The organism is Humibacillus xanthopallidus (genome assembly GCF_044793955.1).
Classification (GTDB): Bacteria; Actinomycetota; Actinomycetes; order Actinomycetales; family Dermatophilaceae; genus Humibacillus; species Humibacillus xanthopallidus_C.
On record NZ_CP084995.1, the window covers coordinates 3,725,897 to 4,180,803 of the forward strand.

402 protein-coding genes, 6 tRNA genes, 6 pseudogenes and 1 riboswitch (1 of these 415 cut by a window edge) are annotated in these 454,907 nt (G+C 70.7%); of the genes and pseudogenes, 178 read left to right on the plus strand and 236 right to left on the minus strand.

Translation table 11 applies throughout. The annotated features are described in order from the left end of the window. Positions 1 to 62 precede the first annotated feature (62 nt). Positions 63 to 590 carry a hypothetical protein gene (locus tag LG278_RS16815; RefSeq protein ID WP_404388621.1) on the plus strand — a complete coding sequence of 176 codons (528 nt, stop codon included), beginning with the start codon at positions 63 to 65 and terminating at the stop codon, positions 588 to 590. 5 nt (positions 591 to 595) lie between these two features. Here the strand turns inward: LG278_RS16815 and LG278_RS16820 are convergent, their stop codons facing one another. Together LG278_RS16820 and LG278_RS16825 are read right to left on the minus strand one after the other, a co-directional pair. Beyond that, complete coding sequence (locus LG278_RS16820) at positions 596 to 934, minus strand: DUF202 domain-containing protein (RefSeq protein WP_404388622.1); 339 nt, start codon at positions 932 to 934, stop codon at positions 596 to 598. Between the two features lie 2 nt (positions 935 to 936). Beyond that, on the minus strand, positions 937 to 1,302 hold the full coding sequence (locus tag LG278_RS16825; RefSeq protein WP_404388623.1) for a YidH family protein: 366 nt from the start codon (positions 1,300 to 1,302) through the stop codon (positions 937 to 939). A gap of 152 nt (positions 1,303 to 1,454) precedes the next feature. On the opposite strand from LG278_RS16825, the gene LG278_RS16830 reads away from it, so the two are divergent. Beyond that, positions 1,455 to 2,180, plus strand: a complete 726-nt coding sequence (locus LG278_RS16830) for a response regulator transcription factor (RefSeq protein WP_404388624.1) — start codon at positions 1,455 to 1,457, stop codon at positions 2,178 to 2,180. Continuing rightward, entirely contained in the window at positions 2,177 to 3,220 is a 1,044-nt protein-coding gene (locus LG278_RS16835; protein ID WP_404388626.1) for a sensor histidine kinase, read from the plus strand. The genes LG278_RS16830 and LG278_RS16835 overlap by 4 nt, the downstream gene beginning before the upstream one ends. Positions 3,221 to 3,229: 9 nt before the next feature. Here the strand turns inward: LG278_RS16835 and LG278_RS16840 are convergent, their stop codons facing one another. Beyond that, a complete protein-coding gene (locus tag LG278_RS16840; protein ID WP_404388627.1) occupies positions 3,230 to 4,969 on the minus strand; it encodes an alpha/beta hydrolase in 1,740 nt (579 codons plus the stop codon). Between the two features lie 190 nt (positions 4,970 to 5,159). On the opposite strand from LG278_RS16840, the gene LG278_RS16845 reads away from it, so the two are divergent. The 6 genes from LG278_RS16845 to LG278_RS16870 all read left to right on the plus strand — a co-directional run bounded on the left by LG278_RS16845 (position 5,160) and on the right by LG278_RS16870 (position 15,373). Next, a complete protein-coding gene (locus LG278_RS16845; protein WP_404388629.1) occupies positions 5,160 to 6,392 on the plus strand; it encodes a flavin-containing monooxygenase in 1,233 nt (410 codons plus the stop codon). 120 nt (positions 6,393 to 6,512) lie between these two features. Then, positions 6,513 to 7,820 carry a CHAT domain-containing protein gene (locus LG278_RS16850; RefSeq protein WP_404388630.1) on the plus strand — a complete coding sequence of 436 codons (1,308 nt, stop codon included), beginning with the start codon at positions 6,513 to 6,515 and terminating at the stop codon, positions 7,818 to 7,820. 182 nt (positions 7,821 to 8,002) lie between these two features. Next, a complete protein-coding gene (locus tag LG278_RS16855) occupies positions 8,003 to 9,928 on the plus strand; it encodes a CHAT domain-containing protein (RefSeq protein WP_404388631.1) in 1,926 nt (641 codons plus the stop codon). A 72-nt stretch (positions 9,929 to 10,000) separates the two neighbouring features. Beyond that, the gene (locus LG278_RS16860; RefSeq protein ID WP_404388632.1) at positions 10,001 to 13,444 is read left to right on the plus strand and encodes a caspase family protein; all 3,444 of its coding nucleotides are present in this window, start codon (positions 10,001 to 10,003) and stop codon (positions 13,442 to 13,444) included. Positions 13,445 to 13,574: 130 nt separating this feature from the next. Continuing rightward, the gene (locus LG278_RS16865; protein WP_404388634.1) at positions 13,575 to 14,252 is read left to right on the plus strand and encodes a winged helix-turn-helix domain-containing protein; all 678 of its coding nucleotides are present in this window, start codon (positions 13,575 to 13,577) and stop codon (positions 14,250 to 14,252) included. Continuing rightward, positions 14,249 to 15,373: a sensor histidine kinase gene (locus tag LG278_RS16870; protein ID WP_404388636.1), complete on the plus strand. Its 1,125-nt coding sequence runs from the start codon at positions 14,249 to 14,251 to the stop codon at positions 15,371 to 15,373. Before LG278_RS16865 ends, LG278_RS16870 begins: the two co-directional genes overlap by 4 nt. Here LG278_RS16870 and LG278_RS16875 read toward each other — a convergent pair. After that, positions 15,370 to 16,122 carry a DUF2202 domain-containing protein gene (locus tag LG278_RS16875; RefSeq protein ID WP_404388637.1) on the minus strand — a complete coding sequence of 251 codons (753 nt, stop codon included), beginning with the start codon at positions 16,120 to 16,122 and terminating at the stop codon, positions 15,370 to 15,372. The two genes, LG278_RS16870 and LG278_RS16875, sit on opposite strands and share 4 nt — an antisense overlap. 197 nt (positions 16,123 to 16,319) lie before the next feature. Here LG278_RS16875 and LG278_RS16880 point away from each other — a divergent pair, with 197 nt between their 5' ends. Then, complete coding sequence (locus LG278_RS16880; protein WP_404388638.1) at positions 16,320 to 17,699, plus strand: rhodanese-like domain-containing protein; 1,380 nt, start codon at positions 16,320 to 16,322, stop codon at positions 17,697 to 17,699. A gap of 16 nt (positions 17,700 to 17,715) precedes the next feature. Here the strand turns inward: LG278_RS16880 and LG278_RS16885 are convergent, their stop codons facing one another. Then, the gene (locus LG278_RS16885; protein WP_404388640.1) at positions 17,716 to 19,227 is read right to left on the minus strand and encodes a carboxylesterase/lipase family protein; all 1,512 of its coding nucleotides are present in this window, start codon (positions 19,225 to 19,227) and stop codon (positions 17,716 to 17,718) included. Positions 19,228 to 19,258: 31 nt separating this feature from the next. Continuing rightward, complete coding sequence (locus LG278_RS16890) at positions 19,259 to 19,837, minus strand: TetR/AcrR family transcriptional regulator (protein ID WP_404388641.1); 579 nt, start codon at positions 19,835 to 19,837, stop codon at positions 19,259 to 19,261. A 144-nt stretch (positions 19,838 to 19,981) separates the two neighbouring features. Here LG278_RS16890 and LG278_RS16895 point away from each other — a divergent pair, with 144 nt between their 5' ends. Next, positions 19,982 to 22,261 carry a glycoside hydrolase family 3 C-terminal domain-containing protein gene (locus LG278_RS16895; protein WP_404393696.1) on the plus strand — a complete coding sequence of 760 codons (2,280 nt, stop codon included), beginning with the start codon at positions 19,982 to 19,984 and terminating at the stop codon, positions 22,259 to 22,261. Positions 22,262 to 22,450: 189 nt separating this feature from the next. On the opposite strand, the gene LG278_RS16900 is transcribed toward LG278_RS16895, so the two are convergent. The 3 genes from LG278_RS16900 to LG278_RS16910 all read right to left on the minus strand — a co-directional run bounded on the left by LG278_RS16900 (position 22,451) and on the right by LG278_RS16910 (position 23,769). Then, on the minus strand, positions 22,451 to 23,056 hold the full coding sequence (locus LG278_RS16900; protein WP_404388642.1) for a rhodanese-like domain-containing protein: 606 nt from the start codon (positions 23,054 to 23,056) through the stop codon (positions 22,451 to 22,453). A gap of 144 nt (positions 23,057 to 23,200) precedes the next feature. Continuing rightward, a complete protein-coding gene (locus LG278_RS16905) occupies positions 23,201 to 23,374 on the minus strand; it encodes a hypothetical protein (protein ID WP_404388643.1) in 174 nt (57 codons plus the stop codon). A 68-nt stretch (positions 23,375 to 23,442) separates the two neighbouring features. After that, complete coding sequence (locus LG278_RS16910; RefSeq protein WP_404388644.1) at positions 23,443 to 23,769, minus strand: rhodanese-like domain-containing protein; 327 nt, start codon at positions 23,767 to 23,769, stop codon at positions 23,443 to 23,445. A gap of 193 nt (positions 23,770 to 23,962) precedes the next feature. Here LG278_RS16910 and LG278_RS16915 point away from each other — a divergent pair, with 193 nt between their 5' ends. Then, entirely contained in the window at positions 23,963 to 25,255 is a 1,293-nt protein-coding gene (locus LG278_RS16915; RefSeq protein ID WP_404388645.1) for an MFS transporter, read from the plus strand. Between the two features lie 13 nt (positions 25,256 to 25,268). Here LG278_RS16915 and LG278_RS16920 read toward each other — a convergent pair whose 3' ends face one another. The 9 genes from LG278_RS16920 to LG278_RS16960 form a co-directional block, all read right to left on the minus strand. Beyond that, positions 25,269 to 25,895 carry a DUF6766 family protein gene (locus tag LG278_RS16920; RefSeq protein ID WP_404388646.1) on the minus strand — a complete coding sequence of 209 codons (627 nt, stop codon included), beginning with the start codon at positions 25,893 to 25,895 and terminating at the stop codon, positions 25,269 to 25,271. Between the two features lie 127 nt (positions 25,896 to 26,022). Next, positions 26,023 to 26,436, minus strand: coding sequence for a hypothetical protein (locus LG278_RS16925; RefSeq protein WP_404388648.1), 414 nt, complete (start codon positions 26,434 to 26,436; stop codon positions 26,023 to 26,025). Between the two features lie 47 nt (positions 26,437 to 26,483). Continuing rightward, on the minus strand, positions 26,484 to 26,762 hold the full coding sequence (locus tag LG278_RS16930; protein WP_404388649.1) for an ANTAR domain-containing protein: 279 nt from the start codon (positions 26,760 to 26,762) through the stop codon (positions 26,484 to 26,486). Positions 26,763 to 27,025: 263 nt separating this feature from the next. Then, the gene (locus tag LG278_RS16935) at positions 27,026 to 27,658 is read right to left on the minus strand and encodes a YqjD family protein (RefSeq protein ID WP_404388651.1); all 633 of its coding nucleotides are present in this window, start codon (positions 27,656 to 27,658) and stop codon (positions 27,026 to 27,028) included. Next, positions 27,655 to 28,110, minus strand: coding sequence for a phage holin family protein (locus LG278_RS16940; RefSeq protein ID WP_404388652.1), 456 nt, complete (start codon positions 28,108 to 28,110; stop codon positions 27,655 to 27,657). The genes LG278_RS16935 and LG278_RS16940 overlap by 4 nt, the downstream gene beginning before the upstream one ends. After that, positions 28,107 to 28,970, minus strand: coding sequence for a hypothetical protein (locus tag LG278_RS16945; protein ID WP_404388654.1), 864 nt, complete (start codon positions 28,968 to 28,970; stop codon positions 28,107 to 28,109). The genes LG278_RS16940 and LG278_RS16945 overlap by 4 nt, the downstream gene beginning before the upstream one ends. Positions 28,971 to 29,284: 314 nt before the next feature. Then, the gene (locus tag LG278_RS16950; protein WP_404388655.1) at positions 29,285 to 30,160 is read right to left on the minus strand and encodes an NAD(P)H-binding protein; all 876 of its coding nucleotides are present in this window, start codon (positions 30,158 to 30,160) and stop codon (positions 29,285 to 29,287) included. Continuing rightward, positions 30,157 to 30,687: a nitroreductase/quinone reductase family protein gene (locus LG278_RS16955; protein WP_404388656.1), complete on the minus strand. Its 531-nt coding sequence runs from the start codon at positions 30,685 to 30,687 to the stop codon at positions 30,157 to 30,159. The genes LG278_RS16950 and LG278_RS16955 overlap by 4 nt, the downstream gene beginning before the upstream one ends. 87 nt (positions 30,688 to 30,774) lie before the next feature. Beyond that, complete coding sequence (locus LG278_RS16960) at positions 30,775 to 31,533, minus strand: FadR/GntR family transcriptional regulator (protein WP_404388657.1); 759 nt, start codon at positions 31,531 to 31,533, stop codon at positions 30,775 to 30,777. 145 nt (positions 31,534 to 31,678) lie between these two features. Between LG278_RS16960 and LG278_RS16965 the strand changes: the two genes are divergently transcribed. From LG278_RS16965 to LG278_RS17000, 8 genes are all read left to right on the plus strand, one after another. Next, the gene (locus tag LG278_RS16965; RefSeq protein ID WP_404388658.1) at positions 31,679 to 33,484 is read left to right on the plus strand and encodes an L-lactate permease; all 1,806 of its coding nucleotides are present in this window, start codon (positions 31,679 to 31,681) and stop codon (positions 33,482 to 33,484) included. Next, positions 33,481 to 34,251, plus strand: a complete 771-nt coding sequence (locus LG278_RS16970) for a (Fe-S)-binding protein (RefSeq protein ID WP_404388660.1) — start codon at positions 33,481 to 33,483, stop codon at positions 34,249 to 34,251. The genes LG278_RS16965 and LG278_RS16970 overlap by 4 nt, the downstream gene beginning before the upstream one ends. Positions 34,252 to 34,364: 113 nt before the next feature. Continuing rightward, the gene (locus LG278_RS16975) at positions 34,365 to 35,834 is read left to right on the plus strand and encodes a LutB/LldF family L-lactate oxidation iron-sulfur protein (RefSeq protein WP_404393698.1); all 1,470 of its coding nucleotides are present in this window, start codon (positions 34,365 to 34,367) and stop codon (positions 35,832 to 35,834) included. Further along, the gene (locus tag LG278_RS16980; protein WP_404388661.1) at positions 35,831 to 36,520 is read left to right on the plus strand and encodes a lactate utilization protein C; all 690 of its coding nucleotides are present in this window, start codon (positions 35,831 to 35,833) and stop codon (positions 36,518 to 36,520) included. The genes LG278_RS16975 and LG278_RS16980 overlap by 4 nt, the downstream gene beginning before the upstream one ends. A 368-nt stretch (positions 36,521 to 36,888) precedes the next feature. Next, positions 36,889 to 39,243: a sulfatase-like hydrolase/transferase gene (locus tag LG278_RS16985; protein WP_404388662.1), complete on the plus strand. Its 2,355-nt coding sequence runs from the start codon at positions 36,889 to 36,891 to the stop codon at positions 39,241 to 39,243. A 102-nt stretch (positions 39,244 to 39,345) separates the two neighbouring features. After that, entirely contained in the window at positions 39,346 to 40,662 is a 1,317-nt protein-coding gene (locus LG278_RS16990; RefSeq protein ID WP_404388663.1) for an anaerobic sulfatase maturase, read from the plus strand. Between the two features lie 122 nt (positions 40,663 to 40,784). Then, positions 40,785 to 41,993: a cation:proton antiporter gene (locus tag LG278_RS16995; protein ID WP_404388665.1), complete on the plus strand. Its 1,209-nt coding sequence runs from the start codon at positions 40,785 to 40,787 to the stop codon at positions 41,991 to 41,993. Between the two features lie 4 nt (positions 41,994 to 41,997). Further along, complete coding sequence (locus tag LG278_RS17000) at positions 41,998 to 42,462, plus strand: hypothetical protein (RefSeq protein WP_404388666.1); 465 nt, start codon at positions 41,998 to 42,000, stop codon at positions 42,460 to 42,462. Here LG278_RS17000 and LG278_RS17005 read toward each other — a convergent pair. The 3 genes from LG278_RS17005 to LG278_RS17015 all read right to left on the minus strand — a co-directional run bounded on the left by LG278_RS17005 (position 42,459) and on the right by LG278_RS17015 (position 46,632). Then, the gene (locus LG278_RS17005; protein ID WP_404388668.1) at positions 42,459 to 44,153 is read right to left on the minus strand and encodes a SulP family inorganic anion transporter; all 1,695 of its coding nucleotides are present in this window, start codon (positions 44,151 to 44,153) and stop codon (positions 42,459 to 42,461) included. The two genes, LG278_RS17000 and LG278_RS17005, sit on opposite strands and share 4 nt — an antisense overlap. Beyond that, positions 44,140 to 44,277, minus strand: a complete 138-nt coding sequence (locus tag LG278_RS17010; protein WP_404388669.1) for a hypothetical protein — start codon at positions 44,275 to 44,277, stop codon at positions 44,140 to 44,142. Before LG278_RS17010 ends, LG278_RS17005 begins: the two co-directional genes overlap by 14 nt. A 102-nt stretch (positions 44,278 to 44,379) precedes the next feature. Then, positions 44,380 to 46,632, minus strand: coding sequence for an AAA family ATPase (locus LG278_RS17015; RefSeq protein WP_404388671.1), 2,253 nt, complete (start codon positions 46,630 to 46,632; stop codon positions 44,380 to 44,382). Between the two features lie 179 nt (positions 46,633 to 46,811). Between LG278_RS17015 and LG278_RS17020 the strand changes: the two genes are divergently transcribed. Together LG278_RS17020 and LG278_RS17025 are read left to right on the plus strand one after the other, a co-directional pair. Continuing rightward, a complete protein-coding gene (locus tag LG278_RS17020) occupies positions 46,812 to 47,561 on the plus strand; it encodes a hypothetical protein (protein ID WP_404388673.1) in 750 nt (249 codons plus the stop codon). A 112-nt stretch (positions 47,562 to 47,673) separates the two neighbouring features. Beyond that, a complete protein-coding gene (locus LG278_RS17025) occupies positions 47,674 to 48,582 on the plus strand; it encodes a YihY/virulence factor BrkB family protein (protein ID WP_404388674.1) in 909 nt (302 codons plus the stop codon). Here LG278_RS17025 and LG278_RS17030 read toward each other — a convergent pair. From LG278_RS17030 to LG278_RS17045, 4 genes are all read right to left on the minus strand, one after another. Further along, positions 48,573 to 50,747: a lysylphosphatidylglycerol synthase domain-containing protein gene (locus LG278_RS17030; protein ID WP_404388675.1), complete on the minus strand. Its 2,175-nt coding sequence runs from the start codon at positions 50,745 to 50,747 to the stop codon at positions 48,573 to 48,575. The two genes, LG278_RS17025 and LG278_RS17030, sit on opposite strands and share 10 nt — an antisense overlap. Continuing rightward, positions 50,744 to 50,974 (minus strand): hypothetical protein, encoded by a 231-nt coding sequence (locus LG278_RS17035; protein ID WP_404388676.1) that lies wholly within the window; start codon positions 50,972 to 50,974, stop codon positions 50,744 to 50,746. The genes LG278_RS17030 and LG278_RS17035 overlap by 4 nt, the downstream gene beginning before the upstream one ends. Positions 50,975 to 51,283: 309 nt before the next feature. Further along, positions 51,284 to 51,730 carry a DUF6325 family protein gene (locus LG278_RS17040; RefSeq protein ID WP_404388678.1) on the minus strand — a complete coding sequence of 149 codons (447 nt, stop codon included), beginning with the start codon at positions 51,728 to 51,730 and terminating at the stop codon, positions 51,284 to 51,286. 386 nt (positions 51,731 to 52,116) lie between these two features. Beyond that, positions 52,117 to 52,200: transfer RNA gene (locus LG278_RS17045), tRNA-Tyr, on the minus strand. A 134-nt stretch (positions 52,201 to 52,334) separates the two neighbouring features. Here LG278_RS17045 and LG278_RS17050 point away from each other — a divergent pair. Then, complete coding sequence (locus tag LG278_RS17050; RefSeq protein WP_404388680.1) at positions 52,335 to 52,829, plus strand: YajQ family cyclic di-GMP-binding protein; 495 nt, start codon at positions 52,335 to 52,337, stop codon at positions 52,827 to 52,829. A 52-nt stretch (positions 52,830 to 52,881) separates the two neighbouring features. Here the strand turns inward: LG278_RS17050 and LG278_RS17055 are convergent, their stop codons facing one another. Beyond that, a complete protein-coding gene (locus LG278_RS17055; protein ID WP_404388681.1) occupies positions 52,882 to 53,670 on the minus strand; it encodes a DUF4031 domain-containing protein in 789 nt (262 codons plus the stop codon). A gap of 222 nt (positions 53,671 to 53,892) precedes the next feature. Here LG278_RS17055 and LG278_RS17060 point away from each other — a divergent pair, with 222 nt between their 5' ends. Beyond that, positions 53,893 to 54,090: a WXG100 family type VII secretion target gene (locus LG278_RS17060; RefSeq protein ID WP_404393700.1), complete on the plus strand. Its 198-nt coding sequence runs from the start codon at positions 53,893 to 53,895 to the stop codon at positions 54,088 to 54,090. 166 nt (positions 54,091 to 54,256) lie between these two features. Here LG278_RS17060 and LG278_RS17065 read toward each other — a convergent pair whose 3' ends face one another. From LG278_RS17065 to LG278_RS17085, 5 genes are all read right to left on the minus strand, one after another. Beyond that, positions 54,257 to 55,063, minus strand: a complete 807-nt coding sequence (locus tag LG278_RS17065; protein ID WP_404393702.1) for a carbohydrate ABC transporter permease — start codon at positions 55,061 to 55,063, stop codon at positions 54,257 to 54,259. Between the two features lie 77 nt (positions 55,064 to 55,140). Then, positions 55,141 to 56,139: a carbohydrate ABC transporter permease gene (locus LG278_RS17070; RefSeq protein ID WP_404388682.1), complete on the minus strand. Its 999-nt coding sequence runs from the start codon at positions 56,137 to 56,139 to the stop codon at positions 55,141 to 55,143. Continuing rightward, a complete protein-coding gene (gene ngcE / locus LG278_RS17075) occupies positions 56,136 to 57,551 on the minus strand; it encodes an N-acetylglucosamine/diacetylchitobiose ABC transporter substrate-binding protein (protein WP_404388683.1) in 1,416 nt (471 codons plus the stop codon). Before ngcE ends, LG278_RS17070 begins: the two co-directional genes overlap by 4 nt. A gap of 32 nt (positions 57,552 to 57,583) precedes the next feature. Further along, positions 57,584 to 58,342 (minus strand): sugar isomerase domain-containing protein, encoded by a 759-nt coding sequence (locus LG278_RS17080; RefSeq protein WP_404388685.1) that lies wholly within the window; start codon positions 58,340 to 58,342, stop codon positions 57,584 to 57,586. Next, positions 58,335 to 59,288, minus strand: a complete 954-nt coding sequence (locus tag LG278_RS17085) for a MurR/RpiR family transcriptional regulator (protein ID WP_404388687.1) — start codon at positions 59,286 to 59,288, stop codon at positions 58,335 to 58,337. The genes LG278_RS17080 and LG278_RS17085 overlap by 8 nt, the downstream gene beginning before the upstream one ends. Before the next feature lie 184 nt (positions 59,289 to 59,472). On the opposite strand from LG278_RS17085, the gene LG278_RS17090 reads away from it, so the two are divergent. Continuing rightward, positions 59,473 to 60,489, plus strand: a complete 1,017-nt coding sequence (locus tag LG278_RS17090) for an N-acetylglucosamine kinase (protein ID WP_404388689.1) — start codon at positions 59,473 to 59,475, stop codon at positions 60,487 to 60,489. A 234-nt stretch (positions 60,490 to 60,723) separates the two neighbouring features. Here the strand turns inward: LG278_RS17090 and groL are convergent, their stop codons facing one another. From groL to LG278_RS17105, 3 genes are all read right to left on the minus strand, one after another. Further along, positions 60,724 to 62,358 carry a chaperonin GroEL gene (gene groL / locus LG278_RS17095; protein ID WP_404388690.1) on the minus strand — a complete coding sequence of 545 codons (1,635 nt, stop codon included), beginning with the start codon at positions 62,356 to 62,358 and terminating at the stop codon, positions 60,724 to 60,726. A 269-nt stretch (positions 62,359 to 62,627) separates the two neighbouring features. After that, positions 62,628 to 63,053: an HIT family protein gene (locus LG278_RS17100; RefSeq protein ID WP_404388691.1), complete on the minus strand. Its 426-nt coding sequence runs from the start codon at positions 63,051 to 63,053 to the stop codon at positions 62,628 to 62,630. Between the two features lie 69 nt (positions 63,054 to 63,122). Further along, complete coding sequence (locus LG278_RS17105) at positions 63,123 to 63,623, minus strand: hypothetical protein (RefSeq protein WP_404388692.1); 501 nt, start codon at positions 63,621 to 63,623, stop codon at positions 63,123 to 63,125. A gap of 79 nt (positions 63,624 to 63,702) precedes the next feature. Here LG278_RS17105 and LG278_RS17110 point away from each other — a divergent pair, with 79 nt between their 5' ends. After that, positions 63,703 to 64,653 (plus strand): MBL fold metallo-hydrolase, encoded by a 951-nt coding sequence (locus LG278_RS17110; protein ID WP_404388693.1) that lies wholly within the window; start codon positions 63,703 to 63,705, stop codon positions 64,651 to 64,653. Positions 64,654 to 64,690: 37 nt separating this feature from the next. On the opposite strand, the gene LG278_RS17115 is transcribed toward LG278_RS17110, so the two are convergent. Next, positions 64,691 to 64,984, minus strand: a complete 294-nt coding sequence (locus LG278_RS17115) for a hypothetical protein (protein WP_404388694.1) — start codon at positions 64,982 to 64,984, stop codon at positions 64,691 to 64,693. A gap of 301 nt (positions 64,985 to 65,285) precedes the next feature. Between LG278_RS17115 and LG278_RS17120 the strand changes: the two genes are divergently transcribed. Beyond that, complete coding sequence (locus LG278_RS17120) at positions 65,286 to 66,533, plus strand: M48 family metalloprotease (RefSeq protein WP_404388696.1); 1,248 nt, start codon at positions 65,286 to 65,288, stop codon at positions 66,531 to 66,533. A 17-nt stretch (positions 66,534 to 66,550) separates the two neighbouring features. Here the strand turns inward: LG278_RS17120 and LG278_RS17125 are convergent, their stop codons facing one another. The 4 genes from LG278_RS17125 to LG278_RS17140 all read right to left on the minus strand — a co-directional run bounded on the left by LG278_RS17125 (position 66,551) and on the right by LG278_RS17140 (position 70,030). Beyond that, positions 66,551 to 67,639, minus strand: a complete 1,089-nt coding sequence (locus tag LG278_RS17125) for a P1 family peptidase (protein WP_404388697.1) — start codon at positions 67,637 to 67,639, stop codon at positions 66,551 to 66,553. After that, positions 67,636 to 68,100 carry a GNAT family N-acetyltransferase gene (locus tag LG278_RS17130; protein WP_404388699.1) on the minus strand — a complete coding sequence of 155 codons (465 nt, stop codon included), beginning with the start codon at positions 68,098 to 68,100 and terminating at the stop codon, positions 67,636 to 67,638. Before LG278_RS17130 ends, LG278_RS17125 begins: the two co-directional genes overlap by 4 nt. Before the next feature lie 101 nt (positions 68,101 to 68,201). Continuing rightward, positions 68,202 to 68,501, minus strand: a complete 300-nt coding sequence (locus LG278_RS17135; RefSeq protein WP_404388700.1) for a DUF3263 domain-containing protein — start codon at positions 68,499 to 68,501, stop codon at positions 68,202 to 68,204. 167 nt (positions 68,502 to 68,668) lie between these two features. Continuing rightward, entirely contained in the window at positions 68,669 to 70,030 is a 1,362-nt protein-coding gene (locus tag LG278_RS17140; protein ID WP_404388701.1) for a pyridoxal phosphate-dependent decarboxylase family protein, read from the minus strand. Positions 70,031 to 70,206: 176 nt separating this feature from the next. On the opposite strand from LG278_RS17140, the gene LG278_RS17145 reads away from it, so the two are divergent. After that, positions 70,207 to 70,614, plus strand: coding sequence for a VOC family protein (locus LG278_RS17145; protein WP_404388702.1), 408 nt, complete (start codon positions 70,207 to 70,209; stop codon positions 70,612 to 70,614). A 75-nt stretch (positions 70,615 to 70,689) separates the two neighbouring features. On the opposite strand, the gene LG278_RS17150 is transcribed toward LG278_RS17145, so the two are convergent. Then, entirely contained in the window at positions 70,690 to 71,337 is a 648-nt protein-coding gene (locus LG278_RS17150) for an HAD family hydrolase (protein WP_404388704.1), read from the minus strand. Between the two features lie 21 nt (positions 71,338 to 71,358). Next, positions 71,359 to 72,531 carry an N-acetylglucosamine-6-phosphate deacetylase gene (locus LG278_RS17155; protein WP_404388705.1) on the minus strand — a complete coding sequence of 391 codons (1,173 nt, stop codon included), beginning with the start codon at positions 72,529 to 72,531 and terminating at the stop codon, positions 71,359 to 71,361. Positions 72,532 to 72,585: 54 nt separating this feature from the next. On the opposite strand from LG278_RS17155, the gene LG278_RS17160 reads away from it, so the two are divergent. Genes LG278_RS17160 through LG278_RS17170 form a run of 3 tightly spaced genes read left to right on the plus strand, consistent with a single transcriptional unit; the run spans position 72,586 to position 75,238 of the window. Next, positions 72,586 to 73,263 carry a uracil-DNA glycosylase gene (locus tag LG278_RS17160; protein WP_404388706.1) on the plus strand — a complete coding sequence of 226 codons (678 nt, stop codon included), beginning with the start codon at positions 72,586 to 72,588 and terminating at the stop codon, positions 73,261 to 73,263. Next, positions 73,260 to 74,078 (plus strand): SGNH/GDSL hydrolase family protein, encoded by an 819-nt coding sequence (locus LG278_RS17165; RefSeq protein WP_404388707.1) that lies wholly within the window; start codon positions 73,260 to 73,262, stop codon positions 74,076 to 74,078. Before LG278_RS17160 ends, LG278_RS17165 begins: the two co-directional genes overlap by 4 nt. Before the next feature lie 20 nt (positions 74,079 to 74,098). Then, the gene (locus tag LG278_RS17170; protein WP_404388709.1) at positions 74,099 to 75,238 is read left to right on the plus strand and encodes an endonuclease domain-containing protein; all 1,140 of its coding nucleotides are present in this window, start codon (positions 74,099 to 74,101) and stop codon (positions 75,236 to 75,238) included. A gap of 123 nt (positions 75,239 to 75,361) precedes the next feature. Here the strand turns inward: LG278_RS17170 and gabT are convergent, their stop codons facing one another. The 4 genes from gabT to LG278_RS17190 form a co-directional block, all read right to left on the minus strand. After that, positions 75,362 to 76,699, minus strand: coding sequence for a 4-aminobutyrate--2-oxoglutarate transaminase (gabT, locus tag LG278_RS17175; protein ID WP_404388710.1), 1,338 nt, complete (start codon positions 76,697 to 76,699; stop codon positions 75,362 to 75,364). Between the two features lie 280 nt (positions 76,700 to 76,979). Continuing rightward, complete coding sequence (locus LG278_RS17180) at positions 76,980 to 77,420, minus strand: VOC family protein (protein WP_404388711.1); 441 nt, start codon at positions 77,418 to 77,420, stop codon at positions 76,980 to 76,982. A gap of 3 nt (positions 77,421 to 77,423) precedes the next feature. After that, positions 77,424 to 77,954 (minus strand): SRPBCC family protein, encoded by a 531-nt coding sequence (locus LG278_RS17185; protein ID WP_404388712.1) that lies wholly within the window; start codon positions 77,952 to 77,954, stop codon positions 77,424 to 77,426. Then, positions 77,951 to 78,349: an ArsR/SmtB family transcription factor gene (locus LG278_RS17190; protein WP_404388713.1), complete on the minus strand. Its 399-nt coding sequence runs from the start codon at positions 78,347 to 78,349 to the stop codon at positions 77,951 to 77,953. The genes LG278_RS17185 and LG278_RS17190 overlap by 4 nt, the downstream gene beginning before the upstream one ends. Positions 78,350 to 78,522: 173 nt before the next feature. On the opposite strand from LG278_RS17190, the gene LG278_RS17195 reads away from it, so the two are divergent. Genes LG278_RS17195 through LG278_RS17210 form a run of 4 tightly spaced genes read left to right on the plus strand, consistent with a single transcriptional unit; the run spans position 78,523 to position 81,612 of the window. Next, positions 78,523 to 78,918, plus strand: coding sequence for a molybdopterin-binding protein (locus tag LG278_RS17195; protein ID WP_404388714.1), 396 nt, complete (start codon positions 78,523 to 78,525; stop codon positions 78,916 to 78,918). After that, positions 78,915 to 79,706 carry a molybdate ABC transporter substrate-binding protein gene (gene modA / locus LG278_RS17200; RefSeq protein WP_404388716.1) on the plus strand — a complete coding sequence of 264 codons (792 nt, stop codon included), beginning with the start codon at positions 78,915 to 78,917 and terminating at the stop codon, positions 79,704 to 79,706. The genes LG278_RS17195 and modA overlap by 4 nt, the downstream gene beginning before the upstream one ends. Beyond that, positions 79,703 to 80,542 (plus strand): ABC transporter permease, encoded by an 840-nt coding sequence (locus LG278_RS17205; protein WP_404388717.1) that lies wholly within the window; start codon positions 79,703 to 79,705, stop codon positions 80,540 to 80,542. The genes modA and LG278_RS17205 overlap by 4 nt, the downstream gene beginning before the upstream one ends. Next, positions 80,539 to 81,612, plus strand: coding sequence for an ABC transporter ATP-binding protein (locus LG278_RS17210; RefSeq protein WP_404388718.1), 1,074 nt, complete (start codon positions 80,539 to 80,541; stop codon positions 81,610 to 81,612). The genes LG278_RS17205 and LG278_RS17210 overlap by 4 nt, the downstream gene beginning before the upstream one ends. Positions 81,613 to 81,621: 9 nt before the next feature. Here LG278_RS17210 and LG278_RS17215 read toward each other — a convergent pair whose 3' ends face one another. Then, entirely contained in the window at positions 81,622 to 82,896 is a 1,275-nt protein-coding gene (locus LG278_RS17215) for an MFS transporter (protein ID WP_404388719.1), read from the minus strand. Between the two features lie 104 nt (positions 82,897 to 83,000). Here LG278_RS17215 and LG278_RS17220 point away from each other — a divergent pair, with 104 nt between their 5' ends. Both LG278_RS17220 and LG278_RS17225 read left to right on the plus strand, forming a co-directional pair. After that, complete coding sequence (locus LG278_RS17220; RefSeq protein WP_404388720.1) at positions 83,001 to 84,146, plus strand: acyl-CoA dehydrogenase family protein; 1,146 nt, start codon at positions 83,001 to 83,003, stop codon at positions 84,144 to 84,146. A 29-nt stretch (positions 84,147 to 84,175) separates the two neighbouring features. After that, positions 84,176 to 84,952 (plus strand): SDR family NAD(P)-dependent oxidoreductase, encoded by a 777-nt coding sequence (locus LG278_RS17225; protein WP_404388721.1) that lies wholly within the window; start codon positions 84,176 to 84,178, stop codon positions 84,950 to 84,952. Between the two features lie 113 nt (positions 84,953 to 85,065). Here LG278_RS17225 and LG278_RS17230 read toward each other — a convergent pair whose 3' ends face one another. Together LG278_RS17230 and LG278_RS17235 are read right to left on the minus strand one after the other, a co-directional pair. Then, positions 85,066 to 85,461: a hypothetical protein gene (locus tag LG278_RS17230; protein ID WP_404388722.1), complete on the minus strand. Its 396-nt coding sequence runs from the start codon at positions 85,459 to 85,461 to the stop codon at positions 85,066 to 85,068. 10 nt (positions 85,462 to 85,471) lie between these two features. Further along, positions 85,472 to 86,299 (minus strand): FHA domain-containing protein, encoded by an 828-nt coding sequence (locus tag LG278_RS17235; RefSeq protein WP_404388723.1) that lies wholly within the window; start codon positions 86,297 to 86,299, stop codon positions 85,472 to 85,474. 188 nt (positions 86,300 to 86,487) lie between these two features. Between LG278_RS17235 and arfB the strand changes: the two genes are divergently transcribed. Further along, the gene (arfB, locus tag LG278_RS17240) at positions 86,488 to 86,943 is read left to right on the plus strand and encodes an alternative ribosome rescue aminoacyl-tRNA hydrolase ArfB (protein ID WP_404388724.1); all 456 of its coding nucleotides are present in this window, start codon (positions 86,488 to 86,490) and stop codon (positions 86,941 to 86,943) included. 37 nt (positions 86,944 to 86,980) lie between these two features. Here the strand turns inward: arfB and LG278_RS17245 are convergent, their stop codons facing one another. Beyond that, the gene (locus tag LG278_RS17245) at positions 86,981 to 87,478 is read right to left on the minus strand and encodes a hemerythrin domain-containing protein (protein WP_404388726.1); all 498 of its coding nucleotides are present in this window, start codon (positions 87,476 to 87,478) and stop codon (positions 86,981 to 86,983) included. Positions 87,479 to 87,581: 103 nt separating this feature from the next. Beyond that, positions 87,582 to 87,908 carry a DUF952 domain-containing protein gene (locus tag LG278_RS17250; RefSeq protein WP_404388728.1) on the minus strand — a complete coding sequence of 109 codons (327 nt, stop codon included), beginning with the start codon at positions 87,906 to 87,908 and terminating at the stop codon, positions 87,582 to 87,584. A 160-nt stretch (positions 87,909 to 88,068) separates the two neighbouring features. On the opposite strand from LG278_RS17250, the gene LG278_RS17255 reads away from it, so the two are divergent. Together LG278_RS17255 and LG278_RS17260 are read left to right on the plus strand one after the other, a co-directional pair. After that, positions 88,069 to 88,569, plus strand: a complete 501-nt coding sequence (locus LG278_RS17255) for a SigE family RNA polymerase sigma factor (RefSeq protein WP_404388729.1) — start codon at positions 88,069 to 88,071, stop codon at positions 88,567 to 88,569. After that, on the plus strand, positions 88,566 to 89,867 hold the full coding sequence (locus tag LG278_RS17260) for a hypothetical protein (protein ID WP_404388731.1): 1,302 nt from the start codon (positions 88,566 to 88,568) through the stop codon (positions 89,865 to 89,867). The genes LG278_RS17255 and LG278_RS17260 overlap by 4 nt, the downstream gene beginning before the upstream one ends. Before the next feature lie 68 nt (positions 89,868 to 89,935). Here LG278_RS17260 and LG278_RS17265 read toward each other — a convergent pair whose 3' ends face one another. Next, on the minus strand, positions 89,936 to 90,616 hold the full coding sequence (locus LG278_RS17265; RefSeq protein ID WP_404388732.1) for a Crp/Fnr family transcriptional regulator: 681 nt from the start codon (positions 90,614 to 90,616) through the stop codon (positions 89,936 to 89,938). A gap of 141 nt (positions 90,617 to 90,757) precedes the next feature. Between LG278_RS17265 and LG278_RS17270 the strand changes: the two genes are divergently transcribed. After that, positions 90,758 to 90,964, plus strand: a complete 207-nt coding sequence (locus tag LG278_RS17270; RefSeq protein ID WP_404388734.1) for a hypothetical protein — start codon at positions 90,758 to 90,760, stop codon at positions 90,962 to 90,964. Between the two features lie 14 nt (positions 90,965 to 90,978). On the opposite strand, the gene LG278_RS17275 is transcribed toward LG278_RS17270, so the two are convergent. From LG278_RS17275 to LG278_RS17290, 4 genes are read right to left on the minus strand one after another with little or no spacing between them, the layout of a single operon-like run. After that, entirely contained in the window at positions 90,979 to 92,577 is a 1,599-nt protein-coding gene (locus LG278_RS17275; RefSeq protein WP_404388736.1) for a peptide ligase PGM1-related protein, read from the minus strand. Next, positions 92,574 to 93,740, minus strand: a complete 1,167-nt coding sequence (locus LG278_RS17280) for an adenylate/guanylate cyclase domain-containing protein (protein ID WP_404388737.1) — start codon at positions 93,738 to 93,740, stop codon at positions 92,574 to 92,576. Before LG278_RS17280 ends, LG278_RS17275 begins: the two co-directional genes overlap by 4 nt. Next, positions 93,737 to 94,132: a response regulator gene (locus tag LG278_RS17285; RefSeq protein WP_404388738.1), complete on the minus strand. Its 396-nt coding sequence runs from the start codon at positions 94,130 to 94,132 to the stop codon at positions 93,737 to 93,739. The genes LG278_RS17280 and LG278_RS17285 overlap by 4 nt, the downstream gene beginning before the upstream one ends. Beyond that, positions 94,129 to 96,810, minus strand: coding sequence for a response regulator (locus tag LG278_RS17290; RefSeq protein WP_404388740.1), 2,682 nt, complete (start codon positions 96,808 to 96,810; stop codon positions 94,129 to 94,131). The genes LG278_RS17285 and LG278_RS17290 overlap by 4 nt, the downstream gene beginning before the upstream one ends. Positions 96,811 to 97,008: 198 nt before the next feature. On the opposite strand from LG278_RS17290, the gene LG278_RS17295 reads away from it, so the two are divergent. After that, the gene (locus LG278_RS17295; protein ID WP_404388742.1) at positions 97,009 to 97,758 is read left to right on the plus strand and encodes an aquaporin; all 750 of its coding nucleotides are present in this window, start codon (positions 97,009 to 97,011) and stop codon (positions 97,756 to 97,758) included. Between the two features lie 70 nt (positions 97,759 to 97,828). Here the strand turns inward: LG278_RS17295 and LG278_RS17300 are convergent, their stop codons facing one another. Together LG278_RS17300 and glsA are read right to left on the minus strand one after the other, a co-directional pair. Continuing rightward, positions 97,829 to 98,845 (minus strand): alpha-hydroxy acid oxidase, encoded by a 1,017-nt coding sequence (locus tag LG278_RS17300; RefSeq protein ID WP_404388743.1) that lies wholly within the window; start codon positions 98,843 to 98,845, stop codon positions 97,829 to 97,831. Positions 98,846 to 98,870: 25 nt separating this feature from the next. Further along, positions 98,871 to 99,851: a glutaminase A gene (glsA, locus tag LG278_RS17305; protein WP_404388744.1), complete on the minus strand. Its 981-nt coding sequence runs from the start codon at positions 99,849 to 99,851 to the stop codon at positions 98,871 to 98,873. A gap of 204 nt (positions 99,852 to 100,055) precedes the next feature. Between glsA and LG278_RS17310 the strand changes: the two genes are divergently transcribed. Then, a complete protein-coding gene (locus tag LG278_RS17310) occupies positions 100,056 to 100,568 on the plus strand; it encodes a hypothetical protein (RefSeq protein WP_404388745.1) in 513 nt (170 codons plus the stop codon). Between the two features lie 75 nt (positions 100,569 to 100,643). Here LG278_RS17310 and LG278_RS17315 read toward each other — a convergent pair whose 3' ends face one another. Beyond that, positions 100,644 to 102,155 carry a leucyl aminopeptidase family protein gene (locus LG278_RS17315; RefSeq protein WP_404388746.1) on the minus strand — a complete coding sequence of 504 codons (1,512 nt, stop codon included), beginning with the start codon at positions 102,153 to 102,155 and terminating at the stop codon, positions 100,644 to 100,646. 244 nt (positions 102,156 to 102,399) lie between these two features. Between LG278_RS17315 and LG278_RS17320 the strand changes: the two genes are divergently transcribed. Continuing rightward, positions 102,400 to 104,211 carry an SLC13 family permease gene (locus tag LG278_RS17320; RefSeq protein WP_404388747.1) on the plus strand — a complete coding sequence of 604 codons (1,812 nt, stop codon included), beginning with the start codon at positions 102,400 to 102,402 and terminating at the stop codon, positions 104,209 to 104,211. Here the strand turns inward: LG278_RS17320 and LG278_RS17325 are convergent. Then, a complete protein-coding gene (locus LG278_RS17325) occupies positions 104,140 to 105,300 on the minus strand; it encodes a lysylphosphatidylglycerol synthase domain-containing protein (protein ID WP_404388749.1) in 1,161 nt (386 codons plus the stop codon). The genes LG278_RS17320 and LG278_RS17325 overlap by 72 nt on opposite strands. Before the next feature lie 133 nt (positions 105,301 to 105,433). On the opposite strand from LG278_RS17325, the gene LG278_RS17330 reads away from it, so the two are divergent. From LG278_RS17330 to LG278_RS17340, 3 genes are all read left to right on the plus strand, one after another. After that, complete coding sequence (locus LG278_RS17330; RefSeq protein ID WP_404388750.1) at positions 105,434 to 106,885, plus strand: carboxylesterase/lipase family protein; 1,452 nt, start codon at positions 105,434 to 105,436, stop codon at positions 106,883 to 106,885. A gap of 365 nt (positions 106,886 to 107,250) precedes the next feature. After that, positions 107,251 to 108,501, plus strand: coding sequence for a DUF2252 domain-containing protein (locus tag LG278_RS17335; RefSeq protein WP_404388752.1), 1,251 nt, complete (start codon positions 107,251 to 107,253; stop codon positions 108,499 to 108,501). A 314-nt stretch (positions 108,502 to 108,815) separates the two neighbouring features. Further along, on the plus strand, positions 108,816 to 109,145 hold the full coding sequence (locus LG278_RS17340) for a hypothetical protein (protein ID WP_404388753.1): 330 nt from the start codon (positions 108,816 to 108,818) through the stop codon (positions 109,143 to 109,145). A 187-nt stretch (positions 109,146 to 109,332) separates the two neighbouring features. Here the strand turns inward: LG278_RS17340 and LG278_RS17345 are convergent, their stop codons facing one another. From LG278_RS17345 to LG278_RS17360, 4 genes are all read right to left on the minus strand, one after another. Further along, positions 109,333 to 110,850, minus strand: coding sequence for a multicopper oxidase family protein (locus tag LG278_RS17345; protein ID WP_404388754.1), 1,518 nt, complete (start codon positions 110,848 to 110,850; stop codon positions 109,333 to 109,335). After that, on the minus strand, positions 110,847 to 111,638 hold the full coding sequence (locus LG278_RS17350; RefSeq protein WP_404388755.1) for a hypothetical protein: 792 nt from the start codon (positions 111,636 to 111,638) through the stop codon (positions 110,847 to 110,849). Before LG278_RS17350 ends, LG278_RS17345 begins: the two co-directional genes overlap by 4 nt. Beyond that, a complete protein-coding gene (locus tag LG278_RS17355) occupies positions 111,638 to 112,144 on the minus strand; it encodes a hypothetical protein (protein WP_404388757.1) in 507 nt (168 codons plus the stop codon). Before LG278_RS17355 ends, LG278_RS17350 begins: the two co-directional genes overlap by 1 nt. Positions 112,145 to 112,317: 173 nt before the next feature. Next, positions 112,318 to 112,731 (minus strand): cupin domain-containing protein, encoded by a 414-nt coding sequence (locus LG278_RS17360; RefSeq protein WP_404388758.1) that lies wholly within the window; start codon positions 112,729 to 112,731, stop codon positions 112,318 to 112,320. Between the two features lie 236 nt (positions 112,732 to 112,967). Here LG278_RS17360 and LG278_RS17365 point away from each other — a divergent pair, with 236 nt between their 5' ends. The 4 genes from LG278_RS17365 to LG278_RS17380 all read left to right on the plus strand — a co-directional run bounded on the left by LG278_RS17365 (position 112,968) and on the right by LG278_RS17380 (position 116,113). Then, positions 112,968 to 113,987, plus strand: coding sequence for a zinc-dependent alcohol dehydrogenase family protein (locus LG278_RS17365; RefSeq protein WP_404388760.1), 1,020 nt, complete (start codon positions 112,968 to 112,970; stop codon positions 113,985 to 113,987). 47 nt (positions 113,988 to 114,034) lie between these two features. Further along, complete coding sequence (locus LG278_RS17370; protein ID WP_404388761.1) at positions 114,035 to 114,562, plus strand: cyclophilin-like fold protein; 528 nt, start codon at positions 114,035 to 114,037, stop codon at positions 114,560 to 114,562. Between the two features lie 118 nt (positions 114,563 to 114,680). Beyond that, positions 114,681 to 115,589 carry a hypothetical protein gene (locus tag LG278_RS17375; RefSeq protein WP_404388762.1) on the plus strand — a complete coding sequence of 303 codons (909 nt, stop codon included), beginning with the start codon at positions 114,681 to 114,683 and terminating at the stop codon, positions 115,587 to 115,589. After that, on the plus strand, positions 115,586 to 116,113 hold the full coding sequence (locus LG278_RS17380; RefSeq protein WP_404388763.1) for a hypothetical protein: 528 nt from the start codon (positions 115,586 to 115,588) through the stop codon (positions 116,111 to 116,113). The genes LG278_RS17375 and LG278_RS17380 overlap by 4 nt, the downstream gene beginning before the upstream one ends. A 301-nt stretch (positions 116,114 to 116,414) precedes the next feature. Here LG278_RS17380 and LG278_RS17385 read toward each other — a convergent pair whose 3' ends face one another. Beyond that, positions 116,415 to 118,991, minus strand: a complete 2,577-nt coding sequence (locus LG278_RS17385) for a PKD domain-containing protein (RefSeq protein ID WP_404388765.1) — start codon at positions 118,989 to 118,991, stop codon at positions 116,415 to 116,417. 218 nt (positions 118,992 to 119,209) lie between these two features. Here LG278_RS17385 and LG278_RS17390 point away from each other — a divergent pair. Next, positions 119,210 to 119,507, plus strand: a pseudogene (locus LG278_RS17390) (polyphosphate kinase 2); the annotation flags it as partial. Between the two features lie 57 nt (positions 119,508 to 119,564). Here the strand turns inward: LG278_RS17390 and LG278_RS17395 are convergent. Further along, positions 119,565 to 120,578, minus strand: a pseudogene (locus LG278_RS17395) (ISL3 family transposase); the annotation flags it as partial. A 1,476-nt stretch (positions 120,579 to 122,054) separates the two neighbouring features. Here LG278_RS17395 and LG278_RS17400 point away from each other — a divergent pair. Continuing rightward, on the plus strand, positions 122,055 to 122,486 hold the full coding sequence (locus tag LG278_RS17400; RefSeq protein WP_404388766.1) for a hypothetical protein: 432 nt from the start codon (positions 122,055 to 122,057) through the stop codon (positions 122,484 to 122,486). A gap of 636 nt (positions 122,487 to 123,122) precedes the next feature. Beyond that, a complete protein-coding gene (locus LG278_RS17405) occupies positions 123,123 to 123,761 on the plus strand; it encodes an alpha/beta fold hydrolase (RefSeq protein WP_404388767.1) in 639 nt (212 codons plus the stop codon). On the opposite strand, the gene LG278_RS17410 is transcribed toward LG278_RS17405, so the two are convergent. Then, the gene (locus tag LG278_RS17410) at positions 123,720 to 124,967 is read right to left on the minus strand and encodes a nucleotide disphospho-sugar-binding domain-containing protein (RefSeq protein ID WP_404388769.1); all 1,248 of its coding nucleotides are present in this window, start codon (positions 124,965 to 124,967) and stop codon (positions 123,720 to 123,722) included. The two genes, LG278_RS17405 and LG278_RS17410, sit on opposite strands and share 42 nt — an antisense overlap. A 555-nt stretch (positions 124,968 to 125,522) precedes the next feature. On the opposite strand from LG278_RS17410, the gene LG278_RS17415 reads away from it, so the two are divergent. Both LG278_RS17415 and LG278_RS17420 read left to right on the plus strand, forming a co-directional pair. Then, positions 125,523 to 125,909: a hypothetical protein gene (locus tag LG278_RS17415; protein ID WP_404388770.1), complete on the plus strand. Its 387-nt coding sequence runs from the start codon at positions 125,523 to 125,525 to the stop codon at positions 125,907 to 125,909. Positions 125,910 to 126,329: 420 nt separating this feature from the next. Beyond that, on the plus strand, positions 126,330 to 127,370 hold the full coding sequence (locus tag LG278_RS17420) for a hypothetical protein (RefSeq protein ID WP_404388771.1): 1,041 nt from the start codon (positions 126,330 to 126,332) through the stop codon (positions 127,368 to 127,370). 878 nt (positions 127,371 to 128,248) lie between these two features. Here the strand turns inward: LG278_RS17420 and LG278_RS17425 are convergent. Both LG278_RS17425 and LG278_RS17430 read right to left on the minus strand, forming a co-directional pair. After that, entirely contained in the window at positions 128,249 to 128,884 is a 636-nt protein-coding gene (locus tag LG278_RS17425) for a GNAT family N-acetyltransferase (protein WP_404388773.1), read from the minus strand. A 1,107-nt stretch (positions 128,885 to 129,991) separates the two neighbouring features. Beyond that, the gene (locus tag LG278_RS17430) at positions 129,992 to 130,426 is read right to left on the minus strand and encodes a hypothetical protein (protein WP_404388775.1); all 435 of its coding nucleotides are present in this window, start codon (positions 130,424 to 130,426) and stop codon (positions 129,992 to 129,994) included. Positions 130,427 to 130,584: 158 nt separating this feature from the next. Here LG278_RS17430 and LG278_RS17435 point away from each other — a divergent pair, with 158 nt between their 5' ends. Continuing rightward, positions 130,585 to 133,074 carry an ATP-binding protein gene (locus tag LG278_RS17435; RefSeq protein ID WP_404388776.1) on the plus strand — a complete coding sequence of 830 codons (2,490 nt, stop codon included), beginning with the start codon at positions 130,585 to 130,587 and terminating at the stop codon, positions 133,072 to 133,074. Here the strand turns inward: LG278_RS17435 and LG278_RS17440 are convergent. The 3 genes from LG278_RS17440 to LG278_RS17450 form a co-directional block, all read right to left on the minus strand. Continuing rightward, the gene (locus LG278_RS17440) at positions 133,040 to 133,705 is read right to left on the minus strand and encodes a hemerythrin domain-containing protein (protein ID WP_404388777.1); all 666 of its coding nucleotides are present in this window, start codon (positions 133,703 to 133,705) and stop codon (positions 133,040 to 133,042) included. The two genes, LG278_RS17435 and LG278_RS17440, sit on opposite strands and share 35 nt — an antisense overlap. A gap of 236 nt (positions 133,706 to 133,941) precedes the next feature. Further along, a complete protein-coding gene (locus LG278_RS17445) occupies positions 133,942 to 134,805 on the minus strand; it encodes an ABC transporter permease (protein ID WP_404388778.1) in 864 nt (287 codons plus the stop codon). Next, positions 134,802 to 135,719 carry an ABC transporter ATP-binding protein gene (locus LG278_RS17450; RefSeq protein WP_404388780.1) on the minus strand — a complete coding sequence of 306 codons (918 nt, stop codon included), beginning with the start codon at positions 135,717 to 135,719 and terminating at the stop codon, positions 134,802 to 134,804. Before LG278_RS17450 ends, LG278_RS17445 begins: the two co-directional genes overlap by 4 nt. 292 nt (positions 135,720 to 136,011) lie before the next feature. On the opposite strand from LG278_RS17450, the gene LG278_RS17455 reads away from it, so the two are divergent. Then, the gene (locus tag LG278_RS17455) at positions 136,012 to 136,647 is read left to right on the plus strand and encodes a hypothetical protein (protein WP_404388781.1); all 636 of its coding nucleotides are present in this window, start codon (positions 136,012 to 136,014) and stop codon (positions 136,645 to 136,647) included. A gap of 546 nt (positions 136,648 to 137,193) precedes the next feature. Here the strand turns inward: LG278_RS17455 and LG278_RS17460 are convergent. Further along, a pseudogene (locus LG278_RS17460) lies at positions 137,194 to 137,556 on the minus strand (transposase); the annotation flags it as partial. Between the two features lie 1,138 nt (positions 137,557 to 138,694). On the opposite strand from LG278_RS17460, the gene LG278_RS17465 reads away from it, so the two are divergent. Beyond that, positions 138,695 to 141,061, plus strand: coding sequence for a catalase (locus LG278_RS17465; RefSeq protein WP_404388783.1), 2,367 nt, complete (start codon positions 138,695 to 138,697; stop codon positions 141,059 to 141,061). A 141-nt stretch (positions 141,062 to 141,202) separates the two neighbouring features. Here LG278_RS17465 and LG278_RS17470 read toward each other — a convergent pair whose 3' ends face one another. The 3 genes from LG278_RS17470 to LG278_RS17480 are packed head-to-tail and all read right to left on the minus strand — an operon-like array spanning position 141,203 to position 143,066. Continuing rightward, complete coding sequence (locus tag LG278_RS17470; protein WP_404388784.1) at positions 141,203 to 141,826, minus strand: DUF3618 domain-containing protein; 624 nt, start codon at positions 141,824 to 141,826, stop codon at positions 141,203 to 141,205. After that, complete coding sequence (locus tag LG278_RS17475; protein ID WP_404388786.1) at positions 141,823 to 142,278, minus strand: phage holin family protein; 456 nt, start codon at positions 142,276 to 142,278, stop codon at positions 141,823 to 141,825. The genes LG278_RS17470 and LG278_RS17475 overlap by 4 nt, the downstream gene beginning before the upstream one ends. Then, complete coding sequence (locus tag LG278_RS17480; protein WP_404388787.1) at positions 142,275 to 143,066, minus strand: hypothetical protein; 792 nt, start codon at positions 143,064 to 143,066, stop codon at positions 142,275 to 142,277. The genes LG278_RS17475 and LG278_RS17480 overlap by 4 nt, the downstream gene beginning before the upstream one ends. Positions 143,067 to 143,330: 264 nt before the next feature. Between LG278_RS17480 and LG278_RS17485 the strand changes: the two genes are divergently transcribed. Continuing rightward, positions 143,331 to 144,131 carry a sigma-70 family RNA polymerase sigma factor gene (locus tag LG278_RS17485; RefSeq protein ID WP_404388788.1) on the plus strand — a complete coding sequence of 267 codons (801 nt, stop codon included), beginning with the start codon at positions 143,331 to 143,333 and terminating at the stop codon, positions 144,129 to 144,131. Positions 144,132 to 144,794: 663 nt separating this feature from the next. Here LG278_RS17485 and LG278_RS17490 read toward each other — a convergent pair. Together LG278_RS17490 and LG278_RS17495 are read right to left on the minus strand one after the other, a co-directional pair. After that, positions 144,795 to 145,592, minus strand: coding sequence for an SRPBCC family protein (locus LG278_RS17490; RefSeq protein WP_404388789.1), 798 nt, complete (start codon positions 145,590 to 145,592; stop codon positions 144,795 to 144,797). A 460-nt stretch (positions 145,593 to 146,052) separates the two neighbouring features. Beyond that, the gene (locus tag LG278_RS17495) at positions 146,053 to 146,751 is read right to left on the minus strand and encodes a GAF and ANTAR domain-containing protein (protein WP_404388790.1); all 699 of its coding nucleotides are present in this window, start codon (positions 146,749 to 146,751) and stop codon (positions 146,053 to 146,055) included. 279 nt (positions 146,752 to 147,030) lie between these two features. Between LG278_RS17495 and LG278_RS17500 the strand changes: the two genes are divergently transcribed. From LG278_RS17500 to LG278_RS17510, 3 genes are all read left to right on the plus strand, one after another. Further along, on the plus strand, positions 147,031 to 148,134 hold the full coding sequence (locus LG278_RS17500; RefSeq protein ID WP_404388792.1) for an ANTAR domain-containing protein: 1,104 nt from the start codon (positions 147,031 to 147,033) through the stop codon (positions 148,132 to 148,134). 292 nt (positions 148,135 to 148,426) lie between these two features. Continuing rightward, the gene (locus LG278_RS17505) at positions 148,427 to 149,041 is read left to right on the plus strand and encodes a fatty acid desaturase family protein (RefSeq protein ID WP_404388793.1); all 615 of its coding nucleotides are present in this window, start codon (positions 148,427 to 148,429) and stop codon (positions 149,039 to 149,041) included. 587 nt (positions 149,042 to 149,628) lie between these two features. Further along, the gene (locus tag LG278_RS17510) at positions 149,629 to 150,549 is read left to right on the plus strand and encodes an IS982 family transposase (protein WP_404388794.1); all 921 of its coding nucleotides are present in this window, start codon (positions 149,629 to 149,631) and stop codon (positions 150,547 to 150,549) included. A gap of 312 nt (positions 150,550 to 150,861) precedes the next feature. Here LG278_RS17510 and LG278_RS17515 read toward each other — a convergent pair whose 3' ends face one another. Beyond that, the gene (locus LG278_RS17515) at positions 150,862 to 152,256 is read right to left on the minus strand and encodes a DUF2252 domain-containing protein (protein WP_404388795.1); all 1,395 of its coding nucleotides are present in this window, start codon (positions 152,254 to 152,256) and stop codon (positions 150,862 to 150,864) included. An 893-nt stretch (positions 152,257 to 153,149) separates the two neighbouring features. Between LG278_RS17515 and LG278_RS17520 the strand changes: the two are divergent. Then, a pseudogene (locus LG278_RS17520) lies at positions 153,150 to 154,473 on the plus strand (IS256 family transposase). Positions 154,474 to 154,551: 78 nt separating this feature from the next. Here the strand turns inward: LG278_RS17520 and LG278_RS17525 are convergent. Both LG278_RS17525 and LG278_RS17530 read right to left on the minus strand, forming a co-directional pair. After that, positions 154,552 to 154,677, minus strand: coding sequence for a hypothetical protein (locus LG278_RS17525; protein WP_404388796.1), 126 nt, complete (start codon positions 154,675 to 154,677; stop codon positions 154,552 to 154,554). A gap of 111 nt (positions 154,678 to 154,788) precedes the next feature. Then, positions 154,789 to 155,097: a hypothetical protein gene (locus LG278_RS17530; RefSeq protein ID WP_404388797.1), complete on the minus strand. Its 309-nt coding sequence runs from the start codon at positions 155,095 to 155,097 to the stop codon at positions 154,789 to 154,791. A gap of 156 nt (positions 155,098 to 155,253) precedes the next feature. On the opposite strand from LG278_RS17530, the gene LG278_RS17535 reads away from it, so the two are divergent. Further along, entirely contained in the window at positions 155,254 to 155,979 is a 726-nt protein-coding gene (locus tag LG278_RS17535; RefSeq protein ID WP_404388799.1) for a TetR/AcrR family transcriptional regulator C-terminal domain-containing protein, read from the plus strand. A 655-nt stretch (positions 155,980 to 156,634) separates the two neighbouring features. Then, the gene (locus LG278_RS17540) at positions 156,635 to 160,252 is read left to right on the plus strand and encodes a DUF11 domain-containing protein (protein WP_404388800.1); all 3,618 of its coding nucleotides are present in this window, start codon (positions 156,635 to 156,637) and stop codon (positions 160,250 to 160,252) included. Positions 160,253 to 160,275: 23 nt separating this feature from the next. Here the strand turns inward: LG278_RS17540 and LG278_RS17545 are convergent, their stop codons facing one another. Beyond that, a complete protein-coding gene (locus LG278_RS17545) occupies positions 160,276 to 160,749 on the minus strand; it encodes a hypothetical protein (protein WP_404388802.1) in 474 nt (157 codons plus the stop codon). A gap of 85 nt (positions 160,750 to 160,834) precedes the next feature. Here LG278_RS17545 and LG278_RS17550 point away from each other — a divergent pair, with 85 nt between their 5' ends. Beyond that, positions 160,835 to 161,695 carry an FMN-dependent NADH-azoreductase gene (locus LG278_RS17550; protein ID WP_404388803.1) on the plus strand — a complete coding sequence of 287 codons (861 nt, stop codon included), beginning with the start codon at positions 160,835 to 160,837 and terminating at the stop codon, positions 161,693 to 161,695. Here LG278_RS17550 and LG278_RS17555 read toward each other — a convergent pair. The 4 genes from LG278_RS17555 to LG278_RS17570 all read right to left on the minus strand — a co-directional run bounded on the left by LG278_RS17555 (position 161,692) and on the right by LG278_RS17570 (position 165,189). Further along, positions 161,692 to 162,078 carry a hypothetical protein gene (locus LG278_RS17555; RefSeq protein ID WP_404388804.1) on the minus strand — a complete coding sequence of 129 codons (387 nt, stop codon included), beginning with the start codon at positions 162,076 to 162,078 and terminating at the stop codon, positions 161,692 to 161,694. The two genes, LG278_RS17550 and LG278_RS17555, sit on opposite strands and share 4 nt — an antisense overlap. A 151-nt stretch (positions 162,079 to 162,229) precedes the next feature. After that, positions 162,230 to 162,745 (minus strand): ANTAR domain-containing response regulator, encoded by a 516-nt coding sequence (locus LG278_RS17560; RefSeq protein WP_404388806.1) that lies wholly within the window; start codon positions 162,743 to 162,745, stop codon positions 162,230 to 162,232. A gap of 529 nt (positions 162,746 to 163,274) precedes the next feature. Next, entirely contained in the window at positions 163,275 to 164,741 is a 1,467-nt protein-coding gene (locus LG278_RS17565) for a hypothetical protein (protein ID WP_404388807.1), read from the minus strand. Further along, on the minus strand, positions 164,728 to 165,189 hold the full coding sequence (locus LG278_RS17570; protein ID WP_404388808.1) for a hypothetical protein: 462 nt from the start codon (positions 165,187 to 165,189) through the stop codon (positions 164,728 to 164,730). Before LG278_RS17570 ends, LG278_RS17565 begins: the two co-directional genes overlap by 14 nt. 303 nt (positions 165,190 to 165,492) lie before the next feature. Here LG278_RS17570 and LG278_RS17575 point away from each other — a divergent pair, with 303 nt between their 5' ends. Then, complete coding sequence (locus LG278_RS17575) at positions 165,493 to 166,248, plus strand: hypothetical protein (RefSeq protein ID WP_404388809.1); 756 nt, start codon at positions 165,493 to 165,495, stop codon at positions 166,246 to 166,248. A 231-nt stretch (positions 166,249 to 166,479) separates the two neighbouring features. Here LG278_RS17575 and LG278_RS17580 read toward each other — a convergent pair whose 3' ends face one another. Both LG278_RS17580 and LG278_RS17585 read right to left on the minus strand, forming a co-directional pair. After that, a complete protein-coding gene (locus tag LG278_RS17580; protein WP_404388811.1) occupies positions 166,480 to 167,589 on the minus strand; it encodes a DUF4192 family protein in 1,110 nt (369 codons plus the stop codon). 67 nt (positions 167,590 to 167,656) lie between these two features. Beyond that, complete coding sequence (locus tag LG278_RS17585; RefSeq protein WP_404388812.1) at positions 167,657 to 168,058, minus strand: hypothetical protein; 402 nt, start codon at positions 168,056 to 168,058, stop codon at positions 167,657 to 167,659. Positions 168,059 to 168,342: 284 nt separating this feature from the next. On the opposite strand from LG278_RS17585, the gene mobF reads away from it, so the two are divergent. Beyond that, complete coding sequence (gene mobF / locus LG278_RS17590; protein ID WP_404388814.1) at positions 168,343 to 174,441, plus strand: MobF family relaxase; 6,099 nt, start codon at positions 168,343 to 168,345, stop codon at positions 174,439 to 174,441. 225 nt (positions 174,442 to 174,666) lie between these two features. Here the strand turns inward: mobF and LG278_RS17595 are convergent, their stop codons facing one another. Continuing rightward, the gene (locus LG278_RS17595; RefSeq protein ID WP_404388815.1) at positions 174,667 to 174,990 is read right to left on the minus strand and encodes an Lsr2 family protein; all 324 of its coding nucleotides are present in this window, start codon (positions 174,988 to 174,990) and stop codon (positions 174,667 to 174,669) included. A 131-nt stretch (positions 174,991 to 175,121) separates the two neighbouring features. Between LG278_RS17595 and LG278_RS17600 the strand changes: the two genes are divergently transcribed. Both LG278_RS17600 and LG278_RS17605 read left to right on the plus strand, forming a co-directional pair. Then, the gene (locus tag LG278_RS17600) at positions 175,122 to 175,967 is read left to right on the plus strand and encodes a nuclease-related domain-containing protein (RefSeq protein WP_404388817.1); all 846 of its coding nucleotides are present in this window, start codon (positions 175,122 to 175,124) and stop codon (positions 175,965 to 175,967) included. Positions 175,968 to 176,238: 271 nt separating this feature from the next. Then, on the plus strand, positions 176,239 to 179,301 hold the full coding sequence (locus tag LG278_RS17605; RefSeq protein ID WP_404388818.1) for an Eco57I restriction-modification methylase domain-containing protein: 3,063 nt from the start codon (positions 176,239 to 176,241) through the stop codon (positions 179,299 to 179,301). 476 nt (positions 179,302 to 179,777) lie between these two features. Here the strand turns inward: LG278_RS17605 and LG278_RS17610 are convergent, their stop codons facing one another. The 14 genes from LG278_RS17610 to LG278_RS17675 form a co-directional block, all read right to left on the minus strand. Further along, positions 179,778 to 180,809 carry a hypothetical protein gene (locus LG278_RS17610; protein ID WP_404388819.1) on the minus strand — a complete coding sequence of 344 codons (1,032 nt, stop codon included), beginning with the start codon at positions 180,807 to 180,809 and terminating at the stop codon, positions 179,778 to 179,780. Between the two features lie 1,743 nt (positions 180,810 to 182,552). Then, positions 182,553 to 185,279, minus strand: a complete 2,727-nt coding sequence (locus LG278_RS17615; protein WP_404388820.1) for a TrlF family AAA-like ATPase — start codon at positions 185,277 to 185,279, stop codon at positions 182,553 to 182,555. A 300-nt stretch (positions 185,280 to 185,579) separates the two neighbouring features. Further along, the gene (locus LG278_RS17620; protein WP_404388821.1) at positions 185,580 to 186,254 is read right to left on the minus strand and encodes a hypothetical protein; all 675 of its coding nucleotides are present in this window, start codon (positions 186,252 to 186,254) and stop codon (positions 185,580 to 185,582) included. Then, a complete protein-coding gene (locus LG278_RS17625; RefSeq protein ID WP_404388822.1) occupies positions 186,251 to 187,708 on the minus strand; it encodes a type IV secretory system conjugative DNA transfer family protein in 1,458 nt (485 codons plus the stop codon). The genes LG278_RS17620 and LG278_RS17625 overlap by 4 nt, the downstream gene beginning before the upstream one ends. An 80-nt stretch (positions 187,709 to 187,788) precedes the next feature. After that, complete coding sequence (locus LG278_RS17630; protein WP_404388823.1) at positions 187,789 to 188,241, minus strand: hypothetical protein; 453 nt, start codon at positions 188,239 to 188,241, stop codon at positions 187,789 to 187,791. A gap of 410 nt (positions 188,242 to 188,651) precedes the next feature. Further along, entirely contained in the window at positions 188,652 to 190,307 is a 1,656-nt protein-coding gene (locus tag LG278_RS17635) for a peptidoglycan DD-metalloendopeptidase family protein (RefSeq protein WP_404388824.1), read from the minus strand. 12 nt (positions 190,308 to 190,319) lie between these two features. Beyond that, positions 190,320 to 191,639: an ATP-binding protein gene (locus LG278_RS17640; protein ID WP_404388825.1), complete on the minus strand. Its 1,320-nt coding sequence runs from the start codon at positions 191,637 to 191,639 to the stop codon at positions 190,320 to 190,322. Between the two features lie 252 nt (positions 191,640 to 191,891). Further along, the gene (locus LG278_RS17645) at positions 191,892 to 193,451 is read right to left on the minus strand and encodes an SCO6880 family protein (RefSeq protein WP_404388826.1); all 1,560 of its coding nucleotides are present in this window, start codon (positions 193,449 to 193,451) and stop codon (positions 191,892 to 191,894) included. A gap of 28 nt (positions 193,452 to 193,479) precedes the next feature. Continuing rightward, a complete protein-coding gene (locus LG278_RS17650; protein ID WP_404388827.1) occupies positions 193,480 to 194,952 on the minus strand; it encodes a hypothetical protein in 1,473 nt (490 codons plus the stop codon). Between the two features lie 2 nt (positions 194,953 to 194,954). Further along, complete coding sequence (locus LG278_RS17655; RefSeq protein ID WP_404388828.1) at positions 194,955 to 196,004, minus strand: hypothetical protein; 1,050 nt, start codon at positions 196,002 to 196,004, stop codon at positions 194,955 to 194,957. Next, entirely contained in the window at positions 196,004 to 196,312 is a 309-nt protein-coding gene (locus tag LG278_RS17660; protein ID WP_404388829.1) for a hypothetical protein, read from the minus strand. Before LG278_RS17660 ends, LG278_RS17655 begins: the two co-directional genes overlap by 1 nt. Next, positions 196,309 to 197,139, minus strand: a complete 831-nt coding sequence (locus tag LG278_RS17665) for a hypothetical protein (protein WP_404388830.1) — start codon at positions 197,137 to 197,139, stop codon at positions 196,309 to 196,311. The genes LG278_RS17660 and LG278_RS17665 overlap by 4 nt, the downstream gene beginning before the upstream one ends. Beyond that, the gene (locus LG278_RS17670; protein ID WP_404388831.1) at positions 197,136 to 197,339 is read right to left on the minus strand and encodes a hypothetical protein; all 204 of its coding nucleotides are present in this window, start codon (positions 197,337 to 197,339) and stop codon (positions 197,136 to 197,138) included. Before LG278_RS17670 ends, LG278_RS17665 begins: the two co-directional genes overlap by 4 nt. A gap of 71 nt (positions 197,340 to 197,410) precedes the next feature. After that, positions 197,411 to 198,232, minus strand: coding sequence for a hypothetical protein (locus tag LG278_RS17675; RefSeq protein ID WP_404388832.1), 822 nt, complete (start codon positions 198,230 to 198,232; stop codon positions 197,411 to 197,413). A 1,001-nt stretch (positions 198,233 to 199,233) separates the two neighbouring features. Between LG278_RS17675 and LG278_RS17680 the strand changes: the two genes are divergently transcribed. Both LG278_RS17680 and LG278_RS17685 read left to right on the plus strand, forming a co-directional pair. Beyond that, positions 199,234 to 200,121, plus strand: coding sequence for a hypothetical protein (locus LG278_RS17680; protein WP_404388833.1), 888 nt, complete (start codon positions 199,234 to 199,236; stop codon positions 200,119 to 200,121). Next, on the plus strand, positions 200,118 to 200,708 hold the full coding sequence (locus LG278_RS17685; protein ID WP_404388834.1) for a hypothetical protein: 591 nt from the start codon (positions 200,118 to 200,120) through the stop codon (positions 200,706 to 200,708). Before LG278_RS17680 ends, LG278_RS17685 begins: the two co-directional genes overlap by 4 nt. A gap of 2,028 nt (positions 200,709 to 202,736) precedes the next feature. Here LG278_RS17685 and LG278_RS17690 read toward each other — a convergent pair. From LG278_RS17690 to LG278_RS17750, 13 genes are all read right to left on the minus strand, one after another. Beyond that, positions 202,737 to 203,540, minus strand: a complete 804-nt coding sequence (locus tag LG278_RS17690) for a hypothetical protein (RefSeq protein ID WP_404388835.1) — start codon at positions 203,538 to 203,540, stop codon at positions 202,737 to 202,739. A 494-nt stretch (positions 203,541 to 204,034) separates the two neighbouring features. Next, positions 204,035 to 207,610: a LysM peptidoglycan-binding domain-containing protein gene (locus tag LG278_RS17695; protein ID WP_404388836.1), complete on the minus strand. Its 3,576-nt coding sequence runs from the start codon at positions 207,608 to 207,610 to the stop codon at positions 204,035 to 204,037. Then, positions 207,607 to 208,098, minus strand: a complete 492-nt coding sequence (locus tag LG278_RS17700) for a TadE/TadG family type IV pilus assembly protein (RefSeq protein ID WP_404388837.1) — start codon at positions 208,096 to 208,098, stop codon at positions 207,607 to 207,609. Before LG278_RS17700 ends, LG278_RS17695 begins: the two co-directional genes overlap by 4 nt. 5 nt (positions 208,099 to 208,103) lie before the next feature. After that, positions 208,104 to 208,565 carry a TadE/TadG family type IV pilus assembly protein gene (locus LG278_RS17705; protein WP_404388838.1) on the minus strand — a complete coding sequence of 154 codons (462 nt, stop codon included), beginning with the start codon at positions 208,563 to 208,565 and terminating at the stop codon, positions 208,104 to 208,106. After that, positions 208,562 to 208,978 carry a TadE/TadG family type IV pilus assembly protein gene (locus tag LG278_RS17710; protein ID WP_404388839.1) on the minus strand — a complete coding sequence of 139 codons (417 nt, stop codon included), beginning with the start codon at positions 208,976 to 208,978 and terminating at the stop codon, positions 208,562 to 208,564. Before LG278_RS17710 ends, LG278_RS17705 begins: the two co-directional genes overlap by 4 nt. 25 nt (positions 208,979 to 209,003) lie before the next feature. After that, the gene (locus LG278_RS17715) at positions 209,004 to 209,240 is read right to left on the minus strand and encodes a hypothetical protein (protein WP_404388840.1); all 237 of its coding nucleotides are present in this window, start codon (positions 209,238 to 209,240) and stop codon (positions 209,004 to 209,006) included. Between the two features lie 127 nt (positions 209,241 to 209,367). After that, positions 209,368 to 210,282 carry a type II secretion system F family protein gene (locus LG278_RS17720; RefSeq protein WP_404388841.1) on the minus strand — a complete coding sequence of 305 codons (915 nt, stop codon included), beginning with the start codon at positions 210,280 to 210,282 and terminating at the stop codon, positions 209,368 to 209,370. Continuing rightward, positions 210,282 to 211,166: a type II secretion system F family protein gene (locus LG278_RS17725; protein WP_404388842.1), complete on the minus strand. Its 885-nt coding sequence runs from the start codon at positions 211,164 to 211,166 to the stop codon at positions 210,282 to 210,284. The genes LG278_RS17720 and LG278_RS17725 overlap by 1 nt, the downstream gene beginning before the upstream one ends. Continuing rightward, a complete protein-coding gene (locus LG278_RS17730) occupies positions 211,163 to 212,803 on the minus strand; it encodes a CpaF family protein (RefSeq protein ID WP_404388843.1) in 1,641 nt (546 codons plus the stop codon). The genes LG278_RS17725 and LG278_RS17730 overlap by 4 nt, the downstream gene beginning before the upstream one ends. Beyond that, positions 212,800 to 213,603 (minus strand): hypothetical protein, encoded by an 804-nt coding sequence (locus LG278_RS17735; protein ID WP_404388844.1) that lies wholly within the window; start codon positions 213,601 to 213,603, stop codon positions 212,800 to 212,802. Before LG278_RS17735 ends, LG278_RS17730 begins: the two co-directional genes overlap by 4 nt. Positions 213,604 to 213,607: 4 nt before the next feature. Further along, positions 213,608 to 214,216 carry an SAF domain-containing protein gene (locus tag LG278_RS17740; RefSeq protein WP_404388845.1) on the minus strand — a complete coding sequence of 203 codons (609 nt, stop codon included), beginning with the start codon at positions 214,214 to 214,216 and terminating at the stop codon, positions 213,608 to 213,610. Between the two features lie 108 nt (positions 214,217 to 214,324). Further along, positions 214,325 to 214,954, minus strand: coding sequence for a hypothetical protein (locus tag LG278_RS17745; RefSeq protein WP_404388846.1), 630 nt, complete (start codon positions 214,952 to 214,954; stop codon positions 214,325 to 214,327). Between the two features lie 275 nt (positions 214,955 to 215,229). Beyond that, on the minus strand, positions 215,230 to 215,649 hold the full coding sequence (locus LG278_RS17750) for a hypothetical protein (protein WP_404388847.1): 420 nt from the start codon (positions 215,647 to 215,649) through the stop codon (positions 215,230 to 215,232). A gap of 524 nt (positions 215,650 to 216,173) precedes the next feature. Between LG278_RS17750 and LG278_RS17755 the strand changes: the two genes are divergently transcribed. Continuing rightward, a complete protein-coding gene (locus LG278_RS17755; RefSeq protein WP_404388848.1) occupies positions 216,174 to 216,452 on the plus strand; it encodes a helix-turn-helix domain-containing protein in 279 nt (92 codons plus the stop codon). 630 nt (positions 216,453 to 217,082) lie between these two features. On the opposite strand, the gene LG278_RS17760 is transcribed toward LG278_RS17755, so the two are convergent. From LG278_RS17760 to LG278_RS17785, 6 genes are all read right to left on the minus strand, one after another. Beyond that, positions 217,083 to 218,267, minus strand: a complete 1,185-nt coding sequence (locus tag LG278_RS17760) for an ATP-binding protein (protein WP_404388849.1) — start codon at positions 218,265 to 218,267, stop codon at positions 217,083 to 217,085. Between the two features lie 161 nt (positions 218,268 to 218,428). Then, positions 218,429 to 219,580 (minus strand): tyrosine-type recombinase/integrase, encoded by a 1,152-nt coding sequence (locus tag LG278_RS17765; protein ID WP_404388850.1) that lies wholly within the window; start codon positions 219,578 to 219,580, stop codon positions 218,429 to 218,431. Positions 219,581 to 219,743: 163 nt separating this feature from the next. Continuing rightward, a tRNA-Thr gene (locus tag LG278_RS17770) sits at positions 219,744 to 219,819 on the minus strand. A gap of 240 nt (positions 219,820 to 220,059) precedes the next feature. Then, the gene (locus LG278_RS17775; RefSeq protein ID WP_404388851.1) at positions 220,060 to 220,749 is read right to left on the minus strand and encodes a transglycosylase family protein; all 690 of its coding nucleotides are present in this window, start codon (positions 220,747 to 220,749) and stop codon (positions 220,060 to 220,062) included. A 4-nt stretch (positions 220,750 to 220,753) separates the two neighbouring features. After that, a riboswitch (cyclic di-AMP (ydaO/yuaA leader) is annotated at positions 220,754 to 220,969 on the minus strand. Positions 220,970 to 221,260: 291 nt separating this feature from the next. Next, complete coding sequence (locus tag LG278_RS17780; protein WP_404388852.1) at positions 221,261 to 223,084, minus strand: serine/threonine-protein kinase; 1,824 nt, start codon at positions 223,082 to 223,084, stop codon at positions 221,261 to 221,263. Between the two features lie 99 nt (positions 223,085 to 223,183). After that, a complete protein-coding gene (locus tag LG278_RS17785) occupies positions 223,184 to 223,615 on the minus strand; it encodes a CBS domain-containing protein (protein ID WP_404388853.1) in 432 nt (143 codons plus the stop codon). 231 nt (positions 223,616 to 223,846) lie between these two features. On the opposite strand from LG278_RS17785, the gene LG278_RS17790 reads away from it, so the two are divergent. Further along, on the plus strand, positions 223,847 to 225,376 hold the full coding sequence (locus tag LG278_RS17790) for a trehalose-6-phosphate synthase (RefSeq protein WP_404388854.1): 1,530 nt from the start codon (positions 223,847 to 223,849) through the stop codon (positions 225,374 to 225,376). Further along, a complete protein-coding gene (gene otsB, locus LG278_RS17795; RefSeq protein WP_404388855.1) occupies positions 225,373 to 226,179 on the plus strand; it encodes a trehalose-phosphatase in 807 nt (268 codons plus the stop codon). The genes LG278_RS17790 and otsB overlap by 4 nt, the downstream gene beginning before the upstream one ends. 78 nt (positions 226,180 to 226,257) lie before the next feature. On the opposite strand, the gene LG278_RS17800 is transcribed toward otsB, so the two are convergent. The 5 genes from LG278_RS17800 to LG278_RS17820 all read right to left on the minus strand — a co-directional run bounded on the left by LG278_RS17800 (position 226,258) and on the right by LG278_RS17820 (position 233,122). Further along, entirely contained in the window at positions 226,258 to 227,271 is a 1,014-nt protein-coding gene (locus tag LG278_RS17800; protein ID WP_404388856.1) for a LacI family DNA-binding transcriptional regulator, read from the minus strand. A gap of 1 nt (position 227,272) precedes the next feature. After that, complete coding sequence (locus LG278_RS17805; RefSeq protein WP_404388857.1) at positions 227,273 to 229,159, minus strand: glycoside hydrolase family 13 protein; 1,887 nt, start codon at positions 229,157 to 229,159, stop codon at positions 227,273 to 227,275. Next, positions 229,156 to 230,097: a sugar ABC transporter permease gene (locus LG278_RS17810; RefSeq protein WP_404388858.1), complete on the minus strand. Its 942-nt coding sequence runs from the start codon at positions 230,095 to 230,097 to the stop codon at positions 229,156 to 229,158. The genes LG278_RS17805 and LG278_RS17810 overlap by 4 nt, the downstream gene beginning before the upstream one ends. Then, on the minus strand, positions 230,097 to 231,641 hold the full coding sequence (locus LG278_RS17815; RefSeq protein WP_404388859.1) for an ABC transporter permease subunit: 1,545 nt from the start codon (positions 231,639 to 231,641) through the stop codon (positions 230,097 to 230,099). The genes LG278_RS17810 and LG278_RS17815 overlap by 1 nt, the downstream gene beginning before the upstream one ends. A 161-nt stretch (positions 231,642 to 231,802) precedes the next feature. After that, a complete protein-coding gene (locus LG278_RS17820; RefSeq protein ID WP_404388860.1) occupies positions 231,803 to 233,122 on the minus strand; it encodes an extracellular solute-binding protein in 1,320 nt (439 codons plus the stop codon). Positions 233,123 to 233,572: 450 nt separating this feature from the next. Here LG278_RS17820 and LG278_RS17825 point away from each other — a divergent pair, with 450 nt between their 5' ends. The 3 genes from LG278_RS17825 to LG278_RS17835 all read left to right on the plus strand — a co-directional run bounded on the left by LG278_RS17825 (position 233,573) and on the right by LG278_RS17835 (position 236,833). Beyond that, complete coding sequence (locus LG278_RS17825) at positions 233,573 to 234,676, plus strand: ABC transporter ATP-binding protein (RefSeq protein WP_404388861.1); 1,104 nt, start codon at positions 233,573 to 233,575, stop codon at positions 234,674 to 234,676. A 259-nt stretch (positions 234,677 to 234,935) separates the two neighbouring features. Beyond that, the gene (locus LG278_RS17830) at positions 234,936 to 235,592 is read left to right on the plus strand and encodes a Pr6Pr family membrane protein (protein ID WP_404388862.1); all 657 of its coding nucleotides are present in this window, start codon (positions 234,936 to 234,938) and stop codon (positions 235,590 to 235,592) included. Then, the gene (locus LG278_RS17835; RefSeq protein ID WP_404388863.1) at positions 235,589 to 236,833 is read left to right on the plus strand and encodes a DUF4032 domain-containing protein; all 1,245 of its coding nucleotides are present in this window, start codon (positions 235,589 to 235,591) and stop codon (positions 236,831 to 236,833) included. The genes LG278_RS17830 and LG278_RS17835 overlap by 4 nt, the downstream gene beginning before the upstream one ends. Before the next feature lie 48 nt (positions 236,834 to 236,881). On the opposite strand, the gene LG278_RS17840 is transcribed toward LG278_RS17835, so the two are convergent. The 4 genes from LG278_RS17840 to cysS all read right to left on the minus strand — a co-directional run bounded on the left by LG278_RS17840 (position 236,882) and on the right by cysS (position 240,902). After that, on the minus strand, positions 236,882 to 237,400 hold the full coding sequence (locus LG278_RS17840) for a vitamin K epoxide reductase family protein (RefSeq protein WP_404388864.1): 519 nt from the start codon (positions 237,398 to 237,400) through the stop codon (positions 236,882 to 236,884). 4 nt (positions 237,401 to 237,404) lie between these two features. Continuing rightward, on the minus strand, positions 237,405 to 238,277 hold the full coding sequence (locus tag LG278_RS17845) for a DUF929 family protein (RefSeq protein WP_404388865.1): 873 nt from the start codon (positions 238,275 to 238,277) through the stop codon (positions 237,405 to 237,407). A 175-nt stretch (positions 238,278 to 238,452) separates the two neighbouring features. Then, on the minus strand, positions 238,453 to 239,439 hold the full coding sequence (rlmB, locus tag LG278_RS17850; RefSeq protein ID WP_404388866.1) for a 23S rRNA (guanosine(2251)-2'-O)-methyltransferase RlmB: 987 nt from the start codon (positions 239,437 to 239,439) through the stop codon (positions 238,453 to 238,455). A gap of 2 nt (positions 239,440 to 239,441) precedes the next feature. After that, the gene (cysS, locus tag LG278_RS17855; RefSeq protein ID WP_404388867.1) at positions 239,442 to 240,902 is read right to left on the minus strand and encodes a cysteine--tRNA ligase; all 1,461 of its coding nucleotides are present in this window, start codon (positions 240,900 to 240,902) and stop codon (positions 239,442 to 239,444) included. A 72-nt stretch (positions 240,903 to 240,974) separates the two neighbouring features. Here cysS and LG278_RS17860 point away from each other — a divergent pair, with 72 nt between their 5' ends. After that, positions 240,975 to 241,739 carry a hypothetical protein gene (locus LG278_RS17860; RefSeq protein ID WP_404388868.1) on the plus strand — a complete coding sequence of 255 codons (765 nt, stop codon included), beginning with the start codon at positions 240,975 to 240,977 and terminating at the stop codon, positions 241,737 to 241,739. A gap of 184 nt (positions 241,740 to 241,923) precedes the next feature. Here LG278_RS17860 and LG278_RS17865 read toward each other — a convergent pair whose 3' ends face one another. From LG278_RS17865 to LG278_RS17890, 6 genes are all read right to left on the minus strand, one after another. Then, positions 241,924 to 242,586 (minus strand): MBL fold metallo-hydrolase, encoded by a 663-nt coding sequence (locus tag LG278_RS17865; protein WP_404388869.1) that lies wholly within the window; start codon positions 242,584 to 242,586, stop codon positions 241,924 to 241,926. Next, positions 242,586 to 243,668, minus strand: a complete 1,083-nt coding sequence (locus LG278_RS17870) for an S-(hydroxymethyl)mycothiol dehydrogenase (protein ID WP_404388870.1) — start codon at positions 243,666 to 243,668, stop codon at positions 242,586 to 242,588. The genes LG278_RS17865 and LG278_RS17870 overlap by 1 nt, the downstream gene beginning before the upstream one ends. A 264-nt stretch (positions 243,669 to 243,932) precedes the next feature. Further along, entirely contained in the window at positions 243,933 to 244,424 is a 492-nt protein-coding gene (gene ispF, locus LG278_RS17875) for a 2-C-methyl-D-erythritol 2,4-cyclodiphosphate synthase (RefSeq protein ID WP_404388871.1), read from the minus strand. After that, the gene (locus LG278_RS17880; protein WP_404388872.1) at positions 244,424 to 245,200 is read right to left on the minus strand and encodes an SDR family oxidoreductase; all 777 of its coding nucleotides are present in this window, start codon (positions 245,198 to 245,200) and stop codon (positions 244,424 to 244,426) included. Before LG278_RS17880 ends, ispF begins: the two co-directional genes overlap by 1 nt. Next, entirely contained in the window at positions 245,197 to 245,823 is a 627-nt protein-coding gene (ispD, locus tag LG278_RS17885) for a 2-C-methyl-D-erythritol 4-phosphate cytidylyltransferase (RefSeq protein ID WP_404388873.1), read from the minus strand. Before ispD ends, LG278_RS17880 begins: the two co-directional genes overlap by 4 nt. A gap of 91 nt (positions 245,824 to 245,914) precedes the next feature. Beyond that, the gene (locus tag LG278_RS17890) at positions 245,915 to 246,397 is read right to left on the minus strand and encodes a CarD family transcriptional regulator (protein WP_404388874.1); all 483 of its coding nucleotides are present in this window, start codon (positions 246,395 to 246,397) and stop codon (positions 245,915 to 245,917) included. A 307-nt stretch (positions 246,398 to 246,704) separates the two neighbouring features. On the opposite strand from LG278_RS17890, the gene LG278_RS17895 reads away from it, so the two are divergent. Next, on the plus strand, positions 246,705 to 247,232 hold the full coding sequence (locus LG278_RS17895; RefSeq protein ID WP_404388875.1) for a hypothetical protein: 528 nt from the start codon (positions 246,705 to 246,707) through the stop codon (positions 247,230 to 247,232). Between the two features lie 212 nt (positions 247,233 to 247,444). On the opposite strand, the gene LG278_RS17900 is transcribed toward LG278_RS17895, so the two are convergent. Next, on the minus strand, positions 247,445 to 248,128 hold the full coding sequence (locus LG278_RS17900) for a response regulator (protein ID WP_404388876.1): 684 nt from the start codon (positions 248,126 to 248,128) through the stop codon (positions 247,445 to 247,447). Then, complete coding sequence (locus tag LG278_RS17905; protein ID WP_404388877.1) at positions 248,125 to 249,426, minus strand: ATP-binding protein; 1,302 nt, start codon at positions 249,424 to 249,426, stop codon at positions 248,125 to 248,127. The genes LG278_RS17900 and LG278_RS17905 overlap by 4 nt, the downstream gene beginning before the upstream one ends. Positions 249,427 to 249,580: 154 nt before the next feature. Between LG278_RS17905 and phoU the strand changes: the two genes are divergently transcribed. Continuing rightward, positions 249,581 to 250,288 carry a phosphate signaling complex protein PhoU gene (phoU, locus tag LG278_RS17910; RefSeq protein WP_404388878.1) on the plus strand — a complete coding sequence of 236 codons (708 nt, stop codon included), beginning with the start codon at positions 249,581 to 249,583 and terminating at the stop codon, positions 250,286 to 250,288. Between the two features lie 159 nt (positions 250,289 to 250,447). On the opposite strand, the gene LG278_RS17915 is transcribed toward phoU, so the two are convergent. Genes LG278_RS17915 through mshA form a run of 3 tightly spaced genes read right to left on the minus strand, consistent with a single transcriptional unit; the run spans position 250,448 to position 253,030 of the window. Further along, entirely contained in the window at positions 250,448 to 251,191 is a 744-nt protein-coding gene (locus LG278_RS17915; RefSeq protein WP_404388879.1) for a phosphoglyceromutase, read from the minus strand. Between the two features lie 22 nt (positions 251,192 to 251,213). Next, positions 251,214 to 251,747 carry a YbjN domain-containing protein gene (locus tag LG278_RS17920; protein WP_404388880.1) on the minus strand — a complete coding sequence of 178 codons (534 nt, stop codon included), beginning with the start codon at positions 251,745 to 251,747 and terminating at the stop codon, positions 251,214 to 251,216. Then, the gene (gene mshA / locus LG278_RS17925; RefSeq protein ID WP_404388881.1) at positions 251,744 to 253,030 is read right to left on the minus strand and encodes a D-inositol-3-phosphate glycosyltransferase; all 1,287 of its coding nucleotides are present in this window, start codon (positions 253,028 to 253,030) and stop codon (positions 251,744 to 251,746) included. Before mshA ends, LG278_RS17920 begins: the two co-directional genes overlap by 4 nt. Positions 253,031 to 253,199: 169 nt before the next feature. On the opposite strand from mshA, the gene LG278_RS17930 reads away from it, so the two are divergent. Further along, positions 253,200 to 254,003: a class I SAM-dependent methyltransferase gene (locus LG278_RS17930; protein WP_404388882.1), complete on the plus strand. Its 804-nt coding sequence runs from the start codon at positions 253,200 to 253,202 to the stop codon at positions 254,001 to 254,003. Between the two features lie 52 nt (positions 254,004 to 254,055). Further along, positions 254,056 to 255,114, plus strand: coding sequence for an MEDS domain-containing protein (locus LG278_RS17935; RefSeq protein WP_404388883.1), 1,059 nt, complete (start codon positions 254,056 to 254,058; stop codon positions 255,112 to 255,114). Between the two features lie 128 nt (positions 255,115 to 255,242). Here the strand turns inward: LG278_RS17935 and LG278_RS17940 are convergent, their stop codons facing one another. The 9 genes from LG278_RS17940 to LG278_RS17980 form a co-directional block, all read right to left on the minus strand. Continuing rightward, complete coding sequence (locus tag LG278_RS17940) at positions 255,243 to 255,737, minus strand: phosphomannose isomerase type II C-terminal cupin domain (protein ID WP_404388884.1); 495 nt, start codon at positions 255,735 to 255,737, stop codon at positions 255,243 to 255,245. Between the two features lie 101 nt (positions 255,738 to 255,838). After that, positions 255,839 to 256,147, minus strand: a complete 309-nt coding sequence (locus LG278_RS17945; protein ID WP_404388885.1) for a DUF2516 family protein — start codon at positions 256,145 to 256,147, stop codon at positions 255,839 to 255,841. A 122-nt stretch (positions 256,148 to 256,269) separates the two neighbouring features. Continuing rightward, positions 256,270 to 256,695: a D-aminoacyl-tRNA deacylase gene (dtd, locus tag LG278_RS17950; protein WP_404388887.1), complete on the minus strand. Its 426-nt coding sequence runs from the start codon at positions 256,693 to 256,695 to the stop codon at positions 256,270 to 256,272. A gap of 7 nt (positions 256,696 to 256,702) precedes the next feature. Continuing rightward, the gene (locus LG278_RS17955) at positions 256,703 to 257,701 is read right to left on the minus strand and encodes an asparaginase (RefSeq protein ID WP_404388888.1); all 999 of its coding nucleotides are present in this window, start codon (positions 257,699 to 257,701) and stop codon (positions 256,703 to 256,705) included. 140 nt (positions 257,702 to 257,841) lie between these two features. Next, positions 257,842 to 258,933, minus strand: coding sequence for a hypothetical protein (locus LG278_RS17960; RefSeq protein ID WP_404388889.1), 1,092 nt, complete (start codon positions 258,931 to 258,933; stop codon positions 257,842 to 257,844). 1 nt (position 258,934) lies between these two features. Beyond that, on the minus strand, positions 258,935 to 259,399 hold the full coding sequence (locus LG278_RS17965; RefSeq protein WP_404388890.1) for a helix-turn-helix domain-containing protein: 465 nt from the start codon (positions 259,397 to 259,399) through the stop codon (positions 258,935 to 258,937). A 237-nt stretch (positions 259,400 to 259,636) separates the two neighbouring features. Then, a complete protein-coding gene (locus LG278_RS17970) occupies positions 259,637 to 260,491 on the minus strand; it encodes a 3-keto-5-aminohexanoate cleavage protein (protein WP_404388891.1) in 855 nt (284 codons plus the stop codon). Between the two features lie 49 nt (positions 260,492 to 260,540). Further along, complete coding sequence (locus LG278_RS17975) at positions 260,541 to 261,602, minus strand: YgfZ/GcvT domain-containing protein (RefSeq protein WP_404388893.1); 1,062 nt, start codon at positions 261,600 to 261,602, stop codon at positions 260,541 to 260,543. A 99-nt stretch (positions 261,603 to 261,701) separates the two neighbouring features. Then, entirely contained in the window at positions 261,702 to 262,199 is a 498-nt protein-coding gene (locus tag LG278_RS17980) for an FABP family protein (RefSeq protein WP_404388894.1), read from the minus strand. A 22-nt stretch (positions 262,200 to 262,221) separates the two neighbouring features. Between LG278_RS17980 and LG278_RS17985 the strand changes: the two genes are divergently transcribed. Continuing rightward, positions 262,222 to 262,593 (plus strand): DsrE family protein, encoded by a 372-nt coding sequence (locus LG278_RS17985; protein ID WP_404388895.1) that lies wholly within the window; start codon positions 262,222 to 262,224, stop codon positions 262,591 to 262,593. 46 nt (positions 262,594 to 262,639) lie between these two features. On the opposite strand, the gene LG278_RS17990 is transcribed toward LG278_RS17985, so the two are convergent. Together LG278_RS17990 and LG278_RS17995 are read right to left on the minus strand one after the other, a co-directional pair. Next, positions 262,640 to 263,530 carry a hypothetical protein gene (locus tag LG278_RS17990; RefSeq protein WP_404388896.1) on the minus strand — a complete coding sequence of 297 codons (891 nt, stop codon included), beginning with the start codon at positions 263,528 to 263,530 and terminating at the stop codon, positions 262,640 to 262,642. Between the two features lie 6 nt (positions 263,531 to 263,536). Next, the gene (locus tag LG278_RS17995; protein ID WP_404388897.1) at positions 263,537 to 263,803 is read right to left on the minus strand and encodes a MoaD/ThiS family protein; all 267 of its coding nucleotides are present in this window, start codon (positions 263,801 to 263,803) and stop codon (positions 263,537 to 263,539) included. Between the two features lie 184 nt (positions 263,804 to 263,987). Between LG278_RS17995 and LG278_RS18000 the strand changes: the two genes are divergently transcribed. Beyond that, a complete protein-coding gene (locus LG278_RS18000) occupies positions 263,988 to 264,683 on the plus strand; it encodes a DNA-binding response regulator (RefSeq protein ID WP_404388898.1) in 696 nt (231 codons plus the stop codon). 145 nt (positions 264,684 to 264,828) lie between these two features. Here the strand turns inward: LG278_RS18000 and LG278_RS18005 are convergent, their stop codons facing one another. Then, positions 264,829 to 266,685 (minus strand): bifunctional metallophosphatase/5'-nucleotidase, encoded by a 1,857-nt coding sequence (locus tag LG278_RS18005; RefSeq protein WP_404388899.1) that lies wholly within the window; start codon positions 266,683 to 266,685, stop codon positions 264,829 to 264,831. A gap of 180 nt (positions 266,686 to 266,865) precedes the next feature. Here LG278_RS18005 and mshD point away from each other — a divergent pair, with 180 nt between their 5' ends. From mshD to pstB, 7 genes are all read left to right on the plus strand, one after another. Next, complete coding sequence (gene mshD, locus LG278_RS18010; RefSeq protein WP_404388900.1) at positions 266,866 to 267,795, plus strand: mycothiol synthase; 930 nt, start codon at positions 266,866 to 266,868, stop codon at positions 267,793 to 267,795. A 189-nt stretch (positions 267,796 to 267,984) separates the two neighbouring features. Further along, the gene (locus LG278_RS18015; protein ID WP_404388901.1) at positions 267,985 to 270,288 is read left to right on the plus strand and encodes an RNA degradosome polyphosphate kinase; all 2,304 of its coding nucleotides are present in this window, start codon (positions 267,985 to 267,987) and stop codon (positions 270,286 to 270,288) included. 109 nt (positions 270,289 to 270,397) lie between these two features. Next, a complete protein-coding gene (locus LG278_RS18020; RefSeq protein WP_404388902.1) occupies positions 270,398 to 271,339 on the plus strand; it encodes an NUDIX domain-containing protein in 942 nt (313 codons plus the stop codon). 243 nt (positions 271,340 to 271,582) lie between these two features. Beyond that, positions 271,583 to 272,704, plus strand: coding sequence for a phosphate ABC transporter substrate-binding protein PstS (gene pstS / locus LG278_RS18025; RefSeq protein ID WP_404388903.1), 1,122 nt, complete (start codon positions 271,583 to 271,585; stop codon positions 272,702 to 272,704). Positions 272,705 to 272,785: 81 nt separating this feature from the next. Next, on the plus strand, positions 272,786 to 273,793 hold the full coding sequence (pstC, locus tag LG278_RS18030) for a phosphate ABC transporter permease subunit PstC (RefSeq protein ID WP_404388904.1): 1,008 nt from the start codon (positions 272,786 to 272,788) through the stop codon (positions 273,791 to 273,793). Continuing rightward, positions 273,790 to 274,752, plus strand: coding sequence for a phosphate ABC transporter permease PstA (pstA, locus tag LG278_RS18035; RefSeq protein WP_404388905.1), 963 nt, complete (start codon positions 273,790 to 273,792; stop codon positions 274,750 to 274,752). The genes pstC and pstA overlap by 4 nt, the downstream gene beginning before the upstream one ends. A gap of 21 nt (positions 274,753 to 274,773) precedes the next feature. Then, complete coding sequence (gene pstB / locus LG278_RS18040; protein ID WP_404388906.1) at positions 274,774 to 275,550, plus strand: phosphate ABC transporter ATP-binding protein PstB; 777 nt, start codon at positions 274,774 to 274,776, stop codon at positions 275,548 to 275,550. 222 nt (positions 275,551 to 275,772) lie between these two features. Here the strand turns inward: pstB and LG278_RS18045 are convergent, their stop codons facing one another. The 4 genes from LG278_RS18045 to LG278_RS18060 all read right to left on the minus strand — a co-directional run bounded on the left by LG278_RS18045 (position 275,773) and on the right by LG278_RS18060 (position 278,855). Continuing rightward, entirely contained in the window at positions 275,773 to 276,777 is a 1,005-nt protein-coding gene (locus LG278_RS18045) for an anion permease (protein WP_404388907.1), read from the minus strand. Between the two features lie 7 nt (positions 276,778 to 276,784). Continuing rightward, positions 276,785 to 277,405 (minus strand): DUF47 domain-containing protein, encoded by a 621-nt coding sequence (locus LG278_RS18050; RefSeq protein WP_404388908.1) that lies wholly within the window; start codon positions 277,403 to 277,405, stop codon positions 276,785 to 276,787. A 149-nt stretch (positions 277,406 to 277,554) separates the two neighbouring features. Further along, entirely contained in the window at positions 277,555 to 277,734 is a 180-nt protein-coding gene (locus LG278_RS18055) for a hypothetical protein (protein ID WP_404388909.1), read from the minus strand. 509 nt (positions 277,735 to 278,243) lie between these two features. Further along, positions 278,244 to 278,855 carry a hypothetical protein gene (locus LG278_RS18060; protein ID WP_404388910.1) on the minus strand — a complete coding sequence of 204 codons (612 nt, stop codon included), beginning with the start codon at positions 278,853 to 278,855 and terminating at the stop codon, positions 278,244 to 278,246. Between the two features lie 173 nt (positions 278,856 to 279,028). Between LG278_RS18060 and LG278_RS18065 the strand changes: the two genes are divergently transcribed. Beyond that, complete coding sequence (locus tag LG278_RS18065) at positions 279,029 to 279,829, plus strand: sigma-70 family RNA polymerase sigma factor (RefSeq protein ID WP_404388911.1); 801 nt, start codon at positions 279,029 to 279,031, stop codon at positions 279,827 to 279,829. A gap of 127 nt (positions 279,830 to 279,956) precedes the next feature. Here LG278_RS18065 and LG278_RS18070 read toward each other — a convergent pair whose 3' ends face one another. Further along, positions 279,957 to 280,544: an ANTAR domain-containing protein gene (locus LG278_RS18070; RefSeq protein WP_404388912.1), complete on the minus strand. Its 588-nt coding sequence runs from the start codon at positions 280,542 to 280,544 to the stop codon at positions 279,957 to 279,959. Between the two features lie 151 nt (positions 280,545 to 280,695). Here LG278_RS18070 and LG278_RS18075 point away from each other — a divergent pair. Beyond that, a tRNA-Lys gene (locus tag LG278_RS18075) sits at positions 280,696 to 280,771 on the plus strand. A 45-nt stretch (positions 280,772 to 280,816) separates the two neighbouring features. Here the strand turns inward: LG278_RS18075 and LG278_RS18080 are convergent. Further along, positions 280,817 to 281,926: a HoxN/HupN/NixA family nickel/cobalt transporter gene (locus LG278_RS18080; RefSeq protein ID WP_404388913.1), complete on the minus strand. Its 1,110-nt coding sequence runs from the start codon at positions 281,924 to 281,926 to the stop codon at positions 280,817 to 280,819. 177 nt (positions 281,927 to 282,103) lie between these two features. Between LG278_RS18080 and LG278_RS18085 the strand changes: the two genes are divergently transcribed. Beyond that, positions 282,104 to 283,303 carry a thiolase family protein gene (locus LG278_RS18085; protein WP_404388914.1) on the plus strand — a complete coding sequence of 400 codons (1,200 nt, stop codon included), beginning with the start codon at positions 282,104 to 282,106 and terminating at the stop codon, positions 283,301 to 283,303. Positions 283,304 to 283,361: 58 nt separating this feature from the next. Here the strand turns inward: LG278_RS18085 and LG278_RS18090 are convergent, their stop codons facing one another. Both LG278_RS18090 and LG278_RS18095 read right to left on the minus strand, forming a co-directional pair. Then, positions 283,362 to 285,791 carry a phosphoketolase gene (locus tag LG278_RS18090; RefSeq protein WP_404388915.1) on the minus strand — a complete coding sequence of 810 codons (2,430 nt, stop codon included), beginning with the start codon at positions 285,789 to 285,791 and terminating at the stop codon, positions 283,362 to 283,364. Positions 285,792 to 285,957: 166 nt separating this feature from the next. Next, positions 285,958 to 286,152 (minus strand): CsbD family protein, encoded by a 195-nt coding sequence (locus tag LG278_RS18095; protein ID WP_404388916.1) that lies wholly within the window; start codon positions 286,150 to 286,152, stop codon positions 285,958 to 285,960. Between the two features lie 143 nt (positions 286,153 to 286,295). On the opposite strand from LG278_RS18095, the gene LG278_RS18100 reads away from it, so the two are divergent. The 11 genes from LG278_RS18100 (at position 286,296) to LG278_RS18150 (ending at position 293,670) form a co-directional block, all read left to right on the plus strand. Beyond that, entirely contained in the window at positions 286,296 to 287,321 is a 1,026-nt protein-coding gene (locus tag LG278_RS18100; RefSeq protein ID WP_404388917.1) for a cation diffusion facilitator family transporter, read from the plus strand. After that, complete coding sequence (locus LG278_RS18105; RefSeq protein ID WP_404388918.1) at positions 287,318 to 287,830, plus strand: methylated-DNA--[protein]-cysteine S-methyltransferase; 513 nt, start codon at positions 287,318 to 287,320, stop codon at positions 287,828 to 287,830. The genes LG278_RS18100 and LG278_RS18105 overlap by 4 nt, the downstream gene beginning before the upstream one ends. 85 nt (positions 287,831 to 287,915) lie before the next feature. Continuing rightward, positions 287,916 to 288,416, plus strand: coding sequence for an RNA polymerase sigma factor (locus LG278_RS18110; RefSeq protein ID WP_404388919.1), 501 nt, complete (start codon positions 287,916 to 287,918; stop codon positions 288,414 to 288,416). Beyond that, positions 288,409 to 289,023: a methylated-DNA--[protein]-cysteine S-methyltransferase gene (locus LG278_RS18115; protein WP_404388920.1), complete on the plus strand. Its 615-nt coding sequence runs from the start codon at positions 288,409 to 288,411 to the stop codon at positions 289,021 to 289,023. The genes LG278_RS18110 and LG278_RS18115 overlap by 8 nt, the downstream gene beginning before the upstream one ends. Before the next feature lie 159 nt (positions 289,024 to 289,182). Further along, positions 289,183 to 289,752, plus strand: a complete 570-nt coding sequence (locus LG278_RS18120) for an NUDIX domain-containing protein (RefSeq protein ID WP_404388921.1) — start codon at positions 289,183 to 289,185, stop codon at positions 289,750 to 289,752. Positions 289,753 to 289,870: 118 nt separating this feature from the next. Then, on the plus strand, positions 289,871 to 290,374 hold the full coding sequence (locus LG278_RS18125; RefSeq protein ID WP_404388922.1) for an RNA polymerase sigma factor: 504 nt from the start codon (positions 289,871 to 289,873) through the stop codon (positions 290,372 to 290,374). Beyond that, positions 290,371 to 291,276 (plus strand): hypothetical protein, encoded by a 906-nt coding sequence (locus LG278_RS18130; protein WP_404388923.1) that lies wholly within the window; start codon positions 290,371 to 290,373, stop codon positions 291,274 to 291,276. The genes LG278_RS18125 and LG278_RS18130 overlap by 4 nt, the downstream gene beginning before the upstream one ends. A gap of 55 nt (positions 291,277 to 291,331) precedes the next feature. Then, positions 291,332 to 292,378, plus strand: a complete 1,047-nt coding sequence (locus tag LG278_RS18135; protein WP_404388924.1) for a PHP domain-containing protein — start codon at positions 291,332 to 291,334, stop codon at positions 292,376 to 292,378. 71 nt (positions 292,379 to 292,449) lie between these two features. Continuing rightward, a tRNA-Glu gene (locus LG278_RS18140) sits at positions 292,450 to 292,522 on the plus strand. A gap of 41 nt (positions 292,523 to 292,563) precedes the next feature. Further along, positions 292,564 to 292,637: transfer RNA gene (locus LG278_RS18145), tRNA-Asp, on the plus strand. Between the two features lie 61 nt (positions 292,638 to 292,698). Further along, positions 292,699 to 293,670 carry a D-2-hydroxyacid dehydrogenase family protein gene (locus LG278_RS18150; protein WP_404388925.1) on the plus strand — a complete coding sequence of 324 codons (972 nt, stop codon included), beginning with the start codon at positions 292,699 to 292,701 and terminating at the stop codon, positions 293,668 to 293,670. A gap of 292 nt (positions 293,671 to 293,962) precedes the next feature. Here the strand turns inward: LG278_RS18150 and LG278_RS18155 are convergent, their stop codons facing one another. Next, entirely contained in the window at positions 293,963 to 295,171 is a 1,209-nt protein-coding gene (locus tag LG278_RS18155; RefSeq protein WP_404388926.1) for a PucR family transcriptional regulator, read from the minus strand. Between the two features lie 99 nt (positions 295,172 to 295,270). Between LG278_RS18155 and LG278_RS18160 the strand changes: the two genes are divergently transcribed. Both LG278_RS18160 and LG278_RS18165 read left to right on the plus strand, forming a co-directional pair. Next, entirely contained in the window at positions 295,271 to 296,353 is a 1,083-nt protein-coding gene (locus LG278_RS18160) for a ferredoxin reductase (RefSeq protein WP_404388927.1), read from the plus strand. 15 nt (positions 296,354 to 296,368) lie between these two features. Further along, the gene (locus LG278_RS18165) at positions 296,369 to 297,631 is read left to right on the plus strand and encodes a fatty acid desaturase family protein (RefSeq protein WP_404388928.1); all 1,263 of its coding nucleotides are present in this window, start codon (positions 296,369 to 296,371) and stop codon (positions 297,629 to 297,631) included. Positions 297,632 to 297,825: 194 nt separating this feature from the next. On the opposite strand, the gene LG278_RS18170 is transcribed toward LG278_RS18165, so the two are convergent. Continuing rightward, positions 297,826 to 299,262 carry a GuaB1 family IMP dehydrogenase-related protein gene (locus LG278_RS18170; RefSeq protein ID WP_404388929.1) on the minus strand — a complete coding sequence of 479 codons (1,437 nt, stop codon included), beginning with the start codon at positions 299,260 to 299,262 and terminating at the stop codon, positions 297,826 to 297,828. Between the two features lie 99 nt (positions 299,263 to 299,361). Between LG278_RS18170 and LG278_RS18175 the strand changes: the two genes are divergently transcribed. The 3 genes from LG278_RS18175 to LG278_RS18185 all read left to right on the plus strand — a co-directional run bounded on the left by LG278_RS18175 (position 299,362) and on the right by LG278_RS18185 (position 302,263). Beyond that, on the plus strand, positions 299,362 to 300,435 hold the full coding sequence (locus tag LG278_RS18175; protein ID WP_404388930.1) for a putative zinc-binding metallopeptidase: 1,074 nt from the start codon (positions 299,362 to 299,364) through the stop codon (positions 300,433 to 300,435). 143 nt (positions 300,436 to 300,578) lie between these two features. Beyond that, complete coding sequence (locus LG278_RS18180; RefSeq protein WP_404388932.1) at positions 300,579 to 301,640, plus strand: M12 family metallopeptidase; 1,062 nt, start codon at positions 300,579 to 300,581, stop codon at positions 301,638 to 301,640. A 77-nt stretch (positions 301,641 to 301,717) separates the two neighbouring features. Then, complete coding sequence (locus LG278_RS18185; protein WP_404388933.1) at positions 301,718 to 302,263, plus strand: hypothetical protein; 546 nt, start codon at positions 301,718 to 301,720, stop codon at positions 302,261 to 302,263. 148 nt (positions 302,264 to 302,411) lie between these two features. Here LG278_RS18185 and LG278_RS18190 read toward each other — a convergent pair whose 3' ends face one another. After that, positions 302,412 to 302,990 carry a YceI family protein gene (locus LG278_RS18190; protein WP_404388934.1) on the minus strand — a complete coding sequence of 193 codons (579 nt, stop codon included), beginning with the start codon at positions 302,988 to 302,990 and terminating at the stop codon, positions 302,412 to 302,414. Between the two features lie 302 nt (positions 302,991 to 303,292). Here LG278_RS18190 and LG278_RS18195 point away from each other — a divergent pair. After that, positions 303,293 to 303,369 (plus strand) — tRNA-Phe (locus LG278_RS18195). Between the two features lie 40 nt (positions 303,370 to 303,409). Here the strand turns inward: LG278_RS18195 and LG278_RS18200 are convergent. From LG278_RS18200 to LG278_RS18215, 4 genes and pseudogenes are all read right to left on the minus strand, one after another. After that, on the minus strand, positions 303,410 to 304,060 hold the full coding sequence (locus tag LG278_RS18200; RefSeq protein ID WP_404393736.1) for a hypothetical protein: 651 nt from the start codon (positions 304,058 to 304,060) through the stop codon (positions 303,410 to 303,412). A 333-nt stretch (positions 304,061 to 304,393) separates the two neighbouring features. Continuing rightward, a pseudogene (locus tag LG278_RS18205) lies at positions 304,394 to 304,597 on the minus strand (DUF4157 domain-containing protein); the annotation flags it as partial. A 210-nt stretch (positions 304,598 to 304,807) separates the two neighbouring features. Further along, entirely contained in the window at positions 304,808 to 305,608 is an 801-nt protein-coding gene (locus LG278_RS18210; protein WP_404388936.1) for an enoyl-CoA hydratase-related protein, read from the minus strand. Between the two features lie 129 nt (positions 305,609 to 305,737). Further along, positions 305,738 to 306,919: a thiolase family protein gene (locus LG278_RS18215; protein WP_404388937.1), complete on the minus strand. Its 1,182-nt coding sequence runs from the start codon at positions 306,917 to 306,919 to the stop codon at positions 305,738 to 305,740. Positions 306,920 to 306,990: 71 nt separating this feature from the next. Between LG278_RS18215 and LG278_RS18220 the strand changes: the two genes are divergently transcribed. Both LG278_RS18220 and LG278_RS18225 read left to right on the plus strand, forming a co-directional pair. Next, a complete protein-coding gene (locus LG278_RS18220) occupies positions 306,991 to 307,734 on the plus strand; it encodes an SDR family NAD(P)-dependent oxidoreductase (RefSeq protein WP_404388938.1) in 744 nt (247 codons plus the stop codon). Next, positions 307,731 to 308,141: a RidA family protein gene (locus tag LG278_RS18225; RefSeq protein WP_404388939.1), complete on the plus strand. Its 411-nt coding sequence runs from the start codon at positions 307,731 to 307,733 to the stop codon at positions 308,139 to 308,141. The genes LG278_RS18220 and LG278_RS18225 overlap by 4 nt, the downstream gene beginning before the upstream one ends. Before the next feature lie 115 nt (positions 308,142 to 308,256). On the opposite strand, the gene LG278_RS18230 is transcribed toward LG278_RS18225, so the two are convergent. The 6 genes from LG278_RS18230 to LG278_RS18255 form a co-directional block, all read right to left on the minus strand. Continuing rightward, positions 308,257 to 309,240 (minus strand): helix-turn-helix domain-containing protein, encoded by a 984-nt coding sequence (locus LG278_RS18230; protein ID WP_404388940.1) that lies wholly within the window; start codon positions 309,238 to 309,240, stop codon positions 308,257 to 308,259. Positions 309,241 to 309,301: 61 nt separating this feature from the next. After that, entirely contained in the window at positions 309,302 to 310,399 is a 1,098-nt protein-coding gene (locus LG278_RS18235; protein WP_404388941.1) for an LLM class flavin-dependent oxidoreductase, read from the minus strand. A gap of 11 nt (positions 310,400 to 310,410) precedes the next feature. Next, the gene (locus LG278_RS18240) at positions 310,411 to 310,977 is read right to left on the minus strand and encodes a flavin reductase family protein (RefSeq protein ID WP_404388943.1); all 567 of its coding nucleotides are present in this window, start codon (positions 310,975 to 310,977) and stop codon (positions 310,411 to 310,413) included. A 127-nt stretch (positions 310,978 to 311,104) separates the two neighbouring features. Continuing rightward, positions 311,105 to 312,709 carry a phytoene desaturase family protein gene (locus LG278_RS18245; RefSeq protein ID WP_404388945.1) on the minus strand — a complete coding sequence of 535 codons (1,605 nt, stop codon included), beginning with the start codon at positions 312,707 to 312,709 and terminating at the stop codon, positions 311,105 to 311,107. Then, entirely contained in the window at positions 312,706 to 314,211 is a 1,506-nt protein-coding gene (locus tag LG278_RS18250; RefSeq protein ID WP_404388946.1) for a flavin-containing monooxygenase, read from the minus strand. Before LG278_RS18250 ends, LG278_RS18245 begins: the two co-directional genes overlap by 4 nt. A 1-nt stretch (position 314,212) precedes the next feature. Continuing rightward, positions 314,213 to 315,028 carry an SDR family oxidoreductase gene (locus LG278_RS18255; RefSeq protein WP_404388947.1) on the minus strand — a complete coding sequence of 272 codons (816 nt, stop codon included), beginning with the start codon at positions 315,026 to 315,028 and terminating at the stop codon, positions 314,213 to 314,215. A 205-nt stretch (positions 315,029 to 315,233) separates the two neighbouring features. Here LG278_RS18255 and LG278_RS18260 point away from each other — a divergent pair, with 205 nt between their 5' ends. The 4 genes from LG278_RS18260 to LG278_RS18275 all read left to right on the plus strand — a co-directional run bounded on the left by LG278_RS18260 (position 315,234) and on the right by LG278_RS18275 (position 321,212). Then, entirely contained in the window at positions 315,234 to 316,196 is a 963-nt protein-coding gene (locus tag LG278_RS18260) for a helix-turn-helix domain-containing protein (RefSeq protein WP_404388948.1), read from the plus strand. 219 nt (positions 316,197 to 316,415) lie between these two features. Then, positions 316,416 to 317,189 (plus strand): cyclase family protein, encoded by a 774-nt coding sequence (locus LG278_RS18265; RefSeq protein WP_404388950.1) that lies wholly within the window; start codon positions 316,416 to 316,418, stop codon positions 317,187 to 317,189. 109 nt (positions 317,190 to 317,298) lie between these two features. Then, positions 317,299 to 319,542, plus strand: a complete 2,244-nt coding sequence (locus LG278_RS18270) for a thiamine pyrophosphate-dependent enzyme (protein ID WP_404388952.1) — start codon at positions 317,299 to 317,301, stop codon at positions 319,540 to 319,542. After that, positions 319,539 to 321,212 (plus strand): indolepyruvate oxidoreductase subunit beta family protein, encoded by a 1,674-nt coding sequence (locus tag LG278_RS18275; RefSeq protein WP_404388953.1) that lies wholly within the window; start codon positions 319,539 to 319,541, stop codon positions 321,210 to 321,212. The genes LG278_RS18270 and LG278_RS18275 overlap by 4 nt, the downstream gene beginning before the upstream one ends. 88 nt (positions 321,213 to 321,300) lie before the next feature. On the opposite strand, the gene LG278_RS18280 is transcribed toward LG278_RS18275, so the two are convergent. Continuing rightward, positions 321,301 to 321,756 carry an acyl-CoA thioesterase gene (locus LG278_RS18280; protein WP_404388954.1) on the minus strand — a complete coding sequence of 152 codons (456 nt, stop codon included), beginning with the start codon at positions 321,754 to 321,756 and terminating at the stop codon, positions 321,301 to 321,303. Between the two features lie 58 nt (positions 321,757 to 321,814). Further along, complete coding sequence (locus LG278_RS18285; protein ID WP_404388956.1) at positions 321,815 to 322,678, minus strand: PaaX family transcriptional regulator C-terminal domain-containing protein; 864 nt, start codon at positions 322,676 to 322,678, stop codon at positions 321,815 to 321,817. Between the two features lie 87 nt (positions 322,679 to 322,765). Here LG278_RS18285 and LG278_RS18290 point away from each other — a divergent pair, with 87 nt between their 5' ends. Then, positions 322,766 to 324,394 carry an AMP-binding protein gene (locus tag LG278_RS18290; protein ID WP_404388958.1) on the plus strand — a complete coding sequence of 543 codons (1,629 nt, stop codon included), beginning with the start codon at positions 322,766 to 322,768 and terminating at the stop codon, positions 324,392 to 324,394. A gap of 27 nt (positions 324,395 to 324,421) precedes the next feature. On the opposite strand, the gene LG278_RS18295 is transcribed toward LG278_RS18290, so the two are convergent. Further along, positions 324,422 to 325,207, minus strand: a complete 786-nt coding sequence (locus LG278_RS18295) for an SDR family NAD(P)-dependent oxidoreductase (protein WP_404388959.1) — start codon at positions 325,205 to 325,207, stop codon at positions 324,422 to 324,424. Positions 325,208 to 325,301: 94 nt separating this feature from the next. Here LG278_RS18295 and LG278_RS18300 point away from each other — a divergent pair, with 94 nt between their 5' ends. The 5 genes from LG278_RS18300 (at position 325,302) to LG278_RS18320 (ending at position 334,059) form a co-directional block, all read left to right on the plus strand. Next, the gene (locus LG278_RS18300; protein ID WP_404388961.1) at positions 325,302 to 327,668 is read left to right on the plus strand and encodes a bifunctional salicylyl-CoA 5-hydroxylase/oxidoreductase; all 2,367 of its coding nucleotides are present in this window, start codon (positions 325,302 to 325,304) and stop codon (positions 327,666 to 327,668) included. Further along, positions 327,661 to 329,889, plus strand: coding sequence for an acetate--CoA ligase family protein (locus LG278_RS18305; protein ID WP_404388963.1), 2,229 nt, complete (start codon positions 327,661 to 327,663; stop codon positions 329,887 to 329,889). Before LG278_RS18300 ends, LG278_RS18305 begins: the two co-directional genes overlap by 8 nt. A gap of 59 nt (positions 329,890 to 329,948) precedes the next feature. Then, entirely contained in the window at positions 329,949 to 331,532 is a 1,584-nt protein-coding gene (locus LG278_RS18310) for an AMP-binding protein (protein WP_404388964.1), read from the plus strand. Next, positions 331,529 to 333,061, plus strand: a complete 1,533-nt coding sequence (locus tag LG278_RS18315) for a methylmalonyl-CoA mutase (protein WP_404388965.1) — start codon at positions 331,529 to 331,531, stop codon at positions 333,059 to 333,061. Before LG278_RS18310 ends, LG278_RS18315 begins: the two co-directional genes overlap by 4 nt. A gap of 401 nt (positions 333,062 to 333,462) precedes the next feature. Continuing rightward, on the plus strand, positions 333,463 to 334,059 hold the full coding sequence (locus tag LG278_RS18320) for a GIN domain-containing protein (RefSeq protein WP_404388966.1): 597 nt from the start codon (positions 333,463 to 333,465) through the stop codon (positions 334,057 to 334,059). Positions 334,060 to 334,147: 88 nt separating this feature from the next. Here the strand turns inward: LG278_RS18320 and ppk2 are convergent, their stop codons facing one another. Then, positions 334,148 to 335,044, minus strand: coding sequence for a polyphosphate kinase 2 (ppk2, locus tag LG278_RS18325; RefSeq protein WP_404388968.1), 897 nt, complete (start codon positions 335,042 to 335,044; stop codon positions 334,148 to 334,150). A gap of 127 nt (positions 335,045 to 335,171) precedes the next feature. Beyond that, positions 335,172 to 335,792 (minus strand): nitroreductase family deazaflavin-dependent oxidoreductase, encoded by a 621-nt coding sequence (locus LG278_RS18330; protein ID WP_404388969.1) that lies wholly within the window; start codon positions 335,790 to 335,792, stop codon positions 335,172 to 335,174. Between the two features lie 176 nt (positions 335,793 to 335,968). On the opposite strand from LG278_RS18330, the gene LG278_RS18335 reads away from it, so the two are divergent. Further along, positions 335,969 to 336,625: a hypothetical protein gene (locus tag LG278_RS18335; RefSeq protein WP_404388970.1), complete on the plus strand. Its 657-nt coding sequence runs from the start codon at positions 335,969 to 335,971 to the stop codon at positions 336,623 to 336,625. A gap of 104 nt (positions 336,626 to 336,729) precedes the next feature. On the opposite strand, the gene LG278_RS18340 is transcribed toward LG278_RS18335, so the two are convergent. Together LG278_RS18340 and LG278_RS18345 are read right to left on the minus strand one after the other, a co-directional pair. Beyond that, complete coding sequence (locus LG278_RS18340) at positions 336,730 to 338,001, minus strand: fascin domain-containing protein (RefSeq protein ID WP_404388971.1); 1,272 nt, start codon at positions 337,999 to 338,001, stop codon at positions 336,730 to 336,732. A gap of 135 nt (positions 338,002 to 338,136) precedes the next feature. Next, on the minus strand, positions 338,137 to 339,609 hold the full coding sequence (locus tag LG278_RS18345) for a cation:proton antiporter (RefSeq protein ID WP_404388972.1): 1,473 nt from the start codon (positions 339,607 to 339,609) through the stop codon (positions 338,137 to 338,139). A 166-nt stretch (positions 339,610 to 339,775) separates the two neighbouring features. On the opposite strand from LG278_RS18345, the gene LG278_RS18350 reads away from it, so the two are divergent. Further along, positions 339,776 to 340,558: a GAF and ANTAR domain-containing protein gene (locus LG278_RS18350; protein WP_404388974.1), complete on the plus strand. Its 783-nt coding sequence runs from the start codon at positions 339,776 to 339,778 to the stop codon at positions 340,556 to 340,558. A gap of 45 nt (positions 340,559 to 340,603) precedes the next feature. After that, entirely contained in the window at positions 340,604 to 341,296 is a 693-nt protein-coding gene (locus LG278_RS18355) for an alpha/beta hydrolase (RefSeq protein WP_404388976.1), read from the plus strand. A gap of 367 nt (positions 341,297 to 341,663) precedes the next feature. Here LG278_RS18355 and LG278_RS18360 read toward each other — a convergent pair whose 3' ends face one another. The 6 genes from LG278_RS18360 to LG278_RS18385 form a co-directional block, all read right to left on the minus strand. Further along, positions 341,664 to 342,557, minus strand: coding sequence for a sigma-70 family RNA polymerase sigma factor (locus LG278_RS18360; protein ID WP_404388977.1), 894 nt, complete (start codon positions 342,555 to 342,557; stop codon positions 341,664 to 341,666). A gap of 173 nt (positions 342,558 to 342,730) precedes the next feature. Beyond that, positions 342,731 to 343,900 (minus strand): acyl-CoA dehydrogenase family protein, encoded by a 1,170-nt coding sequence (locus LG278_RS18365; RefSeq protein ID WP_404388979.1) that lies wholly within the window; start codon positions 343,898 to 343,900, stop codon positions 342,731 to 342,733. Position 343,901: 1 nt separating this feature from the next. Beyond that, complete coding sequence (locus LG278_RS18370) at positions 343,902 to 345,146, minus strand: acyl-CoA dehydrogenase family protein (protein ID WP_404388981.1); 1,245 nt, start codon at positions 345,144 to 345,146, stop codon at positions 343,902 to 343,904. Next, positions 345,147 to 346,214 carry a phosphotransferase family protein gene (locus LG278_RS18375; protein WP_404388983.1) on the minus strand — a complete coding sequence of 356 codons (1,068 nt, stop codon included), beginning with the start codon at positions 346,212 to 346,214 and terminating at the stop codon, positions 345,147 to 345,149. A gap of 1 nt (position 346,215) precedes the next feature. After that, positions 346,216 to 347,001 (minus strand): 3-oxoacyl-ACP reductase FabG, encoded by a 786-nt coding sequence (gene fabG, locus LG278_RS18380; RefSeq protein WP_404388985.1) that lies wholly within the window; start codon positions 346,999 to 347,001, stop codon positions 346,216 to 346,218. Continuing rightward, positions 346,998 to 347,783, minus strand: a complete 786-nt coding sequence (locus LG278_RS18385) for an SDR family oxidoreductase (RefSeq protein ID WP_404388987.1) — start codon at positions 347,781 to 347,783, stop codon at positions 346,998 to 347,000. Before LG278_RS18385 ends, fabG begins: the two co-directional genes overlap by 4 nt. A 128-nt stretch (positions 347,784 to 347,911) precedes the next feature. Here LG278_RS18385 and LG278_RS18390 point away from each other — a divergent pair, with 128 nt between their 5' ends. From LG278_RS18390 to LG278_RS18430, 9 genes are all read left to right on the plus strand, one after another. Next, positions 347,912 to 348,982: an alpha/beta hydrolase gene (locus LG278_RS18390; RefSeq protein WP_404388989.1), complete on the plus strand. Its 1,071-nt coding sequence runs from the start codon at positions 347,912 to 347,914 to the stop codon at positions 348,980 to 348,982. Positions 348,983 to 349,058: 76 nt separating this feature from the next. After that, entirely contained in the window at positions 349,059 to 350,606 is a 1,548-nt protein-coding gene (locus LG278_RS18395) for an ATP-dependent DNA ligase (RefSeq protein ID WP_404388991.1), read from the plus strand. 130 nt (positions 350,607 to 350,736) lie between these two features. Further along, entirely contained in the window at positions 350,737 to 352,551 is a 1,815-nt protein-coding gene (locus tag LG278_RS18400; RefSeq protein ID WP_404388992.1) for a glycoside hydrolase family 3 protein, read from the plus strand. A gap of 73 nt (positions 352,552 to 352,624) precedes the next feature. After that, positions 352,625 to 353,947, plus strand: a complete 1,323-nt coding sequence (locus LG278_RS18405; RefSeq protein ID WP_404388993.1) for an exo-beta-N-acetylmuramidase NamZ domain-containing protein — start codon at positions 352,625 to 352,627, stop codon at positions 353,945 to 353,947. A 36-nt stretch (positions 353,948 to 353,983) separates the two neighbouring features. Then, positions 353,984 to 355,717 (plus strand): serine hydrolase, encoded by a 1,734-nt coding sequence (locus LG278_RS18410; protein WP_404388994.1) that lies wholly within the window; start codon positions 353,984 to 353,986, stop codon positions 355,715 to 355,717. A gap of 5 nt (positions 355,718 to 355,722) precedes the next feature. Continuing rightward, entirely contained in the window at positions 355,723 to 356,619 is an 897-nt protein-coding gene (locus LG278_RS18415) for a MurR/RpiR family transcriptional regulator (protein ID WP_404388996.1), read from the plus strand. A gap of 116 nt (positions 356,620 to 356,735) precedes the next feature. Next, entirely contained in the window at positions 356,736 to 358,502 is a 1,767-nt protein-coding gene (locus LG278_RS18420) for an alpha-amylase family glycosyl hydrolase (RefSeq protein WP_404388997.1), read from the plus strand. Between the two features lie 96 nt (positions 358,503 to 358,598). Beyond that, positions 358,599 to 359,036 carry an OsmC family protein gene (locus LG278_RS18425; RefSeq protein ID WP_404388999.1) on the plus strand — a complete coding sequence of 146 codons (438 nt, stop codon included), beginning with the start codon at positions 358,599 to 358,601 and terminating at the stop codon, positions 359,034 to 359,036. A gap of 150 nt (positions 359,037 to 359,186) precedes the next feature. Continuing rightward, a complete protein-coding gene (locus tag LG278_RS18430; protein WP_404389001.1) occupies positions 359,187 to 359,771 on the plus strand; it encodes a DM13 domain-containing protein in 585 nt (194 codons plus the stop codon). A 173-nt stretch (positions 359,772 to 359,944) separates the two neighbouring features. On the opposite strand, the gene LG278_RS18435 is transcribed toward LG278_RS18430, so the two are convergent. Beyond that, complete coding sequence (locus LG278_RS18435; protein WP_404389002.1) at positions 359,945 to 361,213, minus strand: NAD(P)/FAD-dependent oxidoreductase; 1,269 nt, start codon at positions 361,211 to 361,213, stop codon at positions 359,945 to 359,947. A gap of 142 nt (positions 361,214 to 361,355) precedes the next feature. On the opposite strand from LG278_RS18435, the gene LG278_RS18440 reads away from it, so the two are divergent. Then, the gene (locus LG278_RS18440) at positions 361,356 to 363,008 is read left to right on the plus strand and encodes a PucR family transcriptional regulator (protein WP_404389003.1); all 1,653 of its coding nucleotides are present in this window, start codon (positions 361,356 to 361,358) and stop codon (positions 363,006 to 363,008) included. Between the two features lie 51 nt (positions 363,009 to 363,059). On the opposite strand, the gene LG278_RS18445 is transcribed toward LG278_RS18440, so the two are convergent. Together LG278_RS18445 and LG278_RS18450 are read right to left on the minus strand one after the other, a co-directional pair. Next, on the minus strand, positions 363,060 to 363,500 hold the full coding sequence (locus LG278_RS18445; RefSeq protein ID WP_404389005.1) for a VOC family protein: 441 nt from the start codon (positions 363,498 to 363,500) through the stop codon (positions 363,060 to 363,062). Positions 363,501 to 363,628: 128 nt separating this feature from the next. Then, on the minus strand, positions 363,629 to 363,817 hold the full coding sequence (locus LG278_RS18450; RefSeq protein WP_404389006.1) for a BldC family transcriptional regulator: 189 nt from the start codon (positions 363,815 to 363,817) through the stop codon (positions 363,629 to 363,631). A 393-nt stretch (positions 363,818 to 364,210) separates the two neighbouring features. Between LG278_RS18450 and LG278_RS18455 the strand changes: the two genes are divergently transcribed. Then, the gene (locus tag LG278_RS18455; RefSeq protein WP_404389008.1) at positions 364,211 to 364,405 is read left to right on the plus strand and encodes a DUF3073 domain-containing protein; all 195 of its coding nucleotides are present in this window, start codon (positions 364,211 to 364,213) and stop codon (positions 364,403 to 364,405) included. A 78-nt stretch (positions 364,406 to 364,483) separates the two neighbouring features. Here the strand turns inward: LG278_RS18455 and purM are convergent, their stop codons facing one another. Further along, on the minus strand, positions 364,484 to 365,602 hold the full coding sequence (purM, locus tag LG278_RS18460; protein WP_404389010.1) for a phosphoribosylformylglycinamidine cyclo-ligase: 1,119 nt from the start codon (positions 365,600 to 365,602) through the stop codon (positions 364,484 to 364,486). A 131-nt stretch (positions 365,603 to 365,733) separates the two neighbouring features. Here purM and LG278_RS18465 point away from each other — a divergent pair, with 131 nt between their 5' ends. Continuing rightward, positions 365,734 to 365,865 (plus strand): hypothetical protein, encoded by a 132-nt coding sequence (locus LG278_RS18465; RefSeq protein ID WP_404389012.1) that lies wholly within the window; start codon positions 365,734 to 365,736, stop codon positions 365,863 to 365,865. Between the two features lie 207 nt (positions 365,866 to 366,072). On the opposite strand, the gene purF is transcribed toward LG278_RS18465, so the two are convergent. The 6 genes from purF to LG278_RS18495 all read right to left on the minus strand — a co-directional run bounded on the left by purF (position 366,073) and on the right by LG278_RS18495 (position 371,052). Next, entirely contained in the window at positions 366,073 to 367,635 is a 1,563-nt protein-coding gene (gene purF / locus LG278_RS18470) for an amidophosphoribosyltransferase (RefSeq protein ID WP_404389014.1), read from the minus strand. 42 nt (positions 367,636 to 367,677) lie between these two features. Further along, positions 367,678 to 368,238 carry an RNA 2',3'-cyclic phosphodiesterase gene (gene thpR / locus LG278_RS18475; protein WP_404389016.1) on the minus strand — a complete coding sequence of 187 codons (561 nt, stop codon included), beginning with the start codon at positions 368,236 to 368,238 and terminating at the stop codon, positions 367,678 to 367,680. Next, the gene (locus LG278_RS18480) at positions 368,235 to 369,479 is read right to left on the minus strand and encodes a CaiB/BaiF CoA transferase family protein (protein ID WP_404389017.1); all 1,245 of its coding nucleotides are present in this window, start codon (positions 369,477 to 369,479) and stop codon (positions 368,235 to 368,237) included. Before LG278_RS18480 ends, thpR begins: the two co-directional genes overlap by 4 nt. Further along, positions 369,476 to 369,718, minus strand: coding sequence for a hypothetical protein (locus LG278_RS18485; protein ID WP_404389019.1), 243 nt, complete (start codon positions 369,716 to 369,718; stop codon positions 369,476 to 369,478). The genes LG278_RS18480 and LG278_RS18485 overlap by 4 nt, the downstream gene beginning before the upstream one ends. Beyond that, the gene (locus LG278_RS18490; protein WP_404389021.1) at positions 369,715 to 370,095 is read right to left on the minus strand and encodes a sterol carrier family protein; all 381 of its coding nucleotides are present in this window, start codon (positions 370,093 to 370,095) and stop codon (positions 369,715 to 369,717) included. Before LG278_RS18490 ends, LG278_RS18485 begins: the two co-directional genes overlap by 4 nt. A gap of 75 nt (positions 370,096 to 370,170) precedes the next feature. Continuing rightward, a complete protein-coding gene (locus LG278_RS18495; RefSeq protein ID WP_404389022.1) occupies positions 370,171 to 371,052 on the minus strand; it encodes an LLM class flavin-dependent oxidoreductase in 882 nt (293 codons plus the stop codon). A 23-nt stretch (positions 371,053 to 371,075) separates the two neighbouring features. Here LG278_RS18495 and LG278_RS18500 point away from each other — a divergent pair, with 23 nt between their 5' ends. From LG278_RS18500 to LG278_RS18510, 3 genes are all read left to right on the plus strand, one after another. Then, a complete protein-coding gene (locus LG278_RS18500; RefSeq protein ID WP_404389024.1) occupies positions 371,076 to 371,876 on the plus strand; it encodes a hypothetical protein in 801 nt (266 codons plus the stop codon). Positions 371,877 to 371,944: 68 nt separating this feature from the next. Then, positions 371,945 to 372,691 carry a spermidine synthase gene (locus LG278_RS18505; protein WP_404393704.1) on the plus strand — a complete coding sequence of 249 codons (747 nt, stop codon included), beginning with the start codon at positions 371,945 to 371,947 and terminating at the stop codon, positions 372,689 to 372,691. A gap of 116 nt (positions 372,692 to 372,807) precedes the next feature. Then, a complete protein-coding gene (locus LG278_RS18510; protein ID WP_404389026.1) occupies positions 372,808 to 374,181 on the plus strand; it encodes an alkaline phosphatase PhoX in 1,374 nt (457 codons plus the stop codon). Between the two features lie 55 nt (positions 374,182 to 374,236). Here the strand turns inward: LG278_RS18510 and purL are convergent, their stop codons facing one another. The 3 genes and pseudogenes from purL to purS all read right to left on the minus strand — a co-directional run. Further along, complete coding sequence (purL, locus tag LG278_RS18515) at positions 374,237 to 376,564, minus strand: phosphoribosylformylglycinamidine synthase subunit PurL (RefSeq protein WP_404389027.1); 2,328 nt, start codon at positions 376,562 to 376,564, stop codon at positions 374,237 to 374,239. Between the two features lie 4 nt (positions 376,565 to 376,568). Then, positions 376,569 to 377,264, minus strand: coding sequence for a phosphoribosylformylglycinamidine synthase subunit PurQ (purQ, locus tag LG278_RS18520; protein ID WP_404389029.1), 696 nt, complete (start codon positions 377,262 to 377,264; stop codon positions 376,569 to 376,571). A 122-nt stretch (positions 377,265 to 377,386) separates the two neighbouring features. Next, positions 377,387 to 377,632, minus strand: a pseudogene (purS, locus tag LG278_RS18525) (phosphoribosylformylglycinamidine synthase subunit PurS); the annotation flags it as partial. A gap of 266 nt (positions 377,633 to 377,898) precedes the next feature. Here purS and LG278_RS18530 point away from each other — a divergent pair. Then, positions 377,899 to 379,587: a DUF222 domain-containing protein gene (locus LG278_RS18530; protein WP_404389031.1), complete on the plus strand. Its 1,689-nt coding sequence runs from the start codon at positions 377,899 to 377,901 to the stop codon at positions 379,585 to 379,587. Positions 379,588 to 379,589: 2 nt separating this feature from the next. Here the strand turns inward: LG278_RS18530 and LG278_RS18535 are convergent, their stop codons facing one another. Genes LG278_RS18535 through LG278_RS18550 form a run of 4 tightly spaced genes read right to left on the minus strand, consistent with a single transcriptional unit; the run spans position 379,590 to position 383,140 of the window. After that, positions 379,590 to 380,495, minus strand: coding sequence for a phosphoribosylaminoimidazolesuccinocarboxamide synthase (locus LG278_RS18535; RefSeq protein ID WP_404393705.1), 906 nt, complete (start codon positions 380,493 to 380,495; stop codon positions 379,590 to 379,592). A 56-nt stretch (positions 380,496 to 380,551) separates the two neighbouring features. After that, on the minus strand, positions 380,552 to 381,187 hold the full coding sequence (locus tag LG278_RS18540; RefSeq protein WP_404389033.1) for an RNA polymerase sigma factor: 636 nt from the start codon (positions 381,185 to 381,187) through the stop codon (positions 380,552 to 380,554). Positions 381,188 to 381,223: 36 nt separating this feature from the next. Beyond that, positions 381,224 to 382,501, minus strand: coding sequence for a phosphoribosylamine--glycine ligase (gene purD / locus LG278_RS18545; protein ID WP_404389035.1), 1,278 nt, complete (start codon positions 382,499 to 382,501; stop codon positions 381,224 to 381,226). Positions 382,502 to 382,510: 9 nt separating this feature from the next. Beyond that, positions 382,511 to 383,140: a GNAT family N-acetyltransferase gene (locus tag LG278_RS18550; protein WP_404389037.1), complete on the minus strand. Its 630-nt coding sequence runs from the start codon at positions 383,138 to 383,140 to the stop codon at positions 382,511 to 382,513. 123 nt (positions 383,141 to 383,263) lie between these two features. Between LG278_RS18550 and LG278_RS18555 the strand changes: the two genes are divergently transcribed. Beyond that, positions 383,264 to 385,552, plus strand: a complete 2,289-nt coding sequence (locus tag LG278_RS18555; protein ID WP_404389039.1) for a HelD family protein — start codon at positions 383,264 to 383,266, stop codon at positions 385,550 to 385,552. A 421-nt stretch (positions 385,553 to 385,973) separates the two neighbouring features. On the opposite strand, the gene lysS is transcribed toward LG278_RS18555, so the two are convergent. Then, positions 385,974 to 387,764 carry a lysine--tRNA ligase gene (lysS, locus tag LG278_RS18560; protein ID WP_404389041.1) on the minus strand — a complete coding sequence of 597 codons (1,791 nt, stop codon included), beginning with the start codon at positions 387,762 to 387,764 and terminating at the stop codon, positions 385,974 to 385,976. 54 nt (positions 387,765 to 387,818) lie between these two features. Next, positions 387,819 to 389,129 carry an adenylosuccinate synthase gene (locus LG278_RS18565; protein ID WP_404389043.1) on the minus strand — a complete coding sequence of 437 codons (1,311 nt, stop codon included), beginning with the start codon at positions 389,127 to 389,129 and terminating at the stop codon, positions 387,819 to 387,821. Positions 389,130 to 389,271: 142 nt separating this feature from the next. Between LG278_RS18565 and LG278_RS18570 the strand changes: the two genes are divergently transcribed. Further along, positions 389,272 to 389,406, plus strand: coding sequence for a hypothetical protein (locus tag LG278_RS18570; protein ID WP_404389044.1), 135 nt, complete (start codon positions 389,272 to 389,274; stop codon positions 389,404 to 389,406). A gap of 132 nt (positions 389,407 to 389,538) precedes the next feature. Here LG278_RS18570 and LG278_RS18575 read toward each other — a convergent pair whose 3' ends face one another. From LG278_RS18575 to LG278_RS18590, 4 genes are all read right to left on the minus strand, one after another. Next, on the minus strand, positions 389,539 to 390,348 hold the full coding sequence (locus LG278_RS18575) for a Cof-type HAD-IIB family hydrolase (protein WP_404389045.1): 810 nt from the start codon (positions 390,346 to 390,348) through the stop codon (positions 389,539 to 389,541). A 102-nt stretch (positions 390,349 to 390,450) separates the two neighbouring features. Then, positions 390,451 to 390,858, minus strand: a complete 408-nt coding sequence (locus tag LG278_RS18580) for a DUF3151 domain-containing protein (protein ID WP_404389046.1) — start codon at positions 390,856 to 390,858, stop codon at positions 390,451 to 390,453. Next, entirely contained in the window at positions 390,855 to 391,883 is a 1,029-nt protein-coding gene (fbaA, locus tag LG278_RS18585; RefSeq protein WP_404389047.1) for a class II fructose-bisphosphate aldolase, read from the minus strand. The genes LG278_RS18580 and fbaA overlap by 4 nt, the downstream gene beginning before the upstream one ends. Positions 391,884 to 391,985: 102 nt before the next feature. Further along, entirely contained in the window at positions 391,986 to 392,789 is an 804-nt protein-coding gene (locus LG278_RS18590) for a GNAT family N-acetyltransferase (protein ID WP_404389049.1), read from the minus strand. A gap of 146 nt (positions 392,790 to 392,935) precedes the next feature. On the opposite strand from LG278_RS18590, the gene LG278_RS18595 reads away from it, so the two are divergent. Continuing rightward, entirely contained in the window at positions 392,936 to 394,354 is a 1,419-nt protein-coding gene (locus LG278_RS18595; protein ID WP_404389050.1) for an NAD(P)/FAD-dependent oxidoreductase, read from the plus strand. 101 nt (positions 394,355 to 394,455) lie between these two features. Here LG278_RS18595 and LG278_RS18600 read toward each other — a convergent pair whose 3' ends face one another. Continuing rightward, on the minus strand, positions 394,456 to 395,583 hold the full coding sequence (locus tag LG278_RS18600) for a M24 family metallopeptidase (protein WP_404389051.1): 1,128 nt from the start codon (positions 395,581 to 395,583) through the stop codon (positions 394,456 to 394,458). Between the two features lie 124 nt (positions 395,584 to 395,707). On the opposite strand from LG278_RS18600, the gene LG278_RS18605 reads away from it, so the two are divergent. The 6 genes from LG278_RS18605 to LG278_RS18630 all read left to right on the plus strand — a co-directional run bounded on the left by LG278_RS18605 (position 395,708) and on the right by LG278_RS18630 (position 402,002). Then, positions 395,708 to 396,538: a class II glutamine amidotransferase gene (locus LG278_RS18605; RefSeq protein ID WP_404389052.1), complete on the plus strand. Its 831-nt coding sequence runs from the start codon at positions 395,708 to 395,710 to the stop codon at positions 396,536 to 396,538. 58 nt (positions 396,539 to 396,596) lie between these two features. Then, positions 396,597 to 397,961, plus strand: coding sequence for a sensor histidine kinase (locus LG278_RS18610; protein ID WP_404389053.1), 1,365 nt, complete (start codon positions 396,597 to 396,599; stop codon positions 397,959 to 397,961). Between the two features lie 47 nt (positions 397,962 to 398,008). After that, entirely contained in the window at positions 398,009 to 398,764 is a 756-nt protein-coding gene (locus tag LG278_RS18615) for a response regulator (RefSeq protein ID WP_404393707.1), read from the plus strand. 35 nt (positions 398,765 to 398,799) lie between these two features. Then, the gene (locus LG278_RS18620) at positions 398,800 to 399,729 is read left to right on the plus strand and encodes an ABC transporter ATP-binding protein (protein ID WP_404389054.1); all 930 of its coding nucleotides are present in this window, start codon (positions 398,800 to 398,802) and stop codon (positions 399,727 to 399,729) included. Continuing rightward, positions 399,726 to 400,997, plus strand: a complete 1,272-nt coding sequence (locus LG278_RS18625; protein ID WP_404389056.1) for an ABC transporter permease — start codon at positions 399,726 to 399,728, stop codon at positions 400,995 to 400,997. Before LG278_RS18620 ends, LG278_RS18625 begins: the two co-directional genes overlap by 4 nt. Positions 400,998 to 401,180: 183 nt before the next feature. Further along, positions 401,181 to 402,002 (plus strand): M57 family metalloprotease, encoded by an 822-nt coding sequence (locus LG278_RS18630; RefSeq protein WP_404389057.1) that lies wholly within the window; start codon positions 401,181 to 401,183, stop codon positions 402,000 to 402,002. 55 nt (positions 402,003 to 402,057) lie between these two features. Here LG278_RS18630 and LG278_RS18635 read toward each other — a convergent pair whose 3' ends face one another. After that, positions 402,058 to 403,275, minus strand: coding sequence for a citrate/2-methylcitrate synthase (locus tag LG278_RS18635; RefSeq protein ID WP_404389059.1), 1,218 nt, complete (start codon positions 403,273 to 403,275; stop codon positions 402,058 to 402,060). 99 nt (positions 403,276 to 403,374) lie between these two features. Between LG278_RS18635 and LG278_RS18640 the strand changes: the two genes are divergently transcribed. Further along, positions 403,375 to 404,607 carry a citrate/2-methylcitrate synthase gene (locus LG278_RS18640; protein WP_404389060.1) on the plus strand — a complete coding sequence of 411 codons (1,233 nt, stop codon included), beginning with the start codon at positions 403,375 to 403,377 and terminating at the stop codon, positions 404,605 to 404,607. 110 nt (positions 404,608 to 404,717) lie between these two features. On the opposite strand, the gene LG278_RS18645 is transcribed toward LG278_RS18640, so the two are convergent. Beyond that, positions 404,718 to 405,371 (minus strand): TrmH family RNA methyltransferase, encoded by a 654-nt coding sequence (locus LG278_RS18645; RefSeq protein ID WP_404389061.1) that lies wholly within the window; start codon positions 405,369 to 405,371, stop codon positions 404,718 to 404,720. A gap of 188 nt (positions 405,372 to 405,559) precedes the next feature. On the opposite strand from LG278_RS18645, the gene LG278_RS18650 reads away from it, so the two are divergent. The 4 genes from LG278_RS18650 to LG278_RS18665 all read left to right on the plus strand — a co-directional run bounded on the left by LG278_RS18650 (position 405,560) and on the right by LG278_RS18665 (position 409,060). Next, positions 405,560 to 406,462: an SPFH domain-containing protein gene (locus LG278_RS18650; protein ID WP_404389063.1), complete on the plus strand. Its 903-nt coding sequence runs from the start codon at positions 405,560 to 405,562 to the stop codon at positions 406,460 to 406,462. Beyond that, a complete protein-coding gene (locus LG278_RS18655) occupies positions 406,459 to 407,085 on the plus strand; it encodes a hypothetical protein (protein WP_404389065.1) in 627 nt (208 codons plus the stop codon). Before LG278_RS18650 ends, LG278_RS18655 begins: the two co-directional genes overlap by 4 nt. 73 nt (positions 407,086 to 407,158) lie before the next feature. Next, positions 407,159 to 407,908 (plus strand): DedA family protein, encoded by a 750-nt coding sequence (locus LG278_RS18660; RefSeq protein WP_404389067.1) that lies wholly within the window; start codon positions 407,159 to 407,161, stop codon positions 407,906 to 407,908. 201 nt (positions 407,909 to 408,109) lie between these two features. Continuing rightward, positions 408,110 to 409,060 (plus strand): TIGR03086 family metal-binding protein, encoded by a 951-nt coding sequence (locus tag LG278_RS18665; protein WP_404389068.1) that lies wholly within the window; start codon positions 408,110 to 408,112, stop codon positions 409,058 to 409,060. A gap of 52 nt (positions 409,061 to 409,112) precedes the next feature. On the opposite strand, the gene LG278_RS18670 is transcribed toward LG278_RS18665, so the two are convergent. Further along, entirely contained in the window at positions 409,113 to 409,838 is a 726-nt protein-coding gene (locus LG278_RS18670) for a LemA family protein (RefSeq protein WP_404389070.1), read from the minus strand. Between the two features lie 106 nt (positions 409,839 to 409,944). On the opposite strand from LG278_RS18670, the gene LG278_RS18675 reads away from it, so the two are divergent. After that, positions 409,945 to 410,238 carry a DUF1905 domain-containing protein gene (locus LG278_RS18675; RefSeq protein WP_404389071.1) on the plus strand — a complete coding sequence of 98 codons (294 nt, stop codon included), beginning with the start codon at positions 409,945 to 409,947 and terminating at the stop codon, positions 410,236 to 410,238. 3 nt (positions 410,239 to 410,241) lie between these two features. Here LG278_RS18675 and LG278_RS18680 read toward each other — a convergent pair whose 3' ends face one another. From LG278_RS18680 to LG278_RS18695, 4 genes are all read right to left on the minus strand, one after another. Beyond that, positions 410,242 to 410,568, minus strand: a complete 327-nt coding sequence (locus LG278_RS18680) for a putative quinol monooxygenase (RefSeq protein WP_404389072.1) — start codon at positions 410,566 to 410,568, stop codon at positions 410,242 to 410,244. Positions 410,569 to 410,650: 82 nt separating this feature from the next. Then, a complete protein-coding gene (locus tag LG278_RS18685) occupies positions 410,651 to 411,685 on the minus strand; it encodes an NAD(P)-dependent alcohol dehydrogenase (protein ID WP_404389073.1) in 1,035 nt (344 codons plus the stop codon). Beyond that, positions 411,682 to 412,587, minus strand: a complete 906-nt coding sequence (locus LG278_RS18690; protein WP_404389074.1) for an iron-sulfur cluster assembly protein — start codon at positions 412,585 to 412,587, stop codon at positions 411,682 to 411,684. The genes LG278_RS18685 and LG278_RS18690 overlap by 4 nt, the downstream gene beginning before the upstream one ends. A 2-nt stretch (positions 412,588 to 412,589) precedes the next feature. Beyond that, positions 412,590 to 413,657: an amidohydrolase family protein gene (locus tag LG278_RS18695; RefSeq protein ID WP_404389075.1), complete on the minus strand. Its 1,068-nt coding sequence runs from the start codon at positions 413,655 to 413,657 to the stop codon at positions 412,590 to 412,592. Between the two features lie 158 nt (positions 413,658 to 413,815). On the opposite strand from LG278_RS18695, the gene LG278_RS18700 reads away from it, so the two are divergent. Then, the gene (locus LG278_RS18700) at positions 413,816 to 415,408 is read left to right on the plus strand and encodes a helix-turn-helix domain-containing protein (protein ID WP_404389076.1); all 1,593 of its coding nucleotides are present in this window, start codon (positions 413,816 to 413,818) and stop codon (positions 415,406 to 415,408) included. Between the two features lie 33 nt (positions 415,409 to 415,441). Here LG278_RS18700 and pyrE read toward each other — a convergent pair whose 3' ends face one another. Next, positions 415,442 to 416,002, minus strand: coding sequence for an orotate phosphoribosyltransferase (gene pyrE / locus LG278_RS18705; protein WP_404393708.1), 561 nt, complete (start codon positions 416,000 to 416,002; stop codon positions 415,442 to 415,444). A 55-nt stretch (positions 416,003 to 416,057) separates the two neighbouring features. Beyond that, complete coding sequence (locus LG278_RS18710) at positions 416,058 to 416,843, minus strand: SDR family NAD(P)-dependent oxidoreductase (protein ID WP_404389077.1); 786 nt, start codon at positions 416,841 to 416,843, stop codon at positions 416,058 to 416,060. A gap of 179 nt (positions 416,844 to 417,022) precedes the next feature. Here LG278_RS18710 and LG278_RS18715 point away from each other — a divergent pair, with 179 nt between their 5' ends. Beyond that, the gene (locus LG278_RS18715; RefSeq protein WP_404389078.1) at positions 417,023 to 418,933 is read left to right on the plus strand and encodes a DUF222 domain-containing protein; all 1,911 of its coding nucleotides are present in this window, start codon (positions 417,023 to 417,025) and stop codon (positions 418,931 to 418,933) included. 86 nt (positions 418,934 to 419,019) lie between these two features. After that, positions 419,020 to 419,811, plus strand: a complete 792-nt coding sequence (locus LG278_RS18720) for an exodeoxyribonuclease III (RefSeq protein ID WP_404389079.1) — start codon at positions 419,020 to 419,022, stop codon at positions 419,809 to 419,811. Positions 419,812 to 419,830: 19 nt separating this feature from the next. Here the strand turns inward: LG278_RS18720 and LG278_RS18725 are convergent, their stop codons facing one another. Further along, positions 419,831 to 421,558 carry an MFS transporter gene (locus LG278_RS18725; protein ID WP_404389080.1) on the minus strand — a complete coding sequence of 576 codons (1,728 nt, stop codon included), beginning with the start codon at positions 421,556 to 421,558 and terminating at the stop codon, positions 419,831 to 419,833. Next, a complete protein-coding gene (locus tag LG278_RS18730) occupies positions 421,555 to 422,265 on the minus strand; it encodes an LppX_LprAFG lipoprotein (protein WP_404389081.1) in 711 nt (236 codons plus the stop codon). The genes LG278_RS18725 and LG278_RS18730 overlap by 4 nt, the downstream gene beginning before the upstream one ends. Before the next feature lie 129 nt (positions 422,266 to 422,394). On the opposite strand from LG278_RS18730, the gene LG278_RS18735 reads away from it, so the two are divergent. Both LG278_RS18735 and LG278_RS18740 read left to right on the plus strand, forming a co-directional pair. Next, positions 422,395 to 423,060: a hypothetical protein gene (locus tag LG278_RS18735; RefSeq protein WP_404389082.1), complete on the plus strand. Its 666-nt coding sequence runs from the start codon at positions 422,395 to 422,397 to the stop codon at positions 423,058 to 423,060. Then, complete coding sequence (locus tag LG278_RS18740) at positions 423,057 to 423,653, plus strand: HAD family hydrolase (RefSeq protein WP_404389084.1); 597 nt, start codon at positions 423,057 to 423,059, stop codon at positions 423,651 to 423,653. The genes LG278_RS18735 and LG278_RS18740 overlap by 4 nt, the downstream gene beginning before the upstream one ends. Before the next feature lie 65 nt (positions 423,654 to 423,718). Here the strand turns inward: LG278_RS18740 and clpB are convergent, their stop codons facing one another. Next, on the minus strand, positions 423,719 to 426,280 hold the full coding sequence (gene clpB, locus LG278_RS18745; protein ID WP_404389086.1) for an ATP-dependent chaperone ClpB: 2,562 nt from the start codon (positions 426,278 to 426,280) through the stop codon (positions 423,719 to 423,721). A 119-nt stretch (positions 426,281 to 426,399) separates the two neighbouring features. Here clpB and LG278_RS18750 point away from each other — a divergent pair, with 119 nt between their 5' ends. Continuing rightward, positions 426,400 to 426,732 (plus strand): hypothetical protein, encoded by a 333-nt coding sequence (locus tag LG278_RS18750; protein ID WP_404389088.1) that lies wholly within the window; start codon positions 426,400 to 426,402, stop codon positions 426,730 to 426,732. 67 nt (positions 426,733 to 426,799) lie between these two features. On the opposite strand, the gene LG278_RS18755 is transcribed toward LG278_RS18750, so the two are convergent. The 6 genes from LG278_RS18755 to dnaK all read right to left on the minus strand — a co-directional run bounded on the left by LG278_RS18755 (position 426,800) and on the right by dnaK (position 434,655). After that, positions 426,800 to 427,045 carry a hypothetical protein gene (locus LG278_RS18755; protein ID WP_404389089.1) on the minus strand — a complete coding sequence of 82 codons (246 nt, stop codon included), beginning with the start codon at positions 427,043 to 427,045 and terminating at the stop codon, positions 426,800 to 426,802. A gap of 30 nt (positions 427,046 to 427,075) precedes the next feature. Continuing rightward, positions 427,076 to 430,297, minus strand: a complete 3,222-nt coding sequence (locus LG278_RS18760) for an ATP-binding protein (protein ID WP_404389091.1) — start codon at positions 430,295 to 430,297, stop codon at positions 427,076 to 427,078. 119 nt (positions 430,298 to 430,416) lie between these two features. Beyond that, entirely contained in the window at positions 430,417 to 430,875 is a 459-nt protein-coding gene (locus LG278_RS18765) for a heat shock protein transcriptional repressor HspR (RefSeq protein ID WP_404389093.1), read from the minus strand. 41 nt (positions 430,876 to 430,916) lie between these two features. Then, the gene (locus tag LG278_RS18770; RefSeq protein WP_404389095.1) at positions 430,917 to 431,948 is read right to left on the minus strand and encodes a DnaJ C-terminal domain-containing protein; all 1,032 of its coding nucleotides are present in this window, start codon (positions 431,946 to 431,948) and stop codon (positions 430,917 to 430,919) included. Between the two features lie 107 nt (positions 431,949 to 432,055). Next, positions 432,056 to 432,742 (minus strand): nucleotide exchange factor GrpE, encoded by a 687-nt coding sequence (locus LG278_RS18775; protein ID WP_404389097.1) that lies wholly within the window; start codon positions 432,740 to 432,742, stop codon positions 432,056 to 432,058. Then, complete coding sequence (dnaK, locus tag LG278_RS18780; protein ID WP_404389099.1) at positions 432,739 to 434,655, minus strand: molecular chaperone DnaK; 1,917 nt, start codon at positions 434,653 to 434,655, stop codon at positions 432,739 to 432,741. Before dnaK ends, LG278_RS18775 begins: the two co-directional genes overlap by 4 nt. Positions 434,656 to 434,938: 283 nt before the next feature. Between dnaK and LG278_RS18785 the strand changes: the two genes are divergently transcribed. From LG278_RS18785 to LG278_RS18795, 3 genes are all read left to right on the plus strand, one after another. Beyond that, complete coding sequence (locus LG278_RS18785) at positions 434,939 to 435,487, plus strand: DUF7010 family protein (RefSeq protein ID WP_404389101.1); 549 nt, start codon at positions 434,939 to 434,941, stop codon at positions 435,485 to 435,487. 47 nt (positions 435,488 to 435,534) lie between these two features. Continuing rightward, positions 435,535 to 435,846 carry a 2TM domain-containing protein gene (locus LG278_RS18790; RefSeq protein ID WP_404389103.1) on the plus strand — a complete coding sequence of 104 codons (312 nt, stop codon included), beginning with the start codon at positions 435,535 to 435,537 and terminating at the stop codon, positions 435,844 to 435,846. Positions 435,847 to 436,065: 219 nt separating this feature from the next. Further along, positions 436,066 to 437,265, plus strand: a complete 1,200-nt coding sequence (locus LG278_RS18795) for a potassium channel family protein (protein ID WP_404389104.1) — start codon at positions 436,066 to 436,068, stop codon at positions 437,263 to 437,265. Between the two features lie 7 nt (positions 437,266 to 437,272). Here LG278_RS18795 and LG278_RS18800 read toward each other — a convergent pair whose 3' ends face one another. The 3 genes from LG278_RS18800 to LG278_RS18810 are packed head-to-tail and all read right to left on the minus strand — an operon-like array spanning position 437,273 to position 440,596. Continuing rightward, entirely contained in the window at positions 437,273 to 438,118 is an 846-nt protein-coding gene (locus LG278_RS18800) for a DUF4037 domain-containing protein (RefSeq protein ID WP_404389106.1), read from the minus strand. A gap of 7 nt (positions 438,119 to 438,125) precedes the next feature. Beyond that, positions 438,126 to 439,874: an alkaline phosphatase D family protein gene (locus LG278_RS18805; protein ID WP_404389108.1), complete on the minus strand. Its 1,749-nt coding sequence runs from the start codon at positions 439,872 to 439,874 to the stop codon at positions 438,126 to 438,128. Beyond that, positions 439,874 to 440,596 carry a dienelactone hydrolase family protein gene (locus LG278_RS18810; RefSeq protein WP_404389110.1) on the minus strand — a complete coding sequence of 241 codons (723 nt, stop codon included), beginning with the start codon at positions 440,594 to 440,596 and terminating at the stop codon, positions 439,874 to 439,876. Before LG278_RS18810 ends, LG278_RS18805 begins: the two co-directional genes overlap by 1 nt. 206 nt (positions 440,597 to 440,802) lie before the next feature. Between LG278_RS18810 and LG278_RS18815 the strand changes: the two genes are divergently transcribed. The 4 genes from LG278_RS18815 to LG278_RS18830 all read left to right on the plus strand — a co-directional run bounded on the left by LG278_RS18815 (position 440,803) and on the right by LG278_RS18830 (position 444,077). Further along, complete coding sequence (locus tag LG278_RS18815; protein WP_404393710.1) at positions 440,803 to 441,834, plus strand: NAD-dependent epimerase/dehydratase family protein; 1,032 nt, start codon at positions 440,803 to 440,805, stop codon at positions 441,832 to 441,834. Then, on the plus strand, positions 441,831 to 442,823 hold the full coding sequence (locus LG278_RS18820) for a phosphotransferase family protein (protein WP_404389112.1): 993 nt from the start codon (positions 441,831 to 441,833) through the stop codon (positions 442,821 to 442,823). Before LG278_RS18815 ends, LG278_RS18820 begins: the two co-directional genes overlap by 4 nt. Positions 442,824 to 442,833: 10 nt before the next feature. Then, a complete protein-coding gene (locus tag LG278_RS18825; RefSeq protein ID WP_404389113.1) occupies positions 442,834 to 443,145 on the plus strand; it encodes a zf-TFIIB domain-containing protein in 312 nt (103 codons plus the stop codon). Between the two features lie 95 nt (positions 443,146 to 443,240). Then, complete coding sequence (locus tag LG278_RS18830; RefSeq protein ID WP_404389115.1) at positions 443,241 to 444,077, plus strand: DUF3626 domain-containing protein; 837 nt, start codon at positions 443,241 to 443,243, stop codon at positions 444,075 to 444,077. An 83-nt stretch (positions 444,078 to 444,160) separates the two neighbouring features. On the opposite strand, the gene LG278_RS18835 is transcribed toward LG278_RS18830, so the two are convergent. After that, positions 444,161 to 444,799 carry a hypothetical protein gene (locus LG278_RS18835; RefSeq protein ID WP_404389116.1) on the minus strand — a complete coding sequence of 213 codons (639 nt, stop codon included), beginning with the start codon at positions 444,797 to 444,799 and terminating at the stop codon, positions 444,161 to 444,163. A gap of 21 nt (positions 444,800 to 444,820) precedes the next feature. Further along, entirely contained in the window at positions 444,821 to 446,515 is a 1,695-nt protein-coding gene (locus LG278_RS18840; protein ID WP_404389117.1) for an alpha/beta hydrolase, read from the minus strand. 152 nt (positions 446,516 to 446,667) lie between these two features. On the opposite strand from LG278_RS18840, the gene LG278_RS18845 reads away from it, so the two are divergent. Genes LG278_RS18845 through LG278_RS18860 form a run of 4 tightly spaced genes read left to right on the plus strand, consistent with a single transcriptional unit; the run spans position 446,668 to position 449,579 of the window. Next, positions 446,668 to 447,558, plus strand: a complete 891-nt coding sequence (locus LG278_RS18845) for an alpha/beta fold hydrolase (RefSeq protein ID WP_404389119.1) — start codon at positions 446,668 to 446,670, stop codon at positions 447,556 to 447,558. A gap of 11 nt (positions 447,559 to 447,569) precedes the next feature. Beyond that, the gene (locus tag LG278_RS18850) at positions 447,570 to 448,292 is read left to right on the plus strand and encodes a DsbA family oxidoreductase (protein ID WP_404389120.1); all 723 of its coding nucleotides are present in this window, start codon (positions 447,570 to 447,572) and stop codon (positions 448,290 to 448,292) included. A gap of 19 nt (positions 448,293 to 448,311) precedes the next feature. Further along, positions 448,312 to 448,728: an MmcQ/YjbR family DNA-binding protein gene (locus LG278_RS18855; protein WP_404389121.1), complete on the plus strand. Its 417-nt coding sequence runs from the start codon at positions 448,312 to 448,314 to the stop codon at positions 448,726 to 448,728. Further along, positions 448,725 to 449,579, plus strand: coding sequence for a 2-phosphosulfolactate phosphatase (locus LG278_RS18860; protein ID WP_404389122.1), 855 nt, complete (start codon positions 448,725 to 448,727; stop codon positions 449,577 to 449,579). Before LG278_RS18855 ends, LG278_RS18860 begins: the two co-directional genes overlap by 4 nt. A gap of 76 nt (positions 449,580 to 449,655) precedes the next feature. On the opposite strand, the gene LG278_RS18865 is transcribed toward LG278_RS18860, so the two are convergent. Further along, a complete protein-coding gene (locus tag LG278_RS18865) occupies positions 449,656 to 450,858 on the minus strand; it encodes an IS30 family transposase (protein WP_404389124.1) in 1,203 nt (400 codons plus the stop codon). A 296-nt stretch (positions 450,859 to 451,154) separates the two neighbouring features. Further along, positions 451,155 to 452,540 (minus strand): NAD(P)/FAD-dependent oxidoreductase, encoded by a 1,386-nt coding sequence (locus tag LG278_RS18870; RefSeq protein WP_404389125.1) that lies wholly within the window; start codon positions 452,538 to 452,540, stop codon positions 451,155 to 451,157. Between the two features lie 153 nt (positions 452,541 to 452,693). On the opposite strand from LG278_RS18870, the gene LG278_RS18875 reads away from it, so the two are divergent. Together LG278_RS18875 and LG278_RS18880 are read left to right on the plus strand one after the other, a co-directional pair. After that, positions 452,694 to 454,049, plus strand: a complete 1,356-nt coding sequence (locus LG278_RS18875; RefSeq protein WP_404389127.1) for a transaminase — start codon at positions 452,694 to 452,696, stop codon at positions 454,047 to 454,049. A gap of 65 nt (positions 454,050 to 454,114) precedes the next feature. Beyond that, on the plus strand, positions 454,115 to 454,907 hold the 5' portion of the coding sequence (locus tag LG278_RS18880; RefSeq protein ID WP_404389128.1) for an L-lactate dehydrogenase. Its footprint extends 221 nt past the window's final position; only the first 793 of its 1,014 coding nucleotides appear in the window; its start codon is at positions 454,115 to 454,117; the stop codon falls past the right edge of the window.

Below are 454,907 nucleotides of genomic sequence, written 5' to 3' on the forward strand. Positions count from 1 at the left end.
GCCCCGACCCGTGCACCGATCCATGCCCCGACCCATGCTGAGCGATCCCGAGGAGGCGAGCGATGCAGCCACGACCGGCGGTGACCGAGGTCGTCCGTGTGGTCGCCCGCCAGCACACACGCATCCGAGGGCTGCTCCACGAGGTGGCCCTGAGCGGCGGGACGGACCGGACGGCAGCGGCCGGCTGGCTCTCTCACTACCTGCTGCTGCATGTCGCCGCTGAGCAGATCGGGCTGCGCCGCGCGCCCGTGGGCACGGCGGAACGGGTCGACGCAGCAGCCCGGATGGGGCCGCTTGCTGGTCTCGCCCTGACGCTCGACCTCGACGACGCCGTCGTGCACCACCGCGTCGCCACCCTCGAGGCCGCCGTGCTGAGTCACGCGCGTGCACAGGAGCGCTCGGTGCTGCCGCGGATGCTGTCGTCGTGGCCCCTGGCCGACCTGCACCGTGCTGTCGCCGCGCTCGAGGCCGCCGACACCGTCTTCGACCACGGGCCTGCCGAGCCCGCGGTCACCTGCCCCGGGACGCTCGACCCGTGGCACACCGCCGTGGGTGCCATCCAGCGCGTCCTCGAGACTCCGCCCCCCTGACCGCCTCAGGGCGAGAGGGTGCGGCCGGCGATGAGGACCGCCGCGACGAGGGCGACGACACCGACGACGAGGGTGACCACAGCGGTGCGCACGACGTCGGCGCCGGCGAGGGGAGGTGCGACGTCCGGCTGCCCGGCCCCCGTCAGGTCGCGTTGCCGTCGCCACCCGATCCAGGCGAGGTCGGCGCTCCAGCACAGGCCGAGCACCGCCAGCACCCAGCCCGCCGGGCCGAGCTGCGGCGGGAGGACCCTCAGGCAGAGCAGCGAACCGACCGCGACGCTGAGCGCGGTGCGCCGCCACGCGAACGCCGTGCGCTCCTCCGCGAGCCCGGGCCCGCTCGGCACGCTCACAGGAGCAGGCCCACCAGCACCGCCACGCAGACGATGCCGAGGATGATGACGATCGGCAGCTTGAGGCCCGACGACGGCAGCGAGCCCACGTGGCGCATCGCCCTTTCGGTGCGCACCCAGCCGAGCCATGCCTGCACCGCTGCGGCGATGCCGGCGAGCAGGAGCAGCAGCGAGATGGTGAGGCGCAGCGGCTGCGAGACCGGCAGCTCGAGCGCCTCGACCGCGAGGCCCCCGGCGACGAAGGCGAGCGAGGTGCGCACCCACGCCAGGAAGGTCCGCTCGTTGGCCAGGCTGAAGCGAGGGTCGGGGTCCTCGCCCTTCCCGTAGACGGAGCGGGGGAAGCGGCGCGCCTCGCTGCTCATGGCGGGGAGCTCCCTTCAGGGTCGGGCAGGTCCGGGACGGGGGCTGCGGCTCAGCCGGCGCCAGCCGGCGGTCGCGAGCCACGGGGCGACGCCGGGTCCGGCGCCGCTCTCACTGTGCCATGTCCGGCCCCGTGCTGGCCTACCCTTCGAGAGTGGCCACCGTCCTCGTCGTCGACGACGACCCGATCGTGCGCGAGGTGCTCAGCAGCTATCTGCTCCGAGCCGGCCTCGAGGTCGCCGAGGCCGGCGACGGCGAGGCGGCCCTGCGGGCGTTCGAGGCAGGGCACCCCGACCTCGTCGTGCTCGACCTCACCCTGCCGCGCCTCGACGGCCTCGAGGTCTTCCGTCGCATGCGCGCCGTGCGCGGCGACCTGCCCGTCGTGATGCTGACGGCCCGGGGCGAGGAGTCCGACCGGGTGCTGGGCCTCGAGGTGGGGGCTGACGACTACATCACCAAGCCGTTCAGCAACCGTGAGCTCGTGCTGCGGGTGCAGTCGATCCTGCGTCGGGTCGCCGTGCCGTCGACCACGCCCCCGAGTGCTGGGGCCGACGCTGCCCCGGCAGCCTCCGTGAGCGAGGCCCTCGTCGACGGTGACCTCCGGGTCGACCGGCGTCGCCACGAGGTCTGGCTCGGGGAGACGCCGCTCGCCCTGACGGTGCGCGAGTACGACCTGCTCGTGCACCTCATGGCGACGCCCGGCACCGCGCACTCCCGGCGCGCCCTGATGACGGACGTGTGGGGGTGGGACTACGGCGACGAGGCCACGGTGACCGTGCACGTGCGCCGCCTGCGCGAGAAGGTCGAGCGCGACCCGTCGCAGCCGGAGCGCATCACGACGGTCTGGGGCGTCGGCTACCGCTGGGACGGCGCGTCGTGATCGCCGAAGCGGCGGCGGTCGCGGCTCTGACGTCGGTCGTCGTCGGGGTCGTCGGCGCCCTGCTCGTGCGATGGACCTCGAGCCGGTCCCTGGCCCTGGCCGCCGCCATCGCGCCGCTCGTCGTGCTGGTCAGCGTCGCCATCGGCACGGCGATCGCCGCCCGGGCGATGTTCATCAGCGACCACGACCGGATGGTCGTCATCATCGTCATCGGCACGTGCCTGCCCGTCGCCGCCGTCTTCGGGTGGCTCATCGCGCGTCAGGTGCAGCACCGCGCCCGTGAAGCGGCCGAGACCGCCGCCGAGCTCGAGCGCGACCGCCGCGTCGAGGCCGACCGGCGCGAGCTCGTCGCGTGGCTCTCGCACGACCTGCGCACCCCCCTGGCCGGCATCCGGGCGATGGCCGAGGCGATGGAGGACGGTGTGGCCGCGGCGGAGCTGCACTACCCCTCGCGCATCCGCGGCGAGGCCGACCGCATGGCGGCCATGATCGGTCAGCTGCTGTCGCTCGCCCGGCTGCAGTCGGAGAGCGTGCAGCTCGACCGCACCGAGGTCGACCTCCGAGACGTCGTCTCCGACGCCCTCGCCTCGGCCCGGATCCTCGCCGAGCGCAAGGGGATCCGCGTCCTCGGCGCCGCCGGTGACACCGTCGTCGCCCACATCGACGCCCAGGAGGTCTCGCGCGCCCTCGACAACCTCGTGGCCAACGCGGTGACCCACTCACCGGGCGGGAGCACCATCGAGGTCGACCTCGACGCCGGCAACGACGGGGCGGTCATCGCGGTCACCGACGGCTGCGGCGGCATACCCGACGGTGACCTGCCGCACGTCTTCGACACCGGCTGGCGCGGCGACTCCGGGCGCAGCCCGGGCGACGACCAGGGCACCGGCCTGGGCCTCACCGTCGCGCGGGCGATCGCCCGCGCACACGGCGGTGACCTCACGGTCGCCAACGTCTCCGGGGGCTGCCGCTTCGAGCTCCGCCTGCCGACCGCTCGCGCCGCGAGCGCCGTCGGCAGCCGGGACACCCCGGTGGCCTGACCCGACCGGTCACTCCGGCGCCGAGATCGCCGTCCTGATCGCTGCCAGCTCCGCCGCCGTGACGCCCTCCGGCCGCATCACGGCGTTCCAGCCGTCGACGTACTCCACCGTGTACTTGTGACCGTGACCCGCGGGAACCCCCGTCGAGAAGGGGAGGTCGGCGGTGACCTGCCAGAAGGTGATGAAAGGCATCCACAGCATGCCCTCGAGCACGTCGCGGCCCGGGGGCTCGCTGATCCAGTCGGGCTCGGTGAAGATGAGGTTCGGGCTCCACCAGACGATCGGGTCTGACGGGTGCATGAGATAGACCACCCGGGTGCCGTCCCAGGGCCGCTCTGCCGGCGGGATCGCCGTGCCCGCGTCGGTCGTGAAGCGGACCGTGCGGCCGTCCTTGTAGACCGGCTCGATCTCGAGGCTGCCCGGGTCGCGGTGGTCGCTGAAGTCGCGGAAGAGCGTGTTGAAGTTGGGGGGTCCGGCAAACACCGTGCCGGCGGTCCGGTTGCGCAGGTCGAACTCCCCGCTGAAGGCGGTCTCGCCGCCGAAGGTCCCCAGGCTCTCACCCGAGACGTAGAGCCGGGGGCGCTGGTCCTGCGGCAGCTGCGACCACCGCTCGTAGACCGCGTCGAAGAGGGCGCGTCCGGCCTCCCTCGCCTTGCTCTGGTCGACGAGGAAGGAGAGCCAGGACGGCAGGTAGGAGTACTGCATCGCCACGCTGGCGGCGTCTCCGTCGCTCAGGTACTCGAAGGGGGCGACGAGGGCGGGGTCGACCCATCCGCTGCCGGTCGTGGTGATGACGAGCAGGTTGGTGCGCTCGAAGCCGCCAGCCCGCTCGAGGTCGTCGACGGCCATCGCCGCGCGACCCTCGGCGTCGTCGGCCGAGTCGAGGCCCGCGTAGGTGCGGATCGGCTCGACCGCAGGTCGGCCGACGACGGTCTCGATCTCGCTGGCCGTCGGCCCCGATGCCGCGAACGTGCGACCCTCCCTGCCGAGCGTGTCCCAGGGCACCACCGAGCCCGGGCCACCCGACCGCAGGGCCGACGTCGGCTGCTCGACGCCCTCCTCGGTGATGCCGTTGCGCACCGAGAACGCCTGGTCCATCGCCGTCACGAGACCATTGAGCAGGATGCCGCTGACGACGAGGTAGACGGCGGCCGCGACGAGCACCCAGCCGGTGGCGCTCGCAGCCCGCTTGCCGAACCGGCGACTCAGCAGCCCCGCGACCCAGCGGTAGACCCGCCGGATGCCGCGCCCGATGAGCAGGAAGAGCGCGAAGAAGAACACTGCGACGAACGGTGAGGCGACGACGAGAGCGATGTTGTGCTCCGTCACCCCCATGAGCGACCTGATCTCGGCCTGCCAGTACTGCCCTAGGCCGAAGGCGACCACGAGCAGCAGTCCACCGCCGATCGCGAGGATGCGCCACGACGACGGCTTCGGATCGCGCGCCTCACGGTCCGCGAAGGCGCGCCACAGCCAGGCGGCGAGCACCCCGAGGCCGTAGCCGATCGCCGCCGTGATGCCGCAGACGAGGCCCTGGATGAAGCCCCCTCGTGGGAGCAGCGACGGCGTGAAGGACAGCGCAGCGAAGAGGACGGCGCCCCAGCACCCCGGGACGGTGGCGTGGAGCATCCTGCGCAGGCGTCCCTCCCCCGACGACGGCGCCGGCAGTGACGTGACGGAGCCGTCGACGTCGGCCCCGCCGGGTGCAACTCCTGCGGCGGAGTCCTCCGCATTCACCGCTTGCGCCATCGTCTGCTCTCTCCGGCCTGAGGGGTGGCTGTTGGAGGAACGCTCCCATAGCAGCGCTGCCGCAGCGTGACGAATCGCGGGGACCCGGGGGATCACGTTTCGGCGTCCGCGTTGGGTCCATCGGTCGGGCGCGATCACCCCTGTCGGCGTTCCGCACCTCGGCCGGGCGACGACGTGGCACCGTGGGGTGATGGTCGAGGAGATCGACGTGGTCGTCGTGGGGGCCGGGCAGGCCGGCCTCGCCACGAGCCACGAGCTGACCGCCCGGGGCCTCGACCACGTGGTGCTCGAGGCCACCGTGCCCGGCTCGTCGTGGCTCGGGCGCTGGGACAGCTTCACCCTCGTCGGACCCAACCACACCGTCCGGCTGCCGGGCGCGCCCTACGCCGGCGACGACCCGGGCGGCTTCATGGGGCGCGCCGAGATCGCCGAGCACCTGCAGCGGTATGCCGCGCGGCTGGGGGCGCCGGTCCGTCCGGGCACTCCGGTGCATCGACTCACAAGGGCGAACTCCTCGGGCTACCAGCTGGACACCGACGACGGGCCGATCCGCAGCCGCGTCGCCGTGATCGCGACGGGTGCCTACCAGCAGCCCGTGCGCCCGGCTGCGCTCTCAGGCCTCTCCCCCGACATCACCGTCATCGACGTCGCGACCTATCGCAACCCGGCGACCGTGCCCGACGGCGCGGTGCTCGTCGTCGGGAGCGGCCAGAGCGCGTGCCAGATCGCCGAGGAGCTCGTGCTGTCGGGCCGTGACGTCGTCATGGCGTGCGGCAGAGCCCCGTGGTTCTATCGCCGTCTCGACGGCCGTGACGTCTTCGACTGGCTGATGGCGTCCGACTTCTACGACCAGCGGCCCGACGAGCTCGCGAGCCCGGCCGCCCGGCACGGCGCCAACGTCCAGGCCACCGGTGCCCGCGGTGGTCACGACCTGCACTACCGGGTGCTCGCAGGCCTCGGGGTGCGCCTCGTCGGTCACCTGGCAGCGGTCGCCGGCCGGACGGCATACCTGCTGCCCGACCTCGAGCGGACGATCGCCGCCGGCGACGCCGGCTTCCGACTCGTGAGCAGCGCTGTGGCGCAAGCCTGCTCGCGAGAAGACAGAACGCTGCCGGAGATCCCGCCGCCCACCCCTCTCACGACCGAGGCGCCGACCGGGCTCGACCTGCGCGGCTTCGGGGCGGTCGTCGTGGCCTGCGGCTTCCGGTCGCGCTACGCGGAGTGGATCGACGTGCCGGGCCTCGTCGACGAGCAGGGCTTCCCCGTGCACGACGACGGCGAGAGCACCGTCGCGCCGGGCCTGCACTTCGTCGGCGTGCACTTCCTGCGCCGCCGCCGGTCGTCGCTGCTCTTCGGGGTGGGAGAGGACGCCGCTGCCACCTCCCGGCGCATCGCGGCGAGCCTGGGGAGCCCGGTGAGCTGAGCCCGGCCGGGTCGGTATCACCGTCCCGGGCGGCGCCTCTGAACAGTAATCGGGAGTTCCCCTGCGAGGAGGCCCCGAACCGGAACACACTGGGACTGGCGGAGTCGCTGGGAGGCCGACATGGCCCTTTTCAAGAACGATGTGTCCGAGTACGTGACGGCGGGTCGACTGGACCCGGCGCGACTCGTCGTGACGATCCTGCCCGACGACCGTGACCCCGACCGGCACGACGTGACCGCGCAGGTCGACGACGACGGCGGCATCGCGACGGGGTCGTTCGTCGTGAGCCCCGAGTGGCGCCTGCAGGGCACCCGGCCGACGACCTCGAAGATCTACCCCACCGAGCCCAACCGGGCCAGGATCGGCGCGCAGCTCTTCAGCGCGCTCTTCTCCGGGGCCCTCAGCCGCTGCTGGGCGCAGGCCGTCGAGCGCGGCCGCGAGCGCGGCGGCCTGCACATCGTCATCCGCAGCACGTCGTATGCCGTGCACGCCCTCCCGTGGGAGCTGCTCACGGACCCAACCCTGACGTCGGGCTCGCAGTACGTCGTGATGTCGGAGGGGTGGTCGGTCATCCGCGACCGCGCCGACCCCGACACCCCCGCACCTGCGGCCCCGCCCACCCCGCTCGCCCCGGCCGAGGTGAGGATCCTCGCCCTCACCTCACCCATCAACGGGATCGACCAGACCAACGACCCGGCCATCATCCGCAACGCGTTCCCGCAGGCCACAATGAGCACCACGGGCAACGTGCGGCCCGGCGAGCTGACGATCGCCCTCAAGAAGGACGATGCGCACCTCGTGCACGTGCTGGGCACCGGCCACCGGGCGCGGCAGGGCTGGCAGGACCTCGTCATCGGGTCGACGGAGCGGCCCGAGGTGATGTCGGGCAAGTCCCTGTCGTCGTCGCTCCGGGAGAGCTCGCGCCTGCGGATCCTCGTGCTCGCGGCGTGTGACAGCGACCAGCTCGCGGCTCAGCTCGCCACCACGGTCCCGGCCGTGATCGGGATCCGCGGGGCGATCAGCGACCCGAGCTGCCTCGCCTTCCTCGGAGGCTTCTATGCAGCGCTGGGATCAGGCTCGACGGTCGCCCAGGCGGTCGCCTCCGGGCGCGCGCAGCAGATCGCCTTCGCGTCGTCGCTGGGCGACGAGTGGGCCCAGCCGGTGCTCTTCCAGTCCGAGGACCACGCGCTCGTGCTGTCGACCTCCTCAGGAGACGAGCCCTCCTCTCCTGCAACCGCGGACACCCCCGGCACGCACACACCCCAGGAGCGGATCCGGCTGCTGGAGCAGACGATCAGACAGGCCAACCTGAGGGCCCTGCGCGAGCAGTGGGACCCGGTCGAGCCGATCGACACGCCCGCCTTCGTGCAGCGACAGATCGACGACCTCACGGCAGCGGTGGAGGCCATGAGCGAGGTGACCCGGTGAAACGCGCCAACGACACCGCTGCGCAGCAGCCCATGGCCCGCGGGGCCGGGGCCCCGAAGCCGCGAGCGTCGCGCCACGCCACGCATACCACCGCGTCTGCGGCCCCCGCGTCCCCCGCACCGGCACCGCTGTCGGTCGCCCGCCTGGCCGAGGCCACGCGTCAGCTCAACGAGTGCAGGACGATGGTGGAGGACCTGCGCACGACGACCGACGCGATGGCCCGCACGCGCCTCACGTCGGTCGTCGGGGAGCAGGAGCTCATCACCTCCCTCGTGACCCTCATCGGGCGGGCCGACGACCAGATCGCCCGCATGGCCACGGGACCCGCCGCGCCGCGCCGCACCTGCATGGCAGCCCTGGAGGGCCTGCTGGGCGAGCCGGAGTGGACTGTCGCGCGCGCGACCCAGCGCGAGCTCCGGTCGCGCAAGGCTGCGCTCGACGCGTGGGTGGCGGCGGTCAGCGAGGAGTACCGGAGCCTCCAGCTCAACTTCGAGCGGCTCCACCACGTCGTCGAGCGGGCCGAGGAGCTGCGCTACGACGACGCGGAGTCCGAGGCGGACCTGGCCCTCGACGTGGTGGGGAAGTTCCGCACGAGCGACGCGGACTTCAGGTCGGGCCGCTACGACACCGCCGCAGTCGCGGTGCAGCACGCCAAGACCCGGCTCGCCGAGAAGGGGCTGACGCTCGACCAGGGCGAACCCGATGTCGCCGCCCCCGACGGGGTGGTCGTCGACGCCGCGAAGTTCGAGACCTACACCGAGCAGCTCGAGCGCAAGGTGCGCGACGCCGAGCTGAGAGACACCAAGCTGTCCCGCCGGGCCGAGCTCTTCCTCATCTCGGGCTCCACGGTCGAGCTCAGCGTGCCCTACAAGGTGCTGCTGCGCCGGCCCAACTTCGGCACGATCCAGGAGTCGAACCTCTACGACGACGTCGAGGTGCTCCGCACCGACCAGGAGCTCTTCCGCGACACGATCGACACGATCGCCGAGAGCTCGATCAAGGGCATCCGATCAGCGGCCGGCCAGCAGGCCGCGCCGGTGCAGCAGGCTGCCCCTCCGGAGCCTTCCGGTGAACCCGACGAAGAGGCCGATGCGGAGTCCGACGCCGACGATGACGATGGCGAGGCGACACCGGCGGGCGGTGCGCCGGCGGTGCGCCGGGCGGCTCCCGTCCGAGCCGTCGCGCCCGACCACCTTGACCAGCTCGACGCGGCCGGGCGGCTCGAGCGGATCGGCCGCCGGATGTACAGCCTGCTCATTCCCGACGCGATGCAGCGGCTCATCGACGAGACCGACGAGTTCCCGCTGACGATCACCTCCAACAACCCCGAGCTGCCGTGGGAGCTGCTGCACGACGGCACCGAGTTCCTCTGTCTCAAGCGGACGTTCGCGCGCATGCCGGCGCAGCAGACCTTCCCACGACGCACGCGGGACTTCGCCGCACCCGGCGTGCGCCGCAAGACCACCGTGCTGCTCATCCACTCGGTGCACGGTGAGCCGCTCCAGCAGGCCGAGCGTGAGATCACCGCCATCGAGGCGGGCCTCGCGACGATGTCACCGGCGCCGGTCGTCACCAAGCTCAGCGGATCCGACGTGACCGCGAGCCGCCTCACCGACGAGATCAGTCTCGGCGACTACGACCTCATCCACTATGCCGGTCACGCCGGGTTCGACGCCGATCGCCCCGAACGGAGCTACCTGCTGCTCTCGACGGGAGAGCACTTCCGAGCCGAGCGCGTGCAGCGGCTGCTCGAGGGACACCCCGTGGTCTTCCTCAACGCCTGCGAGTCGAGCAAGTCCGCGCCGCAGGAGCAGGGGCGCTCGACGGGCGGCACGGTGGCCCAGGCCCAGGGCCTCGCCTCGGCCTTCGTCTACGGCGGTGCCCAGGCGTGCGTCGGCTCCCTCTGGCCCGTCTTCGACGACACGGCGGCCGAGCTGGCGGTCGAGTTCTACCGCCAGCTCATCGAGAAGCGCCAGCGGGTCGGCGAGGCCCTGCGCCGTGCGCGCGTGCTCAGCCACAGCCGGCAGCAGGACCGCACGACCTGGGCCGCCTACGCCCTCTACGGCGACCCGTCCTCGTTGCTGGCGGCCTCCGGCGGCATCACCTAGGACCGGCGCCGGACGCGCCACCGCGACTCGACCAGCACGCGACCACTGCTCAGCACGAAGGTGAAGGCGACCATGACCACCACCACTGCCACCACCCACGCCACCTCGGACACCGACGCGCGGCCGGCCCACCGCAACGTCTACGCGCTGCTCGTCGGCATCGACGACTACCCGTCGCCGGTGCCCGCCCTGAGCGGGTGCCGCAACGACATCGAGGCCATCGAGGCCCTGCTCACTGCTCGCGTGACCGGCGCCGACCACTCCCTCCACGTGCGGTCCCTCACCGACGCGCAGGCGACCCGGGCCGCGGTCATCGCCGGCTTCCGCGAGCACCTGGCGCAGGCCGGCGAGGGCGACGTGGCGCTCTTCTACTACAGCGGGCACGGCTCGCAGGAGCCGGCGCCGCAGGAGTGGTGGCACCTCGAGCCGGACCGTCTCGACGAGACGCTCGTGCTCCACGACAGCCGGACGCCCGGGCAGTGGGACCTCGCCGACAAGGAGCTCTCCGTGCTCATCGCCGAGGTGGCCGCCTCGGACCCGCACGTCGTCATCGTCCTCGACTGCTGCCACTCCGGCAGCGGCACCCGCGCCCCGCTCGAGGACGGCCTCGTCGGCCGACAGGCACCGACCGACCGTCGCGCACGTCCCCTCGAGAGCTTCCTGTTCGACCGGCGCCACGTCAACGAGCTCGTGCGGTCGCGACCCACGGAGCGCGACGCCCTGGGCGACAGTGGCTGGACGATGCCCAACGCGCACCACGTGCTGCTCACCGGGTGCCGCTCCAACGAGACGTCCAAGGAGGTCGTGCACGGCGGCACCCACCGAGGGGCGATGTCGGCCGCTCTCGAGGCTGCGCTGAGCACCGCCGGCGATGCCTTGACCTACCGAGAGATCCACCGGCAGATCAGCGCCCAGGTGCGCCGGACGGTGCGCCACCAGTCACCGCAGCTGGAGACCACGACCACGGACGACCTCGATCGCCCCTTCCTGGGCGGCGCCGTCGCCGCGACGGCCCGCTACTTCGTCGTCACCCACGACGGCAGGGCGTGGACCGTCGACGGCGGACTGATGCACGGCCTCGCGGCACCCGTCCGCGACGAGCAGACGCACCTCGAGATCCGCGACCAGCACGACGCCGCAGTGGCGACGGCAGCGGTGACGGCCGTGCGCGCGGCCGACGCCACCATCACCGTCACCACCGGGGAGCTCGACCCTGCCCGGAGCTATCGGGCCACCGTGACGGCCAGTCCCCTCCCGCCCCTGCTGGTGCGCATCGAGCCTGGCCCCGGGGCCGCGGCCCTGCACGCGGCGCTCGCGGCCCGCGACGAGCGCGGTCCGCTGCTCGTCGCGGAGGCCGAGGCCGGCGAGGAGGCGCAGGTCCAGGTGACCTCCGCCCGGTCCGGCTACTCCATCGGCCGCATCGCCAGCGAGCGGGAGCTCTCCCCCCGGGCCGACACCCCGGACGAGGCCATCGGCGTCCTCGAGCACATCGCCGCCTGGCAGCGCGTCGCCGACCTGCACAACCCTGCGGCGCGCCTGTCCCGTGACGCCGTCACGGTCACCGTCGTGGCGCAGGTCGAGGCAGGCGAGGAGCCCTTCGCCGAGGTGGACGGGCTGCACCGGTTCGACTACCACCAGGACCCGGGCGGCCAGCAGCGGCCGCGTCCGTTCACCGTGACGCTGACCAACGCCTCGAAGCGCCCGCTCTGGGTCGCGCTGCTCGACCTCACCGACACCTTCGGCGTCTATGCCGACGCGATCGAGGCGGGGTCCCAGGAGCTCGCTCCGGGCGAGAGCCACCCGATCGACCTCGAGACCGTCGTCCCCGACACCCTGTGGGACCAGGGCGTCACGGAGGTCACGGACCTGCTCAAGCTCATCGTCAGCACGGAGGAGTTCGACCCCCGCTCGCTCGCGCAGGACGACCTCGAGGTCTCCGCGCCGCTGCGCACGGAGAAGGGCCTGCGACAGGTCGGCCCGGTGTCGGCCCTCGACCGGCTGCTCCAGCACGTCGGCACCCGTCGCACCAGGCCGGTCGGCGCCGGCGACACGGCCGCCGACTGGTTCACCCGCGACATCCAGGTCGTCGCCGTGCGGCCGCGCCCCGGGGTCGCGGTCACGTCCGACCGATCGGTCGAGGTGGCGCCGGGTGTGCGGGTGGGCCCGCACCCCAGCCTGCGGGCGACGGTGCAGCTCTCCGGTGCGCCCGATGCCACGCGCGACATCTCCGTCGCGCCCGTCCCGGGCCCTCTCGACGAGGCGGGCACGACCCCGTTCGGTCTCATCGCGAGCCGTGGCGACGAGAGCGAGTCCGATGCCCTCGTCATCATGCTGGACGCGGCGGCCGACCCTGCCGCTGTCACGCCGTCTCAGCCCCTCGTGCTCACCCTCGACAGGGGGCTCGAGCCCGATGCCCACGTGCTGCCCCTCGCCTGGGACGGGGAGTTCTACGTGCCGCTCGGCTTCGCTCGCCAGTCCGGATCGGGCACGGAGATCGTCCTCCAACGGCTCAGCGACCCGGTGTCGACGCAGCGCAGCCTGACCGGTTCGATCCGCATCCTCTTCCGCAAGCTCGTCGGCAAGGCCCTGGGCCTGCCACCGGCCTACCCGCTGCTGCGGATGGCGACGGTGGCCGGTGACGGCAGCGTCACCTACGCGTCGGAGACGGCCGAGCTGAAGCGGGCAGTGGCGGCAGCCGATGCCGTGCTGCTCTACGTGCACGGGATCATCGGCGACACCGAGGGGATGGTGCGGAGCTCGCGCCTCAGTGGTGGCGCCGCGCCGATCGGGGCGCTCTATGACGTCGTCCTCACCTTCGACTACGAGAACCTCGACACCCCGATCGAGGAGAACGCCGCGTCACTGAGGACCATGCTGCGCGAGGTCGGGCTCACCAGCGGGCACGGCAAGCGGCTCGACATCGTGGCCCACTCGATGGGCGGTCTCGTCTCTCGGCACCTCATCGAGCTCGACGGGGGCGTCGACGTGCACCGACTCGTCACCCTCGGCACCCCCAACGGTGGGTCCCCCTGGCCGTCGGTCCAAGGATGGGCGACGGCCGCAATCGCCCTGGTGGCCAATGGGTTCATCCCGGTCGCGTGGCCGGTCACCGCCCTGGCTGCACTCCTGGGCACCGTCGAGCAGGTCGACACGGCACTCGACCAGATGCAACCGGGATCGGGCTTCCTCAGCGAGCTCGCCGGCGCGCCCGATCCCGGCACGAGCTATCACGTCATCGTCGGCAACCGCTCGCTCATCGAGTCGGCAGAGCGCACCCCGAACGGCCGCATCGCCCGGCTCCTCGGACGGCTCGCCCCCTCGCGCATCGGTCGCGAGATCGTCGACCTCGTGTTCTTCAACAAGCCCAACGACCTCGCCGTGTCGGTGCACAGCGCGTCGTCCGTGCCCCAGGGCCGTCAACCGGCACCGCAGCTGCACGTCGTCGCCACCGACCACGTCAGCTTCTTCGAGGACCCTGCGACCCTCTCGGTCCTCGCGGAGGTGGTGTCCTCCTGAGGCCGTGGGTGCCCGGTGCCTGCCGCGACCTCGGAGGGCTCCTAGGCTGGGGTCAGATCGGAGCCGAAGGAGGTGTGACCCGTGGCGCGACGCATCCTCGTCGTCGACGACGAGCCGCAGATCCGCACCGTTGCTCCGTGCCTATCTCGAGGCGGACGGCTTCCAGGTCGCCGAGTGCGCCACCGGCGCCGAGGCACTGCGCCAGGCGACCGCCACGCGTGAGGTGCCGGACCTCGTGCTGCTCGACGTGGGGCTGCCCGACATCGACGGTCTCGAGGTGCTGCGCACCATCCGGCAGCACTCGCAGCTGTGCGTCATCCTCGTGACGGCGCGGGCCGAGGAGGTCGACAAGCTCGTCGGTCTCGGGGTCGGGGCGGACGACTACGTCACGAAGCCGTTCAGCCCGCGGGAGGTCGTGGCCCGGGTCAAGACCGTGCTCCGCAGGGCGCAGGCCGACAACCCGGGCGACCCTGCGCCACCGGCGGATCCGACCCTTCGCTTCGACGGGCTGAGCATCGACCCCGACCGGCGCGAGGTGGTCGCGGGCCAGACCAAGGTGGCGCTCTCGACGCTCGAGCTCGACCTGCTCATCGCCTTGGCGAGCTCGCCCGGCCGGGTGTACTCCCGCTCCCAGCTGCTCGAGAAGGTCTGGGGCTACGACTTCTACGGTGACGAACGCGTCGTCGACGTGCACATCCGCAGCATGCGCAAGATCCTCGGCGACGACGCCACCTCGCCGAGGGTGATCGGCACCGTGCGCGGCGTCGGCTACAAGTTCCTCCTCGACCCCATGGACGGCACGTCATGAACCGCCTCGACGTGCGGCTCATCCTGTCGCACCTGCTCGTCGCGGTGCTCGGCGCGATCGCGACCTACGTCATCGTGAGGCAGCTGGCCCCGGCGATCTTCGACGAGAGCATGCGGATGTCGGGCACGGGTGGCATGGGAGGGCCGGGCCAGGGCGGTGTCGGATCGCTCCGCGAGCAGTTCGCCGACGCGGTCGACGGCGCCCTGCTCGTCGGCGCCCTCGTCGGCGCGCTGGCAGCCGCGCTCTTCGGCACGTTCGCGGCATACCGCCTCATCCGCCCCCTCGCCACGGTCCGGGCGGCGACGCGGGAGATGGCCCAGGGCAGGTATGCCGTGCCCGTGCCCATCCCCCGCGAGACCGAGCTCGCCGACCTCGCGACCGACGTCAACACCCTCGGCCGTGCCCTCGCCGAGACGGAGGAGCGCCGCGTGCGCCTGCTCGGCGAGGTGGCGCACGAGATGCGCACCCCCCTGACGGTCATCGACGGCTACGTCGAGGCGATGATCGACGGCGTCCTGCCGGCGACCCCCACGGAGCTGGGGCGCGTCAGCGACGAGGTGCGACGGCTGCGGCGGCTCTCCGACGACCTCTCCGCGCTGTCGAGGGCGCAGGAGGGTCGCCTGCACCTCGTGCTGCGCGACGTGGACCTCCGATCGCTCGCGCACACGGCTGCCGAGCGACTGCGGCCCCAGGCCGAGGACGCGGGCCTGACGCTCGTCGTCGACCCTGCGACGGATCCGATCCTCGTCGCCGCCGACCCGGACCGGATCTCGCAGGTCGTCACCAACCTCCTCGGCAACGCCATCCGTGCCACGCCGCCGGGCGGGGAGCTGCGGGTGACGTGCCGGCGCGACGACGGAGCCGGCCTCGTCGAGGTGGCCGACTCCGGTGAGGGTCTCGATGCCGCCGACCTCGAGCGGGTCTTCGAGCGCTTCTACCGGGTTCCCGGCAGGCGATCGAGCGAGGGCGACACCGGGTCGGGCATCGGGCTGACGGTCGCCCGGGGCATCATGCGAGCCCACGGCGGCGACCTCGTCGCGCAGTCGCCGGGCCGTGGTCGCGGTGCGACGTTCACGGCCCGGCTCCCGCTCGGCAGTCACCCGAGCAGCAGGACTGTCTAGCTCGCCGAGTCCTCCAGCGGGCAGTCTCCAGCATTGCCGGCTCCGGGCCCGCGCTCGAGACCGGATCCCATCCGACCCTGGCCGCTGCCGTTGCCGTTGGCGTTGCCGTTGCCGCGGCCCATCTGCCCCTGACCGTTCATACCGGCCCCCATCCCGGTCCCCATCCCGGTCCCCAGGGTGCGGCCGTCGACCGCAGCCTCGAAGGCGGCGAGGTGGTGCTCGGAGGCACGCTGCAGGTTGGTGTAGAGCTGCTTCACGTCGGCAGCGGACGTTGCGGCGATGGCCTTCTCGAGGTCGGCGATGTCACGCGTCTCGAGCTCCACACCGACGCCGTATGCCGCTGCGAGCGACGTCTTGCCCTCCGCCAGCCAACCGTCGTAGAGCTTCTGGATCGTCGGGTCGGCATAGCTGCCCGCCTGCTTGCCTGCTGCCGGGTCGGTCACGCTGTAGCGCTCCAACATCGTGCCGACGGCGTCGAAGTGCCGTTGCTCGCTGGTGACGATCCGACTGAAGGGCAGTGCCCCGTCGTAGTGGTCGGCCAGCGCCTGGTAGAGGTCGCGCGCCATGCGCTCCTCCTCGCGAGTGAACGCGAGCCCCTTCGCCAGGGCGGGGTCCGTGGCGGTGGCAGTGGCGACGACCGAGGTCGGGGCCACGCCGGTCGAGGCGCCGGCCGAGACCGCCGCTCCGCCGGCCAGGATCAGGGCGGCACCCGCGATGACCGCTGTTCGGTTCCTCCAGGTGGTGTTCATGATCTGCTCCTTCATCGTGGTGGCTGTCGGGTCCGGGTCCTCCCGTTCCCTCTGTCTTCACTCAACCGCGCCCGCGTGAAGGTCCTGCGCGACCGGATGTGAAGCCTGTGTGAAGCCGCGAGACCCGGTGGAAATATACCCCCATGGGTATCGGTTACGATGGTGTCAAGAGCTGCTGCGCAAACCCAAGGAGACCCATGTACTTCAGCCAGTACTACCTCGACTGCCTCTCCCAGGCGTCCTACCTCGTCGGCGACGAGAAGACCGGCCAGGCCGTCATCGTCGACCCGCGCCGTGACGTCGCGGAGTACCTCGACGACGCCCAGGCGCACGGCCTCACGATCGTGGGCATCATCAACACGCACTTCCACGCCGACTTCCTCTCCGGCCACCTCGAGCTGGCCCGCGAGACGGGCGCCTGGATCGGCTACGGCGCCGCCGCCGACCCCGAGTTCGAGGTCCGCTCCCTGCGCGACGGCGAGCGCATCAGCCTCGGTGACGTGACGCTCGAGATCATGGAGACGCCCGGCCACACCCCCGAGTCGATCAGCGTCCTCGTCTTCGAGCACGCGGACGACGACACGGCTTACGGCGTGCTCACAGGCGACGCGCTCTTCATCGGTGACGTCGGCCGTCCCGACCTGCTGGCCTCCGTCGGCGTGACCGCCGACGAGCTGGGCCGGATGCTCTACGACTCGGTGCAGCACAAGCTCATGGGTCTGCCCGACGCCGTCCGCGTCTTCCCCGCCCACGGCGCCGGGTCCTCCTGTGGCAAGAACCTCTCGACCGAGCGGCAGTCGACGATCGGCGAGCAGCGGTCCTTCAACTACGCCTGCCAGCCGATGAGCGAGGCCGACTTCCTCGAGGTCGTCACCGCCGGTCAGCCGCCGGCGCCCGCCTACTTCGTCTACAACGCGACCCTCAACAAGCAGGGTCGGGGCGTGCGCGACACCGACGCCGTCATCCCCGCACTCACCGACGAGCAGGTCGACGCGGCGCTCGCCGCCGGTGCGGTCCTCGACGACGCCCGTGACCAGCAGGAGTTCGCCGCCGGTCACGTCAAGGGCTCGATCAACGTGCCGTGGGACGGCCGGATGGCCGAGACCGTCGGCAGCGTGCTCACCCCCGAGCAGAAGGTCGTCATCATCGCTCCCGAGGGCCAGGAGCAGGAGATCGCGACCCGATTCGCCCGCATCGGTTTCGACAACGTCCTCGGCTACGTGCCGGACCCGGAGGCCTACCTGCTTGCCCACGAGGATGACGTCGAGCACGCGAGCCGCCTGACCTCGACGCAGGTGCAGGCCGCGATCGAGTCCGACGACGTGCAGATCGTCGACATCCGGGGTGCCGGTGAGCTCGAGGTGGGCATGCTCCCCTACGCCCGTCACATCCCGCTCGCCGAGCTGGCTCGCCGCAGTGGCGAGCTCGACCCGTCCAAGCCCGTCGTGCTCTACTGCGCGGGCGGGTGGCGCAGCAGCGTGGGCGCCAGCCTGCTGCGCTCCCAGGGCTTCAGCGACGTCTCCGACATCATGGGCGGCTACGGCGCGTGGGCGCTCGTCCACGCCGTCGCCTCCTGACGGACGGCCCGACCCCTCACTCCATGAGGGCCCGCACGTCCGAGTAGCCGTCACCCTCGACGGAGCCCGGCGTGTCGAAGACCCAGGTGAGCCGCGCTGGCTCCGACCAGTGCGGCCACCCGGGCACGCCGCGCACCACGAATTCCACTGCGGCGCGGTGGAGGTCATCGGCCAGCCCCTGAGGAGGCCGCGGACCTGCCAGGGCGGCGACGCGGTCGAGACCCAGGCAGTCGAACCAGAACGGCACGTCGAGGCAGTGCACCGACTCGCCGAATACCGGCGAACGCCACGCGAAGCGGTAGAGCCACGACGGAGCCGCCCCGCGTGCAGCGAGCACCTCGAGCGTCGCCGTGCGGAAGAGTCGGTCGGTGACGTAGCGCCCGACGAGATCAGACGTCGAGCGCTCGCCGCGCGCGGCGAGATAGCGGTCGAGCGCGGGCGGAGCCAGTCCGAGAGCCGCGAGCGCCTCTCGCCCAGACAGGGCGTCGAGCGGCCCCCGCGCCTCGTGGACGAGGAGCGCGAACTCGTCGTCGGTCGCACCGATCACGAGCGGCACCCCAGCGCCGGTCCCTGCGCGGTAGGCGTCGAGGGTCGGCACGGGCAGCAGGTCACCGTCGATGACGGGACCGAGGCTCAGCCCCTCCGTGACGAGGTCACGGGCCGGCGCCAGCGCCGCGTCCGGCAACACCGAGCTCCCGACGGCCGCCTCGTCCCCCGCCTCGCCCACCGCCTCGTCGAGCGCGAGCTGGTGCGCGAGAAGCTCGGCCTCCCCGACCGACGTGAACCCCTCCCGGTCGGGCGTGACGCCGGCAGCGACGGCCAGGCGGGCGGCATACCGCTGCGCCCGATCGGCCGGGATGCCGGGCACGAGGCCCGACAGCGACCAGGCGGCGGCGAACAGGCCCTGGGCGGCCGGCATGCCGAGGAGCGTCAGCACCGCTGCGCCACCGGCCGACTGGCCCGCGATCGTCACGCGGGTCGGGTCGCCCCCGAAGGCCGCCACGTTGTCCCGCACCCAGCGGAGCGCCAACAGCCAGTCGAGGACGCCGCGGTTGGGCGGCGCGCCGTCGATCCACCCGAAACCGTCGAAACCGAGCCGGTAGGACACGGTGACGGTGACGACGCCGTCGCGGTTGAAGGCCCGACCGTCGTACCACGGGCTGGCCGGCGACCCGGCGACGAAGCCACCCCCATGGATCCACACGAGCACGGGGAGCCCTGCGCCCGTGGGCAGCCCGGGCGCCGGGGTGAAGACGTCGACGTTGAGCGTCGCGTCACCCGGGACCGACGGCTCGGGGATGAGGGTCACCTCAGACAGCGCTCGGCGTTGCGGTGTCGGGCCGTGTGCCGTCGCGTCGAGCACACCGGCCCACGCCTCCTTGGGCTGCGGCGCCGCGAATCGTCTTGCACCGGTGGGTGGCTCGGCGAAGGGAATGCCGAGGAACGCCGCTGACCCCTGGCGCCAGACGCCACGCACACGCCCCGTCGTGGTCGTCGCCTCCGGGGGTGTGGCCCGGTCGTCGATCATCGGGCTCCCTCTCGTGTCAGGCCGATCGAGGTCATGGCACCCGCCGCAGAGCTGCCCAGAGATGCTCCAGCTGTGCCGCCATGTCGAGCTCGGACTCGAGCCCCCACTGCGTCTGCAGCCCGTCGGCCGCCGCGAGCAGGATCGTCGCCACGGACTCGGCGTCGAGCGACCGCGACAGCTCGCCCCGCTCCTGCGCCGAGCGCACCGCCTCGCCCAGCTCGCTCCTCAGCCGGGCATAGCGCCGCGTGAAGTGATCGTGAGCGGCGTGGTCGGGGTGGGCGGCCTCGGTCGAGAGCTCAGCATGGAGCTGCACGAGACCCGGCACGTCGGCGTTGTGCCGAACGACCTCGATGAGCCCCTCGACGCGGGCCTGCGGGTCAGCAGGCATTCGCTCGCGATCGACCTCGTCACGGCGTCGCAGGATCTCGACGAAGAGCGCGTCCTTCGACGAGAAGTAGTGCAGCAGACCCGCCTGGCTGAGGCCCACCGCCTCGGCGATGTCGCGCACCGTCGTGCGGTGGTAGCCGTTGCGGGCGATGACACCGAGGGCCGCGTCGAGGATCTCCTCACGCTTGGCGACGCCCTTCGCGTATGCGCCTCTCTCGGCCATGCGCGCATCGTACGGCCCTTGCGCGGCAAAAACCGAGCGTCGTATGGTTTTGGCTGGGTCGCAGAGCTGCGACCTGCCGAAAGGACAACCGTGAGCGACCTCCAGCACGACGCCTCATCCCCCACCGCCGCAGACCTCGAGGCGATGCTCGCCGAGACCCCGGAGGGGGTCGTCGCGCGACTGACCCTCGAGGAGAAGGCGGCGCTCACGAGCGGGTCGAGCTTCTGGTTCACTCAGGCCGTCCCGCGGGCCGGCATCCCCGAGGTCATGCTCACGGACGGGCCGCACGGCGTGCGCAAGCAGCGCGAGGGGGGAGACCACCTCGGACTCGCCGACAGCGTGCCGGCCACCTGCTTCCCTCCGGCCGTGGCGCTGGGCTCGACCTTCGACCCCGAGCTGCTCGAGCGCGTCGGCGTCGCGCTCGGCGAGGAGGCCGTGGCGCACGACGTCGGCGTGCTGCTCGGCCCCGGCATCAACATCAAGCGTTCGCCGCTGTGCGGCCGCAACTTCGAGTACCTCTCGGAGGATCCCCTCGTCTCGGGCGTTCTCGGCGCAGCGCTCGTCCTCGGCCTGCAGAGCCAGGGCGTCGGGGCCTCCCTCAAGCACTTCGCTGCCAACAACCAGGAGACCGACCGCATGCGGGTCTCCGCAGACGTCGACGAGCGCCCGCTCCGCGAGATCTACCTGCGCGGCTTCCAGCGGGTCGTCGAGGACGCCGAGCCGTGGACCCTCATGTGCTCCTACAACAAGGTCAACGGCACCTATGCCTCGCAGAACCGGTGGCTGCTCACCGACGTGCTGCGCGGGGAGTGGGGTTTCACCGGCCTCGTGATGTCGGACTGGGGCGCGGTGGACGACCGAGTCGCCGGGGTGGCTGCAGGTCTCGACCTCGAGATGCCATCGAGCGAGGGGCGCACCGACGCCGAGATCGTCGCGGCGGTCCGGGAGGGCCGGCTCGAGGAGTCGGTCGTCGATGTCGCCGCCACCCGGGTGGTCGACCTCGTGCAGAAGGCGCTGCGTCGCCACGGCAGCACAGCTGCGGCCAGCACCGGAGACGGAGCAGGGGGCCACGACGTCGAGGCGCACCACGCCCTCGCTCGTGAGGTGGCGGCGCGTAGCATCGTCCTGCTCGAGAACGACGGCATCCTCCCCCTCGACCCCTCGACGCGGGTCGCCGTCATCGGCGCGTTCGCGACCCAGCCCCGCTACCAGGGCGCCGGCAGCTCGCTCATCAACCCCACCCGGCTCGACACGGCCCTCGAGGGCCTCCGCCAGCACGCCGATGCGGACCACCTGACGTATGCCGCCGGCTTCCTGCTCGGCGAGTCCGACTCCGGCACCGCAACGCCCGGCGCCGCGGCGCTGCTGGAGGAGGCCGTCGCGGCCGCGGCCTCGAGCGACGTGGCCGTGCTCTTCCTCGGCCTGCCGGCCGAGCTCGAGTCCGAGGGCTTCGACCGCGACGACATCGACCTCCCAGCCGACCAGCTGGCCCTCCTCGAGGCCGTGGCCGCCGCCAACCCGCGTGCCGTCGTCGTGCTCTCCAACGGTGGCGTCGTGCGCCTCGGCGCCGTGGCGGACCGGGCTGCGGCCGTCGTCGAGGGCTGGCTGCTCGGCCAGGCCGGCGGCACCGCCGTGGCCGACGTGCTCTACGGCGTGGCCAACCCGTCGGGCCGGCTCGCCGAGACGATCCCCCATCGGCTGCAGGACTCCCCCGCCTACCTCGACTTCCCCGGGGAGCACGGGCACGTCCGCTACGGCGAGGGGATCTTCGTCGGCTACCGCTGGTACGACGCCCGCGACCTCGACGTCGCCTACCCCTTCGGCCACGGCCTGTCCTACACGACCTTCGCCTACTCCGACCTGGCGGTGACGGCGCACGCGGGAGGCCTCACCGTGAGCCTGACGGTGGCCAACACCGGCCCGCGCGACGGTCGCGAGGTGGTGCAGGTCTACACCGGGCCGGCATCGTCACAGGTGTCCAGGCCGCCGCGCGAGCTGGCCTCCTTCGCGTCGGTGGCGCTCGCGGCCGGAGAGCGCCGTGTCGTCGAACTGACCGTGCGACGAGCGGACCTCGCCCACTGGGACGTGCGCGCAGGCGCCTGGCTGGTCGAGGGTGGGCCGTATGCCGTCGAGGTCGGTGCGTCGAGTCGCGACCTTCGGCTCTCCGCGGCCGTCGTCGTCTCCGGCGACGAGGTCCGGCTGCCGCTGTCGCTCGAGTCCACGATGCAGGAGGTGATGGCCGACGAGGAGGCGGCCGAGATCGTGCGGCCCGGGCTGTCTCGCTTCCTCGACGACGCCGAGATGCTCACGCTGCTGGGGTCGGCCCCGGTCGGTCGGATCCTCGGCTTCCCGGGCACCGGCGTGGAGCCTGCGGAGGTCGGCCTGCGGCTCCAGCGCCTCAACGCCGAGCGTGGTCTCGGCTGACGTGGCCGTCCTCCGGCCGCACGAGGGCGCCTCACGAGGGCGCTGCCTGCTGGTGCTCCGACACGCCTGCCCGACACGCTGCCCGACACGCTGCCTGACACGCTGCCTGACACGCTGCCTGACACAGCGACGACCTCCTGCAGCCGCATGGAGTGCGGGGTGCAGGAGGTCGTCGCAGGTCGGGTCTGCTCAGGCGGTGGGAGCCGAGAGCTCGCGAAGCACGCTGTCGAGGCTCGGCTCGCCGGTGCGGTTGTAGGGCAGCATCGACAGGGCCTTGCCCATGGCGCAGCTGTTCGTCAGTGCGGCGCCGGTGAGCCCGGCGCCGATGGCGCCCGAGACCCACTTGGCGGCTGGCAGTCGGATGCTCGCCAGCACCCCGGCGAGCACCAGGCCACCCGCGACCAGGCGGACCTGCCGCTCGAGCTCCCAGGTCTCGGAGCCCCGGTTGAGCGGGAGGCCGGCAGACTCCCAAGCGGAGACTCCGCCGGAGAGGACGTGCAGATTGTCGAGGCCGGTGGCCGACAGCAGACCCTCGGCCTGCCCGGCCCTGGCCCCGGACCGGCAGATCAGCACGACGTCCTCGTCGAGGTGGTCGCGCAGCTCGTCGCGGTGCTCACGCAGCAGGCCGAGCGGCACGTTGTAGGAGCCGGGGATGTGCGCGGTGGTGAACTCGGCGGCGCTTCGCACGTCGAGCAGGCGAGGCCGGTCCGGACTCGCCAGCCATTCCTCGAGGGCCGCGGCGTCGAGGGCTGCGGGGTGGGATGTGCGGGGGGCGGTGCTGGAGGTGGTGCTCATGGTTCCTTTCGTCGGACCCCGAAAAGGAGTGGCACGCGGCGGGTTGCCCACCGCGTGCCACTGGGGCCAATCGCCGACCGACCCCTGATGAGGTGCCGGACGGTCGTCGGTCAGTCGTTGGTCAGTCGTTTGGTCAGCCGTCGGTCAGCTGCGTCCGAAGAGGCGACCGAGGAAGCCTCCGGACGAGGCGCTCTCGGCCTTGACGTGACCGGCGCAGCGCTGCGACGCCGGGACGTTGCGCATGACCTGGTCGACGTGCTGGCCGCAGCCGGCCCACGTCGTCTTGCCGCAGGTCCTGCAGTTGGCGGGTCGGCACATGGTTGTCTCCTTCTGGTGGAACGGGTGGGTGGTGGTGCTGGAGGTCGTGGGGCAGTGGTGAGTGAGCCTCAGGCTGCCGTGGGGCGAGCGCCCCGCACGACAGGATGCCCGGACTGGACCCAGGCCGCGGTGCCGCCGTCGACCGAGCGGGCGTCGAAGCCGGCCCGCTCGAGGTAGTCGGCCATGGCCCGGCTGCGGTTGCCGCTGGCGCAGATGACGAAGACCGGCCGCGAGCGGTCGAGCTCGGCGACGCGGGAGGGCAGCTGCCCCATCGGCATCAACACTGCGCCCGGCACGTGTCCGCCGACGTACTCGCCGGGCTCACGGACGTCGATGACGACGGCGCCGTCCGCATGCGCGGCAGCGAGCGCGCCGACTGTCGTGGTCGTGGTCATGAAGTCTCTCCTCACACAGTTCTTGGATACCTATGGGGGTATCTCTCGGGACAGAGCGTAACCCGACGACGGCCCTCCGCGCCAATCGAACGGCATACCCCCATGGGTATAGAATCATTGCGTCACAGCGGCCTGACGGAATGGCCCGCGCCCGCACGACCGCACCGCGTCACCTTGGCCAGAACGGGATTCCATGAACGACACCACCACGCACCGCCGGAGGGCGACCCACCTCGGCCTGCGCCAGAACGCCGCGCAGTTCGGGCTCCTCGTCGGGGTCAACGCCCTCGTGGGTGGCATGCTCGGTCAGGAGCGGACCGTGCTGCCCCTGCTGGCCGAGTCCGAGTTCGGCCTGCAGGCCTACACGGCGGGGCTCACCTTCATCGTGGCGTTCGGGCTGGCGAAGGCGGCCACCAACTACGTCGCCGGCACCCTCGGCGACCGCTACGGGCGCAAGCCCGTCCTCGTCGCCGGGTGGGTGCTGGCCCTGCCTGTGCCGATCCTGCTCATCTGGGCGCCGTCGTGGGCCTGGGTCGTCGCCGCCAACGTGCTGCTCGGCATCAGTCAGGGCCTGACCTGGTCGACCACCGTCGTCATGAAGATCGACCTCGTGGGCCCCGCCCGCCGAGGCTTCGCCATGGGCCTCAACGAGGCAGCCGGCTATCTCGCCGTCGCCGTGACAGCCCTCGCCACCGGCTACCTCGCCGAGGCGCACAGTCTGCGGCCGACGCCCTTCTACCTCGGGATCGCCTTCGCCGCCCTCGGGCTCGGGCTCTCGACCCTCTTCGTCAGGGAGACCCAGGGCCATGCGCGGCTCGAGGCCTCGCTGCACACCCCGCGACCGGACGGCAGGCACGCTCACCTCCACGGGGACCTGACGAGCCGTGAGGTCGCGGTCCAGACCAGCTTCCGTGAGCCGGCCCTGTCGTCCGCCAGTCAGGCCGGTCTGGTCAACAACCTCAACGACGGCCTGGCGTGGGGGCTGTTCCCGGTCCTCTTCACCGGCGCCGGGCTCTCGGTGGGCAGGATCGGCGTGCTCGCCGCCCTCTACCCCGCGGTCTGGGGGCTCGGCCAGCTCGTCACGGGAGCCTTGTCGGACCGCTGGGGGCGCAAGTGGCTCATCGTCGGCGGGATGGGGCTGCAGGCGGTGGCCCTCGTCGTGATCGCGATCTCCAGCTCCTTCGCCCCGTGGGCCGTGGGCGCCGCGCTCCTCGGTGCGGGCACCGCGATGGTCTACCCCACGCTGCTCGCCGCCGTCGGGGACGTCGCCCACCCGTCGTGGCGCGCCCGCGCCGTCGGGGTCTATCGCCTGTGGCGCGACGGTGGATTCGCCGTCGGCGCCCTGCTGGCGGGCGTCGTCGCCGACGCTCTCGGGGTGCGGGCCGCGGTGTGGGTGGTCGCCGTCCTCACCGCCCTCTCCGGGCTCGTCGTCGCCCTTCGGATGTACGAGACCCACGACACCCGTCATCAGCCCGATCCCGGATGAGCCGCGTGGCCTTCTAGCCCTCGACGCCCGTGGACGTGTGCGGCTGCCCGACCGGTTTCGACTCCGGCGAGCCGCGCTCCCGCAGGTAGATGCTGAGTACGACCATGCTGCCGACAGCCAGGAACTCCGACTGCCAGTTCTGGAAGGTGCGGTTCCAGAAGTCAGGTGCCGACGCATACTCACCCCAGCCCAGCGGGGCCTGGAGCTCCTGAATCTGCTCCGCGTTGTAGGCACTGCGCCCCGCGACGAACTGAGCGAGCCATGACAGCAGGAAGATCAGGCCCATCGTGAGTCCCAGCGACCGGGAGTAGACCGCACGACGCCATCCATCGACCTTCGCCCAGGCCGGAGAGTCGGTCAGGGCGTGGGGGCCGACCTTCTGCTCCTCGTCGGACTCGCGTCCGACCTGGTCGAGGGGCTTGGACTCGGGAGAGCCCTTCTGCACGAGCCACACCGTGAGAAGAACGAAGAGCAGGAACTGCAGGTACTCGGACTGCCAGTTCTCGGCGACGTCGACAGCGAACTGGGACGACCTCACGTAGTCGAGCAGGCTCATCTGGGGCAGTCCCGCCCCGCGGGCCTCGTCGTTGTAGCCAGCCTGCCCGGTGACCGCCTGCCCGACGAGCGCGGCCAGCAGCAAGACCGGTGAAGGCGAGAGTGAGGCCCTGCTCTTTCACCCACCTCATCGCTGAGACAGCCCGATCACCAGGCAGTAGGCGAGCCCCGCTGAGATGAAGACGAGATAGCCGACGAACACCGAACGCACGTCACCCTCCCTTGATGTCGCAGTCGTAGGGCCCATCACCCCGAGGCGTGCACCCGGCGGCCGTGATCCTCCAGCCGTCGTCGAAGCGGGCCAGGAAGACGGTGTCCTGCTCCAGGCGCACCATGGCGTCGAGCCCGTAGACCTCAACGTCTCGCACGCGTCCACCGTCTGCGAGGTGCGCGGCAGTCAAGCCACGGCCGCAGCTGCCCGAGGCCTGCTCCAGCTCCATCGCGCTCTCTGGTGCGAGGAGCGCGCACGCAGCTTCCACGTCCGAGACCGCGTGGGACCTGAACTGAACCACCACGGAGGCGACGTCTCGGGCCTCCGGGTTGCCCTGTTGCGGGCCGCAGCCCGACCCGGTCGCGGTGACGATGATGGCCGCCACGAGGACACGTGAGCCGAGGGACGTCTGCACGCATCACCCCTACCCACTGCCGGGGCGCCTCAGCGGCGGCACTGACGTCATCTCGAGCTGCAGGGCAGCTCACCGGTGTTGAGCACGTCGAGGGCCAGGTCGCACAGCTTGCGATTCTGGTCTTGGCTGGCCCGGCGCAGGAGGTCGAAGGCCTCCTCGCGCGTCACCTTTCTCAGAGCCATCAGCACCCCCACGGCCGCGCCGATGTCGCGGCTGTGGCCAAGAGCACGCCTGAGGTTTGCTGCCTCCGTGTCGGCGGCATCGAGCCGCTGCAGCATCTCGAGGATGAACTGCTCGGTCTCGGTCAGGTCGACGTCGACCGCCAAGATCCCTTGGCTGACGTGGACGGACTGGGCCTCATGCACGGGCTTCGGCAACGAGGTCGACGATCGTGTCATCGTGCATCTCCTGCGACGGCTGGTGCTTGAGAGCGCGGTGCCTGCTCCCACCCGCTCCTGGGGCCAGCGTAATCCGTCGCGAACGGCCGGTGCCAGCCTTTGCGGGCAGCCCGCGACCCCGTGGCGGGTGACCATGTGGGCGCAACGGAGGGCGCCGACCTCGAGGTCGACGCCCTCCGTCTGACGCGAGGTCAGTGCTGCTCGCGCACCGCGCTCGCGGAGTCGGTGGCACTGTCGCGCACGTCGCTCGTGGCCTGCTGGGCCTCCTGCTTGACGTGGTCGGCCGAGGTCTGCGCCTGGTCCTTGACGGCAGTCACGGCGTCGGACGCGGGGCCCTTGAGGTGCTCGCCGGCCTCGGCGGCCGCGTCCTTGACGGTCGACTGCGCCGCCTCGACGACGGGCGCCGCCTTCTCCTTGACCGTCTCGCTCAGCTCGCGCTCCTTCTGCGAGGCGGGCAGCAGCGAGCCCAGCAGCCACCCGGCACCGAGGGCGATGAGGCCCGCGGCCAGGGGATTGCCGACGGCCCGGTCCTTGACGGCGGCGGCAGCACCCTGGGTCTTGTCGCCGACGTCCGACGCCAGACCGGACGCCCGGTCGGCGGTGGAGCTGCCGGCGTCGGAGGCGCTGCCCATGATGCGGTCACGCAAGTCGCCGGCCTTGTCCTTGACCTTGTCGGCCTGCTGCTTCGCCAGGTGGCTGGGCGTGACCGACTCACCGAGCGCGTTGACGTCCCGGCTGAGGTTGCGCCGGGTCTGCTCGATCTCGTCGCGGATCACGTCGGGGTCGGTGCTCGTCTGCCCGGTCTGGCTGTCGTAGGTGCTCATGTCGTCTCCTGTCCCTTGAGGGCATCCGGAACTCGCTTGGTGGTCTCGAGGGTCCGGGGCATGCCACTCACACGTCTCATGTCTTGACGGCCCATCGCAGCGAGGATCGCTGCGACCAGGGCCCAGATGGCCATCACGATGAGGGCTGCCCAGGCCCTGCTGTCGATGGCTCCCGCGATCCACTCCCACACGGCGAGGGAGAGGAAGAGAGCGGCCATCCAGCCGCCCAGGGCCGCGCCGCTGAAGAGGCCCGCGGCCTTGCCGGCCTGCGAGGCCGACTCCCGAGCCTCCGCCTTGGCGAGCGCGACCTCCTGGCGCATCAGGGTCGACAGGCCCGAGCTGATGTCACCGACGATGTCGCCCAGCGACGCCGTGTCGGCCTTCTCGTGAGCGCTCACGTCGTCGACCGGGCCCGGGTGCGAGCCCACCGGGCGCGATGCCTGGGTGCTCACCGCAGCCCCTGGCCGAGCTCGACGCCCTCCACACCCTCGATGCCGGGCCGGGGGTGGGTGTAGGTCGCCGGGTCGATGCCCGCGTCGACGCGCGTCGGGTCGGTGCCCACGCTCGTTGCCGGCCGGGCGGCATACCCCGGGGTGCCGGGGAGGTCGTCGCCGACGGCGGCGCGCGAGCCCGTGCCCGCGCCCGTGGTCTTCGAGCTGTCCGAGCCCGCGGTGAGCCCGCGGGTGAGCCGTCCACCGATCAGGCCGGCGACGGCCGCGGCGGCGAGGAAGGTGCCGGGACGCCGGCGCGCGAAGTCGCGCACCTCGTCGAGGACCTCCCCGGGCTGGCGCTGCTCGAGCCAGCCGGCCACCGACTGCACCCGCTCGGCCGCCTGGCCGGCGAGGTCGGTCGCGATGCCGCGCTGCTCCGAGGTGGAGGCCATCTGCGTGAGCTCGTCGCCCAGGCTGCGCAGGCCCTTGACGGCGCGGTCGCTCTGCCCCGACGCCTGCTCGGTGGCCTCGCCGCGGAGCTGCTCCAGCAGGGTGCTGACCTGTGAGCGCGCCTCTGCGACAACGTCCTTGGCCTCCGAGACGGCCGTGTCGGCCACCTGGCGACCGCTCTGCGCGGCGTCCGAGGTCACCGACGCAGCCTCGTCGCGGTCTGACGTGGAGGCGGCGCCGTTACCGGTCGAGTACTCCGGCAGGCCCGCCTCGGGCATCGTGCCCGAGAACGGCTCGACGGGCTCGCTGACTCCGGTCGGGGTTGCGCTGGTGACCGACGTGGAGTCGTCGTATGCCGCGTGCTGCGACAGCGTCGTGGCGTCAGTCTCATCGAACGACGTCCCCGACGGGGTGTGTGGATGCTGGGTCATGATGTGCCCTTCCTGCGCGCCGGCCGCAAGGGACCCGTTTCTTGAGCCGTGGGAAGCCGACCGGCGACCGTCTGTCTTCCCTCACTACCCGACGGGCGCAGCATCTAGTCCGTCCGCATCCACCGATTTTCGACGGAAGGGCCCCGAACCTGCCGTCGCGCAAGCCCCGTGAGATCGCGGCCTGCTGCGAGACGACGGACCGAGCCACACCGAACCGCAGGCCACGAGCCCGCAGACCCTCACTGCGAGCGGAGGACAGCGTCCACGACGTGTTCGATGAAGCTGACCGGAGCGGGCCGCCCCGTGCGCGGGGGTCACTGGGCTGGCCGTGCCCAGGTGGCCGCGTGATCGCGCACGTACTCCTCGATGGAACGAGCCGGCCGGCCCAACAGGTGACTGAGAGTGGGGTCGACGTGCTCCGCGTCACCGCGCCGCAGCCCAACGTGCAGGACCGTCTGCACAGCCACCTGCGCGATCGGCAGTCCTCGGGAACGCAGGTGTCGTGCGTAGCCCAGGACCGTGGCAGGCTCATATCCGATGTGGCGCCCCAGGGCGGCCGTCAGCATGCCGGCGAGGTCGCCGAACGTGACTGCCTGAGGGCCGGTGAGCGTATAGCCGCGACCCCGGTGCGGCCCCGGCTCGGCCAGGATCCCAGCGGCGACCGCGCCGATGTCGTCGGTGTCGACGAAGGCGACAGACCCCTCTCCTGCGGGAAGGTGGATCCTGTCGTCCTCCGTGATGTCTCTCCGGTAGGCATCGGCGAGGTTCTGCGCAAAGAAGCCCGGCCTCAGGATGGTCCAGGATGGTGCGTGCTGCCGCAGGTGGGTCTCGACTCGGTGATGCGGCACGAGCCGGTTGGTGTCGGCTCCAGCGACAGACGAGAAAACGATGTGCGGCACACCCGCCGCGACCGCAGCCTCGATGAGCGCGTTCAGTGTGGGGCCGACTCTCGAGACGGGCGGCGGCCGCAGGAGCAGCAGTCCGCCGATGCCCTGCACCGCCGGGCCGAAGGTCTCGGGCCGAAAGAGATCGAGGTGCACGCTCTCGACCCCTGGGGTCGCTGCCGTCGCCGACGCCGGAGCGGGGCCGGCGACGCCCGCCCGCACCGGCACGCTGCGCTCCACGAGGGCGCGCACCGTGGCAGCGCCTACGTTGCCGCGCGATCCGACCACGAGCACCGGCCCCCTCACACCTCACCCCTCGCAACGTCGAGGTGGATGAGGCTGAGGTGTTCGCGCCGCACGGCGTCCTCGAGCTCCGCCGGCGTGGGCACGCGCGGCACGTTGATCCGGATGCCCAGACGGCGGCGCGCCTGGTCGGGTCCGAGGTCCCTGATCATGCGCTCGTAGACCTCGGCGACGGCCTCGGGCCGCTCCTCCAGCGTCGCGGTGGCCGGCACGCGCTTTCCGAGCAGGGTGAGCTCCACCGGCGTCGCTCGCCCCCGCAGGTTGACCCGCCAACGCGAGCTCGACACCACGAGCAGGCGGCCGTCCGGGAGCCGGTGGTAGGCCACGGGGGTCGAGTACACCCGCCCCGAGCGGCGTCCTGTGACATGAAGCAGGAGCAACCCCTGGCCCACCTTGGTCGACCGGCGCCGCCCGGAGAGCAGCCACGTCAGGACGGGGTTGGCGAGACGCGTCATCATCGCGGGAGGGACGACGCGTTCGACGGGCACGGTTGACGGCACGGGTGACGGCTCGGGTGACGGCTCGGTCATGGCGCCACCGTACGGCCACGCAGCCGCCCGCCAGGGTGCGCCGCAGGGGTCCGGAGGCCGTGGTGTCGCGGCCCGGCACCCGAGGGGCTACGCCGGGGCTGCCTCGCCCACAGGGTTGAGGCTGCGCCAGGCCCCTCGGATGTGCGCCTCCACCAGCCGCTCTGCCTCATCGCCGTCGCCACGGGCGATGGCGGCGTGGATCGCCTCGTGGTCGCGCCGGAGCCCTTCGACGACGTCGTCCCAGGAGTCGAGCCGACGGAACCGGTCGAGGATGGGCAGCCGCAACGACTCGCGGATCGCGACCGTCAGGTCGGTCGCGAGACTGTTGCCCGCCGCGGCCGCCACGGCCACGTGGAACTCCGTGTCGCAGTCGTTGAACCGCACGCGCTCGATCTCGGGATCGGCCATCGCGTCGAGGAGGCGTCGCATCGTCGCCAGGTCGGCAGCCGTCGCATGGGTGGCCGCGAGGCGGACACTGAGTCGCTCCAAGGCGATTCGCACCTCGATGACGTCGGAGAGGGCGAAGTTGGCAAGCGCGACGTGCAGGCGCAGCAGCCGCGTCAGCGCATCGGTCGGCACCGCCCGGATGGTGGTGCCCCCCGTGGCACCGGCGCCGACTGCCGAGTGCACGACGCCCTGCGCCTGCAGGGTGCGCACCGCCTCGCGCACCGCGGGCCGGCTGACGTCGAGCAGCTTGGCAAGCTCCCGCTCGGGCGGCAGCCGGTCCCCCACCCGCAGCTCTCCGCTGAGGATGCGGTCATCGACCCAGCCGAGCACGACCTCGAAGGCCCTCGGGCCGCGGTCACCGGGCGCGCCGGCGGCAAGGGGAGCGTCGTCAGCAGGCACCGGCACAGCATGCCACGACGACCCCGTCGTCCGAAAGAATGGTCAGACCATTGACAGGCCCCCCTCCAGCCCCCTACTTTTCAGGCACTCCTAATGGTCTGACCATTAGGTCTCCCAGCCCAACGTCGTGCGACTCGGAGGACCCATGCCCCTCGCCACCCTCGTGCCCACCGCCTTCCAACCCGACATCGACCCGGTGGGTGACAGCCTCGCGATCTCGGCGCTCGTCGCCCTCGTGCCTCTGCTGACCGTCTTCGTCACGCTGGGCCTGCTGCGCTGGAAGGCGCACTGGGCCGGACTCACGGCTGTCGCCGTTGCCATCGTCGTGGCGTCCCTCTTCTTCGGTATGCCGGTCGAGCTCGCGGTCCTGGCCGCCACCCAGGGCGCGGCCTTCGGGGTCTTCCCCATCATGTGGATCGTCTTCACGGCGATCGTGCTCTACCAGGTCACCGTGCGCTCCGGCCGGTTCGAGGACCTGCGTGCCACCTTCCACCTGATCTCGGACGACCCCCGGGTGCAAGCGATCATCATCGCCTTCTGCTTCGGCGGTCTGCTCGAGGCGCTGGCGGGCTTCGGGGCCCCGGTGGCGATCACCGGCGTCATGCTCATGGCTCTCGGCTTCTCACCGCTGCGCGCCGCCGCGGTCGTCCTGCTCGCCAACACCGCTCCCGTGGCCTTCGGGGCGATCGGCACGCCGATCATCACCGCCGGCGCCCTCACGGGCATCCCGTACACCGAGATCGGGGCCTACGTCGGGCACCAGACCCCCATCCTCGCGGCCTTCGTGCCGCTCCTGCTCGTGCTCATGGCGGACGGCCGGCGCGGCGTGCGCCAGACCTGGCCGGTGGCCGTGGTCGTCGGTGTCACCTTCGCCTTCTTCCAGTGGCTCTCGGCGACGTTCATCTCGGTCGAGCTGACCGACATCATCGCCTCGCTCGCCGGGCTGGCCGCGGCAGTCCTCTTCCTCAAGGTCTGGCAGCCCACCGGACGCGAGTCGGCACTCGAGACGCTCCACCTCGAGCGTGAGCGCGACCTCGTCTCGGTGGCGTCGGGCTCCACCGCCTCCGCTGCCGGGTCGGCAGGCTCGACCGCCTCGGCCACCCCGGCAGAGGGGGAAGACGGCACCACGGCGCCGCGGGCCGTGGCGGGCGGCAACGACTACACCGTCTCGGCCGACGAGCTCGAGGCACGTGCCCGGTCGCTCACCCCGGGCCGGATCAGCATGGCGCTCTTCCCCTACGTGCTCGTCATCGTCGTCTTCGCGATCGCCAAGCTCGTGGCGCCGGTCAAGGCCTGGCTGGCGAGCACCGACCTCAAGATCGGGTGGCCGGGCCTCTCCGGCGAGGTGCTGACCCACGCCGGCACGCCGAACCCCTCCACGACCTACACCCTCGCGTGGCTCAGCTCCCCCGGCACCATGCTGCTCATCTGCTCGCTCATCGTCGCCCTCGTCTACGGCATCGGCCTCAGCGGCTGGGGCAAGGAGATGGCGGCGACGGCCCACAAGATGCGGTTCGCGTTCCTGACTGTCGCGTCGGTGCTGGCCCTCGCGTACGTCATGAACCTCTCCGGCCAGACCATCACCATCGGCACGTGGATCGCCGCGACGGGCGCGCTCTTCGCGTACCTCAGCCCTCTGCTGGGCTGGATCGGCACCGCCGTCACGGGCTCGGACACGAGCGCGAACGCCCTCTTCGCGACGCTCCAGCAGAGCGCCGCGCAGACCGCCGGCATCGACCCCACGCTGCTCGTCGCGGCCAACACCTCCGGCGGCGTCGTCGGCAAGATGATCAGCCCGCAGAACCTCACCATCGCGGCCACGGCCGTCGGGTTGCTGGGCCGTGAGGCCGACATCCTGCGCAAGGTCCTGCCGTGGAGCATCGGCCTGATCATCGCGATGTGCCTGCTCGTCGGGCTGCAGTCGAGCGTTCTTGCTTGGATGCTGCCATGACGACGCCGACTCCTCGCGCGACCGACCTGCGGGTCGCGCTCTTCGCGACCTGCTTCAACGACACGATGTGGCCCGAGACCCCCAAGGCCACCGTCCGGCTGCTCGAGCGGCTCGGCTGCCGGGTCGAGTTCCCCATGGAGCAGACGTGCTGCGGGCAGATGCTCACCAACACGGGGTATGCCGCCAAAGCCCTGCCGCTCGTGCGCCGCTTCGTCGACGTGTTCGGCGACTACGACGCCGTGGTCGCCCCGTCGGGATCGTGCGTCGGCTCGGTCCGCGAGCAGCACCCGATGATCGCCTCGTCGGGCGGCGACGCGGGCCTGCAGAGACGCGTCGAGCAGCTGCGACCCAAGGTCTACGAGCTGTCGGAGTTCCTCGTCGACGTGCTCGGCGTGACCGATGTCGGGGCCTGGTTCCCCCACCGCGTCACCTACCACCCCACCTGCCACTCGCTGCGCATGCTGCGGGTCGGCGACCGCCCCCTCCAGCTGCTGCGGGCCGTGCGCGGCATCGACCTCGTCGAGCTCCCCGGCGCCGACGAGTGCTGCGGCTTCGGTGGCACGTTCGCGATGAAGAACGCCGACGTGTCGGTCGCCATGGGCGCCGACAAGGCGCGACGCGTCGTCGAGACCGGCGCCGAGGTGCTCGTCGCCGGCGACAACTCCTGCCTGGCCCACATCGGCGGCATCCTCGGGCGCGAGCGCTCCGGGGTGCGCAGACTGCACCTGGCCGAGATCCTGGCCTCGACGAAGGAGCACCCGGCATGAGCGCGACGACGCCACCTGCGGCACCCGGCGATGCGGCATACGGCAGCACGACCCGCACGGCGGGCGAACCGACCGGGGGGCCCGTCCAGCAGACCTCGGCGACCTTCGTCGGGATGCCGAGCTTCCCCGACGCGGCACGCACGGCGCTGGCCAACACCCAGCAGCGGCGCAACCTGCACAATGCGACCCACACGATCCGCGCCAAGCGCGCCCACGTCGTGGCCGAGGTGCCCGAGTGGGAGGCCCTCCGGGTGGCCGGCGCCGAAGCCAAGGATGAGGCGCTGACCCACCTGGCTGACTACCTCGAGCAGCTGGAGTCGACCCTCACCGCCGCCGGCGCCGTCGTGCACTGGGCGCGCGACGCCGAGGAGGCCAACCAGATCGTCGTCGACATCGTGCGGGCCAAGGAGGTCGACGAGGTCGTCAAGGTCAAGTCGATGGCCACCCAGGAGATCGAGCTCAACGAAGCCCTGGAGGCCGCCGGCATCAACGCGTGGGAGACCGACCTCGCAGAGCTCATCGTGCAGCTCGGTCACGACCGCCCGAGCCACATCCTCGTGCCGGCGATCCACCGCAACCGCAGCGAGATCCGTGACATCTTCACCAGCGAGATGGGCAAGGTCGGGCGACCGGCGCCCGCCGACCTCACCGACGACCCCGCCCGGCTGGCGGAGGCCGCGCGCCTGCACCTGCGCGAGAAGTTCCTGCGGGCCAAGGTCGCGGTGTCGGGGGGGAACTTCGCGATCGCCGACACCGGCACCCTCGTCGTCGTCGAGTCCGAGGGCAACGGACGGATGTGCCTGACCCTGCCCGAGACCCTCATCTCGGTCGTCGGCATCGAGAAGGTCCTGCCCACGTGGGAGGACCTCGGGCCGATGCTCCAGCTGCTGCCACGGTCGAGCACCGGCGAGCGGATGAATCCCTACACGACGATGTGGTCAGGGGTGCACGCAGGTGACGGGCCCCAGGAGGTGCACGTCATCCTCCTCGACAACGGCCGAACGCACGTGCTCGGCGACCGCCTTGGACGCCAGGCCCTGCGGTGCATCCGCTGCTCCGCGTGCCTCAACGTGTGCCCGGTCTACGAGCGCACCGGTGGTCACGCCTACGGCTCGGTCTATCCGGGCCCGATCGGCGCCGTGCTCAACCCGCAGCTGCGTGGCACCGCGAGCGAGATCGACCAGTCGCTCCCCTACGCCTCGAGCCTCTGCGGCGCCTGCTTCGACGCATGCCCGGTGCGCATCAACATCCCCGAGCTGCTCGTCGAGCTGCGCGGCACCGTCGCCCAGCAGGGCGGCCATCGGGCCGAGTCGGCGGCCATGAAGGCAGCGGCGTGGGTGCTGTCCGATCCCAAGCGACTGGCCGGCGCGCAACGGGCCGCGACGACTGCCGGGCGGATCATCGGTAAGCGCACCATCCGGTCGGTGCCTGGCCTCGGGGCGTGGACGAACGCCCGCGACCTGCCGACGCCGCCCACCGAGACGTTCCGGCAGTGGTGGGTCCGAGAGCACGGCAGCGAGCAGGGCAGGGCGGACGGCAGCGGGCAGGGCACCGAGCACGGCAGTGAAGGAGACGAGCGATGAGTGCACGCGACGAGATCCTCGCCAGGGTGCGAGCGGCGACGGCCGACGTGACGACGGAGCTCGGGGCGCGTGGTCCCGTGCCGGTCATCGAGGAGACCTCGCCCGGGGTGTCCGAGACGGTGGAGCTCTTTGCCGAGAACGTCGCGGACTACCGGGCGACCGTCATCCGCGCCCGCGCGACCGAGGTGGCCACCGCCGTCGCCGAGGCAGTGCGGTCGAGCGGCTGCCACTCGGTCGTGGTGCCCTCGGGCCTCGACCCCGCCTGGGTGCAGGCCCTGGGCGCGGTGGCGACGGTCAGCCACGAAGCCGACGCGACGACCCACTCCGAGCTCGATGCTGTCGACGCCGTGGTGACGCGCTCGGCCGTGGGCATCGCGACGACCGGCACGATCGTGCTCGATCACGGTCCGGACCAGGGCCGGCGCGAGCTGACGCTGGTGCCCGACACGCACGTCTGCGTCATCGACGCCGACCGCATCGTGCACGACGTGCCCGAGGCCGTGGCCCGGCTGCGTCCGGCCCCGGGCGACGCTCGTCCGCTCACCTGGATCAGCGGCCCGAGCGCAACGAGCGACATCGAGCTCCAGCGCGTCGAGGGGGTGCACGGCCCGCGCACCCTCATCGTCGTCCTCGTCACGGCTGCCGACGACGTCGCTCCGGGTGACCCCGCAACCGCCTCTCCGTAACGATCGCCGACCCGACGCGATGTAGTCGGTGCGGGGCGGCGTCCCGATCCCCCGAGCGGGGCGTCGCCTCGCCTCGCACGCCGCTGAGCCCGTCTCGCCGCGGCGCCAGCCCTCGACGACTGACCTCACGCGATCGTGCCCACCGTGACTCTGCGTGCAGCCGAGGACCCGAGGGTCACCCCCTTCGGATGATTTGTGGCCCCGCGCTCGGTGCCACGCTCGCAGAGGGCCCCCGACACGCGGGGGAAGCCCACGACCCGGGGCATGCTCGTCCGTGCGGTTGCGCGCGATTCGTCCAGTTCCTCGCCGGTCACGACGAGCGCATCCGCGAGCTCGACGAGCTGCGGGACGAAGGAGAGGCGGCTTTCATGTCAACGGACTTCGACGGCAGGGTCGAGCTGGACATCCGGGACTCGGTCCCCGACTGGAAGCCGTACCTCGCGCCGAAGGCGCCCGAGGGCGCTCCCAACGTCGTGTTCATCGTCTGGGACGACGTGGGCTACGGCACCATGGACTGCTTCGGCGGTCCCGTGCACACGCCGACGATGACCCGCATCGCGGACCGCGGGGTCAAGTACTCCAACTTCCACACCACGGCGCTGTGCTCGCCCACGCGCGCATCGCTGCTGACCGGTCGCAACGCCACCTCGAACGGCATGGCGACGATCGCGGAGTTCAGCTCCGGCTTCCCGGGCATCTCGACCCGGATCCCCTTCGAGAACGGCTTCATCTCCGAGGTGTTGGTGGAGCACGGCTACAACACCTACTGCGTCGGCAAGTGGCACCTCACCCCCGGTGAGGAGACCGGCATGGCCGCGTGGAAGAAGCGCTGGCCGCTGGGTCGTGGGTTCGAGCGGTTCTACGGCTTCCTCGGTGGCGAGTCGAGCGGCTGGTATCCCGACCTGATCCACGACAACCACCCGACCGAGCCTCCGGCGACTCCGGAAGAGGGCTATCACATCGCCAAGGACTTCTCGGACAGGGCGATCCAGTTCATCCGGGACGCCAAGGTGGTCGAGCCGGACAAGCCCTTCTTCCTCTACTTCTCCCTGGACGCCGCGCATGCCCCGCACCACGTGTTCGAGGAGTGGTCCGATAAGTACAAGGGCGTCTTTGACGAGGGCTACGAGGAGATCCGCGACCGCATCCTCGCCCGCCAGAAGGAGCTCGGTCTGCTGCCGGACGACACCCAGCTCTCCGGCATCAACCCCCACGGTGAGCCGGGTGTGACGGGCCCGGACGGACAGCCGTGGCCGATGCTCGACACCGTGCGTCCGTGGGAGTCGCTCAGCGCCGACGAGAAACGGCTCTTCGTCCGCATGGCAGAGGTGTTTGCAGGCTACGTGGAGTACACCGACGACCAGGTGGGTCGCGTCGTCGACTTCCTCGAGTCCTCGGGCGAGCTCGACAACACCATCATCGTCGTGGTCTCGGACAACGGGGCGAGCGGCGAGGGCGGCCCCAACGGGACGTTCAACGAGTGGCGCTTCTTCAACGGCGTGCCCACCCCCACCGAGCTGAGCCTGGAGCACATCGACGAGCTGGGGGGGCCGAAGTCCTACAATCACTACAACACCGGCTGGGCATGGGCCTTCGACACACCCTTCCCCTACTGGAAGCGGTGGGCGGGCTACGAGGGCGGGATCGCCGACATGTGCATCGTGTCGTGGCCGGCCAAGGTGCCAGCGACCCAGACACCGCGCCCGCAGTACGTCCACGCCGTCGACGTCGTCCCGACGATCTACGAGCTCATCGGCATCACGCCGCCGCAGAGCCTCAAGGGTTTCGAGCAGCGCGCCATCGAGGGCGAGAGCTTCGCGGCGTCCCTCACGCAACTCGACGCCCCTGCGAAGCGCACCCAGTTCTATGCGATGCTCGGCCAGCGCGCCCTCTACGAGGACGGCTGGCTGGCCTGCACGATGCACCCGCCGCTGAGCGGGTGGGGCAAGTTCGACCAGGACGTGTGGGAGCTCTACCACGTCGAGGTCGACCGGTCTCAATCGACCAACCTCGCCGACGCCGAGCCCGAGCGGGTGCGCGCGATGGTGGCCCGCTGGTTCGAGCTGGCTGAGCAGTTCAACGGGCTCCCGCTCGATGACCGCAACGCGCTCGAACAGATGCTCGCCGAGCGTCCCAGCGGCACTCCCACCCGCGAGCGCTACGTCTACTACCCCGACTGCGTGTCAGTGCCCGAGCAGTCGGCCGTCGCGGTCGGTGGACGTTCCTACACGATCTCGGCCGGTGTGCAGGTCGACACCGCGGACGCACAGGGCGTCCTCTTCGCCCAGGGCGGCGTGGCCGGCGGGCACAGCCTCTTCGTACAGGACCAACGGCTGACCTACGTCTTCAACTGGGTCGGCACCTACGTCCAGACGGTCACCGCGGACCGCGCGATCGAGCCCGGCGCGCACGTGGTGTCGGCGGAGTTCGTCGCCGAGGGTCGCAGCGAGGACCCGATGATGGCCGGCGCCCGTGGAACCCTGACGCTCTACGTCGACGCCGACGCCGTCGGCAGTGCCCAGATCGTGACCCAGCCGGGTGCCTTCTGCTTGGTGGGTGACGGGTTGTGCGTGGGCCGCGACGACGCCTCACCCGTGTCGCCGAGCTACACGGCTCCCTACCGCTTCACGGGTGGGAGCATCGACAAGGTGGTCGTCGACGTGTCCGGTGAGCGGTACGTCGACCATGAGGCGGAGGTCCGAGGATGGTTCCTGCTCGACTGACACGGTCGCAGGTGGCCCGTGAGCCCGGCGCCTGAACCGGGCCCACGGGCTGGACGCAGAGGACCTGCGGCCCCGCTCACGGGGTCGCGGGCCTTCCACGTCATGTCCAAGCCCACGGGGGCGATCTGCAACCTCGACTGCGAGTACTGCTTCTTCCTCTCCAAGGACGAGCTCTACCCCGGCAGCGGCTTCCGGATGGCGCCCGAGGTGCACGAGGCCTACATCAGCCAGCTCCTCGCCGCCCAGCGGGGGGTCGACGAGGTCGTGGTCGCGTTCCAGGGCGGCGAGCCGACGCTCATGGGTCTCGACTTCTTCCGGCGCACCCTCGAGCTGGAGCAGCGCTTCGCGGCGCCCGGGCAGCGCATCCTCAACACGATGCAGACCAACGCCACCCTGCTCGACGACGAGTGGTGCAGCTTCCTGCGTGACAACGACTTCCTCGTGGGTGTCTCGATCGACGGGCCGCGCGATATGCACGACGCCTACCGGGTCGACAAGGGGGGCAAGCCCACCTTCGACCGGGTCATCCGCGGTCTCGACGCCCTCAAGCGTCACGGCGTCGAGTGGAACGCCCTCACGACCGTCAACGCCGCCAACGGTGACCACGGCCGCGAGGTCTACACCTTCCTGCGCGACGAGCTCGGAGCAACGTACGTGCAGCTGATCCCCATCGTGGAGCGGGTCACTCCGGAGCTTCTCCCCCTGGTCGAGTCGGGCTGGGGACGACGGCCCGGCGAGCGGCCTCTCTACGTCCAGGACGGCAGCCTCGTCACCCACCGGACCGTCGGCGCGACGCAGTACGGCCAGTTCCTCATCGACGTCTTCGAGGAGTGGGCCCGCCACGATGTCGGCGACGTCTTCGTCTCCATGTTCGACACCGCGCTCGCCCACTGGATGGGCATGGACCAGGTGGGCCTGTGCGTCCACGCCCGCACCTGTGGCGATGCGGTCGCGCTGGAGCACAACGGTGACCTCTACTCCTGCGACCACTACGTCGAGCCCGACTACCTCCTCGGCAACATCAGGCAGGGACGGACGATGCTCGAGCTGGTCGACTCGCCACGGCAGCGGGCCTTCGGACAGTCCAAGCTCGACAGCCTGCCGGCCTACTGCCGGTCGTGCGACGTGCGCTTCGCCTGCAACGGCGGCTGCCCCAAGGACCGCTTCATCAGCACACCCGACGGGGAGCCCGGCCTGCACTACCTCTGCGAGGGCTACCAGCTCTTCTTCCGCCACGTCGACGCCCCGATGCGTGTGATGGCGGCCCTGCTGAGGCAGGGCAGGGATGCCACGGCCCTGCGGAGCTGGTATGCCGCAGCCGACGCTAGGCGTGGCAACGGTGACCTCTGCACGTGCTCGAGCGGCAGGACCTGGCTCGCCTGCCACGGATCCGGCAGGCCTGCGGCCGCAGGCCGCTGACGCTCCGTTTCACGTCGAGACCCTCCGGCTCTCATCCGAGCCGGAGGATGCAGCACCACCACTCACGGGCAGATGCTGGGCGGAGCCGGCACAACCCGGCGCGGCGCAGGAGGCACAGATCCATGGACATCACGGTCGTCGCCATCATCACCGCGGCACTGTTCGGGTGGGGTCTGGTCGCCCGACGCCTCGAGCACGCCGACCTCAGCGCTCCCATCATCTTCGTCGTGCTCGGAGCCCTGCTGGCATGGAGCGGCCTCGTCGACGGGCCGGATGCTCCCGAGGCCGTCACCCCCCTCGTCGAGATGACACTCGTCTGGGTGCTCTTCTCCGACGCTGCCCGACTGCCCCTGCAGGACCTGCGCCACGACGTCGGCCGCTACCTGCGGCTGCTCGGCATCGGCCTTCCCCTGACGATGGCACTCGGGTGGGCTCTCGCGGCGTGGTTCTTCCCCGAGCTCGGGCTGTGGCTCGCACTCTTCGTCGGCGCGGCGCTCGCCCCCACCGATGCGGCGCTGGGGGTGGCGGTGGTGACCAATCCTGCTGTGCCCTCACGGATCCGGCAGCTCATCACCGTCGAGAGCGGCCTCAACGACGGCATCGCGACGCCGGTCGTCATGGTGGCGATCGCCGGGGCGGCCGCCAGCGCGGGTCTGGAGAGCGTCGAGGGCGCCGGGCACGCGGTCATCCAGCTGCTCCTCGGTGTCGCCGTCGGTGTGGCGGTCGGGGCAGCGGGCGGGTGGCTGCTGCGACGGGCCCGACAACGAGGTTGGGCCTCCGAGGGGTTCACGGGTGTTGCCGTGCTGGCGCTGGCGCTGCTCGCCTACGCCGCTGCGTTGTCGCTGGGCGGGAACGGCTTCGTCGCCGCCTTCTGCGGAGGCATCGCCTTCGGTGCGACCGCGGGCAGGCGCGCTCCAGAGGAGCTGGTCTTCCTCGGGCAGGCCGGCGACCTCGTGTCGACACTCGTGTGGCTCGCCTTCGGCGCCGTGGCCGTGCCCATCATGCTGGAGCGGAGCAGTGTCCTGATCGTCGTCTACGCAGTGCTCAGCCTCACGGTCGTGCGCATGCTGCCCGTCGCGCTGTCCTCCATCGGTGCGGGCCTCGATCGGCGCACGATCACCTTCATCGGCTGGTTCGGCCCTCGAGGACTGGCCTCCCTCGTCTTCGCGCTGCTGGCCCTCGAAGCCCTCGGGTCGGTGGCCGACGAGGCGGTGGCGATCGTCACGGTCACCGTGCTGCTCAGTGTCGTGGCCCATGGCCTCACTGCCGCTCCCCTCGCCGCTCGCTACGGTGCGGCCGTCTCGACGCGCGGCCAGGCCGGCCCGAGGTGACGTGATGCGTTCGTCCCGGACGCCACCCGGCAGCCGCGAGCTGGCCGAGCTGGCTCACGCGGCCCGGACCGCCGTGACCTTCGTGCAGGTGGCCGGAGGAGCGATGGCGGACGCTCGCGGGCTCACGCTGACCGACCTCTCGCCGTCGACCATCTGGGTCCTGCACGACACCCCCCAGCGGGTGGGGCACCTCGCGACCGGCACCTTCCTCGATCTCTGGTGGGACCCCCGCAGCGGGCTGTCGTCGTGCCGGCTGAGAGCCGTGCTGGGCCAGGCGGATCCGGACACCCAGCTGCTCGGCGCGCCCGTCCTGACGGTGGCGTCGCCTCGGATCAGTGGCTCCGGGGTCGGCTACGAGATCGAGGTGCTCTCCGGCGTGCTGCCCGCGGACATCGGTTCGTGCATCCTGTTCATCGGGCCGGGCGACCGCTGTGCCGATGGCCCGAGCCCGGCCGTGCCGCCGCCCTAGGCAGCGCCCGCACCCTGCAGCTCGCGCGCTCGCGAGATCGCCGCCTGCAACGAGGCCCCCACGGTCGCCTCGACGGGCAGCACATTCGCGCGACCGAGCGAGTCCAGCGCCCGGGTGCGGGTCAGCTGGCCCATCACGGCGTCGCCCACCCCCGCGAGCACGAGGTGACAACCAGCCGCGCGAAGCGTCTCGTGGTAGCGGACCATCGCCTGGATGAACGTGCTGCCCAAGTCCTCCTTGCCCCGCAGACGCAGGACGACCACGGCACCTCGAGATGCCGGAACCACCTGTGGCAGCTGGCTTTCGACGACCTGAGCCGATGCGAAGAAGAGGCTGCCATAGGCCACGAGAACGACGATCTCGCCAGCCGGGAGCACCGGTGGCGGGGCGACTTCGACAGGGAGGGATGCACCCTCCTCGAGCTCCCAGCGCACGATGGTGACCTTGTTGGACTGTTGCGCCACGAAGAGGACGACCGACAGCCCGACTCCGGCGAGGACCGCATACTGCAACGGGATCAAAAGGGTGAGCACGAACGTCGTCGACATGACGGTGGCCTGTGTCGCGCCCGTGCGCCAGACCATGCGCACCTGCTCGGGCTTGAACGTGCGGAAGCCCACGAGCATGAGCAGCCCGGCCAGGGCCGGCATGGCGATGAGCCCGGCGATGTCGGCGAAGAGCAGGATGACGAGCGCCATCACGACGCTTGCGATGATGTTGGCGAGGCGACTGCGCGCCCCCGCCTCTCGCACCATGGCCGTGGCCGACATGGAGCCGCCCACCGGCACGCCCTGGAACACACCCGAGGCGAGGTTGGCGACCCCCTGGCCTGCGAAGTCCCGCGACACCTCGGGATAGCTGCCGTCGGGGTTGGGCACCGACTGGCTGATCGCGGCCCCCTGGACGAGGCCCACGAAGGCGAGCGCGAGCGCAGGCACGATGAGGTCGGGCACGAGGCCCAGCGCCGGCAGCTCAGGCCGTGGCAGTCCGTCCGGGATGAGCGCCACGTCGCTCACGACGGCGATCCCCCGAGTCCCGATCGCGGCGACGACCGCCGACACCCCGATCACTGCCAGAACCATGCCCAGGCCCCGCAGCCGGGTCCGCTCGAGCACGAGGATGAGGCCCACCGTGCCCGCTCCGGCGGCGACGGTCGGCCAGTGGAAGGAGCCCACGTGGAGGAGGGTGTCGAACGTGCGCAGGACGCGGTTGTCTCCCTGGCCGTCGTAGCCGGTGAAGTCGGCCAGCTGCGCCAGCACGATGTTGACGGCGACCGCGTTGATGAAGCCGGTCAGCACGGCGTTGGGCACGAACCGCACGAGGGGACCGAGCCGGAGGAGCCCGGCGGCCAGCATGACCAGCCCGGTGAGGACGCCGAGGGTGACCAGCGCCGACGTCGCGTCCGCCCCCTCTCGGACCTGGGGCACGTCGGCGATGAGGACGGCCATGGCGCCCGTGCCCTGCACGGACATCAGGACCGAGCTGGTGGTGACGGCGCCGGCCAGCGTCCCGAAGAGGTAGCCGTAGAGCCCGGCCACGGGGTTGACCCCCGCCAGCAGTCCGGAGGCGAGCCCGTCCGGCACGCTCACCAGTCCCAGGACCGCGCCCGCCCCGACGTCCTTGCGGACGGTGGACGGGCGCTTGGACGGCCGGGCCGCGGCTTCCGCGGGCCGATCGTCAGCGGAGGGCATTCGCCTTGAGTGCGTCGAACGCCTGCTGGGTGATGGCGCCGGACTGCAGCGGCTCGTGCGCCGTGGCGATCTCGGTCGCGGAGAATTCCCGACGCCACGAGAGCCAGTCAGCCTGAGTGTTCATTGCGGGTCCTTTGTCCCATCGACGCGTGTCGCCGACACACCTCAGTCTCGGCCTGCGTCAGAGCGCCCCACATCGTCCGATCCGGATGACCCGCAAGGCCGCTCAGTCGCGTGCCGGTCCGTCCACGAGACCCAACGACTGCGCGACCGCCACCGCCTCGGAGCGCGAGACGACCGCGAACTTGCGATAGACCGACAGCGCATGGGTCTTCACCGTGTTCTGGGACAGGAAGAGGTGCTCGCCGATCATCGCGAAGGTCAGGTGACTGGGCAGGAACTGCAGCACCCGCATCTCCGCCGTGGTGAGGGCTGCGGCCGAGACCCCGTCGCGGGTCAGCGAACGCAGGGCGGCCTCCGTGTCCACCAGCAGGTCGTTGGCGAGTGAGGCGGCAAGATCGGGCGTCATCGCCCTGCGGGCATCAGCGATCAGGATGCGGGCGAGTGCGCCGTCGCCCAGCAGCACGGCGGAGCGGGCCTGGAAGAGCCGTCCGCACACTGCGAACCACGGAGCGATCTCCGGGATCAGCGCCGTCAGCCTCAGGGCGTTCGCCAAGGTCAGCTTCGCCTCGCGGCGATGGGCGAGTGCATCGAGCAGGGCCTGGGCCGTGACGCAGTGCGCCGAGCTGGCGAGCCGCTCGAGGTGATGGTCCGTGATGACGTCGCGGGCCTCGGCGATGAGCTGGGAGCCGCGGTTGGCATCGCCGGACAGGACGGCCAGCACGCCCTGCCACGACAAGGCGTCGGCCTGGATGATCGGCACCTGCAGTGCTCGAGCCAGCGACTCGGCCTCCAGCATGCTCTGCCGGCCCTCCAGAGCATCACCCAGCAGGGTCTGGCTCACTCCCCGCAGGAAGGCCGCGGCAGTGCGGAAGCCGGAGTCCGGTGGCAGGCCCACGAGGGCGGTCTCGCACAGGGAGGCGGTGTCCTCGAGCCCGCCCGCGCCCACGAGCGCCACGAGCACCGCCAGGGACGCGGCATACTCCTCCGACGTCGCTCGCGAGCGCCAGTCGCGCCCGGCGTGGGCCTGCGACCTCAGCTGCCAGCGTCTCGTGCTGTCGGGATCTCCCGACTGGAGGGCTGACCAGGCTGCAGAGAGGGACAACCAGGGGTTCGCCGAGATCTGGTGCTCCGACAGGGTGCCGAGCCACAGCTTCAGTCGCTCGGGCCGACCCGAGCCGACGCATCCGACGATGCCCGACCAGACCAGCTCCGCGACGAGGTCGACATCGGGAGCCGCCGCCGCGTGGCGGACGGCGGCATCCACGTCGTCGCCGTCGGCGAACCAGTGGGCGGCCCGTCGGTGCCCCGTTGCCCACAGGCCCGACTCGCGCTCGGCCAGCTCCTCCAGCAGGACCTCGCGGAGCAGGTGGTGACAGCGGTAGTGCCCCTCGTGGTCGCCGGACACGACGAGCTGGGTCCTCCGGCTCAGGGACGCGAGGATCGCGGCGGAGTCGCTGCGGGCCGTCACCGCGTTGCACAGGCCCGCGTCGAGCTCGTCGAGCACCGAGGTCTGCACCAGGAAGGATCTCTCGACCTCGGGGAGGGGACCCAGGACCTCGGTGCGCAGGTAGTCGACGATGAACCGGTCAGACCCGCGCGGTGAGGGACTGCTCGTCACGCCCCACGGCGATCCGTCCCGCTGGATGGCCAGCCCGCTGAGGTAGAGGACCACCGCCCAGCCCTGCGTGTGCTCGGCCAGGGAGGCCACGTCCGATGCCGTCAGACGCAGGTCGAGGTTGGCCAGCAGCTCCGTGGCCTCCTCGACGTCGAACGACAGGTCGGCGGGGCCGAGCTCGAGCAGGCGACCGTCCGCGCGGGCGCGGGCCAGTCGCGCGGGGGTCGCCTCGCGGGTCAGCAGCATGACGCTGGATCCGAACGGGACCCCGGCGGCCAGGGCTGCCGCGAGGTCGAGGCACTGATCGTGGCGCACCAGGTGGGCGTCATCGAGGACCAGCACATAGGGCTGCTCCCGCGACGCCGCCAGTCTCTGGAGGGTGGGCAGGAGCAGGGCGGAGAAGCCGGGCTCCGAGGCCGTGATGGCCGCCCGGGCAGAGGGCGCGTCGGGACCGATCCCACGCAGCGCGTCGACGAGGCGCAGAGCCAGCACCGAGGGGTCGTCGTCGTGCCTCGCCAGGCGCACCACCGCATGGGCGCGGTCGTCCACGTCGAGGAGCTGCGCGGCGAGGGTCGACTTGCCCGACCCCGCGGGTCCACTGATGACGACGACCGGAGGGACCCCGGGCGCAGCGAGCCGGGCCAGCAGGCCTTGCCGGACGACGCGTCGGTTGGCCTGCTGAGGTGATTCCCGCTGCGCACGGCCTTCGACACCAGACCGGGCCGGTGGTGCGGACGTCATGCTCGGAGCATGGCACGGTGCTCGGAGGCGCCTCCGGGCTTTCGGCCAACTCGTGCGACAGGTCACGTCTGGCTCTCCCCCGGCACTCACTCGGCTTGGTCCGGCTCGCCTCGGTCGGGCCGCAGCATCGTCCTCATCGGAGGACGCACCGGGGCACCGGGCCGGGCTAGAACTGGAGGGTGAGCACGCAGCCCGACGCGGGTGGCCCGAGCGACCCGAACGACGACCGGCACGACGACCCGCACGACGACACGATCGACGACCCGGGTCGACCGTCACCGATCCTCGAGGAGATCCGCACGCCGAGGGCTGCCGCGATCGCGGGGATCGCCTTCGCCCTCATCCTCGGAGCGGTCGTGATCCTGCTCTATCTCGCGCTCCCTGCCGCCGAGGTCCGCTTCCAGTGGATCACCGACGACTCACGCCGCCAGAAGGTCTCGCTGGCGATGGGCCTGACCCCCTACGCCGGCATCGCCTTCCTGTGGTTCATCGGGGTGATCCGCTCCCGTCTCGGACGACGCGAGGACAAGCTGTTCGCCACCGCCTTCCTCGGCTCCGGGTTGCTCTTCGTCGCGATGCTCTTCGCTGCGGCGGCCAACGTCGGCGCCCTGCTCACCCTCTACGACGGACCCGGCACCGTGTCGCTCGAGGACGTCCGCTTCGTCGGAGCGGTGAGCACGTCACTGCTGGCGACGTTCGGCGTGCGCATGGCCGCGGTCTTCACGATGGTCGTGACCAACCTCGGTCGGCGGGCCGGCATCGTGCCCCGGTGGCTCGTGGCGGTCGGCTACGTCGTCGCCGTGGTGCTGCTCCTTGCGCCGCCGCAGACGGTGTGGGCCGTGCTGCTCTTCCCGATCTGGGTCCTGCTGCTCAGCCTGCACATCCTCGTCTCGTCCTTCCGGTCGGCGCCGACGCCGTCGCGGGCGTAGCCCACCCGCGCCGATGCCAGCGGAGCAGGGAGGTGGAGACGCGCACCCGAGCCGGGCGAACGCATACGGGCGTCTGCTGGCGTGGGCGGATGCGCTGCAACGTCGCCACACCGTGCTGGGGTTCCCCTACGCGGTGGTCAAGAAGTACGGCGACGACGCCGGCGGGCGGCACGCGGCACTCATCACGTACTACGGGTTCCTCAGCATCTTCCCCCTCCTGCTCGTCGCGGTGTCCGTGCTCTCGAGGGTGCTCGTCGAGAACGACGCGCTGCGGGCCGAGATGGTGGAGGCTCTCGTGCCGCCACGCCTGCAGGAGACGGTCGACACGGCGCTGACCTCCATGCCGTCGTCCGGGCTCCCGCTCGCCGTGGGCCTGCTCGGGCTGCTCTTCTCCGGCACCGGCGTGGTCTTCTCGGCCTACGAGACCCTCAACCACGTGGCAGGCGTGCCGCTGCGATCACGCTTCGGCTTCGTCTCCCGCTACGCACGGGTCCTGCTGATGCTGGTCGTCGTGCTGACGGCAGGGGTCGTCGTGGCCGGACTCACCGTGGCCGCTGCGGCGCTGCCCGACCAGGAGGCGCTGCAGCGCGTCTACGCGCCGACCTCCACGTATGCCGTGGTGTTCCTCGTGCTCGTCGGTGCGGCCAAGCTGCTCGTGGCCAGACCGGTGACCGTGCGCACCACCTGGCTGGCCGCGGCGGCGGGCGCGCTCGCCGTCACGCTCGTGCTCTCGACCGGCGGCCGGCTGCTCGCGCGGCTGGTGTCGAACGCGGGCCCCGTCTATGGCAGCTTCGCCACGGTCGCCGGCAGCTTCGCGCTGCTCTACCTCGTCAGCCAGGCGCTGCTCTACAGCGCAGAGACCGCGGTCGTGCTGCACCTGCGGCTCTGGCCACGAGCGCTCGACACCTCGCGACCGACCACTGCCGACGTGCGCGCCCTCGAGCTCCTGGCGACCGAGCAGGAGCGCCTCGCGCAGGAGCGGATCGCCCTCCGGCTCGAGCCCCCTGACGATCAGAGGTAGCCGTGGCGCTCGAGCCACCTCGAGGCGAAGAAACCCTCGGTGGCAGGGAGGTAGAAGGTCGCCACGCGCCACACCACCGTGGCCGCCATCGCCACCTCGGCGGAGACACCGAGCGGCACGAGCAGCCCCACCATGAGCGCCTCCGAGACGCCGATCCCGCCGGGGATGGGGACGATGCCCTGGAAGAGGCTGGTCGCCACGACGACGACCGTGCACGACAGCAGGCCGAGGGGTGAGCCGACCGCGGCGAGGCTGGCCCACAGGATGAGGCCCCACATCAGCTGGATCAGCAGCTGGGTCCCGAAGAGGCCGATGGCGCGGGACGGGGACCTCATCAGCTCGGCGAGCGCGGTCCAGGCCGACCTCAGCACCGGCAGCACGCGGTCGCGCAGCCGCCGAACCCTCCAGAGCGCGACGAGCGCGACCACGGCGAGCAGCAGCACGATCGCGAGCAGGAGCTGCCAGTCGACCTCGGCGGCCGAGGCCCCGGAGACGTCGAAGACCACCGTGCCCGTCGCGAACGCCACCACGAGGATGACCAGCTGCGCGATGAAACCCGACAGCCCGTCGATGCCACCCTGTGTCACCGCGACAGCGGGGGACACCCCGAACTTGTGCAGGAACGCCGCATTCATCGTGACGCGGCCGGCGACCCCGGGGATGGCGAACGAGATGAACGCGATGGCGCTCTGGAGGGTGGTGGCGGGGCGCAACGGGAGCGATCGTCCGACGGAGAACATCATCGAGGCCGCCTGCGGGAGGAAGACGACCTGCCCCAGGATGACCGCGCAGGCCAGGACCCACCAGATGGCTCCCTGCAGCTCCGCCCAGAGCTGGGCGTAGTCGACTCCCGCCAGCACGGGAAGCATGGCTCCGACGAAGAGCATGAGCACGGCGAGCGTCAGGACGTCGCGAGGGCCGACCCGACGGAGCTTGACCGGCTCGGTCGGGGCGACACCGGTCTCGGCGGCCACGCGGGCACGCAGCTCCTTGAGCTGACGTGCCGTGACGTGGGGGTGGCGACGGTCTCTCGAGGGCATCGCGGGGGTCTGCAGGTAGGGCAGGGTGGCGCCCAACTGGTCGTCACCGAGAGCCGTGCGAGACGTCGTGACGGCTCGGTCCACCCCCAGCAGCTGCGCCAGCACGAAGAGCAACCGGGCGGTGTCGAGGCGCTTCTGGCGCTCACCGGGGTGCAGTGAGCCGGAGGCGAACTCCCCGAGCACCAGGCCGTCCTCGTCCTTGCGCACGGCGCCGATGTCGAGCGCGCCGTGGCTGATGCCCGAGTCGTGCAGCCGCATGAGGTCCTGCCACAGGCCGAGGAGATCGGGGTCGGTGATGGTGTCGGGGTCGACGGCATCGAGCCGAGCCCCACGGCTGCGGGTGGCGAGGATGGCCACCTCGCCGGAGGTGCTGGCGGCCGCCAGCACGTCGGGGACGGTCACACCGGCGCGCTGGGCGAGCAGGGTCACCAGCGCCTCGTGCTCCGCAGACTGCAGTCGTGAGAACGCGAGGGTACTGTCCTCTCCGCGATAGACCAGCCGCCGCCAGGCCCGGGCCGCGAGCTGCGAGTCGGTGGCGTCGCGGCCGAAGGCCTTGACCTCCACCGGTCCCCCGTCGCTCGCGGTGCCGACCATCCTGCGCACGCCCCACGACTGGTCCGGGTCGACCCGGAGGTCGGTGAGCCTGAGGCCCAGATCGGTCAGTGCCTCTGCCACCGAGGCGACGGACGGGTAGCCGCGGGGAGACCCGAACGCCAGCAGGACGGCGCCCGCACTGACCATGGCGATGCCGACCGCACCGATCGAGCCGCTCGGCTCCCCGAAACCCAGCACGGGGGCGGCGACTCCGCTGAGCAGCACGAGGACCCACCCGACCCGGCGGATCGGTCTGGCGAGGTGGGGCGCGGCTGCGAGCAGCATTGCTGCGACCGCGGCGACGCGCAGGACGGGGAACTGCGGCACGGGGTCGGCGGCATACTCCGGCAAGGGGATCGGCCACAGCTCTCCGTAGGCCGCCATGCACGCCACGGTGCCCAGAACCGCGAGCGCACCCGCGGCGACGACATCACGCAGGGCGGACCCACGGCGCGCGAGCGCGAGCACGACGACGACCGCCGTCGTGAAGAGGAGCGTCGCGGTGTTGACGAGGTGGAGCGTCGAGATCACCCACCCGGGCAGCGGGGGAGGCTCGACGCCGTCGACCCTGCGCCGTTCCCCTGCACGTGCACCGCCACGGCCCAGACGATGAGCGCAGCGCCGAGGACGACGGTCGTCACGTCGCTCGCGCGGCGCGCCCGGGGCTGGTCGTCGATGGCGACGAGGTAGCGCCGAGCGCGGGACGTGGCGCGCGGGCGAGCTCCTCGTCCCCCGTCGACCGTCGTCGCGGGACCCATCACACCCTCCCCACCTCGTTGCGCCGACCGTCACCGGGTCAGCGCGTGCACCTTCACGGCATACCATCGCTGCTGAGCCCGCCGGCACCGTTTGCTGCGGGGTCCGGCGGCGCGACACGGGCACACACGCCATGGGGTGGCCCGTTCGACGGACCACCCCACGCCCGAGTCACGGGTCAGCGGCGGTCGCGACGATCGTCCCGCCGGTCCTCACGACGCTCGCCGCGACGGTGCATCCCGTGCGCGACCACGACCGCGCCGCCGACGGCGGCCACTGTCCTTCTCCTACGCCTGGCTGCGAGTGGCATGTCAGGCTCCTTCCTCTTCGTCGGACTCCATGGCGGCGATGACCGCCTGGATCGGGATGCGGCCGCTGGCCACGAGCTGGCCCCCGGCGTGGCGCACGGCTGCGCCGAAGGGAGCGGCCCACAGGTTCTCCCACACGAGCACGGCGGCGGAGCTGCCCGGCTCGATGGTCTCGACCAGGTCGGCGACGTCCTGCTCGCTGAGCAACATCGCCAACTCGGTCTCGTAGGAACGCAGCTCACCGATCTCGGAGTCCTCGAGATCGGTGGCCTCGAACGCCTCGAATCCCCCGTCCTCATCCTTCTTGATGAAGAGCAGGTCGAGCACGCGGATGAGGTCGCGATCCACGTAGTCCTTGAGGATCGGCGCGATGTCGCCGTTGAGCTTGGTGCCCTCGAACTCGACGACGATCCAGTCCACCGGACCGAGCTCGTCGATGTTGACTGTCATGTCAGTTTCTCCTTGTGGTGGTGGTGGTGGTGGGTCGGGTGTGGATCAAGTGCGCGCGGGTGGAGTGACGCCTCGGGGTGCAGCCCGCCGCTCGGCGGTGACTGCGTTGCCCACCACGCTAGGAGCGCCCCGCCCGCCTGACCTCATCCCCTCGGGATGAACGTGGGCCGACCAGGCCTCCAGCGTGCTCGGCAGGGTCGGCCAGCACGGCAACCCCAAGGTCTCCGAGATCCCCGTAGAGCTCACCGCAACGGGGCACCTCAAGCAGTGAGCCCGCGGGCGGCTCGCGCCACTCCCGCGAGACGGTCGCTCCTCCTCCGTGTCGCGGGAATCGAAGAAGGGCCCCTGACCGGCGTTTCCGCTGGTCAGGGGCCCTTCTGTGCAGATGGTGGCAGGTGAAGGATTCGAACCTTCGTAGCTCTCGCGACGGATTTACAGTCCGTTTCCATTGGCCGCTCGGACAACCTGCCCCGTGCGCATGGAAGGATAGCAAGAGATCGAGCGCCGTCCGAAATCGAGGTCGAAGCGACCTCCCCCACCCCCTCGGACGAGCCTCGCCGGACCCTCCGACAGCCACCCCGCAACCGACCCGAAGGAGCCCCAGATGGCCGATTCCTCGTTCGACATCGTCAGCAAGTTCGACAAGCAGGAGATCGCCAACGCCGTCAACAGCGCGAGCAAGGAGATCGCCACGCGCTACGACTTCAAGAACGTCGGCGCCTCCGTCGAGCTCGCCGGCGAGGTCATCAAGATGAAGGCCAGCACCGAGGAGCGTTGCAAGGCCGTCCTCGACGTCGTGCAGACCCACCTCGTCAAGCGCAAGGTCAGCCTCAAACACCTCGACGTCCCCGAGGCCGGACCGCGCATCTCGGGCAAGGAGTACCACCTCGACGCGCCCCTCAAGGAGGGCATCTCCCAGGAGAACGCGAAGAAGATCAACAAGCTCATCCGCGACGAAGGCCCCAAGGGCGTCAAGAGCCAGATCCAGGGCGACGAGCTGCGCGTCTCGAGCAAGAGCCGCGACGACCTCCAGGCCGTGCAGCGCATGCTGCGCGAGGCCGACCTCGACGTCGCGCTGTCCTTCACCAACCAGCGCTGAGCGCCTGCTCCCGTATGCCGTCCGCCTGGCCCAGGCGGACGGCATACGCGCGTCACGGGGCGGGGACCAGACCCCGCAGGTCGGCGAACACCTCGACCGCGAGCGGCCACCAGAAGAGGGCACCGCAGTGGGCGGCATACGCCTGCGGTGTCAGCCAGCGGGTGGCGTGGATGCCGTCGTCGCCGTTGCTGAGCGGGGGCCGCGCCGTGTCGAGCTCGGTGCGGAAGACCTGGAGATAGGGCTTGGCGACGTCGATGACGTTGTCATCGGTGCGCGGCGTGAATCGCTCGTAGCCGCAAGGGAACACACGCGCGGGGTCGAGGACGAGCCCGGTCTCCTCCCGGGTCTCGCGCACGGCGTTCTCGACGGGCGATTCGTGGGGCTCGCGCCAGCCACCCGGTGATCCCCAGTCGGCTCGGCGGACGCTGTGCACGGCCGCGAAGTCGCCGCGGGAGTCGCGCACGAAGACCATGGCGGCAAAGACGCGCCGCTCGTCGGCGGGCACGCTCGAGGCCACGAGGTCGACGTCGCTCGAGCCGTTGGGGAAGGGGACGTCGAGCTGACGGGCCACGCCGCGGTCGTGCTTGCGCTTGCGCAGCCGCAGGCCCGAGGCGTTGAGCCTGCGGACGAGGTCGACCCCGGACGTCGGGGTCGCGCCGGCGGCGACGGCGTCGTGCCAGCGCACGTCGGGCACGTCGTAGTGGTCGCCGTCGAACGAGCGCGGGTGCAGCCCCGCGGCCCGCGCGACGGCATGCAGCTCCGCGTAGGAGCTGTCGCTCACGAGGTGGGCGAAGAGCCGACCGTGGGCCGGCCAGATGGGCTCGTCGATCCACACGGTCACCCCGGCAGCCTAGGGCAGCCTCCTGACAACCTCCGGCCCTGTGGATGACGGCCGAGGCGTGGACGCGGGCCGACCTAGCCTCGGTCGGGAGAGGACGTCAGACCGGATGTCCCGACCCCGAAAGAGCCACCATGTCCCGCTCGATCGTCGACACCGAGGTCATCGCCGCAGCCGCCGGCGACATCAACCGCCTGGCCGAGCATCCAGGCCGACGTCGCGACCCTGCGTGGTCGCCTCGCCTCGCTCGACGGCGCCTGGGAGGGGCCGGCCAAGGCGGAGTTCGTCCGGGTGATGCACGACTACCAGAGCGCGCAGGCCCGCATGAACGAGGTCATCTCCGACATCGGGGGCCTCACCTCGCGGGTGGCGGGCGCCTACCTCGAGCACGAGAACGCGACGCGCTCCCTCTTCGCCCGCTGACCCGGCCACAGATCCGCACGCTGACCAGCACGCTGCACCGGCGGCGTCGCCAGCCCCCGGCGCAGGTCCTGACCCCTGGAGGGCCGCGCCGGGTGCAGAGAGCCGGAGGGTGGGCCCGTCGAGCGACGGACCCACCCTCCGGTGCACTGCCGGCGACCGGGATGCGCTACTTCATCGTGCCGGCCGTGACGGAGCCCTGCAGCTGACGCTGGAAGATGAGGTAGACGATGAACACCGGCACGACCGTGATGACCACGGCCGCGAAGAGGGCACCGAAGTCGACGGCGTAGTTCGCCTGTGAGGCGAAGGACGCCATGCCCTGCGACAGCACGTAGTTGTCGCGGTTCGTGTTCAACGCCACCGGCAGCAGGAACTGGTTCCACAAGCCGAGGAAGTTGAAGATCGCCACCGATGCCATGCCCGGTCTGGCCATGGGCAACATGATCTGGAAGAACTTGCGCCACTCCCCCGCACCGTCGACCTCTGCTGCCTCGGCGATCTCGTCGGGCAGGTCCTTGAAGAAGGGGTAGAGGAAGAACACCGTGAACGGCAGGGCGAAGGCCACGTAGGTGAGGATCAGCCCTGGGAGGGTGTTGAGCAGACCGACGCTCTTGAGGACGAAGAACAGCGGCACGATGGCGAGGAAGACCGGGAAGGTCAGCCCCGCGAGCATCAGGTAGTAGATCGCCCGGGCACCGAAGAAGTCGAACCTCGCCAGGACGTAGGCGCACATGGCACCGAGGATCATGACGATGACGAGTGCCGCCCCGACCACGATGACCGTGTTGATGAAGAAGTCCCCGATGCCCGACGTCGTCCAGGCGTTGACGTAGTTGGTGAAGTCCCAGTTCTCGGGCAGCGAGAACGGCGATGCGAAGATCTCGCTGGTCGACTTGAACGAGGTCATCACCGTCCACAGCAGCGGAACGATGACGATCGTCGACCAGACGATGAGCACCGTGTGGGCCGACATGCTGAAGGCGCGGTCGGTGCCTGACGCCTTGTGCTCGAGTGCCTTCGGGCTCGAGCTCACTGGCTCGGTTGCGGTGCTCATCGCGCCTCCCCCCGCTGGCCGCCACCGGTGAGCCGGTTGACCAGGAACACCAGACCCGCGAAGACGAGGGTCATCGCGGCGAGCGTGACACCCATGGCGCTCGCGAGGCCGAACTGGCCCTTGCTGAACGCCGTCGTGAACAGGTCCTGGGACATCACCAACGTCGAGTTCTCGGGCCCGCCCCCGGGGTTCATCGCCTGCATGTAGACGAAGGCGTCGAGGGCGAGGATGCCGAGGTAGATGTAGGCCGTCTGCACGTTCTCGCGGATGAGCGGGATCGTCACCGAGAACGCGGTGCGCAACCGGCCCGCACCGTCGATCCGGGCAGCGTCGTACATCTCCGACGGGATGCCCTTGATGGCCGCGACGAAGAGCACCATGTAGAACCCCACGAAGCTCCAGATGATGACGAACATGATCGCCGGCATCGCCGTCCTCGTGTCACCGAGCCACGGAAAGGACTCGAAGCTCTCGAGCCCGATGCCGGTGAGCAACCCGTTGAGCAGTCCCCGCGACGGGTCGTACATCTGCGCCCACAGCAGTCCGGTGATGATCGCCGGGATCGTGTAGGGGAAGAACGACACGACGCGATAGAAGCTCGAGTTGCGCAGCCCCCGGACCGCTCCGTGGCCGGAGCCCCCGACCGTCACCATCGTGGCCAGCGCGAGGCTGAGCACGATGGTGACGAGCGGCACGACGATCGCCAGCAGCACGTTGTTCCACAGCGCCGTCATGAAGATGTCGTCGGCGAGCAGCTTCTGGTAGTTCGCCAGGCCGATGAAGTCCATGTCGGGGGTGAAGCCGGACCAGTTCGTCAGGGAGTAGTAGAACGCCTGGACGAACGGCCAGATGACGAACACCACGAAGATCGTCAGCGGCAACCCGAGGAACACGACCATGAAGCTGACCCGGTCGAAGGTCAGCCGCCGTCTGGACCGCCGACGTCTCGACCCCGCCTGGCCGTCGGGGGCCCCGACCAGCGCGGGGTTGGTCATGAGACGGTGACCTTCTTGATGGAGTCGTCGTTGCGCACGGTGTCGGTGATCTTCTGCAGGCCGGAGGTCAGTCCGGCTGCGTCGGTGTCACCGGCGAGGAAGCTGTTCCACACGACGAGCTGGTCCTTGTTCATCCCGTAGAGGTCGACGAAGTTCCACGTGAAGATCTTGTCGCCCGCGGCCTCGAGCATGCTCGTCTGCGACACCAGGGCGGTGGAACCGAAGCCGTCCTCTGGCACGATGCCCTTGACGATGGTCGGCGACAGCCGCGTCTTGGAGAAGTTGGTCGCCGCCTCCTTGGAGAGCATGACGCGCAGCAGCTCCTTGCCGCCGGCGACGTTGGCCCCCTTGGAGGGGATGACGAACGGCTCGCCGGCCGTGCTGTGCATGGCCTCGTACGGCATCGCCGAGCTGGCATCGACCGTGGGCTCGGGTGCCCCGGTCATCTTGAAGCCCTCCTTGGTCTGCTTCATCATCTCGTTCTCGATCCACGAGCCCGAGGGGTAGAGCAGGGCCGACTCGTCGTTGCTCCACTGCGCCTGGGCGGCGGTGAACTGCGTGCCCGAGCCACCCGGCTTGAAGTAGCCCGCCTTGACGATCTCGCCCATGGCCGTGAAGACGGCCTGGACGGCCGGCTTGGACCAGCAGTCACCCTCGAGGTTCTCCAGCGAGAGGCGGACCTCGTCGCCGCCCTGCTTGATCGCCGAGGCGATGGCCATCGTCTGGTAGTACGTGGCCGCCTCCTTGCCCCAGACGAAGAGGTACTTGTCCTTTGCCTTGGCCTCGGCGCCGAGCTTCATGGCGTCGTCCCACGTCTTCGGGGGGGTCCAGCCGTTGGCCTGGAAGAGAGCGTCGGAGTACCACAGCGCATAGACGGTGAGGACGTAGTTGAGCGCCACGAACTTGTCACCGAACGTGCCCGGCTTGGTGACGCCGCCGAAGAGGGTGTCCTTGATGGGAGTGCCCTCGAGGTTGGGCGCCTCGATGAGGCTCGTCATGTCCTCGAGCTGGTCGATGATCGTGCTGAAGCCGATGGCCCCGGCGCCCGAGTTGTCGATGAGGTCGGGCGGATTGCCACCGACGAACCTCGGCTGCAGCTCCTGGGCGATCTGCGTGGACGGCGAGACCTTGGCGGTGCTGCCCGGGTGGTTCTTCTCGAGGATCGCGGCCGCGAAGGTGACGTAGTCGATGCCGTAGCCACCGTTGAAGATGACGGCGTCGATGGTCGACTTCTCGGCCATGCCGAACGGGTTGTCCTTCGACACGGCGCCCGTGGGCCCCGCGGCGGTGTCCGGGCTGCTGCTGCTGCCCGCGCAGGACGCGAGGGTGCCCGCAAGCGGCACGGTGAGGGCGAGCCCCAGGGCTCCACGCACGAAGGTGCGGCGGTCGAATGCCTTCTTCTCGATGCTCATGGTGCTGTTCATCCCTTTCGTGGGTGGGTGGGTCAGGCGTGGCGACGGAGTCGGTCTCCGTAGCGGTCTTCGAGGCGGTGGTTGTGCTCGTCACCGCCGGGGATGTTGGCCGAGAGGTAGACGGGCGGGGTCGTGCCCGATGCCGCCAGCCGACCGGCAGCGCCGACGGTGAGCAGCTGGGCGATGAAGGCGGCGGTCATCGACGAGACCGCACCGACCGCGACATCTCCGGGCAGCGTGAGGGTGGCGTCGCCGTAGGGGGCGAGGTTGTCGATGACGACGTCGGCGATCTCGCTGAGACGCTTGCCGCTCGGGTGCTTGGGCGTCACGCGGGCGGTGTGCTCGAGGCTGGTCACGGCGATGACGCGGTGACCGTTCTCCTTGGCCTTGAGCGCGAACCCGACGATGGAGCCGTTGACCCCCGAGTTGCTGGCGATGAGGAAGAGGTCGCCGGGAGCGGCGGCCGTGAGCTCCCAGAGGGCGTCGACGACGGTCGGCTCGCGCTCGAGCGTCGACGCGTCCGCGAGGACGGCCGGGTCCTGACCACCGAGCACGACGAGGTCGCTGAGGGCGACCCGGGCCGTCGGGATGAGACCGCCGGCCCGCCCGGCGATCTCCATGGCGAAGGCCTGGGAGTGACCGGTGCCGAACGCCTGCAGCACGCCACCGGACTCGATCGCGTCGACGATCAGGGTGATCGCGTCGTCGAGCCCGCCGTCGCGAGCCGACTCGGCGATCCGTTCGATGCGACTCGTGGTCTCCTCGGTCATCTGCCCGATGAGGTCAGCCATGCGGTACGTCCTTTCGGAAGGTGGGGCGTGGGGTGGAGCTCGAGCGGGAGGTCGGGGCGGAGGTCGGCGTGTCCGCGGCGTCGCCCACGGCTGGGGTGGGAGGCCCCGGGTCCGCCTGCTTGCGCAGCGGCCGGCGGTGCGGCAGCACCGCCATCGCCGAGGCGGCCAGCTTCGTCGTGGTGCGGGGGAAGTTCTGCTGGGCGATGAGGACGTAGAGCAGGTCGAGGACGAACAGCTGGGCGTGCTTGGCCGAGAGCTCGTCGGGCTGGAGGTACTCGTCGGGAGTCGCGGTGAGCAGGTGCTCGTCGGCGAGCAGGGCGAGGGGTGAGTCGGCGCGGTTCGTCATGGCGATGGTGAGGGCGCCGGTCGACCTCGCCTGCGACAGCATCTGCACCGTCTCCTGCGTGCGACCGGTGTTGGAGATGCCGATGGCGACGCTGCGATCGTCCTGGATCGCCGCGCTCGTGAGGCCCAGGTGCACCTCTGACCACGCGTGGACGTTGATCCCGATCCGATAGAGCCGCATCGCCATCTCGGTGGCCATGCCGGCGCTGCCCCCGATCCCGTAGATGTCGAGGTGGTCGCAGGTGGCGATCCTGGCCGCGATCCGCGAGAACTGCTCGAGGTCGACCGAGGCCGCCGTCGCCTGGAGCGAGCGCGAGTGCGTGTTGAAGAGGGCCTGCACGACCTGGGCCGCGGAGTCGTCGGGCTCGAAGGCGCGGCCGATGTCGGTGTGCCAGGACTCGTTGGCATCGCCCCGCCCGACGTCGGCCGCGACCCCCACCCGCAGCGGCACGTAGCCGGCGTAGCCGATCGCCCGGCAGAAGCGCGTCACGGTCGCCGCGGAGGTGCCTGCCTGCTGGGCGAGCTCGGTGATCGAAAGGTTGAGCGGCGCAGTCGGATTCTCGAGCAGAAGTGCGGCTATCTTGGCCATGGCAGCGGACATCTGCGGACGCTTCGCATGGATCCGGTGCGCGACGCCGGGGCTGGCGTCGGCGGATCCTGCTCGGTGCGACACGCGGTTCGCTGAGGGCATGTGAAAATTCATCTCACTTGTCTGGAGGCAACAGTGAAAATCTTTCCCATCGCGGCGGCGGGGTCAACGATTGAGTGATGTCAAAACGCTAACGATGACCCATCTCGGCATCGATGCCGGCGGCACCTCCACGAGGGCGGTCGTGCTGGGCTCCGACGGCCGGTGCCTGGGTTACGGGCGATCCGGCAGCGGCAACCCGATCTCCGCCGGACCGGCGGTTGCCGCCGCATCGATGCGCGACGCCGTGCAGCAAGCCCTCGCAGCTGCCGGGCTCCCGGGGTCTGCGGTCGGCTCGACGTCGGTGGCCATGGCGGGTGGCAGCCGGGTCGCGGAGGACGACGAGGTGGCGGCGACCCTGCGCGGCGCCCTCGTGAGCGCCACTGTGCCCGCGGCGCTCACCGTGGAGCCCGACCTGCTCGCCCTCTACTTCTCCGGCACGCACGAGGCGAGCGGCTACGCGCTTGTCGCCGGCACGGGCGCCGCAGCCGTCCGCGTCGTCGACGGCGAGGTGGCCGCCACCTGCGACGGCCTCGGCTGGCTGCTCGGCGACGACGGCTCCGGCTTCTGGATCGGCCGCGAGGTGGTGCGCGCCGTCAGCGCCGACCTCGACGGGCGCGGGGCCAGCACCGCTCTGACGCCGCTGCTGCTCGAGGCCGTCCCGCGGGCGGCCACGTCCAAGGCCGAACCGCTCGCCCCCGGTGCCGTGCAGCACCCTGCGCTGCGCCACCTCGTGCGCGAGCTGTATGCCGTGCCGCCCGTCCACCTGGCCCGCTTCGCTCCGCTCGCCTTCGCTGCGGTGGCGACGGTCGACGACGCGGTCGCGGCCGACATCATCGCCCGGGCCGGCCTGGCCCTGACCAACACCCTGGCGGCGACCCTGCTGCCTGACCTCGACGGGCCGGTCGTGCTCGGCGGCAGCGTGCTCGTGCACCAGGCCGCCGTCACTCACCTCGTCCGAGCCTCGCTGGAGCACGCCGGGCGCTCGCTGCCGATCCACGTCGTCGAGGACGGTCTGGTCGGCGCCGCGGTGCTCGCCCTGCGGCGATCCGGCGTCGCCGTCGACGCCACGACCTTCGCCACCGTGACCGAGTCCCTCGCCCGCCTCCGCTGAGCCGCTCCCCACCAGCCGTGCATTCGGCACCTCCGGCACCGCACAGGTGTCAGGCGCACGACTGGTCGCGCGTTCGGCACCCCTGCCAACTGATGGGTGCCGAACGCACACCACAGCGCAAAGCATGAAGCCCGCGGGCCTGACGGGGCGGCATACCTCCGGGCACGCCGAAGGGCGGCTCCCCTCGTGGGGAACCGCCCTTCGGTCAGGCTGTGCTGCCGGGAGGTGCTGGGCTCAGAAGCCCATCCCGCCCATGCCGCCCATGTCGTCGCCACCAGGCATCGCCGGCGCGTTCTTCTCGGGCTTGTCGGCGATGACGGCCTCGGTCGTGAGGAAGAGCGCCGCGATCGAGGCTGCGTTCTGCAGCGCCGAGCGGGTCACCTTGACCGGGTCGATGATGCCGGCGGCGAGCAGGTCGACGTACTCGCCGGTCGCGGCGTTGAGGCCCCAACCGGACTCGAGCCCGCGCACCTTCTCGGCCACGACTCCACCCTCGAGACCGGCGTTGATCGCGATCTGCTTGAGCGGGGCCTCGGTCGCGACGCGCACGATGTTGGCGCCCGTCGCCTCGTCACCCTCGAGGTTGAGCGACTCGAACGCGACCTTTGCGGCCTGGATGAGCGCGACGCCGCCACCGGCGACGATGCCCTCCTCGACGGCAGCCTTGGCGTTGCGCACGGCGTCCTCGATGCGGTGCTTGCGCTCCTTGAGCTCGACCTCGGTGGCCGCGCCCGCCTTGATGACGGCGACGCCGCCGGCGAGCTTGGCGAGGCGCTCCTGGAGCTTCTCGCGGTCGTAGTCGGAGTCCGACTTCTCGATCTCGGCCTTGATCTGGGCGATGCGGCCCTCGATCTGCGAGCGGTCGTCGGCGTCCTCGACGATGGTCGTCTCGTCCTTGGTGACGACGACCTTGCGAGCCCGGCCGAGCAGGTCGAGGGTGGCGTTCTCGAGCTTGAGACCGACCTCCTCGGAGATGACCTGACCACCGGTGAGGATGGCGATGTCGGTGAGCATGGCCTTGCGGCGGTCTCCGAAGCCGGGGGCCTTGACGGCGACCGACTTGAACGTGCCACGGATCTTGTTGACGACGAGGGTCGCGAGGGCCTCACCCTCGATGTCCTCGGCGATGATGAGCAGCGGCTTGCCCGACTGCATGACCTTCTCGAGGAGGGGCAGCAGGTCCTTGACGTTGCTGATCTTGGAGTTCGCGACGAGGACGTAGGCGTCGTCGAGCACGGTCTCCATGCGCTCGGTGTCGGTGACGAAGTAGGCGGAGATGTAGCCCTTGTCGAAGCGCATACCCTCCGTCATCTCCAGCTCGAGGCCCATGGTGTTGGAGTCCTCGACGGTGATGACACCTTCCTTGCCGACCTTGTCCATCGCCTCGGCGATGAGCGCGCCGATCTCCTCGTCAGCCGCCGAGATGCTGGCGGTCGAGGCGATCTGCTCCTTGGTCTCGATCTCCTTGGCCTGCTCGAGCAGGGTCGCGGAGACGGCGTCGACGGCCTTCTCGATGCCGCGCTTGAGCGCCATCGGGTTGGCGCCGGCGGCCACGTTGCGCAGGCCTTCCTTCACCATGGCCTGGGCGAGCACGGTGGCCGTCGTGGTGCCGTCACCGGCGACGTCGTCGGTCTTCTTGGCGACCTCCTTGACGAGCTCCGCGCCGATCTTCTCGTAGGGGTCGTCGAGCTCGATCTCCTTGGCGATCGAGACACCGTCGTTGGTGATCGTGGGTGCGCCCCACTTCTTCTCCAGCACGACGTTGCGGCCCTTCGGGCCGAGGGTGACTCGCACGGCGTCGGCGAGGATGTTCATGCCCCGCTCGAGGCCGCGGCGTGCCTCTTCGTCAAAAGCAATGGTCTTTGCCATTCGGGTGGTTCCTCCCACGCGAAAAATGTGTGGTGGACCGCATGTCGCCCGCGACGGACGGGACCGACCCCCGCAGCTCACGTCGCTGTGGGACCCAGCCCCTCGGCATACGGCCCGGATCTGTCACTCCCCCATGGAGAGTGCTAACGCCATTATTGGCACTCTCCGGGTGAGAGTGCAAACCCTCGCGCGCTCGTGGCCGCGGTCGGCCTGCGCCCCCGAGCACCCCCGAAACGCCCTGCCACGCTGCCGTATGCCGTGTGGTGGCGTCAGCCCTGACGGCTCGGCCCGAGCGCGGCGGCAATGCGGGCGGCATACCCCGCGGACTCCTCGGCGGAGGCGTAGGACGTGCGCGGCCAGAAGAAGCCGCGCAGGCCGTCGCCCTTGGTGCGGGGCACGACGTGCACGTGCAGGTGGGGCACCGACTGGCTGACGACGTTGTTCGTCGCGACGAAGGTGCCCTGCGCGCCGAGACCCTCGACGGCAGCGCGGGCGAGGCGCTGGGTCGTCTCGGTGAGCCCGGCGTGCAGGCGGGGCGGGAGGTCGAGCAGGGTGTCGAGGTGCTCCCGCGGGACGAGCAGCACGTGGCCCTTGAAGACCGGGCGACGGTCGAGGAAGCCGATGAAGTCCGGCTCGTCGAGCACGACGTCGGCGGGCAGCTCCCCCGCGACGATCGAGCAGAAGACACAGTCCATGCGCTCAGGCTCCCACGTGGTGATCCGTGCGACGTCCCGCGACGTGGCTGGGCCGTCGGCGCGAACGTCTCAGCGCCGCGGCGGCGGCGGGGTCTTGGGCTTGGGCCGCTTGAGCTGGCCCGGGGGGACGTCGGTCGTGGGGCTCGTCGACGCCGTGGGCCTCGGCGAGGGCGACGTCGGGGCCGGCGGCTGGGGTGCGGCGGCGGTGCGCAGCACCGTGACGGCGGTGCGACGAGGCGCGGCAGTCGTCGAGGTGACGGGATTGGCCGACGTCACTGCGGGCCCTGAGGTGCCGGTCGTGGCTGACGGCGTGCCGGTGACGGCGGCCGACGAGGTGGTCACCGACGGCATCGGGGCGGCGTTGCTCCACACGTCGTCGGCCGCCCCGGACCAGTCGCTCGACGCAGGCCCCACCGCGCGCGCGGCGGACGGCGGCTCGCCCGGGCCGACCACGAGGAGGACGCCGACCAGGGCGGCGCTGAGCACGGATGCGAGGCCGACGACCGAACCGATGACGAGGTTGCGGCGGTGGCGGGCCTGTCGTCGTTCGGTGCGGGTATCGGGGGACATGGCCACCCAACGTAGACGAAGACGGGCGCGAATCGGGCATCGAGCGCCTGGCGAATGCTCCCGCCACTAGCGTGGGGGCATGACGGCGCAGCCACCGACGAGGCCTCCGAAGGGCCCATCGAAGAGGCCACAGACGAGGCACCGGACGAGGTCGTCGACCGGGCCGTCGGTCGCCCGCGGGTTCGTCGAGGTCGCCGACCGGGTCTTCGTGGCCCGCTACCCCGCGTGGGACGTCAATGTCGGCCTCGTCCTCGGCCGCGACGGCGCCGTCGTCATCGACACGCGTTCGAGTGACGCGCAGGGTCGGCACGCCCTCGACGACGTGCGACGGCTCGGCCGCGACATCACGGTCACCCACGTCGTCAACACGCACGTGCACTTCGACCACACCTTCGGCAACGCAGCCTTCGACACGGCCACGGTGCACGCCCACGACAACGTCGGGCGCACCATCGCTGCCGACGCCGAGCGGGTCAAGGCGCTCTTCCGGGCCGACCCGGGGGCGGCGCCCGAGCTCGGCTACACCGCGCAGGACGCCGCCGACGTGCTCGCCACGGTCGTGCGCGCACCCGACCGCACCTTCGGCAGCAATGCGACCATCGACCTCGGCGACCGCGTCGTCACGATGACGTATGCCGGTCGCGGCCACACCGACGGCGACATCGCGGTCGTCGTGCCCGACACCGACGCGGTCTTCCTCGGCGACCTCATCGAGGAGAGCGCCCACCCGTCGTTCGGCGGGGACTGCTGGCCCTTCGACTGGCCCGACACCCTGACCTCACACCTCTACCAGACCAGCGATCGCACGGTCGTCATCCCGGGGCACGGCCGGCCGGTCGACACCGCCTTCGCCGAGGCCCAGCGCGACGACATCGCGGCGGTCGCCTCGGTGATCCGCGCCCGCCGGCTCGGTGGCCACACGCTTGAGGACGCGCTGCGCGAGCCCGACGACCGACTGCCCTACCCCCTCGAGTGGCTCGGGTCCGCGATCCGCCGCGGCTGGGAGCAGGCCAACCCGCCCGTCGCGTGAGCGTCGTGGTGCCGGCTGCGACTCCGGCGTCGAGAGCTCAGTCGATGGCCCAGACGGTCTGGTCCTCGATCGTGATCGTGACGGCGACGTCAACGGGCGATGCCGAGTCGACGTGCAGGACGTACGCGACGCCGCCCGACGCACCGGCGGGGTTGTCCTCCAGGCTGAGTGGCGACACGTTGCTCACCCAGACGTCGGCGTCGCCAACGGTGTAGGCGAAGGGCTGCGTCATCGTCTTCCCGCCGTCCGGCCCGAACGCCATGTCGCCCGGTCCGGCGTCGCGGACGGCGACCTGTCCAGCCGAGACGTGCACGACCGCCTGCGCCGACATGATCTCTCCGCCCGGCGGGGTGAAGGTCTCGGAGATTCGTCCGTGGACTCCAGTGATCAGGTGTCGATACGATCGGGCCATCATGGGCTCCGGTTCTCTTGCCGGTGCAGGCTCCATGCCGTTGCACGACGGGTCGTGTGGATGATCTGCTCTGAGTCTCCTGCCTCGTGGTGGGGTTTGGGAGGCGATTCTCCGGATCCGCGCCGCGATCCACCCGACGGAGCGAGCCCCTGGTCATGGGTGCACGCTGGTGCGCCGGGCCGTAGCATCCCCGTCACCCGCCCATCGCAGAAGGACGCCCGTGTCTGAGCACCATCCCGGTCACACCCCGGGCCCGAGCCCTCGTGCTGGCGCAGCCGGCACGGCGGCGAAGATCTCGTGGTTCGGCCGCCGTCAGCGCGCCTACGTCGACCGGGCCGCGCGGCGCGCCCACGACGACGTCGTCGCGCACGGAGCGGCGTCGTCCCGCCGCGCGACCTCGACGGCCCTCGTCGGCTTCTCCGTGGTCGTGCTGCTCGGGCTCGTCGCCGCCGTCGTGTTCCTGCTGTGGGCGACCGTCCAGCCCAAGGGACTCTGGGGCTGGGTCGGCGTGGTGGTCGGCTGGGTCGTGGTCGTGGCCGTGCTCCCTCGCCCCCAGCAGGTCACCGACGCGGAGCTCTTGCCCGCGGAGGAGTTCCCGCACACGCACCGTCTCGTCACGTCCCTGGCCGACCACCTCGGCGCGCGCCCACCGGCGAGCATCCACGTCGACCTCGACTTCAACGCTCATGTCGTCAGCACCGGCTGGCTCCTGCGACCGGCACTCGTCATCGGCCTGCCGTGCTGGACCTACCTGACCGACGACGAGAGGATCGCGCTCCTCGGGCACGAGCTCGGTCACCTCGCCGCCCGCGACACCCTTCGCGCCGTGCTCGTCGGCCAGGCCCACGTCGTCCTCGAGCGGCTCGCCACGCTGATCACCCCGCTGCCGGCAGACGCCTACTCCGAGCTGGGCAGGTCAAGCGTCGACGACGGCGGCTGGGGTGGCACGGCGACGATGAACGCGATGGGATCGGGCCTGCTGCGTCTGCTCTCGCTGCCTGCTGTTGCCCTGCTGCTCGCCTTCGAGAGGCTGGCCGCGACCGACCGCCAGCACCGCGAGTACCGCGCCGACCTCCGGGCTGCCGACGTCGCCGGCACGGCAGCCGTCGTGCGGCTGCTGCTCACCGTCATGAACACCAGCGGCCTGCACACCGTCGCCGGCTCGGCCGCCCGTCGGCGGGAGGACCCCTTCGCTGCCCTGGAGCAGGTGCGCACGCGACCGGCACCCACCCCGTCCGAGATCGTCGCCGCCCGAGCCCGCGCCCGGGGTGGCGATCTGCGCTGGGACGACAGCCACCCCCGCGACGACCTGCGCATCGAGGTTGTCGAGGCGCGACCCGTCACCCCGGAGCGGTCCATCCTCGAGTCCCGACGCCGGCTGGTCGCGGCGGCCGACATCGAGCTCTCGTCGTTGCGCCCCGGCCTGTCGCGCGAGCTGGCCCACGAGCTGCTCGAGACCTGGCTCTGACCGACCCGCGGCTCCGGTCAGGCCAGCGCGGAGGGGAAGGCGTCTGACCACGACCGCAGCGCCACCCCGCCGTGCGCGGCCCGGTCGACCGAGGTCGCCGCGAGCATCGCGTGCACGATCGCGCGCGCCACGCAGTCGGCCCCGGCCTCCATGATCGCCGTCTGCTCCCCAGGGTCGGGCGCCGGACCGCTACCCGTGGCCAGGGCGAAGAGGGTGTCGCCGTCGAAGAGCGTGTGGACCGGGCGCACCGCGCGGGCGATGCCGTCGTGGCCGACCCCCGCCATCTTCTGGCACTGCGCGTTGGTCAGGGTCGCGTTGGTCGCGATGACCCCGATCGTGGTCGCGAGACCTGGCCTGGCCGTCTCCGCCGCCTCGACGTCAGCCCGCCAGCGCTCCTGCGCCGCAACGAGATCCGCCTGACTCGGCTGCCGCACGTGAGCGAACTCGCCGGGCAGCCCCAGCCCGACGGCATACGGCAGGCCGGTGGTGAGGTCGACGGCCGAGCCGACCGCGTTGACGACGACGAGCGCGGCGACCGTGGCGCCCGACGGCAGCGTGGCGCTCGCCGTGCCCAGCCCGCCGCGCAGGCCACCGGCCCTGGCGCCCGTGCCGGCGCCGACGTTGCCCTGGCCGGGCGGTGCGTCGGTCGCCGCGGCGTATGCCGCCCTGCCGTCCTCGGCGCGCGGACGGTGGGCCCACGGGCCGCCCCGTCCCAGGTCGAAGAGGATCGCGGCCGGCACGATGGGCACGACCCGGGCGGGGTCAGGTGGCGTGACCATCGGCCAGCCGCGGCCGTCGGCGGCGAGCGCGTCCATCACCCCGTCGGCGGCTGCGAGCCCGAAAGCGGAGCCCCCGCCGAGCAGCACCGCGTCGACCCGGTCGACGAGGTTGCGCGGGTCGAGCAGGTCGGTCTCGCGGGTGCCGGGCCCTCCCCCGCGCACGTCGACTCCGGCGACGGCGCCGCCGGGCGGGGCCAGCACGACGGTGACGCCCGTGAGCCAGCCCGGCTCGTCGCGGGTGAGGTGGCCGACGCGGATGCCCGCGACGTCGACGAGCGAGTTCGTGGGGCCGGCTGCGGTGGGACCACCCGCCGGTCCGGAGGTCACTGCGAGTCCCGCAGCTCGAACTCCATGAGTCGGCCCGGCGAGCTGAAGCCGAGCCGCTCGTAGAACTCCTGCGCCCGCGCGTCAGGGGCGTTGAGGCGGATCCACTTGACGTCGGTCGTGCGCGCCCACTCGATCATCGCCTCGGTGAGCGCGCGGCCCACCCCGCGGTCGCGGCAGGTCGGCGCGACGAAGAGGCCACCGACGTGGAGCCAGCTGACGTCGGCACGGCCCGGCCAGGGCAGGGCCCGGATGCGTCGGGTCTCGAGCAGTCCGGCGTGCTCGCCACGGCTCTCGGCGATCCAGGTCGGGCGGTCTGGCCGGTCAGCCAGCCACGCGTCGACGAAACGGTCGAGATAGCCCTGCTCGGACGGCATACCGAGCTCGCGGGCGAACTGCAGGTGCAGCGCGGCGACGACGAAGGCGTCATCGGGACCCGCGCGACGGATCACGACCTCGGCCATGCCCGAAGTGAATCACGACCGGCGCGCCGATGCGCGGACGTGGGGTCCAGCGTGGACAGACTCAGCCAGGGCCAGACAGGCTCAGAGAGACTGAGCCGGACTCAGACGTTGATGCCGAGGCGGCGGCTCGTGCGAGCGCGCTGGCGGCTGGCGCGCATGCGGCGCAGTCGCTTGATGAGCATGGGGTCGGCGGCGAGCGCGTCGGGGTTGTCGAGCAGGGCGTTGAGCACCTGGTAGTAGCGCGTGGAGCTCATGTCGAAGAGCTCCTTGATGGCCTGCTCCTTGGACCCGGCGTACTTCCACCACTGGCGCTCGAACGCCAGGATCTCGAGGTCGCGGGCCGACAGGCCGTGCTCCGAGTCGTGGCGGTGTGGCTGCGCCGTGGCGTGGTCTGTGCTCATGTCCCCGTCTTCGCTGCGGTCGTCAGGTGGTGCGGTCAGGCGTTGGCTCCGCCCCCACCATAGACCCAAATGACAGGGGTGTCATTTGCCTGCTGGGCCGTGCCGGGGCGTGTCCCGATCGCACTCGTCCGCTGCGTTTCACCCGTCACACGGGCCCCATCAGACCCTCAGGCCATCGTGTCGAGGATGGCCGTCACGTCCTCCTTGGTCGTGTGCGGGTTGACGACGGCGAAGCGCGTCAGCGTCTCTCCGCGGAAGGTCGTCGGCACGACGAAGGCGAACTCCTGGTCGAGCAGGCGGTCGGTCCACGCCTGGTAGTCGTCAGGCGACCAGCCGAGGCGGCGGAACACGATGACCGACAGGTCGGGCTCGCGCACCGCCTCGAGGTAGGGGCGCTGCTCGATCTCGGCGGCGGCGTGCCGCGTCACGGCGAGGGTGTCCTCGATGGCCTCGACGTAGGCATCGGTGCCGTGGACGGCGAGGGAGTACCAGAGCGGCAGTCCGCGGGCGCGGCGCGTCAGGCCGATCGAGTAGTCGGTCGGGTTCCACTCGCTCGTCTTCGTGATGACGTCGAGGTAGCCCGCCTCCTGCGTGTGCGCGGCGCGCGCCAGCGACGGGTCGCGATAGATGAGCGCGCAGCAGTCGAAGGGCGCGAAGAGCCACTTGTGCGGGTCGACGATGAAGGAGTCGGCCCGCTCGATGCCCTCGTAGAGGTGTCGCACCGACGGGGCGGCGAGGCCGGCGCCGCCGTAGGCCCCGTCGACGTGCAGCCAGATGCCGAACTCCTCGCACACCTCGGCCACCCCGTCGAGGTCGTCGACGACCCCGAAGTTGGTCGTGCCGCTCGTGGCCACGACGGCGAAGAAGGTCTCGGGACCGTGCTCCTCGAGCGTGCGGCGCAGCTCCGGGCCGGTCATCCGCAGCATGTCGTCGACGACGACGCCGCACACCTCCGCGTCCATGACGGCCGCCATCGACGTCACCGACGAGTGGGCGTTGTCGGTCGCCGCGATGCGGAAGGGCCGCGCCCCGGTGCCCTCCGCGAGCGCCTTCGCGCGGGCAGTATGCCGTGCGGTGACGAGCGCCGACAGGTTGCCGACCGTGCCACCGGGCACGAAGACACCGCCAGCCTCCTCGGGGAGGCCCGCGAGGTCGGAGATCCAGCGCAGCGCCTGGTTCTCGGCGTAGACGGCGCCCGCCCCCTCCATCCAGGAGCCGCCGTAGATCGACGAGGCCCCGACGACGACGTCGAAGGCCGCGGCCTCGCGCGTCGGGGCGCACGGGATGAAGGAGAGGTAGCGGGGGTGGTCGGTCGACAGGCAGGCCGGGGCGAGGGTGTGCTCGAAGAGCTCCATCGCCCGGGTCGAGCCGAGGCCAGCCGCGGTGATCGTCTGCCCGGCGGCGGAGAGCAGGTAGTCCTCGGACTGAGGCCCGTCGAGCGGGATGGGGTCCATGAGGAGTCGCTCGCGGGCGTAGGTGAGGACCTTGTCGACGGCGATGTGGTCGGGGTCCTTGTCGAAGCTGTGCACGGCCCGATGCTAGGCCCTCGCGCTGGCACCGCTGAGCACCCTCTGACGCACCCTCTGACGCACCCTCCGACGCGCTCGGGCCTGCCCGGCCGATGACGCGAGTAGCGTCGGAGGGCGAGATGACCGGTTGGCCCGAGCCGGCGCTGACCCGACTGCCGACCCGATGAGGAGTCCCCGTGGCACCCACGCCCGACGACGCGGTCCCGACGTTCGACACGGTGGTGCTCGACTGCGCCGACCCGGCAGCGCTGGCGCAGTTCTACGCCCGGCTGCTCGACTGGCCGATGCCCGAGGTGGGCCCCGAGGCCCTCGAGGAGGGTGGGGCAGTCACGCTCGACGCTCCCCACGGCGGCACGAGCATCGGCTTCCATCGGGCCGCGGGCTTCGTCGCCCCGACCTGGCCCGACCCGCAGGTGCAGCAGCAGCTGCATCTCGACTTCCACGTCGGTGACATCGAGAGCGCGCACGAGCGTGCCGTGGGTCTGGGCGCACGGCACCTGCACAGCCACGAGCACTCCGCCGACGCGGGCTACCGGGTCTATGCCGACCCGGTCGGTCACCCGTTCTGCCTGTGCTGGTGGTGAGTCAGGTTTGCCTGTGCTGTGAATGCGGTGACCGCTGCTGACTCCTGGTGACCTCGGGCTGAGGCCGGCCGGGTGTCAGCCGAGGAACGCGGCGCGCAGCTCGTCGGCGGTCGACGCCACGGCGTTGGGTCGCACCGCGTGCAGCGCATCCGGCAAGCCGGCACCCCACGTCACGGCAAGGGTGTCCATGCCGGCCGCCTTGCCGGCGAGCACGTCGACGACGGCGTCCCCGACGTAGACGGCGCCGTTGCTGCTGCGCCCCATCCGCTCGAGGGCCAGCAGCAGGGGGGTCGGATCGGGCTTGTGGCGGTCGGTGTCCTCCATCGCGACGAGCACGTCGACGTGCTGGCTGATGCCGAGGATGTCCATCGCCTGCTGGGCCGACTCGCGCCGCTTCGACGTGGCGATGCCGACGTGCACTCCGGCCGCCCGCAGCTCTCCGAGCACGTCGATGACACCGTCGTAGGTGCGGATGAGCCGCTCGGTGTTGTCCGTGTTCCATTGCAGATAGGTCGAATACAGCTCGTCGGCCTGCTCCGGCGAATGGTCGCGGAAGGCACCGATGAGCGGTCGGCCGATCCAGGACCGGATGACGTCGGGGTCCTCCTCACGACCCAGCACGGTGCGGAACGCGTGCTGGTAGGACTCGACGATGAGGTTGATGGTGTCGGCCAGCGTGCCGTCGAGGTCGAAGACGGCGGTGGACCAGCGGGGAGTCGTCACCCGGCGAGCGTAGCCAACCGGTCAGGAGCCGCCGAGCCAGCGTCCGGCCCGCATCACCCGCTGCACCCGGATGTCCTCGTCGACGACGACGACGTCTGCGCGCGCTCCCGCCTCGAGCGCGCCGCGGTCACGCAGCCCGAGCAGGCGGGCAGGGGTGCGCCCGCCGGCCCGGACGGCATACGCCAGGGGGAGCCCGTGGCGGACCTGGAGGCTGACGATGTCGGCGACGTGGCTCGTGCCTCCGGCGATGGAGCCGGGAGACGTGCCGTCCGGGGCGTGGGTCAGGCGGGCGACACCCTGGTGGACGACGACGTCGAGGCCGCCGAGCACGTAGCCGCCGTCGCCCACCCCCGCCGCGGCCATGGCGTCGGAGACGAAGGCGACCGAGCCCGCGCCGACGAGGTCGACGATGGTGCGCACGGTCTCGTCGGCGACGTGCACGCCGTCGGCGATGAGCTCGAGGACCACACCACCGCGGGCCGCACCGCGCAGCAGGGCGGGCACGGCACTGGACACGCGGTGGTGCCACGGGTCCATGCCGTTGAAGAGATGGGTGGCGACGTCGGCTCCGGCTGCGATCGCCTGCTCGACCTGGGCGAAGCTCGCAGCGGTGTGCCCCACCGCCGCGTGCACGCCAGCCGTCGTGAGCCAGCGGACGAGGTCCATCCCGTGGTCGCGCTCCGGGGCGAGGGTCACCTGCCGGATGTGCCCACGCCCCACGGCGAGGAGCCGCTCGACCTCCGCGAGGGTGGGGTCGCGCAGCAGCGTCGGGTCGTGGGCGCCGCAGCGCGCCTCCGCGAGCCACGGCCCCTCGAGGTGGATCCCGTCGATGAGCCCGTCGTCGGCGATCTCGGCGAGCATGGCGACGCCCCGCTCGAGGTCGCGCGGGCTCATCGTCACGAGGCTGCCGAGCAGGCTCGTCGTGCCGCGCGCGTGCTGGTGCTCGGCAGCGCGTGCGGCAGCGGCGTCGTCGAGGTCGGTGAAGGCCGTGCCCCCGCCCCCGTGGCAGTGCATGTCGACGTAGGCCGGCAGCATCGTGCCGCTCACCCGCTCGGCCGCGTCGGCGCCGGGCGGCGGCTCGGTGCCTGCGACGAGGGGGGTGACCGCGGCGATGCGGTCGCCGTCGACGCGCACGAGCACGTCGGGCAGCACGGTGTCGTCGACGAGGGCGGGTCCGCGAAGTGTGGCGTTCATCGACACCGATTCTGTCGCACTTGAGCCAGTCGGGGAGGGGTAGCGTGGGTGCCCGTGCCGGCCAGACCCCTGAGTGAGCTCGTCCACCCGACCTGGGTGCCGGCCCTCGCACCCGTCGCCGACACCATCGCCGCGATGGGCGAGTTCCTGCGCGCCGAGCTCGCAGCCGGTCGCGGCTACCTGCCTGCCGGCGACCACGTGCTGCGCGCCTTCTCCCGGCCGCTGCCGGACGTGCGGGTGCTCATCGTCGGGCAGGACCCCTATCCGACGCCCGGCCACCCGGTCGGCCTGAGCTTCAGCGTCGCGCCCGACGTGCAGCCGGTGCCGCGCTCGCTGCAGAACATCTATGCCGAGCTCGGCACCGACCTCGGCCTGCCCACGCCTCGGAACGGCGATCTCACCCCGTGGTTCGAGAGCGGCGTCATGCTGCTCAACCGCGTGCTCACTGTGCGCCCCGGCGCATCGGCCAGCCACCAGGGCAAAGGCTGGGAAACCGTGACGGCACAAGCGATCTCGGCTCTGGTCGAGCGTGGCGGTCCACTCGTCGCGATCCTCTGGGGCCGGCAGGCCCAGTCGCTCGCGCCCATGCTCGGCGACGTGCCGCGCATCGAGTCGGCCCACCCGTCGCCGCTGTCGGCGCGCTCGGGCTTCTTCGGCTCGCGGCCATTCAGCCGCACCAACGACCTCCTCGCCCAGCAGGGCGCCGCACCCATCGACTGGAGGCTGACATGACCCAGCCCGCCCCCGAGGTCTCGCACCCCACGGTGTGGACCCGCTACGTCGCGATCGGCGACTCCTTCACGGAGGGCATGTGCGACGACGACCCGACCTTCGGCCATGACGGCGAGTTCGCCGGCTGGGCCGACCGCCTCGCGTCGCACCTGTCGGAGATCGCCCGCGGCGAGGGGCTCGACTTCGGCTATGCCAACCTCGCCGTGCGCGGCCGCAAGCTCGCCGACGTCGTCGGCCCGCAGCTGGAGGACGCTCTCTCCCTGCAGCCCGACCTCGTCAGCATCGTCGGTGGCGGCAACGACATCCTGCGCCCCAAGGCCGACCTCGACGGTCTCGCCGCCCGGCTCGAGGCCGCGGTCGCCCGCATCCGCGCCACGGGCGCCGACGTGCTCATGGCGACGCCCGTCGACCCGGCGGACGCCCCGCTCGTCAAGGCCACCCGCGGCCGGGCGGCCATCCACACGGCCAACATCTGGAGCATCGCCCGACGCAACGGCGCCCACGTCATCGACCAGTGGGGGCTGCACGCGCTGCGCGACTGGCGGATGTGGAGCGACGACCGCATCCACATGACGACCGAGGGGCACCGCCGCGTCTCCCTCGCCGCGCTCGAGGCCCTCGGCCACACACCGGCCGAGACCGACTGGGCCACCCCGCTCGAGCCGGCCCCGTCGATCGGTCGCCGCGAGGCCCTCCAGGCCAACGCGCAGTGGGCCAAGGAATACGTCGGGCCGTGGGTCCACCGCCGCCTCACCGGGCGATCGTCCGGCGACCAGCGCCAGGCCAAGCGCCCCGAGGTCGGCCCCCTCGCCTGACGCCACCCCGACGCGCCGGTATGCCGTGTCGCTGGCTCAGCCGGACGGCATACCGCAGCGTGGGCTGGGACGACGGACGCCCCTTCGGTGGCCTGGACCAGGCGGCTGAGCACGACCCGCGGCACCTGCCGCCGCGAACGGTCGTCACCCGTCCCTTTCGCCTGTGGAGAAGTCCGGCCGGCGCACTGCCGGCTCCGCCACCCTCGAGTCATGACCACCCGGCGCCGGCCCCGGCGCGGACGCACGACAGCCGACGTCGTCACCACCGTGACGCGGCTCGGCGGCACCTGCTCGTGGCGCGAGCTGCGGCGGGCCGTGCCGTGGCGGCTCATCGGACCGGCGCTCGACGCGGGCCTCGTGCAGCGCATCGGCCACGGCAGCTACGCTCTGCCCGCTGTGGACGAGGGGCGGGTAGCCGCTCGGCGGATGACCGGTGTCGCATCGCACCGCACCGCGGCACTGCACTGGGGGTGGAAGGTCAAGACCGTGCCCCGTCTGCCCGACGTCACGCTCCCGGCCCGACGCAAGCCGCGCGCGAGCACCCGAGGCTGCGCGACGGTGCACCGCCGCACCCTCGCCCCGGCCGACATCGCGGACGGCTGGGTCACCACCCCGGTGCGCACCGTCCTCGACTGCTGCCTCGACCTGCCCTTCGACGAGGCCCTCTCCGTCGTCGACTCGGCGCTGCGCGGCGGGCTGCCCAGAAGCGCCCTCGTCACGGCGGCCAGGGCGCTCGGCCCGCGCCTCCGGGCTCGCGCGCTGGGCGTCGTCAGGCAGGGCAGCGCACAAGCGGCCAACCCCTTCGAGTCGGTGCTGCGGGCCATCGCCCTGGGCGTCACCGGGAGGACCCGCAGCACCGGATCCGCTACGACGACTTCTACGCGCGGGTCGACCTGGCCGACGAGCGCCTCCGGCTCGTGCTCGAGGCCGACAGCTTCGAGTTCCACGGCGAGCGGGCAGCCATGTCGCGCGACGCCGAGCGCTACGACGAGCTCGTCTCGCGCGGATGGCTCGTGCTGCGCTTCACCTGGGAGCAGGTGATGCTCCGCCCGGCGTGGGTCGCGCGGGTCATCGAGCGCACCGTCCGGCGCCGCATCGCCGAGCTCGGCGCGGACGAGGGACGGTTGACGACCTCTCGGCCCTCGGCCGCGGCGGCCTGAGCACGCGCGACCGGGCCCGGTCGGCGAAGAGGAGTCAGCCGTCCCTGCCGACCCAGCCCAAGACAGCGGTATGCCGTGCCGCGGAGTCAGCGGGACGGCATACCGGCTCGGGTCGGTGGGGTCTCAGACGGAGGCCGCGAACGCCTTCTCGAAGATGTCGAGGCCCTCGCTGAGCAGCTCGTCGCTGGCGGCGAGCGGCGGGAGGAAGCGGAAGACGTTGCCGTAGGTGCCGCACGTGAGCGTGACGAGGCCCTCGGCGTGGCAGGCCTTGTTGACGGCGGCGGTCAGGGCGGCGTTGGGCGTGAGGTCACCGGCGCCGTTGACGAGCTCGACGGCGAGCATGGCACCGCGGCCACGGATGTCGCCGATCTGGGGATAGCGCTCGGCGAGCGCCTCGAGGCGGGGCACGAAGAGGGCCTCGACCTGCTTTGCGCGGCCACAGAGATCCTCCTCCTTCATCGTCTCGATGGCTCCGAGGGCGGAGGCGCACGCGACGGGGTTGCCGCCGTAGGTGCCGCCGAGGCCGCCCGCGTGGATGGAGTCCATGACGTCGGCGCGGCCCGTGACGCCGGCGAGCGGAAGGCCGCCCGCCATCCCCTTGGCCGTCGTGATGAGGTCGGGCACGACTCCCTCGTGCTCGCTGGCGAACCAGTCACCGGTGCGGCAGAAGCCGGTCTGCACCTCGTCGGCGATGAAGAGGATGCCGTTGTCGGCGCACCAGTCGGCAACCTGCTTGACGAATCCCGGTGCGGGCACGATGAATCCGCCCTCCCCCTGGATCGGCTCGAGGATGACCGCGGCGAGGTTGTCCTCGCCCACCTGGGCGTGCACCTGCGCGACGAACGCGTCGAAGCTCTCCTTGGCACAGTCGGCGGGGCCGCCCGGCCAGCGGTAGGGGTAGCTCATCGGGGCGCGGTAGACCTCGCCGGCGAACGGGCCGAACCTGTGCTTGTAGGGCATGTTCTTGGCGGTCAGCGCCATCGTGAGGTTGGTGCGGCCGTGGTAGGCGTGGTCGAACGCGACGACGGCGTTGCGGCCGGTGAAGTGGCGGGCGACCTTGACGGCGTTCTCGACGGCCTCGGCGCCGGAGTTGAAGAGCGCGGTGCGCTTGTCGTGGTCGCCGGGCGTCAGGTCGTTGAGCGCCTCGGCCACCTCGAGGTACTCCTCGTAGGGCGTCACCATGAAGCACGTGTGGGTGAAGTCCTGCACCTGCGCGGTGACGCGCTCGACGACGTGCGGGGCGGCGTTGCCGACGGTCGTGACGGCGATGCCCGAGCCGAAGTCGATGAGCTGGTTGCCGTCGACGTCGACGAGGATGCCGCCGCCCGCGCGCTCGACGTAGACGGGCAGGCCCGTGCTGACGCCGGCGGAGACCGCGGCGGTCTTGCGCTTCTGGAGCTCGGCCGAGCGGGGGCCGGGGATCGCGGTCTGCAGGAGCCGCTGCTGGGGGACGTTGCTCATGCGGGCCAGTATGCCGTCCGGCCGCGTCCCAGCGGAAGCCGGGCGGCGCGCGGGCGGGGTGCGCATTCCGCAGCCGGAGGCCTACTTGAGCCCGGAACCCGCCGGGCAGAGGTGGCTGTAACGACCGATTGCGTCGTCACGGCCATCCCGGTGGAAGGTGCCCACTCGACGGTGCCCCTCGGTCGAGTGGGCACTTTCCACCGGGTCAGAGCTCGACGCCCTCCGGTGGGAACTGCCCACTCGACGTTCCCCCTCGGTCGAGTGGGCAGGTTCCACCGGGTCAGAGCTCGACGCCCTCGCCGAAGCGGCCGCCGGAGTCGTGCGGGATGAGCGGCCGCTCGGCGCGGGCCCTGATCTGCTGCACCGCCCACGAGTTGCCGTCGGGATCGCTGAACCCGAAGAACGTCCCTCCGTCCCGCTCGTCGAAGACCGTGACGTCGGAGCACTCGACACCGCGACCCACGAGCTCCTCGCGAGCCGCAGCCGCATCGGCCACCACGAGCTGCAGTCCGTGGAGGCTGCCCGGGCTCATTGCCCGCTGAGAAGGCAGGTCACCGATGACGATCGAGCAGCCCGAGCCGCGCGGCGTCAGCTGGGCGACGTGCATCTGCTCGGTGCGGGTGTCGTGGTCGAGGTCGAAGCCGACCCGATCGCGATAGAAGGAGATGGCGTCGTCGAGGTCGCTGACGGGGACGATGACGACTTCGAGGGTCCAGTCCATGGGTCAGGCTCGGACGGCCTCGGAGACGGACCCGGACCCGGGGACGGCACCGGAGGTGGCCGGCTGCGCGACGAGCTCGTCGAGGCGCTCGTAGCCCTCGGCCATGCCCTTCTCCATGCCGCTCTCGACCATCATGTCGCGCCCCTCGACGGTGCGGCCGATGCTGCGGCCCTCGAGGCGGCAACGGCCGTTGCCGAGGTCGACGAAGCGCATGAACTCGATGGCGACCTCGTCGGGGGCGCCCTCGAATTCGAAGGTCTGGATGGCGAGGTCGTTGTCGCGGATCGTGTGGAAGGTGCCGTGGAAGCCGAACTCCATGCCGTCGGGGTTGCGGTGGACGTAGCGGTAGCCCCCACCGGTGGTGAAGTCCCAGCGCTCGATGTCCATCTCGTAGCCGCGCGGGCCGAGCCACTGTCGGACGAGGTCGGGGTCGCGGTGTGCGTTGAAGACGGCCTCGACCGGTGCGTCGAACTCGCGCGTGAAGTCGATCCACGGCACGCCTGCGGGGATGTCGAGGGTGAGTGCGTTGGTCATGACTGCTCCTTGTCGGTGTTGTGCGGATGGGTGGTGCGGGTGTGGTCCTGCTGCGGGGTGGCAGCGGTGCGGTCGAGGACGGCGTCAAGCGACCGGAAGCGCTGCTCGGTGACGAGGCGATAGCGGTCGATCCAAGCCGTCATCGCCTCGAGCCGGGCCGCCTCGAGGTGCACCGGGCGACGCTGGGCGTCGCGACTGCGACTGACGAGGCCGGCGAGCTCGAGCACCTGGATGTGCCGACTCACCGCCTGCTTGCTGATCTCGAAGGGCTCGGCGAGCTCGTTGACCGTCGCGGCGCCCCGGCTGAGGCGGGCGATGATCGCGCGCCGCACCGGGTCGGCCAGGGCCGCGAAGGCGCGGTCGAGGTCGTCGTCCGAGACGGGTGCGAGGACCATTGTCAACAAACTCCTTTATCAACTGACTTATTGATTACACACCTGCGGCGGCCCTACCGTCAACCCTTCCCCCAACCCCAATCGAAAGAGCGATCCGTACGCCTTCACCGAGGGATTCCCCGCGCGGATCGCTCTCTCGATCGGGCCGCATCTGCGGCGATAGAGTGTCCTTCATGCCGCATCTGCGTATCACCGAGGCCGCCGCGCTGCTCGGGGTCTCCGACGACACCGTGCGACGGATGGTCGACGCGGGCCGGCTCGACGGTGGCACCGACGACGCCGGGCGCCGCACCGTCGACGGCGCCCAGCTCGCCGCCATCGCCCAGGAGCTCGCGCATCCGGCTGCGGTCGGCGCCATCGGGGGCGCGTCCGCCCGCAACCGGATGCGCGGGATCGTCACCGCCATCACCAAGGACACCGTGATGGCCAAGGTCGAGATGCAGTGCGGCCCGTTCCGGATCGTGTCGTTGCTCTCGAGCGAGTCGGTCGAGGACCTGCAGCTCGAGGTCGGCTCCGTCGCCGTCGCGAGCGTCAAGTCGACCCATGTCGTCGTGGAGATCCCGGCATGAGCGCCCCGCCCCCTCGCCTCCCCCGACGTCACCGTGCCGTCGCGGCAGCCGCCCTCGTCGCGCTGCTCACCGCCTGCGGCACCTCGACGACACCCACCGGCTCGACCGGCAGCGGCACCGCGGGCGTCAGCGGCACCGTCACCGTGCTCGCAGCAGCATCGCTCACCGAGTCGTTCGACGCCCTCAGAGCAGACTTCGAGGCCGCCAACCCGGACGTCACGGTCGAGACGTCCTACGGCTCCAGCGCCACCCTCGTGCAACAGGTCAACAACGGTGCACCCGCCTCGGTCATCGCGCTGGCCGGCACGTCGGCTGCCGAGCCCCTCGACCGGAGCCTCGTGAGGGACACGCAGACCTTCGCGACCAACATCCTCGAGATCGCCACTCCCCCAGACAATCCCGGCAACGTGACGTCGATCGACGACCTCGCCGAGCCGACCGTCAAGGTCGTGCTCTGCGCCGACACCGTGCCGTGCGGCAAGGCAGCCGAGGCGACCTTCCGCAAGGCTCGCGTCGTGCCCAACGTCGTCAGCACGGAGGTCGACGTCAAGGCGACGCTCGCCAAGGTCAAGCTCGGGGAGGCCGATGCCGCAGTCGTCTACCGCTCCGACGTCATCGCAGCGAAGGACGCCGTCCGCGGCGTCGAGATCCCCGCTCAGTTCAACACGAGCCTCGACTACCCCGTCATCACGCTTGCCGACGACGCGGCGACCCGGGCGTTCGTCGCCTACCTGCTGAGCGCCCCGGGCCTGGCCACCGTGCAGGCGTTCGGCTTCGGCGCCCCATGACCTCCTCCACCAGTCGGGAGTCCCGTCTGGATCGCGGGGCTGGCACCCCGAGGAGGTATGCCGGCCGGTGGCGTTCGCGGGTCGTGCTCGGTGTGCCCGCCACCCTCGCGCTGCTCCTGCTCGTCGTGCCGCTCGTCGCCCTCATGCTGCAGGCGGACTGGGCGCGCATCCCGTCCGATCTCGCGACGCCGACCGTCCTTCCGGCACTGCGGCTCTCGCTCATCACGACGTCGATCACGGCGGTGCTGTGCCTCCTGCTCGGCACGCCGCTCGCGTGGTTCCTCGCCCGCTCCGACCACCCGGCGACGAGCTGGGCGCGGGCGCTGCTCACCGTCCCCCTCGTGCTGCCCCCGGTCGTTGGCGGCGTCGCGCTGCTCATGACCTGGGGCCGCAACGGGCTCCTCGGTGAGCACCTCGCGCCCTTCGGCATCCAGATCCCCTTCACGACGGTGGCCGTCGTGCTCGCCGAGACCTTCGTCGCCATGCCCTACTACGTGCTGGCCGTCGAGGCGTCGATGCGCGGCCTCGACCCCCGGCTCGAGTCGGTCGCGCGCACGCTCGGCGCGGGCGACCTGCGCTACCTGCGCACCGTTGCGATCCCGCTCGTGCTGCCGGGCATCGCGAGCGGCCTCGCGCTCGCCTGGGCTCGAGCGCTCGGCGAGTTCGGCGCGACGATCACCTTCGCCGGCAACTTCCAGGGGCGCACCCAGACCCTGCCGTTGCTCGTCTACGTCGAGCTGGAGCGGGACCCGCAGGTGGCGATCTCGATCAGCATCATGCTGCTCGCGGTCAGCGTGCTCGTGCTCGGTGTGCTGCGCGGCCGGTGGCTGCGGTGAGGGTCGCGGCCCCCGACCGTCATGGGCTCGACGCGCGAATTCGCCTCTCACGCGGCGCCGTCGAGGTCGACGTCGCGCTCACCGCCGAGCCGGGTCAGGTCATCGGGGTGCTCGGCCCCAACGGCGGCGGCAAGACGACGACGGTGCTCGCCCTCGCTGGAGTGCTTCGTCTCGATGAGGGGCACGTGCGTGTCGACGGGGAGGTCTGGGCCGACGGCCGGCGCCACCTCGTGCCCGAGCAGCGCGCCGTCGGACTCATGCTCGCCGACAGCCTGCTCTTCCCGCACCTGCGCGCCCTCGACAACGTCGCCTACGGTCCTCGGAGCAGGGGCGTCGACCGGCGCACCGCCCGCGAGCGCGCTGGCGTCGAGCTCGAGCGCGTCGGCCTCGCCGACCAGACCGCGTCGAAGCCGCGCGAGCTCTCGTCGGGGCAGCAGGCCCGGGTCGCCCTCGCGAGGGCCCTCGCGACCGACCCCGCGCTCCTGCTGCTCGACGAGCCCCTCGCGGCGCTCGACCCCGACACCAGAGCGCGCACCCGCAGTGACCTCGCGACCCGCCTCGCGGCATACGCCGGGGTGACGGTGCTCGTCACCCACGACCCGCTCGACGCGCTCACCCTCGCCGACCACCTCGTCTTCGTCGAGGACGGCCGCGTCACCCAGGCAGGCACCCCGAGCGACGTGCTGCGCGAGCCGCGCAGCGCCTACGTCGGCACCGTCGTCGGGCTCAACCTGTATGCCGCTCAAGGGGATTCGCACGGTCACGTGCGCACCCTCGACGGCGGGCTCATCGTCACGACCAGTCCGACTGAGGGTGCGGTGTGGGCCACGATCCCACCCACCGCGGTCTCGCTGCACCAGCACGAGCCGGAGGGCTCCCCCCGCAACACGTGGCGGCTGCGCATCGCGTCGGTGACGATGCAGGGGCAGTCGGCGCGCATCGGCCTCGTCGGCGCCGTGCCGCTCACCGCCGAGGTGACGCTCGAGTCGGTCACCGCGCTGGGGCTGCAGGTGGGGCGTGAGGTCTGGGCGGCCGTCAAGGCGACCGAGGTGCGCACCTATCCGCGCTGACGGGTCGGGTCAGGCCGGCGTCGCGGTGTCGGCCGACGGGGTCGTGGCGCCGAGCCGGCGGATGCGGAGGAAGGCGAGGACCGAGGGGGCCTGCACGACGGCGGCGACGAGCATCGCCACCGGGATCGAGGTGCGCGTCGCGAGGGCGCCGAGCGGCGGGCCGCCGACCACCTGGCCGATCGCGTTGGCCTGGCTGTTCATCGACAGCACCGTGGCCCGGGTCGCGGAGTCGAGGTTACGCGCGAGCCACGCCGCCTCGATCGGACCGCTGAAGGCCATTGCCGCGCCACGCACCCAGACGCAGGCGAGCGCCAGCCAGAGGTTGCCGAGCAGCGCCACGCCGACGACCGCCGCGACCTGGGCCGCGGCGGCGATCGCCACGGGCAGCCCCGGGTGCGAGTCGACGACGTGGCGCGGGAGCCACCGACCGCTGGCGAGCGACGCGGTCAACGAGACCAACGTGCCCACGAGGGCAAAGACGGTGAAGGCAACCGCCTCGTCCCCGCCGAAGATGGCGGGCATCGCAAAGGTGTCGAGCACCCTGACCTGCCACAGCCGGTCGAAGACCTCGCTCGCGAGGCCGGCGAGCAGGCTGACGACCAGGAAGACCCGCACCACCCGACGGGTCCGCGCGATGCGCAGCCCGGCGACGAGCTGCTGCTTGAGGTGCGCATAGGTCTCACGCTCCCCACGCGGCGTCGGGGTGAAGTTGCGCTCCGGCATGACGACCAGGAGCGCGGCGCCGAGCAGCACGAGGGTGACGCCGGCGACGATGATCGGCGCCCGGAGGGAGATGAGGCCGAGCCCGCCTGCGGCGAGGGTGCCGACCAGGGTCGCACTGAGGTCGATCTGGGTCTCGCGGGTGAAGACCGGTGCGACGTGCTCCTCGCCCACCTCGTCGGTGATCCAGGCCTGGAGGGCTCCGGAGGTGAACGTGTAGCCGATCCCCCACACGATGTTGCCGATGACTGCGGCCGCGAAGGTCGCGACGATGCCCTCGACGGCGAAGCCCGTCCCGACGAGCACGAAGCCGATGATGACCGAGGCCCGCCGGCTCCAGAGGTCGGCCACCACCCCCGTCGGCACCTCGAAGAGGAAGCAGGTCGCCTCGAGCACCGTGCCCACGAGCACCATCTGGAAGGGGTCGAGGCCGACGACGCGATACTGGAAGACGAGGTTGAGCGTGAAGCACAGGGCGAAGGCGAACGCCGCGACGGCCGTCAGCGCATAGAAGGTGGGCGTGGCGTCCACGTCGCGCAGCGGACGCCGCAGGAGGGCGAGCACGGTCTCGACGCTAGGGCGCGGTTGCCGTCGCCGTCACCTCGTTTCCCGCCCCGCCTATGTCTCACATTTTGGACAGAATGCTCGGACGTCCTAGTATCTACAGCATGCCAGCGACGAGGCTGATGCCCACCGACGACGCCACCGACCTGATCGAGCTCACGCGAGAGATCTGCCGCAAGGACCTCGCGCCGAAGGTCGACGACGCCGAGCGGGCGCGCACCTTCCCGCAGGACACCTTCCGCACCCTGGGTCGAGCGGGCCTGCTCTCGCTGCCCTACCCCGAGGAGTTCGGGGGCGCCGACCAGCCCTACGAGGTCTACCTCCAGGTCGTCGAGGAGATCGCCTCCGTCTGGATGAGTGTCGCCGTGGGCGTCAGCGTGCACAGCCTCACGGCCTACCCCGTGGCAGCCTTCGGCACGCGTGAGCAGCAGGAGGCGCTGCTGCCGGGGATGCTCTCGGGCGAGCAGCTCGGCGCCTACTGCCTCTCGGAGCCTCTCGCCGGCTCCGACATCGCCTCGATGACCACCCGGGCGACCCGCTCCGACGACGCTTGGTCGCTCAAGGGCACCAAGGCCTGGATCTCGCACGCCGGGCACGCCGACTACTACACGACCTTCGCCCGCACCTCCGACGACGGCGGGCGGGGCCTGTCGACCTTCATCGTGCCGGGGCATGCCGATGGACTGACCTTCGCCGAGCCCGAGAAGAAGATGGGCCTGCACTGCGACCCGGTCGCGCAGGTGACCTTCGACGGTGTGCGCATCGACCCCGACCGGCTCGTCGGCCGTGAGGGCGAGGGCATGCACATCGCGCTCTCGGCGCTCGACTCCGGCCGCCTCGGCATCGCCGCAGCAGCGACCGGACTGGCCCAGGCCGCCCTCGACCGGGCCGCCGAATACGCTTCGGAGCGTGAGCAGTTCGGCCGTCGCATCGGCGACTTCCAGGGCCTCGCCTTCCTCATCGCCGACATGGAGGCCGCCGTCACCTCGGCCCGAGCCACCTACCTGCACGCCGCCCGTCTCAAGGACGCCGGTCGCGCCTTCTCCAAGGAGGCGGCCGTCGCCAAGCTCGTTGCCACGGATGCCGCGATGCGCGTCACGACCGATGCCGTGCAGGTGCTGGGTGGAGCGGGCTACACGGAGGACTTCCCGCTGGAGCGCTACATGCGCGAGGCGAAGGTCACCCAGATCTTCGAGGGCACCAACCAGATCCAGCGCCTCGTCATCTCGCGCCACCTCCTCACCCGCTGACGTCACCCAATCCCGCGAAAGGTCCTGCCATGCAGCTGCGCCCATCCACCGTCGCCCTCGTCACCGGGGGCGGCTCCGGCCTCGGTGGCGCCACGACCCGTCGGCTCGTGGCCGACGGAGCGACCGTCGTCATCGTCGACCTCGAGGGCAGCAGCGCCCCGGCCCTCGTCGATGAGCTGACCGCGGTCCGCGGCGGCAGCGCGGTCTTCGTCGCCGCCGACGTCCGTGACGAGGCCCAGGTGCAGGCGGCCGTCGACCGCGCGTGCGAGCTCGGAGAGCTGCGCGTCGCCGTCAACTGCGCCGGCGTCGCGACCCCCGGCCGGGTCATCGGCCGCGGCGGACCGCTGTCGCTCGAAACCTTCAAGACCGTCATCGACATCAACCTCGTGGGGTCGTTCAACGTGCTGCGCCTCGCCGCCGCCGCCATGGTGGGCAACGAGGTCGTCGACGGCGACCGCGGCGTCATCGTCAACACGGCGAGCATCGCGGCCTTCGACGGTCAGATCGGCCAGGCAGCGTATGCCGCGAGCAAGGGTGGCATCGTCGGGCTCACCCTGTCGGCGGCTCGGGACTTGGCAGACAAGGCGATTCGCGTCATGACGATCGCCCCCGGCACCTTCGAGACGCCGATGCTCGCCGGACTGCCCGGCGAGGTCAAGGAGGTCCTCGAGAAGCAGGTGCCACACCCCTCCCGGCTCGGCCGGCCCGAGGAGTACGCCAGCCTCGTGCGCCACATCGTCGACAACCCGATGCTCAACGGTGAGGTCATCCGCCTCGACGGCGCCCTGCGGATGCCCCCGCGCTGAGTCCCGGCGCCGCGCCCCGAGCCCAACCGTCAGGAACTGGGCGCTCGACCGTCGAGGTCCACTTCCGGACACCCCCACCGTCGAGTGGCCCCGTGACCCCACCCCGATGGCCGTCAGAGCGGCAGCAGCGCCACCACACTGGCGGCGACCGGCCCGAGCCACTCCGCCAATGCGCTGATCGGCGCGATGAGCGCGGCGCCTGCAGCGGAGAGCGCACCGAGCGACGTGAGCCTGCGGGTCAGTCTCTCGAGAGCAGACGTGGCAGCCGCTCGATCGGGCTCCGCCCCACTCAGGGCTTCGTCGATCCGGTCGACCTCGCGCTGCGCCACCGGGTCCTGCCGGGCCACAGGGGCCGCGTCGAACGCGGACCGGAGATCGGCCAAGGCGTCCCGGCCCAGTCTCAGGTCCTGGTGGATCCGCGCGGTCGTGTGCTGACCGCCATGCACGTGCTGGTCGCCGTCGACGTTGTTGATCGTGCCGGCATTCTGGTTGCCGATGTTGAAGGCCATGGTCGACTCCTCAGTACTCGTGAGACCAGGGGTGGACGGGAAGCTCGCGGTCGACCCGCTTCCGGCGCGAGGCGGCGACCACGTGCAGCACCAGCCCGACCACGAAGAGCACGAGGCCGACGGACGAGACCGCGGCACCGACGAAGGCAGCCTGGAAGCCGCTCATCGACGGGAACGCCGGTCGCCCGTCGCCCGACGACTGCCCGAATCCCTGCTCCATCGCCCCCGTGATCCCCTGCATGTACTCCATCGACCCGGACAGCTGCACACCGAACCCGATGACGAAGACGATGAACCCGGTCCAGAGGAGCCAGCGCGCCTTGGTGCGCGTCGCCGCGACCTCCCGCAGGAAGCTCTCGCGTCGATGGATGTAGGCGGTGTACTGGTCGCGCCCGATGTTGTTGATCGTGTGACCCCGCTGATCGCCGACGTCGTAGTGCACCGCAGGGACGACCCCCTCGCTCGCTCCGGCGCTCGAGGCGGCGACCGCGGTCGCAGGCCCGAACGTCGGCAGGACCTGGGTGCCGGAGGCGTCGCTCGAGACCCGGAGGCGGACCTGCCCGAGGGTCACGACGTCGCCGTCGTGGAGCTCCACGACGCCCGTGACCGGAGCGTCGTTGACCCACGTGCCACCGGAGGAGCCCAGGTCGCGGATGCACAGCCGTCCGGAACGCACCTCGATCTTGGCGTGGACCCGGCTGAGGTACGGGTCGTCGAAGCGGAGGTCGCACGCCTCGGCGCGGCCGACGAGGACGTCGTCCTCACCGAGCAGGTAGCGCCGGTTCTGGTGCGACTCCGGCGCGAGAACGGTGACGTGTGTCGAGCGGTCCGTCTGCATGGCCCTTCCCCTCCGGGCATCCTCGGTGCCCGTACGTGCCGAGGGCGGGTGGTGACGATGGATCGGTGGATGGGAGTGCGCGCCCTCTGGTTGCCGTCTCCTGTCGGAGCACCCAGGTGCCCACCCAGATACCTCCCACGGACAGCTCGTCGAGCGGGTCCGCCGCAGCCGCCCGGCACAATAGGCCCATGAACGAGCCCGGGGACGACCTCGTGATCGCGCCAGGCCCCGGCCTGCGGCGCGGGCTCGTCATCCCCGCATCGGAGCTCGTCGAGCGGTTCAGCCGGTCGTCCGGGCCCGGGGGGCAGGGCGTCAACACGACCGACAGCCGGGTCGAGCTCCTCTACGAGCCCGCAGCCTCCGCCGCCCTCACCGACGCCCAACGCGAGCGGCTGGCGGAGACTCTGGCCGACCGGCTCGTCGCGGGACGCATCTCGGTCGTGGCGTCGGAGCAGAGGTCGCAGCTGCGCAACCGGTCCATCGCGCGCGATCGTCTCGCCGAGATCCTCCGCACGGCACTTGCCCCCGCGCCGGCCGCCAGACGAGCGACCAAACCCACCAAGGGGTCTCAGCGCCGCCGGCTTGAGAGCAAGAAGAGACGATCTGACATCAAGTCAGGGCGAGGTCGCGTCACCGGCGAGTGAGGGCGCGCCAGGCGCGCCCTCACGAGAGCTGCGACCGTCAGGAGACGACCGCGTCGATGGCCTTCTTCATCGCGCTCGGCTGCTCGGGCCGGCGGGGCGCCGTCTTCTTCGCCTCGAGCATCTCGGCCCCGAGGTCCTGGAGCTGCTTGCGGCCGAGGCCCTCGCGGACCTTGGGGAACCAGTCCTGCTCCTCCTCGTCGATGTGGTGCGTCACGTTCTCGATGAGCACCGTCGTCTTCGCGTCGAAGCGCTCGTCGCTCGGCTGCATCCCGGCCAGCTCCATGCAGAGCACGTCGGCCACGTGGTGCTCCTCGTAGGACTCGAGCACGTCGTCCTCGAGCTCGGGCAGCAGCTCGCGGACACGCGGATACATGACCTCGTTCTCGATGTACGTGTGCACGGTGAGCAGCTCGAGGATGGTGTCCACGATCTTGCCCTTCTGGGCCGGGGTCTTGCCCGGCTTCTGGAACTCCCGGAACTGGGCCTTGACCTCTTTGTGGTCGGACTTCAGCAGGACGATGGCGTCGGTGGACATGGTGCTCCTAGCGGATCGAGGGGGTGGCGCACAGCGCTCACCTCTCCCTGCCCATACCCGCCCGCCCTCAAACCGGGTCCGATCGAGCGGCAGGACGACCGGCTCAGGCGTGCGGCGGGTCCAGCAGGGTCGTGCCGACGACGGCGCTGAGGTCGATCGGCCCGTAGACGTGCGGGAACCGCTCTCCGGTCTCGGGGTTCCCCACCTCGAGCACGAGCGGGGACGTCAGCCGCGACTCGTCGACGTGCAGCAGCACGAGGGGCTCGGTGACAGCGGCATAGAAGCGCGCGCGCACCCCCGGCCACTGCTCGGCCGACGCAGCGTGCACGAAGCCCTCGTCGTCGAGGGACCGGCCGATCGTCGAGCGCCTGTAGGTGCCGTCACGCTGTGCCTGCTCCCAGTGGGGCAGCTCCGCAAGGTGGTAGATCACGGGCTCCACCCTCGCACGGACCGACCACCCGAGAACGCCTCCCGAGCCACGACGGCAGGTCGACACTGGAGATGACCGGCGAGCACGCCGGCCGTGACAACCGGATCGCCCCCTCGCAGCGTTGAGAGTGCGTCCAACCAAGCACGACAGGGGAAGTCACGTGGGAAGCCCAGATCGCGAGGCGGATTTCACCGCCTACGTGCGAGCGCGTCAGGCCTCGTTCGCGCGTTTTGCCTACCTGCTCACCGGTGACCCCCACTCCGCGCAGGACCTGGTGCAGTCGGCGCTCGCCAAGGTCTATGGCAAGTGGGACCACATCAGCACCGTGGACTCGCCGGACGCCTATGTGCGCAAGGTCATGGTCAACGAGCACACGACCTGGTGGCGGCGACAGTGGCGCCACCGCGAGCGCACCGACAGCGAGCTCATCCGCGTGCTCGAGCCGGTCGCCGCCGCCCAGCCCACCCACGACGGGGACCTCTGGTCGCACGTGCGGAGCCTCGCGCCGCAGCAGCGGGCCGCGGTGGTGCTGCGCTACTACGAGGACCTCAGCGAGGCACAGACCGCCGAGATCCTCGGGTGCACCGTCGGCACCGTCAAGAGCCACACCAGCCGGGCCATCCGGTCACTCAGAGCGACGATGACGGAGGTCACGCCATGAACCTCGACCAGGACGAGCGCGACCTCCGGGCCGCGCTGAGCCGTCAGGCCGACACGGTCGACGTGTCCGGCGACTTCGCCCCTGCGGCCATCCGCCGGCGCCGACGCGACCAGCGCACGAAGGGCGTCCTCGGCGCGGTGGCGGCGGCAGCCGTCGTGGCCGTGGCGGTGCCCACTCTGTGGTCGGCGCAGGGCCCCGGCCCGTCACCGGCTCCCGCCCTGCCCACCTCGACCAGCCTGGTCTCGCCGAGTCCCACGGGATCGGCCTCGCCGACCACGCCGCCACCGACCACCTCGCCGCCCAGCTCGCCGACGCCGTCGGCCGGTCCCCCTCCGACACGCGACTCGGACGCTGCGCCCGAGACCTCCATCGATCTTGCCTTCGGCCCCGTGACCGGCTCCCCCGCGACCGCCTACGTCGTCGGCGGTGTCCTGCACGACGACGGCCGGACGGTGAAACTTCCTGTCAGCACAGACATCCGCGCCGTCGCGCGCCTCGTCGACGACCGCTTCGTCGTGCACGCCCCAGCCGACACCCGCTCCACCACCACGTGGGTGGTCGGATCAGGCGGCGAGATCGTCAAGACCCTCACGGATGTGCAGGACGTCATCGCATCGGCCGACGGCCGACGCCTCGTCACCGTCGACCGCACGGGAGTCCTGCGGCTGCTGGACAGCTCGGGCGAGGAGCTCGAGTCACACGCGGCCGGCTCGCCCGACACCTCTGCCAGCGGGATCTTCGGCGCCACCGTCTACTTCACCCGGATCGACGCGGGTGGGCGGGTGTCGACCCGCTCGTGGCAGACCGACACGGGCGCCGTCGCCGACGTGACCGACGGCCGGTTCCAGTCGGTGCAGGAGTCGGTCGGTCTCGCGCTGCTCTACCCCAACCAGGACTACGACCCCGACAACACCTGCTACGCGATCTTCGACCTCCGGACGTCCTCCGTCCGCTGGTGGTCGTGCGGCAGCTTCGCCCCGTCGCACTTCGGCGACGGGGGCCGGGTCGTCGTCGGCCCCGAGGTCGCCGACGGCGCGGGGTCGACGACCTTCAAGATGGCCGACGTGCGCGATGGACGCGTCGTGGCGCGGGTGAGCCTCACCGACGGCGCCTGGTCACCCGCGTGGTCCGGCCGGGACGGCAGGGCTCTCGTGCTGACGCTCCTCGACCGCGAGTCCCCCGGGCGACAGACCCTCGCGTCCTGCTCCACCGGCGCGTGCACGATCGACCTCGACGCGGTGCCCGTCTCGGCCACCCAGCGCGACACGATGGAGTGGCCGGTCGTCCTCGTCAGCTGACCACCACCAGCACGCGCACGTATGCCGTCCGGCCCGACCCGCTGAGGCCGCACTCGCGACGTGGACCGTCAGCGCAGGGTGGGCGGCAGGTCGGCGACCTGCCGGACCCACGCCGGGTCCCTCACGACGATCCGCGCCCGGGAGAGGTCGACGGCGCCTGCCTCGGCCAGGCGGCGCAGAACGCGGTTGGCGGTGGGCCGCGTGACACCCGCCAGCTCCGCGAGCTCGGTCTGCGTCACGAGGAGCGGCACGCCGGGCCGCGCGCCGGTGGCATGGGACTCGGTGAGGTCAAGGAGTCGCCGGGCCACCCGGGCCTCGGCCGAGACGTGGAGCGCCTCCATCAGGCCCTCGGTGAGGCGCTGCACACGCGCGGCGAGAAGGAGCACGAGCAGCCGCTCGACCGGGGGATGACGGGAGCGCAAGGCGTCGAACTCCGCGTAGGAGAGCGACAGGGTCACCGTCCGTGCCACGGCCTGCACGGTTGCCGTCCGTCGTCGGTCCGCCGACAGCATGCCGAGCTCGCCGAACGCCTCGCCCGGGCCCGAGACGGTGTAGGCCACCCGGTCTCCTGACACCGACGAGCGCTTCGCCACGACGCGGCCCTCCGTGAGGAAGTGCACCGAGTCCGCGGGGTCTCCCTCGTGGAAGACGATGTCGCCGGCCTCGAACGAGCGGCGACGCATCCGCGCCACCAGCCGGCGCTGGTCCTCTGCGTCGAGCTCCGCGAGCAGGCCGAGGTGGAGCGTCACGGTGCGCCCCGGCGAAGGTGCGCACGCGCACTCTCCGAGTGTCGCCACGGGCACAGACCTGCCCGCTCGCGACGGGGATCGTCGAGGGGGAAGGGATCCGGCGAGGTCCCGGTGACGAACCCCCCGCAGAGAGGCACTCCGATGACGACGACCACCACCCCGACGCCGGCACGACGAGGCCGCACCGACCTCGCCCACCACCACCCCCTCGTGCGACGCAACCCGCTCGGGGGCTGGACCTGGGAGTGCGGGTGCGGCGGCGCGTCAGCCCGCTCCGGCGTCGTCCGGCTCACCTGGCACCAGGCCTTCGTCGGTGCCCTCATCCACTCGGCGAGCATCTCGCCCTGAGGCATCTCGGGCCCTCACCGAGGCCGCGACGGCGCCAGGGGCGCCGGGGAGAGGGAGTCGCGCGCCTCGGTGAGCAAAGCCGCCTCCGCCCGGTCGAAGACATCCTGGGCGGAGGCCGGCGTGTCACCGATCGCTGTCATGCCCACCCGGCCGCACTCGGTGATCGAGCTGATCATGTGGAAGACGACGCCCGCCTGTCGTGAGGGGTCGAAGTGCAGGCCGGCCCTGGCGATGAGGTCGAAGAGGTCGGCGACCCGCAGGCCCCTGAGAGCGTCGTCCTCCAGGTGGTCGGTGGCCACGAGATGGCGCTCCAACCCGGCCGGTGTGCGGAACCGGCCTTCGTCGGGCAGGTAGCGTCCGTCGGTGAGGAACTGCAGGGTGAGGAAGGGGTGCGTCGTGCCTCCCTTGCGGAGGTTGATCTCGATGGCATGGGCCTCCCACGCATCGCCGTGGCGCACGACGACGAAGTCGAGTGCGAAGCGACCGAGCACGCCCTTGTCGGCGAGCACCCGGCCCACCGCCTCGGCCTCGTGCGTGATCGCCGCCGCATAGGCGGGGTCGGCGGGGAACCGCGCCCCGAGGTAGACCTGACCGGACGGCCCGCCCAGGATCTGGTCGTGGGTCGAGAGGATGTCGAGCTCGCCGAGCGGCGTGACCGCCATCTGCACGCTCGGGCTGCGCACCTCGTCACCGACGATGCGCTCCTCCACGATGCCGCCTGCGTCGGCCAGTCGCTTGAGGTAGGTGTCGAGCGTGATCTTCGCGCTCTCCAACTGCATCGCCATGACGCGGTCCGTCACGGCTGCACGCACGTCGCCGGCCGCGGGCAGATCTCGCAGGTCGACGAGCGCGTTGCCCGACCCCGACGCCCCCTCGTTGAGCTTCATCATCGCCCACTCCGCGGCCGGTCGAGCAGCGTGCAGGTCGAGCAGCGCAGCCACCACGTCCTCGACCGAGTGGAGGTCCTCAGCGCCGAAGGGATACGTGACCCCGGCCTCGGCGAACGCCCTTCGGCAACCCGTCTTGGTGCCCAGGGGGAAGAGTCGCGGGTCGGCGGCATACATCGGGATGCCGAGCACCAGCGCGAGGTCACGCTCACGCCAGGTGCTGTTGTAGGGGATGAGGTGCGAGCGCGCCGTGTCTGGAATGAGAGACGCGACGTGCGCCAGCAGGCGCGGGCGGGAGAGCAGCTTGTCGGTCAACGGCGCGGTGGACGAGTCGCCGACCGACACGAGCGATAGGCGCGAGCGTGCGTGGCTCGGGATGACACCCGGCAGCAGCGACAGGTAGTACTCCACGATCTGATCACTGATCGGCATCGAGGTGACGTAGACCATCCGGAGCCGGGGCTGGCGGAGCAGGAGCAGCAGGAAGAGCAGACGCTCCTCCATCGCCTGGTTCATCGCTCCCGCACTCGGCGCCATCCGGTCGATGCTCATCGAGGGCACCACGACGACCGACTCGCGAGGGTCGTCCTTCCGGATGGATCGCCAGATCTCGGGCAGACGCTGCTGGAGCGCGTCGAAGCGTTCCTCCCGCGCGGCCTCGTCGAGGTCGTCGAGTAGCTCCGCCTGCCCGAGGTCGGGTGCTCCGGTGGTCGCGCTGGCGTTCATGACTTGCCTTCCGGGTCGACGGTGCCGATGACCTCGTGGACATCCACGGGCCGTGAGATGCCACGCAGCTCGAGGGGACCGAGGGCGCGCGTCTCGAAGCGCCCGTCGAGGCCGGCGAGCACCCGCGGGCTGATCAGGATCTGGCGAGCCTTGGCCGCGTCGCAGAGCCGCGCGGCGACGTTGGTGACGGTGCCGATGGCGGCGTAGTCCCACCGCCCCTCGAAGCCCACCCTCCCCAGCGTCGCGTAGCCCTGGGCGATGCCCACGCCGAAGCCCAGGTCGTGCCCGTGCCGACGCCAGGACTCCGCCAGCTCGTCGACGCGGTCTCGCATGTCGAGGGCCATGCGGACGGCACGCTCGGGCGCGTCGGTGCAGGGCGGCGGGTCGTTGAAGAACACCATGAGGCCGTCACCGGCGAAGTGCTCGAGCGTCCCCTCGTAGGCGAAGACCAGCGCGCCGAGCGTCGCGTGGTAGTCGCGAAGCACGGCCATCGTCTCCTCGGGCTCGGCCGTCTCGGCGAAGGCGGTGAAGCCCCGCAGGTCGGTGAAGACCGTCGTGATGTCACGGCGGTGGCTCTCGAGGAAGGACTCGTCACCGGTCTCGACGATGAGCCCGGCGATCTGGGGCGAGAGGAAGCGGCGCAGCCTTCCGAGCCGCTCGAGGTCATCGACCTGCGCCGCGACCCGCCGCTCCAGCTCGGCGTTCCAGTGCTCGAGGGCTGCCCGCTGCTCGACGACGGTGTCGTGCAGCCGCTTGACCCGCGCCAGGGAGCGCACCCGCGCCAGGAGCTCGGCCTGGTCGAAGGGTTTGGCGATGAAGTCGTCGGCGCCCACCTCCAGCGCTCGAAGCCGCTGCTGCGTCCCGCTCGCCGTGACCATGACGACCGGGAGCATCGCGGTGCGCGGCTCGGCCCTGATGCTGGCGCAGGTGGCATAGCCGTCGAGCCCCGGCATGAGCACGTCGAGCAGCACGACGTCGACGTCGGACTCGGCGAGCACGGCGAGCGCCTCCTCCCCCGACGCGACGGAGCGCACGAGGAAGCCCCGGGGCTCGAGCACGGCGTGCAGGAGCTTGCGGTTCGCCTCGAGGTCGTCGACGACGAGCACCCTCACCCCGGACTCTGGCTGCGGCTGCGACCGCGCGGCGACGGCACCGCTCGTCACGGCTGCCCCCGCTCGTCGTGCCGCGGGAGGTGCCGTCGCACCTGCGCCGGGAACTCGCGGACGCTGATCGGCTTCTCGAGGTAGCCGGCGAAACCCGCCGTCAGCACCCGCTCCCGGTCGCGCCGCATGGCAAAGGCGGTCAGCGCGATCACCGGGATGTGCTCGGTCTGGCCGTGTCCGCGGATGAGTTCGAGCGCCGCGTAGCCGTCGATGCCGGGGAGCTGGAGGTCCATGAGGATGACGTCCGGCAGCGTGGTCCTCGACTGCTCGACCCCCTCCTCACCCGTCGTCGCGACGACGACGAGGAAGCCGGCATACTCCAGCACGTCGCGGGCCAGCTTGAGGTTGCGGGGGTTGTCCTCGACGAGGAGGACGACGGGCGGCCGGCTCATGACGCCTCCCCGTCTCCGGCGTCGCGCTCGCGGGCGACGTGATCCCCGGCGACCGCCGCGAGCCGCCGCGCGAGACCCGGCAGGTCGATCCCGGCCTTCTCGGCGACGAAGGCGATCCGGCCCTCGAGGCGCGAGCGGTCCTGCGGAGTCAGGGACTTCGCGGTCAGCACGACGATCGGCGGCCCCTCCGAGTCGCGTTCGGGGCGCAGCTCGTCGATGACGGCGAAGCCGTCGACCTGCGGCATGAGCAGGTCCATGACGACGACCGACGGCGACACGGCGCGCACGAGATCCGCCGCCTGCTGGCCTCCGGCGCACGTGTGCACCTCCCACCCGAGGGGCTCGAGGGTGCTGCGCACGAGCTTGAGCGCCAGCGGGTCGTCGTCGACGACCACGGCGCTCAGGCGGTGCGGCTCCTCGCCCTCGACGCCCCAGGAGGGTGGCAGCAACCGTGTCACGGCGGCGAGGAGGTGCTCGCCGCTCACGGGTTTGACGAGGTACTCCGTCGCCCCGAGGGCGAAGCCGCGGCCGCGTTCAGGCTCGACGCTGACGACGACGACCGGCACGTGGGCCGTCTGGGGGTCACCCTTGAGGGCGGCCAGCACCTCCCAGCCGTTCATCCCGGGTAGGTGAATGTCGAGCACGACGGCCACGGGCTCCTCGGCGCGCACGAGGTCGAGGCCCTGCTCGCCGCTGGAGGCCACGACGGTGCGCAGGCCGGCCGCCCGCAGGTGCAGCTCGACGAGCTCGGCAGAGCGCGGGTCGTCCTCGATGACCACGACGGTCGGCCCGGTGATCTCCACGTCCTGGAGTCCCGAGTCCGGCTCCGGCGCAGTGGTCGAGGCGGGCTGCGGGATCGCGAAGCCGAAGGTGCTGCCCTCGCCCGGGGTGCTCGTCAGCCACAGACGGCCACCGTGCAGCTCGACGATGCGGCGGCTCAAGGTCAGCCCGAGACCGGTGCCCTCGCTCGACGATGCCGACCGTTCGCCCTGCTGGAAGGAGTCGAAGATGCGGTCCTGGTCGGCCGGCTCGATGCCGATGCCCGTGTCGGTCACGGTGACGTCGATCTCGTCACCGTCGCGCCACGCGCGCACGGTCACGCGGCCTCCGTCGGGCGTGAACTTGACGGCGTTGCTGAGCAGGTTGAGCATCACCTGCTTGAGCCGCAGCTCGTCGGCCGAGACCGTGCCGAGGTTGCCGTCCGCCTCGAGGCTCAGCCGTATGCCGTGCAGCGACGCTCGCTCGCGCACCAGCGCCAGTGCCTGGCTGATGACGTCGTCCATGGGGAACCTCGTGAGGTCGAGCTCCATCCGGCCGGCCTCGATCTTGGACAGGTCGAGGATGTCGCCGAGTAGGGCGAGCAGGTGGCGCCCGGCCGCGTGGATGTCTCTCAGGTAGTCGTCCTGGCGATCGTTGAGCTCGCCGAACATCCGCTCGAGCAGCACCTCCGAGAAGCCGATGACGGCGTTGAGCGGGGTGCGCAGCTCGTGGGACATGCTGGCGAGGAACTCCGACTTGTGACGGCTGGCGGCGGCCAGCTCTGCGCTCTGCTGCTCGAGCTGCTGGTAGAGGCGGGCGTTCGTCAGGGCCACGGCCGACTGGCTCGCGAAGGCCGCGAGCAGCTCGCACGTCTCGTCGCTGAACGACCCCACCGACTTGCGGCGCACGACGAGCGCCCCGACGACCCGATCTGGACGCACGAGCGGGATCGCGACCAGCGAGCGCCACCCGTCGGCGTGCAGCAGGCGCAGGTGCGGGTCGAGCGGCGGCGTCTCGGCGTCGAGGTCCGCGATCTGCAGCACCTCCCGACCGCGCGCGGCCCGCCCCACCCAGGTGCGGTCGAGGTGGATCTCGGTGGCACGCAGGGCCTCGATGACCGCAGGGGTCGTGCCGTAGGCGGCTCGGACGCCGAAGAGACCCGTCGCCTCGTCGAACTCCATCAGCGAGCCACCGTCGGTGCCGGAGAGCTGCACGGCGTGCGTGACGATCGTCGTCAACACCTCGTCGGCGACGAGCGTCGAGCTGATCGCCTCCCCCACCTCGGCGAGCGCCTCGAGCTGGTCGACCTTGCGCGCCAGCTCCGCCGACCGGCTCTCGAGGGCGGTCACGAGCTGGACGTGCAGCAGCGCGAGGGCGGCCTGCTCGGCGAAGGTGGCGAGGAGGGCCTCGGCCGCGTCGTCGAAGGGGTTGACCGTCGTCCTCCACACGTTGAGGGCTCCCACGACCTGGTCACCGACGACCATGGGGGCGCCCATCATCGACCGGTAGCCACCCATGCGCTGGAAGTCGCTGCGGCCGTACTCCGGGTCGGCCAGCACGTCGGTGATCCGGTGCACGGTGCGGTCGATGGTCACGCGGCCCACGAGGGTGCCGCGGTCGCGAGTGATCGGGTGGCGCGCGACGAAGTCGACGAACTCCTCCGAGAGCCCGCTCGAGCGGGCCAGGACGTAGTACTCGCCGTCCCCGAGATAGATCTGCGCCACCTGCGCGTCGAGCAGCCGCCGGGCGTTGTCGACGACGGCATCGAAGACGCGGGTCTGGTCGGACGACGAGCTCGTCAGCACCTTGAGGATGTCGCTCGTGGCCCGGAGCTGCTCCTGCACCTCGGCCAGCCGCACCTCGAGGGCGCGCGCACGGTCGACCCCCGTCGGTCCACTCGACTCCTCGAACCGGCTCATGCCAGTCCTCCATCGCGCCGTGAGCAACTCCCTTGTCCCCTCCAGCAGTCTCCACCTCGCGGCGGTCGCCCGTTGCGGAAACAGGTGGGTCCACCGGAGCGGCGCAGCGCAGATCCGGGGCAGACCTGCGACGGGGCTCTAGGCTCGCCACCAGGCAGCCCGGGGGTCGGGCTGGCTTCCCGAGACAAGGGGTCCCTCATGCCTGACACCACGCCGGCCAACGCTCCGGCTCCCGACATCACCCGCAAGGCCGTGGCCGAGGCCATCGGCACGTTCATCCTGGTCTTCTTCGCCGTCGGCTCCGCCGTCTTCGGCATCGAGTCCATGAGCAAGCTCGGTGTCGCCTTCGCGTTCGGCTTCGTGCTGCTCGCCCTCGCCTACTCCATCGGTCCGGTGTCCGGCTGCCACGTCAATCCCGCTGTGACGCTTGGTGTGCTCATTCGCAAGGGGATCACCACCAGGGAGGCCGCCTACTACTGGGTCGCACAGCTCGTCGGCGCCATCGTCGCCGCGGCTCTGCTCAAGCTGATGGTGTCGGGCTTCGGCGGTGTCACGGACGAGTCCGGGGGTCTCGGCACCAACAACTGGGGCGACTCCATCACGGCGGGCGGCACCTTCGTCCTCGAGGTCGTGATGACCTTCCTGCTCGTCTTCGTCGTGCTGCTGGTCACGAGCCGTGCGGCTGCCCCGGGCTTCGCCGGCCTCGCGATCGGGCTGGTGCTCACCGCGATCCACATCGTCGGCATCCCGCTCGACGGCACGTCGGTGAACCCGGCTCGATCCATCGGCCCGGCACTGTTCAACGGCGGCGAATCCCTCGCCCACGTGTGGATGTTCATCGTCGCGCCCCTCATCGGTGGCGCTCTCGCAGCCCTTGCAGCGCCCTTCTTCGAGACGGCCACCGCGCGCGGCGAGAAGGACCCGACCGGAGCCGACGTTCCGGCCTGACCGCCGCCCACGGATCCACCCGTGCCTCAGCGTCCTCCCGGGCGCTGGGGCACGGCCATGCCCGCTGTCGTCAGCGACGCACGAGGTCGGGGCCCACGTCCGCGCACGACCGGCACCCGGCGAGCACCAGGGCCTCCCTGACCTCCTCGGTCAGCTCGGCGAGGAGGGCGCTCACCCCGTGGGAGCCGCCTGCGGCGAGCGCCCAGAGCACGGGCCGTCCGACGAGCACGGCTCGCGCGCCCAGGGCCAGTGCCGTGAGCACGTGAGAACCGGTGCGCACCCCGCCGTCGACATAGACCTCGACGCGCGCGCCGACCGCCTCGACGACCTGCGGCAGCGCCACCGGCGAGGGCACGACCCCGTCGAGCTGACGACCGCCGTGGGTCGACACGACGACGGCAGCGGCGCCCGCAGCCACGCAGTCACGTGCGGCCTGCGCCGACAGCACCCCCTTGGCCACGACGGGCAGGCCACTCAGCTCGGCCAGTCGCTCGAGGTCGTGCGGACCCACGTCGGGAGCCTGCCGCAGCCGGGGGTCGTCGACGTCGCGCTGGTCGAGGGCGGGCACGATGCCGAGGGGCGGCAGGACCGCGGGCGCGCCGGCGCGCTTGCTAGCGACCTGGGGCGTGTCGACGGTGACGACCAGCGCGAGCGCTCCTGCGGCAGCGGCCCGTCGGGCGACCTCGTCGGTGATCCCCCGGTCCCGCAGCACGTAGAGCTGCTGCCAGAAGGGCCCGACGGCGCCGACCTCCTCGACGGGTGTGCTCGAGCGCATCGACAGCACCATGAGGGCCCCGGTCCCACGGGCGGCCAGAGCCACCCCGACCTCGCCGGACGGGTGGGCCAGCCGTTGGGCTGCCGTCGGCGCGACGAGCACCGGGGCTGCGAGAGGGTGACCGAGCACCTGGGTCACCGTGGTCGTGCGCGACACGTCCCTCAGCACGCGAGGCTGCAGCAGCACGTCGTCCCAGGCCCGCGCCTCCCGGGCCAGCGTGACCTCTGCTCCCGCGCCCGCGGCGTAGTAGGCGAAGACGTCGTCGGCGAGCAGCTCCTGCGCCCGCCGCCGCAGCGCCTCGTGGTCGATCACGACGCCGGCGCGGGCCGCACGACCGTCACTCCTCCACCGCGCGTGACGCAAAGATGTTGAGTCCCAGGTCGATCGAGAGTCGCCGGGTGATCAGCTGCCCCCGCACGCTGTTGCCGGCGGCATCGAGACGGGGTGACCACGTGGCGAGACCGCCCTTGCCGGGAGACACGGTGACGATCGCGCCGCTGACGCCGCTCTTGCCGGGCAGCCCGATGTCCCACAACCAGTCGCCCGTCCGCTCGTAGAGCCCGGCCGTGGCCATCACCGCGAGCACCTTGGCACAGGTGTCCTCGCGCACGACCCGCTCCCGCGTGATCGGGTTGACGCCGCCGTCGGCGAGGGTCGCGGCCATGACGGCGAGGTCGTGGGTGTCGACGGAGAGCGAGCACTGGCGGGTGTAGACGTCGGTCGCCACGTCGGGGTCCCCGAGCACGCGCCCGTAGCTGTGCAGCAGGTGCGCGATGCCGTGGTTGCGCAGGTTGGTGCGCGTCTCGCAGTCATAGACCTCCTCGTCGATGACGAGGTCACGCCCGGCGAAGCGGCTGAGCCCCTCGCGCACGAGTCCCCACCCGGCCTCCCGGTCACCACCGGCGTCGACGAGCAGGCTGGTCGCCGCGATCGCGCCGGCGTTGACCATCGGGTTCATCGTGCGCTGCTCGTTGAGCTCGACGGCCATCACCGAGTTGAACGGCATACCGGTTGCGTTGGCTCCCAAGCGATCTCGCGTCACATCGGCGCCGAGCGCATCGCAGGCGAGCGCCAGCACGAAGGGCTTGGAGACGCTCTGGATCGAGAAGCTCTCGCCGATGTCTCCGACCTCGACCGACCGTCCCCGCACCGAGACCACCGACACGGCGCACGCGTCCGGGTCGGCCTCGGCCAGCTGCGGGATGTAGGTCGCGACCACTCCCTCGTGCACCCCGAGACTCTCGGCGTGCGCCGCCGTGACGAGGGCACGCACCATCTCCTCACGCGGCAGTGTCCCCGTCGAGATCGTTGACGCCACCGTGCCACCCCCTCCGACCACCTTGACGTATGCCGCTCGGCCGGGTCGTCGCACCTCCCGTCCGTGGGCTCGCGCAGCCTTGCAGGCGGTCGCTCTGTCCTGCATCACCCCTCGGGGGTGATGCCCCCGTGCCCGGCGGACAGCAGAGTCGAGGTGGCAGGACGCGTCGGCGGTGCGCAGGCGCGACGACGAAAGGACCTCGGCATGGCGGCATCGATTTCCCTCGGCTCACTCACGTCGTCCCAGGCTGACCTCATCCGCGAGACCGAGACGGCGCGGCTCGCCGAGCTCGACGAGGACGAGCTGCTCGCCCTGCACGCGCGCATCCGTCGCGCCCGCAACAAGTACGTCGGCCTCTACCGCCGCCAGGGCGCGGCCCGGGTGGCTGCCAAGGGCGCTCGGGGCAAGGCTCGTCCGGCCAACCGGCTCAACGCCGAGAGGGCCGAGGTCTTCGAGCTGGCCCTCGCCCGGGTGAGCAAGCGCATCGACGTCGTCGCGCGCGCCGCCGCCGCCGAGCTCAAGGCGGAGCGCCTCGCCGCCGCAGCCGCGGTCAAGGCCGGCACCGGACCCGATGGGGCGGCGGCGGCCGGCACCGGCACCGGCACCGCTGCGGCCTCGACGCGGCGGCGTGCCACGAAGACCACGGGTGGCGTGAAGCGCGACGCGAGCTCGCAGTCCGCGGGCGCTCGTCGCCAGGCCAAGCGCGACGCGCGCTGACCGCTGCCCCCACTCCCGGGTCGGCGCCGGCCGCAGGACTCCGCGGCCGCGCCGACCCGAGAGGGCTCCCCAGACCTACGCGCGCGTGGGCACCGTGAACGTGCAGGCGAGCTCGACGAGCAGCCGGGTGCCGAAGCCGGTCGCCCCCTTGTTGCGCCACCCGCGGGCGGCCGGCAGCTGAGCCGTGCCGGCGATGTCGACGTGCGCCCACGGGGTGTCGCCGACGAACTCGGCGAGGAAGAGGGCCGCCGTGATCGACCCGGCGTTGGGCCCACCCATGTTGGTCATGTCGGCGATCGGCGAGTCGAGCTGCTTGCGGTAGGGGCGGTGCAACGGCAGCGGCCACACCGGCTCGTCGACCTCCTCACCGGCCCGACGCACCTGGTCGGCGAGGCCGTCGTCGTTGGCCATCAACCCGGCGAGGTCGACGCCGAAGGTGCGCAGGCACGCCCCCGTCAGGGTCGCGATGTCGACGATCGCGTCGACGCCCTGCTCCACCGCGAGCACGAGGGCGTCGGCCATCACGAGGCGGCCCTCGGCGTCGGTGTTGAGCACCTCGACCGTCGTGCCGCCGCGCATCGTGAGCACGTCACCGAGCTTCATCGCCGAGCCCGAGGGCATGTTGTCGGTGCACATGAGGTAGCCGGTGACCTCGGTGCGGCAGCCGACGTCGCGCAGGGCCGACATCGCGGCGAGTACGGTCGCGGCGCCCGTCATGTCGTTCTTCATCTGCGCGTGCGAGTCGTCGCTCGGCTTGAGGCTGATGCCGCCGGAGTCATACATGATGCCCTTGCCGACGAGGGCGAGATGGCCCGTCGGAGACTCGGGCACGTAGCGCAGCCGCACCATGCGCGGCTCGTCGACACTGCCCATGTTGACGCCGAGCAGGCCGCCACAGCCCATCTCGATGAGCTCGTCCTTGCCGAAGACCTCCACCTCGAGACCGGTCCGTCGGCCCACGTCCTCGGCGACCTGGGCCATGCGCGCCGCGCTGAGGATCGCCGCGGGGCAGTTGGCGAGATCGCGACCGAGCATCGCGGCATACGCCAGCACCCGCCCGCGGTCGATGCCCTCGCGCACGGCGTCGGCGGCGGCGTCGGGGGCGACGATGACGAGCGACTCGAGGGTCGGCTCGTCACTGCCCTTGCCGATGAGGAAGCGCCAGCGGGCGAGCAGCACGCCCTCGACCACGGCTGCGGCGAACTCGGCCGTCGACAGGCCCGTGTCGCCTGCCGGCAGCTCGACGGCGAGCCGCTTCTGGTGCGGCACGGCGTGGGCGAAGTCGGCGGCGAGGTCGCGCACCGTGGCGGCGACGACGCTCGCGCGGGCGCCGATGCCGAGGGCGACGAGGGCCCTGCCCTCCGCCGAGGGCACGACGAGGGTCGTGCCCCGCTCGGCGCGGAAGCCTGCGGCCTCGAGGGCCGCCCGGTCGAAGCCCAGATCGCTCGGCACCGCGCCGTCGGTGGCGACGGGCACCGCGACCGCACCGGCCCGGTCGGGGGTCGGCAGCGACGCCGAGGTGGTGACCTCGATCTCGAGGCTCGCCGACGGGACGGGATCCGCCGACCGGGCTGCTGGCGTGCTCATCAGTTCTCCTCTGGGGTGGCGCCCGGCCCCTCCGAGCGACGTCGACTCGCGGCTCGCCGCCGGAGCGACCCGCCACCCCAGCGTCGGGCACGCTGCGCCGCAATGCCGTCACCCGTTGGGGGTGAAGCCGGTCACCTAGGCTCACGGTTAGGTTCACCCCCGACCGGGCGTCTCTGCCGGTCACCGCATCCCGGGAGGCGTGACACGACATGGGCAAACCCTCAGCGCCGGCGCGGGTGCGCCCGTGAGCCCGTCGACGACCAGCCTGCTCGTCCTCGCCGTGACGATCGTGCTCTTCGTGTGGAACCGCCTCCCCGTGGGCGTCGTGGCAGTGCTCACCGCTCTCGCGCTCTATCTCACCGGCCTCGTCGACGCCACGACCGCCCTCGCCGGCTTCGGTGACCCGGTGGTCGTCTTCATCGCCTCGCTCTTCATCGTCAGCGAGGCGCTCGACGCGACCGGGGTCACGACGTGGGCCGGGCAGCGGCTCATCGCGGTGGTCGGCGACGGACCGATGCGGGTGCTCGTCGCCGTGCTCGCGCTCTGCGCGCTCCTCACCGCGGTCATCACGCTCAACGGGTCGGTCGCGGCCCTCCTGCCGATGGTGCTCGTGCTCGCGCTCAAGATCGGCACGCCGCCCTCGCGCATGCTCATGCCGATGGCCTTCGCGGGCAGCGCCGGCTCGCTGCTGGCGCTCACCGGGAGCCCCGTCAACGTCATCGTGTCCGAGGCCGCGCAGGACGCCGGCGCCGGCGCCTTCGGCTTCTTCTCGTATGCCGTCATCGGCGTTCCGCTCGTGATCGGCACCATCCTGCTCGCCGTCCTCCTCGGACCCCGGGTGCTGCCCGTGCGCCAGTCCGCGAGCGCCCCGCGCGACCTCAGCAGCCACGCCGGCAACCTCGCGGAGCACTATGAGCTGCACGACGGCTTCTACCGTCTGCGCGTGCGACCCGGGTCCCCGCTCGAGGGCACGGCGACCGCGGCCCTCGACCTCACGGCATACCACGGCCTGGTGCTCATCGGCCTGCAGAGCGGCGGGGGCCACACCTTCTCGGGTGACCACGTCGTCGAGGCCGGCGACGTGCTCGTCGTCACCGGCGACCCGGCCGAGGTGAGCCGCCTCGTCATCGCGCAGCTGCTCGCCGTCGAGATGAAGCCGATCACGACCGCCGACGGCGAGCTCGTCACGCGCGACGTGGGGGTGAGCGAGGTCGTCGTGCCGCCGCGGTCTCCGCTCGTCGGTGAGGTCGCCTTCCCGGGGCAGCAGCGCAGCTCCGAGCTCGTCATCCTCGGCATCCGACGGCTGGGCAACGACGTTGGACCGCGGCCGGTCGAGCTGGCGGCCGGAGACAGCCTGCTGCTGCACGGAACGTGGTCCTCGATCGACGAGCTCGTCCACGACAGAGACGTGCTCATGGTCGACTCGCCCGATCTCGTTCGGCGCCAAGCGGTTCCGCTGGGTGCCCGGTCGGGTGTCGCGATCACCGTGCTGATCGCGATGGTCGTGCTCCTCGCCTTCGCCATCGTGCCTCCGGCGATCGCCGGGCTGGCTGCGGCCACGGCGATGGTGCTCTTCCGTGTCGTCACCGTCAACCAGGCCTACCGGGCGGTCTCGTGGCAGACGGTCGTGCTCATCGGCGGTCTTATCCCGCTCTCGACGGCGATCCAGACCAGTGGTGCCGCCGACGTCGTCGCCCGGCGGCTCATCGACATCGTCGGCGCCGGGCGGCCCTACCTGCTGCTCGTCGCACTCTTCGCACTGACAGCCGTGCTCGGCCAGGTCGTCAGCAACACGGCGACCGTGCTCATCGTCGTGCCGATCGCCGTTGCCGCCGCGCAGGAGACAGGGGTCTCGGTGCTGCCGGTCCTCATGCTCATCGCCGTGGCCGGCGCAGGCGCGCTGCTGACGCCGATCGCGACGCCGGCCAACATGATGGTGATGGGGCCGGGTGGCTACCGCTTCTCCGACTACTGGCGGCTGGGCCTACCGGTCATGCTGCTCTGGCTCGTCGTGGCCGTCGTCGTCATCCCGCTCGTCTGGCCCTTCACCGGCTGACGCGAGCCCCCGCTGGCTGTGGCGCCACCACAGCACCGTGAGGCCACCGAGGGCGAGTGGCACGAGCATCCAGCACACGCGGAAGACGACCATGCCCGCCACCGCAGTGGTCTCCCACGGACCGGTGTCGAGCCCGAGGATCGTCAGCACCGCAGCGTCGAGCACGCCGACACCGGCGAAGGGCAGCGCGGTCAGTGGATAGCTGATGAGCAGCGCGACGACGATCGAGACCGCGGAGGCCGCGGCGGCCGGCACCCCGGCGAAGCGCAGGCAGAGCAGGAGCAGCAGGGCCTCGCTCAGCACGAGCCCGACCTGACAGGCCATCGCCTTGAGGCTCCCGCGACGCAGCGCCTCACCCGACTGCGCGACGAAGTCGCCCGCCCGCCTCGACCAGTCGACGGGGTCGACGCGGTGCGAGACCCGGCGGGCCCGCTCCCCCACCCAGCCGGCGGCCGCGGCGGCCACCCGCTCACCCCGGGCTGCGATGGCGAGACCGGCGACGACGGCCGCCGCCACGAGGCCGCTCGTGAAGGCGGTCCAGACGAAGGACGACTCGACCTGGCCCGCCGCGAAGGCGACCGCGAGGCCGAGCGCCGGCGCTCCGAAGCGCGCGACGTAGTAGGTCAGCGTGTTGAGCGAGATGCCGCTGACGCCCTCGGCGGCCGGGATGCCCCACGAGCGCAGCATCGAGATGCGCAGCACGACGTCGGCGGGAGGCGGTGCGACCGTCGCGATGAGGTTGGCGGAGAGGTCGTTCGCGAGCGCCCGACGCAGCGGGAGCGCCGGCACGAAGATCGCGAGCGGGCCGGCATTCAGCGTCTGACGGATCGCGATGACGGCGAGCAGGGCGAGGATCTCGAGCGGGGCGAGGTCGCGCACGGCCACCCACACCGCGCCCCAGTCGACCTGCCCGACGATGCGGGCGAACCACCACAGCGCGACGAGCACGACGCCGACCTTGACGATGTCGGAGACGACGATCCGGCGGCGACTCGGACCGACAAGACGTGGCGGCCATGCGGGGCGGCGTGCCCTCCCTACGCGGGTCGCGTCGGTCGCGTCGGTCGCGCCGGCCGCGTCGTCGTCCATGACCACAGTCTCGGGTCTCGGCCGCCCCGTGGCACTCACCCCGATCGGGCGAGTCACGCTCCGCCGGGGCACGAGGGGCTGGCGAGCCACAAACGGCTGGCGAGCCCGCGACCGCGGTGGCGAGACTGGCAGGGTGCACAGCGACATCGAGGTCACCGGTGGCATCGTCCGCGGCGAGACGGAGGGCGGGCTCACTGCCTTCCGCGGAATCCCGTATGCCTCGCTGCCCGTCCGCTTCGGAGTGCCGCACCCCGTGGTCGCGTGGCGGGGAGTGCGCGACGCGACGCGCTTCGGCCCGCCCCCGCCGCAGTCCGGGACCTTCGGCATGGACGCCCTGGACGGCGAGAGCGACGGTGACGGCGACGGGTGGCTGACGGCCAACGTGTGGTCGAGCGACGTCGGCGGCCGGCTGCCGGTGATGGTGTGGATCCAGGGCGGCGCCTACACGTTCGGCATGTCGGGGCTGCCCGAATACGACGGCAGCACCCTCGCGCGCGACGGCGTCGTGGTCGTGACGTTCAACTACCGGGTCGGGCTCGAGGGCTTCGGCCACGTCGAGGGGATGGCGGTCAACCGCGGCCTGCTCGACCAGGTCGCGGCGCTCGAGTGGGTGCGCGACCACATCTACCTGTTCGGCGGCGACCCGGAGCGCATCACCGTCTTCGGCCAGTCGGCCGGGGGTGGATCGGTGGCGGCACTGCTCGCGATGCCGCGGGCCGCCGGCCTCTTCCACCGGGCCATCGCGCAGAGTGCGCAGGGCACCTACTTCACGCCCCGGCTCGCTGCCGACATCGCACGTGCGTGTGCTGCCGAGCTCGGTGTCGAGCCCGCCGAGCTGCCGACCGTTGATCCCTGGCTGCTCCCCACCGCGAGCGATGCCGTCGCGGCAACGATCGGGCAGTTCGCGTCACGGTGGGGCCGAGCGGCGCACGCGCCGGCGCTCTTCGCGCCGGTCGTCGACGGCGACGTGCTGCCGACCACGCCGTGGCGCGGCCTGACCGGCTCGGTCGAGCTGCTGGTCGGGCACACACGACACGAGCAGCGGCTGCTCACGGCGCTCGGCGGGCTCCTGGGAGAGATCACCGAGGCGCAGGCCAACGAGGCCGCGGAGGTCTTCGGGCCGGATCCGCAGCGCTACCGGGAGAGCTTCCCCGACCCCGAGGAGCGCTACGAGGTGGTGCGCTCCGACTGGCTCTTCCGTATGCCGTCGCTCCACCTCGCGGAGGCGCAGCTCGAGGCAGGCGGCCGGGCCCACCTCTATGAGCTGACCTGGCCGGCGCCTGGCATGGGAGGCGTGCTCGGGGCCTGCCACGGCCTGGACGTGCCGCTCGTCTTCGGCAACCTCATCACCGGTCAGACGGCGATGCTGATCGGCGACCCCACTCCGGAGGCCGAGGCGATGTCGGCGCAGCTGCGCGGGGCGTGGACCTCGTTCGCGACGCACGGCGACCCCGGCTGGCCTGCCTACGACACCGGCGCGACACGGTTGTTCGACCGCGAACCCGAGGTCACGGCATACCCCGAGCAGGTGTCTCAGCAGATCTGGCGCGAGGCGCCAGGCGTGCTCGACCTGTCGGGGATCTGACGCGAAGTCGGGCCCGGGTGCGCCGTGGGCGGCCCGAGCCAGCGGGACGCCTCATCCGCAGTGGGTGATGTGACGGGCGACGGCACGTGGCACCGTCCGGAAGGACGCCACGTGCTAACGGGACAACTCGACGGCTGGAGAGACTCGTGACCAGAGCAGGACAACCCTCGGTGGAGACGACGCGCGGCTCCGGGAGTCGCGGCCGGGCGGCGGGCACGGTGGTTGCCGGCGTGAGTCCGGAGGAGCGGGTAGCGAGAGGGAAGGCCGCGCGCGCGAGGACCCCTCGGAGCAGCCACGCCGACTGGCGACCAGCCCCGGATCGCCCGGACCCCATCGCGCTGCTGGAGGAGCAGGGCGCAAGCCGGGTGCCCGAGCTGGTGCCGCTGCGCTATGGCCGCATGACGGTGTCGCCGTTCACGTTCTATCGGGGCGCGGCCCTGATCATGGCCCATGACCTCTCCACCACCCCCCATTCGGGATTGACGTCCCAGATCTGCGGGGACGCCCACCTGTCGAACTTCGGGGTCTTCGCCTCTCCGGAGCGCAAGCTGATGTTCGACATCAACGACTTCGACGAGACCCTTCCCGGGCCCTGGGAATGGGACGTCAAGCGGCTGGCGGCGAGCTTTGAGATCGCTGGTCGCGACCGCGGATTCACGCCTGAGGCCCGGCGCGGGATCGTCACGGCGGGCATCGCCGAGTACCGGGTCCGGATGCAGCAGCTGGCTGCCGCTCGCAACCTCGACGTCTGGTATGCGCACATCGACGTCGACAGCATCTTCGAGGCGTTGAAGTCGAGCGCGACGAAGAAGCAGCGGGCCAAGGCCTCGGCCAACGTGGCCAAGGCGCGGACCCGTGACAGCATGCAGGCGTTCGCCAAGCTCACCCACGAGGTCGAGGGGCAGCGCCGGATCATCTCGGACCCACCCCTGATCGTGCCCATCGAGGAGCTGATCCCGGAGGGCACACGTCGCGAGGATGTCGACGGCGAGCTCCGCGCCATGATCAGGTCCTACCGCCGGACCCTCGAGACGGACCGTCGCGAGCTGCTGGAGAGCTTCGACTACGTCCACGCGGCCCGCAAGGTGGTCGGTGTCGGCAGTGTCGGCACGCGCGCCTGGATCATCCTGCTGCTCGGCCGCGACGGACAGGACCCGCTGTTCCTGCAGGCCAAGGAGGCCCAGGAGTCCGTATTGGAGCGCTTCGCCGGCAGGAGCAAGTACCCCAACCACGGCCAGCGTGTGGTGGCCGGCCAACGGCTCATGCAGGCGGCCAGCGACATCTTCCTCGGGTGGCAACGCGTCACCGGGTTGGACGGGCAGTCCCGCGACTTCTACCTGCGCCAGCTGCGCGACTGGAAGGGCTCGGCCGACGTCGACAACATGACCTCGAGCCTGATGGCCGCCTACGCCCGGATCTGCGGTGCGACACTCGCCCGTGCCCATGCGCGCTCGGGCGACCGCATCGCTATCGCGGCCTACCTGGGGACCAGCGACACCTTCGACCGGGCCATCGCCGACTTCTCGGCCACGTATGCCGACCAGAACGACCGCGACCACCAGGCCCTGCTCGATGCCATCGCCTCCGGCCGCCTCGAGGCGCGCACCGGCTTGTAGCCGGGACGATGGCCGACCCCAGGTGGGTCGTGCCCCGCTGACGACCTCGCGGACGGACGGTCAGCGGGGCCGGGTGGCCGTCACGTGTCCGAACGGTTGCTGACCTTCGGAGCCATGGCCATTCCCATCATGTTCGAGCGCATGGACCCGCTTGCGCGAGTCGCGATGCTCCACTGCCGGAGGTAGCGGCCAAGGGGAAGGCACCGCGACCAGGCGCCCTGCCACTGTGTCGCCGCGGGCACAGACGGGAGGCGCTGTCCGGCTCACAGTTGGGGTGATCGGACGTTCGCGCGACACCCCGGAGGTGAGCTCTCATGAACACGACGCCTCGGCCTCGGGCAACCTGGGCCCGCGGCCTGCCACCGAGCGGCAGCGAGCACGGCCGGACCCAGTGGACACTCTCATGGCCGCGGCTCCGCTCCGCGGCGATCGCCGTCATGGCCCTTGGCGCCCTTGCAGTGCCCACCTCCGCGGATGCGGTGGTGCGTCTGCCCGATCCGCCTCCCGTGCGGGTTCCGCTGACCGACGTCTGCGTTGCCATCCTGACGGTGGCCGAGCGCTACACGGAGGTGCCGCTCACCCAGAAGCGTCATCTCCACAACGACATGGTCCTCGTCGTCAACACGACATCCTCGAGCGACTGACCCTCACGTCACCGCCTCCGGGCGCCGATGATGGACCCTGCCCACCACCGCCATTCTGCTCCCCCGCCGGTGATCGAAAGAGCAATCCGCCGGGGACAGCGTGGGTTCCGTCGGGCGTGAGCGCGGCGGATTGCTCATTCGATCGGTGCACGAACGACGAAGGCCTGGCCCAGGCCGGATGACGCCTCTACGTGTACTTGAGGGCGATCATCATGCCGGCCTCTGCGTGATAGATGTTGTGGCAGTGGACCATCCAGTCGCCGCGGTTGTCCGCCTCGAGCTCCAGCGGCATCGACTCCATCGGTCGCATCAGGACCGTGTCCTTGCGCAGACCCGAGCCGGCCAGCGCGAACGTGTGCCCATGGATGTGCAGCGGGTGGGTCATCATCGTCATGTTGACGGCGTTGATCCGCAGCCGCTGTCCTGCCGCGACGGTGAGGGGGTCGTTCTCCCCGTAGGGCGCTCCGTTCATGCCCCACGCATACGGGGCCATCGAGCCGTTCAGCGTCAGGTCGACGGCGGCGTCGCTCTCACGGGGACTGAGCCGTGAGCCGGCGGCGGGGGTCAGCCGTGATCCCATGAGGACCGCGCCGTCGAGCTCGCTGGGACGAGTCCCGGCCGCGGGGACCGCACCTCCGGCCGTCCTGAGCAGAGCCCGCGCCTGCCCTTGTTTGCCGAACGGTATTGCCACCAAAGGAAAGACGCCGTCGCCAGCCGTGACGGTGACGTCGTAGCGCTCTCCCATCCCGATGTAGAACGCGCTGGTCTCCACCGGGGCGACGGCGTAGCCGTCGGTGTGAGTGACCGTCACCAGGTGGCCGCCGAGCGCGACGCTGAAAATGGTGTCGGAGGCCGCGTTGATCACACGGAGGCGTATGCGTTGTCCCGGCTTCGCGGTGAAGACCGACGGCGCCGCAGGCACCCTTCCGTTGACCAGGTAGTGCGGGTAGACGATGTCTCCAGCGTCACCGAATGGCGCAGATCCCATCCCGCCCATCCCGCCCATGCCGCCCATGCCGCCCATGCCGCCCATGCCGCCCATGCCGCCCATGCCGCCCATGCCGCCCATCGAGCCGGAAGTGCCTCCACCCCCGGCCTCGATCAGCGACCGCAGCACGTCGTCCGGGGTCCGTCCCGTCCCGTCGACCCAGTCGTCCAGCACCACGACCCACTCGGCGTCGTAGTCGCCTGGCTCGCGAAGGTCATCGATGATCAGCGGTGCATAGAGGCCGCGGTCCAGCTGCACCCCCACGTGGGGGTGGAAGAAGTACGTGCCCGGGTCCGGGGCGATGAACTCGTACAGGAAGCTGCCCCCGACCGGGATGGGGTCCTGCGTCAGGCCGGGCACGCCGTCAGCGGCGTTGTCGAGCCGGATCCCGTGCCAGTGCACGGTCGTCGGCGCCGGCAGCCCGTTATCGACGCGCACCCGGAGCAGGTCGCCAGCGTTGGCACGGATCACCGAGCCGGGCACGGTGTCGCCGTAGGCCCAGGTCTGCACCACAGGACCACCGAGGTCGACGGTCACCGGCGCGGGTCGAAGAGTCGCCGTCACGACCTTCTGACCCGGGCTCGGTGTCAGCGGTGCCGGCGTCGCGAAGACCTTCCCGGGCGGCGCGTCGGCGCTGCCCGAGCAAGCCACCAGCGCGACGGTTCCCGCCGTGGCGAGCCCGCCGAGCAGGAGACTGCGGCGCGTGACCTCATTCATGCGTGCTTCGCGGTGGTGTCTGGTGTCGCTGCGAGCGACGACTGGTCGAGGTGGAGCAGCTTCCAGCCGACCAGGGCGAACCAGGTCGGCAGGAGCAGCCCGTAGATCAGGTAGGCCGGCCCGATCACCGGCCGCAACGCCTCCGACACGATCCCCAGCGTCCCGGCGACGACCCCGATGGTGCCGACCACCCGCCCGAACGACGACGTCCGACGCATCATCGCGGACAGCAGCATGATCGCGGCCGCGGTCAGGATTCCCGCCCACGACACCGCGTTGGTGGCGGCGATGAGCGCGTCCGCAGCACTGACCAGGCCAGCCCGCTCGGGGTCTGATCCGGCCGCCTGGTAGGCGTTGCTGAGCACGACCAAGCCGCCGTGCAGGGACTCGGGGCTACTGCCCAGCGCCAGCGCGATCACCTCGGAGGCGATGCCGAGCAGGCCACCAATGGCTGCCAGGCTCTTGTCCACCTCCTTCAACGCCACCGCCACCGCCGCGAACACGACCAAGGCGGGCACCGCCAGCCCGACGAAGCACACCAACTCGGTCAGGTAGACGAGCTTGTGGGCGGCGATGTAGTCCAACAGCGCAACTCCCCCAGCGGGCGGGACCGGGGCGACGAAGACAAGCACCACCGGAAGCAGGACGAGCAGCACGAACAGCAGCGCCGACCAGCCTCCCGCCCTGTAGAGCAGGCCCCACGTCGGGTCCGGGCGCCCTACACCGGTGTGTTCGATGCCCCCGGCGTGTTCGATGTCCCCGGACCTGGCCGGGGTCGCGGCGGCCATCACCGTCGCCGCCTGCGCGTGGGCGCGGCATCGGCCAGTTGCGCCTCGTGCCGTCGCTCCGCACGGAGCATCAGGCTCAGTGCCCCCAGCATCGGCACGGCGTAAATCCACAGCCACCAGCCGAAGAACAGCAGGCCGACGTGGAAGGCCATGAGCATGACGAGGCCCGCTTGCGTCCACCGCCCACCGGACAGGACGAGAATGCCCGCGGCGGCCTCGCCGGCGATGAGCAGGCCGATGAAGAGTCCGGTGTTGGGGGCGACGAGGGAAGCCCACGTGTCACGGACGAACGCGAACTGGGACAGCTCACCGAACTCGCCGAAGGACTCCCAGTCGGTGACCAGATAGATCGCGTTCACGATGGCCCCGAAGACCAGGAACAGCACCCCCAGGGCTGTGCGGGCCACCATCCGGGCCCGTTCGCTCCGGTCGGCGCGTAGGGACGCGACCATCACGGTGGCACCGAGGACGAGCCACATGACCTTTTCCATGGCGTTGCCTTCCACCCGGCGGCCCCGGGTCGTCGTCCTCATCGACGCCGGCACCTCGCCAGGGCAGCCGCGACGGCGCCTCATGCCCATTCTCGTCCCCGTGAGCAGACTCGGCCCCGTTCTGTGGCTTGGTTCACCCACCCTCGGAGGATCAGGACGGAGCACAGACTCCCTCTCGCACGACCTTCTCAGGCGTCGGTCAACGGCGCTTCGGCGTACTCCTCGTCGGTGACGGGCTGGAGCCACTGCACGACGTCGTGCTCGTCGTCGCCCTCGTTGATGGCCACGTGGACCATGAGGCGGTTGGGGGCGGCGCCGTGCCAGTGCTCCTCGTCCGCCTCGAAGAGCACTCGGTCGCCCGGGCGGATGACCTCGACAGGTCCGCCTCTACGCTGGCACAGGCCGATGCCCTCCGTGACGAAGACCGTCTGGCCCAACGGGTGCCGATGCCAGTGGGTGCGGGCGCCGGGCATGAAGTGCACCAGGTTGGCCGTCACCCGGGACGGCGTGGGTGCTGCCGCGACGGCGTCGATGTAGACGTCGCCGGTGAACCAGTCGCTGGGACCCTTCACCGTGTCGATGGAGCTGCGGGTGATCTGCATGGATCTCCTTCTCTCTGTTGGTGATCGACGCTTCGCTTCCGCGCGCCTATCGCGGTCGTCCACGCCACCGAGCCTAAGCCGCCCGGTTCGTGTGCGGAGTCGCGAAGGGTGCCCAGTCAGTACACCTCTTCGTAGGGACTCCCAGCGCGACGGTTCGGAGGGTTGACTCGGTGTCGTGGCCCGGACTGCCGAGGCAGCAGCCCTGTGGACGAGCGAGCAATGAGGAGGAGCGAGAGATGCGACAGGTTGTGATGTACGGACCCCGTGACGTTCGGGTGGAGAACCGTGACGACCCGACGATCATCGAGCCGACCGACGCGATCATCCGCTTGGCGGCGACGTGCATCTGCGGCAGCGACCTGTGGCCCTACCGCGGCGCCGAGCCGGTCGACCACCAGGTCATGGGGCACGAGTACGTCGGCGTCGTCGAACAGATCGGGTCCGAGGTCCACAGAGTCACGGTCGGCGACTTCGTCGTGGGCTCCTTCTGGGCCTCGGACAACACGTGCGAGATCTGCCAGGCCGGTTACCAGGCCTACTGCAGACACCGGGTGCTGATGGGCACTCTCGGCACCCAGTCCGAGCTCGCCCGCATCCCCCTCGCGGACGGCACCCTGGTCGCCACCCCCGGCATCCCGGAGCCGGACCTCATCCCGTCGCTGATGGCCGCCTCCGACGTGCTCGGCACCGGCTGGTTCGCCGCCGTCGCCGCCGAGGTCGGCCCCGGCAAGACCGTCGCGGTCGTGGGCGACGGCGCCGTCGGGCTCCTCGGCATCCTCGCCGCCAAGCAGCTCGGCGCCGACCGCATCATCGCGTTCAGCCGCCACACCGACCGCCAGGCCCTCGCCCGCGAGTTCGGCGCCACCGACATCGTCGAGGAGCGCGGCGATGCGGGTGTCGCGAAGGTGAAGGACCTCACCGACGGACTCGGCGCCCACTCCGTCATCGAAGCCGTCGGCACCCAGGAAGCCATGATGCAGGCCATCCGCTCGGCCCGGCCCGGCGGTCACGTCGGCTTCGTGGGCGTCTCCCACGACGTGAAAATCCCGGGCGAGGAGCTCTTCATGGCCGGTGTCCACCTGCACGGCGGCCCCGCCCCGGTACGCCGGTTCCTGCCGGAGCTCATTCAGCTCATCTGGGACCGCAGGATCGACCCCGGCAAGGTCTTCGACCTCACGCTTCCTCTCGAGCAGGCCGCCGATGGCTACCGCGCCATGGACCAGCGCACCGCCACCAAAGTGCTCCTCACCGTCTGATCCCGAAGGGCCCACACATGTCCCTCTCACGCACGAGGCTGATCTCGGTGATCGCGGCCGTCGGCATCCTCGGTGCAGGTTGCGGTGACGCCGGCTCCCGCTACACCCCGGTCTCACCGGATGCGCCTGCGACCGCGCCGGGGACCTCGACCAGCCCAGATCGGAACGGCCCGAGCAGTGACACCCCCACCGCCACCCCGAGCGCCGACGAGGAGAAGCGGATGAGGATCGAGATCACCATCGGCGGCCAGCGCTTCCGGGCCACGCTCACCGAGAGTGCCGCGGCCCGCGACCTGATTGCTCAGTTGCCCGTCACGATCGACATGGGTGACCACGGCGGGGTCGAGAAGACCGGTCCGCTTCCATCCCCACTCTCGCTCGACGGTCAACCTGAAGGCGCAGATCCGGACACGGGAGACGTCGGGTACTACGCGCCGGGTCAGGACCTCGTCCTCTACTACGGGGACCAGTCCTCCTTCCCGGGGATCGTGGTCCTCGGGACGCTGGAGGGTGATGCCGCCCAGCAGATCTCCGAACTGGCCGGCTCGGTCACGGCGACCGTCGAAGCCCGGTGACTGCCCCAATTCCGCCAAAGCGGTTGCGATGCCGTGCGCACCGGCGGACGCTGGACGGACGGGGCCACGCCTCACCATCGGGACCCCAACGATTTCCACGTGCGGACGGGGACGCGTCATGACGAGCAGGGCATGGGCGACGACGGGATTCGCCACCGAGCACCAACAGCAGCCGCAGATCGCTGACCACGCCCGGAGACCAACACCGCTGCACGTTCCACAGCCGAGGGGCGCCGACGCGGCACTCGACGCCCTGCTCCCCGGCCTCGGCCATGACATCAGCGCGGTCGCGACCCACCGGCCCCAACGCCACGCGCGCCACCACGAGGCGGAGCTCCGTCGCTCGGACGCGCTCGACGTCCTGTCGACCGAGGAGGGCGCCGACGGCACGGATGGCAGCTTCATCGACCAGGCCGACGCGGGCGTCGGCTCGGGCTCGGGCTCGGGCTCCGGCGCCCCATCTGCGGCTGTGCCGGTCAACATGCAACAGCTCCTCACGAGCTGGTCCCCCGGCGCCTCGCGGTATGGCTTCCAGCTGAAGTTCCGCTGCGGTAGCAGCTCCGGAGCGGTCGCCGACCTGCAGGCGCAGTCCGCCCGACTCAACTGGCGTGAGCGAGTCACCTACTCCCGCAATGATTTCGCCCACCGGATCAGCCCGCCCGACCCCACGATCTTGCCCCCAGGTGCCGGCGTCAGCTTCGCGCCGGCGCGCACCACGGTGGTCAGCCCCAACGAGCTCGAGTTCAACGGCGTCACCGATACGCACTGGATGCCGACATCGGCCGTACGCTCCGCCGACTTCGTACCCACCGGCACCCGCGCGCTCCCGGGGATCATGACGAGCTCTCAGGTCTACCAGTACAGCCCTGACTCGGGCACGACGTGGACGACTTTTGCCGGACCCTTCACCCTCAACCGCACCCTCGACCGCGAGATCGGGCCTCCGCTTCCCGGCCAGACCATGCCGCTGCTCTTCCAGACGGAGAAGGTCGGCATCCACGAGACCACCGAGCAGTACAAGCCATGAACGCCTCGGGCGCCTCTCTGCTCGACCGACCGCTCCCCCCGGGCGCCGTGCTCGCCTCCCCCGCCGCGGTATGCGCACGGTTGCGTGAGTGGGGCATCCGCGCGTGCTGCCTCGAGGACCCGGCCCGCATCAACCCGTCGGCCGGTAGCCCCGAGGTCGGGACCGTGCGCGAGCTGTTGGACGCTGTGGTCGCCGAGAACCATTCCTACAGGTGGGATCTCACCGCAGTCGGTCTGATCAACGTCTTCCCGTCCCACTCCGTCCTCGACGACCGGGTGGACCCGCTGGAGATCGACAGCGAGGGGCTCTGGCGCGTCCTCGACGACCGGCTGCGACTGCAGGACCACGGCATGGAGCTGTTCCAGGAATTCGTGGACGGAGACGGGCCGCCCGTCTCGGTGTCGCTGCCGCGGGGCTCACTGCGCGATGCCCTCAACGCACTCGTCGCCCCCATCGACGCGGCCGTCTGGCACATCAGCGGGTCCCCCGGTGGGTGGTTCCTCACCGTCTCCTCGACCGCCTGACTGCGGTCGGGAGCTCGGCACCACCTGCCTGAACGTCCACACGCGTGACGACGACGTGGAGCTCGCCGTCGCTGGCTAGGGACGACCGGTACAACAACAGCCGCCTAGACGGCCGACTGCGGGACATCCCACCCATCGAGTTCGAGACCCTCCACGAGTCTGAAGACGTGCCCTCACAACTCGTGCGAGCAGCACCCTGAAGGTCACCGTGGAACCGAGGCGATTCACCTTGCAGGATGCTCCGCCTACGCGCTTCGGCCCCGCCCAGGGGCGGGGCCGAAGCCCGAGATATGCCTGATTTCTACTTGTGGACGATGATCGATCCACCCTCGAGTGAGGTTCCCGGTCCGTTGTCGTACAGGACGGTGTCGTCACGGAAGATCTTGATCCGGAACGTGTCGGGCGCTGTGCCGCCCAGGCGGCCGCCGTCGACAGCGGTGAGCAGGAACTTGTAGGTGCCGTTGTAAGTGGCTCCGAGTCCGGTGACCTCGCCCACGCCCTTGTACTGCGCCTGGGCCCCGGAGATCACGAGCCAGTCGTAGCTGCTGGAGTGGAAATTCAGGCCGGCTGCGTGGAAGACGAACTCGGTGTTGCCGGAGGGGATTGTGGCACCCTTCTGGTAGCGGGACACGAACCCGAACGTTGCCTTGCCGACGAGGCTGGCGTCGGGCGTGAACGCGCCCGTTGGCGAAGCGATACGTCCGCCCCCGGTGACGAACCCCCCGGCTGGGTCGTAGACGACGACCGGAATCAGGGCTGTCTCGGTGTCGAGACCGCCGTCGTCGTCGGTGATGGTCACCGACGCGGTGTAGACGCCAGCCGCGCTTGGGGTGAAGGACCCCGTCGCGCTACCGGAGCCACCCGACTCGGTGACGGTCCCGGCCGTGTTGGCTGAGTCGAGCGCGAACGACGCGGTGTGAGTGTCGTTGGTGCCGGCGTCGCTGAACGTCGCTGACAGGTTCACGGCGGACCCCATCGGCACGGGGTCGGGAGGCGAGCTGAACGACTGGATCACGGGAGCGACGTTGTCGACCGTGACGATGACATCGTCTGTCGCCGTGCCACCGTTGCCGTCATCGACGGTCAGCCTGAAGGTGTACACGCCGTTGTCGGTCGGGGTGAACGTCGGCTGCGCCGCCGTTGCGGCGGACAGGGTCACTGCCGGCCCCGTGTATCCAGGCAGCAGCGCCCAGGCGTAGCCGAGGGTGTCGCCGTCCGGGTCGCTCGATTCGGTTCCGTTCAACGTGACCAGGGCGCCTTCGTCGACCTTCTGGTCGTCACCTGCGACCGCGACGGGCAACCGGTTTGTGGCCACCGTGATGTCCGCGAGGACGGGCGTGATGTCCGCGTCCACCATGGCGGCTGTCCGGCTGAGCGTGACGGTCAGCTTGAGGTATCGGCCCGTCAGTCCCAGGGTGCCGCCGTCGGTGACGGGAGTCTCGGGACCGTACGTGGCGCCATCCTCGCTGGCGGCGGCGGTCACGGTGACCTCTCCTCCGTTGAGGACCGCGGTCCAGTCGGCCGTCGACCAGTGCTGGCCAGCGGTCGCACTGTCGATGACCCTGGTCCACGACCCGCTTGCTGGGCCACCGACGTTGACGTTGCCGGTCATGTCGCCGTATGTGTAGGGACCTGCTCCGATGCCGAGGTCGGTGGTCTCGTCAACGGTGTTGGTGGCCGGGTTGATGCGCTTCGCCTGATTCCACCCCAGCAGGGACACCCAGACCTTCCCGTTGGCATCGACCGATACCCCGGTCGGCGTATCACCGACTTCGATCGTGGTGACGAGGGACCCGTTGTTGTGGAGACGGGCAACGCGTCCGTTTCCGCTGCCGGCCACCCACACGTCACCGTCAGCGGTCACCGCGACTCCGCGGTTGCCTGACGTGGCCGTGGGATAGGTGCCGAGCACCTGGCCAGCCGGGCTGATCTTCGTCACGGTGCCGAAGGAGTAGTCACTCACCCAGATGTTGCCGGTCAGATCCTTACCCATGCCGTAAGCCGATTCGGCTGGCACGAGCGTGTAGTTCGCCGGCGAGGTGAGAATCGCAGGTGGTGTCGTGTCCGGTATCGAGGCGAGGTCGACGCGCCAGACCAGGTTGAAGCCGGTCGGGCCGGCGGCACTCCAGAGCACGCCGTTCTCGTCGATGAGGCCGCCGTAGGCCGCGTACGGCCCGGAGTCCGGCAGTTTGAACGTCTTGACAATGGTGCCCGTCGGGCTGATCCGGTCGAAGTACCGGCCGACGTTGGAGACCAGACCGGGCCCACCGACCCACGCGTGGTTGTCAGCGTCGATCGAGACCTGCCTGATCGTGTGTCCGGTTGTCCGGACGAACTGGATGACGCACTCGTCGTCGGCCGTCGTCACGCCCCCGCCTCTGTCCTCCAACAACGCATTGGCCCACGGCCTGATGTCACCGAGGCCGCCGGAGGTGTCGATCGCACCGTTTCCATTGCGGTCGACACACTGTCCAGCCTCCTTCAAGCCGATCTGGACCACCGACCCCTGCCAACCGCTGGATTCAGCCCGGTTGCCTGCCCAGACGTTCCCGTTCTGGTCCACCGTCGTGCGGGAAGGGTCGTGCGCCATGTTCTGAGGCGCCGACCAGTACTCACCGACGACCGCGCCGGTGTTCGCGTTGATCTTCACGATCGTGCCCCGCGCGCTGGCGGGGACCCACACGAACGGGAACGCAAAGCTCGGAGTCAGTCTGAGCTCGTCATTTGCGGTGCTCAGGTTGAGCGCAGTGCCCGAGTTGAAGTCCGCCGTGTTCGTGTACGTGTAGCTATCAGCCACGCCGAAGGCGGCGTTGCCACCAAACGGCGCACCGCCCATGGCCATCCCCACTGCCAGGACACTTCCCGTGAACAGTCTCATGGCCTTCCTCGACCGTCGAGGCCCCGCAGCAAGTGTTTTCATGATGTTTCCCCCTTTGGAAACTCCGTTGAATACCCGCTATTCACGCTCGTGGGCTCAGGCCTGCTCCGCCAGAGGACTGAAGCACTGGTTCTGTCGGGAGGGGACGATGTATATTTGGCGATATATTGGCTCATCGAACTACTGACGGACGTGTCACGTCGGGCTTTGTGCGAAGGTTCAGCGGCCGCGAGGGCGGGGCGATCAAGCGGTTCACCGAGCACCTCAACCCCCGGGCGGCGCGGGTGGTGGCTCTCACGAAGCCGACGTCCACCGAGAGCGGGCAGTCGTACTTCCAGTGCTACCTTCGAGCGGATGATCGTCGAGTCCGGGACGACCGTCACGAAGTTGTGGTTCTCGGTGACCCAGGATGAGCAGCGCACCCGCCTGGCGATCCGTCAGATCGACCCCGTCTGGCGCTGGAAGCTCTCGCCGATCGACCTCAAGAGCCTGGACCGGCGGAAGGCCTACACGGCTCCCGCCATCGCCCTGCCGAAAGTGGTGGATCGTGCCAAACGGGCTCTTCACAGATGACGGTGGAGCCGGGGTGCTGAATCCGCCTGTTTCGAGCTGGGATCGGGCGATGTAGTTGCTCAGGTTGCGGAAGCCGGGGGGGAGCCGCGGAGGTGCTCGAGCCGGCCGTTGATCGCCTCGGGGGCCCGCGCCGGTGTGCAAGGTCCTGCGTGCGGCGTAGAGCGGCTCCCCGGTCCGGCCGCGATGTCCGTGAAGGTCCTGCTGGACTCTTCGGCGGCACCGGTCTTAGGCGTCACCGGCCAACCGCACCACGTGGAAGGGATCCATCACCGCGACCGCGTCGGGCAGCTCCTCAGCGGTGGCGGTCTTGAACCCGGTGAACCCGTCCATCGCCACGACCTCCACCCCATCGCGCCACGGCTGTCCGCGGTCGGCGAGCTACGTCTTGAATGCCTGCTTCGAGCGGCCCGGGACCATGTCGAGCAACCGCGCCGGCCCGCTCCCGTCGCGGATCCCGGCCAGGTCGATGATGACGGTGACGTACTTGTCGCCGCGCCTGGTGTGCCGCCAGACGTGCTCATCGACACCGACCGTCGTGACGCCGTCGAGCCGGGCCGGGTCCGCGATCAGGACCCGCTGGCCTTCGGCCAGGACCGCGTCGTTGGCGGTGTTCCAGGCGACCCCGGGCCCGTTGGCGACCCGGGAGACGGTGAGGTGCTGGACCACGAGCGCCTCGAGTGCCCAGCGCAGCCCCCGGCGGGAGAGCTTCGCCGTGGCTCGGCCGCCCTGCTGGTGTCTTGGCGCCATACGTGCCCGCAGCCGGTGTACCGGCACCGCGGATCATCACCGGAGCGTCGCGGGTCGCCAGCCCAACGGCTCGTGGGCAAGCTTCCGCACGACGCTGTCACAAGCTCCCTCGCAGCCGCAGCGGCGGCACCACTGGTCGGGTTCGACGACGCGGCAGGACAGCACGGCCCGGTCCGGCTGGAGTCGTTGGCCGGTGACCTCCAGATCGAGCTCGTCGAGTCGGCAGTACGTGGTCAGGTCAGGGCAGGCGAGGGTAGCGTCAGGCACGTCGAGGTCTTTCAGATGGGCAGCGTGAGAACTTCCATCTTCGGGAGGCCTCGACGCCTACCCAGCGACCGACGCGCTGCCGGCTCCTACACCCTCATCTGTGATGAGCCGCCAAACGAGGTCAGGGCCGACGTCACTGGTCTGCCGCCGCTAGAGGGCGGACGCCGAGGGTGTCCGAAGCCTCGCCTGTCAGGCTTGTTCGCCACCCGCGACCTCCCCACCGTGCCATGGGCGTGCGATTGAGGTGCGACGAGAGAGCAGGTGTGCGCCGGGTTGTTGCCCGTGTGCTGGGCCACGCGTAGACAGAGCATCACCGCAAATGAGGCCTTCGAGCAGGTCAGACGATGGAGCTGGCGAGGGGACTCGAACCCCTAACCGCCTGTTTACAAGACACGTGGTGGTGGCACCGATACTGCGGGTCTGACGTGCGTATACGTCAGGCGCCCCCGTCGAAGAAGGTGGCTCCGTGCGATTAGCGTGCGATTAGTCTTCTGTGCGGTCTGCCGCAAGCCGTGGGACGGGAGCCACGCGCCACCGACCGCGCGGCTGTCGCGAGTTCCCGGCGCCAGACGCATCGCGTTCCCAGCGAACTCGCCGCGGAACGACGGCCCTTTCATCGACCTCACCGGCCGAGCGCCCGATCCGATGACCAACTAAGCACGGCTCGCCCGACGACATCGAAGCTGAAGATGAGGACTGGGCCGAGCGTAGACAAGCTCGTCGACACCCCGTTGCGCGTCTAGGGCTGGCTAGGCATCTGGCCGCCGACGTACCCGTGTCCCTTCCCCCGCTGGCGCGTCCTTCCGCCCAGAAAGGGACACGTCACCGCGGCGAAGGTTTCGACGGTTCGGCTGGGGAAGATGCTGCCGCCGAGCGACTCCACCGAGGAGATCTCCATCAGCGTTCCAGATTTCATCGGCCACACCTTCTTTTGGAGGTCGCCATCACCCATCAGGTGGTGCGCAGGACCACGGCCCAGTCGCTCGATCGGCTCCATTGTTGCCGCTGCCGCTGCCGCCGGTCGTGCTGGCGACGGGCTGGGTCAACCGGGTCTGGGTCGGGGCGTGTGTGGGATGAGTGCGCCGCGGGTCAGCGACGTGTGGATCGTGTCCAGGGACGCGGTCCCTTGCCGGAGCCCCACCCGACCGCGTCCGCTGAGCACAAATAGGGCGTTTGGGGCAGAAGGATCATAACCGCAAAGAGCGGCGTACCCTGCTTAATGGTTTTGCTGCGGAATCACCACATAGGGAGTAAGCCGGAACGAGGGCCATCGCCGATTTGACCCAAAACCCACCAGGAGGTGGAGTTCATAACCCGATTGCGCGGTATGACCGTAGCGCCGGCTCTCGTTGCAGCCCTGACCTTTCCGGCGGTTTCGCTGGCAGGAACGGCCTCGGCGGCACTCATCGACAAGGGGCCGATCGTTGGCGATTCCTGGGGCCCGATGTATTGGAAGACTTCTGCGGCGTTACGGGCTTGACCGCGAGCCTCGTCGGCTCAGCGGAGGGCCAGTTCTGGGTGAAGTCCACCGGCACAGACGGCTATCCACTTTGGATGTCGCACGGCTCAGACACGGAAGTCCTCACCAACGTGGCAACCGGCCGGCAGGTGACGTACATCAATAAGCGCAGGAGCCAAAAGACCAGTGTCACGTACCACGACGACGGCACCTACACGCTGCACGTGTCGGGGAACCATCACGGCGTCTGGTACGACGACACTGTCGAAGTGCTCGGCATGGACGCCGGACTGTACGCCTACGAGCCGACTCTCGACGACATGGGGACGCCGGCCGACTACTCCGACGACGAGAAGCTCGGGCCGGCAGTCGTCGTCCACATGACCGGCCATCGGGACACCCTCACGGAAGAGGGCTACTGCTCAGTCGTCGTTCCGGCCCTTCTGTAGCGCCGCCACCCTGAGGTTCCAGGAGTTAAGGCACCAGCCCCCTCGCCCCTGGGCGCCGCCCGCCGCGTGGTAGGGCGGGCCTTCCAAACCCCAGGCGCCGGAGGCACCCGCCGCGTAGGAGGCAGCACGCGCGGAGTGTCATGACGCGCACAGACGCGGGGGTGGTGGGACGGCGATCGTGGGGGTGCCGAAGACCGGCAGAGGCTTAGAAGGAGGCCCCCGATGAACACGTCTCCTGAGCACCTCGGCCGTAGGGCGGGCGGCGCTGTTGCCGCTGCGGCGTTGAGCGTGCTCGTCCTGCTCGGGGGATGCACGTCAGCGGACCCGGTGTCCTCGCCGGCGCCACCGGTGATGGCGGGACTGGCCTCGAGTCCGGCGACGCTGGAGGCTGAGCGGGACCTCGTCGTCGATGGTCGCCACTTCAAGGCACAGTGCACCGGCCAGGGGCCGTCCGTGCTGCTCGTCAACAGCTACGGCAGCGAGATGGAGTTCAGAGGGCCTGCCCACCCGTCTCGGCGCCACCGCGCGCACCTGCATGTACGACCGCCTCGGGGTCGCCCGCAGCGACTCCCCGCCCCCGGTCCAGACGTTCGAGGACATCGCGGCCGACCTCGACGGAGTCATCTCCGCGCTGCGGTGCCCCGGCCGGTCGTGCTCGTCGCGCACGGTCTCGGTGGGCCCATCGCCGTCACCTGGGCCGCCAAGCACCGGCCCGACGCCCGGGCCCTGGTGCTGCTCGACGCCGACCCGCCCGGCTGGCAGGCGGCCCTTCCTTCCCTGTTGCCGCCGCCGGACCCGGGCGACCCTGAGCTGACTGGGATGTTCGAGAACATGCGCCGCTTCGACGACCCGAGCACGCACCGCGAGAGCCTCGACCCGGGCTCGTGGGCGGCCTACGACCGGATCAGCGGCCTCGACGTGCCGCTGTGGGTCATCGCGCCCGAGCAGCCCCCACGGCTGCCCGCGGCCCTGGACGCCGCCAAGTTCGCGGTGGCTTGGAACGCCGGGCACGAACTTATGGCCGGCGTGTCCAGCGACAGCCAGCTCGTCACCGAGGCCGAGCCGACCACGTCATCTGGCTCTGGCGCCTCGACCCGGTGCTCTCGACGGTGGCCGACGCGCTCACCCCCTGACCGGGCCAGCCCACTCCGACGGACGCTGAAGGCTGGATTCAACCCCTGGGCCTTGCGTAGCGGCGACGAATTCAATCGGCGTGCTCGTCCTGTGGACGCGTCAGCCCGCTCCGACGAGTGCCTCGGCTTCGTCGGCGGCTGACCGACCCGTCCTGGCCTCCTCGGCGAGCACTTCGGCGAAGGCCCGCGCTGCTCTGCCGTACTGCGGGTCCTCGAACACGCTGAGCACCGCGGCCGCTATCCGCTCCGGCGGTGCGGACCGATCCACCCGGACGCCCGCACCCAACCGCAAGACCCGGACGGTATTGTCCTTCTGGTCTCGTCCCATCGGCAGGCAGACCAGAGGGACTCCGGCCGCGAGCGTCTTGAGCACGGTTCCGTGGCCGGCGTGGGTGACGACCGCGGCCGCCCGCGGCAGGACCTGTCCGTGCGGGGCGGTTTGGACGACCCGCACGTTGGCCGGGGCGGAGACGGCTCCGGGACTGACCGCCCGGCCGGTCGTGACCAGGCCCCGGACGGGCAGACGACCCAGGGCGGCGGCGATGCGGGTGAGGGTCTGCGTCTGGTTCTGGTAGATGGAGCTCAGAGCGACGAGCACGAGTGGATGCGTCTGGTCCGCGGTGTCCTGCCAGTCGCCCGCCCAGCTGGGGTCGTCGAGCTGGGGACCGACGTAGCGGACGTTCGGGGGCAGGTGCGGCGTGGCGAAGTCGAACGACGGGCTGGTGAGGACGAGCACCCGGGGGGCGTGGTCGAGCATCTCGAACATCCCCTCGACCGGATCGAGACCGTACGAGGCCCGAACCGCGTTGAGGTGCGGCGTCATTCCCCCGACGGCGCGCCGCATCGCGTACCGGGCCACCGCGTCGCGGCCCTGGCCCAGGCGCCCCTGGCCCGGCGACCAGCCGGTGCCGAAGGGTGGCAGGCCGGGGGTCGGACGGACGTAGACGTTGGCCAGCAGGGCAGCGAAGGGCAGCCGGCTCGCTTCCGCTCCAACCACGATGCCGGGCACCATCCCCTCGACGAGAAGGGCATCCGCCGGGTGATCGGCGACCGTGTCCAGCAGGTCACGCGCGAACAGCCCGGCCGGTCCAGCCAGCAGGCGCAGCCTTACTTCCCGCAGCTGGCGCAACGGGCTGCCCCGTTCGAGGTCGGCAATCAGGTCGGTCTGCTCGGCGAGGGAGCTGACATGCGGCGCCGTCCGCCAAGCGCTGAAGGCACAGCCGGCGGCCCGGGTTGCCTCCTCCGCGGTCGGGTCGGCCAGGACGCGGACCCGGTGCCCGCGCCTGACCAGCTCGGCAGCGACACCCATCACCGGCGGAAGGGTGCCGCCGCCGTCGATGGCGGCCACGAGAAACTGTTTCGAGACCACAACCCATTGTGCGTCCCTGGCTGGACTCGCGCCTACCTGGGGCGCGGCGGAAGCATCGACCCTGCTACCTGGGCGCCGCGCACGTTGGTGTCGTCGAAGAGGACCGTGCGGCCATGCAGGCAAGCGTCCGGCTCGTCCTGCCCCGGCTGGCCGCAGCCCGGTAGTCCACGCGCCGGCCCGACCTCCCCAAGTCGGCGTTCTTTCCCAGCGTGACCGCGGAAGTAGAGCGAGGCGCCATCGGCTCGGGGGTCCCAATAGCGCCTCGCATCGTGTACATCTGTTCGGGCAAGGGTGGCGTTACAGACGTTGATCCCCTCGAGGACTGATAGCGATTCCCATGAGTGGCCCGCAGCGATCCCTCTCGTCAGCTGCCGGCACCGCAACCGAGCCCTCCCTGCTAGCCCGCACGCCCGCGTCGTCCAACCGCCGGACGTTGCTGGGCGCGGCCAGTAAAGTTTGCGTCGTACGGGGGCGCTCAACCGACGGGGGGGCGGTCAACCCGGCTGTCCTTCCGGCAATGGAAGGGAGACAGGAATGCGCAAGTTCTTCGCCGGGGTCGCGGTCGCGACCCTGGCAACAGCGGGAGTGGTGGGAATGTCGGGCACCGCCCAGGCCATCCCCGACAACAAGGAGCCCGAGGTCTGGATCTGCGACGGCGTGGAGAGGGAAATCTTCGCCGGGGGACGGAGCGCCTGGATCAACGGAGTGCACTACCACGCCGTGATGCTGAGGTTCGGGGGAGTGTTCACCCCAGAGGGCGGGGGCGAGCCCATCGAGGAGTTCGAGACGAAGACGTGGGCCGGGGGCCGGGGACTGGACGACCCGGATCTCGTCCGATGCACCTTGCACTTCGAGGAGACGGTGCCGGGCGAGGGCACGTTCGTCGGCGACGGGCTCGCCTTAGCTGTGCCCGTGCGCTGACAACCGCTCGGTGCAAATGGCAAGGCAGGGCAAGGCAGTTCAAGGCAGGGACGCTCAAGGGGCGTGTCGCACCGCCCCTTGAGCGCTCACCAGGGCGGGCCGGGCGTGGCCCGGCAAGGGCATCGCTGGGCGCAGCAGAACCCACGACCTGGCCGGGCCGGTGAGGGAACGGCCAGGCACGTGGGCGCGGCCCCGGGATGCCCAAGGAGGCCCGGGACCGCGAAACCGCATGGGCCGAGATGGCATGTCCGATCATCGGCTGACGGGTCGCGCCTGCACCGCCCCGCTATCCACATCCGGGGTGCGTATTCCGCTGTCGTGCCGGAGGTGATCTGTCAGCGTAGGAACTGCAGGCATCACCTCCCTCTGCCGCGACCCTGACGGGCGGGACAGGGGAACTTCAAAGATGAAGGGACGGCCATGATGGTCAAGGACGACACGAACGCCGGCGCCGAGAATAGCCCCGACGCGGACGAGGTCACGCAGCTGCAGAAGGGCTACGAGAAGCATCTGGAGAAGGCGCGCACGGATCAGGGCCAGAAGCTTGATGGCCAGCTCAAGGCGCTCGAGAAACTGTCGAAGAAGTACGAGAAGGACGCGCGCAAGGGAGCCGACACGACGGGGCTCGACCTCGAGGCGATGCGAGCCGACTTCAAGGCCGCCGCCGAAGGCGACGAGGACGGCGCGTTGGCGCGGTTCGAGACGGCGCAGGCCACCTGGGCGCCCCGCCTCAGCAAGGCGGTCGCTGCAACGGGTGTCGACCCGAAGCGGGGCAGGGCGGAGGCGAAGGCGGTTCTCGGCGACGACGTACCCAAGGACCTGCCCGCCACGGCCACCCGGGACGCCGACCGGCTGATGGCGTCGGAAGGCCTCGTCGGGTACTCGGTCAACATCGCGTCATGGTGGGTCCCGCCACCGCCGCCGCCGGCAGTCTCGACGCTGACCATCCCCAAGCCGTACACGCTCGGGTCGACGCGCAGCGGCGCAACAGCCGACCGCACCACCGGTGCCTTGAGGAGCTACAACCACGTGGAGGTCGGCAATCAACAGCAGCTGGCATCCGTAGGCGGCACGTTCACGGCGGACGCCGCGGTGCGCCGGATCCGGGTCGAGACCATCGTCGACACCTCCTACTGGACGGTCATCGGGGCAATCTTCGGGTACGCGTCCGCCGAGGTGATCATCAACCTCAAGGTCCTCGACGGTGCGACCCTCCGAGGCAGCCAGCGTCTGAGTCTGCTCCGCACGATCTCTGCCGTGTTCTGGATCTCCAGCGACAGCGGCTCAGGTGCCTACACCCTCGCCTGCGAGTTCGACCACGCCTACGGCACACCCAAGACGTACGCCGCCCTCGTCGAGCTCGAGACCTGGGCCGGAGGCGGGGGACTGTTCGTCGTCTCGCCCGCGACCGCATCCGGCACGGCCACACCGCGCAACGTGACCGTCACGCTGATCCGCTGACCTTCCACAAGGCAACCAAGCGAACGCGCCGCAAGGGAGGCTGTACCCCCGCAATGCAGGCGAGACGCCACCGACTCGGGGGCTCGATGGCGCCCGGGCAGGACGCCGCGACACCACCCAGCACGGGCAAGTCGCTTCCTCCACGGCCGGGCCTGCGCGAGAATGATTCCTACGAGCGTCCCTGCAGCCCTTCCGCCCGTCAGCGGCTGGCACCGCAACCCGGCCCTCGCTGCTGCCCCGGCACGCCCGCGCCATCCAGCTCGCCACAGAGGGGCGCACCTACGAGGAGATCGCCGACGAGCTCGGCTACGCGAACCGCGGCACCGTCCACCACATCGTCCACTCCTGGCTGGCCCGTGACCGGAATCTGGCGGTCGAGGAACACCAAGAGCTCGAGATGGCACGACTGGACGCCCTGCAGGTCGCCCTCTGGGACAAGGCCCTCGCCGGCGATCTCGAGGCGTGCCGGGAGGTGCGCGCCATCCTCATGGCCCGGGGTCCGGCTCCTCGGGCTGACCGAACGCCCGAATTCGCCGAGGGTTTGGACGCCTCGAACCGTGGTGCTCTCAGCCGAGGACCGGACGGTCCTCGGCCTCTGAATCGCTCGTTAGACCGACGCCCACGACGCGCACGCCGTCGCGGTGGTCGCGGTCCGCACCGAGGGTTTGCGGGTGCTGTCCTACGACGGCGCGCTCGAGGCTTGCGGATGTTGCCCGACCGCCGCGAGAGCTGACCCGGCTACGGGTCCAGACCGTCAACCGGCTCCACAGGCAGCGCCCCACCGCCGCCACCATATCGATGGGAGTCTTCGCGCCGCCCGGGATCCGACCAGGGCGCCCGCCGCGGCGCGATGGTGGTGCATCCACGCGGTCTGTGAGTCAGTGCCCGCCGATAGCCTCGTGCCAGGGCCGTGGGTCGGTCCGCAGCAGGGAGTAGAGCAGTACGTCTTGGTTGCGGCCGTCGTTGAAGAACGCGCCGCGTACGGTTCCTTCGAGTACGAAGCCGCACTTATCTGCGATGCGGCGGGAGGCAACGTTCTCGCCGACGATCACCAGGTGGATGCGGTGCTCCTTCTTGACGGCGAAGAGGTAGTCCACCAGCTGCTGGACCGCCTCGGTCACGAATCCACGTCCGGCGTACTCATCGGCGTAGAGCTGGTAGGACAGCTCGAACGCATCCCAGTAGGAGACCGGACGGAAGAACTCGATGTGCCCGGCAATCTCGCCCTCTGGGGACTCTATGACGAGCATCCCCTCGGTCATCTGCCAGAAGCCGTGCTCGGCGAACTCGCCACGGAAGGCAGTCTGGGACATGACTCCGAGAGGGAAGTACGCGCCTCGGCTGCGGATGTTGGTGTGTGCGTCGTACAGCACGTCCAGATCCACCTCACGGACCTGACGCAACGTCACGGACTTACCCGCTAGCACGGTCCCAGCGTAGGCCCCCCGCGAGCTCACGACGAGCTCGCTGGAAGGCCGGCCGTTGTCGGTCGCGTGCCGGTAAGGCATCGCCATCAGTGGCATAGCAGAGCGAGAATGATTCCCATGAGCATGCCCGGGGCCGTCCCCATGGTCCGCGGCATGCACCGCAACCGGGCCCTAGCCAGGCCCCGGCACGCCCGCGCCATCCAGCTGGCGACCGAGGGCCACACCTACCAGGATATCGTCGACGAGCTCGGATCCGCCAACCGCGGCACGGTGCACCACATCGTCCTTCAGGCCCTGTTCCGTGACTGCAGGGACGCGGTCGAGGACCACCAGCAGCTCGAGATGGCACGCTTGGATTCCCTGCCGGTGGCGCTCTGGGACAAGGCCATCGCCGGCGACATCCACGCAGCCAGCCGGGTGCGCGCCATCATCATGACCAGATGCCGGGTGTTGGGCCTGGTTGCACCGGGAGCCTCCCCTATCGTGCCCGGAGACCGGCTGCGAAGGTCTCAAACATCGCCCCGGTGTCGGCGACCAACACTCCGCAGGTGCTGTGTGACTGTTCGGCGAGGTGTCCATCGAGTCCGTAGTACTGGATTGGAATCCCGTGACAATCCAACGCAACGAACGGGTTGGGCCTGGTCTGCTGGTAGGTGCCGGTGAAGCCAAGCGCGGTCAGGAACTCCGCGATCTCGTCGATGTCCGCGCACGGAAGCATCGGAATGACCTTGGGGGGGCATACCCCATTCTTGCCACCCTTTGTGTGCACCCGCTCGGACAGGCAGGACCACGCACACGCCGCGCCCGCGCTGTCCGGGTCCAAGCGCTACCGGACCAACTCCAAACCGAGCTCGCGAGGCGGGTGAAGGTAGTCAGGTTAGGCCAGCGAGGTAGCGGTGGGCACCTGAGGTCTTCCCGCGCAGCAATGTTGGCACTCCCATCCGCGCAAGGCGCCGACGCCTACCCAGGCGGCGACGCACCCCCTAAACCCAGCTAGTGAAGGGCCTCGAAGCCCGCGTCACCTCGCCGCCTGCGGACTCGAGAACTGGAACGGGCCTAGCGTCGATGCGCGAAGGCTCGCACGTCGCGATGATGAGCCACCCGTCGGCGGTGGTCTCGCTGATCAAGGCAGCCGACCGCTGACAATGCGCGGGCCTGTGCGGCGGCCTGGTGCTTCGATGGCACGGTGTCGTGTCAGGCCGGCGTGAGCGTGGTGCGACGCAGCCGCAGCACACCGAGATAGGTGGCGGTGACGAGCAGGCCCACGTACACGTCGTTCTCGAACCACCCGAACACCGTCTGCTGTTCGGCGCCGAACGTCGTCGGGTAGTAGAAGAACGCGATGCCGAGCACGGTCACCAGGTAAGCGATCACCGTGAGCTGGGCCCACTGCTCTTTTCGGCGGGCCAGAGCCGCCATGCCGAAGGCCACTGCGTAGAAGCCCCAGGCGAGCGGGGTGTCGACGGTGAAGGTCGGGTCCTCGATGCCCGCGACCCACGCGTAGATCGTGTGAACGACCGACAGAGCGAAAGCGGCGACGAGCACACCCGACATCTGGCGGCCATGAGTCGACGTCCGCACACCCGCGTCGGTGCCGGGCGCGGTGCTGGTCATGTGGGTGGCGGTCATGGTCGTTCCTCTCGTCGGTGCGGCCGGATGCCGTCAGGTCCCAGCCTCGCGTCGCGGCGAGCGCCATCCCACCCACAGCAGGCCCACACCGGCACCACACCTGGGCAGCCCGCTCGAAGCACTGACGCACCCGGCATCCGACGGCTAGCGTCTGACCCGTGGATTCGGGTGCGGCGCCGGGCGACTTCGCCGTCGTGCTGCGCCGCCTGCGCGAGTCTAGGTCGCTGACCCAGGAGGAGCTGGCCGAGCGAGCCGGCTTGACCGCCAAGGCGATCGGCGCCCTTGAGCGCGGTGAGCGCCGACGCCCCTACCCGCACACAGTCCGCTGCCTCGCCGATGGGCTCGCCCTCGACGACGACGAACGTTCCACTCTGGTCGCCGCCGTCCCCAGCCGGGATGCCGGGCCACGGGTCGGGGCGGCACCGCACGTCCGGCAGGTGGCCGGCTCTACGCAGTCCACCTCCGCGCCAAGGCTCCCCCCCAGCAGCCGGGTGGATGCCGGTGGGACGGCATCGGCTCTTCGGACACCGGCACCGGCACCGGCGCTCGGTGCCTCCTCCGCCAACCCGCCTATGCCGACGACGCCGCTCATCGGCCGCGAGGCCGACCTCGACGAGCTGGGCACCCTCATCCGTTCGGGCACTCACCGGCTGGTGACCGTCACCGGGCCCGGCGGGGTCGGCAAGACCCGACTCGCGATGGAACTGCTGTACCGCGAGGCGGCGCAGTTTCCCAGTGGGGCTCGCGCCGTCGACCTCGCTGCCGTGCGCGAGCCGGCCCTCGTGGTGCCAAGGATCGCCGCCGCGCTCGGCCTGCCCGAGGCCGTCGGCGCCGACCCACTCGACGCACTCGTCGCCCACCTGCTCGGGTTGCGTGTCCTGCTGGTGCTCGACAACCTCGAGCAACTCACCGGTGCGGCGCCGCTGCTGGCCGACCTCGTGGCGCGGTGTCCCGATCTTGTCGTCGTGGCGACGAGCCGGGCCGCGCTTCGAGTGCGCGCCGAGCACGAGCTCGTGCTGGGGCCGCTGGCCACCCCCGCGGACGACGACCTCGCGACGGTGGCGTCCTCCCCTGCCGTGGCGCTCTTCCTCGACCGCGCCGCGGCGTCCGGGTCACCCACCCCTGTCACCGAGCACGACGCGGCCACGCTGGCGGCGATCTGCCGCCGGCTCGACGGCATCCCCCTCGCGCTCGAGCTCGCGGCACCGGGCCTGCGGCTGCTCTCCCCCTCGACCCTGCTCACGCGGCTGGAGCAGACCCGGCTTGGAGCCGGGCCGGGCGGCCTCGGTGCCGGCCCGCGCGACATGCCCGACCGACACCGCACCATGGCCGCCGTGCTCGACTGGAGCATGGACCTCCTCGAGCCCGAGGAGGTCGACCTCTTCACCCGGCTCGCGGTCTTCAGCGGTGGGTTCTCGCTCGACGATGTCGGGCCCGTCGCGCACGACGGTGGCGACGCCGACGTCCTGCCCGCCCTCGGCGCGCTCGTGGACCAGTCCCTCGTGCTGCGCGTGCCCGCTCCGGACGACGAGCCGCGGTTCCGGCTGCTCGAGCCGGTGCGGCAGTTCGCGATGCAGCGCCTGCACGAGTCGGGGCTCGCCACCGAGACCGCCGACCGGCACGCCGCACACTTCCACGCTCGAGCGACGGCGTTCCGAGATCCCCTCCAGGGGCCGAGTCTCGGCGTCGCGCTCGACCGGCTCGAGGCTGACCACGCCAACCTGCGCTCGGCCTACCTGCGCTTGCTCGAGCTCAATCGCGACGGCGATGCCGCCGACTTCGCGGGCAGCATCTGGCTCTACCTCGCGCTGCGTGGACACGCCCGTGAGGGGCTGGCGTGGCTCGACCGGATCGGGGCCGGAGCATCCGATGTTGCGCGCTGCCGGGCGCTGACCGGGCGGTTGGGTCTGCTCATGGTGACCGGCGACGTCGAGGGGATGAGGCACGAGACCGACGAGGCCGTGGCCCTGTCGCGACGCGTCGCCGATCCTGGGGTGACGTGCGAGATCCTGCTCCTGGCTGGGCAGGGCGCGGTCTTCGCCGGCGCGCTGCCCGAGGCCGAGCGGCTGCTGGCGGCCGCTGCGGTGGCGGCCTCGGAGAGCGGGCGCACCTGGGTCGCGGCACACGTGCAGCTGGCCCAGGGTCTGCTCGCCCTCACGGCGGGTGATCTCGACGCAGCCGCGCTCGTGCTGCCGGAGGGCGTGGCCACGGCGCGTGAGCTGGGCAACCCCTTCACCTTGGCCACCGCACTCAACATCAACGCCACTCGCACCGAGCTGCTCGGCGACGAGCCCTTGACCGCCGCCCTGCTCGGTGAGGCGGTCGCCCTGTCGCTCGCGGCGCGGCTGAGCTGGACCCTCGGCTACTCCCTGCCCGCGCTGGCGAGCCTCGCGCAGCGGGTGGGCGACCCGGCATCCGCGGCCTGGCTCTTCGGGGCGGGCGCCTCGATCTCGGCATCGGATGCCGTCGACCCCACCTTCCCCGTGTCGCGGGCGCTGTCCGACCGCGGGCTCGACGCCACCCGCGCCGTTCTGGGGGAACGGGAGTTCACCAGCGAGTGGGACGCCGGTCGCACCGCGAGCGACGCCGAGATCCAGGCCCGCGCCGCGATGGTCATGACACGCGCAGGCGGCGGACGTAGCGCTTGAACTGCCACGCGCCGACCGTCTTCAGCAGGACTCGGATCGGCAGCGGCAGGTTGCCGAGCATCCTGGCGCGCTCCTCGTCGTCGGCGTCCTCGAGCACCAGGCCAAACATGATCGGCAGCTGGCTGGGGCTCATCGAGTCCTTCCCGTGTTCGCCCATCTGGCGCCACTCGGCGGCGGTGACGTGGCGTGAAGCCAGCGGCAGGATCTCGCGCTCCTCGAGGTCGAGGTGCTCGACGAGCGCCGCGGTGAACCCCTCGAAGAGGGTGGCGAGCTGTTTGCCAGCGGCCCTGGTCGGGTTCGCCTCCCAGGCGGCCAGGGCAGGGGTGATGGCCTCGATGTGAGTGTCGACGGCGTGGTGCTGGGCCAGCATGGTCTCCACGAGCCCGGTCGACGGTGCGGCCCGCTCGAGCAGCAGCGGCCAGAGCACGATGTCCTCGCCGGTGTGGTGCATCTCCAGGCCGGCCATGCACAGACGCAGGTGGTCGGCGACGACCATGGCGCGGCGGATGTCGCCATCGGGTGTCGTTCGGATGAGGCCGGCGGCAGCGGCGGACTCCCGCCGGAAGGCGCGGTGGACGACGACCATCTCCTGGACGTCGGGACGCTGGTGGGTGCAGGTCGTGGCGGTCACGGTGACTCCTGGTTGGCTGGCTGGAACTGGTGCCTCCAGCCTCACGACGGATGCCGTCCCACCCCACCCACAGCGCCCCCACAGCGCACCGACACCAGTGTCCAGGGCGGGCATCGACTTAGCTCGCGGGGCAGCACCCCACGTCGCCCGCGGCCGCCGCTGCTTGGACTCCTCAGGACGCCTGCGCCCCATTGCCACAGATACTGACTCCGAGAGCCACGAACGGAGTGGGTCGGTCAGCGCACCCACTGGAGGCTCGCCTCACGTGCCGCCTCGACCTGCGACCCGGTCTGGCGGCGCGCCATGCGCCGCAGCACCCGCGGTGTCACCAGAGCACCCGCCAAGGCCCAGATCCCCAGCACGACAACGGTCTCCGTGGTGCGCCAGCTGCCGGTCACCTCGAGAGCCGCGGCCTCGTCGGGGAGGAACGCGGACCGCATGCCGAGCGCGATCCAGTACGTCGGGAACACCTGGGCCACGACCTGCACCCAGCCCCACAGCGCCTGGATCGGGTAGAAGATCCCCGAGATGCCGGTGAGCACGAGCACTGGCAGCATCCCCCACGTGCCGACCTTCTGGGTGCTCGGCACCAGGGCCCCGATGACCATCCCGATTGGCATGGTTGCCAGCAGCCCCAAGGGGATCACCCACGCGATGGTCAGCCAGCCGGACGGGTCCGCCATGAGGTCGTCGAACAGCAGGAAGCTCGGCACGAGGATCACGACCATCTGCGGCAGCAGCGAGAGCGACTGGAAGAGCAGCTGCCCGGTGAAGTAGCCCTGCAGGCCGTGCGGCACTGCCTTGTGTCGCAGGAGGGTTCCGTCCTCTTTCTCCATCGCGAGCGCATACGCCGGACCGATGATCACCCCGAACGCGATGAGTGCCCCGAGGATGCTCGGCAGAGCCACCGAGGGCAGCAACAGGTCGGTGCCCTCGACCTCGGTGTCGCGCCGGAGGAACAAGTAGCCCACCGTCGCCGCTCCGGTGAAGAGGTAGAAGCCCTGGTCCTGGGTGCTGCTGATGCTCTGCCCGAACTCGGTCCAGCCTCGGCGCAGACCGAGACGAATCGCGTTCCGCGTAGGGCTGCTCGCCGACGTCACTGGCTCACCTCCGCGAAGAGCGTCGCCGCCGCCTCACCATGGCCGGCCTCGTGCTGTCGGACGAGCGTCAGATACGCGTCCTCCAGGCTGGCCCGACGCACCTCGAGGTCCTGCACCTCGTCGCCGAGTTCTGCGAACAGGGCACGCACGAACGCCGTCGCATCGGGCACGGACTCGCTGTGGCGGGTGCCAGCTGCGGTCCACCGCACCTGCGCCTCCCCCTCAAGGCGCCGCGACAAGCCGTCGACCGTGTCGTCCGCAACGATCCTCCCGGCCGCAAGCACGAGCACCCGGTCGGCGAGCTTCTCCGCCTCGTCCAGGTCGTGAGTCGTGAGCAGGATCGTGGTTCCCTCCGTGTCGGCGAGCCCTCGGACCAAACGATGGAACTGACGCCGGGCCTGGGGGTCGAAGCCGGCCGTGGGTTCGTCGAGGAACAACAGCTCGGGGCGTCCGACGATCCCGACCGCGACGTCGAGTCGACGCCGCTGCCCACCGGACAGGGTGGCGATCTTGCGGTCTGCGAGGTCGGTGAGCCCCACCGTGTCGAGGAGCCGGTCGATGTCGTGGGGCCGCCTCCGCTCAGGGGTCGAGTAGGGCGCGAAATAGCCGCCGAGCTGGTTCAGCAGCTTGCGTGGGGTCCAGCGCGGGTGGTCACGCCACGACTGAAGGACGACGCCGGTGCGCGCTCGCCAGTCCTCGTCCGCATGCCCCGGATCCTGGCCGAGCACGCTGACCTCGCCTGCCGACCGGATCCGAAATCCCTCAAGGATCTCGATCGTCGTGGTCTTCCCTGCACCGTTCGGGCCGAGCAGGCAGACAACCTGGCCCGCGGCGACATCGAAGTCCACCCCGGTCAGCACGTCATTGTCTCCGTAGCGCATCCGCAAGTCGCGAACACTCACAACCGGTTCCATGGCCCCTCCCCAGCACCCGTGGAACACCCGGACCCACAGCAGCCTAGGAGTCCGCGCCGACAGCCGCCAGAGGCTGAGGCTGAGGGCGGCCGGCAGTGAGGTCGAGTGATAGGCGGGTCGACGGCCGCTCTGTCACAATCACCGAATGGGTCGGGCACCCTGGTCAAGGACAAGGACACGCACCGGAGTTGCCGCGGCGCTGACGTGCTTGCTGCTCGTCGCGTGCGAGTCCGACGCGGGGACGCACCCGCCCACCGAGGCCCAGCCCGCGCTGTTCTCTCCCACACCGAGCATGACCCCGGTCGATGCGTCCCCGCACTGCCTGGTGCGCAGCGAAGTGCCGTTCGGGCAGGAACCCCTGACGTTCGAGACCCTCTGGCCGGTTAACGACGGTGGCATCCTGCAGCAGCCGACACAGGCTGTGGCCGGCCGCGACATCGCGCAGTGCCCGGGTACGCTGCCGGCCGAGCCCAGCTGCCACGAGCCGCCGTGGACGGGTCTGGCCCCGGACGACTTCTTCATCGCGAGCGGCTCCCGGCGCCTCGTCGAGGGCAGCATCACGGCGGACCCGAGGGCGGGGCCGGGGGGCGCGCGTGGGTCGCCACGGGCGACACCCACCCCGGCGGTCGTGGAGCAGTCGGTGGACTTCGCCGCCCTGGAGTTCGCTGCCGGCGATCGTCGCCGGGTGGGCGAGTTCCTCGAGGACGCCGCCACCCGGTGTGCAAACGCGGCTCCGGCGGTCATCGGCGGGCGCTTCGCGATGGTGGGCAGGGTGCCCTCGCACTACCGGGCGGGTTCGGCCCAGATCGTCGTCGTTACCGATCCGCGAGGGGCTGTCTGGTTGGTGGTCGACGGCACTTCGACCGTCGCGCGGAGCGATCGCGACCGCATTGTGACGGCCGCCGCCGACCGCCTGCTGCCCGACTAGCAGTCGCTTGGAGGGGGCGCCAGTACTGGGGCGCCCGGCGCGAATCTGCGGATGTGCCGAGGGCTCACCATCGCCGCGCGCGGACGCACCCCGCGTCTGTCATGACCGCCTACGACGCCCGGTGGAAGCTCGAGAAGTGGCTGCCCCGGCGGGAAGGCCGGTGAAGGGCTGACACCGTCACCATCGCAGCGTTTGCGAGCGACACTCGTGCCGCGGTCGCCGGCATGGGCGAGCGATATCCGCGCCGGGCGAGACGTCGAGGTCGCGCTGCACGTTCCGGTCGCCGTCGACACGGTCGCGCCGTCCATGGCGTCCGCGCGAGACACCGATCCGGCCGCGTTGCGGGGCACGGACTCGCTGACCAACCCCACGGATGACCCAGCAGCAGCCGCCGAGAAGATCAGCGACGGCGTGAGGAGATCGCTACTCATACTTCATCGTTGGCGCCGACTCCGCCGAGGTGTTGACCCCGGTCGTCGCCCAGCTGGCCAGCCAATAACCCGCGCAGCTCCTCGGCCCGGCACGGTGCGACGCTCCTATGCCTCGTCAAGCAGCTGCGGCCCCACTTTCCAGTAGGCGGTAGAGGTCGCGTGCGACGTAGCGTGCCAGGCAGCGTTTGATCTCGCGGCTGGTCTTTCCCTCAGCGGTTCGACGAGCGACGTAGTCGCGGGTGGCCGGTTGATACTGAATCCGGATCTGGACCACGGTGTGCAGTGCCGTGTTGAGGTGCCGGTCGCCGTAACGGTTCAGCCGATACCGCGTGGTGACCTGGCCGCTGTTGGCGGGGATCGGTGCCACCCCGGCGAGCATCGCGAACGCGGCCTCGGAGTGGACGCGGCCTGGGTGGGACCACGCGCACAACACCGTTGCCGCGACGATCGGTCCGACGCCGAACTCCTCGAGCAGGTCAGGGCGCCAGCGGCGGATGATGACCACGATCGCCTTCTGCAGCTCACGCGCCTCCTTCAACATCGCGTGCGCGCGACGAGCCAAGGTGCGCAGCGCGAGGACAGTGCTGGCCGTCTCGACGTCCCACCCTGAATGAACGCGCAGCTTGGCCGCAGTTTTGAGCATCGTGGCCAGCTTCTGGCCACGGAAACGGGCGCGGTCCGGCAGTCTGGCATCCGCGATGGCAGCTCGTCTGACGGAGGCCGGTCGAGCGACCCGGACCTCATGCCCCGTCACGGCCGTCATCGTCGAGGACGGCCGGGCCACAGGTTTGCGCACCGCCGACGGTGAGCAGATCAGGTGTCGTCGTTGCATCGTCGCGGACGTCGCGGCTACCTCGCTCTACGGCGGGCTGGTCGACTGGCGACACCTGCCCACGCGACTGAGGCGGCGCATGACGAGCTTCGAATGGGATCCCTGCACAGTCAAGGTCGACTGGGCCCTCGATGGCCCCATCCCGTGGATCGGTGCACCCGACCGCGCCCCCCGGGAGGGTGCACCTCCCCACCTCCGTCGACGCCCTCGCTCTCGCCGGGGCGGAAGCCGCGGCCGGCGTCGTGCCGAGGGGTGGTCTTGTCCTCGTCGGCCAGATGGCGACAACCGATCCGACCCGCGCCCCCGTGGGCGGCGAGTCGGCTTGGGCCTATGGCCACGTGCCGAGCACGGTGCGCCAGCTCAGTCGCGCGGCGGATGGCCAACGAGCCATCGAGCCGGGGCCCTGGTGCCACGACTCGGCCGAACGGATGGCGGACCGGGTGCAGGCACGCGTGGAGGGGTGCGCACCTGGCTTCGCCGATCGGATCACAGCGCACCGGGTCCTTGGGCCGGTCGAGCTCGAGAGCCTTGACGCCAACCTCGTGGGCGGCGCCCTCAATGGTGGCACCGCCGCTCTCCAGCAACAGCTGGTGTTTCGCCCGGTGCCCGGGACGGGGCGGGCCGAGACCCCGATCAAGGGCCCCTACCTCGGGTCGGCGTCAGCCCACCCGGGCGGAGGCGTGCACGGGGTGTGCGGTTCCAATGCAGCACGTGCGGCACTGGCTCACGCACGAGTACCCAGCTGGCTCAGACCTGCTCGACGTGCAGCATCTCCACCCGAGGTATGACCAGCCGGTGTTGCGGTGGGCGCGGCTCGTCCCGAAAGGACGCCCACAGCCTCGCGTGTCAGACCCCTGGAGGTGTTCGCGGTTCAGGGTCGCCGGCGAGCTCTCTGACCTCGCCTGACCAGATCGCTGCTGCTTGGGTAAGTGGTCCGCACCGACCGAAGGAGATCGTTGTGGAAGAGCCCTGGACCCCGCCCACTGTCGCCGAGCCTGGCGAGCCCCACGACCCCTATTCCCCGCAGCCCGACCAGCTCGCCCCTGAGGTGGTGTCCGCGACGGGCAAGCCCACAGGCGCTCCCGAGGCGGCACGGGCGCAGTCCGGTGCCTACCTCACGACGAGTCTGGGTGCGCGGTTGCGCGACACGGACCACTCGTTGAAGGCTGGTGCGCGGGGTCCCACGCTGCTGCAGGACCATCACCTGCGCGAGAAGATCACCCACTTCGACCACGAACGCATCCCCGAGCGCGTCGTGCACGCGCGAGGAGCCGGGGCGCACGGCGTCTTCCGCGGCTACGGCACCGCCTCGTCCCTCACTGTGGCGGGCTTCCTCGGGGACGGCGTCGAGACGCCGGTTTTCGTGCGGTTCTCGACGGTGCTGGGCTCACGTGGGTCGGCCGACACGGTCCGTGACACCCGTGGCTTCGCGGTGAAGTTCTACACCGACGAGGGCACGTTCGACCTCGTCGGCAACAACATGCCAGTCTTCTTCATCCAGGACGGCATCAAGTTCCCCGACGTCGTGCATGCCGCGAAGCCACATCCGGACCGCGAGATCCCGCAAGCACAGTCGGCCCACGACACCTTCTGGGATTTCGTGTCCCTCCACACCGAGGCCCAGCACCACACGATGTGGAACATGTCGGATCGCGGTATCCATGCCTCTTACCGGATGATGGAGGGCTTCGGCGTCCACACCTTCCGGCTCGTCTCTGCCGAGGGCGAGACGACGCTCGTGAAGTTCCACTGGAAGCCGCGGGCGGGTGCGCACTCCCTCGTCTGGGAGGAAGCGCAGCTCGCCGCGGGCGGGGACCCCGACTTCCACCGCCGCGACCTCGCCGACGCCATCGCCGCGGGCCACCTCCCGCAGTGGGAGCTTGGAGTCCAGGCCTTCCCCGACACCCCGGAGCAGATGTTCGAGGGAATCGATCTGTTGGACCCGACGAAGCTGGTTCCCGAGGAGATCGCTCCAGTCCAGCCGATCGGTCTGCTCACCCTCACGGCCAACCCCACCAACTACTTCGCGGAGACCGAGCAGGTCGCGTTCCATGTGGGCAACCTCGTGCCGGGCATCGACGTCACGAACGACCCACTGCTGCAGGCTCGGCTCTTCTCCTACATCGACACCCAGCTCACCCGACTGGGCGGGCCGAACTTCAACCAGATCCCGATCAACCGGCCCCAGGCACCGGTCAACGACATGCTGCGCGACGGCTTCCACCAGCACGCCGTCCACAGCGGCGTCGCCCCCTACCGACCGAACTCCCTCGACGGTGGATGTCCCTTCCATGCCGGCGCCGCCGACCGCGCGTTCGTGGAGGTACCCGCCGCTATCCAGGAGAGCCAGAAGGTCCGCGCCCAAGCGCGCTCGTTCGACGACCACTTCTCACAGGCACGACTCTTCTACCACTCCATGAGCCCTGTGGAGCAGGACCACATCAAGGCGTCCTACGCGTTCGAGCTTGCCAAATGCTACGAGCAAGCGATTCGCGAGCGACAGCTCCAGTGCCTGGCCAACATTGATGTCGACCTGTGCGCATCAGTCGCCCTGGCGCTTGGACTGCCCGCCCCAGACCCGACGATCGAGCTGGTTGACGCCGAGCCGAGCCCTGCCCTGTCGCAGGTGGGCACCCCCTACCCGGCCGACGGCCGCAAGGTCGGCATCGTCGTCGACGCGTCGAGCGACGCGGGCGCCGTGTCCGCGATCGCCGCGGGTGTCGAGGCGGGCGCCATGGTGCCTCTCGTCATCGCGCCACACGGTGGCCGGATCGGTGACGTCGTCGTGTCGCGCACCTACGCGACTGCCCGATCCTTCGAGTTCGACGCGCTCCTGGTCGTGGGCGCGACACCCGCAGCCGACGGCGTGCCCGGCATCGACGCACGCGCGGCCCAACCGAGAGCCGACGCAGCTGCACCCACCGACCCGCGAATCGCGCTGCTCATCGTAGAGGTGTGGCGCCACAGCAAGGCCCTCGGCGCCGTAGGTGACGCCGGCCTTAGTGCTCTGAAGGCGGCGGGAGTCGCGCGTGACGGCGCCGGTGTCATCACCGGAGATGACGTGAACCGGCCAGAGGGCGTCCTGACGGACATGGCCGAGCTGCTCACGCTCCACCGGGTTTGGGAACGCTTCGCCGCCACCGGCCGCTGACCCACTGACGCGACGCCCGGTGCACAGGAAAGGCCGGGGCGTTGCGCCAACCTGGCGGGGTCACCTGCTCTGTCCGCGTAACCGTGGGGACGACGGAGGGCGCAGACCCTGTCGGTCTGCGCCCTCCGTGCTGCCGTGAGGTCAGTGCTGCTCGCGCACCGCGCTCGCGGAGTCGGTCGCACTGTCACGCACGTCGCTGGTGGCCTGCTGAGCCTCCTGCTTGACGGTGTCGGCCGAGGTCTGCGCCTGGTCCTTGACGGCGGTCACGGCCTCGGTTGCCGGGCCCTTGAGGTGCTCGCCCGCCTCGGCGGCCGCGTCCTTGACGGTCGACTGCGCTGCCTCGAGCACGGGCGCTGCCTTCTCCTTGACCGTCTCGCTCAGCTCGCGCTCCTTCTGCGAGGCGGGCAGCAGCGAGCCCAGCAACCACCCGGCGCCGAGGGCGATGAGCCCTGCGGCCAGGGGGTTGCCGACCGCCCGGTCCTTGACGGCGGCCGCAGCACCCTGGGTCTTGTCGCCGACGTCGGACGCCAGGCCGGATGCCCGGTCGGCGGTGGAGCTGCCGGCGTCGGACGCGCTGCCCATGATGCGGTCCTTGAGGCCGCTGGCCTTGTCCTTGACCTTCTCGGCCTGCTGCTTCGCCAGATGGCTGGGCGTGACCGACTCACCGAGCGCGTTCACGTCACGGCTGAGGTTGCGACGGGTCTGCTCGATCTCCTCGCGGATCACGTCGGGGTCGTTGCTTGTATCGCTGTCGTAGGTGCTCATGTCGTCTCCTGTCCCTTGAGGGCATCCGGAACTCGCTTGGTGGTCTCGAGGGTCCGGGGCATGCCACTCACACGTCTCATTTCCTTACGGCCCATCGCAGCGAGGACCGCTGCGATCACGGCCCAGATGGCCATCACGATGACCGCAGCCCAACCCCGGTTGTCGATGGCTCCCGCGATCCACTCCCACACGGCGAGGGAGAGGAAGAGAGCGGCCATCCAACCGCCCAGGGCCGCGCCGCTGAAGAGGCCCGCAGCCTTGCCCGCCTGCGACGCCGACTCCCGGGCCTCCGCCTTGGCCAGCGCGACCTCCTGGCGCATCAGCGTCGACAGGCCTGCACTGATGTCGCCCACGATGTCGCCCAACGACGCCGTGTCGGCCTTCTCGTGAGCACTCACGTCGTCGACGGGACCTGTGTGCGAGCCCATCGGGCGCGATGCCTGGGTGCTCATCGCTGCCCTTGGCCGAACTCGGCGCCCTCCACACCCTCCATGCCGAGCCGGGGGTGGGTGTAGGTCACCGGGTCGATGCCCGCGTCGACGCGCGTCGGGTCGGTCCCGACGCTCGTGACCGGCGCAGCGGCATACCGCGGGGTGGCGCTGAGGCCGACGTCGGCGCGCGAGTCGGCGCTCGTGGAGCCGGCGGAGCTCGCGGTGAGCCCGCGCGTCAGCCGCCCGCCGATGAGGCCGACCACGGCGGCGGCGGCGAGGAAGGTGCCGGGACGCCGGCGCGCGAAGTCGCGCACCTCGTCGAGGACCTCCCCCGGCTGCCGCTGCTCGAGCCAGCCGGCCACCGACTGCACCCGGTCGGCCGCCTGGCCGGCGAGGTCGGTCGCCATGCCGCGCTGCTCTGAGGTGGAGGCCATCTGCTTGAGCTCGTCGCCCAGGCTGCGCAGGCCCTTCACGGCGCGGTCGCTCTGCCCCGAGGCCTGAGTGGTGGCCTCGCCGCGGAGCTGCTCCAACAGGGTGCTGATCTGGGTGCGCGCCTCTGCGACAACGTCCTTGGCCTCCGAGACGGCCGTGTCGGCCACCTGGCGACCGCTCTGCGCGGCGTCCGAGGTCACCGACGCCGCCTCCTCGCGCACTGACGTGGAGGCGGCACCGTTGCCGCTCGAAGACCCCGACCGGCCCGCCTCGGGCGTCGTGCCCGAGAACGGCTCGACCGGCTCGCTGACCCCGGTCGGGGATGCGCTCGTGACCGACGTGGAGTCGCCGTATGCCGCGTGCTGCGGCTGTGTCATGGCGTCAGGCTCGTCGAACGACGTCCCCGACGGGATGTGTGGATACTGAGTCATCTGCTTGGCCTTTCTCACCTGCCGGCCGCTCCGAGGTCTGCTCGGACGGGACGTGTCGGCGGACGATATCTGTCTTACTTGCCACTACCCACGATCCCCTGCCCTTAACGCATTGAAGGTATTGCGTTGTTGGCGGGGCAGGTGGCAATCTCGTTGACAGACAGAGCGGTCCAGAAGCGCGGCTCATCCTCCAGTTCCTTGGAGTGGGTCATGTCCCGTGCTCAGTGTGGTTCTCGGTCATCCTTCGACACGAGGGATCGCCTCACCGACCGACTGTTCTTGGATCTACGTCGCGGGGAGGTGTCGAGCCGGACGGACGTGCTAGAGCGCATCGTGCGCCTCTACCTCCCGCTCTGCTCAACGATGGCCCGTCGCTACGACGGGAAGGGCATCGAGCTCGACGACCTCGTTCAAGTGGCCCGGTACGGGTTGCTCAAGGCGATTGAGCGCTACGAGCCGGGGCTGGGTCGCTCCTTTGCCGCCTACGCGGTCCCGACGATCTCTGGAGAACTGAAGCGCCACTTCCGTGACCGCGCGTGGGTGGTTCGACCCCCGCGCCGCATCCAGGAGCTTCGGACGGAAGTCACCGCGACTCGGGCTGAGCTTGAGCAGCGTCTCGGGCGCTCTGCGACTGAGCATGAGATTGCAGAAGCCCTCGACTTGGCCGCCGATGACTTACAGGAACTGGCGCTTGCCATGAGCTGCTTCCGTCCGACGTCGATCGACGCAGCTATCGCTGGCGATGGGCTGGCTGAGTCCGCTGCCACGCTGCCCTACGAGGACGGCGGGTTCGAGTTCGTTGAGGACCACGCCTGCCTGTCGCGGGAGCTGGCAAAACTGGATGCGAGGTCGAGGAGGTTGCTGGCCTTGCGGTACGGCGATGAGTTGACGCAACGCGAGATTGCTGCGCTGCTCGGTATGACGCAGATGCAGGTGTCGCGGGCCCTTGCCCGCATCCTTCTGGGGCTGAGGACAGCATTCGCGATCGAGGACCACGACCGCTCTGCATGACATGCCTGCAAAGCCAAGCATCTGGTGAGGAGCCCTGGAGACGTGATCGACACAAGTCTGACCACTGCCGGGGCGCCGGGCTGCCGATGAGCAGATCAATCCCGGCTCCCATGACCGATGGGCCCAGGCAGACGACGCGATTGTCACGCCATGCGCAGGACTGGGCGGTCGCCAGACCGCCGCAGCGCCCGGGGGGCTTCTCGAGTTGGTTCTCCGCGTGCGAGACCTGGTTGACGAGCGAAGTGGCACGGCGGCCGCGAACTCTGGGGACCCGCTGTGGGTGGCGTCACTCCCGCGTGTCGGCTGCCGGGCCTCGTGGGCGTAACACAGGCCCTGTGGCCGTGGCCTGGTGTTCACCCACGTCCCAAGCCGGCATGATCGTACGGCCCTCGACGCGGTGCGCGTACGTCGACGACGGCCCGCGCGTGGCCTCTGCTGCAATGGGTGACGGGCATCCAGCCAGCGCGAACGTCGCCGACCTGCCGACGACGAGAACTCGGGAAGGCTCAAGAGCGTCCGTGGGACGTCAGGCTGCCTCACGGTGCTCGCTCGAGGTTGGCGGGGCCGCCTTCGGCGGAGCGCCTCTCCCCGCGTGGACCGCCGAAAGCCTCAGCGTCCCCATCCAGCCAACAAGGGATGGGGACGCTGAGGTGGAACCGAGGGCTAGCGGTTCGACGCTTGGTCGCGTGCGGCGCCAGCGTCCGTGGCTGAGGGTGGGACATCAGAGGCGCCGGCCTCAATCTCCTCATCCGTAAGCATGCGCACCGTCCCGCCCGCTCCAGAGTCAGCCGTCTCACTCACATACGCCGGCTCAGGGATCATGTCACTGTCCTGGTCCGTCTCGGACGTCGCGTCCTTCGAGCCGGACCTGACATTGACGGCGGCGGCAGCGGCCGCGGCGGCAACCCCGAGACCGGCAGCGACAGCCTTACCCGAGAGACCGGCCTTGCCTGAGTCCCCACGCGAGGCAGCGGCGTCGTCGACGCCAGGACTGCCGACCGCTCCCCCGCTGGCCACAGAGCCACGCCACGCACCGGTGGCATAGCCCTCGGACTCGATGAACTGCTTGAATCGGGTGAGGTCATTCTCGGCCTGGTTCTCGACGATGTTGAGCTTGTCGCCGACCTTCTCCACGAGCCCCTCGGGCTCGTACTCCAGCACCAGAGTCACCGAGGTCTGGTCACCGCCCAGATCCTCAAAGACCACCGAGCCGGCGTTGGTCGCACCAGCGGTGGCAGCCCAAGACACCTTCTGGTCCGGCACCTGCTCAAGAATCTTGGCCTCCCACTGGCGACGCACGCCAGCAATCTCCGCAACCCACTCGAGGCGGTCGTCGCTGAGTTGCGTGACGCTCTGGACACCACCCATGAACTGGGGGAAGTCCTCGAACTGGGTCCACTGGTTGTAGGCCCGGCTGACCGGGACGTTCACCATGATGCTCTTCTCGACCTGCGTAGTCATGCGATCTCCTTCTTGCTCGCGGCGGGCACCTGCCAGCGGCTGGCACCCCACCTGTTCCTTCACCGTTCCCACGCATGACCCGTCTCAACCCGATCGCCTTCGAGTTTCATGAGTGGCGCAGCGTTGCCCGTGTAGTGAGGCGTCGATCCGTGGGCTCGAAGGCTGCCTGTGTCCGTTGCCACCGCGACCGCGGATGGCTGGGCGGGCCATCGAGGCCGGGCGGGCCTTGACGGACCCCCGCCGGCGGCCCTCGTCAAGGCGGTGTCGACCGACGGCGCTGGCCGGTCACGGTGGAGGTTGCAAGGGAGGGTGGCAGATCGGTGACAGCGGCGCTCGAGTCGTCGCCTCGCTCACAGCGGGCCCTACAGAACCGTGTGCTGTATGCCTCCGCGCGCCATTGCCCACCGCCGGTTCGCCCTCGTGCCTCAATGGTCGGCCCTTGCGTTGGCGGGCTACTGAGTCAGCGACCCTCAGGTGGGTGGACGATGAACATCGCGAGTGCGACGACGGGGACGCCTGCGCGTGCGGCGGCCTGGCGGAGGTTCTCTTCGGCCCGTTCGGTGCTGACCTGATGGGTGTGGGCCAAGACGCCGATGGCGACGTCGATCGTGTGTGCATCTTCGAGTATGGCGGGGGCCTTGGCTGCCTCGAGACGTGAGCTGAAGGAGAGGTCAGCGTTGGTGACCGCACCCGCGGCCCATGCACCGAACAGGTCGGCGAGGGCTGCGTGCTGGCCGTCGAAGCTGTCGGGGCGTGCCCCGTAAAGGTTGACGCTTCCACTGACGGCTGCTCCGTCGAAGGTGGGCAGCGACAGAGTGCTCTGGACGCCGGCGGCGGCGCTGCCTTGAGCGAAAAGCTGCCAGCGACCCTCGTCCAGAAGGTCTCGATGGTCGACGTTCACCCGTTCGCCCCGGCCGACGGCTTCCTCGCAGGGGCCTGAGTCGGCGTATTGGAGCCCGTCGAGGGCAGCCACTGTGGAGTCAGTTGCGGCGTAGGTCAGGGTCACGCCCTTGCTGACCTCGGTCAGGCTCAGCCCGACGAGGCTGGGGACCAGATGCTGGGCCTGGTCTGCCAGGCCTGAAAGCTGGGCGTTGACGTCGTCGTCCTGGTACTGGGACAGCTGGCGCAGTGCTGCCTGCGTTTCCGGAATCGGTTCCACGACGTGGGCATACCCGATCTCCACGCTGTCAGCGCCCTGCTGGTGTGGCCCGCGTGCAAAGGTCGGTGACTCTGAGGGCGGATGACCGGGGTGGTCCAAGGGGCGGCGGCGGTTATTGAGAGGTTCTCGCCAATGTCGGTCTCTGCGGACGCACGTCTCCAGCGGGCCCCCGTAGTGACCCCTTGGGAGGGGCCTCTCCCAGGATCCCCTTTAAATCGGGCATCGTTGATCTCGGCTGCGGGCCCGGATTGGTGGACCGCCCGGCGGGGACCGGAGCGTATGCTCCCCTTCGTCGGTGGCGTCGAGGACGGGAACGATCTAATGACTGCGCAACCACCTGAGGTGGAACGCCAGTGGGCGGCGGAGAAGCGCGACTTCGTTAGTGACCGTCGTGACGAGCTGGCTGATGAGCGAGACGTGGCTGGTGCTGTCAGAGACATGACGGCCGACGCGCGGGAGCGCGCGTTGGACCGGCGCGAACGTGAGCTGGACGCCCGGGAGGCAGCACTCGGGCTATCGCGCGGCGCCGCGGCCACAGCGGAGCGAGACGAGGCTCGAGCGACGCGGGGCCAGGCGAGGCAGGACCGGGAAGGTTCAGAGGTCGAGCGACATGCGGCCGCTGACGCCCGGGAAGAAGCAACAGATCGACGGCTGGAAGCCACACCGACCACCGGGCTGGCAACGGCGTTCGCCACCATCGCCGAGAATCTCTACGCCGCGGATACCTATGACGCTGTCCTTCTGCGTATAGCTGAGACTGCGGTGAGCACCGTCGCAGGGTGCGAGATGGCAAGTGTCACCGTCAGTGAGGAAGGGACCCTTCGCACAGCCTCGACAACGGACGTGGCCGCGTCAGCGGTCGACCAAGCACAGTACGACGCCCAGGAAGGACCCACACTGGATGCTGTCGAGACCCCGGTCGTCTATGCGCAGTCGTTTCCCGACCCCCGGTGGCCGACGCTCGCGTCGCAGCCGGCCGACTTGGGTGCTCACTCAGCGGCCTCCTACCGCCTAGGATCCACGGGATCTGCGACCTCCGGCGCCAGCGTTGAAGGATCGCTGAACACGTACGGCATCGAGCCGGAGGCGTTCACCGACGAGGCGCAGCAGATCGGACTGATCCTCGCAGCGCACGCCTCCATGGCCGCCGGCGCGGCACGTGAACGCGACGCCTTGCAGGATCTGGCAGACAACCTGCACAAGGCCGTTCTCTCCCGCGATGTCATCGGCCAGGCCAAGGGGATCCTGATGGAACGGCACAAGCTCACCCCGGAGGGCGCCTTCGACGCCTTGCGCCTGGCATCGAGCCGGTTGAACGAGAAGCTCCACGCCGTGGCCCTCGATCTCGCCGAAACTGGCGAACTGCAACGTAGGGACCCCTGACGGATGATCAGTTGACGGAGGCCGGCGCAGATCACGCCAGTTTCCGCAGGTGTCGCCCGTCTAGGAACAGCGCCGCGACGCAAGAATCGGGTTGCGCTGAGCTGCCTCATATTGGGTATGTCCACAGTGATCGATCAGACGTGTCCCCGGACCCCGGCGCGTCGACCTCGAGGCTGCGACCGGAGTGACCAAGGGCCCGTCGCGAGAGTCAAGCGACGAACTGTCTCACGGGTGATGCCGTCGATCCACGGGCCCCGAGGGCCGCCATCTGTCTGCGACCCAGGACCGGATCATGTCGACACCAGAGCAACGCGTCATTTCCGCGGTCTCCGCCGCGTCCACCGTCAGTGCCTTCAGCGCTCTGACACGACAGGTCCAGGAGATGGGCCTGCTGCGCCGCCGGCGCGGTTACTACTGGATCGCACTGTGCGCCGTCCTGACGCTGTCTGCGTGGGTCGCCGCGTTCGTGAGGCTGGGTGACACCTGGTGGCAGCTCGGGATGGCCGCGGTGCTCGCAGTCATTCTCACCCAGGTCGCTTTCCTCGGACACGACGCCGCTCACCGACAGATGTTCACCTCGAGCAGATGGAATGGCTGGGTCAGCCTGGTGGTCGCCAATCTCCTGGTCGGCATCAGCCATGGGTTGTGGCGCAGCAAACACAACCGGCAGCACGCCAACCCCAACAAGGACGGCGCCGATCCGGACGTCGCACCCGGTGCGCTCGCCTTCACACCGTCCGGCGCCAGGCGTTCGAACTTCCGGGTGGTGCGGTGGGCGGTCCGGCACCAGGGCTGGTACTTCTTCCCCCTCACCCTGTTCGAAGGTGTCTCTCTCCACTGGGACGGCATCCGGCGGGTCACGTCGCGGCAAGCATCGAGTTGCGGGGGGTTGAGATCGCCTCCCTGACAGCCCGCCTCGGCGGAGGGACAGCGCTGGTGTTCCTCGTGTACGCCGGGACCACCCGGTGCGCCAGACCTCGGCCCCGATCCGTTCAATCAGAGCCGGGGTTCCGTTATGACATCAAAAATCATCATCGTGGTGGCGGCACCACGATCTCGGATTCGAGGCCAAGAGGCGTCGACAGGGCCGCCCACTCGATAGCGCCGCACGCCGACGCCATGGCGCGGGCGCTGCCGGATGCGACAGACCTTGAGGCGATCGTGTTGGCGGTCGCGCGGGGTGTTCTGCAGACCATCCCTGGTGCCCGCTACGCCTCCGTCACGGTCACGGTCGCGGATAAGAAGGCCGACCTCGAGTGCGGAGGGTCAGCGCAGCGAGTGACGCGACCGCACGAGCGGCGGACTGAACCGTGCTGAGTCTCCCGGAGGGGTGTTGATCCAGCAAGGGCGACTGGGACCCTGCCTGCAGACACCGAGCGTGACGGCAATCGCCTAGATGATCGATTCCAAGGTGACTGGTGTAGCGCGTGTGACTTGAGGACGAGGGTGCCCAAACTCGATGTTGTGAACCAACTCGAGCCTTGGAGGGCCTTCGTGGACCCCGATCTGGACACCCTCGCCACCGCAATCTACGTCAGCACCGACGATCTGTTGAAGGCTCGCCCTGAGCTGGTCCCGTGGCGGCCGGCGGTCGGGATGAAGCCGAAGGTCAGCGACGCGGAGATGATCACCCTGGCGGTGCTGTCGGCGGTGCTCGGCTTCGATGACGAGGCCCGCTGGGTCGGGCACGTCCGCGCCCAGTGGCGCCACGTGTTCCCCTGCCTGCCACACCAGCCCGGGTACAACAAGCGGCTGCGCCGACTGGGCCCGGTGATGGTGGCCCTGCTCGAGCACCTGGCCGCCGACACCAGCGTGGCCCTCGATGACGTGCTGGTGGTCGACTCCACCCCGGTCGAGTGCGCCCGGTCCCGGGAGACCGTCAAACGCTCGGACCTGGCCGGCTGGGCCGAGTACGGCTACTGCGCCTCCCACTCCCGCTACTTCTGGGGACTGCGCCTGCACCTGGTGTGCACCCTGCAGGGGCTGCCGACCGCCTACGCCCTGACCGGCGCCAAGGCCGACGAGCGAACCGTGCTGACCGACCTGATCGGCTCAACCCCGGCACTGGCCGGCGGTGGCCGGACCATCATCGCGGACAAGAACTACTACGGCCGTGAGTTCGAATCAACGCTGGCCGCAACCGGGTTCACCCTCCTACGCAAGGCCCGGACCGGGAAGAACCCCAGACTGGGACCCACCTGCTCAAACCGCTCCGACAAACCGTGGAATCCGTGTTCGACACCCTCAAGGGCAACTCAGCCTCAAACGACACGGTGGCCGCACCCCGACCGGTGTCATCGTCCGCGGCCTGCAACGACTCCTGGCCATGACCGCCGCCATCTGGCACAACGACCACACGGGCCAAACCGTGCTGCGGTCCCTGACCGCCTACGACCACTGACCCCTTGGAATTAGTCTTCTAGCGGCCGCCTGTTGTCCGGCGACGGTTCGGCGTTGCCGTGGGCGCCACGGTGTCGGACGCGGTCACTCTCGGGCTTGGGAGCGGCCCAATCAGGGTGGGGTGGGGCCAGTTGCCTAGAGTTGCTCGACGCCTGCCCGCCTGAGCCCTGATCCACCGATTGGTGAGCGGGTGAAGCGGGTCGTGACGCGCGAATGCCGCTGTGGGTCGGGAGGATTGGACTTGGGCAGGTCGATCCGACGGGCTCCGGGGGGCATCCGACAAGTGCAAGCACCACCTCAGCCGCCGCGGCACCGCCTACCTTCCTGTCAGAGCCCGGTCTGTGCCTCCAGCCGGCCGGACTGGACGGCGTGGACCAACGCCTGGTAGTCGCGCTCGTTCTGGTCGGCGTAGAGAGCGGAGAAGTCAGCGATGGCGCGGTCGAAGGTGTCGCTGTTCCCCAGGTATGACGCGATGGCGATGCGGTCCCCGGAGCGGGCATGGGCACGAGCCAACGTCGCTCCGCAGATCTTGGCGTAACCGGTCATCAGGTTCGAGGCCATGTTGTCGACGTCGGCCGAGCCCTTCCAGTCGCGCAGCTGACGCAGGTAGAAGTCGCGCACCTGCCCGTCGAGCCCGGTGATCCGCTGCCAGCCTAGAAAGTTGTCGCTGCTCGCCTGCATCAGGCGTTGGCCGGCCACAACTCGCTGACCACTGTTGCGGTACTTGCTTTTGCCGACGAACCGTTCCAGCACCGACTCCTGGGCCTCCTTGGCCTGCAGGAACAGTGGATCCTGGTCGTCTCGCCCGAGCATCAACGCGATCCACGCACGAGTACCGACACTGCCGACGCCGACCACCTTGCGGGCGAGGTGTACGTAGTCGAAGGCCTCCAGCAGCTCGCGGCGGTCGGTCTCCAAGGAGCGGCGATAGGACCGGATCAGCTCGCGCAGCTCCCTCTCGACGTCGTCGCGACCCAGACCCGGTGGGATCAGCTCCTCGATCGGGACGATCAACGGGGGGTCGGACACGATCCTGCGCTCACCGTCCACCACGTGGGTGAGCTTGCTGAACGCCTGCATGCTGTCACGGGTTCGCGCCTTGGCTGCGTTGGCCGCGGCCTTGGCCTGCTGCTTCTTGGTGGCAGTGGCCTTCAGTTCCTCGAAGATCCGCTCGACCGGGATGTGGGCGTACCAGACCTCCAGGTTGCGGGCCGCAGCGAACTCATGCATCCGCTTCCGGTACTCCGCGACGCCCGCCATGACCACCGCGCGCCGGTCGGCGGGTTTGAAGCCGCGGTCTCGCCCGGCGATCTCGAAACTCGCCGCGAGCCGCTTGACGTCCCACTCCCAAGGCCCGGGAAGGGTCTCGTCGAAGTCGTTCATGTCGAACATCAACTGCCGCTCCGGGGAGGCGAACACGCCGAAGTTCGACAGGTGAGCATCACCACAGATCTGGGCGTTCAGGCCCGAGCGGGGGGTGGCCGCCAAATCGGACGCCATGATCAACGCGGCCCCGCGGAAAAAGGTGAACGGCGAGACCATCATCCGCCCGTAGCGCAGAGGAACGAGCTCGAGAACTCTGCTCGCCCCCTGTTCCTCGAGCAGCGCGATCGGGTCCGGGCGGCTGTCCGCCGGTTCCCATCGACCGTGACTGCTCCTCGGGGTGTCGTTGCGGGCGGCCTTACCCCGGGCCACGCGCTCCTCGGGGCTCAGATGCGCCACCCTTCTCGCGGGCGCACGCTGTGCTTGAACTGCGGGTGTTCCGTCCGTCGACGTGGTCATTACGTTCTCCGTCTCTAAGGAACTCATGGCGTCGAAGAGCGATAGGAATCCGCGACCACGGCGTCAACACGCCACACAACCATCTCTCCCGGCACGGCGCCTCACCCCAAAAGGGGGAGTCGCCGCGCTGGCGGACCCGCCCACCGCGCCGATCCGCCGTCTGCGTGGCGCCTTCATCTGGAGGAGGGCCCCGACGTCCTGCTCGACGCTCTGGCAATGCTTCCTGATCCGCTGGCGCCGGCGCCGGCGACGCTACTGCTCGGCGACGGCCCGCTGCGGACGTCCCTCGCCCGGTCGCTCGCCCTCCGGCTCCTAGATCGCCGGAGCCACCGTGCACGTCGTCCCGTCCGGGAGAAGGGCTGGTCGCAAAGCGCCGTCCCCGCTTTGGGGTCTGCGGGTGCCGGTCGTCGGCACCGCCGTCGAAGGGCTCCCACGACCCTGGGGCAGGGCCGCGGCGTGCTCGGCCCCCGTCCGAGCACCCCGAAGAGCTCGCACCCGCCAATCGACGAGCCCCTGCACGGTCGCGGAGTTCCCGACCCGGGATCGGGACCCCGATACGCGGGTGCTCTTCACGCCCGAACGGATCGCGCCCCACTACGCCGACACCTGCCGCCGACTCCGGCTTCCCGATGAGAAACGACCCACCTGACAGGCCCAAGAGCGAGGCTCGTCTGGAACTCGCAATCGCATGGCCGCGCCGCACCGTGCGTCATTTCGGCTCCTCTCTGTTGGGACCCCGCCAGGCGGACTTCGCGATCGTCGCGACCGAGACTGTCCGACGAACGGGGTAACTGGCCCAACGCGCTGACGGGTTCAGCGGGAAGGGTCGGATGATGACCGAGACACTGGTGGGCGTGAGCCCACTGCGGAAGGCAGGCAAGAAGTCGCTCACACCTGCTGAGGTGGAGCGTGCGGCGGTGCGCGAGCTGGTCAAGGCTGCTCGCGCCAGGGGTGAGGAGCTGACCGGCCCGGAGGGGCTGCTTAAGGCGATCACCAAACAGGTCATCGAGGCCGCCCTCGAGGAGGAGATGACCGAGCATGTCGGCTACGACAAGCACGCCGCCGAAGGGCGTAACGGGGCCAAGTCCCGCAACGGCACCCGCGCGAAGACGGTGCTGACCGACAACGCCGGCCCCGTCGACATCGAGGTGCCGCGGGACCGGGACGGCAGCTTCGAGCCGGTCATCGTCAAGAATCGGCAGCGGCGCCTCACGGACGTGGATGCGGTCGTGTTGTCGCTGTGCGCCCGCGGGTTGACCACTGGGGAGATCAGCGCGCACTTCGCCGAGATCTATGGCGCGTCGGTGTCCAAGGACACCGTCAGCAGGATCACGGACAAGGTTCTGGAGGACATGCAGGCGTGGTCCTCGCGGCCGTTGCAGCGGGTGTATGCGGCGATCTTCATCGACGCGATCATGGTCCAGGTCCGCGACGGGCAGGTCGGCAACCAGCCGTTCTATGCCGCGATCGGGGTCGACCTGCACGGGCACCGGGACGTGCTCGGGCTGTGGCCCGGCAACGGCGCCGGCGAGAGCGCGAAGTTCGCGATGTTCGTGCTGACCGACCTGCGCAACCGGGGCGTGGCGGATGTGTTCTTCATCGTCTGTGACGGGCTCAAGGGTTTGCCGGACAGCGTGGAGACGGTCTTCAACGAGACGATCGTGCCGACCTGCATCGTGCACCTGATCCCTGCATGCGACTGGCACGTTCCGGTACGCGTCGAAGAAGTACTGGGAGGCCATCGCCAGGGACCTGCGCCCGATCTATACCGCGCCAACCGCGGACGCGGCGTGGGCGGCGTTCGAGGAGTTCGAGGAGTTCGAGGAGAAGTGGGGCAAGGCCTACCCGGCGATCCCGAAGCTGTGGCGCAACGCGGGGGAGCAGTTCATCCCGTTCCTGGCCTACGACCTGGAGATCCGCAAGGTGCTCTGCTCGACGAACGCGATCGAGTCGCTCAACGCCCGCTACCGGCGGGCGGTCAACGCCAAGGGCCACTTCCCGACCGAGCAGGCCGCCCTCAAGACGCTGTACCTCGTCACGCGGAGCCTGGACCCCAAAGGCCTCGGGCAGGCACGATGGGTGACCCGGTGGAAGCCGGCCCTGAACGCCTTCGCGATCACCTTCGCCGACCGGATGCCGGCAGCGGAGAACCTCTAACCATGAAAACGCCAGTTACACCGATTGTCTGACGGACCCTCGCGACCGCATGAGGATCGGCGGGCCTGGCAGGAGTCTTCAGCGGAGTACGACGTTGAGGAGGATGGTTAGTGCTACGGAGGCCAGCACGGAGATCAGGATCATCGTCAGGCAGCCCGGCGCGCCGCCGAGCGGGCGGATACGGATGGTGCGTCCTCGTTCCATGGTGTTCGGCTGCTTTCCTTGAGGCGGTGGTGGCGCTTGTTCGTGGGTGTGCAGCTGGACCGCAGCCACCCTGTTGCGGGGGCTGCGGTCCAGCGTGACGAGCGTTAACTGTCAGGCGTCGTAGTTGTCGTACGCGTCGCGGCTGCCGGCCTTGGCCAGGCCGCGGGCGATCATGTAGCCGATCGTCAGGTAGGTGATGTAGCGGAGGGCGTCGAGGGCGCTGAACGGGTCGACGCCGTTGCCGCCGGAGGCGCCGCCATCGTCGTTGACCATGAAGGCGGTGACGGCGACGGCGAGAACGACGGCGATGTAGACGAAGAACTCGGTCGTCTTGGTCGAGGCCTTGGTCTCGGTGGTCAGGCGGCGGGGCCGGTCCACGATCTGGTCGGGGTCGGCGTGGGTGCGGGTGGCGTTGCTCATGGGGATGCCCTTCGGTTCGTTTGGGGGCGCTGAGCCTCTGGCCCAGTCGCTGGCGGGGGGCGTCGGCGCCGCACCCGCTGTTCTACGCTGTAGACGGTAGACGTAGACTACGCGATAAGCAAACCGGGACCGGCGCACTTGTTGGAGGATCGACCCATGACACCGCAGTCAACGAACCCCTCGCCGGCCCCGCCAGCAGACCGTCCGAAGCGGTCCCGCCGCGGGACGTTGAGCCGCGACGAGGTCCTGGCCGCGGCCGTGCGGCTGGTCGACGCCGATGGCCTGGACGGTCTGACGATGCGGCGCCTGGGCCAAGAGCTCGGCCGCGACCCGATGGCGCTCTACCGCTATACCCGCAACCGCGAAGCCCTGTTGGACGGGGTGGCCGAGCACGTCCTGGACCAGCTCGACATCCCCACTGAAGGATCAGAGTGGCAGGTCGAGCTGCGCCGCATCGCGCACGACGTCCGCGCCCTGGCCATGGCCCACCCGCATGTCGTCCCGCTGCTCGTCACCCGGCCCCCGATGACCCCCCTCGGGCTGCGACCGTTGGGAACGCTGCGCCCCCTCGAGCGGATCCTGGAGCTCCTCACCAACGCCGGGTTCCCGCCGGCCGACGCCCTGCACGTCTACCGCACCTACTTCGGGTTCCTCTTCGGCAGTCTCTTGAACGAGCTGCAGGAAGTCAGCCACGACCCCGAGGAGTCCGAGGCCCTGCTCCGCCTTGGGCTGCACCGTCTGCCAGCCGACGAGTTCCCGCTCCTGCGCGGCCTCGCCAGCGAGCTCGTCCGTTTCGACGGCGCCGCCGAGCTGGACCTTGGCCTGGAAGCCCTCCTAATCGGACTTCAGGCCCGCCTAGATGGTCACGTCCATCGCCAATGACAGCCATACCCGCGCCCCGCGGCGGATAAGGCCGAGGTCATCCCGGGAGTAGCTCCGCCCGGGCGGCGTCCCGGCGGAAGCGTGCACCGATCAACCGGGCCAATCATGTGTCGACGCTTGGCACCCACGCGGAGTGGCTGACCATCGCGCCACGCACGCTCAGCTGGCGATACCAGCGACCACGGCAGTCGTCTATCAGCCGCGAAGCGGGCGGCACCCTCCGGCTGTCGCCTCATCTGCTCACTAGAGAATTGTGGGCGGGAGGAACCCATGTCTTCCGGAACACTGCGACGCCGGGTGGGGCTCTGTTGCTACCCATTCCTGTGGCGCGAAGTAGCCGGTGCACGGAGCAAGCGTCCTAGTTTTCCGCCGTGGCACGAGATGGTCTTGCCACCGCCGGAGGCCGCCGGGGCCAGGCACCTCGCCGACCGCTCTCTTCTCTGTGGAGCACTCCAGCACCTCCACTAACGCGCGCACCACAGGTAGGCCCGGATGTTCTTGTTCCACAGGGCATTTCGGGCACCTTCCCCAAACGACTGCGGTCAGAAGTGGTGCGGCAGGAGACTGAGAGGTCTCTTTAGTCCACCTCAGGGAAGGTTCGGACATGTTTGGTCACCTCGTCCCTCGTGTGCTGGCGGTCAGTTTGATGGCGGCAATGCTGCCCCTGGCCCCCGCGCTTGCGACCACACCGGTGCAGGGCACGGTGACGCAGAGCGGCAGAGATACGGGGCCGTTCGTCAGCCAGCCGTTCTCGGCTGGCCGCACCAACAAGGCGCTCAAGTCCATGGGCCACAACACGAGCGCGACACGCGTCGACCCGGGCGAGGGCCTGGGCCGCGGCCGGAGCGCGCCTGCGGCCCGGGGCACGGGCACCAAGGACCCCGTCCTCCAGACGGCCGAGGCCCCGTCCGCGGCGACGAGCAAGAGTTCCGCCTCCGAGGCCGGCCAGGAGCTCACCGCGCCCCTGGTGTCCTTCGCCGGCCAGACCAGTCCCTTCAGCCCTCCCGACCCCAACGGTGACGTGGGGCCCAACCACTACGTCCAGATGATCAACTCCCAGATTCAGATCTGGGACAAGCAGGGCACCACGCTCGCCGGCGCAGTGAACATCAACACGCTCTGGGTCAACGGCACCACAGCGGGCACCGGCTTCGACCAGTGCCGCACCCAGAACGCCGGCGACCCGATCGTCCTCTACGACCAAGAGGCCGACCGGTTCATGATCAGCCAGTTCACCAACCCGAACTCGGCGACCGGTCCCGGTGGCACATTCCCGATGTGCATCGCCTACTCCCAAACGCCGGACCCGACGCAGAACTGGTTCCTCTACCAGTTCAACCTGCCGCGGTCGCACGACTACATGAAGTACGGCATCTGGCCCGACGCGCTCTACATGTCGACGTACGAGGGTGGCTCCGTCGGTGCCTACGCCTTCGACCGCGCGCAAATGCTGTCCGGCTCGCCCGCGACGTTCCAGTCCTTCAGCGTCGGCGTCGGCGGCGGCGTCGACGGACGCGAGCGCCGCATCGTCCCGGCCGACTGGGACGGAGCGAACCCGCCGCCTGCGGGAGCGCCCAACCCGTTCGCGATGTCGTTCGACGGCGCCTTCGACGGTGGCAACGACCGCATCGAGATCCGGTCGTTCCACGTCGACTGGGCCACCCCGGCCAACACGACATTCACCCTCACGGACACGCTCAACACTGCGGCCTTCGACACCGACCTCAGCTGCTCACCCAACTTCCGGGCGTGCATACCGCAGCCCGGAACGACGAACCGGGTCGACTCGCTGTCCAACCGCCTGATGGCCCGCCTGCAGTACCGCAACTTCGGCGACCACGAGGCGATGGTCATCAACCAGACCGTTGACGCAGACGGCGCCAACCGCGCGGGCGTGCGCTGGTACGAGCTGCGCAACACCGGCGCTGGCTGGTCGATCTTCCAGCAGGGCACCTATGCGCCGATCGACGGTGTGCACCGCTGGATGGCCGCGGCCGCCATGGACGGTCGGGGAGACATCGCCATCGGGTACACCTCCTCCGACAGCACGGCGACGTTCCCGTCGCTCGCCTACACAGCCCGCAGCCTCAACGACCCGATCGGGTCGATGCCACAGGGTGAGCAGACGATGACCGCCGGCACCGTGTCCCAGACCGGGTCGAACCGCTGGGGCGACTACGCGAGCCTCAACGTCGACCCCGTCGACGAGTGCACGTTCTGGCTCACCGGCATGCACGACAACGGCCTGACGACCATCGGCTCGTTCCGGTTGCCGTCGTGCCTCCAGAGCGACCTGCGGATCACGAAGTCCGACTCGCCCGACCCGGTCACCGCCGGGCAGGACCTCACCTACACCCTAACGGCGACCAACGACGGTCCGGCGACGGCGCAGGCCGTCACCATCACCGACGTGCTGCCGGCCGGGGTCACCCTCGTCAGCGCGCCCGGTTGCACCAACGCCGCCGGCATCCTGACCTGTGCCGTCGGGACACTCCTGCCGGCCCAGTCGGTCGTCATCGGGATCCAGGTCCACGTGCCGTCGAACTTCCTCGGCACCAACACGTCCGGCCTGATCACCAACACGGCCTCGGTCGCGGCGGCCAACCAGACCGACCCGACTCCCGGCAACAACACGGCAACCGCGACGACGACAGTGCAGGCCAAGGCCGACCTCGCCGTGACGAAGGTCTGCAAGCCAGACACCACCGCACCCGCGGGCACGGAGGCCTTCTGCGACATCCACGTCGACAACCTCGGACCATCCGACGCCGTCAACGTGACGCTCACCGACGTTCTCACCTCGAGCACGCCGTTCTCGGTCACCGGGGTCACCGTGACCCCGTCCGGCACGTGCGCACCGACCACGGCCGGTCCGGCTACCGCGATCACGATCACCTGCAGCCTCGGCACCGAGCCGGCCGGGGGGCGCACCACCGTGCGCGTCCTCGTCACCGCAACCGACGTCGCCGAGGTCAACGACGTCGCAACCGTGTCGAGCCCGACGCCCGATCCGGTCACGGCCAACAACCAGGCGACGGGCAAGGTGATCTTCACCGGCTCCGCCGACCTGAGAGTGACGAAGACCGGACCGGCCTCGGTCGTCGCCGGAACGCCGATCCAGTACGTCGTCACAGTGACGAACAACGGTCCCTCGCGGGCCGTGGGCGTCGTCGTGACCGATCGGCTGCCCACCGGGGTGACCTTCGTGTCGGTGTCGACGACCGTCGGCACCTGCACCTACGGCCAGCCCACCGGGCACGACCTGACGTGCAACCTCGGCAACCTCAACGCCGGGGCGAGCGCCGTCGTCACCGTCAATGGCACGGTCGCACCGGACGCCCCGCCCGGCACGATCCTCGTCAACGAGGCCGTCGTGTCGAGCACCACGGCCGACCCGGACAACGCCAACAACCGGGTCAGCGTCCCGACGGGCGTCACGGCCTCGGCCGACCTGCGGGTCACCAAGACCGACTCGCCCGACCCGGTCATCGCCGGCAACCTCCTGACGTGGACCATCGTGGCCACGAACGGCGGCCCCTCGACGGCGACCTCGGTCCTGCTGACCGACACGATGCCGTCCGGCGTCACATTCGTGTCCGGCGTCAACAACAACGGCCAGACGGTGTGCACGCTCGTGCAGACCACGACCGTTGAGTGCGCCGTCGGCACGCTGCAACCTGGCCAGTCCGCGACGGTCCAGCTCACCGTCCGGGTCGACGCCTCGCTCAACCCCGGCGCGGTGCTGAACAACAGCGTCACGGTCAGCTCGGCGACGCCGGATCCGGTCCTGGGCAACAACACCGCAACCGCGGCCACCACCGTCAACACCCGGGCCGACGTCTGGCTCGACAAGCAGGCGAGCAAGCGGTCCGGCAACCCGTCGCCCACGCTCATCTACACCCTTGTCGTGCACAACGGCGCCGGGTGCGAGACCGACGCGCAGTCAACGCAGACCCCAACGTGTGGCACCGGAGGCCCCTCCGACGCCCGCGACATCGTCGTCACGGACGTGCTGCCGCTGACGAACAAGAAGCTCATCGTGCAGTACGTGTCGCCGCAGTGCACCTACACCAAGGCGACGCACACCGTGCGGTGCACCTCGACCAACGTCCCCGCCGGTGCATCGGTGACGTTCGTCATCGAGTCCCAGGTCTCCGGCAGCGTCGGCACCATCCTCAACACCGCCTCCGTGACAAGTTCGACGCCGGACCTGACGCTGGGCAACAACACCAATGCGGCATCGATCGTCATGAAGGGGGGCACGGGCAGGTAGGCCGCCCAACTGGCGAATAGGCCCTACTGCATTGACGATTCGTAGACCAGAATGACCGTCGGCACCGGCTCGGTGCCGACGGTCACGGTCGCCGGCGGCGGCGTGATCCTCGGCGGGTCTGCCGGCGCCGCGGTCAGCGTGTAGGTGCCCGCCGCCAGGTCCAGAGCCACCGTGCCGTCGTCAGCAGTCGTCCCCCGTCCTGCCACGGAGCCATCAGCCTTCGTGGCCGTGACCTCGACGCCAACGACCGGTTCCTCGGGACAGTCGGACGCGCCGGCCGGGGTGGCCGGGCTGCGCGGCTCCGGTCCGCACACTGGCCGAAACAGGGCCAAGATCTCCACGCGTCCCGACGCGCCCCCCGCCCCGGTCGTGCCACGCACGGCTGGGCCGCTCGTCGCCCCTGGGCCCGACGACGGCCCCCGGGGCAACGCCGGGTCGGTCGAGCATGCCGGCAGCACCAGGACGGCGAGCACCAGGACCGCCGCGAAGCGGATCATGGCTTCAGTATCGCCCCAGCCGCGCCTTGCACAGTGGCGAAGCCGCATCTCGCGGACACCCGCTACGCCGGAGGACCTGTTCTCCGTGAAGTTGCTGATGCCCGGCGCAGCCGGGCTACGCCTGCCGCCATCGAGCAACTCACCCAAGACACGTCCCACGTTGAAGATCCGGCAGCGCGAGGTGAATTCCCAACACATACTGAACTCAGCGGTCACGCCGTTCACGCCATTGATGAGTAGCGACCGACGTCATTCCAGAGACCTGAAGGAGTTCCTGATGAACGGTTCTTCCAAGTCCTTGCTACGCATCGACTCCAGCATCCGCGACGAAAACTCCGTCTCTCGGCAGGTCGCCAACACCTTCGAGGCCGCATGGCGCGCAGAGAACCCCGCCGGGCCGGTCCACCAGCGCGAGCTCGGCCTCACACCCTTGCCCTACCTGACCGAGCTCGAACACACTGCCATGTTCGTTCCGGTTGAGTACAGGACCCCCGAGCACGTGACCGCTCAGGCTCGTGCGGCGGTCCTCGCGGACGAGCTGTTCGAAGCCGACGTCGTCCTCTTGACCGCGCCCCTGTACAACCTCGGCATCCCGGCCTGCCTCAAGACGTACCTGGACCACGTCTTCACCGACATCAGACTCTTCCCCGGGTACGGAATCACCCAGCCACTCGCGGGCAGGACCGTCGTCATGGTGAGCGCCCGGGGCGGCGCATACGGCCCCGGGATGCCGCTCGAGGGTTTCGACCATGCAGAGCCCTACCTGCGGCGCCAGTTTGTCGACCTACTCGGATGCGAGCTCGAAGAGATCCTCATCGACCTCACCATGGCCGCGGTCAACCCGAAACTGGCCCACCTGACCGACGTCGCCGACACGAGCCTGGCCAAAGCTCACGTCAGGGCCGAGCAGCTCGCCCGCGGTCTCGGCGACGCGATCGCCAGCTAGAGCGACTGCGCGCGCGGCTGATCCGCGGCACCGCGTCCATCGCCATCGCGGTCACGCCCTACGGCGCGGAGTTTCTCGACCAGCTCGGGACTGAGCGCCGGCGCCAGCAGCGAGACGAGCACCGTGCCCGGCCGCAGGCGCGAGATCTCCTCGTCGCTCGGCGCGTTGACCTTGTGCACGACGTCCGAGCCCCACACCTGCTCGGCGTCCACGACCCGAGCCCCCGCAGCGGCATACGCCTCGTCGGAGAAGCTGGCCACCGCGCCCGCGCCGGCCTCGACGACCACGTCGTAGCCGAGCCCGACGAGCTGACCGACGGTCTTGGGCGTCGCGCCGACCCGTGTCTCACGGGGGCGACTCTCTCGTGGGACACCGATCTGCACGATGGCTCCTTCGCGCTGAGGGGCAGGGACTGGTTCGCGAACCTAGAGCACGACCAACCGTTAGGGACTGTTCCAATAGCGCACAACACGCGTATGCCGTCCAGTTGCCCGCGGCTGTCTCTGATCGTGAGCCCGAGGCGTCAGAGGCTGGTCACAGGCGGGAGGGCAGTTCGCCGGTGGCGAGCACCTCCCGAGCCAAGGCATACAGCTTGCGGTTCAGGTCCTGACTGGTGCGCCGAAGCATCTCGAACGCCTCGTCCTGGGGCATCTTGTGGAAGGCCATCACCACTCCGACCGCCGCACCGATGTCGCGGCTGTGCTCCAAAGCTCGTTGAAGGTTGGCTGCTTCGGTGTTGGCCTCATCGAGCCGCTCGAGCATCTCGAGAATGAACGCCTCTGTCTCCGTGAGTGATCCGTCATCTCCCGTGTCGACCGGATGCTCTGTCATGACCCGGGTGACTGCCTGCACGGGGTCGGTCTTGTGGTGCTGGTTCGCCTGCATCGTGCCGCTCCTGAAACGGTCGACCTGCGGCCCCGGCCGTCTGCTGGACCGGCCGAACAGCGACAGGATAGCCACGTCCTGCGGTTTCTGAAAAGAGCCCGCCCCACCGTTTGTTCTGGCGCTCTCGCCATCATGCGGGTGCGGCGAACCAAGGCGTTCGATCACGGTGGCGGACGCCGCACAGCATCTCGACGCTCCGCATCTCGCTCAGAGTCTCTGCGTTGCCTGTATCGCCACCTCGTCGATCATGCGATCCCGACGAGGAACGCGACGTCGGCCATGAGCGTCGTCCCGGCGTGACCGTCCCGGACGGTCGGGACGCGCCGTCCACCTCCGGGAGCGTTTACTGGCGATCTGGCGGGGCCGTGAAGGCAATGCGCATCACCCGCCGGCGGGACGGCGCTCGGGTTACCCCTCGCTTGTCGCCGACGCGACGATGCGTACGTCACCTCCGAACATTTGGCGTCGGGACAAAGGTGGCTGGCACTGCAGTGCTTGCTCGAGACGGACACCACGTGGCCATCAACGACGGGCACCACAGGCGATCGCTGGGTAGTGAGGCGCAGATCTGGATCTGCGCGACTCAAGGGAGCTGACTTGGACCAATCTCGTTTGAGGGCCTTCGGGCGGAGCTGACGATGTCAGTCACCGTGAATCGACAGAGCGCAGTGCCGCGGGCATGGTCTGGACGCGATCACCGCAAGCGGACGCTGCTCGGCGAGGGCGCCGGGAGGCCGGGAGGCTGCCGGCCGCGATGCACAGGCGAATCCAGCTCTGCATGATGTGGGTTCGCGGCTTGGTCGCGGTCGGGCGCGCTCAGGGCGGCGGCGGCACCTGCCGCTGTAGTGGTCGCGTATGCGGTGTGTTCGGCTGCTCGCGTGAGTGAATCACGGATCGTGTCGGGGAGCGCGACGGGCCGGTCGTGGGCGTGGTCTGCTAGGCGCACCCACGCTTCAGGGCTGACGTTGCCGTGAGGGCCCAGCGCCTCGAGCGCCATGGCGATGGCGTTGACTTCGCGGGCCGACGCGAGCAGGTCCGGGTTGGTCGTGGCCTCTCGGAGTGCGTAGGCGAGGTCGGTGGAGGTCGCGAGTCCCAACTGCAGTGTTTGGGCGGCGTGTTTGAGGTCAACGGTGGCGGCGAGGGTCTCGACGGTCGCTGGGCCGGTGTGGTCGTGGGTGAGCTCGAGCAACGCGGCACGGATCTCGTTGGCCGCCACGACAAGGTCGGGTCTCAGGCGGCGCCCCCGAGCGGGTGCCAGCTGCGCCCAGGTCGTCGCGAGGGCGACCCAGCTTGCCTGCGCTGCCTCGAGCGCGGGCGCGAGGCGATCGCGATATTGGCGGGGTTCGATCGCGCGAGTTTCGGATGCGGCGCGCAGCAGTGTCTGGGTGGCGTAGGCGGTGTGGGCTTGGGTCTGCGCGACGAGCATGATCGTTGCGGCTGTGGTGGTTCTTGCCAGGGCGCGGTGGGCCTGGATGTCCCAGGTGGCCAGCGCTTGGCGCAGTCGGTCGGGCTCGGGCAGCGGCTTGTGTTCGCCGTGAAGCGCTGCAGGGAAGGTGGCTGAGACGTAGGACGCGACGAGCTGCTCGAAACACGCCATCCGGTCGCGCGCCTCCACGGTGCGTTTCATCGACTCGGCCGGCAGGGTGGCGCGTCTCGCCGCGGGCATGACGGCAAGGAGACGCAGGTCGCGGTTCAAGGCGACCTGCACGCCGTGGGCGCCGACGTAGAGGACGTGCATCAACCGTGCTGTGGCCGCCTCGAGGTCCGCTCGGACCTGCTTTCGCATCGGGCGGATGTCGGTGCGCCGACGCGGCAGCAGCTCGGCGGCGAGCGTCAGGTTCTCGCACACCTGGAGTAACCGCTCGTCCGCCGGGCCGGTCCCGGGCCATTGGCGCTTCCGGGCGGCCTTCAGCAGGCTGCCGTTCATGGCCTCGAGCTGCGCCATGAGGGCTGCACCCGCATCCCGACGCGCCGATCCGGCTGTGCCGGCGGATGGGTCGGGCAACGCACGCCACAGGTCACCGGCCGCCTCGACGACCTCACCCCACGTTCGGACCATGACCCGCCCGTCCATGAGCGGGGTGTCCATCAGCACCTCCCGCACCTTGAGGTCGCAGTCCAGCAGCAGCTCCCCGACGCTGCGGCCATCACGGGCGCGCATCAGCGTGCTCTCGAAGGAGGTCGCAGAGCGCGACGACGAGCCGGCTGCTGCCTGCGGGCAGCGCCTCGATCGGGACCGTTCGGGTCAGGGCTTCCGCCGCCTGCACCAGCTCGATCGGGTCGTCTTGGCGCGAGCACGACCCGGCGAGCGGGACGTCGTCGAGCCCGACGTCAGCTGGCAGCAGGCTTCGGGCATGGCCCGCGGCGAGGCGGGCGCCCAAGCCGAGATCCGACAGGGCGAAGGAATCCTCGAGACCGGACGCCGGGCCTGCAGCCAGGAGGCTCAGGGAGCGATCGGCTGCAGCCTCCAAGAGAAGGACGGCCGCAGCCATCACGGCCGCACCGTCGGTTCTGGTCACGGTCATCTCCGATGTCACCGATGCCTCGGCGGGTCCTCTTGATGTCATGGCGCCTCCCACGTCTTCCTCGGATGTGTTGCCTGTCTTCATCCACGCAAACGGTGGCCGCGGCGGCGGACCCACCTCGGCGCGGCCTGTGGATAACCGGCGGGTGTCGGTGTCGGGACCGACACTGGTCTCACGGACCAAAGCCCGGAGCCGAGCGCTGACGATCAGCTGGGAAGAGGTTGTCCGGGGTTGGGTCGCTCGTCTGGGAGGGGGGTGCGTGTGATGCGAGCACGGGCGTGCAGAGCGCTGGCCCACGCGCCGGGCGTTGCTGTCAGCACCGTTGTGACAGCCGCCCTGGTTTCGGTTCTGCCGGGCCCCCTCCCCTGGGTCGTCTGGATCGGCGTCGTGACCGCGACGGTCGGCCTGCTCGCCGGCGCGGGCGAAACCACCGCAGTACGTGCGCTCTTCGGCGCTCGGGCGTTGACGCCCGCCGAGGCGGCAGCGCTGGCTCCCGCGCTCGTGCTGCTCTGCCAGCGCGGCCTGGGGCCTCCGCTGGTCCGCCTGTACCTACGGCCCGGGGTGCAGGCGGTGTCCGCGAGAGGCGCCGGCCGCTGCTCCGTCCTCGTCTCCGCCGAGCTTGTGTCGCATGTCCGTCAGGGCCGGCTCACGTCGGATCAAGCGGCCGCCGTGATCGCCCACGCGGCGGCACTCGTCCAGGTCGGCGCCGTCCGTTCCGAGCTGGGGATACGGCTGTGGACGACGCCGTGGCGGTTCCTGCGCGGCCTCGCGCGCGCGGTGGGTGCCACGGGCGAGCGCCTGCCGCTGGTGGCCCTGATGTGGCGGGCCCGCTTCGTCGTGGGGCTGGTCGCCCTCGGCCAAGGCGTCAGTGCTGGCCAACCCGAGGCTGCCGTGGGAGGCGCGTTGAGTGGGGCTGTCGTCGGATTGAGCTACCTCGTCCCCCGCTCGGAGGACTCGTGGGCCGCGCGGCTTCGGGCCATGGGCGACGAGCACGTCGCCGGCGCCGGTTTGGCGCCAGCGTTGGCTGATTTCCTGCTGTGGCAGTCACGCACGGCTGCCACCTTCGAACGGGTCCACTCTCTCGAGCTCGCCCACGCCTCCACGGAGCCGGCGAGTCCACCGGTCAGGTCGACGCGACACTGACCAGCGACTCGACGATCAGCACCGTGCGGTCTGGGAGGCCGGCCATTGGCCCCCAACACGCGACTGCGCGGGGCAACGGGTGATCGTGTCAGTGACACTCACCCGGAGGGCGGAGCCCTCGCTGGCCTTGGTCGCCGTGATCAGGAGTTCATGCATGATGCCGGGTCCACCGGCGCGGCCGTGGCGTCCGGTGCATGTCACCGGCCCGGCTGGTGACGGGCTCGCCGCGTCTCACCGATGTGGTCCAGCAGGGCCGGGCCCCGGTGGGGGCTTCGGCGACTCGCGGATCGCGCGGCTCAGCCCGGACTTGGGCGATGGGGACGGGTCGGGGTGGGGTCCGGCCACGTCGTCCGACGCGCTCCAGGTGCGGGGGTCCATCCCGAGCTCCAGAGCGAGGTTGATCAGTCGTGCCATCTGGTACGCGGTCCCCGCTGGAACGCGGTCCAAGGCGACGCGCGCCTTGACGGCGTCGCCGTCGAGCCAGTGCGCAAACGCCGCCAACGACGCCACCGCAGCCACGGCTGACCCTGGTGACGATGATGGCTCGGGTGACGCGGGGCTATCGGGGCAGCGGGTCAGCAGGTCGCGCCACAGCTCGGCATGGCGAGGTGCCGTCGAGCGCTCCATCGACGCCCAGGCCTGATCGCGAAGCGGGATGTGCTGGACGTCGGCGATCAGGCGCGCCGCATAAGCTTCCGGCAGGACGGTGCCTCCCGCTGCCGCGCGGCCCAGAATGGCGGTGATCCACTGCCGCTCGACCTCGCCTTCGGGGCCGCCGCGCGCAGCCGCTGCGGCACGCTCCGCTGCTGGAGCGATCAGCTCGTCCGCGACGGGCCGGCCGGGAGCGTATGCCTGCCGCAGCTGCCCCGGCGTCGCGTACGGCATCGGACGGTCCAGCAGGAGGAACTCTGCCGTCATCAGGTCCCGGTCGCTCTGGGTCACCTCCCCCCGGTTCGGTCCGTCCAGACGCACCCAGCCGTCGCCGTCAACCATCACCGCACCGATCACGGGGATCGCCGACTCCAGCCGCTCCCGGACCGTGTCGCACACCCTGCGTGCCACATCCGGGTGCTCGGTGTACGCGAGCAGGACGACACCGACGCCCGCGCCGGCATACGCCCGTGCGAGCCCTCGAGCGACCGCCGCCGTCTGCGGCGCGCCGTGCGGCATGTTCACCCTCGCCACCGGGGCGTCGCCGGTCACCTCGGGGACGACCACGAGCGAGTCCTGCGGGTGTACGCCGAGGAAGTGCGGGACCGCGGCAACCACTTCGCTCATGCTGTGCAGCACGAGGTTCTCCTGGCTCACGATGCTCTCCTTCGCGTCGAACGGCACGCTCACCTACCAAAGCCACGCCCGCCTGCTCGGCGATCACCTGGCCCTCGGATGCTGTGTCGTCAGCTCTCGGTCACGGCTGAGGGCGGTCCAGACCTGAGGAACGCTCTCGCGCTGGGTCGCCCACCTGTTTCCGCGCGAGGTTCCGGTCAGTTCGCGGCTGGTCGCCGCCGAGCCGGCGGAGCCTCGCGATCTCCCGCATGGTCATGCTGGGGCCGCACCACTGCGGCACCTCGGCTGGCGTGAGGTGCTCATCGTCGAGCAGGTGGCGCAGCGCCGCGCCGGCTTGCTGCTCGCATCGGGCGACGGCGGCGTCTCGCTCCCCCAGCGCGACGAGAACCTCTGTCGCAATGGCAGCTAGCCGCTTGTCCCGCTCCTGCCGCTCAGCGCGCAGCTTCGCCTGCGCGTCGAGCGCGGCGCGGCGAGCTGCTTGACGCACCGACGGCCGCTCTTGTCGCCCGGTGGGTTCACTCATGATCAGGCCTTTCGACGCGCACGGCTCCTGTCATCGACGTAAGACCGGTGATCGCCTGTCAGCGATCACTCCTTGCCATCCGAGACATCACCGACGACGAAGTGCCGTCGCGAGCGGCTCGCCGGTACACCGTCCGAAGACCGGCGCGATCGACGCCGCCGTGCCAGGCGTACCCCCACCGAAACCGCAAACCCCATGTCACACACACCTCATGCATTCCCGGTCATTTCAGTTTCAACCACCTGATCGCCAGGGGCGCCGGGTGGGCTTTGGTCGGTGTGACGATGTCCATCCACAAGCTCACGGCCGGGAGCGGGTACGACTACCTCACCCGTCAGGTCGCGGCGCAGGACGCCACGGACAAGGGCCACACCGGCCTGGCCAGCTACTACGCCCAGAAGGGTGAGACCCCCGGGGTCTGGGTGGGCTCCGGGATGGCCGGCATCGACGGCCTCGACGTCGGCGACGTCGTCACGCAAGAGCAGATGCAGGCGATCTTCGGCTCCGGCCACCACCCCCTCGCGCAACAGCGACTGGACCGGCTCGCCGGGCCGGACCTGACCCAGAGTGACTACCAGGCGGTGACCCGGCTCGGTCTGCCGTACAAGGTGTACTCGGGTGATGTCAGCGCGTTCCGGATCGGGGTGGCCCGCCGGATCCACGAGCTCGCCACGGAGCTGGGGGCCGGCCTCGGTGACGACCTCGGTGACGGCTCGGACGCCGTCGTTCCGCTGGAGGAGCGGGCCCGGATCCGGACCGAGGTGGCGACCGATTTCTTCCGTGCCGAGCACGGCCGGGACCCCGCCTCTGGGTCGGACGGCGTCCGGGAGATCGCCGCGACGATCGCGAGACACTCCCGTCCCCGGACGACCGCGGTCGCGGGCTACGACCTGACCTTCTCACCGGTCAAGAGCGTGAGCGCCCTTTGGGCGGTGGCCGATCCGGCGACCGCCGCCGCGATCGAACGGGCCCACCTGGCGGCCGTCGGGGACGCGCTGCGGTTCCTGGAGGAGCACGCCTTGTTCACCAGGACCGGCACCAACGGGGTCCGTCAGGTCGAGGTCCGGGGGTTGGTGGCGACCGCGTTCACGCACCGTGACTCCCGCGCCGGGGACCCTGACCTGCACACCCATGTCGCCGTCGCGAACAAGGTGCAGACCCTTGACGGGCGCTGGCTCAGCATCGACGGGCGGGTGCTGTTCAAGGCCAACGTGTCCGCCTCCGAGACCTACAACACCGCCCTCGAGAAACACCTCCACGCCGGCCTGGGGCTCCGCTTCCACGAGCGTGACACTGAGCTACACAGCTCACGTCAGAAGCCTGATGTCGACGATTCCCGGAAGCGTGCGGTCGGGGAGGTGGTCGGGGTCGACCCCCGACTGAACGAGCGGTGGTCGGCGCGGCGGGCGGCCGTCGTGGCCCGCCGCGGCGACCTCGCCCAAGCCTTCCAGCGCGACCATGGGCGGCCCCCCACAGCGGTGGAGTCGATCCAGCTCGCGCAGCAGGCCACCCTGGAAACCCGGCAGGCGAAGAAGGACCCGCGGACCCTGGCTGAGCAGCGCGCCGCGTGGCGCCAGCAGGCGATCGAGGTCCTCGGCGACGAGCCCGCCCTGACGGCGATGACCCGGGCGGCCACTGCGCCAAAAGCGGCGTCGCAGCCATCTGGTAGCCGGGTCGACGCCGCGTGGATGGACGCGACGGCCGCCTCGATCGTCGCCTCGTTGGAGGCGAGCCGAAGCACGTGGCAGGTGTGGCACGTCCGGGCCGAGGCGCAGCGTCGGGTGAGATCCACCGACCCCGCTGACCTCGCTGTCAGGGACGTGGACGCCGTGGTGGGGCTGATCGTCGACGACGTCCTCGAGCGCCGGTCGGTACGTCTCACCGACCAGGGGGACGGGATCCGCGAGCCGGCGCAGCTGCGGCGCCGGGATGACTCCAGCGTCTACACGGTGCACGGCGCGGACCAGTACAGCTCGGCCGTTGTCCTGTCGGCCGAGCAGCGCCTCCTCGATGCTGCCGGGCGCCTCGACGGGGCCACCGTCGACACCCCAGCGGTCGACTTGGCGTTGCTCGAGTCGGCCGCGAACGGGGTCACCCTCAACGCCGGGCAGGCCGCGCTGGTGCGCGGGATGGCGACCTCCGGGGCGCGGCTGCAGCTGGCGATCGCACCCGCCGGAGCGGGGAAGACGACCGCCCTACGGGCTCTGGCCACCGCCTGGGCCAACGGCGGCGGCCACGTCATCGGCCTCGCCCCGTCAGCGGCCGCAGCCGCCGTCCTCCGCGATCAGATCAGCACCCCCACCTCAGTAACACCGGCGTCATCCGAAGCCGCCGCCGTCCGCACCATCGGCACCCACGGAAGGGTCGGTCCAGTTCACCCGGGGCCGGCGGTCACCGACACCCTCGCCAAGCTCACCTGGTCCATCGACCACAGCGACCTGCCCGACTGGGCCGCCCACATCGACGCCGCCGGCCTCGTGCTCATCGACGAGGCCGGCATGGCCGACACCCTCACCCTCGACACCGTCGTCCAGTTCGTCACCGCCCGCGGCGGATCGGTCCGCCTCATCGGCGACGACCAGCAGCTCGCCGCGATCGGCGCCGGTGGCGTCCTGCGCGACATCGCCCACCACCACGGCGCGCTGCGGCTGACCGAGCTGATGCGCTTCACCGACCCCGCCGAAGCCGCCGCCACCCTCGCCCTCCGCGACGGCGCACCCGAGGCGCTCGGGTTCTACCTCGACCGCCACCGCGTCCACGTCGGCGACCCCGCCACCACCACCGAGGACGTCTTCACCGCCTGGCAAACCGACACCGCCACCGGCCTGGACGCGATCATGCTCGCCCCCACCCGCGAGCTCGTCGCCCAGCTCAACCAGCGCGCCCGCGCCCACCGAATCGACAGTCAGCCGCCAGGCCACGATCGAGGGACGGAGGTCACTCTGGCGGGCGGGAACGCCGCCTCGGTCGGGGACCTCGTGATCACCCGCTCCAACGACCGCCGACTCAGGGTGACCCCGACGGACTGGGTCAAGAACGGCGACCGCTGGACCATCCTCGACGTCGGCGACGACGGCCGGCTACGAGTCCAACACGTGAGGAACCGACACACCATCACCCTCCCCGCCGGCTACGTGACCGCGTCCACGGAGCTGGGCTATGCCACCACCGTCCACGCCGCCCAAGGCGTCTCCGCGGACACCATGCACGGCCTCGCCACCGGGCAGGAGTCACGCCAGCAGCTCTACACGATGCTCACCCGCGGCCGCGTCGCCAACCACGTCTACGTCCAGGTCGTCGGCGACGGCGACCCGCACACCGCGATCCACCCCGACACCCTCACCCCACCGACCGCCACCGACATCCTCGAGACGATCCTGGCCCGGGACCACTCACCCAGTTCCGCGACCACGCAGCTCCGCGACGCCGCCGACCCCGCCAGGCTCCTCGGCCAAGCGACCGCCCGCTACACCGACGCCGTCCACTACGCCACCGAAGATCTCCTCGGTCCCGACCGCATCCACGCCCTCGAACAGGACGCCGACCAAGCTGTCCCCGGACTGACCGAACAGCCTGCCTGGCCCACCCTGCGCGCGCACCTGATGCTGCTCGCCGCCCACGACCTCGACCCCACAGCCGCGCTGCGCACCGCCGCCTTCACCCGGGAGCTCGACACCGCAGCCGACCCCGCAGCCGTCATCGACTGGCGCCTCGACGACCCCAGCCTGCCAACCACCTACCCGCGCCACGCTGGCAGTGACACACCCAGCACCGGCCCGCTGCCGTGGCTTCCCGGCATCCCGCCGGCCCTGGCGAAGCACCCGACGTGGGGCGAATACCTCACCCGCAGAGCGGAACTCGTCAGCACCCTCGCCGCTCAGGTCAAGGACGCAGCCCACACACGGACGCCCGCCTGGGTCACCCACACCGCCGCCCGCCTCGACCCCGCCGTCCTCGCCGACGTGCAGATCTGGCGGGCCGCCACGCAGGTTCCCGACACCGACAGGCGGCCCACCGGGCCCCCACAGCTGCAGAAGGCGGCAGCCCTCTGGCAGCGCAAGCTCGCTTCGCAACTTCAGGGCAGCCGCTCCCCCGCCCTTCAGGAATGGCAAGAGCTCCTGCACGCCGCCGCCCCCGGAATCCGCCGTGACGACTTCACCCCGACCTTGGCCGAACGGCTCGCCGCCATCTCCCGCGCCGGGCTCGACGCACTCGGCCTACTCCGGCGTGCCTCGGTCGTCGCGCCGCTCCCCGATGACCACCCCGCCGCCGCGCTCTGGTGGCGCCTGAGCCGCCACCTCTCGCCGGCTGTCGCCGCGGACCTGGACCACGCGCGCCGTTACAGCCACGACGCGCTCACAACGTCGTGGGTGCCGCACCTGACCGCCACCTACGGCCCCGCCCGCGCCCAGGAGCTGCAGGCCAGCCCGTGGTGGCCTGCCCTGGTCACCAGCATCGACCACGCCCTGCAACGCGGCTGGGCCCTGCAGGACCTGCTCGACACCAACCCCAGTCACAACCGCGCCGCATACGACCAGGCAGCTCCCACATCCGGTGACCTCGACGACTGCCAGGCCATGGTGTGGCGGATCACCGTCCTCACCGACCCTCCCCCGCCGCTGGAGGACGTGGACGACCACCCGGCGCACGAGGACGAGCTGCCCCCAATGGACATCGACTGCGGCGTCGACCCTCTGAGTGAGGCACCCACCCCGGAGCAATGGCACGAACTCCCCAACGCGGGCAGCGACTTGGGCACGGAGCACCATGACATAGGCGCCAAGGCTGACGCCAACGGAGCAGCGGCTCCCGTCGATATCGCCGCCGAGGCCGGTGCCGCGGTTGAAGCGCGGCTGCAGCTCGCCGCCATGGTCCGCGAGACGATGGGAGCCCTGGACCCCGCCGACGATGACGTGGAGGTCATGGTCGCCCGTGCCGCGCTGTGGGACGACAGCCCGGTCAGTCGCGAGCGGATGCTCGCGATCAACCAGCTCACGCAGACCTACTTCCGCGACCAGCTCCCTGGCAGCTGGGCCGAGCAGTACCTGCGCGAACGGTTCGGTGCCGTAAGCGAATCGCCCCCTGGACCGCGTGGACCTGGTGGCTCCCTGACTGCGTTCGCGCCGGGGTACGCGCCCGCCGGCTGGACCTCTCTGGTCACCACCCTGCGACGCTCCGGCGTTACCGACATCGAGATGCTCACCGCGGGGGTCGCCAGCCTTGCCCGCACCGGCAGACTGATCGACCGGTTCCGGGACCGGGTCATGCTCCCGATCACCCAAGACGGCGACGTCCTCGGCTTCGTCGGACGCCGCCACCCCGCCCTCACCGACGACGCAGGTCGTGGCCCTGGTGTGCCGAAGTACCTCAACACCGCCGACACGCCCCTGTTCCACAAGGGCGCCCACCTCTACGGCATACCGCCGGGGTCCCTGCCCGACGACACAGCCCTCGTCCTCGTCGAAGGCCCGATGGACGCCATCGCGGTCACCCTCGCCGGCGGCGGAGCCTTCGTCGGCGTCGCCACCCTCGGCACCTCCCTCACGAACCAGCAGACCGCGCAACTGGCGGCGCTGGGCCGGCCTCTGGTCGTGGCCACTGACGGCGACCTGCCCGGCCGGGTCGCCGCCGAACGGGACTTCTGGATGCTCGCCCCGAACGGACTCGCCCCTGCCGTGGCCCTCTTCCCCGACGGGTCAGACCCCGCCGACGTCCTGACCGGCCGGGGCCAGCGCGCGCTGCTCGAGACCCTCCACCGCGCCCGCCCCCTGTCGTCGCTGCTCGTCGAGGAGCGACTCGACAACCTCACCGGCGAGGCCGCCCTGCAGCAGGCCAGCCAGATCCTCGCCGCCCAACCCAGCGCCACGTGGGAGGCGGGGAGCCGACACGTCGCGCAGCGACTCGGGGTCCCACTTCAGACCGCCCGCGCCTGCCTCACCGGCCACGCCGAGGACTGGAACCGCAACCCGCGGACCACCGCCCAGCAGCAGCTGACCGCCGTCCGCGGGGTCCGCGCGCGGCTCGAGAACATCGCGGAACAGCAGCCGGTCGACCGGTGGCGCGGGCTGGCCCGGGAACTCGACCCCCGACTCACGGCCCAGAGCGACTGGCCCGCCCTGGCCAGCATGCTCGACCACGCGCATCGGGGCGGACACGACGTCGCCGCGCTGTGCCGGGAGCTCATCGACGAGGAGCCGCTCCAGGACCGACCGGCGCAAGAGCTCCGCCACCGCCTCGCGGTCCGGCTCCCCGACGACCCTGCGTCCGACGATGTGCCGTTCAACGAGCCCGAGACTGCGAGCCGCCACCGGACCGGTGCGGCCATGCAGCAGGCGGCCGGCGGCGACAGACCGGCGCACGGACGAGGCTCCATCCGGCGCTGAGGTCACAACCCCGGGGACCACCCTGGACCGAGCGATGACCACTGCCAGCGGCTAACGCCGTACGGACGTTCCGTAATCGGGCCAGGTCCGGATGACCTGCAAACGCTGACGCTCGCCATTCCAGATCTCTGCGGAGGAACATGTGAGTGACTGGGTCATCGGCGTACCGAAAGCCGAAGCGCCCAGACCATCGTCGACCCGTGCGCTCTGAGGCATTTCGCGTGTTTAGTGGGCTGCGTCGAACGCGGCAACAATCCGTTGCGGGATCCGTCCACGCGCGGGCACGTCATGCCCGTTGCTGTGCGCCCAGGCGCGGATCTCCGCGTTACGCGAGTCGCCTGCGGCTGCGAGCCGCTGACGGGTGCGTGCGGGCCGCCCTGAGGTCCGCGCCCGGTCGGTCCAGTGCCCCAGGGTCTTGCGCAGCTCCTTCGCGTTCTTCTCCGACAGGTCAATCTCGTAGGACTTGCCATCGACGGCGAACGTGATTGTCTCGGCTGCCTCAGTGCCGTCAATGTCGTCGACCAGAGTGGTGATCACTTGTTGGGCCATGACGCGATCGTAGGGGCGGCTGGCTCCGGTGGAGTGCCGCCTCTCTGAAGGACGGTCGTTCTGCGGCGACATCACGCGAATTTCTCAGCGGTCGGCTCAACTCTGAGGAGCGTTCACCGTACGGTGAACGAGTGGACGGGGGGACCGACGAAAAGCGCATGCGCCTGCGCTACGCCGGCTCCTGCTGGGTCTGTGGTGTGCAGCTCCCCGCCCGGGCCGAGGCAATCTATGAACGGACGACGAAGACGGTCCGCTGCGTCAGTCACGACGTGCTCTCACCGATCGAACCCGCTGATGCGGGAGCGGTCGATGCTGCTGTTGTGGACGTCGTTGAGTCCGGCACCGCGGGAGCATCAGCGCGTCGCGAGTTCGAGCGCCGCAAGGCCAAGCGTGAAGAACGCATCCGGGCTGCGCACCCGAAACTCGGCGGTCTGATCCTCACCCTCTCCAGCGAGCGACAGTCAACGACCGCCTGGGACACCGGCGCCGCCGGGGAAGAACGACTCGGCAAGGGCTTGGACGGCCTCGCCTCAGACAACGTCCGGCTGCTGCACGACCGCCGGATCCCGAAAAGCAGGGCGAACATCGACCACCTGGCCGTGACCGCCAGCGGTGTCTATGTTATCGACGCCAAGAAGTACCGCGGCCGTCCCCACCTCAAGATCGAGGGCGGCCTCTTCCGGCCCCGCACCGAACGGCTACTTGTGGGTTCCCGCGACTGCACCAAGCTCGTCGACAGAGTGCTCAGACAGGTCGACGTGTTGCGCGGACTGCTCGACATCGACGTCCCGGTCCACGGCGTGCTCTGTTTCATCGAAGCGGACTGGCCCCTGATCGGCGGCACCTTCACGACCCGCGGCGTTCAGGCGTTGTGGCCCAGCAAGCTCTACCCCCAGCTCCAGGCAGGAGGCCCCTACACCGGCGACACCATCGCCGCGATGCACCGCCAACTCGCAGAAGCACTACCCCCGGCCTGAAGCACCGCCCACGCCGAAACGCGGCGGAAGGACCATAGGACGGTCCATGGACTTGGCAGCGCCCATCATGCGTTACCCCGGCTTCTGCGCTCTTACCGTCTGGAGACAGGGTGGGGGTACGGCTCGTGCTGCTGGTCGGCGCTCCCCACATCACCGTTGCCTCAGCTCCGAACCTCGTCGCGCCGGTCGCCATACGTCGTAGCTACTACATGGGCCGAGTGCTTGTGGCTTCAGACCAACGCTCGTTGGGGGGACCTGATAGACACTGCATGTGGCCACCAAGATCGTCGTTGACACCGTCTCCCGCATCGCTCGCCGAGACAAGGGGCGAGCGGAAGCCCAGTTACAGGCCGACATCTACGCCCTCCTGACCGTGGGGGCTCTTCAGCTCAATCAGGACGACGTCGCGCGACTGGAGGTGCCCACACAGGACGGGACGCGGCGTCGGCTGGACATCGAACTTGGGCACTGTTGCATTGAGGTCAAGAAGGACCTCCGCATAGGTTCGATCTTGGCGGACGCCCGTGTACAACTCGCTGGCTATGTACAGACGAAGTCTCAGCAGACTGGAGCACGATACGTCGGTGTCATCACGGATGGCGTGGCGTGGCATCTGAACCACTTGGTGGCAGACGAACTGCGAGAGGTGGCCACGTACACGGCTTCACCCGACGAGCCGGACGGCCTGGTGATCTGGCTGGAGTCTGTGCTCGCAACGGACGAGAAAATTCCGCCGTCGCCCAAGGAGATTCGGGACAGGCTTGGAGCAGATTCACCAGCGCACCTGCTCGACCATGCCACCCTTAGGGCGCTGTACGAGGCGAGTGCCACCCGCCCGGAAGTAGCGGTCAAGCGTGACCTCTGGGCGAAGTTGCTGCGGACGGCGTTTGGCTCCGCCTTCAGCGAGTCACCCGAGTTGTTCATCGACCACACCCTTCTGGTGCTCACTGCTGAGTCAATTGCTCACGGGGTGGTTGGGTTCGACCTCACGAGCGGCCAGTTGACCCCGCAGGACATCGCGAGAGGGTCTAAATTCCAGGATGCCCAGATCTACGGCGTGGTTGAAGAGGACTTCTTCGATTGGGTTCTCGACGTCCCTGGTGGACCTGGGTTTATCACCGAACTCGCCCGCCGTATCGGCCGGTTCGACTGGTCCGGCCCTCTGCGACACGACGTCCTCAAAGCGCTATACACGTCCGTTCTCCCTGCCAAGGTTCGAGAGGCTCTGGGCGAGTACTACACGCCTGACTGGCTGGCGGACCGCATGGTGGCGGAGTGCTACACAGACCCACTCAACCAGCGCCTGCTCGAGCCCTCTTGTGGGTCGGGGACCTTCTTGCTACACGCTGTGCGCGCGCACCTGGAGGCTGCCGAGACTGCCGGCTCTACCGCCGGCGCGGCAGTTGCCTCGGTGGTGTCATCGGTAATCGGGATGGACGTGCACCCGGTATCGGTGATCCTGGCTCGAGTCACCTATCTCATGGCGATTGGCAGAGATCGCTTGAACGCACCTGACAGAGGTCCGTTGGCCATACCGGTCTATCTCGGGGATTCGGTGCAGTGGGAGCAGCACACGGATCTCATCAGCGCCAATGACGTGATCACCATCAGTACAGCTGGCGACGATCTGGTCTCTGGCGGTGGCGTGCTTTTCGGCGACGACCTGCGTTTTCCACAGTCGGCGCTCGCAGACGCTGGGACATTTGACCGGCTCGTCAACGCCATGGCGGACAAGGCGCGCGACGCGTCACCACGTTCCAGCGGGGATGTGATCGCGCCTGTCCTGAAGCAGTTTGGGATCCACCACGGTGAGCGTGACCTGCTCACCGAGACTTTCGACACCATGCGCCGGCTCCACGCGAGCGGCCGCGACCACATCTGGGGCTACTACGTTCGCAACCTCATCAGACCCTTGTGGTTGGCAGACCCCAAGAACCGGGTCGATGTTCTCGTAGGGAACCCGCCTTGGCTGAGGTACTCGAAGATGACGTCGGCGATGCAAGCCCGCTACCTGGTCTTGGCGAGGCAGAGAAACCTGCTGAGTGGAGGTTTGGGCGCCTCCGCGCGCGACCTCGCCACGCTCTTCGTGGTGAGAGCAGTGGAGCTGTACCTGAAGCCCGGTGGGGCGTTCTCCTTCGTCATGCCCCACGGCGCTCTCTCGCGCAAGCCGCACTCGAACTTTCGATCCGGGAAATGGGGCCACAAGGGGCTAGTCCTCGCGGCTTCGTTCGACCAGGCGTGGGACCTTGACAAGGTCACCACCGGCTTTCCCATGAGTTCATGCGTCGTGCACGGTCGACTCAGCGCTCAGCCGGTGCCCATGCCTGGGGACGTTCAGGCTTGGACCGGGAAGCTGCGGAACCCGGACGTGACCTGGCAAGTGGCGCGGAAGAACGTGACTACGGCGAGTGGTCACGTGGTTGCGATCGATGGCTCGGCCGGTACTGCGGGCTCGGCGTACCGCAGTTCCTTTCGCCAAGGCGCGATTCTGGTCCCGCGCTACTTGCTCTTCGTCACCGAGGAATCGAACGCCAACCCACTGGGGGCGGGTGCCGGGCGAGTGTCCGTCTCATCGGCGAGATCTCCACAAGAGAAGGACCCATGGAAGAGTCACCCGTCGATTAGTGGCACGGTTGAGAAGCGGTTCGTGAGGGACGTGTTGCTGGGTGAGTCAGTCGTCCCGTTCCGGGTCCTCCCGGCGCGCCGATCGGTTCTCCCTGTGAACGATGCGCGGATCCTCACCCGCGCTGAGGTCGCTGCCGAGGCTGGTCTGAGCGGCTGGTGGGACCGAGTCGAGAAAGCCTGGGAGATGGGCAGGAAGCCATCCGAAGGACTGCCTCTCCTGGAGCGCTTCGACTACCACCAGCAACTGTCCGCGCAACTGCCTGCGGCGACCAACCGCGTGCTGTACAGCAAGGCAGGGAACAGGCTGGCTGCGGCCCGCACGGATGATCCCCGTGCCCTGATAGACCACAAGCTTTACTGGGCGGCCGTCAGCGGGGTCAAAGAGGCGCGCTACTTGGTAGCCATCCTCAATAGCGACCGCTTACTGCGCCGCGTCACGCCACTGCAGACCAAGGGACTGTTTGGTCCTCGCGACTTCGACAAGCACATCTTCTACGTACCGATCCCTGTATTCGATCCGACCAACACCCTGCACGCACAGATCGCAGACCTTGCAGGGGACGCCGAGTCGGTGGCTTGCTCTCTGCTTCTGCCGCCGGGCATAGGCTTCCAAACCGCCCGCACGCTCATCCATGAGGAACTCGTTCGCAAGGGTCTAAACGGACAGATCGAGTCGGCGGTTGACCAATTGATCGGCACAAACACGTAGCGTGATCGCCCGCTGAGTCGTGCCTGGCCCTTCTTGCCCATGGCCAGCGTCAGCACTCCCATCATCGGAAGACGCCACCCCCACCCTCGATCGAGGGCCGACCAGGTGCGCACCTTGGATTCTGAAGAGCGCTATCAATTCACGGCCAACAGTGACCGACTGGCTACCGAGACAGAACACGCCGTGCTGGGCGCAACAGAGCCCCAATCGTGGTGCTGCACCCAGCCGTAGCAGCGCTGGGAAACCGGCTCGTTCTGCTCGCAGTGCTGCGCGGCTTCAGCGGGGCATAGGGCGCAGGCGTGGCCGCAATCTACACACTTGCGGCCTGTTCGACGGCGCGGTAGGTCGTTGGCGGGCGAGCCCGGGAGTCGCCACGAGCGCGGCGGTGACCTCGCCGGAGGACCCGAACCATTGGTCGCGGACGAGCTTGGCAATCGTCTCACCATCCAGAGATCTCCACTCCTGATCGGGACGCGTCAACCGAGGTGTCTGAAGTGCTTCAGGATCCGAATGGTGTTGTAGCCGTCGATGGTCATATAACGCCTTGGATTTGCGGGGTCTGCCGCGAACGCGTGGAGCATGTGCTGCACCGGCGCCGTAATCGCGTGGCAGTGCTGGACGACGAGGAGGTCCGCAGCAGTATGAGCGAGACGCGATATTTGGTCACCGTTCTTTCCGAGGTCGGAAATGGTCATGGGGTGGAACTTGGCGGGCCCTTTGAGAAGGAAGGCAGCTCGCAGCCGTTTGCCATTGACTGTCATGCGGTCACTCCAAAGATCAAACTGCTCACCGCCCCAGTCCTTCGGCACCTCTGGTTCGCCGATGATGCCCGCGAGCCAGATCTTCAATTGCTCCTCTGTCACATCTCTGAGGCGATCCAAGTCGGGCCGGCCTAGTCGCATGCCCCAATCCACGCCGGCAAACTGGTCCACGGCGCCTGGCCAGACGTGCAGAGGCTCAGTTTCCACGAATCCGAGGCCTCGGTATATGACGCCCCGACCCCAGCGGTTCGCAATCAAAATCGGACGTATGTCGACTTCTTGGGGAGAAAGTGCCGTCACATAACCAACTACGAACTGCCGCTTCGCCCCGCTGAGCTCCCCTGCGGATGTTTCGCTCGTGAGGTGGCGAACGTTATACGAACCGGTGACACTTACTGTGGAGTCCGTAGCGAGCGGAGCCGTGAAGGAGGCCCTCGCCACACGACCTGCTGCTAGGCTGTCCAGCGCCTTTCCCACGCCCTTAAAGTAGAACCGCTGCTCCACCCAAACGAGTTGTCCGGCATCCAGCGTTTGCTCGGCATGTGCCACTGCGAGAGAAACCGGCTTGAGTTCCGCAAACGCCTGGGCGAGCGCACGTTCCATGAGGTCCATGTGGAACGAGCGCCACATTGGGTTGTTCTCTGCTGGCAACCTCGAAGCCACTTCACGCGCAGCTGCGTCGTCCAAAAGACTGAGGGCTAACTTCGGATGGATGAACCATGCGTCGAGAACAAGCGGCTCATCCACTCAGGCATCATCTCATTGCCGCGGGCCGGATGCGCCCGGTTCTTTGAGCGGAGAAGGCGCGGCCGAAGGCTGGCCGGCCAGCGCGCTGGGGTGCCCAGCGCGCCAGTCGTGGCGAGGAGTGGTCCGCGAACGAGACCAGTCGAGGCCGGAGGGGCCGCCGCGCTTCGGTGCCCCTAACGAGCGGTAGGCGGCAGGTCCCGGACACGCCCTATCTGGGAGAAGGGACGCACCGCCCCCCTCTGCCCACGGGGCGGCTATTGGGATGCCGGCTACGTAAGGGAGGCACGACGACGGGGCGCATCTCGCTACCCGGACCGTTTGACCGCGCATCTTGCGGTCAGCTATTGCCGAGCGGTCCCACGGCTGGATTCTCAGTGTGGTCCTCTGGTGGGCCCTGAACGTGGGAGTCTTTCAGGCATGCCACGTCATCTCCGACAGTTCGCGCGCGACGCTCGGTACCAGGTGGTCAAGAACCCCTATGTTGGTGCCGTCTGGTTCGGGGTGGCCCTGATCACGCTAGTCATCAGCACATACCTGCTGAGTAACCCTGCAGATCTTCTTGCGCAGCAGTTCGGTCTACGAGAACGATCCACATTGGCAACATTGGAGCCAGCCGAGGCATCTCCTTCATCTCCGGCCACAGTTGGCCCAGTAGCCAACCTATACGTGGATGTCTTGGATATCGACGCATCCAACGGGACAGCGTCGGCTGAGGCCGTTTTATCGGTACCGGGCTCGACTCTGACTAACAGCGAAGTGTCTGGCGACGCCACACTGCGGGTCGCGAATCACGAGTCATCATGGCCTATCGAATCACTGGCTGCACACACAAGCGAGACCTACCTTCGACAACGTGTGACTCTAGATATTTATGGCTCGAGCCGAGAGTTTCCTAGCGATAGGTACTCAATCTATCTCACGCCAAGCCTCCGATTCTCCCGACCACTTAACATCACAACCTCGCGGCCGAACATGGAGCCCACCACCAAAGACTACTCCTCGCTGCCAGTCCGGGTCACCGTGGACGTTATCCGTGTCGGAGATATTCAATTCACGGTGTTGCCGCGTTCGTTGCTGGGTCCTCGAGATGGCCTGGTGCTACCGGACGTCGTTATTGGGCGAAGTTGGACCTACACTTGGTTCATCTACGGTTTGGCGTCTGTGCCTGCCGTGCTCATGGTTGCCTATCTTGCGCTACGCCGGAATGGTTCTAGGCTGGCCTTGGAGGCTGTGAGTCCAATTGAGTTTGCCGCGGCTGTTCTGAGCCTATACGCGCTGCGTCAAGTCCTGGTGCCACCAAACATTTCAGGCCTCACCGCGCTCGACAAATGGCTGTCTGTGGAACTGACGGGGGTGGTTGCGGTTGTGTTGGTCGCATCAGTGCAGGCAAGTCTTAAACATGCGCGGCCCCAAGAGCTCGAAATCGCGAGAACCACAAGGCGCCCTCGAACTCTTGGTAGGACGCGTCCTTCGGTGCAGTCGAGCCGACGGCGCACAAGCAGGCGCGTGGCGCGACGATGACGTTGAGCAAGTTGCGAGACGGCCACTGGCCGGCCGCAGAATTGTCCCAGACCGTTGCCTGATTCGATATAGGAGCGGGGCCTCCGCTCCGGCATCGCATCAGGACGATTCGAACTCGTGAGTTGGTCGGATCACTCCAGGGAAGCAAGGGGGAGCGACGCGGCAGCTGTTCAAGGCCGCTTCGCTCATGCTGCATATTCTCTGAATGAAGCGCAACACATTTCAACCCACGAGCCTCTTATACCTTGTCCTGATGGCGTCAACCCCTCCTTCGAGAATGAGGCAGACGCTGTCCCTTACTGCTTTCGTCTGAAGCGTTCCCGATGCCTCCAACCCTGGTAGCTCTTGTCCATGCTGGATCACTAGGACCTGCTCGGACGCAGAGGTGACGACGATGTTTGCGTTGTGCGTCGAGATAATTAGTTGTCGGTTGCGTTTGATGTGCTTGAGCGTCTCGACCGCTAGATGCTTGATTAGCTTGTTCTCAAGGTCGTCTTCCGGCTGATCAAGTAGGAGTGGCTCCCTGCCCATCTGCAGAATGACGGCAAGCAGGGCAGCCGTCTTTTGGCCGGGTGAGCCTTGATCGACCGGCGTGAAGTTGCTGCTGCCGTTCGGCTTGTACTCGACCGTGACAAGGTCCTCCGGGAACCAGAGAACGATGTTGGTCTCAAGGTCGAATGCATCGCCATTGTCAGGGCGACGGTGGAACCTAGCATCGATTCGCACCCGTTGTGCGATGTCTGAGTCGACGCCGCGCTGGACCAGATCCAGAAGATCCTTCTTGAATGACGGAACAACTGTCTGATGGAACGTAGGATTCTTTGGCTGAGCATCAAAGAGAGGCTTGGCAATGCCCTCCTGCATGAAGACGTTATCGAACGAATCGGGCCGGTTTAAGACCGTGCGAAGCTCTTCCCCCACGCCTGCAATGCCGCCTTGATGATACACCCGAACACGTGTGCGAGCCTCGGTGTTTGTCGAAAGGCCATTCACATAATCGGACCTGCGCTGGTGCAGCTCCTTGCGCATTTCCGCAAGGAGGCCCTGAAGTTTCCCAAGTTCGTTCCTGTGAGCCTCGACCTTCTTGTCAGAGTTCTCGAAGGCGAGCAGTTCGCGCTGCAGTTGCTTCTCGAGTTGACGGTCAGCGTGGGTTTGTTCTGGTAACGGGGTTCGAGTCTCGCCGCCTTGCTCGGATAGCCATTTGCCCAGCTCGTCGATTCGGGTAGTCCAGCGCGCCTGGGTGTTTCCGAGCTGCCAGTCCTTCGCCGACGCTTCTAATTTCGTGACCACGGCGTCGATGAGGGTCGCTGCCTCGGTGAAACTCGCGGTGCGGTCTCGGTAGCCGGCCACCTCGCCATGGGTGTCCGCTAATGAGCGGAGCGCGGTGGCCTGCCGTTGCAACTCATGCACCAGTTCACTGGCGTCCTTCTCTCCGGCTGTGACGGCCCGCAGGTGGGACTCGGTCTCCTCGAGTTCTTGATACTGGGGATCGGCTCGCAGTTGGGCAAGGTGGTGGAGCCGGCCCTGTACCTCCTGAAGGCGTCCTCGCAGTCGATCAGCCCGGTCGGTCTCTGTCAACAATTCCCGCAGTCGCTCTCGGCCGCGGCGGAACTGGCTTTCGAGTGCTGAGTAGCGCTCGTTCCACTCTGCCTTGTGTACCTCCTCCATCCGGTCGAGGATGGCCAGGAAACTCTGTGGCTGTCGGGCCAGTTCGTAGATCTGCTTCTGACTGAAGACCTGGATGGGCGCTCGGTCGGAAACTTGCCCTGCCTGCGGCTCCCAAACGGATCCGTTCCACGCCTCGATGCGGGATTCATTGGGGCTGCTACCTGACCACAGCACCCGGAGGGGCAAGGTGTCTTTGGTGTACCGCACCTCGATCTCAGAGGAGTCATCCCACCACTGTTGCGCTCGGTCGCCGCCCGGAACGAACCGTTGAAGATCGGGCATCAGCGCCGTCTCTCGGAGGTCGGCGCTGCGGCCCATCACTAATCGGATCAGCTCCACAATGGTGGATTTGCCAACTCCACGCCCGCCGATGAGGCAGTTCATCCATGGATTGAAGCTGTACGTCTCCATGGTTCCCCTGTGGCTGACGGAGACCCGGTCGATGTGTCCATGGAAGATGCGGTTGGGATCGATGCTGCCCTGCCGAGCGCGCCGCACCGACTCTTTGGGGTCGGTCAGAGCCAACTTGAGACCTTCCAAGTCGAGATACTCAGCCTTGATCCAAGTGAAATGCGTTCCCGGAGCCTTGGCCTCATGCTCAGGTGGGCACCCGTCAGTGGTGAGGAAGTGTGCGTCCGACCCGAGCAGTGCAACCCAACCATGACGTTCCGCTTGATGTACGTTAGCGTCGTCGACAATTTCAACAGCAACGATGTTCGTCTGTTTGATCGTGGGCAGGTCTAGCTCAGACCGAGTGAGAAACCCTGCATTTTGATCGGCATGGGCCGGTATGCATATGCCGCCTGCCTTCTCAATCTCTCGCGCAGCATCCACAACTGTCGCGTTGGCTGTCTGGGTACTGCCCCCGCGCCTGCCTCCGTAGTCGCAGCGCGCGATCACCTCGTTGATCGCTTGTGCGGGGGTCTGAGGATCAAAGATGCCAAGGAGGTGCACACCCCCAGACACAGTCAGCTCCACGCCAGGGAAGAGGGTGAGGTCCCCCACATTTGAGTTCTCATCGCGAAGTTGCTCCAGCGCGAATCGCGCCTGCTCGATGCCTTCGTGGGTGTTGTGGTCCGTGATTACAACACCGTCGATGCCGGCGTCCAGATACGCCTGTAGCCAAGCACGGAATGACGGCTTCTCGCCGTCAGCGTCCTGACCTTCGCTGCTCCCGAAGTCTCGGGAGGCGGGCGAATGCGCGTGGATGTCGACCCGCCACCACCGAGCTCCGGTACGCACCTCACGCGCACCGACGGTGGAGGAAGTCTCAATGGTCACGCTGCTGTCCCCTGAAGTCATGGGTGTGATATTCGCATACGCCTGCGACGGCGCCACGACTGCACGAGGGAACCGAATGTAGGCGAGGTTCGCACGTCTTCGTGGGCGGTAGGCCGGTGGAGACCACGCGCGCCCTATCTGGGCGGTCGACAACAGGTTCCGTACCCGCCCTAACTGGGGATAGGGGCGCCTACCCCGGGGGGAAGGACTCGCGTCCGTCGGCACGTCGTTGAAGGGGCCACGCGAGGCCATTCGGCTCCTGCTGCGTCTCCGAAGGTTCTCTGTGCTCGCTGTTCTTGCTCATTCATCGCCGTCGTCGAGGATCTCGCCAGTCTCGAGGTCGACGACCTCTGGGCTGAGGTGTCCGGTGTCGACGAGGTGCAGTCGCAGGGTCTCGCTGGGGTCTCGGCGCGTGCTCTTCGCGAGGGCTTCGTCGTTGGAGAACGCGGTGTCGCGTTGCTGGACGGCGTGCTCGGCGGCGTGGCGGTTGTGGCGGCCGCGGGCGGGCCAGTCGCTGTGGCCTTCCTCGCAGTGGTCCTTCAGTCGGGTCCGGAGTCGTTCGGTGAAGGCGGGAAGGGAGTAGCGGTGCCATTCCTCGAGGGCGTCGCTCGTGAAGCCGAGGCCGGCGCGGCGGCGTTGGTCGGCCAGAACGGCGATCTCGTGGACGAGGTGGGGATGCTGGGGCCAGCAGGGCGGGATGATGCCGACAACGTCCCAGACGTACTCGACGTTGAGCCAGTCGACGACCTGGTCGAGCCAGGTCCACAGCTCGCGCCGTAGCTGCGGTTCTCGGATGCTGGTGGGGTCCCACGGTCGGGGCAACATCCGTAGGTCGCCGAGAGCCTTCTTCTGCTCGGCGGTGCCGTTGGCCGCGAGGTGCAGCTCGCGGTAGCAGTGCGCCAGCCCGCGGCTTGGTTCCGGGAAGGGGCGGACCATGGGGGTCGGCGGGAGCTGGGGATCTGTCGTGACGCTCATCGCCGCACCGTGAACTGCGGCGGGACGTTAGGACGGTCGGTCGTGTCATTGGACAGTCCGTGCCGGCGCGCTTCGACGAGCGCAGCGGTGGCGCGGGCCGCGGGGGTGACCACCAGCCGGCGTCCCTCCCCCAGCTTGGCGCGTGCTGCGGCCTGCTGGGCGAGGAGCTGCCGCCCCTTGGGTCCGTCGACGCACCGATGCAAGGCGGCGATGATCGGTTTGCCGTTCTCGGCGACGACGAGGGCGTGCCGCTCCTTGAGCTGACGGACCTCGGCGCCGGTGAGAATAGGGATGTCCTCGCCAGCGACGTTCCGGCCGCCGCGGTTCCCGCTCTGCCAGCTGGTGCGGGCGACCCGGACGGGCCCGAGGAGGTCGCTGATCTCCTGGTTGAACGCGACGTCCTTGGAGCCGCCGAAGAGGAAGAGGGTGTTCGTCAGCCCGATCAGTGTCCGGGCTTCCTGCTCACCGAAGATGGCGGAGAGCTGCGGCCGGGTCTGCGCGGCCCAGATGAACGAGATCCCGAGGGCGCGTTCGTTGGCCATCCGGGTGCGCAGCGTGGGCAACGGTGCGGTGGAGGGCAGCTCGTCGAGGCAGGCGAGCATCGGCGGGCAAAGCCGCCCCCACGGTGACTGGTTCGCCGCGGCGAGGGCCGTGTCGAGGACGTGTTCGGCGACGGCCGTCATCAGCGGTGACGCGCTGGCGTAGGGGTCCTCCCGTCCGAGCAGGTAGATGGTGCCGCGCCGTGCGATGACGTCGGCGACATCAGTGGCGGGACGCCCTGGCCCGGGGACGCAGCGGCGCCGGATCGGCTCCTGGAAGAACAGGCTCATCGTCTGCTGCACGGTGGTGATCGTGTTCCCGGCGGTCCGGTCATCGCCGCGGAGCGCCCCGAACAGCAGCCCGTGCCAGAACGGTGCCGCGTGCGGGTGCTCCCGCAAGATCTCGGTCGGGTCGGTGGCACTGAGCGGGTTCGCCACCCAGCGCAGCACGTCCTGCAGGGTACGGCCGGTCAACGCGGCCGCATGGAAGTAGGCCTGCAGGACTTTCGCGGCCTCGGCCGCGTAGAACCGTGCCGCGTCGTCGCCGTGCCCGCCCGCGACGGCGCCCTTGACGCTGCCGGCGGTGAACGCCTTCGCCCGCCGCTCGGCGAGCATCGGGTCGACGCACCCATCGATCGGGTCCCACACCAGCTCGGGCAACCCCGTGGCTGCGCCGAACGGGTCGAGCACGACACACGGCCGCTCCCCCGCGGAGCGGGCCGTCAGGCTCAGCAGCAGGTCGTCAAGCTTCGTCAGCGTGACCAGTGCCGCGCCGGGAGCCTGCAGCAGCGCGGGGATCAGCGCGTCGAGGGTCTTGCCGCTGCCCTGAGGGCCGATGACCCCGGCGGTGCGGTCCCACGGCACCCACAGCTGCCCGCCCCTGGGCTGGCTCGAGCTGCCGAGCCGCCATCCCACGTGGGTCGGCTCGAAGCGGGACCTGGACCAAGACCCAGAGCGCGACCGTGGCTCAGTTCCTGTCGGCTGCGCTCCTGTCGTCATGCCCGGTCCTTGCCGTAGAGGTCGGGGCGGATGATGCCCCGGACCCGATGGAGCCGACGGCGACCGAGCAGATGCTGCGCCTCGGCCTTGCTGGCCATCCCGTGGATGCGGTGGGGTCCCCACCGCAGCCATAGCGCCCTCCCGGCCCAGCACATGACGATCAGGATCATCAGCTCGGACGCGGCCACCCAGCCGCGTACCGCGGCCGGTGACGCCAGGCTTCCTGCGCCCCGCGGTAGACCGGCGCTGGCGTCCCCGGCCAGGATCCCGGGCACGCTGGTGAACAGGGCCTCCCTGGGCGGGAACGACACGCCGGCCCCGGCGGCGAGGTTCGCGGCGGCCCGGCCGGCCTGCACGCCGAGCACGAGCAGCAGCATCACCGTGACGGCGAGCATGAGCGGGATCTCCCACGTGAACGGATACGGGTTCGAGCGTCGTGACTGCTGCATGTGAGCGCCTCCTTCAGCGACCAAAGCCGTCGACGCCCGGGTGGGCGTTCACCGCCGCCGCCCATCCCGACGATCCGGAGGTGGGGACGGCTGTGCAGGGTTCTCGTGGAGGCGTTGGTGGCGCCACAGCCACGCCGCCGGGTCCTGCCCGCCGTTGCTCCCGTCGAGGGTCGGCTGCGCCCAGCCGCGAGCCCGAACGACGCTGTGCCAGTGGAACGCCGGATCGGAAGGGTCGAGCTCCTCTGGCGTGAGGCCCTTCTCGGTGACAGGCGCACCAACACCCCCACCAGAGCCCGTCGCTGCGGCCTCCCGCGCGAGGTCGTCGGACAACTCCCACGGTGCGGGCTGCTCGGGGTCGTCGGCTGATTCGGCGGGGACGTCGCTCATCTGACTCACGTGAGTCACTTGAGTTACCGGGTCACAGTCGGCTGGTCGGCCATGTTGCCGACCCGCCAGATCTCGTAGATGTGGTGGCTCGGCCCGGCGGCGTAGGAGAAGTGCCCGACACCAAGGGATCTCGACCGGGCCTCGATGGTGGTCCGGGTCGCGGGGTCCCACACGAGCATCACGTGCCCGATCCGTGACGGGCCGAGATAGGAGTCCCAGAAGATGACGTCGCCGGGCCGCTCCGTGCCGGGTGGGACGCGGAAGCCGTTGCCCTTGGCCAGCCAGGCCCGCTGCGCTCCGGCGGTGCGGGGCATGCTGATCCCGATCCGCGCGAACGCCGCCTGGACGAGGGAGGAGCAGTCCCACGCGTCCGGTCCGTTGGCGCCCATGACGTAGGCGTCTCCGGCCTGGCTGCCGGCCCACTGCAGCAGCTGCCGCACCCGGTCGCTGGTCAGCGGCGGCAGGGCCGGATCACCGCCGCCACCGCTGCCGTTCCTTGTCGGGGCGCCGCAGCCGGTCGGGTCGCCGAGAACGATCCCGCCGCCGTACGCGTGGGCGTAGTGCAGGACGTCGTTGACGTACCAGGTGGCGTGGTTGTACGCGTACAGGGCCTTGACGACCCCGTCCGGTCCGTCGGTGACGCCGGAGCGCACGAGGTAGTTCGCGGCGGAGGTGATGCTGTCGGCGTCGTTGCGGATGTCAGCGCGGCGGTCGCCGTCGCCGTCGACGCCGACCGCCGCGAACGTGGCCGGCATCAACTGCATGAGGCCATGGGCGCCGGCGCTCGAGGTGGCGGTGGTGCGACCGTGCCCGGTCTCCTCCATGCCGATGCCGGCGAGCAGCGCCCACGGGATCGCGTGCCTGGCGGCCGCGGCCTCATAGCGCGTCTTGACGCGGTCGGGGATCGGCAGGGGCGGGTTGCGCAGCGAGGCCTGCCGAGGGGTGCCGGGCGCGGGAAGCTCGAACCCGATCCCACCCTCCATCACCCCCTCCGTCACTGCCTGCATCGTCACCGCCTGCATCGCCGCCGCCGTCCCCCCGGTGTCACCCGCGGCCCCGGTCGCCGCGCCGCTGCCTTCGCTAGGCCCCGTGGGGGTGGCGGTGACGGCGAGACCGTTGAGGGGGGCGCCGTGCGCGAGCATCCAGGGGACGGGGTCGGTCGCGACCCCGCGCACGAGGATCTCGAGGTGCAGGTGGTTGCCGGTGCTGGTGCCGGTGCTGCCCTCGACGCCGAGCCGCTCCCCCGCCGTGACGGGCTGTCCCTGCCGGACGTCGATCCGGGCGAGGTGGGCGTACCGGCTGCTGACGCCGCCAGCGTGCGCGACGTCGACATAGTTGCCGTAGCCGCCCCGGGAGACCCCGGCGAAGGCGACACGTCCGGGGCCGATCGCGACGACCGGTCCGGGTCCGGGCTGGGAGACGAGGTCCTGCCCGGAGTGGTGTTCCCAGCGCAGGTGGATGGGGTGGAACTGCTGGCCGAAGCCGCGCCTGCTGACGGTGTAGGGCTGGGTGAACGGTGGCCGCCACTCCCCCGTCGCCGGGATGCCGGTGCCGCAGGCGATGGTCCGCAGCTGCTCCCCCGCGGCGGGTCCCGCGACCGCCATGACCAGCACCGCGGCCGCGATGGGAGTGCAGGCCAGCAGCACCAGCGGCAGCAGGATCGCGGCAATCTTCTTCATCACCAGCGCCTTTCAGCCCGCACCCTCGAGCGCCTGGTTCGTGAACGTGAGCTGCCGCTCGACGGGGTGCAGGACGGTGGCGACCTTGTAGAGCTGGTCGCCGACGCACCACAGGGCGCGGCCCTTGCCCTGCATCGCCCAGCCCGTGACGAGGTCGCGGGCGATCGGGCCCAGCCCGAGCATCGTCTCGAGCTCGGCCGCGACGGCCCGGTCCTGCCCGTGCAGGATCTTGATGTCGGCCAGGTGCAGCAGGTCCTTGGCGATCGCGACGGCCTGCGATCCGCTGTCGCCGGCGGAGAGCAGGTCGGAGGGTTTGTGGGCGATCGCGAACTGCACGTCCCCGTCGCGCCGGGACAGGCGCAGGTCCGCGTCGAAGCTCTTGACGGCCTCCGGGCCGAGACGCAGCTGCTTCCACGACTCGTCGCGGACCACGACCCGCACGTCCCCCGGTGACGCGAGCTCCCGCATCCCGCGGCCCCACGAGTTGAGACAGGTCAGGGCGATCCCGACCGCCTCGTCGCCGAGCGGTTCGAGGCGGGACAGGCTCAGCGACTGGATCGGGGCGGCCCAGTCGACCTCGATGCTCGTGTGGTCATCGAAGAGGCCGGCCAACGCCCCGGAGACGAGCTGCCCGAGCGCGTCCCGCAGCATCCTTGTGTCGTCGAGGAAGTGGCGTTCGTCGGCGTACCGGCACTGCGCGACCAGCTCGCTCGTCGGGGCGTCGAGCAGCCGCCACAGGTGCGGGATGGTCGTCTCCCGCATCCGGGTGTTGCCGTGGGCGTACCCGGTCAGGTGCGCCAGGGCGGCCTTGACGACGACCTCGTCGGTGGGACCGAACGGCACCCGGTGCTCGCCGATGCGTTGGGAGCCGACGAGCCCCCGGACGAGGGTCAGCCAACGGGCGAACACGATCGCGGCCCGGCCCTGTGCCTGCTCCGGGCTGAGCTGGTCCCAGCCGGTGATCAGCGGCCCGAACGCGAGCGGGTTGATCCGCGCCGGCAGGCCGTGCCCGATCGCGAACGGCTGCACGCCGAGGAACCGGCACAGCGGCTCGTACTCGTCCTTCGGGTCGCCCAGGACGAGGACGCGGTAGCCGAAGTCCATCATCCGCAGGCAGAACGCCTTCGTGGTGGCGGACTTGCCGCGGCCGGGTTTGCCGAGGCTGAAGATGTTCGGGTTCGTGACCGGGACGGTGTCGTCGAGGACCCAGCCGAGCGGGTCGGCGTAGAACGAGCCGCCGGAGAGCAGGTCGATCCCCATCTGCGCCCCCGTCGGGGGCAGCCCGGGGGTCGAGATGAACGGCCAGAACACCGGGGCCTGCTCGGAGGTCATCCGCCACGTCGAGACCGGCGCCGACCCCGACGCCCAGCCCCGGCCGGGTCGGCGCGCCCCGCGCGACGGGACGTGCCGGAACAGCCGAGCATCCTTCGGCCTGTGCAGGGGCCGCGGGGCGGAGGGCAGCTCGTGGCCGAAGTCCGCCAGGAGCCGGGACATGTCCCGACCCGCATCGCCACCGTCCCCCCTTCTGTCACCCCGATGGTCCGTGTGGCCTGTGCGTGCAGCGCGCATGACGGTGCGGTTCCTTCAGTCGGCTTTGCGGGTGAGGCTGACCCCGAGCGGGACGGTCGACGCGGCGAACGCGACGTCCTGGGCGAGGTCCAGCCGCAACGGGGCGAACCCGGCCCGGCGCACGGACGCGTCCAGGTCGCGTCCGAACGCGGAGACCCGGGCGGTCTTGGGGACGGTGACGGTGACGACGGCATACGGGCGGGTGAGGCTGTTGCCGCGGGCCAGCTTCGCGTCGAGGCGACGCACCTTCTCGCTCTCGTCGCTCGCCTTGGCCCGCTTCTTGACCTTGGCCCGGTGCCGCAGCTCGTCGCCGATGTCCGCGGCCCACTCGCTCGTGGCGCTCTGCCGGTTCGCGACCGACGCGGTCAGGATCGGGTAGCAGACCATGAAGGAGCGCCGCTCCCCCGACGCGGTCGGGGTCAGCGCGGGCGCGAGGGCTCCCATCGCGGCGCCCCGGACGGGCAGCTTCACCGTCGAGGAGATCGAGTTCCACGCGTCGTGGCTGTAGTGCCGCACCGCCGGGTCCGCCCCGGACGGCCCGGCCATCGCCCACGGCACGTCCGCATTGATCCCTACATTCACCGCAGGGTTGATCCCGGGGTCGCTTTGGGACGCGGTGTCAGCGGCGGGGTTGGTGTTGCGGCCGGCGAGGGCGTCGATGATCCCGGCCCGGTCACCGGGAGCGAAGCCGGTGCGGCAGGCCAGCGCCAGCTCGGGGCTGGTGAGCCAGGCGACGCTGGTCATCCCCATCCCGCCGCGCAGCTGAGCCTCGATCTCGTCGGCGAGACCGTAGAGGACTCGGGCGCGGCCGTCGAGGCCGCCGCCGGACTCCTTGGCCTCCCGGCCGAGCCGGCCCTCGGGGACGACGACGGTGACGAACGCCTCGGTCCGGACGCTGGCCCGGGTGAGGTTCGCCTGCAGCTCGTCGTTGACCTGCCGGGACACGAGCGGCCCGGTGTCGCGGCGGTGCCGGACGATCCACTGGTCGCGTTCGGCGCCGTCCTCCGGAACGGTCCGCACCAAGAACACGACCGCGTCGACCAGCTCTGTCCGGGCGGCGAGGTCGAGCAGCTCCCCCAAGCCGGCACCGAGTCGTTCGCGCTGGTCGAGCTCGGCCAGGCCGATGCCGGGGTGGGTCACCGCCGCGGTTAGCGCCCACGTCCGGCAGCGGTGGTCCTGGATGATCGCGGCCCTGGTGAACGTAACGCCACGCGGGGGGCCGTCGTGGATCCGGACACCCTGCAACACCCCCGGCAGGTCCGGTTCCGCCAGCGAATCCGCCTCTCCCGTGGAGGCCTTCGACCGGAACCGCGTCCACCCGGCGAGGCCCCCGACCGCGAACGACAAGGAGGCGAAGACCCAGCCCACCGCCGACCGACCCCGGACCGGCGTCACCGTGACCAGCACGATCACCGCCCACAACAGCGTAAACAGAGCCACGGACGCCCACGCCGCCTGCTGCATCGCCCACGCGATCGGCAGGAACGTCAGCGCGACCGTGGCCAGCTGCCACCCGGACAGGCCGAAGAACCACCCGATCCGGGCCCTGGAGTAGTCGGAGTAGATGACACCCATGACACGCTTCCTCTCTCCTATGCCGGTCCTATGCAGGGACGGCGGGCACCGCGCCCGCGGCCGCCGCTCCACCTGTTCCACCGGCCGCGCCCGCGCCGGCACCACCAGCACCCGCTGTGCCAGCAGGTATGCCGTTGCCCCCGCGGCCCCCGCTGCTCCCCGACAGCCCGGTTCCTCCGGGGCCGGTCCCCGACGGCGTGCTGGGCATGGACGGCGTGCTCGGGAACGAGGACGGCCCGCCGCCGCCCATGCCGCCCGTGCCGTCGGTTCCGTTGCCGTCGGCGCCGTTGATCTCCGGGTTGTCATCGTCACGGCGCTGGTTGGGCTGCTGGTTGGGCTGCTGGTTGTTGCGCCGGCCGCTGCTGAAGTCCGGGACGTAGCTGGAGTCCCCGACTCCCATCTGGTTGGTCAGGTCGGCTCCCATCGCTGCACCTCTGGCGCCGACGGTCGCGACCAGACCCAGACCGGCTGCTGCGAGATCGCCGAAACGGCTGCTGGTGGAGCTCTCGCCTGCCCCTTCGGCCTGGGAGCGTCCGTGCTCGTCGGTGCTCGACGCTGCTGCGGACGTGGAGTCGCCTGCGCTGCCCTTTCCGGCGAGGACTCCGCTCAGGCCGCCCTGGGCGGCCATCCCGGCGCGGAGCGCGGCGCCGGAGGAGGTGCCCGGGTCGGTGAACGCCAGCAGCTTGAACAGGGCGAGCGGGCTCGCGCAGCCGATGCAGATGAGAATGACGCCGGGCACCGCGGTGCCTATGGCCTTCTGCAGCTCGTCCGTCATGCCGGTGGCGACCCCGGAGGTCATCTGCACCCCGACCCCGAGGACGAGGACCATCAGGACCGGGGTGAACGCGGCGGCGTGGAACCAGCGGAAGCTTTTCCAGAACCAGCTTCGCCCGAAGTCGGACGACAGGCCGGCAGCGGAGATCGGTGTCGTCGCCGCGAGCACCATCAACGCACCGGCGCGGGTCAGCATGACCAGCAGGTGCCCGATCGCGGCGAAGACCAGCACGATGCCCATCAACCCGAGAACGGTGGCGACCGTGCCGTCGGAGATGTCGGCGACGTCGAGCTGGGCGCCCAGCGGGCTGAACTGCGCCCAGCTGTCGACATGCAGCAGCGTGGCCATGAGCGCCTTCGTCAGGCCACCGCACGCGGCCAGGACCGCGATGCCGTACCCGATCCAGGCGACCCACACGAGCAGGAACTGGCCGGTGCCGACGAGGACCTGCCCGACCGAGCGGCCGTCTCGGCGGAACGCGGCGATCCCGAGCTGCGCCACCGTCAGGACGAGCATCAGGGTCAGCCCGATCCAGAACGTCACCCGGTACAGCGACCCCGCCGGCCCGCCCTCGCTCAGGTCCGGAGTTGTGAAGTCATCGACGATGCCCAGGACGAGCTTGAGCAGCCACAGGCCCGCGTTCCACAGGCCGAGCATCGCGGCCGTCCAGCCGTCGGCGACGACCTTGCCGGCCGCCGACGCCAAGTACGAGAACGGGTTGAGCATGCTCAGGACCCCGCACTTCCGGCAACCGCCTCAGCGTCGGGCACGTTGTCAACGGCGGCGTCGGGTGCAGCACCGGCACCGGTGTTGGGGGCGGGTGGGGCGTCGACCCAGGTCCGCCACCCTGCCTGGATGGCCAGGTCGGTGCCCGGCCACGTCGACGGCGCCGGGGCGGGGCTCGGCCCGGGCGCGATCATCCACCGCCCCCCACGTCCCCCAGGTCCGCGCGCTCCGCCCGTGCCCTCGACGCCCGTACCATCGGTGCCTGCGTCATCGGTCCATTGCAGGCGTTCGCAGTGGCCGTACGCGATCCGCGCGTCGGTCGTGATCACGGCCTGCACGTCGAGCAGGACGCACGCGAGCACCCATTCGTCACCGTCGACGCCCTTGACCATCCCCGCGAGCGGGGTGACGGTGACCGTCACAGCGAGGTCCTTGCTCTGCCCTTGACCGGCGGCGGCGAGGAAGGCCTGGACGTTCTGGGTGAGCGGCCATGACGCCACCCCGACCGCCCCGGTCAGGGTCCATCGGTGATGGACGTCGTTGACCTGCGGGATGGACATGCCCTGCAGCACGGTGGATTCGATCGCGGCGAGCTGGCCCACCGCCCCCGCCGGGGTCTTCGGGAAGCCGGTCGGGACGCCCGCTGGGCCGGTACCCGTCGCCGCCGGGACGAGCAGCGTCGGCGCGGGGTGAGCCGAGGGGACGCCCCGGCGGGCACTGTCCGGCTCGACCGTGAGCATCGGTGCGGCGGCGATGCTGTCGCGGTACGCCTGACCTCTCCCGGCCCCGGTTGATGCATCGCGGCCGGCATCGCCGAGGCTCCGGGCCCCGCCCGTTCCCACGGTGGCTGCTGGGGATGAGACTGAAGCCGTGGAGCGGCCGACGGAGCCGAGCGCGTAGTAGACGGCGAAGCCCAGGCCGACGAGGAAGACGAGCGCAGCCAACACACCGCCCGCGAGAACGGTCAGCAGCCGTCGCCGGTCCCACCCGGTCCCGGCGGCGCCGTCATACCGGCCGGCGGATCGACCGGCAGGTCGGACTGCGGGTCGCATCAGACGCACCCGTTGCCGGTCATCGCGCTGACGATCCCCGGGAGGATGAGGTAGCCGATGACGGCCACGAACACCATCGCAAGGCCGACGACGCCGGCCTTGCTGGCGTGGGGCATGCCGAAGATGCGGCCGCCGACGACGGCACCGATGCCGACAACGATCCCGAGGGTGAAGAGGATCCCGACGCCCCACAGGACGTAGCCCATGAGCTGGTCGGCGTAGACCTGGGCGCCCGGCGGGGCCACGGGGCACACCTTGTGCGGCAGTGCGGCATACGCGGCCGACACGTTGTGAGGGGTGGCGTTCATGATGGGAGGTCCTTCCCGTGGGTGTCGGTAGTGGCGAGCCGGAGCAGGGTGGCCGCCGCGCTGAGCAGCGCCGGCGGGAGGGGCCCAGAGTCGAGTCCTCTGCCGGCCAGCCCGGCGTCGGTCGGGATGTCGACGAGATGACAGCGTCGGTCCAGCTCCCGGGTCCGCGGACCCATGGAGGCAGCGACTCCGCGCGGCCACCGCCCGCGCCGGGGTCCGACCACGCCTGCCACCACGTCCGTGCCATGGAGCAGTGCGAGTGCCCCCTCGAGCCGGCGTAGGCCGGGCAGGGTGGCCGAGGTGACCGCGATGACCGTGGGCGCGTGCCGCACCTGGTCGGCCAGCCAGGATGACCCGGCCAGGAGCTGACTGAGCTCCCATGAGACGTCGAGGACGCTGAGGCCCTCTGGTCGTGTCGGCGCGGTCGGCGTTGGCACGTCGTCAGGGCCGGTCACCGTCGCGGTCGCGCGCTCGAGCAGGACCTGGTCGCGGCTGCCCTGCGCCCAGCCGCCGGTGTGGCCGAGCTCTGCGGTGGCTGTCGCGGCCAGGCCTGAGGCGGTGGCGGTGGCGCACTCGATGACCCGCGCGACCCCGGAGGCAGTCGCCAGCGCGACGGCGAGGGTGGTGGCGCCGGCGCCGCCGTGGCAGCCGACCACGGGCAGCACCGGCTCGGTCGGCTCCCACACACCTTCAGGCCTCGACCTGGCGCAGCCGGGTGAGGTCGAGCGGCGGCGGCCGCCGCTGCGGAACTGCCCTGCCTGGACGGCCATCCACGCCCGCTTCAGCTCGGCTGTGCTCACCGCCGGGCGCGCAACGGCAGTGGTCACGACGGTCCCCCGTCGAACACTGTGCGGCGCGCGTCGAGTGCTTGTCGCAGGGCCGCGGAGTCGAGCCGTGACAGTGCCACCTTGGCGCGGTGCACCTCGTGCAGCCGCTCGACACACGCAGCGAGCTCCTCGATCGTCGCCACCTCCGTGCTGGCCACGTCCATCAGGCGCTCGGCGTCTCTCGGGTCTGTCTCTGTCACGGTTTCTCGGACGGTCACTGTCATCACCTCGCCCCCTAAAGCCCGCCCGCGCTGGCAGGCGGTCACAAAGCTCACGCGGGCACCTTCGCGGCCGTGACACCCACCGCGTCCCGCAGGGCTCGGATGGCGCGGCTGGTGCGACGGCGCACCGTGATGGCCGCGACTCCCCGCCGCCCGGCGACCTCGCCGGAGACGTCGTTACCGAGCAGCCCCGCGTGGCCACGCCCGGACCTCACGGTCTGCTGCCGGTCAGCGGTCTGCGCGACCTCGACCAGCAAGGCTCGGTCCTCGCCGGTGATGACGCCACCAGCACACGCCCAGTCCAGCAGCTCGGCCAGCCCCTGCTGCACCGAAGCCTCGGACGGCTCGAGCGGCCCGGCGGGGACCGTCGGCAAGTCCTCCCAGATCCGCTCCGAGGGGGCGGCCGGGAAGGTCCGCGCCCACGTCGGGTCCGCCGCCACCCCAACGCCGAGGTCTCGCATGACGGCCTTGCGGGCGTTCATCAGGATGTTCGCCGCGACCCGATGCCCGCGCTGCCACGGAAAGGTCCGCGCCTCCATCCACAACGCGGCCGCCAGCAGCTGGTCGATCCTCGGGGCCAGCGTGAACATCCGGGCAGCCAGCAGACTCACCCCGGGAAGCAGCACCCACACCAGAGCCCCCGTCGCGGCGACGTCGTCACCACCCTCGGGCGAGGACAGCTCCGCCAACGTCAACAGCACCGCGTCGGCGTCACCGCGGTCGGCCTGCCGCAACCACCCCGGCAGCTCCAGCAGGTCCCCCACCACGCCCAGCTCCGGGTGGGCCGACACCCAACCGGGCCAACGCGACCGGGCCGCCGCCAGGACATCACTCTCCGGGTCACCCAGACCCAGCTGCGTCGCGACACTCATCATGAGCTCCTTCCGCCGTTCAGACACGGCAGGAAGGTCGCTCTCAGACGTCCCCGGGAACGTCACCCCATGTGCGGATCCGCAGAGGGGGACGTTTCACCGGCAACGGGGGTACGTCATCCTGACCTGCGACGACGCGGTGTACCCCAAGAATCTGAAGATGCCGATGCGCGCGGCTGATGCCAGGGATGTCGACGTGCAGCCGTGAGCCATCCCGTAGGTCTCTCGTTAAAGCCAGTTATGACCGTGGCCGTGGGCATCCACCTACGGATCTCCCGCGACTCAGAAGGCTTGGGGCGGGGGTCAAGCGGCAGCTGGCCCACTGCGCGAAACTCGATGAGCGCCTTGGCTGGTCGGTCAACGAGGTCTACGAGGACAACGACGTCAGCGCCACCCGGAGCAAGCCCCGGCCCGCGTACGTGCGGATGATGCAGGACAGGGACCTGCTCACCCGCACCCCGCGCCAGCTCGAGGACGTCGTCGACCACGCGGACCGACTCGGCTGAAGCTCGCCTCGGTCGGCGGCGACATTTGACCTCGCCACCGAGCAGGGTCGGATGATGGCCGGGATGAAGGGCACCGTCGCCTGCTACGAGGTCGAACAGCAACCTGGCCGCCCACCCTGGTCTGGTTCTTGACTGGGAGAAACGCGATGACGGCTGGTTCGCATTGGTGTCCTACTTGGAGCCCGGCGGAATCCTCGTCCAACAGTGGTTGGAGAGCTCACTTCTGACCCCGGTGTGCTGACGAGCCCGTGCGGCCGATGCTCGGCTACCTGACGGCGACTTGATCGTCAGCCAGGCTCTCGGCGAGAGCGCGCCTTGCCCCCTTCACACACAGGATCGTTGCGCCAGCACGGCAGCCGACTATGGCCCTCATCACCGGTACTGTCATCAGTCCTCACATGCTATTGCATGTTCTCATCAGACACCCGCTTCAGCGGCAGTTAGCCTCACACAATGCGGTTTCCGATTCGCCCCCAAAGGCTGTACAACTGACCCATGACCAAGCAGCCGACGACCCAGCCTCACGGCAGTGGGTCCGTCGCACCCCCCATCGGCGACCAGCCGATCCCCGCGACCGCGCAGGACACCAGATTCTTCCTCATCGAGCGGTCCGGGCGATCGTTCGTGCCCATCGCCAAGGTGTTCGTGCAGAACCCGAACCGCCGGCTGAAGCGTCGTCACGGGCCCCTGGCCGAGTTCGTCAACAACGGCGACAAGCGCGGCCTCCTCGCTTTCCTGTTCGTTAACACGATCATCAGTAGCGGCGCCCGGGAGGACGGGTGGACCACGAGCCTGGACATCAAGCTCTGGGCTCGCGCGCTGGGCACCGTCGAGACCGCCGGCGAGGCCTCGGCGTCGAACGCGGCGACAAAGATCCTGTCTCGGCTCGTGAAGCGGGATCTCATCGAGCGGACGAGGCGCGGTCGCGAGCGGCTGGTCGCCGTGACGCTGCTCCGCCCCGACGGCTCCGGCGCGCCCTACACACGGCCTACCGGCCGCGACGACAGTGAGCGCTTCCTCCGCCTCAGCCACCGGTTCTGGCTCGACGAGTGGGACAAGAAGCTGTCGCTGCCGGCGATCGCCATGCTGCTGGTCGCCCTCTGCGAGCCGCCCCACTTCAAGCTCGCCACCGAGCACGTACCGGACTGGTACGGCTGGTCGGCCGACACCGCCGAGCGCGGCCTCAAGGAGCTCGCCGACAAGAAGGTCCTTCAGGTCGACCCGGAGACATACACGAACCCACTGGCCCCCACCGGGCTGAGCACGCGCAACCGCTACACGCTGCTCGAGCCGTTCGACCCCGACTCGATCGAGGCGTCGAGGCCCGCGCCCCGCAGGCCTCGACGGCGCGTCACGGCCCGACGTAAGAAGCGGCCGAGATGACCAGCACGAAGCCACCCATCCTCGTTCGGGCGTACGCCGACGAATCCGGGTCAAACCATGTCAAGGACCCGGGAACGTACATCCTCGCGGCCGCCGTGATCGAGGTCCCGCTCGAAGAGGATGTCCGGGCAACGATGAACGCGATGCGGCTGCCCGGTCAGGCCAAACTGCACTGGCGCGACGAGCAGCATGGCCGCCGCTCGAGCATCGCTCGAGCCGTGGCTGCCAGCCCCACCGAGCACGTCGTCGTCGTGCGAAGCGACCCAGCGGACCTCGGCGGCTCTCGCGAACGGGCACGCCGGAAGTGCTTCGAGGCCCTCATGTGGGAACTCACCGGTCTCGGCGTCGAGCACGTCGTCTTCGAGTCCCGCGGCAAGGCCGACGACAAACGCGACGCCCACATGCTCGATGCGATGCGCCGTACCCATGCCCTCCAGGGCAAGATCCGCCTCGACCACGCGCGCGGGCGTGAGGAGCCTCTGCTGTGGGTTCCAGACGCGGTCTGCGGGACAGTCGCCGACACGCGCTGCGGTACCATCGAGCACTACGCACACATCGAGTCCAAGACCACGATCATCGACATCTGATCCCAGACATGGCGCGAGCCCCAGGCCCTGTCGTCCGGCAGGAAATCCTGGAGCTCACTTCCGATCCACACCGCAATGGGATCGGCTACAAGGGAAGTATCGCATGAGAACGATGGTTACTTCTACTCGATCGTCATCGTCATCATCGTCGCTATCCTCATGGGGCTCTTCTTCGCTGGCGTCCTAGTGCTCGTGCGAATGTGACGCTTCCTCGTCAGGCCGCCACTCGGCGTGGCCAAGCTCAGGGCCGTCAGCCGGCTCACGGCGGCTGGGGTACGCGCATGTGGGTCGCGATGGCGCGCAGGCTCATGCCGGCGTCACGCAGCTCGCGGGCGGTGGCGGCGCGTTCGTTCGTGACGAGGCGGGGCGCCTGCCCAGCTTCTTCCCCGAGGCCTTCGCGGCGTGTCGGCTGGGCTGGTGAGTGGCGCTGACGACGTTGCCGGCCTTCCGATATGAGTGTGGGGTGAGCACGCCTCGATCCAGGGGCTCGCCCGACAGCCGGGCACCAGTTGGGACACGGTGGGTCGCGATCCGGCCGCCGCGTGAGCAGGCTGCCGCTGACGAGTCCCGCTTCGAGCAGGTCCGGACCCTCGGGTGGACGAGCAGGGAAGCAGAAGGCCGGCTCGCACGCGATGCCGGGCGCCCTGCACTACGGGTGCTGCCAAGCTGCGAGACACGCCGCGATCGCCATCGGCGACCCGCCGTACGCGACCACGGCCAGGGCGCGCCGGCTTTGCTCGGCGGTTCTTGGGCACGGCCTATCAAGACATGCCCAAGGCAAGGGCGGACAGCAACTCCACCGATGAGAAGACCGCCTCGGACGCCGCTGACGTTGACGCTGCGGCCATCCGGGCATCGGCGGGGGAACCCGCAAGCTCCCGCGCAGAGATGACCACCAGACTGTGACGGCTCGTCGGGAACTGATCAAACCGCCGCTGCGGGTCCGCGCCCACGTCTCCAGTCCGGCGATCTCGTGGACTGGCCGCGTCGACCTGCGGCGCCGGCGGACAACCGCCGCGCTTGCCACAACCGGAGCGGGCAGCGCGGACGCGTCCTATCCTGGAGTGAGGTGGTCGCCCAACGCACTAGCTGCGCATGGGACGACAAACTACAGGGGGCCAACATGGTCCAAACACCCTATGTGCGCATGCGCCGGTGGGCTCCCGGCGCGCTACTGATCGCCGCTGCAGGATTGCTCGCTGTCCTACTCGGCGCATGTGCTTCGCCTGGGGCGTCCGGAGGCGCCGGTGGGGTACTGCCGTCCCTTGCCCCAGCTTCACGCCCAGTGAAGGTCCCGCCCTCCCATACCCCACCTCAACGCGAGAACCGAAACGCACGACAACGTCCCCTTACGAAGGCAGACGCGCAGATCGCCCAGCTCGTCGAGGCCCCCGTGAACTGGCGCGCTCCCGGCCGAACGGGATCCTCTACGGCGATCTCCTGAGCCCACCGGCCGGGCGTGTCCTGGCTGGAACCGGACAGCTACGACATTGCCCTTCCGGTCGGTGCCCTTCCGTGAGGCGACGATGCCGGTCTCGCCGGCGTTCCCCGCTGGTGACCGTGGGGTCGACAGCGACGACGACCCGGACCAGTTCGGCGGGGCGGCCGAGGACCCGGTCCCCGTTGATCTGGCGCTCTGCCACAGCGCACGCTCCACCTCGTCCAGGAGTTCCCTTGGAGTTCCTTCCGGCCGATTCGCGTGCCCTCGTAGCGGGTGGCGAGCTCGACGAGCGCCATGGGGAGAGGTTCCCGGCCGTCGCCGGCCAGGGTGACGCGGACGCTGTTCGGCCCGCCCGTTGTCGAACCACGACCTGCGGAGGGACGTGCACCGAGCCGTCTTCCCGCTTCACCCACTGGTGCAGCATCGCGACCGGCTTCGCAGTCGTGGTGACGATCGCCTGAGGCGGGGGGCGATATGCAGCCACGGCAGGAGTCCTCAATTCACGACTGCGTGGACTCTTCGAGCTGGTTGGCGATGGTGCGGGCCATGTTGTACGAGGAGTCCAGGTCCTCGGCCTAGGTACTTCGTCAGGCGTTAGCGATGAGGTCGGCCAACTCTGGAGCCTCATCCGACACGAGGTCAGGATGCTCCCGCAGGAACTCGACCAAGCCCTCCCTGGCGATCCGCAGGAACTGGGAGCTGTAGGAGGTGTCGTCGACGTGGACGACGGCGAGAGCGAGGAACTCCAAAGCGACTGCGAAACCTCCCACGGCCTGCTCGCTGCCGCACCACACGTAGATGGGGTTCACGTCGACGTCGAGGGCGTGATGCCGAACATTGGTCTTGAAGTCCAGTTCGGGATGAACGGACGCGTTGCGGTTGTTGAAGAGCTGTTCGATGTTCGGGCGGAGGCGGTCCATCCGTGGGGCGGGGATATTGCTCACCAGCAGCACGGTCTCCATCACCCGCCGACTCGCCCAAGGCTTCCTCTTGCGCCGGCGCTTCTCGGTCTCCTCGTCCACCGCGCCCCGCGCCTCAAGCATCTTGCACAGCGCCTCGAGTGAGTATGCGGACGCGGTGACGGCCTGTAGGCCATGCCTGAACTCGGACCAGAGGGCGCTCTGAACGGCCGGGGCGTCGCCCGCGCGGCGCGCGACCAGCGCTGTTTCGCGGGCAGCCGCCGATTCCATCGCATGGTCATGCGCCAGCCTGAGCCAGACCATCCAGAACCCGACGTCGGTGCTGTACTCGACGTCGAAGTCAGGCCCGACCGGCGCGATGCCGATTGTCAGGAACTCTCGGGTGATGCTTCCCGGAAAGCGCGGGAACGATTCCATCGGGGGAAACTCTTCCGAGTTTTTCATGGACCCAGCATGCAGGAGATGCGCCATGCGTCCCCGCTATAGCCCGACGTTACGTCCCCGTTGAAGCCCGACGCCCTGGGTCCCCCCAATCGGATGGCGGGGGCCGTGCCCGGTCCTCGTACCACGACGGGTGGACCGAGACCCCCGAGGACGTGTCGACATCTTCCTGCCGCGCACCGCGGTCATTCGGCGAGTTCAGCTCGCAGCGGGTTGGATGCTCACCGTGCGATTGGGACGAGCATTTCGGCCGGTAGCCACTGTTGGATGAGGGTCTCGTCGCTCTCGACGAGATAGACGACGAGGGCTTTCCATGAGCCGTCCGGCGTCTGCTGCCAGCGCACGACGAGACCCGGGTGTGGTCCACGGGCCGTGGATGGGCCGGTGACCCAGCAGTGCTGTCGAGCTGGGGGCGTGGCGGGAACGGGGTGTGTGACGCCTCGTCCTGATCCTCCAGCCATGGGACCAGTATGGAACAGGTGTTCGATCAACGTCCTTTGGCGGGAGCCACCGGCCTGGTCCGCTCAGCTGGCGTGGCGGGTCCGTTCCAGCCAGTCCTTGGCGGCGATGACCTGTCTGGTGCGGTCAGTCAGCTCCGGGGGTGCGCCTTCGCTGTCCGAGCGGTTGAGGACATCATCGCGCAGGATCCGGTCCGCCTCGGCGTGGTGGGCTTCGGCGTCGGCGATGGCCGCGAGGTCGAGCCGCGGGATCTCCTCGTCGGGCGCGGCCAGTGCGGCGGTCTCCGCGGCAAGCCGAGCCCGCCGCAGGTCGCCTGCTCGCAGGCTCTGGGTGGCGACCAGATGGGCGACGTCGACGATGGCACACAGCAGGTGCTGGTCGATCCGGTCGCCCTCGACCAGCCAGTACCAGCGGTCCTCTTTGAGGCTGCTGAAAGGTTGGCCCTGCACGAGCCGCAGGGCGGCGTCCAGGTCCTCAATCCCCTCGGGTCCGCGTGCCTCACCTCGGACTCGGAGGCGGCGGAAGAGGTCCGCGTCCACGAGGACGTCAACGACCTGGTAGACGCCGACGCCGCGGGCGAGGGCGGCTGGTGCCTTCCGGGCGTCGGGGAGGTGCTTGTCGCCGGTGCGGGGGTTCACTCCGAGCCAGTCGCGCAGGATCCGGATGTAGTCGCGGGCCTTGGCCTGGGTGATGTTGAAGGTGTCGGCGAGCTCTGCTGGGGTGGCGCCGTGTGGCCTGGTGGCGAGGTAGGTGAGCATCTCGGTGAAGTAGTGCTTGCGCTTGGTCAGCGGGGTGCCGCGGGTCCGGGCGCTCACCGGCCCGAGCAGGGTCAGGCGTGGCAGCCGGCAGTCGTCTGACCACCATGCGGCGAGGTCCGCGTCGAGGGTGGGGTCCGCGGCGAGCACGGCGTCGCTGACCTGGGCGGCGACCTTGGGTGCGAGTGCTTGCAGGTCCTCTCGGGTGGTCGCGCCGTCCCGGAGGTAGTCCTCGTCGTCGAGGTCGAGGACGGTGGTGACGGGTTCGCCGAGGCTGTGCTCGTCGACGGATCGGGGCAGGGTGTGCTCGTCGCGTAGGGCGCCGGCCTCGTTGGTCCAGGACCGCCACCCCTCCCCGGCGTCGGTGGTGGGGATGGGGACGTCGTCGAGGTCCTCGCTCTGGGCGAGCAGAGCTGCGCAACCCTGGGCTTCGTCCGGGGTGAGGCCGACCGTGACGAGGTCGAGCCCGACTCCCGGCAGCAGGACCCGCCCGTCCGCCGTCACCGTGATCTCCATCGCTGGGGGTGGGCTGCCGCCGCTGTCGGTGAGCTCACCGCAGACAACGACGCTGGTGGCGGTGCGGCAGGCGTTTGCGTGGATGAGGTCGAGCAGCTGCGTTAGCGCTGGAGTCACCGCGGCGTCGGCTGCGGTGTCGAGGATGAACAGGCGTGCGGGCCAGGCGTCGGCGCCCGCCTGGATGGCCCGGGCCGTGGGCACGTCGTCGCCGAGCTCTTGGGCACGGTCGAGGGTCGCGATGGCTTCGGTGAGAACGTCCGCGGCCGGGTCGCCGCCGGTGTGGAGGCGGAGCCGGGCGGGGTTCATGGCGGCCACCTCGGAGGCGACCCCGATCATGTCGACCCGCACTCCGTGTGACCACGGGTTGCAGGCGATCTCGGCGAGCAGGTACCTCGCCAGGTCACGGCTGAAGTCCGGGTCGCCGGTGATGCTGACGTTGAGGTCCTCGAGGTTGAGCAGCCAGGGGTCCCCGGTGTCGCTGGCTCCGATCGTGACCAGCAGGGGGTAGGGCGCGGGCTGGTCCGGCACGGCTGGCCCGACCTCGTCAAGCGCGGTTGTGGCTGGCAGCGTCCAGTGCAGCTGGTCGGGCGTGCCCTGCCAGGGCGCGGCAAGGGCAGCCGGGCTGATCAGGTGCAGGCGGATCGTCCCCTCGGTCAGCTCGATGGCCGCCACCTGCGGGAGGGCACCGCCGGTCCGGGTGTGGGCGGCGGCGAACCGGCGGAGCATCTCGTCCACGTAGACGACGGTCGGGGCGCTGGAGCCGCCGACAGCGAAGACGGTCTTCTCCACGGGCGCCAGGGCCGGCTCGGGTGTGGCGATCGTGCGGCCGGGGCGCCGTGCCCTGAACTGGGCTGCGCGTCGCCTGCGCAGGCGCAGGAGTAGGGACCCCGCGAGGAGCGCTCCCGCACCGGTGAGGCCGGTCAGCATCCACGCGGCCGGCACCTCACCCTGCTGATCTGTGGCCGACGGCCCCTCAGTCGGCGACCCGGGAGTTGCTGGCTGTGTGGTCGGTGTCGCGCCCTCGGCTGCGGTCGTCGTCGCGCCAGCCAGGTCGGTGAATCCTCGGGTGGAGGCGGGCGACGGAGTCTCGGCGCCGTGCCGGGGTGCCGGCCGGGGCGGCACGTGACGCTCCGGCGATGCAGTTGGCGCGGGCGGCGGCTGGCTGACCGGTCCGTGGACTGGGGGGATGGTCAGGATCCAGCCGGGGCGGATGCGGTCCGGGTCGCGCAGCTGCTCGCCGTCGGCCTGGCGGGTGTCCGTCGAGGCGTCGAAGATCTCGGGGTAGCGGCTGGCATCGGCCAGCTGTTCCTGGGCGATGCCGGAGAGGGTGTCGCCCGCCTTGACGGTGACGGCGCGCTCCCCTGTGTTGTCCGCTTCTTGGTGGCTCTCGGGTGCACGGGTCGATTGTGCGGCAGCGGTGGGCACGGTCAGGGTCCACCCCGGCTGGATGAGGTCCGCGTCGCTCAGTCGTGCGCCGCCGGGTTGGCGGGTGTCCTTCGAGGCCTCGAAGATCTCCGGGTACCGGCCCGCGGCCCCCAGCTGCTCCTGCGCGATCTGCGAGAGCGTGTCTCCGGGCTCGACCGTGACGGCGTGTGCGGCGTCTGTGGTGGTTGCCCGGGGGATGACGAGCACGGTGCCCGGGGTGAGGAAGCCGGGCTTGTCCCCGAGCACGTCGGTGTTGAGGACCGCGATCTCCGTGAAACGCGCCCCGGAGCCGAGCCGCTGTTCCGCTATCGACCACAGCGACTCGCCCCGCTTGACCGTGTGCGTCAGCAAGTGCGGAGCACTGCCCCGATGGGTCCCGCGGTTCGTGGTCAGGGTGTCTCTCGCCGCTGCGGCGGCTCCGGTGGCGGCGTGGGCCGGGCGCCCTTCCTGGGGTGTGCCATTACTTTCCGCGTGGGCCCCGGCGGGGATCTCAACCGCGGCAGCGACAGCCGCCGGGGAGGTCGCGATGGTCGCCGCTTTGGCCGGCTGGGCGCCGACGGGCGCGGTGATGAACAGCAGTAGCGCGGCGCTGACCAGATTCCGGGCGGCCACCTGCGGCAGCGCCAGCCCCGGCAGCCGAGGAGCGCGGACCCCGCGCAGCCGCGAGATGACCTCGAGGACAATGGAACCCGCCAGAAAGAGCCACGCGGCCCAGCCGACGATCGTGAGCAGGCCCAGCACGAGGGACCCGTCGTCCGGGCTGGTCAGCGCCGCCCACAACCGGCTCATCGAGGGCACGGACGGGACCGTGTCCGGGATGAGGTCTGCTCCGACGGCCAGCAACGCGGCGGGGAGGCCGACCAGGATCGCGGTGAGCCCCGCCGCCGCGGCCAGGCCGAGCAGACGTGCCCGCAGCCGGGCGTCTCGCTCAGTCCTAAGGGTCATTGCTCGACCCCATAGACGGAGCGAGTGGTGCGGGAGTCTGCGGCCCCGTGGACGGTGAACGAGCTCAACCCGATGATGCCCAGAAACGTGCACTCGTAGGTCGCCGTGGTAGTGACGTGCACCGTCTGACCGTCCACGACGGACGCGGTCCCGGTCATCCCCGATCCGGCGAGGTAGGTCTGGGCGGCTCGTTGCGCGGCGTACAGGTCAACGGTGACACCGTCGCCGCGGACCGCTCCCGCCGCTTGGAGCTGCTGACCGCCGGCGCGGGCAGCCTGACGGGCGACGTCCTGCGCGCGCTGCTGGGCGCCGACCTTGCCTCCGAGGTCGACGGCGAGGCCCACGAGGATGATCATGACCAGGCCGCTGGCCGCCAGCCAGATGCTCACCGAGCCGCGGTCGCGTCGCGCCATGCCGACGCCGTGGCGGCGTTCACGGATTCCCCTGCGCTCCGGGCTTGGTGGCCGTGTCGTCGTGCTGGTCGTCATGGTCATCACCGCTGTCGGTAGGTGTCGATGGCGGACCGCATCGTGGCGGTGACCGTCCTGGTGCCGGGGACGCCGGGCACGGACAGGTCGGCGAGGTCGACCTCGCAGGTCACGGTCGCGGTGACCTGAGCAGGCGTGCCGACCGGGGCGGCGAACCCGGTCGTGTCGACCGACACCGCCGTGCTGGCGCAGGTGAGCCCTTGGCTCGCCAGCGTGGCGGTGGCTGCGGGGGACGCGGCCGCTTCCGCTTCTGCCTGGGTGCGGGAGATCGACGCCGAGCGGGCCGCACTGTTGGCGGCCGCCTCCACCGTCTGGTGCGCGATGGCCATCCGGCCCGCGAAGATGATGAGCCCGACGAAGAGCAGGAACGCGGGGACGCCGATCACGGTCTCGATGACGGCCGAGCCCCGCTCGGAACCCCTCCGCTGCGGGCGGTGAATGCGTCGGGGGGATGGGAGGCGGGTCATCGGGTGATCCGTTCGACGGGCGCCGTCGCTGACTGCCGCACGAAGGGCGACCAGCCCGGGATGACGCTCAGCGAGGTCCCGGTGACGGTCACGGTCGCGACCTCCGCGGTCCGGCTGCTGCTGACGAGGGCGCCCTTGAGGACGTCGTCACCGCCGGCCTCGGCGACGAAGGAGGCCGCCGCGGCAGCGCCCGCTCCCCGGCTGCCGTCCTCGACCGAGGAGGCCCGCGCTCCTTCCTGCGCCGCGGCGATCGCGACGGACCTCGCGTGGTAGAACAACGCCGCCTGCATCCCGAGGAACATGACCGTGAAGAGCACCGGCAGCAGCAGCACCATCTGGATCGAGGCGGAGCCTCGCTCGGATGGCCCCGCCGCGCTGCGGCGACGCCGTCTGGGCGCCCGGGTGCTGCTCATCCTCGGCCTGCGGATCCGGTGGCTGCTATCTGATGCTGCCGGCCTTGGAGGTCACGTAGCTGGTGATGGCGGCGACGACGATCCCGACGATGCCGATGATCGCGACCGCCCAGATCACCATCTCCATCGTGACCGCCCCCCTGTCAGGGACGTGGTCCTCGCCGGGCTTCGGGTTGCGTCCGAGCCCGGTCGCCAGCGTGGCCTCCGCCCTGTCCGTGAGGGTGGCGGCGAGGATGTGCAGGGTCGCTGCGAGGTAGTTCATGAGCCTCTCCTGTCTTCGTGTTGTTGCTGCCGGGTGGTCCCGAGTTCTCCCGGGCTGTTCACGTGCCCTTTGGTGGTGTGGGTGATGCGAAATCGCTTGCGGTGCAGTGCCGTTCGAGTTCGTTAAGTCAGGTTTCGCCCATGACCCGCAGCAGCGCGGGGGCGACGAGGATGGCGAGGAAGATGACGCCGAGCAGGCTCATCGGGATGGACATGCGTTCGCCGACCTCGTTGGCCTTGGCCTTCTCGGCGCCGAGCATCGCGGCGCGCATCCCGGCGGACCGGGCTCGCAGGTTGGAGTAGATCTGCGCACCCTCCTCCCCGGAGAGGCGCATGATGTCGGCCAGGTCCTGCAGCTCGGGCAGTCCGAGCTCGTCGGCGAGGTTGCGCAGCGCGTCCCACGGGGTCAGGCCGGACCAGCGGGTCCGGGCGAGCTCCTCGCCGAGGCGCCGGAAGACCCAGGAGTCGCCGACGTCGGCGGCGGCCTCCATCGCCTGCCGCGGCCCGGCTCCGCTGTTGCGTTCCAGGGCGACGAGGTCGATGTAGGCGCCCAGGGCGCGAGCGAACTCGGCCCGGGCCTTCTTCGCGTCGTCGCGGGCGTTGTAGTCGGGCAGGAAGAAGAAGACCACCGCGGCCCCGAGCGAGGCGATGACGGGCATGACGACCGGGACGGGCAGACGCAGCAGGGTGAAGAAGGCCGCGAGCAGGGGCGGGGCCAGCAGCCCCAGCCCGGCGAACATGAGCTTCTCGCCGTAGAAGCGGCTCACCGGGATCCGCAGGATGGCCAGCTCCTTGACGGGGACGCTGCCCCACGCCCCGGCGGGCAGCGTCTTCATTCCCCACAGCCCGAGCCGTTCCCGCGCGTCGCTGGCTCCTGCCTCCGCCTGGCCGAGATCCGCGCGGGACGGGGTCCGGTTGGGTGAGAGCCGATTGAGTGCATCGCCCAGGTCCGGGTCGGCTGGGGTGAGTCGCCACACGATCAGGGCGACGCCGAGCCCGACGAGGCCACCTGCCAGGATCGCCAGCTGCAGTCCGGTGGGCATCAGCGAGCCGCCTCCTTCGCGGCTGTGCCGATGAACCGTGGGAGGCTCTCCCCGATGGCCATCCGCTTCATCCAGATCAGGGTTGCCACGTAGAGGCTCAGCAGGACGACGAGGATGACCTGCCCGAACGGGGTCGCGTAGGGGGCGATGTAGTCGCCGGTCAGGGCGAGAACGGCCAGGACACCGATCGTGATGATGGTGACCCAGCGGGCCGTCGCGCGGGGCTTGGCACGGTCGGCCTCGATCTCGCGTCGAGCCCGGACGTCGGCCGCGACGGACTCCGCCAACGCTTCCAGGACGCTGGCGACGCCGGCGCCGCGGCGGCGGGCGCCGAGGATGAGGTTGGCTGCGACGAGGTCACCGGTCGCGTCGTCGAGCTCGTCGGCGAAGGCCCGCAACGCCCGTTCGGTGCCCCACCGGGCCCGCAGCCGGGACGCCAGCCGGGTGACCTCGGGCCGGATCTCCTCCGGCGTGGAGCGCAGCGTGGAGATCAGCGCCTGCTCGAGCCCGACGCCGGCGGTGAGGATGCCGGACAGGGAACGGGTCCACTCCTCCATCGCCTCGAGGCGCTCGATCCTGCTCGCCGACTCCGGGGAGGACAGCAGGTACGGCAGGCCAGCCAGTGTCGCTGGCACGATGAGGATCGCGACGACCCACCCGGTCAACGTCGCCGCCAGGACACCGATCGCCAGACCAGCCAGGAGCAGCCGCCGGCTACGCCTACTCACCCCAGCGAACCGCGACCAGCGCGACCCGGCCGGCCCCGCCAGACGGTGGCCACGAGAAGGGGCCGTTTCCGCCGGCCGTGGCTGCAGGCCCAGGACGAGCCCGAGCAGGCCCGCGACCACGAGCGCGCCGGCCACGGCCGGGATCAGCGGCGTCATGACGCGGCCTCGTCCCGGTGGCCGTAGAAGCCGGGCAGGTCGAAGCCCCACTGCTGCAGGTCCCGGTAGTCGTCGGGGAGCACGTTCGGGGTGGCGACCCGCGCTCCGGGCGCGGTCGCGAAGACCTTCTGCACGGCGTAGCCCTTCTCCCGCTCGCCCGGGGTGACGGTGATGACCTCGGAGACCCAGCGGGCGCGTTGCGCGGTCCCGTCGGCCAGCGGGCTGGTCTCGAGGTGGACGTGCACGACGAGGTTGATGCTCGCCGCGATCGCCCGCACGGCGTAGTCGTGGGTGACGTGCGGCCCGGCCTCCATCGCGCAGGTGACGAGCTTGTTGATGGCGCCCTCGGCGTTGACGGCGTGCGTGGTGCTGATCGACCCGGCGCCGGACTCCATCGCCTTGAGCATCGCGAGGATCTCGTGGCCGCGGACCTCGCCGACGATCTGCCGGGAGAGGTTGAACCGGAACGAGTCGAACAAAGCCTCGCTGAGGGTGAACTCGCCCGCCTGCCGCCCGTCCGCGGCGCGCTCCCCCGACCCGGGCCGCGCCTCCCACGCGAAGACGATGGGGTGGGTCTCGGTCAGCTCGTGCAGGTGCAGCTCATACTCGGTCTCGAAGGTGCCGATGATCTCGTGCCGCGGAATCTCGGCGCACAACGCGCGCACCAGCGTCGTCTTGCCGGCCCCTTGGGCCCCCGACACGACGATGGACTTGCGGGCCCGGACCGCCGCCCGCAGGAACGAGGCCGCCGTCTCGGACAGGTTGCCCCGTTCTACGAGATCAGCGAGGGTCACCTGCCGCAGCCGGTGCCGGCGGATCACCATCGACGGGCGCGGCATCACCCACGCGACCGCCGCCAGCCGCGCGCCCCCGTCCAGACGCAGGTGCAGCTTCGGCTGCGCCTCGGAGAACGGCCGCGCGTTGGCCTCCGACCTGCTCGCCAGGAACACGAGGAAGTCGATGAGCTCCTGGTCGCTGTTCGCGACCGCGGGACCGGGCACCATCCGCCCGTCGGTCAGCTCGAGGGTCACCCGGTCGCAGCCGGTGACGATGATGTTCTCGACCCGGTCATCGTCCACCAGCGGCTGCAGCCGCCCGAGGCCGAACAGCGCATCATCGAGCGCCTGAGCCATCTCGTCCTGCTCGGCCGGGCTCCACTGCGCCTGCCCCGCCTCGACGCGGGCCACCGACTCGTCGTTGAGCAGGTCAAGGATGATCGCTCGTCCCCGCTCCCGCTGCACCGCCGCCGAAAGGTGCGCCCGCTCCTCCCCCAACGCGGCACTGAGCCGGTCCGACGCCTGCTGCCGCAGCGCCGCGACCAGCTCCCAGTCCAGCACGCTCCTGTATGCCGCCGGCACCGGACGCAGCTCCGCCGTCGCCCGCTGCTGCGGGCCCGTCATAGCGTCACGCGCATCGTCGCGCTCGGGGTCGCGCTCGGCCGTCGGCCGCATCGAGAAGGTGCCCCGCACCCGGCCGGGCCGCGACGACGCCCATGCCGATGAGGCGCTCGACGCAGGTGTCGGTGCCGGTGTCGCGAAGAGCGGCAACGACGTCGGATCGGTCGGGTCAACGGGGTCCGTAGCGTGAATTGGCTGCGCCCCCTGCGCGGTTCGCGGAAGGCCGATGCTCTCGTTCATGGTCGAGCTCCCATCAGGGCCTGGGCAGGTGGGCCTGCGAGCTCCTCACGGTTGGCGGCGACCGTTGAGTCGATCGCCTCACGGGCGGCCAAGAGGCTCCGCACGAGCGGTGACGTGTCGAACTTCCGCGGCGCCTTGGCGCCCCTGCCGAACACCTGCGCGGCGGCGGAATCCCATGCGAGAGAGGCGATCACGGGGATCTGCAGCACCTTGCGGACCTCACGGGCGGTGTACGGGTCGCCCTCCCCCACCATCAGCAGCCCCAGCGACGCAAGGCCGCCGACCCGCTCGAACCCGCCCCGCAGCGTCTGCGCCCAGGAGCGGGCCCCGGACAGGGACACCAGGTCCGACCGCACCGTCAGCAGGCACAGGTCAGCGGCGTATAGCAACGGCTCCGGGAACCCCGTGAGGCCCAGCCGGCCGGCGTCCACGATGACGTCCTGCCCGGTCCGTTCCAATGTCTTGAGGGCGGCCGAGAGAGGTTCCCACAGCGGCACCAGGCTGGGGGCCTGCGTGTGCGAGCGGGTCCCCGGCAGCAGCGCGGCTGAGGTTCCCTCGATCCGCACCGCGGCCTCGGGGATCGCCCGGTCCAGCTGGCCGTACCGGTGGGCCAGCGCCAGGTCGATGAGGGAGGCTGTCGGGGCGGTCTGACCGCGCAGGTAGCCAGCGAGGACTGAGGATCCGCCCGTCGGGTCGGCTTCGACGAGCAGCGCGGGCCGCGGCCAGGTCAGCGCGAGGCCCACCGCCGAGGTGGTGACCCCTGGTGACCCGGAGGCTGAGGTGAGCACGATCAGGGCCATCAGGTCACCGTTCCCGGCTGTCGAGCACGAGCACGACCCTGCCGGTGGCCGCTCGGGCGGCGAGCTCACCGGCCTCGTCCTTCGGCACGAGGACGGACACGACCGTCTTGTCCTGCTCCGCGCCCGGGTGCAGGCCCACGACGGTGGCGGTGACCTCGACCGGCGCGGCGTCGGTGGCCTCGCCCTGCGCGCCCGGGGTACCGACGATTCGTACGGTGTCGCCGGCCTGCAACGGCTCACCCGGCATCAGCGAAGGCGGCAACGCGACCCCCACAACCGACTGACCTGCCGGGGGGATGACCGACCGCGTCACTGACTCGGACGTCACGAGGCTCCCGGCGGCCATGTCCATCGCGGCGCGCTGGCCCACCAGCTCAGGCAGGCTGTCCCCGGCGACGGTCCGCAAGCCGGGGTCGACACCGACCTGGACGGTCATCAGGTCCGCTCGGTCGATCGTCTCGCCGCGGGCGATGGTCGCGCGGACCGCGACGACCTCGTGGGTGTTGCTCGTCGAGGTCCACGCCCACACCCCGAGCAGCGCGCCGAGGCAGACGGCGGCGACCGAAGCGACGACGAGGATCGGGCGGCGCCGCAGCTTCGGTGCCGGCGCCACCTCGCCGGGGTTGGGCGGAGAGGGCCTGGCGCGTCCGTTCCGCCGGCCAGCGTCGGTGCTGTCCGTGTGCCCTGTCGTCACGGTCATCCGCGTTCCCCTGTCGAGCCGTTACCGGTTGATGACTTGGCTCTCGCCCATGGTGATGTTCGTCGTGCGGGACAGGTCCAGCGGAATCACGCCGCTCTCCCCGACCCCCGTCCAGGTCACGCTCCAGTAGCTCGTCGCCGTGACGACGTACGAGCCCTGGCGGGTGTAGGTGTGCCCGCAGTCCGGGCTGGACTGTCTCCCATAGGAGTCCGCGTACGGGGTGCCCTTGGTGAGGCACACGACCTGGGTGCCGTCGCCCATGTCCCACACGACCTTCTTGACCTTGGCTGTTGCCCGGACCGTGAAGCCGCCCGCTGACGCGGTGCGGGTGATCGGCCCCCACGTGTTCTCCGCCGGTCCGTCCACCCACATCCAGGTCGGTAGCCCGATGATGCCGATACTCCCGGGCCGGGGCTCGGGGACGATCCCGATGTTCACCGCCTTCAGCTGCATCGCGTTCATGGCCCGACGGGCCAAGACCCGCGGGTCCGGCGGCGGAGGCGCCGCCGGCGGTGGCCCGGCAGCCCAGAAGAGCAGCACCCGATCGCCATTGACGTCGCTTCCGGCGACGAGGCACTGGTAGATCCCTCCGTCGGTGTGGCCGGCCCAGATGGGATCCGTCTTAAGAGGTGCCACGGCCAGGGCTCCCATGAAAAGACACGTGACGCCGTTGACCCGTACAACATTCGAGGTTGCGCCGTTCGAACCATGAGCACCGGTGCTCGCACCCGACGTCTCCCCAGCAGGTGCGCCGCTCGTGGAACCCCCACCGGGCCCCGCACCGGGCGTTGCGCCACCGCCGGCCCAGATGATGCACACGCCTCTCTGATTGAACTTCTCACAGACCGGAGCCGCCGCGCCGGCGGGCACGGCCGTGCTGATGGCCGCGAGGACGAGTGCTCCTCCAACCGACGCGATCCGCCTGGCTAACACTTGTCGTCCTTCGGCTGCACATAAGCCACACGCCACCCATCAGGGCTCGGATAATCGCGGTTGGCGACCCCGACCAAGTTCACGCCGGTGGGCTTCCTGCTGTCAGGCACCACCGACTTGCCCTTCCTGTCGACGATGTCGACGCCACTGACGTCGTAGCAGACCAGAAACGTGACGACGGGGACTGTGGGAGGAGTGGACTTGAGGTCGATCGCCAGGTCCGTCTTGACGTGCTTGACCCACTTGAGCTTCGTCTCACCCGTCTGATGCACCCTCTGCGCCTTGACGGCGTTCAGCGTGTTCACGTTCTCCACCAACGCGGTGCCCGTCGAGGAACCCTCGAAAAACGAAGGGTTCGTCTTGGTGGGCTCGAATATTCCGCGGTCTGCGTCCCGATAGAACCTTGCCACCATCCCCCTGGCATCCTCCTCCGCGACCTGAGTTGGGCTCGGCGTCGTTGACGTCGGTGAGCTCGAGGTTGAACCCGCGACGCTCGGCGTCGCGGAGGTCGCGGGCAGGGACGGAGTCGACGAACCTGTGCACGCAGCTAGCGCAGCAATGGCGATGGCGGCTGCGGCGGCTCGCCTACATGCTCGAGTCATCTCGTCTCTCCCCGTGTGTCTCAAGAGATAAAGCCCACCCACCTGAGCCTGGCGATCAGCGTCGGGTCGGCGATTTTCACGATATGGCCGGTCTGCCCGCCTGAGCACACTTGACGGCTACCTGTGGATAACGACCTGCAAGTGCTACGGGCCTTGTGGATTCGCCCCATTTGCGCTTCTGCCATTCCATGGCACCACACCCGCGGCCATCGCGCAGTTCGAGAGTGGGGACCATCGGGTCATGGAAGGAGCTGCAACCGCGCCACACAGCAAGGGCATGGTGGGCGTGGCCTGCACCGCAGGCCTCCTCTGCTCCAACGCGAGACACACCTGAGGTGATCGCCCGAACGCAGTGCCAGGGCTTTGGAGACTGGGAGGTCACCATGAACCAGAAGCACCGCCGCGAGTTCGAGTCGCTCGCTGAAGCCGCCGAGCGGACAGGTTTGAGCACGAAGACGATTCGACGGCGCATCGCCAGCGGCGTGCTCGCCGCATACCGCAGCGGGCCCCGTGTGCTTCGAGTCGACCCGGACGACGTCGACCAGATGATGGTGCGCCTGCCGACCATGTCTGCAGGACCGGAGTCCATGGGAGCACCGCGCCCTTCCCGTTGAGCCTGCAGGCAGCGCGGGAATCCGCTTGCCCGGGTACTCCGGCCTGCCTCTCCGGCTTCGCACCGGCATGATCAGTCCCGTGGCCCCTTACGACAACACAGGTGACCCGATCCAAGTGGGAGAGCCAGACGGGTACGGCCTGTTCGGCGTCCTCGACCAGGACGCCGATGGACTCCTGTGCCACATCTGCGGCTGGCGCGGCCCACACTTGGGCCTCCACGCCTACAAGGGTCACGGCATGCGCGCCCGGCAGTACAAGCTCGAGCACGGCCTACGTCGATCCAAAGGGCTCGTAGCCGCAGCAGTGCTCGAGAAGCTCGCCGAGCGCGGCGCAGCCCAAATGCCCTCACGAACAGGTCTCATCGCTGCACGTGATCCCGGAAGAGCCACCGCTGCGCGACTCGCTGGTGGGATGCCGCTCTCCCCTGCGGGGGCTGTAGCTTCGGCGTCCGGTCGCCAGACGCCTCGCGTGAGTCGCCGGGTGGTGATCGTCGTCACCTGCGCACAGTGCGGCGCGGAGTTCTGCCCGCTGCACATGGCGCGCCGGCGGAAGTTCTGCACACGATCATGCGCCAGCCGGCACAACCGGCGGCGAGCCTCACAGTCTGGCCCTGCCGTGGACCAGGCAGGTCAGGCAATGTCAGGATCGGATTGACGGGTGATGAAGTCAGCCATGCCGGGGACCGTGAACGCGATCCGTCCGTGCTCCGGGGCATACAACAGCCCCTTGGCGATCAGGGCAGCCCGCGTGGGTCCCAGGCTGGTCGGTTTGCGATCCAGACGGCGCGCAACCTCTCCTGAGGAGCTGCCCGCATCCCCGTCCACGGCCATCCCCCGCAGGTAGGCCTGCTCGCTGCGGGTTGCCCGGTCCCACCGTGCCCGGAAGAAGCCGTTATCCAAGGCACTCCGACCCACAGCGGCGCCCACTCGGGCGTCATGGACGGTGATTACGTCGTCGCCGAGAGCACTGTTCCACGTGTCCTGCCCGTACTGCTGAAGGAAGTACGGATACCCGCGGGCCTCCTCCACGAGAAGCGCCACCCCGGCGGCCTCCCACCCGACGCCGGCTCTCTGGGCGGGGACGGTGAGCACCTCACCGGCGATGGCGCTGGGCAGGGCCGTGATCGGGTAGAACGCAAACAGCCGCTCGGCGTACGACTTCGCCTCGGCAACGTCCTTCGGCAGCGACGGAAGCCCAGCGAGACAGAGCAGGAACGGCCAGCCCTGCTGCGAGGCCCGGTGCGCGATCGCGCACAGCGCCACCAACTCGTCCGTGGTCAGATCCTGAGCCTCGTCAACGAGGACCGCCACGCCGACACCTTCCTCACCCGCGCCCTCGCTCAGGTCCTTGACGAGCTTGTCGAGGTCGGTCTCCAAGACGCCGGAGTCCGCGCCTCCACCAGGCGAGTCCGCCAGATCCACCCCAAAGGACCAGGTCCCCGCCGAGTCGTACGACGCCTTGAACGACAAGGCAGTCTTGAGAGCACGCAGGATCCGACGGCCCGCGCTGGGGCGTGCCAAGTCCGAGAGCGGGCCGTACAACGCCTCGCCCAACGCCACCCGCAAGGTCTTGCCCGCACCGGCCTCGATCTGCGCCACCACCCAGCCATGGCTCTCCGCGGCCTTCGCCATCGCGGTCTGCAGGACGGTCTTGCCCACGCCGCGGAGCCCATAGAGAGCCACCGGCTGCACCGACAGACCCGCCATCACCCGGTCCAACGCCACGGCCCAGTCGGACAGCTCGAGATCGCGCCCTACCAACGCCAGCGGCGGCCGACCGGCTCCCGGACTGTACGGGTTTCGTCTGGCCTCCATGGCGGCTCCGTCCTCTGACCATTTATGCCTATATCTAGGCTAGCGCTAGATAGGCATCAATCTGGCTAGACGCGCAGGGTCTCGTGGCGTGTCGAGCGTCATACGCTGGCGGCTCACCGGCACCCGACCAGCTGTGCCGGACGACCCTCGCCTTCTGCACCTCAGTCAGGCGCGGTCGGCATGGGGTGCGTTTCATCGAGAGTTCCCTCAGCGAGCAGCGAGAGTGCAGCCGCAATTTGGGCGTCGCGGCCGGCGGCCGCGTGCTGATATCGCAGAGCCGCCCCTACCGAAGAGTGACCGAGTCGCTGTTGCAGTTCGGCCAGCGTGGCCCCCGTCATCGCGGCCAGCGTGGCTCCGGTGTGCCGGAGGTCATGGACTCGAAGGTCTTCGCGAGCCGCAGCCAGCTTCGCCTTGCGGAAGGCGTCATTGAAGACGGTCGGCTGAAGATGACTGCGCCCGTCCCGTGCCGGGAAGAGCAACGACTCCTTGCCTCGCCCGACGTGGCCGTCAAGGTGCGCGCTGATCGCTGGCACCACGTGCGGCGGGATCGCCACGGTTCGCCGGCCGGCGGCGGACTTCGGCGCGCCAACGACCGGGCGTCCCTTGACCCAGGCGACGGAGCGGTCGACGCACACCGTCCCTCTCGTGAGATCCACGTCCTTGCGGCGTAGTTCAAGAACCTCGCCGATGCGCAAGGCGCACCAAGAGCACAGGAGGGCGATGGCCCGCCTGTTCTCGGGGAGCGTCGCCACGATGGTGTCCAGCTCGGCCACGGTCGCAGGCCTGATCTCGCAAGCTCGCGGCGCATTGGAGGCGGACTTGATTCGGCACGGGTTCGCGGAGATCTCCTCGTCGGCCACGGCGGTGTTCAGTACGGCCTTCAAGAGCGCGTAGGCCCGGGCATTCACCGTCGGGGTCGACGGGTTCAGACCGGCCCACCACACGCGCACCTGGCTCGGGGTGATGGACGCGAGCGGGCGATCCCCGAACACCGGAAGCAGGTAACGCTCGAGCAGGTGCTCATAGCCGTCCCTGGTCCGGGGCTTCAGCGGGCGGTCCTCCAGCCAACGCCTCGCGTATGAGCTGAAGCTGGACGCGGTCCGCGTCTGCATGCGCGCCACCGGCGATTCCCACCGTCCGGAAGCGACCAGGTTTCTCTCGGCGCCCAGCCACGCCTCAGCGTCGCCCTTGGTCGCAAAGGTAGTCGGCGAGTTGTGGCGGGCCAGGTCGGGGCCGACATAACTGGCCTGCCACCGCTTGGAGGGCAGCCGCCGAAGATGTCCGAAGCCTCGCTTGTTGGGCTTGTTCGCCACCCGCGACCCTCCCGATCCAGCCATCGCCGTGCGATTAGCGTGCGATTAGCGTGCGATTAGAGAGTACATCTGGGCGGTCTCGTGTCCGCTTCTGACTCTGGGCCACAGCGCACTACAGGGCCACATAAGCGCAGGTCAGAGCCTGTTTTCGCAGGTCACACGATGGAGCTGGCGAGGGGACTCGAACCCCTAACCGCCTGTTTACAAGACAGGTGCGCTACCAATTGCGCCACGCCAGCAGGCCCGATCGCGGCAGCGACGCCGGAGCACCCAGCGCGGTCGGGACGGCGAAAGCGTAACGGAGCCGGACGGCTTACCGGAAAGCCGCCCGCGGCGCGGCCACCGCCTCGCAGCGTCCACGCCTCGCAGCGTCCCCACCCCGCCACAACGAGCCCCACGCAGCAGGACGGCCCCGCAGACCGTGAGGTCGTGCGGAGCCGTCCGACGTGCTGAGCCGTCACCCGGCCCGAGCCCGAAGCTCAGGGGAGGCGGATGACCTGACCGACGTAGATCAGGTTGGCGTTGGCGACGGTGCCGCGGTTGGCCGCGTAGAGGGCCTTCCAGCCGCCGTCGACGTCGTGCTTCTGCGCCAGCTTGCTGAGCGTGTCACCGCTCTTGATGGTGACCTTGGCGCCGGTGGCCGTCGACGTGCGGGTCGTCGAACGCGACGCGGTCGGGTTCGCCTTCTTGGTCGTCGCCTTCTTGGTGGTCGTCGGCTTGGGGGCCGCGTAGGTCTTCTTCGTCGTGACCTTCTTGGTCGTCGTGGTTGCGGTCGTGGCCGCACCGCCGTTGGCGCGGGTCAGGCCCGCACGCTTGGAGCAGACCGGCCAGGCGCCGGGGCCCTGCACCTTGAGGACGCGCTGGGCGACGGCGATCTGCTCCGCCTTCGTCGCGAGGTCGGCGCGCGAGGCGTACTGCCCGCCGCCGAAGCCGCGCCACGTGCTGCCCAGGAACTGCAGGCCGCCGTAGAAGCCGTTGCCGGTGTTGATGCTCCAGTTGCCCCCGGACTCACAGGCGGCAACGCGGTCCCAGACGCTCCCCGCGGCATTCGCGGAGCTCGCGGTGCCGATCCCGGCGACGACGGTCGCCGCGCCGGCGATGCCGACCCCGGCCATCCGCTGCTTCATGGAGAGACGCTTCGCCACGGCATGCTTGGACTGATAGTGCATGGGTGATTCCTTCCTGACGCGCGCCTGCGGGGTTAGCTGTCGGGTTCGGGCGGTCAGGTGCCCGGCCGCTGGCGCGGCTTCACCCCCAGACCAGGACGGCACACACACGCCGTCATCGCACGTTGTCACTGCACGCTGGCCACACTGGGTCCCCCGTCCTCGCCCGGCCCGCACGGTGCGGGCTGCGTCTCTGGCTGGCGAGGCTCGGCGCGCTCAGAGACCGGATTGATGGGTGTCCATGTGAAGTTGTGGAGCGCGCCGGTGGCTTCCGGGCACGACGGGCGACCACATGGAAAGGAAGAAACCCCCGATCCGGCTCCGGGTGAAGGAGGCCGCCGATGATCGACGGTACGTGAGGTCCCCACCCGTGACAAGCCGTGCCGAGATCTTTTCGTGATCTGGACTTGACGCTTTCTTTACTCTTTGGGCGTGGGCTGTGGTGCCCCTGTGTGTCCCGTTATGAGCAGGTATGCCGTCCGGCACCGTCCTCGGCCCAGCCGCTGCAGGTGCCCTAGCCGCCAAAGGGATTGCCGGAGAAAGGATTCCACGTGATGGCGACCCCCTTGGCGATGGCAACCGCGCCGGCGACGACGCCCACGGTCGCGAGGACGCCGGCCACGACCTGCATCGGCAGACCAGGCGGCACGAGCCGTCTCACGATGGAGCGCGACCCACGGCGCAGAGAGGCCCCGCCGGGGCCCCACCACAGCATCGCCAGCCCGAGTGCACCGCCGACGACGAGGGTCACGGGCGCGCCGGGGCCCAGCTCACCGCCACGGGTGCCGGCCAGGAGCAGCGCCGACCCGTAGATGCCCGCGAGCGCCACGCCGACCGGGAGGATGAGGCTCACCGCGGTCGCCACGACACCGACGACGAGGTGCCACGGGCTCGTGAGGACCGTCATCGCGACGTCGCTGCGACGACGTCCCCGCTCGTAGCGGCGCAGCACGAGCGACGTGAAGGACAGGTCGGTCGCCCGGGCGATGACCGACCAGCCGACGAGCACGAGCAGGGCGATGCCGGGCCACGCCGCGAGCGCCCCCACCCAGGCCAGCGCGGCGGCCCCGAGCAGGCCGGTGCGCATCGGCAGCCCGATGCGCGGGTCGCCCTCGCGCGGGACGATCTCCTCGTCGTCCTCGGGCACGCCCCGGTCCCAGTAGTCGTCGGCTGGCAGGGGCCCGCTGTCCGGCAGGTCCTCCCAGCTGCTCGCCGCCGGCGCCGCGTAGGGGCCCCCGGTCGGCGCGGGTCCGGCAGGAGCAGGCGGCGCTGGCGGCGGCGCGGACGCTGCCGAGCGATGGCTCGGAGGCGGCCACGCGGTCGACATCGGCACGGGGGGCATCACCGAGGTGCTGCGCTCCTGGAGCACCTGGGTCGAGCCCGGCAGCGGCGGTGGCTCGACATGGGTGGTCTCGTCGTCCCACGGGCCACCCTGGGGAGGCGGCACCGTGGCAGCCCGCCCGGCGGCATACTGCTCGAGCGCAGCGATGACGTCGTCGGCGTGGGGGCGACGCGCGGGGTCGGGCGAGAGCGCCGCCCGCAGCAGCGGCACGAGCAGCGGGTCGACGCCGTCGAGGTCGACGTCACCCGCGCGCACCCGGGTCAGTACGGCGTCCATGCGGGCCCGGCCGAACGGCGGACGGCCCGAGGCGGCGAAGGTGATCGTCGCCGCCCAGCCCCACCAGTCGGTGGCGTCGGTGATGGCCGCGCCCTCGACGAGCTCGGGCGAGAGGTAGCCCGGGGTGCCCATGACGAGCCCGCCGACGGTGTGGCGCACGTCGTCCTGCAGGTGGGCGATGCCGAAGTCGATGAGCACCGGCTCGCCGTCCTCGAGCAGCACGTTGCCGGGCTTGATGTCACGGTGCACGACCCCGCAGGCGTGGATCGCGCGGATCGCCTCGGCGACACCGCGCGCGAGCCGCAGCAGCTCGTCGGGAGCGAGAGGGCCGTGCTCCTCGACCGTCTCGTCGAGCGCTGGCCCGGGCACGTAGCGGGTCACGATGTAGGGGCGCGGACCCATGATGTCGGCGTCGATGACGCTCGCCACGCGGTCGTCGCGGATGCGCGAGAGCGTGTCGACCTCGCGGCCCAGGCGCCGGCGCGCGTCGTCGTCGTGGGCGATGTGGGTGCGCAGCACCTTGATGGCGACGGCCCTCCCCCGCGGGTCGAGCGCGAGGTGCACGACGCCCATGCCGCCCTCGCCGATCTCCTCGATCAGGCGGTAGGGCCCGAGCCGCTCGTGCCGCTCGCGGGGTACGCCGTCACGACCGTCGGGCTCGTCGGCGCGCACGCCGGAGGGCGGGCGAGGTGCCCGCTCGGTCCGGTCGTACGCCGTCATGCCCCTACGGTAAGCGACCCGGCGGTCCCGGCGGCACGGTGCAGTGCCGTCGAGCCCCGGATCGTGACCGGGGCCTGACGGGCGCCCGGCGTCGTCGCGTCAGTTGGTGATGTAGTCGCGCAGCGCGTCGCGCTCGGACTGGAGCTCGCTCAGCCGGTGCTTGACGATGTCGCCGATGCTGACGATGGCCGTGAGCGTGCCGTCCTCGTCGAGGATCGGCACGTGGCGCACCCGCATCTCGGTCATCGTGCCCGCGAGATCGGCGATGTTGTCGCTGGCCGACCCGGTCGTCACCTCGCTCGTCATGATCGCGGACACCGGCCCGCCGAGCACGGATGTGCCGGTCGCGTGCAGGTGGCGCACGATGTCACGCTCGCTGACGATCCCCTCGACGGAGGCGCCGTCGGTGCTCACGACAATGGCACCGATGTGGTGCTCGTCGAGCAGGGCGAGCAGGTGGTCCACGGTGTCATCGGGCTGGATCGTCACGACGCCCCCGCCCTTGGACCGCAGCACGTCAGAAATCTTCATGGCGACCTCCTTCTCAACTCGGCGACATGGCCGTCAACCAGCCGTGCGGGCACCAGTGCCCTGCTCCTGACCCTAGAGCCGGGACCGTCCGGGCGCCACCATTCTCTCGTTAGAGTGGGCCCTGCGCGCGCCGCTGCCCGTGAGGGGAGCCCCCGCGCCCCACGCCACCCACACGCCACCCCACGCCACCGACCGGTTGCCGCTGGTCCCACCAGAGCAGGAGTTGATTGCGTGCCGTCTGCACGGCCGACCTACGACCTCGTCATCGCGGCGAACCGCCTGCCCGTCGACAAGGTGGTCACCGACAGCGGAGAGGTGGAGTGGCGCCGCAGCCCCGGCGGGCTCGTCACGGCCATGGAGTCGGTGATGCGCAGCCAGCCCGGCGCGTGGGTCGGCTGGGCCGGTGACGCCGGCGAGGAGGCCCCGGAGCCCTTCGACGAGGACGGCATCCATCTGCGGCCCGTGCCGCTGTCGGCCGACGAGGTGCGCGACTACTACGAGGGCTTCTCCAACGACACGCTGTGGCCGATCTACCACGACGTCATCGTGCCGGCCTCCTTCCACCGCGACTGGTGGTCGAGCTACCAGACGGTCAACCAGCGCTTCGCCGAGGCCGTCGCCGAGGTGGCCGCCGAGGGCGCCCGCGTGTGGGTGCAGGACTACCAGCTGCAGCTCGTGCCGGCCCTCGTGCGCAAGCTGCGCCCCGACGTGCGCATCGGGTGGTTCAACCACATCCCCTTTCCCCCGGTCGAGCTCTTCGCCCAGCTGCCGTGGCGCACGCAGCTGCTCGACGGCCTGCTCGGAGCCGACTTCCTCGGCTTCCAGCGCCAGGCCGACTCGCGCAACTTCGTGCGCGCCTGCCGCCAGCTGCTCGGAGCCCGCACGAAGCGCGACATCGTCACCGTCGAGGGCAGCCACCGCCGGGTGCGCGCCGCGGCGATCCCCATCTCCGTCGACTTCAAGGGCCTCGAGGAGCTCGCCCAGCGTCCTGACGTCATGGAGCGGGCCCGCGAGATCCGCGCCAGTTTGGGCGACCCCGAGGTGCTCATGCTCGGCGTCGACCGGCTCGACTACACCAAGGGCATCCGGCACCGGCTCAAGGCCTACGAGGAGCTGCTCAGCGAGCGCCGTATCGGCCCGCCCGAGGTCACCCTCGTGCAGGTGGCCACCCCGAGCCGCGAGCGCGTCGACGCCTACCGCAACCTGCGCAACGAGATCGAGCAGACCGTGGGCCGCATCAACGGCGAGCTCGGCAAGATCGGGTCGCCTGCCGTGCACTACCTGCACCACTCCTATCCCCGCGAGGAGATGGCGGCCCTCTTCCAGGCGGCCGACGTCATGCTCGTGACGCCACTGCGCGACGGGATGAACCTCGTCGCCAAGGAGTACGTCACCTGCCGCCACGACCTCGGCGGCGCTCTCGTGCTCTCGGAGTTCACCGGCGCGTGGCACGAGCTGCACCAGGCCTTCGCGTGCAACCCGCACGACATCGAAGGCCTCAAGCAGACCATCCTGCGAGCCATCAACACCCCGGCCAAGGACAAGCAGCGCATCATGCGCGCCCTGCGCCGCCGGGTCTCCGACCACGACGTGCAGCGCTGGGCCGCCCGCTACCTCGCGGCGCTCGACGCCGCGCCCGACGTGCCCCGCCACACCCAGGTGGGCGGGGGCGGCAGCGACCCCCTCGCCGGGCCGGGCGCCGACCCGGGCGCGCTGCACCTCGGCGGGACCAGCACCGCAGAGAGGGCCACCTTCGCATGACCGACGGACTGCCTGACCTCGTCGAGGCCCTCCAGGAGGCGGCCGCCTCCAAGCGGCTGCTCATCGCCACCGACTTCGACGGCGTGCTCGCCCGCTTCGCCGCCGACCCCATGCGGGCAGCGGCCGAGCCCGGCACCATCGACACGCTGCGCTCGCTGGCCGACCTGCCGGGCGTGCACGTCGCCGTCATCTCGGGCCGCGACCTGACGACCCTGCGGCGCCTGACCCGCATCGACGAGGACGAGCCGATCGTGCTCATCGGCAGCCACGGAGCCGAGTCCTCCGACGAGGCAGTGCGATCCGCGATGGAGCACGCCGCCGTCACCGAGGACGACGAGGTCACCCTCAAGGAGCTGCGGACCGACATCGAGACCCTCGTCCGCGAGCGCCACCCCGAGGCCGGCATCGAGTACAAGGCTGCCGCCGTCGTCGTGCACACGCGCGGCCTGACGCGCGAGGTGTCCGACGCCGCCATCGCCGACGCCCGCCGCCTCGCCCTGGAGCACCCCGGAGTCAAGGTGCTCAAGGGCAAGTCGGTGCTCGAGCTGTCGGTCTCGCACGCCGACAAGGGCTCTGCCGTCACGGCGCTCGGCCGCAGCGTCGACGCCGTCTCGCGCATCTACTTCGGCGACGACGTCACCGACGAGGACGCCTTCATGCGAATGCGGCGTCCGCAGGACGTCACGGTCAAGGTGGGCAGCGGCTCGACCGCGGCCCGCTACCGGGTCGACGACGAGGCCACCGTCGCCCGGGTGCTCACCAAGCTGTGGCAGTTCTGCTCCGCAGCCCACGTGCCCAGCTGAGCGCGCCGCTCTCCTCGCGCGGCGGCATACCCCAGCAGTCGCTGCGCGAGCAGCCGTATGCCGTGAGGTGCAGCCCGCTCAGCGGCGGCGCACCGCGCCCGTCGACCCCCGCACGACGAGCTCCGGACGGAAGACGTATTCGGCACGGGGAGAAGGCTGCCCGGCGATCTCGTCGAGCAGCGCGCGCACCGTCGCCGCGCTCATCGCGTTGACGCTCTGGCGCACTGTCGTCAGGGGCGGGTCGGTGAAGGCGATGAGCGTCGAGTCGTCGTAGCCGACGACCGAGAAGTCGCGGGGCACCTGCAGTCCCCGCTTGCGCGCCTCCCGGATCGCCCCGAGCGCCATGAGGTCGGAGCCGCACACCACCGCCGTCGCCCCGCGGTCGAGCAGGCGCCCAGCGGCCGTCGCCCCGCCCTCGACCGTGAAGAGGGAGCGCTCGATGAGGTCGTCGACGTCGGACCTGCCGGTGAGCTCCTGCATGGAGTGACGGAAGCCCGCGATCTTGCGGATGACCGGCACGTAGCGGTCGGGCCCGACCGCCAGGCCGATCTCGCGGTGGCCGAGGCTGACGAGGTGCTCGAGAGCCAGGCCCATGGAGGCGACGTCGTCATTGGAGATGAAGGGGGCGTCGACCCCTTCGATGTAGCCGTTGACGAGCACGAGCGGCAGGCCCCGCTCGCGCAGCGCGACGTAGCGGGCGGAGTCGGTGGTCGTGTCGGCGTGCAGGCCGGAGATGAAGATGATGCCGGCGACGCCGCGCTCGAGCAGCATCTGCACGTAGTCGTCCTCGTGCACTCCCCCGGCCACCTGCGTGCAGAGCACGGGGGTGTAGCCGTTCTGCGCGAGGGAGTTCTCGATGATCTGCGCGAAGGCGGGGAAGATCGGGTTGGTCAGCTCGGGCACGATCAGGCCGACGAGGCCGGCGCTCTTGCGCCGCAGGCGAGACGGCCGGTCGTAGCCGAGCACGTCGAGTGCCGTGAGCACGGCCTGCCGGGTCGCCTCGGCCACACCGGGCTTGCCGTTGAGCACGCGTGACACGGTGGCCTCGGACACGCCCGCCTGGTCGGCGATGTCCTTGAGCCGAGCCCTCACGTCACCGCCCCTTTCGCCGAGCGTGCCGCGCCCCTCCGTCGGTGGGCTTCCAGGTCCAGATGCGGACCAGCGCGGCGTCGGCGCCCAGTGTGACAGCCTCCTCACCGATGTCCGGAGCGGGTCCGTATGCCGGTGTGCCGGCGCCGATGCCCGCGAGGTGAGCTGCGGGCAGGGTGACGGGCGCGTGGGCGCCGCGGGCGATGTGCACCAGCGCCACCTCCTGCTCGGTCTCACGCAGGAAGACCATGGCGTCACCCTCGGCGTGGACCCAGCGCATGCCCCCGCGGCGCAGCGCCACCGAGCCCTTGCGGGCCGCGATGAGCCCGCGATAGACCTCGAGCGTGCTTGCGTCCCAGTCGGACTCGTCCCACGGCATGGGTCGCCGGCCGTCCTCGCCGAAGGTGCCCTCCATGCCGATCTCGTCGCCGTAGGTGAGCATCGGCATCGACGGGAACGTGAAGAGGAGACCGGCCGCGGCCTCGACACCGCCCTGCCCGACGAGCGTGCGGATGCGCGGCACGTCGTGGGAGCCGACGAGGTTGAAGGAGTGCACGAGCGACTGCCAGGCGATGCGTGAGGTGAAGTCGCGCATCGTGTCGACGACGGAGCCCGCGTCGAGCAGCGGCAGCGGCACTGGCGCTCCGAGGAAGCGCGGGTCCTTGGGGTCCTGCCGGAGCCAGGTCCACGCCGGCTTGCAGAAGCCCGCATAGTTCATCACGCCGTGCCAGCCGTCACCCGGCATGTCGGGCGTGTAGTCGTGGAAGTGCTCCCCCACCAGCAGCGCGTCGGGAGCGACGCGGCCCATCACGTCGCGCATCTGCCGCGCGACGTCGTGGTTGACGTCGGTGTCGCGCCAGCGCCCCGTCATGTTGGCGACATCGACGCGCCAGCCGTCGAGCCCGCCGGCCCGCCCGAGCCACTTGCGCACGACGCCCTGCGGGTGCTCGAAGATGCGCTGGCGCAGTGCGGCGTTGAGGTGGTTGAGCTTGGGCAGGGAGGGCACGCCGAGCCACGCGACGTAGCTGCCGTCCTCCCAGATGTAGTAGTCGCGCTCAGGACGGCTCTTGCCGCCCGGACCGGACGCTGCGAGGAACCACTCGTGGGCGTCACCGGTGTGGTTCGTCGTGAAGTCGCCCATCACCTTGAGCCCGCGCTCGTGGGCCGAGGAGGTGAGGCGGCGCAGCGCCGGTGCTCCACCGAGCAGCGGGTCGATCTGCTCGAACGAGGAGGCGTCATAGCGGTGGTTGGAGCGAGCGGGGAAGAACGGCGTCAGGTAGACGACGTCGATGCCCAGCGCCTCGAGGTGGTCGAGGTGCTCGGTGACGCCGTCGAGGTCGCCGCCGTAGAACTGGTGCGCGACGCCCTTCTTGCTGAGGTCGACGGGGTCGGACCACGCAGCCTTGATCGCCCAGTCCGGGGTCTCGTAGCGATCGGCCCGCCCCGACCGCGCGAAACGGTCGGGGAAGATCTGGTAGACGACCGCGCCGAGGGCCCAGGCGGGCGGCGGGGAGTCGTGCGCGACGAGCCGGAAGTCGCTGGCGTCGGGAACGTCGCGCACGTGCACGCCCGTGCCGTTGAGCCACGCATACTTCGTCGGGCCACCGGTCAGCAGGAAGCGGTAGGTGGTGACCGGGTTGTGGCAGGTCAGCGTCGCGCGCCACCAGTCGTCGGTCGCCGTGGTGCGCACCCGCTTGGCGACCGTGAACGTCGCCTCGCCGTCGGGTGCCGTGCGCACGTGGACGGCATCGACCTCGGCCTCGAGCGGCACCCGCAGGAGCACGTCGACGCGGTCGCCGAGACGGGGCGCCTGGTTGGAGACGTAGCGCCCCGACCCGTCGTGGTGCGGCTGGCTGAGCCACGTCTGCGGGCGGGTCGGGGCGGCGGTCACTTCACGGAGCCCGTGGTGAGGCCGCCGACGAGCTGACGCTGGAAGGCGAGGTAGAGCACCATGACCGGCAGGGAGGCCAGCAGCGCACCGGCCGTGAAACGACCGAAGAGCGTGTTGGCGTCGTTGCCGAGGGTCATGCCGTAGAGGCCCACCCCGAGCGTCTGGGTCTCGACGTCGGTGAGGAAGATGCTCGCGAGCATGAACTCGCCGTAGAGGCCGACGAAGACGAGCATGAAGACGGTCACGAGGATCGGCATCACGAGGCGCAGCGTCATCGTGAAGAAGATCCGGGCGTGGCTCGCCCCGTCGACGATGGCCGCTTCGTCGAGCTCACGCGGCACGGTGTCGAAGTAGCCCTTGAGCAGCCAGACGTTGGCGCCGAGCGCACCACCGAGGTAGGCCAGGACGAGGCCCGCGAGGGTGTTGAGGCCGAAGGCCGGCAGCACGTCGCCGATGCCGGCGAAGATGATGTACATCGCGACGATCGCGAGCAGGGCCGGGAAGAACGTCGTCAGGAGCAGGAACATCATGCCCGGGCGGCGGCCCTTGAAGCGCAGCCGCGAGAAGGCGAACGCCGCGCACGCACCGACGAAGACCGCACCGAGCGCCCCGATCGTCGAGACGATCATGGAGTTCTTGTACCACGTCCAGAAGGGCCTCGACGCGTCGTTGAAGAGCGCCTCGAAGTTGACGGTCGAGAAGCCCGACGGGAGCAGGCTGGCCGTGTTGAGCGTGCCCGAGGGGTTCGTCGCGGCGGAGTAGATGAAGAGGATCGGGAAGAGTGCCCAGATGAGAGCGACGACCGCGAGGGCGTGCCGCCACCACACCTGGCCGCCCATGCCGCTGCGCTTGGGCGAGGCCGGTGTCTCCTTGGTCTCGGCCTCGACACGCTGCTCGATGCGGGGGTCCGTGGGAAGGGGAGCGTTGATGCCAGACATCAGTTGATCTCCTCGAGAGCCTTGGTGCGACGGAAGCCCGGGATGCTCATCAGCGCCACGATGATGAAGATGACGACGGAGACGGCAGCCGCGAAGCCGTAGTTGGGTGCGCTTCCGGAGAAGGCGAGGCGATACGCATACGTGATGAGCAGGTCGCTCGAGCCGATCGAGGTGTTCTCGCCACTGAAGGGTCCGCCCTCGGTGAGCAGGAAGATGAGCCCGAAGTTGTTGAAGTTGAAGGCGAACGACGCCAAGAGCAACGGGCCGACGGCCACGAGCAGCAGCGGCATGATGATCGACCGAAGCGTGCGGAAGGCGTTGGCACCGTCGATCGTCGCTGCCTCGCGCACGTCCTGCGGGATGGACTGCAGGGCGCCGGTGCAGACGATGAACATGTAGGGGAAGCCGAGCCACAGGTTGGTGATCAGGATGGCGGCCTTGGCCCCGAACTCCGTGCCCAACCAGTCGACGTTGAGCCCCGTGATCTCGTTGATGATGCCGTAGTCCTGGTTGAACATGCCCTTCCACACCAGCGCCGTGACGAAGATCGGCAGGGCGTAGGGGAGGATCAGCAGCGATCGGTAGATCGCCTTGCCGCGCAGCCTCGGATCGTTGAAGAGCAGCGCGATGAGCATGCCGAGCAGGAACGTCGAGAGCACCGAGGTGACGGCGAAGACGAGATTCCAGACGAAGATGCTGACGAAGCCCTGACGCAGCGTGGAGTCCGTGAAGATCCGGGTGTAGTTGTCGAGGCCGACGTTCTCCTTCCAGCCCTGCGGGAGGGTCTGGGCGGGGTCGGCGACGTTGGCCCACCGGGCGTCGGCCGGTGCATAGATGGTCGGGGGTGTCGTCGAGCTGTCGGTGAGCTGGTCGGCAGCCGCGTCGTAGGTCATCGTGGGCGCGCCCTCGAAGGCCTCCGACAGGCCGACGGGCTTGATGCCGCCGCCGTCGGAGGTCGGCACGGCCAGGGCCGAGAGGTCCGCACTCCGGGCGTTGACCTCGCGGGCCGTGAGGAGGGTGTAGCCGGGGGCGGCCGTGATCTTGCCCGTGGGGTTCTTCGTCACGCCCTCGGGCGGCAGAGGGGTCAGGCCCTTGGGGTCACCGACGAACGTCGCCCCGTCGGGGTCGGTCAGCAGCATCTTGAGGTCGCCGGTCTGCACGCTCGCACCCTCCTCGACAGCCACGCTCATCTTGTAGCGCGGGGCGCCCGGCACCTCACGCACCGACTGGGCGATGATGTCGGTGACCGACTCCTCCTTGGAGTAGAGGTGACCGTCGCCGTAGTTGGTGAAGGAGAGGTTGGCCGTGTAGACGACCGGCCACAGCTGGAAGAGGATCATCAGCAGCACGCCGGGGGCGAGGTACTTCAGGGGCACAGCGCGCCGTGTCGCGTAGATGGCCAGGATGCCCAGGCCCACGAATCCGGCGAGAACGACGGCGAGCGTGTTGCCCGCCTCTGCAAGCTTGGTGGCGATCACGAAGATGCCGATCACCGCAGCGGCGATGAGGATCCACTTGATCGCGAGAACGAGGGGCTTCGTCATGGAGACACGTCCTTTTGCGCCGACCGGCGCCGTTGCCGAAGATGCACGAGCGAGAGCCCCGAAGGCCTCTCAGGCCGGCTTCGCATCGAGCCGACCGACGAGCCGGATCCCGGGGTCCGCCGTGCTGGCGGACCCCGGAACCCTTTTTACATCAGAGAGACTCAGCCCTTGGCGATGTTCGCCGTGATCTCCTTGGCAGCCGCGTCGAGACGCGCCTGCGCTCCGGCCTTGCCGGCGATGATGTCGGCGGTCGCCTGGCCGAAGGGGCCCCAGACCGCGTTCATCGCGGGGATGTTGGGCATCGGCAGACCGTCGACGCCGGCCTCGTACCACGCCTTGACGTCGGGGTCGGTGGCCGAGACCTCGTCATAGGCCTCCTTGAGGGCCGGCGGACGCTTGCCGACCTCGAAGAGGGCCAGCTGGACGTCCTTGCGCGGGATGTAGTTCGTGACGAACTCCTGCGCGAGGGCGGCGTTCTTGGCCTTGCTCGAGACGTAGAACATCTGGACACCGAGGAACGGCTTCATCGGGCCACCGCCCTCGAGGCTGGGCAGCGGGGCGATGCCGTAGTTGATGCCCGCCTCCTTCGCCTTGGCGACGCTCCACGGGCCGCTGATCATGAACGGGGCGGCCTTCGTGTCGAAGAGAGCGTCCTGGTTCGTGTCATCGACGTTGGTCGAGAGGACCTTCTGCTTGCCGAGGTCCGCGAGCACCTCGCCGCCCTTGATCGAACCGGCGCTGTTGACGATGACCTTGTTGGGGTCGTAGCCACCCTCGGGGGTGAGGCCGAAGATGCCGCCGCCCTCGAACGCCGAGAGGTAGGGGTAGGCGAAGTAGGCGTTGCCGACCTTGGAGACGAACTGCGACAGGACCTGCTTGGCCTTGCCCTCCTGGACCAGCTTCTCACCCGTGGCGACGAGCTCGTCCATCGTCTTGGGGGCGTTCGGGACGAGGTCCTTGTTGTACATGAGGCCGATGTTCTCGACGGCATACGGCACGCCGTAGGCCTGGCCGTTGAACTTCGTCGCCTCGATGGACTTCGGGAGGAACTTGGCCGTCACGTCAGCCGCGAGGTTGACGGGGGCGACCGTGGAGTTCTGCACGAGCTCGCCGAGCCAGTCGTGGGCGCCGACGATGACGTCCGGGCCCTTGCCGACCTTCGTTGCGTCCTTGAACTGCTGGCGGGTGTCGGTCGAGATCTGCACCTTGACCGTCACGCCGTTCTCGGCGGCAAACTCGTCGGCGTACTTCTGCACGGCCGCGGAACGGTCGGCGTCGGTCCAGATGACGAGGTCGACGTTGGTGTCACGGACGGGAGCCGCGGTGCCGGTGGGCGTCTCCGGCACACCGGTGGTGGTGGCCGCGTTCGAGGTGCCGGCGGCGGTGTTGGACGGGGTGGTGGGGCTGGACCCACCGCAGGCGCTGAGGGCCAGGGCAGCAACACCCGTGACAGCAACAGCACCAAGCGCACGCTTGTGCATGGATTCTCCTTTGAAGCCAGGTGGCACACGCCGCCACCGGTGGAGCCGAATGTAGCAAGAACTTGCAGGCTCGCGAAACCTTCTGCTGCAAGTTCTTGCAACGATGTGATCACACACACGTCTACCTTCGAGCGCCACCGTGCGGTTCCGGCCGCGGACCCCTCGAACGCTGGCACGCTCGCCCGCAGGTCGCGACCCCCGTCACGATTTGGCGACCGAACCGTGCCCTCACCGTGTCGTTCCCGAGACCTTCGGGGAGTCCGTCGGGGACGCCGCCGATGAGACGTTCGGTGGGACATCCGGCGAGACCCGGGCACCCGAGGCGTGGTCCGAGGCTGGTCAAGCCCGTGGTGATGGGTCATGATGGCCCTGCCCGCCCGCTCGGGTGGGCATGCCCTTTACAACGGATCGTCCGGCACGTTCCTGCCGGTGAAGGAAGGCAATGAAGCCATGGCAACTGTGACGTTCGACAACGCGACGAGGCAGTACCCCGGGAACCCGATTCCCTCCGTCGACAAGCTCAACATCGAGATCGCGGACGGGGAGTTCCTCGTCCTCGTCGGTCCCTCCGGATGTGGCAAGTCCACCTCCCTGCGCATGCTCGCCGGCCTCGAGGAGGTCAACGGCGGCCGCATCCTCATCGGTGACCGCGACGTGACGAACCTGTCCCCCAAGGACCGCGACGTCGCGATGGTGTTCCAGAACTACGCGCTCTACCCCCACATGACGGTCGCCGACAACATGGGCTTCGCGCTCAAGATCGCCGGCGTCGACAAGGGCGAGATCCGCAAGCGCGTCGAGGAGGCAGCCAAGATCCTCGACCTGTCCCCCTACCTCGACCGCAAGCCGAAGGCCCTCTCCGGTGGCCAGCGCCAGCGCGTCGCGATGGGCCGCGCGATCGTGCGCTCCCCGCAGGTCTTCCTCATGGACGAGCCGCTGTCCAACCTCGACGCGAAGCTCCGCGTGCAGACCCGCACGCAGATCGCCTCGCTGCAGCGCCGTCTCGGCGTCACGACGGTCTACGTCACGCACGACCAGGTCGAGGCCATGACGATGGGTGACCGCGTCGCGGTCCTCAAGGACGGCATCCTCCAGCAGTGCGACAGCCCGCGCCGCATGTACGACCACCCGGCCAACGTCTTCGTCGCCGGCTTCATCGGCTCGCCCGCCATGAACCTCATGGACGTGCCGGTCGCCGACGGCGGTGTCGACCTCCACGGCCACATCGTCCCGGTCTCGCGTGAGGACCTCGCCGGCGTGGGCAACCACGTCACGCTCGGCGTGCGTCCCGAGGACCTCGACCTGTCGACCGACGGCTCGGGCATCCCGGTCACGGTCGACGTCGTCGAGGAGCTCGGCGCCGACGCCTACATCTACGGCACGTCCGAGCAGAAGCTGCTCGAGGCCACGGGTGAGAACGCCGGTCACGTGCCGTTCATCGCGCGCGTCGACGGTCGTCGCCCCCCGGAGAAGGGCGAGAAGATCTACCTCAAGCCCAAGGCTGGCCACGTGCACGTCTTCAACGCTGAGTCGGGCGTCCGCGTCGGCGACTGAGCCAAGGCGCGAGGATCGACCGAGCGCCAGCGAGGGAGGCCCGGAGCGCCGATTCGGCTCAGTCGCCGAATGAGGGCGACTGAGTCGAGCGCCGTTGGCGCACAAGTAGTTTCGTATGCCGCTGGGCCGGCACCCCGTCCTGGGTGCCGGCCCAGCGGCATACCCCCTCGGTGAAGTGGCACCCCGGAGACCGCGGCGCGGCGCTGCCGCCTGTCGAGGGTTGTGGCGCGGCCACCACCTCACCCCTAGGCTCGCGGCTGTGACGAAGTCGAGGGTCGGGCGCTACTGGCACATCAGCACTCTCGTGGTGGCGACCTTCGCGCTCGTGCTCCAGCTCTACCTCGTGGCCTCGGGTGACAACATCCTCGACTCCACTGCTGCGGCCAGCCGTCTCGAGCAGACGCGCCGCTACTTCTCCTACTTCACCATCCAGGCCAACTTCCTCGTCGCCGTGTCGATGGTCTTCATCGTCCGAGATCGCTTGGGGAGTCAGCTTTTTCGCGTCGTGAGGCTCGCCTCGCTCGTCGGCATCACGGTGACCGGCATCGTCGCGGCCGTCGCGCTGCCGCCGTCACCGAACTACACGTTCGGCTCGCTCGTCTGCGACCGGCTGCTGCACATCGTGGTGCCGGTCCTGACCTTCGTGGGCTGGCTGGTCTTCGGCCCCAGGGGTCTCGTCCGGCGCGAGGACCTGCTGCCGTCGCTCATCTGGCCCGTGCTCTGGCTCGCCGCGACGCTCGCGCTCGGGCCGTTCGTGGGGTGGTATCCCTATCCGTTCATCAACGTCGACCAGCTGGGCTACGGGCGCACCCTGCTCAACTGCGCGGTCATCGCGGTGCTCTTCCTGGCTCTCGCGGCACTTGCTCGGTGGGGCGACCGGCGACTGCCGGGCGATCGTGACACGATGGCCTCGTGACGCTCGAGATCACGACGGCGCGACCTGAGGCCGCCCTGCTCGACCTGCCCTGGTCGACTCCCCTGGAGGAGTGGCCGGAGAGCCATCTGGCTGCCCTCCCCCGCGGCATCTCGCGGCACGTCGTGCGCTTCGTGCGTCTCGGCCCCCGGGTGCTGGCGGTCAAGGAGATCAAGGACGACATCGCCGACCGGGAGTACGCCATGCTGCGCAGTCTCAGGCGTCTCGACGTGCCGAGCGTCGAGCCCTTCGGGGTGGTGCACGGCCGCACCACCCCTGACGGCGAGCCGCTCGACGCCTGCCTCATCACCAAGCACCTGCAGTTCTCGCTGCCCTACCGAGCGCTCTACAGCCAGAACCTGCGCCCCGACACCGCCGTGCGCCTCATGGACGCGCTCGCCCTGCTCCTCGTCCGCCTCCACCTCGAGGGCTTCTGGTGGGGTGATGTGTCGTTGTCCAACACGCTCTTCCGCCGCGACGCCGGCGCCTTCGCCGCCTACCTCGTCGACGCCGAGACGGGCGAGCTGCACCCGCGCCTGTCCAACGGGCAGCGCGAGCACGACCTCGACATCGCTCGCGTCAACATCGCCGGCGAGCTGATGGACCTCGCCGCGGGCGGCTTCCTCGAGGAGCACGCCGACCCCTTCGACGTGTCCGCCTCGATCATCGAGCGCTACCACACGCTGTGGGACGCCCTCACCGGCACCGAGCGCTTCGAGTCCGGTGACCGGTGGCGCGTGGACGAGCGCATCCGACGGCTCAACGAGCTCGGCTTCGACGTCGACGAGCTGTCGATCACGACCGACATCGGCGGCACCGAGATCGTCATCACCCCCAAGGTCGTCGACGCCGGACACCACTCACGCCGTCTGCTGCGCCTCACCGGTCTCGATGTCGGTGAGAACCAGGCCCGCCGCCTGCTCAACGACCTCGACTCCTACGCCGCCGCCACCGACCGCCAGAACGAGGACGAGGAGATCGTCGCGCACGACTGGCTGACGCGCATCTACGAGCCCGTCACCCGCGCGGTGCCGCGCGAGCTGACGAGCCGCCTCGAGCCCGCCGAGGTCTTCCACGAGGTGCTCGAGCACCGCTGGTACATGAGCGAGCGCGCCGGCCACGACACCCCGATCGAGGAGGCGCTGCGCGACTACGTCGCGACCGTGCTCCCGGCCAAGCCGGAGGAGAAGGCGGTGCTCGGGGTCGACACCGCCGAGATGCCCGTCATCAGCATGTTCGACTGACGACGCCGTATGCCGTCCGGTCGGGCGCCGCACGCAGCCCGGACCCGCTCAGGCCGCGTCGACGACGTCCTGATCGGACTCTCGTGGGGCCGGCGGCGACAGGATCTGGCCGAAGAGCACGACCATCCAGAGCACGAAGGTGATCACGTGCACGGCCGTGCACCACAGGCAGATGGCGTTGATCCGGAAGAGCTCGGCCCAGACGAGGTAGAGGGCCATGCCGAGCCCGACGGTGAGCCAGGCGAGCCGGGCGGGGTCGAGCCAGGCCGCGGACGAGCGCCACACCCGGGGCAGGCAGAGGGCCGTGGTCACGACGAAGAAGAGAAGCCCCAGCACCGCCACCGGGATGCCGAGGAAGTAGCTCCAGGCGCTCGTCGTGACCTTGGCGCAGTCGACGACTCCTCCGACGCTGCACGCGAGGGTCGAGTTGTCGGTGAAGTGCTCGAAGGTCAGGTAGGCCGAGACCGCCAGGCCCGCCACCGACAGCACGAGCGAGACGGGCACCAACCAGGTCGGACGCTGGCGCACGGCCGGCGCGACCTGCTCGGCCGAGGCCACCCTGCTCACCACGTCACCGCTTGAGCAGCACCGAGGCCGACATGACGGCCTGGCTGGTGCACACGTTGCTCGGCTGGCCACCGGACAGCTGGCACAGCTGGGCGGTGATCATCGTCATGGCCGGGTTGACCGACTTGCCGATGTCGGACGTCGGGTCCTCGATGCCGGCGATGATCTCGTCGTAGGTCTTGCCCTCGAAGAGCTTCGCATCGACCGTGGCGCCGTTGGTGGCATGCGTGCCGCCGTAGGTGATCCACGGGATGCCGCCCTCGGGGTTGAACTTCTGGAAGATCGCGGCGTTGTCACCCTCGAGGGTCTCGAGTGGCTGCTTCTCGCGGTCGGCGGTCTCGACCGCCTCGAAGGCGAGCACGTCGCTGGTGTAGCTGGAGCCGGCGAAGGTCCACGTGGGGGTGTCGGCATAGACGTCGTCGGACGAGCTCGTCGTCGGCTTGAGGCCACTGAAGGTGCCGAACTTCGACAGTGCACCGATGAGCGGCCAGCGCTCCATGGCGCAGAACGGGCAGTACTCGGCGCCGACGTAGAGCACCTTGGGCTTGCCGTCCTGGGTCAGGGCCGTGCCACCGTCGAGCTTGGCCGGCGCTTGGTTGGGGTTGGGTGCGGGCGAGGCGTCGAGCGTGGCCTGCGGCAGCGCGACGAGCTTGGCCAGCGCGGCGTCGGCACTCGCCGACGTGGCGCCCGAGCCGCCAGCCGCCGGGGCCGACTGCGGCCGGTTGGCGATGACGGCGCCGATCACGACCGCCGCGATGACCACGACCACCGCGACGACCGCCGCGATGACCTGCTTGCGCTGGCGGTCCTTGCGGGCTGCCTCGGCACGCATCTGCGCCGCCTTGGCCGCTGCCTCGGCCCGACTGCTCTTCGCCACGTCATCCGTCCTTCTGCTGGGGAGACCCTCGGTCTACTACCGCCTGTAGTGGCGATGGCATCACTCTACAGACGTCTCTAGGGCCAGCGTCTGGCCCACCCCGGAGAGTTCCCGGGGTCACACTGGCCGTCGCCGCCGCGGCTGGTGTCGGGTGCTGTCGGGTGCTGTCGCCGCGTCAGCGACGACGCTGGCGGCTGATCTCGTAGAGCGTGACGCCCGTCGCGAGGCCGGCGTTGAGCGACTCGACGGCCGAGCTCATCGGGATCGACACGATCTGGTCGCAGGTCTCGCGGACGAGCCGCGACAGTCCCTTGCCCTCCGAGCCGGTGACGATGACGAGGGGCTCCGATGCCAGCGACAGGTCGGGCAGCTCGACGTCACCGTCCATGTCGAGGCCGAGCACGAAGAAGCCGGCCTTCTTGAACTCCTCGAGAGCCCGCGTCAGGTTGCCGGCCTTGGCCACGGGGATGCGGGCAGCAGCTCCGGCCGAGGTCTTCCACGCGGACGCCGTCATGCCGACCGAGCGGCGCTCGGGCACGACCACACCGTGGCCACCGAAGGCGGCCACCGAACGGATGATGGCACCGAGGTTGCGGGGGTCGGTGATGCCGTCGAGGGCCACGACGAGCGGGATGCCGGGCATCTCGGGGTCGATGAGCTCGGCCGGGTCGGCGTAGTCGTAGGGCGGCACCTGCAGCGCGAGTCCTTGGTGGACCCCACCGTCGGTGAGCCGGTCGAGCTCGCCGCGCGGCGTCTCGAGGATCGCGAGACCGCGCTCGGTCGCCAGCTTGAGCGCCTCGCGCACCCGGTCGTCGGTGTCGATGCGGTTGGCGAGATACATCGTCGACACGGGCACGTTGGCACGCAGGGCCTCGACGACCGAGTTGCGGCCGTAGACCATCTCGCTCGAGCCCTTGGCCCGTCGCTGGGGCCGCGACCCTCCGCGGCCGGCGACGGCAGAGCCGCCCGAGCCCGAGCCCGACCCGCCAGCGCGCTTGGCGCTCGAGGTGGCCCGCTTGTGGGCGGCGTGGTACTCGCGCTCGGAGGCCTTGGGCGTCGGGCCCTTGCCCTCGAGCCCGCGACGGCGTTGACCGCCGGAGCCGACCGTGGGCTTCTTGCCGCCCTTGCGCACGGCTCCGCGCCGCTGGGAGTTGCCGGGCATGTTCAGACCTTCTTCTCGGTGGTGACCGTCTCGGCGGCAGGTCGCGCGAGCGACCACTGCGCACCCGACGGGGTGTCGGTGATGGCGATGCCGGCCGCGGCGAGCGTGTCGCGGATCGCGTCGGCGCGCTCGAAGTCGCGCTCCTGGCGGGCTGCCTGTCGGGCATCGAGCTGCGCCCGGACGAGGGCCTCGAGGGCTGACTCGGCGGCAGCGTCACTGAGACCGTCACGCGAGCCCCAATGCGCCGCAAGCGGATTGACGCCCAAGATCTCGGTCATCGCCACGACTGCCGAAGCCGCGGCGAGGGCGGCCTCGTCGTCGTCCTCGTCGAGCGCGGTGTTGCCCGCTCGCACGGTCTCGTGCACGACGGCGAGCGCGCCCGAGACCCCGAGGTCGTCGTCCATCGACGCGACGAAGTCAGCCGGCAGCTCGGTGGCCGCGACGATCTCGTGGCTCGGCGACCGCCGGGCCGCGCGCTCGAGGAAGCCCTCGATGCGCTCGACCGCCGCACCGGCCTCCTCGAGGGAGCCGGGGTGGAACTCGATCGTCGACCGGTAGTGCGCCGCGGTCAGGTAGTAGCGCAGCACGAGGGGTCGGGTGGTCTCGAGCAGGTGGCGCACCTCGAGGGCGTTGCCGAGCGACTTGCCCATCTTCTGCCCGCGCACGGTGACCCAGGCGTTGTGCAGCCAGTAGCGCGCGAAGCCCAGACCGGCCGCTCGAGACTGCGCCTGCTCGTTCTCGTGGTGGGGGAAGCGCAGGTCGATGCCGCCGCCGTGGATGTCGAACTCGTCGCCGAGCCAGCGGCGCGCCATCGCCGAGCACTCGAGGTGCCAGCCCGGGCGGCCGGGCCCGAACGGCGTCGGCCACGACGCGCTCTCCGGCTCGTCGGGCTTGCGCCCCTTCCAGAGGGCGAAGTCGCGCGGGTCGCGCTTGCCGCGTGGGTCGGCGTCGTCGGCGCTCGTCATGTCGTCGATCGACTGACCCGTCAGCGAGCCGTAGTCCGGCCACGAGCGCACGTCGAAGTAGACGTCACCGCTGCCGTCGGGGGCGGCATACGCGTGCCCCTTGTCGATCAAGGTCTCCATGAGCGTGACCATGTCGGGCACGTGGCCCGTGGCGCGCGGCTCGTAGGTCGCCGGGACGACGCCGAGGGCGTCCAGCGCCTCGCCGGTCAGCCGCTCGTTGCGGTAGGTCAGCGCAAACCAGTCCTCGCCCGCCTCGGCGGCCTTGCGCAGCACCTTGTCGTCGATGTCGGTGACGTTGCGCACGAGGGTCACGTCGTAGCCGTGACCCGCCTCGAGCCAGCGCCGCAGCACGTCGAAGGCGACGGCGAAGCGGATGTGGCCGATGTGCGGCGCGCCCTGCGTCGTCAGCCCACAGATGTACATGCCGACCTTGCCCGCCTGGCGCGGCGTGAAGTCGCGCAGCTCCCGGGTGGCGGAGTCGAACAGTCGTAGGCTCACCCGCCGAAGTCTATCGGCGCGTCCCTCGCCACCCGACCACGAGCGTGCGGGCCTGTCCCTACGCTCGGTCCCATGGCGCAACCGCGGCTCACGAGCTACGACCGGCTCGATGGCACCGAGGTGCGCGCCGTCCTCACCTACCTCGGCGAGCGCATCGACACCTACCTGCCGCGCCACCCCGGGCTGCGCACGGCCGTCGACGAGTGCGGCACGCTCGTCGACGGGCTGCTCGACCGTCGGCGTCACGCCCCCGCCCAGCGGGCCGCGCTCGTGTGGACGTCGCGCTCGCTCATCGTCGTCGTGCTCGTGGTCGTGCTCGTCGCCACCGGCTTCGCCGCGCGTGACGCGATCGCGGGCGCCGGCTCCCTCGAGTCCTTCGAGTGGTTGCCGCTCGTCGAGAGCCTCATCAACGACCTCGTCTTCGCCGGCATCGCGATCTGGTTCCTGCTGTCGCTCGCCGACCGCGTCGTGCGCAACGACCTCATCCGGCGCCTGCACCGGCTCCGCTCGATGGCCCACATCATCGACATGCACCAGATGAGCAAGGACCCCGCCGCCCTGCTGCCCGACAGCGTCATGGGGGCCGTCGCCGGCGACGACGTCATCAGTCCGCGAACGATGTCGGTGCGCGACTACGCGCTCTACCTCGACTACTGCTCCGAGCTGCTCTCGTTGACCTCCAAGGCCGCCGCCCTCTGCGCCGAGGAGTCGACCGACGCTCTCGTGCTCGACACGGTGAGCGAGATCGAGAACCTCACGACCGGCATGAGCCGCAAGATCTGGCAGAAGATCAGCCTCCTGCAGGCCGTCGACCGCTCGCACCCGACCCACGGCTGACCCAGCGTCGCGCGCCCGGGTCCGGACACGAGTCAGGGCCCGCTCCCCCCGAGGGAGCAGGCCCTGACGATCGTGGGGTCACGCTGCCATGACCAAGAGGCCAGCGTATGCCGTTCGGCCGCCGAACGGCATACCCCCGGGGTGTGTCGTCGGCGGGGTGTCACGCCTGGCGGGGCGGGCGGCGTCAGTGGCCCCGGCGGATCCACTCCTCGACGTCGGGCTTCTCGGCGCCGATCGAGGTGGCGCGGCCGTGCCCGGTGAGCACGAGGGTCGCCTCCGGGAGCGAGAGCAGGGCGCCCCGGATGGACTCGATGATCGTGCCGAAGTCGGAGAACGACCGGCCCGTCGCGCCCGGTCCGCCCTGGAAGAGCGTGTCGCCGGTGAAGACGACGCCGAGGTCGCGGGCGTGGAAGCAGACCGCGCCCGGCGAGTGGCCCGGTGTGTGGAGCACGAAGAGCTCGACGTCACCGACCTGCACGACGTCACCGTCGGCGAGGTCCTGCGTCGGTGCGAGGTCGGGGTGCGTCTGGTCCCAGAGCACCCGGTCGTCGGGGTGCAGGGCGACCTTCGCGCCCGGGTGAGCCTCGAGCAGCTCTGCGACGACGGTGACGTGATCGTCGTGCGCGTGGCTCAGCAGGACGTGGGTCAGCCGTCGGTCACCGACGAGCTCGAGGATCGGGGCCGCGTCGTGCGGGGCGTCGATGACGACGCACTGCGTGTCGTCGCCGACCACCCAGACGTTGTTCTCGACCTCCCAGGTGCCACCATCGAGGCTGAAGGTGCCCTCGGTCGTCGTGTGTTCGACGCGGACGCCGCCGGGCGAGGGGGTGATCTGGTCGGCGGTCATCACAGCACGACCACCGATCGCAGCACGTCGCCGCCGTGCATCTTGTCGAACGCCGCCTCGACGTCGACGAGGCCGATGCGCTCGGTGACGAAGGCGTCGAGGTCGAAGCGGCCCTGCTTGTAGAGGTCGACGAGCATCGGGAAGTCGCGGCTCGGCAGGCAGTCGCCGTACCAGCTCGACTTGAGCGAGCCGCCGCGGCCGAAGATGTCGATCATCGGCAGGGTGACCTGCTGGTCGGGGGTCGGCACCCCGACGAGCACGACCGTGCCGGCGAGGTCGCGGGCGTAGAAGGCCTGCTCGTAGGTCTCGGGGCGGCCGACCGCCTCCACGACGACGTCGGCGCCGTGCCCGCCCGTGAGGGAGCGGATCGCCTCGACGGGGTCGGTGTTGGCGCTGTTGACGGTGTGGGTGGCACCGAAGTGCTTGGCCTGCTCGAGCTTGGTGTCGCTGATGTCGACGGCGATGATCGTCGTCGCCCCGGCCACCTTGGCGCCGGCGATGGCGGCGTTGCCGACGCCCCCGCAGCCGATGACGGCGATGGAGTCGCCGCGGCCCACGCCACCGGTGTTGACGGCCGCGCCGAAGCCGGCCATCACCCCGCACCCGAGCAGGCCGACGGCGCCGGCGTCCGCCTCGGGCACCTTGGTGCACTGTCCCGCGGCCACGAGGGTCTTCTCGATGAAGGCGCCGATGCCGAGGGCGGGCGTCAGCTCCGTGCCGTCGGTGAGCGTCATCTTGCGGGTCGCGTTGTGGGTGTTGAAGCAGTACTGCGGCTTGCCCTTGGCGCAGGCGCGGCACTGGCCGCAGACGGCGCGCCAGTTGAGGATGACGAAGTCGCCGGGGGCGACGTCGGTGACGCCCTCACCGACCGCCTCGACGTAGCCGGCTGCCTCGTGGCCGAGCAGGAAGGGGTAGTCGTCGTTGATGCCGCCCTCGCGGTAGTGCAGGTCGGTGTGGCACACCCCGCAGGTCTCGATCTTGACGACCGCCTCGCCCGGCCCGGGGTCGGGCACGATGACGTCGACGAGCTCGACGTCGGCTCCCTTGCTGCGGCTGATGACACCCTTGACGGTCTGGGGCATGGCTACTCCTCGTGGTGCGGGGGGCTGGGTCTCGGACTCGATCCTGCCCCACCGCCGACGTCACCGCCCCACCGCCACCCCCACGCGCTCCCCACCCATTCCCCACGTCGAGTGGGCACTTTCCACCCACCGCCACCCCCACGCACTCCCCACGTCGAGTGGGCACTTTCCACCCACCGCCGCCCCGATGCACGGTGCCCACTCGATCCTGGGTGTGGTGGAAAGTGCCCACTCGACTTTGACCTCGTGTCGAGTGGGCAGTTCCTAACCGTTCCGGGGGACGACGAGGGCGGTAGCGATGGCGGCGATGCCCTCGCCGCGGCCGGTGAGCCCGAGCCCGTCGGTCGTCGTGCCGCTGACCGAGACCGGCGCACCGGCCGCCGCGGACAGCGCAGACTCGGCCTCTGCGCGGCGGGTGCCGACCTTGGGCCGGTTGCCGATCACCTGCACCGCGATGTTGCCGATCTCGTAGCCGGCGCCGCGGACCAGCCTCGCCGCCTCGGCCAGCAGGGCGACACCGGAGGCCCCGGCCAGCTCGGGACGTGACGTGCCGAAGTGTGCTCCCAGGTCGCCGATGCCGGCGGCGGAGAAGATCGCATCGCACGCAGCGTGGGCGGCGACGTCGGCATCGGAGTGGCCGTCGAGTCCACGCTCCCCCGGCCACAGCAGCCCGCCGACCCACAGCTCGCGGTCTGAGCCCTCCGGCGCGTGGGCGTGGACGTCGACACCGACCCCGACGCGCGGAAGGGCTGCCATCAGGCGTCCTTCCAGTCGATCGGACCGCGATGGATCTTGTGCGGCGCGGCCTGCGCCACCGGCTTGATCACCATCGTGTCGATGTTGACGTGCTGCGGCAGGCCGATGACGAAGCCGACGCACTCCGCGACGTCGTCGGCGACGAGCGGCCGGTCGACGCCGTCGTAGACCTTGTCGGCCGCAGCCCGGTCGCCGTGCAGGCGAGTGAGGGAGAACTCCTCGGTGCGCACCATGCCGGGGCGGATGTCGACGACGCGGATGTTCTCGCCGTTGAGCTCGAGGCGCAGGGTCTCGGAGACGACGGACGTGCCGTGCTTGGCCGCGACGTAGCCGGCGCCGCCCTCATAGACGCGCTCTCCCGCGATGGAGCTGATGTCGACGATCGTCGCGCGGGGCGACTCTCGCAGCAGTGGCAGGACGGCCTGGATGACCCGGAGCGTGCCGACGACGTTCGTGGCATACATCCGCTCCCACTCGAGCGGGTCACCGTCCTCGACCCGTGTGACGCCGAGCGCGCCACCGGCGTTGTTGACGACGACGTCGCAGCGCCCGAGGGAGGCGACCCCCGCGGTGACCGACTCGGGGTCGGTGACGTCCATGACGAGCGCCCGGGCCGCGCCTCCTCCGGCCTCGATCTCGGCGACGACCGCGTCGAGCTTGTCGCGGCGGCGGCCGGCCACGACCACCTCGAAGCCGTCACGCGCCAGACGCCTGGCGATGGCCGCACCGATGCCGGTGCCGCCTCCGGTGACGAGTGCACTCCCTGTCTCGGTCATCCGGCGAGGATACGGGCAGCAGCCTCGAGATCGCCCGGCGTCGTCACCTTGAACGCGCGGGAGTCCCCCTCGACGACGAGGACCCGTTCGCCGAGTCGCTCGACGAGGCCGGCGTCATCAGTCGCCGCACTGGAGACGGCGTGCGCCCGCTCGAGCACCTCGCGCCGAAACCCCTGAGGTGTCTGCACGGCTCGCAGCGTCGACCGCTCCGGCGTCGCCACCACGAGGCCGGTCTCGTCGACCTGCTTGATCGTGTCGACGACCGCCGTGCCGGGCACCACCGCCACCGCTCCGGCCGCCACCGAGGCGATGACGCGCTCGAAGACGGCGACCGGAGTCAGGCACCGGGCGGCATCGTGGACCAGGACGACCTCGACCTCCGGAGCGAGGGCCGCGAGCCCGGCGGCGACCGAGTCGCCACGCTCGGCCCCGCCCACGACGACGGTCACGACGGCGTCCGACCCGACCTCACGGCATACGTCGGCGGCGAGCACCTCGGCCTCGGCGCGGTGGGCGGCAGGCGCGACGACCACGACCTCGGCGACCCCCCGAGACGACAGCACCCCCCGCAGGGCGTGCCCGAGGATGGGCACCCCCGCGAGGGGCACGAACGCCTTGGGCACGGCATGCCCCAGACGTGAGCCGGAGCCGGCCGCGACGACGATGACGCCGACGCGACCGGCTCCGGATGAGCTGTTCAGGATGAGCTCCGACTCAGGACGCGAGGACCTCGTCGAGGATCGTCTCGGCCTTCTCCTCGTCGGTCTTCTCCGCGAGCGCGAGCTCGGACACGAGGATCTGACGCGCCTTGGCGAGCATGCGCTTCTCGCCGGCGGACAGACCGCGGTCCTGGTCACGGCGCCAGAGGTCACGCACGACCTCGGCGACCTTGATGACGTCGCCGGACGCCAGCTTCTCGAGGTTCGCCTTGTAGCGGCGCGACCAGTTGGTCGGCTCCTCGGTGTGCGGGGTGCGCAGCACCTCGAACACGCGGTCCAGACCCTCCTGGCCCACGACGTCGCGGACACCCACGAGGTCGCAGTTCTCGGCGGGGACTTCGATCGTCAGGTCACCCTGAGCAACCTTGAGCTTCAGGTAGAGCTTGTCCTCTCCCTTGATCGTTCGTGTCTTGATCTCTTCGATGAGTGCAGCCCCGTGGTGGGGGTACACGACCGTCTCGCCGACCTTGAAAACCATCTGCTGTTTCCCCTTTCGCGACCTCCAGATTATCACGAGTCGGCGGACAAGGCGATCTCAGGATGTGGCATCGTCGCAGGTCAGAGCCATAGTTCTGCCCACAGGGCCCCATCTCGAAGTCTTGACAGAACCGCGATTGCATGTATCCCCGCGCCCCGGCGTGCCGCTGGGGGCACCGGCGGGGAGCCTCGCGGTGCCGTCTCGGCGGGTGCGGCGAGGGGTGCCACGACGCCGTCGCGACACCCGGGCCGAGCCGGTGCGGCGGGTGGTCCGCGCGCGGGGACCCTGCGCCGGTAGGCTGTCGCCCGTGAAGCGTCGACTCCCCGCCGCGGCCTCCGCGCACCGCCCGTTCGTCCGCCGCGCCCTCGCTGTCGGCGTCGGCCTCGCGGTCGCCGGTGTCACCGCTGGCTGCCAGGTCAACAACCCCCTGACGACCGAGCTCCAGTACGCCCCCGCCGACGGGGTGCAGGCTGACATCGGCAACCTCGCGATCCGCGACCTCGTGCTCGTCGGCGACGGCTCCGGGCCGCTCGTCGTCTCGGGCAACGCGACCAACCGCGGCGCCGAGGCCATGACCGTGCAGATGGCGGCCCAGCCGAGCGCGACCGCCGAGCCGACCACGCCCCAGGGCGGCTCCGAGCTGCAGCTCGGCCCGCGTGAGCAGGTCGACCTCGCCACCAAGGGCCTCCAGCTCACCGGCGTCACGTCCAAGGCGGGCACGCTGGTGCCCGTCAGCATCACCTCGAGCACGGGTGGCACGACGATCCTCACGGTGCCCGTCGTCCCGGCCGTCGACTACTACGCCACGGTGACGCCCGCCCCCACCTCCAGCTGAGGTATGCCGCCCGCCTGATCGCACGCGTGCCGCGCCCCTGATCGACAGCTCAGTTCGCATCGCAGGTATGCCGTGCCGCCAACCTGATCGAAAGAGCAGTTCGCGCGCGCTTCAGCGCCCGGTGCACGCGGGCAGGTGCCCGCGCGAACTGCTCTTTCGATCGCCCGCGTTCGGTCGCTCGCGCGCGGAATGCGCTTTCGATCGAGGCGCGGTCAGTTGGCTTCGAACTTGTAGCCGAGCCCGCGCACCGTGACGATGTGCACCGGGTTGGCCGGGTCGGGCTCGATCTTGGCGCGCAGCCGCTTCACGTGGACGTCGAGGGTCTTCGTGTCGCCGACGTAGTCGCTGCCCCAGACGCGGTCGATGAGCTGCATCCTGGTCAGCACGCGACCGGAGTTGCGCAGCAGCATCTCCAGCAGCTCGAACTCCTTGAGTGGGAGCGAGGTCGCCCGGCCCGAGACGCTCACCGTGTGGCGCTCGACGTCCATGCGCACCGGACCGGCCTCGAGCGTGGCGGGGAGCAGCTCCTCGGGCTCGGCCAGACGACGCAGCACGGCCTTGACCCGCGCGAGCAGCTCGCGGCTCGAGTAGGGCTTCGTGACGTAGTCGTCGGCCCCGATCTCGAGGCCCACGACCTTGTCGATCTCGCTGTCCTTGGCGGTCAGCATGATGACCGGCACGGTCGAGCGCTGGCGCAGCGCCCGGCACACGTCGACACCCGAGAGCCCGGGCAGCATGAGGTCGAGCAGGACGAGGTCGGCGCCGTTCTTGTCGAACTCGGCGAGACCGTCGGGGCCGGTCTCGGCCACGGCGACGTCGTAGCCCTCCTTGCGCAGGACGTAGGACAGCGGGTCGGAGAACGACACCTCGTCCTCGACGATGAGAATGCGGCTCAAGAGTGGCCTTCCGGGCTCGGTGAGGCACCTGCGGACACCGTCGAGTGTGACGGGCCCGTCGGGGTGGCTGTGGCGGTCGTGGTCGGTCGCGGGTGGGATGCGGTCGGAGAAGAGGAGTCGCCGGTCTCCGAGGGGGGCGACACCTCGTCAGGCTCGGTGCTCGTCGCAGCCGCCGGGGCGCCTGCGGGGAGACGGATCGTGAAGGTCGAGCCCCGTCCGGGCTGCGACCACACCGACACCGTGCCGCCGTGGTTGTCGACGACGTGCTTGACGATGGCGAGGCCGAGCCCGGTGCCGCCGGTGGCCCGCGAGCGCGCGGTGTCCACGCGGTAGAAGCGCTCGAAGATGCGCTCCTGCTCGTCGGGCGCGATGCCGAGACCCTGGTCGGTGACGGCGATGTCGACGAGCCCGTCGGTGCCGCGGCGCACCGACACCGCGACGCGCGTGCCTCGGTCGCTGTAGGCGATGGCGTTGCCGATGAGGTTGGTGATCGCGGTCGTCACGAGCTCGGCGTCGCCCCAGACCTCGCAGCCGTCGTCGCAGGCGACGGCGAGCTCGATGTCGCTCTCCTGCGCCATCAGGTGGCTGCGGTCCTGCGCGTCTCGGGCGCAGGCCGCGACGTCGATGAGGGCGGGCTCACGCACCACGTCGGCGCCCTGGAGCCGCGACAGCTCGACGATCTCCTTGACGAGCCGCGTGAGCCGGTCGGACTCGACGCTGATGCGCTTGGCGAAGCGGGCCACGACCTCGGGGTCGTCGTGGGCGTCGAGGATCGCCTCGGCCAACAGCGCGATGCCGCCGACCGGCGTCTTGAGCTCGTGGCTCACGTTGGCGACGAAGTCGCGGCGGATCTCCTCGACCCGCGCCGCCTTGGAGCGGTCCTCGACCAGCAGCAGCACGTGGTCGGCACCGAGGGGTGCGACACGGGCTGCGACGACGAGCCGGCCGGGACCGATGCCCTTGCGCAGGTCGAGCTCGGCCTCACGGATCACGCCGTCACGCCGCACCGCGCGAGCGAGGTGGAGCAGCTCCGGGTGGACGAGCTCGTGGTCGCGCACGAGACCGTGCGCCACGGCGGCCGGTGAGTTGTTGACCACACGGTCGGAGGAGTCGACGACGATGCCGCTCGAGCGGAGCACTGCGATGACGTCGCCGACGCCCGGAGGCACGGGCTGCGGCGGGGCCGCGTCGCCGTCGGTGTCGGTGGCGCGGTCGGAGAGGCGCACGGCGACGAGGGCCACGCCCCCCAGGGCGAGGCCGGCGATGCCACCCAGGGTTGCCGCCGTCGTCGGATCCACGACAATCAGGGTACGCACCTGCGGGTGCAGGCCCGGACCACCTGGGCGCACGGTGTGCACACGGCATACCGACTGTTCACCTGAGCACCCCCGATCATTAACGCAGGGCTGCGACTCTCTGCTCGACGCAGCCCGGCAAACCGACAGGAAGACCATGCGCGACCAGTTCCACGAGGACCTCGACACGATCTCGGACCAGCTCGTCGAGCTGACCAGGCTCGCGGGGTCTGCCATCTCCCGCGCCACCACCGCACTGCTCGACGCCGACGTGCACCTCGCCGAGTCGGTCATCGAGGCCGACCGCAAGCTCGACGACATCCGCATCGAGCTCGACGAGCTCTCGATCGACCTGCTGGCTCGCCAGCAGCCGGTCGCCACCGACCTGCGCATCGTCGTGACGGCGATGCACATGAGCTCTGACCTCGAGCGGATGGGCGACCTGGCGCGCCACGTCGCCAAGGTCGCCCGCCTGCGCACGCCCGACTCGGCCGTGCCACCCGAGCTGCGCGCCCACATCCTGCAGATGGGGCAGGTCGCCGAGGCCATCGTGGCCAAGTGCGGCTCGATCATCGCGAGCAAGGACGTCGCCGCCGCGATCGGGCTGGAGAAGGACGACGACCAGATGGACGAGCTGCACCGTCAGCTCTTCGCCGCGCTGCTCGACGAGGACACCTCGTGGCCGCGCAGCGCCATCCTCGACCTGACCCTCGTCGGGCGCTACTACGAGCGCTTCGCCGACCACGCGGTGTCGGTGGCCCGCCGGGTCATCTACCTCGTCACGGGCGAGTACGACCAGACGGTCGACCACGAGGACGAGGAGGACGCCCAGGACCTCGCGGCCCTCGAGCACGACGCCGTCTAGGGCACCCTCCCCCCGAAAGCACGAGTGGGCACTTTCCACCGCCTCACGGCCGGTGGAAAGTGCCCACTCGACGTTGGGGGTGTTGGGTGGAAAGTGCCCACGCGACGTTGCGGGGTCGGGTGGAAAGTGCCCACTCGACGGTGGGGGTTGGGAGGGTTCTCAGCGGCCCTGGTTGGCGACGGCGTCGGCGGCAGCCCGGGCGGCCTCGGGGTCGAGGTAGCGGCCACCGCGCGTCACCGGCGTGAAGTCGTCGGCGAGCTCGTAGACCAGCGGCATGCCGGTCGGGATGTTGAGCCCGGCGATGTCGTCGTCGGAGATGCCGTCAAGCGTCTTGACGAGGGCGCGGAGCGAGTTGCCGTGGGCGGCCACCATGACGGTCAGCCCGTCGGCGAGGTCGGTCTGGATCTCGCTCTCCCAATAGGGCACCATGCGGTGCACGACGTCCTTGAGGCACTCGGTGCGGGGCATGGCGTCGCCGAGCCCGGCATAGCGCGGGTCACCCGTCTGGGCGAACTCGTCGTCCTCGTCGATGGGCGGCGGCGGCACGTCGTAGGACCGGCGCCAGAGCATGAACTGCTCCTCGCCGAACTCCTCGAGGGTCTGCTTCTTGTTCTTGCCCTGCAGCGCGCCGTAGTGCCGCTCATTGAGGCGCCAGTCGCGCTTGACGGGGATCCAGTGCCGGTCGGCCGCGTCGAGGGAGAGGTTGGCGGTGGTGATGGCCCGGCGCTGCACCGAGGTGTGCACGATGTCGGGCAGGATGCCGGCCTCCTTGAGCTGCTGGCCGGCGCGCACCGCCTCGGCGCGGCCCTTGTCGGTGAGGTCGACGTCGACCCAGCCGGTGAAGAGGTTCTTGGCGTTCCAGTCGCTTTCGCCGTGACGGACGAGGACGAGCGTGTAGGTCATGCGGCCAGCCTAGCGAGCGGGCTCACGCCTGCGAGGGGTCCTCCAGCAGGTGTCGGAAGGCGTCGAGGTTGCGGGTCGACTCGCCGCGCGAGACCCGCCAGGCCCACTCCTTCTTCATCGAGCCGAGGAAGCCGAGCGCGAGCAGCTCGTTGAAGACCTCGTCGCTGGCGGTCAGCACGACACCGAGCAGCTGGTCGAGGTGCTCCTCGTCGAGGGCCGCGGTCGGCAGCTCGCCGCGCAGGTAGACGTCGCCGTCGGTGTCGATGGCGTAGGCGACGCCCTGCAGTCGCAGGTTCTTGCGCAGCAGGGTGCGATAGAACGCCTCGTGGTTCTCGTCGGGGTTGCGGATGACGAAGGCGCTGAGGCTCGTCGTGCGGTCGCGCACGAGCACCGAGACGACGGTCTTGAGCTTCTTCTCCCCCGGCAGCGTCACGACGTACTCCCCCGCGCGCCCGCCGAGCTCCCAGCCCAGACCCACCCCGTCGAGGTATGCCGTGAGGCGGCCTTCCGCGGCCGGCGCGCGGTCAGCCCCCGCGACGTCCGCGTCGGCGGTCACGGGATGACCGCCGTCGGCACCCCGACGAGCGCGCTGCCCTCGTCGATGGGTGACTCGTTGCCGGAGCTCTGACGACCCCGGATCGCCTGGCGGTAGACCTCGACGAGACGGTCGGTCGTGGCGGCCCACCCGTAGCGCGACGCGTGCTCGACGGCCTGCCGACCGAGCTCGAGCCGGCGCGGACGGTCGAGCAGGAGCGACTCGACGGCGTCGGTCCACGGACCGACCCGGTGCCCGTCGACGAGCACACCGGCGTCGCCGACGGCCGTGGGCAGACCGCCCACGTCGGCCGCGACGACGGGGGTGCCGCAGGCCTGGGCCTCGATGGCGACGAGGCCGAAGGACTCGGAGTAGCTGGGCACGAGCACGAGGTCGGCCGCGCGATACCACTGCGCGAGGACGGGCCGCTCGACCGGCCGCACGAAGCGCACGACGTCGCCGATGCCGAGGGAGACGGCGAGGTCCTCGAGCTCGTGCGGCCGGGTCAGGCCGCTGCCGCTCGGGCCGCCGACGACGGCGACCGTGAGGCGGTCCCGCCGCGAGGGGTCACGCTGCAGCAGCTCGGCCGCGACGCGCAGCAGCATGTCGGGGGCCTTGAGCGGCTGGATGCGGCCGACGAAGAGCAGCACGTCGCCCTCGACGGGCAGGCCCAGCTCGGCCCGCGCCGCCCCGCGGTCGCCGGGGGTGAAGGTGTCGAGGTCGACGCCCGGGGGCACGACGGAGACCTTGGACGGCAGGGCGGCATACAGCTCGATGAGCTCGCGGGCCTCGCCGTCGGTGTTGGCGATCAGCCGGTCGGCGGCCTCGACGACCTGGACCTCGCCGATCTCGCGGCCACGCGGCTCGGGGCTGTCGCCCTCGGCGAGGTGGAGGTTCTTGACGCGGGCCATCGTGTGCATCGTGTGCACGAGCGCGACGCGCCAGCGGTCGGCGGCGAGCCAGCCGACCTGCCCGGAGAGCCAGTAGTGCGAGTGCACGAGGTCGTAGTGGTCCTCGGGGACCGAGAGCCCGGCCTGCATGATGCCGGCCGAGAAGGCGCAGAGCTGGCCCGGGAGGTCCTCCTTGGACAGGCCCTCGTAGGGTCCGGCCGTCACGTGGCGCACCCGGACGCCGGGCACGAGCTCGGCCTCGATGGGGGTGTCGCCGGTGGTGCGCCGGGTGAAGATGTCGACCTCGATGCCGCGCGCGGCGAGCTGGGTCGCGGTCTCGGCGACGTAGACGTTGAGCCCGCCGGCGTCGCCCGTGCCGGGTTGCTCGAGCGGCGACGTGTGCACGCTGATCATCGCCACACGCCTCGGATCGCCCTGCATCGCTCACCTTCCACCGGACCGGATGTCCCTCTCGAACTCAACCACAAGGCCGATTCGATGTATTCCGCGATCAGGGCTCGTCGAGGCGGCCGACCGCTGCCGGCGGGCCGGGGCACCCGCTGCGGGGCTCTAGGCTTCGCAGGTGGCCAGCCGTGACCGTCCCGTGGGCACGATCACCCGTGGCACGACCAACCCGAACCGGCTCCGCCGGTGCGACCGCTGGATCGCCGGCCCCCAGGCCTGGCGCCTGCGACGCTCCACCACCCCGCCCGTCGTCGTCGACCTCGGCTACGGCGCCTCCCCCGTCACGGCGGTGGAGCTGCACGACCGGCTGCGCCGGGTGCGCGCCGACGTGCAGGTCGTCGGCGTCGAGATCGACCCCGCCCGAGTGCGCGACGCCGCGCCGCTGGAGCGCCCCGGCCTGACTTTCCGCCTCGGCGGCTTCGAGGTGCCGCTCGACGACGGGGCGCGCCCGACCGTCGTGCGCGCCTTCAACGTCCTGCGCCAGTATGCGGAGGGCGACGTCCCGGCCGCCTGGGCGCGGGTGCAGGAGCGGCTGGCTCCCGAGGGCATCCTCGTCGACGGCACGTGCGACGAGATCGGGCGACGCGCCGCCTGGGTCACTGTCGAGCAGGCAGGGCCGATCAGCCTCACCCTGTCGCTGCGGCTCGCCGGACTGCAGCGGCCCTCGGACGTCGCCGAGCGGCTGCCGAAGTCGCTCATCCACCGCAACGTGCCTGGCGAGCCGGTGCACGCCTTCCTCGGCGATCTCGACCGCGCGTGGGAGCGGAGCGCGGCGAGCGCGTCGTGGGGCGCCCGCCAGCGGTTCCTCGCCGCGGCCCGGCACCTGCAGGACGGGTGGCCGCTGCTCGACGGGCCGGCCCGCTGGCGGCTGGGCGAGGTGACAGTCGATTGGGCGGCCGTTGCTCCCCTCGAGTCGTTCTGAGCACTGGCGCCTATAGCACACAGGCGATCCCGCCCGGCGTAGCATGAGCGGCATGTCGCACGACGGCAGGCCGAGGTGGGGCAGCGGTCATGCCGGGAGTTGGTACGCACTGGACAGCGAGGGCATCGAAGCCGTCGCCCGGTTCGTCGCGCACGGCTGGTCAGAGGCCGACGGCGCCCTCATCATCGCGAGCGCCCACCACCGCGAGCGCATCGATGCCGCGATGGCCGAGCTCGGGGCCAACCCGGAGCTGATGAAGCACCAAGGTCGGTACGTCGCCCTCGACGTCGACACGACGGTGCCGAGGTTCGTTGACGACGGCGTGCTCTACCCGGAGCGGTTCCGGGCCGTCGTGGGAGAACTGCTCGCGGAAGCCGGTCGGGACGGTGCGCACGTGCGTGTCTTCAGTGAGCTGATTGCGCTGCTCCGGCACCGGGACGAGATCACGAAGGCACTCGAGCTCGAGGCGCAATGGCGCGTCCTGCTGCGTCAGGGGGACTTCTCGCTGCTCTGCGCCTATCCGGCTCACGATTTTGACGAGTCACGCCTCGTCGACGTGCGGCGGGTGTGTGACCTGCACAGCGAGCTCCTCGCGGCTGGCCCACCTGCCGCTGATCCCTCCCTCAGCGTCGCGACCGAGCACCTGCGGGCCGGCTTCGCCACCCCTGCCGCAGGCAGCTCCGAAGGACCCGTCGCCGTCGGTCGCTACCATGCCTGCTCGCAGGTCTACCTCCCCGTTGCCGAGTCGGTGCCCGCCGCGCGGCACTTCGTCATCGACGTGCTGCACGCGTGGGGACTGGGCAGGCTCGACGCGGACGCGGCCATCGTCACCTCCGAGCTCGCCACCAATGCCGTGAGACACGCCGACTCGCCGTTCCGGGCCACCCTCGACCGGCAGCACGACGGCGTCCGCATCGGCGTCGAGGATGCCGCGCACGACCCGCTCTCCCGGCGTTCTCCCGACTCGTACGACCCCAGCGGTCGCGGGGTCGACATCGTCGAGGCCCTGTCGCGCCGCTGGGGGTCGACCGAGCTGCCCTCGGGCAAGCTCGTCTGGGCCGAGCTCGCCGAGTCGGTCACCACTGTCGACGCCACGCCCGCGGCCGGTTGAGCGGGCGTCGGCGCCCCGGGCGCCACCACGACGCAGGTATGCCGTCTGCGCCCGATGGCGGAGACGGCATACGTCAGCAGGTGGCTGGGCCCTGGGAGGCTGCGTGAGACTGCGTGGGCCCGTGGCGCTCAGCGCACGTAGTCGTCCTGGAGTCGCTCGATGTCGGACTCGTCGAAGAGGCCGAAGGCCACCTCGAGGAGGCGGCCGGGCTGCTCGCCCGAGTTGCCCATGCGGTGCGTGGCACCGCGCGGCACCCAGACGGTCTCGCCTGGCTGGGCCAGCCACGAGCGGTCGTCGACGGTGATGTCGATCGGCACGTCGAGGACCTGCCACATCTCACCGCGGTGGTCGTGCTTCTGCAGCGAGAGCCGGTGGCCGGGGTGCACGGTGATGATCTTGACCGTGACCTGCTCGTTGGAGACGAACTGCTGGAAGTGACCCCACGGGCGCTCCGCGAGGAAGATGTCCTCGGTCGGGTTGCGGTCGCCGAGGTCGTAGTCGTACGGGCTGTGCGTGGGCACGAGCTCGTCGTCGTGGTCGTGGTCGACCACGGGGTCGTGCAGGTCGTGCGCGTCCAGGTCGATCGCCGGGACGGTGGCGCCGGCGTGGTGCTGGTCGGTCATGGCTCCCCCATCTTTGTGAGTGCCCAGTGTGCCCTACGCAGAGTGGTGCGCGCGCCTCGACGGGGAGGGCGAGGGGCCCGGCTCAGTGGGCGGGTGGGTGGTCACCACCCGTTGGAGCGGCCTCCGAGGCCCCGCACCTGGCGCAGGGCGGGTCGCACGTCGGCGAGGTAGACCGCTGCGGCGACGAAGCCGAGCAGGGCGAAGAGGTTGAGCGAGGCGAGGGTCACGATGCCCAGGGCCATCGCGACCCCGAGCAGCACGAGCCAGAAGGTCCGGGTGCGCTTGCCGGCGGCGAGGTAGGACCCCTCCGGGTGTCGGAGGGCGTCGACGAAGGCAAAGACCTCGAGGGCCAGCGCGCCGGCACCGAGGGCGTAGAGCACGATGGTCTGGAAGCCCTGGAAAATCTCCATGACACCAGCGTAACCCGCGGGTCGGAGACTGCGGCCGGACCGACGACGCCGTCGGCCTCGTCGGCCGCGTCATCGGGCCGTGTCGTCGGGCTGCCTCGTCGGGACCGGAGCGGCCAGATCGCTCAGGTGTCGATGACGAGGGTGACCGGTCCGTCGTTCACGAGCGAGACCTCCATCATCGCGCCGAAGCGGCCCTGCTCGACCTCGACGCCGCGGGCTCGCAACGCCGCGACGAGCTCTGCGATGACCGGCTCGGCCACCGGCCCCGGTGCTGCGGCCGACCACGACGGGCGTCGGCCTTTGCGGGTGTCGGCGTGGAGCGTGAACTGGCTGACGACGAGCACCGGCGCACCCGTGTCGGTCACGCTCTGCTCGTCGCGGAGGATGCGCAGCTCCGCGATCTTGCGCGCCATCAGCTCCACCTGGCTGGGGCCGTCGTCGTGCGTCACGCCGACGAGCGCCACCAGCCCCGGCCGGTCGATCGCCCCGACGACCTCGCCGTCGACACTGACGCTCGCGCGCGTCACTCGCTGCAGCACGGCCCGCACGACGGCCTCAGATGCCCACGGCGACGACGGAGCCGACCGGCTGGCCGTGCCCCAGCACCGGCGACCGCTCGAGGGCGGCGAAGGCGTCGGCCGTGGCGGGCACATCGGGGTTCTCAAGCCCGACCCGACGCAGCACGGCCGCGAGCACGACCGACCGCGCCCGCGGGGAGCCGTCGGCGATCTTGACGGCCACGCCGCGTCCGTCGGCCAGCCCCACGGCATACACCGCCTCGGCGCCGTCCTTGGCGACGAGCCCGTCGATGCCGCGCACGAGGGCGGTGACGTCACGCGTCGTGCCGCCGAGATGCTCCGGGAATCCCCGGATCGCGCCCGCGACGCGGGCCTCGGGTCCGTCCGTCGCGGCGGCGAGCCGGCCGAAGCCGCGGGCCAGGGCCGTGAGCGGGATCGCGTGGATGGGGGCGCCGCACCCGTCGACCGCGACAGCGCCGGGCTGCGCGCCGGTGATGTCGGCGATCGTCTCGATGATCGCGGCCTGGAGCGGGTGGCGGGGGTCGCGGTAGGTCTCGAGGTTCCAGCCGTTGACGACGCAGGTGGCGAGCATCGAGGCGTGCTTGCCCGAGCAGTTCTGGGCGATGGACTGCTTCGGGCTGCCGGCTGCGATCCACGCCGTGCGAGCGGCCTCGTCGTAGGGGTAGTCGGGAGTGTTCTGCAGGTCGGTCTCCGAAAGGCCTGCGCTGGCAAGGATCTCGCGCACGCCGTCGAGGTGGAGGTCCTCGCCGGAGTGGCTCGAGCATGCGAGCGACAGCAGCGCCCCGTCGGTCGCGAGTCCGTGGCGCACCATGGCGAGGGCCTGCAGGGGCTTGCTCGACGACCGCGGGAAGACGACACCCTCCGGGTCACCGACGGCCAGCTCGACGGTGCCGTCGGCGGCCGTCACGACCGCCGTGCCGTGGTGCACCGACTCGACGAATCCGCCTCGCACGACGTGCGCGACGACGGGAGCGGCGGTGAGGGCGGACGAGGCCGGGGCGTGGGGGCTGGACACGACCCGCAGTATGCCGGAGGGCTCGCACCGCGCCGACGGCCGCCCGTCTGCGTCGGAGCTGCGGCCGGACATGCGGCAGGGCCGTCACCCGATGGGTGACGGCCCTGTTGCTGTGACTCGTGCCGACGTGCGGCGCGGGGTCAGCTGGTCTTGACGCCCGTGGTGACCTCAGCGGCGGTCTTGGCCGTGTCGGCCGTCTTGGCCGCGGCGGTCTTGGTCGTGTCGGCGGTCTTGGCTGCCGCGGTCTTGGCCGTGTCGGCCGTCTTGGCGGCGGTCTTGGCGGCGGTGGCCTTCGTCGTCGAAGCAGCCTTCTGGGCCGTCTTCTTCGTCGTGGTCGCCGTCTTCTTGGCGGTCTTCTTGGCGGCGGTCTTGGCCGGGGCGACCTTGCGGGCCACGGTGGCCTGCGGGTCGTCGGTCGTGGCCGAGCTGCGGGCGGCGACCTTGCGGGTCGTCGTGGACTCGACGGCGTTGGCCTTGCGCGTCGCGGCGGCCTTCTGGGCCGCCGACTTGCGGATGGCGCGCTGGTGGGCGGCCGTGCGCTTGGCGGGCACCGGGGCGGCAGCCTTCTCGACGGCCTCGGCGGCCTTCTCGACCTGGGCGCCGAGCTTGGAGGCGTCCTGGGTGACGACGTCGACGATGCTCGAGGCGACCTTGCTGCCCTCGGTGGCGGTCGTCTTGGCGACCCGACGGCCACGCTTGATGGCGGCGTCGCGCATCTCGACGGCGTCGAACGCGGCGCGCTCGCCCTGGGCGCGCAGGTCGGTCACGACCTTCTCGCCACGCGCGGCGGCAGCGTCGTACTGGTCCTTGGCGTTGCTCGCGATGACGAGGCCCTGGTTGAGCACCTGGGCCGGGAGGTCCTTGCCCTGGGTGACGAACTTCTCGGCATAGGTCGTGGCGAGCGCCTGCAGCTGCGCGGTGCCCTTCTGGAGGTCCTTGATGCGCTTCTGGAGGTCCTTCTGCAGCTCGTTGGCCTCCTTCTGGGCGCCCTTGCGCAGGTCGATGCTCTTGGCCTGCTTGCGGGCGAGGTCGAGCTGCTCGCTGGCGGTCTTGACCGTGTCGAGCGCGATGTTGGCGGCACCGACGACGGCATAGAACGGCGTCGCGTCGACCGAGACCTCGGGCAGCTTGCCCTCGATCTCGTCGAGCTGGCCGCGCACGTCGGCAGCTGCGGCCTCGGCCTGCTTCTGCGCGTCCTTGACGGCCTTGGTGATCTTGTCGCTGAGAGCCATCTCAGTTCTCCTTCTCGTTGACGTTCGGGGCCGCGACAGCGGGAGAGCTGGGCGGCGTGGTGCGGCGGCGGGCGCGAGGGATCGGCGTCCGGCCGGGGGTCTGGGGGTCGTTGTCGGCTGCGCCGACGAAGGACAGGTAGATGTCGACGAGCACAGCGCGCTGACGATCCGTGAGGGCGGCGTCGGCGGCGATGGCGGTGAGGACGCTCGGGGCGGCGGCCGGGTCGTCGACGACCCGCTCGTCGAGGATTCCGGCCCGGACGTAGAGCGACTCGGCCGACACCTGCAGCCCGTTGGCGATCTGCTGCAGGATCTCGGCGCTCGGCCGCTTGAGGCCTCGCTCGATCTGCGACAGATACGGGTTGGAGACGCCGGCCATCTCGGCGAGCTGACGCAGGGACAGCTGGGCGTTCTCGCGCTGCTCGCGCAAGTAGGCCCCGAGGTCCGGTAGCGGTAGCTTGCTCACCTCTCCATTGTGCTTGCTAGAGCAAGCAAAATGCAAACTGTGGGCAGCGTGAGCCCGCCCACACCCCTCACCTACCCCTTCGCGCGTCTGGCACCTCGCGACGTCCGGAGGTGCCGGACGCGCGGCAGATCGTGCGTCTGACACCCCTGACGGCTCTGGGGTGCCGAACGCACGTTGCAGGTGCCTGCCGCATGACCGGCGGCTGGGCGAGAGACTCCGGTATGCCGTCCGGCCGGGTCAGCGGGTGCGGCGGTCCTTGATCGCGAGGGCAGCGCGCGCCTCGGCCGTCGACATGGGCGGTCGCTGCAGGAGCGTCGCAAGCTGCGCGGCCCGCGCGACGAGCTCGCTGTTGTGCCCCACGGGCTGACCCTTGGCAAACATGAGGTTGTCCTCCATGCCGACCCGCAGGTGGCCGCCGGCAGCGAGGGAGGCCGCGGCGATCGGCAGGTGGGCGCGACCGATGCCCGTCGCCGACCAGCTCGTCACCTCGGGCGGCAGCATGGCGACCCCTGCGAGCAGGGCCTGGGCGGTGCCGGGCATGGAGCCGGGCACGCCCGTGACGAAGTCGACGTGGACCTTGCCGCCGTGGGGCAGGCCGCACTCGTCGATGAGGCGGCGCAGGGCGTGCACGTGGCCCAGCTCGAAGAGCTCGAACTCCGGCACGACCTCGCGCTCCTGGGCGAGGCGGTAGAGGTCGACCATGAAACCCCATGGGTTGAGGAAGACCCCGTCACCGAAGTTCGTCGTGCCGCACGTCAACGAGCACGAGTCGGGGTCGGCGTCGAGCACCGTGAGGCGCTGCTCGAGGGGGTCCGTGATGGCGCCGCCCGTCGAGAGCTGGACGACGAGGTCGGTCGCCTCGCGCACCCCGTCGACGGCCTCCTTGAGCAGCACCGGGTCGAGGGTCGGCTGGTGGTCGCGTCCGCGCACGTGGATGTGGATGAGGGCGGCGCCGGCCCGCTCGCACGCCACGGCCGTCTCGACGAGCTCCTCGGGCGTGGTCGGCAGGGCCGGGACGTCGACCTTGGCCGTCTCGGCGCCCGTCGGTGCGACGGTGATCAGCGTGCTCGCGGCAGTGCGTGCGGTGCTCATGCCGTCATCCTGCCAGCCACCCGTAGGCCCCTGACGTCGGGCAGAGAGGTCAGGGAGCGACGATGACGGTCTGCGCGGCGCTGAGGCCGCCGACGAGCAGGTCGAGCGTGGGGTCGGTGTTGCGCTTGATGAGCGCAAGTGCGATCGGGCCGTCGGTGTGGTGACGACCCACGGAGGTCAGGTGACCGACGACGCGGTCGCCGGCATACACCTCCGCGCCCTGCGGCGGCAGGACGTGACCGGAGCCGTCGACGTGGAGGAAGACGAGGCGGCGGGGCGGACGGCCGAGGTTGTGCACGCGCGCCACGGTCTCCTGCCCCCGGTAGCAGCCCTTGTGCAGGTGCACGGCGGTGCGCAGCCAGTCGACCTCGTGCACGATCGTGCGGTGGTCGGTCTCGAAGCCCAGCCGCGGACGCCAGGCGGCAACGCGCAGCGCTTCGGCCGCCCACAGCCCGGCCACAGGTCGATCTCCCACTGCCGCAACGAGATCGGAGCGGGGCACGATCACCTCGCGCCAGGCCCGCGTGCTGCCCGGGTGGTCGTCGGCGGGGCCGTAGGCGGTGGTGTCGCCGACGAGGTGCGGCCACGGGTCGCGCCAGGCGAGCGGCTCGCCCTCGACGGACTCGGTGGCGTGCGGCTCGCCGAGCACGGCCCAGTCGGCGGTGACGTCGGCGATCTCGACGCGCAGCATGAACTTCATCCGCTCGAGCCACTCGCGCAGGGCTGCGCCAGCTCCGGGCTCGGTCGTGATCCAGGTCGTCGCGCCGTCGTCGACGAGGTGCAGCGAGTGCTCGACGTGGCCCTTCGGCGAGAGGATGAGGGCCTCGCGCGACTCGCGCGGCGCCAGCCCGAGCAGCAGCTGCGTCGTCAGGGAGTTGAGCCACCTGAGGCGGTCGGGGCCCGACACGGTGAGCACCTCGCGGTTGCCGAGGTCGACGACGCCGAGCCCCTCCTCGAGCATCCGCTGCTCACGCATCGGGTCGCCGTAGTGCAGCGCGACCGAGGCGTCGCGTCCTTCGCCGGCGACGGCACCGGGTCGGTCGAGCAGCGGGCTGCGAGGGGCAGGGCTCTGCCCGTCCGTCTCGTCACGGTCGGTCGGCACCTGCGTCACGTCACTCACCACCGTGCAACCATCGCACGGCGGCGGCGCATTCCGTGCACGACCGTGGCCGATGCCATGACTGACCGGGAGCCGACCGGCCTCCGGGCGTCACTCCACGCGCTTGAGGCGCGCCGACACGTGGCTCTGCAGCTCCTGCCCCACGGCGGCCATGTCCATCACCCAGAAGAGCTGCGACTCGACGAGGCCATACATCCGGGTCGCCGCGTTGTACTCCTTGGCGCCCGGGGCGCGCAGCACGCCGTCGGTCTTGAGCTGGATCTTGGCCGGCTCCATGGTGCCGTAGTAAAGCTCCAGGATGCCCGTCGGGTGCACGAGCAGCAGCTCGACCTCACCACCCTCGAGCGGACGCCAGAAGCCCGACTCGACAGCAGCGGGACGCGCCCGCTCGCCGGTCTCCTTGTCGAGGATCCACGCGCGGCTCTCCCACTTGAGGAAGCCGCGTCCGTCGTGGGTCACCTCGATCTCCTGACCGAAGTTGGCCTCTTCGATGGTCGGGTAGCCGACGACGCCGGCGCCCTCCCAGCGACCGATGAGCCACGCCAGCGGACGCAGCGGCTCGGGGATGTCCTGGTCGAGGTTGAACATGCGGCGATCGTAGCCTGAGGGCATGGACTCCCCCTCGCGCATGCTCGTCGTCAAGCTCACCTCCGGGGTCGAGGCGCCCGAGCGGCTCTCGCAGGCCTTCACCGTCGCGGCGACGGCCGTCGCGAGCGGGGTCGAGGTCTCGCTCTGGCTGACGGGCGAGGCGTCGTGGCTGGCGGTGCCCGGGCGCGCCGAGCAGTTCGAGCTGCCGTATGCCGCCGGGCTGGCCGACCTGCGTGACGCCGTGGTCGCCGAGGGTCGGCTCACCGTCTGCTCGCAGTGCGCCGCGCGGCGAGACCTGTCCGAGAGCGACCTCGTCGACGGGGCGCAGATCCGCGGCGCGGCAGCCTTCGTCGAGGAGGTCATGGCGCCACGGGCCCAGGCCCTCGTCTACTGACCTCCCCTTCCCCTGGGCGCAAGGGACGGAGCGGCCACTCGAGGGGTCAGGTGAGGACCGTGGTGGCCGCGTGGAGGACGGCGCCCACCACGAGCACCGAGGCCACCGCGGCGCCGGCCTGACCGCGCACCGTCGCCATCGCGGGCTCCAGGACGAGCGCCCGGCGCAGGCCCCACGAGACGAGTCCGACGACGGCTCCGACCAGCGCGGCCGGACCCGGGCTGACGTCCCCCACGAGGGCGGCGGTGACGACCGCCCCGGCCACGCCGGCCACGAGCGCGACACCCGCGAGCAGGGCTCCGACCACGCGCTCGTCGCGGCCCGTCCGCGCGACGACCCCCGCGAGCAGGTCGGCGACGAGGGCCGCCGCGACCGCGGCACCCCCGAGGGCGGCGACACTCGCGCCGGTCGTCGAGTTGGCCGCGACGACCGCCGAGGTGCCCGAGGCGATCACGACGAGCCCGCCGAACGACGCGAGCAGGGTCAGCACGAGCCCTTCGCGCTGCGGCGGCCGGATGAGCTGGGCCGCGAAGGAGAGCAGGATGCCGAAGGCCACGGCGGCGGCAAGCCACTCGAGGTCGTCGCGTGCCGCGCTGAGCACGATGGCCACGGCCGAGAGGGCGAGCACGACCGAGGTGGCGTCGGGGGTGTGTGAGTGCGCCACCGGCGGCCAACCCCACGCCACGACGAGGGCGAGCACGAGGGTGACAGCCAGCAGGGCGGCATACCCCGCCGTGGCTGCCAGCAGGATCGCCAGGGCGGCAACGAGGGTGGCCCCGGCCCCCACCCAGCGCACGACGGCCGCAGGGGGCGGCACCGGCCCGGCCGACGCGCCCGAGGCGGCCGACGCGCCCGAAGCCGCGGAGGCCCGGACGTGCGGAGAGCCGGGCTCGCCCGGTCGGGCGGTGGCGGCGTCGTCGTCAGGCACGGGCGCCATTGTGCATCACCCGCCGGCGAACGGGGGGAGCACCTCGACGCTGGCTCCGTCCCCGACCGTGGCATCGCGTCCGACGGAGCGCCCGTCGAGCAGGAAGGTCGCCACGCGTGCCACTCGCCCGAGCTGCGGGTGGGCGGCCACGGCGGCGTCGACGACGGCTCCCACGGTCGTCGGAGCCGCGAGCTCGAGCGTCTGGGCGTCGACGCCGGCCGCCGCCCGGGCCGCAGCCCAGTAGCGCACGGTCACTGCCGCGTGCGTCTGTGGGACCGCCATGTCGCTCCTCGTGCTCCGTGTCGCTCTGTGTCGCTCTGTGTCGTGCGGCGTCGCTGGTCGTCGCTGGTCGCTCGTTGCCGCTCGCTGCCCCCGTCAGCACTGCGGCCGAGGACCGCTCCGGACGTCGTCTCACCGTGGATTGTCATCCGGCCGCAGGTGACCAGTCTCGCCTATCCTGCATGAGATGGCCCGACTGCTGCTGCTCACCAACGCGCTCGCTCCGAGCGCCGAGGTCCTGCCTGCCCTCGGCCTGCTCAGCCACACGGTGCGCATCCTGCCCGCAGAGGCCACTGCGCTCGTCGACTCCCCCGACTGCGACGTCGTGCTCGTCGACGCCCGCCGCGAGCTCGCGAGCGCCCGCTCGCTCTGCCGGGTGCTGCGCACGACCGGCATCGGCACCCCCCTGCTGGCCGTCCTCACCGAGGGCGGCCTCGCCGGTCTGACGGCCGAGTGGGGGCTCGACGACGTGCTGCTCGACACCGCAGGGCCGGCCGAGGTCGACGCCCGCCTGCGCCTCGCCATGACGAAGGGTCAGGACAGCGACGCCGACCTCGACCTGCCGATCACCTCGGGTGAGCTCGTCATCGACGAGGCCAGCTACTCGGCGCGCTTCCGAGGGGCCGCGCTCGACCTGACCTACAAGGAGTTCGAGCTGCTGAAGTACCTCGCACAGCACCCGGGCCGGGTCTTCACCCGCGCCCAGCTGCTGCAGGAGGTCTGGGGCTACGACTACTACGGCGGCACCCGCACCGTCGACGTGCACGTGCGGCGCCTGCGCGCCAAGCTCGGCCCCGACCACGAGGCCCTCATCGGCACCGTGCGCAACGTCGGCTACCGCCTCGTGCCCGACCGCGCCGAGGCCCAGCCGGCCGGCACCTGACCGCCTGGCCCCGCCAGCACACGACGAACGGCCCGTCCCCCCGTGGGGAACGGGCCGTTCGGCTGTGCAGATGTCGCAACGCCCACCGCGGGCGTATGCCGTGAGGCGGGCTCACGGCATACGCCCGGTGGGTGGTGGCCGGGACTCAGCCCAGCTTGGTGATGCGGTTCAGCGGCGCCGGCGTGTAGGGCGACTTGGCCTTGAGGTAGTCGGCAAACGCCTTGATGTCGAGCCCGCCGAAGTACTTCCCCGTCGCCTGGGTGAAGACCGGGAAGCCGTCACCACCGTCGGAGAGGAAGTTGTTGGTGACGACGCGGTAGCTCTGGCCGTCGACCAGCGGGCTTCCGTTGAGCGTCACCGAGCCCAGCGTCGTGCCCGTGTAGGTGTAGGCGAAGCCGTTGCTGACCTGCAGAATCTTGGGCGCCGCGGCGTTGGCGCCCGTCCACTGCTGCGTGAGCAGCGTCTTGATCTGCGCGCCCGTCATCGTCAGGGAGACGAGGTAGTTGTTGAACGGCTGGACCGTGAACGCCTCCTCGTAGGTGACGTCTCCGGCCGGCTCTCCGTAGGGCGAGTTGTTGTAGGTCAGGTCGGCGCGGATGCCGCCCGGGTTCATGAACGCGATGACCGGTGTCTGTCCGCCAGTGACCACGGTCGGGTCGGCGAGCTGGGCGTCGGCGATGAGGTCCCCGAGCGCCGACTCGCCGCTCGTGTTGGCCGTGCGCGTCACGTCCTGGGTGATCGAGCCGATGACGGCCGAGGCGATCGGACGCACGAGCTCCTTGTAGGTGCTGATGAGCGCCGTCTGGAAGGGGTCCTTGGGCACGGTGCGGGTGACGATCTTGTTGGCCGACTGAGCCATCGTCGGACGCACGATGTCGGACGTGCGACGGTCGTAGGTCACCGTGGTGTCGGTGTAGAGCCGACCGAACGACGAGGCGGACGTCACGAGACGCTCCTTGCCGTTGCCGTCGGGCAGGCCGCACACGTAGGGCTGGTGCGTGTGTCCGGAGACGACCATGTCGATCTCGGGGGCGAGGCCTTCGTTGATGGCAAGGATCGGCGAGCCGGCGCGCAGCGAGCCGCCACCCTGGCACACGTAGTCGTAGTTGGGGTTGGCCTGGTAGGTCTTGCCGTTGTAGACCCAGGGCTGACGGTTGAGGTCACCGCCCTCGTGCAGCAGCACGACGATCGCGTTGACGCCCTGCTTCTTGAGCACCGGCACGAGCGCGTTGGCCGTCTCGACCTCGTCCTTGAACTCGAGGCCGGCGACACCCGCTGCCGTGACGATGTTGGGCGTGCCCTCGAGGGTCATGCCGATGAAGCCGATCTTGGCCCCGTTGACGTTCTTGATGGCGTAGGGCGGCAGGATCGTCTTGCCAGTCGCCTTCTCGATGACGTTGGCAGCGAGGAACTGGAAGTCAGCACCGGAGAACGACCCGTCGGGGCAGGAGTTCTGGTCGTCCTCACCGTCGCCGTCGTCGATGCACCCGCCGGACTGCAGGCGCTGGAGCTCCTTGTAGCCCTCGTCGAACTCGTGGTTGCCCACGGCCGAGACGTCGAGCTTGACGGCGTTGAGGGCCTCGATGGTCGGCTCGTCGTAGAACGCCGCAGAGAGCAGCGGCGACGCCCCGACGAGGTCGCCCGCCGCCACGGTGAGCGAGTGGGGCTTACCCTTGCGGGCCTCGGCGAGGTGGGTGGCGAGGTACTCGACACCGCCGGCGTTGACCGTGACGTCGGCCGCCTCGTCGGTGATCTTGTCGCCGTCGACGTCATTGGCATCGATGACGTGGTCGACGGTGACGCGGCCGCTCGAGCCGGACGGCGCCTCGAGGTTGCCGTGGAAGTCGTTGAACGACAGGATCTGGATGTCGAACTGGGTCTTGCCGGGGGCCTTGCTCGTGTCCGGACCGGCGGTGGGTGCCGCCAGGGCCGGGGCCGCGAGCGCTGCGACGCAGGCACCTGCGATCGCGACGCCGGCGAGGCGGCGGGTGGAACGGGACATGTCTTCCCCTTGCTCATCGGTGGTGATCGGAGCCCATGGGCGTCCTCCCGGGAGGGTAGCCCCGGGCGGGAGCCAAATGGGTGTTGTCAGGTAAAAGACTGGTGACGGCCGGTGACCGGCGAGCCCGCTTCTGCTGCCGTGACCCCCGGTCGCGTGGTGCCGCTGTGGTGGAATCGCCGTATGTGTCCGCCCACCGTCGCCGTGCGCGACCAGGAGCACCCGCTCACCGCCGCCGAGGCCGACTCCGTGCTCGCCCTCGCGGCGGACGCCGAACGGCACGACGGGTCCGCCCCGCTCTCGGAGCAGTTCCGCCTCTCGGCCCGCTCGCGCGACCACGACGGCGCCCGTCACCTGCTCGCCACCGACGACGCGGGCGCGATCATCGGCTACGCCCAGTGGCGGGTGGGCGCCGCCGGCGAGCCGCCCTCGGCCGAGCTCGTCGTGGCGCCGACACGTCGCCGGCAGGGCGTCGGTCGTGCCCTGCTCGTCGCGCTGCCCCGTGACGCACGCGTCTGGAGCCACGGCTCCGGAGCGAGCGCCGCGTCGGCCTCCGCCTTCGCCGCCGCCCTCGGGCTGGAGCCCGTGCGGCGACTCCACGTCATGGGCCGCTCCCTGCGCTCCGGCCCGCCATGGCCGGCTCCCGAGCTGCCGGCGGGGTATGCCGTGCGCACCTTCGAGCGCGGACGTGACGAGGACGCGTGGCTGGCCCTCAACGCGGCCGCCTTCGCGCACCACCCCGAGCAGGGCTCGCTGCGTCGCGCCGACCTCGATCAGCGGATGGCGGAGCCGTGGTTCGACCCGGCCGGCCTCATCCTCGTCGTCGAGGCCGACGACCCCGACCGGCTCGCAGCCTCCCACTGGACCAAGGTCGACCCCCCGGTGCAGGACGGCGGGCAGGTCGGTGAGGTCTACGTCGTCGCGGTGTCACCGGATCGTCAGGGACAGGGGCTCGGGCGCACCGTCACCGTGCTCGGACTCGACCACCTTCGCTCCCTCGGCCTCCATGAGGTCGTGCTCTACGTCGACGAGGAGAACGTCGCCGCCGTGCGCACCTACACCGCGCTGGGCTTCACCGACGTCGAGGTGCACCAGCAGTTCGCCCGCCCCTGAGGGCCGCCGGAAGGCGCCAGAGGGCCGCCTGAGGGCCGGTGCCCCGCGCCGACGGAGCCTACAGCGCGACCCAGCCGGACGGCATACGGCCTCGGGGTCGGTGGGCCGGCGCGAGCACGCCGGCCGGGCACCCTCCGCCGGACGAGACAGGATGGCCCTGCCGACCTCAATCGGTGCCACCATGGGCACATGAGCACCGGGAGCCTCACCACCACCCCCCTCGACGAGACCGGCACCGACGAGCGCGCCCGCGACGGCGCGCTGAGCGAGGGCCTCGAAGCCGAGGTCAGCTCCTTCACCAGCACGGTCCAGGGCCGGCGGGTGCCCGCCCGGGGACCCAACGGACGCTTCGTCGGCGCAGCGGCCGTCCCGGAGGAGCAGGACGAGCTCCCCGCCGACCGCTACCTCGAGCGGGAGCTCTCGTGGCTGCAGTTCAACGAGCGGGTGCTCCAGCTCGCGATGGACCCCGCCGTGCCACTGCTTGAGCGCACCCGCTTCCTCGCGATCTTCGCGAGCAACCTCGACGAGTACTTCATGGTGCGGGTGGCCGGGCTGAAGCGACGCATCGCCACGGGCCTCGCCGTGCGCACGGCCGCGGGTCTCGAGCCGCGCGAGCTCATCGAGCGGATCGCGCGCCTCGCGCACGAGCTCATGCACCAGCACGCGTCGATCTTCCAGCACGACGTGCGGCCCAGCCTCGAGGACGAGGGCATCACCATCGTGCGCTGGGACGACCTCGACGAGCACGACCGCGAGCCGCTGCACTTCTTCTTCGCCGACCGCGTCTTCCCCGTGCTCACGCCGCTCGCCGTCGACCCGGCCCACCCCTTCCCCTACATCTCGGGGCTCTCGCTCAACCTCGCCGTGCTGCTGCAGAACCCCAAGACCGGCACGGAGCACTTCGCCCGAGTCAAGGTGCCGCCGAGCCTCCCGCGCTTCATCCTCGTCGAGGAGGACATCGACTCCGAGATCGAGCGCAAGCGCTTCGTCCCGCTCGAGGACGTCATCTCCAGCCACCTCGACCAGCTCTTCCCCGGCATGCTCGTGCAGGAGCACTTCTCCTTCCGGGTCACCCGCAACGAGGACCTCGAGGTCGAGGAGGACGACGCCGAGAACCTCCTCACGGCCCTCGAGAAGGAGCTGACGCGGCGCCGCTTCGGGCCGCCGATCCGGCTCGAGGTCGAGGAGGAGATCGACCCCAAGGTGCTCGACATGCTCGCCCGCGAGCTGCAGATCAGCGACCGCGAGATCTATCGCCTCCCCACCCCGCTCGACCTGCGTGGGCTCTTCACCGTCGCCGACGTCGACCGGTCCGACCTCGAGTTCCCCAAGTTCTTCCCGCGCACGCACCCCGACTTCGCGCCGACCGAGAGCTCCAAGGCGATCGACCTCTTCGCGGCCGTGCGGCAGAAGGACGTGCTCGTGCAGCACCCCTACCACTCGTTCTCGACGTCGGTGCAGGCCTTCATCGAGCAGGCGGCGAGCGACCCCAAGGTGCTCGCGATCAAGCAGACCCTCTATCGCACCTCGGGTGACTCGCCCATCGTCGATGCCCTCATCGACGCTGCCGAGGCGGGCAAGCAGGTGCTCGCGGTCGTCGAGATCAAGGCGCGCTTCGACGAGGTCAACAACATCTCGTGGGCGCGCAAGCTGGAGGAGGCCGGCGTCCACGTCGTCTACGGCGTCGTCGGGCTCAAGACCCACGCCAAGCTCTGCCTCGTCGTGCGCCAGGAGTCGGAGGGGCTGGTGCGCTACTGCCACATCGGCACCGGCAACTACAACGGCAAGACGGCCCGCGTCTACGAGGACTTCGGGCTCTTCACCACCGACCCGCAGGTCGGCGAGGACCTCTCCCGCCTCTTCAACCTGCTCTCGGGCTATGCACCGCGCAGCAAGTTCAAGCGGCTGCTCGTCGCGCCGCGCTCGGTGCGCTCCGGTCTCGTCGACCTCGTCGAGCAGGAGATCGAGATCCACGAGCGCCGCGACGAGGGGGCTCCTCCCGGCCGCATCGTCATCAAGGTCAACTCGATGGTCGACGAGGGCGTCATCGACGCGCTCTACCGGGCGAGCATGGCCGGGGTGCGGGTCGACGTCTGGGTGCGCGGCATCTGTGCGCTGCGTCCGGGCGTCGAGGGGCTGTCCGAGAACATCCGGGTGCGCTCGGTGCTCGGCCGCTTCCTCGAGCACTCGCGCGTCTTCTGGTTCGACCACGGCGGGGACCCGCAGGTCTACATCGGCAGTGCCGACATGATGCACCGCAACCTCGACCGGCGGGTCGAGGCGCTCGTGCGCATCGCCGAGCCCAGCCACATCCTCGAGCTGGCCGACCTGCTCGAGCTCGGCTTCGACGACACGACGTCGCGGTGGGACCTCGGCTCCGACGGCCGGTGGGTGCGCCACCACCTCGGTGAGGCCGGCGAACCGCTCGACGACGTGCAGCAGAAGCTCATCGAGCGCCACGACAAGCGCCGCCGCAAGGCACGCCGCCGCTGACCGGCATCCGTGACGGTCGACGCGCCGCGCGTCGGCCTCGCGCACGGATATCAGGCAGTGCGGGGTGACCACCGCGCCCTGAGGGCGCACATGCGGCACACTTGCGCGCGTGGCCTCCCTCGTCCCAGCCGCTGGCACGCTCCCGTGGCGCCGCCGCGACGGTCGGCTCGAGGTCGCCCTCGTGCACCGGCCGAAGTACGACGACTGGTCGTGGGCCAAGGGCAAGCTCGACCCCGGTGAGCACCCGAGCGTCGCGGCCGCCCGCGAGACCTTCGAGGAGACCGGGCTCGTCGTGAGGCTCGGCACGCCGCTCCCGCTGGCGGAGTACCCCATCCTCGATGCGACGGGCGCCCCAGCGACGAAGATCGTGCACTACTGGGCAGCCGTCGTGACCGGCGGCTCGGGCAAGCTGCTCCACGAGATCGACGAGGTCGCCTGGGTCGACGTGCGCACCGCCAACGACCGGCTCGACTACGCCCGCGACCGGGAGCAGCTGCTCGCGCTCGTGCGGGCCGAGCGGGCGGGCGAGCTCGACACCTGGCCGCTGACCCTCGTGCGCCACGCCAAGGCGACCCCCCGCAGCAAGTGGAAGGGCGATGACCGCCAGCGCCCGCTCGACGCCGTGGGCCGCGCGCAGGCCACCGGGGTGGCCGCCGTGCTCGGCGCCTACGGCGTGACCCGCGTCGTCAGCTCCTCGTCGGTGCGCTGCAGCGCCACCGTGCAGCCGTATGCCGTCGCGCGGGGTCTGCGCCTCCGCACCCGTGACGCGCTCTCCGAGGAGGGCTACGCCGAGTCCCCCGAGGGCGCCGCCCGCGACCTCGAGCGGCTCCTCGCCAAGGGCGAGCCGGCAGCGCTGTGCAGCCACGGCCCGGTGCTGCCGAGCCTGCTCGAGTCGCTCGGCGCGCGGGCCGGGGCCGAGCACACCGGGCTGACCGCGCGCCTCCACGAGGCCGCCCGCTCCTCGATGCGCAAGGGCGAGGTGCTCGTCTGCCACCTGAGCGGACGCGGCGAGCAGGCCCGCCTCGTGGGCGTCGAGCGCATCGACACCTGACCCGGGGAGCGCGCCGGACGGCATACCGGCGCGGTCCAACCCCTCATCGTGCGCCCGTGCGCGGTCGCCCGCACGACGAGATGAGCGCCCTCCCCAACTCGTCAGGCCCCGTTCACCCTGCGTTAACCGGACGGGGAGAAACGGTCACCCGACGCGCTTAGCGTCGCCGGTGGATGAGAAGTCCACCGTCGGACGGCCCGACCGCCCGGCATCTAGACCACCCCCATCGAGAGGGAACCGCTCGTGTCTGTATCGCGTATCAGCGCTCTCGGCGCCATCGCCCTGTCTGGCGCTCTTGCGCTCTCGGCCTGCGCCTCCGAGAACACCAGCACCACCACCAGCCCCGCCGGCAGCGGCACCGCCGCCGGCTCGTCCGCCGACTGCTTCACCGGCGACCTCAAGGCCGAGGGCAGCTCGGCCCAGAAGAACGCCATCGACGAGGCCATCTCCGTCTTCCAGAACGTCTGCACCGACGCCAACATCGACTACCAGCCCACGGGCTCGGGCGCCGGCATCAAGCAGTTCATCGCCAAGCAGGTCGACTTCGCCGGCTCCGACTCCGCCCTCAAGACCGAGGAGAAGGACGGCGCCATCGAGTCCGAGGACGCCGCCAAGGCCTGCGCCTCGCCCGCCTGGAACCTGCCCATGGTGACCGGGCCGATCGCCATCGCCTACAACGTCGCCGGTGTCGACAAGCTCGTCCTCAACGCCGACGTCACCGCCAAGATCTTCGACGGCAAGATCACCGTCTGGAACGACCCGGCCATCGCGGCCCTCAACTCGGGCGTCACGCTCCCGGCGACGCCGATCAAGGTCTACTTCCGCTCCGACGAGTCGGGCACCACGGAGAACTTCACGAAGTACCTCAAGGCCGCCGCGCCCGAGGCGTGGAGCTACGAGACGAGCAAGAAGTGGACCGGCAAGGGCGAGGGCAAGGAGAAGTCCGCCGGTGTCGCCACCGCCACGAAGGGCCAGGACGGCGGCATCACCTACGTCGAGCTCTCCTACGCCGAGCAGAACTCGCTCAAGATGGCCGCGATCGACAGTGGCTCCGGCCCGGTCGAGCTGACGGCCGAGTCGGCCGGCAAGACCGTCGCCACGGCGGAGCAGACCGGCACGGGCAACGACCTCGCGCTCAAGATCGACTACGCCACCAAGGAGGCCGGGGCCTACCCGATCGTCCTCGTCACCTACGAGATCGTCTGCTCGAAGTACCCTGACGCCGAGACCGGCAAGAAGGTCAAGGCCTTCCTCAAGACCTTCTCCTCGGACGAGGTCCAGGGCCAGCTCGGCCAGCAGGGCTACGCGCCCCTGCCGGCCGAGGTCGCCACCAAGGTCAAGACGGCTGTCGACGCCATCTCCTGACCCGATGTGCGGGGGCGGGCGCCGTGATCCGGCGTCCGCCCCTCGCGGCACCACCAGCCCCCTCCAGGAAGAAGGAACCACGTGTCGAGCGTGACCGGTGTCTCCGCCACCGACGAGTTGCCCGGCCCTGACGGCAGACGCCCGCTCGAGGGTGACCGCGCCTCCACCGGACGGCTCGGCGACCGCCTCTTCGGCGGTGTCGCGACCCTCTCGGGGGTCGTCGTCATCGTCCTCGTGACCCTCATCGCCGTCTTCCTCATCGTCCAGGCGATCCCGGCACTGGCCAACAACAGCGCCAACTTCTTCACCTCCCGCGAGTGGGCGCCCGGCGGGGAGGAGCCCCGCTTCGGCATCCTCGAGTTCCTGTGGACGACCGTGACCGCCTCGACGTTGGCCATGCTCATCTCGGTGCCGGTCGGGGTCGGCGTCGCCCTGTTCATCACGCAGTACGCGCCCGCCTGGTTGACTCGGCCGGCCGCTGCCCTCGTCGACCTGCTCGCCGCGGTGCCCTCGATCGTCTACGGCCTCTGGGGCCTGATCACCTTCAGCCCCTTCTTCAAGCCCTTTCAGGCGTGGATGGAGGGCACGCTGGGCTGGTTCCCGCTCTTCGCCCCCACCGGCATCTCCGGCGGCACGATCTTCTTCATCGGCATCGTCCTCGCGATCATGGTCCTGCCCATCGTCACGGCCCTGTCGCGTGAGGTCTTCGACCAGACGCCGATCGCGCACAAGGAGGGAGCGCTCGCCCTCGGGGCGACGAAGTGGGAGATGATCCGCACCGCGGTGCTCCCCTTCGGGCGCCCGGGTGTCATCTCCGCCTCGATGCTGGCCCTCGGCCGGGCGCTCGGTGAGACGATCGCCGTGACCTTCCTCGTGTCGGCCCTTGCGGACGGCGCTCCCTGGACGTGGTCGCTCTTCAACGGTGGCGAGACCTTCGCCTCCAAGATCGCCAACAACGCTGCCGAGTTCAGCAACCCGGGCAAGACCGGGGCCTTCATCGCTGCGGGGCTCGTGCTCTTCGTGCTGACCTTCGTCGTCAACAGCATCGCCCGAGTCGTCATCGAGCGCAGGAAGGCCTTCTCCGAATGAGCGCCATCACCGACGAGCGCCGCCCCGACGACGCCTCCGCGCCCGACGACGCCACCCCTCCCGGCGGCGGTCAGGGCCGCGACGCCCTGCGCCAGATGGGCAGCCCCCACCGGGCTCGCAACATCAAGGACACCGTCGCCCGGATCGTCATGTGGTTCTGCTTCTTCCTCGCGATCGTCCCGCTCGTCTGGATCCTCTGGACGGTCATCTCCAAGGGCGCCCACCTGCTCGGATCGATGGAGTGGTGGACCGGCAACCAGCGCAACATCAACTCCGACGACGCCGGGGGCGGCGCCCGCCACGCCATCGAGGGCACGCTCCAGATGGTGGCGGTCACGGCGATGATCGCGGTGCCGATCGGCATCTTCACCGCCGTCTACCTCGTGGAGTACGGCCGCGGCAAGCTCGCCAAGGCGATCAGCTTCACCGTCGACATCCTGTCCGGCGTCCCCTCGATCGTCGCGGCGCTCTTCATCTACGCCGTCTGGGTCACGACCTTCGGCCTCAGCCGGTCGGGGTTCGCCGCGTCGCTCGCCCTCGTGCTGCTCATGATCCCGGTCGTGGTGCGCTCGACCGAGGAGATGCTCAAGCTCGTGCCCAACGAGCTGCGTGAGGCGGCCTACGCCCTCGGCGTGCCGAAGTGGGTCACCGTCGTCAAGGTGGTGCTGCGCACGGCCTTCTCGGGCATCATCACCGGCGTTCTGCTCGGCATCGCCCGCGTCATGGGCGAGACGGCGCCGCTGCTGATCCTCGCCCCCTACACGAAGAACTTCCAGCGCGACCTCTTCGCCGGCAACTTCCCCACCCTCCCGATGATGATCAACCAGGACCGCGGCGACTTCGCCCTGGCGACCGCCGCGGAGCGCATGTGGGCGGCCGCCCTCACCCTGATCATCCTCGTCCTGCTCCTCAACATCATCGGCCGGGTCATCGCGTACTTCGGCTCGGTCAAGAAGTAAGAGAAAGCGAAGCGTCCACCCATGGCAAAGCGAATCGACGTCACCGACCTCAACGTCTACTACGGCGCCTTCAAGGCCGTCGAGGGCGTCTCGATGACGGTCGAGCCCCGGTCCGTGACAGCGCTCATCGGCCCGTCCGGCTGCGGTAAGTCGACCGTCCTGCGCACCCTCAACCGCATGCACGAGGTGATCCCCGGCGGTCGGGTCGAGGGCAAGGTCATGCTCGACGACCAGGACCTCTACGCCCCCTCGATGGACCCGGTGACGGTGCGCCGCACGATCGGCATGGTCTTCCAGCGGCCCAACCCGTTCCCGACGATGTCGATCTACGACAACGTCGCCGCGGGCCTGCGGCTCAACGGCGTGAAGAACAAGAAGACCCTCGACGGCATCGTCGAGTCCTCGCTCAAGGGCGCCAACCTCTGGACCGAGGTGAAGGACCGCCTCAACAAGCCGGGCGCCGGCCTCTCCGGTGGCCAGCAGCAGCGCCTCTGCATCGCCCGGGCCATCGCGGTGCAGCCGCAGGTGCTGCTCATGGACGAGCCGTGTTCAGCTCTCGACCCGATCTCGACGCTCGCGATCGAGGACCTCATCAACGAGCTCAAGAGCGACTTCACGATCGTCATCGTCACGCACAACATGCAGCAGGCCGCCCGCGTCTCCGACCGCACGGCCTTCTTCAACCTCAAGGCGACCGGCGAGCCGGGCCGACTCGTCGAGATCGACGACACGACGCGGATCTTCAACAACCCGTCCGAGCAGGCCACCGAGGACTACATCTCCGGCCGCTTCGGCTGACCCCCACCGCAACACACCGAGTAGTCGTCAACCCCACCGGGCATGCCCGGTGGGGTTGACGGTTTCTCGGTGTGTTGCCGGGTCCAGTGGATCGACACACAGGGGTATGCCGTCCCGCCGAGCGAGCCCGGCTGCCTCACCCCACCGATCGAAAGAGCAGTTCGTCGCACGGCACCCACACGGCGACCCGGACGAATCGCTCTTTCGATCGGCAGGTGGGGGTCAGCGGAAGATGCCGGTGACGTACCAGGTCAGGACGGCGACGAGACCGGCCCCGGGGAAGGTCAGGAACCACGCGCCGATGATGTTGCCGGCCACGCTCCAGCGCACGGCCGAGAGCCGCTTGGTCGCGCCGACGCCCATGATCGCCGAGGTGATCGTGTGGGTCGTGGAGATCGGTGCCCCGAAGGCCAGACCCGCGACGTAGAGGATCGAGGCCGCAGTGGTCTCGGCGGCGAAGCCCTGCGGGGGTGTGAGGTCGATGATGCGGCGACCGAGCGTGCGCATGATGCGCCACCCACCGGCATACGTGCCGGCAGAGATGACGACAGCGGACATCACGAGCACCCACAACGGGATCGAGTCACCCTCGTGGTAGCCCGCGATGTTGAGCGCGAGCACGACGACGCCCGCGGTCTTGGCGGCGTCCTGGAGGCCGTGGCCAAAGGCCATGGCGGCGGCCGATGCGGTCTGGGCGAGGCGGAAGCCACGGGTGACCCGGGTGGGATGGGCGTGGCGGAAGCCCCAGAGGATGGCGAGCATGAAGAGGTAGCCGAGGGTGAGGCCGATGATCGGCGAGGCCACCATCGGGATGACGACCTTGGTCCAGATGACGTCCCACTGCACCGCCACGCCGGCCACGAGGGCCGCGCCGCCGAGCCCGCCGATGAGGGCGTGCGAGGACGACGAGGGGAGGCCGAACCACCAGGTGATGAGGTTCCAGCCCGTGGCCCCGACCAGCGCGGCGGCGACGAGCCAGAGGCCGTCGACACCCTCCGGCGTCTCGATGATGCCGGAGCCGATGGTCTTGGCGACGTTGGAGCCGAAGAAGGCGCCGACAAGGTTGGCGACCGCCGCCATCGCGAGCGCGACCCGGGGCGTCAGCGCCCGGGTCGAGATCGAGGTGGCGATGGCGTTCGCCGCGTCGTGGAAGCCGTTGGTGTAGTTGAAGCCCATCGCCAGCGTGATGACAGCGATGACCCCCAACAGGGGAAGGGTGGGTTCCATCGGCGGGTCAGGACTCCTTGACCGCGATGCCCTCGACGACGTGGGCCACCTTCTCGAACGCGTCCGCTGCGTCCTCGAACCCGTCGACGATGGCCTTGATCTTGATCAGCTCGACCGGGTCGGGTGAGTTGGTGAAGAGCTTGGCCACCTGCTTGCGGTGCAGGGCGTCGGCCTGGTTCTCGAGCCGGTTGATCTCGATCCAGTAGCTCTTGAGGTCCTTGAGCGAGCGCAGTCGCGGCATCGCCTCTGCCGTCACCTCCGCCATCCGGCCGAGGATCTCGAACTGCTCGGCGAGGCCCTCGGGGATGTCGCCCACGTGGTAGAGCACGATGAGGTCGCCGGTCTCCTCGATGAGGTCCATGCAGTCGTCGAGCGAGGCGGCGAGGTTGTGGATGTCCTCGCGGTCGAACGGCGTGATGAACGAGCTGTTCACCTTGCTGATCAGCTCGTGCGTCGCCTCGTCGGCGGCGTGCTCGAGGTCCTTGAGCCGGTCGGCGACCATCTGGCGCTTCGTCAGGTCGACCTCCAGGAAGCGGGTCAGCTCACGCGTCGCTTCGACGAGCAGCTGGGCCTGCGCCGTGAAGAGCGTGAAAAAGCTCGTGTCCTGGGGTGTGAGGCGAAAACCCACGGGGGTGCTCCGGTCGATCGGGGTCTGGGTCCGGGAAGATGCTACGGGTTGATCGACGTCCGGACGCAACCGAGCCGACATCTGCCGTTCACCCAGGCCCCGGCCGGATCCGCGCGGGATCAGGCGGCGAGCCTGACGGGGCGGAAGCCCTAGTTCGACGTGCTGCCGTGTCCCTTGACCGGGAAGACGCCCAGCAGCGCATCGACCTCGGCCGGCGTGAAGTGGCGAGTCGCTGACGAGGCAGCTACCACGAGGTCGCTGACGAGCTCGATCTCGTCGGCCAGGGCAACGTCGAGCAGGTCTCCGGACCGCTCTTCCTCGGGCGTCATGGGCTCAATCTAGATCGCCGCGATGGGCGTCGTGGCGCTTAACCACAAACGATGCTTGGGGTTTCCACGTGGTGGCCGCACCGGCATCATGGAGGCATGCCACCGGAGGCGTCGGCGCCGATGTCGTGGAGCGTGGTCGAGCACGGCAGCTTCCTGCTCGGCAGCTGCGAGGCGTGCCGGTGGAGGAGCCCGGCCCGCCGAGCCCGCTACTCCATCGAGGCCGACATGCGCGCCCATGAGGTGCTGTGCCGGTCTGCCGAGGCGGCTTCGGCAGCACTGACGCCCCAGACCGCCCAGACGGGTCGCGGCGGCGGAGGCAGTGACGACGGCGGAGGCAGCCATGGCGGAAGTTGTGGCGTCGGGCCGGGAGCGCCTCTCGGCACAGGGCCGCTCGTAGCGGCTGAATTTGGGACCCGGGGCTACCGCGACCCGACGCGAGGAAAAGGATAAATCCTGCCGGGGAGGATCACCAAAGGTCTCGATGTGCAAGCCCCCGGCCATTCGAGTGCTCAGTCGAGTGCGTCGGCCCGCCACAGTCGCGCGCCGGCCGAGAGGTCGTCGGCCATGACGAACATATTGGCCGCCTGCTGCGCCGTGGCGCCGCCGGAGGAGATGTCGGCTCGGCCCGCGGACACGACGCGGCAGAAGGCCGCCGCCCGCTCGAGCGCCACGGCCAGGTCTCCTTCGAAGACACCCCGCAGCACCTCGTCGATGACGCGGCTCATCTCCTGCGGACCGGGGGGCTCGGCCGCGCCGGCGACGGCATGGTTGGGGCCGGTGAAACGGATGCCCGCGGCATACTCGCGGCTGGCCTCGTCGGGGGCACGCTGGACCCACTCCCGCAGGACGTAGAGGCGCCACAGTGCTCCGGGGAGCGAGCGGGCCGGTCGCTGCGACCACAGCTCGGCCAGCGTCGACAGGCCGATGTCGTCGACGAGGGCGACGAGCTTCTGGGTGACGGCCGGGTCGGCAGCCGCCCGACCGGCGTGGACGAGGGCGAGCGCCGTCTCGTGGGCGACGTGGATCTGCTCGGTGGGGTCGTAGGCCGGCCCGTGGGCCTCGAGGGCGGACGGGCTGAAGAAGGCGGGCCGCCTGTGGTTGCGGTGCTCGCTCTCGCTCATCCCAGCAGGCTAGTCCCCCACACTGACGACGCCCCGGCGCCGACCCCCACCGACGCCGCACCGACCTCGGGCCGGGAGCAACGTTGGACACGTCAGTTGCACCGTGTCCACTCTTTGTCTAATGTCTGTCGAGGAGGTCAAGAAAGCGCCGCCACATCTTTGATGGAGGACGCATGACCGACCCGACACGGGGTCCGCGCGACGCGCGCACCCGAGAGCTCATCGCCACAGTCCGCACTGCCGCAAGCGAGTTCGAGCGCTCCCGGGCCCTCGAGGACGTGACGCGCATGCACCTGCCGCTGGCTCGTTCGCTCGCCCACCGATACGCCGGCAAGGGCATCGACCGGGACGACCTCGAGCAGGTCGCCTTCCTGGCACTGCTCAAGGCTGTCCAACGTTTCGACCTCGCGCAGCCCACGGAGTTCGGGGCCTACGCGACGCCGACGATCACGGGCGAGCTGCGTCGACACTTCCGCGACCACGGCTGGCTGGTGCGCCCCCCGCGCAGCCTGCAGGAGCGCCGCCAGCTCGTCACGGACTCGCGGTCACGGCTCGAGCAGAGCCTCGGCCACGAGCCGAGCCTCGAGGAGATCGCAGCCGAGCTCGACCTCACGATCGAAGCCGTCAAGGACGCCCAGGTGGCAGCGACCAACCTGCGCCCGGCGTCGCTCGACGCGACGACCGCCGACGGCGGCCGCCCCGTGCTCGACCTCATCGACGGCCGGGCGGACGCGATCGGCGACCCTGGCCTCGACGAGGGGATCATCGTTCGCACCGCCCTCCAGCGGCTCACACCCCGAGACCGCGAGATCGTGGAGCTGCGCTTCACGCGCGACATGACCCAGGCCGAGATCGCTTCCTCGCTGGGCCTGTCGGCGATGCAGGTCAGCCGCCTGCTCCGCCGCATCCTCGACGAGCTGCGTGAGCACCTCGAGCCGGCCGACCTCCGTCCGGCAGAGCTCGTCTCCGCCTGACGAGAGCCTCGCTCCCCCGCAGTCCACGTGCGGTGTGCCCCGTCGGGGCACACCGCACTGCTGTTTTCGCTGTCGTGGCCGTATGCCGCGTCGTCGCCGACAGTGCTGCCAGTGCCGTCCGGCTCTCCTAGGAGCCGGACGCAGCCGCCTCGACGACTTGGATGACGGAGGCGTCGCCCGCCTTGGCTCGGCCGAGCTGCTCGACGGCGCGCTGCGCGATGACGCCCAGCTTGACGTTGCTCGCCTGCGAGTAGCGCGACAGGATGCCGAAAGCCGCGGCGTCGTCGAGCCCGTAGGCGAACATCAGGGCGCCCTTGACCTGCTCGATGGCTGCCCGGTTGGCCGTCGCCGCCGCCACGGCTGCGTTGGACAGGTCCCCCACGACGTCGGTGACGTCGAAGGCATAGCCCCGCATGCGCAGGAGGCACCCGTCCTCGTCGCGCTCGGCATCACCGACGAAGGCGATGGAGCGCTGCCGGTCGGACTCGTCGAACAGGCGGTACTGGCCCGAGAGCGGCTCGCCCGCCTCGAGTGCGGCCGCGAGCGTCTCTGCGATGCGCTCCCGGTCGTCGGAGTGCATCCGCTTGAAGAGCATCTCGGACGGGTCGGCCTCGGTGCGCGTCAGACCTGCGACGACATACATGTCATCTGACCACCACCACGTGGCCGTGCCGTAGTCGTAGACGCACTCACCGAAGGCCGGGCGCCCGCTCATCGCTCCTCCTGTGGATCAAAGCCGTGCTCTCGCCCCACCAGAATCTCATCCGGAGCACGTCCCGTCATCCCGGCGCCACCGTCGGGCCGGTCCCAGCCCTACGGCATACTGAGGCCGTGATCGCGCCGCCCTCGGGACGGGTGCGGTCTCCGGGCCTCTAGCTCAGTCGGTAGAGCATCGGACTTTTAATCCGCCGGTCGTCGGTTCGAGCCCGACGGGGCCCACCACTCCAACCATCCCGTATGCCGGGTGGCCCGGCGCCGCAACAACGCTCAGTCCGTGAAGCCGGTCGTCCACCGCTCCTCGATGCGCCCCCAGCGCCAGATGGCGAGCGCGAGCAGCCAAGTCGCGACGAAGAGCCCGACGATCCAGAAGCCGATGCTGGCGAGGTCGATGCCTCCGATCCAGGCGAGCGGGCCGGTGGTGATCTCGAGCTTGTCGGTGAGGATCGAGATGAGCTGGATGACCCCGATGACGAGCGCGACGGCGACCGAGAGCGACGTGACGGTGATGTTGTAGTAGAGCTTGCGCACCGGCTTGCTGAAGGCCCAGCCGTAGGCGAAGTTCATGAACGACCCGTCGATGGAGTCGAGCAGCGACATGCCCGCAGCGAAGAGCACCGGAAGGGTGAGGACGGCATACCACGGCAGGTTGGCGGCAGCGGCGCCGCCGGCGATGACGAGCAGGCCGACCTCGGTGACGGTGTCGAAGCCGAAGCCGAACAGCACGCCCACGGGATACATGTGCCACGGCTTGCTGACGGCCCGGTTGACCCGCCCGAGGATGCGGTTGAGGAAGCCGCGCTTGTCGAGCTGCCGCTCGAGCTCGGCCTCGTCGTAGTCACCCGACCGCATCCGCCGGAAGACGTCGAGGATGCCGATGAGGGCGGCGAGGTTGATCAGGCCGATGAGCACGAGGAAGACTCCGGAGATCGAGGTCCCCCAGACCGACGTGATCTGCTGGAGCTGCGAGCCGTCGTCGGCGATCGCTCCCGCGAGTGCGCGGATGCCGAGGGCGAGCAGCATGACCATCGCGAAGACGACCGACGAGTGCCCGAGGCTGAACCAGAAGCCGACGCTCATCGGCCGTTGTCCGTCGCTCATCAGCTTGCGGGTCGCGTTGTCGATCGCTGCGATGTGGTCGGCGTCGAAGGCGTGCCGCATGCCGAGGGTGTATGCCGTGACGCCGAGTCCCACACCGAAGAGCTGGCCGGCGACCTGGTACTCCTGCGGCGCCACGACGCCGACGAGCAGCCCCCAGCCGACGACGTGCAGCAGCAGCACGACGAGGCTCATGCCGATGACGCTGCGCCGCTCGCCCCGGGTCAGCCTGGACAGCACCGACGTGCGAGCACCGCTCGAGACCCCCAGATCGACCGCCACGGACCCACGCTAGATGCGACTGTGTCGCACGTGCAACCGGGTCGGGCCCGCACCCGCCTCGCGCCGGATGGCCCCAGCCACCCCAGGCCTGCAGGATCGGCGACGTGTCGACGTGGCATGCTCGCCGCACCGGACGAAGGAGACCGCCATGACCCACCGCCTCGACGAGGTGCGCACATGAACGACGCGTTCGTCTACGACGCCGTCCGCACTCCCTTCGGTCGCTTCGGCGGCGCCCTCGCGACCACCCGACCCGACGACCTCGCCGCCCTCGTCGTCCGTGCCATCGTCGATCGAGCACCAGGGCTGACGGGTGACGGCGCCGGCGCGCACGTCGATGAGGTCGTCTTCGGCAACGCCAACGGGGCCGGCGAGGACAACCGGAACGTCGCGCGCATGGCGACGCTGCTCGCCGGCCTGCCGACGTCCATCCCGGGCACGACGGTCAACCGGCTCTGCGGCTCGAGCCTCGACGCGGCGATGATCGCCTCCCGGCAGATCGCCACCGGGGAGGCCGACGTCGTCATCGTCGGCGGGGTGGAGTCGATGACGCGGGCCCCCTGGGTGCTGCCCAAGACCGAGAAGCCCTACCCCGCAGGCGATCTCGCACTCGCCTCGACGACACTCGGCTGGCGGCTCGTCAATCCGGCGATGCCGTCCGAGTGGACCGTCTCGCTCGGCGAGGCCACCGAGCAGCTGCGGGAGCGCCACGGCATCTCGCGCGAGCGGCAGGACGCCTTCGCGGCCCGATCGCACCGCCTCGCCGACGCGGCGTGGAGCGCGGGCTTCTATGACGACCTCGTCGTGCCGGTGCCCGGCGTCGACCTGGCTCGCGACGAGTCGATCCGTTCCGACACGACGCCCGAGCGGCTGGCCGGGCTCCGCACCTCCTTCCGTGCGGAGAACGGCACCGTGACCGCCGGCAACGCCTCGCCCCTCAACGACGGCGCCTCGGCCGTGCTGCTCGGCAGCGCTGCTGCTGCCGACGAGGTCGGCCTCGCCCCGGTCGCTCGCATCGCCGGGCGGGGTGCCAGCGCCCTCGACCCGCAGCTCTTCGGCTTCGCGCCCGTCGAGGCGGCCAACCAGGCCCTGGCCAGGGCCGGCATCACCTGGGGCGACGTCGCCGCCGTCGAGCTCAACGAGGCCTTCGCGGCACAGTCGCTCGCCTGCCTCGACGCGTGGGACATCGACCCCGAGATCGTCAACCGGCACGGGGGCGCCATCGCGATCGGTCACCCGCTCGGCGCGTCGGGCGGCCGCATCCTCGGCACCCTGGCGCGCAGCCTCCAACGCAGTGGTGACCGCTGGGGGGTGGCGTGCATCTGCATCGGCGTGGGTCAGGGCCTCGCCGTCGTCCTCGAGAACGTCAGCGCCTAGGCGTGCGAGGGTATGCCGCCCGGCCGGCCGGACGGCATACCCCTCGTGGTGCTCGGGGTCAGTCGTCGACCACGGTCGTCATGACCCAGTCACGCACCTGCGGCATGTCCTCGAGGTGCTCGACGATGTAGTGCTCGTGCGTCGTCAGCTGCTCCTCGCACCACGCCTTGAGCTCGCTGGACCCGCGCACCTGGCGACCCGCGTTGTTGATGGCGTCCATCACGAGGTGGTAGCGGTCGACCCCGTTGCGCACGACCATGTCGAACGGCGTTGTCGTCGTGCCCTCCTCGCTGAAGCCGCGCACGTGGAAGCGGTCGGCGTCAGGGCGGCCGTGCAGCAGCTGGTGGATCGCGCCGTGATAGCCGTGGAAGGCGAAGACGACGTCGACGTGGTTGGTGAAGAGCTCGCCGAAGCGCACGTCGTCCATGCCGTGGGGGTGGCTGCGCACCCGGGGCAGCGTCATGAGGTCGACGACGTTGACGACGCGGAAGCGCAGCTGCGGCAGCCTCTCCTTGAGGATCTGCGCCGCCGCGACGACCTCCATCGTCACGACGTCACCCGCACAGGCGAGCACGACGTCGGGGTCGCGGTCACCATCGTCGTTGCCGGCCCAGTCCCACGTGCCGGCTCCATTGGCGCAATGGGCGATCGCCTCGTCCATCGTCAGCCACTGCGGCTGCGGCTGCTTGTCGATGACGATGAGGTTGACGTAGTTCTTCGACCGGAAGCAGTGATCCGCAACGGACAGAAGGCAGTTCGCGTCCGGCGGCAGATAGACACGGGCCACGTCACCCCGCGCGTTGAGGACAGTCTGGATCAGCCCCGGGCCCTGGTGCGAGAAGCCGTTGTGGTCGTTGCGCCACGCGGTCGAGGTGAGCAGGATGTTGAGGCTCGGCACATCGGCACGCCAGTCGAGGCGGTTGGCCTCCTGCAGCCACTTGCTGTGCTGCACGGTCATCGACGCGCTGACCATCGCGAACGCCTCGTAGGTGGCAAAGAGCCCGTGCCGCCCCGTCAGGGTGTAGCCCTCGAGCCACCCGTGGCAGCTGTGCTCGGAGAGCACCTCCATGACCCGCCCGTCGCGGGAGAGCTTGACGTCGGCGGGCTCGACCCGCTCGGCCGTCATCCGGTCGGAGACGTCGAAGACGGCCCCGACGCGGTTGCTGTTGGTCTCGTCGGGGCTGAAGAGCCGGAACGAGTGGGGGTTGCGCACGTAGAGCTCGCGCATCAGCTCGCCGATCGCCCGGGTCGACTCCTCGCGCACGGTCGCAGGCGCCGGCACGTCGCGGGCGAAGTCGCGGAAGTCGGGCAGGTCGAGATCGCCCACCCCGGACCCGCCGTTGGCATGGGGTGAGGCACTCATCCGCAGGTCACCCTCGGGATTGGCGCTGCGCACGATCGCCGTCGGCGCGCCGTTCTCGTCGAAGAGCTCCTCCGGTCGGTAGGACTTCAGCCACGTGTCGAGCACGGCGAGGTGCTCGTCGTTGCCCTTGACGCCGGACAGCGGCACCTGGTGCGAGCGCCACGTGCCGGTGACCGCGATGCCGTCGACCTCCTCGGGGCCCGTCCATCCCTTGGGTGAGCGGAGCACGATGAGCGGCCAGCGCGGACGGGTGCCGTCCCAGTCGCCGCCGCGCGCCGCAGCCTGGATCGTCTTGATGCAGCCGTATGCCGTCGCGAGCGTCCCAGCGAAGCGCTCGTGCATGCCGGGCAGGTCACCGCCCTCGACCTCGAACACCTCGTAGCCGTGGCCCTCGAGCAGGCTGCGCACCTCGACCGGGTCCTTGCGCCCGAGCACCGTCGGGCCGGCGATCTTGTGGCCGTTGAGGTGCAGGATCGGCAGGACGGCGCCGTCGCGCGCCGGGTTGAGGAAGGAGATCCCCTTCCACGACCCCTCGAGCGGGCCCGTCTCGGCCTCGCCGTCGCCGACGACGGCGAGCGCGAGCAGGTCGGGGTTGTCCATCACCGCACCGAAGGCGTGCACGAGCACGTAACCGAGCTCACCACCCTCGTGGATCGAGCCGGGCGTCGTGACGGAGACGTGGCTCGGGATGCCGCCGGGGGCAGAGAACTGGCGGAAGAGACGCTTGACGCCCTCCTCGTTGAGGGACACGTCGGGATAGATCTCGCTGTAGGTGCCCTCGAGGTAGCCGGCGGCGACGAGCGCCGGGCCACCGTGTCCGGGACCGGTGAGGTAGATCGTCTCCTGGCCGGTGTGCCGGATCACCCGCGACAGGTGCGTGTAGATGAACGAGAGGCCCGGGCTCGTGCCCCAGTGGCCGAGCAGCCGCGGCTTGATGTCGTCGGAGGTGAGCGGCCGTCGTAGGAGTGGGTTGTCCTGCAGGTAGATCTGACCGACTGTCAGGTAGTTGTTGGCGCGCCACCAGGCGTCCATCGCCCCAATCTCCTCCGCCGTCGCGGCGGGGACGGCGGGTGCGGCGTGACCGGCGGGATCGGTGGGGGCGGCAGGCTGGGCGGTCGTGCTCATCTCGGGTGACACCTCTCGATGGGTCGTCGGCGTTGCCCCCGAGCCTCACGGACCCGCGCCGCCCAGACAACCCCTCCGCCGGCTCCACCCACGCTCTGGCGGCGGACAGACCAGTGGGCCGGCCCCCGAAGGGACCGACCCACCTCGCCGGGAAGTGCCGGTCGATTCAGCGGTTGAAGGCGTCCTTGACGTCGTCGCCCGCGTCCTTGAGCTGCTCTCCCCGCTGCTTGAGGTCGGCCTGAGCCTGGTCTCGCTGGCCCTCGGCCTCGAGCCGCTCGTTGTCGGTCGACTTCCCGGCTGCTTCCTTGGCCTTGCCCTTGAGGTCTTCCCCGGCGTTCTTGGCCTTGTCAATGAGTCCCATCGTTTGGACTCCTCTCGATCGGATAGTGGTGTCCTACCCGCTGCTCCCACATCCGCACCATTCCGGGCACCTGACTTTGCAGCGGTTGTCCGCAGAGCAGTCCCGACGCGCCCGCTGTCGGTCGGTCTTGTCACACTGGACGGGTGTCATCGAACGAGAGCCCACCGACCGCCACCACCCCGGTCGGTGGTCCGCGTGCCCAGCAGACGCGCGACCTGAGTCGCTTCGCCTACCTCTCGATCGCCGCTGCGATCGTCACGATCACCCTCAAGGTCATCGCGTGGCGCGTCACGGGCTCGGTCGGTCTGCTCTCCGACGCAGCCGAGTCGGTCGTCAACCTCGTGGCGGCGGTCGCGGTGCTCGTGGCCCTCAAGGTGGCGGCCATGCCGGCCGACAAGAACCACCACTACGGCCACACCAAGGCCGAGTACTTCTCGGCTGCCATCGAGGGGATGATGATCTTCGTCGCCGCCCTCGTCATCATGTACACCGCGGTCGAGCGCTTCCTCAACCCCCGCCCGATCGAGAACGTCGGCATCGGCCTCGCGATCTCCGTCGTCGCCTCCCTCGTCAACGGCGGGGTGGCCCTCGTGCTCCTGCGCGCGGGTCGCCGCTACCGGTCGCTGACGCTGACCGCCGACGGCAAGCACCTCATGACCGACGTGTGGACGTCGGCCGGTGTCGTCGTCGGCGTGCTCGTCGTGGCCCTCACGGGCATCGAGCGGCTCGACCCCATCGTCGCCTTCCTCGTCGGCATCAACATCGTGTGGACGGGCTGGAAGCTCATCCGCGAGTCGACCGCGGGCCTCATGGACATCTCGATGTCCAAGGAGGACAACCGCGCGATCGCCGACATCCTCGCCGGCTTCGTCACGCGCGACGTGCACTTCCATGCCCTGCGCACCCGCGAGTCGGGGCACCACCGCTTCGCCGAGGTGCACGTGCTCGTGCCCGGCGCCTGGACCGTGCAGCAGGGGCACGACCTCGTAGAGGAGGTCGAGGCCGCGGTGCACGACGGCTTCGGCGAGATCGCCCTGACCTGCCACCTCGAGCCGTCGGAGGACCCCCGCGCCTACGGCGACTACGCCGCAGAGTTCCCCGTGCCGACGCACGACGACATCCTGGCCTCGCACGAGACCACGTCAGGGGCGGGGCCCGAACGACCGTGAGCCCCTCGCACGTCGTCGTGGCCTCGCCGATCGGCGAGCTGACCGTCGTCGCCGTCGACGGCGCGATCACGCACGTGCTCATGGACGCCGCGAAGTACCGCCCCGACGACCCCGACGTGCTGGGCGAGCCAGGTGACCCTCGGGCGGAGCCGTTCGCCAGCGCCGCGGCCCAGCTGGACGCCTACTTCGCGGGCGAGCTGCGCGAGTTCGACCTGCCGCTCGCCCCGCGCGGTGACGACTTCCACCAGCGCGTCTGGGCCTTGCTGCGCGAGATCCCCTACGGCGAGACGCGCAGCTACGGCGACCTCGCGCGCGCCCTCGGCGACCGCAACCTCGCCCAGGCGGTCGGCACGGCCAACGGCCGCAACCCGATCGCCGTCGTCGTGCCGTGCCACCGCGTCATCGGAGCCGACGGCTCCCTCGTGGGGTATGCCGGAGGGCTGGGTCGCAAGCGACACCTCCTCGCGCTCGAGGAGCCGCACGCCGCCGACGCCGGCCGTCTCTTCTGACCCCAGACCACCGCGGGTGGCCACCCCAACGCATCCGCCACACTGAGGGACCTCACACTTCTGGAGGCCGGAGCGTCCACAGGACATGAAGCGACCGTTCGAGCAGGCCGTCACCGAGCACGGCACCGTGGTGCTGCGTGTCTGCCGCGCCGTGCTCGGCGTAGACGAGGCCGACGACGCGTGGTCGGAGACCTTCCTCTCCGCCCTGCGGGCCTGGCCCGACCTGCCCGACGACGCCGATGTGCGGGCCTGGCTCGTCACCATCGCGCACCGCAAGGCGATCGACGTCGCCCGGGCCCGCGTTCGCCGCGCGGTGCCCGTCGACGAGCTGCCCGAGCCCATCGCATCGCGAGCCGACCACCCCGAGCAGGCACTCCCCGACGACGCCCTGTGGTCGGCGCTCGCCGACCTGCCCGACAAGCAGCGCCAGTGCGTGGCCTACCACCACGTCGCGGGGCTGCCGCACAGCGAGGTGGCATCGATCGTCGGCGGCACGCCGGCTGCGGCACGCCGCGCCTGCGCCGACGGCATCGCCCGCCTGCGCCTCACCTACGCCGCGAGAGAAGAAGTGAGTTCCCATGTCTGACAGCCGGATCCACGCCCTAGCCACACCCCGGCAGGCCGATGCCCTGACAGCAGAGGTCGCGGCGCTGCACGACCGCTTGGTGCAGCGCGCTTCTGCCACAACGTCGCTCGACCTCGGCTATCGCGTCGTCGACTCCCCCGTCGGCCGCCTGCTCCTGGCCGCGACCGACGTCGGCCTGACCCGCCTCGCCTTCGAGAGCGAGGACCACGACGCCGTCCTCGACTCGCTAGCCACGCGCATCGGCTCACGGATCCTGCGTGACGACAAGCGTTTTGACGGTCTGGCCCGCGAGCTCGAAGACTACTTCTCCGGCCGGCGCCACAGCTTCGACACGCCAGTCGACCTCCGCCTCGCCCACGGCTTCCGCCGCGAGGTGCTCCGCCACCTGCGCGACATCCCCTACGGGCACACCGAGAGCTATGCAGAGGTCGCCGCATCGACGGGCAGCCCCCGGGCGGTGCGGGCGGTCGGCAGTGCCTGCGCCACCAACCCCGTGCCCATCGTCGTGCCCTGCCACCGGGTCGTGCGCTCCGACGGTGGCCTCGGGGGCTACCTCGGTGGGCTCGCAGCCAAGCGCTTCCTGCTCGACGTCGAGGCCGCTGCCTGACGAGGGGCAGACCCGCCCACCCCGGCGTATGCCGCGTGGCCCGCCCTGCTGGGAGGCCACCCTGACGCTCACCCGGCGACACGGCATACCGGCTCATGCCACCGTGCCACGTCGACTGCCGGGCTGCGACGATCGGGGCATGCGAGAGCGAGCCCGTCGATGACCTGGCCGGTGACGCGCACACGCGTCGCCTACGAGAACCCGTGGATCGTGGTCCGGGAGGACGAGGTCGTGCGGCCCGACGGCTCACCCGGCGTCTACGGGGTGGTCGAGGTGCGCCGTCCCGCGGTCTTCGTCGTCGCCCTGACCGACGCCGACGAGGTCGTGCTCGTCACCGTCGACCGGCACACCGTCGGCCCCTCGGTCGAGGTGCCGGCGGGCGGCACCGACGGCGAGGACCCCCTCGTCGCCGCCCGTCGCGAGCTCGCCGAGGAGACAGGTCTCGCCGCCGGCACGTGGCGCCGGGTGGGCGACGTCACCGCGCTCAACGGCATCTGCCGCGCCCCCGAGGTGGTCTATCTCGCCACCGACCTGCGCCCCGCCGGCGGTGCAGCGGAGGCGATCGACGACGCTGACCGCTCCGGCGAGCAGGTCGCAGAAGGCATCTCGGCCGTCTCGCGCGTGCCGGTCGCGGAGGCTCTGGCGATGATCCGTCGCGGCGAGATCACCGACGGCGAGACCGTCGCCGCCCTCATGCTCGCGCTGCTCGAGCTCGGTCGCGTCTGCTGACGACCCCTGGTCGGCCCCAACGTGCAACGGTTCCGGGGGCTCGCGTGTCCATGCTGGTGTAGGACGAGTTCACGACCACCACCACCTGACCCACACCCACGACACCGACAGGGAGCAGATGAGGCGCAGGGACGAAGCCGCCTTCCGCGCGTTCGTCGACGAGCGGCAGTCGCTGCTGCGCCGCCGCGCCTTCCTGCTCTGCGGCAACTGGGCCGACGGCGACGAGCTCGTGCAGGAGGCCCTCGCCCGGGTCTACGTCGCCTGGCCGCGCATCGCGACCGGCGCCGAGACGGCCTACACGAGACGCACGATGCTCAACCTCTACCTCAACGACCAGCGCAAGCGGAAGCGCGAGGTCCTCACCGACAGCCCGCCCGAGCCCGTGACCTCCGACCACGACCGCGAGCTCGCGATGACCCTCACCGCACTGCTCGCCGACCTGCCCGAGAAGCAGCGGGCCGTGCTCGTGCTCCGCTTCTGGGAGGACCTCACGGTGCCCCAGATCGCCGAGTGCACGGGGGTCGCCGAGGGCACGATCAAGAGCCACATCCACCGGGGCCTCGCGGCCCTGCGCGACCGGCTCGCCGAGCCACCGCTGACCGGGGCAGGAGCCGCGACATGACCGACGACCCGACCCGCCTGCCGACGCCCGAGCCTGACCAGCCCGAGGACGGCGGGCACCGACTGCGAAAGGTGCTGGGTGCCGTGGACGACCTCGAGCCCCCTCGTGACGACCTCTTCGTGCAGCGTGCGCTCCTGCGGGGACGGGCGCGCACCTCGCGCCGCCGCAACGCGGCGCTCGGCGCCGCGGCGGCCTTCGTGGTCGTCGGTGCGGTCGGTGGAGCCTGGGTCGTCGGGCAGCAGGGGGGTGCGAGCACGAGCGCCGGCTCGGCCGTGCAGGAGCGCGCCGTCGACAGCGCCGGCGGCGGGCAGGACCTAGAGACCGACAGCGGCGCCGTGCCGGGCCTGGCCCCGACGAGCCTGCCGACCGGCATACCGACGGGCACGGCTCTGCCGAGCGCGCCCCCCGACATGCCGGGCGCCCGCGACGGGTCGGCGTGGTTCACCGGGCCCGCGACGCCGCAGCGCACGGCCTTCGAGAGCATCGAGCCGCGCCTCACGTCGGAGTTCGCCGACGTCTTCGCCGGCGCCTACGCGGCCGGCGACGGGATGGGCCGCATCGTCGTCACCGTGACGCGCTCCGACCCCGCCCTCGAGGCCCTCGTCACCGGAGCGATGCCCTCGCCGGGTGACGCGGAGTTCGCGACCGTCGCCAACTCGTATGCCGTGAAGCGCGCCGTCGCCGACCAGATCGTCGCCGACGCCCCACAGTGGAGGGCCCAGGGTGTCGACATCACCGGGGTGCGCATCGACGCGCGCAGCGACCGCGTCGTCGTGGCCGCGGTCGAGGGGCTGTCGCCGGGAGTGCTCGCCCGGCACTACGGACCGGGGCTCGTCAGCGTGGAGGTAGCGGCCGACACGGGCAAGCTGCCGGACGGCACGATCTCGACGCCGCTGCGCTAAGTCGGGTCGCTGCTTCGCGCCGGGTGGCGTCGGCGGGGCTGGCTAGGCTGCCGCCATGGAGCAGCCGACCCCGCCGCAGGCGCCGATGAGCCCGCAGGAGGCGCTGCGACGCGTCTGCTTCCTGCTCGAGCGAGGCCGTGAGAGCAGCTATCGCGTCGACGCCTTCCGCAAGGCGAGCGAGGCCATCACGCTCATCTCCGAGGAGGAACTGCACGAGCGCGTCGAGGCCGGCACGCTCAAGCAGATCAAGGGGATCGGCGACTCGAGCGCCGCCATCATCGGCCAGGCGGTGCGCGGGGTGGTGCCGGCCTACCTCGCCTCCGTCGAGGAGAAGCACGGCGCACCGCTGACCACTGTCGGCGCCGAGCTCTATGCCGCCCTGCGCGGCGACCTGCACGCCCACTCCAACTGGAGCGACGGCGGCAGCCCGATCGAGGAGATGGTGCTCGCCGCCGTCGAGCTCGGCCAGGAGTGGATGGCCCTGACCGACCACTCCCCGCGGCTCACGATCGCCAATGGCCTGAGCCGCGAGCGCCTCACCGACCAGCTGGCGCGGGTCGAGGCGATCAACGCGAGCCTCGGCGACGCCTTCACCCTGCTCAAGGGCATCGAGGTCGACATCCACCTCGACGGCACCCTCGACCAGGACGACGACATGCTCGACCAGCTCGACGTCGTCACCGCCTCGATCCACTCCAAGCTGCGCCAGCCGTCGTTCGAGATGACGCCCCGCATGGTGGCCGCGGTGCGCAACCCGCACACCAACGTCCTCGCCCACTGCACGGGCCAGCTCGTCACGGGCGGCAGGGGCAAGCGGCCGCCGTCGCAGTTCGATGCCGAGAAGGTCTTCCGGGCCTGCCTCGAGCACGACGTCGCGGTCGAGATCAACTCCCGCCCCGAGCGGTGCGACCCGCCCGACGATCTCATCGAGCTCGCGCGCGACCTCGGCTGCCTCTTCACCATCGACTCCGACGCCCACGCGCCCGGCCAGCTCGACATGAAGTCGCTCGGCTGCGAGCGTGCCGAGCGCCTCGGCATCCCGGCCGAGCGCATCGTCACGACGTGGCCGGTCGACGACGTGCGAGCCTGGGCCAAGGGCTGATCGGGGCCGATTTGGTCGCGCGACCTCGCAGACCATATAGTTTCGACGTCCCAAACGGAATGGTCGGGCCGGTCCCCATCGTCTAGCGGCCTAGGACTCCGCCCTTTCACGGCGGCAGCACGGGTTCGAATCCCGTTGGGGATACGCAGTACAGTTCCACCCAGCACGACACGCACCACCAGTAAGGCCCCGTAGCGCAGTTGGTTAGCGCGCCGCCCTGTCACGGCGGAGGTCGCCGGTTCGAGCCCGGTCGGGGTCGCTTCACATGGAGGCGCCGCTCTCAGCGAGAGCGGCGCTTCTGTCGTCCTAGGGTGGGTCGCATGCGGATCGCGGTGCTCGACGACTACCAGGGCGTGGCCCTCAGCAGCGCCGACTGGTCCCCGGTGACCTCACGCGTCGACAGCGCCGGCACGGGCGAGACGTGCCCGGTGGACGTCTTCCGTGACCACGTCAGCGAGCCCGCCGCCCTGATCGAGCGGCTCGCCCCCTACGACGCCGTCGTCGTCATGCGCGAGCGCACGCCACTGCCCGCCGCGGTGCTCGGCCGCCTCCCCCGGCTGCGGCTCGTCGTCACGACCGGGCGGCGCAACTCCAGCATCGACCTCGACGCGGCCGCGAGCGCCGGCATCACCGTGTGCGGCACGGAGAGCCGCGCCACGGCCCCCGCCGAGCTGACGTGGGCCCTCGTGCTCGGGCTGGCGCGCCACCTCGTCACCGAGGCGACGGCGGTGCGCACCGGTGGCTGGCAGACGACGGTCGGCACCGACCTCGCCGGCCGCACCCTTGGGCTGCTCGGGCTCGGGCGCATCGGCAGCCAGGTGGCTGCCGTCGGCCGCGCCTTCGGCATGGACGTCGTCGCGTGGAGCCCCCACCTCACCGACGAGCGCGCGGCCGCCGCGGGGGCCCGGGCCGTGGCGCTGGACGACCTCCTCGCCGACTCGCACGTCGTCTCGATCCACCTCGTGCTCGGCGAGAGCACCCGTGGGCTGCTCTCGCACCGCGAGCTCGGCCTCATGCGCCTCGACGCGCTGCTCGTCAACACCTCGCGGGGGCCGATCATCGACGAGCCCGCCCTGCTCGCGGCCCTCGAGCGCGGGCACCTCGGCGGCGTCGGTCTCGACGTCTTCGACGAGGAGCCGCTGCCGGCCGACCACCCGCTGCGCACGGCTCCCCGCACCCTGCTGACGCCCCACCTCGGCTATGTCACCGAGGACGTCTACGCGACGTTCTTCGCGGGCGTGGTCGACGACATCGTCGCCTACCTCGACGGCACCCCGATCCGCGTCCTCTGACAGAGGTCGCGTCACGTCGAGTGCCCAGTTCCCCACGGGCGTATGCGTGTCCGGAGGTGGCCACTCGACGTGCACTCGCGTCGAGTGCCCGATTCTCACGGCGTACGCGCGTCGGAAACTGCCCACTCGACGTTGGGTTGCGTCGAGTGCCCATTTCCCCACGGCGCACGCGCGTCCGAAACTGCACACTCGACGTGCCCTCGCGTCGAGTGGGCAGTTTCCACCGGACGAGTTGGGGCCGCCCCGGGTTTGCGCGTTGGGAAGTGAGCACTCGACGTTGGGTTTGCAGTGGTCAGCGGTGGCCGGCGCGGAGCACGAGCTCGAGCTCGAAGCGGGCCTCCGGGTCGTCGAGGTCGTTGCCGAAGATCTGCCTCAGCTGGTTGACGCGATAGCCCACGGTCTGCTGGTGGACGAAGAGCTCCTCGGCGATCGGCGCGCGCTGCCCCTGGTGACGGAGCCACGACAGGAGAGTCTCGGTGAGCCGCTCCCGCACGAGCGGCCGCAGGTCGTCGAGCGGTGCGAGGCGGCGACGTGCGAGGTCGTCGGTCGCGAGCGGCTCGGCGCGCACGATGAGCTCGGCGAGGTGGTCCTCGACCCAGACTGCCGCCCCTATGTCACCGTCAGCGCCCGACGTGGCGCCCGCGTCAGGGCTCGCGCCGATGCCGTGCGCCCCTGCCGAGGTCGCGAGCTGGAGCGACTCGCCCGCCCGCTGCCACGGCCGCGGTGGCCCGACGACCGCCCGGCGTCCGGCGAGCGCCCGGTCGAGCTGCCGCCGGCGCCGGACGGTCGAGGTGGCCGGGAAGACGACGACGACGTCGGTGCCCCGCTCGGCCACCAGCGCCTCGGGTCCGAGGGCGGCGCGCAAGCCATCGACGTGCGGGAAGGGCACGAGGGCGACGACGACCGACTCAGGCAGGGTCCAGCCGACGGCCGCAGCAAGGCGCGCGGGGCCCCCGTCGCTGGAGTCACCGCGCAGGAGCATCTCGAGCAGCTCGGCCCGCACCCGCTGCTGCTCCCCCGCGCGCTCCGACTGCTCCTGGGCATAGCCCTGGGCGCTCGCGGCCGAGATCTCGTCGATGTAGGCGAAGAGCGACTCGCCGAGCGCGAGCAGCACGTCGGGCGGCATCTGTGACACGTCGACGAGCCTTGAGATGGCCCGGAAGGTGACGCGGGCGCCGTAGCGGTAGGCAGCCAGCAGCGACTCGAGACTGCGCCCCGAGCGCACCTCGCCGCGGCCCAGGCTCTCGTAGATCCACTTGCCGTCGGGCGACAGCGCCTCGAGGCGGGTCCCCGGCAGGTCGAGGAAGCGGTGCATGGCCACCGTGACGCCCTGGCGCACGCCCTGCCCGAAGCGACCCTCCATCGGCATCGCATAGACGGGCACGTCGCGCGGGATGCCCTCGATGATGGCCTCGACGATGTCGCGCACGACCGGGCGGAGCGCAGTGGTGATTTCCGCCGGCAGATACAACCACGGGGGGTCTGACGTGGTCTGGACCACAGCGCGCACCTAATTTCTGTCGTCAAACAACAGTTTCTTGGCCCAAAGAGTACGCCGTGCCCCAAGATATAGGGGGCCTGCGGGCGCAATCATGGTGGTATGGCCCAGATCAGAGTGCTCCGGCGTATGGCGTCGATCCTGACGACCCCGCTGGCACCCGAGGACATCCTCGGCCTGATCAACCCGCTGTCGTCGTCGCGCCAGCTGCGCGGCGTCGTGACGAAGGTCGTGCGCGAGACGTCCGACTCGACGACCATCCACTTCCGGCCCGGGCGCGGCTGGAACCCCCACGCGGCCGGCCAGTGGGCCCGAATCGGCGTCGAGATCGACGGGGTGCGCCACTGGCGCAGCTACTCCCTCTCGGCCGCTGTCGGCCACGACCCCGCCATCACCGTCACCGCCATGGGCGTCGTGTCGACGGCGCTCGCCCGCAGCACCAAGGTCGGCGACATCCTCTTCCTCGACACCCCACAGGGCGACTTCGTGCTTCCCGAGCACCCGCTGCCGCTGCTCATGCTGACCGCGGGCAGCGGACTCACGCCGGTCATGTCGATGATCCGCACCCTCGTGCCCCGCCGCCCGGACGCAGACGTCGTGCTCATCCACTCGGCCCGCACTCCCGACGACGCGCTCTTCCACGACGAGCTGCTCGAGCTGGCCGACCAGTTCCCCGGGCTGACGGTCAAGCACTGGTTCACCCGGGACTCCGGCACCGGCGCGCCCGCCCGCCGTCTCGACCTCGGAGACCCCGCCGACCTCGAGACGCTCTGCCCCGACTGGCGCGACCGTGCGGCATACGCCTGCGGTCCGGCCGACTTCCTCGACGCCGCGACCGAGCTGTGGCAGCGCGACGGCAGCGACGCCACCCACGCCAACCTGACGATCGAGCGCTTCGCCCCCGCCCTGCTCCCCGGGAGCGGCGGCGAGGGCGGCCTCGTGACCTTCGAGAAATCCGACAAGGAGGTGGAGGTCGCTGGCGACGTCCCCCTCCTCGACGCCGGCGAGGAATGCGGCGTCGTCATGCCGAGCGGATGCCGCATGGGCATCTGCCGGAGCTGCCTCATCCCGCTCGTCGCCGGCAAGGTGCGCGACCTGCGCACCGGCGAGGTGCACGGTGACGAGGGCGAGCTCATCCAGACCTGCGTCAACGCTGCAGCCGGCCCCGTCCACCTGGACATCTGAGATAGGACCCCAGACATGACCACGACCGTGAACAGGCCCACCATTCAAGCCGATTCGCCCTCGCAGGCGTCTGATACGACGACGGCGATCCGGCCGAAGAAGCCGATCCTCGCCACCACCGGCCACCCGGTGGCCCGCCCGCGCGCGGCCGCGCACCTCAGCGACGCGCAGGTCGAGCAGCTCGGCCAGGAGCTCGACGCCATCCGCGACCGCATCATCGCCTCGCGCGGCGCCGCGGACGCGGCCTACATCCGTCGCGTCATCAAGGTGCAGCGCACGCTCGAGATCGCCGGCCGCGCCACCCTGATGCTGTCGAAGAAGAAGACCGCCTTCGTCGCCGGCACGGCCATGCTCTCCGTCGCCAAGATCCTCGAGAACATGGAGATCGGGCACAACGTGCTCCACGGCCAGTGGGACTGGATGCGCGACCCCGACATCCACTCCACGACGTGGGAGTGGGACTTCGTCACGCCGGCTGCGGCGTGGAAGCACACGCACAACGACCTGCACCACACGTGGACCAACGTGCTGGGCAAGGACAAGGACGTGGGCTACTCGACGCTGCGCATGGCCGACGACCAGCCGTGGCAGCCCTACAACATCTTCAACCCGGCCATCAACCTCGTGCTCGCGCCCTTCTTCGAGTGGGGCATCGCGGCCTACGACCTCGAGCTCGAGGCCTGGCAGCAGGGCGAGAAGTCCACCGATGAGCTCAAGGTCAGCCTCAAGGCCCTCGGGCGCAAGGTCGTCACGCAGTTCACCAAGGACTACGTCGCCACCCCCGCGGCCGCCGCCGTCTTCGGCTCCGGCAAGCAGGCGCTCATCGGCACCTTCACGGCCAACGCGATCCGCAACGTCTGGGCGCACTCCGTCATCTTCTGCGGTCACTTCCCCGACGGCGTCGACACCTTCTCCGAGGAGGAGATCGAGGGCGAGACGCGCGGCGACTGGTACATCCGCCAGATGCTCGGCTCGGCCAACATCTCGGGCAGCAAGGCCCTGCACCTGATGACCGGAAACCTCAGCCACCAGATCGAGCACCACTGCTTCCCCGACCTGCCGAGCAACCGCTACCACGAGGTCGCCGTCGAGCTGCGCGAGATCTGCGAGCGCTACGGCCTGCCCTACACGACCGGCCCGATGCACCGTCAGGTCGGCCAGGCGTGGGCCAAGGTCTTCCGCCTCGCGCTTCCGCCCAAGGGCGAGCGTGGCCGGCTGATCGGCCGTGGCACGCCCAAGGCACCCGTCAACGCCGCGCCTCCCATCCCCGCCAGCTGACCCGATCGAAAGAGCAATCCGCCGCCGTCAAGCGGTGCGGCACCCGCACGCTCACCCGGCGGACTGCTCTTTCGATCACAGAGAAGGCCAGCGGCTGGGAAGGGCGCACCCCAGCCCAACCGATCGAGAGAGCAATCCGCCGCAGTCGCGCCGTACGTCACCGGCGCGCTGACCCCGGCGGATTGCTCTTTCGATCACCAGGAGGTGTGCAGGGGGCGCCCTTCGGCGAAGCCGGCCGTGCTCTGGAGCCCGACGATCGCCCGCTCGTGGAACTCCTCGAGAGTGCGCGCACCGGCATACGTGCAGCTGCTGCGCAGCCCCGCGATGATCTCGTCGATGACGTCCTCGACGGAGGGGCGTGCGGGGTCGACATACATGCGGGCCGAGCTGATGCCCTCCTCGAAGAGCGACTTGCGGGCCCGGTCGTAGGCCGTGTCACTGGCCGTGCGCCCGCGCACCGCGCGGGAGCTCGCCATGCCGAAGGACTCCTTGTACTGCTTCCCGTCGTTGTCGGTGTAGAGGTCACCGGGCGACTCGAGCGTGCCGGCAAACCAAGAGCCGATCATGACGTTGCTGGCACCTGCGGCGAGCGCGAGGGCGACGTCACGCGGGTGGCGCACCCCGCCGTCGGCCCAGACGTGCTTGCCGAGCTCCCTTGCGGCAGTGGAGCACTCGAGCACGGCTGAGAACTGGGGGCGCCCCACCGCCGTCATCATGCGGGTCGTGCACATGGCGCCGGGGCCGACCCCCACCTTGACGATGTCGGCGCCGGCCTCGATGAGCTCGCGCGTGCCGGCGGCGGAGACGACGTTGCCCGCGACGACCGGCACCGAGGGCGACAGGGCCCGCACTGCGCGCAGGGCGTCGAGCATCTTGTCCTGGTGGCCGTGGGCCGTGTCGATGACGAGCACGTCGGCGCCGGCGTCGAGCACCTCGGCGGCCTTGGCGGCGACGTCGCCGTTGATGCCGACGGCCGCGGCGACCCGGAGCTGCCCCGAGGCGTCGACCGCAGGGTCGTAGAGACCGGCCCGCAGCGCACCGCCGCGGGTGAGGATGCCGACGAGCTCGCCCTGCGCCGACACGACCGGTGCCACCCGGCGGCGGGCGGTGAGCAGCCGTTCGAAGGCCTCCTGCGGCTCGATGTCGTCGGGCAGGACGACCATCTCCTGGCCCATGACGTCCTTGACCTGCGTGAAGCGGTCGACGCCGGTGAGGTCCTTCTCGGTGACGATGCCGACCGGCTTGGTGCCGTCGACGACGATGGCGGCGCCGTGGGCGCGCTTTTGCAGCAGGACGAGGGCCTCACCCGCGGTCAGGTGGCGCTCGAGCGTGATCGCGGTGTCGTGCACGAGGTGGCGCTGCTTGACCCAGCCGATGACGTCGCGCACGACCTCGAGCGGGATGTCCTGCGGGATGACGGTGATGCCACCGCGCCGGGCCACCGTCTCGGCCATCCGCCGACCCGCGATGGCGGTCATGTTCGCGACGACGAGGGGGATCGTCGTGCCCGACCCGTCGACGGTCGAGAGGTCGACGTCGAGGCGGCTCGTCACCGACGAGCGGCTCGGCACCATGAAGACGTCGTCGTAGGTGAGGTCGAGCTGGGGCTGGAGACCGTTGAGGAACTGCACGAGCGCTGAGTCTACGTCGCACCCCTGATCTCACCCGCTGTGCCGTTCACCTCGCTGCCGTTCACCTCGACGAAACGCGGGTCTCCTACTCTCGACCGGGTGAGAGCCTTTGCGTGCGCGGTCTGCTCGAGCCTGCTGGGCTTCGAGAACTCGGTGTGTGTCACCTGCGGCACCGACCAGGGCTTCTCGATGCCCCGGATGGCGCTCGTGCCGGTGCCGACGGACGGGTCGGTGGTGGCGTGCGCCAACCTCGGACCGGTCGGGTGCCAGTGGCTCGTCGACCGTCCGGGCCAGCTGTGCCTGTCGTGCCGGCTGACCCGCAAGCGCCCCAACGACGCCGACTCCGAGGGCCTCGCGGCGTGGGCCAAGACCGAGTCGGCCAAGCGCCGGCTCATCTACCAGCTGCTCGACCTCGTGCTGCCGGTCGTCTCCCTCGACGACGACCCGGCGGGGGTCGCCTTCGAGCTGCTCTCGAGCCGGGACGAGTCCGTCATCACCGGGCACGCCGACGGCGTCGTGACGATCGACCTCGCCGAGGGCAACGACGCCAAGCTCGAGGCGATGCGCCTGCAGATGGGCGAGGCCTACCGCACGATGCTCGGCCACCTGCGCCACGAGACCGGCCACTACTACTGGCAGGTGCTCGTGCAGGCCGCGGTGCCCGAGACCGGCTGGATCCGCGACGACGGCTCGCGCCGGGCGTGGGAGCGGGGCGAGGACTCGCTTGCCGCCTTCCGCGAGCTCTTCGGTGACGAGCGCGCCGACTACGCCCAGTCGCTCGAGAAGCACTACGACGACGGCCCGCCCGCGGACTGGCGCACCGAGCACGTCAGCGAGTACGCCACATCCCACCCGTGGGAGGACTGGGCCGAGACCTTCGCGCACTACCTGCACATCACCGACTCGATCCAGACCGCGGCCGCCTACGGGCTCGTCGTCGAGGGCGCCGATGTCGTCGACGCCAAGGCGCAGCACCTACACACGCGGCCCGTTGAGGTGCCGAGCGAGCTGCCGACGGTGGAGGCACTGATCGCGCACTGGCTGCCGCTGTCCTACGCCCTCAACGCCTCCAACCGAAGCATGGGCCACGACGACCTCTACCCCTTCGTGCTCAGTGAGACGGTCATCGCGAAGCTCGCCTTCGTGCACGACCTCGTGCGCCGCACCGGCTGAGTGCTGTCCCCGCCCCGCGGGGAGCGAGGGGTATGCCGGGTGGCCGGCCGGACGGCATACCGTCGATTTACCTGTGGCGAGGTCGCGACGCGAGGACCATGGGAGGAGGCGCATCCTCGCGCCCCGCTTCCAAGGGGGACGTCATGGCAGACACGACACGAGAGACCACCGACCAGGGCACGACGGACGCTGCTCCGCACGTGTGCTTCGACCGGATCCTGCCGCAGAACCTCATGCGGCCCCATCGGCGCGAGAGGGGGGAGGACGGCGCCGACCGCGCGATATCGCCGATCGGCAAGGCCTGGCCCAACGGCTCGCGACTGACGGTCAGCTTCACCGGCGGCACTGCGGCAGAACGCAATACGGCGCGAGCAGAGGCGCTGTGGTGGGAGCAGGCCTGCAACCTCAGCTTCGACTTCGGCGACCACATCGCGGCCGACCTGCGCATCACCTTCGACCAGAGTGACGGCGCCTGGTCCTACGTCGGCACCGACTGCAAGAGCATCCCCGCCGACGAGGCGACGATGAACCTCGGCTTCCTCGACGGCGGCACGGCGGGGCACGAGTTCGGGCACGCCATCGGGCTCGCGCACGAGCACTCGAACCCGGCGGGCGGCATCCAGTGGAACGAGCCGGTCGTCATCGCGGCCCTCGCGAAGCCGCCGAACCGGTGGGACGAGGCGCGGGTGCGGCACAACGTCTTCCGGAAGTATGCGGTCGACCAGATCAAGGGGACACAGTTCGACCCCGACTCGATCATGCTCTACGCCTTCCCGGCGGCGTGGACGCTCAACGGCATCGCAACCCACGCCAACGACGTGCTCTCGAACCTCGACAAGGCGTTCGTCTCAGGCGCCGGGATGTATCCGCGCACGGCACCCGTCGTCAGCGACGCCCCGACGATCGTCGTCGACGGGCCCAAGGTGTCGGGCGCGATCGGCGCGCCGGGCGAGGAGGACCTCTACACCTTCGACGTGGCCGACGACGGGCTCTTCGAGCTCTACACGCGAGGGACGACGGACGTCTACCTCAAGCTCTACGGGCCCGACAGCCCGACGGCGCTCATCGCGGAGGACGACGACAGCGGCTACGGGCGCAACGCGAAGATCCGTCGCGCGCTGACGCCGGGGCGCTACCTCGCCCAGGTGCGGCACTACACGCGCGCCGGGACCGGGAGCTACACGATCCGGGTGCGGCAGGTCTGACGCGGTGTTTCGGTGAGCGGTGTTCGTCCACGGCGAACACCGTTGACCTTCGCGTGTCGCTGAGTAATGATGATTACATGATTACTCATGAAGCACAGGAGCGGGTGCGCGGCTGGTTCGTCGGCCGCCTGCCCGAGGAATGGCGCGGCGAGGCTGCGGCAGGGGCCGAGGGGTCGGGGCCCGAGGTCACGGTGGACCGCGAGGAGATCACGGTCGTGCTGACCATCGGCGACGTCGACCTGCCCGACGGCACGAGCGACGCCGAGCGCGCCGAGGCGAGGGCGGGTCGGGCCAAGGCGTTCCGCGAGGACACCCGCGGCCGCCGGATCGAGATCGCCCGGGAGGCCGAGCACCGCTTCGATCGCAAGGTGTCGTGGGCGGTGCGCGTCGGTGACCGCACCGAGCTCTTCACCCACGTGGCCGCACCGGCGATGACGCGCCTGCGCCAGCCGGAGCGGCTCGTGCTCGACACGCTCGTCGACGCCGGCGTCGCCCGGTCACGAGCGGATGCACTCGCCTGGTGCGTCAAGCTCGTCGGTCAGCACGAGGGCGACTGGCTGAGCGAGCTGCGTGACGCGATGGCGCACGTCGCCGACGTGCGGAGCAAGGGGCCGGCCGCCTGAGCTCGCCTTCTCGGCCTGTGACCTGAGCGCCCTTGGGGTGCAGGCGGTCGCGGGGCCGGCCACACGGCATACCTCCACGGTGCCGTGGCACATGACGGAGGGCCGACCTGTGACGGGTCGGCCCTCTGCTGTCTGTGCGGTGCCGGACTCAGCCCTCTGGCTGGGCGCCCTCGTCGCTGCCGCGCTTGATCGCGGAGATCTCGAACTCGAGCGAGATCTTCTCGGAGACGAGCATGCCGCCGGCGTCGAGCGGCATGTTCCACTCGAGGCCGAAGTCGCGGCGGTTGATGCGGCGCGAGCCCTCGAAGCCGGCGCGCAGGGCACCGAAGGCGTCGGTCTGCACGCCCATCAGCTCGAGCGGGATCGTCACAGGCTTGGTGATGTCGCGGATTGTGAGATCGCCGGAGACGACGAAGGCGTTGTCCTCGACCTCCTCGATCTGGGTGCTGACGAAGCGGATGTCGGGCCACTGCTCGACGTCGAAGAAGTCGGCGCTGCGCAGGTGGTCGTCGCGCTGCTGGTTGCGCGTGTCGACGCTGGCCGCCTTGAGCGTCAGCTCTGCGTAGGACTTGTCCATGTCGTCGAGGTCGGCGTAGAAGCGACCCGTCACGTCGTTGAACGAGCCGCGGACGGTCGTGACCATGGCGTGCCGCGCAGAGAATCCGATGCGGGTGTGGGCCGGGTCGAAGTCCCAGTCCCCACTCAGTGCGGAAACGTTGTCGGTCATGCGGTCACTCCCCTGCTCTGCGATGTCGGCGATGTGCATTCTGTCATGGGGGTGGTTGGTTGAACATTCCATGACCGCGTTCGGTCACGTCGGGCGTGACGACGCGTATGCCGTCTGCAGCCTCTCGCACGCAGAGGCGGGGCGCACCCCCAGCTGCGGGCTGGTGACGGGGAGCGCGCCTGGGCTGCTCTGGGTGAGGAGTGCGGCGGGCGCGCCGTGCGGGCGGAGGCTGGCACGGCTCCATGTCGTGGGCGTTTGCGAGATGGACTGTGGGGTCGGCTATAGTTCCAGTCGTTGTGCCCGGCCAGGTAGCTCAGTTGGTACGAGCGTCCGACTGAAAATCGGAAGGTCGGCGGTTCGACCCCGCCCCTGGCCACCAGATCCACTCCTCGCGCCGCAGCTGCGTCCGTGAGCAGCGTTCAGGGCTTCTTCGGCGCGGTGGGTGCCGCCGCAGGGACCGTCGCAGTCACACCGGTCTTCTTGGAGAGATCCGCAACGAACGTGGATCCTGGTCGATCGGAGATCCGACGTCGGAACCAGAGGATGAACTTCATCCTGTCGCTGTTCTTTGCGCCGGGAGCAGCCGTGTCCGAGAGCCCTTTATAGAAGGTGTCCAGCGCGGTGATCGTCGACTCCCGCTGAGGGAACTTGCCGGCGCCGTCGGCCTTCTCGGAGTCGTAGTATCCGATGAGCGGAGACCACTGGTTGCCGAAGGACTTGATGAAGTAGTTGAGGAAGCTGTCCGTCCACACCTCCAGCTCGCCGGCGGACGGCTTCTTGGAGTGGTACAGCTCGTGGTCTGCATACAGGGCGACGTCCTGCGGGGAGCCCGACTTGAGCACCTTCGGACCCAGGATGCAGTACTGCGCGCTCGGACCCGGACCGAACGTGTGCCCGGCGACGTCGCCGACGGGATTGCCATTGGTCTTCTTCTTGCCGGTCAGTCGCACGTCGAAGTTGATCGTGGGGGCGAGTGCGTAGTCCGCGCGGTCGAGCTTGTCGAGAGACGTGGTGCCCGCCTCCTTGACCGTGTAGGCGGCACCGAGGGCCTCCTGCGTCAGGGCGGTCATGGCCGTGCTCTTCCTGACCAGGTCTGGCTCGGCCTGCGCGTCTGTGACGCGCTGATCCCAGGTCTTCACCGGAGCGGCTGGGGCGTTCGTGGGGGCCGTCGTGGGCTGGGGCCCCGCGTCGGTCGTCGGCGGTGTGCCGAGCTTGGGTTGCCGCGCAGGGTGGCCCGGCGGTGTCGCAGGCTGCGCGACCCTCGATCTCCGCCCCTGAGACACGGCCTCACCGGCGAGCTCTGCGGCAGCGTGCGCATCAACAGGTGCACCGCGCGTCGGCTGACCGCCCTCCTGCTGGATCACGTGGGCCAGCTCGTGACCGATCAGGTGATCGCCGTCTCGCGTGCCCGGTCGATACTCGCCGGGCGCGAAGAAGATGTCTCGACCGATGGTCGCTGCCCGGGCGCCGAGGTCATCGGTCAGCCTCTGGCCCTCGCGATCGGAATGGACACGCACGTGCGCGAAGTCGTGGTCGAGCAACCTCGACGCACGTTCGGCGGTCGCCTCGGGCAGCCTCATGCCACTGGCGGACGTCGCGGAGGACATGGAGGACGTGGGTGTCTGCTCCGCAGTGCGTGCATGGACGGGCACCACGTCGTCTCCTTCGGGCTGTCCTGCTGCTTCATCGTCGACCCGCCCACCGACCCACGTCAACGTTGCCGCGGACGACGCAACCCGCCCGAGGGCGTGGCGGCACCGCGGTGACGAGAGGGGTGGAAGCAGGGTCGCCCCTCTCGCTCGAGCTGGTCGGCGGTGTCAGCGATAGGGGGAGAAGTCCGGCGGGCGCTTCTCGGCGAAGGCCTTGGCCCCCTCCATCCCCTCGTCGGAGTGCACGAACAGGTCCAGCCCCGCGAAGGCGACGTTACCGAGCCCCGCGAGGTGGTCCGTGTCAGCGTTGAAGGAGTGCTTGAGGAATCGGATAGCGGTCGGTGAGTAGGACGCGATCTTGCGGGCGTACTCGCGGGCCTTGTCGAGCAGCTCGTCCGGCGGCACGACGTCGTTGACCAGGCCCCAGCGCTCGGCCGTCTCCGCATCGTAGAGATCGAGCAGAAACCAGATCTGCCGCGCGCGCTTCTCGCCGACAACCCTTGCCAGGTAGGCGGATCCGTAGCCAGCATCGAAGGAACCGACCCGCGGGCCGGCCTGCCCGAAGCGGGCGGTGGACGACGCGACCGACAGGTCGCAGAGCACGTGCAGCACGTGACCGCCACCGACCGCGACGCCGTTGACCGCCGCGATGACCGGCTTGGGCAGGTCGCGGATCAGCTGGTGCAGCGCCTGGATCTCGAAGAGCCCGGACTCGGTCTCGCCGTAGTGCCCGGTCTCGGCGCGCTCCTTGACGTCGCCACCCGCGCAGAAAGCCTTCTCGCCAGCCCCGGTGAGGATGACGGCTGCGACCCGCTTGTCAGCCCACGCGGTCTTGAAGGCCGCGATCAGCTCGTCGACCGTCCGCCCCCGGAAGCTGTTGTAGCGGTCTGGGCGGTTGATCGTGATGATCGCGTAGGCGTCCTCCTCGACCACGTAGGTGATGTCGGTGAACTCTTCGGGCTTGATCACGTCGCTCTCCTTCTGCTTCGGCGGGCTGTCTCTCGTGCGGCGGGCTGTCTCTGCTTCGGCGGGCGGTGCGTGAGGAGGGAGTATGACGCTGCGCCCGCTCGGCGGCATACGTCATGGTCGGTCTGTGCCTCAGTCCACACGCATCAGGACCGCTTGGCCGAGGCCGACCCCGATGCAGGCGGCGGCGACGCCGATCCCACCACCGCGGCGTTTCAGCTCGCGGCACAGGTCGACGATCACGCGCGGCGCGGAGGCCCCGAGCGGGTGGCCGATGGCGATCGCTCCACCGTTGACATTCACCCGGTCACGGTCGACGTCGGGCATCTCCGACAACGTGCTCAACACCATCGCGGCGAAGGCTTCGTTGATCTCCCAGAGATCAATGTCCCTGTGCGACAGACCTGCGCGTGACAGGAGCTTCGCGATCGCGGGCACCGGGGCGACCGCGAAGCGCTCAGGCGACACCGCCACGGTGGCGGACCCGATGATGGTCCCGAGGGGATCGACCCCGAGCTCGTCCGCCAGCTCGCGCGTGCCGACGAAGCTGGCGAGCGCGCCGTCGTTGATCGGCGACGCGTTGGCGGCGGTGACGCTGCCCTCGGGCGTGAAGGCCGGCCGCACCCGTCCCAGCGACTCGACGGTGCTCTCCGGTCGCAGGCTCTCGTCGCGCGTGAGGTCACCGACGGGGAGCACGAATCCCTCGTGCTTGCCGGCGTCGTAGGCGGCGGCCACTCGCTGGTGCGAGCGGGCAGCCCACTCGTCCTGCTCGGCTCGACCGATCCCCTTCTCCTCGGCGATGCGCTGGGCGCACTCCCCGAGCGAGCGGGTCCACTCGTCAGGGAACTGCGGGTTGACCATGCGCCAGCCGACCGTCGTCTGCTGGAGCTGCATCTGGCGCGGCAGGGCCTCGTCCGGTTTCTGCAGCACGTAGGGCGCGCGGCTCATCCCCTCCACCCCTCCGGCGACGACGAGGTCGGCGTCGCCCGTGGCAACGGCGCGGCCGGCCTGGATGAGCGCCTCGCCACCCGAGGCGCACAGGCGGTTGAGGGTCACGCCGGGGACGCTCACCGGCAGGCCCGCGAGCAGGCCGGCCATGCGGGCGACGTTGCGGTTCTCCTCGCCGGCGCCGTTGGTGTTGCCGTAGTAGACGTCCTCGATCCGGGCGGGGTCGAGGCCGGGGTGACGGGAGACGAGCTCGCGCAAGGGCAGCGCCGCGAGGTCGTCGGTGCGGATCCCGGACAGCCCACCGCGGTTCTTGCCGAAGACGGTGCGCACGGCATCGATGATGACGGCTTCACGTAGCTGGTTCATATATCGCAATCTTGACGGTCGTAACGGAAAGATGGCAAGGTCAAGCCGTGCCTGACTCCCAAACTATGCCCGTGGCGCTCGTCACGGGGGCCGGCCGTGGCATCGGGCGCAGTGTCGCCTCCCGCCTCAGCGCGACGGGTCACCGCGTCGCCCTGACGGCCCGCGGCGTCGAGGACCTCGAGGCGACGGCGGCGCAGTGCCCCGGCGAGACGCTCGTGCTCCCCGGCGACATCACCGACCCCGCGTTCGTCGACCGGCTCTACGCCGACGTCGAGGCCGCGTGGGGCCCCGTCTCGGTCCTCGTCGCCAACGCCGGCGCGGGAGTGTCGGCCTCCGTCGTGCGCACCACCGACGAGGACTGGCAGCGGATGCTCGACCTCAACCTCACAGCGCCCTTCCGCTGCCTCCGGCGGGCGCTGCCCGCGATGGTCGAGCGGGGCCACGGGAGGGTCGTCGTCATCGCATCGGTGGCCGCCAAGATCGGCGAGCCCTACATCAGTGCCTACACGGCGAGCAAGCACGGCGTGCTCGGCCTCGTGCGGTCCGCCGCCGCCGAGGTGGCGACCAAGGGCGTGACGGTCAACGCAGTCTGCCCGGGCTATGTCGACACCCCGATGACCGACGCGACGGTGCGCAGCATCGTCGCGAAGACCGGGCGCACCGAGCAGGAGGCCCGCACCGCCCTCGAGGCCAAGCAGCCGATCGGACGGCTCATCACGCCCGACGAAGTGGCCGACACCGTGCTGCTCTGCGTGACCAACGGAGCCATCACCGGCCAGGGCATCAACGTCGACGGAGGAGCCGTCCCCTCATGACCACCCCATCGCATCTCGAATACGTCAACCCCCCGGAGCTCGGCAAGCCGAGTGGCTTCAGCCACGCGGTGAGTGGAGTCGGACGGCAGGTCTTCCTCGCCGGGCAGACCGCCCTGGGTCCCGAGGGCGTCATCGTCGGCGACACCGTCGTCGAGCAGTTTGAGACGGCGCTGACCTCGTTGCTCGTGGCGCTGCGCGCCGCCGGCGGCGGCCCCGAGCACCTCGCCAGCCTGACGATCTACATCGTCGACATGGACGACTACAAGGCCAACGCCCGCGAGATCGGTCGGGTCTGGAAGCGGCTCATCGGCGCGAACTACCCGGCGATGGCGGGGATCGGCGTCTCCCGGCTCTGGGACCAGGAGGCGCTCGTCGAGGTGCAGGGACATGCCGTCGTCCCTGCCTGATGGGCAGGTCTCGGGGGTCTGACGGGCACGTCCCGGGGGTCGTGCACTCCACGCGGATCGGCCGTATGCCGCAGAGTCACATCGCGCTCGCGGGTGGCGTGGGCGCCCGCGACCGTTACCCGACGTGTCGGAGCCGGGCCTCTGAGGGGGCCACACCGTAGCGTCGTCGGTAGAGCGCCGCGAAGCGGCCCATGTGGGTGAAGCCGACCTCGGTCGCGATGCTCGTCACCGTGCGGTCGGTTGACGACGCAAGGAGCAAGTGGTGCGCCCGGTCCAGACGCGCCTGCACGACGTAGTCGCCGGGGCTGCACCCGTGCACCTCGTGGAAGACCTTCTGAAGGTGGCGGACCGACAGGCCGACGCCCGCCGCCCACCGCGCCATCGTCACCGGCTCGGTGAGCTGCTCCTGCAGCCACTGGACCGCACGGTCGGCGTGCTCGGCTGCTGGGGACCGCGAGGCTTGGCCCTCGAGGTGGCGGGCCGCGTCCGTCGGCAGCTCGAGCAGCAACGAGGTCAGCAACACCTCCTCGAGCACGCCTGCCTGCCGGTCCCAGGCCGTCGGCGCAGCACGCAACACCCGGGCAGCGTGCTGCCAGGCCGAGTCGATGAGGCCTCGGGCCTCCGGTCGCGCCGGCCCGCTGCCGACCCTCACCCGGGGCACGTCCACCCCACCGGAGAGGGCCCTGAGGTGCCGGGTCAGGCTGTCCGTGCTCGCGGTGATCACGACGGCGCCACGCGCCGGGGAGGGCAGCATCGTCGTGAAGTCGTCCGGGGCCAGCAGGAAGCCACCCGTCCGCACGGACGGCGGTCGGCCGCCGATGCTGACGCCCATCGGTCCGAGTGGCACGGTCCAGCAGACCAGCGACCCCGTGGGTGCGGCCACGACTCGCGCCGGTGCGCCATAGCGGACGAACGCGAGGTGCACGTCACCCAGCCGAGCCCCGGTCGCGAGCCCGTCGAGCGCCCCGGTGAGCGGCTCGACCTCGTGCTGGACCGACATCGAGCGCATCGCGTCGCGCAGCTCCGTCGGCGACGCACTGGCGCGGGCCAAGGGCCCGGCCAGCGGCGCCTCTTGATCCGCCTGTGTGACGACCGTCATGACCTGACGATAGCCACGACCGCTTCCGGCGAACAGGGTTTCGGTCAACGTGCGACCCGGCTCACCTCGGTGCGCGCAGTCCCTTCGCCTCGAGCCGGGGCATGACCTCCTGGGCGAAGTACTCGAGCTCACCGACATAGTCGACGAAGGCCAGCGTCATGCCGCCGAAGCCCGCCTTGGCGTAGCGCTCGATCTCGTCGGCGACGTCGTCGGGTGAGCCGATGAGCGGGCAGGTGCCGTGACCGGCAGCGAAGCGCGACCGGAACATCTCGAGCATCTCCGGCGTGAAGGACTGCGCGTGCAGCCCCTGGAGCCGCATCAGGTTGTCCACGGCGTCCCAGTCGGCATTCTCGTCGGCGTAGTAGTGCAGGTACTCCTCGGCCTCCTTCGCCGTCGGACGACAGACCACGTGCGAGGGCGTCATGACGCCGGTCGTGCGGCCCTTGGCCGCCGCATCTGCCTTCACCGTGTCGACGACCTGCGCGCCGTCCTCGGGACCCGCGACGATGGTGAACACGAAATCGGCGTTGCGGGCGGCATACTCCCGTCCTTGTTTGCTGGACCCGGCGTTGAGGATCGGCAGGCGCCCCGCGGCCGGCTTCGGCACGGACTCCACCCCCTGGAGGTTCCAGAAGCGGCCCGGAAGGTCGGTGCGCTCACCGGGCGCCCAGAGCGTCGTGACGACGTCGATCCACTCCTGGGCGAGGGCGTAGCGGGAGTCGTGGTCCTGGGGGAGGTCCACGCCCATGGCCCGATACTCGGGCTCGTTCCATCCCGCGACGACATTGAGGCCGATGCGTCCCGGTGCCATCTGGTCGATGGTGGCCAGCTGCTTCGCCGTGACGGCGGGGTGGTTGAAGGCCGTGTGGATCGTCGTGAAGACGTTGAGCCGCGACGTGTTCGACAGCAGTCCGGCGGCCCACGGGACCGGCTCGAGGACGCTCTCGTGGAAGTTCGTCGCGCCGCCGTAGCCGATCCACCGCGCGATCGGGAGCATGAAGTCGATGCCGACCTCGTCGGCGAGCCGGCCGAGCCGCAGGTTGTCCTGCCACGAGGCGCTCCACCGCTCCGGGACCGTCGTGACGGCGAGTCCGCCAGAGCAGTTCGAGGAGAACAATCCAAGTCGGAAGTCCGTGGTGTCAAGGATGGGAATGCTCATGGCGGTGCCTCTCACAGTGCTTTCAACAACGGGGTGGTGGGTGCGACGCTGGGGCGAGGCAGCGTCGTGACGGCCTGGGACGCGGTGTGCAGCTCGACCAGCTCGCCCAGGGTGCGCGGCTGCCCGGCGTGAAAGAGCAGTGCGGAGACGGGCCCGTCCTCGACCTCGATCACCTCAGCGATGAGGTAGGTGTGGTCGCCGGCCTCGACCTGCTTCCACATCTGGCACTCGAGCCGCACGGACGCCTCGCTGATCAGCGGCATGCCGAACGGACCCGGCTCCCAGTTGAGCCCGTCGAACTTGTCGCCACCGCTGCGAGCGAAGCGCTTGACGAGGTCGGACTGGCCCTCGCTGACCACGTGCACGACGTAGCCGGGGGCCTCGACCCACTCGTCGTAGCGGGTGGACCGCACGTCGACGCACCATCCGACGAGCGGCGGGTCGAGCGAGACGGAGTGGAAGCTGTTGACCGCCTTGCCGAGCGGCACCCCGTCACGCCCGGCCGTGGTGATCACGGCGACGCCGGTGGTCCAGCGCGAGAGCAGCCGGCGCAGTGTCTGCGGGTCCTTGTGGTCCACGGTCGCACCTCCTTGAGGCACAACTGTGACGGTCGTCAGGGAAGCGCGACTAGCCAGAATGCGCCAGACGGTGTCCGGATCGCGTCCTGATCACGCTCGCGACCGGGCCAGGGCACTCTCGAGGGGGTCAGCGGGTGAGACGCTCGCGCAGCGAGGCGAAGCGTCCCTCCCGCGCACCGATGAGCGACTGGGCGACCAGGTGTCCCGAGCCGCCGCCGAGACCCGGCCCCGGGTGGGTGGCCGCACCGATGTGCCACACCCCGGGCACGGCGGTCCGGTGCCGCGACGTCGTGGGGCCCGGGCGCCACACGAGGTTCTGGTCGAGCTCGGCTGACCCGCAGTAGGGGTCGCCGTCGACGCAGTTGACGTTGGCGCGGGTCAGGTCGACGGGCGTCAGCGCCTTCCACTCGAGCACGCTCACCCTGGTCCCGGGCGCCTGCTCCTCGACGAGGTCGAGCACCCGGTCGACGTAGCCCTGCGTCAGCTCGGGTGTCCATCCGCCTGCCGTGTCGAGCTCGCCGCGCGAGTCCCCGGTCGGCGCGAAGGGAACCTCCTGCAGCTGCAGCCAGAGCATCCCGGCACCGTCGGGGCACCGCGTCGGGTCGAGCAGCTGCTGTTGCCCGACGACGACGGTCGGCCGGGTCGGCAGCACGCCGGCCTCGGCCTGGGCACACGCGATCCCCGTCGACCCCGAACCGTCGGAGAGGTGAACGAGCGGTATGCCGCTGAGCGCGGTCTCGCTCCATTCGAGCGGTTTCGACAGGGCGACGTGCACCTGCATCGCGCCGCGGCCGTAGCGGTACTGCCGAGCCTCCGTCCGCGCCTGCGCCGGGGCGTCGGCGAGCAGCTCGTCGTAGAGCGCGGTGGGGGTCACGGAGGCGAGGACCGCCCGGTCGGCCCGGATCGTCTCGCCGCCGACCACGACACCGGTGGCGCGCCCACCGGTCACGACGATGCGGTCCACGGGGGCGCCGAGCCGGATGTCGACCCCACGCTCGCGGAGCAGTGCCTCGAAGGCGCCGACGAAGTTGCGCTGTCCGCCGACGACCACCGGCAGACCGGCGCCGTGCAGCGTCCCGGCGAAGAGCGGGATCATCAGGCCGCCGCTCGCACTGTCCGGCGCGAGCCCGGCGTGCAGCAGCCAGGGTGCCCAGAGGTGGTCGACCTCGCGGCCCTCGAAGTGGCGGGCGGTCCAGCGCCGCCCGCTCGCTGCCGTGTCGCGGGCCCAGCCCTCGAGCCGCGCCTGCCGCCCGCGCCGGGCGAGCGTCGCCAGCGGCCTGAGCGCCGTCAGCGCGCGCAGCTCCGTCCCGAGCAGGGCGCCGATGACGTCGATGTCCGCGCCGAGCCGACCGAGCATCTCCCCGTAGGCTGCCCGGTCGGCGTCGATCGCAAAGGCCGTCATCGTCGCCTCCGGGTCCCGGTGGGCCACGACATGACGACCATCGCGGTCCACCGACGCGGTCACCGCCCCGTCCGTGTTGGCGTAGGCGAGCCCGTGACGAGCGAGATCGTCACCGAGGGCGGCATACGCCCCTCCCGTGACGAACAACGGGTGCCACGACGAGAACGTGTCGTGCACGAAGCCCGGGCGGGTCAGCTCGTCGGAGGCCATGAAACCGCCGAGTCGGTCGTTGCGCTCGACCAGGCAGACCGACCAGCCGGCCCCGGCCAGCTCAGCCGCCGCGACGAGCCCGTTGATCCCCGCACCGATGACGACGACGTCGTGGCTCACCTGCTGAGCCTCTCATGCTGCTCTCGCCGCTCGAGCAGCTTCGTCGTGATCTGCCGGTAGTCCGACGGGCGCACCGGCATCAGCCACTCGCGCCGGCGGATCGAGTCCGGGATGGTGATGCCGATCTCCTCGAGCGTCTCGTCGATGTTGTGCATCGAGAAGGGGATCAGGTTGGTGCCGCGTGCGTGGTGACCCTCGGTGCGCTCCTCCATCCACCGCAGCCGGGCCGCGACCTGGCGGCGCCGCTCCTCGACCGGGGGCAGGTTGCTCGCCCCCATCAGGTGGTTGGCGATCCACAGCGCGGCGACCTCCGCCGATAGAGGCGAGAAGAAGGAGGAGTTGTAGCCGCAGAAGGCGAGGCCCGGCACGTCGTGCGGGAGGATGAAGCGGTAGAGCTCGAAGTTGCCGCGCTCGTCGGTGATCCGGTGCTGCACGTCCTCGGACAGGAAGGGCACTCCTTGCTGCCAGCCGGTGCCGGCGATGACGACGTCGGCCGGGACTGTCGTGCCGGTGGACAGCTGCGCCACCGTCCGCCCGTCCTCCACGCCGAGACGCGCGATCTGCGCATCGCGCAGCACGTTGAGCTCTCCCTTGTCGACCTTCTCGAAGAAGCCGTCCGTCGTCAGGCTCACCGTGCTGCGGCCGATCCGCTCGAAGTCGCCCTGGGGCACGAGTCCGTGCTTCTCGAGCTTGAGCTGCTTCGTCGCCACCGACTGGAGCGAGCCGAGCATGCCGTTGCGCACGCCCTTGCCCTTGCCGTGCATGAACTTCTCCAGGCCCTTGAGCTCCTGGTACTCGAAGAGCGCCTCGCCCGTGCGCGTGAGCATGAGGTATTTGAAGTTGAGCACTCCCTGGATCTTCTTGGGCATCTTCCAGATCAGCTGACGGGCAACGACCGTGGTGCTCTTGGCCGACGCGGTGATGGCGGCCGCGATGTCGCACGAGGACTTGCCGTAGCCCACGACCAGCACGTCCTTGCCCTTGACGTCCGCGAGGTCGTGGACCTCGCTCGGCGCGCAGACCCGCCCGCCTGCTGCGGTGAACTCCTCCGCCCCTTCATAGGCAGGGATGCTCGGCTGCGAGAAGATGCCGTTCGCGACGACGACGTAGTCCACCTCGTCGGCGTGCTCGGCGCCCGACTCGTCCTTCGACCGCACCGTCCAGCGCGGCTCCTCGCCCGACTCGTCGAGCTCGGCGGCCACGACCTCCGTGCCCAGACGCAGCTTGTCCTGGAGACCGAAACTAGCGGCATACGACTCGAGGTACTGCTGCACCTGCTCACCGCTCGGCCACTCCGGGTAGCTCTTGGGCATCGGCAGGTCGGACAGGTGGTAAGTGCCCTTGTCGTTCTGCGTGGACAGGCCCGGGTAGCGGCGGGTCCGACTCCACACCCCGCCGACGTCGGGTGCCTTCTCGTAGATCGTCACGTCGTGCCCGAACTGGCCGAGCACCTTGCCCGCGGCCAGGCCGGCGAACCCCGCTCCGATGATCGCGATCTTCATGTCACTCGCCGTTCTCGGGGTTGGTGTCGGGGATCAGCTGCGGGATGGCGGGCACGGCCTGCTCCGGCCCCATGGCCGAGTAGCCGCCGTCTGCCGCCCAGTCCGCGCCGGTGACGACGGAGGCGTCGTCGGAGACAAGGAAGGCGACCACCCGGCCGACCTCGAGCGGGTCGCCGGCGCGGCCGGTGAGGTGGAACGGTGCGGCCACGGCGTCGGTGCGCTCGCGGTTGCCCTCGCTGAGGGTGTCCATGATCTTCGACCAGGTCCAGCCCGGGCTGACCGAGTTGACCCGGATCCCGTCGCCGGCGAGGTCCATCGCCATCGAGCGGGTGATCTGCACGAGGGCCGCCTTGCACGCCGGGTAGACCCAGCGGCCGGTCTGGGCAACCTTGCTCGAGATCGAGGTGAAGTTGACGACGGCGCCGTGGCCGCTCGCCGACAGGGCGGCGCGAGCCGCCTTGGTCATCATGACGGCGCTCGCCACGTTGACGTCGAAGGCCTCGAGCCAGCGGGCCCGATCGGTGTCGGCACCGTCGTCGAGGTAGGTGCACGCGAGGTTGACGAGGATGTCGAGCCCGCCGCGATCCGAGGTGGTGTGCGCGACGAGCCGCTCGATCGCGCCGTCATCGGTGATGTCCACTGCTGCGACGTGCACCCGACCGCCCAGCTCGTCGGCGATCTGCTGCGCACCCTCGGTGTCGATGTCGGCGACGACGACCGTCGCGCCCTGCTCATGCAGGGCTCGGACGACCCCGTGCCCGACGAGGGTGGCCCCGCCGGTGACGATCGCCACCCGCCCATCCAGTGAACCGCTCATCCGTGACTCCTTCGTGACGGCCGTGCGTCGTCCGCGTCTGTGCAGTCGATGAGCCCGACGCTAGGAACTGCGCGGGCGCGTGGCTATCCGATTTGCGAGGACGGTATGCCGCATTCCTGCCGACCGCTCACGACGCGCGATCCCAGCGAGTAGCGTTCCCCTTGGCGCGGACGTGATGGACGCGAGGCAGCAAGGCAGGGCAGTCATGGCAGGCGTGGCAACGCAGATCGAGCGGGAGTCGGTGACGACGACAGACGTCGACGCGGCTCGCGAGCGGGTGGCGACCGTCTTCTGCCCGCACGGGCTCGAGCCGCGGGGCAGGGTCGACGTGCGGCTGCGAGCGGCGCGGGCCGACCAGGTCGGCATCATCCACCTGGACTACGGCGCGACCGTCGACATCGCCCCCGAGCCGCTCGAGCACTTCTACCTCGTGCAGATCCCGCGCTCCGGCGCCGCCCGGGTGGCCCACGCCGGTCAGGAGATCCTCTCGGACCCGTCCCGCGCCTCCGTGCTCTCGCCGCACGAGCCGACCTCGATGACCTGGTTCGCCGGCAACCCCCAGACGATCGTCTATCTCGCCCGTTCGCTCGTCGAGCACGCGCTGGAGTCGCTGACCGGTGCGAGCGTCTCGGGCCCACTGACCTTCGAGGTCGGTATGCCGCTCACGACGCCCCGCGCGCGCAGCTGGCTCACGACCGTGGACTGCCTCCGAGCCGAGCTCGAGGACGTGCCTGGCAGCGGGCTCGTCGAGCACGCCGACGCGCTCGGGCTCTCCATCGCCACGCAGCTGCTCGAGTCGCACGCCCACAGCCACACCCGCGAGCTGTTGCGGCGTGGCGCGTCGGCGCGCACGCTTCGGCGCGCTCTCGATGTCATCGATGCGCAGTTGCCTGAGCCGCTCGCTGTCTCGGCGATCGCGGCCGAAGTGGGCGTCTGCACGCGCGTGCTGCAGGATGCCTTCAGCCGTGAGCTGGGGGTGGCGCCGCTCGCCTACATCCGTGAGCGGCGCCTGCGGGCGGCCAGGGCCCGGCTGATCAAGACGGCCCCTCAGGACACCACCGTCACCGATGTCGCGCTGAGCGTCGGGCTGACCCATCTGGGACGGTTCGCCGGGGATTACCGCAACCGCTTCGGCGAGAGCCCGTCCACGACGTTGCACCGCTGCTGACGCCGAACCGGCCGCAGCCGGCTCACTGTCTTTCTCCTCAGGGGCTTCTCCGCGGCTCACGGATGACCTATGTTTAGGTCGATTGTGTGACGACCGTCGAAAGAAAGCCATACTGGTGGCCGGCTCGCCGAGACGACGACCGGCTCTGGTTGACCCGACTCGACGCCCTGCCCGAGTTCATAACCACCACACCGCGCACCACCTCGACCAAGGAGAACCATGTCCGTACTCAAGGACCTCGTCGACGGCCTCGCCGACGGCCAGATCGCGATCGTCGACCTCACGGCCAGGCTGTCGAGCGACACCCCGATCATCCAGTTGCCCCCCATGTTCGGCCAGACCCAGCGCTTCGAGCTCGAGGAGATCAGCAACTACGACGACCGTGGCCCGGGGTGGTACTGGAACAACTTCCGCAGCGGCGAGCACACCGGCACCCACTTCGACGCACCGAACCACTGGGTCACGGGCAAGGACCTCGGTGACGTCGCAGACGTCCCGGTCGACCGGCTGATCCGCCCCGTCGTCGTCCTGGACTTCAGCACGCAGTGCGCCGTCAACCCCGACTTCCTCCTCGAGGTCGATGACATCAAGGCGTGGGAGGCCGACAACGGCCCGCTGCCCGACGGCGGCTGGATGATCTACCGCACCGGCTGGGACGAGCGATCCAACTCCCAGGAGGAGTTCATCAACGCGGACGAGAACGGTCCGCACACCCCCGGCATGACCGTCGAGTGCGCGCGGTGGATCGCCGAGGAGTCCCCGCTGGTCGGGGTCGGCGTCGAGACGGTCGGCACCGACGCCGGCGCAGCCCACTCGTTCGACCCGGCCTTCCCGTGCCACTCCTACCTCATGGGCAGCGGCAAGTACGGGCTCACCCAGCTGCAGAATGTCGCCCAGCTCCCCACCACGGGAGCGGTGCTCGTCGCCGGACCCCTGCCGATCGTCACCGGGTCCGGTGCGCCCGCACGCGTCTACGCCCTCGTCGAGCGCTGAGCCCACACGGCCCCTCGAGGAAGTATGGCGAATCCTTGACCCTCGTCACTGAGGCGATATAGCGTCGAGGCGAGCCAGTGCGCACACTGGTGACGAGTAGAGGAGCATCATGGCCGAACGTTCATTCGCGCACGAGGTTCTCGCGCTCCGGCAGGGTGCCGGCACGACCTTCCGCGGGGAGGGCATCCTCGCCGTCACCAAGGCCCTCCTCCAATCGGGCGTCGCCTACGTCGGCGGCTACCAGGGCGCCCCGATCTCCCACCTCATGGACGTGCTCGGCGATGCGCACGAGATCCTCGAGGAGCTCGACGTCTACTTCGAGAACAGCGCGTCCGAAGCCACGGCGGCCGCCATGCTGGCCGCCTCGGTGCACTACCCACTCCGCGGTGCCGTCACCTTCAAGTCGACCGTCGGCACCAACGTCGCATCCGACGCCCTCGCCAACCTCTCGAGCGGCGGCGTGACCGGCGGTGCACTCGTCATCGTCGGCGAGGACTACGGCGAGGGCTCGAGCATCATGCAGGAGCGCTCGCACGCGTTCGCCATGAAGTCGCAGATGTGGCTGCTCGACCCACGGCCCAACCTCACGGCGATCGTCGACGCGGTGGAGGCCGGCTTCGAGCTGTCCGAGGTGAGCAACACCCCGGTCATGCTCCAGCTGCGCCTGCGCTCCTGCCACCTGACCGGCAGCTTCGTCGCCAAGGACAACAAGCGCCCGCCGATGACGGTGACGGATGCCGTCGAGAACCCGAAGCGCGACGTGAGCCGGATCGTCCTGCCGCCCGCGAGCTTCCTGCACGAGCAGGAGAAGATCACGCACCGGTGGCCGTCCGCCGTGAGGTTCATCCAGGAGCGCGGGATGAACGAGTTCTTCGCGGAGGATGCCGCCGACATCGGGATCATCGTGCAGGGTGGCCTCTACAACACGCTCAACCGGGCCCTCGAGCTGCTCGGCTGCTCCGATGCGTTCGGCAACTCCCACGTCCCGCTCTACTGCATGAACGTCACCTACCCCATCGTCGACGCCGAGGTGCTGCGCTTCTGCGAGGGCAAGCGCGCCGTGCTGCTCCTCGAGGAGGGCCAGCCGGACTACATCGAGCAGTCGCTCAACGCGATCCTGCGGCGGGCGGGGGCCACCGCTGCTCTGCATGGCAAGGACCTGTTGCCGGTCGCCGGCGAGTACACCCCGACGGCGGTCACCCGCGGGGTCGCCGCCTTCCTCAGGAAGTACCTCCCCGAGGCCATCACCTCCGAGCCCGCGCTGCTGCGGCCGGACACCGACCCGAGCTCCCCCTTCGCTCCTCGGGTCGAGCCGGCCGTCGTCCAGCCTCGCCCGCCGGGCCTGTGCACCGGGTGCCCGGAACGCCCGATCTTCAGCGCCCTCAAACTCGCTGAGCGCGAGACCGGCCAGCACCACATCAGCGCCGACATCGGTTGCCACCTCTTCTCGATCAACGCGCCCTTCCACCTCGGCGCGACGACGATGGGCTACGGCCTGGGATCCGCCGGCGGAGCGGCCCTCAACTCCAAGGACGCCGGTCGCCGGACGATCGCGATCATGGGCGACGGCGGTTTCTGGCACAACGGCCTGACAAGTGGCGTCGGCAACGCCGTGTTCAACAAGAACGACCAGCTCCTCGTCGTCGTCGACAACGCCTACAGCGCGGCGACCGGCGGCCAGGACGTGCTCTCCTCCCAGGCCCAGAGCCCGCTGCGTTCTACCCAGCATCCGATAGAGAAGGCCGTGCGTGGCATCGGCGTCACGTGGGCGACGACCGTCACCAACACCTTCAAGGTGGCCGAGCTGCGCGACCTGTTCATCCACGCGCTCACCACCGACGAGCCCGGCCCCAAGGTCATCGTCGCCCAGAGCGAGTGTCAGCTGAACCGCCAGCGCCGGGTGGCCCCCGAGCGCGCCCAGGCGGTCTCCGACGGCAAACGCATCGTCAAGGAGCGCTTCGGGGTCGACTCCGAGACCTGCACCGGCGACCACGCGTGCATCCGGATCTCCGGGTGCCCGTCGCTGACGATCAAGCCCAACCCCGACCCGATGCGGATCGACCCCGTCGCCACCGTCACTGACAGCTGTGTCGGCTGTGGGGTCTGCGGCGCCAACGCCCACGCGGCGGCGCTGTGCCCCTCCTTCTATCGCACCGATGTCGTGTTCAACCCGACCCGTCGAGACAAGGCCTTGGCGAAGATGCGCAACGGGTGGATCTCTCTGATGTCGAAGGGGATCGAGCGACGCGCATCAGCCATCGAGGCCCCAGCGGCTCCAGAAGGTCAGGGAGCGCCGGACACGGTGCCAGCGCACACGACCGTGTCCGACTCCCGCGCGCGAGTCTCCGCATGAGCTGGACAGACGGGCAGAGGCCGATCACGGTCGCGGTGCTCGCGATGGGCGGCGAGGGCGGCGGCGTGCTCTCGAACTGGATCGCATCGCTCGGCGAGGCGGACGGCTGGACCTCCCAGTCGACCTCGGTCGCCGGTGTAGCCCAGCGCACCGGCGCGACGATCTACTACATCGAGCTCTTCCCACCCCACGAGGACACCGGCACCGGCGCCCGGCAGGAGCCGGTGCTCAGCATGATGCCGACGCCGGGTGAGGTCGACGTCGTCATCGCCTCAGAGCTCATGGAGGCCGGGCGGGCAGTCCAGCGCGGCTTCGTCACGCCCGACCGCACGACGCTCATCGCCTCGACCAACCGCGTCTACTCGATCACCGAGCGCAGCACCCTCGGCGACGGCCGCGTGGACTCCGACGCCCTCATCTCCGGCGCCGGCGCAGCCTCGCGACGCTTCGTCGGCGCAGACTTCATGGCCCTCGCTCTCGCCGCCCGGAGCGTCATCAGCGCGTCACTCTTCGGCGCGCTGGCCGCGAGCGGCACGCTGCCGTTCTCGCGAGAGGACTTCGAGGCCGCGATCACCCAGACCGGCAAGGCGAAGCAGGCCGACGCCAGCCTCCGCGCCTTCGCGGCCGGCTTCGAGGCGGCGCGCACTGCCCTCGAGCCGCCGCGCGCGGGGGCGACGCCCGACGGGACTCCTCTTGCCGTCGAGTCCGAGGAGCTGGTGGACCGGCCCCGCAACCCGGTCCCGGTCATGCTCAGCCTGCGACGGCCCGCCGACCCGGCCGAGGAGGCCGCCCGGGCCGAAGCAGCAGCACGGTCCCAGGCCATCGCCGACCCGACCTCTCTCGTCGGCCCCGAGCTGCACGCTCATGCCCTGCGCGTGGCCAGAGACTTCCCTGATGCTGCCCGCCTGATGCTGCTCCGCGGCATCCAGCGCACCGCCCTCTACCAGGACCTCGACTACACCGACCGCTATCTCGCGCGGGTGGCGCGGATCGCCGCGCTCGACCCCGATCGCGACGGCGAGGCCGCGATGACCACCGAGGCGGCGCGGCACGTGGCGCTGTGGATGTGCTACCACGACACGATCCACGTCGCCCTGCAGAAGACGCGGCAGGAGCGGCTGCAGCGGGTCCGCGCGGAGGCGGGTGCGGCGCCCGAGCAGCTCATGCAGGTGCGCGAGTTCCTCCACCCGCAGGTCGACGAGATCACCGACACGATGCCCACAGCGCTCGGTGCGCGCCTCGCGAAGTCGAAGGCCTTCGGCAAGGTCGTGCATGCGGTGGCGCACAAGGGGATCGTCGTGAACACGACATCAGCGTCCGGCTACACGACCCTGTCAGTTCTTGCGCGGCTGCGGCCGATGCGCCCTCGCTCGTTGCGTTTCGGGCGCGAGCAGCAGTTCATCGACGTTTGGCTCGACCTCGCGGCGGAGCTCGCCGGCGAGGACCCGGACCTCGGGACCGAGGTGATCCGGTGCGAGCGCGTGCTCAAGGGCTACGGCCAGACGCATGAGCACGGCCGGGAGAGCTTCGGATTGCTCATGGAGGCGGCGAAGCGCCTGCGCGGACAGGACGGCGCAGCGCGCCAGCTGGCTCGGCTCATGGAGGCCGCGCTGGTCGATGAGGACGGCGTCGCACTGCGCACCGGTTTGGCCAACGCCGGCCTGCGCTGACTCCTCGAGTGATCCGTCGCGTCCCGCCGGGGTGGCACCTCGACTCCGGGCGGCGCAAGGAAGCAGACGATGCTGTAGACCGCTGGGCTCAGTTCGAGACCAGCGCGCGATCGGACTCCAGCAGGGAACGCACCTCGTCCGGCCACGGCTGTGCGCCGCCCCTCGGATCGGGCGCATGGACGACCACGAACCGTCCCTCGGAACTGACCTCCCGCGGTGCGCCCGTGTCGTCGGGCTCCCCGTCGACCACCACTGCGGAGAAGCCGAACGTGCACGACGTCTCGCCAACCCGGATCACGCCGACCGTCACCTCGAGCGGCTGGTCGAACCACACCCGCGCCCGGTAGTCGATTTCGAGGTGGACGCGCGGCACCCGCGGCACGTAGTCGACGAGCCCGAGCTCGCGCCACAGCGCGTGCTCGCTCTCCTCCAGCCATCGCACGGCGGAGCTGAAGTGGTTGTGCCCCGCCGCATCCGTCTCGTTCCACCGGAGCCGTCGGCGCATCGTCAGCCGCGCGCCGGTGACCTCGTCGAGCACCGTCATGACGGGATCCTCCCACCCGGCGTGGTCGCGTCCGGGCGTGCAGTCGAGCACTCGACGGTCACGCGCTGCGGACTTCGTCGACGAAACGGTGCGCGGGCGCTTCGAGACGGCGCTTCAGCGCATCGAAGGTGTTGGCGCTCTCGACACCGGCCCAGTCCCGCGGGAGCAGCTTGACCGGCAGGCCCGGGTCGAGGAAGGGCAGCCGGCGCCACGCCGTGATCGTCCGCACGTAGTCGGCGAATGCCTCCGCCTCGTCGTCCCTGCGCCGGCGGGCGCGCCACGACGCGAGCAGCGGGGCGTGCTGCTCGTGGAACTGCTGGTAGAGCGAGTTGATCGTGGTGAGGTCCCACCACGTCCGGGTCTCGTTCTCGAGGTCACCGAAGCCGAGGTAATCGGCCCGAAAGAGGTCGACATACGCACCAAGGTCGGCCCGCGAGAGGACCTCGCGGGTCTCGTCCTCGAGGTGGCCCGGAGCCACCCACACGCCGGCACTGACCGTCCCGTAGCCGAGCCAGGCGAGCCGGGTGCGCAACAGGTGTCGCTTGCGCCGCTCGGACTCCGGCACCGAGAAGATCGCGAGGATCCAGCCGTCCTCGGGGGAGGCGGGGCGGCGGTTGAAGATCCGTCGGTCGCCGCTGTCGAGGATGAGCCGGGCCCCGGCAGAGAGGGTGTAGCCGGCGCTCCCGTCGATCCGCTCGGCCTCGAGGATGTCGCGCCGCTTGAGCCGCGAGACCGACGACCGCACGGCCGGCTCGTCGACACCGAGCTCGGCCATCAGCCGGATGATCGCGCTGACGCTCAGCCAACCGCCCACCTCGCGGGCGTAGAGGCCGTAGATGCTGACGATGTAGGCCCGCGGCCGCGCCTGGGCGAGCGTCGGGCCGGCGTCCCCGATCAGCTCGAGCTGCTGGTCATCACTCACGAGGGCCGAGCCTACCCGTGACCATCGCCCCAACCGCACCATGGCGGACCATTGACTGTCGTCATGTGGCCTCCATACGGTGGACCGATGGAGCTGGCCCGGTCTGCCCACACCGATTCGTTCTGCCGAGACAACCTGCCACCGCAGGAGTTGTGGCCGGCGTTCTCCTTCGACCTGCCCGACGTGCAGTATCCCGAGCGGCTCAACTGCGCCGTCGAGCTGCTCGACCGGGTCATCGAGGAACTCGGCCCCGGTCGGCCGTGCCTCCGCAGCCCCGACGGCACCGTCTGGACCTATGGCGACCTCCTCGCCCACGCCAACCAGGTCGCCAACACGCTCGTCACCGACCACGGGCTCCTGCCGGGCAACCGCGTGCTGCTCCGCGGCCCGAACAACCTCTGGCTGGCCGCATCATGGTTCGGCGTGCTCAAGGCCGGAGGCGTCGTCGTGCCGACCATGCCCTTGCTCCGCCCGAAGGAGCTCTCGACGATGGGGGAGATCGGTCAGTTCACCCTGGCAATCTGCGACGCACGCTTCGTCGACGACCTCGCCGCGGCCGCCATCAAGGACCTGACGATCATCGAGTACGGCGGGGACTCCCCCGACGACCTGACCCGCACCAGCGCCCGGCATCCCGAGGCCTTCGACAACGTCGACACCTCCGCCGACGACGTCTCGATGCTCGCCTTCACCTCCGGCACCACCGGACGTCCCAAGGCCACGATGCACTTCCACCGCGACGTGCTCGCCAACGCCGACACCTTCAGCAGATACGTCCTGCGCCCGACGAAGGACGACATCTTCACCGGCACCCCGCCGATCGCGTTCACCTTCGGGCTCGGGGGGCTGATCATCTTCCCGCTCCGGGTTGGCGCGTCCACCCTGCTGGTCGAGAAGGCGACTCCCGACCAGCTCGCCGAGCTCATCGCAGAGCACGGGGTGACGGTCTGCTTCACGGCCCCCACGGCCTACCGCGCGATGATCGCCTCGGGCAACGTCGACAAGCTGCGCTCGCTGCGCCGCGGGGTCTCCGCCGGGGAGCACCTGCCCGTCGCGACCTGGGAGGCGTTCAAGGACGCGAGCGGCGTCGAGCTCATCGACGGGATCGGCTCCACCGAAATGCTGCACATCTTCATCTCCGCGGCCGACGAGGACATTCGGCCGGGCGCCACGGGCAAGCCGATCCCCGGCTACCGCGCCAAGATCGTCGACCTCGCCGGCGGCGACGCGCCCGACGGCGAGCCGGGCCGGCTCGCCGTGCAGGGTCCGACGGGCTGCCGCTACCTCGCCGACGAGCGGCAGACCGTCTACGTCCAGGACGGCTGGAACATCACCGGCGACATCTTCATCCGCGACGAGGACGGCTACTTCTGGTACCAGGCGCGCAGCGACGACATGATCGTCAGCTCCGGCTACAACATCAGCGGGCCTGAGGTCGAGGAGGCGATCGTGACCCACCCGGATGTCCTCGAGAGCGCCGTCATCGGGACCCCTGACGAGGCCCGCGGCAGCGTCGTCAAGGCCTACATCGTGCTCAAGGAGGGCCTTGACTCCGTGCCTACCGAGGAGGCGAGGGCGGCCAAGGCCAAGCAGATCCAGGACCACGTCAAGCGAGCCATCGCGCCCTACAAGTACCCGCGCCAGATCGAGTTCATCGCGGCGCTGCCCCGAACCTCGACAGGCAAGGTCCAGCGCTTCCGCCTGCGCCAGAAGTAGTCGACGACGTGACGCACCAGCGATGACTCAGAGGGGCATGAAGCGGCCGCCGTTGACGTCGAGCACGACCCCGGTGATGTAGGACGCCTCTTCCGAGGCGAGGAAGAGCACCGGGTCGACGATCTCGCGCAGCTCCGGGAAGCGGTCGAGCGGGATGGCGTCGAGCACCTCGCGCCGCTCCGCCTCGGGCATCTCGTCGTACATCGTCTGCAGCCGCCCGGTGAGGAAGAGTCCCGGAGCGACGGCGTTGACGCGGATCCCCCGCTGCCCGACCTCCCGAGCGAGACGCCTCGTCAGCCCGACCACGGCGGCCTTCGACGCGGCATACGGCACGCCCGTGACGGGCGACGGCTGGCGCCCGCCGATCGAGCTGACGGTGACGATCGCACCGCCGCGACCCATGTGCTCGAGCGCGGCCTGCGCGCTGTAGAAGGTCCCCTTGACGTTGACGTCGACGACGAGGTCGACGTGCTCCTCGGTGATCTCCTCCAATCCCTTGGGCGTGCCGAGCGAGCCGCCGGCGAGCGTGACGAGCACGTCGAGCCCACCGAGGTCGCTGACGACCCGCGACATGACGTCGGTCACCTGGGCACGCGACGCAACGTCAGCGGCATACGCCACGGCTTTGACGCCGGTCTCCGCGCTGATCTCGGACGCGAGCGTGCGCGCAGCGTCCTCCACTGCGTGGACGTCGACGACTGCGACGTTGGCGCCCGCGATCGCGAATCCCTGGCACACGGCCTGGCCAATGCCCCCCGCTCCGCCGGTGACGACGACGGTGCTCCCGGCGAAACGGGACTCTCTCGAAGACATCTCTCATTCCGTTCTGTTGACGACCGTCTGGAAAACAACATAGCCTTGGCGTCGCCCTAGGACAATCACAGCGCACGTCCCATCGGAGGTCCACGTGAAGATCGCGCTCATCGGCGGTGGCCCAGGAGGTCTCTACTTCTCGGTCCTGGCCAAGCAGCTCGACCCCAGCCACGAGATCACCGTCTGGGAGCGAAACGCACCGGACGACACGTTCGGCTTCGGCGTCGTCTTCTCCGACGAGACGCTCGGCGGGATCGAGCACGCCGACCCGGCGATCCACGCCGCCATGGAGGCCGAGTTCGCCCGGTGGGACGACATCGACGTGCACTTCCGCGGGCAGACGATCACGAGCGGCGGGCACGGCTTCGCGGCGATGACCCGCAAGCGGCTGCTGGAGCTGCTCCAGGCCCGTGCCGCCGAGCTCGACATCACCGTGCACTTCCGCACCGAGGCGCCGGACGCCGACGAGCTCGCCGCCACGCACGACCTCGTCATCGCTGCCGACGGTCTCAACTCGCTCGTCCGCACCAACCACGCCGACGAGTTCCGCCCGACTCTCGACATGCGCAAGTGCAAGTACATGTGGCTCGCGACCGACCGGGTCTTCGACGCGTTCAAGTTCTACATTCTCGAGACGCCGTGGGGCGTCATGCAAGTGCATGGCTACCCCTATGACGCGACGGGCAGCACCTTCATCATCGAGATGCACGAGGATGTTTGGCAGGCAGCGGGATTCGCCGACTTCGACACCCGCGAGTGGAAGCCGGGCGACTCCGACGAGCAGTCGATCGCCAAGGTCCGCGCGATCTGCGGCGAGATCCTCGACGGCTACGAGGTGATGTCCAACAACTCCCGGTGGATCACCTTCCGCACCGTTCGCAACGAGCACTGGCGGGCTGGCGAGCGCCACAACATCGTCATCCTCGGCGACGCGGCGCACACCGCGCACTTCTCGATCGGCTCGGGCACGAAGCTCGCCATGGAGGACGCCCTCGCCCTCGCCGCGTGCCTGCATGAGCACGAGACGCTCGACGCGGCGCTCAGCGCCTACGAGGCCGAGCGCAAGCCCGTCGTCCTGTCGACGCAGCGTGCCGCGCAGGCGAGCCTCGAGTGGTTCGAGAGCCTCGGCCAGTACGTCGACCAGGACCCGGAACAGTTCGCCTTCAACATCATGACGCGCAGCCGCCGCGTCACGCACGACAACCTCAAGGTGCGCGACCCGGCGTTCGTCGAGCGGATGGACACGTGGTTCGCCACATCGACGCCGGGGTCGGAGAGCGGCGCGCCGCCGATGTTCCAGCCGTTCACGCTCGGCGAGCTCGAGCTGGTCAACCGGGTCGTCGTGTCGCCGATGGACATGTATGCCGCCCACGACGACGGCCTGCCCACGGGGTTCCACGTCGCGCACCTCAGCGGCAAGGCGCTCGGCGGCGCCGGTCTCGTCATGACCGAGATGGTCTGCACCTCGCCCGAGGGCCGGATCACCCCGGGCTGCACGGGCATCTGGAACGACGAGCAGATGGAGGCGTGGAGGCGCATCGTCGACGTCGTGCACACCGAGTCTGCGAGCAAGGTCGGCATGCAGATCGGGCATTCCGGTCGCAAGGGCTCGACGAAGCTGATGTGGGAGGGCATGGACGAGCCGCTCGACACCGGCAACTGGGAGGTTGTCGCGCCGTCGCCGCTGCCCTACAAGGAGGGCGTCAACCAGGTGCCTCGCGAGCTCACCACCGCGGACCTCGAGGCGATCAAGGCCGAGTTCGTCGGCGCGGCCGAGCGGGCCGTTGCCGCAGGCTTCGACCTCGTCGAGCTGCACTGCGCCCACGGCTACCTGCTCTCCTCCTTCATCTCGCCGGTGACCAACCAGCGCACCGACGGCTACGGCGGCTCCCTAGAGAACCGGCTCCGCTTCCCGCTCGAGGTCTTCGCGGCGATGCGCGAGGTCGTGCCGGCGCCGACGCCGATGACCGTCCGCATCTCGGCGACGGACTGGGTCGTGGGCGGCGTCACCGTCGACGACGCGTGCGAGATCGCCCAGGCCTTCAAGGACGCCGGCGCCGCAGCGATCGACGTCTCGACCGGGCAGGTGACGCCGGACGAGCAGCCGGCCTTCGGGCGCAGTTACCAGACCCCCTTCTCCGACGCGATCCGCAACCGGGTCGGGATCAACACGATCGCCGTCGGCATCATCAGCTCGTGGGACGACGTGAACTCCATCGTCCTCGCCGGCCGGGCCGACCTCTGCGCGGTCGGGCGGGCTCACCTCTACAACCCGAACTGGACCCTTCACGCGGCCGTCGAGCAGGACTATGACGGGCCGGGCGCGGTGTGGCCGATGCCGTGGCGGGCCGGACGGCGCAAGCCGCAGACCGGCCGCGCCGAGGGCGAGAAGCCACGCCTGCAGCTCGTCCGCGAGGGCGCTCAGGGGACGCGGCACCGCAGGTGGCAGCCGAATGGCTGACGGTGTGTCGGCTGGTGGCTCGACCGGGCCGGAAGGGTCGCACGGGTCGCGCGGGTCGGCCCGGTCCGCGGGCGCCGGCTTGGTGCCGCCGCCGTCGGACATCCAAGCCCTGTGGGCGGCCCGGGGCGTCGCCGTCATCGGTGTCAGTGACCGGGCTGGCTCGCTCGGGCAGCTACCGGTGCGCTTCCTGGAGCGCTACGGCTACCGCGGCCCGGTGTCCATCATCCACCCGTCCGGCGGCCAGGTCATGGGCCGGCCGAGCCACCGCAGCCTCGCCGTCGCCCCGTGGCCGATCGACCTCGTGGTGGTCCTCGTGGGCTCCGATCGGGTCGAGGCCGTCATCGACGACTGCATCGCCGAGGGCATCGGCACCGCGATCATCTGCTCGAGCGGGTTCGCCGAGACCGGAGACGCGGGCGCCGCGCTGCAGGAGCGGCTCGTGGCGAAAGCGCGGGCGGGCGGCGTGCGGCTGCTCGGCCCGAACTGCATCGGCACGGTCGGGGTCGCGGCCGGCCAGGTGACCTCCTTCTCGCCGTTGTTCTCGGGAGAGCGGACCGAGCTCGTGCCCGGGCCGATCGGCTTCGTGTCGCAGAGCGGCGCGCTCGGCTACGGAGCGGTGTCGCTCGCCTTCGAGCGGGGGCTCGGCCTGGGCTGGGTCGTCAACACCGGCAACGAGGCCGACATCAGCGCGGTCGAGGTGATGGCCGCGATGGCAGACGAGCCGGGGTGCCGAGGCATCCTCGCCTACGCCGAGTCGCTCGGCGACATCGCCGGCCTGCGTGCCGTCGTCGACCGCGGTGTGCCGGTCGCCCTGCTCAAGGCTGGTCGTTCCGACGCCGGCGCCCGGGCCGCGGCCTCCCACACGGGCGCCCTGGCAGCGGGTGATCGGGTCGTCGACGCCGCGCTGCGCCAGATCGGCGTCGTGCGCGTCGACGACGTCGACGAGCTCCTCGACGTCGGTGACGTGATGACCTGCCCGCCGCTCGCTGGCGGCCGAATCGCCATCGTGACGACCTCTGGCGGATCAGGGATCCTCGCCGCCGACGCGGTCGAGAGGCACGGTCTCACGCTCGCCGCACTCGCCGCGGAGACGACGGTGGCCCTCGACGAGATCGTCCCGGCCTTCGGCTCGACCGCCAACCCGGTCGACGTCACGGCGTCGGTGATGAGCAACGGCGCGCTCTTCGACCGCACCCTCGACGCGATCGCCGACGACCCCGGGGTCGACGGCATCGTCGCGTGCTTCTGCGTGCTCACAGGCAAGGACGTGGACGACGTCGTCAACTCGCTGTCCCGGGTCGCCGAGCGGAGCGGCAAGCCGGTCGTCGTGGCGCGCACCGGTGCGGACCACCTTGCGCCCGCTGCGAATTCGCAGATGCGAGCCGCAGGCATACCGTGCTACCAGACGCCCGCGCGCGCCGTCCGAGCCCTCGCCGCCCTGCACTCCTTCAGTCGAGAGCACGCCTCCTCCCGATCGGAAGCACCTGTCCCCGTCGAAGGTGCGGTCTCCGACGGTCGAGAGCGGATGTCCCACCAGACGCCGCCTCACGGCGCGAGCGAGCAGGACGTCAAGGACCTGCTCGCCGCTGCCGGCATCCCCGTGCCGACGGGGCGCTTCGTCGACAGGGCCGACGACGCTGCCCAAGCCGTCGAGGAGTGCGGTGGCGCTGCCGTCTTCAAGGCGGTGGTCCCCGGCCTCGTGCACAAGTCCGATGCCGGCGGAGTCGTCGTGGGCGTCACCCCGGACCGCGCGGCCGCGGCCTATGAGCAGGTCGCCGGGCTCGGTGGCCGGGTGTGGGCCGAGGAGCTGGTCGGCGGTGGCGTCGAGGCCTTGGTCGGCTGCGCGCCGAGCCCGCTGGGCCCGGTGCTCACGGTCGGGGTGGGCGGCGTGCTCACCGAGGTGTTCAACGACGTCGCCCTGCGGCTGCTGCCCGTCACCGCCGCCGATGTCGAGCAGATGGTCGACGAGACGCGCCTCAGCACGCTGCTGGCGGGCGTCCGTGGCGCGGCGCCCGCCGACCGCGCGGCCCTTGTCGAGACCGTATGCCGCCTGGCGGGCATCGTCGGCTCGTGGCCGTCCGGCTTCGAGCTGGATCTCAACCCCGTCACCGTCCTTCCCCAGGGACATGGCGTGCGCGTGCTCGACGCGGCGTACATCGCGCCGACCAGCGACGCCCTCGAGCGCACTGGCGCCCACGCGGACCCCGAGCATCCAGCCTGACACCACCGACGAGCCCAACGACGTAACCGAGAACGACGCACCGAAGGACACGACCCCGCATGGACATCGGCACCCTCGTCACCAGAGCCGCCCACCGCTTCGGCGACCGGGTGGCGGTCGAAGGACCGGACGCCACCCGCACCTTCGCCGAGCTCGGCGATCGTGTCACCCGGATCGCGAACGGCCTGCTCGCGCAGGGACTCCACCCCGGTGACCGGGTGCTCGACCTGCAGACGAACTCGACGGCATACCTCGAAACCGACCTGGCGATCCGCGCGGCAGGGCTGGTGCGAGCGGCGCTCAACTACCGGCTGCACCCGAGCGACTGGGAGCGGATCGCGCGCGACTCGGGCGCGCGCGGTCTCGTCCACGCCGAACAGTTCGCCGACCAGATCGCGGGTTTCCGCGACGAGATCGACGTCGTCGTGCAGGTCGGCGGCACGAGCACGCACGGCTCGGCTGGCGGGCTGACCCTCGACGAGCTGATCGACGGCGCCGCCAGCTCCCCACTGCGAGCGCTCGACCCCGACGCGCTCTGCGGCCTGCACTACTCATCGGGCACGACCGGCCACCCCAAGGGCGCCCAGAGGACGCATCGCAACTGGCTGGCATCGGTTGTCAACATGACCCAGGACGTGCTCGGCGGGGTGCCCGACCCCGATGCGGACTGCTACGTGCACGCCGGGCCGGTCACCCACACGTCGGGTCTGTTCGTGCTTCCCTTCCTCGTCGCGGGCGCGCGCCAGATCATCCTGCCGAGCTGGGACCCCGACACTTTCATCGACGCCGTGGGGCAGCGTGGCGCCACGCACACCGCAGTTGTCCCGACGATGGTCGCGCGGCTGCTCGCGGTCGACGGGATCAGCCGCGCGACCCTGTCGGGCCTGAAGATGCTCGGCTACGCCGGCGCACCGATGCCGCCCGAGCAGATGCGCCAGGCCTACGACCGGCTCACGCCCAGCCTCGTGCAGTACTACGGCCTCGTCGAGGCGATCCCGCCCGTCACGGTCCTCGACCGCGACCTGCACACCCGCGGCCTCGACGACGAGCCGGGACTGCTGTCGTCTGCAGGTCGCCCGGCGCTGGGGGTCGAGCTGGCGGTCGTCGACGAGTCCGGCGCCAACGTCGCGCCCGGGGAGACCGGCGAGATCATCACGCGCGGTGACCACATCATGGCCGGCTACTGGAACGCCGAGTCGCGCGAAGACCTCAGCAAGTCTGTCGTCGACGGCTGGCTCCACACCGGCGACCTCGGCCGGATGGACGAGGAGGGCAACCTCTGGCTGGTCGACCGCAAGGGCGACATGATCATCTCGGGCGGCTACAACATCTATCCCCGCGAGGTCGAGGACGTCGTCGCCGAGGTGTCGGGCGTCGCCGAGGTCGCGGTCGTCGGGGTCGCCGACGCCGACTGGGGGCAGCGGGTCGTCGCCCTCGTCACCGAGCTGCCTGGGCAGACGGTGGACACCGATGCCGTGATGGAGCACTGTCGGTCTCGGATGGCGTCCTACAAGAAGCCCAAGGAGGTGCGCGTCGTGGCGCAGTTCCCGCTCAACTCCACCGGCAAGATCGCCAAGAAGGTGCTCCGGGAGCAGCTCGACGCCGAGGCGGCGGGGGCCAAGGCCGCAGGAGCCGACCGATGAACGCCGACCCCCGGCTCGAGACGGACTACGCACCCGAGGGCTCAGAACGACCTGGGGAGTTCCCTTACACCCGAGGCGTTTCCAATGAGCCCAAGCCGTGGATCATGGGGCAATACGCTGGCTTCGGCACGCCCCGCGAGTCCAACGAGCGCTTCCGCAAGCTGCTCGACGCCGGGGTCACCGGCTTCTCCGTCGCGATGGACCTGCCGACCCAGATGGGCATCGACTCCGACGACCCGCGGGCCGCCGGCGAGGTCGGGCGCGTCGGGGTGGCGATCGACTCGCTCGCCGACATCGAGGTCCTCATGGACGGCATCCCGCTCGAGCGGATCAGCCAGGTCCGCACCACGGCCAACTCGATCGGTTACATCTGGGCAGCGCTCTTCGTCGCCCTTGCGGAGAAGCGGAACGTCGACCCGAACGCGTTCGGCATGTTCATCCAGAACGACGTGCTCAAGGAGTTCATCGCCCGCGGCACCCAGATCTTTCCGCCGGAGCCGTCACTACGCCTCGCCGTCGACTGCATCGAGTACTGCGCGGAGCACGTCCCCAACTGGACCCCGCTCGCGATGAGCGGCTACCACATTCGCGAGTCGGGCTCGTCCGCGACGCAGGAGATCGCCTTCACCTTCGCCAACGCTCGCGCCTACCTCGACGAGTGCGTGCGCCGCGGAGTCTCCGTCGACCAGGTGGCGCCGACGCTGTTCACCTTCCTTGCGATCACGACCGACGTGCTCCAGGAGGTCGCGAAGTTCCGCGCGGCCCGTCGCGTGTGGGCGCGTCTGATGCGAGATGTCTACGGGGCGAAGGACCCCCGCTCGCAGCAGCTGCGGATCTTCGCCTTCACGGCCGGCTCGACGCTGACGGCGCAGCAACCACTGAACAACGTCGTGCGCGCATCCGTGGAGGCGATGACCGCGGCGCTCGCCGGTGTGCAGACGATGCATGTCTCGGCCTACGACGAGGCGCTCGGTGTGCCGACAGAGTCTGCTGCGACGCTCGCGCTCCGCACTCAGCAGGTGGTGGCGTTCGAGACCGGGCTGACGACGACGCTCGACCCCTTCGGTGGGTCGTATGCCGTGGAGTCTCTCACCGATGACCTCGAGTCCTCGATCTGGGACCTTCTCGAGCAGATCAAGGGCAAGGGGGGTGCGCTCGCGGCGATCGAGTCGGGCGAGTTCGCCCGTGAGCTGTCGGAGGCTGCCTATGACCTGGCAATCTCGATCGAGAGCGGAAAGCGGACAGTCGTCGGCGTGAACCGCTTCCCCTCCCCTGCCGAGCCGCTCGAGGTCTTCCGGATCGACCCGTCGGCCGAGCGGGGACAGATCGACGCGGTGCGCGCGATGCGGGCCAAGCGCGACCAAGCGGCGGTGGACGCTGCACTGGCCCGGCTGCGCGAAGACGTCGCCGCCGGTCGCTCGGTCATGCCGGCGACGATCGAGGCGGTCAAGGCGTACTCGACGATCGGCGAGGTCGTCGACGTGTTGCGCGACGCCTTCGGCGGCTGGACCCCCTCGTCCGCCTTCTGATCCCGGGCGCACCCTCCCGCCGCGATCAACTCGGTGCGGCGAACGCTCGGGTCTGTCGCAGACGGCGCCGCCGCCCCTGGCCACCACCCGGAACCGCAGGTCAGACCACGTCTGACCTGCAGTTTTGCCGTTCTCGGGGTCGGTAGGCGGCCTGATCCCGCGGCAACCGGGGGGAGCGCACCTGCCTGGGCAGCACATGCTCACCGGGATCGTCGGACACCAATGCCATGGACTCAACTGGATCAGCTGAAGGGGGACCTTGGGCCCTCGCGCAAAGAGGCTGCTCGCCACACGCTGGAGGGGTGAAGGCAACCCTGACGACAGAGACCACAGCACGACGTGGGCGACTGCGGCCGCTCGCGCTCGCCGCAACGGTCGCCGCGCTCGTCACAGCATGCAGCATGGGTTCGACCGGGGGGATGGTCGTCGGATCAGGCGATGTCACCTCTGAGACCCGCACCGTCGCCCGATTCACCGAAGTGTCCGCAGACGGCGGCATCCAGCTCGAGCTGGCGACGGGACCTCAGCAAGTGGTCGTCACCGCGCAGCCCAACATCGCCGATATCGCAACGACCGAGGTGTCGGGGTCGCGCCTCACCGTCGACACGACCAGCGGCTACGTCACTGCCCAGGGTCTCGTCGTGAAGGTCACGACGCCACGCATGACCGGGATCGAGCTGTCCGGCGGTGCCAGCGCCAGCGGCGCCGTCGGCACCACCCAGGACCTCGCCTTCACCATGTCGGGAGGTGCCCGGGCGTCGCTCTCCGGCTCCGCCACCAACCTCAGGCTCGAGGCCAGTGGCGGGGCACTGCCTGACCTGAGCGGACTTCAGGCGACGAACGCCACCATCGACCTCAGCGGTGGGGTCGTGGCCTCCGTCCGCGTCAGTGGATCTCTCACCGGGTCAGCTTCCGGAGGTGTGGTGCTCACACTCACGACCCAGCCCGCGAGCTCCAACGTCGAGACGTCCGGCGGGGCCATCGTGCGCAACCCCTGACCACCGTGGCCGGCCCAGCACGCCCAACCCCCAGCACGCCCAACCCCCGTCCAGCACGACGCCGCCGAGGTGACCCAAGATTCCCGCCCTAGTCGCCGGCCGTGTGCTTCGCGCGCTTCACGACCTTCGGGTCAGGGGCAAACACGACGTCCGTGTCCTTGTCCTCGTAGTCGAACTGGTGCAGGAAGGCCCGCAACGCGTTCACTCGAGCCCGCTTCTTGTCGTTGCTCTTCACGGTGAGCCACGGCGCGTACTTCTTGTCCGTGTGCTCGAACATCGCCACCTTGGCATCCGTGTAGGCCTCCCACCGGTCGAGGCTCTCCAGATCCATCGGCGAGAGCTTCCAGCGCCGGACGGGGTCGATCTGTCGGATCGCAAAACGCGTGCGCTGCTCGTCCTGGGTCACCGAGAACCACAGCTTCGTGACGGTCGTCCCGGACTCGACGAGCATCCGCTCGAAGGTCGGCGCCTGGGCCCTGAACACCTCGTACTCCTCGTCCGTGCAAAAACCCATGACCCGCTCCACGCCCGCGCGGTTGTACCAGGACCGGTCGAACATGACGATCTCGCCCGCGGTCGGGAGGTGGCCCACGTAGCGCTGGAAGTACCACTGACCGCTCTCCGTCGACGTCGGCTTGGTGAGCGCCACCACCCGCGCGGCCCGGGGGTTGAGGTGCTCGGTGAAGCGCTTGATCGCCCCGCCCTTGCCCGCCGCGTCGCGCCCCTCGAAGACGATGACGTGCTTCGCGCCCGTGTCCATCGTCCAGTACTGGAACTTCAGCAGCTCGATCTGCAGCAGGTACTTCTCGACCTCATAGCTGTTGCGCGACATCAATTCCTCGTAGGGATACTCGTCGCGCCACGTCTCGACGGCGCTGCCGTCCGGGGCGATGAGGATGGGGTCGTCGCCGTGGTCGTCGCGCACGGTGTACCCCTCGGTCCGCAGCTGGTCGATGTAGGCGCGCAGGGCCATCTTCTGGGGCATGACCCCATTCCAGCGTGCGCGCACCCTCAGTGCCAGCCCAGGGTGGCCCTCGCCACGTCACCGTCCCGAGCAGCAGGTATGCCGTGAGCCTCGCCTCGCAGGCACGCTCGCACAGTCGTGGGCTCGGTCAGCGGCGTCTGAGCGCTCGGACCGCCACGCTGAGGGCCAGGGGCGCGACAACGTGCGGGAGCAGCCAGGCCGGCGAGCCCGGGTCATGCAGACCCGGGCACACCGGCTCAGGCGTGTCGACTCGCACGACGGGGCGTCCGGCAAACTTCGTCCGCAGCTGCTCGTCGGTAGCGGTCAGCGGGTTCAGGCCCTCGAAGACCAGCGCGATTCCGGAGTTGCGCACGACGGCCAGCATTGCCCGCTCCGCCTCGGCCGGGTCCGCCACCGGGGCGGCCCGTCCGTGGACGACCCGACCAGGCAGGGAAAGGGTGACCTGCGGGTCGGCGGTCAGGTTGCGATACCAGTCGGCGTGGGCCCCGAACCCGCAGAGCAGATAGACCCGCCCGTCGAGGATCGCGTAGTTGAGCGGCGTCCGGCGCGGCACGCCGGAGCGCCGCCCGGTCGTCGTCAACGTCAAGAAGTAGCCGATCACGGGGCTGCCCACCCAGGCCCCCACGAGCGGGTGCTGCAGCATCGGCAGCATCACGCGCCGGTTGCCCCACCTGAAGGTCCGTAGCATCCCGTCGCGGACCTCACGGGGCGGCCCCTCCGCGCTGCGCGAGGTCGCCCGTGCCGTCATGTGCTCAGCCTAGGCCGGACGCCGATGCACCAGGACGCAGCCGCACCGTCGGGCTCAAGCACCCCGACCGCGCTGTGACTCGACTCAAACAGGGACTATCGACCCTTTCTGGACGACGGCCTGCCGGTGGATCGTCGGAGACAAGGGAAGACCATCCCAAGGCAGAGGGGCCTGCGATGAAGCGCAAGGGCACGCGCGACGGCATCGGATCCGTGCGATCGGGGAACCGCCTGCTGGGCAGACTGCTGATGGCCTTCGCGCTGGCAGGGTCGCTCGTGCTTCCGGCCTGCTCATCCGACAACGGAGGCGACGGCCCCGGTGCCGCGACGAGCGTGACGGAGCCGTCGACGCCCCCGGACAGCGCGACGCCAGAGCAGACCCCCACCGCCCCGGACCCCGACTCGCAGGCTGAGCCCTACCCGCCCGACTCGCCGGACTCTCCCGACTCGCCCGAGGGCCACTCCGACGCAGCGTGGTTCGCGGAAGCGGACGACGCGTGCCGGCTCGCCGTTGACGAGTACGGCTCGTGGAAGGCGGAGGCCGGCGACAACGCGGCCCCCGAGGCCCTGGCGCTGGGAGCTGCCATCGCTGCCACGCGCGCGGCCGAGACCATCGAAGCCATGCCCGAGCCGACGTCACGCGAGGCGCTCGCCCTGCGCGTCGCCGTCATCGCCTGGGCATCCGCCTACCGCGACCTGGCCGCAGCGATGGACAGCTCCACCTACTCGGAGGTCACGGCTGCAGGCGACGCCGCCCAAGCGGCCGCAGACAAGATCCGGCTCGCCGCCGGCTCGTCCGCGGCGTCGTGTGCCGTCATGGTCGACCGGGTCTGAGACTCACCCACCGCACGCCACGCGCACCCGAAGGCACCCACCTCGGGCGGAGGGCGACGCGCCCGGCTCAGCCGGACGCGTCGCCCTTGGCAGTCACGCGGCGATCATGCTCCACCGACGACCTGCACCGTCAGGCTCCGGTTGCGGGCCAACACCTGTCCACCGGACGAGCGCCACTCGACGTCGACGTTGTGGTAGCCCGGGGCCACGCCGTCGAGCCACGCGGCATACGTGCAGGTGCGGAACGACGCCGAGTCGGTCAGGACGCTGGGCCCGGGAGTCATCACCTCGCCGTCCACGGTCACCCGCACCTCGAGCCGGGCACCGGCCACGGTGCGGGCCTCGGTGACGAAGGTGGCCACCATCGTGCAGGGCACGGTCGTGCGCAGGCTCCCCAGCCCCGGCACGAGACGGGCGAACGCGGTGGCGGAGGTCTGGTCCTCGCGCACCGCCGCGCACACGTCGAGCGTCGTGCTCTCGTGGGGCGGTTCGGCCCGGTCGGACGCGGTGAACGTCGCGGCCCGGCCGAGCGTCGACCCGGTCGCGACGACAGACCCGCCGCCTCCGCCCTCGGCCTCGACGTAGCGCCCGTTCGCCGCCAGCAGGGCGAAACTCCCTCCGGGCCGCAGCCACGCGCGGCGACCCGGCACCACGAGCGTGAACGTCTCCCACTCGCGCGGCCAAGGGCCTGCGGCGCTGACCTTGCCTCCCCCGCCGCCCTCGGCCTGGAGGTAGTGCCCCGAGTCGGAGCGCACGTGGACGCGCGCGCCGCTGGTGAAGCCCCGGGCCGCACGGTCGGCGGCCACGATGTCGAAGGTCTCCCATTCGCGCACCCACGGTCCCCGCGCCGTGAGGCCGGCTCCTCCGCCGTTGTCGGCCTGCAGGAAGTGAACCTTGGAGGTGGTGCGGATCCCGGTCGTGAGCACGCAGTCGGCCGGCTCCGGGTGGAGGGTGGCAACGAACGTCTCCCACGGCCCCAGGACGTCGCGGTTGGCGACCATGATGCCGCCCCCGGCCCCCTCAGCGCAGACGAACTTGCCGCTCGGCGCCTTGAGCCCGAACGAGGAGAAGTGCCCGACCACCGGCGGCTCCCCGGCCGCCGTGACGAGGGTGAAGCGTGCCTGAGCCGTGGGCGCCGCGGCCGTGGCCACGAGCGCGCCGCCGGGCCCTTCCGCGGTGACGTACCGGCCGTTCTGGGTGCGGAGCAGCACGGCGCTGCCCGCCGTCACGTCCGCCCAGTCACCGGTGACGCTCCGCAGGGTGAAGGTCTCCCATTCCCGGGGCCACGGCCCCTTGGCCGTGACCTCTCCCCCGCCACCGTTGACCGCCTGGGCGTAGTAACCGTTGGCCGTCTTGAGGTGCATCGTGACGGACATGACTCCTCCTCGTCTCGCATGGACGGGCCCGAACCATCCGCCGGGCCCACTCCCACGCAAGCCCCTTGCCGGGCCGCCCCACCAGTGCCAAACGTCCCCTTCGGGCCATTTGTCGCGAGCGTCATACCTCGGACGTCACGCGTGCGAGCGGCGCCGCTCGAGGTAGCCCATGACGGGGGTGGCGAGCACGCCGTGCACCACGACGGAGACAACGATGGCAAAGGCCACGGTCGACCAGAGCCAGCGCTCCTCCGGGAAGTAGGCGTGGCCGGCGGCATACGCCAGGTAGTAGAGCGAACCCACGCCGCGCACGCCGAAGAAGGCCGCCGCGAGCGCCTCCTTGCGACCCAGTCCGCCCGGCAGGTCGGGCGACCGCGGGCGCAGCCGCAGGCTCACCACCCCGGCGAAGGGACGGATGAGGAAGACCAGCGCCAGGGCCACGAGCACACCCCGCCAGTCGAGGGAGCCGAGCAGCCCGTTGCTGAGGCCCATGCCGAGCAGCAGCAGGATGATGAGCGTCAGCAGCCGCTCGAGGCGTTGCACGACGTCGTGCATCGAGCGGTGGTACTCGTGCCCCCGCTCCGCCGCGCGCAGGGTGAGCCCGCAGGCGAAGACCCCGAGGAAGCCGTAGCCGTGGGCGACCTGCACCAGGCCGTAGGCCATGACGAGCGCGGCGATGGCGAGCAGCGGCTCCCCCTGCTCGGCGAGCCGCAGGGTCTGCTGGCGCGAGCGGAAGGCGATCCGCCCCAGCAGCCAGCCGAGACCGGCACCGAGCACGATCGCGATGACGACCTTGCCGACGAGGTCCCAGGCCAGCCAGCCGACCCACGACCCCAGCGAGGTCGCGGTGCCGGTCGCGATGAGCAGCGCCGCCGCGACGAAGGGGAAGGCCAACCCGTCGTTGAGACCTGCCTCCGAGGTCAGCGCGAAGCGGACGTCGTCCTCCTCGTCGACCGCCTCGGCCTCCTCCTCGTCTACCGTGCCGCTCTGACGCTCGCGGCCCTGCCCCTCGGCGCCGTCACTGCCGGCGCCGCCAGCCCCGTCACCAGAGCCCTCATCGCCGTGACCCTCGACCTCCCCCTCGCCGTGACCCTCCGCCTTGGGCTCGGCCGGTCCCACGTGCGGTCCCCCGACCTGCACGTCGCCCGCGAGCACGGGGTCGGTGGGCGCCAGCGCCGCACCGAGCAGGAGCGCCGCGGCAGGCGCGAGCCCGAGGCCCCAACCGAGCAGCGACACCCCGGCGATCGTCAGCGGCATACCAATCGCGAGCAGCCGCCACGTCGGCGACCACCGCGCCCAGCTCGCGCGGTCGCGCAGGCGCAGGGGCCGGTCGATGGCGAGCCCGACCCCCATCAGCGCGACGAGCACGGCGAGCTCCGTGATGCGGTCGATCTGGGGGCGGATCTCCAGCGGGTCGAGGGAGAGCCCCTCAGGCAGGGGCAGCAGGCCCACCACCACGCCGACGACGAGGAGCACCATGGCGGCCGAGACCGCATAGCGCTCGAGGAGCCCGGGGAGCACCGCTGCGAGCAGCAGGGCGATGCCGAGAATGAGATAGATCAGGTCGATCGACAGCGTGGGGTCCTTCCAGAGGTATGCCGCGTGCACCTACCCAGCGCGGGCGCGGCGGTCACGACGGGCCCGGTCACAGGCGTGGCGGGCGCGCCGCCCCCCGGCTGGGCGCCCACCACCGCTCCCCCACCGACCGGGGTCCGTCGCTTTTGGCTGAGGCCAAGACTAGGGTCTGGCACGGAAGGCGAAAGGGGTGTTCAAGGTGAGCGACAGCGACACGGCGACGGTGAGCGATCTCGCGCGGGTGGCCGAGCGGTTCCGCGACATCGGCGACCACCTGCGCAAGATGACCCATCGCGACCCCCTCGAGGCGGTCGCCCGGATGGCCGTCGAGCTGATCGACCGCGCCGAGTGGGCCAGCGTCACGCGCTTCGCCGACGGCGAGTTCTCGACGGCGGCGCTCACCGACGAGAAGGCCGGCAAGGCCGACGCGATCCAGTACGCCGTCGGCTCCGGCCCCTGCCTCGACGCGATCCTCCAGAACGCCGTCTTCCGTCCGAGCGACCTGCGGCACTGCGAGGAGTGGCCGGAGTTCGGCCGTCGCGTCTCGCAGGAGGTCGGCGTCGAGAGCATGCTCTCCTACCGGCTGCTCAAGGAGGGCGGCGACGACGACGTCATCGAGGGCCTCAACATCTACTCCCGCGGCCGGGCCGCCTTCGACGACGACGACGTGCTCGTCGGGCTCATGGTCGCCACGCACGGTGCGCTCGCGGCCCAGTCGATCGTCAACGCCCGCAAGGTCGAGAACCTCCAGAAGGCCCTCCTCAGCAACCGCGAGATCGGCACCGCCATGGGCGTGCTCATGACGCGCCACCACGTCACCCGCGACCAGGCCTTCGACCTGCTGCGCATCGCGAGCCAGAACTCCAACCGCAAGCTGCGCGACGTCGCCGTCGAGGTGGCCGAGTCCGGCGAGCTCCCTCTGCCGGCTCGGCGCACCGACGCCGACCGCCTCGACCGCGACGACGACCGCCGCGAGGCCTGACCTGATCCCCGGGCGAGCGATCCCCCGATCGGGTACGGGCCGCAGGTGAGCGACCCGCGACCGCGCCTCGTCGACACCCACGTGCCCGACCGGCCGCAGGGTGTCGTCCTCGTGCTGCACGGCGGCGCCGCACGACGCCAGCGCATGCCGGTCAGCCCCGCGCAGCTGTCGGTGCTGCGGATGGTGCCGGTGGCCGCCCGGGTCGCGCGCACGGCGCCGAGCCTCGCGGTGCAGCGCCTCCTCAACACCTCGCGCGGCTGGGACGCACAGGCGACCCCCGTCGACGACGTGCGCTGGGCGCTCGCCCAGGCGGCGGAGCGCTTCGGGGCCGACCTGCCGGTATGCCTCATCGGCCACTCGCTCGGAGGCCGGGCCGCGCTGCTGGCCGGCTCGCAGCCCGCCGTGCGCAGCGTCGTCGCGCTCGCTCCTTGGCTCTACCCCGCCGACGGCGGCACCGACCTCACCGGCCGTGACGTGCTCATCGTGCACGGCGACCGGGACCGCATCGCCCGGCCCGACATCGCCGAGGAAGTCGCGCGCCGCCTCGCCCGGACGGCCCGGGTGGGTCACGTCACGGTGGTCGGCGGCAAGCACGCCATGCTGCGCCACGTCGCGCACTTCGACGGTCTCGCGGCCGACTTCGCCGCCGCCACCCTGCTCGGCACCGGGGGCGACGGTCTCGTGGGGCGGGCCCTCGCGGGCGAGCAATGGCTGAGCACCGAGCCCGCGGCCAGCTGACAACGGCTCGTCTCAGACAGATCGGCACGAACACGACTCGATGCCGCCACATGGGTAGGCGTCAGGTGTGGCATCGTCCGGCTCCAACAGCGCGGGTCGGGCGGTGTCGCCCCAGACCCCGTCCGAAACTGAGCACTCGACGCAGAGTTCCGTCGAGTGCCCACTTCTCGACACGCATACCCCGTCGAAAAGTGGCCACTCGACGGAAATCCCCGACGAAAAGTGGCCACTCGACGCAGCGGTCACTCGAGTGGTCGCGCCGTCACACACATACCCCGTCGGGAAATGAGCACTCGACCCAGAAGTCCGTCGAGTGCCCAATTCCCGACACGCAACCCCGTCGGAAACTGGGCACTCGACAGTGTTGTCAGGAGGCTTGGCCGAGCCGGCGGCGACCCGTCGTCGGGTCGTCGGCGAGGGCCACCCGCAGGTGCGCGACGAGCCTGCGCAGCGCCCGCGACACCTGCATCTGGCTCATCCCGAGCTGGACGCCGATCTCCCGCTGGGTCAGCTCGTCGACATAGCGCAGCGCGAGCAGCTGCCGCTCGTCGGCGTCGAGGCCGGAGAGGGCGGCGCTGAGGCACACCCGGTCCTCGACCCGGGCCAGCGACTCGTCGTCGTCACCAAGCAGGTAGGCGACCGAGCCCGACTCGTCGTCGGTCGTGCTGGCGTCGAGCGAGGTGGGGTGGAAGCTGCTCGACGCCGCGACGGCCTCCTTGACCGCCGCTCGCGTGACGCCCAGCTCGCGGGCCACGTCGGCGTCGGTGGGGGTGTGCCCGACCTCCTGCTCGAGGCGGTTGCGGCACGACTGCACCTGCACCCGCATCTCCTGCAGCCGGCGGGGCGGCCGCACCATCCAGCCGCGGTCGCGGAAGTGCCGCTTGAGCTCTCCCGAGATCGTCGGCACCGCGAACGCGGCGAACGAGGGCCCCTGCCCGGGCACGTAGCGGTCGATCGCCTTGACGAGCGCGAGCCGGGCCACCTGCACGAGGTCGTCGTGCTCGATCCCCCGCCCGTCGTAGCGCGAGGCCATCGACCCGCAGAGGTCGAGATAGAGCAGCACGATGCGCTCGAGGGCAACGGCACGGGAGCGCCCGTCGGGTGCTGCGGCGAGGGCGGCGAAGAGCTCGGCAGTCTCGGCGTCACGTTCCGCGTGGACGCTGGGGAACGAGGTCTCGGCCTCAGCCGCTGGGCTGCCGGACGTGTTGACGACGGGGGCGCCCGCAGGGGTAGCAGCGGCAAGTGAACGCACGTGTGCCATGACTCATCTCCGGATGATCGGTGACGGAGTCGGCACTGTTGTTGAACCGCTCGGCTCCCCCGACCATGCCACGGGGGCGCAGATGGCGCAAGGGCTCGGTGCCCGCCGGGCGGCACACAGCCGCTGCCGTATGCCGTCCTGTGCGCGCCCGCAGGGCTCCGGGCCAGCGAGGTCTAGCCGAGGTGGCCGCGCACCGAGGCGTGCCCCTTTAGCAGGTTGCGGGCGATGGTGCGGCGCTGGATCTCGTCGGTGCCCTCGTAGATGCGCAGCAGGCGCAGCTCGCGATACCAGCGCTCCACGGGCAGCTCGCGGGTGTAGCCCATGCCGCCGTGCATCTGCAGCACCCGGTCGACGATCTCGTTGGCCTTGACGCCACCGAAAAGCTTGGCCATCGACTGCGACTGGCGCGAGTCGATGCCGTTGTCGACCTGCCACGCAGCGGTCAGCACGAGCCAGCGCAGCGCCTCGATCTCGACGGCGGAGTCGGCCACCATCCACTGGATCGCCTGTCGCTCGGCGATCGGCTGACCGAAGGTCACCCGGTTGCGGGCCCACTCCATGCCCATCTCGACGAGCCGCTCGCAGGAGCCGATCGCGTTGGCGGGCAACATGTAGCGGCCCTTGCCGATCCAGCGCATGGCCAGCTCGAAGCCCTTGCCCTCCTCGCCGAGGATGGCCGAGTGCGGCACGCGCACGTCGTCGAAGACGAGGGCGGCCGGGCCCCACTCGCCCATCGTGTCGATCGGGGTGCTCGTCCAGCCACGGTCGCGGTCGACGAGGAAGCACGTGACACCGCCGTCGGCGCCCAACTCCCTGTCGGTGACGGCGAAGACCATGACGAAGTCGGCCTCGTTGCCCCCGGTGATGAAGGTCTTCTCGCCGTTGATGATCCACACGTCGCCCTCGCGGCGGGCGCTCGTGCGGATCGCCCGCGCGTCCGAGCCGGCGCCCGGCTCGGTGATGGCGAAGCACGACTTCTTGTCGCCGTTGATGGTCGGCACGAGGTAGCGCTCCTGCTGCTCCTCGGTCGCGCTGAAGAGGATGTTGTCGGCCTCGCCGGCGAAGCGGAAGGGCACGAAGGTGCGACCGAGCTCGACCTGGATGAGCGCCGACATGACCGCTCCGAGGCCCATGCCCCCGTGGCTCTCGGGGGTCTGGATGCCGAAGAAGCCGGCAGCCTTCGCCTTGTCCTGCAAGGCTTTGAGCTCTTCGTCGGTGACGCCCTTCTCACCCCGGCGCTCACGGGTGAGCACCTGCTGCTCGAGCGGCATCAGCTCCTTGGTGACGAAGGTGCGCACCCAGTCACGGATGTCGCGCTCCTCGGCCGACAGGTTGAGGTCCATCTCAGCTCTTCTCTCTCGGGGTGGCAGTCGCGGGGGCGTGCTTGCGCAGCTCGGCTTTGGCCAGCGCGTTCTTGTGCACCTCGTCGGGGCCATCGGCGAAGCGCAGCGTGCGGATGCCCGCGAAGGCGATCGCGAGCTCCGTGTCCTGGCTGAGGCCCGCGGCTCCGTGGGTCTGGATGGCCTTGTCGAGGATCCACTCGACGGTCTGGGGCGTCGCGATCTTGATCGCCTGGATCTCGCTGTGAGCGCCCTTGTTGCCCACGGTGTCCATGAGCCAGGCGGTCTTGAGCACGAGGAGCCGGAGCTGCTCGACCCGCACCCGCGACTCGGCTATCCAGTCACGCACGACACCCTGCTCGGCGAGGGGCCGGCCGAAGGCGACCCGCTCGGAGGCCCGCCGGCACATGGCCTCGATGGCGACCTCGGCGATGCCGATCGAGCGCATGCAGTGGTGGATGCGGCCGGGGCCGAGCCGGGCCTGCGCGATGGCGAAGCCCGTGCCCTCCTCGCCGATGAGGTTGCTCGCCGGCACCCGCACGTCGGTGAAGCGCAGCTCCGCGTGGCCACCGTGGTCGTGGTCGTCGTAGCCGAAGACCTCCATGCCGCGCACGACCTCGAGCCCCGGAGCGTCCCGCGGCACGAGGATCATCGACTGCTGGCGGTGCCGGTCGGCCGTGGGGTCGGTCTTGCCCATGACGATGAAGATCTCGCACTCGGGGTTCATCGCCCCGGTGATCCACCACTTGCGGCCGTTGATGACGTAGTCGTCGCCGTCGCGCACGATGCTCATGCCGATGTTGGTGGCATCGCTGCTCGCGACGTCGGGCTCGGTCATGGCGAAGGCCGAGCGGCTCTCGCCGCGCAGCAAGGGTGCCAGCCACCTCTCCTGCTGCTCGGCGTTGCCGAACTGGGCGAGCACCTCCATGTTGCCGGTGTCGGGCGCCGCACAGTTGAGCACCGCCGGGGCGAGCCGGATGCAGCGGCCGGTGATCTCGGCGAGCGGGGCGTACTGCAGGTTGGTCAGTCCGGCGCCGTGCTCGCCGGGGAGGAAGGCGTTCCAGAGCCCCAGGTCGCGGGCCTCCTGCCGCAGGTCCTGCAGCACGGGCGCCGTGCTCCAGGCCCACGGGTCCGGCAGCGCCGACACCTGCTCGTCGAAGGTCGCGAGCGAGGGCGCGATGCGCTCGTCCATGAAGCCGAGCAGCCGCTGGCGCAGCTCCTCGGTGTGGGCATCGAATCCGAAGTCCATTCAGTCCTCCTCGAGTGCGCGCAGGCCGGCGGCGACGAGCGGGCCGGTGGCCTGCCCGATCGACGCGAAGCCCGCGCCGACGGTCTGGCCCTGTGTGTAGCGGTAGTGGATCCCCTCGAGGATCACGGCGAGCTTGAAGTAGGCGAGCCCCAGATGGAACGACAGGCTCGAGAGGTCGCGCCCGCTCGCCGCGCCATAGCGCTCGAGCAGCTCTGCGGCCGTGGGGAATCCGGGAGCCAGCGCGACGTCGGAGACCGCGTTGGTCTGCATCATGTGCGGCAGCGACTGGTAGGCCGCGAGCAGCGCGACGTCGGTCAGCGGGTCGCCGATCGTGGCCATCTCCCAGTCGAGCACCGCGGTCACCTCGTCTCGGCGGTCTTGGCCATCTCGCTCGCGCACGAGGAGGTTGTCGAGACGGAAGTCGCCGTGCACCACCGCGGGCGGGCCCTGCTCGGGCACCGAGGCGGCCAGCCGGGCGTGCAGCTCGTCGACCCCGTCGATGTCGCGGCTGCGCGAGGCGTCGAGCTGTTGCTTCCAGCGCCGCACCTGCCGCTCGAGGAAGCCCTCGGGCCGACCGAAGTCGCCGAGCCCGACCTCCGCCGGGTCGACCTTGTGCAGCGCCACCAGGGTGTCGACCATCCGATCGGCGATGGCGCGAGTTCGACTGGGGCCCAACGGCTCCAGCTCACGCGCGAGCCGGTAGGGCGTGCCCTCGACGCGCTCCATGACGTAGAACGGGGCGCCGATGACCGCGTCGCCCGGGCACACGGCATACGTCTCGGGGACCGGCACGGGAGTGTCACGCAGCGCCGTGATGACGCGGTGCTCACGCACCATGTCGTGGGCGGTGGCGAGCACGTGGCCGAGCGGTGGACGGCGCACGATGACGGTGCGCCGCCCGTCGCCGACCTCGTAGGTCAGGTTGGACTTCCCCCCGGCGATGACGCGGCCGGTCAGCCCACCCTCGAGCAGCCCGGGGGCCTCCTCGTCGAGGAAGGCCCTGAGCCGGTCGAGCGGCAGGCCGGGAGGGTCCTGCTGGGCGAGGTCTGCGTCGGGGAGGTCTGGCACGTCAGGCCTTCGGGCCACCGGCGACGTAGATGACCTGGCCGGAGACGAAGCCGGCCCCCTCGCTCGCGAGGAACGACGCGGTCGCCGCGATGTCCTCGGGCTGCCCGACGCGAGCAACCGGGATCTCCTTCGCCGCGCCCTCGAGGAACTGCTCGAAGGTGATGCCCATGCGCTCGGCGGTCTGACGCGTCATGTCGGTCGCGATGAAGCCCGGGGCGATGGCATTGGCGGTGACCCCGAACTTGCCGAGCTCGATGGCGAGCGTCTTCGTGAAGCCCTGCAGTCCGGCCTTGGCCGCGGAGTAGTTGGCCTGCCCGCGGTTGCCGAGGGCCGAGGTGGAGCTGAGGTTGACGATGCGCCCGAACCTCGCCTCGATCATGTGCTTCTGCGTCGCGCGCGTCATGAGGAAGGAGCCGCGCAGGTGGACGTTCATCACGGCGTCCCAGTCGTCGACGCTCATCTTGAAGAGCATGTTGTCGCGGATGATGCCGGCGTTGTTGACCAGCACCGTCGGCGCGCCGAGCTCGGTCGCGACGCGGTCGACGGCGGACTGCACCGCGGCTTCGTCGGACACGTCGACCCCGACAGCGAGGCCCCTGCCACCCGCGGACTCGATCTCGGAGACGACTGCAGCGCAAGCGGACTCGTCGAGGTCGAGGACGGCGACGGCATACCCGTCGGAGGCGAGGCGCTTGGCCACGGCGGCACCGATGCCGCGGGCGGCTCCGGTGACGATGGCGGTGCGCTGCGTGCTGGTCTGGGCTGCCGGGGTGGGCTGGTCGGTCATGCGTTCTCCTGGTTCGGGGTGGGCTGGCTGTCGAGCTTCTGCTGGAGCCGGTTCATGCCGGCGAGCCAGGCGTCGGGGTGCGCCGCGCGGTGGGCGTAGTAGTCGCGCACCTCGGGGTGCGGCAGGACGAGGAAGTCGTTGCTGCCGAGGGCCGTCCACACGGCATCGGCGACCTTGTCGGGCGTGACGGCGGCGTCGAGCGTCAGCAGCGCCTGCAGCGGCCCCGACTCCTCGAGCATCCTCGTCTGCACGCCCTGGGGGCAGATCGCCTGGACGACGATGCCGCGGTGGCGATAGGTGGCGCTCAGCCACTCGGCGAACGCGACGGCCCCGTGCTTGCTCACGGAGTAGGGCGCGTCGCCGAGCATCGTCAGCAGACCCGCGGCCGACGCGGTGACGACGAAGCGGCCACCCCCGGCCTCGAGCCAGCGCGGCACGAGGTGGCGGGCCGCACGCACGTGGGCCATGACGTTGGTGTCGAGCACCCGCTGCCACTGCTCGTCGGTGGCCTCGAGCCCCGCCAGCGTGCCGATGCCCGCGTTGGCGAAGAAGGCGTCCACGTGGCCGAGGTGGGCGTAGGCCGCATCGACCAGGTCGCGCACGCCCGCGTCGGTCGAGGTGTCGCCGGGGACGGCGAGGGCGCCGAGCTCCTCCGCCACGACGGCGAGCTCGGTGGCGTCGAGGTCGGCGACGACGACAGACCACCCCTCGCGCACGAGACGGGTGGCGATGGCGCGGCCGATCCCCCGGGCTGCCCCGGTGACGACGGCGGTGTCGACCATGTGGTGCTCTCCTTGCCTCAGGCTCGGCAGTGCGTGACTAAGCGCTTGCTTACCCTGTCCACTCGGGGCGCCCCACGTCAAGTGCCGACCGGCCGAGCGGGCGCGCCGGGGCGAGTACATTCGGCGCCATGAGTGAGCGCCGGCGAGGCACCGTGGTCGGCAACGCCGTCGGAGGTGTCGTCGGCGGCATGGTCGGGGGTGTGGGCGGCATCGTCGACCGGGCCGGGCGGGTCGGCACGACTGCCGTGGGCGCGGTGGTGGCAGCGGGCGCCGCCCTGCGCCTCTCACCGTGGCCGTCGGCCCTGGCGATCCGCGCGGTCTTCGACCGGGGCGCCGCCCGGGCGAGCGCCGCACTCGTGCCGCACGCGCCGACCGACCTCGTCGAGGTCATCGACGAGGCGTATGCCGTCTCCGACCCCGACGGACGCCTCGACGTCTTCCGCCCCGACCGCCAGGAGGCACTGCCCACCATCGTGTGGGTGCACGGCGGCGCCTTCGTGTCGGGCACCAAGGGCGACATCGCCAACTACCTGCGCGTGCTCGCCGGGCGCGGCTTCACCGTCGTGGGCGTCGACTACTCGATCGCCCCGGGCAAGCGCTACCCCACCCCGGTGCGCCAGGTCGCCGCCGCTCTCGCCCACCTCGTCGACCACGCCGACCGGCTCGGCGTCGACCCCGGACGGATCGTGCTCGCGGGCGACTCGGCCGGAGCGCAGATCGCCGCGCAGGTCGCGAGCCTCGTGACCGACCCCGACTACGCGTCACGGGTGGGCATCGCGGTGGACCTGCCCCCCGCCAGCCTGCGCGGCGTCGTGCTCTTCTGCGGGGCCTTCGACTTCGAGCTGTCGCACGGCAGCTCGAGGCTCGGCGCCTGGCTCGTCGACACCGCCCTCTGGTCCTACCTCGGCACCCGCGACCACCGCTCCGACCCCGCCTCCGCGCTCGCGTCGGTGCCACAGAACCTTCCGGCGGCCTTCCCGCCCGCCTTCGTGGCGGCGGGCAACGCCGACCCGCTCCTGCCACACTCGCTCGGCCTCGCGACCGCGCTCGACCGCGTCGGGGTCGACCACGAGACGCTCTTCTTCGAGAGCGACCACGAGCCGCGGCTGGGTCACGAGTTCCAGTTCGACCTCGACACCGAGGCCGGTCGGATCGCCCTCGACCGGGCCGTCGCCTTCGTGGAGCGCGTCAGCGGCTGACGTGAGCGGAAGGCGGGGCACTCGGGCGGAGGCCTCGGGGGTGGAGGCCGTCGGTGGTGGGAGGCAGGATCGGGGCATGCAGCTCTCCGACGTCGTCGACACCGCGCGCACCGTGGCCGCGACCAGCTCGCGCACCGCCAAGGTCGAGGCGCTCGCCGCCTGCCTGCGGCGAGCGGCGGTCGACGGTCCCGAGGTCATCGAGGTCGTCGCCGCCCACCTGTCGGGGGTGCTGCCGCAACGGCGCATCGGCGTCAGCTGGCGGGGTCTCCAGAGCCTCCCCGAGCCGGCCACCGAGTCGAGCCTCACGGTCGAGGAGGTCGACGCGGCCGCGAGCACCATCGCGGCCATCACCGGATCGGGCTCTGCCGCAGCCCGATCCACCGCCGTGCGTGACCTCTTCGGCCGTGCCACGCCCGACGAGCAGGCATGGTTGCGGGGGCTGATCACCGGTGAGACCCGACAGGGCGCGGGCGACGGCGTCATGCTCCAGGCCATCGCCAAGGCGGCCGAGGTGCCCGATGCCGCCGTGCGCCGGGCGGTCATGCTCGCGGGCTTCGCCGGCCCGGTCGCCCGCGCTGCCCTCGCCGGGGGCGCCGATGCCCTCGACGCGCTGACGCTCGAGGTCGGCCGGCCGCTGCGGCCGATGCTCGCCGGCTCGGCGCCCGACGTCGCCGCGGCGCTCGCCACGCTGGGAGGCGAGGCCGTCGTCGAGACCAAGCTCGACGGCATACGGCTGCAGGCCCACGTCGACAACCGCACGTCCCCCGGCACGGTGCGCCTCTTCACCCGCACGCTCGACGAGGTCACCGACCGCATGCCCGAGATCACCGAGGCTCTCGCAACCCTCGACGTCGAGACGCTCGTGCTCGACGGTGAGGTCATCGCGCTCGGCGAGGGCGGCCGCCCGCAGCCCTTCCAGGTCACCGGTGCGCGCACGGCGAGCAGCGCCGACGTCGCGCGGCTCCGCGAGGAGGTGCCGCTGACGCCCTACTTCTTCGACGTGCTGCACGTCGACGGCGACGACCTGCTCGACGAGCCGGCCGCCACCCGGTGGAGCCGCCTCGCCCAGACGGTGCCCGCCGCGTGGCTCGTGCCCCGTGAGCTCACTGACGACCCCGAGCGCGCCCAGCAGTTCTTCGACGACCTCGTCGCGGCCGGCCACGAGGGCGTCGTCGTCAAGGACCCCGCCCTGCCGTATGCCGCCGGCCGGCGCGGCCCCGGGTGGGTCAAGGTCAAGCCCCGCCACACCCTCGACCTCGTCGTGCTCGCCATCGAGTGGGGCAGCGGCCGCCGCAAGGGCTGGCTGTCCAACATCCACCTCGGGGCGCGCGACGCCGACACGGGCGAGCTCGTCATGCTCGGCAAGACCTTCAAGGGCATGACCGACGAGATGCTCGCGTGGCAGACCCGCCGCTTCGACGAGCTGGCCACCGAGCGCGGCGACTGGGTCGTGCGCGTGCGTCCCGAGCAGGTCGTCGAGATTGCCTTCGACGGCGTGCAGCGCTCGACCCGCTACCCCGGCGGCATGGCGCTGCGCTTCGCCCGGGTGCTGCGCTATCGCGACGACAAGCCGGTCTCCGAGATCGACACCGTGCAGACCGTGCGCGCCCTCGCGGGCTGGTGACGTGCCGCTCCCCGTCGGGGAGCGAAAGCCGCAATTCGGCCGCTCCTATCTCTTGCCGACCCCTGGGTATGTAGGTAAGTTCCGCTCTGATGACTGATTGCGTGAATTCCTTACATGCCAGGGAGGCGTCATGTCCACGTCAGAACTTCCCCGCAGGACCGTGCTCGCGGGAGGACTCGCCACCGCGGCCGTCGCCGCCGTCAGCGGCCGCGCCGACGCCGCGAGAGGCGGCGTGGCAGGGCCCGCCGCAGAGACCGGCTGGGTCACCTCGACCCTCGCCCGGATGACGCTGGAGGAGAAGGTCGGCCAGCTCTTCATCCAGAACGTCTACGGCCGCGACGCCACGACGCCCGACAGCCGCAACCTGCCGCTCTACGGCGTGGCGAGCCCGGCCGAGGTCGTGCAGAAGTACCGCCTCGGCGGGGTCATCTACTTCGCGTGGACCGACAGCGTGCAGAACCCCGACCAGATCGTCGGCCTGTCCAACGGCCTCCAGCGCTCCGCGCTGACGCAGCAGTCCAAGGTGCGCGTGCCGCTGCAGATCGCCATCGACCAGGAGCAGGGCGTCGTCACCCGCATCGGACCGCCCGCGACGCAGTTCCCCGGGTCCATGGCCCTCGGCGCGGGTGGCAGCGCGCCGGACGCACGCACCGCCGCGGCGATCACCGGGCGCGAGCTGCTCGCGATGGGCGTCAACACCAACTTTGCGCCGGTCTGCGACGTCAACGTCAACCCGCTCAACCCCGTCATCGGCACGCGCTCCTTCTCGTCGCACCCCGATGTCGCCGCCGAGCTCGTCGCCGCCCAGGTCGCGGGCTACCAGCGAGACGGCGGCGTCTCGTCGTCTGCCAAGCACTTCCCGGGGCACGGCGACACCGCCACCGACAGCCACGTCGCGTTCCCGATCATCACGCACACGCGCGAGGAGTGGGAGTCGATCGACGCGCCGCCCTTCCAGGCCGCGATCAACGAGCAGATCGACATGATCATGACGGCGCACCTCGCCTTCCCGGCGCTCGACGACTCCGGCCACCCCGCCACCCTGAGCAAGCCGATCATGACCGGCGTGCTCCGCGAGGAGCTCGGCTTCGACGGCATCATCGTCACCGACTCCCTTGCCATGCAGGGCGTTCGCGACCTCTACGGTGACGCCGAGGTGGCGGTGCGCGCGCTGCTCGCAGGCGTCGACCAGCTGCTCATGACCCCGGCCATGGACGAGGCGTATGCCGCCGTGCTGGACGCGGTGCGCAGCGGCCGCATCCAGCAGGGCGAGCTCGACACCAAGGTGCGTCGCGTGCTGCGCCTCAAGTACCGCCGCGGTGTCGTGGCCCAGCCCTACGCCGACCCTGCGCGCGTCTCTGCCGTGGTCGGCACTCCCGCCAACCTCGCCGCCGCGGCCTCGGTCACCGACCGCACGACGACGCTCGTCAAGAATGACGACAAGGCCCTGCCGATCGCCCCGAGCGGCAAGAAGGTGCTCGTCACGGGCTACGGCGTGTCGACGACCGCCACGCTCGCTGCCGCCCTGACCGCCAAGGGTGCGACGGTCCAGACGATCCAGACCGGGACCTCACCCACCGATGCCGCAGTCGCCTCCGCGGTCGCCGCCGCCTCCGACAAGGACGTCGTCGTCGTCACGACGATGAAGGCGTGGGACACGAGCGTCACCGACAATCGCGGCGGTCAGCAGAAGCTCGTCACGCAGCTGCTCGCCACGGGCAAGACGGTCGTGGTCGTCGCCGTGCGCGATCCCTACGACATCGCCTACTTCACGAGCGCACCGACCTACGTCGCGACCTACTCCTACAGCCCCGTCGCGATCGAGGCGGCCGCCCGCGTGCTCGTGGGCGAGGTCGCGCCGACGGCCTCCCTGCCGGTCGACATCCCCGTCGCCGGCGACCCGGCCACGGTGCTCTACCCGTTCGGCCACGGCCTCACCTACTGACCCTCGAACGACCCCGACACCTCACGACCTGACACCGCACGACCTGACACCGCATCGACAGGGAGCGACCCAGATGACCCATCTCAACCGCAGACAGCTGCTCACCGCCGGCGCCCTCGGCGCCGTCGCCATCCCGGCCGGCGCGTCGGGTGCCCTTGCCGCACAAACCGGCCCGGCGGCATACGCCGGCAACTTCCCCCGCAACCCCGTCACGACGGGGGCGCAGAGCGCGGCCGCGGCGAACTGGTCGGCGCTCTCGGGTCAAAAGGTCGGCATCATCACCAACCCGACGGGCATCCTCACCAACCTGCGCACCATCGTCGACGAGATGCACGAGTCCGGGGCCGTCGACATCGTCGGCGTCTTCGGTCCCGAGCACGGCTTCCGCGGCACCGCTCAGGCAGGTGACTCCGAGGGCAACCACACCGACCCGCGCACCGGGCTCATGGTCTACGACGCCTACGGCGCCAACGCGGCCAAGATGACGACGCTCTTCCGCACCGCCGGCGTCGAGACCGTCGTCTTCGACATCCAGGACGTCGGCGCCCGCTTCTACACCTACATCTGGACGATGTACACGGCGATGCGCGCTGCCGTCGCGGTCGGGGCCCGCTTCGTCGTGCTCGACCGGCCGAACCCCATCGGTGGCAAGGCGATCGGGCCGATGATGACGACCCCGTGGACCTCCGGCGTCGGCGCCAAGGAGATCGTCCAGGCCCACGGCATGACCGTCGGCGAGCTCGCGCGCTACTTCGACGGCGAGTTCCTCCCCGCCGAGGCCGGCGGCCGCGTCGCCGAGCTGTCCGTCATCGAGGTCAAGGGCTGGCGCCGCGACGTGCCGTATGCCGACACCGGGCTCCCGTGGGTCATGCCGAGTCCCAACATGCCGACCCCCGACACCGCGCTCGTCTACCCCGGCACCGGGATGTTCGAAGGGACCAACCTCTCGGAAGGCCGCGGCACGACCCGGCCGTTCGAGCTGATCGGCGCGCCCTACGTCGACTACAAGTGGGCCGAACGCCTCGCGTCCCTCGACCTGCCCGGCGTCGGCTTCCGTGAGGCGTACTTCTCCCCCACCTTCAGCAAGCACACGGGCCGTGTCTGTGGTGGCGTGCAGGTGCACGTCACCGACCCGTCGACCTTCGACCCGATCAGCTCCTCCGTGGAGATGCTCGTCGCGGCCAAGGCGCTCTACAGCGACTTTGCCTGGCGCTACGACTCCTACGACCCGGCCCGCCCCTACTGGATCGACAAGCTGACCGGCTCGCAGCGACTGCGCACGCAGATCTCCGCCGGCGCGTCCGCTGACGAGGTCGTCGGAGCGTGGCGCGAGGAGCTCGCCGCCTTCGACGCCCGGCGGCAGCAGTACCTGCTCTACAACGGCCCGTCGCACTGACCCACCCACCCGCCTGCTGCACCATCAAGGAGTGACATGCGCCTGCGCACCCTCGTCCCGGCCGCCGTCGGCGCCCTCGCCCTCGCCGGCAGCCTCATGACCACGGCGCCGGCGAGCGCCGACGACTTCAGCCGGCCCGATCGCGGCTTCGCCCCACCCAACACGGTGCTGCGCGATGCCGCTCCGGCCCAGGTCGGTCTCGACCCGGAGCCCATCGCCGAGGCCGTCGACCTCATCCGCGCCCACGAGGAGGCGCCGGCCGGCAGCCGGCCGCTCTATGCCGGCGCGGTCGGGATCATGGGCCACGACGGACGCATCGTCGAGCGGGACGCGAGCGGCTGGGCGCTGCGCTACGCCACCTCGACGACGGAGCTGCCGCGCGACCAGTGGGTGCCGATGCGCGACGACACGGTCTTCGACCTCGCGTCCGTGTCCAAGCTCTTCACCTCGATCGCCGTGGTCCAGCTCGTCGAGGAGGGCCAGGTCGCCCTCGAGAGCCCGGTCGCGGCATACCTGCCGGAGTTCGCGGCGAACGGCAAGGGCGGCGTCACGGTGCGCCAGCTGCTCACCCACACGTCGGGTTTCACCTCGTGGCTGCCGCTGTGGAGCAGGTGGCCCGACAAGGCCTCACGCATCAAGGCCGTCATGGACCAGCCGCTGACCAACCCGGCCGGGTCCACCTACCTCTACAGCGACCTCAACCTCATCACCCTCGGTGTGATGGTCGAGAAGCTGCGGGGCGCCCCGCTCGACGCCGTCGTGCGCGACCGCATCACCGCGCCCCTCGGCATGGGTGACACGGGCTACAACCCCACGGACCGCGAGCGCACCGCGGCCACGGAGTACCAGACGTCTCCCCCGCGCGGCATGGTCCGTGGCGAGGTGCACGACGAGAACGCGTGGTCGCTCGGCGGCGTCGCCGGCCACGCTGGCGTCTTCTCGACGGCTGACGACCTCGCCGTCCTCTCGCAGGCGCTGCTCAACGGCGGCACCTACGACGGCGAGCGCATCCTCAGCCGCAAGAGCGTCGAGGCCCTCATCACCAACTTCAACGGAGCCTTCCCGGGCGACGACCACGGTCTCGGCTTCGAGCTCAACCAGCGCTGGTACATGGACACGCTGTCCGGGCCGCGCACCGCCGGCCACACCGGCTACACGGGCACCTCGATCGTCATCGACTTCAGCTCGCGGTCGTTCGCGATCCTGCTCACCAACCGGGTGCACCCCTCTCGCACCTGGGGCTCGGTCAACATCGCTCGCCGGGAGTGGGCGCACGGCCTCGGTGCGGCCATGGCGGTCCGGCCCAAGCACGGTGACACCGCCTGGTTCACCGGTGGTGAGAACGCCACGACCTCGACCCTGACGACCGAGCCCTTCACGGCCCCCGTCGCCGGGGCACGCCTCGGCTTCGACCTCTTCCTCGACACCGAGGAGACCGACCTGCTCCACCTCGAGCGCTCGAGCGACGGCGGAGCGACGTGGACACCGGTCCCCTTCGAGGTCAGTGACCGCGGTGAGACCACGCCGTCCGACGGCATCATCTCCGGGGCGGGCGACCGTCGCTGGGTGCAGGTGCGCGCCGACCTCCCCGGCGGCGCACAACAGCTGCGCTGGCGGCACACCACCGACGGCGGTTACCTCGGCAGGGGCGTGGTCGTCGACGACGTGCTCGTCAACGGCCCGGGCGGTGTGCTTCTCGACGGCGAGAAGACGCCCCAGGCGTTCACGGCCGATGGGTGGGTGCTCACCGGCCGCAGCGCCGTAGCGTAGGCCCCATGTCGATCCCGGATGAGCTGCCGACTCGCCCGCTCGCGGCCGCTGCGCCCCTGCTCATCCGGCTCCGCGCGATCCGCCCGTCGCTGACACCGGCGGAGGAGCGCGTGGCAGAGGTGGTGCTCGCCGACGCCCGGCGCTCGGCGGGCCTGACGATCAGCGCGCTGGCGACGGCGGCGCGCACGTCGGAGACGACGGTCCTGCGCTTCTGCCGGCGTCTCGGGCTCCCGGGCTACCCGCAGCTGCGGCTGGCGCTCGCCGAGGAGTCTGCGCAGCCGCGCACGCTGGGCGGCAGCGGCACCGACATCAACGCCGGCGACGCCATCGACGACATCATCGCCAAGGTCGCCTTCACCGACGCGAGTGCTGTCGAGGAGACGGCCCACCAGCTCGACCGGGTCGCGCTCGCGAGTGCGGCCGCGGCCATCGCGACGGCCGGACGGGTCGACATCTACGGCATGGGCGCGAGCGCCATCGTCGGCACCGACCTGCAGCAGAAGCTGCACCGCATCGGCGTCATCGCCTTCGCGTGGAACGACCCCCACATCGCCCTGACGAGCGCGGCCCTGCTGCGACCCGGCGACGTCGCCGTCGGCATCTCCCACTCCGGCACCACGACGGAGACCATCGAGTCGCTCGCCGCGGCGCGGGCCACGGGAGCGACGACGGTCGCCCTGACGAACTTCCCGCTGTCCCGACTGGCCGCCGACGCCGACCTGCTCCTGACCACCTCGGCCCGCGAGACCAACCTCCGGTCCGGCGCGACCGCCAGCCGAATCGCCGCCCTGACGGTCGTCGACTGCCTCTATCTCGCCGTCGCCCAGCGCGACCTGGGGCGTGCCCGCAAGGCGGTGGCCGAGACCCGCAGGGCCGTCGGCAGCCACCACGTGATCGACTAGGGGCAGCTCGCGCGGGTGACCGGCGCCGAGATTGACCAACCGTCAGCGTCTGACACCCCCAAGATCTAGGGTCGGAGCGGGAGCCTGTCCGGCTGCCCGCCCGACGAGGAGAGCCGATGAACGACACGCCCCACCGCCCCGGCCTCGGCTCGATGCCCCACGAGGGCGGCACCGCCTTCCGAGTCTGGGCGCCGCACGCCGACGCCGTCGCCGTGACCGGCAGCTTCACCGAGTGGTCCGGCGACGGTCACGCGATGGAGGCCGAGGACAACGGCCACTGGTACGTCGACGTCGACGGCGTCGAGCCGGGTGCTGAGTACCAGTTCGTCATCCACAACGGTGACCAGCGGCTCATGCGGATCGACCCGCGGGCCCGGGCGGTCACCAACTCCTCCGGCAACGGCCTCGTCTACGACCGTGACGCCTTCGACTGGCAGGGCGACTCCTTCGCCTGCCCGCCGCACGACCAGCTCGTCATCTACGAGACCCACATCGGCTCCTTCATGGCGCACCACGGCGAGGCCGGAGACCTCGAGGGGCTGGCCGGCAAGCTCGACTACCTCGTCGCGCTCGGCATCAACGCCATCGAGCTCATGCCCGTCACCGAGTTCGCCGGCGACTATTCCTGGGGCTACAACCCCTCCAACCCCTTCGCCGTGGAGAACACCTACGGCGGCCCCGACCTGCTCAAGGCCTTCGTGCGCGAGGCCCACCGGCACGGCATCGCCGTGATCGTCGACGTCGTGCTCAACCACTTCGGCCCGAGCGACCTCGCCCTGTGGCAGTTCGACGGCTGGAGCGAGAACGACAAGGGCGGCATCTACTTCTACAACGACGAGCGCTCCTCGACGCCCTGGGGCGACACCCGTCCCGACTACGGCCGCGAGCAGGTGCGGGCCTACCTGCACGACAACGCGCTGATGTGGTTCGACGAGTACCACATGGACGGTCTCCGCTTCGACGCGACGCTCTACATCCGCACCATCGACGGGCTCGGCACCGGCGACATCCCCGAGGGCTGGGACGTCATGCGCGCCATCACCGCGAGCGTGCGCGAGACCCGGCCCGACAAGATCCTCATCGCCGAGGACCTGCAGAACGACGCGGCCCTGACGACCTTCGGCGAGGGCGGCGCCGGCTTCCACTCGCAGTGGGACGCCGGCTTCGTGCACCCCGTGCGTCAGGCCCTGACCGCCGTCGACGACAGCGAGCGGTCGATGACCGAGCTCGCCGAGGCCATCGGCGCCGACGACAACCCGTTCGCCCGCATCATCTACACCGAGAGCCACGACGAGGTCGCCAACGGCAAGCTGCGGCTCACGCAGGAGATCGACGGCGGCGACCCGGGCGGCTGGGCCGCACAGAAGCGGGCGACCCTCGGGCTCTGCATCGCCCTCACCGGGCACGGCATCCCGATGATCTTCCAGGGGCAGGAGTTCCTCGAGGACGAGTGGTTCCGCGACGACGTGCCGCTCGACTGGGAGCGCGCCGAGCAGTTCCGCGACATCGTGCGACTCGCCCGTGACCTCATCTGCCTGCGACGCAACGCCGAGGGCACGTCGGCCGGCCTCACCGGCAACACCTTCGCCCTGCTCCAGGTCGACGACGAGGCCAAGACGCTCGCCTGGGCCCGTGCCCGCGGCGACGAGGCAGCCGTCGTCGTCGTCAACCTCAGTGCCGAGCCGCGCGACGTCACGACGCCGCTGCCCAGCGCCGGCCACTGGGCGGTGCGCTTCAACTCCGACGCCTCCACCTACAGCGCCCTCTTCGCCGGCCACGAGACCCACGACCTCGACGCCGTCGACGACCCCGACGACGACCAGCCGCCGCACGGCACCGTCTCGGTGGGCGCCTACTCGCTCGTCGTGCTCACCCGCGCCTGAGGCGATGTGATGTATGCCGCCCGGCCTCCTCGGGGCCGGGCGGCCTCGCGCGTCTAGCGTGGGGAGGGGAGCATCCTTCGCAGACAGGAGCGTCCAATGAGAGCCACGAGTGCAGTGAGTGCAACGACCGACAAGACGTCGCCGACGGTGAGCGTGAGCCACCTCGGTGGTGACCGGTTCGAGATCGCCGTGCGCGGTCACCGCATCACGGTCGACCAGCCCGAGGCGATGGGGGGTGACGACACGGCCCCGACGCCGACGGAGCTCTTCGTCGCCAGCCTCGCGTCGTGTTCCGCCTTCTATGCCCGTCGCTACCTCTCGCGGCACGACCTGCCGGTGGAGGGCCTGCGCGTCGAGACGACCTATGCCATGGGCACGACGCCCTCACGGGTCTCGAGCTTCGACGTCAAGGTGCACCTCCCGGAGGGTGTGCCGCAGAGCCGCCACAAGCCGCTGCTCGCCATGATCGACCGCTGCACGGTGCACGGCACCCTGACGCACGAGCCCGAGGTGACGATCTCGCTGGTGCCCTGAGCCCCGGACGCACGACGTTGGCAGACCGTAAGGACCTCGTCATGGTCACGGCCCGCTGGCACGCGGTGGAGTGGAGCATCGACCCCGACGCGCCGGTCGGGGCCCCCGCGCCAGCGACGTCCGAGACGTGGCTGCCACCACGGAGCGACCATGACCCAGCACCAGACACCCGCCTCGCCCGACTTCTCAGCGCCCCACCCGCCGCCGGACGACGACTCACCACCACACGACCCGTCGCCGGTCGACCCGACCCGGAGGCGCCGCCCGCGGCGCTCGCTGCTCGTCGCCATCGCCGTCGTCGGCACGGCCCTGCTCGTCGCGGCCCTGGTCCTCTTCGAGCCATGGCGGCTGATCACCCGCAGCACGGTCGACGAGGCCGCGCCCGCCGCCAGCCAGGTGCTCGGTGAGGGTCGCTTCGTCGACGCGGAGCACGCCACGTCGGGCACCGCCCGCATCGTGGAGCTGGCCGACGGCTCCCGCTCCCTGCGGCTCGAGGGCTTCTCGACGAGCGACGGCCCCGACGTCGACGTCTGGCTCACCGACCAGCCCGCGGGTGGCGACTGGCACAGCTATGACGACGGGGTCCACGTCTCCCTCGGTGACCTCAAGGGCACCGACGGCAACCAGAACTACGCCATCCCCGCGGGGGTCGACCTCTCCCGCCTGACCTCGGTCGTCATCTGGTGCGACCGTTTCGACGTCGCGTTCGGGACGGCCCCCATCCGGATCGCGTGATGCTCCGAACCACTCGCAGGTGACTGCTGCCCCGCTGAGGGGTCGGGCAGCGGCCGCCCGGGACACGGCATACGCCGTCGACCCCGTCGTGCGTCGGACCCGAGCCTCGGGCGCACGACAGTGCCCACCCGACCGCGACGGTCGGGTGGGCACTTCTTCGTCTGGACGGGCGCTCAGCGCAGCGGGTCGAAGGGCGCCAGCTGCTCCGGGGCGACGCCGGTGACGATCTGCTCGGCGAGCAGGCGACCGGTGACGGGGCCGAGCGTGATGCCCCACATGCCGTGGCCGCCGGCGACGAAGACCTTGGAGCTCTTCGTGGCGCCGATGAGCGGCAGGCCGTCGGCGGTGCAGGGGCGCGAGCCGACCCACTCGTCCTGGCGGTGGTCGAGGTCGGCGCCCTTGAGGAGCGGGCGGGCGGCCTCGACGATGGCCTGGATGCGGCGGTGGTCGAGCGCGGCCTCGGGCTTGCGGAACTCCATCATGCCGGCGACGCGCAGCCGGTCGCCCACGGGCGTGCACGCCACCCGTGCGGCGGGGAAGTAGACCGGCCCGTTGGGCAGGTCGTCGACGGCGACGCTGAAGGAGTAGCCGCGGCCGGCCTGGACGACGCGCTTGACGCCGAACTCTCGGGCCATCTGGCCCAGCCACGCGCCGGTCGCCACGACGACGGCGTCGTAGTGCTCGCTGACGCCGAAGTCGCTCGTGAGCAGCACTCCGGTGGGGGTGTCGCTGATGCGCTGGATCGCGCTGCCGGTGAGGATCTTGCCGCCGCGGTCGATGACCGAGTCGGCGAGCGCGGAGACGTAGGCGCCGGGGTTGATGAAGCGCTGGCCGTGCAGCACGATCGCGGCGCCGATGTTGTCAGAGAGGGCCGGCTCGATCGAGCGGGCCTCGTCGCCAGTCAGCACGTCGAAGGTGATGTCGCCGCCCGAGGCGTGGATGTGCTCGATCTCCTCGAGCAGCGTCTGGCGCTCGTCGGCGGTGCGGTAGGCCGCGGTGAAGGACTTCGCCTCGTAGGTCTCGGCGTCGACGCCACCGCCACGCAGCAGGTCGAAGCTCTGCAGCGACAGGTCGTTGACGGGCACGAGCGAGCCCATCGCCTTCTTCCACGCCTTCATCGTGCTGTTGCGCGTGAAGCCCGTGACGAACTTGAGGAAGTCGGGGTTGGCGCTCGGCGGCACGTAGACGGGCGAGCTCGGGCTGAGCACGGCGCGCAGGCCGTACTTCAGCACCGCGGGCTCGGGCAGCGGCGTCGCGATGCCGGGCGTCAGCCAGCCGGCGTTGCCCCAGGACGCGCCGGCGGCCACGCCGTCGCGGTCGATGACGGTCACCTCGACGCCGCGCTCCTGCAGGAACCAAGCGGTGGCGAGGCCGACCATGCCGGCGCCGACGACGGCGACGCGCTGGGGGGCCGGCGAGCCGGCGGGGGTGGCAGCGTGCATGGGTCGACTCCTGGGTCAGGTCGGGGTGCTGGATCCTGCTTCGTCCATGGTCTCGGCAGTGGCCTGCTCGCTCGTAGTGCCTGCTTGCCAATGTTGGGACCGATCGTTGTGCTGCTGGCACCATCTCGTGCACGATTGACGTATGCCGCCGCCGACCTCGCGCTCCGCCCCGAGGTCCCCGTCGCGCCCGACACGCTCCACGGCTGAGGCGACGCGCACGTCGTCGACCACGCCGGTGGGCCTGCCGATCAACCAGCTCGTGGGGGCTCTCGGCGGTGGCCTGCTCACCGTCGTCGTCGATGCCGGCCCGGCCACGGTCGACGACGTGACGCTCGCTGAGCCGGGCTCGGGGGTCTATGGACAGTCCGGCGACCTGCTCCTCGGGGTCGGCGTCGACCGCCCGGCCGAGGCGGCCGCCCTGCTCGAGGGGGCCGCGGCGGTGGGCAGCCGGGCCGTCGTGCTGCGCCGCGTGGCCGCCCGCAACCCGCAGGTCCGTGCCGCTGCGTCGCGCTTCGGAGTGGGTCTCGTCGAGCTGGCCGACCATGCGTCGTGGGCCCACGTCGTGTGGCTGCTGCGCGGCGTGCTCGACCGCGCGGCGAGCGGCCCGTCCCTGCGCGCTGAAGGACCCGTGCTCGACGAGCTCTTCGCGCTCGCAGATGCCTGCGCCGCCCTCGTCGGGGCCCCCATCACCATCGAGGACACCCAGTCGCGGGTGCTCGCCTACTCCTCCACCCAGGACGTCGCCGACCCCGCCCGGGTCTCCACCATCGTCGGCCGGCGGGTGCCCGACGAGGTCATCGCCCTGTTGCGCGGCCGCGGGGTCTTCCGCCGGCTCGCCCGCTCCGACCAGCCCTTCTTCGTCGCCGCCGGACGGGGCCTTCGCGCCCGCCTCGTCGTGCCGGTGCGGGCCGGCAACGAGTGGCTCGGCTCGATCTGGGCCGTCGTCGACGAGGAGCCCGCCGACGACGTGCTGCGCTCGCTGAGCCAGACCGGATCGGTCGTGGCCCTGCACCTGCTGCGCCTGCGATCACAGGCCGACCTCGCCCGACGGGTCATGAGCGACCGGCTGCGGGCGGTGCTGAGCGGCGACGTCGTCGAGGCCGAGGGCTGGCTGCCCCCACCCCCGTGGCGCGTCGTCGTGCTCGCCGGGGCCCATGACGGTCTGGGGTCGCATGAGCCCGCCGACCCGGAGCGCGAACTCGACGTGTGGGAGTCGGCGGCCCGGCGCCGGTCGTGGCGCCAGCCCCTGCTGTCGATCTTCGACGGGGTGGGCCTCACCCTCGTGCGAGACGTGCCCGGAGACGGCTCTCCCGGCACGTTGGAGTGGCTGCTCGCCGTCGTCGAGGAGGTCGCGGCCACGACGCCCACCGCGACCGCGAGCGCTGGAGGCTCGGTCAGCCGTCCCACCGAGCTCGACCGGTCGCGCCGCGAGGCGACCGAGGTGCAGCGCCTGCGGGACGCCGGGCGGATCACCGGCACGGCGACCACGGTCGAAGACGCCTGGGCTGCGGTCACCAACGCCCGTGCCCTCGGCGGCATCTGGACCGAGGAGCTGCTCGGCCCGGTCTCCGCGCTGCGCGCCCACGACGAGGCACACCAGACCGCCTACCTCGAGACCGTCGCGGCCTGGCTGGACCACCCGGGAGACCCCCGCGAGGCCGCCCGGCGGCTGCACGTGCACCCCAACACCCTGCGCTACCGGATGACGCGCCTCAGCGATGTCGTCGACCTCGACCTGCACGACTCCGAGACCCGCCTCGCGCTGCGCCTCCAGCTGCGGGCCCTGGGCCACTGACGCCCCTGAGCACCCGTGGCGCGAGCGGATCTGAGCCTCGCGAGCGGGTCGTCAGGCCGCGCCGAGGTGCACCGTGCCGTCGGGGTCGACCCCGAAGCCCGGATTGAAGACGAAGTCCCACCGGAAGCCGTCGAGGTCCGCCACGCAAGCGCTGACCCCACCCCACTCACGCTCCTGCGGGGCAGAGACGGAGGTGGCGCCGGCGGCCAGCGCGGCGGCATACAGGTGCTCGACCTCGCCGGGCGAGCGCACGTTGTGGCCGAGCGACAGCGGCGGCGCCTCGGGCCCGTGCGCGACGGCGCCGTATTCGCCGGGCATCTGCGTGACGTCCCAGAGGGCGAGCAGCTGCCCCGGTGCGCACTGCACGAAGGCGATCTCGTGAGACTCGTGGAGCACGAGGCGGAAGCCGAGCCCGTCGACATAGAAGTCGCGCGCGGCCTCGACGTCGCGCACCCCGAGCGTGATGGCGGTGATGATCGGTCCGGTGGTCATGTGCTGACCGTAGGGCGATCTGCCGACAGCGTGGGGCCGGCCGCCATCCCACCGAGCGCTACGGGGGAGGGGCACCAGCGGCGCCCCTCCCCCGTTGCGGTGTTTCCGAGCCGCCGTGGCGGCTGCGGTCAGTTGCCGCCGAGCAGTCCGCGGACCTCGGACTCGCGGTAGCGGCGATGGCCGCCGAGCGTCCGGATGGACGTCAGCTTCCCCGCCTTCGCCCACCGGGTGACCGTCTTCGGGTCCACCCGGAAGAGCGCTGCGACCTCGGCTGGTGTCAGCAGCTTCTCGGTCTCGTGTCGATCCTGCGTTGTCATTGTCATTTCCCCACCACCCTGTCGCTCGTGCAGCGACACGCATCCAGCCCCAGGGAGAGGCTTAGGTAAAGACAGAGTAAAGTCCCACGCCTGCTGTTACCGGCCAAACGCCGAAAAGAGACGATTTGTTACGGGTGTTGCAGGCAGCTCGAGGGACTGGCGCCGGGGGGCCGGTCGAGCGTTGACTGACGGGCTCCCGACCCGACCGGCCTGGGCGAGCAAGGGCCCACGCGTGGGCCGGGGAGGTCGTGGCACGCAGGACCGGCTCCGCTCATGTAGCGTTAGCCCCACGAGAACACACACATTCCCGGGGCCGCTACGCGGACATCGAAGAACCACCCGGTTCTCCGACGAGCGATGCCGTCCCGGCACGACGCACGAGGGGGTCACGCCATGGGGCGCGGCCGAGCCAAAGCCAAGCAGACCAAGGTCGCACGGCAGCTCAAGTACTACACACCTGAAACGGACTTGAGCGCGCTGGAGCGAGAGCTGCACCGCGACACGTCCAGTCCGGTTCGTGAGCCAGCACGTGTCACCGAGCCTGACGAGTACGACGAATACGGGAAGTGGGCGTCGGGCGAGCGCTGAGCTCGCCCCCTCCCCCTTCTCCGCTCAACCTCGTGAGTCGAGTGCTGACACTCGTCCCGCGATCGGCTGTGCCGGTCCTCAGGTCGTCGGGTGCTGCCCGACGACCTGAACCGAGCCGCCGTCGACGCCCTTGGCGCCCCTGACGACCTCGGCCTTGGCTGTGATGTCGGCACGCTCGAGCGTCGTGACCTCCCCGAGCCGCCACGCCGGTATGCCGCCTGCCTGGCTCAGCTCGATGGCGCGGTCTGCGTGGGCCTCGGGCAGCACCGCGACGAAGCCGATGCCCTGGTTGAGGGTGCGCTCGATGTCAGCCTGCGGCACACGTCCCAGGTCCTGGATCGTGCGGAAGATCGCCGGCGGGGTCCACGTCGAGCGGTCGAGCCGTGCGTAGGTGCCGGCGGGCAGCACGCGGGCCAGGTTGGCCGCGAGCCCACCACCGGTGACGTGGCTGAGGGCATGCACCTCGACGCCCTCGGCCGCGATGAGGTCGAGCAGGGGCCGGGTGTAGATGCGGGTCGGCTCGAGCAGCTCCTCCCCGAGAGTGCGCCCGAAGTCGTCGACGTGCCGGTCGAGGGCCCAGCCGGCGCTCTGGATGACCCGGCGCACGAGGCTGTAGCCGTTGCTGTGCAGACCGCTGCTCGCGAGCGCCACCACGACGTCACCGTCGGCGACGAGCTGCGGACCCAGCACGGCGGCGTACTCCACGACGCCGGTGGCGGCGCCGGCGACGTCGTACTCGTCGGGCTCGAGCAGGCCGGGGTGCTCGGCGGTCTCGCCGCCGACGAGGGCCACGCCGGCCTCCTCGCAGGCACGGGCGATGCCGCCGACGATGGCGGCGATGCGCTCGGGCACCACCTTGCCGGTGGCGATGTAGTCGGTCATGAAGAGCGGCTCGGCCCCGCACACGACGATGTCGTCGACGACCATGCCGACGAGGTCGAAGCCGATCGTGTCGTGCTTGTCGAGGGCCTGGGCGATGGCGACCTTCGTGCCCACCCCGTCGGTGCTCGTGGCGAGGATCGGCCGGGTCATCCGGGCGATCGCGCTCGCGTCGAACATGCCGGCGAAGCCGCCGAGCCCGCCGAGCACCTCGGGCCGGGTCGCGCGCCGCACCGACTCCTTCATCAGCTCGACGGCCTTGTCACCCGCCTCGACGTCCACTCCGGCAGAGGCGTAGGTGATGGGGGCATCGCTCACCCCGCCACCCTACCGGCGCAGCGCCCTCCCCCGGTTCGGCGATCACAGCCGGGGCTTCTGCTCGGCGTCCTGTCATGGCACGCTCCCGCTGAGAAGACCGAGCTGTCGCAAACGGCGCAGGAGGACGCAGCGTGCGTGAATGGTTGACGAGCCGATGGCGGATGATGCGCGTGCTCGTGCTCAGCGCCAACGACGGGATCATCGCGACGGCAAGCCTGCTACAGGGCTTCGCCGGCGTCGCGATCCTCCCAGAGACCGACTGACCCTCCCCACCTCAATCGAGAGAGCACTTCGTCCGCCGTTCGGGTGCCCACGACCCGGACGAATCGCTCTCTCGATTGCGGTCAGGGGTGCGGCAGGGCGTTGGGCCACCCGGGCCGACCCCCCCACCGATCGAAAGAGCGATTCGTCCGCCTCCGAGGGCGCGCGGATCGCTCTTTAGATTGCAGGTTGGGGGGGTGGGGAGGGCGTCAGGGGTGCTGGAGGGCGTTGCCTCCGCCGAGGCCGACGCCGAGCGTGACGCCGTCGACGTCGACCGAGCGGTCGTGGCCGGTGCGCACCGTCAGCGGCAGCGTCTCGAGCACGTGCTTGCCGATGTGGCCGTCCTCGGGCAGCTCGATCGGGTAGCGGCCGGTGAAGCAGGCGGAGCAGAGCTGGTCGGGCGCCTGGTTGGTCGCGCCGATCATGCCCTCCTCCGAGATGTAGCCGAGGGAGTCGGCGCCGATCGAGGCCCGGATCTCCTCGACCTTGAGGCCGGTCGCGATGAGCTCGGCCCGCGTCGCGAAGTCGATGCCGTAGAAGCACGGCCACTGCACGGGCGGCGAGCTGATGCGCACGTGCACCTCGGCCGCGCCGGACTCGCGGAGCATGCGGATCTGGGCACGCTGGGTGTTGCCGCGCACGATCGAGTCGTCGACGACGACGAGACGCTTGCCGCGGATCGTGTGCTCCAGCGGGTTGAGCTTGAGCCGGATGCCGAGCTGGCGCAGCGTCTGCGACGGCTGGATGAAGGTGCGGCCGACGTAGGCGTTCTTGACGAAGCCCTGGCCGAACGGGATGCCCGACTCCTGTGAATATCCCACCGCCGCAGGCACGCCCGACTCGGGCACACCGATGACGAGGTCGGCGTCGACGGCGTGCTCGCGGGCGAGGACGCGGCCCATCTCGACGCGCGCCTCGTGCACGACCCGACCGCGGATGACGGCATCGGGGCGTGCGAGGTAGACGTATTCGAAGACGCATCCCTTGGGCTGCGGCTCGGCGAACTTGTGCGAGCGCAGGCCGTTCTCGTCGATGGCGATGAGCTCACCGGGCTCGATCTCCCGGATGACCGAGGCACCGATCGTCTGCAGCGCCGCGGTCTCGGAGGCGACGACCCAGCCGCGCTCGAGGCGGCCGAGCGCGAGGGGACGCACGCCCCAGGGGTCGCGGGCGGCATACAGGGTCTCCTCGTTCATGAAGACGAAGGAGAAGGCGCCCTTGAGCTTGGGCAGCAGCTCGAGGGCGGCCTGCTCGGGCGTGAGGTCCTCGTCGCCCGCGAGCAGTGTCGTCACGAGCGCCGTGTCGGAGGTGTTGCCGCGGGCGAGCTCGCCCGTGACGCGGCCACTGCCGAAGTGCTCGTCGACGAGGGCCTTGAGCTCGACGGTGTTGATGAGGTTGCCGTTGTGCGCGAGCGCGATCGTGCTGTGGCCGGTGCCCCCGAGCGTCGGCTGGGCGTTCTCCCACGTCGAGCCGCCGGTCGTCGAGTAGCGGGTGTGGCCGATCGCGAGGTGCCCGCGCAGCGAGCTCAGCGCGGTCTCGTCGAAGACCTGCGAGACGAGGCCCATGTCCTTGTAGACGAGGATCTTCTCCCCGTCACCGGTCGCGATGCCCGCCGACTCCTGCCCGCGGTGCTGCAGGGCGTAGAGCCCGAAGTACGTCAGCTTCGCGACGTCCTCACCCGGTGCCCAGACACCGAACACCCCGCAGGCATCCTGCGGGCCCTTCTCGCCGGGGAGGAGATCATGACCAAGTCGTCCATCGCCGCGTGCCACTACCGCAGTCTCCCACACGGACCTGCCGCGGCAATCCCCGTGTCAGCGACCGAGCGGCAGCTCGGCCACGACCTCGTAGCGCGGGCGCCGCCCCCGCCCCTCCCCGAGGTGCGACTCGACGAGCGTCACGTGGTCGGCCACCCAGGCCGGGCCCTCGAACGCGTCGAGCGCCCGGATCCACCGGGTCGCCTCCGTCGGCCGCGCGAAGCGCCCCAGCGTGAGGTGTGGCTGGAAGCGGGTGCCGTCGGGTGACGCGCCCACCGAGCTCGCCGAGGAGCGTATGCCGTGAGCGACCGTCGTGAGGTCACCGCGCACCTGCTCCACTCCCGCCCAGAGGACGCGGGCGGCATACGGGTTGGGGAAGGCGCCGGCGCCCGCCAGCCGCAGGACGAGCGGGCTGCGCTTGGCCGCCGAGCGGGTGAGCGCCTCGGTGAGGTCGTCGAGCCGGCGCTCGGCCACGTCGCCGAGGAAGGCGAGCGTCACGTGCCACTGGTGCCGGTCGGTCCACCGCACGTCTGCCCCGGCGTCCCGGCGGGGCTCGAGGTGCTCCTCGAGGTCGTCGAGGACCTCGTCGGGCGGCACGACCGCGACGAAGAGCCTCATCGCTCGGCGGCCTCGGCGGCCTCACCGGGCTCGGCGACCTCGCTGGGCTCGGCGACCTCGCTGGGCTCGCCGACCTCGTCGGCGTCGAAGGACGCCTCGACCGCGGCCCCGGAGGCGAGCAGCGCGTCCACGCCCGTGACGCCCCAGGCCTCGAGGGCGCTGCGGGTGTCGACGCCGACCGCGCGGGGTGGCGGGGTGCTGAGTGCGCCGGGCGTGCGCGAGAAGCGGGGCGCCGGGGCCGGCTGGACGACGCCGTGGTGCTCGACGTAGGTGCCGCGGGCGGCGAGGTGCGGATGGTGTGGGGCCTCGGCATAGCTGAGCACCGGCTCCACGCAGGCGTCGGTGCCCTCGAGGAGAGCGGTCCACTCGTCGCGGGTGCGCGTCGCGAAGGTGCCGGCCAGCAGTGCGCGCAGCGCCGGCCACTGGCGTGGGTCGAGGCGGTCGGGCGCCGTGTCGGCGATCCCGAGCAGGCGCAGCAGCTCCGCGTAGAAGGCGTCCTCGAGCGGCCCGACCGCGAGCCAACCGCCGTCGCTCGTCTCGTAGACGTCGTAGAAGGGCGCCCCGGTGTCGAGGAGGTTGGTGCCCCGCTGGTCGGACCAGAGGCCGGCCGAGGCGAGCCCGACGACGAGCGCGGAGACGTGGGCCGTGCCGTCGACGATGGCGGCATCGACGACCTGCCCCCGCCCGCTCGTGCGGGCCTCCAGCAGGGCGGCGAGCACGCCGACCGCGAGGTAGAGCGCACCCCCACCGAAGTCGCCGACGAGGTTGACCGGCACCTGGGGCGGGCCGCCGGCCCGGCCGATCGCGCCGAGCGCGCCGGTGATGGCGACGTAGCCGATGTCGTGCCCGGCGGCGTGGGCGAGCGGCCCGTCCTGGCCCCAGCCGGTCATCCGGCCGTAGACGAGGCGCGGGTTGAGCGCGAGACAGTCGTGCGGGCCGAGGCCCAGACGCTCGGCGACCCCGGGCCGGTAGCCCTCGACGAGCACGTCGGCCTGCGCGACGAGGTGGCGGGCAGTCGCGAGCCCGTCAGGGTGCTTGAGGTCGAGCACGACGGAGGGCCGCCCGCGGCGGAGCACGTCGGCCTCCGGCGGCATCGGCACCGGCAGGGGTGGCCGGCCGGGGCGGTCGAGCCGGATGACGTCGGCGCCGAGGTCGGCGAGGAGCATGCAGGCGAAGGGCGCCGGACCGAGGCCGGCAAGCTCGACGACGCGCACGCCCGCCAGCGGGCCGCTGCCCGTCACGACCGGTCGCGACCCGATCGGTCGAGCACGATGCCGAGGATGCCGGCCAGACCGGCACCGAGCATGGCGCCGAGGGCGCCGAGGAAGAGGGCGGCGGTCGTCGCGGAGTAGCCCCGCACGTCGTCTCCCATGAAGGAGATGACCGCCCCGATGACGAAGCCGAGGAACGCGCCGGTGATGAGGAAGCGCTTGAAGTTCGGGGTGCGTGGCGCTGAGCGCCCATCAGGGGAGGTGGTCACTCCCCAAGGTTAAGCGAGCCGAGCGGGAGAAGTCCGTCGAGGTGGGCCCGCTGGCCGCTCGCGCGCACCTGCGCGCCCGCGAGCGCCTCCTCCCAGGTGAGGTCGCCGACGGCCAACTGCAGCCAGGTCGCCCCGTCGGTCTCGATGACGTTGGGCGGGGTGCCGCGCGTGTGCACCGGCCCCTCGATGCACTGCACGGCTCCGTGCGGCGGCACCCGCACCTCCACCGTGCGGCCGGGCGCGGTCGTGGCGAGCTCGTCGAGGGTGTAGCGGACCGCGGTGGCGGTGGTGCGGCGGTCGGCGCTCCAGCCGGCCGCGCGGCACACCTCGAGGGCGGCGCGGCCCTCAGCGACGGGGGTGCGGCGGCGGGGAGGCATGCCCAGCAGGTTAGCCGCGCTGCCTGACTGCGCCGAGCCGGTATGCCGTGCGGCGGGCACCGCCCGCCCCTGACCTCAGCGCAGGGCGGGGATCACCTCGCTCGCGACCTGATCGAGCACGTCGCGGGTGCCGAGGAACGGCTCGTCGTCGCGGGGCCAGTGCGTGATGACGTCGGTGAAGCCGAGCGCCGCGGCGCGGCCCACGGCGTCCTCGAAGGCGGCGGCACTGGTGAGCGAGAAGGTCGGGGCCGAGTCGAGGTTGAGGTAGCGGTCGAGGCTCTCGGGGGCGCGCCCGGCGGCCTCGAGCGCGGTGTCGACGCGGCTCGACAGGTCGGCGATGAGGGCCCACCACGCGTCGTCGGTGTCGGCGGTGCCGCCGTAGGTCATCCAGCCGTCTCCGCGCTCGACGGCGAGCCGGATCGACCGGGGGCCGTTGGCCGCGATGACGAGGGGCACCCGGTTGCCGTCGGCCGCGCCGCGCACTGGACCGGGGAGGGTGCGCACGTCGCGTGCGGTGTAGAAGTCGCCCTCGGCACTGACGTGGTCGTCGCGCAGGAGCCGGTCGAGCAGCTCGGTGAACTCATGGAAGCGGTCGACGCGGGCCCTGAGCGGCAGATCCTCCCCCATGATGCGCGCGTCGAGGTCGCCGCCGCTGCCGATGCCGAGCAGGAAGCGGCCCCGCGAGATGTCGTCGAGGGCGAGGACCTCGCGCATGAGCTGCACGGGGTGGTGGTTGTTGGGCGAGGTGACGAAGGTGCCGAGCCCGATGCGGTCGGTGACGGCTGCGGCAGCCGCGAGCGTGGGCAGCGCGGCGAACCACGGGGAGTCCGGCAACCCGCCCCACGTCACGTGGTCGAAGGTCCACGCATGGTCGAAGCCCAGCGCCTCGGCCTCGCGCCACCGCGGCTCGGCCACCGACCAGGTGTGCTCGGGCAGGATCGTCAGGCCGAATCGCATGCGACCGACCGTAGCCTGTCGGGGTGACAGCGATCTGGGACGCCGAGGCCGTGCTGGCCGCCTCCAACGAGTGGGCGTGGGTGCCCGACGACGCCCGCCACGTGCAGTGCGAGGAGTATCTCGTCGTCGCCTATCCCGACTACTTCCTCACCCCGACGTCGGCGCGCGTCTTCGGCTCCGACCGTGACGCGGCAGAGCTGGTCGACGAGATCTGCGCCGTCGCCACCGGGTGGGGTCGCGATCGGCTGTGGTGGCGCCTGTCGGAGTTCACCCGACCGGCCGGTCTGGAGCGGGAGCTGCTGGCGCGTAGGGCCGGCCTCGTCGACCGGATGGACGTGCTCGCCCTCCCGCTCGCCGACGGAGTGCCCGACCTCGGAGTGCCCGACGACGTCGAGGTGCGCCGGGTGACCGACGAGCAGACCGTGCGCGACGCGATCGTCATCGGCAACGACGCCTTCGGCGGCGAGGACCCGACCGCCGAGCAGGTGGCGTCGGCGCTGGCCGAGGTCGAGCGAGGGCTCGGGGACGGTTCGAGCGGCCGCTGGGTCGCCTACGTCGAGGGCCGTCCCGCCGGCACGGGCGGCTACACGCTCGCCGGTGAGGTGTGTCGGCTCTGGGGCGGCAGCACCCACGGGACGCTCCGCGGTCGCGGTGCCTACCGTGCCGTGTTGGACGCAAGGCTGCGGGCGGCCCGGACGGCGGGGGCCTCGCTCGCGCTGACCCACGGCGTCGTCGACACGTCGTCGCCCATCCTGCGCCGCATCGGCTTCACCCGCTACGGCGAGGAGCGCACCCTCGTGCTCGGCCTCCCGGCGTCACCGTGAGCGAGGCCCGCGTGGGCGACGACCACGTGACGCTCGAGTGGGACGAGCGCGGCGGCGTCACGGTGCACATGGACGGGTCGCCGCAGTCGCACGTGCAGCCCGACGACCCGACGCTGCTCGTCTTCGAATACGTCCAGCACCTCGCCCTGGTCATCACTGCGCTGCCACCGGGCCCGTTGGGGGTCACCCACGTCGGCGGTGCCGGCCTCACCCTCCCCCGCTGGGTCGAGGCGACGCGTCCCGGCTCCCCGCAGATCGTGCTCGAGCCCGACGAGTCGTTGACGGCCTTGGTGCGCAAGGAGATCCCGCTCCCCCGGCGACACCGGATCCGGGTCCGCCCCGTCGACGGGCTCACCGGGGTGCGAGCGCTCGGCGACGACTCCGCCGACGTATTCGTGACCGATGCGTATGCGGAGGGGCGCGTGCCAGCCGAACTGGTCTCTGCGGCATACGTGCTCGAGATCGCGCGTGTGCTCAAGCCGGGCGGGACCGCCTTGTGGAATCTCGCCGACGAGCCGGGGATGCGTTATGTCGCAAGGGTGCTCGCGACGGTGCGCCAGTCACTGCCCCACGTGGCCCTCATCGCCACGCACGAGGTGCTCAAGGGCAAGCGCTTCGGCAACTCCGTGGTCGTGGCCAGCGCCGCCCCCTTGCCGATGGAGGTGCTGCGACGCGAGGTCGCCCGCGCCAACCTCCCGACCGGGCTCCGCGAGGGCGCGGCCCTGGAGCGGCTGATCGCTGGGGCAAAACCATTGGACGACAAGGGAATGCAGAGCCCGCCGCCGCCACCGGCTGGCGCGTGGCGGGCCCGCTGACCGGCACCACGCTCCCGCATCCCCTCGCCGCCATCCCGACGTCTGCCCGTCACCTCGGCGCCTCGTGGATTCCACCTGCGGCCACTGGCATGGAGACTCCGACGAGAGGAACTCCCATGTCACCTGCAACACCCAGCCTCGGACGCCGAGGTCTGCTCCGGGCGGGCGCCGGAGCCGCGGCGCTCGCTGCCCTCGGTCCGCTCGAGGCCCTGGGCGCCCGCTCCGCCGGCGCCGCCCCGCTGTCCAAGCAGCCGTCCAGCGCCGACTACGGCGCGCTGCGCCCCGTCAAGGACCAGACCACCGGCCTCGAGCTGCTCGCGCTCCCGAAGGGCTTCGAGTACCTCACCTACGGGTGGACCGGCGACGTCATGGCGAACGGCAACCCCACCCCGGGCAACCACGACGGGATGGGGGCCTTCCGCCGCGCCGACGGCAAGGTCGCGATCGTGCGCAACCACGAGCGCAGCGGCTACGCAGGCGCCTTCACGACCCCGGCCTACGACGCGAACGCGGCCGGGGGCACCACCACGCTCACCTTCGACCCCGACGCCGGTGCGTTCCTCGAGACCGTGCCGAGCCTCGGTGGCACGATCCGCAACTGCGCGGGCGGCACGACGCCCTGGGGCTCGTGGCTGACGTGCGAGGAGACGAGCGAGGTCGGCCCGGACGGCACCCGCCACGGTTACGTCTTCGAGGTGCCGCACGACGGTGTCGGCACGGGAGTGGCGCTCAAGGCGATGGGTCGGTTCAGCCACGAGGCGACCTGCATGGACCCGAGCACGGGCATCGTCTACCTGACCGAGGACGCCACCCCGTCCGGCCTCTACCGCTTCTTGCCCGACTCTCCCGGCGACCTCGCTGCCGGCGGGCGCCTGCAGATGATGGAGATCGAGAACGGCGGGGTCTCCTACTCCACCTACACCGACCCGACGGGCACGGAGTACCGCACCGACTGGGTCGACATCGACAACCCCGACTTCGCCCCGGGCGAGCTGCGACTCGCGATCCAGGGCCAGCTCAAGGGTGGCGCCGTTTTCCGGCGGCTCGAGGGCGCCTGGTGGGGCAACGAACGCGCCTACTTCGTCTCCACGAACGGTGGGCCCGCAGGGCAGGGTCAGGTCTTCGAGTACGACCCGCGCAGTGAGTACATGCGCGTGCTCATCGCCTCACCGAGCGCCGGGGTGCTCAACAACCCGGACAACCTCTGCGTCTCACCCCGCGGGGGCATCGTGCTGTGCGAGGACGGCGACGGGCTCGAGTACCTCCACGGCCTCACGACGGACGGGGCGGTCTTTCCCTTCGCCCTCAACAACGTCGTCATCCCCGCTGGTGGCGTGCCGGGCAAGAGCGTGAACCCCGGGACCTACACCGGCTCGGAATGGGCGGGCTCGGTGTTCGAGCCCAAGAAGGGCAACTGGCTCTTCGCCAACCTCCAGAGCCCCGGCATCACCTTCGCGATCACCGGGCCCTGGCGGCGCGGCTCGCTCTGACCACCGGGCCACAGTGCCGCGGGGGCGCGCCCCACGGCATACGGCAGTCGTGCCGTCAGGCGCCGAAAACCGCTGGCATCGTGAACGTGTGGGCCGACGTGAGCTCCGACACCGACACGGAGAAGAGGTCGGTGATCTCGAGGTCGCGGCCGCCGGTGACGCCGATCCGGCGGTGCGGCACCTCGTCGAGGAGCGCCTCGAACGCAGCGGCGCTGCCGGCCGGCACGGCCACGAGGGCGCGCGCGCTGGACTCGGAGAAGAGCGCCGTGAAGGAGTCGACGCCCACCTGGTCGAGTCCGTCGATCGTCGCCCCGACGCCGTGACGCATGCACGCCTCGGCGAGGGCGATCGCGAGGCCGCCCTCCGAGAGGTCGTGGGCCGCCTCGACGAGTCCGGCCTCGGCAGCGGCGACGAGGGCTGCGCCCAGCGCCTGCTCGGCAGCGAGGTCCACCTGGGGCGGCAGGCCGCCGAGGTGCTTGTGGATGACGTGCGCCCACTCGGAGCCGTCGAGCTCTTCGCGCGTCGTGCCGAGGAGGTAGATGTGCGCGTCCTCGCTGCGGAAGCCCGAGGGCGAGCGCTTCGACACGTCCGCCATGACGCCCAGCACGCCGACGACGGGCGTCGGGTGGATCGCGACGTCACCGGTCTGGTTGTAGAAGCTGACGTTGCCGCCGGTGACCGGGATGCCGAGGAACTTGCAGCCCTCGGCGATGCCGCGGATCGACTCGCGGAACTGCCACATGACGCCCGGGTCCTCCGGCGAGCCGAAGTTGAGGCAGTCGGTGACGGCGAGCGGCGCGGCGCCCGCGGTCGCGACGTTGCGGTAGGCCTCGGCCAGAGCGAGCTGCGCGCCGGTGTAGGGGTCGAGCTTGGTGAAACGGCCGTTGCAGTCGGTCGACACGGCCACGCCGCGCCCGGTCTCCTCGTCGACCCGCACGACCCCGGCGTCGTCGGGCTGCGAGAGCGCCGTGTTCCCGAGGACGTAGCGGTCGTACTGGTCGGTGACCCACGACTTGTCGCAGAGGTTGGGCGAGCCGAGGAGGGTCAGCAGCTGCGTCTTGATCTCCTCGCCCGTCTCGGGGCGCTCGAGCGAGGCAGCACCGTCGGCGTTGAGGGCATCGAGGTATGCCGGCCGGCTGAGCGGTCGGTGGTAGGTGGGCCCGTCGTGGGCGACCGAGCGCGGCGGCACGTCGACGATGACCTCGCCGTGCCAGGTGATGACGAGCCGGTCGCCGTCGGTGACCTCACCGATGACGGTGGCCTCGACGTCCCACTTGTCGGTGATCGCCATGAACTCGTCGAGCTTGCCGGGCTCGACGATGGCCATCATGCGCTCCTGCGACTCCGACATGAGGATCTCGTGGGGCTGCAGGGTCGCGTCGCGCAGCGGCACGAGGTCGAGCTCGACACTCATGCCGCCGTCACCGTTGGACGCGAGCTCGCTGGTGGCACAGGAGAGCCCGGCGCCGCCGAGGTCCTGGATGCCGTCGACGACGTGCGCGGCATACAGGTCGAGGCAGCACTCGATGAGCACCTTCTCGGCGAACGGGTCACCCACCTGCACCGCGGGGCGCTTGGCAGGGCCGCCGGAGTCGAAGGTCTCGGAGGCGAGCACCGAGACGCCGCCGATGCCGTCGCCGCCGGTCTTGGCGCCGAAGAGGATGACCTTGTTGCCGACGCCGGTCGCCTTGGCGAGGTGGATGTCCTCGACCCGCATCGCGCCGACGCACAGGGCGTTGACGAGTGGGTTGCCCTGGTAGCAGTCGTCGAAGACGACCTCACCGCCGATGTTGGGCAGGCCGAGACAGTTGCCGTAGCCGCCGACGCCCGCGACGATGCCGGGCAGGACACGCTGGGTGTCGGGGTGGTGCAGGTTGCCGAAGCGGAGCGGGTCCATGACGGCGATCGGCCGAGCGCCCATCGACATGATGTCGCGCACGATGCCGCCGACGCCGGTCGCGGCGCCCTGGTAGGGCTCGACGTAGCTCGGGTGGTTGTGCGACTCGACCTTGAAGGTCACCGCCCAGCCGTCGCCGATGTCGACGACCCCGGCGTTCTCACCGATGCCGACGAGGAGCTTCTCGCGCATCTCGTCGGTGGTGTTCTCGCCCCAGAGCTTGAAGTGGACCTTGCTCGACTTGTAGGAGCAGTGCTCGCTCCACATGACGGAGTACATCGCGAGCTCGGAGATCGTGGGGCGGCGGTCGATGATCTCGCGGATGCTGGCGTACTCGTCGCCCTTGAGGCCGAGCTCCGACCACGGCTGGTCGACGTCGGGGGTGCGCGCGGCGTGCTCGACGGTGTCGAGACCCTCGTGGGGATCGGCAACCCGCGCACCGTCCGAAGTCGTGCCGGGCTGGGTCTGCTCGTCGGTGGTGGTCATCGCGTCAGGCCTTCGCTGCGGTCTCGAGGGTGTGCTTGAGGATCGAGGTGAAGAAACCGCGGCCGTCGAGGCTCGGGCCGTAGCCCACCTCGACCGCGTGCTCCGGGTGCGGCATGAGGCCGACGATGTTGCCGCGCTCGTTGGTGATGCCCGCGATGTGGCGGTAGGAGCCGTTGGGGTTGCGGCCGTCGGCATCGGGGACGTAGCGCACGACCACGCGGCCCTCGCCCTCGAGCATGTCGAGCGTCTTGTCGTCGGCGACGAAGCCGCCCTCGCCGTTCTTGAGGACGATCGTGATCTCCTGACCCACCTCATAGTCGGAGGTCCAGGCCGTCGAGGCGTTGTCGACGACGAGTCGGCTGTCGACGCAGTTGAACTTGCGGTGGTCGTTGCGGATCAGGGCGCCGGGCAGCAGGTGGCTCTCGGTGAGCACCTGGAAGCCGTTGCAGATGCCGAGCACCGGCAGACCGCCCTGGGCGGCCGGCACGAGGGAGTCCATGATCGGCGCGAAGCGGGCGATGGCGCCACACCGCAGGTAGTCGCCGTAGGAGAAGCCGCCCGGGAGGATGACGGCGTCGACGCTCCTGAGGTCGTCGTCGCCGTGCCAGAGCGGCACCGACTCGCCGCCGCACTCGCGCACGGCTCGCGCGGCGTCACGGTCGTCGAGCGAGCCGGGGAAGGTGACGACGCCGATCCTCACTGGGAATCGTCCTCGCTCGCGTCGCCCTGGGCGTCGTCGCCGGCCTCGCCCTGGGCGTCGTCGCCGGCCGCGGGGTCGCCGGCCGCGGTGTCGCCGGCTGCTGCATCGCTGGCGGAGGCCTGCTCGAGCACGTGCACGGAGACGACGTCCTCGATGACGGGGTTCGACAGCAGGGTCTCCGCGGCCTCCCGGGCGGCCTCGAGGTGCGCGTCGGTGACGTCACCGTCGACCGTGAGCACGAAGCGCTTGCCCTGCCGCACATCGGTGAAGCCATCGAAGCCGAGCCGCGGCAGGGCTCCTCCGACGGCCTGCCCCTGGGGGTCGAGGATCTCGGGCTTGAGCATGACGTCGACGACGATGCTTCCCATCGGTGCTTCTCCCTGTGATCGAGGGCCGGGTGACAGGCCCGGCCGAGCCGAAGGAAGTCTATCGGCCGGGCGCAGCACCGCCTCCCACCGTCCGCACTCCGCGGACCACCCCCTCACCGAGCCCGTATGCCGTCCGGCTCGGGCCGTCGGGACGTCCCGACGGGCACCGGGAGCGTCCACATCCACAGAGCCGAATCCACAGGGACACAACGGTTTTCACGGAGTTGAGCCTTGCCCGCCCGCGCATTGGTAGTAGAATCGAACACATGTTCGAGGAGCTGAGGAGTGGGGACGGCGGGGTGCCCGTCGGTGGGCGATCCGCCGACGCTCCCACCGGCTCCACGGCACTGCTCGACGACGGGGACGGTCTGGACGACGCCCAGCTGATCTCCCGGATTGCCGTCCTCGAGCGAGCCAAGGCTGCGTGCGCCGCCGAGCAGGCACGTCTCACCGCTCGCTTCGTCGACTCGCAGGCTGCCGTCGCGGCCCAATTGCGCGAGGAGGCCCAGGCCTGCTCAGACAACGGTGACTTCGACGGCTGGGTGGCCGCCCGCGACGAGGCACGGACGCGCGAGCTCGAGCCGACACCTCGAGACGAGCCGGGTCGCACGCGCCGTCGCTCCAGGTCCGCCCGGCGGGCGGCGATGTCACGCACCGGAGTCTCGGCGCAGGTCGGTCTCGCCCGGCGCGAGTCGCCGTCTCGTGGGGCCCGCCTCGCCCATGCCTCGGTCGCCCTCGTGCACGACCTCCCGCACACGCTGGCCGCCCTCTCGGCCGGCATCCTCAACGAACTGCGGGCCGAGCTCGTCGTGCGCGGCACGAGCCACCTCACCCCCGAGCTGCGCAGCCTCGTCGACGCTGAAGTCATCGGGGCCAACGTCGACCCCGACGACGACACGGCACCCGGTGGCGTGGCCTCGTGGGGCGACCGCGAGGTCGAGCGGCGCGTCAGGGCCTGTGCCGACCATCTCGATGCCGCCGCGGCCGTGGAGCGCACCCGCCTCGCCGAGAGCCAGCGGCGAGTCTCGATCCGTCCCGTTCCTGACGCCATGGCGACGGTGACGGCCCTGCTGCCGGTCGCGCAGGCGGTGGCGGTGCACGCCGCTCTGACCCAGGCGGCCGCGGCGGGCAAGGCAGCCGGTGACGAGCGGAGCAAGGGCCAGCTCATGGCCGACACGCTCGTCGAGCGGGTCACCGGCCAGGCCACGGCCGACGACGTCCCGGTCGAGGTCCAGGTGGTGCTCACCGACCAGGCGCTCGTCGCCGGTGACGAGACGCCCGCGCACGTCCCGGGCTACGGGCCAGTGCCCTCGGCATGGGTCCGAGACCTGCTCACCCGCCACCTCGCGGCGCAGGGTGGTGCACCGCACGACGAAGAGGGACGCGCGGCAGTCACGTGGCTGCGCCGGCTCTACACCCACCCCGCGACCGGCACCCTCGTCGGCATGGACAGCACCCGCCGGCTCTTCCCAGCCGGGCTGCGCCGCTTCCTCGTCGCCCGCGACGGCACGTGCCGCACCCCGTGGTGCGACGCGCCCGTCGCCCACGCCGACCACGTCGTCGCCCACGTGTCCGGCGGACCGACGAGCGCCTCCAACGGCCAGGGCCTCTGCGTGCGCTGCAACCTCGTCAAGGAGGAGCCGGGGTGGAGCGCCACGGTCGTCCATCCCGGCCCCTCGCACACGGCGAGGGGTTCAGCGGGCGACGACAGCGACGAGCAGCCCCACACGGTCGAGATCACGACCCCGACCGGGCACCGCTACCGGTCGACCGCACCGCCGGTCCTGCTCCCTGCGCCCTCGCTTGCCTCCTCCGCGACCACCTCGTCGTCCTCGACGGCACCCGAGGTCGACGTCGGCGATTCGGAGCGGCACGCGGGCGGGGGCACCGGCGCGGGCGCGATCATCATCGAGCTCTATCGGCACCGAGGCTTCGAGGTCGAGCTCACCGCTTGAGGTCAGAACGTCTCGCCGGTGAGCAGCTCGTAGGCCTCGACGTACTTCGCCCGCGTCTGCTCGACGATGCGCTCGGGCAGCTCCGGTGGCGCCTCGCCGCTCGCCTTCGACCAGCCGGACTCGGGCGAGGTGAGCCAGTCCCGGACGAACTGCTTGTCGTAGGACGGCTGGGTGCGCCCCGGCTGCCAGGCGGCAGCGGGCCAGAAGCGCGACGAGTCGGGGGTGAGCACCTCGTCCGCCAGCACGAGGCCACCCGACCCGTCCGGCGAGACCCCGAACTCCACCTTCGTGTCGGCGATGAGGATGCCGCGCTCGGCGGCGATCTCGTTGCCGCGGGCGAGGATCGCACGCGTGAGCCGCGAGACCTCGGCCGCGACCTCCGCGCCGAGCTCCGCGTCGACCTCGGCGGGCGACATCGGCAGGTCGTGCTCACCCACCGGCGCCTTCGTCGTCGGGGTGAAGACCGGCTCGGGCAGCTTCGAGCCGTCCTCGAGCCCCTCGGGCAGCACGACGCCGCACACGGCACCCGTCGCGCGATACTCCTCGAGCCCGCCGCCGGTCAGGTAGGCGCGGGCGATCGCCTCGACCTTGAGCATCTCGAGCTTGCGCACGAGCACGGCCCGGCCGGCGACGGCATCGGGCACCTCCGTCGACACGACGTGGTTGGGCACGAGGTCGGCGAGCTGGTCGAACCACCAGAGCGAGAGTCGGGTCAGCACCGCACCCTTGTCGGGGATCTCGGGGGTCATCATCCAGTCGTAGGCCGACAGCCGGTTGGAGGCGACGAGCAGCAGCTGGTCCTCGACCACCTGCCCGTCGGGGCCGACCGGCACGTAGAGGTCACGCACCTTGCCGGAGTAGACGTGCTCATAGCCGGGCAGCTCGATCGGTAGGTCGGTCACGCGCACAGCCTGCCACCTGCCCAACCGATCGGGCAGGGTGCGCTCGGGGGGAAGGGGCAGGTTCATGACAGGGCCTCCTTGAGGGCGTCGATCTCGATCACGTGGGTGAGGCTCTGGCGAGCCCGGTGGAGACGGGACTTCACGGTCCCCTCCGAGACGCCGAGCGCGCCGGCCGCCTCGGCCAGGGAGCAGTGCGACCAGACGACGAGCTCGATCGCCTCGCGCTGCACCGCCGGGATGAGCTTGAGGGCGCGGCGCACCTCGCTCATCTGGCGCTCGTCGTCGACTCGCGCAGCGGTGGAGGCCGCATGGTCGGGCGAGACGGCGCCGCCGGCGTCCGCCTCGATGCGCCCGTGCAGCAACCGCTGCCGGCGAGCCGACCGCGCGACGTTGGCGCACTCCTGCCCGGCCATCACGAGCAGCACCGCCCGCGCCGTGTCGGCCCGCAGCGGGTCGACCTTGCCGTTGCGAGCCCGGCGCCAGACGGCGGTGAAGGTCGCCTGCACGCCGTCCTCGGCAGCCGCCCATGACGCCGTGCGCCGGAACGCGAAGTTGTAGACCGCATCGCAGTGTCGGCGGTAGAGCTCCGTCAGCGCCCCTCCGTCCGCCTCGGCCAGCCGGGACCACAGGCCCCGGTCGTCCGTCGGCCTGCCGGCATCGGACACCGACCCGCCTCGGCCCGCAGTCATGGCGCTCATGCCAAGGAGAGTCCGGCTCGGCCCGGACGGTTCGCCTCAGCCGACCGCGATGTCACCGCGCTCGGCGCGCAGCGCGATGTCGCTGCGGTGGTGCGAGCCCTCGAGCTCGATGACAGCCACGGCGTCGTAGGCGGCGCGGCGGGCCTTGGCCAGGGTGGGTGCCACCGCGACCACGTCGAGCACCCGGCCGCCGGCCGAGACGAGCCTGCCGGCCTCGTCGAGACGTGTGCCCGCATGGAGCACGAGCACGCCGGGCACCTCGGCGGCGGCGTCGAGGCCGGTGATCGGGTCGCCCGTGCGGGGCGAGGTGGGGTAGCCGTGGGCCGCGACGACGACCACGACCGCCCGGTCGTCCGACCAGCGCAGCCGCCCGAACTGGGCCAGCCGCCCCGTCGCCGCCGCGTGGAGCAGCTGGGCGAACGGGGTCTCGAGGCGAGCGAGCGACGCCTGCCCGTCGGGGTCGCCGAACCGGGCGTTGAACTCGATGACGCGCAGGCCGCGCGTGGTCAGGGCGAGACCGACGTAGAGCACCCCGACGAAAGGCGTGCCGCGGCGGCGCATCTCGTCGATGGTCGGTTGCGCGACCCGGCGCACCACGTCGTCGGCAAGACCCTCGGGTGCCCAGTCGAGCGGCGAGTAGGCGCCCATCCCGCCGGTGTTGAGGCCCGCGTCATCGTCGCCGACGCGCTTGAAGTCCTGCGCCGGCGAGAGCGCCACCACGCTCGAGCCGTCGCTGATGCAGAAGACCGAGACCTCGGGGCCGTCGAGGAACTCCTCGACGACGAGGCGACCGTCGGGCTTGGCGAGGCAGGCCCGGGCGTGCTCCAGCGCCTCCTCCCGCGAGTCGGTGACGACCACGCCCTTGCCCGCGGCGAGCCCGTCGTCCTTGACGACGTGCGGGGCGCCGAGCGCGTCGAGCGCCGACTCGACCTCGTCCATCGTCGTGCACACGTGGGCCAGCGCGGTCGGCACGTCGGCAGCGGCCATCACCTCCTTGGCGAAGGACTTGCTGCCCTCGAGACGCGCGGCCTCGGCGGAGGGTCCGAAGACCGCGAAGCCGGCCGCACGGCATACATCGGCCACGCCTGCCACGAGCGGGGCCTCGGGGCCCACGACGACGAGGTCGACCTCGTGCTCGCGGGCCAGCGCGGCGACCGCAGCGCCGTCGAGGATGTCGACGGGGACGCAGAGCGCCGTCGCGTCGATGCCGGGGTTGCCCGGGGCCGCGATCACCGCGTCGACCTCCGGGTCGGCCGCAACGGCCTTGACGAGTGCGTGTTCGCGGGCGCCTGAACCGAGGACGAGGACCTTCACGGCGCCAGCCTAGGGTGACGCGAGGCGCGCCAGCAGGCCTGCCCGGACCGTGGGCCACTCGTCGACGAGGATCGAGTGCACCGCCGTGTCGCGCCACGTGCCGTCGGCGCGGCGAACGTCGCGCCGGGTGACGCCCTCGGGCACCGCGCCCAGCCTGAGGATGGCGGCGCGCGACCGGGTGTTGATGACGTCGGTCTGGATCTTGACGCGGCCGAAGCCGCACGTGTCGAAGGCATGCCCGAGGAGCAGCAGCTTGCTCTCGGGGTTGACCTCGGCGCCCCACCAGCGGGAGCCGATCATCGTCCACCCGAGGTGCACGTGCTCGCGCGCCGTGTCGACGTCGCCCAGGCTGCTCGACCCGACGACGGTGCCCGCCGCGCCCAGGGCGCTGTCGCCGACGAGACGCACGGTGTATGCCGTCCGGCCGGCACCGCGGGCCGCGATGGAGTCCGCGACCAGCGCCTCCGTCTCGGCGAGCGATGCGTGCGGGTTCAGCATCGCGAATCCCTGCTCGTAGCAGCGCGGGTCGGAGTAGACGGCGAAGAGTCCACGGGCATCGCCCGGCTGCATCAGGTCGAGTCGGACCCAGCGCCCCACGAGAGGCTCGCCGGTGGGCGGGATACAGGCGGGGACGGGCATGCGATGACAGTAGACTCGATGGTTCCCGCGCCGCCTCTGCGGCGCCCGCCGAACGCTGGGACGTCAGTGAGCACCTCCAATGCAGCACCGCACCGGTCGACCACGACCGGTGACCCCCGCCCCGTGACCCCTGCCGCCACTCCGCCGCGCCGCAACGGCGCCCCCGTGACCGACGACGTCGCGAGCGAGATCGCGGTCGAGCAGGCGCACGTCGACCGGGTCCACGAGGAGCTCGAGAAGGCCGGCCGGCGGGCCGACGTCGTGCAGGCCGAGGGCCTGGCCCGGGGCCACATCGCCAAGTCGGCCGAGGTCGGCATGGAGGAGGCCGCCGGCCTCTTCGAGCGCGACGCCCTGATGTTCCACGCCGCCAAGCGGCGCACGGCGCTCGACACGCAGTACGAAGGGCTCGTCTTCGGACGCCTCGACCTCGACCACGGCATGCAGCGTGAGGAGGACGGTGCCGGCGGGGACGGCGGCGAGCGCCGGGCCCGGCCCGACGACCGCGAGGTGCGCTACATCGGGCGCCTCGGGGTGCGTGACGACGACTACGAGCCGCTCGTCATCGACTGGCGCGCGCCGGCGGCCTCCGCCTTCTACCGGGCCACGCCAACCCAGCCGATGGGCGTCCTGCGCCGTCGGGTGCTGCGCAGCCGCGGCGCCACGGTCATCGGCATCGAGGACGACCTCATGGTGCCCGAGCCTCCCGACGACCTCGTCGTCGTCGGCGACGGCGCCCTCATGGCTGCCCTGACGCGCAGCCGCGGTGAGCGCATGCGCGACATCGTCGCGACGATCCAGGCCCACCAGGACGAGGCCATCCGCGCCAGCGCCCGGGGTGTCACCGAGATCACCGGCGGTCCGGGCACCGGCAAGACGGTCGTCGCCCTGCACCGGGCCGCCTTCCTGCTCTACTCCGAGCGGCGCCGCTTCGAGTCCGGCGGCATCCTCGTCGTCGGCCCCTCGGGCGCCTACACGGCCTACATCGAGCGGGTGCTGCCCTCGCTCGGCGAGGACAGCGTCACCCTGCGCGCGCTCGGCGACGTCATCGACGTGATGCACGCCGAGCGTTTCGACCCCCCGCCCGTCGCGAGGCTCAAGGGCTCGATGCGGATCCGCCCGCTGCTGTCCGCCGCGGCGCGTGGGCGGGTGCCCGACGCTCCGACGGAGTTCCGGGCCATGGTCGCGGGGCGCGCGGTGCGCCTCGAGGCACGGGTGCTCGACCGCGTCCGCTCCCAGGTGCTGCGCCAGCACCAGCGCAACACCGCGACGTCGGTCGCCCAGGCCGCCCTCGGCGAGGCCGCCTGGTCGAGCCTCGGGGTCACGGGTGAGCGTGACGCCAAGGCCGAGTTCATGGACAAGTGGGAGGACCACCTCGACGTCGAGTCCTTCATGCAGGAGTGGTGGCCGCAGGTCGACCCCCGCGAGGTGCTGCTCTGGCTCGCCGACGCCGACCTGCTGCGCCGCCACGCGCGCGGCTCACTGCCCGATGCCGACGCCGACCTGCTCGCCGCGTCGTTCGCGACGGCGCTCGAGACCAGCACGTGGTCGGTGGCCGACGTCGCCCTCGTCGACGACCTCGCCGGACGGGTCGGCCCGGTCAAGGAGAAGGAGGCCGAGGAGCGCGGCTTCTACGAGATCGAGGAGTTCGACGACCTCACCCAGTACGGCGTCACCGAGGTGCAGCCTGTCAGCAGCCCGGAGCGCGAGGACACGTCGCACACCCGCTCGGCCGACCCCCGCGAGCGTCTGCTCGCCGGGCGCATCGGCAAGCCCGACGACTACGCCCACGTGCTCGTCGACGAGGCCCAGGACCTCTCCCCCATGCAGTGGCGGATGATCGGCCTGCGGGGTCGCACCGCGTCGTGGACCGTCGTCGGCGACGCCGCCCAGGCGTCCTGGCCCGACCCCGTGGAGGCCACGGCAGCCCGCGAGGAGGCCTTCGGGCGCCAGGCGCGCCAGCTCTTCCACATGGACACCAACTACCGCAACGCCCGCGAGATCTTCGACTACGCCGCGGAGATCGTGCGCCGTGAGGTGCCGGACGCCGACATCCCGCAGGCGGTGCGCGAGACGGGCATCCACCCCGTCGAGGCCTCGCTCGGCGGTGACCCCGTCTCGGCCGTGAGCGCCGCGGTCGAGGAGCTGCTCGGGCAGGTCGACGGCTCGGTCGCCGTCATCACCCCGGCGACGTATGCCGCCCGGCTCGCTCCCCTCTCAGGGCTCGCCCACGAGGGTGTCGTGGGACGCGTGCAGGTCGTCGACCCGATGTCGACGAAGGGCCTGGAGTACGACGCGACCGTGGTCGTCGACCCGCGTGAGATCGTGCGCGAGTCGCCTGGTGGGGTGCGTGTGCTCTATGTGGCGCTGACCCGTGCGGCCCACCGGATGACGGTGCTGACCCCGACGTCGTGAGCCGGGGTGAGCCCCGAAGTGGGCTCGAAGTGGGCTCGGAGCGAGCCCGGAATGAGCCTTGACGGGGCAAGGTAAAGACTTGTTCAAGGAATGCCGTGTTGGAGAGCATCCGGCCGTCTTGCGCGCGATGATGGTCAGGACGTCGACGGCAGTGCGAAACCACCCTCCCCGCCGGTCTACCCCCCAGACCCAGTCGACGTCCGGCGCCGTCCCGCCCCCCATGAGGACGCGCTCGGGCGAGGGACGAGACGCACCCCCCCAGCGTCTCGCCCCTCGCCCGCTCCTTTGCCCGGGACGTGGGCACTCGACCGTTCGTGAGTCGAGTGCCCACGTTCCTCTCGTCGAGAAGTGAGCACTCGACCGTTCGTGAGTCGAGCGCTCACTTTCCTCACCGTCGAGTGCCCAGTTCTCGACGCTGGTGTCAGTGGCCGATGAGGGTGCGCACCCGGTCGGCCCCCACGGCGAGCAGCAGCGTCGGCAGCCGCGGGCCCGTGTCGCGACCCACGAGCAGCCGGTAGACGAGCACGAAGAAGGTGCGCTGCGCGGCCGAGAGCTCCGGGTCCTTGACCTTGGCCTCGGGGTCGATGCCGCGCTGGATCTTCGGCACGGCGTAGACGAGGTGGGTCAGGCCGTCGAGCGACCAGTGCGCACCCAGTCCGTCGGCGAGCAGGCGCAACGACTCACGCTGCGACTCGTCGAGCGAGCCGAGCAGCCCGGCGTCGGGCTCGGTGCGCACGACCGTGCGGTCCTCGGCCGGCACGTAGCCGAGCATCCAGCGCTCGGCGCAGTCGAGGCGCGGCCGCAGGTCGTCCGTCGAGGCAACCGGGTGCTCGGGGTCGAGGTCACTGAGGATGCGCACGGCCTGCTCCTCGTCGCCCTGGGTCACGTCGATGACGGAGGCGATGGTGCGGAACGGCATCGGCCGGGGCGTCGCGGGGAGCACGCCCGACGCCGTGGACGTCGCGCGCAGGTGCGCGGCGAGGTCAGCCGGCTGTGCGGAGCCGTCGGCGACCTTGCGGTTCAGGGCGTCCCACTCGTCATAGAGCCGCTGCAGCTCGGGACCGAAGGCGACGTCGAAGCTCTGGTTGGGCCGGCGCCGGGCATACAGCCAGCGCAACACCGGCGCCTCCATGACCTCGAGGGCGTCGGTGGGGATCGGCACACCGCCCTTGCTCGAGCTCATCTTGGCCATGCCGGCGATGCCGACGAAGGCGTACATCGGCCCGACGGGTCGCTCCCAGCCGAAGATCGGCGCCAGGTCCTTGCCGACGACGAAGCTGCTGCCCGGGCTCTGGTGGTCGACCCCGGAGGGCTCGAACACGACGTGCTCGTGGGCCCAGCGCATCGGCCAGTCGACCTTCCACACGAGCTTGCCGTTGGTGAAGGTGTCGAGGTCGACGGTCTCGGTGTGGCCGCACTTCGTGCAGTCGTAGGTGAGGTCGTGGCTGTCGTCGTCGTAGGCGGTGACAGTCGTGAAGTCGGTGCCACAGACGGAGCAGAACGGCTTGAAGGGGTAGTAGCCGGACTTGCCCTCGCTGCCGTCGTCCTCGGCCGCGGCGCCCGAGCCACGCTCGGCCTCGGTCGCTGCCGCAGCCTGCTCCTCGGTCAGCTTGGCCCCCTTGCCACCACCCTGCTGCCGGCCCTTGCCGGTGGCCTTCTGGCGGGCGTTCTCGGCAGCCTCGAGTGTGCGGTACTGGTCGAGCACCTTGTCGATGGCGAAACGCTCGCGCATCGCGAGCAGCACCTGGTCACGGTAGGCGCCGGCGCGATACTGCTCGGTCTGGCTGATCTCGCGCACCTCGATGCCGGTGGCCTCCATGGCCTCGAGCAGCGGCGCCTTGAAGTGGTCGGCCCAGCTCGCGTGCGACGAGCCGGCGGGCGGCGGCACTGCGGTGAGCGGCATACCGATGTACTGCTCCCACGAGTCGTCCACTCCCGCAAGGTTCTTGGGCACACGGCGGAAGCGGTCGAAGTCGTCCCAGCTGAGGATGTGCTCGCAGTCGATGCCGCGTCGCTTGAGCTCGTCGGCAACGAGGTGCGGGGTGATGAGCTCGCGGAAGTTGCCGAGGTGGATCGGCCCCGACGGGCTGATGCCCGACGCGCAGACGATCGGACCGTCCATCCCGCGGTGGTGCGCCTCGGCGACGACCTCGTCGGCGAGACGGGTGACCCAGTCGAGCTCGACCTTCTGCTCGACGACGTTGTCAGTCATGACTGTCCTTCTGCTCCAAGCGCTTTCGGGTGATGAGGTATGCCGCTGAGCGGGTCAGCCGGCCACCGCGGGCTTGAGCGGGTGGCGCTCGATGATCTCGTCACGACCCGGTCCGACGCCGATCGCCGACACACGGGCGCCGATGAGCTCCTCGACGCGCAGCACGTAGGCCTGGGCGTTGGCGGGCAGCTCCTCGAACGAGCGGCAGGCGGTGATGTCCTCCCACCAGCCGGGCAGCTCCTCGTAGATCGGGGTCGCGTGGTGGAAGTCGGTCTGGTTGACCGGCATCTCGTCGTGGCGCACGCCGCCCACGTCGTAGGCGACGCACACCGGCACCGTCTCGAGACCGGTCAGCACGTCGAGCTTGGTGATGACGAAGTCGGTGACGCCGTTGATGCGCGTCGCGTAGCGGCCGACGACCGTGTCCATCCAGCCGCAGCGGCGGGGGCGACCCGTCGTCGTGCCGTACTCGGCCCCCGTCTTGCGGAGGAACTCGCCGGAGTCGTCGTGCAGCTCGGTCGGGAAGGGACCCTCGCCGACGCGCGTCGTGTAGGCCTTGAGGATCGCGATGACCGAGTCGATGCGGGTCGGCGGCACGCCCGAGCCCGTGCAGGCCCCGGCCGACACCGCGTTGCTCGACGTGACGTAGGGGTAGGTGCCGTGGTCGACATCGAGGAGCGTCGCCTGCCCGGCCTCGAAGAGGACCGTCTCTCCCCGGTCGAGCGCCTGGCCCAGCACGAGGCTCGTGTCGGCGACCATGGGAGCCAGGCGGGCGGCATACGACAGCAGCTCCTCGACGACGTCGTCGACGGCCGAGGCGCGGGTGTTGTAGATCTTGGCGAGCACCTGGTTCTTGAACTCGAGGGCCGCCTCGACCTTCTGCCGCAGGATCGGCTCGTCGTAGAGGTCCTGGATGCGGATGCCGATGCGGTTCATCTTGTCGGCGTAGGTCGGGCCGATGCCGCGCCCCGTCGTGCCGATGCGCCGCTTGCCGAGGAAGCGCTCCGTCACCTTGTCGATGGTGCGGTTGTAGCTGGGGATGATGTGCGCGTTGGCGCTGACGAGCAGCTTGCTCGTGTCGACGCCCCGCGCCTCGAGCCCGTCGAGCTCCTCGAAGAGGACCGAGAGGTCGATGACGACGCCGTTGCCGATGACCGGCACGCAGTTGGGGCTGAGGATGCCGGAGGGCAGCAGGTGCAGGGCGTACTTCTCCCGCTTGCCGTCCTTCTCGATGACGACGGTGTGGCCGGCGTTGTTGCCGCCGTTGAACTTGACGACGTAGTCGACACTGCTGCCGAGCAGGTCGGTCGCCTTGCCCTTGCCCTCGTCACCCCATTGCGCTCCGACGAGCACGATTGCCGGCATCCCTCCGCCTTCCGTTCGCTGGGTCAGCCAACGGCAAGGTTATCGGTTCGCGGAAGGGACCCTCCCCGTCGTCCGACGCGCGTGACCATCCCGGGATCACCCATCGCGGCCCGGCGACGGAGCGACGGGCCCGGCTCCTGGCGTGACGGCCTTCCTCATCGATGAGATGCTCCCGCCCGCCACTGCTCGACTCCTTCGCGACGAGCTGACCCGCGCCCTCGCCGACTGGGCGCGAGGCCACCCGGAGCCCTACGTCGGGGCGCACTGGCTGACGTGACCTCACGGGGCCGGGACCTCGGGGATTCGGACCTCGGGCCTCGGGACTCGGATCCTGCTCCGCTGGGTGGAGCAGGATGCGGGCGGCTCACGACTGCCTCGACCGGCCGTCGGCTCTCACCTGGATGCGAGGTCAGCCCGTGTGCGCGGCGAGCCAGTCCTCGAGGTGGGCAGCGACACCATCGGCGTGGTGCGCAGCGGTGACCTCGGAGGCCGCGTCGAGCACGTGCGGCTTCGCGTTGGCCACGGCGACCGAGGTGCCGACGACGGCGAAGGCGGACAGGTCGTTGTCGTTGTCGCCGTAGAAGACCGTGTCGGCGAGGTCGATGCCGAGGTCGGCGGCGATCGACCGCACACCGGCACCCTTCGAGCAGTCGGCGCTCGCCACCTCGAGGTAGGTCGCCTTGGAGCGGTAGGTGACGAGCCCGTCGCGGCCGGCGAGGACCTGCTCGAGCTCGTCGACGAGGTGCGCGTCGCCCATGCCCATGACCTTGTGCGGTGGCTCCGCCTCCATGCGCCCCGGTGCGGCGTAGTCGTGCGCCGACTCGGCCGACGGCTCGACGGCGGTGTGGTTGATCTCCCGCTGGGTCCAGCGGTCGCGGCCCCACGCATACCAGTTGTCTCCGGCGAAGAAGCTGCCGTGCAAGCCGATCCGGGCACAGGTCTCGTAGGCGACGCGGGCGTCAGCGGCGGCGATGTGCTCGTTCGTCGCGACGGAACGGTCGTCGCGCAGCACGAGCCCGCCGTTGTAGGCGATGAGCGGCACCCCTGTGCCGCCGGAGAGCCGGTCGAGCGCAGCCATCGACTCGGGCATCCGCGACGAGCAGAGCACGAAGGAGTGGCCCGCCTCGCGCACCGCCCGGATCGCCGCGATGGTGCGCTCCGACAGGGTGCGGTGCGAGTTGAGCAGGGTGCCGTCGATGTCACAGCAGAAGAGCGTCATGAGGGCGTATGCCGTCCGGTCGGGGCAGTGGTCGGCGCCGGGTCCCCCAAGGGGCTCCCGGCGCCGATCACGCTGTGGTGGTGTGGAACTCGCGGCTGCGGCTCAGAGACCGAGCTCGCGCGCGCCCTCGGCAGAGCTGTCGCGCAGGAACTGCGTGCAGCGGGCCTCCTCGTCGCTCTCGCCGATGGCGCGCGCCGCCCGGGCGAGCGCCCCGAGGGCGCGGAGGAAACCGCGGTTGGGCTCGTGCGACCACGGCACAGGGCCCTGTCCGCGCCAGCCCGACTTGCGCAGGGAGTCGAGGGAGCGGTGGTAGCCGGTGCGGGCGTAGGCGTAGGCCTCGACATCACGGTCACCGTCGGCGAGGGCGTCCTCGGCGAGCACCGCCCACGCGAGCGCGCTCGCGGGGTAGGCGGCTGCCACCTGGACCGGGTCGACGCCCGAGGCGAGCTTCTCGGCTGCCGGGTCGACCGCGAGGCGGGTCTCGGGGATGCCGAGCAGGTTGTCGCTCACTGGTGGGTGCCGGCCGATCGCAGCGCCTCGCAGGCCTCGACGATGCGCACGGCCATCGCCTCCTCGGCCGCCTTGCCCCAGGCGCGCGGGTCGTACTGCTTCTTGTTGCCGACCTCGCCGTCGACCTTGAGCACGCCGGTGTAGTTGGAGATCATCCAGTCGGCGATCTTGCGGGTGAAGGCGTACTGGGTGTCGGTGTCGACGTTCATCTTGACGACGCCGAAGTCGACGGCCGAGGAGATCTCCTCGGGCAGAGAGCCCGAGCCGCCGTGGAAGACGAGGTCGAAGGGGCGTGCGTCGTCGGAGAGGCCGAGCTCACGGGCACCGGCCTGCTGGGCCTCGAGGAGCACTTCCGGACGGAGCTTGACGTTGCCGGGCTTGTAGACGCCGTGCACGTTGCCGAAGGTCAGGGCCGTCAGGTAGCGGCCGTTCTCGCCGGAGCCGAGCGCCTGGATCGTCGCGATGGCGTCGGCCGGGGTGGAGTAGAGCTTGTCGTTGATCTCGTGGGCGACGCCGTCCTCCTCGCCGCCGACGACGCCGACCTCGATCTCGAGGATGACGTTGGCGGCCTTGGCGAGGGCGAGCAGCTCACGCGCGGTCTCGAGGTTCTCCTCGAGCGGCACGGCCGACCCGTCGAACATGTGCGACTGGAACCACGGGGTACCGCCGGACTGCACGCGCTCGGTGCTCGCCGCGAGGAGCGGGCGCACGAAGCCGTCGAGCTTGTCCTTGGGGCAGTGGTCGGTGTGCAGCGCGATGTTGACGGGGTACTTCTTGGCCACCTCGTGGGCGAACGCGGCAAAGGCGAGCGACCCGCTCACCATGTTCTTGATGCTGGGTCCGGAGAGGTACTCGGCGCCACCGGTCGAGACCTGAATGATGCCGTCGGAGCCGGCGTCGGCGAAGCCCTTCAAGGCCGCGTTGAGCGTCTGCGAGCTCGAGACGTTGATGGCGGGATACGCGAAGGAGCCAGCCTTCGCGCGGTCGAGCATGTCGGCATACACCTCGGGGGTGGCGATGGGCATTGCTACTCCTGCTGTCGAATGAGCGGGTTCACGATCCGCCGTCGATCCTGCCACGTCTGCCGTCCGGTCGGGCGGCAGTCCCACCCACCGGTGAGCGCCCGCTCAGGACGCCCGGGGGTCGAAGACGTAGGGGGTGGTCGTCGCCACCCGGTGCAGCCCGAGACGGCGCAGGATCGGCTCCGAGTCGGGCGAGGCGTCGACCCGGACGTAGTCCTTGCCCCGGTCGAGGCCGAGCCGGGCGCGGTGCAGCAGGGTCGCGCGATAGAGGCCCCGGCCGCGCCACTCGGGCAGGGTCGAGCCGCCCCAGAGACCGGTGAAGCTGCTCTCGTCGTACTCGCTCCGGGCGGCACAGAGCACCGGGCTGTCGGGCGACTGCTCGATGAGCACCACGTCCATCGCGCGGGGGTCACGCTGCCAGGTGGGCAGCAGCGACGCAGTGACCCACTCCTGCTCCTTGCCCCAGACCGCCTCGAGCATCGTGCGGATCCGGGCGAAGTCGTCCTCGGTCTCGGCCGCACGGACGGTCACCCCCTCGGGGAGCCGGATGTCCTGGGCCGCGAGGGGGGCCGCCTCGCCGAGGATGAGCGCCTCGTCGTCCTCCTTGACGAAGCCGGCACGCAGCAGCCGCTCGCCGAGGTCGGCCGGCTCGTCGTAGTCGTAGGTCTTCCACTCGACCTGTTGCCCGCGGGCGGCGAAGAAGTCCCGCTGGCGGGCGATGACCGCGTCGTAGGCCGCGGGGTCAGGGCCCAGCCCGTCCGGGCTCTCGACCATGTTCCACTGGCCGCCGTCGACGTCGTACTCGCGCCGGATCAGGCCGTCGACCTCGATCGGCCGCTGCGCCGTGCCGAGCCCGATCCGCGCACGGGTCTCGTCGTGGAAGACGCGCAACAGCTCATCAGGGGTCATGGTGGTGACACAACCAAACCCCTGTGCGGGGTGCAACGGGTTTCACCCTTCGGGCACCTCCGAGGCCGCGACCCGTGCGAGCGCGCTTCGTCATGGTGCGATGTGCGGTTCCACTCCGGCGCGTGCCGTGGTCGAATCGCCACGACATGAGCAACCGACCCGACAGCCTCAGCCCGCGCGCCGCGCGCGCCCTCGCCGACGCCGCGCCGACCCCCTTCTGGACCGATCGGCCCGAGCGCCCCGACCCGCGGCCGCCGCTGACCGGCCTCGCGACGCGCACCGACCTGCTCGTCGTGGGCGGAGGGTTCACCGGGCTCTGGGCCGCGATCCAGGCGAAGGAGGACGACCCCTCCCGCGACGTCGTCGTCATCGAGGCCGACCGTCTGGCTGACGGGGCCTCGGGCCGCAACGGTGGTTTCGTCAGCCCGAGCCTCACCCACGGGCTGTCGCAGGGCCTCAGCTGCTGGCCCGACGAGATCGAGACGCTCGAGCGGCTCGCGGCCGACAACTTCGCGGCCATCGGGACGACGCTCGAGGCCCACGGCATCGACGCCGACTTCCACGTGCCCGGCGAGCTGACCCTTGCGCTGACGGAGCACCAGGTGCCCGCCGTGCACGAGGCCTTCGAGCTGCATCGTGCCCACGGCTACGAGGTCGAGCTGCTCGATGCGGCGGGAGCTCGCGGCCGCGTCGACTCGCCGCTCTATCGCGCCGGCTTGTTCGACCCCGAGGTCGGTCTCGTCGACCCCGCTCGTCTCGTGTGGGGCCTCGCCCGGGCAGCCGAGTCGTTGGGCGTCCGCATCCACGAGCACACCCGCGCCACGGGATTCGACACCGAGGGCGACGGCGTGCGCGTCTCGCTCGAGGGTGGCAGCGTGCACGCCCGGCGTGTCGTCATCGGCACCAATGCCGCCCAGGGCGTGCTCAAGCGCTTCAGCGCCTGGGTGCTGCCCGTCTACGACCACGTGCTCATGACCGAGCCCCTCACCGCGGCGCAGCTCGACGCCATCGGGTGGAAGGGGCGTGAGGGACTGACCGATGCCGGCAACCAGTTCCACTACTACCGCAGGACGCTCGACGACCGCGTGCTCTTCGGCGGCTACGACGCCAACTACCACTTCCCCGGCCGCATCGACCCGGCGCTCGAGCAGTCCGACGCCTCGCACGGCCTGCTGGCCGACCACTTCGTCGACATCTTCCCGCAGCTCGCTGACATCAGGTTCACGCACCGGTGGGCCGGAGTGATCGACACGACGTCACGCTTCACTCCGGTCTTCGGCACCGCCCTCGGCGGCCGCATGGCCTATGCCGTCGGCTACACCGGGCTGGGCGTGGCCTCGACGCGCTTCGGGGCACGGGTGGCGCTCGACCTGCTCGACGGGCGCGACACCGAGGTGACGCGGCTGCAGATGGTGCGGCGCAAGCCGATCCCCTTCCCTCCCGAGCCGATCCGGTATGCCGCCGTGCGGGCGACGCGGTCGGCGCTCGCTGCCGAGGACCGCACCGGCAAGCGCAACCTGTGGCTCAAGGCGCTCGACACGATCGGCGTCGGCTTCGACTCCTGACCCGTCTGCGTCGAGTGCTCAGTTCCCGACGCACGTCCCGTCGGGAAAATGGGCACTCGACTTGGGGGGAGCGTCGTTGGGGTCGTCGTGGTGGCTCAGGGTCAGAGGACGGTCAGGTCGTGGGGGCGGGTGTTGAAGCGCTCCACCCCGTCGGAGGTGACCGCCACGATGTCCTCGATGCGAGCACCCCACCGGCCCTCGAGGTAGACGCCCGGCTCGATGGAGAACGTCATGCCCGCTTCGAGCACGAGGTCGTTGCCCGCGACGATGTAGGGCTCCTCGTGCACGTCGAGACCGATCCCGTGGCCCGTCCGGTGGATGAAGTACTGCGCCAGTCCCGCCTCCGCGAGCACCGATCGCGCTGCGGCGTCGACGGATTCGCAGGTCACCCCCGGTCGCACGGCGTCGACGGCAGACTGCTGGGCCGCCTGCAACGCGGCATACGCCTCGGCCACGTCGGGCTCGCGAGGTGAGCCCACGGCATACGTGCGGGTGCTGTCGGAGCAGTAGCCCGAGGGCAGCGGGCCACCGATGTCGACGACGACCACGTCACCCCGCTCGATGACGCGGTCGCTGACTGCGTGGTGCGGGCTCGCGGCGTTGGGCCCGGAGCCGACGATGACGAAATCGGCTGCGGCGTGGCCCTCCTCGACGATGGCGGCGGCGATGTCGGCTGCGACCTCCGCCTCGGTGCGGCTCGGGCGAAGCCACTCCTCCATCCGCGCGTGCACGCGGTCGATGGCGGCGCCGGCGGCGCGCAGCTCGGCCAGCTCGGAGACGTCCTTGCGCATGCGCAGCTCGCGCAGGACCGGGCCGGCGAGCCGCTGGTCGGTCGCGCCGGCGTCACGCAGCTGCAGCAGGTGCAGTGCCGGTGTCATGTCAGAGACCGCCACGGGTCCGGCCGCCAGGCCGGCGAGCGCCAGCGCGTGGGCATTCTCCCCATCGACCCACGTGCGCACGTCGACCCCGAGGGCCTCGAGCGGCAGGTGCCGCTGGCCCGCGAACTCCAGCGCCGGAGAGACGAGCACGGCCGCACGTGCGCGGTCGCTCGGCACCACCAGCGCCGTGAGCCGCTCGAACGACGAGCCGCCGAGGCCCAGCAGGTAGCGCAGGTCGGATCCGGGCGTGACCACCACGGCCGCGACTCCCGCTTCGACAGCGCGGTCACGGAGACGGTCGAGCCGGTCCCGCATGGTCGAGACATCGAGGACGGCGGAGCTGACACCCATGCGGCAGACGCTACCGCTCGAGCGGTGCGCTCTTAGGACGGTCGGCCGATGCGGGAGAAGTCATCCCGTCTGGACGATGTGGTGCGCCGGGGCTCGCTGCCACCCTGAAGGCATGTGCCGGTGGATGGTGTATTCAGGTGATCCGATCCTCGCCGAGGACCTCCTCTTCAAACCGGAGCACTCGCTCATCGAGCAGAGTCTCCACTCGACGATGGGGGCGACGACGACGAACGGCGACGGCTTCGGGATCGGGTGGTACGGCCGAGGCCCCACGCCCGCCGTGTTCAAGAACGTCGACCCGGCGTGGAACGACCGCAACCTGCGCGAGCTGACCGCCCAGGTGAGCACCGGGCTGTTCTTCGCGCACGTGCGAGCCTCGACGGGCACCCCGGTGCAGCGGAGCAACTGCCATCCCTTCCGCCACGACGACTGGCTGTGGATGCACAACGGTGCCGTCTTCGGCTTCCACGAGCTCAAGCGCGACCTCGTCTTCGCGGTCGACCCGTCGCTCTACGCCGACATCGAGGGGTCGACGGACTCCGAGGTGCTCTTCTTCCTCGCGCTGACCTTCGGGCTCGAGGACGACGCCATCGGTGGCGTGGCCCGGGCCGTCGGCTTCGTCGAGGACCTCGCTGAGCGCAAGGGTGTCTCGAACCCGATCCAGGCGACGATCGCGACCACGGACGGCCGCTCGGTCTGGGCCTTCCGCTACTCGTCGCAGCACCAGAGCCGCACCCTCTTCCACTCGACCGCGGTCACCGAGCTGCGCCGCCTCCACCCGGAGGTGGAGGTGCTCCAGACCCTCGGCGACGACGCACGACTCGTCGTGTCGGAGCCACTGCGTGACCTGCCGGGAGCCTGGCGCGAGGTGCCCGAGTCGTCGTGCGGCATCATCCAGGAGGGCGACGACGAGATCCGGCCGTTCGCGCCGGAGCGGCCGGCCCACGTCGCCTGAGCACCCCTCCTCCTCCAGGGGGAGCCGCGGCCACCCGCCCGCTGCCTAGGCTGTCGGCATGCACGGGGGCCCACAGGCGCTGGTGGCGCGCGCACGCGACTACTTCGGCGTCGAGACGGACTGGGAGCGCGTGCCGGACGACCCGGCGCAGGCGCGCCGCTCCGACGCGTTCCTCGCCCTGGGCTTCCTTGTCGCCGGCTCGCTCGGCGTCGAGCTGCTGCGCAGCATCGATGCCCTCGGCAACGTGCAGGACTCGTGGTTCTGGCCGCACGTCGCCGTGCTCGTCGGCACGGTGCCGCTCGCGTGGCGCCGCCGCTACCCGCTCCTCGTCGCCGCCCTGCTGTCGCTCCACCTCTTCGCGTTCGGCCTGATGATGCCCGCCGTCGCGGTGTCGCTGCCCCTCCAGGCGGTCTACTTCGTGGCGCTCTTCACCGGCGTCGCCTGGGCTCGCGACCGCCGCCTCATGCTCGGCGTCGTCACCGGGGTGCTCCTGCTGATGTTCGGCTGGCTGACGTGGCAGTTCGCCGTCGGCAGCGGCATCGAGCAGGCGCTCTCGTCGGACGGCAGACCGATGGAGCGCCGGGGCCTCTTCTCCCCCACGAGTGCCTACGTCATCTACACCCTGCTCATCAACGTCGTCTACTTCGGCGGGGCCGTCATCGGCGGACAGACCGCGTGGCGCTCCGCCTACCAACGGGATCGGCTCGCCGACCAGGCCCGGACCATCGACGCGCAGGCCACCACCCTGCAGCGGCAGGCAGTCGTCGAGGAGCGGCTGCGCATCGCCCGCGAGCTGCACGACGTCGTGGCCCACCACGTGTCGGTCATCGGCATCCAGGCAGCGGCCGCTCGGCGGGTGCTGCGCCGCGACCCCGACGTCGCCGAGCAGTCGCTGCGCTCCATCGAGACGTCGTCGCGCGAGGCCGTGACCCAGATGCGCGGCCTGCTCGGCACGCTCCGCACCGACGACGCACCCGGCGACGAGACCCGCGCCCCCGAGCCCGGGCTCGCCGACGTGCCCCGCCTCGTGGAGTCGAGCTCGACGCAGGGGCTGCACGCCACGTGCCGCGTCGTCGAGGACGCCCCGGGCGCGGTCGGCGCGGTGCCCGGCCCCGTCGGCCTCTCGCTCTATCGCACGGTGCAGGAGGCGCTCGCCAACGTGCGTCGCCACTCGACCGCGACCACCGCCAGCGTCGTCGTGCGCGTCGACCGCCGGCCCGAGCGCGGGTTCGACCACGGCTACGCAGAGGTCGAGGTCATCGACGACGGCCGCCCCCGCTCGGGCACCTCCGGCACCGGCCTCGGGCTGCTCGGCGTGCGCGAGCGGCTGGCCACGCACGGTGGTGTCAGCGAGATCGGTCCCCGCGTGACCGGTGGCTACCGCGTCCGCGTGCGGATGCCGCTGCCCGGCGGGTCCTCGTGACGACGCCGAGCGGGGCGGGCGTCGGGCACTCGAGCGAGCCGGACGGCATACCGCAGCCCAGGACGACGGTGCTGCTCGTCGACGACCAGCAGCTCGTGCGGTCGGGCTTCTCGCTCATCCTCTCGGTGGAGGACGACCTCGACGTGATCGGGGAGGCGGCTGACGGCGCGGAGGCCGTGCGGCTCGTGCGCGAGCTGCGTCCCGACGTCGTGCTCATGGATGTGCAGATGCCCGTCATGGACGGCATCGAGGCGACCCGCCGGATCGTCGGTGCGGGCCTGTCCAAGGTGCTCATCCTCACGACGTTCGACCGTGACGACTACGTCTTCGCGGGGCTCGCCGCGGGCGCCAGCGGCTTCCTGCTCAAGAACGCCGACGCCGACCACCTCATCGAGGCGGTGCGCGCCGTCGCGGGTGGGCACGCCCTCCTCGCGCCCGAGGTGACCCTGCGGGTCATCGCGCAGATGACCGCTGACGACCGAGCCGGTATGCCGTCCGGCGGGCTCCCCGACGACGTCGCCGGCTCAGGCGGTGGCCCGGGCGCTGGTTCGGGTGCCGGCTCGGCCCACCCGCGGCTGGCCGAGCTGACGCCGCGAGAGCTCGACGTGCTCGGGCTGGTCGGCCGGGGCCTGTCGAACGCCGAGATCGCCCGGCACCTCTTCCTCGGGGAGGCGACCGTCAAGACGCACCTGTCGAGCGTGCTGCGCAAGGTGGGGCTGCGCGACCGCGTGCAGGCCGTGGTGCTCGCCTACGAGGCGGGCCTCATCCTGCCGGGGGACGGTCCGACTCCACCTGCGGGCTGATCCGCGGGCACGCGGGCGCGGCCTAGCGTGGCGGCATGGCAGATCACGGGGACCTGGACCAGACCAGCAGAGGCGAGTGGGCCGATCTCGAGGTGCGCGACCTGAGGCGCGACTTCGGGGAGGTGAGGGCGGTCGACGGCGTCAGCTTCACGGTGCCGGCCGGCGCGCTCACCGGCTTCGTGGGCGGCAACGGCGCCGGCAAGACGACGACGATGCGCATGGTGATGGGCGTCCTGTCGATCACCGCGGGCGAGGTGCTGTGGGGCGGCCGTCCCATCACGCAGGCCGACCGGCGCCAGCTCGGCTACATGCCCGAGGAGCGCGGCCTCTATCCCAAGCAACCCGTCCTCGACCAGCTCGTCTACCTCGGACGGCTGCGTGGCATGTCGACCGCCGCGGCCCGCACCTCGGTGCTCAGCCACCTCGAGCGTCTCGGCCTGGCCGACCGCGCCCGCGACCACGTCGAGAAGCTCTCACTGGGCAACCAGCAGCGGGTGCAGATCATCGCGGCGGTGATGGGCCGACCCCGGGGTCTCGTGCTCGACGAGCCGTTCAGCGGGCTCGACCCGCAGGCCGTCGACAGCATGGCCGACCTGCTGCGCGAGCACACGGCCCAGGGCGTGCCCGTGCTCTTCTCCTCGCACCAGCTCGACCTCGTCGAGCGGTTGTGCGAGCACCTCGTCGTGCTCTCCCGGGGCAGAGTTGTGGCCGCCGGCACCCCCGACGAGCTGCGCTCGACGTCGGTGGCTCGTCACCGTCTCGTGCTGTCCGGCGACGCCGGCTGGGTGCGCGACGTCGGCGGGGTGCACGCGGTCGACGTCGACGGCTCGAGCGCGCTGCTCGAGATCCTGAGCCCCGGGGCCGAGCGAGACCTGCTCGGCGAGGCGCTGCGCCGCGGCGAGGTCCGCGAGTTCTCTCCCCAGCGGCCGACCCTGGCCCAGATCTACCGTGAGGTGACGGCATGACCACGACCCAGCCCACCCCGCCGGCCCGTCTGCCGCGACAGCACCCACCGGCGCCGGCCCGCGACCCGCACACCGACGCCGGGCCGGATGGCTCGCGCTCCGACACCCCGCCCTGGCTGATCGTCGCCACCCGCGAGATCGTCGTGCGCGCCACCAACCGGGCCTTCATCATCTCGACCCTGCTCACCATCGTGCTCATCGCCGGCTTCGGCGCGTTCTCGCTGTGGCAGAGCAGCCGCACGACGACCCACACCGTCGCCGTGACCGCGCCGGAGGGCGAGCGCCTCGTCAGCGATGCGGCCGCGACAGCCCGACAGAGCGACGACACGGTGGCCATCGAGGCCCAGACCGTGGCCGGCGAGCCCGCCGCGCGCGCCCTCGTCGAGAGCGGCGACGCCGCCGCGTGGCTGCACGCAGGTGACGACGGATGGACCCTCACGTCGGCCGACGAGGTGCCGCTCAGCCTCCGGACCGCTGTCGAGTCGGCGGTGCGGTCCGCGGCCCTCGAGACCAACGCGGCCTCGGCAGGCACGAGCGTCGAGGCCCTCGAGCGCGGCACGACCGTCACTGTCGCCCGCTTCGACGGGGAGGCCATCGACGACGGCTTCGTGCAGGTGGCCACGGTGGCCTTCGCCCTGCTCTTCCTCATGGCCGCGATGATGTTCGGCCAGCAGATCGCGGCGAGCGTCGTGGAGGAGAAGCAGTCGCGGCTCGTCGAGATCATCGCGACGGCGATCCCGCTGCGCCACCTGCTGGCCGGCAAGGTGGGGGGCAACTCCGTGATCGCCCTGGGCCAGGTGGTCCTCTTTGCCGCGGTCGGCCTCGTCGCCGTGTCGTTCTCCGAGTGGTCGACGCTCCTGCCTGCCCTGTCGACGGCCGTCGTGTGGTTCGTCCTCTACTTCATCGTCGGGTTCTTCGCTCTGGCCTGCCTCTTCGCGGTCGGCGGGGCGCTCGCGTCCCGGATGGAGGACCTGCAGAGCACGACCGCACCGATGACGACGGCGCTCATGCTCGTCTACTTCGCGAGCTTCGGCCTGTCGGGCACGGCGGCGGTCATCGCGTCCTACGTGCCCATCGCCTCGGTCGTCTCGATGCCGGCGCGCATCCTCGCCGGTGAGACGGCGTGGTGGGAGCCGATCGTGTCGCTCGGCATCATGGCAGGCTTCGCCGCGGTGACCGTGGTGATCGGCGAGAAGATCTATCGCCGCTCGCTGCTCCAGACCCGGGGCCGGCTCTCGTGGCGAGAGGCGTACGCAACCCCGGAGTGACCCCACTCCCGGATCGAGGTGATCCCGCCACCGACGTCGGGGGCGGGATCACCTCGACGCAACCATTCCTTGACCTGCTCCTGCCGAGTCATGACCAACTTCTCGACTACGGGTGACCCTCGCCGACCTACGTTTCGATGAGTCACCCACCCCGAGAGAGTGACCCCGACACCCAGGAGCACCATGCACCTCACCAAAACTCGAACCCTGTCGATCGCTGTTGCCGCCACCTTCGCGGCTGGTCTGGCCGCCACGAGCGCCAGCGCCGCGCCCGTCTCGGGCGACGTGCCGACGTTCCAAGAGTTCGCCGCCAGCACCTACCAGGACGAGGGCGGTGTCTACGTCGTCAACGGTGACGAGCCCGAGGGCAGCATGGGCGGTCTCCGCCAGTTCTACGACTCGATGGTGAGCACGCCCAAGCACGTCGACGAGGACTCGCTCATCGTCAACGTCGTCAGCGGCAGGGACGACAAGTGGTCGGCCACGCAGGCCGCCAACCTGACCTACTGCGTGAGCACGAAGTTCGGCGCTGACTACAGCCGCGTCGTGTCGGCCATGGCGGCCGGCGCCGGCCAGTGGGAGGCCGCGTCGTCCAAGATCAACTACACCTACGTCTCGAGCCAGGACGGCAACTGCAACACCCGCAACAGCTCGGTCGTCTTCTCCGTCGAGCCCACCAAGACGACGCAGTACATCGCGCGCGCCTTCTTCCCGAGCACCGCGAAGTCGGGCCGCAACATCCTCGTCAACGCCAGGTCGCTCTACAACTCCGGCTCGTGGACGCCGTCCAACATCATGGCCCACGAGCTCGGCCACACGCTCGGCTTCCGCCACGAGCACACCCGCCCTGAGGCCGGCACCTGCTTCGAGGACAACAACTGGCGTCCCCTGACTCCCTACGACTCGTCGTCGATCATGCACTACCCGCAGTGCAACGGCACGTCGAGCAACCTGTCGATGACCTCCGCGGACCGCCAAGGCGCGGTCGACCTCTACGGCAGCTGAACCACCCGCTGCTCACCGGGTCGAGGTGATCCCGGCGCCCACGTCGGGTGCAGGATCACCTCGACCCGGAGGTGTGTCCGGGCCGGGAGAGCGGCAGGGGCTGGGGTGGTGGCGGGCCGACGTAGCGGGCGGCCGGGCGGATGATCTTCGGGTCGCGCGCCTGCTCGAGCACGTTGGCGCCCCACCCGACGACCCGGGCAACGCAGAAGGTCGGCGTGAACATCCCGGGGTGCAGGCCTGCGAGCGACATCACGACCCCCGCGTAGAACTCGACGTTGGCGTGCAGCTCGCGGCCCGGCTTGAGCTCGGCCAGGGTCTGCTCCACGGCCTTCTCGACGCCGATCGCCAGGTCGACGAGCGGGTCGTCCCACCCCCGCGCCAGGCCCTTGAGCATCTCCGAGCGCGGGTCGTGCGTGCGATAGACCGCGTGCCCGAAGCCCATGATGCGCTCCCCGGCCTCGACGCGCTGCCGCACCCACTCGGCGGCCCGGTCCAGCGACCCGATCTCGTCGAGGGCCTCGAGGGCGCGGCTCGGCGCGCCGCCGTGCCGGGGCCCGGAGAACGAGCCGATCGCCCCGACGAGACAGGCCGCGAGATCGGCCCCGGTGCTCGCGATGACGCGCGCCGTGAAGGTCGAGGCGTTGAAGCCGTGGTCCATCGTCGCCACGAGGTAGCTCTCGACCGCGCGGGCCTCGTGCTCGCCCGGCAGTGCGCCGGTCACCATCCGCAGGTAGTCGACCGCGTGGCCGAGGGCCGGGTCGGCGGGGAGGGGCTCGAGCCCGCGCTGGAGACGGTGGGCGGCGGCGAGGATCGTCGGCGTCACGGCGATGGCGCTGAGCGCCGCCTCATAGCGCTCCTGCTCTCCCGCGTCGTAGAGCGGACGCAGGTCGGCGATGCCGCCCCACGCCGAGAGCGCGGTGCGGAGCACCTGCAGCGAGTCGCTCGTCGTGCGGCAGATCTCCGGCAGGAGCGCCGCGAGCCGAGGAGGCAGGGGGCGTCGACTCCCCAGCTCGCTGCGGAACCGGGCCAGATCGGCACCGTCGGGGAGGTGGCCGACGAGGAGCAGGTGCGCAGCCTCCTCGAACGAGACCCGCTCGGCGAGGTCGACGGCGGAGTACTGGCGGTAGTGGTAGAAACCCTCGTCGCCGCGCACGTCGCCGAGGGTGGTCTCGGTGACGACGACCTTGGCCAGACCGGGCGGCACGCTGATGAAGCCGTCGACGGGGGATGCGGACGTGGCAGCCGTGGCGCCTGGTGCTGACGTGGTGGACATGGCGTGCTCCTTTCGGTTCACTCGTCACTGTCAGCGATATTGATCAACATCGTCAATGTTGATCGCCTCAACGTTGACCCGATCAACACGGAAGGCCCGATGACCCCCACCCCCCACGGCTGGATCACGACAACCGAGGCGGCGCAGCGCCTCGGGGTCAAACGCGCGACCCTCTACGCCTACGTCAGTCGCGGTCTCCTGCAGAGCCAGCGCCGCCCGGGCCAGCAGGAGAGCCTCTTCGACCGTGCCCAGATCGACGCTCTGGCCTCGACCTCCCGCCCGTCGGGCTCGCCGCAGCCGGTGCTGCGCTTCCGCAGCATCGCGACCGCCGTGAGCACCCAGCTCGACGGCGACCTGCTCTATCGCGGCGTCCCGCTCATCGAGGTGATCGCCATGGACTCCGTCGAGCAGGCTGCGGCGCTCGTCCTGGGAACACCTGTGGGAACGCCTGCAGGACAAGCGATCTCGCGGGACGGCACCGCCTCGCACGCACCATCCGCACCCCTCCCCCGCACCCTCCGACCCCTCGCCACCGGCATCGCCCGACTCCCCCTCGAGCGGCGCCTGCCCGTCGCGGTGCAGCTGCTCGCGGTCACCGACCCACTCGCCGGCGACAACGACCCCGAGCGCGTGCGCGCGACGGCGCTCGCCCTGGTGCCGGCCGCGCTGGCACTCGCCGCGGGCAGGGCCCCGGCCACACGGCATACCCCCGAGACGGGAGACCTCGCCCGAGACCTGCTGCGCGCCCTCGGCGGACGTGACGGGTCGCCGGACGAGCTCACGCTGGCGCGCGTGCTCCTCGTCGCGCTCCTCGACCACGGCCTCACGGCCTCCACGGTCGCCGCCCGCGTCGCCGCCTCCACACGGGCGGGGCTGCACGACTGCCTCGTGGCCGCGTATGCCGCCATGTCGGGGCCGCTCCACGGCGCGGCGCCGATCGCCGCCCATGCGCTGCTGGTGCCTGGACTCGACCCCGCCGTGGCCGTCGGTCGGATGGTGCGCGACCACCGCGGCGTCGCCGGCTTCGGCCACTTCCTCTATCCCGAGGGCGACCCCCGGGCCGACGTCGTGCTCGAGGCCGTGTGGCGACTGCCCGGCACCCGGCCGCTGCGTCGCCGGGTCGAGGGACTGTCTCGCATCGTCGCGGAGCGCACGGGGTCGCTGCCCAACATCGACCTCGCGAGCGCCGCGGCGCTGCACGCGCTCGACCTGCCGGCCGAGGCGGGCGAGGTGGTCTTCCAGGCCGCGCGCTCCTTCGGCGTCGCCGCGCACGTCGTCGAGGAGTATGCGGAGGAGCCGTTGCGCTGGCGAGGCCGCGAGCCGGTCACCTGACGCCCCCTCGGCGGCGACACACCGAGCAATCGCCAACCCCACGAGGTATGCCGCGTCGAATTGACGATTGCTCGGTGTGTTGCGCCCTCAGGGGTGGGTCAGTGGGCGAGTCAGGGGTGCTGGTCGAAGACGTGGCGACGCACCCAGGCGTGCATGGCGATGGCCGCAGCGGCGCCGGCGTTGATCGACCGCGTCGAGCCGAACTGCTCGATGTGCAGCACCACGTCGCACTGCGCGCGCATGGCCTCCGACAGTCCAGGCCCCTCCTGGCCGAAGACGAGCACGCAGGCGCGCGGCAGGTCGTGCGTCTCGAGCGGCAGCGACCCCGGCAGGTTGTCGATGCCGACGAGCACGAGCCCCTCCCCGTGCGCCCAGGCCGCGAGCGCCGCGGCGTCGGGGTGGTGGTGCTCGTGCTGGTAGCGGTCGGTCACCATGGCGCCGCGCCGGTTCCACCGCCGCTTGCCGACGATGTGGAAGGCCCGCGCGCCCATCGCGTTGGCCGTGCGGATGACCGAGCCGATGTTGAAGTCGTGACCCCAGTTCTCGACCGCCACGTGGAAGTCGTGCCGTCGGGTGTCGAGGTCGGCGACGATCGCCTCGTGTCGCCAGTAGCGGTAGGCGTCGACGACGTTGCGCCGGTCGCCCTCGCGCAGCAGGTCGGGGTCCCAGTGCTCACCGGTCGGCCAGTCGCCCACCCACGGCCCGACGCCCACCTCGGGTCCGGCGCCGGAGCCGCCGGTCTCACCCCGTTCGTGCGATGCCACCGTGCCTCCCTCCGGTCCACGCTGGTCCCAACGTCGGACTGCCCGGAAGACTAGCGACCGGGCCGTGAGCCCGGGCGACGACCCGGGCCAGGCCGACGCGTGGGTGACAGGAGACCAGCCATGCGAGCGACGACCAGCCCGACCAGCCCGACCCCGACGACCAGCCCGACCCGGGCCGGAGGGCCGTCATGAGCACCGCGGGAACGGTCATCCTGCTGGTGCTCCTGGTGCCGATCCTCGGCATCCTCGGGTGGATGGTGGTCGCTGCCTCGGTCATCAAGGTGCCCGCCGGCGCGCTCGGTCTCGTGCTCAAGAACGGCAAAGCGACCGACCACGCCCTGGCCCCCGGCCGGCACTGGGTGCCGCTGCTGCGCAAGACGATGGTCGTCGAGTATCCCTCCGTCGAGCTCGCCTACCGAGCCGGCGAGGACGCGTCGTCGGCGGTGTCGGAGCTCGACCGCACCGGTCCGAGCCTCAGCTGCGCCCTCGGCGACCGTGCCCTGGTCGACGTCGCCTACACCGTGAGGTACGCGATCATCCACGACCAGCTGCGCACGGTGCATGAGCGCTTCGGGCCCCACGGCATCCACGGGCTCGTCCGTGACGAGAGCGGCCGCGCGATCAGCCGGGCCCTCAGCGACCCCGCGGTCACCGTCGACAGCCTCTTCGGCAGTGCCCGGACCGAGACCGAGGCGCGCCTCAAGGAGGCGGTCACCGCGGCCCTGGCCGAGCACGGCATCCGCGTCGCGGGCTTCGTGCTCGGACCGGTCGACCTCGGCCGCACCGGCGAGGTCATCCAGGCCACCGTGCGCGCCGGCTTCGAGCTTGCGCTCGAGGAGGCCGAGGCGGCCACCCGGTTGGCCCGCGCCCAGAACGACGGGGAGCTCGAGCAGCAGATCACGAGCCTGCGCGAGGGGGCCTGGCGCTATCGCGAGACGGACCTGTGGCGCGACCTCGTGCAGCGCTCCGACGGTGTGCAGATCGCCCGCCGCCCCGGCGCCGCCCCCGGCCGCCTGGGTCTCACGGTCCGCGACGACCCCGCCGTGGTCGACCCGGCGGTGGGCGACCCGACCGTCACCGAGCCGCAATGAACCACCAGAGCTCGGGCTTCAACCGGCTGATCGAGCTCGTCGCCGTGCTCGTGCTGGGCCTGGCCACGGTGGGCACCGCCTGGTGCGGCTACCAGGCTGCGCAGTGGAACGGCGTGGCGAACAGCGCGACCAGCACCTCGACCGACGCGAGGGTCGAGGCCAGCCGTCTCTTCGGGCTCGCCACGCAGAAGGCCTCCTACGACAGCAGCATGATCGCGCAGTACGCCGAGGCGGTGCAGGCCGGCAACACCGCGCTCGTCTCCTTCTATCGCGCCACGATCATCCGCGAGGAGATGCTCCCCGTCATCGACCGCTGGGAGGCAGAGATCAAGGCGGGCGGCACCCCGACCAGGCTCATCGAGGACGCCTCCTACGTCGACGCCCAGCTCGGGCCCTACCGAGCCGAGACCGCCAAGGCGGACGCCGCGACGAAGGTCGCCCTGGACGCGGGCGAGAACTCGCACGACTACATCATCAACACCATCCTGCTCGCGGTCGCGCTCTTCTTCTCCGGAGTCATGACGAGCTTCTCGTTCCTGCCCGCCAGGATGCTGCTCGTCGTGGCCGCCATCGCGACCGTGGCCGTCGCCGCCGCCAACCTCGCCGACCTGCCGATCGCCTGACGTCGCGACCTGCTGGCCCGGCACCCAGCCGACGATTCCGGCGGGACCAGCCTCACGGCATACCCTGTTGGGCATGAATGCACTCGCCGCCCTTCCGGCTGCCGTCCCGACACTCGGACCCGACTGGATGGATCCCGCCTACCTGCTGGAGCAGTACGGCGCTGCGTTCTTCTGGATCGCCATCGCGATCGTCTTCATCGAGTGCGGGCTCCTCTTCCCGATCCTGCCCGGCGACTCGCTGCTCTTCGCGGTGGGGCTGTTCATCGCCACCGGCCAGGTGCAGGTCAACATCGTGGTGGCCGTCATCGCCCTCTGCGCCGCGGCCTTCCTCGGCAACGTCGTCGGCTACGAGATCGGGCGGGCCATCGGCACACCGCTCTACGAGCGCGACGGGCGCATCCTCAAGAAGAAGTACTTCGACCAGACGACCCTCTTCTTCGACAAGCACGGCAACAAGGCCCTCGTCATCGGCCGCTTCGTGCCGATCGTGCGCACCTTCATCACCGTCGTCGCCGGTGTCAGCCGGATGGACCGCCGCCGCTTCTTCACGTGGAGCGCGATCGGGGCCGTGCTGTGGGCCGCCGGCCTGACGCTGCTCGGCTACTTCCTCGGCGCGGCGTTCCCGGCGCTGTCGGAGAACCTCGAGCTCGCCGTGCTGCTCATCGTCGCCGTCTCGGTGCTGCCGATGGTCTTCGAGTACCTCCGCCACCGTCGCCAGGCCAACGCCATCGTCGAGGAGATCGGCGAGGCCGCGGAGGACCTCATCGACCCGACCGAGGGCGTCTCCGGCGTCGTCGACCCGGCCCCCGGCGAGCGCCGCTGACCGGTCGCCACTCGTACTCCCCTCGCACGCCCTGCGCAAAGGGCCCGATCCCCCGCGGATCGGGCCCTTTGCCGTATGCCGCCTCGTCGGCTTTGGCGAGAAGGGCCACGTCGCGCTCCAACCCGGCGCACACTGGAGGGGCAGGGACGCGCGGTGACGCGCACGAGGTGCGGGGGCGGATCGGAGGTCAGGATGGGCCAGATGACGATTCCGGGGGGACCAACGACGGGCGGGTCTCCCGACACCGCGAGCCTGCACCGGCGCTCCGTCGAGGGATGGCTCGCGACGCTCGAGGCGGTGCCCGACGACTGCTGGGACGACCCGACCCCGTGCCGCGGGTGGTCGGTGCGCGACCTCGTCAACCACGTCGTCGGCGAGGACCTCTGGACGGTGCCCCTGCTCGGCGGGGCGACGATCGAGGACGTCGGTGACAGCCTCGACGGCGACCTGCTCGGAGACGACCCGAAGGCAGCCGGACGGGCTGCCGGGGCGCAGGCGGTGGCCGCGAGCGCGGCCCTCGACGCCGGCGGCACGGTGCACCTGTCCTACGGCGAGGAGTCGGCCGACGAGTACGTCCGGCAGCTGGTCGCCGACCACCTCGTGCACGGCTGGGACCTCGCCGCGGCGACCGGCGGCGACCGGACCCTCGACGCGGAGCTCGTCGGGGCCGTGGCGAGCTGGTTCGACGGCCGAGAGTCGCTCTATCGCGAGGGCGGCGCGATCGGTCCGCGCGGTCTCATGACGGGTGATCCCCACGACGACCTGCTCGCGCGCTTCGGCCGCGACGCTGCCTGGAACGACGCCCACGCCGCCTTCTCCGACTTCATCGCAGCCTTCGGCCGGGGCGACGTCGACGCAATCATGGCCCTGATGACCGACGACTGCGTCTTCGAGGCGACCGGCCCGGCGCCCGACGGGGTGCGCCATGTCGGGGCCTCCGACGTGCGGGGCGTCTGGGAGTCGCTCTTCACCGAGACCGGCAGCCCGGCCTTCAGCGAGGAGGAGTCCTTCGTCGCCGGAGACCGGGGCGTGCTGCGCTGGCGCTTCGACTGGGTCGCGCCGGACGGGTCGCCTGGCCACGTGCGCGGGGTCGACGTCGTGCGCCTGCAGGGAGGGAAGGTCAGCGAGAAGCTGTCCTACGTCAAGGGCTAGGCCGCCGCGGCGTCGCACTCCCACCGCGCCGCGGTGCGCCTGTGGGTGGGGCCTACGGGTTCGGCGTGCCCGAGTCGGTGGTCGGGTCGGGCGCCCCAGCGCTCGGCGCCTGCGCCTGCGGGAGGGCACCGGGCGCGCCACCGGGCTGGGTCGAGGCGCCGCCCACGGCCCCGGGCTGGGTCGACGGAGCGATGGTCGGGGCCGACCCGCCGGGAGCATTGCCGCCGAAGGAGATGGTGGGGGCGACCGCCTCGGTGGCGGGCGTCTCGAAGTACTCGGCCCGCTGCACCTTGGCGATGCCGGCGACGATGTTGGACGGCACGCTCTCGACCTTGGTGTTGAGGTCGCGCACGAGGGCGTTGTAGTAGCGGCGCGAGCTCGCGATGCGGTCCTCGGTGCTCGACAGCTCCTGCTGCAGGGCGAGGAAGTTCTGGTTGGCCTTGAGGTCGGGGTAGGCCTCGGCGACGGCCATGAGGCGACCGAGCGCCTGGCTCAGCTGGCCCTCGGACTGGGCCGCGGCTGCCGGCGTCGACGCCCCGCTCATCGCCGCCGACCGGGCCTGCATGACCTCCTCGAGCGTGCCCCGCTCGTGCGAGGCGTAGCCCTTCACCGTCTCGACGAGGTTGGGGATGAGGTCGTGCCGACGCTTCAGCTCGACATCGATCTGGCGCCAGCCCTCCTCGACCCGGTTGCGCAGGCCGATGAGGCCGTTGTACATGACCACCCCGACGATCGCGGCGAGCACGACGAGGCCGAGCAGGATCCAGACGATGAGCATGCGATCTCCCGAGGGATGAGGGTGCGGCCACCGTGGCCGTCGGCCCGATCCTACTGGCGGGTGCGTCCGGCCGAGGGCTGTCGTCCCCCCGGCCTAGGCTGGCGCCATGAGCACGTGTCGCTTCACGGCGGAGCTCTGGCGCTGGGAGGCGCAGGGGGCCTGGTTCTTCGTCACCGTGCCCGCGCGGGAGTCCGCGCTCATCCGCGAGCGGCCTCGACCGCCGCGGGGCTTCGGCTCGGTGCGGGTGCGGGCCACCATCGGGTCGACGACCTGGACGACGTCCGTCTTCCCCGACAGCACGCGCGGCGCCTACGTCCTGCCCGTCAAGAAGGCGGTGCGGCGCGCCGAGGAGCTCGAGGAGGGCGATGACGCCGCCGTCCTCCTCGAGGTCCTCGAGTAGCCGTCAGTCACGCACGGCGAGCTCGCCGAGCTCCGACCACTCGGTGCCCGGCACCGTCGTGTTGACGATGCGCGGGGTGGCCGACAGGTAGGCCGGCAGCTCCTGCGTCGCGGTGGCGAAGTGCGGGGTCTGCACGTGCGCACCGCCGGCGGCGTCGTCGCGGAAGGCCTCGACGAGGACGTACTCGTTGGGGTCGTCGAGGCTGCGCGACCAGTCGAACCAGAGGCAGCCCTCCTCGGCGCGGGTCGACTCCGTGAACGACCGGGAGATCTCGGGCCAGTCGTCGGCGTGCTCGGGCTTCACGGGGAACTTCGCGGTGATGAAGATCAAGGAACTCTCCTGGTGGTGTGTCGAGAAGACGGACAGGACAAGGGAATCGGGGACGTGGGTCGGGGAAGGCGCCCGCCGTCGATCAAGGGACGAGGATCGCCCGACCCCTGACGTTGCCGGCGTCGAGGTCGGTGATCGCCTGCTGGAAGTCGTCGAGCGCATACGTCTGCGTGTGCAGCTTCACGTGGCCTCGGGCGGCGAGCACCATGAGCGACTGGAGGTCGTTGTAGGAGCCGACGAGGTTGCCGATGAAGTTGATCTCGGTCGAGACGATGTCGATGGTCGGCACGTTGATGTTCTCCCCGTAGCCGACCACGTGGTAGTCGCCCGCCCGGCGCAGCATCGCGACGCCCTCCGCCGTCGCGCCGCCCTCGCCGACGAAGTCGACGACGACCTCGGCGCCGTGGCCCTCGGTGAGCTCGAGCACCTCCGCGACCTGGTTGCCCTCGCCGACGATGCCGTGGTCGGCGCCGATCGAGAGCGCCAGCTTCAGCGCGTCGGGGTTGCGGTCGACGACGATGATCTCCGCCGGCGTCAGCGCCTTGAGCACCTGGATCCCGATGTGCCCGAGGCCTCCCGCTCCGATGACGACGACGCGGTCGCGCGGCGTCAGCCTCCGGGCCGCCTTCGCCGCCGCGTGGTATGCCGTGAGGCCCGCGTCCGCGAGCGCCGCGACGTCCTTGGGCTCGAGGGAGTCGTCGATGCGCACGACGCTGCGAGCCGACGTGCGGAGGTACTCGGCATACCCGCCGTTCGTGTCGATGCCGGGGAACTGGTTGCTCTCGCAGTGCACGTCGTCGCCGGAGCGGCAGGCGCGGCACAGCCCGCAGGTGATGAGCGGGTGGACGATGACCTTGTCGCCCTCCTTGACGTTGGTCACCTCGCTCCCGACGGCGTGCACCCAGCCCGCGTTCTCGTGCCCGATCGTGTAGGGCAGTGCGACATTGGACTTCTCGGCCCACTGCCCCTCGAGGATGTGCAGGTCGGTGCGGCAGACGCCCGCACCGCCGATCTTGACGACGACGTCGTACGCCCCCGTCACCTCGGGAACCGGCACCTCCTTCATCTCGAGGTTCTGGTGGTAGCCGACGACCTGGACGGCTCGCATGGTGCTCATGAGCGGTGCTCCTTCAACTGGGAGAGGGGGATGAACGTCGGTTCGGGACGGGCCGCCGGCCCTGGCGCCCGGGTGCTGGTCGGGCCGGTGGTCGGCGAGGCGGTGCGCGCCCGGTCGGCGGGCTCGGCGCCCTCCGGCCGATCCGCCTGGTCGAGCTCCGACCCCGGGTAGCGGGTGCGGAGCAGGCCGCGGCAGAAGTGCGCGTTGCCGTCGATGGAGATGCGGGTGGAGCGCGCCCGGCGCAGCGCGAGCGGCACGTCGCGGACGGCATACCCCCTGCCCTCGTGGTCGACGAGGACCGCGGCGCTGACGTCGACCGGGAGGCCGATGGCAGCGCGACGGCGGCGCAGGGAGGCCGTGAGGTCGTCGAGCGGCAGGTCGCCGAGCGTGACGGTGCCGACGTCCTCCACGACGCGGTCCGGGTCGGCCCTCAGCAACGCCGTGAGGCAGCGCTCCATCGCCGCGGTGTGCGCCTTGCGCAGGAACGTCGTGCGCAGCTCGTCGAGGTCCTGGTCGGCCTCGTGGCGGAACGTGCCGCGGTAGCCGGCATCGGCCGCGAGCCCGACGTTGATGAGGTCGCTGTCGTGGTGGTCGTCGAGCTCGACGACCACCTCCCTCGTCCACGGCAGCGCCGTGAGGGCGTCCTTGGCGTCCGACGCCATGAGGTAGGCGAAGTTCGGCGCGCAGAACGACGTCGGCAGCCGCAGGTGTGCGGTGACGCGGTCACCGTCGACCTCGAGCGAGCGCACGAAGCCGAGGTCGGTGATCGGCTCGTCGAGCTCGGGGTCGATCACCGACGACAGGGCGTCGTAGGCGTCCGCGCGCGGCCCCGTGGCGGGCCCGGTCGCGGGCCCGGTCGCGGACCCGGTCGCGGGCGCGGTCTCGAGTGGGGCGAGACCCATCGTCAGACTCCGGCGAGGGCGCTCGGGTCCTGCGCGCGATCGACCGTGTCGTCGGCGCCGCGCGGGCCGGTGGCCGGCTCGTCGGCGTCAGGCAGGCGCAGCTCGGCCGGCACGTCGAGGCCATACATCTTGGCAGCGTTGAGTCCGAGGATCTTCTTCTTCTGGTCCGTCGTGAGGGGGGCGTACTCCGTCATGTCCTCGGGGATCTGGAAGTCGACGAACTTCTCGATGAGCCACTTCGGGGTCCAGATGGCATAGTCGCTCGCGAACTGGATGCGGTCCTCGCCGATCCAGTAGAGCAGCTCGCCGATGATCTGGGCGAAGTAGCGCGGGCGGGTGTGGATGAACGGCATCGCTACGGCCAGGCCGCCGTGCACGTTGGGCTCCTGCGTCGCGATCCAGCAGAAGTCCTCGAGCCGCGGCAGGCCGACGTGCTCGACGATGAAGTTGAGGTCGGTGAAGTCGGTCGCGACGTGGTCGATGTCGGCGACGTCGAAGGCATCGCGGTCGAGCGGGCGGATCGTCGGGCCCTTGTGCACGTGGATGTTGGTCACCCCGAGCTCGCGGCACGCCTCGAAGTAGCGGTAGGCCCAGGGGTCGTCGAGCTTCCAGCCGCGGCTCTCGCCGTGCCACTCGGCGGTGTAGAGCTTGACGCCCTTGAAGCCGAGACGCTCGACGTCGGCGCGCAGCTGGTCGAGGCCCTGCTCGCCGTTGCGGGGGTCGAAGTGGTGGTTGTAGGTGAGGCGGGCGGGGTCGGCCTTCGCGAGCTGCGACGCCTCCTCGGTCTGCCCGAAACCATTGACGTAGAACTCACCGAGGTGCGCCGGCTGGAAGATGGCGTGGTCGACGTAGCCGTCGTCGAAGAGGTCCTTCTTGAGGCGCTCGCCGCCCTGGTAGAGGTAGTCCTCGTAGCTCCACACCTCCGACTCGGGGCTGAGGTTGCGGTGGTAGTCGTAGAAGCAGTCGATGAACTGCTTGCCGTGGATGTTGCGCTGGTTCTCGGGGCGGGCGTCCCACAACGCGATGTGCGCGTCGACGATGTAGTAGCTCTCGCCGTCCTTGCTGTACATGCTGTCTCCTCGGTGATGTCGTCGTTGACCTCTCCACGACCGTAGGCACGGACCGGCGGCCCCGACAGACGCACGGTGTCCCAATTTGAGACGCAGCGGCGGAGACGGATTCCGCCGCGCGCGGTAGCGTCGAAAAGGAGGTCGAGCAGGAGGCGGCGATGGTGCCGATGGACGATGGTCTGCCCGAGCGGGCGGGGATGGACAGTGCCTCAGGGGCGCCCTCGGCGGCTCGCCCCACCGAGCCCGGCGCAGGCCTGGCTGCTGCCCCGGTCACCGACCGCCTCCTCGCGTCGTGGCGGCGTAGCGAGGACTACGGCGTGCCGCTCGACTCGGTGCGGCCCGTCTTCGCCGGCGCGCCCGAGGCCCAGGACTCGCTCTTCTTCCAGTGCGGGCACGAGGTGCTGACCAGCCTGCACCGCACGCTCGCCGACGAGCCGATCAGCCTGATGCTCACCGACGCCGATGGCGTCGTGCTGGGCCGGCTGAGCGGCGACACCTCGCTCCTGCGAGCCCTCGACGCCGTGCACCTCGCCCCCGGCTTCGCCTTCTCCGAGCGCGAGGCGGGCACCAACGGGCTCGGCCTCGCGCTCGCCGACCGCGTGCCGGCGCTCGTGCGCGCCGAGGAGCACTACAGCCTCAGCCTCTGCGGCTACACGTGTGCCGCGGTGCCGGTGCTCGACCCCACGACCGGCCGGCTCGAGGGCAGCGTCAACATCACGACGTGGTCGCGCGACCGGGGTGACCTGCTCCTCGCGCTCGCCCAGTCGGCCGCGAGCACGACGACGGCTCTGATGCTCGCGCGCTCCCGTGGGCTGCACCCGCGCGCCGCTCCCCGCGGCGAGGTCTATCGCGTCGAGGCGGCCCAGCTCGAGCCCGGCTCGGGCACGCTGCACGACCTCTCCCCCGCCTGGCGCGAGGCCGTCGACGAGGCTGCGCGTGCGCTGGCTGCAGGTCGCCTCGTCGCCGCCGTCGGCGAGCCCGGGTCGGGTCGTGCGACCCTGCTCGCCCAGGCACTGCGGGCCGCCCGCCCCCGCGACCGCATCCTCAGCGCCGGGCTGCCGGCGCCCCAGGACGTCGCGGCGTGGCTGTCGCTCTGGACCCCCGAGGTCGGCAAGCCCAGCACGTCGGTGATCGCCTGCGACGTCGATGAGCTTCCAGCGTGGGCGGGTGACGAGGTCGGGCACGTGCTCGGCCGAGCGGCCCGGCTGCCGGACGCCGCCGTCGACGTCACGACGGCGGAGGTATCTGAGGTCACCGAGGTCTGTGTCGCCGGCCACGGCGCGAGTGGCGCGGTGACCGCCCGCGACTTCGACGGCATACCCCCTGCGGTGAGGGCGCTCGTCGGCACCGTCGTCGCGGTGCCCGCCCTGCGGGAGCGGCCGTCCGACGTGCTCGCGCTCGCCGCGCACGTCGCCCGACGGGTGCGCGGCCGCGACATCGCGTTCACCGCGGCGGCGCAACGGGCCCTGACCGACCACGACTGGCCGGGCAACGTCGAGCAGCTCGTGCACGTCGTGCGGCAGGCGGTCACACGCACCGACGTCGTCGACGCCCGCCACCTGCCGAGCGAGGTGCTGAGCGGCTCGCACCGGCGACTCACCCGCATCGAGGCCTTCGAGCGCGAGGAGATCGTGCGCGCGCTGACGCGGCCCGGGGCCACCATGAAGGAGGCCGCCCGCGACCTCGGCATGAGCCGCTCCACGATCTATCGCAAGATCGCGCAGTACGACCTGCACGTCCCGCGGCTCTGAGCTCGGCGCGTCGAGGTCGAGCGCCTCACCGGCTCAGGCGAGCCCGAGCTCCTCGAGCGAGTAGGCGTGGAGGTAGTCGACGCCGGCCTCGGAGCTGATGCGCTCCCCCGCGCCGGTGGCCCGATCGGCGATGGTCGCCACGGCGACGACGGTCGCGCCGTCCTCGCGGGCCGCCTCGACGGCGGCGAGTGGGGAGGCTCCCGTCGTCGTCGTGTCCTCCACGACGACCACCCGGCGGCCGGCGATCGAGGGGCCCTCGATGCGCTGTTGGAGCCCGTGGGCCTTGCCGGCCTTGCGCACGACGAAGGCGTCGAGCCGCTCACCGGCAGCCGCCGCGGCATGCAGCATCGACGTCGCGACCGGGTCGGCGCCGAGGGTGAGGCCGCCGACGGAGTCGTAGGAGAGGTGCCTGGTCAGGTCGCGCATGACCACGCCGACGAGCGGTGCGGCCTCCCCGTCGAGCGTGATGCGGCGCAGGTCGACGTAGTAGTCGGCCTCCTTGCCGGAGCTCAGGGTGACGCGACCGTGGACGATCGCCTTCTCCCGGATGATCTCGAGCAGGCGGGCTCGGGCGGACTCGACGTCTGGGGTCACGGCGTTCACGAGCCCGATGGTATGCCGTGTGGCTGGCTCGGCGGGGTGGCCCACCTCACCGTCCGGTCGAGGCGCGCAGCCGGCGCCGGAGCAGGGGCCGCGGAGCGACGTGGAGCAGGGCGGCGATCGCCTTGTACTGCAGGCCCGGCACCGAGACGACACGCCCGCGCTCGACGTCGTCGAGGCAGTCGCGCACGAGTCGCGAGGCATCGAGCCAGAGGAACTGCGGGCCGGGAGTGCCGATGCCGGCCCGCTGCTGGAACTCCGTGCGCGTGAAACCCGGGCAGAGCGCCGTGGCCGTCACCCCGGTGCCCGCGAGCTCGCTCGACAGGCCCTCGGTGAAGACCGTCACCCACGACTTCGCCGCGGAGTAGGTGCCCGAGGCCAGCCAGCCGGCGACCGAGGAGACGTTGACGACCGACCCGTGGCCCCGGGCAGCCATGGACCTCGCCGCGGCGTGCGAGAGGACGAGCACTGCCCGCGTGAGCACGTCGAACATGCGCTCCTCGTCGGCCACGTCGTTGCGCAGGAAGCTGCCCTTGAGGCCGTAACCGGCGTTGTTGACCAGGACCTCGATGGGGCGGGCCTTGTCGGAGAGACGCTCGGCGACGCGGCCCAGCGCCGCCCGGTCCGACAGGTCGGCGACGAGCACCTCGACGTGCACCTCGTGGGAGGACGTGAGCTCGGCGGCGAGCTTCTCGAGGCGCGCGGCGTCGCGGGCGACGACGACGAGGTCGTGGCCGCGGGCTGCGAGCTCGCGCGCGAACTCCCGGCCGATGCCGGCGCTCGCCCCGGTGACGAGGGCCGTGGGGCGGGGGGTGGCTGTGTCGCGGGTCTGCATGGCTTCACCCTAGGAGGCTCCGGCGACAACGGAGTCTCCGCTCCCGGTGTGCTCCCGACACCCTGGCGGCGCCTGGCTTTGTCCACACCTGGGCGAGAACGAGCGCAGCCTGAATCAAACTGTGGATAAACAGGATTCGCGGCAAGGCGTTGTTGGTGGTGCGTCGTAGTGTTCGTCTCATGGAAGCCCGCACCGCCCGCACGATCGAGGAGCTCAGGTCACGCCTGGGCGACCTCGAGGCGCGGCAGCGCGCTGCCGGCGGGGTCGCTGACCCGGCATGGGCCGCAGGGGCGGCATCTGCTGACGCCACAGACCCGGCCGACGGGACGCTGACGGGCGGTGCGGCCGGTGCTCGTGCCGACAGCCCTGGACCGGGTGCTGCCGAGGCGGTCTCAGATGGCAGTCCCGACGAGCACGTGCGGGGGCCCGAGTCGCCCGTCGCGACGGGCGTGGACGCCGATGGGGTGGTGTGGGAGAACGTCGATGCCCGACTCTCGGCGAGCCTGGGCGTGGCCGCCCAGATCGCCCGGTCGTGGCAGGCGCCGTTGTCGTTCTGCCGCGAAGCCGACCTGCTCGACACGGTGTCGGTCCTCGGACACCTGCGACAGGCACGTGACCTGATCCTGCTGCGCGTCGTCACCGAGCTGGAGGCCCGCAGTGTCGACTCCCCCGGCGGGCTGTCCCGGGTCGACTGGCTCCGGGCAGTGGACCCGTCGTTGACGGCAGCAGCCGCCAAGGCCGTCGTCACCGTTGCATCAGCGGCCGCCGCCGCTGCCGGGCAGGACCCGAGCCCGTTCGAGGACGCGGCCACCACGGCCCGGCGGGCCGTGCGCGAGGAGCTGCTGTCCCGGGTGGCTGACGGGTCGGTGCCGGTCGACAACGCCGCCCAGATCCTCGAGCTCGGCGAGCGCCTCCACGCGGTCGCTGACCCAGGGGAGCTCACCCAGGCGATGGAGCACCTCACCGAAGAGGCCGCGTCCCTCCGGGCGGAGCAGCTGGCCCGGGCGTGCCGGCACCACGCCGACGAGCTGCGCCCCCCGCGGGATCTCGACGATCTCGACGACGCCCGTCGCGGGGCACGAGGCCTGTGGTTCTCCCAGCCCAACAAGACCGGCATGGTCAACCTCAAGGCCGTCCTCGACCCCGAGAACGCCGCCATCGTCAAGGGTGCCATCGACCCCCTCGCCGCGCCCCGTCCGCTGCGCGACGAGGACACCCGTGCCGTGATCGAGCCTGATCCGCGGTCTGCACACCAGCGCCGCCTCGACGCCCTGGTCGAGATCGTCGGCCGCGGCGTCGCCGCCCCCGACGGGCAACAGACCACCGACAAGGCCAAGATCGTGGTCACCATCGACTACGACACCCTCGCCGACAAGCTCCCCGGCGCGACCGCCGCCACCAACACCAACGCCACCGACGCCGATCCCCATGCTGACGCCGACACTGACGCTGACGCCGACACCGACACCGACAGCGACAGCGACAGCGAGACTGCCGCCAACGGCACCGGCGCGGTACCCGCAGCGCGCCCCGGCACCGGCTGCGGCGTGTCGGGCACCGGTGACGTCCTCTCACCGGCCACCGTGCGCCGGCTCGCCTGCGACGCGTCCCTCATCGCCGCGGTCCTCGGTGGACAGGGCGAGCCGCTCGACGTCGCCCGCCAGCACCGGCTCGTCACCCCTGCGATCCGCACCGCGCTCGTCCTGCGCGACAAGGGCTGCAGCTTCCCCGGCTGCACCGTGCCCGCCGCCTGGACCGATGCCCACCACCTCGTCCACTGGATCGACGGCGGCGCCACCAGCCTGGACAACCTCACCCTGCTCTGCCGCCGTCATCACACCCACGTCCACCGCCAGGGCCTCACGGCGACCGTCACTCCGACCGGGGTCACCTGGCACACATGGCAGCAGTGGCGACGCGACGTGCCCCGCCGCAGCCCCACCGGCGCGACGCCAGCACCGTCCGACGGCAGCCACCACAGCAGCCACGACGGGTTGGACGTGGCCGCCACCGACCCCTGCAGCCCAGCCGGCGACTCCCGCGCGACCTGGCCCGATGAACGTGCCGGTCCCCCATACGACCCTGACTAGCGGACACACCGCACGCCGGGTGCGGCTGCTGGCCCGTAGAGGACCTCCAGCAGTGGCCGTGGGACGGGTCATCTAGGGTGGCCGACGTGCGTATCGCCACCTGGAACGTCAACTCGATCCGCTCCCGCATCGACCGGGTCACCGCCTGGCTCGAGGGCAACGAGGTCGACGCGATCGCGATCCAGGAGACGAAGGCCCGTGAGGACCAGTTCCCGTTCGACCGTTTCGAGGCACTCGGCTACGAGGTGGCCCACCACGGCCTCAACCAGTGGAACGGCGTCGCCATCGCCTCTCGCGTCGGCCTGACCGACGTGCAGATCGGCTTCGACGCCATGCCCGGATGGGGCGAGCCAGCAGCCGCCGAGGCGCGAGCCATCGGCGCTGTGTGCGGGGGCGTGCGGCTGTGGTCGCTCTACATCCCCAACGGTCGCGCCCTCGACGACCCGCACCTGACCTACGAGCTCGAGTGGCTGGCCGCCCTCCAGGCCTCCGCCCGCACCTGGCTCGCTGACGACCCCGCCGCGCAGATCGCCTTACTCGGCGACTGGAACATCGCCCCGACCGACGCCGACGTCTGGAGCGTGCCCTACTACGAGGGCAGGACGCACACCTCCCCCGCCGAGCGCGCTGCGTTCGAGGCCGTCGTCGACGCCGGGTTCTCCGACGTCGTTCGTCCACACACGTCCGAGCCGGGCACCTTCACCTACTGGGACTACACCCAGCTGCGCTTCCCCAAGCGTCAAGGCATGCGGATCGACTTCGCCCTCTGCTCACCCGCACTCGCCGAGCGGGTCGTCGGTGCGGCGATCGACCGTGAGGAGCGCAAGGGCAAGGGCGCGTCCGATCACGCTCCCGTCGTCGTCGAGATCGCGGACTGACCCGCTCCCCCTCCCCGAGCTAGCGGATCGCCGCCAGCCGCTCCTCACCCGCTCGGCGGACCGTCTCGGGTCGCCGGATCCCAAGCGTGAGGGCAACCGCCGCGCCGACCAGCGCGGCCAGCGCGCCGCCGAGGAACACCGTCTGCACCTGCACCACCCCCGCCCCGATGAGCGCGGTGGTGTCGAGCGGGTCGGGCAGCAGGCGCACCGCGTCGTAGTAGCGGGCGAGCCCGACCGTGGTGAGCAGCGCCAGCCCGACGACCATGCCGACCATGCGGGCCACGACCACGAGCGAGCTCGCGACGCCGTGCGCGTCGGCCGGTGAGTCGGCGAGCGCGGCGTTGTTGACGGGTGCCAGCGCGAGCCCCACGCCGAGGCCGACCATCACGAGCACCAGAGTCGTCGGCACGGCCTCGCCGAGCGAGTCGAGCGTCCATCGCGACATCGCGAGCAGGCCCACACCCGCGAGAGCGAGGCCCGGACCGGCCACTGCGCCGTCACCGAGGCGGCGCAGGGCCCAGCCACCGAGCAGCGCCCCGACGGGCACGGCAAGCAGGAAGCGCACGAGCACGAGCGCCGCGCCCGTCGCGTCGTAGTCCTCGGTGAGTCGGGCCAGCAGGGGCACGTCGACGACGACCGCGACGAGCGCCGCCCCGACGAGCAGGCTGACGAGAAGCGCGCGCACGCCCCGGGCGTGCAGCACGCCACGCGGGATGAGCGGGGCGTCCGCACGCCGATGCCACCACCAGAGCACTCCGAGCGCCACGGCACCGACGGGCAGCAGCGAGTAGCCGAGCGGACCGACGACCTCGCGCTCCGGGTCCGAGGAGGCAAAGGTCAGCACGAGGCTGCCGAGGGCGACCGCGACGAGCACGGCGCCGAAGAGGTCGGACCGCCGCAGCACCGGCCACCACCGCGGCGCCGTGACGGCCGCGAGGACCAGGAGAAGCCCGAGGGCGACGACGCCGATGGGCGTCAGCACCCGGGAGTCCCCGGCGAACGGCACGAAAGGAGCGCCGAGAGCCACATCCGTCACGAGCGACTCGGGAGCAGCCAGCGCAAGGCCTCCGAGGCCCACCGCGAGCACCGCGAGCAGCCAGGCAAGCACCGTGAGCGCACGCCCTCCGCGGCGCACCGGTGACCCATCAGGAGGTATGCCGTCCGGCAGGGCACCGAGGGCACGTGCGCCGAGCAGGTGGATGACGGCATACAGCAGCAGACCCGCGACGACGTTGGCCCAGAAGATCGCCCGCCAGCCGGCCCACGCGAGGATGACGGCGCCGAGCACGGGGCCGAGGACCGCGCCGAGCTCCTGCACGGCTCCGACCACCCCGAGCGGGGTGCCGCGGCGGTCGGCGGGCCAGAGGTCGGCGACGAGCGCGAGGGTCGCCGGGACGAGCCCGCCACCGCCGACGCCCTGGAGCACGCGACCCGTGACCAGCACCGACATCTCGACGGCCAGAGCAGTGATCGCCGAGCCGATGACGAAGACGACGAGGCAGCCGAGCAGGATGCGGCGCCGGTCGAGCAGGTCGGACAGGCGGCCGATCAGGGGCAGCACCGCGATGTAGCCCAGCAGGAAGCCCGAGATGATCGGGGTGGCTCGCTGCAGGGCGTCGATGCCGATGCCGACGCCCGCCATCATGTCGGTCAGCGCGAGCACGACGATGTAGGTGTCGGCCGCCGCGAGCGCCACGGCCGCGGCAGCCGCGGCGAGCAGGGGCAGGCGGCCGCCGGTCTCGCTCACGGGGCGGTGATGGTGACGGGCTGGCCGTACTGGTCGAGGGTGAGCACGTAGCTCGACGACGTGCTGGCACCGAAGAAGGGCCCGGTGAGGGTGACCTGGCGCAGCTCGTCGCCCTCGGTGAGCCCGTAGGTGACGTCGAACGTGCCGGCGCGGTCGCCGATCCCGAAGAGGTCGACCACCGCAGCGCCCGGGATCGTGCCCGTGATCGTCGTCAGCACCTCGGAGCCGGCGCGCACCTGGCCGGAGACGGTCGGCGAGGTGGTCTTGGTCATCAGGCCGGTGAGACCGGCGTCGGTGGAGAAGAGGGTGGCCGGGTCGGGCAGCCCGAGGCTCGTGGGGTCGATCTCGCGCGTGCCCGGCACGAAGGGCAGCTTCGCGTAGACGGCGCCATCCACGGACGTGATCTCGGCATCGCCCTCGATGCCAGCGAGGCGCACCTTGAAGGTGCCCTTGAATGCCGGCGGGTGCTTGCCCCAGCCGTCGGCGGAGATGATGCCGTTGCTGCCCTCCGGCACGTCCTTGCTCGCCAGGGTGAGATGCACCGACGGGGCCGCGTCGACCTTCGCCTTGGCGGCCGTGAGCCGCTGGGCGGCCGACGGGGTCGACTGGGTCGGGCTCGGCGTGTCGCCGCTGCCGGTGCAGGCCGACGTCGTCACGAGGCACAGGGCGGCGAGAGCAGCGGCCGCGAGCCTTCCCATCATGCGCATGGAGGTCAGGCTAACCGCACGACCCGAACGGGGGCGGTGCCGTCGTCCGACACGCGCCGCATTGCGGGTATGGAACTGTCGACAGATGCACTGGGGCGGCAGCACGCCCCGATATCCCAAGGAGTCAGAATGGCCCTCATCGGAGTGATCCTCCTGTTGATCGGCGCCGGAGCCGCGGTCCTCACCTACATCGGAGCGCAGGCGGCGGGCGGCACCATCGCCCTCACGGCTCTCGGCTTCACGCGCAACGTCAGCCCGGTCGAGCTCGCGCTCTATGCGGCCGTCGCCGTGCTGCTGCTGGCTCTCGGGTGGGCGCTGCTCTCGGCAGCCGCTCGCCGTCGGGCCCGCGCGCGTCGCGAGGAGAAGGAGGCTGCTCGCCTGGCCGAGGTCGAGGAGAAGGCCGAGACGGCCCGCCTCGAGCAGGAGCGCCGCGTCGAGGATGCGGGCCTGCGTGACGAGGACCTGCGCCGCCGCGAGACCGAGCTGACGAGCCGCCGCGACGACCTCGACAGCCGTGAGGCCGAGCTCGCCCGGCGCGAGGCCGAGTGGCGCGATCGCCAGGCCCCGTCGGTCGCCGACGTCGTGACCGGTCGCGCCGAGGGCAACGTCCACGAGGGCACCGCGTCGTGGACCGACGACGCTGCGGGCCGACGCGAGGGCACCTACGGCACCGACCGCGCTGACAGCACGGAGCGGCGCGACAGCACCGACCGAGCCGACGGCATCGACCGTGCCGACCGTGCCGACCGTGCAGACGGCACCGACACGACGGCGGAGCGCCGCACCAACGCGTGACGGGGCACGAGGCCTACGTCTTCGACCTCGACGGCGTCGTCCGGGACTTCTCCCCGGGCGACGCCAACCCGGCCATCGAGGTCGCGCTCGGCCTGCCCACGGGGCACGTGGCAGCGACGGCCTTCCGCCCGGAGCTGCTGCTGCCCACGATCACCGGGCGGCGCAGCTTCGAGCAGTGGTTCACCGCCATCTGCTCCGAGCTCGAGCGCGTGGCGCCCGAGCCGGAGCGGGTGCGCGAGCACATGGAGGCGTGGCGCACCCACCGCGGCTGCGCCATCGACGAGACGGTCGAGCGGCTCGAGGCCCTGAGGTCCGACGGCCACCGCACCTACGTCTTCACCAACGGCACCGACTACGTGCCGACGGAGCTCTCCCTGCTCGGGCTCGACCGGCTCTTCGACGGCGTGCTCAACAGCGCCGTGTTCGGCGTGGCCAAGCCCGACCTGCAGGCGTATGCCGCCGCCCACCGCGCGATCGAAGCCGACCTCGGGCGTGTGGTGGCCCGGGCGCACGTCTGGTTCACCGACGACCGCGACGACAACGTCACCGCCGCGCGCGAGTTCGGTTGGGACGCAGAGCTCTTCACGCGCTGAGACGGGCGAGGAAGCGCGGCCACTCGACGGTCTGAACGACCCCTCGAGTGGCCGCGCTTTCACGCTCAGGACAGGACGAGCGCGTCGCCCCCGGGGTCGACGTCGACGGTCACCGTCGAGCCGTCGCGCACCTCGCCCGCGAGCAGGCCCCGGGCGAGGCGATCGCCGATCTCGCGCTGGACGAGACGACGCAGCGGACGGGCGCCGTAGGCCGGGTCGTAGCCCCGGGCAGCGAGCCACTCCCGGGCTCCGTCGGTCACCGTCAGGGTGATGCGCCGGTCCGACAGCCGCGCCGCGAAGGCGCGCACCTGGAGCTCGACGATGTGAGCGAGGTCGTCACGGCTCAGGGCATCGAAGACGACGACCTCGTCGAGCCGGTTGAGGAACTCCGGCTTGAACGTCGAGCGCACGACCGTCATGACCGACTCTCGCCGAGCCTCGGGACTGAGCAGCGGGTCGATGAGGAACTGCGAGCCCAGGTTGGAGGTGAGCACGAGGATGACGTTGCGGAAGTCGACCGTGCGCCCCTGGCCGTCGGTGAGGCGTCCGTCGTCGAGCACCTGCAGGAGGATGTCGAACGTCTCGGGGTGGGCCTTCTCGACCTCGTCGAGGAGGATCACCGAGTAGGGCCGGCGGCGCACCGCCTCGGTCAGCTGACCGCCCTCCTCGTAGCCGACGTAGCCCGGGGGCGCACCGATGAGGCGGGCGACGGAGTGCCGCTCGGAGTACTCCGACATGTCGATGCGGACCATGGCCCGCTCGTCGTCGAAGAGGAAGTCGGCCAGGCTCTTGGCGAGCTCGGTCTTTCCGACACCGGTGGGGCCGAGGAAGAGGAAGCTGCCGGTCGGCCGGTCCGGGTCGGAGACGCCGGCACGGGTGCGCCGGACGGCATCGGAGACGGCGCGCACGGCATCAGCCTGACCGATGAGGCGCGCGCCGATGTGCTGCTCCATGTGCAGCAGCTTCTCGGTCTCGCCCTCGAGCAAGCGGCCGGCCGGGATGCCGGTCCAGGCGGAGATGACGTCGGCGATGTCGTCGGCACCGACCTCCTCCTTGACCATCGGCTCCTCACCACCGGCACTGGCAGCCGCCTCGCGCTCCTGGGCGTCGGCGAGCTGCTTCTCCAGGGCGGGGATGTCGCCGTAGAGGATCTTCGAGGCGGCACCGAGGTCGCCCTCACGCTGCAGGCGGTCGGCCTGGGTGCGCAGGTCGTCGACGCGGGCCTTGAGCTCGCCGACGGCGTTGAGGCCCGACTTCTCGGCCTCCCACCGGGCGTTGAGGGCAGCGAGCTCCTCGGAGCGGTCGGCGAGGTCCTTGCGCAGGCGCTCGAGCCGGTCGCGCGAGGCGGCGTCGGTCTCCGGCTCGAGGGCGAACTCCTCCATCTTGAGGCGGTCGACCGCACGGCGGAGCTCATCGATCTCGACCGGGCTGGAGTCGATCTCCATGCGCAGCCGCGAGGCCGCCTCGTCGATCAGGTCGATCGCCTTGTCGGGCAGCTGGCGGCCGCTGATGTAGCGGTCGGAGAGGCTCGCCGCTGCGACGAGGGCGGCATCGGCGATCGTCACCTTGTGGTGCGCCTCGTAGCGCTCCTTGAGCCCACGGAGGATGGCGATGGTGTCCTCGACCGACGGCTCGCCGACGAAGACCTGCTGGAAGCGGCGCTCGAGAGCCGCATCCTTCTCGATGTGCTTGCGGTACTCGTCGAGGGTCGTGGCACCGACGAGGCGCAGCTCACCGCGGGCCAGCATGGGCTTGAGCATGTTGCCGGCGTCCATGGCGCCCTCTCCCCCGGCCCCCGCGCCGACGACGGTGTGGATCTCGTCGATGAAGGTGACGATCTGCCCGTCGGAGCCCTGGATCTCCTCGAGGACCGCCTTGAGTCGCTCCTCGAACTCGCCGCGGTACTTCGCCCCGGCGACCATGGCGCCGAGGTCGAGGCTGTAGAGCGTCTTGTCGCGCAGGCTCTCGGGCACGTCGCCCTCGACGATGCGCTGGGCGAGGCCCTCGACGACGGCGGTCTTGCCGACGCCGGGCTCGCCGATGAGCACGGGGTTGTTCTTCGTGCGGCGGCTCAGCACCTGCACGACGCGTCGGATCTCGGCGTCACGTCCGATGACGGGGTCGAGCTTGCCCTCGCGGGCGCGGGCGGTGAGGTCGGTGCCGTACTTCGCCAGCGCCTCGAAGGTGCCCTCCGGGTTGTCGGTCGTGACCGGTCGTCCACCGCGCAGGCCGGGGATCGCCTTCTCGATGGCGTCGGCGTCGAGGCCGAACTGGCCCGTGCGGGCGAGCGCGAGCAGCAGGTGGTCGGTGGAGACGTAGGAGTCGCCCATCGCGGTCATGTACTGCTGCGCCTGCTGGATGGCCCGCAGCGACGCCGGTGAGAGCTGGGGCTGCTGGGCGACCCCGCTGACCTGGGGCAGGGAGGCCATGCCGCGCTCGGCCGCAGCAGTGGCAGCGGCCACGCTCGAGCCGCCCGCCGACAGCAGGGCGGGCGTGGTCGTGCCCGTCTGCGCGGCGAGGGCGAGCAGCAGGTGGGCGGGCTCGATGGCGGGGTGGTGCTTGCCCGTCGCGGTCGTCGCGGCCTGGGCGAAGGCCTCCTGTGCCTTGGTGGTCAGCTGCAGGTCCATGCGGTCTCCTGGTGAGGGGGGTGCTTTCCCTGGGGACAACCGGGGTCTACTTGAGTCTATTCCACTCAACTTTGGATGGCGCGGGAACGTGACGCAGCACGCCTCCTAGGGTGGTCACCATGGATCGTCCCGAGATCGTCGCCGCCATCCGGTCCTCGCTCTTCGCAACGCGAGGTATGCGGCGTGGCTACGACGTGGAGGCCGTCGACGACGCGCTCGAGGTCCTCATCGCCCGCATCGACGCGGGCGACCCTGCCGAGGACACCGAGCGTTTCGTCCTGGGCCTTGCGTTCCCGTCGAGGCTGGGCGGCTACGACGACGTGCCCGTCGACGACCTCCTCGACCAGGTGGTCGCCGCTCTGCACGGTCGGGCCACCCAGCCATCCACACAGCAGGGCTCGGCGCTCATCGCGCCGCGCGAGGGCTTCCTCGCCCGACTCCTCGGCCGCTGACGCGCTCGACTCCTCGGCCGCTGACGCGCTCGACTCCTCGGCCGCTGACGCGAGGACGCGCTCCCGCTCAGCCGCGCGGGTGGGGGTCGTACCACCCGTCGTGGCGCTCGGCGAGCGCGAGGAACTCCACGGCATACCCCGGATCGTCGGGGGTGCGCACGTAGACGCCCCACTCGTGGGCCTCGGAGTCGTCCTCCCCCGCGAGCGCCTCACGCACGACGCGGACGTCCGAGAGCCCAGCGGCCCCGAGCTGCGCGGCGACGAGCTGGGCGGCGTCACGGTCGGGGAAGACGAGGAGGTGCTCCGTTTCCACGGCCGCAGTCTAGAAGACCGCGGCCGTGGTTCACGCCGTCGCCGGGTCCTCGCCTGACTCGACCACGCGCGTCGCGATCTCGCGGAGCTTGATGTTGCGGTGCAACGAGGCCTGCCGGAGCATCTCGAAGGCCTCGGCAGGCGTCGTGCGGTGGCGCTCGATGAGGATGCCGACGGCCTGTCCGATGAGCCGGTGGCTCTCGATGGCCTGCCCCAGCTGGTCCTGCTTGGCCGCGCTGTCGCGCCGGTCGATGACCCGGTCGACGGCCTGACCGAGCGCCTGCGCCAGCAGGTCGCCGACGATGAGCTCGTCGGACGGCACCAGGCGGGGGGCGTCGAACTGCACCCACGCGCGGCAGTCCGACCGTTGCGAGGTGGGCGCCAGCAGGAGCCCCTCGCGCTTCTCGCCGGTGCGGACGTCGGATCCGGCGCGGGCGAGCAGGCCCTGCCGGACCGCGTGCGGCAGCTCGTCGAAGCGCACCTGCCCGCGCGGGCTCAGCACGACGGTGTCACCCCGCTGGGGCGCCACCCGCAGGGTGACCTCCCCGTCGAAGAGCACGGTGAAGCCGGTGACCGCCGTGGCGAGCACTGACTCGAGGTCGTCGGCCGCCGAGAGGTCGACCGCGATGCGGGCAGCCAGCTCACGCCTCATCCGCGACTCACGCTCACGCGACTCGTCACGGGCGACGACGATGACGAAGCCGGAATGCTCGGCGGACGCCGGCACCGTGGCGGCGCGCATGTGGATCCACGCCTCGCCACCGCCCTTGCGCAGGATGCGGTAGTGGTCCTCCATGACGGGCTGCCCCGCCAGCATGAGATCCATCCGCCGCTCAGATCTGCGGCGCTCGTCGGGATGGTGGTGGGCCGAGAGCCACCACGGGTAGGGCGGCGTCAACGGGCCGTCGGCCAGCGACCAGCCGTAGGCCTGGGTGAAGGCCTCGTTGATCTCGAGCACCCGGCCCTCGCTGTCGGCGACGACGAAGGGCTCCTGGATCGAGCCGAGGATCGCCCGCAGCCAGGCGGCGTCGCGCGACCGCGAACGGGCGCGGACGAGGTTGGACGCGAGCCGGGCTCTCAGCTCGTCGGGATGGAAGGGCTTGGTGACGTAGTCGTCGGCCCCTTCGACGAGACCGGTCGTGCTGGCCTCGACCCCGGCGCGCGCCGAGAGGAGCACGACGGGGACGGCCCGCAGGCGCTCGTCGCCACGGATCTCGCGGACGAGCTCCAGACCGTCCATGCGCGGCATCATGACGTCGGCGAGCACGATGTCGATGGGTGGGTCGTTGCGCATCCGGTGGAGGGCCTCGAGACCGTCGGGCACCGGCACCACGTCGTAGTCGGCGGCGAGGTGGCGCGCGGTGTAGTCGCGCATGTCGGTGTTGTCCTCGACGAGGAGCAGACGCGGCCGCTCCGCCGTCACGCTGACAGCACCGGCTGCTGCTGCCGCAGCGCCAGCCGCAGCAGCAGCTGCGTCGGCGTCCGACGACCCCGAGCCGGCGTCCTGCACGTTCTGCGGGGCCAGGTCGGCAGGGGCGTCGGCGGCGTCGATCGAGCGCAGGGCCCAGCCGCTCGCCTCGGAGATGAAGGACTCCACCGGACGCGGGGTGATCGACGGCCGGGTGGCCGACTGGGCGGCGGGTGCGCCCCACGGGAGCTGCACGGCAAAGGTGCTGCCCCTGCCATCGGTCGAGTCGACGGCGACCCGCCCGCCCATCAGGCTGACGAGCTGCTGGACGAGCGACAGGCCGATGCCCGCACCCTCCCGCGATCGCCGCTCGTCGGTGCGGCTCAGCTGCCGGAAGCGGTCGAAGACGAGCTCGAGGTCTCGCTCGGCGATGCCGATGCCGGTGTCACTCACGGAGATCTCGTAGCCGGCGTCGCGGGCCTTGAGCCGCAGCAGGATGCGGCCGCGCGGCGTGAACTTCAGCGCGTTGGACAGCAGGTTGAGCACGATGCGCTCGAGCATGTCGACGTCGACGAAGGTGTCGCGTCCGAGGTCGTCGAGCTCGACGTCGAAGTCGAGGCCGAGCCGCTCGATGGCGGGACGGAAGTTGGCGGCGAGGCCCCGCACGAGGTCGGCCACGTCGGCCCTCACCCAGTGCGCCTCGACAGCGCCTGCCTCGACCCGCGTCAGGTCGAGGATGCGGTCGACGAGGCCGACGAGCCGGTCGGTGTTGCGACGGATCAGCTCGAAGCGCTCGCGCGCCTCCTCGCCGAGGTCGGGGTTGGTGAGGGCGTCCTGCACCGGCCCGGCGATGAGGGTGAGCGGGGTGCGCAGCTCGTGGCTGACGTTGGCGAAGAAGTCGGACTTGGCCGTGTCGAGCGCAGTCAGCACCTCTGCCCGGTGCCGCTCGTCTTGGAGGCGTCGCAGCCCGCTCAGCGCCATGGCGACGTGCGCTGCGCACAGCTGGGCATACGTCTGCAACTGGGCATCCCACGGGCGTCGCGGGTTGGCCGTGAGGTGCAGGTGGGCCGTGGGCTCCGGGAGCCCGGGCTCGAGGACGGGCAGCACGTGGACGGCGCCGTCGCCGATCGAGCCGGGCGGCTCGACGTCTGGGGAGCCGGGCTGCACTCCGCTGCCCTCTGCCCACACGAGGTCGACCCCGAGGTGGTCCTCGGTGTGCGAGCCGAGCACCCGCAGCGTGGTGCGGCGCACCTCGTCGGGGGTCGTGGCGTCGGCCAGCTCCGCGACGAGCTCTGCCGACACCTTCGCGCGCCGCTCGGCGAGCACCTTGCCGGTCACCTCGGTGGCGACGTTGAGCACCCCGACGACCCGGTCACCGGAGTCGTCGTGGATGGCGCCGTAGGACCACGTGAAGTAAGCCTCCTCGGGGAAGCCGAAGCGGTCGACGACGAGCAGTCCGTCCTCCACCCACGTCGACGGGCCGCCCTCGACGACGCCGTCGAACATCGGGCCGATCTCGTCCCAGATCTCGGGCCACACCTCGCGCACGGGGCGGGCCCACGCTCCAGGATGCTTCTCCGCACCGAGGAGCGCGCGATAGCCGTCGTTGTAGATCATGACGAGGTCAGGGCCCCAGCACACGAGCATGGGGAAGCGCGACGACAGGCAGATGTCGACGATGGTGCGCAGTCGCGCGGGCCAGGTCTGGACCGGGCCGAGCTGGGTGGCGCTCCAGTCAGTGAGGGCGAAGAGCTCCTGCATCTCGCTGGTCGGCTCCGACGCCTCGGTCAGAGGGCCGGCGAGGACGTCGACCGGCGGCTCGCCGTCCGGGCGATGCGGGGTCACGCGACCTCCGGAATGTCAATCACGTGCAGCCTCCGGGGGCATCCATCTACTGCGATCCATGCGCCCCTTGGCTCGAGGCGGCCCTACAGTCTTACACACGTGATTGATGATTCACGCTGCTAGCGATCGGGGCGCCAGACCACGAGAGCCTGTGACGAGGGATGACGAGGCGGCCTCTGCCCCGGACGAATCGGGACGACCTCTCCCATCGGGCCCACGGCGAAGACCCGCGTGCCTGATGCGAGCGCGGAGCGCGCGTCGTCGAGGGCCGCGGTCAGCTCGCCCACCCGGGCTTGAAGTGCGTCGACATGCGACTCGAGCTCGAGGATGCGCTGGATGCCCGCGAGCGAGACACCCTCCTGCGAGAGCCGCTGCACCTCACGCAGCAGGGCCACGTCACGCGTACTGTAGCGGCGCCCTCCGCCCCGAGTGCGCGAGGGCGTGACCAGCCCCAGCCGGTCGTACTGGCGCAGCGTCTGCGCGTGCATGCCGGCGAGCTCGGCGGCGACGGAGATGACGAAGACGGGGGCGTCGTCGTCGTGACCCCCCTGCCGGGGGTTCCTTCGTGCCATCGCCATCACCGTCCTTCGCTCCGCTGGTGCTCTCGTGCCGTATGCCGTCAGGCCCGGGCGCGCTGGAAGAGCTCAGCCCTCGGGTCGTGGCCGTCCTCGGCCGCGGCCATCGTCTCGATCGCCGCACGGGCCTCGTCGGTGAGGCGCTGCGGCACGACGACCTGGACCTTGGCGAGCAGGTCGCCCTTGTGGTCGCCCCGCGAGACGCCGCGGCCCTTGAGCCGCAGCACCCGTCCGCTCGGTGTGCCGGGGGCGACCTTGACCTTGACCGAGCCGCCGTCGAGCGTCGGCACCGCGACGGTCGCGCCGAGTGCGGCCTCGGCGAAGGTGACGGGGAGGTCGAGAGTCAGGTTGTCGCCGTCGCGGCCGAAGACGGGGTGCTTGTCGACCGTCACGGTGAGGATGAGGTCACCGGCAGCTGCACCGGGGTCGCCCTGACGCCCCTTGCCGCGCAGGCGGATCCGCTGACCGTCCTTGACGCCGGGAGGGATGCGGGCGTTGACCCGTCCGAGGTCGGGTGAGCTCAGCGTGACCGTCGATCCCTCGACCGCGTCACGGAAGCCGATGCGGGTGCTGGCCTGCACGTCGGCGCCCGGACGAGGTCCGGCCGTGGACCCGAAGCCGCCGTAGCCCTGACGGGCACCGAAGCCACCCGCGGCACCGCCGGCGCCGCCGAACATCTGACCGAGCAGGTCCTCGATGTTGGGCTGACCGCCGCCACTGGTGTCGAAGCGCACCCGCTGGCCCCCACCGCCGGGGCCACCCGGGCCGCCGAACGCCGAGAAGATGTCCTCGAAGCCGGCACCGCCGCCGGGGCCACCAGCGGTGAAGCGGGCGCCGCCGTGCGACATGGCACGGATGGCGTCGTACTCGCGGCGCTGCTCGGGATCGGACAGCACGGCATACGCCTCGCCGATCTCCTTGAAGCGGTCCTCGGCCTTGGCGTTGCCGACGTTGTGGTCGGGGTGCAGGTCTCGGGCGAGCTTGCGGTAGGCCTTCTTGATCGCGGCCGCGTCGGCATCCTGGGGCACGCCGAGAGTGGCGTAGAAGTCCTTCTCGAACCAGTCCTGACTAGCCACGGCGCACCTCCTCCTGATCGTGTGGCTGGATCCTCACATCATGCTGCATGTCTCCCGGCGCGGAGCAGATCACGGAGCGGTTCGCCCCGCGCCGGGCGACGAGACGCTCAGCCCGCGTCGGCAACCGACACCCGGGCCGCACGCACGAGCCTCTCGCCGATGCGGTAGCCCGGCTGGAGCACCTGCACGACGTGCGTGCCGGAGGCTCCCTCGGGCAGCTCGGCCTCGACGTGCATGAGGGCCTCGTGCACGTTGGGGTCGAACTCCTGGCCGGCCTCGCCGAGTCGCTCGACGCCGTAGCGGCCGAGGATCGACTCGAGCTTGTCGGCGATCGACGCGAACGGACCGTCGGCGAGGTCGCCGGCCTGACGCGCCATGTGGATGTCGTCGAGCACGGGCAGCAGCGACTCCACGACACTGCCGACGGCGGTGTTGCGGATGACGTCGCGGTCGCGGTCGACGCGCTTCTTGTAGTTGACGTACTCGGCCTGGAGCCGCTGCAGGTCGGCGAGGTAGGAGGCCGCGAGGGCGTCCTCGCGGGCCAGCACCTCGCGCTCGGTCTCGCCCGCGCCGTGGTCGAACTCGTCCTCGCCACCCGGCTCGGACGAGGCCCCGGGACCACCCTCGAAGTAGCGGTGGCGGCCCGCGGAGGCCGTCGACTCGCCGGCCGGGCCGCCGGCAGCGTCTCCGCTGCCGGCGCCCGTGGTCGAGGTGGGGGCCGCCGTGGCCGACTCGGGCTCGACACCCTCGGGCTGTGCGCCCTCGGGGGCCGGGGTGCCGGTCGTGTCGGTCACTTGGCGTCCTTGGGCTCGTCGTCGTCGACGACCTCTGCGTCGACGACGTCGTCGTCGGCCGCGGAGTCGCCTGCACCGGCCGAGGAGCCGGCGTCAGCCGAGGAGTCCTGCGCCCCAGCGGAGCCCGCGGCACCAGCGGAAGCCTGCTCAGCGGCATACAGCGCCTGGCCCATGGCCTGCGACTTGGTGTTGAGGTCCTCGATCTTGGCCTTGATGTCGTCGGCGCTGGCCTCGGAGCCCTCGGCGACGGCGGCCTTGAGGTCGGCGAGCGACTCGTCGACCGGCGTCTTGACGTCGGCGGGGATCTTGTCGCCCGACTCCTTGAGGAAGTTCTCGGTCGAGAAGATGAGCTGCTCGGCCTGGTTGCGCACCTCGGCCTCCTCGCGACGCTGACGGTCCTCGTCGGCGTGCGCCTCGGCGTCCTTGACCATCTTGTCGATCTCGTCCTTGGACAGGGCCGAGCCGCCGGTGATCGTCATCTTCTGCTCCTTGCCGGTGCCCTGGTCCTTGGCGGAGACGTTGACGATGCCGTTGGCGTCGATGTCGAAGGTGACCTCGATCTTGGGCACACCGCGCGGCGCCGGCGCGATGCCGGTCAGCTCGAAGGTGCCGAGCGACTTGTTGTGCTGCGCGATCTCGCGCTCACCCTGGAAGACCTGGATGAGGACCGACGGCTGGTTGTCGTCGGCGGTGCTGAAGATCTCGGAGCGCTTCGTCGGGATCGCGGTGTTGCGCTCGATGAGCTTGGTGAAGAGGCCACCCTTGGTCTCGATGCCGAGCGAGAGCGGCGTGACGTCGATGAGCAGGACGTCCTTGCGCTCACCCTTGAGGACACCGGCCTGCAGGCTCGCGCCCATGGCGACGACCTCGTCGGGGTTGACGCCCTTGTTGGGGTCCTTGCCCCCGGTCATCTCCTTGACGAGCGCGGTGACGGCGGGCATGCGGGTCGAGCCACCGACGAGCACGACGTGGTCGATGTCGGCGACCTTGATGCCGGCGTCCTCGATGACCTTGTGGAACGGCGCCTTGGTGCGGTCGAGCAGCGACTTCGTCATCTGCTCGAACTGCGCGCGCGTGATGTTCTCGTCGAGGTGGATCGGGCCCTCGGGGGTCATCGAGATGTACTGCGCCGAGATGTTGGTGCTCGTCGCGGTGGAGAGCTCCTTCTTGGCGCGCTCGGCCTCGTCACGGAGGCGCTGCATCGCGATCTTGTCCTTGGACAGGTCCTGGCCGGTCTTGTTCTTGACCTGGGTGATGAGGTGCTGGACGAGCAGGTCGTCCCAGTCGTCGCCACCGAGGTGGTTGTCACCGTTGGTGGCCCGCACCTGGATCGTGGCGAAGCCGTCCTCGGCGTCCTTGCCGACCTCGAGGAGGGACACGTCGAACGTGCCGCCACCGAGGTCGAAGACGAGGATGAGCTCGTCCTCCTTGCCCTTGTCGAGGCCGTAGGCGAGCGCGGCAGCGGTCGGCTCGTTGACGATGCGCAGGACGTTGAGGCCCGCGATCTCACCGGCCTCCTTGGTGGCCTGGCGCTCGGCGTCGTCGAAGTAGGCGGGGACGGTGATGACCGCGTCGGTCACCGTCTCACCGAGGTAGGACTCGGCGTCGCGCTTGAGCTTCTGCAGGATGCGGGCGCTGATCTCCTGGGCCGTGTAGGTCTTGCCGTCGATCTCGGGCGACTTCCAGCCGGTGCCCATGTGGCGCTTGACCGAGCGGATCGTCCGGTCGACGTTGGTCACGGCCTGACGCTTGGCGACCTCGCCGACGAGCACCTCGCCGTTCTTGGAGAACGCGACGACGGACGGCGTGGTGCGCCCACCCTCGGCGTTCGCGATGATGCTCGGCTCGCCGCCCTCCAGGACGGAGACAGCCGAGTTGGTGGTACCGAGGTCGATTCCGACCGCACGTGCCATGGGTAACTCCTCGTTGCGTGGTGGTGCTGGGATGGGGCTTCTCGACAAATCTGCTCGACCGGCTCCCGATTGTCAAAGCCGGACTCGCAAATCTTGCGTTCACTCGACTCAACTTCGGGCAGGTGGGGATTGTTCCCCGTCGTTGTCCTTGTCCTGTCCTTGTCGTGTCCTTGTGGCGGCATATGTCGCGGCCGTCCCGCACCGCCGTACGGTGAGGCAGGCCGCGACGCGACGGACCACGCCGCGAGGGGTCTGCAACGCGACGCTCAGGATGGCGGTCAGGATGACGATCGGCATGACGATCAGCGATGCACAACGCGACGTGCGTCGCCTCTACGCGGGCGGCTTCTATGGTCAGCTCGTCTCTGCCGCCGTGTGGCTGTCGGCCGCCGCGGCCGCCACCTGGGTCTCGCCCGGGAGCGCCGTCGTCGTGCTCTTCCTCGGCGGCGTGCTCATCTTCCCGCTGACGTGGACCGTCATCCGCCTGCACGGACGGCCCGCTTCGCTGCCCGCCGGCCACCCGATGGCCGGGCTGGCGATCCAGATCGCGTTCACCGTGCCCGTGGGTCTCGTCGTGGTCATCGCCATGCTCGGCGGCCGCAGCGAGCTCTTCTTCCCGGCCAGCACGGTGGTCGTCGGGGCGCACTACCTTCCCTTCGTCTTCCTCTACGGCACTCGGCTCTTCGCCGTGCTCGCCGCTGCCCTGGTCGTGCCGGGCCTCGTCCTGCTGCTGTGGGTGCCCGTCCCCCTCGCGGTGGGCGGGTGGACCACCGGCGCGACTCTCGTGGTCTTCGCCTTCCTGCTCCACCGGTTGCAGGACCAACGGCCCTGACCCCGGGCCGCGGCGAAGCGCACACTGGCAGTGGAAGGGAGATCAGGATGAACAACGAGACCATGCCCCGAGGCGTCGAGGTGCCACCGGACCGTGTCGATGACGATCTGCGCGAGCGCGCCCTCAAGCACCTCAAGGCCAAGCGCGACCTGCAGGCCCACGTCATCGCCTACGTCACCGTCAACCTCATGCTCGTCGGCATCTGGTGGGTGAGCGGGGTCGGCTTCTTCTGGCCGATCTTCCCGATCCTCGGCTGGGGCATCGGGCTCGCCTTCAACGTCTGGGACGTGATGAGCCCGGAGCCTGGGCCCGCAGAGGTCGAGGCCGAGATGGAGCGCCTGCGGGCACACCGGAGCTGACCGAGAGAGCGCAGCGACGCCGCTGCTTGGCACGACCCCGGCGGCGCCGCTGACTTGTCTTGCCCAGGACTACTGAACTCGGCCACCGACGTCCGATGGGCGCGTCGGCCAGGTGTCCCGACGCCGACGTTGGCGATTCTGCTGCGCCAGAGTTCGCCTCGCGGGACCATGACTCAGGAGTCCAGCGGGTTGGCCCGCGCCTCGGCGGACGGGGGTCTCATGCGAGCAGCGGTGAAGCGCGTCGTCGTCGCGCCCTTCAGCCACGTCACCGTGCTGCCCATCGTCAAGCGGATCTCCTTCCACCTCAAGCGGATCAGTGGCGGGGTCGACCTCCACTTCTTCCGCACGCTCCTCATGACGATCATCGGATTCGTCCTCGTCGCAGCGTTCCTCGTCACCGTCTTCGAGGTCGAGAAGCGGTCGCTGGAGGGCTTGGGTGACTCGTTCTACTGGGCGGTGACGACGGTCATCGGCTCCGGCGACTCGAGCTATGTCACGTCGGCGCCCGGCTTCGTCATCGGCTGGGTTCTCGCCTTCTTCGGGGTGGCGATCGTCGCCGCGCTCACGGCCGCGCTCGTCGGCTTCGTCATCGACTACCTGCTCAAGGAGGGCCAGGGCATGGGTGCTGCCGGCTACGAGGACCACATCGTCGTGTGCGGCTGGAACTCCACCGCGCGCGAGCTCATCGAGGAGCTCCGTGGCGACGAGTTCACCTCCAAGATCGTGCTCGTGCACGACAGCGACTCCAACCCCGCCGGCATGGGCGTCTACTTCGTCAAGGGTGACGTCACCAACTCCCACGACCTCGAGCGAGCCGGCATCGCCCAGGCCAGTGCCGCCATCGTCTTCCCGGCCGACGGCAGCAACGAGGCCGACATGCGATCGATCCTCGCGGTGCTCGCCATCGAGTCGCTCGCGCCCGACGTGCGCACCGTCGTCGAGGTCAACAACCCCAAGCACGTCGAGCACTTCGAGCGCGCCCACGCCGACGAGATCCTCGTGACCTCGACGCTCGCCTCACGCCTGCTCGCACGGTCGGCGCTCTACCCAGGGCTCGCGGGGCTCGTCACCGACATCGTCTCCGGCGGAGACGGGTCGGAGCTCTATCGCGTCGCCCTGCCCGACGACTACGTCGACCTGACGACCGACGAGCTCTCGTCGCGGCTCCGGCAGGACCACGAGGCGACCCTGCTGGCCGTCGTGCGCGACGGACTCACCGTCACCAACCCCACGTCCGCCTTCCGCCTCCAGCCTGGCGACGACGCCGTCGTCGTCGCCCAGGGGCTGGGCAGCCTCAGCCCGCTCGACAACGAGAACGCCCTCGAGCGCGACGAGCCCGAGGCACTCGGCGAGCCGCACGGCATACCGGTGGTGCCCCCTGCGCCCAGCCGCTGGCGGCGCGCCCCCTCGGCCTCGTGAGCGCGGCCTAGCTCGCGCTCACGCGGCGCAGGCCGTATGCCGTCCGCAACGCCTCGAGGTTGGCCGCGGGGACGAGTCGCGCGGCGAGGTCGAAGGTGTCGTGCACGAGGGCGCCCAGCGTGGCAGCGGCCAGGGACGGCTCCGCGACGAGGAGTGAGCGGATGCGCGCAGCGAGGTCGTCGGGCTGCTCCGCGAGCAGCCTGACCTCCCACTCGAGCCACTTGTGGAAGGGGTGCGGCGCGTAGACCCGGTTGGCTCCGAACAGTGCGTCGAGCACCCCCTGGACCCCGTCGACGAGGTCGCGGTGCAAGAGCACGACGTCGTCGCGGGCGGCCAGCATCTCGAGCTGCTCCTGCGGGCGCAGGTCGAGCCCGTGCTCGACCATCGCCCTGGCGAGCGCTTCAGGGTAGGGCTGGCACCGCGACCGCCACGCGTCGATGACCGGCTCGCCGTGCACGGTGGCTCCGTCGAGCAGGGCGGTGATGCGCACCTGGAGCTCGGCCTCCGTGTCGCCCCGGGTGGCCCGGTCGACGTAGTCGTCGATCGTCGTCGTGACGAAGCCGCTGACATCGATCTTGACCCCGTCGACCATGAGCCCGTCTGCCCACTCGTGGTCGTCCTCCTCAGCGTAGACGCGCTGCCAGCCGGCTCCCTCGACGGCTGCCTGCCGCTCCTGCTCGCTCGGGGGTCGCGACCAGTAGACGTCGAGCTCGATGTCGGAGGCGTCATCGGCCAGGCCACGCGCGACCGAGCCGGCCACGAGCACCGCCGCTACGGCATCGTTGGCCTGATAGGCGCGGGCTGCTCGCCGGGCGATCTGGAGGCGTCGGGCGACCGGGTCGTTCGTGCTCACACGGGCATCATCGCGCGACGGTGGGCCGTCCGTCAGCGGCACTCTCACCGGCACGGGCCCCGTCGTCCAGCCCGCCGGGGATGCGCACCGCACCGACCGTCGTGAGCACCGGGTGCAGGTCGTCGCCGTCGCGCACCTCCCCGCCACGCCAGACGATCGCGACGTCGGGCCCCTGGATCGTCGCCTCGGCGAGGCAGTTGTCGAACCACGGACCGTCGGTGACGAGCCACGGGAAGGCGGGATCGGGGACGCGCCTCGAGCGGGCCGCGATGAAGTGCATCGGCCGCACGAGGCTGCGGGCGAACGCCGACATCAGCACCCTGACGACCCGCGGCATCGGGTTGCGGATCGGGGAGCAGACCGCCTGCACGATGCGCGACTGCGCGCCGTGCCGCGCGGCGGCGTCGGTGACCTCGGCGACGTAGGAGTTGTGCACGTCACCGGAGAGGAAGAGGACGGTCGACGGCGCGCGGCCGCGGTTGCCACGCGCCACGTCGATGACCATGTCGAAGACCTCGGCGAAGCCCTCGTTGAAGGCCGCCCAGTGCTCGAGGTCGATGGTCTGGCGGGCCCGCTCGGCGGCCGCGGCGACGAGGCGCCCGTGCGCACCCTGGGCGAGCACCTCGTCGATCGCCTCGAAGTCGTGCAACCCCGGCGGCAGGAGGAAAGGCAGGGAGGTGCCGATGAAGAGGTGCTCGACGTCACCGGTCAGCTGCTCGTCGAGCCACGCCATCTCGTCGGGGTCGAGCATCGATCGACGGTCGGGGTCGAGCACCCGCGCGGCGCGGGAGTCGACCACGACGAGGCGGCAGTCGCCGAGCTCGCGCCGGTAGCTCCAGCGGTAGACCTCGGGGTGCCGGTCGACGCGACGGGACAGGTCGAAGACCGGCTCGGTCAGATCGATGCCCGAGCCCTCGGCGCCGTCGCCGCTGCCGGCGGCCAGCACCTGCGCGTAGACCTCGTCGCGCGCCAGCTCGGCGGGCGGCAGGTTGCCGAGGTGCTGATAGACCCAGTAGGCCGACAGCCCACCCATCAGGCGCTCGTGCCACCACGACGTCTGGTTGATCTCCTCCTGCCAGGTCCACGACGTGTTCCAGTCGTCGCGGATGTCGTGGTCGTCGAAGATCATGCAGCTCGGCAGGGTCGACAGCAGCCACCGGATCGCCTCGTCGCTCCAGGCCAGACCGTAGAGGTGGGCGTACTCCTCGTAGTCCTTGATCTCCTCGCCGGGCGGCTGCGTGATGTCGCGCCGCTCGGCGATGAAGTCCCGCATCGCCTCCGAGGTCGCGTCGGCATAGACCTGGTCGCCGAGGAAGGCGACGACGTCGGGCCACGCCTCCTCCCCGTCCGCGAGGGCCAGGGCGAGGGCGCGCAGGGCATCGACACCGTTGCTGGAGTTGCCCTCCCGATCGTGCGGCACGCTCGTGCGGCACGAGCCGAAGAGCAGCCGCGTCGGCCGCGAGCGGTCGATCGTGCGGATCCGCGGCGGCGGGAAGCGGGAGTCCGCGAGAGGCCAGACGACGACGTCACCGAATCGGACGGCATACGGCAGCTCGTCGCCGGGGGCGAGCCCGTCGACGACGACGAGCGCGTAGTGGTGGCCCATGACGCTGAAGGTCGGAGCCCGCCACTCGCGGCCGTCGGCCTTGACCGTGACGACGCCGGGCTCGGCGGTCTCGACCCAGACCGTGGCATCGGTCTCGCCGATGTAGCGCAGCATCGGACCGAGCACGAGCGGACCCTGCGACCCGGCCATCAGAGGTGTCGCCCCAGGAAGTCGAGGGTGCGCTGCCACGCGTCGTGGGCGGCCTCGGCGTTGTAGCGCGAGGGCGAGGTGTCGTTGAAGAAGGCGTGCCCGACCCGGTGGTAGACGCGCGCCGTGAAGTCGACACCGGCCTCGGCCATGCGCTGCTCGAGCTCCGGCACGCCGTCAGTGATGCCGTGGTCCTCCTCGCCGTAGAAGGCGAGCACGGGGCAGTCGATCGTCGCCGGGTCGCCCGTCTCGGGGAAGCCACCGTAGAAGGCGATCGCCGCGCGCAGCCGCGGGTCGGCGAGCGCGAGCGCGAAGCTGTAGGAGCCACCGAAGCAGAAGCCGACGACACCCACCGACCCGTCGACCTCCGGTTGCTCGAGGAGGAGGTCGACGACGGACCGCAGCGCCGGCACCGCCCAGGCGGCGAACTCCGGCGACCGGGCGCCGCCCAGGGCCTCGCGCATCCGCGGCTGGGCCGCGGTCCTGGTCGCCTCGTCCGCCGACATCAGCTGCTGCAGCTCGGCCCCGACCTCGGGCGTGAGGCCGATGTGCCCGAGCAGGTCGGGGGCGACGGCGACGTAGCCCTGCTCGGCGAAGCGGTCGGCGACGTCCTTGATGTGGTCGGCCAGCCCCCAGATCTCCTGGATGACGACGATGCCCCCGCGCACCTCTCCCGGAGGGTCGGCCCGATAGGCGGTCAGCTCATGCTGGGGCAGCTCGATCATCGATCCCATCCCCCTGTCATACCAGCGAAGTCTGAGGCGCGACGGGCTGATGCCTGTGCGGGTGCGATGACGAGACGGGTCGGGCGGTGCTCGCCGGGGTCGGCGAGGCTCGGCGAAGGCGGGCGAAGCTTGGCGAGGGCCGGCGAGGTTCTGCGATACGCCCGCGCAACCCACCCCGGTCGCCGGATACTGGGCGGGTGAGGGTGATGGTCACCGGGGGCACGGGTTTCGTCGGGTCCCACGCGGTGGTCGGCCTGCTGGCGTCGGGTCACGAGGTGCGGCTGCTCGTGCGCCGCCCCGAGCTGGTGGACGCGACCTTCGCGCCGCACGGTCTCGATGCAGGCAGGTCGCCGGGCGACCTCGTCGTCGGTGACGTGCGCGACGGTGCGGTCATCCGACGGGCCCTCGAGGGCTGCGACGCCGTGGTGCACGCAGCCGCCGTCTTCTCCGTGGACCCCCGTCGGGCCGCGGAGGTGACGGCCACCAACGTGGCCGCGACCGAGGCGGTGCTGGGCCTCGCCGTCGAGGCCGGCTGCGACCCCGTCGTCCACGTCTCGTCCTCGGTGGCCCTGACGCGCTTCGGCCCCAGCGGCCCGGACCTCCCGCTCGGCGACCTCGACCTGCCGTATGCCGCGTCGAAGGTGGAGTCGGAGCGGGTCGCCCGCCGCCTGCAGGAGACCGGCGCGCCCGTCGTGACGGTCTACCCCGGAGGGGTCTACGGGCCGCACGACCCGCACCTCGGCGACCAGGGCGGCCGGCTCGTGTGGATCGTGCGAGGTCGGATGCCGATGTGGCCCGCTGGGGGCTACCACTGCGTCGACGTGCGCGACGTGGCCGCCACCATGGTCCGGGTCATGGAGCCCGGTCACGGCCCGCGCCGCTACGTCGTGCCCGGCCACCACATCGACGGCTCCGAGCTCTACGGCGCCGTCGAGCGGGCGATCGGCCGCAAGCGCCCCCATCTCACGTTGCCCAAGCCCGTCGCCGGCCCGGTGACGGCTCCGATCAATGCGGTGCAGTCGCGTCTGCCGGTCGCCTGGCACTACCCGGTCGACCGGGAGGGCGTCGAGCTGCTCATCCGCGACACCCGGCTCGACGACAGCCGCGCGCGGGTCGAGCTCGGGCTGGAGCCCCGGCCCTGGGACCTGACCATCCGCGACACGATCACGTCGCTCGTCGACGCCGGTCACCTCGACGAGCGTTATCGTCCGGCGCCGTCGGCGACAATCGCCGGATGACGAGCGCGCCCCTCGACGACGTGCCCGGCGTCCCCGTGGACCACGTGCCCGGCGTCCCCGTGGACCACGTGCCCTCTGCCTCGCCGGACGACGTCTGGCTGCGCTCGTATGCCGCCAGGCTGGGCGCCGCGGTCCGCCCCGGCGCGTCGGTCGGCCGCGTGACCACGCCCTCCGGCGCGCTCGTCGCCCACCTCGGCGACGTCGTCGTCAAGGTGCACCACCCCCGCGCCGACCCCGCGGCGCTGGCAGCCCGACTGGCCGTCGTCACGGGCCTCGCGGCATACGACCTCTTCGTGCAGCCGCTGGCGGCGACGGCAACCATCGAGCCCGCGACCCGCCGGCTCGTCACCGCCTGGCCCACGGTCGAGGTGCTCGACCCGGACGACGACGACCTGCCCTGGGCTGCGGCCGGGGCCCTCCTCGCTCGTCTGCACCGCACTGCGCCGCCTCGGGCCGAGCGGGCTCCTGCCGTGCACGGCGGGGCCGAGCGACTGGCGCGGGCTGTCCGTCGGGTCGGGTCACTCCCCGTCTCCTACGAAGACCGGCACCGCCTCGGGTCACTGGGCGCCCGCCTCGTTGCGGAGCTGGGTGAGGTGGGTGAGCGCAGTCATCCAGCAGGCCCGGCACCGACGACGTTGGTGCACGGCGACTGGCACCTCGGCCAGCTGGCTCGCGTCGACGGTGGGTGGCGGCTGCTCGACATCGACGACGTCGGGCTCGGCGACCCGGCCTGGGACCTCGGCCGGCCGGCCGGTTTCTGGGCCGCCGGCCTGCTCGGGGACGGGGACTGGCATGCCTTCCTCGCTGGCTACCGCGCGTCCGGAGGCCCCGGAGTGCCCCCTGACGGGGCTGACGGGGACCCCTGGCCGCGGCTCGACCTCGCCGCCCGGTGCGCGGTGTTCGTCGCCACCGTGCGCGAGCTCGGCTCCCCGTCGGCGTCCAGCGAGAACTCAGCCTCCGACCTGTTGCAGGCCTGCGCGCGGATGTGAGGATGGGCCCATGACCCAGCAACCACCGCCCTTCCCGCACCAGGACAACACGGGCGCCGCCGCCTACCAGCCGCAGGGCTTCGTGTGCCCCAAGTGCCGAGGCGCGATGCGCACCTACGACCGCAACGGGGTGCATGTGGAGCAGTGCGACCAGTGCCGCGGCATCTTCCTCGACTTCGGCGAGTTCGAGCACCTCTCGCAGATGGAGAGCCGGTTCGTCGCTCAGCCGCCACCCCAGCAGTACGGCGGTCCGTCGTGGGGCAACCGCGGCGGCAAGCACTACCGCAAGAAGGGCATGTCGGGCCTCTTCTTCTCGAGCTGACGTCTGACGTCCGCACGCCCCGGGACGACCCACCAGGTATGCCGCGTGCGGCCCTAGGAGGGCCCGTGCCTACTCGCGGGTGTGAGGATGGCGGCGTGCCCGCCCAGCCCGCCGCCGTGACGAGGGCGCTCGCGCACGTCCGCGGGCTCTCGACAGGCGGCCCGCTCGACCCGACGCTCCGGGTCACGCTCAACTTCCACCCGGACCGGCTCGTCCGCGGCGAGCCGATCCTCGCCGTCATGGCCCGCGACGGCGTCTATCGCTCCCAGTTCGAGACGGGCACGGGCAACGGCGGGCTGACGGCGCACCCCGGCGGCGACCGGTGGCGCTGGGAGAGCCGCATCTTCGGCGGGGCCTACGACGCTGCCGAGCCGGCGGTGCGTCCGAAGTACGGCGCCCTCGACCTGGACCGCCGGGCCTACGGTGCCGCGCCCCGCTTCGGGTCGGCCCACGTGCGGCTCGCAGCCCACACTGTGGAGCGCACGACGTTCTGCTTCCCCGACAGCGTCTTCGATCCTGAGCTCTTCGGCACCGCAACGGCTTTCGCGCTCGCGGAGCCGGCCGCCGCGGCCGACCACGACCTGCTCGACGACTACGTCGAGGCCCACGTGCACGGCGTCGTCAAGATCACCCAGGACGTCGAGGCCCTCGTGCTCGACCCCTGCTACCGGGGCACCGACGTCGAGTCCGACGCGCTCGAGCTCGGGGTGCCCGTCGAGTGGCACCCGGGCTACCGGCTCGACGTCGCGACCCTGCGTGCCCACCCGGCCTACCGCGGGCCCGAGTTCGTCGCGCTCGGCGAGTCGCTTGCGGTGGAGGGCGTCCTCACGCCGCGGCCCGTCGGTGACGCGGCACGAGCAGGCCGGCACGACGAGCAGTCCCTCAAGAGGGTCTGGCACTACGTGGCGCGGTTCGGCCGGGCACCGTCGTGACGGGCGCACCCGGCATGCAGTCGAGGGCCCACGTCCCGACGCCAAGCGCCCCACCCGCCACGAACTGAGCACTCGACAGGAAGTCAAAGTCGAGTGCCCACTTCTCGACACCCCGACGGGTCGGGTGTCACCACGGTCGTGACGACGGTGGTCACTGCGGGACGGCGCGGCGTCGACGAGAAGCCGAAGCGACACGGCGGGTCGACCGCCGCCAGCGCCCCCAGCCGCTCATCGTCGAAGGTGCCCGCGACGGAGGTGACGGCGTGCAGGTCGGTGGCGCCGTAGTACTCCCGCCGTCCGGCGAGCGCCGTGCCACGGGTCCGCACGCCGCGCAGGGCGACCCGCGCGACCGGGTCCACGACGGTCGCCCACGCGGGGCTCGCCGCGACGCGACCCGGCACGAGTCGCAGCAGCCGGCCGAGCGGCATACGCCCGCCGACCCTGAGGTCGAGCGTCAGGGAGGGCGAGGCCACGCGCCACCGACCAGCGTCGGTGGCGACGGAGATCGGCTCGATGCGCACCTCGTCGAAGACGTAGGTCGCCTCGATGAACGCCGCCACCTCCGCGCTCGGCGCGAGCAGGACCCGGTGCCCGCTCGCGGTCTCGACCATCGCGTCGCCGAAGGTCCCCAGCGGTGTGCGGCGCCACGAGCCGATGACGACCCGGACGCCGGAGGTGGACCCGACGCCGGCGATCTGGCCGTGGAACCGTTGCGCTGGCACGACCCGAGCGTAGGTCAGCGCCTATTCGACGCGGTTCACGGTCGCCTCGATGCCCGTGACGATCGCCGAGTAGTCGTCGGTCGGCGAGCCGCCGAGCACCGCTCCCCACTGCGGCACGAGCTCGGGACCGTAGCGGTGGCCGTAGCCGTCGGGCGGGTCGTGCCCGACCGCCATGTCCGTCGTCAGCTGCCAGAAGGTGACGAAGGGGATCCACGTGACGTCGGGGTTGACGTCACGGCCCCGCGGCTCGCGCAACCAGTCGGGCTCGGCACCGAGCAGGGCGGGGTTCCACCAGACGACCGGGTCGGACGGGTGCTGCGCATAGACGAAGCGCGGGAACTCCCAGGTGCCGTAGTCGCGCCCGTAGTAGTCGCTGGTCAGCTGGTCGCTGCCGGCGGCGAAGCGGATGTGGCGTCCCGCGTCGACGACCGGCACGATCTCGGGCGAGCCCTCGTTGCGACTCGCGGTCAACGACATGGCGATCTCGGTGAAGCTCGGGGTGCCGACCCACACGCCCCCCTGCGCCCGCCTCATCATGTCGGCCGCGTCGGCGAAGGCCGCGTGGCCGCCGTAGGACCCGAGCGACTCGCCGCCGACCACGAGCTGGGGGCGACTGTCCTCGGGCAGCGTGAGCCACACGGCATACACCCGGTCGAAGAGCGCCTTGCCCGCCTCGCGGGGCGTCTCCCGGTCGGTCATCATCGACAGCGCGCTCGGGAGGTAGGAGTACTGCATCGCGGCGATCGCGCTGTCACCGTTGCTGAGGTACTCGATGGACTGGGCCGACCAGTCGTCGACCCAGCCGGTGCCCGTCGTCGTGAGGACGGCCAGCACGCTGCGGCTGAAGGCGTTGGTGCGCTTCAGCTCGGCGACGACGGTGTCGGCCACCTCACCCACCGACTCGTCCGGCGAACGGCCGGCATAGACCCGGATCGGCTCGATCGCACCCCGCTCGGTGGCGGCACTGATCTGCTGGGGCGTGGGCGCGCTCGTGACGAACATCTGCCCCTGGTAGCCGAGGTCGGCATAGCTCTCGAGCGACCCCGGCCCGCCGGAGCGCAGCGCCGACGTCGGGGCCGCACGGCCGGCAGGCTGGCTCGCGTTGACCTGGGACGCCATGCCGGCGAAGGCCTGCATGCTGCGGTGGAAGACGACGCTGTCGGTCACCCACGCACTCGTCAGCACGACGACGACGACGGCGATCGCCGACGCGATCGTCTTGGGCAGCACGTGACCGGCCGCCTCGGCGAGCCGGTGCGTCATGCCACGGAGGCCGCGCGCCAGCGCGACGAGGGCAGCCGCGATGGCAGCCGCGAGCAGCAGGGCGAGCACCCAGTCGAGGGGACTGAGCGGGGTGAGGCGCACGACCGCGGCGGTGCGCGCCTGCGAGCGCACGTTGGACACCGTCACGGCGACCACGGCCACCCCGGCGAAAACGGGTGCCGCGACGAGCAGCCAGTGCCGGGCCTCGCCGCTCACCGTCACCCGCAGGTCGATGACCCGCGCCATCGTGCGCACGAGCCACGCGAGCACCACCCCGAGCGCATAGCCGGCCGCGGCGCACAGGCCGGTGATCATGCCCTGGTAGTACCAGGTGCGGGGCAGCAGGCTCGGTGAGATCGAGATGAGCACGTAGGCCGCCGCGAAGAAGACGCCCGTGCCCGACACGTGCCACCACCGGCGACCGGTGCGCAGGTGGGCAGTGGTGTCGGGCATGTCTCCACGGTAGGTCCCCGCAGGGGCCCCCCACCTCAGGTTTGTCCCGGAGCGGCCCCTGAGACCGGCCCCTGACCCTCTCCCTTGCCCCCGCCCCTGCCCTGTCCCTTGCCCCTGCCCCTGCCGAGCGGCGGTGGCGAGATGATGGGCAGGTGGCTCCCGACCCAGCACGCCTGTCCACCTTCACCCGCGACGGCCTCACCTTCGAGCTCGACGACGCCGGCCCGCTCGGCGGGGAGACGGTCGTGCTGCTGCACGGCTTCCCCACAGACCGCACGTCGTGGCACCGCATGGCGCCGCTGCTCCACGCGGCCGGGTTGCGCACGCTCGCACCCGACCAGCGCGGCTACTCGCCGTGCGCGCGTCCACCCGGCCGGGCGGCATACCGCCACGAGGAGCTGCTCGCCGACGTGCTCGCGCTCCTCGACGCCGCTGGGGTCGAGCGCGCGCACCTCGTCGGACACGACTGGGGCGGCGCGGTCGCGTGGCTGCTGGCCGCCAACCACCCCGACCGCGTGGCGTCGGTGACGGCGCTCTCGACGCCCCACCCGGCCGCGCTGTCGCGCGCGTGGAAGTCCGACCGAGGGCAGCGCCTCAGGTCGTGGTACGTCGCCGCTTTCCAGGTGCCGTGGGCACCCGAGCGGGTCCTCGGCGCGCTCTTCAACTCCGTCGTCGTGGGCACGGGCATGCCCCCGGAGGACGCTCGCCGGTATGCCGCCCACCTGGCTCACGGGGGCGCGCTCGCCGGGCCGATGGGCTGGTATCGGGCGAGCAGCTCCTCGAACGTGCCCGCGCACCGGGTGTCGGTGCCGGCGACCTACGTCTGGGGGTCGCGCGACTCCTTCCTCGGTCGAGGGGCCGCGGAGCTGACCCGCGAGCACGTGCGTGGCGCCTACTCGTTCGTCGAGCTCGACGACAACCACTGGCTGCCCGAGCGGCGGCCGGAGGAGTGCGCGGCGGCGGTCATCGCCCGCGTGCGTGACGCAGGTGACGCAGGTGACGCAGATGACGCGGATGCGGGGAAGAACCCGGCCCGCGGGTAGGTTGCAGCACCGTGAAGATCGACATCTGGTCCGACATCGTGTGCCCCTTCTGCTACCTCGGCAAGCGGCGCCTCGAGGCTGCCCTCGAATCGTTCGAGCACCGTGACGCCATCGAGGTGACGTGGCACAGCTTCGAGCTCGACCGCAACGCACCGGCCGTCTCGGACCTCCCGCTCGTCGACCTCGTGGCCGCGAAGTACGGCACGAGCCAGGAGCAGGCCGTCGCCCAGCACCGCTCGATGGCCGCGGCCGCCGCTGACCTCGGGTTGGAGTTCAACTGGGAGCAGGCCCGCTACGGCAACACCTTCGACGCCCACCGGCTGGTGCACCTCGCCGCCGAGCACGGCCTCGCCGACGTCGCCCACGAGCGCCTGATGCGCGCCTACTTCACTGACGGGCTCGCGGTCGGTGACCGCGACACGCTCGTCGGCCTGGCCACCGAGATCGGTCTCGACGAGTCCGAGGTGCGCTCGATGCTCGAGTCCGACGACTTCGGCAACCACGTGCGCAGCGACGAGGCCACGGCCAAGATGCTCGGAATCGAGTCCGTGCCCTTTTACGTCTTCGACCGCAAGTACGGCGTCACCGGCGCCCAGCCCGTCGAGGTCTTCGCCCAGGCCCTCGAGACCGCGTGGTCGACGCGCCACGAGCAGCCCGAGCCGGTCGCGGCCGGGGGCGGTTGCGGCGGTGCCTGCAGCGCCGACGGGTGCGGCGGCGGGGTCTGCGCGCGCTGAGGCCCCTACCGTGGAGGGCATGGCCCACCCGGTGATGTTCGAGGACTCCGACCCCTACCTGACGAGGTTGCGCGAGATCTGCCTCGCGCTTCCCGAGGCACAGGAGAAGGTCTCGCACGGCCGGCCGAACTTCTTCACCAAGAAGGTCTTCGCCGGCTACGGCGCGGTCATCCGGGGTGACCATGACCCGGAGCCCTACGCCCGCTCCGTCGTCTTCCTGCCGGACGCGGCCGACCGCCCCGCGCTGCTCGATGACGACCGCGTGTTCGAGCCGGCCTACCTCGGCCCCTACGGCTGGCTGGGGTTCGACTTCGGCCGCGCCGGGTCGGTCGCGGCGGTCGCGTGGGAAGAGGTGGCCGAGCTCGTCGATGCCTCCTACCGCCTCACGGCGCCGCCACGCCTCGTGCGCGAGCTCGAGGCCCGGTCGGGCTCGTGAGCGCCCCCGACGGCGAGGTCACCACGCGCCCCTGGCACAGCCAGGATGCGCACGTCGTGCGTCTCGAGTGGGGGCCGACCGGCGCTGAGGCACTGACGAGGTATGCCGTCGCGTCGGGCGCCGCCGTGACCGCCGTCGTCATCGACGTGCTGAGCTTCACGACGTGCGTGTCGGTGGCGGCCGATGCCGGCATCACCGTGCACCCCTACCGCTGGAAGGACGCCTCGGCCACGGCGCACGCCGAGCAGCTGGGCGCGACGCTCGCAGTGCCGCGATCGCAGTCCCGGGTTGCTGGGGGCGGCGATGCTGCGCACGAGCAGGCGCCGATCAGCTTGTCTCCCAAGTCGATTCGCGAGTCAACTGGTGTGACCAGCCTGGTGCTGCCCTCGCCGAACGGCTCGATGATCAGTCAGGTCCTCGCCGACTCAGGTGCTGACGTCGTCGCCGCGTCGTTGCGCAACCGCGATGCCGTCGCGCGATGGATCGTGACGCAGCTGGTCGCGGCAGGGAGGCGCCCTCCGGCAGTCGTCGTGGTGCCGGCCGGCGAGCGATGGCCCGACGGATCGCTGCGGCCGGCCGTCGAGGACCTGTGGGGCGCAGGTGCCGTGATCGCCTCCCTGGTCGGGCAGCTCGAGCACCAGGCCGGTCCGCTCCTGCTGAGCCCCGAGGCGACTGCGGCCATGTCGGCCTGGCGCGCCGTCGAGGGTGACGTGGGCGCTGCCCTCTCGGCGGCAGCGAGCGGTCGCGAGCTCATCGCCCAGGGCTGGCCCGACGACGTCGCCATCGCCGCCGAGCTCGACACGTCGAGCGCCGTCCCCGTGCTGCGCGACGGCGCCTACCGCCCCGCCTGACCCCCGCCCCTCCAAAGTCGAGTGGGCACTTTCCACCCGCCCCCAACGTCGAGTGGGCACTTCTCACCGGGCGGTCTCAACTCGTCTGCGCAACGGTGAGTAGTTGGTTGAGTTTAGCGGCGGGGGTGTGGAAGCCGAGGGTGGCTCGTGGTCGGGTGTTGAGCAGCGCCTCGACCTCGGCGACGCGTTCGTCGGTGACGGTGGTGAAGTCGATGCCTTTGGGGAAGAACTCGCGGATCAGGCCGTTGGTGTTCTCGTTGGTGCCGCGTTGCCATGGTGAGTGCGGGTCGCAGAAGTAGACGTTGCAGCCGGCCGCGACGGTGAACCGGGCGTGCTCGGCCAGCTCTGACCCTTGGTCCCAGGTCAGCGTCTTGGCCAGGTGCGCGGGCAGCGCGGTGACCATGTCGATGAGCCGGTCGGTGACGGTGGTCGCGTCGTGCCGGGCGGGTAGCCGGGCGATCATCGTGTACCGGGTGCTCCGTTCGACCAGCGTGATCGCGGCCGTCCGGTTCCCGGCGCCCAGGATCAGGTCGCCTTCCCAGTGTCCGGGCACGGCCCGGTCGGTGGCCTCGGCCGGGCGGGCGGTGATGGTGGCCTGCCCGACCCAGGACTTGCCCCGGGGCCGGGCGGCCAGCTTCGAGGCCGGTACCCGGTGGGTCCGGCCGCTGCGCAGCGCCTGCTCCCGGGCCAGCTCAGCGCGGAGGCTGCCGCGGCCCTGGACGTACAGCGCCTGATAGATCGTCTCGTGGGAGATCTGCATGGACTCATCCTGCGGGTGGCGCAAGGCCAGCTCGCCCTGGATCTGCTGCGGGGACCAGTGCGCGTTCAACCCCTGGATGACCTCGGCCCGCAGCGCGGCGTGCTCGGGCCGGTCCAGCTTCCGCGGCTGGGGCCGGGCCCGGTTGGCGTGGGTGCGGTGCTGCGCGACCCGGACCGAGTACACCCCGCCGACCCGGTTACGGGTCAGCTCCCGCGACACGCTGGAGCGGTGCACGCCCAGCTCGGCCGCGATCCGCGCCGGGCTGCGGCCCTCACCCAGCCGCAGCGCGATCACGCCCCGGCCGGCCTCGGTCAACCTGCCCCGCGCGTCGGTCCAGTCGCCCTCGCTCACCGCCGGGGCAGGGCGCAGCAGGCCACCGACCGGTCCCATCCGAAACGTCATACCGGCCACCTTGGCCCACCGGCCCACCGCGCGGCGGTCCACCCCGAGCCGCCGCGCCACCTCCAACGCCGCCAGGCCCTGCTCCAACAGCCCCAACGCCTGCTGCCGCTGCACCACGCTGTACCGCCCAGGCCTTCCAGCCATCATCTGCCTCCACACGATTCGTGTTGCGCAGACGATCTGAAGCCAAGCCGAACCACCACGTCGAGTGGGCACTTTCCACTCGACCGACGTGGGTGGAAAGTGCCCACTCGACTATGCAGGGGGACGGACGGCATACCGGCTCGAACCCCCACGTCACTCCCACGTCGAGTGGGCACTCTGCACCGAGCCGACACGTCGAGTGGGCACTTTCCACCCGACCGACCTGGGTGGAAAGCGCCCACTCGACTGCGGAAGGTGGTTGGGGCTGGCTACTGGCCCATCGCGGTCCAGAAGGCCGACGCGGCGCGCGAGCTGCGGCCGGTGCGGCGCTCCGACCAGTCGGCCGAGGTCATCAGGGCGGTGACGGCGTTGACGCCGAGCCAGCGCAGCGGCTCCGGCTCCCAGGCTCGCGAGGTGCGCCCCGCCCACGGCAGCGACGCGAGGTCGTCGGGGTCGTCGCCACTGATCATCGCTGCGAGGGTGCGGCCCGCGAGAGCCGAGGTGGCCACCCCGTCGCCGACGTAACCTCCGGCGAAGGCGAGCCCGGTGTGCTTGTCGTGGCGCACGGAGGGGAACCAGTCGCGCGGCACCCCGAGGTTGCCGCCCCACGCGTGGGTGAAGGTGACGTCACGGAGCACGGGGAAGAGCTCGACGAGGATCCGTCGCAGCATCGCGTGCACCCGGTCGTCGCGCTCGTAGGCGGGCGAGAGGCGTGAGCCGTAGTGATAGGGCGCGCCCCGCCCGCCGAAGGCGATGCGGCCGTCGCGCGTGCGCTGGCCGTAGACGACGAGATGACGGTTGTCGGCGAAGGTGCTGCGGCTCTCGAGGCCGATCTGGGCCCAGAGGTCTTCGCTGAGCGGCTCCGTCGCGGTCATGAGCGAATAGACCGGCGCGATCGACCGGCGACGACCTGCGACGGTCGGGGTGTAGCCCTCGGTGGCGAGCACCACGTGCTCCGCCCGCACGGTGCCGTGCGGCGTGACGACCCGCCGGCTGCCGACGTCGACGGCCATGGTGCGCTCGTAGATCGTGACCCCACGGCGCTCGACGGCATCGGCGAGCCCGCGCACGAGCCGGGCCGGGTGGATCGCCGCGCAGTGCGGCGTCCACGAGCCGCCCAGCGAGTCGGCGACCTGCGCGAACTCGGCCACCTCGTGGGCGTCGAGCAGCCGGTGGTCGTCGGGCCCGAAGCCCCAGGCGTGGAAGTCCGCGACCTCGGCGCGCACCCGCTCGAGCTGGGCGGGGTTGCGGGCCACGGAGAGGTAGCCGCCCTGGTCGAAGTGGCAGTCGATGCCCTCCGCGGCAGTGATCGTGCCCACCGCCGCGACCGTGTCGTGCAGCTGGTGCTGCATGCGCACGGCCGCGTCGCGCCCCCGCTCGCTCGCCATCCGCTGGAGGGAGGCGGGGAAAAGGGCCGAGCACCAGCCCCCGTTGCGTCCCGAGGCGCCGAAACCGGCCACCTCCCGCTCGATGACGGCAACGCGCACCGTGGGGTCGTTGACGACGAGGTGGTATGCCGTCCACAGCCCGGTGTAGCCGCCTCCGACGATCGCGACGTCGACCTCGACGTCGCGATCGAGGGCCGGTCGAGGGGTGAAGTCGTCGTCCATCGTGTCGTGCCACAGGCTCAGGCTTCGGTATCCGCTCGCGAGCATGCGAGGAAGTATGCACGTCGGACCTGTCGAGGTGTAGGTGGGAGGCACCCACAGTTTTCGATGGAATGAAGTTCCATCACCTACGGATTCCGAAGGTGGACCGCTCTCAGCGTTCCCCTTCCGCGGGAGCCGCGCTCGGGGCAGGATGCGCCCATGACCTCCCTCGACCGATCCCGACTGGCCCGGCTCCACGAGCGCGAGCGCGCCGCCTTCACCGCGTCCCGGACCCGCTCCCGCGAGCTCGCCGAGCGCGCCCGGGCCCACATGCCGGGCGGTGTCCCGATGAGCTGGATGGTCAAGTGGCCGGGAGACTTCCCGGTCTTCGTCGAGAGTGCGGCCGGCGCCCACTTCACCTGCGTCGACGGGATCGACCACGTCGACCTCTGCCTCGGCGACACCGGAGCGATGATGGGCCACTCCCCCGCGGCGACCGTCGAGGCCGTCACCCGGCAGCTGGCCCGGGGCATCACGACCATGCTGCCGACCGAGGACGCGATCGCCGTCTCCACCGGCCTCGCCGAGCGCTTCGGCCTGCCCTACTGGCAGTTCACCCTCACCGCGACCGACGCCAACCGGCACGCCATCCGCTACGCCCGACTGCTCACCGGGCGCTCCAAGGTCGTCGTGCACAACTGGTGCTACCACGGCTCGGTCGACGAGGCCTTCGCGACGCTGGGCGAGGGCGGGACGACCGTGGACCGACCCAGCAACATCGGCGCGCCGGTGCCGACCTCCGAGACCACCCGCGTCGTCGAGTTCAACGACCTCGAGGCCCTCGAGCGGGCCCTCGCTCACGGCGACGTCGCCGCGATCCTGGTCGAGCCGGCCCTGACCAACATCGGCATCGTCCTGCCCGACGAGGGCTACAACGAGGGGGTCCGCGAGCTCGCGACCCGCTACGGCGCCCTGCTCATCAACGACGAGACCCACACCATCTGCGCCGGCCCGGGCGGCTTCACCCGCGCGCACGACCTGCACCCCGACCTGCTCGTCACCGGCAAGTCGATCGGCGGCGGCATCCCCTGCGGCACCTTCGGCTTCACCGCTGAGATCGCCGACCGGATCGCTCGGTCCGTCGAGCTCGAGGACATCGACGTGGGCGGCATCGGTGGCACCCTCGCGGGCAACGGCCTGTCGATGGCGGCCATGAAGGCGACGCTCGAGCAGGTCATGACCCCCGCGGCCTTCGAGCACATGGTGCCGCTCGCTGACGCGTGGGCCGACGGGGTGCAGGCCGGCATCGACGCCGTCGGTGCCGGCTGGCACGTGACGCGCCTCGGGGCCCGGGCGGAATACAACTTCTCGGCCGTGCCCTCGCACGACGGCCAGCAGGCGCACGACTCCGACGACTTCGAGCTGCAGCAGTACCTCCACCTCTACGCCCTCAACCGGGGCATCCTGCTGACGCCCTTCCACAACATGGCGCTGATGTGCCCCGACACGACGGCGGCTGACGTCGAGGCCCACACTGCGATGTTCCTCGAGTGCGTGCAGGAGCTCTTTGCCTGACCTGCCCGGGCGGGCGCTGCGGTGTCGATAGCCTTGCGACGTCAGTCACGAGCGCGGGAGACACGATGAGCGAGAGCCAGACGACCCACAGCCACGACGCGACGGAGGGGTCCGGCGTCCCGGCTCCCCGCCGGCGCCGCACCAAGCTCGGCATCGTCGGAGCGGGGGCGGTGGGCGCCACCCTCGCCTACGCCTCGCTCATGCGTGGCGCGGCGCAGACGGTGGCGCTCTACGACATCAACGGCGCCAAGGTGCGCGCCGAGGCGCTCGACCTCGCGCACGGCATCCAGTTCATGCCGATGGCCAAGGTCGAGGGCTCCGACGACGTCGCAGTGCTGGCCGACAGCGACGTCATCGTCTTCACCGCCGGCGCCAAGCAGAAGCCGGGGCAGTCGCGCCTTGACCTCGCCGAGACGACGATCGGCATCGTCAAGACGATCCTGCCGCAGCTCGTCGACGCCGCCCCCGACGCCGTGCACATCATGGTGACCAACCCGGTCGACGTCGTCACGTATGCCGCGCTCCAGGTCTCGGGGCTCCCGCCGAACCAGCTCTTCGGCTCGGGCACGGTGCTGGACTCCTCACGCCTGCGCTTCCTGCTCGCCGAGCACACGGGCGTCGCGGCGCAGAGCATCCACGCCTACGTCGTCGGCGAGCACGGCGACTCCGAGCTGCCGCTCTGGTCGTCGGCCACCATCGGGTCGGTGCCGCTGCTGCAGTGGCTCGGCGAGGACGGCAAGGTCTCCCTCGACGAGGCAGCGCGTGAGCGGATCGCGACCGACGTCGTGCAGTCGGCCTACCGCATCATCGAGGGCAAGGGGGCGACGAACTACGCCATCGGCCTGGCCGGCACCCGCG

What these genes read in the sequence shown, in the direction of transcription:
- LG278_RS17000 (WP_404388666.1), top strand. Translation starts at nt 41,998, where the DNA reads ATGCGTTCGTCCCGGACGCCACCCGGCAGCCGCGAGCTGGCCGAGCTG.
- LG278_RS18540 (WP_404389033.1), bottom strand. Translation starts at nt 381,187, where the DNA reads ATGAGCGCCATGACTGCGGGCCGAGGCGGGTCGGTGTCCGATGCCGGC.
- LG278_RS17085 (WP_404388687.1), bottom strand. Translation starts at nt 59,288, where the DNA reads ATGTCCGCTGCCATGGCCAAGATAGCCGCACTTCTGCTCGAGAATCCG.
- LG278_RS18870 (WP_404389125.1), bottom strand. Translation starts at nt 452,540, where the DNA reads ATGCTCGCGAGCGGATACCGAAGCCTGAGCCTGTGGCACGACACGATG.
- LG278_RS17680 (WP_404388833.1), top strand. Translation starts at nt 199,234, where the DNA reads ATGACCAAGCAGCCGACGACCCAGCCTCACGGCAGTGGGTCCGTCGCA.
- LG278_RS18385 (WP_404388987.1), bottom strand. Translation starts at nt 347,783, where the DNA reads ATGGTCGACACCGCCGTCGTCACCGGGGCAGCCCGGGGGATCGGCCGC.
- LG278_RS16935 (WP_404388651.1), bottom strand. Translation starts at nt 27,658, where the DNA reads ATGAGCACCTACGACAGCCAGACCGGGCAGACGAGCACCGACCCCGAC.
- LG278_RS18270 (WP_404388952.1), top strand. Translation starts at nt 317,299, where the DNA reads ATGGCCGAACGTTCATTCGCGCACGAGGTTCTCGCGCTCCGGCAGGGT.
- LG278_RS17425 (WP_404388773.1), bottom strand. Translation starts at nt 128,884, where the DNA reads ATGGCGATGCCTTACCGGCACGCGACCGACAACGGCCGGCCTTCCAGC.
- LG278_RS17745 (WP_404388846.1), bottom strand. Translation starts at nt 214,954, where the DNA reads ATGGGAGCCCTGGCCGTGGCACCTCTTAAGACGGATCCCATCTGGGCC.
- LG278_RS17690 (WP_404388835.1), bottom strand. Translation starts at nt 203,540, where the DNA reads ATGGCGCATCTCCTGCATGCTGGGTCCATGAAAAACTCGGAAGAGTTT.
- lysS (WP_404389041.1), bottom strand. Translation starts at nt 387,764, where the DNA reads ATGACTGACAACGTCGTCGAGCAGAAGGTCGAGCTCGACTGGGTCACC.
- LG278_RS17870 (WP_404388870.1), bottom strand. Translation starts at nt 243,668, where the DNA reads ATGCCCCAGACCGTCAAGGGTGTCATCAGCCGCAGCAAGGGAGCCGAC.
- LG278_RS17505 (WP_404388793.1), top strand. Translation starts at nt 148,427, where the DNA reads ATGTCGACACCAGAGCAACGCGTCATTTCCGCGGTCTCCGCCGCGTCC.
- LG278_RS17110 (WP_404388693.1), top strand. Translation starts at nt 63,703, where the DNA reads ATGACGGCGCAGCCACCGACGAGGCCTCCGAAGGGCCCATCGAAGAGG.
- LG278_RS18070 (WP_404388912.1), bottom strand. Translation starts at nt 280,544, where the DNA reads ATGAGCGGGCGCCCGGCCTTCGGTGAGTGCGTCTACGACTACGGCACG.
- LG278_RS17010 (WP_404388669.1), bottom strand. Translation starts at nt 44,277, where the DNA reads ATGAACACTCAGGCTGACTGGCTCTCGTGGCGTCGGGAATTCTCCGCG.
- LG278_RS18065 (WP_404388911.1), top strand. Translation starts at nt 279,029, where the DNA reads ATGACCGACCCGACACGGGGTCCGCGCGACGCGCGCACCCGAGAGCTC.
- LG278_RS17860 (WP_404388868.1), top strand. Translation starts at nt 240,975, where the DNA reads ATGGCGCAACCGCGGCTCACGAGCTACGACCGGCTCGATGGCACCGAG.
- LG278_RS17705 (WP_404388838.1), bottom strand. Translation starts at nt 208,565, where the DNA reads ATGACCCGCCTCCCATCCCCCCGACGCATTCACCGCCCGCAGCGGAGG.
- LG278_RS18395 (WP_404388991.1), top strand. Translation starts at nt 349,059, where the DNA reads ATGCAGCTCTCCGACGTCGTCGACACCGCGCGCACCGTGGCCGCGACC.
- modA (WP_404388716.1), top strand. Translation starts at nt 78,915, where the DNA reads ATGAGCGCCCCGCCCCCTCGCCTCCCCCGACGTCACCGTGCCGTCGCG.
- LG278_RS18060 (WP_404388910.1), bottom strand. Translation starts at nt 278,855, where the DNA reads ATGAGCGAGAGCGAGCACCGCAACCACAGGCGGCCCGCCTTCTTCAGC.
- LG278_RS17455 (WP_404388781.1), top strand. Translation starts at nt 136,012, where the DNA reads ATGACCCCGGTCGATGCGTCCCCGCACTGCCTGGTGCGCAGCGAAGTG.
- LG278_RS18660 (WP_404389067.1), top strand. Translation starts at nt 407,159, where the DNA reads ATGAATGCACTCGCCGCCCTTCCGGCTGCCGTCCCGACACTCGGACCC.
- LG278_RS18695 (WP_404389075.1), bottom strand. Translation starts at nt 413,657, where the DNA reads ATGTACAGCAAGGACGGCGAGAGCTACTACATCGTCGACGCGCACATC.
- LG278_RS17730 (WP_404388843.1), bottom strand. Translation starts at nt 212,803, where the DNA reads ATGAACGAGAGCATCGGCCTTCCGCGAACCGCGCAGGGGGCGCAGCCA.
- LG278_RS18315 (WP_404388965.1), top strand. Translation starts at nt 331,529, where the DNA reads ATGAACGCCGACCCCCGGCTCGAGACGGACTACGCACCCGAGGGCTCA.
- LG278_RS17655 (WP_404388828.1), bottom strand. Translation starts at nt 196,004, where the DNA reads ATGCGACCCGCAGTCCGACCTGCCGGTCGATCCGCCGGCCGGTATGAC.
- LG278_RS17865 (WP_404388869.1), bottom strand. Translation starts at nt 242,586, where the DNA reads ATGACCGCCGACCAGATCACCCCCTCGCCCGGCGGCGTCCGCGTCGAA.
- LG278_RS17725 (WP_404388842.1), bottom strand. Translation starts at nt 211,166, where the DNA reads ATGACGCCGCTGATCCCGGCCGTGGCCGGCGCGCTCGTGGTCGCGGGC.
- LG278_RS17620 (WP_404388821.1), bottom strand. Translation starts at nt 186,254, where the DNA reads ATGAGCGTCACGACAGATCCCCAGCTCCCGCCGACCCCCATGGTCCGC.
- LG278_RS18160 (WP_404388927.1), top strand. Translation starts at nt 295,271, where the DNA reads ATGGCCCAGATCAGAGTGCTCCGGCGTATGGCGTCGATCCTGACGACC.
- LG278_RS18530 (WP_404389031.1), top strand. Translation starts at nt 377,899, where the DNA reads ATGTTCGAGGAGCTGAGGAGTGGGGACGGCGGGGTGCCCGTCGGTGGG.
- LG278_RS18365 (WP_404388979.1), bottom strand. Translation starts at nt 343,900, where the DNA reads ATGGACCTCAACCTGTCGGCCGAGGAGCGCGACATCCGTGACTGGGTG.
- LG278_RS17760 (WP_404388849.1), bottom strand. Translation starts at nt 218,267, where the DNA reads ATGGAGGCCAGACGAAACCCGTACAGTCCGGGAGCCGGTCGGCCGCCG.
- LG278_RS18505 (WP_404393704.1), top strand. Translation starts at nt 371,945, where the DNA reads ATGGACGGGTCGCCGCAGTCGCACGTGCAGCCCGACGACCCGACGCTG.
- LG278_RS17185 (WP_404388712.1), bottom strand. Translation starts at nt 77,954, where the DNA reads ATGACCAACGCACTCACCCTCGACATCCCCGCAGGCGTGCCGTGGATC.
- LG278_RS16955 (WP_404388656.1), bottom strand. Translation starts at nt 30,687, where the DNA reads ATGACCGAGCCGTCACCCGAGCCGTCACCCGTGCCGTCAACCGTGCCC.
- LG278_RS17565 (WP_404388807.1), bottom strand. Translation starts at nt 164,741, where the DNA reads ATGCGCGCCCGTGATGGCCGCAGCGTCGGGGAGCTGCTGCTGGACTGC.
- LG278_RS18150 (WP_404388925.1), top strand. Translation starts at nt 292,699, where the DNA reads ATGCGGATCGCGGTGCTCGACGACTACCAGGGCGTGGCCCTCAGCAGC.
- LG278_RS18575 (WP_404389045.1), bottom strand. Translation starts at nt 390,348, where the DNA reads ATGACGCTCTTCTGCTGTGACATCGACGGCACCCTGCTCAACTCGCAC.
- LG278_RS17480 (WP_404388787.1), bottom strand. Translation starts at nt 143,066, where the DNA reads ATGACACAGCCGCAGCACGCGGCATACGGCGACTCCACGTCGGTCACG.
- LG278_RS17695 (WP_404388836.1), bottom strand. Translation starts at nt 207,610, where the DNA reads ATGACCCTTAGGACTGAGCGAGACGCCCGGCTGCGGGCACGTCTGCTC.
- LG278_RS17315 (WP_404388746.1), bottom strand. Translation starts at nt 102,155, where the DNA reads ATGAGCACGCCAGCAGCCCGGTCGGCGGATCCCGTCCCGTCGGCGAGC.
- LG278_RS16885 (WP_404388640.1), bottom strand. Translation starts at nt 19,227, where the DNA reads ATGATCGACGACCGGGCCACACCCCCGGAGGCGACGACCACGACGGGG.
- LG278_RS18765 (WP_404389093.1), bottom strand. Translation starts at nt 430,875, where the DNA reads ATGGCGATGGCACGAAGGAACCCCCGGCAGGGGGGTCACGACGACGAC.
- LG278_RS17660 (WP_404388829.1), bottom strand. Translation starts at nt 196,312, where the DNA reads ATGAACGCCACCCCTCACAACGTGTCGGCCGCGTATGCCGCACTGCCG.
- LG278_RS17260 (WP_404388731.1), top strand. Translation starts at nt 88,566, where the DNA reads ATGAACCTCGACCAGGACGAGCGCGACCTCCGGGCCGCGCTGAGCCGT.
- LG278_RS18115 (WP_404388920.1), top strand. Translation starts at nt 288,409, where the DNA reads ATGTCTGACAGCCGGATCCACGCCCTAGCCACACCCCGGCAGGCCGAT.
- LG278_RS18700 (WP_404389076.1), top strand. Translation starts at nt 413,816, where the DNA reads ATGGTGCCGATGGACGATGGTCTGCCCGAGCGGGCGGGGATGGACAGT.
- otsB (WP_404388855.1), top strand. Translation starts at nt 225,373, where the DNA reads ATGACCGACGGACTGCCTGACCTCGTCGAGGCCCTCCAGGAGGCGGCC.
- LG278_RS17940 (WP_404388884.1), bottom strand. Translation starts at nt 255,737, where the DNA reads ATGACCGACCAGCACCACGCCGGCGCCACCGTCCCGGCGATCGACCTG.
- LG278_RS18435 (WP_404389002.1), bottom strand. Translation starts at nt 361,213, where the DNA reads ATGCACGCTGCCACCCCCGCCGGCTCGCCGGCCCCCCAGCGCGTCGCC.
- LG278_RS18095 (WP_404388916.1), bottom strand. Translation starts at nt 286,152, where the DNA reads ATGGGACTCATTGACAAGGCCAAGAACGCCGGGGAAGACCTCAAGGGC.
- LG278_RS17970 (WP_404388891.1), bottom strand. Translation starts at nt 260,491, where the DNA reads ATGAGCACCGCACGCACTGCCGCGAGCACGCTGATCACCGTCGCACCG.
- LG278_RS17040 (WP_404388678.1), bottom strand. Translation starts at nt 51,730, where the DNA reads ATGACAGTCAACATCGACGAGCTCGGTCCGGTGGACTGGATCGTCGTC.
- LG278_RS16980 (WP_404388661.1), top strand. Translation starts at nt 35,831, where the DNA reads ATGAGTGCACGCGACGAGATCCTCGCCAGGGTGCGAGCGGCGACGGCC.
- LG278_RS18235 (WP_404388941.1), bottom strand. Translation starts at nt 310,399, where the DNA reads ATGAGCATTCCCATCCTTGACACCACGGACTTCCGACTTGGATTGTTC.
- LG278_RS18690 (WP_404389074.1), bottom strand. Translation starts at nt 412,587, where the DNA reads ATGGGTCTCGCCCCACTCGAGACCGCGCCCGCGACCGGGTCCGCGACC.
- thpR (WP_404389016.1), bottom strand. Translation starts at nt 368,238, where the DNA reads ATGAGGCTCTTCGTCGCGGTCGTGCCGCCCGACGAGGTCCTCGACGAC.
- LG278_RS18795 (WP_404389104.1), top strand. Translation starts at nt 436,066, where the DNA reads ATGCGAGCAGCGGTGAAGCGCGTCGTCGTCGCGCCCTTCAGCCACGTC.
- LG278_RS16965 (WP_404388658.1), top strand. Translation starts at nt 31,679, where the DNA reads ATGCCCCTCGCCACCCTCGTGCCCACCGCCTTCCAACCCGACATCGAC.
- LG278_RS17750 (WP_404388847.1), bottom strand. Translation starts at nt 215,649, where the DNA reads ATGGTGGCAAGGTTCTATCGGGACGCAGACCGCGGAATATTCGAGCCC.
- LG278_RS18665 (WP_404389068.1), top strand. Translation starts at nt 408,110, where the DNA reads ATGACGATTCCGGGGGGACCAACGACGGGCGGGTCTCCCGACACCGCG.
- LG278_RS17890 (WP_404388874.1), bottom strand. Translation starts at nt 246,397, where the DNA reads ATGGTTTTCAAGGTCGGCGAGACGGTCGTGTACCCCCACCACGGGGCT.
- purL (WP_404389027.1), bottom strand. Translation starts at nt 376,564, where the DNA reads ATGACCACCACCGACGAGCAGACCCAGCCCGGCACGACTTCGGACGGT.
- LG278_RS17155 (WP_404388705.1), bottom strand. Translation starts at nt 72,531, where the DNA reads ATGAACGCCACACTTCGCGGACCCGCCCTCGTCGACGACACCGTGCTG.
- LG278_RS18750 (WP_404389088.1), top strand. Translation starts at nt 426,400, where the DNA reads ATGGATCGTCCCGAGATCGTCGCCGCCATCCGGTCCTCGCTCTTCGCA.
- LG278_RS18130 (WP_404388923.1), top strand. Translation starts at nt 290,371, where the DNA reads ATGACCGACGACCCGACCCGCCTGCCGACGCCCGAGCCTGACCAGCCC.
- LG278_RS18550 (WP_404389037.1), bottom strand. Translation starts at nt 383,140, where the DNA reads ATGCCCGTCCCCGCCTGTATCCCGCCCACCGGCGAGCCTCTCGTGGGG.
- LG278_RS17285 (WP_404388738.1), bottom strand. Translation starts at nt 94,132, where the DNA reads ATGAGCCGGCCGCCCGTCGTCCTCCTCGTCGAGGACAACCCCCGCAAC.
- LG278_RS17195 (WP_404388714.1), top strand. Translation starts at nt 78,523, where the DNA reads ATGCCGCATCTGCGTATCACCGAGGCCGCCGCGCTGCTCGGGGTCTCC.
- LG278_RS18090 (WP_404388915.1), bottom strand. Translation starts at nt 285,791, where the DNA reads ATGAGCACGACCGCCCAGCCTGCCGCCCCCACCGATCCCGCCGGTCAC.
- LG278_RS18710 (WP_404389077.1), bottom strand. Translation starts at nt 416,843, where the DNA reads ATGCAGACCCGCGACACAGCCACCCCCCGCCCCACGGCCCTCGTCACC.
- LG278_RS18410 (WP_404388994.1), top strand. Translation starts at nt 353,984, where the DNA reads ATGCGCCTGCGCACCCTCGTCCCGGCCGCCGTCGGCGCCCTCGCCCTC.
- LG278_RS17340 (WP_404388753.1), top strand. Translation starts at nt 108,816, where the DNA reads ATGAACACGACGCCTCGGCCTCGGGCAACCTGGGCCCGCGGCCTGCCA.
- LG278_RS18685 (WP_404389073.1), bottom strand. Translation starts at nt 411,685, where the DNA reads ATGAGCACCATGCGAGCCGTCCAGGTCGTCGGCTACCACCAGAACCTC.
- LG278_RS18135 (WP_404388924.1), top strand. Translation starts at nt 291,332, where the DNA reads ATGGAGCAGCCGACCCCGCCGCAGGCGCCGATGAGCCCGCAGGAGGCG.
- LG278_RS18305 (WP_404388963.1), top strand. Translation starts at nt 327,661, where the DNA reads ATGGCTGACGGTGTGTCGGCTGGTGGCTCGACCGGGCCGGAAGGGTCG.
- LG278_RS17165 (WP_404388707.1), top strand. Translation starts at nt 73,260, where the DNA reads ATGACCCAGCCCGCCCCCGAGGTCTCGCACCCCACGGTGTGGACCCGC.
- LG278_RS17275 (WP_404388736.1), bottom strand. Translation starts at nt 92,577, where the DNA reads ATGAACGCCAGCGCGACCACCGGAGCACCCGACCTCGGGCAGGCGGAG.
- LG278_RS17015 (WP_404388671.1), bottom strand. Translation starts at nt 46,632, where the DNA reads ATGACGTCCGCACCACCGGCCCGGTCTGGTGTCGAAGGCCGTGCGCAG.
- dnaK (WP_404389099.1), bottom strand. Translation starts at nt 434,655, where the DNA reads ATGGCACGTGCGGTCGGAATCGACCTCGGTACCACCAACTCGGCTGTC.
- LG278_RS18110 (WP_404388919.1), top strand. Translation starts at nt 287,916, where the DNA reads ATGAAGCGACCGTTCGAGCAGGCCGTCACCGAGCACGGCACCGTGGTG.
- LG278_RS18015 (WP_404388901.1), top strand. Translation starts at nt 267,985, where the DNA reads ATGAGCACCGGGAGCCTCACCACCACCCCCCTCGACGAGACCGGCACC.
- LG278_RS18425 (WP_404388999.1), top strand. Translation starts at nt 358,599, where the DNA reads ATGAGAGCCACGAGTGCAGTGAGTGCAACGACCGACAAGACGTCGCCG.
- LG278_RS17005 (WP_404388668.1), bottom strand. Translation starts at nt 44,153, where the DNA reads ATGCCCTCCGCTGACGATCGGCCCGCGGAAGCCGCGGCCCGGCCGTCC.
- phoU (WP_404388878.1), top strand. Translation starts at nt 249,581, where the DNA reads ATGCGCGACCAGTTCCACGAGGACCTCGACACGATCTCGGACCAGCTC.
- LG278_RS18510 (WP_404389026.1), top strand. Translation starts at nt 372,808, where the DNA reads ATGTCACCTGCAACACCCAGCCTCGGACGCCGAGGTCTGCTCCGGGCG.
- LG278_RS18595 (WP_404389050.1), top strand. Translation starts at nt 392,936, where the DNA reads ATGAGCAACCGACCCGACAGCCTCAGCCCGCGCGCCGCGCGCGCCCTC.
- LG278_RS18415 (WP_404388996.1), top strand. Translation starts at nt 355,723, where the DNA reads ATGTCGATCCCGGATGAGCTGCCGACTCGCCCGCTCGCGGCCGCTGCG.
- LG278_RS18670 (WP_404389070.1), bottom strand. Translation starts at nt 409,838, where the DNA reads ATGCTCATCGTCTGGATCCTGCTCGGCCTCGTCGTGCTCGCCGCGATC.
- LG278_RS17420 (WP_404388771.1), top strand. Translation starts at nt 126,330, where the DNA reads ATGATGGTCAAGGACGACACGAACGCCGGCGCCGAGAATAGCCCCGAC.
- mshA (WP_404388881.1), bottom strand. Translation starts at nt 253,030, where the DNA reads ATGATCAGCGTGCACACGTCGCCGCTCGAGCAACCCGGCACGGGCGAC.
- LG278_RS17995 (WP_404388897.1), bottom strand. Translation starts at nt 263,803, where the DNA reads ATGGCGGTCCCACAGACGCACGCGGCAGTGACCGTGCGCTACTGGGCT.
- LG278_RS18840 (WP_404389117.1), bottom strand. Translation starts at nt 446,515, where the DNA reads ATGCCCGACACCACTGCCCACCTGCGCACCGGTCGCCGGTGGTGGCAC.
- LG278_RS17990 (WP_404388896.1), bottom strand. Translation starts at nt 263,530, where the DNA reads ATGGCGCCCGTGCCTGACGACGACGCCGCCACCGCCCGACCGGGCGAG.
- LG278_RS16850 (WP_404388630.1), top strand. Translation starts at nt 6,513, where the DNA reads ATGGCCCTTTTCAAGAACGATGTGTCCGAGTACGTGACGGCGGGTCGA.
- LG278_RS18825 (WP_404389113.1), top strand. Translation starts at nt 442,834, where the DNA reads ATGACCCAGCAACCACCGCCCTTCCCGCACCAGGACAACACGGGCGCC.
- LG278_RS17570 (WP_404388808.1), bottom strand. Translation starts at nt 165,189, where the DNA reads ATGAAGACAGGCAACACATCCGAGGAAGACGTGGGAGGCGCCATGACA.
- LG278_RS18295 (WP_404388959.1), bottom strand. Translation starts at nt 325,207, where the DNA reads ATGTCTTCGAGAGAGTCCCGTTTCGCCGGGAGCACCGTCGTCGTCACC.
- LG278_RS17345 (WP_404388754.1), bottom strand. Translation starts at nt 110,850, where the DNA reads ATGAATGAGGTCACGCGCCGCAGTCTCCTGCTCGGCGGGCTCGCCACG.
- LG278_RS17080 (WP_404388685.1), bottom strand. Translation starts at nt 58,342, where the DNA reads ATGGCTGACCTCATCGGGCAGATGACCGAGGAGACCACGAGTCGCATC.
- LG278_RS18200 (WP_404393736.1), bottom strand. Translation starts at nt 304,060, where the DNA reads ATGACCGCCCTGACGCAGGAGGCCCTCGGTGCCGCCTACACGGTCAAG.
- LG278_RS18655 (WP_404389065.1), top strand. Translation starts at nt 406,459, where the DNA reads ATGAACCACCAGAGCTCGGGCTTCAACCGGCTGATCGAGCTCGTCGCC.
- LG278_RS18290 (WP_404388958.1), top strand. Translation starts at nt 322,766, where the DNA reads ATGGAGCTGGCCCGGTCTGCCCACACCGATTCGTTCTGCCGAGACAAC.
- LG278_RS17640 (WP_404388825.1), bottom strand. Translation starts at nt 191,639, where the DNA reads ATGACCTCCGAGCAGGCCCCGGTGTTCTGGCCGTTCATCTCGACCCCC.
- LG278_RS17385 (WP_404388765.1), bottom strand. Translation starts at nt 118,991, where the DNA reads ATGAGACTGTTCACGGGAAGTGTCCTGGCAGTGGGGATGGCCATGGGC.
- LG278_RS17470 (WP_404388784.1), bottom strand. Translation starts at nt 141,826, where the DNA reads ATGAGCACCTACGACAGCGATACAAGCAACGACCCCGACGTGATCCGC.
- ppk2 (WP_404388968.1), bottom strand. Translation starts at nt 335,044, where the DNA reads ATGCCCCAGAAGATGGCCCTGCGCGCCTACATCGACCAGCTGCGGACC.
- LG278_RS17205 (WP_404388717.1), top strand. Translation starts at nt 79,703, where the DNA reads ATGACCTCCTCCACCAGTCGGGAGTCCCGTCTGGATCGCGGGGCTGGC.
- LG278_RS17290 (WP_404388740.1), bottom strand. Translation starts at nt 96,810, where the DNA reads ATGAGCCGGTTCGAGGAGTCGAGTGGACCGACGGGGGTCGACCGTGCG.
- LG278_RS18625 (WP_404389056.1), top strand. Translation starts at nt 399,726, where the DNA reads ATGACCACGACCCAGCCCACCCCGCCGGCCCGTCTGCCGCGACAGCAC.
- LG278_RS17985 (WP_404388895.1), top strand. Translation starts at nt 262,222, where the DNA reads ATGGACTCCCCCTCGCGCATGCTCGTCGTCAAGCTCACCTCCGGGGTC.
- LG278_RS16890 (WP_404388641.1), bottom strand. Translation starts at nt 19,837, where the DNA reads ATGGCCGAGAGAGGCGCATACGCGAAGGGCGTCGCCAAGCGTGAGGAG.
- LG278_RS17935 (WP_404388883.1), top strand. Translation starts at nt 254,056, where the DNA reads ATGTCGCACGACGGCAGGCCGAGGTGGGGCAGCGGTCATGCCGGGAGT.
- LG278_RS17225 (WP_404388721.1), top strand. Translation starts at nt 84,176, where the DNA reads ATGCAGCTGCGCCCATCCACCGTCGCCCTCGTCACCGGGGGCGGCTCC.
- LG278_RS17415 (WP_404388770.1), top strand. Translation starts at nt 125,523, where the DNA reads ATGCGCAAGTTCTTCGCCGGGGTCGCGGTCGCGACCCTGGCAACAGCG.
- LG278_RS17810 (WP_404388858.1), bottom strand. Translation starts at nt 230,097, where the DNA reads ATGTCTGGCATCAACGCTCCCCTTCCCACGGACCCCCGCATCGAGCAG.
- LG278_RS17270 (WP_404388734.1), top strand. Translation starts at nt 90,758, where the DNA reads ATGACGACGACCACCACCCCGACGCCGGCACGACGAGGCCGCACCGAC.
- LG278_RS18875 (WP_404389127.1), top strand. Translation starts at nt 452,694, where the DNA reads ATGACCTCCCTCGACCGATCCCGACTGGCCCGGCTCCACGAGCGCGAG.
- LG278_RS17475 (WP_404388786.1), bottom strand. Translation starts at nt 142,278, where the DNA reads ATGAGCACCCAGGCATCGCGCCCGATGGGCTCGCACACAGGTCCCGTC.
- LG278_RS17245 (WP_404388726.1), bottom strand. Translation starts at nt 87,478, where the DNA reads ATGTCCACCGACGCCATCGTCCTGCTGAAGTCCGACCACAAAGAGGTC.
- LG278_RS17700 (WP_404388837.1), bottom strand. Translation starts at nt 208,098, where the DNA reads ATGACGACCAGCACGACGACACGGCCACCAAGCCCGGAGCGCAGGGGA.
- LG278_RS17715 (WP_404388840.1), bottom strand. Translation starts at nt 209,240, where the DNA reads ATGAACTACCTCGCAGCGACCCTGCACATCCTCGCCGCCACCCTCACG.
- LG278_RS17375 (WP_404388762.1), top strand. Translation starts at nt 114,681, where the DNA reads ATGACGAGCAGGGCATGGGCGACGACGGGATTCGCCACCGAGCACCAA.
- LG278_RS17530 (WP_404388797.1), bottom strand. Translation starts at nt 155,097, where the DNA reads ATGAGCAACGCCACCCGCACCCACGCCGACCCCGACCAGATCGTGGAC.
- LG278_RS18230 (WP_404388940.1), bottom strand. Translation starts at nt 309,240, where the DNA reads ATGACGGTCGTCACACAGGCGGATCAAGAGGCGCCGCTGGCCGGGCCC.
- LG278_RS17960 (WP_404388889.1), bottom strand. Translation starts at nt 258,933, where the DNA reads ATGGCTCTCAGCGACAAGATCACCAAGGCCGTCAAGGACGCGCAGAAG.
- LG278_RS18005 (WP_404388899.1), bottom strand. Translation starts at nt 266,685, where the DNA reads ATGTCCCGTTCCACCCGCCGCCTCGCCGGCGTCGCGATCGCAGGTGCC.
- LG278_RS18275 (WP_404388953.1), top strand. Translation starts at nt 319,539, where the DNA reads ATGAGCTGGACAGACGGGCAGAGGCCGATCACGGTCGCGGTGCTCGCG.
- LG278_RS18340 (WP_404388971.1), bottom strand. Translation starts at nt 338,001, where the DNA reads ATGTCCGTCACGATGCACCTCAAGACGGCCAACGGTTACTACGCCCAG.
- LG278_RS18180 (WP_404388932.1), top strand. Translation starts at nt 300,579, where the DNA reads ATGGCAGACACGACACGAGAGACCACCGACCAGGGCACGACGGACGCT.
- LG278_RS18805 (WP_404389108.1), bottom strand. Translation starts at nt 439,874, where the DNA reads ATGGCCGGGTCGCAGGGTCCGCTCGTGCTCGGTCCGATGCTGCGCTAC.
- mobF (WP_404388814.1), top strand. Translation starts at nt 168,343, where the DNA reads ATGTCCATCCACAAGCTCACGGCCGGGAGCGGGTACGACTACCTCACC.
- gabT (WP_404388710.1), bottom strand. Translation starts at nt 76,699, where the DNA reads ATGAGCAACGTCCCCCAGCAGCGGCTCCTGCAGACCGCGATCCCCGGC.
- LG278_RS17100 (WP_404388691.1), bottom strand. Translation starts at nt 63,053, where the DNA reads ATGGACTGTGTCTTCTGCTCGATCGTCGCGGGGGAGCTGCCCGCCGAC.
- LG278_RS17235 (WP_404388723.1), bottom strand. Translation starts at nt 86,299, where the DNA reads ATGCAGACGGACCGCTCGACACACGTCACCGTTCTCGCGCCGGAGTCG.
- LG278_RS18185 (WP_404388933.1), top strand. Translation starts at nt 301,718, where the DNA reads ATGATTACTCATGAAGCACAGGAGCGGGTGCGCGGCTGGTTCGTCGGC.
- LG278_RS18815 (WP_404393710.1), top strand. Translation starts at nt 440,803, where the DNA reads ATGGTCACCGGGGGCACGGGTTTCGTCGGGTCCCACGCGGTGGTCGGC.
- rlmB (WP_404388866.1), bottom strand. Translation starts at nt 239,439, where the DNA reads ATGCCCGGCAACTCCCAGCGGCGCGGAGCCGTGCGCAAGGGCGGCAAG.
- LG278_RS17105 (WP_404388692.1), bottom strand. Translation starts at nt 63,623, where the DNA reads ATGTCCCCCGATACCCGCACCGAACGACGACAGGCCCGCCACCGCCGC.
- LG278_RS17525 (WP_404388796.1), bottom strand. Translation starts at nt 154,677, where the DNA reads ATGGAACGAGGACGCACCATCCGTATCCGCCCGCTCGGCGGCGCGCCG.
- LG278_RS18490 (WP_404389021.1), bottom strand. Translation starts at nt 370,095, where the DNA reads ATGCCTCCCCGCCGCCGCACCCCCGTCGCTGAGGGCCGCGCCGCCCTC.
- LG278_RS17180 (WP_404388711.1), bottom strand. Translation starts at nt 77,420, where the DNA reads ATGGACTGGACCCTCGAAGTCGTCATCGTCCCCGTCAGCGACCTCGAC.
- LG278_RS16995 (WP_404388665.1), top strand. Translation starts at nt 40,785, where the DNA reads ATGGACATCACGGTCGTCGCCATCATCACCGCGGCACTGTTCGGGTGG.
- LG278_RS17915 (WP_404388879.1), bottom strand. Translation starts at nt 251,191, where the DNA reads ATGACCTACACGCTCGTCCTCGTCCGTCACGGCGAAAGCGACTGGAAC.
- LG278_RS18620 (WP_404389054.1), top strand. Translation starts at nt 398,800, where the DNA reads ATGGCAGATCACGGGGACCTGGACCAGACCAGCAGAGGCGAGTGGGCC.
- LG278_RS17980 (WP_404388894.1), bottom strand. Translation starts at nt 262,199, where the DNA reads ATGTTCAACCTCGACCAGGACATCCCCGAGCCGCTGCGTCCGCTGGCG.
- LG278_RS17780 (WP_404388852.1), bottom strand. Translation starts at nt 223,084, where the DNA reads ATGACGGCGTACGACCGGACCGAGCGGGCACCTCGCCCGCCCTCCGGC.
- LG278_RS18400 (WP_404388992.1), top strand. Translation starts at nt 350,737, where the DNA reads ATGTCCACGTCAGAACTTCCCCGCAGGACCGTGCTCGCGGGAGGACTC.
- LG278_RS17785 (WP_404388853.1), bottom strand. Translation starts at nt 223,615, where the DNA reads ATGAAGATTTCTGACGTGCTGCGGTCCAAGGGCGGGGGCGTCGTGACG.
- LG278_RS17595 (WP_404388815.1), bottom strand. Translation starts at nt 174,990, where the DNA reads ATGGCCCAACAAGTGATCACCACTCTGGTCGACGACATTGACGGCACT.
- LG278_RS16870 (WP_404388636.1), top strand. Translation starts at nt 14,249, where the DNA reads ATGAACCGCCTCGACGTGCGGCTCATCCTGTCGCACCTGCTCGTCGCG.
- LG278_RS17945 (WP_404388885.1), bottom strand. Translation starts at nt 256,147, where the DNA reads ATGGAGATTTTCCAGGGCTTCCAGACCATCGTGCTCTACGCCCTCGGT.
- LG278_RS17710 (WP_404388839.1), bottom strand. Translation starts at nt 208,978, where the DNA reads ATGAGCAGCACCCGGGCGCCCAGACGGCGTCGCCGCAGCGCGGCGGGG.
- LG278_RS18790 (WP_404389103.1), top strand. Translation starts at nt 435,535, where the DNA reads ATGAACAACGAGACCATGCCCCGAGGCGTCGAGGTGCCACCGGACCGT.
- LG278_RS18565 (WP_404389043.1), bottom strand. Translation starts at nt 389,129, where the DNA reads ATGCCGGCAATCGTGCTCGTCGGAGCGCAATGGGGTGACGAGGGCAAG.
- LG278_RS17825 (WP_404388861.1), top strand. Translation starts at nt 233,573, where the DNA reads ATGGCAACTGTGACGTTCGACAACGCGACGAGGCAGTACCCCGGGAAC.
- LG278_RS18590 (WP_404389049.1), bottom strand. Translation starts at nt 392,789, where the DNA reads ATGACCCCTGATGAGCTGTTGCGCGTCTTCCACGACGAGACCCGTGCG.
- LG278_RS16875 (WP_404388637.1), bottom strand. Translation starts at nt 16,122, where the DNA reads ATGAACACCACCTGGAGGAACCGAACAGCGGTCATCGCGGGTGCCGCC.
- LG278_RS18450 (WP_404389006.1), bottom strand. Translation starts at nt 363,817, where the DNA reads ATGACAACGCAGGATCGACACGAGACCGAGAAGCTGCTGACACCAGCC.
- LG278_RS16975 (WP_404393698.1), top strand. Translation starts at nt 34,365, where the DNA reads ATGCCGAGCTTCCCCGACGCGGCACGCACGGCGCTGGCCAACACCCAG.
- LG278_RS17650 (WP_404388827.1), bottom strand. Translation starts at nt 194,952, where the DNA reads ATGCTCAACCCGTTCTCGTACTTGGCGTCGGCGGCCGGCAAGGTCGTC.
- LG278_RS16970 (WP_404388660.1), top strand. Translation starts at nt 33,481, where the DNA reads ATGACGACGCCGACTCCTCGCGCGACCGACCTGCGGGTCGCGCTCTTC.
- LG278_RS18165 (WP_404388928.1), top strand. Translation starts at nt 296,369, where the DNA reads ATGACCACGACCGTGAACAGGCCCACCATTCAAGCCGATTCGCCCTCG.
- ngcE (WP_404388683.1), bottom strand. Translation starts at nt 57,551, where the DNA reads ATGAGCATCGAGAAGAAGGCATTCGACCGCCGCACCTTCGTGCGTGGA.
- LG278_RS16860 (WP_404388632.1), top strand. Translation starts at nt 10,001, where the DNA reads ATGACCACCACCACTGCCACCACCCACGCCACCTCGGACACCGACGCG.
- LG278_RS18605 (WP_404389052.1), top strand. Translation starts at nt 395,708, where the DNA reads ATGGTGTATTCAGGTGATCCGATCCTCGCCGAGGACCTCCTCTTCAAA.
- LG278_RS17190 (WP_404388713.1), bottom strand. Translation starts at nt 78,349, where the DNA reads ATGGTCCTCGCACCCGTCTCGGACGACGACCTCGACCGCGCCTTCGCG.
- LG278_RS18635 (WP_404389059.1), bottom strand. Translation starts at nt 403,275, where the DNA reads ATGTCCACCACGTCAGCACCAGGCGCCACGGCTGCCACGTCCGCATCC.
- LG278_RS18390 (WP_404388989.1), top strand. Translation starts at nt 347,912, where the DNA reads ATGAGTGAGCGCCGGCGAGGCACCGTGGTCGGCAACGCCGTCGGAGGT.
- LG278_RS17465 (WP_404388783.1), top strand. Translation starts at nt 138,695, where the DNA reads ATGACCAGCCGGTGTTGCGGTGGGCGCGGCTCGTCCCGAAAGGACGCC.
- LG278_RS17065 (WP_404393702.1), bottom strand. Translation starts at nt 55,063, where the DNA reads ATGTCGGCCCACACGGTGCTCATCGTCTGGTCGACGATCGTCATCGTT.
- LG278_RS18255 (WP_404388947.1), bottom strand. Translation starts at nt 315,028, where the DNA reads ATGAGCGGTTCACTGGATGGGCGGGTGGCGATCGTCACCGGCGGGGCC.
- LG278_RS18085 (WP_404388914.1), top strand. Translation starts at nt 282,104, where the DNA reads ATGAACGACGCGTTCGTCTACGACGCCGTCCGCACTCCCTTCGGTCGC.
- LG278_RS16840 (WP_404388627.1), bottom strand. Translation starts at nt 4,969, where the DNA reads ATGGCGCAAGCGGTGAATGCGGAGGACTCCGCCGCAGGAGTTGCACCC.
- LG278_RS17325 (WP_404388749.1), bottom strand. Translation starts at nt 105,300, where the DNA reads ATGGACGACGACGCGGCCGGCGCGACCGACGCGACCGACGCGACCCGC.
- LG278_RS18125 (WP_404388922.1), top strand. Translation starts at nt 289,871, where the DNA reads ATGAGGCGCAGGGACGAAGCCGCCTTCCGCGCGTTCGTCGACGAGCGG.
- LG278_RS18045 (WP_404388907.1), bottom strand. Translation starts at nt 276,777, where the DNA reads ATGGAACCCACCCTTCCCCTGTTGGGGGTCATCGCTGTCATCACGCTG.
- LG278_RS16910 (WP_404388644.1), bottom strand. Translation starts at nt 23,769, where the DNA reads ATGACCACGACCACGACAGTCGGCGCGCTCGCTGCCGCGCATGCGGAC.
- LG278_RS18215 (WP_404388937.1), bottom strand. Translation starts at nt 306,919, where the DNA reads ATGAACCAGCTACGTGAAGCCGTCATCATCGATGCCGTGCGCACCGTC.
- LG278_RS17815 (WP_404388859.1), bottom strand. Translation starts at nt 231,641, where the DNA reads ATGACGAAGCCCCTCGTTCTCGCGATCAAGTGGATCCTCATCGCCGCT.
- LG278_RS16895 (WP_404393696.1), top strand. Translation starts at nt 19,982, where the DNA reads ATGCTCGCCGAGACCCCGGAGGGGGTCGTCGCGCGACTGACCCTCGAG.
- LG278_RS17365 (WP_404388760.1), top strand. Translation starts at nt 112,968, where the DNA reads ATGCGACAGGTTGTGATGTACGGACCCCGTGACGTTCGGGTGGAGAAC.
- pstA (WP_404388905.1), top strand. Translation starts at nt 273,790, where the DNA reads ATGAGCGCCATCACCGACGAGCGCCGCCCCGACGACGCCTCCGCGCCC.
- LG278_RS18715 (WP_404389078.1), top strand. Translation starts at nt 417,023, where the DNA reads ATGGAAGCCCGCACCGCCCGCACGATCGAGGAGCTCAGGTCACGCCTG.
- LG278_RS17540 (WP_404388800.1), top strand. Translation starts at nt 156,635, where the DNA reads ATGCTGCCCCTGGCCCCCGCGCTTGCGACCACACCGGTGCAGGGCACG.
- LG278_RS18600 (WP_404389051.1), bottom strand. Translation starts at nt 395,583, where the DNA reads ATGGGTGTCAGCTCCGCCGTCCTCGATGTCTCGACCATGCGGGACCGG.
- LG278_RS17545 (WP_404388802.1), bottom strand. Translation starts at nt 160,749, where the DNA reads ATGATCCGCTTCGCGGCGGTCCTGGTGCTCGCCGTCCTGGTGCTGCCG.
- LG278_RS16990 (WP_404388663.1), top strand. Translation starts at nt 39,346, where the DNA reads ATGTCCAAGCCCACGGGGGCGATCTGCAACCTCGACTGCGAGTACTGC.
- LG278_RS18420 (WP_404388997.1), top strand. Translation starts at nt 356,736, where the DNA reads ATGAACGACACGCCCCACCGCCCCGGCCTCGGCTCGATGCCCCACGAG.
- LG278_RS17380 (WP_404388763.1), top strand. Translation starts at nt 115,586, where the DNA reads ATGAACGCCTCGGGCGCCTCTCTGCTCGACCGACCGCTCCCCCCGGGC.
- LG278_RS17490 (WP_404388789.1), bottom strand. Translation starts at nt 145,592, where the DNA reads ATGACTACGCAGGTCGAGAAGAGCATCATGGTGAACGTCCCGGTCAGC.
- LG278_RS18855 (WP_404389121.1), top strand. Translation starts at nt 448,312, where the DNA reads ATGGCCCACCCGGTGATGTTCGAGGACTCCGACCCCTACCTGACGAGG.
- LG278_RS18280 (WP_404388954.1), bottom strand. Translation starts at nt 321,756, where the DNA reads ATGACGGTGCTCGACGAGGTCACCGGCGCGCGGCTGACGATGCGCCGA.
- LG278_RS16915 (WP_404388645.1), top strand. Translation starts at nt 23,963, where the DNA reads ATGAACGACACCACCACGCACCGCCGGAGGGCGACCCACCTCGGCCTG.
- LG278_RS18120 (WP_404388921.1), top strand. Translation starts at nt 289,183, where the DNA reads ATGACCTGGCCGGTGACGCGCACACGCGTCGCCTACGAGAACCCGTGG.
- LG278_RS18630 (WP_404389057.1), top strand. Translation starts at nt 401,181, where the DNA reads ATGCACCTCACCAAAACTCGAACCCTGTCGATCGCTGTTGCCGCCACC.
- LG278_RS18640 (WP_404389060.1), top strand. Translation starts at nt 403,375, where the DNA reads ATGACCCCCACCCCCCACGGCTGGATCACGACAACCGAGGCGGCGCAG.
- LG278_RS18405 (WP_404388993.1), top strand. Translation starts at nt 352,625, where the DNA reads ATGACCCATCTCAACCGCAGACAGCTGCTCACCGCCGGCGCCCTCGGC.
- LG278_RS18260 (WP_404388948.1), top strand. Translation starts at nt 315,234, where the DNA reads ATGGCAGGCGTGGCAACGCAGATCGAGCGGGAGTCGGTGACGACGACA.
- LG278_RS17500 (WP_404388792.1), top strand. Translation starts at nt 147,031, where the DNA reads ATGCTCCCCTTCGTCGGTGGCGTCGAGGACGGGAACGATCTAATGACT.
- LG278_RS18370 (WP_404388981.1), bottom strand. Translation starts at nt 345,146, where the DNA reads ATGGACTTCGGATTCGATGCCCACACCGAGGAGCTGCGCCAGCGGCTG.
- LG278_RS18735 (WP_404389082.1), top strand. Translation starts at nt 422,395, where the DNA reads ATGGCCCTCATCGGAGTGATCCTCCTGTTGATCGGCGCCGGAGCCGCG.
- LG278_RS17735 (WP_404388844.1), bottom strand. Translation starts at nt 213,603, where the DNA reads ATGGCCCTGATCGTGCTCACCTCAGCCTCCGGGTCACCAGGGGTCACC.
- LG278_RS17485 (WP_404388788.1), top strand. Translation starts at nt 143,331, where the DNA reads ATGTCCCGTGCTCAGTGTGGTTCTCGGTCATCCTTCGACACGAGGGAT.
- LG278_RS17430 (WP_404388775.1), bottom strand. Translation starts at nt 130,426, where the DNA reads ATGACCGCCACCCACATGACCAGCACCGCGCCCGGCACCGACGCGGGT.
- LG278_RS17775 (WP_404388851.1), bottom strand. Translation starts at nt 220,749, where the DNA reads ATGCACTATCAGTCCAAGCATGCCGTGGCGAAGCGTCTCTCCATGAAG.
- LG278_RS17135 (WP_404388700.1), bottom strand. Translation starts at nt 68,501, where the DNA reads ATGAGCACAGACCACGCCACGGCGCAGCCACACCGCCACGACTCGGAG.
- LG278_RS18730 (WP_404389081.1), bottom strand. Translation starts at nt 422,265, where the DNA reads ATGCGCATGATGGGAAGGCTCGCGGCCGCTGCTCTCGCCGCCCTGTGC.
- LG278_RS17585 (WP_404388812.1), bottom strand. Translation starts at nt 168,058, where the DNA reads ATGAGTGAACCCACCGGGCGACAAGAGCGGCCGTCGGTGCGTCAAGCA.
- LG278_RS18440 (WP_404389003.1), top strand. Translation starts at nt 361,356, where the DNA reads ATGCCGCCGCCGACCTCGCGCTCCGCCCCGAGGTCCCCGTCGCGCCCG.
- fbaA (WP_404389047.1), bottom strand. Translation starts at nt 391,883, where the DNA reads ATGCCCATCGCCACCCCCGAGGTGTATGCCGACATGCTCGACCGCGCG.
- LG278_RS17450 (WP_404388780.1), bottom strand. Translation starts at nt 135,719, where the DNA reads ATGGAACCGGTTGTGAGTGTTCGCGACTTGCGGATGCGCTACGGAGAC.
- LG278_RS18495 (WP_404389022.1), bottom strand. Translation starts at nt 371,052, where the DNA reads ATGCGATTCGGCCTGACGATCCTGCCCGAGCACACCTGGTCGGTGGCC.
- LG278_RS17645 (WP_404388826.1), bottom strand. Translation starts at nt 193,451, where the DNA reads ATGGGTGTCATCTACTCCGACTACTCCAGGGCCCGGATCGGGTGGTTC.
- LG278_RS17535 (WP_404388799.1), top strand. Translation starts at nt 155,254, where the DNA reads ATGACACCGCAGTCAACGAACCCCTCGCCGGCCCCGCCAGCAGACCGT.
- LG278_RS18335 (WP_404388970.1), top strand. Translation starts at nt 335,969, where the DNA reads ATGAAGCGCAAGGGCACGCGCGACGGCATCGGATCCGTGCGATCGGGG.
- LG278_RS17635 (WP_404388824.1), bottom strand. Translation starts at nt 190,307, where the DNA reads ATGAAGAAGATTGCCGCGATCCTGCTGCCGCTGGTGCTGCTGGCCTGC.
- LG278_RS18225 (WP_404388939.1), top strand. Translation starts at nt 307,731, where the DNA reads ATGACCACCCCATCGCATCTCGAATACGTCAACCCCCCGGAGCTCGGC.
- LG278_RS16985 (WP_404388662.1), top strand. Translation starts at nt 36,889, where the DNA reads ATGTCAACGGACTTCGACGGCAGGGTCGAGCTGGACATCCGGGACTCG.
- LG278_RS17070 (WP_404388682.1), bottom strand. Translation starts at nt 56,139, where the DNA reads ATGACCAACCCCGCGCTGGTCGGGGCCCCCGACGGCCAGGCGGGGTCG.
- LG278_RS18360 (WP_404388977.1), bottom strand. Translation starts at nt 342,557, where the DNA reads ATGGCACACGTGCGTTCACTTGCCGCTGCTACCCCTGCGGGCGCCCCC.
- LG278_RS18190 (WP_404388934.1), bottom strand. Translation starts at nt 302,990, where the DNA reads ATGACCGACAACGTTTCCGCACTGAGTGGGGACTGGGACTTCGACCCG.
- LG278_RS18055 (WP_404388909.1), bottom strand. Translation starts at nt 277,734, where the DNA reads ATGACGCCCGAGGAAGAGCGGTCCGGAGACCTGCTCGACGTTGCCCTG.
- LG278_RS17675 (WP_404388832.1), bottom strand. Translation starts at nt 198,232, where the DNA reads ATGAGTGTCGCGACGCAGCTGGGTCTGGGTGACCCGGAGAGTGATGTC.
- LG278_RS17115 (WP_404388694.1), bottom strand. Translation starts at nt 64,984, where the DNA reads ATGTCGGCGCAGGCGGTCGTGCACGTCTCGGCTGGACAGGTCGCCGTC.
- LG278_RS18650 (WP_404389063.1), top strand. Translation starts at nt 405,560, where the DNA reads ATGAGCACCGCGGGAACGGTCATCCTGCTGGTGCTCCTGGTGCCGATC.
- LG278_RS18455 (WP_404389008.1), top strand. Translation starts at nt 364,211, where the DNA reads ATGGGGCGCGGCCGAGCCAAAGCCAAGCAGACCAAGGTCGCACGGCAG.
- LG278_RS18250 (WP_404388946.1), bottom strand. Translation starts at nt 314,211, where the DNA reads ATGAAGATCGCGATCATCGGAGCGGGGTTCGCCGGCCTGGCCGCGGGC.
- LG278_RS17720 (WP_404388841.1), bottom strand. Translation starts at nt 210,282, where the DNA reads ATGCCCACCGGACTGCAGCTGGCGATCCTGGCAGGTGGCCTCGTCGGG.
- mshD (WP_404388900.1), top strand. Translation starts at nt 266,866, where the DNA reads ATGTGTCCGCCCACCGTCGCCGTGCGCGACCAGGAGCACCCGCTCACC.
- LG278_RS18265 (WP_404388950.1), top strand. Translation starts at nt 316,416, where the DNA reads ATGTCCGTACTCAAGGACCTCGTCGACGGCCTCGCCGACGGCCAGATC.
- arfB (WP_404388724.1), top strand. Translation starts at nt 86,488, where the DNA reads ATGAACGAGCCCGGGGACGACCTCGTGATCGCGCCAGGCCCCGGCCTG.
- LG278_RS16900 (WP_404388642.1), bottom strand. Translation starts at nt 23,056, where the DNA reads ATGAGCACCACCTCCAGCACCGCCCCCCGCACATCCCACCCCGCAGCC.
- LG278_RS17035 (WP_404388676.1), bottom strand. Translation starts at nt 50,974, where the DNA reads ATGGGTCCCGCGACGACGGTCGACGGGGGACGAGGAGCTCGCCCGCGC.
- LG278_RS16825 (WP_404388623.1), bottom strand. Translation starts at nt 1,302, where the DNA reads ATGAGCAGCGAGGCGCGCCGCTTCCCCCGCTCCGTCTACGGGAAGGGC.
- LG278_RS18445 (WP_404389005.1), bottom strand. Translation starts at nt 363,500, where the DNA reads ATGACCACCGGACCGATCATCACCGCCATCACGCTCGGGGTGCGCGAC.
- LG278_RS18810 (WP_404389110.1), bottom strand. Translation starts at nt 440,596, where the DNA reads ATGATCGAGCTGCCCCAGCATGAGCTGACCGCCTATCGGGCCGACCCT.
- LG278_RS17170 (WP_404388709.1), top strand. Translation starts at nt 74,099, where the DNA reads ATGCCGTGTCGCTGGCTCAGCCGGACGGCATACCGCAGCGTGGGCTGG.
- ispF (WP_404388871.1), bottom strand. Translation starts at nt 244,424, where the DNA reads ATGGCAGCCCTTCCGCGCGTCGGGGTCGGTGTCGACGTCCACGCCCAC.
- LG278_RS16880 (WP_404388638.1), top strand. Translation starts at nt 16,320, where the DNA reads ATGTACTTCAGCCAGTACTACCTCGACTGCCTCTCCCAGGCGTCCTAC.
- LG278_RS17230 (WP_404388722.1), bottom strand. Translation starts at nt 85,461, where the DNA reads ATGGCCTTCAACATCGGCAACCAGAATGCCGGCACGATCAACAACGTC.
- LG278_RS17685 (WP_404388834.1), top strand. Translation starts at nt 200,118, where the DNA reads ATGACCAGCACGAAGCCACCCATCCTCGTTCGGGCGTACGCCGACGAA.
- LG278_RS18785 (WP_404389101.1), top strand. Translation starts at nt 434,939, where the DNA reads ATGACGATCGGCATGACGATCAGCGATGCACAACGCGACGTGCGTCGC.
- clpB (WP_404389086.1), bottom strand. Translation starts at nt 426,280, where the DNA reads ATGGACCTGCAGCTGACCACCAAGGCACAGGAGGCCTTCGCCCAGGCC.
- LG278_RS18320 (WP_404388966.1), top strand. Translation starts at nt 333,463, where the DNA reads ATGGGTTCGACCGGGGGGATGGTCGTCGGATCAGGCGATGTCACCTCT.
- LG278_RS16855 (WP_404388631.1), top strand. Translation starts at nt 8,003, where the DNA reads ATGGTGGAGGACCTGCGCACGACGACCGACGCGATGGCCCGCACGCGC.
- LG278_RS18820 (WP_404389112.1), top strand. Translation starts at nt 441,831, where the DNA reads ATGACGAGCGCGCCCCTCGACGACGTGCCCGGCGTCCCCGTGGACCAC.
- LG278_RS17360 (WP_404388758.1), bottom strand. Translation starts at nt 112,731, where the DNA reads ATGCAGATCACCCGCAGCTCCATCGACACGGTGAAGGGTCCCAGCGAC.
- LG278_RS17090 (WP_404388689.1), top strand. Translation starts at nt 59,473, where the DNA reads ATGACCCATCTCGGCATCGATGCCGGCGGCACCTCCACGAGGGCGGTC.
- pstB (WP_404388906.1), top strand. Translation starts at nt 274,774, where the DNA reads ATGGCAAAGCGAATCGACGTCACCGACCTCAACGTCTACTACGGCGCC.
- LG278_RS17630 (WP_404388823.1), bottom strand. Translation starts at nt 188,241, where the DNA reads ATGCAGCAGTCACGACGCTCGAACCCGTATCCGTTCACGTGGGAGATC.
- LG278_RS16815 (WP_404388621.1), top strand. Translation starts at nt 63, where the DNA reads ATGCAGCCACGACCGGCGGTGACCGAGGTCGTCCGTGTGGTCGCCCGC.
- LG278_RS18310 (WP_404388964.1), top strand. Translation starts at nt 329,949, where the DNA reads ATGGACATCGGCACCCTCGTCACCAGAGCCGCCCACCGCTTCGGCGAC.
- LG278_RS16945 (WP_404388654.1), bottom strand. Translation starts at nt 28,970, where the DNA reads ATGACCCAGCATCCACACACCCCGTCGGGGACGTCGTTCGATGAGACT.
- LG278_RS18610 (WP_404389053.1), top strand. Translation starts at nt 396,597, where the DNA reads ATGCACGGGGGCCCACAGGCGCTGGTGGCGCGCGCACGCGACTACTTC.
- LG278_RS17820 (WP_404388860.1), bottom strand. Translation starts at nt 233,122, where the DNA reads ATGCACAAGCGTGCGCTTGGTGCTGTTGCTGTCACGGGTGTTGCTGCC.
- fabG (WP_404388985.1), bottom strand. Translation starts at nt 347,001, where the DNA reads ATGACCGACCAGCCCACCCCGGCAGCCCAGACCAGCACGCAGCGCACC.
- LG278_RS16845 (WP_404388629.1), top strand. Translation starts at nt 5,160, where the DNA reads ATGGTCGAGGAGATCGACGTGGTCGTCGTGGGGGCCGGGCAGGCCGGC.
- LG278_RS17295 (WP_404388742.1), top strand. Translation starts at nt 97,009, where the DNA reads ATGCCTGACACCACGCCGGCCAACGCTCCGGCTCCCGACATCACCCGC.
- LG278_RS18000 (WP_404388898.1), top strand. Translation starts at nt 263,988, where the DNA reads ATGGCCCGACTGCTGCTGCTCACCAACGCGCTCGCTCCGAGCGCCGAG.
- LG278_RS17350 (WP_404388755.1), bottom strand. Translation starts at nt 111,638, where the DNA reads ATGGCCGCCGCGACCCCGGCCAGGTCCGGGGACATCGAACACGCCGGG.
- groL (WP_404388690.1), bottom strand. Translation starts at nt 62,358, where the DNA reads ATGGCAAAGACCATTGCTTTTGACGAAGAGGCACGCCGCGGCCTCGAG.
- LG278_RS18675 (WP_404389071.1), top strand. Translation starts at nt 409,945, where the DNA reads ATGAGCACGTGTCGCTTCACGGCGGAGCTCTGGCGCTGGGAGGCGCAG.
- LG278_RS17310 (WP_404388745.1), top strand. Translation starts at nt 100,056, where the DNA reads ATGGCGGCATCGATTTCCCTCGGCTCACTCACGTCGTCCCAGGCTGAC.
- LG278_RS18430 (WP_404389001.1), top strand. Translation starts at nt 359,187, where the DNA reads ATGACCCAGCACCAGACACCCGCCTCGCCCGACTTCTCAGCGCCCCAC.
- LG278_RS18330 (WP_404388969.1), bottom strand. Translation starts at nt 335,792, where the DNA reads ATGACGGCACGGGCGACCTCGCGCAGCGCGGAGGGGCCGCCCCGTGAG.
- LG278_RS17130 (WP_404388699.1), bottom strand. Translation starts at nt 68,100, where the DNA reads ATGGCCGAGGTCGTGATCCGTCGCGCGGGTCCCGATGACGCCTTCGTC.
- LG278_RS17220 (WP_404388720.1), top strand. Translation starts at nt 83,001, where the DNA reads ATGCCAGCGACGAGGCTGATGCCCACCGACGACGCCACCGACCTGATC.
- LG278_RS16905 (WP_404388643.1), bottom strand. Translation starts at nt 23,374, where the DNA reads ATGTGCCGACCCGCCAACTGCAGGACCTGCGGCAAGACGACGTGGGCC.
- LG278_RS17880 (WP_404388872.1), bottom strand. Translation starts at nt 245,200, where the DNA reads ATGACCGAGACAGGGAGTGCACTCGTCACCGGAGGCGGCACCGGCATC.
- LG278_RS17050 (WP_404388680.1), top strand. Translation starts at nt 52,335, where the DNA reads ATGGCCGATTCCTCGTTCGACATCGTCAGCAAGTTCGACAAGCAGGAG.